The sequence below is a fragment of the Pseudomonas sp. SWRI22 genome, assembly GCF_014268395.2.
Classification (GTDB): domain Bacteria; phylum Pseudomonadota; class Gammaproteobacteria; order Pseudomonadales; family Pseudomonadaceae; genus Aquipseudomonas; species Aquipseudomonas paracarnis.
This window is the reverse complement of record NZ_JABWQK020000001.1, coordinates 115,344-576,716: the sequence shown is the minus strand read 5'-3', so window position 1 is coordinate 576,716 and position 461,373 is coordinate 115,344. Positions and strand designations below refer to the sequence as shown.

Sequence of the window (461,373 nt, the reverse complement as noted above, 5' to 3'; positions counted from 1 at the left end):
AGAGGGTCTCGCGGGCGATCCACAATTCATGCAGCCAACTGGGGGATTCGTACATGAGGCCCTTCCTTAACGACGGATAGCCAAACGCTGTTCCAGGTAACGGAGCAGCATGGCAATCAGGTAACAGGCAGCCACGTAGAGCGCGGTCGTGACCAGCCAGGTTTCAATCACCCGGTAGCTTTCGACGTTGATCTTTCGGGCGTAATAGGTCAGCTCCGGCACCGCGATCGCGGCGGCCAGGGAGGTGTCCTTGAACAGCGAGATGAAGTTGTTCGAGAGTGCCGGCAACACGTTGCGCAGCATCACCGGCACGGTGATGTAAGCGCGAATCCGCCACTCGCCCAGGCCAATGGCCAGGCCGGCTTCACGCAAACCCTTGGGAATATTCACCAGGCCTGCGCGGAACACTTCGGTGAGATAGGCACCGGCATACAACGACAGGGTGATGATGAACGAGGGAATCTTATCCAGGCGAATACCCAGGGAGGGCAAGGCGAAGTAGATCAACAGGATCAACACCAGGATCGGGGTGTTGCGCACCACCGTCACATACACCGAGGCAAGAATACGCAACGCACGGTGCCTGGAGAGCATGGCAAACGCCATCAACAGGCCGATCACGCAGCCGATGGCGATCGACAGCAACGCCAACTGCAACCCCAGGCCGAGCCCCGCCAGCAAGGTGTCGAAATCACGCCAGACGGCGGCAAAGTTCAACTGATAGTTCATGGTCAGCAGCACCTGAAGGGGGCGTGTTCAAGCACGCCCCTGTTGTTGCGGGTCACTTGAATTCCACGGGAAAACCAATCGCCGGTTCTGGCAGGTCCACGCCGAACCACTGCTTGAACGAGGCTTTGTAGGTGGGGAATTCCACACCGGTCATGGCTTCGTGCAGCGCGGTGTTGACGAAATTCAGCCAGTCCTGGTCGCCCCGCTTGACCGCACAGGCATAGGTTTGCGGGCTCCAGGCGTAGGTGGGGCTGCGGTAGCGGCCAGGGTTCTGCACCATCAGGTATTTGACCGAGGACTGGTCGGTGGCGGCGGCATCGGCGCGACCTGAGTTCACGGCCTGGTACATCAGGTCAACGCTGTCGTACTGATCGACCTTGGCCTTGGGCAGTGCCTGGTGCACCAACTCTTCGGCATACACGTTCTGCAACACAGCCACGGTGACGTCGTCGCCCGCCGCCTGCAGGTCTTCGATTTCCTTGTATTTGCTGTTATTGGGCAACAGCAGGCCGACGCCTTCCCGGTAGTACGGCAGGGTGAAGGCCACCTGCTGCGCACGGCTGGCGGTGACGGTGATGAACTGGCAGCTCATGTCGACCTTGTCGGTGAGCAGGTTGGGAATACGTGCGTCAGACGACTGCACCACAAACTCCACCTTGCTCGGGTCATTGAACAAGCCTTTGGCCACGATGCGGCCGATGTCGATATCAAACCCCTGCAATTTGCCATCCGCTCCCTGGAAGTGCCACGGCGCATTGGTACTGCCTGTGCCTACGATCAAGTGCCCACGCTTGAGCACATCATCGAGCTTGCTGTCCGCCGCCTGCACCACGCTGGCGAGGGAAGCCGATGCAGCGACGAGAAAAACACACGCTTTGAATACGGAAGGTCGGTGATGCATGACAAGCACTCCAGGGAGGGTGTATTCCGCTATACCGGAACTTGGTATGTAACAACGGAATAGACAGCAGAAAGTGTGCCATAGGTGCTCATGGAAAGACATGCGCCCCGCAAATGCCTTGTGGATCAGTCAGATAGCGGCCTGACGGGAATACGGCGCCTGCCTGTGAGTACAAACGCTTTGCTACGCAAGACCTCAAACCCTGTTACTGCGCACCAATACCGAACGCCTGGGCTAACCTCTAAGAGCGTGCTTGCTCGCCCTTACATGGAACCCTGACTGATGAAACTGCGATATATCTTGCCCGTGCTTTTGCTCGGGGTGGCTGGCAACGCCCTGGCCAGTAGCGACCGTCGTGAATGCAAGGAAGAACTGCAGAAACTCAAGGAAGCCTTCAGTACCGACTACACCGCCCAGAATCACCATGGCTATCGCCGGGCCAAGGCCTCCCGCGACAATGAGGAATACGAGAAGTGCGCGAGCCAGGCCCGCAAGGCTAGGGAGCGCATAGAGCGCGAGGCAGACCTGTGAAGGTTGACAGTAGACGGTGATAAGCCACGGGCTTAGCGTTGGCAAACACCCACGCGGCTTGAAGGGAGATCACCATGGGAATGGCCACCTGCATCATTTCCAGCGCCACAGCGTTCGAACGCGTACTGAATACACCGCGCCCGGTGTTCCTCCTGTTTGTATCAGAGCACTGCCCCGCTTGCGCGCAGGCAGGCGCCGTGTTCGAACAGCACGCCTGGCAGCATCCCTGGGTCGTGAGCCTGGTACTCGATTGCGCCCATACGCCGAGGCACCCGGACGTGTCAGGCACCCCGACGCTGCTGATCTATCGCAAGGGCGCCCTGGTGGAACAACACAAAGGTTTGGGCCCCCTTGAAGAACAAGAGCAGTACGTGAAGGACATCTTCAGCCGTTATGACCTGAGCAAGGGTGCAAGTGCACTTGCGTCACTCGACGCTCCTCCACTTCAGCCACGGTCAAACGCCAGCCTTCATGTTCCAGGCTATCGCCCACCACCGGCAGGCGGTCAAGCAGGCTCATCACCAAACCTGCCAGGGTTTGATAATCCTCGGTCGTCACCGCCTTGAAGCCCGTGCGTTGACGCACCAGGTTGAGGTTCAAGGCGCCATTGGCACGGAAGCCATCGCCTTGCTCGACAATATCGGGCCCTTCGATTTCGCTGGCATCGGGCAATTCACCGGCGATGGATTCCAGAATATCCGTCATGCTCAATACGCCCATGAAGTCGCCGAATTCGTTGATCACGAAAGCGATGTGAGTGGACTCCTGGCGCATCTGCTCCAGGGCATTGAGGATCGAAAAACTGTCCAGCAGGTTGATCGCCCGACGCGCCAGGTGTTCCAGGTTCGGCTCGTTGCCGGCCAGGTACTCCTTGAGCAACTCCTTCTTGTGCACAAAACCCAGGGGCTCATCCACCGCACCGTTACGGATCAACGGCAGACGCGAGTAAGACGAGTGCATCAGTTTCAGACGGATCGTCTCGGGGTCATCCGCCAGGTCGATGCAATCAACCTTGGCCCTTGGCGTCATCAGGGTGCGAATCGGCCGCTCGGCCAGTTGCAGCACGCCGCTGATCATCACCCGTTCGCGTCGGTCAAACAGCGGACCCTGCGCAGCATCCGGCTCGCCCAGCAGGTCAGCCACGTCTTCACCCACCTCTTCCACCGCCAGGCTGCGGCCGCCCAACAAGCGCATCACCGCATGGGCGGTACGCTCACGCACCGGCAACACGCCTTGCGCCGACTTCTTGCGACGGGCTCGGGCGATCTGGTTGAACACCTCGATCAGAATCGAGAAACCAATGGCCGCGTACAAGTAGCCCTTGGGAATATGGAAGCCCAGGCCTTCGGCGGTCAGGGCGAAACCGATCATCATCAAGAAGCCCAGGCACAGCATGATCACGGTGGGGTGCGCATTGACGAAACGGGTCAGCGGCTTGCTCGCCACGATCATCAGGCCGATGGACACGATCACGGCGATCATCATCACCGCCAGCTCGTCGACCATGCCCACGGCGGTAATCACCGCGTCGAGGGAGAACACCGCATCCAGCACCACGATCTGCGCGACGATCGGCCAGAACATGGCGTAAGCCACACTGCCCTTGTGCTGCGCCACATGGCCTTCAAGGCGCTCATGCAATTCCATGGTGGCCTTGAACAGCAGGAATATACCGCCGAACAGCATGATCAGGTCACGGCCGGAGAAGCTCTTGTCGAACACCTCGAACAGCGGCTGGGTCAGGGTCACCAACCAGGAAATACTCGCCAACAGGCCCAGGCGCATCAGCAGCGCCAGGGATAAACCGATCAAACGTGCACGGTCACGCTGCTCCGGCGGCAACTTGTCCGCCAGGATCGCGATAAACACCAGGTTGTCGATACCCAGCACCAGTTCCAGCACAATCAAGGTCGCAAGGCCGAGCCAGGCCGTAGGATCCGCTAACCATTCCATTTATAAATTCTCTGTCTTTAAAGTGTTCAGAACGCCGGGCACGGCAAAGTGCGGTCATGCGACCGGGACAAGGTTAGTTGACGGAATACGGGGTGCTTCAGCGGGAACAGCGACAGCGGTTGTCTTGGGGAAAGACGACTGGGAGGCTCCGAGAGGGTGTTCATGCAAGTCCTGAAATGACAAAAGGACTTGAATCCTACATTCGAAATACAAATTTCCCACAACGCAAAACTATTACAAAACCTGTAAACCCCATCAGAAGCACAGCAACTCTTGTGGGAGCTGGCCTGCGATGCCGGCACCTCGATGCATGATCGTTCCCACGCTCTGCGTGCATGATCGTTCCCACGCTCTGCGTGGGAATGCCGCCTTTGACGCTCCGCGTCCCACCCGCGCCAGGATGACGCGGAGCGTCACAGGATGCGTTCCCACGCTGGAGCGCGGGAACGATCTGTATCAGGTTTTACGAGTGGCATCGTCCAGCGCCAGGATGGTGTGGGCATTGGTGACGGTGGTCGCCAGCGTATTGATCACTCCCGAGCGCAACGCCCCCAAGGTTGCCGCCGCCTTGGTGTTCTCACTGGCAATCGCCACCACGTCCGGGATGCGAAACAGCTCCTGCACCGTCAACCCGATCACCCGCCCCTGGATGGCGTTGACCGCCGGCTGGCCGTGAATGTCGATAAAGTCATAACCCATCATGTCGCCCACGGTGCCAGACAACCGCGCCTGGGCGATTTCCTGGGGCGAGAACCAGCCCATGCGCACCATGTTGCTGTTCTCGCTCATGTCGCCGATGCCGATCAAGGCAATATCAGCGCGGCGTGCGCGGTCAAGGGTCGAACGCACCGTGTCGTTGTTGATCAGCACCCCGCGCAGTTCCGGGTTGGCCACCAGCGCCGGGGCGTACAGGCTTTCACTTTCGCCACCAAAGCGCAGGGCCAGGCGTCGGCAGATGTGGTCAGGGTTCATGTATTCGCCGGCCTTGAGCGAACCGCCGATGGCACACACGAAGGTGCAGTTGCGGGTCACCGGCAGAAACACGTTATCGGCCACCGCGCCGACGTTACGCCCCATGCCCACGGCAACGATCATCCCATCACTCAGGGTCTTGTTGAGGTAGTTGGCGACCAGGCTGGCGACCGCCGAGCGCTGGGTGTCGGGGTCGCTGTGGTCGACCGCGATCAAGGCGCGGTCGAGCTTGAAGCGCTCCACCAGCGCCCGCTCCAGCTCGTTGTTCATCGCCGGGTGCTGCAACACGCGCACCTCGACGATCCCTTCATCCCGAGCACGCTTGAGCAGGCGGCTGACTTTTGCCCGCGACAGGTCAAAGCGCTTGGCAATGGCCTCCTGAGTGACGTTCTCAAGGTAATAGAGCATCGCCACTTCGGTCATCTGATCGATATCACTGGCCATGCGCTGGGTACTGTCACTCATGGGGACGGGCTTCCGTTTCGGCGTCAAAGGCGCATTCTCCCGACTCTTGCCCCGCGCCGTCCACTACTGATGCCCATCGCGCTCGATCGCATTGATGCGTTCGACCTTGGCCCCGGACCGCGCCGCTTCGAACTCCGAGGCCAAAAACGCACTGACGATGCTTTTGGCCAACTCCGCACCGATGACCCGCGCACCGATGGAGAGGATTTGCGCATCGTTGCTCTTGCGCGCCCGCTCCGCCGAGTAGGTGTCATGGGCCTGGGCCGCACGGATGCCCAGCACCTTGTTGGCCGAGATGGCCATGCCTATGCCGGTGCCGCATACCAGCACGCCGAGGCGCTGTTGCCCGGCATTGATGGCGCTGGCCACGGCCAGGGCGATGTCCGGGTACAGCACCGGCGCCGTTGAATGCGTACCGAAGTCGGTCACCGGGTACCCCAACGCCTCGATATGGCGCTTCAACAACTCTTTGAGCTCAAAACCCGCTTCATCACATCCGATAGCCACCGGGAAAGGTGTGTTCATGGCGCCAAACTCCACTGATCAAATGATCACTTAGTGAAATATCTCTCACCCATTTCGCAAGCATTCACCCCTTACTGTCAAGCGAGATTTAACTGACCTGCCAGTCAAAGCCCTATACCAAGGCAATAACCGCGTCAAAGATGAGAATCACACCTTTTAAGTGAAAGAGATTGACTGATCAGAATTTCATTTGATACACATATGATCACAGCGAAACATGACTGTGCGACCTAATAAGAATTCACAGCACGAGGACACGCCGATGGCTACGCCATTACTGCTCCAGGCTGAACACGTCGCCAAGGCTTACGCCGGGGTACCAGCCCTGCGCGACGGGCGCCTTTCTCTGCGCGCCGGCAGCGTCCACGCCCTGTGCGGCGGCAACGGTGCCGGCAAGTCAACCTTCCTGAGCATCCTGATGGGCATCACCCAGCGTGACGCCGGCAGCATTCTGCTCAACGGCGCACCGGTGCAGTTCAATCGCCCGAGTGAAGCCCTGGCCGCGGGGATCGCAATGATCACCCAGGAGCTCGAACCCATCCCCTACATGACCGTCGCCGAAAACATCTGGCTGGGCCGCGAACCGCGCCGCGCCGGCTGCATCGTCGACAGCAAGGCCCTCAACCGCCGCACCCGCGAACTGCTCGAAAGCCTGGAGTTCGACGTCGACGCCACCAGCCCCATGCACCGCTTGAGCGTGGCGCAGATGCAATTGGTGGAAATCGCCAAGGCGTTCAGCCATGACTGCCAGGTGATGATCATGGACGAGCCCACCTCGGCCATCGGCGAGCGCGAGGCCGAAACCCTGTTCAAGGCGATTCGCCGCCTTACCGCGCGCGGCGCCGGCATCGTGTACGTGTCCCATCGACTGAGCGAACTGGCGCAGATCGCCGATGACTACAGCATCTTCCGTGATGGCGCCTTTGTCGAAAGCGGGCGCATGGCCGATATCGACCGCGACCACCTGGTGCGCGGCATTGTCGGCCAGGAACTGACGCGCATCGACCACAAGGTGGGCCGCGAATGCGCGGCCAGCACCTGCCTGCAAGTCGACAACCTGAGCCGCAACGGTGAGTTCCACGACATCAGCCTGCAGCTGCGCCGTGGCGAGATTCTCGGCATTTATGGGTTGATGGGCTCCGGGCGCAGTGAATTCCTCAATTGCATCTACGGCCTGACCGTGGCGGATTCCGGCAGCGTTACCTTGCAAGGCAAGCCCATGCCCATCGGGCAGCCCAAGGCGACCATCGACGCCGGCATGTCGCTGGTTACCGAAGACCGCAAGGACAGCGGCCTGGTGCTGACCGGCAGCATCCTGTCGAACATTGCACTGTCGGCCTATAAGCGCTTGTCGAGTTGGTCGCTGATCAACGCACGTAAAGAAGCGCAACTGGCCGAGGAGATGGTCAAGCGCTTGCAGATCAAGACCAGCTCCCTGGAGCTGCCGGTAGCATCAATGAGCGGCGGCAACCAGCAAAAGGTGGTGCTCGCCAAATGCCTGTCCACGGAACCGGTGTGCCTGCTCTGCGATGAACCCACCCGCGGCATCGACGAAGGCGCCAAACAGGAGATCTACCACCTGCTCGACCAGTTCGTGCGCGCCGGTGGCGCAGCCATTGTGGTGTCGTCGGAAGCACCGGAACTGCTGCACTTGAGCGACCGCATCGCCGTCTTCAAAGGCGGCCGGCTGGTCACTATCAGCACCGACACCGCCCTTTCCCAGGAAGCCTTGTTGAGTCTTGCCTCATGAATGCCAAAACCATCGTTGCTCCCGTTACTGCCGCGCCGCGCAACCGCCTGCGCCTGTCCCTCGACCGCTTCGGCCTGCCGCTGGTGTTTATCCTGCTGTGCGTGGTGATGGCGTTTTCCAGCGAATACTTCATGACCTGGCGCAACTGGATGGACATCCTGCGCCAGACCTCCATCAACGGCATTCTCGCCGTGGGCATGACCTATGTGATCCTGACCAAGGGCATCGACCTGTCGGTGGGGTCGATCCTGGCGTTCGCCGGGTTGTGCAGCGCCATGGTCGCCACCCAGGGTTATGGCCTGTTGGCGGCGGTCAGCGCGGGGATGTTTGCCGGCGCGATGCTCGGGGTGGTCAATGGTTTCATGATCGCCAACCTGTCGATCCCGCCGTTCGTGGCCACCCTCGGCATGCTCAGCATCGCCCGGGGCATGACCTTTATTCTCAACGACGGCAGCCCGATCACCGACCTGCCCGACGCCTACCTGGCCCTGGGCATCGGCAAGGTCGGCCCGGTGGGCGTGCCGATCATCATCTTCGCCGTGGTCGCGCTTATTTTCTGGATGGTGCTGCGCTACACCACCTACGGCCGTTATGTGTACGCGGTGGGCGGCAATGAAAAAAGCGCGCGCACATCGGGCATTGGCGTGCGCAAGGTGATGTTCTCGGTCTACGTGGTCTCGGGCCTGCTCGCCGGGTTGGCCGGCGTGGTGCTGTCGGCACGCACCACCTCTGCCCTGCCCCAGGCCGGGGTTTCCTACGAGCTGGACGCGATTGCCGCAGTGGTGATCGGTGGCACCAGTTTGTCCGGCGGTACCGGCAGCATTGTCGGCACCTTGTTCGGGGCACTGTTGATCGGCGTGATCAATAACGGCCTGAACCTGCTCGGCGTGTCCTCCTATTACCAGCAGGTCGCCAAGGGCCTGATCATCGTGTTTGCAGTACTGATCGACGTGTGGCGCAAGAAGAAACGCTGAAGAACGACCCATAACAATAACTGGAGTTCTACTTATGAAACTGGGTACCACCCTGGCCGCTGCGGCGGCCCTCTCCCTGCTCGCCAGCAGTATCGCCCTGGCCGCCGACGGCAAGACCTACAAGATCGGCGCAGCCGTCTATGGCCTCAAGGGTCAGTTCATGCAGAACTGGGTCCGCGAGCTCAAGGAACATCCGGCCGTCAAGGATGGCACCGTGCAGTTGACCGTGTTCGACGGCAACTACGACGCCCTGACCCAGAACAACCAGATCGAAAACATGGTGACCCAACGCTACGACGCGATTCTGTTCGTACCGATTGATACCAAGGCCGGCGTCGGTACCGTCAAGGCCGCCATGAGCAACGACGTGGTGGTCATCGCCTCCAATACGAAAGTAGCCGATGCCAGCGTGCCGTATGTGGGTAACGACGACGTGGAAGGCGGCCGCCTGCAGGCCCAGGCCATGGTCGACAAGCTCAATGGCAAAGGCAACGTGGTGATCATCCAGGGCCCGATTGGCCAGTCGGCGCAGATCGACCGGGAAAAAGGCGAGCTGGAAGTGCTGGGCAAACACCCGGACATCAAGATCATCGAAAAGAAAACCGCCAACTGGGACCGCGCCCAGGCCATGACGCTCACCGAAGACTGGCTCAACGCCCACCCCAAGGGCATCAATGGCGTGATCGCCCAGAATGACGACATGGCCCTGGGCGCCGTGCAGGCGCTGAAGTCCCATGGCCTCACCTCCAAGGATGTGCCTGTGACCTCTATCGACGGCATGCCGGATGCGATCCAGGCGGCGAAAAAGGACGAAGTCACCACCTTCCTCCAGGATGCCCAGGCCCAGTCCCAAGGCGCGCTGGACGTGGCCCTGCGCGCCCTGGCAGGCGAGGACTACAAGCCGCAATCGGTGATCTGGGAGCGCTACGCCAAGGACGTGAAATGGGCCGACGGCACAGCCAAGAACTACATCCTGCCCTGGGTGCCGGTGACCAATGCCAATGCGGATGCGCTGTACAAGCAAGTCAGCGGCGGTAAGTAGTTTGATCGTTCCCACGCTCCGCGTGGGAACGCATCCCGTGACGCTCCGCGTCACCTAACATCGGAACGCAGAGCGTTCCACGCGGCATTCCCACGCAGAGCGTGGGAACGAGGAGTCATTCATGTCTGGTTTCTGGAACCAAGCCTTCGACCTCAGCGGCCGTTGCGCGGTGATCACCGGTGGCGCCGCCGGCATCGGCCTGGCCTGCGCTACCTTGCTGGCGGAACGCGGCGCAAGGGTGGCGCTGCTGGACCGCGATCCGGCCGTGGTCGAGGTGGCCGCCAGCCTGGGTGCCGGGCACCTGGGCATTGCCGTCGACCTCGGGAAGATCGACCAGATACAACCGACCGTCGACAAGGTGTTCGCACATTTCCAGCGCCTGGATTACCTGATCAACAGCGCAGGCGTGGTGCTGCTGGACAAGGCCATCGACGTCAGCGAAAGCGCCTGGGACACCACCTTGGACATCAACCTCAAGGCCAGTTTTTTCATGGCTCAGGCCTGCGCCAGGCACATGATCGCCAAGGGCAGCGGGCGCATCGTCAACCTGGCGTCCCAGGCTGCCGTGATTGGCCTGGACCGTCACGTCGCCTACTGCGCCAGCAAAGCCGCCATCGTCGGCATGACCAAAGTATTGGCCATGGAGTGGGCGCCGCAGGTGAACGTCAATGCTATCTCCCCCACCATCGTCGAAACCGCCCTGGGTAAAAAAGCCTGGGCCGGCGAGGTGGGTGAGCGGGCCAAATTGCAGATCCCGGCAGGTCGCTTTGCCCAGCCGGAAGAAATCGCCGGGCTGGCGTTGTACCTGCTCAGTGATGCCGCGCAGATGATCACCGGTGCCAACATGGTGATCGACGGCGGCTACAGCATTCAGTAATTCATCGTTATGTCGTGAGGTTTTGTCATGTCCACCGTCACCGAACGCACACCTGAACAACTCGCCCCGAGCATCCCGAAAACCATGCAGGCTGTGGTCTGCCACGGCCCGGAAGACTACCGCCTGGAAACCGTCGACGTGCCCACCCCCGGCCCCGACGAGATCCTGACCAAAGTCGAGCTGTGCGGCATTTGCATGGGCGATATCAAGACCTATCGCGGCGCGCCGTCGTTTTGGGGCGATGCCGAGCAACCGCGCTACGTGAAGCCGCCGATGATCCCCGGGCATGAGTTCGTGTGCCGCGTGGTCGCCCTTGGCCCAGGCGCCGAGAAACGCGGCGTGGCCGTGGGCGACCGCGTGATCTCCGAGCAGATCGTGCCATGCTGGGGCTGCCGCTTCTGCAACCACGGCCAGTACTGGATGTGCCAGAAGCACGACCTGTATGGCTTCCAGAACAATGTGCAGGGCGCCATGGCGCAATACATGATCTTCACCAAGGAAGGCATCATCCACAAAGTGCCGGAATCCATCGCCCCCGATGAAGCGATCCTGATCGAACCCCTGGCCTGCTCGCTGCACGCGGCGGAACGCGCCAACGTCGACCATGACGACATCGTGGTGGTCGCCGGCGCCGGCACCCTGGGCCTGGGCATCATCGGCGCGGTGCGGTTGCGCAACCCGAAAAAGCTCATTGTGCTGGACATGAAACCCGAACGCGCCGCCCTCGCCCTGCGCCTGGGCGCCGATGAAGTGTGGAACCCGGCCGAGGTGGATGTGCTGGCGAAAATCCGTGAGATCACCGATGGCTATGGCTGCGACATTTATATCGAGGCGACCGGGCACCACAAGGCGGTAAACCAGGGCCTGGCGATGCTGCGCAAGCTGGGACGCTTTGTGGAATTCAGCGTGTTCAATGACGAGGCCACGGTGGATTGGTCGATCATCGGTGACCGCAAGGAGCTGGATATCCTCGGCTCGCACCTGGGGCCGTATATGTACCCAAGGGCCATAGACTTTATCGGCAACCGCAAGATCGATATGCGCGACGTGGTGACCCACAAGTTTGCGCTGGCGGACTTCAAGGAAGCCTTTGCAGTGATGGAACGCGGCGATAAATCGCTGAAGGTTGTGCTCGAACCCTGATCTCAGTAACAACACAAAACCCTGTGGGAGCTGGCTTGCCTGCTCCCACAATGGAAGGGTGTCGCCCCTTAGAACAAGAACACAGGAACCCGCGTTATGAATCGAGTCATCAACGATCCCGACCAAGTGGTCGAAGACATGCTGCGCGGCATCCTGGTCGCGCACCCCGAACTGCGCCAGTACGAAAGCAACCCACGGGTCATTGTCCGGGCCAGACCGTCCGCCCAGCGCCGCGTCGGCATTGTCACCGGCGGCGGCTCCGGGCATGAACCGGCGTTCCTCGGCTATGTTGGCCCGGGCCTGGTGGATGCGGTGGCCGTCGGCGAGATTTTTTCCTCGCCCACCGCCAAAAGCTTTTTCGACGCCTTCCGCGCCGCCGACCATGGCGCAGGCGTGGCCTGCCTGTATGGCAACTACGCGGGCGACAACATGAACGTGAAGCTGGCAATGAAAATGGCCGCCAGCAAAGACATGCGCATCCGCACCGTGGTCGCCAACGACGACGTGGCCTCCGCGCCCAAGGCCGATATTGCCAAGCGTCGCGGCGTGGCCGGGGAGATCTTCATGTGGAAGATCGGCGGTGCCGCCGCTGCCCAGCATTACGACCTGGACGGCGTGATTCGGGTGGCGCAGAAAACCGTCGACCACTGCCGCTCGATTGGTATCGGCCTTACGCCCTGCACGATCGCCGCGGTGGGCAAGCCGAACTTCCAGATTCCCGACGGCCAGATGGAGCTGGGTATCGGCCATCATGGCGAACCGGGCATCGAAGTCATCCCGATTGAACCGGCCGCCGCCATGGCCGAGCGCATGCTGGCGCCGATCCTCGCCGACCGCGATTTCAGCCAGGACGACAGCGTGGTGGTGCTGGTCTCAGGCCTGGGCGCCACCCCGGTGATGGAGTTGTATATTTTCTACGCCGAGGTGGAAAAACAGCTCAAGGCCAAAGGTTTGAAGATTCACCGTTGCTACGTGGGCAACTACTTCACGTCCCTGGAGATGATGGGCGTGACCTTGACCCTGCTCGGCCTCGACGCCGAGCTGAAAACCCTGATCGACCAACCCTGCCGCTCCATCGGCATGACCCAGGCGGAGTGAACCATGAGCCAGCATTTTTCCACCCATGACGGTAGCGCCATTGTCGCCGGCCTGGTCAGCGTGATCGTGGCAAACCGGGAGTACCTCAGCGAAGTCGACGGCGCTATAGGCGATGGCGACCATGGCATTAACATGGCCAAAGGCTTTGCCCATTGCGGCCGCACGATCGAAGGCCGCCAACTGACCCTGGCCGAAGCCCTGGATGAACTGACCCTGAGCCTGATGGAAGGCATCGGCGGCTCCATGGGCCCCTTGTATGGCAGCCTGTTTATCGGCATGGCCGACGAAGTGCGCGCCAGTGAAGACATCGACGTCGCCACCTTCGCCCACCTGCTGCGCGGCGGCTTGACCTCGTTGCAGGACATCACCGAAGCGGGCGTGGGCGACAAGTGCTTGATGGACACGTTGATCCCGGCGGTGGAAGCCTTTGAACGGGCGCATGCAGCGGCGCGTTCTTTCAGCGATGCACTCGACGCAATGAAAAGCGCTGCTTCTCAGGGGCGGGATTCGACCAAGGACCTGGTGGCCAAGATTGGCCGAGCGAGTCGTTTGGGTGAGCGTTCCCTCGGCGTTCTGGATGCCGGGGCCGTATCGTGCTGCCTGATCCTTACGCAGTTGGCGGACTCGATTAAACCCCGTTTGACCTGACATGATCGTTCCCACGCTCCGCGTGGGAATGCAGCCTTGGACGCTCCGCGTCCCACCTACGCCAGGGTGACGCAGAGCGTCACTGGAGGCATTCCCACGCGGAGCGTGGGACCGATCGACAAGGGACTACCTGGTTTTCAGTACTGGCTTACCAGAACCGCTGCTGGGTCAAGCGGCTCCACCAGGTCAACAGCACCCGGTCCACCGAACCGCTGGCCGCCAAGCCCACGCGCTCCTGCAGGCTCTTACGCTCGGCATAGTGCAGGTGGAACACTTCGGCGGTCTTGGCCTTGGTGGCCAGGTATTCATCGCTGGTTTGCAGCTCATCGACCAGTTGTTTGTCGAGAGCGGCAACCCCCAACCACACTTCGCCAGTGGCCACCTCGTCAATCGCCAACTGCGGGCGGTAACGCGAGACGAAGTTCTTGAACAGCTGATGGGTGATGTCCAGGTCTTCCTGGAACTTCTCCCGGCCCTTCTCGGTGTTTTCGCCGAACACTGTGAGCGTGCGCTTGTATTCACCGGCGGTCAGCACTTCAAAGTCGATGTCGTGCTTTTTAAGCAGGCGATTGACGTTGGGCAACTGCGCCACCACGCCAATGGAACCGAGGATGGCGAAGGGTGCACTGATGATCTTCTCGCCGATGCAGGCCATCATGTAGCCGCCGCTGGCCGCGACTTTGTCGATGCACACGGTCAACGGTACGCCGGCCTGGCGGATACGCGCCAGTTGCGAAGAGGCCAGGCCATAGCTGTGCACCATGCCGCCGCCGCTTTCCAGGCGCAGCACCACTTCATCCTTGGGCGTGGCCAGGCTAAGCAGTGCGGTGATTTCATGGCGCAGGCTTTCGGTGGCCGAGGCCTTGATGTCACCGTCGAAATCCAGCACGAATACCCTCGGCTTGGGCTCGGGCTTCTTCTTGTCTTTCTTCTTTTCAGCTTTGCTTTCGGACTTGCGCAGGGCCTTGAGCTGGTCCTTGTCGAGCAAGCTGGACTCCAGGCGCTCACGCAAGCCCTTGTAGAAATCATTCAGCTTGCTGACCTGCAATTGGCCGGCGGATTTACGACGACCTTTGCTGCGCAGTGCTGCAAAGCTGATCAGTACCACCAGAATAGCGACCACCAGGGTGACGGTCTTCGCCAGAAAGCTCGCGTATTCGGCCAAAAAATCCATATGTCTCCTTAAAAAATGCACTGCGCCAGGCGCGGATGGCCCCAGCATACCGACGCCACTGCGAAGGAGCCAGTGATCAAACCGCCAGCAGGCGGGCTCCAACGCGCTTTTAAAACAAGCGTATGTTTTTTCATTGACAGCTCGCAGGCATCCTCATAACCTCGCCAGACTTTCAACGTACCGGGAAAACGGACGTGGGCAGCATTTATCTGATTCGACATGGCCAGGCTTCCTTCGGTGCAGACGACTATGACGTCCTCTCGCCCATTGGCGTGGAACAAGCGCAAGTGCTCGGTCGCCACCTGGCAGACCTGGGCATTGCGTTCGACCGCTGCATCGCCGGCGACCTGCGTCGCCAGCAGCACACTGCCAGCGCCACGTTCGACCAGTACAGCGCCCTGGGCTTGCCGGTTCCGGCATTGGAAACAGACAGCGCGTTCAACGAGTTCGACGGCGAGGCAATCATTCGCGGCCTGTTACCCGACCTGCTCAGCAGTGAGCCGGATGCCGTGCACATCCTGCGCAATGGCCCGCAGAACCGCAGCGAGTTCCAACGCATTTTCGCCCTGATCATCGAACGCTGGCTGGCCGGCACCTATGATCCGCCCGGGCTGGAAAGCTGGCTGGGGTTTGTCGAGCGGGTCCAGGGTGGTTTGCAGCGGATCCTTGAAGCCGCCAACCACACCGACAAAATCGCCGTATTCACCTCCGGCGGCACCATCACCGCCCTGCTCCACCTGATTACCCGAATGCCTGCCGCTCAGGCCTTCGAAATGAACTGGCAAATTGTTAACACCTCGCTCAACCAATTGAAGTTCCGTGGTCGCGAGGTGGCACTGGCTTCCTTCAACAGTCACGCCCACTTGCAACTGTTGAAGGCGCCGCAGCTCATCACTTTCCGATGAACTGCGGCCAACCGTGACCCCAAGGTCACTGGACTCTACCCTTAAGGATCGAAACCATGACTGACGTAGCTAAAGCAGTAGAAGCAATGAAAGCCAAATTCAACCCAAGCGCTGCCGAAGGCTTGGACCTGGTGTTCGGTTTCCGTATCGACGACAGCAAGAATTTCTCGCTGGTGGTCAAGGACAAGACCTGCGAACTCAAAGAAGGCGAAAACCCTGACGCGCAGGTCACCCTGGTGATGGACAGCGAGACCCTGGAAGGCATCGTCGACGGCTCCACCGACGGCATGCAAGCGTTCATGGGCGGCAAGCTGCGCACCGAAGGCGACATGATGCTGGCGATGAAGCTGAGCGAGCTGTTCCCTTCCTGATTCACGGGTAACCCTGAATCCTGATCCCGCCTCCCCAGGCGGGATTTTTTTGCCTGCATTCTCGCGGTGAATGAAGATCCCCTGTGGGAGCTGGCTTGCCTGCGATGGCATCTACTCCATTTGCCGGACGCACCGCGGTGCCTGTATCGCAGGCAAGCCAGCTCCCACAGAAAAGCAAATCCGTAGGACTGCTCAGGTTTTTGGCTGTAGCAACAACGCCACCAACGCGCTCCACCCGGTCTGGTGTGAAGCCCCCAACCCTCGCCCTGTCTCACCATGAAAATACTCATGGAACAACACCAGGTCACGACTGGCCGGGTCTTCCTGCAACTGCGCATACCCCACCATCGACGGCCGCACACCGTTTTCATCTTTGAGAAACAGCCGCGTCAGCCGCTCGCTGAGGCTGTCAGCCACTTCCTCGAGAGACGCCAGATACCCACTGCCCGTCGGGTACTCCACGGAAAAATGCTCCGCGTAATAGCGATGAAATTCGCGCAACGATTCAATCAGCATGTAATTGACCGGCATCCACAGCGGCCCGCGCCAATTGGAGTTGCCGCCGTACAAGCGTGAGTCGGATTCACCGGGTTGGTAACTGGCGCACAAGGTGTCGCCATTCATCTTCAACGCCAGGGGCTGCTCGGCGAACGCCTTGGACAGGGCGCGCACGCCAAAGGCCGACAAGAACTCCTGGTCATCCAGCATGCGTCGCAGCAAATCCTTGGTGCGTTCACCGCGCAGCAGCGCCAGCAACAGGCGGTTGCCCTGCCCCGGTTCGGTCCAGCGCGAAACCAACCTGGCCAGGTCCGGCCGATGATGCATAAAGCCCAGCAGGCGCTCGCGCAAGCCTTCCAGGCCCTCGTGCTCGCGCTGTTCCAGCACAAGCACCGCGAACAGCGGCATTAACCCGACGATGGAGCGCAGGCGCACCGGTTCGCTCTGGCCATCAGGACGGTGCAGTACGTCGTAGAAAAACTGGTCCTGCTCATCCCACAAGCCTTCGGCGCTGTCATCGACGCGGTTGATAGCGCCGGCGATGTAGAGGAAATGCTCGAAAAACTTCACGGCAATGTCCACGTACACCACATTGCGCTTGGCCAACTCCAGGCCGATGCGCATCAGGTCCAGGGCATAGGCCGCCACCCAGGCGGTGCCGTCGGCCTGGTCCAACTGGTAACCCGGCGGCAACGTGGCCGAGCGGTCGAACAAGGCGATATTGTCCAGGCCCAGAAAACCGCCCTGGAACAGGTTGCGGCCCTCGGCGTCCTTGCGGTTGACCCACCAGGAGAAATTCAGCAGCAGTTTGTGAAAGATCCGCTCCAGGAAATCCATGTCGCCCACGCCGGTCAACGCCTTGTCCTGCTGATATACGCGCCAGCTGGCCCAGGCGTGCACGGGCGGGTTGGCGTCGTCAAAGCGCCATTCGTAGGCCGGCAATTGGCCGTTGGGGTGCATGAAGCGGTCCTTTACCAGCAGCAACAGCTGTTGCTTGGCGTAACCGGGGTCGATCAGCGCGATGGCCACCGCCTGGAAGCCTTGATCCCAGGAGGCATACCAGGGGTATTCCCAAGTGTCGGGCATGGACAAGATGTCGAAGTTGCTCAGGTGCCGCCAATGGGTATTGCGGATAAGCAGACGCTCGGGCGGTGGCGCGGGCTGGGCCGGGTCGCCGTCAAGCCACTGGTTCACGTCGAAATAGTACAGTTGCTTGGACCACAGCAGGCCGGCCAGGGCCTGGCGTTGCACATTGCGCGCATCGTCATCGGCAAGGCCCTGTTGCAAAACCGCATAGAAGTCATCGGCCTCCTGGCGGCGCTGTTCGAATAGCTTGCGCGCATTGACATCGGGCGCGTCCAAAGGCGCAAAACGCAGGTAGAGGATTTTGCTTTCCTGGCCCGCCAGTTCAAGGGTGAAATGCGCGGCCACCTTGGTGCCGGCGTCCCGGCGAACGGCCGACTCAACCCCGCCCACCACGTAATCGTTAATGCCATCCTTGAATGGCCCCCGCGCCGGTTGCCCGTCCAGTTTGGGCCGATTGGTTTGGTTTTCGCAGAACAGCCACTGCAACCCGTCCTGGCCCCAGGCACTGAGGTGGCGATCATCGAGCTCATGATGACACGCCAGAACCCGCTCGCCGTCCAAACTCAAGCTGGGCTTGGGTGCATCGAAGGTCCAGCTCCAGTCATTGCGCGCCCAGAGCTGGGGCAACACCTGCAGGCGTGTGGGTTGGTCCGAACGGTTATGCACGGTGACGCGCATGAAAATATCGTCGGGCTGATGCTTGGCGTATTCGACACTGACGTCGCAGTAGTGGTTGTCTGTAAACACACCGGTATCGAGGACTTCATACTCGGCATCCGCCAGCCCACGACGGGCGTTTTCGGCGATCAGGTCAGCGTAGGGAAAGGCCTCATGGGGATATTTGTAGAGCATGCGCATGTAGGCATGGCTCGGCACGCCATCGACGAAAAAGTACAGTTCCTTGACGTCTTCACCGTGGTTGCCTTCGGCGTTGTCGAGGCCGAACAGACGTTCCTTGAGGATTGCGTCACGCTCGTTCCACAGCGCCAGGCCCAGGCACCAGCGTTGAGCCTTGTCACTGAAACCGGCCAATCCATCCTCGCCCCATCGATAGGCGCGGCTGCGTGCATGCTCATGAGGGAAGTAGGCCCAGGCGTCACCGTCGGCGCTATAGTCTTCGCGCACCGTGCCCCATTGGCGTTCACTCAAGTACGGGCCCCAGTCGCGCCACTGCTCGGCGCCTGGCGTTGCCAGGCGCTGGCCTTCGAGGGTGTCCAGCAGGTTGGTTGCGGGTTTGGCCGTCATTGGGTCCTCCTTCACCTACACAGTGGAGCGCAGTGTAGAGCCCAATGACGCCCGCTTGCACATGAAGACTTGGACGCAGGGTCAACTCATTCATTTGCAGAATGAAGTCCAGAAGAATCTTCGTTTGCAAGGCGGCAGGCTGCTCAACAAAATCAGGCAAAGGCCACTTTCATCGCTCCAGTCATCAGGAATTTTTCTATGCACGCCACTGCACATGTCAGCCCTGACGAGATCCGCAAGGGCTTTTCCAAGGCCATGTCCGACATGTATCGAGATGAAGTTCCGTTATATGGCGCGTTGCTGGAGTTGGTGGCCGAGACCAATGCACATGTGCTCGACAGCGAACCGGGCCTGGCGCACCAGCTGCAGCGTACCGGCGAAATCCAGCGCCTGGGCATGGAACGCCACGGCGCCATCCGCCTGGGCACCGCTGCGGAACTGGCGACTATCAGCCGTTTGTTTGCGGTGATGGGCATGCAACCGGTGGGGTACTACGACCTCACCCCCGCTGGCGTACCTGTTCACTCCACCGCCTTTCGCGCCGTGCATGAACACGCGCTGCAAACCAGCCCGTTTCGCGTGTTCACTTCATTGCTGCGCCTGGAACTGATCGAAAACCCCGACCTGCGCGCCTTCGCCGAAAGCGCCCTGGCCAAGCGCTCGATCTTCACCGGCGAGGCCTTGGCATTGATCGACCAGGCAGAGACCCAAGGCGGCTTGAATGCCAGCGATGCCGAGGCCTTTATCCGCCAGGCCCTGGAGACGTTCCGCTGGCACCACACTGCCACGGTCACCGGCGCCCAATATCAGCAACTGAGCGACCAGCACCGCCTGATCGCCGACGTCGTCGCGTTCAAAGGCCCGCACATCAACCACCTGACCCCACGCACCCTGGACATCGATCAGGTGCAGGCGGCGATGCCCGGCAAAGGCATCACTCCCAAAGCCGTGATCGAAGGCCCACCTCGGCGCCAATGCCCGATCCTGCTGCGCCAGACCAGCTTCAAGGCCCTGGACGAACCCATCGCCTTCACCGATGCCCACGGCAGCCACAGCGCACGCTTCGGCGAAATCGAACAGCGCGGCGTCGCACTTACCCCTAAAGGCCGCGCCCTGTACGACCAACTGCTGAACGCCGCCCGCGACGAACTCGGCACATTCCCCAATGAAGCCAACGCCGAGCGCTATGTGCAGTTGATGGAACAGCACTTCCACGCCTTCCCCGATAACTACCCGCAGATGCGCGAGCAGGGCTTGGCGTATTTTCGCTACTTCGTCACCGATAAAGGCCTGACGGCACGCGGCCAGGCCGATCAGCCGCGCACATTGGAGGCGCTGGTCGGTGCCGGTCATGTGGTGGTGGAGCCGTTGGTGTATGAGGACTTTTTGCCGGTCAGTGCGGCGGGGATCTTCCAGTCAAACCTGGGGGATGGGGCGCAGAGTCACTACGCGGGCAACTCCAACCGAGATGCCTTCGAACAGGCGCTGGGGCGCAGGACGATTGATGAGCTGCAGTTGTATGAGCAGACGCAGCAGCGCTCTAGGGATATATGCGTTGAAACGCTGTTGAAATGACTGGATGCAAGACCGAACGCCAAGCGTCACCGCCTTAATGGTAACCACGATGCGAAGCGAGCCGCTTTTGATCTTGATCTGCTTTTGATCTTAAGCGCCCCATCAAACCACGCTGGCCGAAATTCGACAGGGATTTGGGGGGTAAACCGGCAGGGATGCCGGTTTAGCCGCCCCGCGCCATGGATGGCGCGTGGCGGCGGCCCCCCAAATCACTGGCGGATTACGGGCACACCGAGCCTAAGCGAGGTGCCGAGTGGTGGGGCAAGAGCCTTTTGCTTACTTTTGGGCTTTTCAAAAGTGAGCCGCTGTAAAAGCGGAACCCTAAGTGGCCGTTACCGCAGGAATGGATATACACCCGGTATACCTGCGTCGCCTGTCAGGCCGCCTTCGCGAGCAAGCCCGCTCCCACAGTTGGATCGCGGTGTGTCAGGTAGGTAAACGTCGGCTGGGAGGCCGCCATCGCAGGCAAGCCAGCTCCCACGGGCAGCATTTGCAGGCGACCGATTCGGCCCTGTGTTGCATGAATTCTGAGGATGCCCACCCGGCTCAAACAACGCAATCCTTGCGCCGCAACAAGCCCCAGAGCCGAGTGGACGGGGCGCATCATAAGGAGAGAAGCGGCACTTGTCCTCCAGACAATTCTGAACAAATGTGCACATTCCGTGTGTGTGGCGAGGGAGCTTGCTCCCGCTGGGGTGCGAAGCGCCCCCATTGGCGGCGGCTGCGCAGCCGAACGGGCGCAAGCTCCCTCGCCACAGGTTACGGGTTTGCTTAACCCAGCCGCTGCGCAATTTCGTCTTTGATCGACAGCCGCTTCTTCTTCAGGTTCTCCACCTCTTCATCGCTGGCACTGGCTTTTTCCGCTTTTAGCACCTTGGCGTCGGCGTCGTCGTATTGAGTGAGCAGTGAGTCCAACCGGTTGTCTTGCGCCCTGCGCTTGTGAACGTCTTCCTTGCTCAATCCCAAGTCCTGATACAGGTCGTGTTTCACTGGCATGGCGTACCTCCACAGATTGATCGATGGTCTACGCCCTTGAAGCTAGCCCATTCCAACAAGCCTTGTCATGTTTGAAGTCAACAACGACCCGTTCGTCGCGGCGCACGCGATGGGATCAAACCTTTGCCCCGCCCTGCCCTCCACTGTAGATCGCCACCCCAGGGAGAACGGTTTTATGAATCACGTTGCCACTGCTGCCGACACCCAATGCATCAATACCCTACGCACCCTGGCCATGGATGCCGTGCAGAAGGCCAATTCGGGTCACCCTGGCACGCCCATGGGCCTGGCGCCCGTGGGGTACACACTGTGGGGTCGCTTCCTGCGTTATCATCCCGAACATCCCGACTGGCCCAACCGTGACCGTTTTGTGTTGTCGGTGGGGCATGCCTCGATGTTGCTGTATTCGCTATTGCACCTGGCCGGCGTGGTAGAGATCGACGCCCACGGCAAGCGCTCCGGCCAACCGGCCGTCAGCCTCGAGGATATCAAGCAGTTCCGGCAGATGGGCTCCAAGACCCCTGGCCACCCTGAGTACCGCATGACCACAGGCGTAGAAACCACCACCGGCCCGTTGGGCCAGGGCTGCGCCAACAGCGTGGGCATGGCCATGGCCGAGCGTTGGCTGGCTCAGCGCTTCAACCGCGACGGCCAGGTGCTGTTTGACTACGACGTCTACACCCTGTGCGGTGACGGCGACATGATGGAAGGCATCAGCAGCGAAGCCGCGTCCCTGGCCGGGCACTTGAAGCTCGATAACCTGTGCTGGATCTATGACAACAACACCATCAGCATCGAGGGCCACACTGAGCTGGCGTTCAGTGAAGACGTGATCCAACGCTTCCAGGCGTATGGCTGGCACACCGTGCATGTCACCGACGCCAATGACTTGCAGGCCTTGAGCGTGGCGCTGGAAACCTTCAAGGCCAACACCAGCGCGCCCACCTTGATCGTCGTGGACAGCGTGATCGGCTACGGCTCACCGCACAAACACAATACCGCTGCTGCCCATGGCGAGCCGTTGGGGGACGATGAAATTCGCCTGACCAAGGCCGCCTATGGCTGGCCGCAGGATTCGAGCTTCCTGGTGCCGCAAGAGGCTCGCACAGTGTTGCGCGATGCCCTTTACGAACGTGCCGAGCCGTTGTACGCCGAATGGAACCAGACCCTGGCCTCCCTCGAGCCGCAACGGGCCGATGAACTGCAACGCATGCGCGCCGGGGAAATGCCCGAGCAATGGCAAGCGCACCTGCAAGACTTTGCCGCCGATGCCAACGGCGTCGCCAGCCGTGCCTCAGGCGGCGAAGTGTTGAATGCCTTCGCCCAACAGATCCCCTGGCTGCTGGGCGGCTCGGCGGATTTGTCGCCCTCGACCAAGACCAACCTCACCTTCGACGACGCCGGGCGTTTCAGCGCGGATGATTACAGCGGGCGCAACCTGCACTTCGGTATCCGCGAACACGCCATGGGCGCAATCGCCAACGGCATGGCGCTGTCCTACCTGCGCCCGTATACCTCGACCTTCCTGGTATTCAGCGATTACATGAAACCGCCGATCCGCCTGGCGGCGATCATGGAATTACCCGTGATCTTCGTGTTTACCCATGACTCCATCGGCGTCGGCGAGGATGGACCGACACATCAGCCTATCGAACACCTCACCCAACTGCGGGCCACGCCGGGGCTGTTGACCTTGCGCCCGGGCGATGCCAATGAAACGCTGGAATTGTGGAAAGTCGCCTTGGCCCAGACTCATCGGCCCAGCTGTGTCGTGCTGTCACGCCAGCCGCTGCCCACCCTGGATCGCACCCAGTACGCGGCGGCCTGCGGTGCGGCCAAAGGTGCCTACGTGCTGGCCAGCGCGCAAGAGCCTGAGGTCATCCTGATAGGAACAGGCAGCGAAGTCAGCCTGGCGGTCGCCGCCTATGAGCAGCTCAAAGGTGAAGGCATTGCCGCCAGCGTGGTATCGATGCCCAGTTGGGAGCTGTTTGAAGACCAGGATCAAGCCTACCGCGACAGTGTGCTGCCGCCCGCGGTGAAAGCTCGCGTAGTGGTGGAACAGGCCGGTCCCTTGGGCTGGGACCGCTATGTCGGGCAGACCGGCGCCAAGGTGGTGATGAACAGCTTTGGCGCCTCGGCACCGCTGGCAAAGTTGCAGGAGAAGTTCGGCTTTACCCTGGACAATGTGGTGAAGCTGGCCAAGCAACAGCGCCAGTTGGCTGAAAACTGACCCGCATAAGCGCGCGGGGCTGGTTCGCAGTCACGCCAGTAACCGCGCAAGTTCTTCACGGCAATAGTCGACAAACAATTGCACCGGCTTGGTCAGCGGTGCACGACGCAACCACACGGCCGACAGCCCGGACCCCGTGACCGTTTCAGCCAAGGGAATGCACACCACCTTCTGCCCATCATAGGTGTACTCGCTGAAGGGTTTGGTCACCAGGATCGAGAACCCGAACCCGCGCCCCACCATGCCCCGCACCATTTCGATGGAGGGCGAGCTGAATACGATATTCGGGGTCAGCCCGCGCTCTTCGAAGATGCTCACGAAGTAGGTACGGCTGGGCAACACGTCCAGCAAAATCATTGGCTCCAGCACCAGGTCGGCCAGGGACACCCTGGCCTGCTGGGCGAAGCGGTGATCGGCCGGCAGCAACGCATAGGGCTGTTGAGGCGGCATCAATGGCGTGGTCTCGATAGTGCCGCCCAGGTCGTGCTCAAACAACATCGCCACGTCGATACTGCCTGCGGTCAGCGCCTGCACCAATTCCTGCTGCTCGCCATCGCGGATGCGGATCTCCACCCCTGGCCAGCGTGCCTTGAAGCCGGCGATCAAGCGTGGCAGGTACAACGGCGCCACGGTTTCAAAGCAGCCGATGTCGATCTGCCCGGCCACCACGTCATTATCCGCCAGGGCGTTCTGCTCGAACTCATGGGCCACCCGCAACAGCTCCAACGCCTTGCGATAAAAGCGCGCGCCACTGGGCGTAAGGGAAACGCCCTGGGCGTGGTGGCGGATAAACAGCTGCACGCCAAAGCTGTCTTCCAGCTGTTTGATCGCCGTGGACACCGACGGCTGGGCGATATACAGCTTGCGCGACGCCTCGGCGACGCTGCCGCATTCGGCCGTGGTCACAAAATATCTGAGCTGGCGCAGGTTGTAGGCAGCCATCGGCACCTCCATAAACGTGGGTTTTCGCCCCAAACAGGTGCGCAGATACACCGGTTTTTCAAGCCATTGAAGCCCATGCAACATACCGGAGCATAAAACCACGTGAGATATTTTTTTTAAGGTCTATAGCAACAAACTTACTAATTTACCTGCCTGCGCCCATTACAGATGATCACTCCAACAACAAAGCGCCGCCCGTGCAGCGCATAGCGAAGTACGTCCACGTACTCACCTTGCCTTGGAGCTCGTCATGGTTACCACTGCAACATCCTCCGCCCCGCTCATCGAAAAACACACGATTGGATACGTGCCCCCGGAAGATCGCCATGGAAAGGTAAGAGACCTGTTCACCCTGTGGTTCGGCGGCAACATCGCGCCGTTGCCTATCGTCACTGGCGCACTGGGTGTGCAACTGTTCCACCTCAACCTGGTGTGGGGCATTGTCGCCATTCTTGTCGGCCATTTGGTCGGCGGTGTGTTGATGGCATTGCACTCGGCCCAGGGTCCGCAGATGGGCATCCCGCAGATGATCCAGAGCCGTGCGCAGTTCGGCTCCCTCGGCGCGTTGCTGGTGGTGGTGATTGCCGGGGTGATGTACATCGGCTTCTTCGCCTCCAACATTGTGCTGGCCGGTAAATCCCTGCACGGCGTGGTGGACGTCGTACCTGTACCAGTGGGCATCGTTATCGGCGCCATTGGTTCCGGGATCATCGGCATCATCGGCTATCGCTTCATCCACGTACTCAATCGCATCGGCACCTGGGTGCTGGGCGCCGGCATCGTGCTGGGCTTTGGCTACATCTTCACCCATGTACAGACCACGGATTTCCTCACCCGTGGCAGCTTCAATATATCCGGCTGGCTGGCCACCGTTTCCCTGGCCGCGCTGTGGCAGATCGCCTTTGCGCCCTACGTGTCGGACTATTCCCGCTACCTGCCAGCCGACGTGCCGGTAGCCGCCACCTTCTGGACCACCTACCTGGGCTCGGCGCTGGGGTCGAGCCTGGCGTTCATCTTCGGCGCCATGGCAGTGCTCGCCACGCCGGTAGGCATGGACACCATGGACGCCGTCAAACTCGCCACCGGCGCCATCGGCCCGCTGATGCTGGTGCTGTTCCTGCTCAGCGTGATCAGCCACAACGCCCTCAACCTGTACGGCGCGGTGCTGTCGATCATCACCCTGATACAGACCTTCGCCTACCGCTGGATCCCGACCGCGAAAAGCCGTGCGGTGATTTCCATCATCGTGCTGGCCGCCTGTTCGATTGCGGCGGTATTTGCCTCCCAAGACTTCATCGGCCACTTCGTCGACATGGTGCTGGTGCTGCTCGTGGTGCTGGTGCCCTGGACGGCGATCAACCTGATCGACTTCTACGCCATTCATAAAGGCCAATACGACATCGCCTCGATCTTCCGCGTGGATGGCGGCATCTACGGCAAGTACAACCCGCAAGCGCTGCTGGCCTATGCGGTGGGGATCGCGGTGCAGATTCCGTTCATGAACACGCCGCTGTACGTCGGGCCGATTTCGCAGCACATCAACGGCGCGGACTTGTCGTGGGTGGTGGGGCTGGCGGTGACCTCGCCGTTGTACTTCTGGTTGGCGAGTCGGGACAGTGCGTATAAGCGCCGGATGGACAGTGGGAAGTTGGTGGGAGGGGTGTGAATTCATGGCTAGTTGAATAATAGGCCATACCAACACCCTTAACAGATATCACAAGAGGTTCGGAACCTGCGGACCTCTTGTCTGAGCCTGAAAAGTGCCCAATAGAATTAGAATTAGTCAGTTTCGGACCATAACTTATAAAAAGATTTCCCGGCCGACACTTCTCTTGCAGCCAACTCACCTTGTCTATCGAGTTTTGCGAGGAAGGTACTTCTGGGCAATGGCGTCCCACCTAGAACTCTCATACCGTTGCCCACTTGGCAGACGTGCCGATCAAAGCCTATAAATCGATCATGTGATTCTTTTCTAAAAAAATCTTCAGTTGAAGATATCAAAGTCAGACTCTCAAGCGCCGACGCAATCTTGGCGTTACTCATTCTCAATTTTTGAAACACACTACTTACCGCACAATGAAAATCACTGTTCCGCTCCCCACCGTGCGAAATAATTTTCACATTAAATTTTTTACCTATTAGGGAAAGATATGTAAAAAAATTACTTAGCCCAGGATCAACTTTTCCAACCTGCGCCGCCCGCCATATAGAATCAAAAAAATACCTGTCAATTATAGTTATCTTTTTTGAGAACCGAGCTAACGATGCGAACCTCGTTTGCCAAACGTTATCAGCCGTATCGTTCTCCAGTATATCCGAGTGAGACAAATGAAAAGAATTTTCAATATGCCAAGACTCACTACAAACCCCAGCACCTAACATTTCAAAACCTGTTTGAGCACAAATCCTTTTACTAGTCTCATCACCTGAAAGAACATACCCGACACTTTCATCCGTGAATGCTGTCTTAAACACCGAATTCAACTCACATAACTCTTCGAAGCTTTGATATTCACTAAACCCCCACCACCCTCTATCCACCTCACCCCTTTTCCCATATAGGAAAGCATCAACCCAACGCTGCCTGAACTTTACAGGCAAGCTATCTATCAAGGATAAAAATTCTCCCCCGCCATCTTTTGGCAAAATCAAAACACCAAAATCGATCCACGACTTTGTCAAATAGTCATGAACCACACTTACAGATTCGTCATTCAGTATGGAGGAGGAAAAAAAATCTTTATCAAGAGAAAATTCAGAGATCATTTCCTTCCTCCCATTTTCTCTCTCAGTCGTTCTTCAAAGAAACCTTCTGGCCATGCATCGATAAAATCACCATCGCTGTCAAGTCTTATAGGGATAATTTCACCACCGGTCGCAGTCGGTTCAACGTAGTAAATGGCGACGGTTTCCTTGGGGATTTCACTCCTAGAAATCATCGCCTGCAACCTCAACAATAACGATTCGCTATGTGTTTCAATGATCCATTGATTATTATCACAGGTACTTACAAAGAAATTTGCTAAATGAGCCTGCAAACGTGGATGCAGGTGAATTTCAGGTTGCTCAACACATATAACACTATCATCCCTTACAAGACCTTCAACAATGATGGGAAGCATCTGCCCTATGCCAAAGCCCACATCCGACGGCCCAACAACAACGCCTGTCCTTTTATCTTGTAACTGAAGGCAAATGACGGGACCCGAGATATCATCTCCAATACCCGCAGAAGATAAAATATAGGGAACTTCAAATAGAGAAAACCAGCTATTAATATCCGCAGTAATTTCGGGGCGCTCATAGATAAAACGAGCAACATTTTCTCCTTGCTTACCTACAGACTCATTCTGATCGGTCTTCGGGGAATAAATACGACTAGGATGAACCCTCAACGGCCCTAGGTATGAAATCGAACCAAACTTATCTTTCAAGTCCCTTGCCAGCCCACCAACTGTAAAATTTAAGTATGCAAAGCCGTCTCGATCTTGAGTAGGGTTAAGCTTAGAATCCAATGTAACCATAGAAGGTGTCGAGTAGTTTAGATCACTTCTAAAGCTTATATAATCAAGAACCTTAGCAACCTCTGCCTCCTTATTGGTAAATCTAGGCCTTCCGGTTAAGTATTCACTTGCAGCCGTAAATGCCTCTCTCCCAGAAAAGGAAAACGTTTTCGCAGCCGCAATTTTCATTGACGGGGCTTTTTTCTTGAAGTCATCTAAGTTTTTTGCCGCCTTAACTCTATCTTTTTCGTTCGAATCATCCGCCTTCGCCTGAAGTACCGCCAAGTCAGATTTCATACCTTTAACAATCTGTGGCAAAATCGAATTAACACCGGTATAAAACAAAACAGCTCTATCATCAGAATTACTAACTGTGACCGACATCGAGTTTAAGTATGAAAAACCTTTATGCTCTTTCTCCCCATCGATATATTTATAAACTAATTCGTACTCTCTCCTCCTGGTAGTACCGAAAACGTCAAATTCCATCCCAGCAAAAGCTTGCTTTTTTCTAGGCAAGTAAGAAAACTTAAATGAAATAGGCCGTTCAGGATCGTGACCATGCACCATCGAAGAAAAGTCACCTAGATCAACATATTCTCCATTTGAAACTAAACCTCCTTGTACATTTGGCCGAGTTAGTGACTGCTTGAGTAACATAAGGGAATGTATTATTGAGCTTTTCCCAGAAGAATTCGGACCATAAATCAAGGTGATTGGGGCGAGTTTGATTTTTTGCCAATCTGAAAAAGCTTTAAAATTCTTAATCGATAACGTTTCTAGCATAAATCGTCCCTGACATTAAAAATGTCGATAATGGCACATCGCCTTAAGCTTTAAAAGCTAATCCGTGCTGATAAATGTCCACGTTCCGCCTTCGTCGGATGGGGAAGCTCGAAACGTTACGCCACTATTGCAGCCGCCTACAGCACACCTTATAGTTTTGCCTCGCTGGAAAAAGTCAGCGATAGGGTTTCGCAGCCCTACAACGATTAACACCGACACCGTCAGACATGTCCCAGCCGGCACCGGCTGCCGAATGTTTTATGGCGGTTGTGCGTGGGAGACCTTCAGGTCTGCCGGGTTTTGGTGTAAATCGTCCGGTCTGCGAACCCGCGCACAGCTGCCACCCAATCTGTTTCGCAGCAGAACCGGTGGTAATTCTTCTTAATTTGAGGATTTACACCATGACATTTCAACACCCGCCCCGCCGCTTCACCTCCATGTCGCAAACCGCAACCGACTATCCGGTGCTGCTGATCGACAGCGACGCGCCGCTCAGCGAGTTGCACGCCTGCGCCAGCGAACGGCTCAACGCCGCACTCGCCTACCTGCACTTGATGGCCTGCTCCAACGTATCGGACTATGCCGAGCACGATATCAACACCGTCGCCAATACCGCCCGGATCATGGTCCAGGATGTGGCGGATGTGTTTACGGTGATTGAAAAGCGCGGCCTTGATTCGCCTGCTGTGGCTTGATGTGCTGTAAGTTGTAAGAAAACCCGCCTCGGCGGGTTTTCTGGTTTTTGCGAAGCTCAACCCTACCCCAATGCCAGCCGGCTAAGCGGCATCGCCTTCTGTAAGAGCGAGCTTGTTCGCTCTTAGCCGGGCCGTAACCACGATGCAAAGCGAGCCGCTCTTGATCTTGCTCTTGATCTGCTTTTGATCTTAAGCGCCCCGTTAAACCACGCTGGCCGGAATTCGACAGGGATTTGGGGGGTAAACCGGCAGGGATGCCGGTTTAGCCGCCCCGCGCCATGGATGGCGCGTGGCGGCGCCCCCCCAAATCACTGGCGAATTACGGGCACACCGAGCCCAGGCGAGGTGCCGAGTGGTGGGGCAAGAGCGTTTTGCTTACTTTTGCGCTTTTCAAAAGTGAGCCGCCGTCAGGCGGAACCCTAGGTGGCCGTTACCGCAGGAATGGATATGTACTCGGTATAACAGCGTCGGCTACCAGGCCGCCTTCGCAGGCAAGCCAGCTCCCACATTTGGATTGCGTAGGGTCAGGTAGATAGATGTCGGCCTTCAGGCCGTCATCGCAGGCAAGCCCCACAGTTTGATTGCGTGGCACCAAAGTTGAACCTCACGCGTCCCACTTCAGGGCCGACCTCGCAGTGCCAACGGTGCAACGTTTCTCTATGATGTAGCCTTTCATTGAACATCCCTGGAACCCTCCATGCCCACTCTCACCCTGCGCAACGCCCTGCCCACCGACGCCGCACGCTGCTTTCACATTGAAACCACCGCTTACGAAGGCGACGAAGCCGCAACGCTTGAAAAGATCGCCACGCGCATCGCGCAGTATCCCGAGGGATTTCTGATACTGGAGGAAGATGGCGCAGTGGTGGGGTTCATCAACTCGGGCTGTGCCCATGAGGTGGTAATGTCGGACGAGGCTTTCAAGGAGTTGGTGGGCCATGACGCCGAGGCGCCGAATGTGGTGATCATGTCGGTGGTGGTCGACCCGGCCCATCAAGGCAAGGGCTATGCGAAAAGACTGATGACCGCGTTCGTGCAGCGCATGGGAACACTGGGCAAGCAGACGATTCATCTAATGTGCAAGCAACAGCATGTGCCGTTGTACACCCGCATGGGCTATACCTACGTGCGCCCTTCGCCGTCGGATCACGGTGGGATGGCGTGGCATGAAATGGTGATGGCGTTGAAAGCCACACCGTCGCAGTAGTGATTGTGTGTTGCAAGGCATGAAGCTGCCGAAAAGCCGTGCAGGGAACGAATGCTTTTCAACAGGTAAAAATCCTGGATTTGTCTGTGCTGTCTGACGTCAAGCCTGACGCTGCAAAGCGTTATCTCAGATTGTGCCTACAGCAACTTCTCCCGCTGTATGAGCTAACCACACAGGGGTTTCACACGCTTACATTCACGCGAAACAGGCCACATTGAGTGAAGGTTCCGGGCGCTGTAGCCTGCGAAACACCCCGCCAGGACCCTGCCCCGGCGGGGCATCTTCCTGGCTATCACAGAGGTGCAATCGTGTCTTCAATCAGTGGCTTCACCCCATCCATCCCGACCCATCAACCTGTTGACGCAAGCAAGATCGATAACGATAAACCCAGGTACAACCCCTTGGAAGAAAACAGGGTTGGCGATGATGCAGAAGTGTCCGACGGCAAGTGCGGCTGGAAGAGCGTCGGCGACGAATATCGGGCCTACGCCAATCGCAATCGGTTTGACCGCCTCTTCCTGCCTTCGGACAAAAAAGCCATCCACGACGCGCAGGTCCACCCTCTTCCCCATCGGTTTGATCACCACTTCGTGCCTTCGGACAAAAAGGTCATCAACAACGCGCAGTTCCACCCTCTTCCCCATCGGTTTGATCAGATCTTCCTGCCTTCTGACAAAAAGGTCATCGACGACGCGCAGATCCACCCTCTTCCCCGTCGGTTTGATCACCTCTGCCTGCCTTCGGACAAAAAGGTCATCGACGACGCGCAGATCCCCCCTCTTCCCCATCGGTTTGATCACGGTTACCTGCCTGCGGACCAAAAGGTCATCGACGACGCTCCGAGCGTCGCCAATCGCGCCCCCATAGATTCCTAAATCAAATCCGACGGCAAGGGCGGTTGGGTCAAGGCGTAACAGTGCGACCGACTGTTTGCTATCCAAGCCGTTGCGCCTCCCCATGGTATTGCCAAACACGCGCTTGCCATGGGTGGGTGCGAAAGCGTGGGCATCCGCCAGCGAGTCACCAACTGCCGGAAGCCCCACCACCGCCACTGGAACCACCACCACCGGACGAGCTGCTGCTAGAACTGCTGGAACTTGAACCGGAGCCACCGCCCGAGCCAGATCCAGCCCCCTCGCCAACCTTGCCAAAGATAATCAGCGCGACAAACGATGCGATAGGAAACGCCAGCAGCCAGCCGTCGCGGCCGCCATCAATCACCCATCCTGCCACCACGTACACCACTACCGCCGCCAGCAGCCGCACAATAAAACCGGCGCGGCTGGTGCGCCATGTCTCTCTCATGATCAGCGGCAGTACCAGGTACAACCCCAGCACCACCAAGACGCCCAATGGCCACAGCAGCCAATGGATGAAACTGACATCCACGTACTGGTTTGCCATAACCAACCCGAGGCTGTAAGCCAGCAGCCCGATCACACAGTAAAACAGCGTACGCACCTGCCACAGCGCGCCGAATATCGCGCCGCCTATCAACAGCGTCAGCGGCATGACAAACAGGAACATCGGCCACTCCAAACCGCCCGCCAGCAGCGTCAACAACAGCGTGGCCGCCACGGCGGCGATCAACGCCTTGCGCCAATGCAGCTTGCCGGCTGCAATCGCTACGCCGCCCAAGCCGCCCAGGATAAGCGCCGCCAACAATGCCATGAATTGGGGGTTGATCCCGGCTCCCGCCAGTTGCGGCAGGTCACCGCCGTCCACCAGCACGGTCAGGGCGTCCACCCCCTGTTGCACACCGCCGGCAAAATCGCCCTGGCGAAACGCCGGGGTGATCTGTTCTTCAATAATACGATGGGCCAGCAGGTCGGTGACGATGCCTTCCAGGCCGTAGCCCACCTCGATACGTACCTTGCGGTCGTCCTTGGCCACCACCAGCAGGATGCCGTCGTTGACGTCCTTGCGTCCCAGTTTCCAGGCACGAAACAGCTGGTTGGCGTAGCCTTCGATATCGGCGCTGCCGGTGGTTGGCACCAGCAATACCGCCACTTGCGCGCCTTTGCGTTGTTCAAGGTCAGCCAGTTGTTGCTTGAGGCGCTGGGCGGTGCCCGAGTCGAGGGTGTTTGTCAGGTCAATGACCCGCTGATCAAGAGCTACCCCAATCGGCGAGGTGTCCGCATGAGCGGTGATCAACAGGCTGGAAAATACCAGGGCCAGTAGGCTGAACACCGATTGCCGCACAAGCACGATCATGTATGGTTACCTGAAGTCTCTCCCTGAAGGCGCCGACTTTACCTTATCTGCGTGCAAACGCGTGACCCAGGGCCTGCGACTATCTAAACTGCCGATAAGCTGCATAGCAATAAGCCATCTACGGGACGCCCATGGACCTAAGTCACCGCAACAATGTACATGTGATGGGCAACGGTCCCTCGACCCTGGTGTTTTCCCACGGTTTTGGTTGCAACCAGGCCATGTGGAATGCCTTGGCACCGCATTTTGTCGAGCGCTTTCGCGTCGTGCTGTATGACCTGGTCGGCGCCGGCCTGTCGGACTTGAGTGCGTTCGACAAAGCCAAATACAGCCGCCTGGATGGCTATGCCCATGACCTGAACGAGATTATCGACGCCTACGCCCAAGGCCCGGTGATTCTGGTGGGCCACTCGGTCAGCGCGATGATCGGCACCCTCGCGGACCGTTTCATCCCGCAGCGCATTGCCGCGCACGTGATGATTGGCCCATCGCCGCGCTATATCGATACCGAGGAATATGTCGGCGGTTTCAAGCGCGACGACATCGACGACCTGCTCGACACCCTCGACAGCAACTACCTCGGCTGGTCCAGCGCCATGGCCCCGGTGATCATGGGCGCCCCGACGCAGCCGCACCTGAGCGAGGTGCTCACCGACAGCTTCTGTCGCACCGAGCCGGACATCGCCAAGCAGTTCGCCCGCGTGACCTTCCTGTCGGATAACCGCCAGGATGTGTTCGGCCTGACCACCCCGGTGCTGATCCTGCAATCGACCGACGACCTGATCGCCCCCGTGGCCGTGGGTGAATACCTGCACACCGTATTACCTAACAGCACTTATTGCCTGGTCGAGAATGTCGGCCATTGCCCGCATATGAGCGCCCCCCAGGCGTGTGCCGCGGCGATGGACCGGTTCCTGGCCCCTTGGGCGGCTGCCGATGCCCGTTGACCCGCTGTTTGACAGCGCGGCCTGTGCCCTGGCGGTGACCCAGGAAGATGGCACGATCCTGCACGTCAACCCACGCTTGTGCGATTGGCTGGGCTTCACGGCGGCCCAACTGCTGGGCCGGCGTTTCCAGGACCTGCTGGCCATGGGCGGGCGGATTTTCTACCAGACGCACCTGGCGCCAATGCTGCGCATGCACGGCAGCGTCACCGAGGTGAAGCTCGACATCCGCCATTGCAACGGGCACAAAGTCACGGTCTTGCTCAATGCCAACCAGCGCCAGCAGCCGGACGGCGTGGTGTATGACCTGGCGCTGTTCGGCACCACCGACCGTGACAAGTACGAGCGCGAACTGCTCAATGCGCGCAAGCAGGCCGAAGCCCTGCTGCAGGAAAAAACCGCCACGGAACTGGCCCTGCAACAGGCCCAGGCCGAGCTGAGCGAGGCCTATGCCATTGCCCAGCGCCGGGCGTTGTTTGCCGAACAGATGGTGGCGATTGTCAGCCACGACCTGAAAAACCCTCTGACTGCGATCCGCATGGCCGCCGACTTTCTCCAGCGCGGCGAGCGCACGGCCAAGGAGCGCCAGCTACTGGGGCACATCGGCCAGTCTTCCGAACGCGCCCATCGCATGATCGCCGACCTGCTGGACTTCACCCAGGCCCGGGTCGGCCAGGGCATTACCATCAAGCCGCAACCGCTGGACCTGCATGGCGTTATTCATCGCAGCGTCGACGAACTGCGGGTGGCCTTCCCCAAGGCCACGCTGGTGCATCACGCCGAGGGCCAGGGCGACGCCTGCCTGGACGCCGACCGTGTGCAACAGATGATCGGTAACCTGGTGGCCAACAGCGTGGCCTATGGCGACTTGCTGCAGCCGATTACCATCACCTCACGCCTGGGCGACAACACCTGCGCGGTTGCGGTGCACAACCACGGCCCGGCGATTCCGCAAACCCTGCTGGCCGGGTTGTTCGAACCCATGACCCGCGGCACCGACCAAGGCAGCGACGTGCGTAGCGTAGGCCTGGGCCTGTATATCGTGCGCGAACTGGCCAAAGTACATGGCGGCGACGTGGCGGTGAGTTCCTGTGCGAGTGCCGGCACCACGTTTACCGTGAAGTTCTAGTCCAGGTACGCGGTGCCCTGCATGATCGGCTCGACACGGCCGGTCAATATCACGCCGCCCTGCCCGTCCCATTGCACCGTGACCGCGCCACCGTCGCACTGGACTTCCACACGCTCATCGAGCAGCCCTCGCCGGATGCCGTTGACGACCGCCCCGCAACAGCATGAACCGGACCCCAGCGGCACACCGCCGCCACGCTCCCAGATACGCAGGCGGATATGGCCGCGGTCCAGCACTTGCACGAAATGCACATTGGTCCTCGCCGGAAACAGCGGGTGAACTTCCAGGGTCGAGCCTATGGCCTCAATATCGAGCGCAGTCACATCCTCTACAAAAAACGTGCAATGCGGGTTGCCCATGCTGCACGCTGCCGGCTGGCCGTCGATAGGCAACACGCAGGTGTCCATCGCCTTGGCCAAGGGTACCGACGCCCAGCCCAGCGAGGGTGCGCCCATGTCCACCGACACCCGCTGCCCATCAGCACGTGTGCATGTCAGCAAACCGCGGTCGCTAAGCAGCACAATGGCCTCGGCACCTGCCTCATGCATCAGGCGGTCGGCCACGCCACGAGTCGCGCTGCCGCAGGTTTGCAGGCGTGTTCCGTCGGGGTTCCAGAACTGAACGCGCGCGGCGGCCTGCTCACAGTCGAGCACCACCGCCAGTTGATTGAAACCGATGCCGGTGCGGCGGTTACCCAGATGGCGGGCAATCTGCGCATTAATGGGGTTATCCTCGCCACGGCGGTCGATGATAATGAAGTCGTCGCCGTGGGCGTGCATCTTCACGAACGGCAGGGTCATGGGCGCTCCTGTGGGTGAAATGAATCACGCGGTTCTAATACCACTGTTGGAGCGAGCTTGCTCGCGAAAAACTCACAGGCACCGCGTTTATTCAGGCAGTACGCGTTTTGTTGGCGTTCTTCGCGAGCAAGCTCGCTCCTACATATGGGGTTGATGGGTCATGCTTATTGTATTCAGCGGCTTGCCTGGCAGTGGCAAGACCACGATTGCCAGGGAGCTGGCGCGACAGTTGGGCGCGGTTTACCTGCGTATTGATGTGATTGAGCAGGCGCTGCGGGAGGCTGCGGTGTTGGCGGGCGATGTGGGGGCCAGTGGCTACGGTGTGGCGAATGCGCTGGCGCTGAGTAACCTGCGCCTGGGACAGCGGGTAATCGCCGATTGTGTGAACCCGGTGAAGGAAAGCCGCGATGCCTGGCAAGCGGTGGCGACAGCGGCCGGCGTGGCACTGATCAATATCGAGGTAGTGTGTACCGATCAGCAGGCGCATCGGCGCCGAGTCGAAGGGCGTGTGGGCGATATTCCGGGGCTGGTGCCACCGACCTGGGAATCGGTACAGGTGCATGAGTATGAACGCTGGGAGGTACCACCGTTCAGGCTGGATACGGCGCAGATGACGCCGGCAGAGGCTGTCGCGGCAGCCTTGCTCCATATAGGCTAAACCCCACCTGTGGCGAGGGAGCTTGCTCCCGCTGGGGCGCGAAGCGGCCCCGCTCTTTGTGGGACTGCTACGCAGTCCAGCGGGAGCAAGCTCCCTCGCCACAATCTTTAGAAGTTACCGCGCAGCGCCTCAAGCCCGCCTTCGTAAATACCGGCAAACAATTCCTCGACTTGCGCATCGGTGGTACCCGCTGCCGGCGTGAACACGCCGGACCAGGTCACTTTCGCCGAGGTGTCCGTCAACGCTTCCACCTGCAAGGTCGACAGGTAAGCACTCACCGGAAACGGCGACGCTTCAATGGTGTAGCTGTAGGTGCGCGCCACGTTGTCGAAAGTCTGCAAGCGCTCGACAATCGTGCCGCCGTCAGCGGCGGTCAGGTGACGCACACGGCCACCCTCGCTCGGCTCGCTCTTGGCAATAAAAGGCAGCCAGTCGGGCAGGCTGTTGAAGCCGCCAATCAGTTGCCAGACCTGGTCGGCCGATACCGCAATTTCAATCACAGAAGAAGCTGTTGCCACAATCAATACTCCAGTCAGGAAAAATCAGATTGCCATGCTGTCGACAACGCCACCGTCGACCCGCAGCGCGGCACCGGTCGTCGCCGAAGACAGCGGTGAAGCAATGTACGCCACCAGGTTCGCCACTTCATCCACATTGGCCGCACGCTGGATGATCGAGGTGGGCCGCGCATGGCGCACAAACACATCTGCTTCGTCTCGGGCACTGCGCCCGGATTCGGCCGTGGCGTCCTTGAGCATGTGTTCCAGGCCATCGGTAAAGGTCGGCCCCGGCAAGATAGCATTCACCGTCACCCCAGTACCCGCCAGGCGCTTGGCCAGTCCGTGGGACACCGCCAGGTTGGCGCTTTTGGTCACTCCGTAGTTGATCATGTCAGCCGGCGTCGCCACGCCAGATTCCGACGACACGAAGATCACCCGACCCCAGCCCTGCTCGACCATACCCGGCACATAATGCCGCGCCAGGCGCACGCCGGAGATCACATTGACCTCATAGAAACGCGCCCACTCACTGTCCGGCGCGTCGAAGAAATCCACCGCGTCGAAGATGCCCAGGTTGTTGACCAGAATGTCGGCGCGGGGTTCGGCGGCGAAGAGTTTCTGTGCGCCTTCAACGGTCCCGAGGTCGGCCACTAAACCACGCAGTTGAGCAGCGGGAATCGCCTGGCGAATGCTCGCCAAGGCGTCGTCCACCTTGCCTGCATCACGCCCGATCACCACCACCGTGGCGCCGGATTGCGCCAGGGCCTGGCTGATGCCCAGGCCGATACCGGCGGTGCTGCCGCTGACAATAGCCACTTTGCCGCTTACATCAATCTTCATGCTCAAGCTCCTTAACGTGAGAGAGGCAAAGGTGCACGGTCCGAGATCAAGCGGGCCTCGCGCAACGCTTGCCAGAAGGCTGCTGGAATCTGCTCAGACAACGCCGCGACGTCTTCGGCAATCCGCCCCGGACGACTGGCACCGGGAATCACCGCCGCCACCGCCGGATGCGCCAGTGAGAACTGTAGCGCAGCGGCCTTGATACTGACGCCAAACGTCTGGGCAATTGCCTTGATCTGCTCGACCTTGGCAATGATCGCCGGGCTGGCTTGCTGGTATTCAAAATGCGCACCGCCAGCGAGGATGCCGGAGCTGTACGGGCCACCGACGACGATCTCCACCTGCTGGGCGTGGGCCGCGTCCATCAGGCGCTGCAAGGCGCGGTCGTGATCCAGCAGCGTGTAGCGCCCCGCCAGCAGAAAACCGTCAGGCTGGGCTTCGGTCAGGTCCAGGGTCAATTCGCAAGGCTCGACACGATTGACGCCCAGCCCCCACGCCTTGATCACACCTTGCTCGCGCAAACGGGTGAGTACTTTGAAGGCACCAGTGCGGGCCTGGTTGAAGTATTCCAGCCATTGGTCGCCGTAGAAATCCTGGGCGATGTCGTGAACCCACACGATGTCCAGGCGGTCGGTTTGCAGGCGTGTCAGGCTGTCTTCAATGGAGCGCAGCGTGGCGTCGGCACTGTAGTCATTGAGTATTTTATTCGGGCGGCCGTGTTCGAATACGCCGCTTTTTTCCCCAAGGTCACGGGCGGTTTCTTCGACTTCATCCAGAATCACCCGGCCGACCTTGGTGCTGAGCACGTAGTCATCGCGGTGATAGTTGGACAGGGCCTGGCCCAAGCGGATTTCCGACAGGCCCGAGCCGTAGAACGGCGCGGTATCGAAGTAACGCACGCCCTGGCTCCAGGCGGCCTCGACGGTGGCCTGGGCTTCTTCTTCGGGGATAGCGCGAAACATATTGCCCAAGGGGGCGGCGCCAAAGCCCAGTACGCCGGGCAGTGTGTCTTTCAAGCTCATGGTGGTTCCTCAATCGGTGCGAGGTCGCTGTGACCGTTGAGCAGATGCTAGATTGCACTAATCAGACCGTCCAAGACATACTGCGACCAACTTGAGTCCTTGCAGGTCTTACATGATTGATCTACGCCAGTTGCGCTACTTCGAAGTGGTAGCCGAAGAAGAACACGTCGGCCGCGCCGCCGAGCGCTTGCACATTTCCCAATCGCCCCTGAGCCGGCAGATCGCCCAGCTCGAGGAACGCCTGGGCCTTACCCTGTTCGAACGCAGCCAGCAGCGTATCCGCTTGACCCGCGACGGCCAGACTTTCCTGGCCGAAACCAAGGCACTGCTGACCCACGCCAACCGCCTGGAGTCTCTGGGCAAGCGCCTGGGCCGCGGCGAAGAAGGCGGTTTGTGCATCGGTTATATCGAAAACGCCATGCACGCCGGTGTCTTGCCCAATGCCTTGCGCATACTGCGCGACGACCGGCCCGCCGTGCATATCAAGCTGTACAACCTGCCCTCCCTGGAACAACTGGAAGGTTTGCGCCAACGCAGCCTGGACATCGCCCTGGTGGGCGAACCACCTGCCGCCGACGACCCGGACCTTACCGCCTGGCAAGTCCTCGATGACCCGATGCTGCTGGCCCTGCCCGAACAGCATCCGCTGGTTCAACACCCTGAACTGTTGCCCGAACACCTGGCCGACCAACAATGGATCGGCGTGTAGCGCAAACCTGGCGCCAACCCGGCCGATGATTTCGTCGCCGCCTGTATCCGCGCCGGTTTCACCCCGCAGATCCCCATGGAGGCCAGCGAGCCCTTTACTGCATTGGGCCTGGTCGCGTCGGGGCTAGGGGTGGCGATGGTGCAAAAGGGCCTGAGCCGCAACGCTCCACCGGGCGTGGTATTGCGCGAACTGCCGTGGCTGGCCTACACCACACCGCTGTGGGCGGCCTGGCACCGCGTCAACTTGAGGCCGTTGGTGGAAACCTTTCGCGAAGTGCTGACCGAACCTGAGGCTATCTGACTGACGTCCCACAGGGTGTCTATGCCGGGTGATGATTTTGTGGGCAACGCAGAACCAGTGTGGGAGCTGGCGGTGGTTCAGCTAACAACCGCCTTCGAGCAAGCGCTAATGGCTTTTTGTAGGAGCGAGCTTGCTCGCGAAGAACTCACAGGCGCCGCGTTTATTCTGGATGCGCACGTTATCGTTGACGTTTTTCGCGAGCAAGCTCGCTCCTACAGGGGATTGGTGCCGGGCGCTGATTCCGTGGGCAATGCATGGCCAATGTGTGCGGGCTTGCCTGCGATAGCGGTGGTTCAGTTGAAGGTTCAGTGACTGACACACCGCCTTCGCGAGCAAGCCCGCTCCCACATTGGATCTCAGAGTGCTTCGCGCAACCGATACCACAACATCCCCAACGCCAGCAGCGGCGAGCGCAGCGCCTTGCCACCGGGAAAGGTCATGTGCGGCACCTGGCTGAAAATATCCAGGCCCTGGCTTGCACCCGCGTGTATCCCTTCGGCCAGCAACCGTGCGCACCAGTGCGTCACGTTCAAGCCGTGGCCGGAATAGCCTTGGGCATAGAACACGTTGGGGTACTGCTTGAGGCGCCCGACCTGGGGAAAACGGTTGGCGGTAATGCCGATCTTGCCGCCCCACTGGAATTCGATAGCCGTGTTGGCCAACTGCGGGAACACCTTGAGCATTTTCGGGCGCATGTACGCGGCGATGTCCTGGGGATCGCGCCCCGAGTAGTGGCAGGCGCCACCGAACAACAGACGCCGGTCGGCGGTCAGCCGGTAGTAATCCAGGCCGACTTTCTGGTCGCACAGCGCCAGGTTCTGTGGGATCAACTGCTGGGCCACGGGCTCAGGCAGAGGCTCGGTGGCAATGATGTAGCTGCCCGCCGGCAGTACCTTGCCGCTCAAGCGCGGCTCCAGCTCTTCAAGATGGGCATTGCATGCCAGCACCAGGTTGGCTGTGCGCACGCTTCCGCCTGTGCAGCGCACCCGCACCGTTTCGCCATGGATCAGTTCCAGCACCGGGCTGTGCTCAAAGATACGCACCCCGAGGGCCTCGGCCGCCTGCGCTTCACCCAATATCAGGTTGAGCGGGTGCAGATGCCCGGAACCCATGTCGACCAAGCCGCCGGCATACATAGCAGAACCCACCACCTGTGCCATGTCTTGTGGGCCGACCAGCCGCGTTTCATGGGCATACCCCACGGCCGCAAGGTGCGCCTGTTCGCCCTTGAACGCCGCGAACTGCGCCGGAGTATTGGCGAGTTCGCAAAAGCCCCAGCGCAGGTCACAGTCGATGCCGTGCTCGGCAATGCGCTGGCCCACCAGGGCAACCGAGTCGATACCGGCCCGCTCCATATAGCGCACGCCCTCCTCGCCCACGTATTTGGCAAACCCGGAGACATCATGGCCAATGCCACGGATCAATTGCCCACCGTTGCGCCCGCTTGCGCCCCAACCGATGCAGCGCGCTTCCAGCAGCACCACCGAGAGCCCGCGCTGGGCCAGTTCGATGGCGGTGTTGACCCCGGTAAAGCCGCCGCCGATCACACACACATCGGCGCTCAGGTCTGCCTCAAGTGTGGGCCGCTGCGCCATGGCATTCGCCGAAGCGCGGTAATAGGACGGGGCGTGTTCATTGGGCTGCATCATCGGTTGGACTTCACTTTGCTCCAGGCGCGGGTCATCACGCGCATGGTCGCCGGCGTAGGCGTGGTGGAGATATAGAGTTTGTCGAGTACGTCCTGGGGCGGGTACACCTCAGGATTGTTCACCAGCTCCGCAGGCATGAACGGCTTGGCGGCCGGGTTGGCGTTGGCATAGCCCACCGAGGTGCTGACCTTGGCAATCACCTCAGGCTCAAGCAGGTCGTTGATGAATGCATGAGCTTGTTCGGGGTTGCTCGCGTCGGCCGGAATCGCCAACAGGTCGAACCACAGGTTGGAACCTTCCTTGGGGATCGAGTACGCAATGTTCACCCCGTTCTTGGCTTCCTTGGCGCGGTTGGCGGCCTGGAACACATCGCCGGAATAACCGAAGGCCACGCAGATATTGCCGTTGGCCAGGTCCGAGATGTACTTGGAAGAGTGGAAATAGGTGATGTACGGCCGCAGCGTCAGCAGCTTGGCTTCGGCCTGCTTGTAGTCCTCGGCATTCTCGCTGCGTGGGTCCTTGCCCATGTAGTTGAGGATCGCCGGGAACAGCTCATCCGCTGAATCGAGGAAGGCCACGCCACACTCATGCAGCTTCTTGATATTTTCCGGTTCAAACAGCACCGCCCACGAATCGATGCGGTCGATACCCAGCACTTGCTTGACCTTGTCGACGTTGTAGCCAATGCCATTGGTGCCCCACAGGTATGGCACCGAGTGCGCATTACCGGGGTCGTTCTGTTCCAGTAACTTCAGCAGCTTGGGGTCCAGGTTTTTGAAGTTGGGCAACTGCGCACGGTCAAGCTTGAGGAACGCACCGGCCTTCACCTGGCGTGCCAGGAAATGGTTGGACGGCACCACCACGTCATACCCGGTGCGCCCGGCCAGCAACTTGCCCTCCAGGGTTTCGTTGGAGTCGAACACATCGTAGATCACCTTGATGCCGGTCTTGGCCTGGAAGTCCGCCAAGGTGGTCTCGCCAATGTAATCGGTCCAGTTGTAGACACTCACCGTCGGCGCCGCCTGGCCGGCACTGCTGAACGCCGCGACCAGGGCCAGTGGAAGAAGCTTGTTCACAAGACGCATATCGTCACCCCTCTTATGCTTGTTTTCAGACGCTCAACAGCAGGAACTCACGCTCCCACGAACTGATCACCCGCTTGAAATTCTCATGCTCGGCACGCTTGACCGCGACATAGCCGCGCACGAACTTCTCCCCCAGGTACTGCTTGACCGTGTCGCAATCCTCCATGCGCGCCAGCGCATCTTCGAGGGTGAACGGCAGGCGCAGGTTGCGGCGTTCATAGGCGCGGCCTTCCACCGGGGCACTGGGTTCGATGTGCTCGATCATGCCCAGGTAGCCACACAACAAGCTGGCAGCAATCGCCAGGTAAGGATTGGCATCGGCGCCCGGCAGGCGGTTTTCCACGCGCATCGCCTCCGGGCTGGAAGTGGGCACGCGCAAGCCGACGGTGCGGTTCTCTTCGCCCCATTCGACGTTGACCGGCGCCGAGGTATCGGGCAGGAAGCGGCGGAACGAGTTCACATTGGGCGCGAACATCGGCAACAGCTTGGGGATGTACTTCTGCAAGCCGCCGATGTGATGCAGGAACAACGGGCTCATGTTGCCGTCGGCATCGACGAACACCGGTTTGCCGGTGGCAATCTCCACCACGCTCTGGTGCAAATGCATGGCGCTGCCCGGTTCATCGGCCACTGGCTTGGCCATGAAGGTGGCGGCCACGTTGTGCTTGAGGGCGGCCTCGCGCAAGGTGCGCTTGAACACCGTGATCTGGTCGGCCAGGTCCAGGGCGTCGCCATGACGGAAGTTGATTTCCATCTGCGCGGGGCCGTCTTCGTGGATCAGCGTATCCAGGTCCAGGCCCTGGGCTTCGCACCAGTCATAGACATCTTCGAACAGCGGGTCGAATTCGTTGGCGGCATCGATGGAAAACGACTGGCGCCCGGTTTCGGCGCGGCCCGAGCGGCCGATGGGAGTTTTCAACGGCAGGTCCGGATCTTCGCAGCGCTGGGTCAGGTAGAACTCCATTTCCGGCGCGACAATCGGCTGCCAGCCTTGGTCGGTGTAGAGCTGCAGGACTTTCTTCAACACATTGCGCGGCGACAGCTCGATGGGGTTGCCCTGCTTGTCGAAGGTGTCGTGGATCACGATGGCGGTGGGTTCGATGGCCCACGGCACCACGTAAGTGGCGTTGGCGACCGGGCGGCAGATCATGTCGATATCGGCCGGGTCCAGCAGGTCGTAATAGATATCGTCGTCGACAAAGTCCCCGGTTACCGTTTGCAGCAACACACTTTCCGGCAGGCGCATGCCTCGCTCATGCAGGAACTTGTTGGTGGGTGCGATCTTGCCGCGTGCGATGCCAGTCAAGTCACTGATCACGCATTCGACTTCGGTAATCTTGTGTTCTTTCAGCCAGGTGGACAGCTGATCGAAGGGGGCGTTCATAAGGACCTCGTCTTGGGTGGGATGCGACGCCGGCTTGTACTCCCAGCGCATTGAGGTCTATCTTGGGCCAGCCTTGAAACGGCATCTATCCACTTTGCACGCGGCACAACGCACCAATAGAGTGCGCACGGATCACCATGACACAGGCAACCGCTTTGCGCGTACAGGCCTTCGCCACCGGCGATGTGGCCGCCCAATGCAGTGCGACACCCGGCTGGGTGCAGCAGTACCAGCAGATGTCCCCCGGGCATTTTGCCGGGCGGGTGCGCTACCTCGACCTGCACGGGGTGCAGGTGTACGAAGAGTGCATGAACACCCGGGTGGAGCAGCATTTCAACGCACCTGCCGGCGCCCTGGCGTTTTGTTTCGACGCCAGTGACAACGCGCTGTACCTGCTCAATGGCGAAAGCCGCAACACCTGGATCACCCCGGTAAACTACCGCGAAGTGGCCGTGGTGTTCGGCCCGCAGTTCGTCCAGCGCCAGGGCCTGGATATAGCCAAACTCGAAGGCTTGTTCATGGCACCGCTGACCTGTCGGCAAAATGCGCTGTTCACTCGCTGGCTGAGCGGCACCCTTACGCGCCTGTCGGCACTGACCGACCCCATCAGCCGCGATGCCCTCACCCAGCAACTGCTCGACGACTGCCTGTTTATCCTCGATAACGCCTGCGTGTGCCTGGACGGTAGTTCCTTGCAAAAGCGCAATGAAGAACGCCAATTGATGGCGCGCATCGGCGAATGGGCGGCGGATGCGCCGGATGAAACCGCCAACCTGTTGGAACTGGCGCAGATTGCGGGTGTGCCGTTGCGCCAATTGCAGCAAGGGTTCAAGACCTACACAGGGATGAGCCCGGCGCAGTGGTTAAGGTTGCGTCGGTTGAACGGGGCGCGGCGTGAGTTGCTGAGCACGACCGACACCACGGTCGCCGAGGTCGCGATGAATTGGTCGTTCTGGCATTTGGGGCGGTTTTCAAACAGCTACCGGGCGCTTTTTCAGGAGCTGCCCAGCGAAACCCTGAAACGCTCCAGCTGAAAAAACACGCTTGACCTTGTGGGAGGGACAGGCCAAACCGTCCCTCCCTTGAACCTCAATCAGGGCTGCGCGTTCAAAAAAGTGGAAATCAGTTGATTGACCTGCTCCGCCGCCTCTAGCTGCACCATATGCGCCTGCCCCGGCAATACATGCACCTGAGCCTGCAGCCCTTGGGCGTGACTTGCCGGGATGATCGCGTCGTCACTGCCCCAGATCACCAGGCTCGGCTGGCGGCCCACCTCGCTGCGAAGATCCAGCATCTGCCGCCCGCCATCGAACAGCTTGTGATCGAGCTGGCGCAACGCTTGATCCACCCCTTCCAGGCGCTTGAATTTGAGCATGTCCTCCAGCATCTGCCGCGTCACCAGCGCAGGGTTACTGAACAGTTGAGTCAATGGCGGCTTGAGCGCGTTACGGTTGTTGGCTTCGACAAAACCTCGCAGGTAATCGCCGTTGATATCGGCACCCAGACCGGCGCTGGCGATCAAGGTGATGGAGGCGATACGTGCAGGCGCCAGGCTGGCGACGGTGAGGGTCACCAGCCCACCCATGGAGTGGCCGGCCAAATGCACACGGTCGAGCGCCAGGTGGTCGAGCAATGCCAGTACGGCGCGACTGAGTTCGGCAGCGTCTCCCGTTTGCAGAGACTTGCCCGACTCCCCGTGCCCCGGCAGGTCCAGGGCAATCACCCGGCGTTCGGCGGCCAGGGCCGGTTGATTGAACAGCCAGTTGTTCAGATCGCCCCCGAAGCCGTGCACCAACACCAGCGGCGTGCCGCCCTCGCCCATGTCCAGATAACGCAGCAAGCGCCCGCCTACCTCGACTTTTTGTGCGCTGGGGCCGGCCTCTTCGGCTTCGGCGGCACTGGAGACGAACCCGGCGTTGAAGCTTTCGATCACGCTATCGATCTGAGCCTCTGTCGCCTCGCCCTCCACCACAATTCCCAGTAGAGCGCCCACCGGCAGGGTTTCATCACTGAGCGCCAGCACCCGACGCAGCACGCCGCTAAAAGGCGCCTCGACACTGCTGGAGATCTTGTCGGTCTCCACGTCCAGCACTTCCTCGCCCTTTTCCACTCGGTCGCCGGGTTGTTTGAGCCAGACATCGATGCGGCCCTCGGTCATCGACAGGCCCCATTTGGGCATGGTCAGGGTATGAATCATGCGGAAGTCCTCTTGTCGGCGATCTTCATCACGGCGGCCTCGATCTTCGCGGCGTTGGGGATGTACAGGTCTTCCAGAGCATCGGAAAACGGCACCGGGGTGTGCGGCGCGGTGACCATCTCGATGGGAGCGCGCAGGAAAGCGAACCCCCGCTGGGCCACCAGGGCACTGATGTCGGTGGCGACCGAGCAGCGTGGGTTGGATTCGTCGATCACCACCAGGCGCCCGGTTTTCTCGACGCTTTCAAGGATGCTGTCTTCATCCAGCGGGCTGGTGGTGCGCAGGTCCAGCACTTCGCAATCAATGCCTTGACGCGCCAGGTTGGCCGCAGCCTCCAGGGCGATATGCAGCATGCGGCCGTAGGTCACCAGCGTCACATCCTTGCCCTCACGCACAAAGTTGGCTTCGCCAAACGGGACCGTGTACAGCTCTTGCGGTACGTCGCCCTGCATGCCGTAGAGCATTTTGTGCTCCAGGAAAATCACCGGGTCATTGTCGCGGATTGCCTGGATCAACATGCCCTTGGCGTCGTAGGGCGTGGCCGGGCATACCACCTTGAGGCCGGGGATATGCGTCCACATGGAGGTGAGCATTTGCGAATGCTGGGCAGCCGCCCGCAAACCGGCGCCGTACATGGCACGGATCACCAGCGGTGTAGTGGTTTTGCCACCGAACATATAGCGGAACTTGGCAGCCTGGTTGAGCAACTGGTCCAGGCAGCAGCCGATGAAGTCGACGAACATCAATTCGCATACCGGGCGCATGCCACGGGTAGCGGCGCCCACCGCCATGCCCACGTAGCCGACCTCAGACAACGGTGCGTCCAGCACGCGCCCGGGAAATTGCGGGTGCAAGCCCTTGGTCACGCCGAGCACGCCGCCCCATGCGTCCTGCTCACCGGGGGAACCGGTGCCACCGGCCACATCCTGACCGATGATGAATACGCTCTGGTCACGGCCCATCTCTTGAGCCAAGGCCTCATTGATCGCCTGCTGATAGCTGATTTTACGAGCCATTAGATTCTCTCCACGTCTTGTTTTTATAGGGTTGGTATCAGCGGTAGGCCACGTAAACGTCGCTTAGCAGGTCGGTGGCCTGGGGCTTGGGATCGGTTTTGGCCAGGCGTACGGCGTCTTCGATCAACTGCGTCACTTCACCGTCGATGCGCTCGAACTGCGCTGCGTCCAGCCAGCCTTCGGCATTGCAGCGCTGACGGAACAAGGCCAGGCAATCGGCGCTTTCGCGCAGGTTTTTCACTTCGTCAGCGCCGCGATAGGTTTGCGCATCGCCCTCGAAGTGCCCGTAGAAACGGCTGAGCTTCACCTCGACCAGCGTTGGCCCGTCGCCTTGGCGCGCCCGCTCCACAGCAACGCCGAGTGCTTCATGCACCGCGAAAAAATCATTGCCGTCGACGATCACCCCCGGCATACCAAACCCGGCGGCGCGCTCGGCGATGTCTTTGCATGCCACCGACCAACCGGCGCCAGTGGCCTCGGCATAACCGTTGTTTTCGGCGACAAACAGACACGGCAGCTGCATGATCGACGCCAGGTTCATCGCTTCGAACACGGCACCTTCGTTGGAGCCACCGTCGCCAAAAAACGCCACTGCCACGCCCTGGCTCCCCTTGAGCTTGGCAGCCAGCGCCGCCCCCGCGGCCAACGGTGCGCCGGCACCGACAATGCCGTTGGCGCCGAGCATGCCTTTCTCCTGGTCGGCGATGTGCATGGAGCCGCCCTTGCCGCCACACACGCCGGTTTTCTTGCCATAGATTTCGGCCATCATGCCGAACACGTCGACGCCCTTGGCGATGCAGTGTCCGTGGCCGCGGTGGTTGGACGCGATGCAATCATCGTCATTGAGATGCGCCATGACGCCAGCGGCGCAGGCTTCCTGGCCGGCATACAGGTGAACGAAACCGGGGATCTCGCCGGTGGCGAACTCCACATGCAGGCGTTCTTCGAAATCGCGGATGGTGCGCATCACGGTGTAGGCATGCAGTAACTGATCGGTGCACAGGTGGGTGGACATCTTGTTGTTCTCCAGGTTGTCTCGACGCACAAAAGACTGGCTGCGGCCAGTGCCAAGCTGTTCAGCACAGCTTGTGCCAACCGTCGAAAAAACCTGGCAAAGCCTTGATCCAGAGCCGTGCCACACAGCGATGCCCAGGCAAGTGGTCGGCTAAATGTGAGACGCAACCACGCAGTTCGACCCTTGAGTCTCAGCGGCATGAGACGCAGCGTCTCAATGCAGGCGTTGGTCAGGGTGCCCTTGTCCGTGGGCGCACATGCGCGCTTAATGACGCGCATAACAACAAAGCTTGAGAACCGGAGGCTTTATGCTCGCCATGAACTCCAGGGAGCATGTCGACTGTGTCAGCCGCGTGGTCCGCAATGCCGAGCGCCTGCCCCAGGCGCCCGTGCCGTCGCTGATCTTCGATTCGTGGCGGCGGTCCATGGAGCAACACCGCCTGGACCCCGGCTCCCTGCAAGGTCCACGTATCCTCAGCGAACCCTTGCTCAAGGAGTGCCGCGAGCGCGCCGAGCTGTTCATGCGCATCGCCGGCGAAGAAGTCGCACAGTTGCACCATCGCGTGCGCCATGCCGACTACTGCGTGATGCTCACCGACGCCCAGGGCCAGACCATTGATCACCGTGTCGATGCGAACATTCGCACCGACTGCCGCAAGGCCGGTCTTTACCTGGGCACCTGCTGGTCGGAAGCCGAGGAAGGCACCTGCGGCGTGGCCACGGTGCTGACCAGTAAAACAGCGGTGACGGTGCACAAGCGTGATCACTTTCGCGCAGCGTTTATCGGCCTGACGTGTTCGGCTGCGCCCATCTTCGACCCGCAGGGCCACCTGTTGGGTGTGCTGGATGTCTCGGCGCTCAAGTCGCCGGATGACCGCGGCAGCCAGCACCTGATACGGCAGATGGTGGCGCAGAGCGCCCAGGCCATCGAAAACGCTTTTTTCATGCACAGCGCCCGGCAGCACTGGGTATTACAAGCCCATAGCACTCCAGGCTTTGTCGACAGCCAACCCGACCTGCTGCTGGCCTGGGACCAGGACGGACGTCTGCACGCCTTGAACAGCAAGGCGCGTCAAGCCCTGCGCTTGCGCTTTGGCCAGCTGCCTGAGCATATCGGCGAAGTGTTCGATGTGGATGCATTGCGTGCAGCCACTGATCAGTCAACCCGGCAGTTGCACTGGCTGGGCAAGCCCGACGCGGTACACGTGAGGGTCAATGCACCCCGACGCCCCTCGGTTCGGGCGCTGCCAGAGACTCAAGTCGACCCGCGGATCCAGGAGCACCTGCGCTTGGCTGCGCGGGTCAAGGACCGCAACCTGCCCGTGCTGGTGCAAGGTGAAACCGGCGTCGGCAAAGAAGTCTTCGCCCGCCAGTTGCACGAGCACAGCGCGCGCCGGCACGGGCCGTTTGTGGCGGTGAACTGCGCGGCGATTCCGGAGAGCCTGATTGAAAGCGAGCTGTTCGGCTATTCGCCCGGCGCCTTCACCGGAGCCTCCAGCAAAGGCATGAGCGGGCTGCTACTGCAAGCCGACGGCGGTACGTTGTTCCTCGACGAAATCGGCGATATGCCATTGGCGTTGCAGACACGGTTGCTGCGGGTGCTGGCCGAGGGTGAAGTCGCGCCGTTGGGCGCAGCGAAAACCCGCGTGGTGAACATTCAGGTGATCTGCGCCAGCCACCGCGATTTGGCGGCGCTGGTCAGCGCGGGCCGATTCCGTGAAGACCTGTACTTTCGCCTGGGTTGTGCGCGCTTCTGCCTGCCGCCGTTGCGCGAACGCACCGATAAGCTGGCCCTGATCAATCGGCTGTTGGAGCAAGAGGCGCGTAACAGTGGCGTGTCGTTGGGCATCGGCCAGGCCACACTGCAATTGCTACTGGGTTATGCGTGGCCGGGCAATGTGCGGCAACTGCGGCATGTGCTGGCGTACGCCTGTGCGGTGTGCGAAGGCACTACGCTGCAAGTGGTGGATTTGCCGATTGAAATCCGGGGCGAGCAGCCTCAAGGGCTGGAAGAGCAAAGCGCCAGCCCCGAGCGTCAAATGGTTCTGGATGCGTTGATTCGCCATCGCTGGAAACCCTCGCCTGCGGCACAGGCCCTGGGGATTTCAAGGGCAACCCTGTACCGACGCGTGAACCAACTGGGTATTGATATGCCCGGCAAAACCCACTGATACAAGGGATCGACTCCCACGCAGGCGAGTCGACCACGCTGTCAGCGGTAGACCAGGCCACCGTCGATCAACGGCGCCTGCCCGGTCATATAGTCTGCGTCCGGGCCTGCCAGAAATGCCACAAACCCCGCCACATCCTCCGGCGTTTGCGCACGGCCCAAGGCAATCCCATCCACGTACTGCTTGTAGGTTGCCCCCACCTGCGCCCCGGTAATCTCGGCCATGCGCTTGTCGATCTCAACCCACATATCGGTGCCCACCACACCGGGGCAATAGGCGTTTACCGTGATCCCCGCGCTCGCCAGTTCCTTGGCCGCCGCCTGGGTCAAGGCGCGCACCGCGAATTTGCTCGCCGAGTAGACCCCTAACAGCGCAAAGCCTTCATGCCCTGCGATTGAACAAGCATTGATGATTTTGCCCTTCTGCTTGAGCGCCTTGAATTTGTTGGCGGCCGCCTGGATCCCCCACAGCACGCCCTTGACGTTGATATCCAGGGTGCGCTCGACCTGCTGCGGGCTGACATCGAGCAATGAGTCGATCTGCGCCACTCCGGCGTTATTGACGATGATGTCGAATCCGCCCAGCGTCTGGTGGGCATGCTCTACCGCAGCCGTCACCTGTTCGCGTCTGGATACATCAGCGATGAACACAGAGGCTTTGCGGCCGGTGGCGACGATTTCGGCGGCCACGGCGTTGAGCTTGGCGCCGTCAATGTCCACCAACGCGACATCGGCGCCGTCCTGTGCAAGGCGCATGGCAATAGCCCGGCCTATGCCCTGCCCGGCGCCGGTGACCAGCGCGACTTTACCTGCGATACCCATGACAATCTCCTGAAACGATGAGGGGAGCCTTGTCTATCGCAAGCCGGCGCCTGGCTGTCGAGCCGCAACAGGATCGGCATCGGAGCTGAGACGGGTTGTCTCGCCGTGCGAACCTTGCGCGAAAGCTTGTAAAAGGCCGCGCTTATGCCTAGCTTAGGCGCCCCCCGCCCAGCGCTTTAAGGCCTTTACCCATGGTTTTGCGTTTTCGCCCCGTCGTCACTTCACGTTTCACCCTCGGCCTGTTGCTCAGTGGCGGCATCGGCAGCAGCCTGGCCGCCGAGATCGAGTTGCCGACGGTAAAGGTCCAGGGCCAGGATGAGTCGGGCTACCGCAGTGAAACCGCGTCGGTGGGCGGCTTTGATGAAGCGCCGCTGTTGGACACCCCCGCCTCGATCACCGTGATCAACGCCGCGCTGATCAAGGACCAGCAGGCACGCTTGCTCAGTGAAGTGCTGCGCAACGATGCCTCGGTTGGCGACAGTTACGCGCCCATCGGTTATTACGAGAATTTCGTGGTGCGTGGCTTTTCGCTGAACGCGGCCAGCAGTTACAAGATCAATGGGCGCACCATCACCGGCGAGCAGAACGTCGCGCTGGAAAACAAGCAGCAGGTGGAAGTGCTCAAGGGCCTGGCCGGTTTGCAGAGCGGTATTTCCGAGCCCAGCGGGGTGATCAATTACGTGACCAAACGCCCCCAGGATGTGCGCTCGGTGACGGTGTCCACCGATGATCGTGGCAGTGGTTACATCGCCACCGATGTCGGCGGCTGGTTTGGCAGCGAGCAGCAGTTCGGCCTGCGCGCCAACGTCGCCCATGAAGACCTCAATTCCTATGTGGAACACGCCAACGGCCAGCGCGATTTCGTGTCCCTGGCCTTTGACTGGAACATCAGCCCCGACGCCGTGCTGCAACTGGATGCCGAGTACCAGAACAAGCAACAGCGTTCGGTACCGGGGTATCAACTGCTGGGGGGCACCGAAGTGCCCCACGGTGCTTCACCGAAGAAGCTGTTGGGGCACCAGACGGGCGGCAAGCAGGTCGGGATTGATTCGCTGAACCTCAACGGCAAGTTCGAGTACCGTTTCAGCGATCAGTGGAAAGGCAGTGTCAGCGCGGCGCGTAGCAAGGTGGTGATTGACGATTACAGTTCGTTTGCGTGGGGCGGCGATACCAACGGCTTAGGCAATTACTTCACGCCGGAGGGTGACTATGACATCTACGACTATCGCAGCCCCGACGACACCCGCCGAGACGATGAAGTCCAGGCGGCAATGACCGGGCTATTCGACGACACTGCGGGGCTGAGCCATGAGCTGACCTTTGGCACCAGCGCGTTTCGCCGGGTAATCGACAAGCGCGACGCGGTCAACGCGTGGATCGGCAGTGGCAATATCTACCAGGACGCACCGAGTCTCAAGCCCGCTGCCGTGCCACTTAAAGACAGCCACCGTAACCTCGACAGCCGCCAATACGGCCTGTTCGTCACCGACCGCATCCGCTTCAACGAACAATGGCAAACCATCCTCGGCGGCCGTGAGGTGCGCCTGGACGAAAAAGCCTTTGACGGCGTCACCGGCGACGAGACACGCCACACGCAACAGTACGTATTTCTGCCCCAAGCCTCATTGATCTACAAACCGGTAGAAAACCTTTCGCTGTACACCAGCTACAGCAAAGGCCTGTCCCTAGGCGGCACCTCGCCGTGGTTCGCAAAACCTCGAAATGAAACCCTCGCCCCTACCGTCTCCCGCCAGATCGAAGCCGGGGTGAAATACGACTGGCGCCGCATCAGCTTCGCCGCCGCCGTGTTCCAGACCCGCCAGGCTTATCAGTACGCCAAACCGGAAGGTGGCGAATTTATCTATATGCAGCAGGGCCAGCAGAAGAACACCGGGCTGGAACTGTCCGCCAACGGCTGGGCCACCGACCGTCTGCAGATCGCCACCAGCGTGGCCGCGATCCGAGCGCGGGTGAGCGGCAGCGGCACGCCGGAATACGAAGGCCATCAGGCGATCAACGTGCCCAAGCTGCGCGCCAGTGTGTACGCCGACTACGCCCTGCCCTGGGTCAACGGCCTGGCGGTATTGGGCGGCGTGCAATACAGCGCCAAGAAGTCCGCCAATCGCACCGGCAACGTGGAAGTGGGCGACTACGCGGTGGTCAACGTCGGCAGCCGCTACACCACCAAGGTCGATGGCTACGAGACCGTGTTTCGCCTGAGCGTCGATAACCTGTTCGACAAGCGCTACTGGCGCGACGCGGGCGAGTATATGGGCGATGACTACCTGTTCCAGGGCGCACCGCTGACGGCGCGCCTGAGTGCTTCAGTAAATTTCTGAACCCCCGACTCTGTGGCGAGGGAGCTTGCTCCCGCTGGGGTGCGAAGCGCCCCCCAAAATCCGGCTCCAGCTTCGCTGTCGAGCGGGAGCAAGCTCCCTCGCCACAAAAAGCAGCAACTCTCCGATCGTTACTTGGGCATCTTGCGAAAGCCCACCGCCAGGCGGTTCCAGCTGTTGATGGTGGCGATGGCGACGCTCAGGTCGACTTGTTCCTGTGGGCTGAACTGCGCAGCCAGGGCGTTGAAGTCTTCGTCGGGGGCGTGGGTGTGGCTGAGCAGGGTCAGGCTTTCGGCCCAGGCCAGGGCAGCACGCTCGCGCGGCGTGAAGAACGGGGTTTCACGCCAGGCCGACACGGTGTACAGGCGCCGCTCGGTTTCGCCGCCCTTGCGTGCATCGGCGGTGTGCATGTCCAGGCAGAACGCGCAGCCGTTGATCTGCGATACGCGCAGGCGCACCAGTTCCAGCAGTGGCAGTTCGATGGAGAGTTTGCCGACTGCCGCCTCCAGGGCGAGCATGGCTTTCATGGCGTCCGGGGAGGCGGTATAGAAATCGGTACGGGTTTGCATGGTGAATCTCCAGAACGTTGGGATAGGTGCGCAGAGTAGTCAGCGCAGCGTTCTGGAGAAATAGCCAATCCGGGCGAAGAACAGGTGACCAATCTACAGGCCGCGGTTCCTAAGCCACTGGATGAAGCCCTTCTTGACCGGTACCACGGGCGCGTCTTCGGTCAGGGCCTGGGCGGCATGGCGGCGGAAATCCAGGAGCGCCTTCATGGCTTCGCCGATATCATGCCGTGCGTCCAGGCACGGCTTGAGGTATTCATTTTCAATGCGGTAGAGCGTGCAGTAGGTCTTGGCCGAAAAATCCGCCAGCGCCGCCTGGTCGGAGAGGATGCCGGACTCACCGATCACCTCACCAGGGCCCATGCGCCCAGCCTCGAACTTGTGCCCGTCCTTGATCAACAGCACCGAGACCACGCCGGACTCGATGATGAACAGGTGATCGCTGACCTCCCCCGCCGCCAGGATCATCTCACCGGCGCGGTAGGTGTGCAGGGTCATGTTCTGGCTGAAGGTGTCTTTTTCTTCCTGGCGCAAGGTCGAGAAGATCGACGAGCGCTCCAGCAAGGCGCGGGCGCCAGACACCGCAGGCGGCGTGCTGCCTTCGGTGGCGGACAACAGCCCCACGCCCGCCGCCTGCAAATGCCGGTAGGCCAGGTCGTAAAGCTGGTTGCGGGTTTCGCGCTTGAGGCCCATGGCCGGCACAAAGCCGCTGATCTCATATTCCACGCCACTGCCGGTGGACGCCTTGAACGCGACGCTGGGCGCCGGCTGGGCCAGCAACGGCCGGCAGCCCTGCATCGCACGCTCCAGCGCTTCGATCACGGTTTGCGGGCGCGCATGGGGGCTGACTTGCAGGCTGACCGCCAGGCCGAACATGTCCGCCGGACGCGAGAAGTTGATGATCTTGGCCTTGGCCGCCAGGGAGTTGGGGATCACCGCCAGGCTGCCCTGAGAGGTTTGCAGGCGCGTGGCGCGCCAGTCGATATCGGTGACACGGCCTTCGGTGCCGTCGATGGAGATCCAGTCATCGATCTGGTAAGGCTTGGTGGTATTGAGGACGATCCCGGAAAACACATCGCTCAGGGTGCTTTGCAAGGCCAGGCCGACGATGATCGCCACCGCGCCGGAGGTGGCCAATACGCCCTTGACCGGCAGGTCGAGCACATAGGCCATGGCGGCGATGATCGCGATCAGGAAAATCACCGCGCCCATCAGGTCCTGCAACAAACGCCCGGTATGGCCGACCCGCTGCATCATCACCGCGCCGAGCAATACCGTGAGGGTGCGCGCGGCGAACAACCACCAGCCGATCTGCAGCGCCGTGGCGGCCAGATGCAAGGTGGTGTCATCGGCATAGGGCGCCGCTTGCATGGGGTTCATGCCGTCGTTGAACAACACGGCACTGAACACCGCGAAAATCACCAGCCGCGCTGCGAGTTTCCAGTTGGCCAGGTTGGGGGAAATAAGGCGCCACACGGCGATGTCGATCAGGATCAACGCCACGGCGCACAGCATCGGGTGATCAGCGATAAATGAGGGCATCCAGGCGACTCCAGGGCGAATGCCGAGAAGATCGCATGAAATCAGAAACCTGGAAACAAAATGTAGGAGCGAGCTTGCTCGCGAAAAACCACAACGATAACGCGTGCTGTCTGATTGAACGCGGTATGTTGAAGTTCTTCGCGAGCAAGCTCGCTCCTACAGGGAGTTGCGGTGAACCGTCAGGCGTGCATTTGCCCGAACTGGCCCGACTGAAAGTCGGCAAATGCCTGGTGAATCTCCTGCTCGGTGTTCATCACGAACGGACCGTGCCCGACGATGGGCTCGTCGATGGGTTCGCCGCTGAGCAGCAGCACCTTGGCGTCGTCGTTGGACTCCAGGGTCAGTTGCTTACCGTCGCGCTCGAACAGGGCCAATTGCCCCTGGCGTGCGACTTCTTCGCCATTGATCAACAACGTGCCGCTGAGCACCACCAAGGCGGTGTTACGCCCGGCGTGCAGGTCCAGCGTGACCGCTTTACCGGCGTTGAGGCGCAAGTCCCATACGTCTATCGGCGTGAAGGTGCGGGCCGGGCCTTGAGTACCGGCAAATTTCCCGGCGATCAGGCGCAGGTGGCCGGCGTCGTTTGCCAATGGCAGCACAGGAATGTCGCCATCGACGATGGTCTGGTAACCGGCATCCGCCATTTTGTCCTTGGCCGGCAGGTTGACCCACAGTTGCACCATCTCCAGTGCGCCGCCACTACGGGCGAAGTCTTGGGAGTGAAACTCTTCGTGCAGGATCCCTTTGGCTGCGGTCATCCATTGCACATCGCCCGGGCCGATTTTGCCGCCGGCACCGGTAGAATCGCGGTGCTCGACTTCGCCGTCGTAGACGATGGTCACGGTTTCAAAACCGCGATGCGGGTGCTGGCCGACGCCGCGACGTTGTTCAGTCGGGGTGAATTCGGCTGGACCTGCGTGATCCAGCAACAGGAATGGGCTGATGTGCTTGCCCATGGTGTCGTAGGAAAACAGCGTGCGTACCGGAAAGCCGTCGCCGACCCAGTGGGCGCGGGGGCTGGTGTAGATACCAATCAGCTTTTTCATGGTGTACCTCCAAAGTGAGTACACCTTAAATCGCCTCACCCTTGAGCACTAGCCGGTAAAAATGGCCCTGATCGTTCTATATATAGGACAGCGTTTTAACCTGGCGCTGGCGCAGCAGTTGAAAGGCAACCAGTGCCGACAGTGCAAACCCGGCCTGGATAATGATCATCGGCGCGGCACTGCCATCGCGTAACTGGCTCAGCAGCAACCCGCTGCACGTGGCGCCGAACATCTGTGCAAATCCCATGAGCCCGGCGGCTAAACCCGCACGGTGCGCATTGGGCATCACGGCCCCGGTAACGGAACCGGGCAGCACCAGGCCGCCGCCGAGCGTGACCAGGGCGATGGGAATATCCAGCCCCACTACCGACAACCCGAACACGCCGTAAATCGCCAGGGCTGCCACCCCGCCCACCGCCACCATCGTCACACCCATCGCCACAATGCGTTGCGGCCCCAGGCGCTGAATGTTACGCCGGGTGTAGGTGGAGCCGACGATCAGCATCGACACAATCAGTCCGAAGTTGAGCCCGTACTCAAGGCTGCTGAACCCCAGCAGATTGATAAACACCGCCGATGAACCCGCGATCACCGCAAACATCGCGCCATAGGTACACGCCAGGGCCACGGCGTAAGCACGGTACTGGCGCCCCTTGAACAGATCCAGATATTGCCCGCCGAGGGTGCGCCAGTGTGCGGCCTTGGGATCGAGGTGATGGTTGCTCTCGCGAAAGAACAGCAGCGCCAGCAATAACACCAGGCTACCGATCACCAACGCCAGGGCGATGGGCGCACGCCAACCCAGCAATTTGATCAGTAAGCCCCCTGCTATCGGCGCAACGACGATGGCATACAACATGCCGATCATCGTCAGCGCCAGGGCCGGGCCTGCCTCGGCTTTCCACACATCGCGCACCACGGTGCGCGCTAGTACCAGCGCGGCGCACGCGCCCAGGCCTTGCAACACCCGGGCGGCGATAAACTGCTGGATGTCGGTGACCAGCAGCATCGCCAGCGTCGCCACTACGTAGAGCGCCAGGCCCCCGATCAAGACTGGCCGCCGGCCGATGCGATCCGACAGCGGCCCGAACAGTAGCTGCCCCAGGCCAAACGCAGCAACGAATGCCGACAGCGCCATCAGTGCCGAGCCTTGCGGCGCCTGCAGCGCGTGCTCGATGGCACCCAGGCCGGGGATGATCAGTTGCGTCGAGACTTCACCCAATGCGGTGAGGGCAACCAGCAAGAACAGCAAGCTGCGTGAGGGTGCCGGGGCGTTTGCCATGGGGAGTATCCGGGGGCTGGATTAATTTATATTTCGACCATAATATGAGCGAAAAATTATGCCCATAATTTTTTGCCCTATGGTCACCCTGGAGTTCGTCATGCCCCCTCTCCCCCTGCGCCTTCTCACGCCACTGGCTCTGCTGGTGGTCCTCAGTGGCTGTAACAGCAAGGCCGACAGCGCCGCCCAGGCGCCCACATCGCGCCCGGTGCTGGCCGCCAAAGTCGAAGCCGCCGGCACCCAGCAAAGCGCCTATACCGGCGTGGTGGCGGCACGCACTGAAAGTGACCTGGGCTTTCGGGTCAGCGGCAAGGTGATCGAGCGCAAGGTCGACCCCGGCCAGCACGTCTCCCGTGGTGACACCCTGTTGGTGCTGGACATCGGCGACTTCGAACTGGCGCTTCGCTCGGCCAAGAACCGCGTCAACGCCGCCCAGGCCCAACTGCGCCAGCGTCGTGACGATGAAAACCGTTACCAGCGCCTGGCCAGCACCGGCGCGGTGTCGCGGCAGATCTTCGACCAGTCGGCCACCAACCTGCGCGTCGCCCAGGCCGAACTGGCCGCGGCGCAATCGGATGCCAGCCAGATCGAAAACCGTCGCACTTATTCGGTACTCAAGGCCGATGGCGACGGCATCATCACCGACGTGCTGGCCGATCGCGGCCAAGTGGTGGCCGAAGGGCAAACCGTGGCGCGCCTGGCCCATGACGGCGCCCGCGAAGCCATCGTCAACCTGCCGGAGAACCGGCGTGACCTGGCTGCGCAAAAAGCCCTGGCGTTTCCCTTTGGCGCAGCGGACCAGGCCGTGACCGCCACCCTGCGCGAACTGTCCGCCAGCGCCGACCCGGTCACCCGCACCTACCGCGCACGTTACGTGCTGCAGGGTTCGGTCGAGCGCTTCGCCCTCGGCTCCACCATCACCGTGCGCCTGCAAGGCAACGGCCAGCCCCTGCAAACCCGCGTGCCGATTGGCGCCTTGCAGGATGCGGGGCAAGGCACGGGCGTCTGGCTGATTGGCGATGATCAAAAGATCAGCTTCGCCCCGGTGAAGGTCGCCAGCCTCGGCCAGGAAGACGCCTTGCTCGACAGCGGCGTAACACCCGGCCAAACCATCGTCGCCCTCGGCGCTCACCTGTTGCATAGCGGCGACACGGTGCGCTTGCTGCCCGCCCAGGCCCTGGCCCTCAACCGTAAGCAGGATCAATGAGTATGCGCGGGATCAACCTCTCCGAACTGGCCGTCAAGCACCGCGCCGTCACCTTGTTCTTGCTGATTGCGATCCTCGTTGCCGGGGTCTTCGCGTTCGGCAAGCTGGGGCGCGCAGAAGACCCTTCGTTTACCGTCAAGGTCATGACCATCACCGCCGCCTGGCCCGGCGCCACCGCCCAGGAGATGCAGGAGCAAGTAGCCGACCGCCTGGAAAAGCGCCTGCAGGAACTGGACTACTACGATCGCGTCGAGACCATCGCCCAGCCAGGCTTTGTGTCGATGCGCATGACCTTCCTGGAGTCCACGCGCCCGAGCGAGATTCAGGAGCTGTTCTACCAGACCCGCAAAAAACTCAGCGACGAAGCCACGCGCCTGCCCAAGGGCGTGATCGGGCCGTTTTTCAACGATGAATATTCCGACGTGTACTTTGCGTTGTACGCACTGGAAGCCGAACACCTGCCCCATCGCCAACAAGTGCAAATGGCCGAGGAGCTGCGCCAGGGTTTGCTCAACCTGCCAGGGGTGAAGAAGGTCAATATCCTTGGCGAGCAGGCCCAGCGCGTGTTTGTCGAGTTCTCCTATGAGCGCCTGGCGACCCTGGGCATCAGGCCCGAACAGATCTTCGCCGCCCTCGCCGCACAAAATGCCGTGGCGCCCTCAGGCTTCGTCGAAACGGCGGGCGCCCGCGCTTATATCCGCATCGACGGCGCGTTCAACAGCCTCGCGCTGATCGAAAACGTGCCCCTGCAAGTCAATGGCCGCGTATTGCGCATCGCCGATGTGGCCACCGTGAGCCGGGGTTATGAAGACCCGCCCAGTTATCGCATCCGCCATCAGGGCGACCCGGCGTTGATGCTGGGCGTGATCATGGAGAAGCACTGGAACGGCCTGGAACTGGACAAGAGCCTGCAAGCCGAAGAAGCGCGGATCCAGGCCGACCTGCCCCTGGGCGTGAATTTCGCCAAGGTCTCCGACCAGGCGAAAAACATCAGCCTGGCGGTGAATGAGTTCATGCTCAAATTCTTCGTCGCCCTGGCGGTGGTGATGCTGATCAGCCTATTGGCCCTGGGCTTTCGCGTGGGGCTGGTGGTGGCGGCGGCCGTGCCGCTTACGCTGTCGATCGTGTTCGTGATCATGCTGGTCACCGGCCGTGAATTCGACCGCGTGACCCTCGGCGCATTGATTATTTCCCTGGGCCTGTTGGTGGACGACGCGATCATTGCCATCGAGATGATGGTGGTCAAACTCGAAGAAGGCTTTGACCGCATCCACGCGGCCACCTACGCCTGGAGCTCAACAGCGGCGCCGATGCTGACCGGCACCCTGGTCACCATCATCGGTTTTCTGCCGGTTGGGTTTGCGCGTTCCGGGGCGGGTGAATACGCCGGGAATATCTTCTGGATCGTGGGTTTCGCCCTGATTTCATCCTGGCTGGTGGCCGTGGTGTTCACGCCTTACCTGGGCGTGAAGTTGTTGCCGCAGATCAAGCCAGTGCCCGGCGGGCATGATGCGATTTATGCCGGGCGCTACTACCAGAAACTGCGCAGCCTGGTGGAGGCCTGCGTGCGCGGGCGCTGGCTGGTGACCGGGCTGGTGGTGGCCGCGTTCGTGGTGTGCGGCCTGGGTATGGCGGTGGTGAAGAAACAGTTCTTCCCGGATTCCGACCGCTCAGAACTGATTCTGGAAGTGTATATGCCACCCGGCAGCGCGTTCAAAAGCACCGAAGCCGTGGCGGCGCAGTTGGAGAAGGCGCTGTTGCAAGAGCCGCAGACCAGTATGGTCGACACCTATGTGGGCGGCGGTGCACCGCGGTTCTTCCTGTCGTTGAACCCTGAAATGCCGGACCCGGCGTTCGCCAAGTTGATCGTGCAAACCCCGGACTCCCACGCCCGCGACGCGCTGAAACTGCGGATGCGTGAACGCATTGCAGCAGGCGAATTTCCGTCGGCGCGGGTACGGGTCACGCAGCTCGTCTTCGGCCCGCCGGTGCCGTTCCCGGTGGTGTTTCGCGTCTCGGGGCCCGACCTGAATGTGCTGCGCGGGCTGTCTGAAGACGTGCGTCAGGTCGTGGCCGGCAACACGCTGACCAGAGACACCTTCCTCGAATGGGGCGAGCGTGCCAGCGGTTATCGCCTGGTGCTGGACCAGGATCGCTTGCGCTTGCTGGGTTTTACCCCCGACGAGGTCAAGTCCCAACTCAACGCCCTGCTCAGCGGCAACCCGATCACCGAAGTTCGCGAAGGCAACCGCACCGTCTCAGTGGTGGCCCGCGCCCAAGGCAGCCAACGCGAAGACCTGGCCAACCTCAACAACATGACGCTGACCAACAGCGCCGGTACGTCGGTGCCGCTGGCCCAGGTCGGGCATTTTCAGGCGGTGATGGAAGAACCGATCCTCAAGCGCCGCGACCGCGCCACCACCGTGGAGGTACGCGCCGACATCATCGACGGCGTACAACCGCCCGATGTCGAAATGGCGGTGTACAAAGACCTGCAACCGCTGATCGCCAAGCTGCCCAGCGGTTACAAAATCGACATCGGCGGCCCGGTTGAGGAAAGCGCCAAGGCCAACGTGGCCCTGGCGGCGCTGTTTCCGATCATGATCCTGCTCACTCTCACGGTGATCATGTTCCAGGTGCGCTCGTTCGGCGTGATGTTCATGGTGTTCGCTACCGCGCCTTTGGGCCTGATTGGTGCAGTGCCGACCTTGCTGCTGTTCAACCAGCCGTTCGGCTTCAACGCGATCCTGGGTCTGATTGGCATCGGCGGCATTCTGATGCGCAATACGCTGATCTTCACCGACCAGATCCGCCAGAACCAGGACCACGGCATGGCGATTCGCGAGGCCATTATCGAAGCCACGGTGCGGCGCGCGCGGCCGGTGATCCTTACGGCACTGGCGGCGGCGTTGGCGTTTATTCCGTTGACGTTGTCTGTGTTCTGGTCGTCGCTGGCTTATGTGCTGATTGGCGGTGTGCTGGTGGGCACGGTGTTGACGCTGTTGTTTCTGCCGGCGCTGTGCAGCCTGGTACTGCGCGACAAAGTTGCTGAAACGTCCCACGTAACTGCCGGATAAGCTCTACTCCCCTCCGCTTTCCACCGCTGCAAAGTCCCTCGACTGATCAAACAGTGCGAGGGATTGCAGATGGTTTTTCCTGTTAGTGCCTTGGTTACCTGGCCGCCCCTCGTGGGGAGCCGCTGCGGATGACCCAAGCAGCCAAAATTACCTTTATCGAACACGAGCTGGATGGTTTCCATCAGAGCCTGGTGGAGTACCGCCAGCAGATGGGCGCCTGGTATTCGCGTGCGCTGGATACGGTCAGTCATGCAGCGGACATGCCTTCGTTGCTGGGTATGGATCGGGTGTTGCGGGTTGGGGATGCACAGCAGTCGGTCGGTCTTGGCGATGCGGACTTTTCCACCGTGGCCCGCTGTCCGGCAGGGGGTGTGCTGAAGATCCAGAGCAGGTTCGAGTCAGCGTACGACGTGGCGATCGGCAATATTCCGGTTGAAGTGATCGGGCTGGATGACGGCAGCTCCAGGGTCATCCTGCTCGACGAGCACGGCGACGGTTTCCACGAATGCGCCGCCGGCGGGCGCTATCAGGTAAGGGTTCAGAGCGGTGTTTCAGCGCAGCAAGTCGATGCCTTGTTTGCTTCCTATGCCGGGCTGACTGCGGATCTGGAGCAATGGCTGCGCGAGCAGTGGCAAGGCTTCAAGCCGCATTGGCAGCAATCCCCCGCCAGCGCAATAGGCAACGGCGTGCTCGCCGGCAGTTGGGCAGCGATCCGTGACGTGTGGGACAGCATCAAGCAGGTGCAGGCGATTCTTGAAGACCCGCTCAAGTACGTCGAGCACCTGGGTAGCGAGGCGGCGAAGTTGGCACAAATCGCCACCGATGCGCCCAAGGTCATGGAACAGGCGATGTTGCTGGCCAGTGATGAGGCGGCGCTGTACCTGTTACTGCGCACCGCCATGATCTGGCTGGAGGCGTTACCGCCTAGTGAAGTTGCGCAAGCGGCCGCCGGTTTTATGGTATCGCTGCTGATTGACCTGGTGATTGGCGTGGTGTTGACCATCGCGCTGCCGGCAGCGGGCGTAGCGTATTTGAGTATGCGCCTGGTCAAGTACGGCGCAGGGATTCTTCAGTCAGCCGTGGGTTTCGTGACCGGTGTGCTGACGATCCTCACAACGTTCATGCGGGCGGTGGACCGCTACAAAGCGGTGGCGGTTCGCGGGGTGGTGGGAGGGCTGAAGCAAGGCACGGTGCAGATGCGCTGGCGAGCGCGGCAGAACGTAGTGCTGACGCAGAAAGAGCGTGTGGATGATGTGCCGGCTGTGGCGTCGAACCCGAAGGGGGATGCGGCGGCGCCTGCGGATAAAACCGTCACCCACGGTTGTCCGGTGTCGATGGTCACCGGCGAGGAATTGCTGACCCTCACCGATGGTGCGCTGGATGGAATCTTGCCGTTTGAGTGGACGCGGCTGTACCGCACCAGTGCGGTGGAAGTCGAGTGTGGGTTGGGGTTTGGCTGGAGTCATGCGCTGGCTCATCGGCTGGTGGTGTCGGGCGATTTGGTGGTGTGGACTGACCATGAGAATCGCCGTACTCAGTTTCCCTTGCCGACCGCCGCTCGACCTGCGATCACCAATAGCCTGGCGGAAGCGGCGATCTACTTGGGTTCGGCGCCTGACGAACTGGTACTGGCCCAAGCCTCGCGTTTCTACCACTTTCGCGACGGTGTGCTGACAACCATCAGCGATGCGTATGACAACCGTCTGCGCATTTGCCGTGATCGCTCAGGACGGATTGGGCGGCTGGATAACGGTGCTGGTCGTTCCCTACTACTGCACTATGAGCTGGACCGCATCGTCGCGGTGGACTACCAGGTTCATCGCGCCAAAGGGCGTGAGCCCTACGTGTGGGAGACCGAACAGAACCTTGTTTCCTACGCCTATGACGAACACGGACGACTGGTTTGCGCGACCAATGCTGTCGGGGAAAGCGAGCGTTATCGGTACGACGATCAGCACGTCATTCTTGAACGCCAACTGGCCGGTGGCGCGAGTTTCTTTTGGGAATGGGAACACGCGGGCAAGGCGGCGCGCTGCGTGCGGCATTGGGCGAGTTTTTCGCAGATGGACACGCGCTATGCCTGGGGCGATGACGGGCGTGTCACGGTGCATAACGCCGATGGTAGCCAGGAGGTGTATGTCCATGACCAGCGGGCGCGGCTGGTGCAGAGGATTGATCCGGACGGCGCCACGCACTTTAAATCCTACGACGACCAGGGCCGGCTGACCGTCGAGCAAGACCCGATGGGCGCGGTGACGGCCTATCAGTACGACGATGCCGGACGCTTGGTCGCGCTGTTTCCGGGGGATGATGAGCCAACGTCCTACGAGCATGACAACGGTTTTGTACGAGTTGTCAGGCGTGGGGAGGCGGTCTGGAAGTATGAGCGTAATGACCAGGGCGATGTTACGCGTAGGACCGATCCCGATGGAGAGGTTACTGACTACAGCTACAACAAGCACGGGCAACTGACTGGAGTTTGGTACCCGGATCACAGTTGCCATCGACTGGTGTGGAACGAACGTGGGCAGTTGCTTGAGGAGCAATTGCCCAATGGTGGAATCAAGCGTTATCGCTATGACGATCTGGGGCGACAAGTTGCCTGTGAGGATGAGCATGGCGCACTAATCCAGTATCAGTGGGACGCCGCAGGACGCTTGCTGAAACTGACCCAGCCAGGCGGTGGTTGTAGGGAGTTCAGCTACAACCCCTACGGCAAAATCATCGCCGAACGCGACGAACTCGGCCACGTCACCCGTTATGAATACGTCGACGGCCTGCACCTGATCAGCCGCCGTCTCAACGCCGACGGCACCCAGGTCAAGTACCGCTACGACAACGCTCGGCTATTGCTCACCGAGATCGAAAACGAAGCCGGCGAAACCTACCAACTCGACTACCACCCCAACGGCCTGATCCGCCAGGAAACCGGCTTCGACGGCCAGCGCACCGCCTACGTCTACGACCTCAACGGCAACCTGCAGGAAAAAACTGAATACGGCGACGATAACAGTCAGCTAATCACCCGATACGAGCGCGACCACGCCGGTCGCCTCGTCCGAAAAACCTTGCCCGATGCCAGCGTTGTCGACTATGCCTACGACCGCCAGGGCAACCTCCTCAGCGTCGAGGACGGCCACTGGGCGTTGGCCTACGAATACGACCGCCAAAACCGCCTCACCGCCGAACACCAGGGCTGGGGCACCCTGCGCTACGGCTACGACGCCTGCGGGCAACTGAAAAACCTGTGTCTGCCGGACAACAACCGCCTCACCTTCACCCACGATAAAGGCGGCCACCTCGCTACCGTCGAACTCAACGGTGAAGTGCTCACCTCACATCTGTTCAAGAGCGGCCGCGAGCATCAGCGCCAGCAAGGCCAACTGCTCAGCCACTACCACTACGACGACCAGAATCGTCTGCACGCCCACGCCGTTACGCAGCAGCAAAACTACCTCTACCAACGCCAATACGACTACGACAAAAGCGGCAACCTCACCCGCCTGCTCGACACTCGCAAAGGCGAACACTTTTACCGCTACGACCCGCTTAATCGCCTGACCCGCGCCGACCACTCCCAGGACGTACAGGAACGCTTCGCCCACAACCCGGCCGGCAACCTGCTGATGCAAGACCGCCCCGGCCCGGACATCGTCGCGGCCAACCGCCTGATGATCCAGGGCGACCGGCACTATGACTACGACGCCTTCGGCAACCTCATCCGCGAACGACGCGGCAAAGGCCAGCAACTTGTCACTGAGTACCGCTACGACTGCCAGCATCGGTTAATCAGCATCACAAGACCGAACGGCGAAACCGCCAGCTATCGCTATGACCCGTTTGGGCGGCGCATCAGCAAGACCGTAGACGGCAAGACCACCGAGTTTTTCTGGCAAGGCGACAAGCTGATTGCCGAACATCACGCAGAGCGCCATCGCAGCTATCTCTACGAACCCGACAGCTTCCGCCCCTTGGCCCTGTTGGAAGGTTTCGGCCCAAAAGAAACCAAGCCCTACCACTACCAACTCGACCACCTCGGCACCCCGCAGGAACTGACCAGCCACGAGGGCGAAATCGTCTGGTCCGCCCACTACCGCGCCTACGGCCAGATCGCCCGGCTCGACGTAGGCAACATTGACAACCCGCTGCGCTTTCAAGGGCAGTATTTCGATGCGGAAAGCGGACTGCACTACAACCGCCATCGCTACTACAATCCGGATATTGGTCGCTATCTGACGCCGGATCCGGTGAAGTTGGCGGGTGGGATCAATGGGTACCAGTACGTGCCAAACCCTACAGGGTGGGTGGATCCATTAGGATTAAGTACCTGCCCAGGGGACCAATGCAAGCCTAACGCTCCTCCTATTCTTCCGAAGCCTAGTGTAAATGAAGGCGCGCCCGCTTTACCTCAACTGGGGCGTACTCAGCGACAGGCGAGAATAGATGAACTGGCAGAGGCAAATGCAAAACGAAAAGTGCTGGGTTGGGAGCAGGAATATGATATGCATTCGGTTGAAAAGCATAGCCCAGAGATACCAGATAACGCTTTAAGGCAACGATCTATTGATGGAACAAATCCGACCACTGGGGAGAGAGAAGCTATCAATTCCAGCTCTCAATTTAAAACCTGGGTGATGCAGCTTAACGCTATAAATAAAGCCATGGGCAGGATGCAGGGCGATTCACCACTTCCTACAGGTTTTGATAGAAGGGGTAACCCTGTGGTTATAGTCGAGCTACCCGGAGCCGGACGAGGCTACAAGCCTAACCACCGAAACTTAAACGACCCTAAGTACATTGAAAATATGGACAGAGCAGAGATCAGATTTGATAGAAACAATCCGACTCGGCCATTTACCGCATTCCCAAAGTGAGCAGACAATGCTGAAGTGCCCATTCATGAACACCCCTTACACCCCTAATATCTCTCATATATTGGGAGCCTTATCGATATACGACCTTGAGGATACAGTTGGAAAAGAACTATGGAAGTACGACCCTAACAATGAGAAAGACAGAGAAAAAATCATAATTTCTTTTGTTCTGAAGGACCTTATGTATTTGTCATACAGACATCGCTTCGTATTAATGGCTGCACTTAGAGATGTGCTAGACAAACCCGACTTCGACTTTTCGAAAGAATTTGAAAGCGATTATGATGAGTACATAACAATGGCTTGGGACGAAACAGAAATAGACGACCCCCGAGGTTTCTTTGCGGACATTTATCGACTGGCCAACGAGGTCTGGAAAGACGACCTTCAAAAAGCCAGTCTCGAAGACCCTTCCACATGGTGACTTCCGCATTGAACGCAGTACTCGATGTCGGAGGGGCTGCCCCAATGCGAGTTACTCAAGCAAACAAAACGCTCAAATCAACAAAGATCAAATGTGGGAGCTGGCTTGCCTGCGAAAGCGGTAGTGCAGTAACACATGCAGGGACTGACACACCGCCTTCGCGGGCAAGCCCGCTCCCACAGGGGATCTGCGTTTGCCGGACGGGCATTCCTCCCCCATTCAAATCTGCTTCGTTCGATCATCCAGTGTTCTGATCAGCGCTTGGAAAGCTCCATGATCATCCGACTCAACAAATAAACCCGCGGTACCACACTCTCCACCTCGGCATATTCCTCCGCCGTGTGAATATTGCCCCCCACCATCCCAAACCCATCCAGCGTCGGCGTGCCTACACCGGCGGACAAGCTGGCATCCGCCGCGCCGCCGCTGCCTTCGATGGTCAACTTGCGTCCCAGTTCGCCATAAATCCCTTGGGCTATCGCTACCAACTTATCCGACTCGGCTGTCTGCGGCATCGGTGGCAGGCCGCGCTGCAGGCTGGTGTTCACTTCGGTTTCCGGGATCAACTTGTTGGCTGAAACCCGCGCCAGGTCTTTCTCGATCCGGTCGAACTCTTCCGGCAAGGCCGCACGCACGTCGGCCTTGGCGGTGGCTTGGTCAGGGATGACGTTGGTGCGGTCACCGGACTTGAACACGGTGAAGTTGATGGTGGTTTTCTTGTCTTCATCGCCCAGCTTGCCCAGTTGCAGGATCTGGTGCGCGGCTTCCATGGCGGCGTTGCGTCCCAGTTCCGGGGCGACGCCGGCGTGGGCGGCCTTGCCTTTGACTTCGACCACCGCAGTGGCGCTGCCTTTGCGCCACACCACCAGGCCGTCGGCGGGGCGGCCGGGTTCCAGGTTCAGGGTCACGTCGTGGCCTTTGGCAGTGTTGCGGATCAGTTCGGAGGCGGCGTCGGAGCCGGTTTCTTCGCTGGCGTCGAGCAGGAAGGTGATCTGCGCGTAATCCTTGAAGCCCTGGCTTTTGAGGACCTTGAGCGCATAGATGCCCGCAACGATGCCGCCCTTGTCATCCATCACGCCGGGGCCGTAGGCGCGGCCGTCCTTGATGTGGAAGGGGCGCTCGGCAGCCGAGCCTTCCTTGAATACGGTGTCCATATGGGCCATCAGCAGGATCTTGGCCTTGCCGGTGCCTTTGAGGGTGGCGACCACATGGCTATTGTTGGCGGCTTTATCCGGCACCAATTCGATGGTGAAACCCAACTGTTTCAACTCATTCACGGCGATATCGCGCACTTGGGTCAGGCCCGGCTCGTAGCCTGAACCCGAGTCGATATTCACCAGGCGCTCCAGCAGCTTCAAGGCTTCGGCCTTGTATTGTTCGGCCTGTTGCTGGATCTGTTTATGAGGCTCGGCGCTGTAGGCCGGCAGGCTGAAAGACAAGGCCAGGGTAGCGGCCAAAAGGGTACGCGGGAACGTGAAGAGCATGGACCGATCCTTGTTTTTTGTTGGAAGGTGCCCCGCCACCCTACCCCACTAAACTGACCGCAACCAACTGCCCTGTACCGAACTGACCCGGTTGCGCCCGCTGCTCTTGGCTTCGTACAGCGCCTGGTCGGCATCGTTGAGCCAACTGATGGAGTCGGCGTGGCTAGGCTGGTACGGCGCCAGGCCGATGCTCAGGCTCACTCGCAGTGTCGGGTCCTGGGCGTAGGCCAAGGCGTTGAAGCGACCGCGCAAGGCCTCCATCACCTCGGTGGCACGGTTGAGGGGCATGTCTGGCAGGATCACGCAGAACTCATCACCGCCATAGCGCCCGGCCAGGTCGTTGGTGCGCAGGTTCTGGCGCAGCACCTTGCTCAGTTGGCGCAGGACGATATCGCCGGTCACATGGCCGTAGGTGTCGTTGATGGTCTTGAAGTGGTCGATGTCGATCAACGCGATGGCGGCACCGCCCGGGCCACGGCGGCAACGTTGAAATTCGAGGTCCAGATGGTCCTTCCAGGCGCCGTGGTTGAGCAGGCCAGAGAGGCTGTCGGTGCGGCTCAAGGCCAGCAGTTCACGTTTGTGGCGGGCCAAGGTGACGGCCTGGCGGTAGCAGATCCAGCCCAGGGCCAGGGGATACAGCATCAGGATCGGCAGGCAGGCATACAGCTGGGCCTGGGTGGTCACGGCGATAAATCCTGGTGTGAACAGCAGCAACGCGGTGCCCAGCCCCAGCGCCTGCGCCACCCAACCCGCGAACAGGAAGCGCGGCCCGCCAATGGCGACGTTATTCATGCTCATCATCGACAGGGTGGTGACGCTGGGCAGCGGGTTGAAGTGCATCGCGCCAACCCAGAACCCACCGCAAAAGGAATCGAACAGCAGGCTGCGGCGTTCGCTGCGCAAGGTATTGGCCGAGCGCAACGAACATTGAAACGCCAGGTGCGGCCACGCAAAGGCATTGATCAGCATCCAGGCCCACACCCACAGGGACGGATTCAACGGATACATGCCGAACGCCACGCATACAAAGCCGAGCGTCAGCCCCAGCACGCGAGATTTGTACAAGCGCAAAGCGAGCGGAAGTCCTTTTCCTCCGACGGCTGGCATGGTGGGGGCGATCCTGGGTGAATGCCTGGAGTCTATCAGGGCGACGTCAAATCGCCACTACCGCTTATTGGCTAATACTTCAGTGCGAAAACCCACGCGCCAGCATCAAGGCGACGCCCAGCAGCAACACCGCCGTGATTCGCTGCAACAACACCCGCCGCTTGGGGTTTTCCAGCACGTGTTTGATGCGCTGGCCGAAATAGCAATACAGGCAGCCGCTGGCAAATTGCAGCAGCAGGAAGGTCAGGCCAAGGATGGCGATGTCCGCCGCCGAACTGTGTTCACCGGCGCCGGCAAACTGCGGGAACACGGCGCTGAACATGATGATGGTCTTGGGGTTGGAAAACCCGGTCAACAGCCCTTTGCCAAACAGGCTGCGCGCCCCCTCGACCTTGTCGGCGTTGTTGATCGACACGCCGCTGCTGGTCCACTGCTTGTAGGCCAGGTAAAGAATGTAGGCCACCCCGACAAACTGGATGGTCTGGGTAATGGCGAGGTTGCCCTTGATCAATTCCGAGAAGCCGACGGCAAAGATCAGGATCGAAATCAGGTACGACACACTGGCGCCGACCTGCGCCGGGATCGAACTGCGCAGGCCGTCCTTCAAGCCCAGGCTCAACAACAGCAACGTCATGGGGCCCGGGCTGAAGGTCATGGTGGCGCAAAACAACAGAAAGTAGAGAAATGAAGACAGGGTTAACGCACTTGTCATGGCCAGCACCTTGAATAAAAAGAAACAGCAGCAACAGGGCGAACGCGGCCAGCGCTCGCCCCCGGCCGATCAGGCGACAGCGATTTCGGTGGTCAGGGAGTCGCGGTACATCACCGCCAGGTCAGCCAGGGCAGCCTTGGCGGTCTGGTTGCGGGTTTCAAACGCGACCAGCCCCTTCCAGTTGGTCTCGACAATGGCCTGCAGCACATCGGCGTAATCGCAGTTGCCGTCATGGATACCGAAGTGCTGGTCTTGCACGCCGTTGTTGTTGCTGAAGGAAATGCCCTTGATCAGGTGGTGGTATTTGCGCACCACTTCTGCCGGCAGGCCGTTCTCGATGTTGGCGTGGCCGGCATCGAGGAAGAAATACACATTGCTATGGGCTTGCAGGCGCTCGAACACAAAGGCGTATTCGGCTTCATGGGTAAAGATGTAGTGGAACGGCCGATAGTTAACGTAGTTGGACAGGTTCTCCAAATAGATATCCGTGCCCTTGGCCTCGGCATAGCGCGCCAGCTCCTGCACCGACTTGAGGTAATGCTCCAGGGCAACCTTCTTGGCCATCAGCACCATTTTCGGCTCGACGATGCAACCACCGTGAATGATCAACGGCGCGCCCAGGCGGCTGGCGATATCGATTTCTTTTTTGACGTACTCCACGGCCGCACTACGGAAGGCTTCGACATCACTGCCCAACGGCGCCTTGAAGTTGCCATGGAAAACCGGCTTGACCCCCGTGGCCGCGATTTGCGCCTGCAGGCTCTCGATACGCGCCTCGGTCCAGTCATCGACCATTTCGCCGAACAGGCTGCCGTCGATGTACCAGTGGGTGCAGTCACCTTCGATGGCGGTTTGCAGGCCCTTTTCGGCGCCCAGGTATTTCTGGTGGGCCACACCGGTGCAGAACGGGACGGTGGCGTTGATCAGTTTGCTGTTCATGGGACGATTCCTTTCGTTGATGGAGTGTCAGGCGAATTGACGTTCAGGAAGATTGATGGCCATGAAATCGGCCTTGGTCACGCCGCAATCCGGGCATGTCCAATCTTCAGGCACCTCTTCCCAAGGGGTGCCTGCGGGAATTCCGTCCTCCGGAATACCCAGTTCTTCTACGTACATAAAACCGCAGGGTGCGCACATATAAGTCTTCATGGAAATGCAAAATCCATTGCTCAGGTGTAGGAAATATCGCCATCTCCTGGCGAGATGCCGCGCAGTCTAGGGGAGTGGCATTGCGCAAGGCAGGTAAAGTGGTGCCTAATCCGGCCTAACTTCACCGGTAAAAGCACCGGCAAACACAAGGACGCGTCATGTTTGTATCCGCCATCGCTTTCGTAGAAGGCACGCCCAAGGTCCAGCAGATCGTCGAGGCGTTCAGCCAGGCCATCGAAAATGGCGAATGGGCACCGGGCAGCAAACTGCCATCCGTGCGTGAACTGACCCAGATCCTCGGCGTCAGCAAGTTCACCCTCAATGAGGCACTGGACCGCCTGCGCGGTCGCCACCTGCTCACCTCGAGCCAGGGCCGCGGCTACTTCGTGGCGATGGACAGCACCCGCCCTGCCTCGGCGACCTGGGTGGACCTATTGCCCCAAGACCTGCTCAGCGTATTGCGCCGGCCCTTGGCCACCGCCAGTGGCGAACTGCGCCCCGGTGGCGGGCACTTGCCGGAGGATTGGCTCAATGGCGAAGCGATCCGCCAAGCCATGCGCAGCGTAGTGCGTGCGCCGTCACTGCGTATCGCCGGGCTGGGCACGCCGGCGGGGCTGTTGCCGTTGCGCCAGGCGCTGCAACAGAAACTGCACGGCGAAGGCTTGTCGGTACCGGTGGAACAGATCATCACCACACCCAATACTGTGCAGGGCCTGGACATGCTCATGCGCCTGCTCGCACGCCCCGGCGACACGGTGCTGCTCGACGCGCCGTGCTACTTCAACTTCCACGCCAACCTGGCGCTGCACGGCGTCAAAGTCATCACCATTGCACGCCGCCCCGACGGCTTTGACTTCAGCGCCCTCGAACAGCTGCTGGCCGAACACCGCCCCAGCCTGTATCTGACCACCAGCGTGTTGCACAACCCCACCGGCCACTCCTTCAGCCCCAGCCAAGCGTTTCGCCTGTTGCAACTGACCCAGCAGTACCACTGCCACATCGTCGAGGACGACCTCTACGGCGACCTGCACCCCAACCCTCCCCCACGCCTGGCCGCCGTCGCCGGGCTGGACCAGGTTACCTACCTGTCGGGGTTCTCGAAAATCCTGAGCGCCAACACTCGCGTCAGCTACGTGGTGGCCGCTCCGCAACTGGCCGCCAACCTGACCAACATGAAATTGATGAGCGGCGGCGTCACCTCGGAACTGTTCGAACAGATCGTCTACCGCATGCTCAGCGAAGGCAGTTACGCCAAGCAGCGCAAACGCATGGTGCAGCGCCTGATGGAAGCCGGTGGGCGCGTCGAACAATGGCTCAAGCGCTGCGGGTGCGAACTGCCCATGGCGTATGAAGGCGGGATGTTCATCTGGGCACGCCTGCCGCCTGGCGTGGACGGCGAACTCCTGGCCCAGGAAGCCCTGAAACGCAGCATGGTACTGGCACCTGGCGCGCTCTTCGGCTACGACCCGGCCCACCGCGACTCAATGCGCTTCAATGTGGCCCACAGCGACGAACCACGGGTACAGCGGGTGTTTGAGGCGCTATTGCTGCACGGTGTTGCACAGAGCAATCCCCGCGCAAAAAAGTGATACACGTCCACGGCGCAGCGCGCCTGCTTACCTGACCGGCATCAAGGCAGGTCAGGACCTCGGTGCGTCAGGTACATAGGCGTCGCCCTGGGCAACCAGGAACTTCTTGCGATACGCCGCCGGCAGCATCCCCACCCGTTGCTGGAACAGACGCCGAAACGAGTTGCTGTCCTCATAGCCCACGGCATACGTGATGCTGGCGAGGGTCATGCGTGTTGACTCCAGCATCTGCTTGGCTCGTTCCAGGCGCAGGGTTTGCAGGTAGCCAATCGGCGTACAACCAGTGGCATCCTTGAAACGCCGCTTGAAATTACGCACGCCAAAACCAAAGCGCCGGGCCACCTCATCGATCACCATTGACTGCGCAAAGTGCTGCTCCAACCAATGCTGCACACGCAAAATCTGCGCATCACCGTGGCTTTTGGGCAGCGACCACATCGCGTAGGCCGACTGCTCGGTGCGGCCGGCATCGATCAGCAAGTACTTGCCGCAGGTATGAGCCAGCTCCGGCGAGCCGAAACGGCGGATCAGGTGCAGCATCAAGTCCATCGCCGCCGTAGCGCCCCCGCACGTGATCAGGCGATTGTCTTCGCAAAGGATCTGCCCCTCATCCAGGCTGACCTGGGCATATCGACGCCGGAAGAACCCGGCAAATGCCCAGTGAGTCGTCGCACGCAAGCCGTGCAATAAGCCGGTCTCGGCCAGCATGAAGGCCGCCGTGCACATGGAAGCCAACACGGCGCCCTGCCCATGCTGCTCACGCAACCAGGGGCCGTAGGCAGCAAACGTCGGCATAGCCTCCTTGAGGGTAAAGAGAAACCCGGGAATCAGCACCAGGTCCGTGTGCGCGATCTGCGCCAGTGAACCCTGCACCTGCAGGCGCTGCCCGCCCCATGCTGTCACCGGCTGGCCGTCTATAGACGCGAGCATCACCTCAAACGGCGGGCTTTCAGCGAACAGATTGGCCGCACTGAGCATTTCCATGGCCAGGGTGGCACTGGCAGCGGAACATTGATCCGCCAGGAGCAAGGTGACATGCATGTAAAAACTCCGGCTTGCACTTTTCGCATGTAATAAGTCATTTACGCATCTACCTTAGCCGATCCCATCCCCGTACAGTGCGGCCATTGATCAACTGCCTGGCGTTTTTATGAATCTCTGGTTTCGATTACTGCACATGCTGTTGCGCCGCCCCTGGCGCAAACCGGTTCACGGCCTGGCTACCACGGTGGTGCGCATGCGTGTCTGGCCGCTGGACCTGGACCTGAACCGGCATGTCACCAATGGCCGGTATTTCACCCTGGCCGATGTGGCTCGCATGGATTTTGTGCTGCGCACCGGCGCCTTTCGCGTGGCGCTGCGCCATAAGGCGATGCCGATAGTCGGCGATACCTGGGGCAAGTTCCGTCGGGAATTGAAGCTGTTCGAGGTATTCGAGGTGCATACCCGCATTCTCGGCTGGGACCACAAGTGGAACCTGATGGAGCACCGCTTCGTCAGCAATGGGCGGGTGGTCGGCGTGGTGGTGATGCGTGGGCTGTTTCGATCCGCCAAAGGCACACTGCCCCCGGCCGAATTCATCCGCGAGTTGGGCTTGGACGACACCTCACCGCCGATGCCGCAATGGTTGAGCGACTGGGCACGCAGTTGCGATGAGATGAGTGCGCAATTGCGCGAGGAAGAGCAGGTTTAAAAAAACCTGCTAAGCCTCGCGTTTGAGTTTCAGATGCCGCGCATACCATGGCCGCTGCGGCACACGTTTGAACAGCCCCTTGAGCAGCTCTTCATCGGCACCGAAGGTAATGCGCAGGGCCAGCTTCATGATCTCCGGGTCCATTTCCATCGAGCGCCCCTGTTGCAGCCCCGGCGTGGTGCTGCAGCCGTGGGTGTCCGGGCCCAGCCACGGGTCACCTATTTCCACCCAGCGGCCTGGCGCAAACCAGGCTACGCCGTTGACTTCCAGTCGGCTCACCTCGCCTGGGTTGAAGCGCTCGTGGGCACGAAACCAGTCTTCGATGCGGTCATCGATCCAACCGTGGAAATGCCAGAACACCGGGTTCACATGGGATGAAAACGGGTCGCCCAGAAAGTCGTTCTCCGGCGCATACCAACGTGCGGCAAAGTCTGCGGGGTCACGGGCGAAGGGGACCGGGGCGCCGTTGGACGGGTCGCGGGGCACCGAGGCCCAGCGCATATGCAGCCAATCATGCAGGCCCAGCTCCATTTCCGAGCCCAGTTGGCCCAGGGTCAACTTGGCCAGGTAGCGCGGGTCGCGGTATTGGGATTCCCACACCTGGAAGTTGCTGTGGTAGGTCTCGGCCGCCTTGATATCGCTGACCCACTGGGTGTAGTCGGCGTCATCTGGCGCTGACCAACAGGGCGGCAGTGCGAAACCGTCGTGGTTGTCGAAGTAGCGCACAAAGCCCGGGCGATCCCGCTCCAACGGCGGTTGCGGCTCGGGGAATTGCGGCCAGGAGGGCAAGTCCTGCATGGAACGTGCGGTGCCGAGCATGTGGCGGTGCATGAAGAAGAAGTCGATGCCCGAACCATTGCGGTCCTTGCGCTTGCCGCGGGCGTCGCGTTCCTGACCACGGGGCCCCGGTTGCCAGCCGATGCCGCGCAGGGCCTCGCGTTTTTCTTCGGAGAGCTTGTGCCATTGGTCGCGGGTGGCGTGCCACAGTTGGTGAAACAGGCGGTGCTCGGGAGAAATCAGCCAGGCCAGCAAGGTAGGGTTGAGGCCGATGCGCTGGCGGGCTTCGGGGAACAGTTGTTTGTGGGCGATAAAACGGTTGTCGCGTTCGGTCAGCGCCAGGGGCCGCTCAAGGTCGAGGATGTGCCCGCTGAGGGTGGCGCTGCCGGCATTGCCGAAATCGGCCCAGACTTCATCCAGGGTCATCTTGAATTCATAGGCCGGCACGCCGCCGGCTGAATCGCGGTCGATCAAGCGCCAATAGAGCACGGCGCCCTCGCCCGTCAGCACATCACCCAAGACCCGGTAGCGCGGCTCGCCTTCAGCGCGCAGCTGCTCGGCGGTGTCCAGGTAACCGCGCAGGCCACGCCCACGGGGGGCGATGTCGAGCAGCAACTCCAGGCCATGCAGCGGCAGGCCCGCAAGGCCCGCATCGCGGCCTTCCAGGCGCAGGCTCCAGACGCCCCGCAGGGTGTTCGCCAGGTGCTGGCCCTGGGTGTCAGCGAGGTCGACCGTAGCTTCGCCGGGGGTGATAGGAAACTCTTCTTCCCGCGTCAACTCGCGATGGGCATAAAAGGCCGCGGGCACGGCTGCACCGGTCAGCGCCAGGCCTGCGATGAACCCACGTCGAGAGATTGTCATTGGCTACCTTAGGAAACAGCTTGATCAGAGCTAGAACGTTTGCAACCCGATGAAATTTACCGCCCTGCCCCCGCCACCTAAATTTCCCCCGTCATCGCTCGTTCTTCCCTGATAGCAAAGGCCTCAACTGACTGAGATGGCAATGACAAAATCACGTTCGAAAAAGGCGCTGTATATTGGCCTGCCGCTGGCCCTGGCTATCGGCGCCGGGGCTGGTTTCCTGGTCTGGGATCAGTGGTTCAAGGGCAACGCCGGCTACCCGCTGGAGGTGATCAAGCAGGCCAATGAAATGCAGGACCGCCTGTTGTCGTTCGACAGCCACATCACCCTGCCCCTGGATTTCGGCACGGCGGGCAACGAGGCCGACAAGGATGGCCTTGGCCAGTTCGACCTGGCCAAGGCCACCCGCGGCCGATTGTCGGGCGCCGCGCTGACGATCTTCGGCTGGCCGGAAATCTGGAACGGCGCCAACGCCCCGCACAAGCCCACCGACGGTTTTGTCGAAGAGGCCCGGCACGAGCAGGAAGTGCGCTACAAGATCATCTCCGGCATGGTGCGTGACTTTCCCAACCAGGTGGGCATCGCCTACACACCGGACGATATGCGCCGCCTGCACGGCGAAGGCAAGTTCGCGATTTTTATCAGCATGCTCAACGCCTACCCCTTGGGCAATGACCTGAACCAGCTGGACTTGTGGGCCGCACGCGGCATGCGCATGTTCGGGTTCAGCTACATCGGCAATAACGCCTGGTCCGACTCGTCGCGCCCGCTGCCGTTCTTCAATGACTCCACCGATGCCCTCGAGGGCCTGTCGCCTATCGGCCAGCAAGCGGTGCATCGCCTCAATGACCTGGGGGTGATCATCGACGTGTCGCAGATGTCGACCAAGGCCCTGGAGCAAGTCGCGCAGTTGAGCCGCACACCGATGGTGGCGTCGCACTCGGCGCCACGGGCATCGGTGGACATCCCGCGCAACCTCAGCGACAAGGAGCTGCAACTGATCAAGAACAGCGGCGGCGTGGTGCAAGTGGTGGGTTTCCCCGCCTACCTGCGTCCCTTGAGCCAGCCGACCCAGGACAAGCTCAATACCTTGCGCGCACGCTTCGACCTGCCGCCACTGCCCAACCTGGCCATGGCCCTGATGCCCGGCGATGCAATCATTGCCGCCTGGCCCGAGCAACGCTTCGGCCAGTACGCCAGCGCGTTGTACGGCATTCTCGAGGAAGAACCCAAGGCCACCCTCAAGGACCTGGGCGACGCCATCGACTACACCGTGCGCAAGATCGGCATCGATCATGTCGGCATTGCCTCGGACTTCAACGACGGCGGCGGCCTCCAGGGCTGGGAGAACGTCGGCGAGGTGCGCAACGTCACTGCCGAACTGATCCAGCGCGGCTACTCCGAAGCCGATATCGCCAAGCTATGGGGAGGCAACTTCCTGCGGGTGTGGGACCAGGTACAAAAAGCCGCCAAGCCATTGGCCAATCGCTAACCACCACGAAGTAAGTCCATGACCGACCGCCGTACATTTCTCAAGCAGGCCGGCGTCTTTGCCGCGAGCCTGCCGCTGGGCACCGCGTTGCTGCCTCAGGCAGTAGCCGCTGTTACGAACGACCCATGGACGGGATTGAAGCAACTGTTCAACCAAGACCCCAATTACCTGCACTTTTCCAACTTTCTGGTGGCCTCGCACCCCAGGCCCGTGCGCGAGGCCATCGAACGCTACCGCCAACAGATCGACCGCAACCCTGGCCTGGCCATGGACTGGGACCTGCAGGAAACCTGGAAGCGTGAGGGCCAGGTACGCGAGTGGGCCGGCCGCTACCTGAACGCCACGCCAGCGCAGATCGCCCTCACCGGCAGCACGTCCGAAGGGCTGGCGATGATCTATGGCGGGATCAAGGTGCGCGCCGACCAGGAAATCCTGACCACGGTGCATGAGCATTACGCCACCGCGTTCAGCCTGGACTTCCGGGTACGCAAGGAGCAAACCCAGGTTCGTAAGATACGCCTGTTCAAAAACCCCAATCAGGTCTCGGCCGATGAAGTGCTGGGCAACATCCAACGCAACATTCGCCCCAACACCCGCGTGCTGGGCATGACCTGGGTGCAGTCCGGCAGCGGCGTGAAACTGCCCATCGGTGAGATTGGCAAGCTGGTGGACGAACACAACCGCAACCGCGATGAGCCGGACCGCCTGCTTTATATCGTCGATGGTGTGCATGGCTTCGGCGTGGAAGACCTCGACTTCCCCGCTATGCACTGCGACTTCTTCATCGCCGGCACTCACAAATGGATGTTCGGCCCGCGCGGCACCGGCCTGGTATGCGCCCGCGAGACCGAAAACAAATACGTCACACCGATGATTCCGACCTTCTCCGAAGACAAAAACTTCGCCACGACCATGACGCCCGGCGGCTATCACGCCTTCGAACATCGCTGGGCCGCCGACGAAGCCTTCAAGCTGCACCTGCAACTGGGCAAGGCGCCGGTGCAGGCACGCATCCATGCCCTCAACACCGAACTCAAGGACCAACTGCTGGCCCACCCGCAGATCGAACTGGTGACACCGCGCAGCCCCGACCTGTCAGCCGGATTCACTTTCTTTCGGGTCAAGGATCAGAACAGCGATGCCGTCGCGGCCTACCTGATGAAAAACCGCGTGGTGGTGGACGCGGTGGACCGTGACGTTGGCCCGGTGATTCGCACCTCGCCGGGCCTGCTTAACAACTCCGATGAGATCCAGCGCTTCATGACCCTGCTGAGCCAGCGGTTATGACCCCTTTTCCCTTTGAACGAGACGCCTCCATGATGCCATCCCGACTCAAACCGCTCACCGCATTGGCACTCACCGCCCTGTGCGGCGCCCTGCTGCCCGGCCTGGCCCAGGCCGCTGCCCCACAACCGGGCAAGGTCTTCAAAGACTGCAAGGACTGCCCGGAAATGGTGGTGCTTCCCGCCGGCACCTTCACCATGGGTACGCCGGACGACGAAGTGGGCCGCGAGCCTGACGAAGGCCCGATGCACGAGGTGACCTTCGCCAAGCCGTTCGCCATGAGCCGCTTCCATGTCACCGCCGGCGAATGGGACAGCTACGTGCGCCAGACCGGGGTCAAGATCGCCAATGGCGACGACCGCCCCGGCCGCGAATGCATCGCCAGCAAGCCGCGCTATCCCCAGGGGCCACGGCAGCCGGCGGTGTGCATGGACATGGACGACATCAAGCAGTACGTGAGCTGGCTGTCGAAGAAGACCGGGCACACGTACCAGATGGTCAGCGAAGCCCAGCGTGAATACGCCGCCCGCGCCGGCACCACCGGCCCGTTCCCCTTCCCGTTCGACGAAGGCAAGGGCTACAGCATCGCCCAGCACGCCAACACCTACGGCCCGGCGGACGGCTACAGCTATTCGTCGCCCGTGGGCAGTTACCCCCCGAATGCCTTTGGCATGTATGACATGCACGGCAATGTGTATGAGCGGGTGGCTGATTGCGAGCATCCGAACTACGTCGGCGCGCCAACTGATGGCAGCGCCTGGGTGGAGCCCAACTGCGAGGCCTACCAGATTCGCGGCAATGACTGGGGCGAGGCGCCGGTGTTTTCACGCTCGGGCAATCGCAACAACATCTACCCGCAGACGCGCGGGGACTGGATCGGCTTTCGGGTCGTGCGCGAGCTCTAATACCTTGTAGGAGCGAGGGGGACGCCTAGTTCTTGCTCGCGAAAAACTCATAAACGCCGCGTGTATTCAGGAAGCACGCGTCATCGTTGACGTTTTTCGCGAGCAAGCTCGCTCCTACAGGGTTCGCGCCCGCATGTTCAGCCTTGTCTGGCCAACAGCTCCAGGCCTTCATGCAGCGCCGGGAACAGGCTGTTGTTGAAGTTGTTCCAGCGCAACTCAAGGATGGTGTCCTCGGGCGAAATCTCGGTCTTGAGCACGTCGTGGAACACCTCTCCCGAGTCGATGCCGTTATCCACGTAGTGGAATGACGCACCGGTCCAATACAACGGCTCGCACGCCTGAGTCGCTTTGGTTGCCCAGTCGGTAATCGCCTGCCCACGTGCGCCGTACAGCGCATTCCAGGTGGCGTACGCCCCACGGCGCTCGTAAGGCGACTCGAGACGGGTGATGCCCGGATGAATGTTCATAATGCGCCGCGCAAACGTCGCACCCGGGCGCACCAGTTCGTCGAGGATCACCAGCAAACCATCCAGCACCACGATGTCAGCCTTCAACTCCACCAGGGTGTCATGCAGGCGACGCTCGAAATCCTGCTTGCCGGCGACATGTTCGGCGCTGCCTCGTGGCAGGCGACGATAGGTCGACGGCACGCTGAGCAGCAGGTCGTTGACCAACGTGCCCTGCACACGCAAGTCCGCCGGGTACAGCCACTGGCGACCCGGCTGGTAGGCGAAGCCGTAGTCCGCCACCAACTGCTGGTCCCGCGGGTTGTGCTCATCGTCGTCATACACCACGCCTACGAGGTTGTAAGCCTCGCCCAGCGACGTGTCGTTGAGCGAGCCCACCAGAAACTCCAGCACCGATTTCATATAGCGCTCGTGGTCTTTATAGGCCACCGGCTGCCCCGCCTTGTCGGCGGCGGCATTTCTCAGGGACCAGACATACACCAGGTTCTTTTTCGTCATGTGTTTCGCTCTCGCTCAAAGGGCCACGCACGGCATTGATACACGTGCGCCTACAGAACAAGAACGAACCAGGCCCCGGGCAATTTATCGCTCACTGCCACCGTCCGGCACGCCGCGCTAAATAGTCACGCCACAGCTTCGTTTGTCATGGGTAAGGGTCTGTGTGCCCAGCCCCCTCTTTTCACTTTCCGGGAAGTATTTATGACCGACCCCAAGCGCGGCGCCTTCAAAGGTTTGCTCGCATTGCTCAGGCCCTTTCGCACCATCGTGACGGTCTCCGTCGCCCTTGGCATGGCGGGCGGCCTGGCCATTACCTTGCTGTTGGCGACGATTAACAATGCCCTGCATTCGGCGGGGGGGATGACTCAGGGTGTGGTGTTGACCTTCGCCGCGTTGTGCGTGGTGGCGCTGGTCAGCTCGATCATTTCCGACATCGGCACCAACTACGTCGGGCAACGGATCATTGCCGCCCTGCGCAAGGACCTGGGTGAAAAGGTGCTGTCAGCGCCCATCGGGCAGATCGAGCAATATCGCTCTCACCGCCTGATCCCGGTGCTGACCCACGACGTGGACACCATCAGCGACTTTTCCTTTGCCTTCACGCCCCTGGCCATCGCCGCCACCGTTACCCTGGGATGCCTGGGTTACCTGGCTTACCTGTCCGTGCCGATGTTCCTGATGATGGTGGTCGCAATCATCATCGGCAGCGCCGTGCAATTCATCGCGGGCGGCAAAGGCATCCAGGGCTTCGATCTGGCCCGTAGCCACGAAGATGAATTGCAGCGTTACTACAATGCGATTGCTTCGGGAGCCAAGGAACTGCGCATGCACCGTCCGCGGCGGTTTCGCATGAACACCCACCGCATCCAGGAAACCGCAGACCGCATCAGCGATATCCAGGTGCGTTCAGTCAACATCTATATCCTGGCCAAGACCTTTGGCTCGATGCTGTTCTTCGTGGTCATCGGCCTGGCCCTGGCGATGCAGGCCTACAACCCCAACCCCGACCCCACGGTGATTACCGGCTTCGTGCTGGTACTGCTGTATATGAAAGGCCCGTTGGAGCACCTGCTGGGTTACTTGCCCGTGGTTGGCAAGGCGAAGATTGCCTTCGGGCGCATCAGCGAACTGTCGGAACGTTTTTCTTCGCCCGAGCCCCACTTGTTGATGGACGACAGTGAAGCGCCGAAGCCTGTGGTCAACAGCCTTGAACTGCGCGGCGTCAGCTACAGCCCGCCAGCGGTTGAAGGCAGCCAACCGTTCCACCTGGGGCCGATCAACCTGAGCATCAAGCAAGGCGATATCGTGTTTGTCGTGGGCGAGAATGGTAGCGGCAAGACCACCCTGATCAAGCTGCTGCTGGGCCTGTATCCACCTCAGGCGGGTGAGATCCTGCTCAACGGTACAGCGGTGACCGACCCAGAGCGCGACGATTATCGCCAGTTGTTTACCACCGTGTTTTCCGACTATTACCTGTTCGATGACCTGGTACAAGGCAGCGCCACCCAGTCCCTGGACAGCGCCACCAAATACCTTGAGCGCCTGGAAATCGCGCACAAGGTCAGCGTCAAGGACGGCGTGTTCAGCACCACTGACCTGTCCACCGGCCAACGCAAGCGCCTGGCCCTGGTCAATGCCTGGCTGGAAGAACGCCCGGTACTGGTGTTCGACGAGTGGGCCGCCGACCAGGACCCGGCCTTCCGCCGCATCTTCTACACCGAGCTGCTGCCGGACCTCAAACGCCTGGGCAAGACCATCATCGTGATCAGCCACGATGATCGTTATTTCGACATCGCCGATCATCTGGTGCGCCTGCGTGCCGGTCAGGTGGTGCATGAGATGGAGCCTGCATGAAGTACCGGAATAATTTTTTCCGGTTTTGCGAAGTAGGAACGTCTCACTAGTGGTAATGAGAACTAACCTCAATAAACACTTAGAATTGCCCACTTAAAACATAGAAGAGAAAGCATCCATGCCAGCACGACTCGGTCTCAGCCCCCTGAGCAAAGCGCTATCCATGCGCCGGGCCCTGAACATCAACCTCTTGCCCAGTGCCTTGGCGTTGGCTGTGTCGATGCCGATTGCAGGCTATGTGCAGGCCCAGGAGATCGAGTTGAATATTCCTGCGCAGTCGCTGGGGAGCGCACTGCAGGAATTTGGCCGCCAGACCAATGTGCAAGTGCTCTACAGCCCGGGCGATGTGCAGGGCAAGAACAGCCCCGCCGTCAAGGGCAAGATGCAGCCGCAGCAGGCCATAGCTGCATTGCTGGCCGGTAGCCAGACTACCTATAACCTCAACGGCAATACCTTGACCGTCACTGCTGCTGGCAGCGGTGGTGGGCTCGAGCTGAGCCCGACGCAAGTGACCGCCAACTACTTGGGCAACGTCACCGAAGGTTCTGGTTCCTACACGCCTGGCACGATTGCCACGGCTACACGTTTGACGTTGACCCCACGGCAAACTCCGCAGTCGATCACCGTGGTGACTCGCCAGCACATCGAGGATTTTGGCCTCAACAACATGGATGACGTGATGCGCCATACGCCGGGCATCACCGTTTCCGCCTACGACTCCGACCGCACCAACTACTATTCCCGTGGTTTTTCGGTCAATAGTTTCCAGTACGACGGTATTCCATCGACTGTGCGTAACGTCGGCTATTCGGCGGGCAACACCCTGAGCGACATGGCGATCTACGACCGTGTTGAAGTCCTCAAGGGCGCTACCGGCCTGCTCAACGGTGCCGGTTCCCTGGGTGCGACCATCAACTTGATCCGCAAGAAGCCAACCGCGGAATTCAAGGGCCATGTGCAATTGGGGGCGGGTTCCTGGGACAACTACCGCAGCGAAGTGGATGTCAGTGGCCCCTTGACCGACAGCGGCAATATCCGTGGCCGTGCGGTGGCTGCGTATCAGGACAAGAAGTCCTTTATGGACCACTACTCGCGCAAGACCGAAACCTACTACGGCATCACCGAGTTCGACCTGTCTCCCGATACCATGCTGACGGTGGGCTTCGATTACCAGGACAACATTCCACAGGGTTCCAGTTGGTCCGGCTCCTTCCCGCTGGTCAACTCCAATGGCAGCATCAACAAAATGCCGCGCTCCTACAACAACGGCACCACCTGGAGCTCGTGGGAGCAAAACACGCGTACCGCCTTTGCCATGCTCGAGCATGACCTGGGCGACGGCTGGGTGACCAAATTCCAGCTCGACCACAAGATCAACGGCTACCACGCCGATCTGGGTTCGATCCAATTCGTCCAGCCGGCAGCCGATGGCACCGCTGAGATCAACGGGCAGAAATACACCGGCGAGACCAAGAGCACCTCGGCCGACCTCTACGCCACCGGCCCTTTCAGCCTGTTTGGCCGCGAGCATGAACTGGTGGTGGGCGGCTCGATCGGCACCTCACGCTGGCAAGGCAAGGGGTACTGGTCGCCGGAATGGCCTGGCGGTAACAAGGTCGATTTCTATAACTGGAACGGCCATATCGCCAAGCCTATCTACGGTCCTGCCCAACAGCACATCGACGACACTATCCGTCAAACCGGGTATTACCTGACCGCGCGTTTCAACGTGATTGACGACCTGAACGTGATCCTGGGTGGGCGCGTGGCCAACTATCACGTGACTGGCAACAACCCTTCCTACAAGGAAACCGGGCGGTTCATTCCTTACGCCGGTGTGATCTACGACCTCAATGACAACTTCTCGGTATACGCCAGCTACACCGATATCTTCCAACCTCAGGAAAGCACCTATAAGGACCGTAACGAGAAGCTGCTGGAGCCAGACGAAGGGCAGAACTACGAGTTGGGCCTGAAAGGCGAGTTTTTCGATGGCCGCCTCAACACCAGCATCGCTTACTTCGAAGTGCATGAGACTAATCGCCCCATCTCGGATGACGCCTACAACAACCAGACACCTGCCCCGAACAACTGGGCGTTCAAGAGCTCCAAGGCCGTCACCAAAGGCTACGAAGCGGAAATTTCCGGTGAGTTGAGCCCAGGCTGGCAACTTCAAGGTGGCTACACCCACAAGATCGTACGAGACGAAGACGACAAGAAACTCTCCACCTTCGAACCCGAGCATCAGGTCAACCTGAACACCACCTACAAACTCAAGGGCGACCTGGACAAGTTCACCATCGGTGGCGGTGTACGCTGGCAGACCAAAGGTTGGAACGAGATCTGGAACGGGCCACTTGAGAAAAACCAGGACATCACCCAGGAGTCCTACTGGTTGGTGGATTTGATGACCCGCTACCAGGTCACCAAGAACCTGTCGGCTACCGTCAACTTCAACAACATCTTCGACAAGTCTTACTACACCAACGTGGGCTTCTATAACTCGGCCGCCTACGGTGAGCCACGTAATGTGATGGTCAGCACGCGCTGGGACTTCTGATTCCACGCGTCGATCGATCAAACGCCCGGTGAGCACCCCATGCTCACCGGGCTTTTTTTTGGGCGTGCAGAGATACTGGCGAAGAGGGATTGGAGCATAAAAAAACCCGGACACTGGATCCGGGTTTTTGTGATTGAGCGGCGGCTTACCTCAACGCCTCTACCAAACTGCTGATAAACACCGCGCTGTCGATAATGCCATCATGATCGGTCTCAATCATCACTGAGCGCTCGATGCGCCCTTGGCTGATCACCGTTGCCATTTGCTGCTCGATCAGGTCCTTGAAGCGCCCTGCCCGGCTCATGGACGCCCACCAACAAGTGACGGGCGCCTTGATCGGCTTGAAGTCAGCTTGCAGCAAACGCTCACTGAGTGCCCGGTCAACGTCCCAGGAAATCTGCGCCTCATTGCCACGCAGTAATTCATCCTTGATCACCGTGAAGGCTTCGCCCAAAGACTGTTCAGCCCAATTCACAAATTCCCGCCATTGTCCCGTTTCATCCTCGCTATCCCGTTGGCATTGCTGCCAGGCGTGTTGGATGGACTCGGCGAACTCAGGAAACATAACCCCCAGCAAAGCTGCGCGGCGCTCATTGGCTGAGATCTCGCGAGCGTTCTCGACCACCACTGCGTCCCAATAGGGTTTGACCCATTGCGGCGGCGCAGCGTCGATCCAGCCGACAAACTCCACTTCTCGGCCGGCTTGCTCCAGGCCGTAGGCGACCTCCATCGCCAGGTTGCCGCCCAATGACCAGCCACCCACGCGGAACGCGCCTTCGGGTTGGGCCACCAACAATTGCGCGGTGTAGTCTTCGACCATTACCTGCCATTGCGGCACCGTGGCGCCCTCTTCGGCCAAGGCACGACACATGACCCCGAACACCGGGCGCTGCTCGCGCAAGGCCAGGGCAATCGCGGTGTAGCAATGCACCGAGCCGAAGCTTGGGTGGAACAGGAACAACGGCGTGCCTTGCGTCTGCTGGTTGAGCTTGACGATCAACGAAGACCGGCTATTGCCCTGCAGGCATTTGACCTGTCCCGCCACAGTAGGGTTAAGCATCAGTTGGCTGACAGACAGGTTCACGCCGCTGACCTTGCGAATTCGCTCCTTGAGCATCAACACTCGCAATGAATGGCCACCGAGCTCGAAGAAGTTGTCGTTGAGCCCTACGCGCTCCACCTCCAGCACCTCGCTCCAGACCGCTGCGATTTGCTGCTCGATCTCGCTAACGGGCGCCTGGTATTGCGCGGCACCGTGAGCCTCTGGCTTGGGCAACGCCTTACGGTCCAGCTTGCCGTTCGGGCTCAACGGCATCTGCGCCAGTACCACCCACTGCGCCGGGACCATGTAGTCGGGCAACTGCTCGGCCAGGTGTGCAACCACCCCTGCCTTCCACTCTTCAAGGGGCTGTTGCAGCACCAGGTAACCCACTAGGTGGGTACCGTCCACCGCCAGCACCGCGGCTTCGCGGACATTGTCGAGCTCCAGCAGGCGCGCTTCGATTTCGCCCAACTCTATGCGCAGGCCGCGCAGTTTGACCTGGTGATCGATGCGCCCGGCATATTCAATCACGCCATCGTCGCGATAACGCGCCAGGTCACCGGTGCGATACACACGCGTGCCGCTGCCGAACGGGTCGGTCACAAACCGCTCGGCGGTAAGTGCAGCACGGCGGTGATAACCCCGCGCCAAGCCAATACCGCTCAAATACAGTTCGCCCAGCACACCCACTGGTGCAGGTTCCAGGTTGTCGTCCAGCACGTAGCAGCCCAGGTTGGCAATGGGTCGGCCAATGGGTATGGCGTCGCGACCTTCCTCGACACAGGTCCAATGGGTTACGTCGATAGCGGCTTCGGTAGGGCCGTACAGGTTGTACAAGCCGGCGTGGGGCAATTTGACGAACACCTGTTGCTGGGCATCCGCAGGCAACGCCTCCCCACTGCAAACGATGTGTTGCAGGCTCTGGCATGAAGTAACCGCCGCGTCTTGCAAGAACGCTTGCAACATGGAAGGCACGAAATGCAAGGTGGTGACCTGTTGCTCGTTGATCAGCCGTACCAGCCTGGCTGGATCACGATGATCGCCCGGTGCCGCCACTACCAGACGCGCGCCGGTCATCAGCGGCCAGAAAAACTCCCACACCGACACGTCAAAGCTGAACGGAGTTTTCTGCAACACGCTGTCGTGCGGCGTGAGCCCATATGCCTGTTGCATCCAGCACAGGCGGTTGGTCAGCGCGATATGGCGGTTGCCAGCGCCCTTGGGCTGACCGGTGGAGCCGGAGGTGTAGATCACATAGGCAAGGCTTTCGCCGTGCACCGGGATATTCGGGTTGTGGCTGCTGAAGGTTTCCAGCCAGGTATCGCCACATTCCAGCACCAGGGTTTGTACACCGGCGGGAACCGGCAGTTGCGCCAGTAGATGAGCCTGGGTCAACAGCAGTTGCACACCACTGTCCTGCAGCATGTAGGCCAGGCGATCACGAGGATACTCGGGGTCCAGCGGCACATAAGCGCCACCGGCCTTGAGCACCGCCAACAGGCCAACCACCATCTCCACCGAGCGCTCTGCCGCCAGCCCCACCAGCACATCCGGGCCAACCCCGGCCGCCATCAAGCGATGCGCCAGGCGATTGGCCCGGGCGTTCAACGCGCTGTAACTCAAGGCTTGCCCCGCGAAAATCAAGGCAGGTGCATCCGGTGTACGCAGCACCTGAGCCTCGATCAGCGTGTGGACCGCTTGATCCAGCGGGTAATCCACCGCAGTCGCATTCCAATCATGCAATACCCACTGCCGCTCGGCCTGCGCCACTGAGGGCAACGCGCCAAGGCGTTGACTGCCGTCACTGGCCAGGGCCAGCAGCAACTGCTGGAAGTGCTCGGCCAAGCGCTGGATATGCGCGCCGCTGAAAGCCTGGCGGGAGTAGTTGAACTCCAAGCCCAGTGTCTGGCCTATAGCCAACAACACGGTCAATGGATAGTGGGTCTGTTCCAGGCTGTGCACTGCGCCAAAACGCAGCCCCGACGGTGCCCCCTGCTCCAGCGCCTCAGACACCGGGTAGTTCTCGAACACCAGGATACTGTCGAACACCGCCTCTCCACCCAGCCCGGCCCAACGCTGGATCTCGAACAGCGGCGTGTGTTCATGCTCACGCAAGCCAACGTTCTGTTGCTGAAGTTGCTCCAGCCAATGGCTGACCGACATTTGCGCATCCGGCGTCGCCACCACCGGCAGCGTGTTAATGAACAAGCCGACCTGCTGTTCAATCCCACGCAGTTCCGCCGGACGCCCTGCTACCGTGGCGCCGAATGCTACGGTGGCTTGCCCGGTGTGGTGATGCAACAGCAACAACCAGGCGCCTTGCACCAGGGTATTGAGGGTCACCTTGTGACGTTGGGCGAAGGCTTTGAGGTGTTCGGTTTGCGCAGCATCCAGGCTCAAGCGATGCTCGCCATTGACCGCCTGGGCCGCATCCACCTCAGTCTCTACGGCACCGGCCAGGCGCGTGGGCGCCTGCAAGTTGACCAGTTGCGCCTGCCAGAACGCCTGGCTGACGGCTTTGTCCTGTGCCTGCAGCCAGCCGATGTAGTCGCGATACCGCCCGGTGGGCGCTGGCAGCGGCTCACCGGCATACTGTTGCAACACCTCGCCGAACAGCTGCGAACCACTCCAGCCATCCATCAAAATATGGTGATTGGTGTAGATCAGGTGGTAGCTCGTCGCCCCCGTGCGTACTAGCGTCAAGCTCAACAGCGGTGCCTGCTCCAGGACAAAACCCTGGGTGCGTGCCGACTCGGCCAGCTCATCCAGGGCCTGGTTGCAGTCCTTACGGGTCTGCCAATCCAACGCCATAAACGGCAGGCGCACCTGCTTGTAGACCACCTGCAAAGGCTGTTCAAGCTCCGCCTGCCAGACAAAACCGCTACGCAGGATCTCGTGGCGTTGCACCGCCACCTGCCAGGCCTGGTGGAAGCGCGCCACATCCAGGCCCTGCACATCAATGCGCATCTGGTTGATGTAGTCACCCGAACCTTCGCCGTACAGCGATTGGAACAGCATGCCTTGCTGCATGGGTGACAATGGGTACAGGTCTTCGACCTCAGCCACGTTCAGTGCCAAGCCATCCAACTGGTCCTGGGACAACCGCGCCAACGGGAAGTCCGACGGCGTCACGCCCTGATGCGCCGACTCACAACAATGATCAATCAGAGCCTTGAGTTCCAAGGCATAGTCGTCGGCCAAGCATTTGACGGTTGCTTCACCGAACATCGCCTGGCTGAAACTCCAGTTCAACTTCAGCTCGCCACCATAGACCTGACCGTTGATTTCCAGCCAGTTGCCCAAAGGTGCCTGCGGGCTTTGCTCGGCACCGCTGGCATCAGCGGTCGGCGTGAACAGTCCTGGCTGTTCGCCACTGTCGAAGCTGGCATCGAACTGCCCCAGATAGTTGAAGGTGATACGTGGCTGCGGCAAGGCCGCCAACGCCTGTTGCGTTGCGGCATTACCCAGGTAACGCAGGGCACCGAACCCCAGGCCCTTGTCGGGCACGGCTCGCAGCTGCTCCTTGATGCGTTTGAGGGAAGCAGCCAGGGAATCGGCCGGTACCAGTTGCACAGGGTAAAGGCTGGTGAACCAACCGACAGTGCGAGTCAGGTCGATGTCATCGAACAGATCTTCGCGGCCATGACCTTCAAGCCGGATCAACGTCGAAGCCTCGCCGCTCCAGCGCGTAATAACTCGCGCCAGGGCAGTCAACAGCAGGTCATTGATCTGGGTGCGATAGGCACTCGGCGCGTCGTGCAGCAAGCGCCGAGTATAGGTGGCATCCAGATGTGTGCTCACACTCAGGGCCAGTTGGTTGCTCAGGCTCGCCTGTGGATCGGCGCCCGGCAAACCGACCGGACTGCCCTGCAATTGCGTCTGCCACCAAGCCAGCTCGTGTTGTAACGCCGGACTGTGGGCGTAGGTCTGCAGGCGAGCAGCCCAGACGCGGGTGGCGCTGGTCTTGGCTGGCAGCGTCACAGGGGCGCCTTGGGCCAGTTGCTGATACGTACTTTGCAAGTCTTCAAGCAGGATGCGCCACGACACGCCGTCCACCACCAAGTGATGGATCACCAGCAACAAGCGCTGTGAACCGTCGGCCAACTGCGCCAACACCGCACGCAATAACGGGCCCGCGCCCAGGTCGAGGCTGCGCTGGGCCTCTTCGCCCAAGGCTTCAAGTTCTTCGACGCTGTTCAATGTGGTTTGCCATAGCACTTGTTCAGCCTGGTGCTGATCCGGACCACGGTAGGCCGCGCTCCAGCCCTGTGCGCCCTCGACAAAGGTGCTGCGCAAGGCATCGTGATGCACGATCAATGCCTGCAGTGCGGCCAACAACAGCGGTACCTGCAACGGCTGGTGCGGTTGCAGCACCGCAGATTGGTTCCAGTGATGACGCTGGGGAATCTCATCGGCAAAAAAACTGTGTTGCACTGGCAACAGCAGCAAATCGCCAGTCAGCGGCGACTGATCCATCTGCACCACACCGTCGCCTTCCCTCGCGACCGTCGCCAGGCTCTGCACGGTCTGATGCTGGAACAACTCTTTGGGCGTGAAACGCACACCGGCCTGGCGGGCGCGGCTGACCAGTTGAATCGAAATGATCGAATCGCCGCCCAGTTCGAAAAAATTATCATGCAGGCCCACCTGTGGCAGGCGTAGCACATCGGACCAGATCGCGGCGATCTTCTGCTCCAACTCGCTCTCGGGCGCCACATACACCTGCTGCATCTGGCTCACATCCGGCAGCGGCAACCCCTTGCGGTCGAGCTTGCCGTTAGGGGTCAGTGGCATACGCTCAAGGAACATCAAGTGCGTCGGCACCATGTAGTCCGGCAAGCGGGTTTTCAAGGCGCGCCGCAAGGTTTCGCGACCGTTTGATTGAGCGACAACATCACCCAGGAGCGTCGGGTCCAGTGGTACGACATAGGCCACCAGTTGTTTGCCGGTCGGCCCCTCCTGGGCCACCACCACGGTTTCACCGACACTGGCTTGCTCACGCAAGCGCGCTTCGATTTCCCCCAGTTCGATACGAAAACCGCGGATCTTCACCTGATGGTCGACACGGCCCAGGTAATCCACTACGCCATCCGGACGCCCGCGGGTCAGGTCGCCGCTGCGATACACGCGACTGCCGGGCTTGCCGAACGGGTCCGGCACGAAGCGTTCGGCGGTTAACGCCGGACGCTCCAGATAACCCCGGGCCACGCCCTCGCCGCCCAGGTACAACTCGCCGGCCACGCCGATAGGTTGCAGGTTCAGTTGCGCATCCAAGACATAACCGCTGCGGTTGCCCAGCAAGGTACCGATGGGTGCGTAGACAGCGCCGCAGGGATCACCTTTACGGGCCTTCCACAACAGCGGTGTGACCACGGTTTCCGTCGGGCCGTAGCCGTTGAACAGGTATTCAGGCTTCAGCGCGCGCCACGCCAGGTCATAGCTGGCCTGGGCCACCGCATCACCGCCAAAGCAGTACACCCGCACCGCAGGAGGGTTGCCGTCGCGCTCGGCATGTTCGGCCAACTGTTGCAGGTACACCGGTGGGAACACCGCCATGGTCACGTTATGGCGATGCATCTGCTCGTAGGTGTATTCCGGCAGCCACAGGCTGTCATCACGGATCAACACGCTGGCGCCGTTGATCAGCGGGTGCATCCAGCCTTCGTGGGAGCCGTCGAAAGCGAACGACATGAAGTGCAGCTCGCAATCGGCCGGCGAGGTTTCATAGCGCTCGCCGGTAGCGATGATATGCGCCACCAGCGGGCCGTGTGACACCGCCACGCCCTTGGGCAAACCGGTGGAGCCGGAGGTGTAGATCACGTAGGCGAGGTTGTCGCCGTCCAGCGCCACAGTCGGGGCCGTATCGCTGTAATCCGACCAGGCTTGCACCTGATCCACCGCCAAGGCGTCGAGGCCGTCCGGGATCGGCAACCGGTGTTGCACGGCCGAATGGGTCAACAGCAATTTCGAACGGCTGTCTTGCATCATGTACAGCAGGCGATCACGCGGGTATTCGATATCCAGCGGCACATACACACCGCCGGCTTTCATCACCGCCAGGAACGCCACCATGATTTCGGCACTGCGCGGCATGGCGATGGCCACCCGCACTTCCGGGCCGACGCCACGAGCGATCAGGGCATGGGCCAGGCGGTTGGCCTGGCGATCCAGTTCGCCGTAGCTCAGGGTTTGCGCGTCGAACTTCACCGCCACCGCAGTCGGGTTTGCCCGGGCGCGATCGGCAAACAGTTGATGCATCAGGCGCTCGGCCGAAAAGCCAGACTCCGTGCGGTTCCACAGTTGCAGGATCTGTTGTTGTTCGGTCGCGTCCAGCAAGCTTAACTGGCTGAGCTGCTGCCGTGGGTTGGCGACCATACCTTGCAGCAGGTTCTGCCAGTGACGCGCCATGCGTTGCACGGTGCTGGCTTCGAACAGGTCCTGGGCATAACCCAAGGTGGCCCATATACCTTCGGTGGACTCCTGAATATCCAGGTCCAGGTCGAAATGTGCGGTCTTGCTGTCCCAGTCCAGCCCTTCTACCCGCAGCCCTGGCAATTGGTGCTGAACCTGAGCCTGGCCGATGTCAGTCTGATGATTGAACATGACCTGGAACAGCGGGTTGTGGCTCAGGCTACGCTCAGGTTGCAGGGCTTCCACCAGTTGTTCGAACGGCAAATCCTGGTGGGCCTGGGCTTGCAGGGCGCGTTGCCGAACGTGCTGCAGCAACTGCTCGACACTCATCTGCCCATGCACATCCGCCTTGAGCACCTGGGTGTTGACGAAGAAACCAATCAAGCGCTCGGTCTCGCTGCGATTGCGGTTGGCAATCGGCACGCCGACACGTATTTCTTCCTGGCCGCTGTAGCGGTGCAACAAGGTCTGGAACGATGCCAGCAACAACATGAACAGGGTCACGCCCTGCTGTTGGGCCAAAGCCTTGAGCCCCTGGGTGAGTTCGGGCGCCAGCTCGAACGCCAGGCGCGCGCCGCGGTGGCTCTGCACAGCCGGGCGCTGATGATCGAACGGCAACTCCAGCACGCTCTGCTCACCGCCCAACAGTTCACGCCAGTAGGCCAGTTGACGTTGCTTCTCACCGGCGTCCATCCAGCTGCGCTGCCATACGGCGTAGTCGGCATACTGGATCGGCAGCGCCGGCAACTGCACGTCCTGGCCTTGGCTGTAACCGGCATACAACTGCACCAGTTCCTCGACCACCAACTGCATCGACCAACCATCGGAGACGATGTGATGCTGCACCAACACCAACACATGCTCGTCGGCGGCCAGGCGCAACAGCGTGACGCGCAGCAACGGGCCTTGTTGCAGGTCGAACGGCTGGGCGATCAGCGCTTGCACCCTGGCTTTGAGCTGAGCGTCATCGACATCAGCCTGGGTGATCGGCAAGGACATTGGCGGCTCAATCACTTGCACCGCGCCGTCGTGATCCTGGCGGATATGGGTGCGCAGGCTTTCATGACGCGCCAGCAAGCTATCGAAACTGCGTTGCAACGCAGCCAGGTCCAATTGCCCTTTCAGGCGCAGCGCGCTGGGAATGTGATACGCCGCGCTGTGGGGCTCCAGTTGCCAGAGAAACCATTGTCGCTCCTGGGCGTAAGACAGTGGCAACGGCTGCACACGCCCGGCTGGCAGTAGGGCCGGCGCCGTTGGCAATGGGCTCTCCTGGGTTTGCAAGGCCGCGACAAACGCCTCCAGCCGCGGGTGTTCGAACACGGCTTTGAGCGGCACTTCCAGGCTCAGGGTCTGGCGGATGCGTGACACCACCTGCATTGCCAACAGGGAATGCCCTCCCAGTTCGAAGAAGTGCTGGTTCAAGCCCACCCGTTCGGCCCCCAGAATAGCCGCCCAGATCGCCGCCACCTGTTGTTGCAACGGGGTGACCGGCGCTCGCCAATCCTGTTGTTCCACGCTGGCATCTGGCTTGGGCAGGGCCTGGCGATCCAGCTTGCCGTTGGGGTTGAGCGGCATGCGGTCGAGGAAGATCAGGTGCGCCGGCACCATGTAGTCCGGCAGATGGTCGCGCAAGGTGGCCATCAACTGTTCACCAACCTCGGCGCGCTCGGTTTCAGACAGCGTCTGCGCAGGCACCAGGTAGGCCAGCAGTTGGTTGTCGGCAGCCAGCAACAGCGCTTCACGCACGCTGTCCTGGGCCAGCAGCACGGTTTCGATTTCACCCAGTTCAATGCGGAAACCACGGACCTTGACCTGGTGATCGACCCGCCCGACATATTCCACCACACCATCGGCGCGATAACGCGCCAGGTCGCCGGTGCGGTACAGGCGCTCGCCGGATGGGCTGAACGGATCAGCGACAAAGCGCTCGGCGGTCAGGCCTGGCCGTTGCAAATACGCACGGGCCAAGCCATTGGCGCTGGCGATATAGAGTTCACCCACGGCGCCCAGCGGTAGCAGGTTCAGGTCACGGTCCAGCACATACAGGCCACGCCCTGGCAGCGCCCGGCCAATGGGGCTGGCACCGCCGGCGCCGACGGCGCTCGGGTCAGTGCAGTCCAGCACGCTGGAAACCACGGTGGCCTCGGTAGGCCCGTAGGTATTGAGCAAGCGCACATGGCCGAGCCCGGCGCGCTGCCACAACAGCGGGCCTTCCAACGGCATGGCTTCGCCACCGATATGGATCTGGCGCAAGGCACCATAGGTTCTTGGGCCTGCTGCCAGGCAATCTTGCAGGAACAGCTTCCAGTAGGCCGTGGGCAAGTCGGCCAGGGTAATGCCCTGGGCGATGATCTGCCGATACAGCTCGGCACCGTCCCATAACTGCGGGCCACGCAGTACCACGGTGGCGCCGAGGGTCAGGGCTGGATATAGCTGCTCGACGAAACCGTCGAAGTTCAAGGTGGCAAACTGCAGCACTCGGTCCTGGGCAACCAGCTGCGAGTAATCCGCCGCGATGCCAGCAAACTCACTCAGTGCAGCCTGGCTGATGGCAACCCCCTTGGGCTTGCCTGTGGAGCCGGAGGTGTAGATCACATACGCCAGGCTCTGGGGCTCGACATCAACCGGTAAATTACTGTCGGCACACAACGCCAACTGCGCCTGGACCCGGTCGATGTCCACCGCCAGCACCCGGGCCGGCAACGGCAGACGCCCATGCAGGTGGGATTGGGTTAACACCAGGCCCACATCACTGTCCTCAAGCATATGCGCCAGGCGTTCGCGGGGGTACTCAGGATCCAGCGGCACATAGGCCGCTCCTGTCTTGAGCACCGCGAGCAAGCTGACCACCATGGAAAAAGAGCGCTCCACGGCGATCCCCACCAGCCCTTGGGGGCCGACGCCCTGGGCCAGCAGGTAATGCGCCAGCCGGTTGGCCTGACGGTTCAGTTCTCCATAGCTGAGGGCCTGCTCATCCAGGGCCAGGGCCTGACGTTCCGGCTGCTGATCAGCCTGGGCTTCAAACAGCCGGTGTACAGCCTCAAAGGGGGTGACACCAGCCGGGGTGTTCCAGTCCTGGAGCATCCTGTGTTGCTCAGCGGCGCTCGCCATCGGCAGTTCGCAGAGGCGGCTGCGGGGTGCACTCACCACCGCCTGCAGCAGGTGCTGCCAATGTTGCGCCAAGCGCTCGATGGTGGCGGCATCGAACAGGTCGGTGGCGTAGGTCAGCGCGGCCCAAAGCCCGTCGGCGGATTCATGGGTGTCCAGGCTCAGGTCAAAATGGGTGGTCTGGCTGTCCCAGTCCAGTTCCACCACACGCAGGCCCGGCAACTGTTGGCCTTCGCGGCCGCCCTGGGCCTCGGTCTGGTGGTTGAACATCACCTGGAACAACGGGTTATGGCTCAAGCTGCGTTCAGGCTGCAATGCCACCACCAGTTGCTCGAACGGCAGGTCCTGATGAGCCTGGGCCTCCAGGGCGCGGCGTTTGGTTTGTTGCAGCAGCTCGGCAAAGCTCATCTGCCCGTCAAGGTCAGCCTTGAGTACCTGGGTGTTGACGAAGAAGCCGATCAGCCGCTCGGTTTCGACGCGGTTACGGTTGGCGTTCGGCACGCCAATGCGGATATCCGACTGCCCGCTGTAGCGATACAACAGGGCTTGGAACGACGCCAGCAGTAGCATGAACGCGGTCACGCCCTCTTGCTGCGCCAGGCGCTTGAGGCCCGCCACCAACGTCGGTTGCAGATGCACCTGCAGGCTTGCACCGCGATGGCTTTGCTGCGCCGGCCGCGGGCGGTCAAGCGGCAATTCCAGCACCGGTTGCTCGCCGCCCAGCAGGGCCTGCCAATACGCGAGTTGGCGCGCCTGTTCCCCGGCTTCCATCCAGCCGCGTTGCCACAGCGCGTAGTCGGCGTACTGGATCGGCAGTTCCGGGAGTTGCAGGTCATGGCCCTGGCTATGGGCGGCGTAGAGCTGTACCAGTTCCTCCACCATCACCTGCATCGACCAGCCATCGGAGACGATGTGGTGCTGCACCATCACCAGCACATGCTCATCCTCGGCCAGTTGCAACAGCGTCACACGCAACAACGGCGCCTGGTGCAAATCGAACGGCCGCGCCACCTCCTCTTCCACCCGCGCCATCAACTGCGCTTGGTCGACATGCGCCTGCTGGATCTGCACCCGCGCCTGCGGCATCACTGCCTGCCACAGACGTTCATCGTCCTCGACCAATTGCGTGCGCAAGCTTTCATGCCGGGCCAGCAGGCTGTCGAAACTGCGTTGTAACGCTGCCAGGTCCAAGTGCCCGTGCAAACGCAGGGCGCCAGGGATGTGGTAGGCGGTGCTGTCCTTGTCCAGTTGCCAGAGGAACCACTGGCGTTCCTGGGCGTAAGACAACGTCGGTGTGCCGCTGTCGTGGCGGGTGGGAGCAATCGGCAGTTGAGCGAAACTCATGCTCCGGCTTTGCAGGCGCTGGTAAAACTGCTGGCGCTGCTCCAGAGGCAAGCGAAGAAAGCGCGACACCAGGTCGATATTAGGGTTGGAAAGCATGGTTCAAATCGCCTCTAGTTCGCTCAAAAAGTCACGAAGGTCATCAAAATCTTCCACGCTGCCGGCGCGGAAAGTGGCTGCGGCCTGCACGTAGGCGCGCAGCGATTCGGTCTGGAACAGTTCCATCAACGGTACGTCCAGGCCGAGCTCGGCCTGCACCCGCGAGGTAATCTGGATAGCCAGCAAGGAGTGACCACCGACATCAAAGAAGTTGTCGTTCAGGCCCACTTGCGACAGGTGCAGGATGTCGGCCCAGATCGTGGCGATCTGCTGCTCAAGCTCGGTTTGCGGGGCCAGGTACTGCTGCTGCATCTGGCTCGCATCCGGCAGCGGCAGGCCTTTGCGGTCGAGCTTGCCGTTGGGGGTCAGCGGCATCTGCGCCAGGAATACGAAGTGGCTGGGCACCATGTAGTCCGGCAGGTCGGCTTTCAGGGCACGACGCAGGGCGTCACGGAACTCAACCTGGTCGGCCAGGCTGGCGTCGGCCGGTACCACATAGGCCACCAGTTGTTTGCCGGTCGGCCCCTCCTGGGCGACCACCACGGTTTCACCGACACTGGCTTGCTCACGCAAGCGCGCTTCGATTTCCCCCAGTTCGATACGGAAACCGCGGATCTTCACCTGATGGTCGACACGCCCCAGGTAATCCACCACGCCATCCGGACGCCCGCGGGTCAGGTCACCACTGCGATACACGCGACTGCCGGGCTTGCCGAACGGGTCCGGCACGAAACGCTCGGCAGTCAGTGCCGGGCGCTCCAGATAACCCCGGGCCACGCCCTCGCCGCCCAGGTACAACTCGCCGGCTACGCCGATGGGCTGCAGGTTCAGTTGCGCATCCAACACGTAGCCACTTCGGTTGCCCAACAAGGTGCCGATGGGCGCGTAGACAGCTCCGCAGGGGTCGCCCTTGCGTGCCTTCCACAGCAGCGGCGTGACCACGGTTTCGGTCGGGCCGTAGCCGTTGAACAGGTATTCAGGCTTCAGCGCGCGCCAGGCCAGGTCATAGCTTGCCTGGGCCACCGCATCACCGCCAAAGCAGTAGACGCGCACCGCAGGAGGGTTGCCGTCGCGCTCGGCATGTTCGGCCAACTGTTGCAGGTACACCGGTGGGAACACCGCCATGGTCACGTCGTGGCGATGCATCTGCTCGTAGGTGTATTCCGGCAGCCACAGGCTGTCATCACGGATCAACACGCTGGCGCCATTGATCAGCGGGTGCATCCAGCCTTCGTGGGAACCGTCGAAGGCGAAGGACATGAAGTGCAGTTCGCAATCGGCCGGGGAGGTTTCATAGCGCTCGCCAGTGGCGATGATATGCGCCACCAGCGGGCCGTGTGACACCGCCACGCCCTTGGGCAAACCGGTGGAGCCGGAGGTGTAGATCACGTAGGCAAGGTTGTCGCCGTCCAGCGCCACATCCGGTGCCGTATCGCTGTAACCGGCCCACTCTTCGGTGCGATCAATCGCGAGGGTATCCAGGCCCTCGGGGACTGGCAGTTGCTGCAACGCCCGGCTGTGAGTCAGCAGCAGTTGCGCACGGCTGTCTTGCATCATGTACAGCAGGCGATCACGTGGGTATTCGATATCCAGCGGTACATACACGCCACCAGCTTTCATCACCGCCAGGAACGCCACCATGATCTCGGCACTGCGCGGCATGGCGATGGCCACCCGCACTTCCGGGCCGACGCCACGGGCGATCAAGGCATGGGCCAGGCGGTTGGCCTGGCGATCCAGTTCGCCGTAAGTCAGGGTTTGCGCGTCGAATTTAACCGCCACTGCGTCCGGGGTTTGCCGGGCGCGATCGCCGACCAATTCATGCACCAGGCGCTCGGCTGAAAAACCGGTGTCGGCCTGGTTCCACAGCTCAAGAATCTGCTGTTGCTCATCCTCGCCCAGCAAGCTCAATTGGCTGATGGGTTGCTGTGGGTCGATCACCATTGCCCGCAAGAGGTTCTGCCAATGCCCGGCCATGCGCTCGATGGTCGCCACAGCGAACAGATCGGTGGCATAACTCAGAGAGGCACGCAGGGCCGTCTGGCTTTCTTCCACATCCAGCGCCAGGTCGAACTGGGCCACGCCTTCGTCCAGATCCAGGACTTCGACGTGCAGGTCGGCCAGGCGATGCAGATGGCTGTCGGCAACGCTCACACGGTGGTTGAACAACACTTGGAACAACGGGCTCAGGCTAAGGCTGCGCTCCGGTTGCAATGCCTGCACAAGCTGTTCGAACGGCAGGTCCTGGTGAGCCTGGGCCTCCAGGGAGCGCTGACGCACCTGGTGCAGCAGTTGCTCGGTGCTCATTTGCCCGTGGATATCGGCCTTGAGCACTTGGGTGTTGACGAAGAAGCCGATCAACCCCTCGGTTTCCAAGCGGTTGCGGTTGGCAATCGGCACGCCCACGCGCACATCTTCCTGGCCGCTGTAGCGATGCAGCAACGCCTGGTAAGACGCCAGCAGCAGCATCGGCAGCGTGACGCCAGCGTGCTGCGCCAGTGCGCGCAAACTGCCCAACAACTCCGGATGCAACTCGATACCCAAGCGTGCGCCGCGATGGCTTGGCTGTGCCGGGCGCGGCTGGTCGAACGGCAACTCCAGCACCGGTTGCTCGCCGCTCAACTGCTCGCGCCAGTAGGCCAGTTGACGCGCCTGCTCCCCCGCCTCCATCCAACCGCGCTGCCACACGGCATAATCGGCGTACTGGACCGGCAGCGCCGGCAATTGCACGTCCTGGCCTTGGCTGTTAGCGGCATACGCCTGCACCAACTCCTCGACCATCAACTGCATCGACCAGCCGTCAGAAACGATGTGATGCTGCACCAGCACCAGCACGTGGTCGTCCTCGGCCAGGCGCAGCAAGGTGACCCGCAGCAGCGGCCCACGCAGCAGGTCGAAAGGCTGGGCGATCACCTGCGCGACCCGCGCCTTGAGGCCGGCATAGTCGCTGTCGACCTGCTCGATATCGACCCGGCCCTGGGCGTCAATGACTTGAACCGCGCCGGTGGCGTCCTGACGGAAATACGTGCGCAGGCTTTCATGGCGAGCCAGCAAGCTATCAAAGCTCTCTTGCAGCGCGGTCAGGTCCAACGGCCCCTGCAAACGCAAGGCGCTGGGGATGTGATACGCGGCGCCGGCCGGGTCCAGTTGCCAGAGGAACCACTGGCGCTCCTGGGCATAAGACAGCGGCAGAGGCTGCGTGCGGTCGGCCTTGATCAACGCCGGCGCGGTGACGCCCTCCTCGCCCAAGGCCCGCACGAAATCACCCAGTAGCGGCTGTTCGAACAAGGCCTTGAGTGGGACTTCCAGCGCCAGGGCCTGACGCACCCGTGACACCACCCGCGTGGCCAGCAATGAATGCCCGCCCAACTCGAAGAAATGATCGTCGAGGCCCACCCGGGGCAATTCCAGTACCTCGGCCCAGATCGCCGCTACCTGCTGCTCACGCGGGGTGACGGGCGCTACATGGCCCTTGAGCGACAGGCTGGCATCCGGTTTGGGCAATGCCTTGCGGTCGAGCTTGCCGTTGGGGGTCAGCGGCAGGCTGTCGAGGAACAGCCACTGCGCGGGCACCATGTAGTCCGGCAAGCGCTCGCGCAGCGCGGTTTTATAGACCTGCGCCGCCTGCGGCGCGGCGCTGACAAGGTAAGCGATCAGCCGGTCGTTATCGGCCAGCACCACGGCTTCGCGTACGCCGTCGAACTCACGCAAGCAGGCTTCAATTTCACCCAGCTCGATACGGAAACCCCGGACCTTGACCTGATGGTCGACGCGGCCGATGTATTCCACCAAGCCGTCGGCCCGATAGCGTGCCAGGTCACCAGTACGGTACAGGCGTTCGCCCGGAACCCCAAACGGGTTGGGCACGAAGCGTTCAGCGGTCAGCGCCGGCTGCCCGTGGTAACCCCGCGCCAGGCCGACACCGCCGATCAGCAGCTCACCGGACACACCTTGGGGGCATGGCGTGAGACCGGCATTGAGGATGAACAAGCCGGTATTGGCGATGGGCCGTCCAACGAACGGCAATGCCTGATGCAAACGATGAGCCGCCGACCAGATGGTGGTTTCCGTCGGGCCATAGAGGTTCCACAGCGGGCCTTGCAGGTCGAGCATGCGCTGGGCCAAATCGACGGGCAGCGCTTCGCCACCGCACAGGCAGGCGATGCCACGCAGTGAATGAGCCCGTGGGCTGTCGAGCAACATGCGCCAGGTCGAAGGCGTGGCTTGCAGCACATTCGCCGCCTGACGCTGGGCCAGATCGAGGATCGCCTCGGGGTCGAGGGCCGTTGCCTGGGTGCTCAGCACCACGGTACCGCCGACACTCAGCGGCACATACAGCTCCAGGGCGAAGATGTCGAACGAGAAGGTGGTCAGCGACAACAGCCGCGCATCCTGGCCGATACTCAACGTGCCGGCCATGCCGCTGGTGAAGCTGCACAGCGCCTTGTGACGAACCATCACCCCTTTGGGCTTGCCAGTGGAGCCAGAGGTGTAGATCACGTAGGCCAGATGCTCCGGTGTCACGGCAACCTGGGGATTGTGCTGCGCTGTGCCGGCCTCCTCCACCATCAGCACCTGCACGCCGTGCGGCTGAGCCAGGTGCCCCAGCAGGTGCGGTTGGGTCAGCAATACCCGGGCGCGGCTGCCTTCAAGCATGTAGGCCAGGCGCTCTGCCGGGAATTGCGGGTCGAGCGGCACATAGGCGCCACCGGCCTTGAGGGTCGCGAGCAAGCCAACCACCATGTCCAGGGAACGCTCCACGTGTACTGCAACCAGCACGTCCGGGCCGACGCCCATGTCGATCAGACGATGGGCGAGCCGATTGGCGCGACGGTTGAGTTCGCCGTAGCTCAGGCGCTCATCATTGAAATGCAGCGCGATGGCGTCGGGTTGCGCCGCGGCCTGGGCCTCAAACAACTGGTGTACACAGCGTTCGCGTGGGTAGTCGGTGTCGCTGCGGTTCCAGTCGTGCACCATGTGCTGCCATTGCGACGGGCTGAGCATCGCCAGGTCGTCCAAGGCCACCGAGGCATCCTGCAGGACCGCGCGCAGCAGGTTTTGCCAATGCTCGGCCAAACGCTCCACGGTCGCCGCGTCAAACAGATCCGTGGCGTAAGTCAGCGAGGCCCAGAGACCGTCCACCGATTCCTCGGTTTCCAGGTTCAGGTCGAATTGCGTGCTGTGACCGGCCCAATCCACGGGCTGCAAATCCAGGCCGGGCAATTGCACCGGGGCTGAACGCAGGCTGTCCTGATGGTTGAACATCACCTGGAACAGCGGGTTATGGCTCAGGCTGCGCTCGGGCTGCAACACTTGCACGAGCTGCTCGAACGGCAGGTCCTGATGGGCCTGCGCCTCCAGGGCACGCTGCTTGACCTGGGCCAGCAACTGGTCGAACGGCATCTGCCCGTGCACGTCAGCTTGCAGCACCTGGGTGTTGACGAAAAAGCCCAGCAGTCGCTCGGTTTCGAAGCGATTACGGTTGGCGACCGGTACGCCGACACGCACCTGTGCCTGGCCGCTGTAGCGGTGCAGCAAGGTCTGGAACGAGGCCAGCAACAGCATGAACAGCGTCACGTCCTGACGCTGGGCCAGGGTCTTGAGTTCAGTCAGCAGCGCACGCTCCAGATGAATCTGGCGGCGCGCGCCACGATGGCTCTGCACTGCGGGGCGTGGATAGTCCAGCGGCAGGTCCAGCAACGAATGTTCGTGCCCCAGACGAGCGCACCAGTAATCGAGCTGGCGTTGTTGTTCCCCAGCCGCCATCCAGTCGCGCTGCCACTGGGCGTAGTCGGCGTACTGGATCGGCAAGGCCGGCAACCCTGCGTCGCCTTGGTACAGCGCCACCCACTCGTCGATCATCACTTGCATCGACCAGCCGTCAGAGATGATGTGGTGCTGGGTGATGACCAGCACATGGTGATCAGGCGCGACGATCAGCAACTTGACGCGCATCAGCGGGCCGTTGCGCAGGTCGAACGGGCGCTGGATCTCTTCGGTGACAGCCTGCTCGATAGCGCCGGCGTCGACCTCTTGTTGTTCAACCGGCACTGCCAGGCTTGGGTGGATGACTTGCACGGTGTGCTCGCCCGACTCCACGAAGGTGGTGCGCAGTGGTTCATGGCGCTGCACCAGGGCCTCGACGGCGCGCTCCAGCGCCGCGATGTGGAGTTCACCGCGCAGGTGCAAGGCGCTGGGCACATGATAGCCCGCGCTGGTGGGATCCAATTGCCAGAGAAACCACTGCCGCTCCTGGGCAAAGGACAACGCCAGCGGCTGCTCACGGCCAACCGCCTGCATCACGGGCGCGGTATCGGCCTGCACGCCTGCGCACGCCGCTGCGAAAGCGGCCAGCGTCGGCTGTTCGAACAGGGCCCGCAACGGCACTTCCAGCTTGAGATCGTGGCGCACCCGGGAAATCACCTGGGTGGCCAGCAAGGAATGGCCGCCGCGTTCGAAGAAGTGATCTTCCAGGCCAACCTGCTCGACCTGCAACACTGCTTGCCAGATCGCCGCCAACTGGATTTGCAATGGACTTTGCGGCGCCACGTAGGCGGCGCTGGCCTGGTTCAGGTCGGGTGTGGGCAGCGCACGGCGGTCGAGCTTGCCGTTGTGGTTCAACGGCAAGGCATCGAGGACCACCCAATGGCCCGGCACCATGTAGTCCGGCAACGTCTGGCGCAAGCGCGCCGCCAGTGCCTGGGCCTCCAGCGCTTGGCCTTCGGCGGGCACCACGTACGCCACCAACTGCACGCCGGTCGCGCTCGGCTGCGCAAGCACGGCGGCTTCTCGCACATTTGGCAAGGCTTGCAGGCTGGCTTCGATTTCGCCCATTTCGATACGCAGGCCACGAATCTTCACTTGATGGTCGATACGCCCGACGTACTCCAGCGCACCCGCCGGGTTGTACCGGGCCAGGTCGCCACTGCGATAAAGCCGCGCACCGGGCATGGCGGAAAACGGGTCCGGCAAGAAGCGCTCGGCGGTCAGCGCCGGGCGGTCGAAATAGCGTTGCGCCAAGCCAACCTCGGCACCAATGCACAGCTCGCCCACGCCATCGGTGGCCAACAGTTCGAAACCGCTGTCGAGTACATACAGGCCGCGCCCGGCAATCGCCTGCCCGATTGGCACGCCGTAGGCGTCGTTGGCATCGGCCAATTGGCACTCATGCACGCTGGAGACCACCGTGGCTTCGGTCGGCCCGTAGGTGTTGACCAGGCGCACATTGCCCAAGCCCGCGGCGTACCACGCACGCACGCCCTCCACTGACATGGCTTCACCCCCCACATGTACCTGGCGCAGCTTGCCCAGGGAGCGACGGTGCTCGGCGCACTCTTGCGCCAACAGGTACCAGTAGGCGGCGGGCAGATCGGCCAGGGTCACGCCCTGCTCGACAATCTCTTGCGCCAGTTGGCCGGCATCCCAGAGTTCGTCGCCACGCATGACCAGCGCCGCGCCCGCACACAGGGGCGGGAAGCACTGTTCGACAAAACCATCGAAACTGAAGGTCGCAAACTGCAACACGCGGTCTTCGGCGCTCAGTCGGCTGTACAGCGTGGCACTGTCACAGAACTGGCCAAGGGCGGCATGGTCGATGGCCACGCCTTTGGGCTGGCCGGTGGAGCCAGAGGTGTAGATCACATAGGCCAAGTCAGCCGCCGCCGCGTAATTAGGCGGATTGGTCGTCGGGTAGCCGGTCAGTTCGTCGCCACTGACGCTGAAATCCATGCGGGTCAGGCCGCGGGGCAAAGGCAAGTCGGCGAGCAAGCCGGTTTCGCTGAGCAGCACGTCCAGGCGGCTGTCGGCGAGCATGTAGGCCAAACGTTCCGCCGGGTATTTAGGGTCCAGCGGTACGTAGGCCGCCCCACTTTTGAGCACTGCCAGCAGACTGACGATCAACTGCGGGCCGCGCCGCGAAGCCAGGCCCACCCGTTGGCCGGGGCCGACACCCAGCGCCAACAGGCGATGGGCCAGGCGGTTGGCGCGCTGGTTCAACTGGGCGTAGCTCAAGTTGGCGTCACCGGCCTGTACAGCCAGGGCGTCTGGCGTCGCCTCGGCCTGGGCTGCGATACGCTGATGCACGCGTTCGTTGGCCTGGGGCGCTGCGGCTGAGCGGCTCAGAGCGAGCATCTGCCGTTGCGCAGGGGCGTCGAGAAGGCGCAGGTTGCCCAGCGGCATGTGAGCGTCTGCGAGCAATTGCGCCAGCAGGTGTTGCAAGTTGGCGCTCAGCTGCGCCACGTGCGCCTCGCTGAATTGGGCACGGTCATAGCTGAACTCCAGGCGCAGGCAGGCGCCCAGTTCGATGCCCACGGTCAATGGATAGTGCGTGCGCTCATGGTTGTACAGGTGACCGAAGGTCAGGCCGGCCGGTGCGCCTTGCTTGAGCGCCTCGGCGACCGGGAAGTTTTCGAACACCAGCAAGGTGTCGAACAGCGCGCCTTGCTGGCCGGCCCAGCCCTGGATGTCGTAGAGCGGCACATGTTCATGGTCGCGCAGGCTGAGGTTGAGCGCTTGCAGTTCGCTGAGCCACGTCGCGGCCGACTGGGCTGGCGAGGCTGCGCTGACGATCGGCAAGGTGTTGATGAACAGGCCCAGTTGCTGCTCGATCCCCGGCAGCGGTGCGGAACGCCCGGCTACGGTGGCACCAAAAGCAACGCAGTCCTGGCCGGTGTAACGCTGCAGCAGTAGGCTCCAGGCCCCTTGCAACAGGGTATTGAGGGTGACTTTGTGCTGGCGTGCGAACTCAGCGAGGCGGCGGGTAAAGTCGCTGTCCAGTGCCACGTGATGGTCAGCCATGCCAACCGCGTCCACCGGCTTGCGCAACGCTTGCGCCAGCAGGGTCGGCGCCGGCAATGCCGCCAGGGCGTTTTTCCAGAACGCTTCGCCCGAGGATTGTTGTTGCAGCCAGGCGAGGTAATCGCGGAACTGCCCGAGCGGCGCCGGCACTGCCTGCCCCGCATAGTGAGCGATGACTTCACCGAGCAACTGCGCGTTACTCCAGCCGTCCATGAGGATGTGGTGGCTGGTGAAGATAAAGTGCCAGGCCGCACCAGCACCGCGCACCAGCGTCAGGCGAAACAGCGGCGCGGCATTCAGGGCAAAACCGCGTTCGCGTTCGGCCTGGGCCAGGGTGTCGAAATCAGCGTCGGGGTCTTCGATCACTTGCAGTTGCAGGTCGACCTGGCGCTGGATCAGCTGATGAGCACTGTTCAGGCCCAGCCAATGGAAGCTGCTGCGCAGGATGTCGTGACGATCCAGCGCAGCCTGCCAGGCACGCCCGAAGGCGAGCAAATCAAGGCCCTCGATGTCGAGGCGTAACTGGTTGATGTAGGACTGGGCCTCAGGTTCCAACAGGGTGTGGAACAGCATGCCTTGCTGCATCGGCGACAGCGGATAAAGGTCGGCAATCGCCGGCCCGGCCACGGGCATGGCATCCAGTTGCTGCTGGGTGAGGCGTGCCAGCGGGAAATCCGACGGGCTCACCTGGCCTGCCGGCGTGGCACAACAATGCTCGATCAGCGCCCTGAGTTCGGCTGCGTACTCGTCCGCCAGACCTTGAACAGTTGCCGCCTCGAACATCTCCCGGCTGAACCCCCATTGCAATGACAGCTCGCCGCCATACACCTGACCCTCCAGCGTCAGCCAGTTGGCCAGCGGTGCCTCCGGATCCTGGGCCTGGCCACTGCCCTGACTGGCCGGCACGAACAGTGCCGACTCGTTGAACTGACGGTCGAACTGGCCCAGGTAGTTGAAGGTGATGCGCGGCGCGGTAAGGTTCGCCAGGCTTTCCTGCGCGTGTGGCGCGCCCAGGTAGCGCAGCAGGCCGTAGCCCAGGCCTTTGTCGGGCACGGCGCGCAGTTGTTCCTTGACCGCCTTGATCGCCTCGGGCAACTCGCCTTCGGCGCGCAGGCGCACCGGGTACAGGCTGGTGAACCAGCCGACGGTGCGGCTCAGGTCGATGTCGTCGAAGAGGTCTTCGCGACCATGGCCTTCCAATTGAATGAGCGCAGCAGGTTGCTCGCTCCAACGGCTGATTACCCGCGCCAGGGCGGTCAACAGCAGGTCGTTGACCTGGGTGCGATAGGCCGCTGGCGCGTCTTGCAGCAGTCGGCGGGTGTGCTCGGCGTCGAGGCGTGTTTCCAGCTTGGCACCCAGGCGGTTTTGCAGGCCGCCTTCGGGGTGATCACACGGCAGCTCGGCGTCGATGGATTGGGCTTGCCAGTACGGCAGTTGCTCCTCGACGGTCTGCGCGTGGCGGTGCAACTGTTGCGCCCAGCGCTGGTAGGCACTGGTTTTTGCCGGCAGCACCTGTTCGCGGTAGGCCTGTTGCAGGTCTTCGAGCAGGATGCGCCAGGACACACCATCCACCACCAAGTGATGGATCACCAACAGCACACGCTGGCTGCCATCGGCCATGCTCACCAACGCGGCGCGCAGCAGTGGACCTTGGGCAAGGTCAAGGCTGCGCTGGGCTTCATCACACAGCGCCGCCAGTTCAGCGTCGGTGCCGGCCTGGCATTGCCACAACAGCGGTTCGCTGACATAGGCAGCATGGCTCTGCTGCCAGCCGCCAGCCTGCTGCACAAAGCGCAGGCGCAAAGCGTCGTGATGCTGGATCAACCGCGCCAGCGCGGCCTCCAACCGTGCAGGCTCAAGCACCTCGCCGGGCACCAGCAACAAGGATTGATTCCAGTGATGCCGCGACGGGATCGCCTGGTCGAAAAAACTGCGTTGGACGGGCGTCAGCATGACCTCGCCACTGACCGGGCCCTGGTCTATCACGCTGACCTGATCGAAGCGCGCCACCAGAGCCAGGCTGCGGATGCTCTGGTACTGGAACAGGTCACGCGGGCTCAGGCGAATGCCGGCCTGACGGGCGCGGCTGACCACCTGGATGGAGATGATCGAATCGCCGCCCAGCTCGAAGAAGTTATCGTCCTGGCCGACCTGCTCAACGCCCAGCACGTCGCTCCAGATGGCAGCCAGGGCTGTTTGCAGGTCGCCTTGGGGGGCGACAAATGCCTGCTGCTGCGCCGCATCCGGCAGTGGCAACGCCTTGCGGTCGAGCTTGCCGTTGGCGGTCACCGGCAGCTGGGGCAGCGCAATGAAATGCGTCGGCACCATGTATTCCGGCAAGCTGCCGAGCAACCAGGCCTTGAGATCCGCTGGCGCCTCGCCTGCGTGCACCAGATAGGCGATCAACTGCTTGCCGCCCTGTACCAGTACCACGGCTTCGCGCACGTGTGGATGCTGCATCAGGCGTGCTTCGATTTCGCCCAGCTCGATACGCAAGCCGCGCAACTTGACCTGATGATCGAGACGGCCGAGGTATTCGATTACCCCATCGGCACGTTGGCGCACGCGGTCACCGGTGCGATACAGGCGTTCGCCTGTCACAAAGGGGCTGGGTACAAAACGTTCGGCGGTGAGCGCCGGGCGCCGATGGTAACTGCGCGCCAGGCCGACGCCGCCCAGGTAGAGTTCGCCACTGACGCCGGCCGGCACCGGGTTGAGTTGCGCGTCCAGCACGTAGGTGCCGAGATTGGCGATGGGGCGGCCGATGGGCACGCCATCGGCGCCTTCGTCAATGCAGGTCCAGTGCGTGACGTCGATGGCCGCCTCGGTCGGGCCATAGAGGTTGTACAGCGCCGCAGCGGGCAACTTGGCGAACACTTGCTGTTGCGCGTCCAGGGGCAAGGCTTCGCCGCTGCACACAATGCGCGTGAGGCTTGCGCACGCCTGTACGCCCGGTTCATGGATAAACGCCTGCAACATCGACGGCACGAAGTGCAAGGTGGTGATGGCGTGTCGGCCAATGGTGTCAATCAGGCGCGTCGGTTCACGGTGTTCGCCAGGCGCTGCGACCACCAGGCGGGCGCCGGTCATCAGCGGCCAGAAGAACTCCCACACCGACACGTCAAAGCTGAACGGGGTTTTCTGCAACACCGCGTCATTGGCGCCCAGGCCATACGCCTGTTGCATCCAGCTCAAGCGGTTGACCAAGGCGCGATGGCTATTGCCGGCGCCTTTGGGCTTGCCGGTGGAGCCCGAGGTGTAGATCACGTAGGCCAGGTTGAGGGCATGCAAGGCCACGTTCGGTGAATCGCTGCTGTAGCCGTCGAGCCATAGCGCCGGCTGGTCCAGGGCAATTACCTGGATACCGGCGACGGGCAGCGACGCCAGCAGGCTTTGCTGGCTGAGCAGCAACTGAATGCCACTGTCTTCGATCATGTAGGCCAGGCGTTCCCGGGGGTACTCAGGGTCGAGGGGCACGTAGGCGCCACCGGCCTTGAGAATCGCCAGCAGGCCAACCACCATTTCGATGGAGCGCTCGATGCAGATACCTACCAGCACGTCGGGCCCCACGCCCTGCTCGCCCAGGGCATGTGCCAACTGGTTGGCGCGCGCATCCAGCTGGGCGTAGGTCAAGGTGGTGGTAACGAACACCAGTGCCGGTGCATCGGGGCTGCGCCGCGCCTGGTCTTCGATCAGGTGATGAATCCCGCGCTCGGTCGGGTACGCCTCGGCGGTCTGGTTCCAGATGTGGACCAGCCGTTGCTGTTCAGCCGCGTCAAGCATGGGCAATTCGCCAATGCGCTGTTCGCCATCGAGCACCATGGCTTGCAACAGGCTGATCCAATGCCGGGCCATGCGCTCGATGGTGGGCGTATCGAACAAGTCATTGGCGTAGGTCAGCGCGGCATGCAGGGTGCCGGACTTTTCATAGGTGTCCAGGGTCAGGTCGAACTGGGTGGTGCGGCCTTGCCATTCCACCAGGGCCAATTCCAGCCCCGATGCGGTGCTGACCGAGGCGATGTCGGCGACTACCGGCTGATGGTTATACATCACCTGGAACAGCGGCGTGTGGCTCAGGCTGCGCTCGATTTTCAGCGCTTCCACCAGCCGTTCGAAGGGTAATTCCTGATGGGCCTGGGCGCCCAGGGCATGCTCCTTGATACCTTGCAGCAACTCGGCAACCCGCGTTTGCCCGGTCAGTTCGGTGCGCAACACTTGGGTGTTGACGAAGAAACCGATCAGCCCCTCGACTTCGGTGCGATTGCGATTGGCAATCGGCACACCGACGCGAATGTCGCCCTGGCCGGTATAGCGGTGCAACAGCACATTGAAGGCACCGAGCAGCAGCATGAACAGGGTGACGTTGTGTTTTTGCGCGCAGCTGCGCAGTTGCGCGACCAGTGCCGGCTCAATCGCGAAGTTGTGCCGTGTGCCTTGGTAGCTGGGCATGGCCGGGCGCGGGTGGTCGGTGGGCAGCTCCAGAACCGGATGTTCATCGCCCAGGCGAGCCTGCCAGTACTCCAACTGGCGGGCCTGCTCGCCCGCTTCCAGCCAGCGGCGCTGCCACAGGGCGTAGTCGCTGTACTGGATGGGCAGCGCCGGCAGTTGGGGCGCTTCGTTGCGCTCATGGGCGTCATAGCAACGGATGAATTCGTCGATCAGCACATTCATCGACCAACCGTCGGAGACGATGTGGTGCAGGGTCAGCAGCAGCACGTGTTCCTGCTCGGCAAGCTTGAGCAGTTGCACGCGCAGCAGCGGCCCGTGTTCCAGGTCGAACGGCAACAGCGATTGACGGGTGGCGGCGGCGTTGACGGCCTGCTCCCGTGCATCAAAGGCCAGGGCCGTGAAGTCCAGGTGCTCGACGGTCACCGACGGCTCCACCGCCACCTGCGCCAGCCGCTCATCGGCCTGGCGTTGGAACACCGTGCGCAAGGTTTCGTGACGCGCCACCAGGCTGGCGAACACTTGCTCCAGCGCTGGCAGGCTCAGCGCCCCCCTCAGGCGCACTGCGCCGGGCAAATTGTAGGCGCCGCTGGCCGGGTCCAACTGCCATAGAAACCACATGCGCTGCTGCGCGTAGGACAGCGCCTGGCGGTCCTCCACCTCCACCCCTGCCGGAATCGGAAACCTTGAAAAATCCACGCCTTCTTTCTGCAAGGCTTGCAGGAACAGTTGGCGCTTTTCCAGGGGCAGCCCGATAAACCGGCGAGCAAGTTTCAAGGAGTCTTCAGCATTCATTTCTTGGAATCCGGGGCAATAGGCGGGAAGCACAAAGGCACGTCGTCCCTATAAAACGAACCGGGCGGGGAAAAATTAGCGAGGGGATGGGGGGCGGTTGTCCGCGGGGAATACGGGCTGGCGGGAAGCGTCCTACGCAAAGTCAGTACGCCACCATTATGGGGAGCGATGCGTGCGCTCCAGGCTTGCCGAGGTCAGGTTATCCACGCGTCTACACGAGGGAAATCAGCGGAATGAATCGCCAACTGCACTACAAGGGCTATAACGGCTCAATTGAATACAGCGCTGACGACAATTGCCTGTTCGGCAGGCTTTTGTACATCAGCGCGCTGGTGAGTTATGAAGGCCAAACCGAACCCGCGTTGGAAGTGGCCTTTCGCGAAGCCGTGAATGACCTGCTCAAGCAAACGTGCAAAGGCCATCCTTCATCCTAATCGCCGGTAACCCAATACCGCCGAGCCCGCTACCACCGTCCCCGCCGCCAGCGCCACCCAAAAACCGCTGGTGGCGCCACAGTGGTCGATCATCCATCCCGAACTGGCGGCGCCAATGGCCACGCCGATGCTCAGGCCGGTGATCAGCCAGGTCATGCCTTCGGTAAGGCGGCTGGCCGGGACGATCTGCTCCACCATGGCCATCGACACAATCAAGGTGGGCGCAAAGAACAGCCCGGAGATAAAGATTGCAGCGGCCAAACCGGGAATATTGCTCACCAGCAGCAAGGGCAAGGTGGTCAACGCCGTGGCTACGCCGCAGTACAGGAACTGGCGTGGCAACGGTGCCTTGAGCTTGAGGGCACCGAAGGCCAACCCGGCCAGGCACGAACCAATGGCATACACCGACAGCACGATACTCGCCGCCGCCGGCTGGCCTTGATGCTGGGCGAAAGCCACGCTGACCACATCCACCACGCCGACGATCACGCCCATGGCCAGCAGCAAAATCATCAGGATCAATACCGACGGCGACGCAATCAGCCAGCGACCGTGTGCTCCCTGATGCGCGTGTACCGGTGGCTCGGTTTGCCGTTGCAGCACAAAGGTGGTGACGCCCACCGCCAGCAACAACGCCGCCACCAGGGGCCCGGCTTCTGGGAACACCGCCACGCTCAACCCCACCGAAATGGGCGGGCCGATGATGAAGCACACCTCATCAAGTACCGACTCCAGGGCAAACGCGGTTTGCAGCCTGGGCTGGCCACGGTACAACTCGGTCCAGCGCGCTCGCACCATGGCCGACATATTGGGCATGCAGCCCGCCAGCGCGGCGAACAGAAACAGCGTCCAATTCGGCGCCTGCAACCGCGTACACAGCAGCAACATCAATAGCGCCCCGCCGCCGATCAGCGCGGCAATCGGCAGCACCCTGCCCTGGCTGTAGCGGTCCACCCAACGTGACACTTGCGGCGCGCAAATCGCCGTGGCCAGGGCAAACACTGCCGCCACCGAACCGGCCAGACCATAGCCGCCATGCACCTGGGACAGCATGGTGATCAGGCCGATGCCGGTCATGGATATCGGCATGCGTGCCAGCATGCCAGCGAGCACAAAGGCCCGGGCACCAGGGACCTGGAATAATTCAGCGTAGGGGTTTGCCATCCTGCTTGACCTCTTGCTCGACGCCCTGGGCTTGCTATCTGAAACCATCAGGGCAGAATACATACGGCGCGTATGTGGCAAATCATGCTTCGCATACGCAGCGTATGTCAATCACTTAGCCAAGAGACGCCCATGAGCCGAGCCCGAGCTGAAATGATCGAAGACACCCGCGCCCGCCTGATAGCGAGCGCGCGCCGGGCCTTCGCCACCCAAGGCTATGCCAATACCTCGATGGATGACTTCACTGCCCGCGCCGGCCTGACGCGCGGTGCGCTGTATCACCACTTTGGTGACAAAAAAGGGCTGCTGGCGGCGGTGGTCGCTCAACTCGACAGCGAGATGGACGCGCGCTTGCAACGCATCTCGGAGCAGGCCGTAGAGCCTTGGAGTGGTTTTTGCGAGCGCTGCCGGGCCTATCTGCGCATGGCCCAGGACCCGGAAATCCAGCGCATTGTATTGCAGGATGCACCGGCGGTACTGGGCGACACCGGCTCCCAACAACACTGCGTGGAGTCCTTGCGTCAATTGCTGGAGGCCCTGATGCAAGCGGGCCTGATGCCTACGGCACCCAGTCACGCACTGGCGCAGTTGATCAACGGCAGCCTGGTCAATACCGCGTTGTGGATTGCCCGGGATGAACACCCGGGCACACGACTGGAGGAAGGCTTGCAAGGCCTGGAGCTGCTCCTGCAGGGGCTGAGCCTCACACCAACCGTTTGATCTGCTTATGCCGCCACACCAGGCGGTAATAGGCGATCTGCAACACCAGCATCGCCAGGTAGGTCACCGGAAATGCCATCCACACTCCTTCCAATCCGAAGTGGGCGTTGAACAGATAGGCCATTGGCAGTTCCACGCCAAGCACGCAGAAGATCGAGATCGCCACCGGCATCAGCACCACGCCGCTGGCGCGCATGATGCCGCCGATCACCGCCTGGAAGCCGAATACCAGAATGCTCCAGAGCATGATGTGCAGCAGGTGTTCGGCCCGTACCCGTGCGCTGTCGTCGGTGATGAACAGGCCCAGCAACCAGTGGGACAGCCCATAGCCGAGCACGATCAAGCCACCGGTGAGGCACAGGTTGATCACAAGCCCCGTGCGCAGGATCGGCCCGATACGCTCCAGGCGCCCGGCGCCAATCGCCTGGGCGCCGAGGATCGAGGCGGTGATGGCAATCGACAGCGCCGGGAACTGCACATAGTTGACGATCTGCGTCACCGCGCCATAGGCCGCCGTGGCCTGGGAACCGTGGCCGTTGACCAGGGCCAGGATGACCAGCTCCGACAGCGATAGCACCACCATCTGCAAGCCCGTCGGCAGGCCGATGCGCAGGACTTTGCCGAGGACGACGCGGTCCAGGCGCAAGGCGGCAAGCAGCTCGCGGTCTGGCGCCATCACGTGGTTTTTGTGGCGCAGGCGCAGGACCAGAAACAGCATCGCCAAAGCGTTACCCACCAGCCCGGCATACACCGCACTCTGGATGCCCATGGGCGGCAGGCCGATCCAGCCGCGAATCAGCGCAGGCGTCAGCAGCAAGCCCACCAGGGTTGAGACCATCAATGCCAGCAACGGCGAAATCGTGTCGCTGACCCCACGCAACAGTTGGGTATAGAGGATGAACACCAGCAGCAACGGCATGATCAACATCATCATCTGGGCGTAGCCCACGGCATCGTCGAGCACATCCACCGGCGTGCCCAACGCCTGCAATGCCGGGCGCGCGAACAGGCTGCCCAGCACAGCGGCCACCAGGCCCACCAACGCGCCCAGGGTCAGGGTGGCACCGGTAATCACCTTGACCATTCCGGTCTCCTGGGCGCCCCATGCCTGGCCGATCAATACCGAGGCGCCCGCCCCCAGGCCGATCACCAGGGCGATAAAGAAAAACACGATGGGAAACATCCCCGACACCGCGGCCAATGCCTGGGTGCCCAGCATCTGGCCAACGTAAATGCCGTTGAGGGTGCCGGAAAAGCTTTGCAGGAAATTGGACAGCACCATCGGTGCCAGGAACAACAGGTAGATTTGCCACAGCGGACGTTGCAAAGGGTTTTGCATGAAAAACGGGGCCTCGAATCACGAAAGCGTCTCAGGGTTATACCGTAACTGGATCCAATATGCTGTTGTGAAGGCCCGTGTTAACCCCCAAAGGTCTGCGACGGCCTGCGCAACGTCGGGTCAAACGGATTGAGCCGCGGCCCGATGGCCGCCGCCTCGCGCTTCAACAACTCCACCACCATCGGCAAGCGGCTCGGCCCCAGGCGGTCGCTGATGGTCGCCACGCTCAACGCCGCGACCGCATACCCGTCGCGGTTGAGGATGGGCACCGCCAGCCCTGCCATGCCTTCCAGCACACCGGTGTTGCGTGCCGCATAACCCAGCTTGCGCACGTTCTCCACTTCGGAGCGCAACAGCACTTCGTCGTACAGGTGGAAGTCCTTGAGCCGTGGCAGGTTGTAGCGGATTACCGTCTCGCGCTCTTCTTCCGGCAGAAACGCCAGGATCGCCAGGCTGCCCTGCCCCACACCCAAGGCCACGCGCCCACCGATATCGCCGGTGAAGGTACGGATCGGATACGGCCCCTCGCTGCGGTCCAGGCAAATGGCGTCGAAGCCGCTGCGCGCCAGCAAGAACAGCGAGTCCCCCAGCGAAGCGCTCAGGCGCAACAGGCTGGGGCGCACCAGGTCGCGCAGGTTGCCGGTCTTGCCCGCGTTGGCCGCCAACGCGAAAAACTCCAGGCTCAGGCGATAGCGCTTGCTGCGTGCATCCTGCTCAACCATGCCTTCGTCCATCAGGCTGCGCAGCAGACGATGGGTGGTGGGCTGGGACAAGCCCACCTGTTGGGCGAGCTGGGTGACCCGCTCGCCGCCCTCGGGTACCTGCCCAAGGGTTCGCAGCACAGCAAACAACCGGGAGACGCTGCCCGCACCAACTTCTTTGCCGCCGTCATTTCGCTCAGTGGAATCCATAACACCTAATCTCGTTAATAATTCTGATCAATGAATAAATCGCAAAATAGTAGTCCGTTGAGTGAAATTTCAGCTTCCGCCCATCCTAGTCTCCGTCCTAATCTGCGTCCACAGGGGCGAAATGAACAACAACCGGCAGCCGACTTGAGATCGAGCGCCAACGCACCGGCACCGCACTTTTCGCATCTGCCCAAAACAAGAAAGCGCGTTTAGACGCGACTGAATAAAGGTGGAACGCAAACATGGCATTTCTCCAACTCAAAGCCTTGAGCAAACGCTATGGCGCCGTCGATGCGGTGGTCGCCACTGATCTGGCGGTGGAACAAGGCGAGTTCGTTTCCCTGCTCGGCCCTTCAGGCTGTGGCAAGACCACCACCCTACAAATGATCGCCGGTTTCGTCGACGTGAGCGGCGGCCAGATCCTGCTCGACGGTCGCGACATTACCCACGCCAAGCCCGCCAGCCGTGGCCTGGGCGTGGTGTTCCAGAGCTACGCGCTGTTCCCGCATATGAGTGTGCGCGACAACGTGGCCTTCGGCCTGAAGATGCGCAAGGTGCCTGCGGCCGATATCGCCACCCGCGTCAATACCGTGCTGGAGCTGGTGCGCCTGGCCCAACATGCGCAACGCTACCCTCGTGAGCTGTCCGGCGGCCAGCGCCAGCGCGTGGCCCTGGCCCGTGCGCTAGTGATCGAACCGCCGGTGTTGTTGCTCGATGAGCCGCTATCCAACCTCGACGCCAACCTGCGCGAAGAGATGCAATTTGAAATCCGTCGTATCCAGTGCGCGGTGGGCATCACCACCCTGATGGTCACCCATGACCAGGCCGAAGCCCTGTCCATCAGCGACCGCGTGGTGGTAATGCAGGCCGGGCGTGTGACTCAGATCGATGCGCCGTACAAGCTCTATGAGCACCCGCGCACGCGGTTTATCTCAGACTTCGTCGGCAAGGCCAACCTGCTGGCTGGCGACTACGACGCGCTCGGCGCCCCCCAAGTACGCCACGACGGCAGCGCAGGCAAGCTGACCCTGAGCCTGCGCCCGGAAAAAATCCAACTGGTGGACCCTGGCACCGGGCGCGTGCAAGGCAAAGTGCTGGACCGCTACTTTTTCGGCAGCCAATGGCTGTACCGCGTCCAGACCGCCCTGGGCGAAATCACCGTGGTGCGCAGTAACGACGGCAGCGCACCTTTGGCTAGCGGCGCGGCAGTGGGCCTGCAATGGCAGGCCGATTTGCTGCGGGTACTGGCCGCCGATGAGGTGCACCCATGAGTCGCGGTTACCTGCTCTCGCTGCCAGCGCTGGTGCTGTTTGCCGGGCTGCTGATCGTGCCGCTGGGCTTGACCCTGGTGCTGTCGTTCAATGTGTTCGACTACCAAGTAGGCGTAAAGGCCGATGAGTGGACCCTGGCCCATTACTGGGCGCTGTTGAGCGACGCCTACTTCTACGAGATTTTCTGGCGCACGTTCTGGATCAGTGCCCTGGTGACGCTACTGTGCGTGGTGATCGGCGTGCCGGAGGCTTACATCCTCAGCCGCATGGGCACGCCGTGGCGCTCGATTTTCCTGATAGTGATCCTCACACCTCTGCTGATTTCAGTGGTGGTACGTGCGTTTGGCTGGAGCCTGCTGCTCGGCGCCGACGGCCTGGTCAACCAGGTGATCCAGGCCCTCGGCGGGCGCCCGATGAAGCTTCTCTATACGCCGTTCGCCGTGATCATTGCCTTGGTGCACGTGATGCTGCCGTTCATGATCATCCCGGTGTGGACCTCCCTGCAAAAGCTCGATCCGTCGGCCGAACAGGCGGCGTTGTCCCTGGGCGCCAGCCAAGTCACGGTGATGCGCAAGATCGTGCTGCCCCAAGTGATGCCCGGTGTGCTGTCCGGCACCTTGATCGTGTTCGGCCTGGCCGCCAGTTCCTTTGCGATCCCCGGCCTGCTGGGTGGGCGGCGCCTGAAGATGGTCGCCACCGTGGTGTACGACCAGTACCTCTCGGAACTCAACTGGCCCATGGGCGCGACCCTCGCGGTGGCGCTGCTGTTGGTCAATCTGCTGATCATGCTGAGCTGGAACCGCATGGTCGAAGGCCGCTACAAAAAGTCCCTGGGGGTTTAAGCACATGTCCAGAAACGGTCCTTTGGCCCTCGGCTTTCATGCGGTGGTGGTGCTGTTCATGATGGCGCCGCTGGTGGTGGTGTGCCTGGTGGCGTTCACGCCAGAGAACACTTTGAGCCTGCCCACGTCGGGCTTCTCCCTGCGCTGGTTTCGCGCAGTGTTCGAACGCGCTGACTTTATCCAGGCGTTCTACAACAGCCTGATCCTGGCCTTCACCGCCGCCACCCTGGCGACCCTGATTGCGGTGCCGGCGGCCCTGGCGATCAGTCGCTATTCGTTCCCGGGGCGCGATTTCTTCAGCGCGCTGTTCCTGTCGCCCATCATCATTCCGCACTTGGTGCTGGGGGTGGCCATGCTGCGCCTGTTTGCGCTGATGGGCGTAAACGGCAGCTTTACCTGGCTGATGCTTGCGCACGTGGTGATCATCACCCCCTACGTGTTGCGCCTGGTATTGGCGGCGGCCATCGGCATTGATCGCAGTGCCGAGCAGGCCGCCGAATCACTCGGGGCCGGGCGCTTTACGCTGTTCCGGCAGATCACCCTGCCAATGATTTTGCCTGGCGTGGCCGGTGGGTGGTTGCTGGCGTTCATCAACAGTTTCGATGAAGTGACCCTGTCGATTTTCGTCAGCTCGCCGGCCACGCAAACCTTGCCGGTGCGCATGTATGTGTACGCCACCGAGTCCATCGACCCGATGATGGCGGCCGTGTCGGCGCTGGTCATCGCACTGACGGCAGCGACCATGATTGTGCTCGACCGGGTCTACGGCCTGGACCGCGTGCTGGTGGGGAAACACTGATGGCCTTGTTCAAGCGACTGAGCGAAACCCAACGCCCTGCCCTGGCCTTCACCCTCGACGGCCAACCCGCCACGGGGTTGCTCGGCGACACCCTGCTGACCGCCATGCTGACCTGTGCCGAGCACCTGCGCGGCAGCGATTTCAGTGCCGAGCGCCGCGCCGGGTTTTGCCTGATGGGCGCGTGCCAGGATTGTTGGGTGCGGCTGGCCGACGGGCGGCGGGTGCGCGCCTGTTCGACCCTGCTTGAAGACGGCCAGGCGATCAGCCGTGACCCGGGGCGCCAGCCATGAAGCCGGTGGTGATTGTGGGTGCAGGCCCGGCGGGGATCAGCGCGGCGCGCACGTTGCTCGACCATGGCATTACACCTTGCCTGGTGGATGAGAGCCCGCGCGGTGGCGGGCAGATTTATCGGCGCCAACCTCCAGGGTTTCAACGCACTGCCAGGCAGATCTACGGGTTTGAAGCGCGCAAGGCCCAAGCCGTGCACCGCACCATGGATGAATTGGCAGCCTTGATCGACTATCGGCCCGATACCTTGGTATGGAATGCCGAGGACGGTCGCCTGGACATGCTCAATAACGGGCGCGCCGACAGCCTCGAATACGCGCAGGTGATAGTCGCCACCGGCGCCACCGACCGCATCCTGCCTGTGCCGGGCTGGACATTGCCCGGTGTCTACAGCCTGGGCGCGGCGCAAATCGCCTTGAAGTACCAAGGTTGCGCGATTGGCGAACGCGTGGTGTTTTGTGGCTCAGGGCCGTTGCTCTATTTAGTCGCTTACCAATACGCAAGGGCCGGTGCTAACGTGCTGGCGGTGCTCGACAGTGCGCCGCTGAGCGCCCAATGCCGGGCCTTGCCGGCGCTGCTCAGGCAACCGGCGACCCTGGCCAAGGGCATGTATTACCGCGCCTGGCTGACCGCCCACGGGATTGCCGTGTATCAGGGCGCAATGCTCAAGCAGATCGACGGCGACCAACGGGTACGTGGTATTCGCTGGGGCGAACAGACCCTGCCCTGCGATGCGGTGGCCTTCGCCCACGCCCTGCGCAGCGAAACGCAATTGGCCGATCTGCTCGGCTGTGAGTTTGCCTGGAACCCGCTCAATCGCGCCTGGCTGCCGCAACGTGACAGCGCCGGGCGCAGCAGTGTCGACACGGTGTACCTGGCGGGCGACGGCGCCGGGATCATGGGCGCCGATGCCGCGCAAATGGCCGGCGAATGTGCCGCGCTGGCGTTGCTGGAAGATACCGGCGTCGCGGTCGACCCGCACCGTCGGGCTACACTGGAGCGGCAGTTGGCGCGTATCCAGCGCTTTCGCCAGGGCCTGGAAACCGCGTTCCCCTTCCCTGAGCACTGGGCTGCGCAGGCGCCGGACGAACTGGTCGTGTGCCGCTGCGAAGAGGTCAGCGTCGGCGAGATGCGCGCCGTGGTAGATGAAGGCCACTGGGAAATCAACCGGGTCAAAGCCCATTGCCGCGTTGGCATGGGCCGCTGCCAGGGACGGATGTGCGGGTTGGCGGCGGCGGAAATCGTGGCAGAGCGCAGCGGCCGCGACCTCCCACAGATCGGGCGCTTGCGTGGCCAGGCACCGATCAAGCCGCTGCCGTTTGGCGTGCAGGTACAGCCATGATCGACGTCATCGTCTTGGGGGGGGGCATCGTCGGGGCTTCGGCGGCCTTGATGCTCGCGCAAAAAGGCCAGCGGGTGGCACTGGTAGAACGGGATTTTTGTGGCTCGCACTCAAGCGGCGTCAATTACGGCGGCGTGCGGCGCCAGGGGCGGCCCTTGCATCAGTTACCGCTATCCCAGCGCGCTCACCAACTGTGGGCCGACCTGCCTGGGTTGATTGGTATTGAGGGTGAATACGTGCGCTCCGGGCATTTGAAGCTGGCGCGCAGCCCCGGGGATTTTTCCGCCCTGCAAGCCTACGCCGATCAGACCCGAGGCTTTGGCCTGGGCTTGCAGCTGTTGGACCGCAGCGAGTTGCGCAAGCGTTTTCCCTGGGTGGGCGACGTGGCAGTGGGCGCCTCGTTGTGCCCGGATGATGGGCATGCCAACCCGCGACTGGTGTCCCCAGCCTTTGCCCGTGCCGCCCAACGCCACGGCGCTGCGGTGTACGAGCAAGCCGAGGTGATCCGCATCGAGCACGACAGCCGACTGTTCCAGGTGCACTGCGCCAACGGCCTGCACTTGCAAGCGCCCTGGCTGCTCAACTGCGGCGGCGCCTGGGCCGGCAAGGTCGCCGCGCAATTGGGCGAGCCGGTGCCGATTATCTCGGCGCACCCGGCAATGCTGGTCACCGAGCCACTGCCGGGAGTGATGACCGTCAGCACCGGCGTCGAGGGCGGCGGCATCTATGCTCGGCAAGTCGCCCGTGGCAATTGCATTCTCGGCGGCGGGCGCGGCTTTGCCTTGGGCCCACAGCAGGCCCGGCCGGGGCAGGCGGCGGTGCTGGAGATCCTGCGCAATGCCGGCGAACTCTACCCGTTTCTCCAGGGAGCCCAGGCCATTCGCACCTGGAGTGGCACCGAAGGTTACCTGCCTGACCACGAACCGGTGATCGGCCCCAGCAGTACCCAATCCGGCCTGCTCCACGGCTTCGGCTTTGCCGGCGCCGGGTTCCAGCTCGGCCCCGCAGTTGGTGAAGCCCTGGCAGAGATCGTCTGCGACGGCGCCAGCCGCCAACCCATCGAAGCGTTTTCCATCCGTCGTTTCCAAGCCTGAGAGGAAAAACCCATGCAATCACGTCTCGCGTTGTCCTGCTTGTCCATCGCCTTGCTCACCGGCACGGCCCATGCCGCCCCTACGCTGTACTTGGGCATGAACGGCGGCACCATGGAACGGGTGTACGCCGACAAGGTGCTGCCCGCCTTCGAAAAGGCCAATAACGTCAAGGTCGTGATCGTACCCGGCACCTCCTCGGACATCCTTGCCAAGGTCCAGGCCAACCAGGCCAACCCGCAGATGCATGTGATGTTCCTCGACGACGGCATCATGTACCGCGCCATCTCCATGGGCCTGTGCGACAAGCTCGCGCCGAGCCCGCCACTGGAACAGATCCCGGCCAAGGCCCGAATCAAGGACGAAGCCGTGGCCGTGACCCTGGGCGTCACCGGCCTTGGCTACAACGCCAAGATGTTCAAGGACAAAGGCTGGGCCGCGCCCACCTCATGGATGGACCTGGCCGACCCGCGCTTCAAGGACAAAGTGGTGTTCCAGTCCCTGGCCTCCTCCACCTTCGGCCTGCATGGCTTCTTGATGTTCAACCGCATCCAGGGTGGCGATGAAACCAATGTGGAACCGGGTTTCAAGGCCTGGCCTACGACCGTGGGCCCCAACGTGCTGGAATACATTGCCAGCTCCGCGAAGATCTCCGAGATGGTCCAAACCGACGAGGCCGCGATCTTCCCCCTGACCCCGACCCAAGTCGCCACGCAAAAGCTGCTCGGCATACCGATGGAGTACGCGCAGCCCAAAGAAGGTGCCGTGGTGCTCAACGTGGCCGAATGCGTGATCGCCCGCAATGACCAGCCGGAACTGGCGCAGAAGCTCGCAGCGTTCTTGCTGACCGCCGAGGCCCAGGCGCCGGCGTTGGAAGAAGGTGACCAGATCCCGTCGAACCCGACCACACCCACCACCGACAAAACCCGCGCGCGGGTGGAGGCCATGCAGAGTTATCTGCAAACCGCCATTTCGATTGATTGGGACCAGGTCAACCAGGCACGGCCGCAGTGGAATGCGCGGTGGAGTCGGTCGATTGAGCGTTGAGGCTCAGCCCTGCGCAATCAGGGCCAGTTCTTCGCGGGTGCGACTGACGTGTGCACCGGCCTTGAGCAATTCGTCGACAGCCCGTACACCGCCCTCCTCGCTGATGCCTCGGCACGCCGGCAAATGCAGGACCACTTGCAATCCGGCTTTGAGCAACTGCAACGCAGTGGTCTTGACGCAATAGTCCAGCGCCAGCCCGCCCACAATCACGCAGGCCACGCCGTGGGCCTTGAGGTACTCGATGACGCCGGTGGACAGTTTGTCGTGCAGGTCGTGGTAACAGGCGCCGTAGGGGTGCAGGTCGGGCTCGACCCCTTTCCAGATGAAGTAGTCGTAGTCATAGGGCGTGGGCAATTCATCGAGCAGGGTGAACCCTTCCGTACCCGGCACGCAGTGGCTGACCCAGGTCACATCGGCATGGGCCAGGCCGGTGGGTTGCAGCATCTCGCTGTGCTGCGCAACCACCCAGGGTGCGTGGGGGGTGTGGGCGTCCTTGCTGCCGATGCGGTGGCCGGCGAGACTGGCCATGTAATTGAGTTCGGCACCAATGCCGTCGCCACCGGCCACTGGCAACTCGTTGGGACACAAAGGCGTGAAGCTCTTCTGGGCGTCGACGTCAAATGAAGCGATGGCGGCTTTCGAAAGGCTCATGGTCGTTCTCGGGTGGTCTGCACGTACGACCGCCTCCGGGCGAGCGTAGAAATCTTGAAGTATGGGACAGTTTACTGCGGGGATCGATGCGTTGCTGACTTACCCTATTCTCAAGCACGCTGAAGTTCAAAGGTGGGAGCTGGCTCGCCTGCAATGACGGGAGTGAATCCACCAACGCTATCGCAGGCAAGCCAGCTCCCACAGTTGGGTCAGCGTCAACCGCTAGTTCATCCAATTGCCGCCATCGACGTTATAGGTCTGGGCCACCACATAGTCGGCGTCCGTCGACGCCAGGAAGATCGCCATGCCGGTCAGGTCTTCAGCCGTGCCCATCCGCCCAAACGGCACCTCATCCCCTACGCGTTTTTTCTTCTCGCCAGGCGACAGCCCTTCATGCCTGGCGAACAGCGCATCCACCCCATCCCAATGCTCACCGTCCACCACACCGGGGGCGATGGCATTGACATTGATGCCCTGCTTGATCAGGTTCAACCCCGCCGATTGCGTCAGGCTGATCACCGCCGCCTTGCTCGCACAATAAACCGCCACCAACGGCTCGCCTCGCCGCCCGGCCTGGCTGGCCATGTTGATAATCTTGCCGCCATGCCCTTGGCTGATCATCTGTCGGGCTGCGGCCTGCAGAGTGAACAGCGTGCCGGCGACGTTGATCGAGAACAGCCGTTCAAAGCTGTCGCGGGTGATGTCGATGATGGGGGCCAGGTCGAACAAGGCGGCGTTGTTGATCAGGATATCGAGCTTGCCGGCGTGGCTCACCACTGTGGCGATCGCTGCGTCGATGGAGGCTTGGTCGGTGACATCCATCGACACCGCGTAAGCCTGGGGCCCCAGTTCGGCGGCGGTGGCCTGGGCCTGTTGCAGGTTGATGTCGGCGATGGCCACGGTGGCGCCTTCAGCGATGTAGGCCTGGGCGAACGCACGGCCAATGCCTCGCGCCGATCCAGTGATCAGCGCGCTTTTGCCTTCGAGTCGTTTCATGGGGGGTCCTGTAAAGGTTATTGCCGGTAGCCGGTGAACACCGCCGAGAACAGCTAGCCGACCTTTGTTGTTGAGCCTCGATTACAGCAGCTTGGCCTGCCGCCTCACAAACGGCTGGCGAATGCGAGGCTGATACTTTTTTAACTTGAGGCACAGGATCAAAAAAGTATCAGCCTCAGGCGAAACCAGGGCTAGCGCAGCGATTGCCAGTGCGGGTATTTTGGGAAAATTGCACCGCCACAAGAGGCAGCACCATGCCCGTCAGCCCCGCCACCCTGTTCGAGCATCGCCCTGCCGAGCTTGAGGTGATCCTGACCGAACCGGAACATGGTTTTCGCTGGTTCGAACATGACTATCCCTATGAACTGGCACGCTGGAACCACCACCCTGAATTCGAAATCCACCTGATCCGCCAAGGCAGTGGCAAGCTGGTGGCGGGCGACTATATCGGTGCATTCAGCGCCGGGCATATCGCACTGATCGGCCCTGGCCTGCCCCACGACTGGATCGGTGACCTGGCCCCGGGCGAATACCTGCACGGGCGTGATGTGGTGCTGCAATTCGACGGCGCCGCCCTGCTCGCTCTGCGCACCACCCTGCCTGAGCTCGGTGATTTACAGTCACTGTTTGCACGGGCGCGACGGGGCATCGAATTCACCGGCGAGACCGCAACGAGCGCGGCACGGCTGATGGAGGCCATCGGCTGCGCCCATGGGCTGCAACGCCTGGCCCTGTTCCTGCAATTGCTCGACACCCTGAAGAACGCACCGCCTGCACAGGCCAATACCCTGGCCAGCCCGTGCTATGCACCGACGCTGGATGCGCGCAGCGCCGAACGTATCAACAAGGCGCTCGACTACCTGATGCGGGAACTGACCGGCGATGTACGCCTGTCGGACATCACCCGGCAACTGGACATGAGCGAACCCGGCTTTTCGCGGTTTTTCAAGCGCAACACCGGCCACGGCTTTATCGACCTGATGCGCAAGTTCCGCGTGCAGCGTGCCTGCCGCTTGCTGTTGCACAGCCAAATGTCAGTGGCGGACATCTGCTTTGAGGTGGGCTACGCCAACCTGTCGAATTTCAATCGCCACTTTCGTATCGAAATGCACCAGACGCCGAGTGAGTACCGGCGGCAGGCCGCACTTCAATTATTCACGCCGGTTACCCATCACCCGCCGCCTTACTCGCCCGCCCCTTGAGCCAGTGCCTGCTGTGCCAGACGGGCAACCTGCAACTCAATCATGGCACGCTCGCGCTCCTGGTCTTCCAGAAACCAGGCGGCAGACAACCCGGCATGAGCCACCACCCATTGCAACAAACGCGGACGTGAGAGGCCGGCCGCCAGGGCGATAACCCCAACCTGGCGGCGGAAACGCAGTGGATCGCTACTGGTCGGCAAGTCCGGATTGCAGATCAGATTAGCGTAATCGTAACCGCGCTCGCCCATCACCCGCTTTGGATCGATCGCCAGCCAGCCACGAGGGCCAAAGTCGAGGATATTGTCGTGATGGCAATCACCGTGCAGTACCACAACCTCCTGTTGCGCAGCCAGCAATGTCCGGGCCGTCGCCGCGCAGTCGCGTAAGGCACCGCCCTCCTGTTCGGCGGCGTGCCACAAGGATCTGAACCACTCATCCAGCCCAACCAACCCTTCGGGCGGCGACACACGAGGCGCATGCAGCCGGGCCAGGGTTGCGCAGGCGATATGGCTGGCTTCGTCGTCCTGACCATTGAGGGCCATGCGCATCAAGGAACCTGGGCCCGTGGCGCGTTCCATTAACACTGCAGTGTGGTCATGGGCGAACACCCGTGCCGCGCCGTCACCGGCCCACCAACTCAGCAGGCGGCCGCCGAGTTTTTCCTCAGGGGTATGAGCAATTTTCAACATCGCCGGCACGCCCTTCCAGCGGACCGGCAACAGGTGGCTGCCGGGTGTGACGATAGGCTCTCCATCGGCACTCAGCTCCCAGGCACGCAGGTAGTGTACGAACATCAGATTCCTCCACAGGGGTGACGCATCAGGATGACAGAAATCCCACTGTTTTCCTGACCAAAGCGTCGGCTAATTGCTCTTTTTTCTAGATAGTTCAAGCCATTGACCCAAGTTGGTGCAACCTGTGCAAACGTTTGCGGAACGAACTTGACCGCCAAGTTCACTCCTCCCCGTCTAATCGGGTTTAAACCGCGTAAGAATAAGGACTTTCAATGCACCCCACCTCAAAGCCTCGTGCTGGTCTTGGCGTTTCGTTGCTACTGGCTGCCGTTACGGGAGTACTCAGTGCACCCATTTTGGCGCAGGAAAAGCCCGTGGATGACTCAGCACAGGGCGAAACCCTCAGCCCTGAAGCCAACCCTCCGGCGAAAAAAGGCGTGTATCTGTCCGAGTGGTTTAACCAGGACCTCACGCTGATTGGCAGCAAAGACATCAGTTTTGGCCCCAAGCCTCAAGATGACGTCTACCTGGAATACGAGTACTTCGGGCGCAAGGGCCCCTTTGAGTTGTACGGCTATATCGATGTGCCGAAGATCCTCACCATCGGTAACAGTAATGACAAAGGTGTGTGGGACCATGGCTCGCCGGTGTTCATGGAGCATGAACCGCGGATCTCCATCGACTACCTCGCAGGACGCAGCCTGGCAATTGGCCCATTCAAGGAATGGTATGTGGCCTTTGACTGGATCTACGACCACGGCAGCCGCAAGGAAAACCGCGCCAACACCCTGTACAGCGGCCTGGGCACCGATATCGACACCCACTCGCGAGTCAACCTGTCGGCCAATTTCTACGGGCGTTACCAGTGGGAAAACTACGGCGCCAGCAATGAGTATTCCTGGGACGGCTACCGAGCGCAGATGAAGTACATCGTGCCCATTGGCAAGTTCGACAACGGCGCCTCGCTGACCTACATCGGTTTCACCAACTACGATTTCGGCTCGGACCTGCACAAGGACAACCCGGCGCGCACCGCCAACTCCCTGGTGGCCACCAACGTATTGCTGTACTCGTTTACCCACCTGCGCTTTACCCTGGTCGGCCGTTACTTTCACAACGGCGGCAACTGGGAGGATGGCAGCGAGTTGAATTTCGGCGAAGGCAACTTCCGCGCACGCTCAGACGGCTGGGGTTACTACGCTGGCGTGGGCTATCAATTCTGATCAAGGAGCTGTAGATGAACGCATTGACCCGTGTCTCGCTGGCCGTCGGCCTGGCCCTATTGCCTCACGTGGTGCTGGCGGATAACCCGCCACCGATCAAACCCAAGGTGATGCTGATCACCATGTTCGCCCCCGAGGCGCAAACCTGGATCGACCGCCTCGAGCTTAAACAAGAAGTACGCGTTCCGGGCTTGTCCGCCGAATATCCCGTGATTCGCTGCAACACCCAAGACGTGTGCCTGCTGGTGACCGGCATGGGCCAGACCAACGCTGCCGCGTCTACCCTGGCCCTGGCCTTGTCGCCCAAGTTCGACCTGCGCCAGAGTTACTTCCTGATCGCCGGAATCGCCGGTATCAGCCCCAAGCACGGCACCATCGGCACCGCCGCCTGGGCTCATTACCTGGTGGAGTTCGGCACGCAGTGGGAGCTGGATTCACGGGATGCACCCAAGGACTGGCCGACGGGCTATATCGGGATCAACACCAAGGGCCCCAACGAAAAACCACCGTTGGACTACAAGACCGAAGTGTTTGAGCTCAACCCCAAACTGCAAGCCAAGACATTTGCCTTGTCGCACAAGGTGGAGCTGACAGAAAGCACAGAGTCCGCCGCTTGGCGCAAACACTACCCCGCCGCCCCGGCCAACCAGCCGCCGCAAGTCACCCGCTGCGACACCCTGGCGGGCAACACCTGGTTTTCCGGTACCCGGTTGAGCGAACGTGCCGAAGTCTGGACCAAGTTGCTCACCGACAACAAAGGCGAATACTGCACCACCCAACAGGAAGACAACTCCACCTACGAAGCGCTGCTGCGCGCCAGCCGCGAAGGCTTGGTGGATATCCAGCGTCTGGCCGTGGTGCGCGCAGGTTCCGACTTTGACCGGCCTTACCCTGGCTACAGCGAAGTGGACAACCTGCTCAAGTATGCGGACCAGGGTGGGTTTGTACCGGCGCTGGAAAACCTGTACCGCACGGGCAACCCGTTGGTCCAAGCGATTGTGAAGAACTGGTCGGCGTGGGAAAAAGGCGTTCCCGAAACCGAATAAAGATCAACACTCTGGGAGCGGGCTTGCTGTGGCGAGCAAGCTTGCTTGCGCTGGGGTGCGTAGCGCCCCCAAAAAAGCCGGCTCCAGCTGCGCTATCGAGCGGGAGCAAGCTCCCTCGCCACAGCAAGCCCGCTCCCACATTTCTATCCATCAGGGCAGGAAGATGATTTTGTCTGGGCTGCCGTTGTTCACTTCTGCATAGCACTGAACACTCTCCACCAACGCCACTTCACGCAACCCCGTAGGCAGCGGCAACAGGCCTTCATCAAAGAAGCGCCCAAACGCCTCAAGCATCACCGCGCATTGTTCGCAGCTATAGAGCAACGAGTTGATCCCCACCACCGACCCGCCCTTACGGTACAGCGCCAGGGCCGGTAACTGCACATGGCCGTCAACCGGTGCGGCGATGATGGCGATGCGGCCGAACGGTGCCAGCCCCGCCACCGCGGCAGGCAGCCAGAAACCGGTAGTGTCAAAGATCACGTCGGCGCCGCCCTTGAACACGGCCTGCACTTGCGCGCCCAATTCCTCCGGCTTGCCCAAGGCAATCGCCTCCAGCCCTTGGGCCTGCAACATCTCGAGCTGATCGGCCTTGCGCACGGCCGCCAATACCTGCGCACCGCGTATCTTCGCCAGCGCCAACGCCGCACTGCCGACCGCGCCGTTGGCGCCGACCACCAGCAAGCGCGTGCCCTTGCCAACGCCGCTGCGCTCCAGGGCATCCCAGGCGGTGGTATAGGGCACACCGAGGCTGGCCGCCTGGGCAAGGCTCAAGTGCGTAGGTTTGTACGCCACGCCCTTGGCTGACACGCGCAGGTATTGGGCATGGGAACCGTCAGCGAAAAAACCCAGGTCACGACCGGTGCCCCAGACCTCCTGGCCGAGCAATGCCTGCGGGCCTTCCACCACCACGCCTGCGAAGTCACGCCCAGGGATGCGTGGCATCGTGGTGTAGGGGAAACGGCCAAGCACGTTTTTGACGTCGCTGGGGTTCAGGCCCGCCGCGTTGACCTTGACCAACACTTCGCCGGCAGACGGTACCGGCATGGGCACCTCCACTAGGCGCAGGTGGGCGAGGTCGCCGGTGTCGGTAAATTGCAGTGCGTTCATAGAGGGCATCCGTGGAAGGAAAAAGGGATCAGGACAACCAACCACTGACCAACTGCCGCGCCATGGGCCAGAGCTTTTCGCCGAGCAGCATGCCCATCAGGCCGACCAGTGCGATAGCGGGCGGTGCAGGCGAGCGGAAGTCCAGCGCGCCGTAGATCACGCCGACAAACAGGCCGATGGCCAAGGAAATCAAATAGCTCATGAACGCTGCGCCCGGTTGATTGATGGGCTCAGTCTAGGGCGCGTCTACCGTGGGTATCGGCCAAGTGCTTCAGGATTTCGGCCAACCCCTGTACTGCGACGGCGATACTCCCAGTTCACGTCGGAACATGTCACTGAAGCTACTGGGCGAATAGCCCAGGGTGCGCGCTATGCCGCTCACCGAATGGCCCTGGATCAACTCCGCCGCCGCCGTAGCCAACTGCACCTGACGGCGCCACTGGGCAAACCCCATGCCCAGGTGCTGCTGGAACAACCGCGCCAGGGTGCGCACGCTGGCGCCCGCGGCCTCGGCGTGCTGCTCGAACGGGATGTCCAGGGAGGGCGACGTCATGACGGCCTGGCACGCATTGATCAGCCGACGATCAGCCGCCACCGGCATGGCGATGCGAATAGGCGAGCGCCGTGCGCGTTGCAACTCCAACAGGGCCAGGCCTACGACAGCCTCGTAATAGGCCGCATCGCCGTGATCGCCCTGCTCCACCAATGTCACGATCAACTCACGCAACAAGCGGCCCACTTCTATGACCTGCACCTGGCTGTCCAGCGTCGCTGCCAACGCCGGGCGCAGGTAGATATTGCGCATCTGCAAATCGGAGACCACGCGGATCCCGTGCTCCACCCCCGGTGGCAACCACACCGCACGCTGGGGCGGCACCACCAGCGCTTCGCGGGGCGTCTCGACCCACATCACACCGCTCATCGCGTAGAGCAACTGGCCCCAATCGTGACTGTGCGGCTCTACGTACAACCCACGCGGGTAGGTACGCGCCAACGGCTGCACGGGAACGGCGTGATCACTGAGGTCGGGGGGCGCGGCCAGGGCCATTGCGGGTACACATCAATCGGGTCGGGTGACCATGGTAAAGACTGGTCGCCGGCAAACGAACTGTTTTTACTCATCCTGCAGGCACCGGGTGGCCGGGCCTGCAGGTCAATCCTGTCAACCGTGGGCTGACTTGGCGCATTCGCAACCCGTCGCCGCCGCGCAGGGTTCACCATGAGCATGGTGCTCGGCACAGCCCTGGCAGCAATAGCCCTTGCCGTCTTTCATTATTGCGTCAGCGCCCAATACACATTTGCAGTGAGGGCAAGCACAGGTTTGATCTGGCATGGTCAGACTCCTTTTTCATGGTCGTCCGGTGCGGCGAGCGCCGCACCTTAAGCAGTGACCCTGGGCAAGCAAGCATGGTTCAGCGCCGTCAGTCGGCCCGGCGGCTATTACTGCGGTACATGAACACCAACGCCAGGGCAAGCAATAGCATGGCGAGGATACGGCTGCCCGACAGCTCGATCGCCGGGTTGCCCAGCCAGCCAAAGTTGTCGATCAGCATGCCCATGCCCAGTTGCCCGACAATCACCGCCACCGTGGCGACGGCTGTGCCGACCACAGGCACCGCGCCGACCATCACCATCATGTACACCACGCCAAACAGGGCACCGGTCAATTGCCACTTTGGCACCTCCAGCAGGCTGACGGCCTGGGCCGGTTCGAAGAAAAATATCAACAGCGCCGTGGTCAGCGCGCCCACCGCGAAGGTCAACAGACTGCTGCGCAATACACCCACCGTCTGGCCCAGACGCCCATTGATAGCGGCCTGCACACTCAGCACCGCCCCCGCTGCAATCACCACCACCAACAACATAAACAGATTCATCGTCTTAACCTCGTGCAATCAGAACCAGAGCCGCCACAATCAACGCCAACGCGATCCAGCGCTCGCCATTGACCCGTTTGCGCGCCGTGCCGAACCAGCCGAAGTGGTCGATCAACACACTCTTGCCCACCTGGCCCGAGAGGATCGCGATCATGGTCATCGCGATGCCGATGTGGGGCGTGGCCAGGGTCAACACCACCACGTACATCGGCCCCAGAAACCCGCCGATCAGTTGCCAGCGCGGCAGCTGCGTGAATGCTGGACCCTTTTGCGGGCCGCTGAACAGCAGCAGTAAAAACAGAATCGCCGTGCCAACACCAAAGATGCTCAACGTCGCCCACAAATGCCCGACCTGCGCACCCAATGGCCCGAGCAACCCGGCCTCCACCGACAGGCCCATGCCCGCCAGAATTACCAACGGCAACAGCAGCAGCCGTAAAAGGTTATTGCTCGGCCTGGCCTGCGCCAGGCCTTCGGTAGAACGTGCCTGCATACATCACCCGTGTATCAAGAAGGGAAAAACATGGCGCGCATTATCCGGTGGCCGTGTTGTGCGATAAATGGGAATATGCGGACAACACCTTTGCGCAAAACGCACAGCCTGGAGAGACGATGCAGGGCTTGAATGAACTGAGTTTCAAGGCGCTACGCCTGTTTGTGGCCGTGCTGGACCAGGGCAGCTTTTCCGAAGTGGCCCGCCGCGAAAGCCTGGCGCCCTCCTCCATTTCGCGGCAGATTCAACTGATGGAACAGGCCGTCGGCCAGCAATTGCTCTACCGCCATACGCGTGCCGTCAGCCCCACCGAAGCTGGCCGCCTGCTGGGCCGTCACGCACGCTTGCTACTCGAGCAGTTGGAGACGGCTAACCAGGCCCTGCAGGAGCAAGACAGCGAACCCAGCGGTCTGGTGCGCATCAACGCGCCCATGGCGTTCGGCCAGCGTCACCTTTCACCCTGGCTGGGAGGGCTGTGCCGGCGCTACCCGAAGCTGCAACTGGATATCCAGCAGACCGACACCTTCGTCGACCCGCTGCAAGACGGCACCGACCTGCTGTTTCGTATCGGCGTGCTCAATGACTCGGGCATGCAGGCGCGCATCTTCGCGCCGCAACGCTTTCGCATCGCCGCCAGCCCCGCCTACCTGGCCCAGCATGGCACGCCGCGCCACCCCGACGAACTGGCCCACCACCACTGCCTGGCCTACAAAGGCATCACCGGTCAGCAGCGCTGGTTCTTCCGCCGCGGCCAAGGCGATTGGACCCCCTACAGCGTCAGCGGCCCCATCACTGGCAACCACGCCGACACACTCACCCACGCCGCCGAACAAGGCCTGGGCCTGGTGGTGTTTCCGTCCTGGCTGATTGGCGAAAGCCTGCGCGCCGGCACCTTGCAGGCGGTGCTGAGTGAGTATGAGGTCGCGACAACCCTGGAGCCCCAACAGATCGCCGCGTTGTGGCCGGGCAGCCGCAGGCTCTCATTGAAGGTGCGCACGGTGATCGACTATTTCGTGGAGTGTTTTGGGACGGTGCCGTATTGGGATCGGTGAGTGTGACCGCCCCCTGATGGAGCGCAAACTGTTCGAAGGCGGTGTTGAGAAAACGAGCACATGACTCAACCCTAGCTCAGAACAACCACTGCCCAATCAACCACGCATTCGCCCCACTGATCACCGCGAACAAAAACCACGCCAGCAGCCGCGTGGGTAACCGGTTGACGAATGGCCCCATCAATTGCTTGTCGCCGGTCATGCGGATCAGCGGGTACAGCGCAAAGGGCAACTGCAGGCTCAGGACCACCTGGCTGAGAATCAGCAGCTTGCCGATGGCATCATCACCCATCAGCCATACACCTAGAAACGCCGGGATCAGCGCCAGCCCACGGGTAATCAGGCGGCGCTGCCAGCAGGGTATGCGCAGGTTGAGGTAACCCTCCATGATCACTTGGCCGGCAATGGTGCCGGTAAAGGTCGAACTCTGACCCGAAGCCAGCAAGGCGATACCGAACAGAATGCTGGCGAAAGCACCGCCGACCAAGGGATCGAGCAGGTGATAGGCGTCCTGGATCTCCACCACATCGGTATGGCCGGTCTTGTAGAAGGCTGCAGCCGCCAGCACCAGGATGGCGCCGTTGACCAACAGCGCCAAGGCCAGGGAGCCGATGGTGTCGATACGCGCCAGCTTGACCGCGTCCTGTTTGCTCGCCAGGTCCTTGCCGATCAGGCGGGTCTGCACGATGGAGGTGTGCAGGTAGAGGTTATGAGGCATGACCGTCGCGCCGAGAATACCGATGGCCAAGTACAACGGCGCCGCATCGCTGATAGCCGACAGTGACGGAGTGAAGCCACTGAGCACGTCGGGCCAGTAGGGTTTGATCAGCACCAGTTCGATGAAAAAGCACACGCCGATGGTGGCGACCAGCGCCAGCATGATCGCTTCCAGGCGGCGAAAACCACGATTTTGCAGGGCCAGGATCAACAGCGTATCGAAAGCAGTGATAACAATGCCGGTGGTCAGCGACACGCCCAGCAACAGGTGAAACGCCAGGGCGCAGCCGAGCACTTCGGCAAGGTCTGTGGCGATGATGGAGATTTCCGCCAACACCCACTGGGTACGAGCAGAGCGCTGGCTGTAGCGCTCACGGCACAGTTGCGCCAGGTCCTTGCCAGTGGCGATACCCAGCCGTGAACACAGGCACTGCACCGCCATCCCCGCCAGGCTGGCCAGCAGCACCACAAACAACAGGCTGTAGCCGTAGCGTGAACCGGCTTCAATGGCCGTTGCCCAGTTGCCGGGGTCCATGTAGCCGATGGAGATCAACAGGCCGGGGCCAGCGAACATCAGCACCCGTTTAAAAAACGAGGCCTTGGGATCAACAGCGACAGAGCCGGCCACTTCCGGCGGGCAGAACGGGGCGGTAGCGATTTTCGGCAGGCTGAATTTCACGCGGTATTCCAGGCAAATACACAAGACTTGGGCAGCAGCTTATCAGTCGGACGCGACCGTGCGCATCACCGTGTCTCGCGGCAGGTCAAACGCTTCCACCACTTGCACCACCAGCTCCAGTTCCTGGTTAAGCGCCTCGCGCTCCATGCGCTGGCGAATCACGCCGATCACCAGTACCGCCAGGGTGGTGATCGAATATGCCGGGCCGGAAAACGCTCGCACCCCGCTGACCAGCAACATCGCCGCAGCCAGCGCCTGGCCCACCACCGGAATCGCCGTGGCCGCACCGCGCCGCAGGATAAACCCGGTCAGCCCGGCCAACGCCGTGCCGCTCAAGGCGGTGGTGGCCGAACGCCCCAGATCGAAACGGTTGAACAGCCCCTGCTCTTTCTGTGCAGCCGCCTTGAGCTCGGCCTCGAACGCCTGGCGATCAGCGCGACTGAGTTTGTCCTTGTACTGCTCGATCAGTGTTTCTGCGACCTGCCCTTCGATCTCTGCCAGCGCCACGTGTTCAAGTGGTTGGTCGAACTTGATGCCCAGGCGTTGCGCCACATCTTCGGCAATCTGGCGATAGCCCACGCCATGGCCACGGGCCAGGTTCATAAAGCTATCACCGCCCATGCGCTGCAATTCAATGGCCAGTTTCAACGGCTCGCGCACACTGGCATCAATCGCGGCACTGCGCTTTTGCGCCATCAGTTCGGCAAGAAACTTCAGTTCCTCCGGCCGCGCTTGCACCAATGCCGGGTACAGGTCCACGTCCGCTTCGGCAAAACGCACTTCACTGCTGCGTGAGTCCACACGGATCATGCCGCGCCGCTCCTGCAGCAAATCGGTGTACTGCACCACCGTCTTCAACTGCGGCCAATAGGCGGCATGATCGAAGCTGGCCAGGTGCACATTGGTGACCTTGGACTTGAGCGCGGGCGTTACGTCAATCGCATAGCGGCCAATGCAACGCTCGGTGTCGGGTTTCATGGCCAGCGCCCAGTCCTTGCTGGAGTGGCAGTTGATCAACCGCCCCTTGAGCGGCGCCGACACATCGTCCCAGGGGCTCGATGTACAAATCGCCCCGCCCATCAACAACAGGTTATCGAGCGGCAGTTCGCGAGCAATCTCGGGGCTGGCCAGCAAGCTCTTGACCAGGATACGCGCGCCCAGGGAGTGGCCGATCAGGTTGATACGCCGTACCGGCAGCGACTGGTCGTGCAGGTAGCCGGCCAGCTCTGGCAATAACGTCTTGGCCACTTCATCGACCCGTGCCTCGACACTTTTGTAATGGTCGAGAAAATAGGCAATGGCCTTGCCCACGCCCACCGTCGCCGCGCCCAGGCCGCCACCGCCGAGCAGCGAGGCGAGCACGTCCTTGAACGGTGCAAACAGGTTTTCCAGAAAATGCCCCGCCGGCCAGAACAACATCAGGTTGGTCGACCCTTCGATACCGGCCAGTTGCTCCTTGAAACTGCCCAGTTGCTGACGGTTGAAGAATGCCGAATAACCGTGAACATAGAGATTGAGCACATCCCCCTGGGGCTCGCCACACAAGACGAACGTGGGTTTGCGGGTGCGGTGCATTTCATCCCACTGGTGTTGCATGGGGCGGTGACTCCTGGCGGAAGGGATGGCGATAGTAACAAACAGAGCCGACAAGGAAGGTGAATCCTGACCAGCGTTCGCCACGCTCAGGACAATTGGAATAGCCTGAATCTGGCGAAGAGCCCAGCTACTTCAACAGGCAAAGTTGTCAATTTTGACCTGGCCATCCGGAAAAGTGGCGATGATTTCCAGCTCGCCCCCCATCGCACGTATGTAGTCACGCAACGTGCTGATGTACATATCAGTACGACGCTCCATCTTCGAAACCGCTGCCTGGTTGATATTCAATGCCTTTGCCAGGCTTGCCTGGCTCAGTTGCTGGGCTTTGCGCAACTCATGCAGCGGCATTTCTTTCAAGTGTTGCTGAAATATCTGCTCGGCATCGGCGTGCGCCTCAGGTGTCATGCGAGCTTTCAGTTCCGCGAATTTCTTAGCCATGGTCACGGCCCTCTTTACGCAATGAGTCTAAATGTACGTCGTACAGCTTCTCTGCCAAGGGTACGTACTCGTGGTACCAACGGTGCTGTGCGGTTTTATCGCCACCTATCAGCAACACTGCACAGCGCCGAAAATCGAAGGCATACAACACCCTGTAAGGTCGCCCTGCATGCTGTACCCGCAACTCTCGCAGGTTGCCGTGCCGAGCACCCTTGATATCGCTGCTATGGGGAAAGCGCAGCCCAGGCCCGAACAGCCCCAGCAAATCAACACTGGCAGCCACCGACGATTGCTCCTTTGCATCCAAGCCATCCCACCACTCTTCGAATTCATCCGTGTATTCAATGTCCCAGACCATGCAAATATGCCACCCAAGGAATATAAACTCAAGTGCATAACTTTAGGCCGGCGTCGGTTGGTCGCCAGCCGTGTTCCGGAAGAAATTGTATTCACATCCTTCAGGCTGCCCGGTGAGCAATAAATGCCCTGCTTTCATGAACCAACGTACTTCTTCAAAAAATCTTCCAAAAAAAACCGCCCTTTCGGGCGGTTCAAAAAACTCGGCCGTGATCAAAAACCGAGGGAGAAACTCACAGTCACTGCGTGGTCCTTGTCGTTACGCGAGAGTTGGCCCGAATAGCCCAGGCCCAGTCTGCCGTTCTGGCTGATCTGGTAATCCAGCCCCGCTTCCACCACTGCACTGTCCTTGGCAATCGGCACGCCTTGGGTGCTGAACGAGCCACCGCCATTGATAAAGCTCAGGTCGGCGTCGGGCTTGGTATCACCGAAGGCATGGCGCCAGCCGATGCTGCCCCGTGGGGTGATTTTCGAGCCGTTGCTCAGGGTGATGGCCTGGCCAATGCGCACGCCCAGGGTCGAGTAGGTGATGTCCTGGTCGGCATCGCCACGCAGGGCTGCCGAACCGCCTTTTTCCTTGATGGTGTCGCTGTCGTAGTTGACGTAGGCCAGGCCGGCGAACGGTTCCAGGGCCACGCTAGGGGTTTGGATGGTGTAGCCGACTTCACCGAACACCTGCGCACTGCGTGCCTTGTAATCGGCTTTGAGGCGTTGGCCCTCGGCACCGACGGCCACGTTGCGCTTGCTTTCGACGTCATGCCAGCTGTACGCCACGCCCATCCGTGCGGCGAAGGCTTCCTGCTGGTAGGCGGTGTAGGCCATCAGGTGGTAGCTGTCCACATCGGCGCTGGAATTGCGGCGCTTGGCGTCCAGGTCGCTGCGGGTGTAGCCGGCGGCCACGCCCACGCGCCAGGCGTCGTCCACTTGCTTGTCGGTGCCGAGCAGGAAGCCGCTGAGGTTGCGGTCCAGCTTGGCGGTGTTGCTGTCACCGCCCATATGGCCCCAGGTGCCGAGCACGCGCATCCAGCCGACCATCTCGCCGTGGCAACCGGCGCTGCTCAGGTGGTTCTCGCTAGGTGCCAGGGCATTGCGCGGGTCGTCCTCGCGGTAGCAACCGGGTTGGCGCAGACGCTCGTTGACCGCATCACGCACGTAACGCGAGTCTTCAAGCATGGCGCTGGCGGTGCTGGCGTGGATTTCGCCGGACAAGCTGTCGAAGGCCGCGCGTGCCGCTGCCACATCACCATTAAGCAGGGCGTTTTGCACCGCTGCGCCACCGACTCCGGTGCCTGTGCCCAACGCCGCCGCCACGCCGCGCTGATTACCAGTGGCCGCCACACTGGCGTAACTGACGTCGTTGCGGCTGACCGCCAGGGCCACTTGGATTGGGCTGTAGTTCAACGCGGTAGTGAGGAACGCCAGGTTCTCCAGATTGGTGGTGGCAAAGGTACCGTTGACTGCGCCCGCGGTCAGCAGGGTGTAGGTGGTGGCGCCGGCATAGGGTGCCAGGTTGACCACATTCAAGGTGCCGCCCAGGTTGGCGGTGCCGCCCACGGCCAGGGAGCCGGTGGTGGATGGGGTGATCACCAGGTTCAGCGCACCGGTACTGGCGTTGGTAAAGTTGCCGGCCACGGTCAGCTTGCCGCTGTCGGGTGTCACCGAGCCGTTGTTGACCAGCGAACCGACACTGCCGTTACCGGTCAGCCCCGCACCGTTGGCCACGGTGACTTGGCCGCCGAGCACGGCGCCTGGGTTGGCCGCGTTGCCCACTTGCAACACGCCCTCTTCCACCGCCACGGTGCCGCTGAACGGCTGGTTGCCGGTCAGCAACAGCGCGCCTGCGCCTTGCTTGATCAGCGCACCGGTGCCGCTCAAGGTGCCGCTGAATTGGCCATTGGTGCGTTGGGCAAACAACAACCGCGCGTTGTTGAGGATCCTGCCACGCAGGCTGGTGGTGGTGCCCGCCAGCGTACCGCCACTGACGGTAGTGCCGCCGGTGTAGGTATTCGCGCCAGTCAGCAGCAAGGTACCGGCATCCAGTTTGTTGATGCCGCCGGTCCCCACCAGCGGAGCATCAATCTGAGCGGTCACGCCGGAATTGACCCGCACTGGCGCCAGGCTGCCATCCGCCGCATTGGTCGGGCTCAAGCTGCCGCCTTCGCCGGCCGTCAGCACGTAGCCGGCGTCCAGCACTTGCAGGCCGGTGAAGCCTTGGTTGCCAACCACGGTCACGGTGCCGCCCTGCCCGCCAAATACCGCGAACTGGTTGGTGGACGCCTGCCCCTGGGTGCCGGTCGGGTCAGTCCAGTTGGTGCCCGGGCCCCAGGTACCACTGCCACCGGTAATGGTGCCATCGGGGTTGGTGGTGCCGCCGTTCCAGAACTGGATTTGCCCTGGCGCGGTTTGCACCACCAGGTTGAGCTGGTTGGCCAGCGCCGTTTGCAGGCTCAGGTTGCCCAGTGCCACCGGCAAGGTGCCAAAGGTGAGGCCGTTATCGGTCAAGCTGCCGCCGTAGCGGAACAGTTGGTACACGCCGACGCCGAAGCCGCCGGTATCGCTGACGTTGAGAGTGCCGTCCAGGGTCAGGTTGCCCGCCACGTTCACCGCCGTACTGGAAGCACCCGGTGCGCCGAGGGCGAAGTCCAGGGTGGTCCCCGATGACAAGGCCAGCGAACCCACCGACAGCGGCGTCGCGGCGCCGGCCTGGAGCACCGAGCCGTCTGCCATGTTCACCGCACCGCCCAGGGTGCCGCTGCCGCCGAGGGTCGCGCCGCTGGCGACTTGTACCGCGGCGCTGTTCAAGGTGCCGTTGACCAGCAGGCTGCCGGTGTTGACGTTGGTAGTACCGGTAAAGGTGTTGTTGCCAGTCAGCAGCAACGCTCCGGTGCCGGTTTTGTTCAGTACACCAGCGCCGGTAAGGTTGCCGGTGTAGGTGCCGTCAATGGCTTGCTCGAAGGTCAACGCCGCATTGTTGGCGATGGCGCCTTGCAGGCTGGTGGTGTTGCCCGTGGTGGTGCCGCCGTTGAGCGTGGTACCGCCGCTGTAGGTGTTGGCACCTGTCAGCAACAAGGCGCCGCTGCCGTTTTTCACCAGGCTGCCAGTGCCGCTGACCACGCCATTGAGGGCCAGGTCGTGGCTGCCGGCCAGGGTCAGCGGGCCACCCAGGTTGAGGGTATTGGCCAGTTGCAGGTCGGTGCTGCCATCCAGTTGCGCCGCGCCGCCGACCGTCAAGGCACCACTGCCCAGGGCAGCATTATTGCCAAGGATCAATTGACCGGCGTTCAGGCCAGTGCCGCCGCTGTAGCTGTTGACGCCATTGAGCGTCAGCGCTGCCGCACCGTTTTTCACCAGGCTGCCGCTGCCGCTGATAACCCCGTCCAGGGTCAGCGCGTTGCTGCCTGCCACCGCCAAGGCACCGTTGAGTACAGCCGCATTGGCCAGGCTGACCGCCGCGTTGCTGTCCAGGGTGGTGCCGCCGGCCGCCGTCAGAGCGCCTGTGCCGAGGGCACTGTTGTTGCCCACCACCAGGGTGCCGCCATTCAGCGCGGTACCGCCGGTATAGCCATTATTGCCGTTGAGTACCAGGGTGCCACTGTCGAGCTTGGCCAGGGTGCCAGCGCCGTTGAGGGTCACGCCCAGGGTCGCGGTGGCGTTCGGGTCGACGCGCACCGCGGTGTTGCCGGTGCCGCCATTGACCAGGTTGAGTACGCCCGCTGTGCCAGCGCCCAGGGTGTAGCCATCGGTGACGAACTGCATGCCGGTGATGTTCTGCGTGCCGTCCACCGTCACGTTGCCCGCCGCGCCTTGGAACACCGCGAAGCTGTTGACCCAGCCCTGGTTGAGGGTGCCGTCGACATTGGTCCAGTTGGTATTGCCGGCGTTCCAGGTGCCGTTGCCGCCGTCAATCGCACCGTTGCCGATCAGGCTGTTGCCATCCCAGAACTGCACGGTGGTGTTGGGTGCAGTCACCAGCAGGTTGACCTTGCTGGTGATCGCGGTCTGCACTTGCAGATCACCCGGTACCACACTGCCTGGCAGTGTGCCGAGCGCCAGGCCGTTATCGGTCAAGGCCCCGGTGTAGTTGATGAGGTTGTAGACGCCGCTGCCAAAGCCGCCGATATCGGTGACATTGAGGTTACCGTCCAGAGTCAGGTCGCCGCCGACATTCAGCAGGCCTGTGCCGCCGCCCAGCACCGGGGTGCCGAGGCCAACATCCAGGTTCGAGTTGCCACCCAGCACCAACGAGCCCACCGACAGTGTGCTGCCGGAGGCCAAGCCGATGTGCCCACCGTCGGCCACGGACACCGCGCCGGCCAATGAACCGCTGCCGGCCAGGGTTGCGCCGCTGTTCACCGCCACCGTGCCGCTGGCCAGGGAACCTGTGACATTCAAGGTACCGCCGTTGACGTTGGCCGCGCCGCTGAGGGCATTGGTGCCGCTCAGGTTGAGCACCCCGCTGCCGTTTTTATCCAGGTTGCCGGCACCGTTGAGCGCGCCGCCAAAGCTGTTATCGAGGTTGCTGCCTCCCACCGCCAGCGTAGCGCCGCCCGCCACCTGCACCGTGCCGGTGCCAGCCAGGCTGTTGAGGTTGGCATTGCCACCCAGGTTGAGGCTCGCGCCGCTGCCGACAGTGACGCCGGAGGTGGTGCCCAGCGCACCATTACCCGCCGTGGTCACGCTGCCGGCCGCCACGGTCAGTGGGCCGCTGAAGCTGTTGTTGCCGGTCAGCAGCAGGTCCGCCGCGCCATTCTTGATCAGCGCTGCATTGCCAGCGAGTACGCCGGCCAGGGTCAGGTTGTTGCTGCCAGCGACGCTGAGGTCGCCATTGAGGTTGACCGCATTGGCCAGCACCAGCGGCGTGCTATTGGCCAGGGTCGCCGCACCGCCGACGGTCAGCGCGCCCGAGCCCAGGGCCGTGGTGCTGCCGAGGGTCAGCGTACCGGCATTGAGTGCCGTGCCGCCGCTGTAGGTATTGGCGCCGTTCAGAGTCAGGTTGGCGCCACCGGCCTTGGTCAACGAACCACTGCCGTCCACCACGCCGTTGAGGCTCAGGTCGTTGCTGCCGCCGACGGTGAGCGCGGCATTCAGGCTGGTGTTATTGGCCAGGGCCAACGCCGTGTTGGTGTCCAGGGTGGTTGCCCCATTGACCGCCAAGGCACCACTGCCCAGGGCCGACGCATTGCCCAGGGTCAGGGAGCCGGCATTCAACTGCGTGCCGCCCAAGTAGGCATTGGCGCCGTTGAGCGTGAGGTCGCCCGCGCCGGTTTTGGTCAGCCCACCGGTACCGCTGACCAGGCCGTTCAGGCTCAGGTCGGCGGTGCCTAGAATGCCCAGGTTGCCGGCCAGATTGACCGTATTGGCCAGGGCGACCGCCGTGCTGCTGTCGAGGGTGGTGCCGGCGGCCGCGTTCAGGGCGCCACTGCCCAGGGCCGTGTTGGAGGCCAGGATCAGGCCGCCTGCGTTGAGTGCGGTTGGGCCGGCATAGGTGTTGTTGCCACTGAGGGTCAGGTTGGCGATGCCATTCTTGATCAGGCTGCCCGTGCCCGCCACGGTGCCGGCCAGAGTCAGGGCATTGCTGCCGCCGAGGGTCAGGCTACCGTTGACGTTGAGCGCATTGGCCAGGCTGACTGCGGTGTTGCTGTCCAGGGTGGTGCCGTTGGCGGTGGTCAAGGCGCCGCTGCCCAGGGCACTGTCATTGCCGACCACCAGCGTGCCGCCATCCAGGGCGGTGCCGCCGGTGTAGCTGTTGGCACCGTTAAGCACCAGGGTGCCGGTGTCGAGCTTGGCCAGGGTGCCGCCGCCGTTGAACGCGACGCCCAGGGTGGCAGTGACGCCGGGATCGACACGTACGGCGGTGTTGCCGCCCACGCCGTTGAACAGGGTCAAGGCGCCCGCTGCCCCGCCGGCCAGGTTGTAGCCATCGGTGACGAACTGCAAACCGGTGATGGCTTGCGCGCCGTCAACCGTGACAGTGCCCGCCGTGCCTTGGAACACGGCAAAGCTGTTCGGGGTCCAGGCTGTATTGAATGCGCCGTTGACGCCGGTCCATTGGCTGGCGCCTGCACTCCAGGTGCCGCTGCCGCCTTCGATGGTGCCATTGCCCGTGGTTTGGCTGCCGTCCCAGAACTGCACGTTGGTGCTGCCGTTGACCAGCAGGTTGACCTGGTTACCGATAGCGGTTTGCAGGTCCAGGTCGCTGGCCGGGTTGTTCACCGGCAGGCTACCCAGCAGCAGGCCGTTGTTGGTCAGGCCGCCGGTGTAGTCGATCAGGCGGTAGATACCCGCACCGAAGCCGCCGATATCCGTGACGTTGAGGGTGCCGTCCAAAGTCAGGTTGCCGTTGACCTGCACCAGCGCCGTGCCGCCCGTGGCGGGCGCGCCGAGGCCCGCATCCAGGTTGGAGTTGGCATTGAGCAGCAGCGAACCGGTGGTCAGGGTCGCGCCGGAATTGACGGCCAGATGGCCGCCGTCGGCGATGCTCACGTTGCCCAACAAAGTACCGGTACCACCGAGGGTGGCACCACTGCCCACCGCCACGTTGGCGCTGGCCAGGGAACCATTGACGAGCAAGCTGCCGGCGTTGACCTGGGCGTCCCCGGTCACCACGCTGAGGCCGCCGAGGGTCAAGGCGCCTGTGCCGTCTTTGGCCAGGTTGCCGAGGCCTGCCACGACGCCGTTGAAGGTGCTGTCCAGATTATTGTTGCCGACGCTCAAGGTGCTGCCGGCCCCTACGGTTGCAAGCCCGGTACCCGTGAGGGCGCCCAGGCTGGCGCTGCCGCCCAGGTTCAAGGAAGTACCGCTCGCCAGGTTGACCCCGGCGCCGACACCCAGTGCTCCGTTGCCCAGCGTGGTGAGGCTGCCCGATTGCACATCGAACAGGCCGTTGAAGGTGTTAGTGCCGGTCAGGCTCACATCCGCCGTGCCGGTTTTGACCAGGCTACCGCTGCCGGCCAGCACGCCGGCCAGGGTCAGGTTATTGTTGAGAGCGCCCACGGTCAGCCCAGCGTTGAGGTTGACCGCATTGGCCAATACCAGCGGCGTGCTGTTAGCCAGCGTGGCCGCACCGTTTACGTTCAAGGCGCCGGTACCCAGCGCCGCTGCCGTGCCCAGGGTCAGCGTGCCGGCGTTGAGGGTGGTGCCGCCTTGGAAGGTGTTGACGCCATTGAGGGTCAGGTTGGCCGCGCCGTCTTTGCTCAGGCCAGCCGTGCCGGTGACCAGGCCACCCAGGGTCAGGTCGTTGCTACCGGCAACGGCAAGGTTGGCGTCAAGCACGACGCCATTGCCCACACTCAGCGCTGCCGTGTTATCCAGGGTCGCCGCGCCGCCAACGGTGAGGTTGCCCAGACCAAGGGCGGTGGCGCTGCCCAAGGTCAGCGTACCGGCGTTCAGGGTGGTGCCACCCAGGTAGGCGTTGGCGCCGCTGAGGATCAGATTGGCCGCGCCCTCCTTGGTCAGGCTGCCCGCACCGTTGATTGCGCCGCCGAGCGTCAGGTCAGCGGTGCCGCCGATGCCCAGGTTGCCAGCCAGATTGATCGCGTTGGTGGTGGTAACCGCCGTGCTGGCGTCCAATGTTGTGCCGCCGGCGGCGTTCAACACGCCCGCGCCCAGCGCCGTATTGCTGGCCAGGATCAGCCCGCCTGCGTTCAAGGCCACAGGGCCCAGGAAGGTATTGGTGCCGCCGAGTGTCAGGTCTGCCGTGCCGTTCTTCACCAGACCCCCGATGCCACTGATGGCGCCATTGAGCGCCAATGCGTTGCTGCCGCCGACCGTCAGGCTGCCGCTGAGTACCGCATTATTGCCCAGGGTTACGGAGGCGTTGCTGTCCAGTGTGGTGCCCGCCGCAGCAGTCAGGGCGCCAGTACCCAGCGCGGTGTTGCTGCCGACCACCAAGGTACCGCCATTGAGCAAGGTGCCACCGGTGTAGCTGTTGGCGCCATTGAGCACCAGCGTGCCGGTATCAAGTTTGTTCAGAACGCCCGCGCCGGTGATATCGACGCCGAGGGTGGCAGTCGCCAGTGGGTCGACACGTACGGCGAAGTTGCCGCTGCCGGTGCTCAACTGCCCACCGGTGCCATTGACCAGGCTGTAGCCATCGGTGACGAATTGCAGACCGGTGATGGTTTGTACGCCATTCACGCTGACAGTCCCCGCAGCACCTTGGAACACCGCAAAGCCGCCGCCCCAGGTCTGGTTGGACAGGCCGTCGGCCGAGGTCCAGTTGGTGCCGCCCGCTGTCCAGGTGCCGTTGCCACCGTCAACAGTGCCGTTGGCGATGGTATTGCTGCCGTCCCAGAAACGAATATTCGGCGCCGCTACCACCAGGTTGACCTGGCTGCCCACTGAGGTCTGTACCAGCAGATCACCCAGGCCATAACCCAGCGGCACCGTGTTGATGTTCAATGCGCCGGTCAAGCCGCCGGTGTAGTTGATCAAGCGATACACACCAGCGCCGAAGCCACCGGCATCGCTCACATTAAGGTCGCCGGCCAGATTCACGTTGCCACCGACATTCATCAGCGAGGTCAGCGACGGTGCGCCAAGCGCCACATCCAGACTGGCCCCGGCACTCATATTCAGACCAGCGGCCGACAAGGTCGTGCCACTGCCCAGCGCCAAGTGCCCGCCGCTATTGATATTCGCCGTACCCAATATCGAGCCACTGCCGGTGAGGGTGCCGCCGCTGTTCACGTTGACCAACGCGCTGCCCAGAGAACCATCGACATCCAGGGTGCCCGCGTTGATCGCCGTGTTACCGGTGATGCCATTGATTCCGTTGAGCGTGAGCGTGCCGGTCCCCACCTTGATCAAGCTGCCCGCACCGCTCAGGTCTCCGTCAAAAGTACTGCTGGTGTTCACGCCACCCACGGTGAGTTCCAAACCGCTGCCGACTGCCACGCCACCCGCACCGCTGAGGCCGGCCAGGCTGGAATTGACGCCCAGGTTCAGTGCGGCGCCGGTGCTGACATTGACGCTAGAGGTGTTGCCCAATGCACCGGTGCTGCCGGTGGTGACGCTGCCAGAGACAATATTCAATGGCCCGGTAAACGTGTTGTTGCCGCTCAAGGTCAGGTCAGCCAAGCCATTTTTGATCAGCGCACTGGCGCCGCTGATCACACCGCTGAGGTTGAGGTCATTGCTACCCGCGAGCGTCAGGTCACCATTCAGGGCAATCCCGTTGCCCAGGGTAAGGGCAGCACTGTTATCCAGGGTTGCCGCACCGCCGACCGTCAAGGGGCCTGCGCCCAATGCGCCTGCCGTGCCCAAAGTCAACGTACCGGCGTTGAGGCTGGTGCCACCGGTGAAAGTGTTGGTGCCGTCAAGGGTCAGGTTGGCCAGGCCATCCTTGATCAGCGCACCCGCGCCGCTGACCACACCGCCCAGGGTCAGCCCATTGGTGCCACCGACGGTCAGCCCGGCGTTGAGGGCAATGCCATTGCCCAACGCCACCGCCGAGGTGCTGTCCAGGGTGGCGGCGCCGCCGACGGTCAAGTTGCCCAGGCCAAGCGCCGTGTTGCTGCCGAGGGTCAGGCTGCCTGCGTTCAGGGTGGTGCCACCCAGGAAGTTATTGTTGCCGCTGAGTGTCAGGCCGGCCGCGCCGTCTTTGGTCAGGCTGCCTGCACCGTTGACCGTGCCGCCCAGGGTCAGGTTGGCGCTGCCACCGATTCCAAGGTTACCGGCCAGGTTGATCGCGTTGGCCAGCGTGGTACTGGTGCTGGCGTCCAGAGTCGTGCCTGCGGCTGCATTCAACGTACCCGCACCCAAGGCACCGGTAGCGCCAATCACCAGCTTGCCGCTGTTGAGTGCCGTGTTGCCCAGGTAAGTGTTCGCTTGATTGAGGATCAGATCCGCCGGCCCGTTCTTGATCAACCCGCCAAGGCCCGCCACCACGCCGCCAAGGGTCAGCGCGTTGCTGCCGCCGAGGGTCAGGTTACCGCCCAGGTTGAGGTTATTGCCCAGGCTCACTGCTGCACTGGCATCCAGCGTGGTACCCGCCGAGGCGTTCAACACACTGGCGCCGAGCGCAGTATTGGAGCCAACCACCAGCGAACCGGCGTTGAGGGCCGTGGCGCCGGTGTAAGTATTGTTGCCCGTAAGCGCCAGGCTCGATACGCCCTCCTTGATCAACCCGGAACCACCGCTGACAACCCCGCCAAGGGTCAGCGGGTTCACGCCGTCTACGGTCAGATTGGCGTTCAAGGCGATTGCATTGCTGGTGGTCAAGGCTGCATTGCTCTGCAACGTACTCGCACCCGCAACGGTCAAGGCACCGGTACCTAGCGCTGCGGCATTGCCCAATGTAAGCGTGCCGGCGTTCAAGGTGGTACCACCCTGGAAGGTGTTGGCCCCGCTGAGGATCAACTCGCCGGTACCCGCTTTGCTCACCCCCGCGGCGCCCGAGATCACACCATTCAGGGTCAGCCCGGTCGAGGCGCCCTGTACCGTTAAACCACCGGTACCCAGGGTCATCAGGTTGGCCAGGGTCAGGCCGTTGCCGGTGGCCTCGATAGCACCGCCGTTAGACGTGAGCACACCGCTGCCAAATGTCGCGTTGTTATTGAATTGCGCCACACCGCCATTGAGCGTAGTGCTGCCGCTGACCAACGGCCCCTGCAACGTCCAGGTGCCACTGTTGATGGCCAGGTTGTTGAAGTTGACATAGTTGGCGCTTGAAACCGTGCCGGTGCCTGCACTGCCACCACCGACGCCCGTCGTGTTTTCAAGGATCAGCGAGTTGCTGCCGCCTGCGCCGCCGTCCACCTGGCCGGTGGGCGCAAACGTCAGGTTCACGCCGATCAGGCCGCCCAGGCTTACGCCGATACCGCCACCGTTGGTCACTTGCGAGCCCGTGACTGCCGTAAAGGTGTTGGTACTGGCGGCCCCCATCGACACGCCGCCAGAGATAGTGCCGGTGTTGCGGAACGTGTTCCCTGTAGTGGAGCTCTCGAACGCCACACGCCCGGTCAGGGTGCCATTATTCGTCATATTGACCTGCCCGCCACCCTGCACGGCCACCACCGGGGTATCGGACGTGAACAGCGACAGGCCGAGCAAGGAGGAAGAACCAATGACGCCGTTGTTGACGATCGTGGTGGTGCCACCTGCGCCGTTGGTGGCGTTCAGGGCCATGCCGTCCAGCGAGGCCAGGTTCAGCCCCAGCAATGCGCCAGTACCGCGCATGATGCCGGTGGCGCTGTTGGTGATGTTCAACACGCTGGCTGCCGTGTTGCCGATCACTACGCCACCGCTCAGCACCGAAACCAATCCAAGAAGTGCCGGGTCAATGGTGCCGGAGTTGTTCAACGTCGTGTTGTTGCCGGTCAGGGTCAGTGCTTTACCGCCCAACGTCGCATTGAGCTGCGCCCCCGCGTTGACGTTGACCGTCAGGCTGTTGACTGCACTGCTGAAGGTATTGAGAAACAGCGGCAATGTCGGCACACCCGTACAGGTCACCGTCGCTCCAGCGCTGGGACTTGCCGGGCTACAGGCGGCAAACACATCCGGGCTCGCCAGCCCCATCACCAGCCCGGCCACTCCCAGGCGGATCGCAAGAGAAAGCGCAGAAATACGAGGTAAAGCGGCAGTCGCAAGTCTTCTATCCACGTTCAACTCCTTGTGGTCCAAGCCTTTCATCCGTGACTGCGTGCACGCCTTGTTTCAACGATCCACACGCATCGAATTCGAAACACCTGACCGTGGTGACTACTGATCCAGTTTTTCGAAACGTTAGTAGACCTGCGCGAAAGCCATTGAATTAAATGGTATTAATACTTTCGTAAAACCGGCGTAAGAATGGGATGAGAGCCAACATCCATTGACTGTCGCGACAAAAATACAAGTTTCAAAATGTGAAAAAGCGCTCTAATAGCGCTCTATTTCCCCTGCTGTGGAATATTTTTGTGGCCAGAGATTGCTCCCGCTCGGGTGCGCAGCGCCCGCATTTTTTTGGGGCCGCTTCGCAGCCCAGCGGGAGCAAGCTCCCTCGCCACACTGCCCCTCCCCCGAGTTGATCTACGTAAACGATGGAGTTCGTGATGCCCCATGAAGGCAACCTGTTACAAGCAGCCGTGGTGTTCCTGTTCGCCGCCGTGCTGGCCGTGCCCCTGGCCAAGCGCCTGCAATTGGGCGCGGTGCTGGGCTATTTGTTTGCCGGTGTGATCATCGGCCCGTCGGTTCTCGGCCTGATCGGCAACCCGCAAAGCGTGGCGCAGTTCTCTGAACTGGGCGTGGTGCTGTTGCTGTTCATCATCGGCCTGGAGCTGTCGCCCAAACGCTTGTGGGTGATGCGCAAGGCGGTGTTCGGCGTCGGTCTGGCCCAGGTCCTGCTCACCGGTGTGGTGATGGGCGCGGTCGCGCTATGGCTGTTTGGCCAGTCGTGGAACAGCGCCATCGTACTGGGCCTGGGCCTGGCGCTGTCGTCTACGGCGTTTGGCCTGCAAAGCCTGGCCGAACGCAAGGAGCTCAACCAACCCCACGGGCGTCTGGCCTTTGCCATCCTGTTGTTCCAGGACATCGCCGCCATCCCGCTGATCGCCATGGTGCCGTTGCTGGCCGGCAGCGATCATCCGACCACCGAAGCCCAGGGCCTGCAACATGTGTTGCAGATCCTCGGCAGCATCGCGGTGGTGATCATCGGCGGGCGCTACCTGTTGCGCCCGGTGTTTCGCATTGTGGCCAAGACCGGCCTGCGCGAAGTGTCCACCGCCACCGCGCTGCTGGTGGTGATCGGCACCGCCTGGCTGATGGAGTTGGTGGGCGTGTCCATGGCCCTGGGGGCCTTCCTCGCCGGCCTGCTGCTGGCGGATTCGGAATACCGCCACGAACTGGAATCCCAGATCGAGCCGTTCAAGGGCCTGCTGCTGGGGCTGTTTTTCATTAGCGTGGGCATGGGCGCCAACCTCAGTTTGCTGCTCAGCACGCCGCTGGTGGTGATCGGCCTGACCCTGCTGCTGATCGGCTTGAAGCTGCCGCTGCTGTACGCCGTCGGGCGGATGGTGGGCGACCTCAATCGCGAAAGTGCCCTGCGCCTGGGCGTGGTGCTGGCGGCGGGGGGTGAGTTCGCCTTTGTGGTGTTCAAAATCGGCCGCGACCAGGGCCTGTTCGAACCGCAGCTGTACGACGTGCTGGTGCTCACCATCACCCTGTCCATGGCCGTGACTCCGCTGCTGTTGCTGGTGTGCCCGAAGCTGTTCAAACCCAAGGCCAAGCCGGTGGAAGTGCCCGAGGAATACCGCGCCATCGAAAGCGATGCGCCTCGCGTGGTCATCGCCGGCATGGGCCGGATGGGCCAGATCGTGGCGCGAATCCTGCGCGCGCAGAACATCTCGTTCATCGCCCTCGACACCTCGGTGGAAACCATCGAGCTGACCCGCAGTTTCGGCGGCATGCCGGTGTTCTACGGCGACCCCCAACGCCCGGAAATCCTCCACGCCGCCAAAGTCGATCAAGCGGAATTCTTCGTGATCGCCATGGACGACCCGGAGATCAACATCAAGACCGCCGAACTGGTGCGCAACCTCTACCCGCACATGAAGATCATCGCCCGCGCGCGTAACCGCCAGCACGTACACCGCCTGGTTGACCTGGACGCTTCACCGGTGCGCGAAACCTTCTACTCCAGCCTGGAAATGAGCCGCCGCACCCTGGTCGGCCTCGGTTTGAGCCAGGCCCAGGCCGATGCGCGCATCAACCGCTTCAAGACCCACGACCAGCAGGTACTCGCCGCTCAACACGCGGTATACGACGACGCGGCCAAGGTCATGCAAACTGCCCAGGAAGCCCGTGCGGAACTGGCGCGCTTGTTTGAAATGGACAGGCTTGACGAGGAATCCTCCGACAAGCTGTGATGGGCTGAATGAACGAAATTGCGAATTTTCTGACAGAATACGCCGCAATTTCGTTCAACCCCGGAGTGCTTCATGGCCACGTTCACCAAAACCGCAATGCTGCTCGCCCTAGCGCTTACCGCCGGCAGCGTGTTCGCTGCCACCAAGCCCGCCACACAGACAATCTCCACCTTGGGTGGCAAGTTCACCTTCAAACTGCCCAAAGCCTACAGCGCCGACACCCTGCCCTCCGGCACGGCGCAAGACGGCACCGCTGACACCCAAGGCACCCTGTACGCTAACTCAACGACGAAAAGTGTGGTGATCGTCGCCGAAACCGTGCGCAACGATGGGGCAACTATCCAGGATAACGACCCGAAGTTCCTCGACGGCGCCGTGGCTGATTTCGTCAAAGACCAGAGCGCCGCCATGCCCGACTTCAAGAAACTGGGGGAGAAGAAACTCACCTACAAGGGCCTGGGCCTGCGCCAGGTGGACAGCAGCGCTACCCAAGGCGGTGGCAAGACCTTGAACTCCACGTTCCTGGGTGGTTCGGGCAACCATTTGCTGGTGATCCAGGCGATTTCCCGGGCGGATGATGTGAAGGGGCATGCGGCGTTGGTGAAGCAGATTACGGGCGGCAAGTAGCCCCCTCTTCCAGCCAACACAAAACCCATGTGGGAGCGGGCTTGCCTACGATGGCGGTGTGTCAGTCACTGAATCTTTTACTGAGCCACCGCTATCGCAGCATAGGCATCTACATAACTCTGTAAGCTCAACGGTAACCACGATGCGAAGCGAGCCGCTCTTGATCTGCTTTTGATCTTAGGCGCCCCGTTAAACCACGCTGGCCGGAATTCGACAGGGATTTGGGGGGGTAAACCGGCAGGGATGCCGGTTTAGCCGCCCCGCGCCATGGATGGCGCGTGGCGGCGGCCCCCCAAATCACTGGCGGATTACGGGCACACCGAGCCTAGGCGAGGTGCCGAGTGGTGGGGCAAGAGCGTTTTGCTTACTTTGCCGCTTTTGCAAAGTGAGCCGCCGTAAGGGCGGAACCCTAAGTGGCCGTTACCGCAGGAATGGATATGTACACGGTCCAACTGTGTTGACTGCCAGGCCGTCTTCGCAGGCAAGCCAGCTCCCACATTGGATCGCGGGGCATCAGTTATATCTGTGTCGGCTGCCAGGCCGTCACGGGAGCAAGCTCCCTCGCCACAGATTTAGCGTCGTGCCGAAGTTGTGTAGATACCTATGGCTATCGCAGGCAAGCCAGGTCCCACATTTTTAACCGCATTTTCACTTCAGGCTTTTCTCTAGCCAGGCTTTCAAGTCCTGCACTTCCGCTTCGCTGATGGTGTGATTCATTCCCGGGTACTCATGAAACTCCGGCTTGAGCCCCAACCCCGTCAGCACCTTGTTCGCCTGCGTGGCCGAGCTAAAGGGCAGCGCCTGGTCCAAGGTGCCATGGCCGATAAAGATCGCCAGCTTGCCCATGGACGCATCCGGTTTCAGCGCAGACCTGAGCACCGGTAGCACGCTGCCACTGAGCGCAGCGATACCGCGTACCAACTCGGGTTCACGCAAGGCCACCTCGTAAGACATGATCGCGCCCTGGCTGAACCCCACCAGGAACACCCGATCACTTTGGGTGTGGTACTTGGCGGTAGCCTTGAGCACAAAGTCCTTGATCAGCCGGGCGCTGCTGAACAGTTCATCAGTCTCGCCGTTGTACTCAGGCTCATCGGTCTTGGTGAACCAACGATAACCTTGCGGCTCCACCGGCAGCGGCGCGCGCACCGACAGGTAGGTCCAGGTGGACGGCAACGCGTCCTTGATACCAAACAGATCTTCCTCGTTGCTGCCAAACCCATGCAGGAAGATCACAAGCGGCTGGTTGCGCGCATCACCCTGGGTCTGTTCCAGGTAGGACAAAGGCAAGTCGGTGTGCAAGCCGGAGTCGGCATGAGCGGCGCCGGCCACCAGGGCCAAGGCGAGGGCAAGTTGTTTGAGCATCGGGTTTACCTCAGGGTTTGCGCAACAAATAGGTGTCCATGATCCAGCCGTTTTCCAGGCGCGCCGCCTTGCGTACCCGTTCGATCTCTTCTGCCACATGCGCCACTTTACCGCTGATCAGGATCTCGTCCGGGGTGCCCAGGTAGGCGCCCCAGTAAATATCCAGGTCCTGATCCGCCACACTGCGGTAGGAATCTTCGGCGTCGAGCATGACCACCAGGGTATCGGCATCACTCGCCTGCCCCGCCGCCAACCGGCGCCCAGTGGTGATTTCGATGGACTTGCCAATACGGTTGAGCGCCACCTTGTGCTGCGCCGCCAGGGCTTGCACGCTGGTGATGCCGGGGATCACTTCAAACTCGAAGACACAGCGACCACTGGAAAGAATCGCCTGCAAGATGCGGATGGTGCTGTCGTACAGCGCCGGGTCGCCCCAGGCCAGGAACGCCCCCACCTCACCGTCAGCCATTTCTTCGTTGATCATGCGTTCGAAGGTCTGCTGCTTATCGCGGTTGAGGTCCTGCACAGCGGTGGTGTAGTCGATTTCACCGCGCACACGCTCCGGGCAGTCGGCCTCGACAAAACGGTAGCCGGGCTCGGTGATATAGGTGTCGCAGATTTCCCGGCGCAGGTCGATCAGCTTGTCCTTGCTCTGGCCCTTGTCCATCAGGAAGAACACGTCGGTACGGTTCAGCGCCTTCACGGCCTGCATCGTGATGTAGTCGGGGTTGCCGGCGCCAATGCCGATGATCAGGATGCGTTTCATGGGTTGCTCTCAGTGCGGGGCGTGGATTTTGCCATGATCAACGCATCAGGCGTGAGTTTCCAGGCGCAGGCGCCAGACCGCGTTGAAACGCAGCTCGGTGCGCGACAGCGGTTCGACATCGATCAGGTAGAACATCGATACTGGAAATTGCATGACGTACAGCATTGCAGCGCGGATGACCAAGGGATGTGTAACGGCCACCACATGGCCGGGTTGGCACTCCAGTGACCTCATCCATTCGCCCACGCGCGCGCAAATGTGGTCCACCGACTCGCCGCCATGGGGGGCGCTGGCGCTGTCGGTGAGCCAAGTCATCAATTCATCGCGATCAAGCTGGGCAGTGTCCTGCCCCTTCCAATGGCCAAAATCGCCATCGCGTAACGCGGGCTCAACCACGGCGTGGTCACCGAACAGCGTTGCCGTCTGGCGAGTCCGCGCTTCGGGCCCGCATATCAGGCGCACACTTTTGCGGAACCGATCCGTCAGTGACAGCCGCGCATTCTGCCAATCCATCAGTAACGACTCGTCATCGGGAAACCGCCCCTGCTTTTGCATGGGGGTCACGGCATGACATACGAGAGTCAATCGGGTTGCTTGCATAGGCACCTCAGTCTGCTCAGGGACGCGGCGGGGAGAAAACGGCGGCGTATTTCAACCTGTCACAACGAACAGGCAAAGGACTGTGACACATGACGGCTCCCCGCATCAGCGGCTGTAACCCTTCGTATTAAGTGGATACGGAACACCTTCGTACAGAAAAGCCACGAAAATTCGCCACAGAAGGCGCGCTTTTCATAACGATAGACGGAGACTTCCATGACGATCCCGGCAGCCACGAACCATGTTCCACCCTCATCTTCGCAACAAACGCCAACAGGCACCTTTGCGTGGCCGGTCAACCCGGATGAAAGGCTGAAGTATGACATCGCTCAGCAGCCGGAAAATCCTGGTCGATCCGAGCCCGTTTCAAGACGCGCACCAAGTTCGCCTCAATTTCTGCTCACTCAAGGACACGTCAGCACGTTGGTGGAAAAGAGTGATGCCGAGCTGGCACAGCAGCTCAGCGCGGCATTGATGGGCCAGGTCGCTGAGGAGCTCACAACCAACAGACAGTCACTCACCGCCCCGACCCTCACCCAGGTTCCGCCTTTTTCCAGCTTCGGCCAAGCGTGGGCACGTTTTAACCAGGCGCTCAGGGCAGAGCCGTTTGCAACCTTTGCCAAAGCCCATCACATCGACCTGTCCAATTTCAGCTGGAACCCTCAAGAGGGAACCATGACGTGCATGATCAATGGCTCCCCCAACAGCTTCACGGAGTTCACCCCTGGCTGGTCACAGGCATCGGCGGACGTCGCCGCAGCGGCCAGAGAGCTGGGCGCCCCGTCGACGACCTGGTTCCGCTACACCGGCGACCACACGCCTCCCAGTTACCTGGTCGGAGACTTCTACGCTATCGCTAGAACCGAGCTTACGCGCAATCCGCGGGCCGTGATCGCGGCACTCCAGCAAGCCGATACATTCCCCTCTCTGGTCATCCCCAACGGCCCCCTGCCATTGGACATCTCGCAACAGACCTTGCGTGCCAGGCAAGCACAACGCAGCGTGAAGGAGACGATCACCCAAGCCACCTTTGAACGCAGCGGCACACTTGCCGACTCCAGTCGCACACCGACGCCCGCCAAACGCGTCGAGGCGGCTGATCGGGAAGTGGCACGGGAGTGTGCCAGAATCCTCACGAGGATCGGCTATCAAAGGCGCATTGATGATCAGTCGCTAACCTTTCTCCCCCTCCTGAATGTGCCTGACGACTCTACCTACGCACACACACGCGAGGCGTTCGGCAAATGCTTCTCCAGCCCCGCTTTCCTGGCGTTTGCGAAAGAACATAATCTCGAGGTGTCATCCTTGTTTATCCACTTGCCGACAGGCCAGTTGGAAGGCTACGTACGAAACCCTGACGGCAGCCGTAAATCGATTGTTTTGCGCACGTCGACTTGCCCCCAATGGGCGGCCCTCGAACCCGACATTTCAAGCGCGGCCCGAAAATACGGGAGAAGCGGCTCGGTCTACGAGGGGCCCGTTCGTACCCAGCAAGCGCTGGATCTCTCTATGATGCTGGACTTTTACGGCGTGACTCGGGAAACCGGCTCAGAGCAGAAGTGGCTCGAACAAGTCGCAGGGCTCATCCGCGATGGCTTTCCCTCCTTGAAAAAAAACAACCCTTCTGCTGACACCTCGCGTGGGATTCGCGAACTGCAGCAGGCAACCCTACAAGCACTTGCAGGCATCACACCCCCTCCAACACCTACTGTCGTTCAAGCGCCTGCGCCGGTAACCACCGCCAAGCCGCCCGTCGCCAGCCCCGTGAGCGACATCGCCCACCGTCTGTTTAACGCAGAGCCCGGGTTGCAGTCGGTCGTATCGGGATTACTCAAGGACGCCATCGATGCGTCATTGAACCTCGATGTGGAGCAGTTGGCGTTCGCCGTTCCCGATCCGGACAATCCAGGTGAGTACATTGAAACACCGCTGATGGAAATGATCATCAGCCATGTCGCTGGAGGCGCCGCGCCGGTTTTCGACAGCGCTGGCAAATTCGTCGATACGCGCGAGGACGTGCTCGCCCGTACCGGCAAACCTGCGGGTACTGCACTTCCTATCGATAGGTCAGCGCTACAGAAGGCTATGAGCGAGTTGCCCGGCAAGCTGAACGAAACGCTTCGAGCGGCAAAGATCACGTATTGGAATAAGCCGCCGTTCAATGAGCCGACCCCTGGGCTAAGTGCCGACACAGCGCTCAGTGCCACCCCGATTTACGCGGGTAGTCGGCGGTCAATGCTCGGCCAACTGCTGCACAGCAACCTGCGCCTGGCCAGTTTAAAATCTCCAGGTCTCAATGACATACAGCGCGAAACACTGGATACGGTAGCAAGGTTTCCCCACGGGTACCTCAACCCCACAGACAACTCCAAGACAACCATTCACTTCATGGTCCGCACTGACCCGGCCAACCCAGACAGCCCGAACGTTCAAACCCCTAACCTGTTCATCGAACGCAAGGCTGGGGATCGCACCCTCGCAGTGCTGATGTGCGAACCCAGCGGAAAGGTTACCCCTTATGCTTCCCTGGATGCTGCCCAGCAGGCCTGGGAACAGCAAAACCCCGAGGCGCAACCACCGACCCGCACCGACAAGCCCAGCCTGAAAGCCTTCGACGCTGATGCGTTCTACCTGCAAGCGAACGTCATGATTAACAACGGGGACGCCAACGCCGACACTGATCCCGCGCTGATTGTGGCGCGACCATCCCAAGAGTCCGGGCTCAAGCGTCCCGAATGGTCGAAAACCGCCTCCGATGCCAATCGCTTTATTTACCATGACCTGCTTCTGGAGATGGCGGGCTTCGAGCGCCGGCACAAGGGCAAGAGCTTTGGCAGTGATATTCCGGACATTAGCACTTATATCCAGGAACAGATCAAAGCCCTCAACCCTCCACCCTTTCACTATGACATCAAGGATCTGGAAGTCATCTTTCACACTCCCTATGGCGCCCCGGCCAGCGGATTCGGATCAACCCAAACCACCACCCTGTCCTTCACCGAAACCTTTGTACGCAACCTTTCAGGATTACCAAAAGGTCGGGTGGAGGTGCGTCACAAACCGACGGGCATTCATCTAGCCAAGCTCGGAAGAGAGGGCGAACTGGGTAAGTTGATTCAGCAAATCGATGCCGGCAAGAACTACCCCGAATTAGTCAGGCGCGAGCTGCTCGACGATCCTGAAAAAAAAACCAGGCGCCAAGCGCTGTTCGCCGAGCAAGTCCCGATTGAACTGAAAATGAGGGCCCTGGAACTGACGGCCAAAGGCGAGGCTGGCTTCGATAACGCCATGGGTTTTCGTTACCTCCAGGCAATACTGGATCCGACGCCAGGGAAGAAGTTTGTCAATGGCAACGAAATCACCGTGCGCCCGTTGGCGCTGATGCGCCTGCCCGGCGCGGTGCCCGATGTGGTCGAAAACATGTTCCTGATCGAACCCAAGGACACCACAGTCGGCCCGCACATTCTTTATCGCCCGTTGAATTCCAGCGCCCCCCTGCTGCAGTTTCCTTCGCGCCAGGCGCTAATGGAGACTGTCCAAACACAGAAGGAGCTACAAAAAGACATTCTTGCCTGGCTGCCTGATGAGACAACCCGCGCCGTCTACAGGCACGATGGCTTTCGCGAACCGCATATGCCGACATATACGCCCGTGTTCACGCCTGCGCCGCCCACACTGGCGACTCACGACCTGTCGTCCGAGCTGCAAACCGGGCAACTGATGAGCTACTTATATGAAGCAAATTCAAGGGCGCTGACATCGCTGGCCAAACACCAAGCCGTATCCAACGGGGAAAGTCGCTGGGAAAGGATTAAAGAAGGGGCAGGCCTATTACTCAATACGGCATTTCTGTTCATGCCAGAGAGTGCCTTTTTAATCGGTATGCCGTTTCAGGCAGACAGCATCATAAGTGATATCAAGACGCTTGCCGGGAGCAGGGAAGGAAACAAAGAAGCAGCCGCAACAGATTTATTCATCAACATAGCGATGTTAATGCTTCACCTCGCAAGAGCACACCCCACTCAAACCTCCTCACTTACTGGAGTCGCGGCCATTCATACGGTACCGCAGGAAACACGCGTAGGTGATTTACCGGCGGCGCCTTCGCCTGAGTCAGCATTACGTGAATTGATTCGGTTGGGCGGTCCATGGAGGGGTTTCAAGGCCATCGATGGCGACATACAAACCTTCGAGGATATTTACAAAGGCGCCCCACGACTCAATATATTCGGACATGGGACTGAACCGGCCACCGGAGAGCCCGCGAAAGTCGTAGGCGCAAACGGCAAGTTCTATTCGGCGCAAGACATCGTCAATAAACTTCGTGCGGAAAAAATTGACTTCAGCAAATATAAAAACATTGTGCTTCGCGTCTGCTATTCCGGCGCAAACGGCCCGAACTCGCTGGGTGATGAAATCTCCAACCTGACCAACATACCCACCAAGTCATTCGCAGGTCCTGTGCACATGGATTATTTTTTGGGCAAAGACCCAACGGGCCTGTTCAAAACGTACTATCGGGAATTCAAAGCGAAATACCCCACGCTTTCTCCACGCGACATAAAGTTGCTCGCTGACTCGAAAGTGAAGTTGGATTTTGCCAAGAACAACCACCTTAATACGGTGGAAAAGACATCAGGAACGCTGCTGCGATTCAATATTGGCACCCAGAAAGAGCCTGAGATGGTTCAAGAACTTGTCGATTACCGGCCACATTACTCCTACCCTGCCCTGGACGCGGCCCACGTGTTGCCAGCCAATTCAGCCCGATAGCCTGTTGCGGCAGGTTTGCCAACACAACCCTGCCGTTTGATTACCAAGATGCAAACACGGCGTCAGGCCAGCGCCGTTTTCGCAGACGCCACCCTAGGCGTGGCACCGACCACGAAGTCCTCCTTGCGCAACACCACCAGCGCTACCAACGACACCACCCCGGTCGCTACATAGAAATACCACGGCGAAGTAATGTCGCCTGTCACCTTGATCAACCAGGTGGAAATCAACGGCGCACTGCCGCCAAACACCGCGACGGGCACGTTATACGCCACGGCAATCCCAGTGGAGCGAATCCGCGTCGGCAACAGCTCACTCATCAACGCATAGGTTGACGACGCGTACAGCCCGAACAGAATCGCCACCGCCATCAACGGCGCGAAGAAGGTCGCCGGGGTGGCGGTCGGGGCGGATTTGAACAGCCAGAACATCGCCAGGGTCGCCAGCGTGCCGATCACCATCAGGAACGGCTTGCGCCCGTATTTATCGGTAAAGGCCCCGCCAAACGGCATCACGAAAGCCGCCGAGAAGCTGGCGACGAACACGTAGAGCAAGGTGGTGCCGCTGTCGAACTTGAGGATCTTGGCCATGTAAGTCGAGGCGAACGTCAGCACTAGGTAAAAGATCGAGCTGTGCAAGGTGATGATAAAGAACACCAGGGCAATCGCCCGTTTCCACTGCCAGACCTCGCGCAGCGGCGCCCGCGAAGTTTGCCCGGCGCGTTGCAGGGCGAGGAACTCGGGGCTGTCTTCGAGCTTGAGGCGGATGTACATGGAAATAAAGCCCAGGGGCGCGGCGATCAGGAACGGTACGCGCCAGGCCCATTCCTGCATGACCTCGGCGCCCAGCACCCAGGTCATGCCGTTGGCCACGGCGCCACCGAGCAGCAGGCCGAGCACGGCGGTAACCATCAGCCAGCAGGTGGCAAAGCCACGGCGACCGGGGCCGGCGTATTCAGAGATGAAGCTGGTGACGGTACCGATTTCGCCGCCCGCCGAGAAGCCCTGAACGCAGCGCACCAGAATCAACAGGATCGGTGCGGCGATGCCCAGGCTGGCGTAGGTCGGCAACAGGCCCAGCATCACCGTGGAGCCGGTCATCATCACCAGCGCCATGATCAGGGTTTTGCGCCGGCCGATCTTGTCTGCCAGCGGGCCGAAGAACAGCCCACCCAAAGGGCGGATAAAAAAGCTCAGCGCAAACGCAGCAAAGCTGGCCAACAGGCTGGTGGTGGGGTCATCGGAGACGAAGAACGCCTGGCCGATATAGACCGCGAGAAAGCCATAGACGCCGTAGTCGTACCACTCGATCAAGTGGCCGGAGGTGGCGCCCAGAAACGCACGGTGGCGCTTGCGGACGGTGTCTTGTGCGGGATTGCCCATCGTGGGGACTCCTTGTCTGATTATCGATCCATGTTAAAGCGCGGCGATACTCGCGGTTTGCAGCCAATGCCGCAAGTCGGTCTTCAGAATCTTGCCGTAGCTGTTCTTCGGCAAATCGCTGCGCCACACATATTTTTTCGGCTTTTTGAACGAGGCCATGCGCGCCAGGAACCACGCCGTCAGCTCGCCTTCGTCCAGCGGCTGGCCGCTGCGGGTCACCACGAAGGCCACCACCGACTCACCCCATTGCGCGTCGGGCTCGCCCACCACGCACACTTCGAACACCTCGGGATGCTGGGCCAGCACTTCCTCGACTTCACGGGGGTACACGTTGCTGCCGCCACTGATGATCACGTCCTTGGAGCGATTCGTCAGGGTCAGGTAGCCGGCCGGGTCGAGGTAGCCGATGTCGCCGGTCAGCAGCCAACCGTCCACCAGCGTCTGGCACGTGGCCTGCGGGTTGCACCAGTAGCCCTGCATCACCGTGGCGCCACGCACCGCGATTTCACCGCGCTCGCCGGTGGGCAGTGGCTGGTGCTCGGCATCGAGAATGCGGATCTCGACACAGGCTTGCGCGTGGCCCACCGAGGCGGCCAGGGTGGCCCAGTCGGGGCGCTGGCGCTCGGCGATCAAGGCGCGGGGCAAGACGCTGATGGTCATCGGGCTCTCGCCCTGGCCGTAGATCTGCACCAGGCGCGGGCCGAAGGTGTCGACTGCTTCGCGCAGGTCGGCGAGGTACATGGGGCCGCCGCCGTAGACGATGGTCTTGATGCCGGCGCCGTGATAATCCTGGCGCCGGGCCTGTTCGACCATGCGCTTGACCATGGTCGGCGCAGCAAACAGCGACACCTGGCCCATGTGCTCGGCCAGCCCGAACAGCTCGGCGGCATCGAAGCCATGGGAGGCCGGCACCACATGGCGGGCGCCGCAGCGCACATGGATGAAGTTGTACAGGCCGGCGCCGTGGGACATGGGCGCGGCATACAGCGCCGCATCGTCGGCGCTCACTTGATCGACATCCGTGGCGTAGCACAGCGACATGGCGATCAGGTTGCCGTGCGACAGCATCACGCCCTTGGAGCGCCCGGTGGTGCCAGAGGTATAGAACAGCCAGGCGAGGTCGTGATCCTGGCGGGGCACCGGCTGTTCCAGGCTGGGCCAACCATGGCTGGGCGGCAGCGGGTGGCCGTCCAATTCCGTGCAATGCGCGGGCAAATCCCGCGATGAAAACACCTGGCCGCCGTCGGTAAAGATCAACCGCGCCTCGGCATTATCGGCAATCCACGCCGCTTCGCTGGGGTGCAGCTTGGCGTTGATCGGCACCGCCACCCCGCCCATCCACCAGATGGCGTAGAGCAGTTCCAGGTAGTCGCAGCTGTTTTTCATCAGCAGCGCCACCGCGTCTCCCGGCACCAGGCCATGCTGCTCCACCAGGTGCGCGGCGCGTTGGCGCACGTGGGCGGCGAAGGTGGCGTAGTCGGCCACTTGCACGCTGCCGTCGAACAATGCCGGGCGTTGCGGGGCCCGACGCTGGGTGTCGTGCAGCCAGTTGGCAATGTTCATGACTCAGCTCCGGCGTGCCTGCAGGACCGAGGCGTAGTTGGCCACCGCCATGCCGCCCATGTTGAACACCAGGCCGAACTCCGGGTTGGGCACCGCCAGGCCAATCGGCTCGCCGGTCAATTGCCGGAACGCCAAGGCATGCATGGACACCCCCGTGGCGCCGACGGGATGTCCCTTGGCCTTGAGCCCGCCGGAAAGGTTCACCGGCAAGCGCCCGCCGGCGCGCACCACCCCGCTGTCGAGCACGCGATGGCCTTCGCCCTTGGGCGCCAGGCCCATGGCTTCATAGATCAGCAACTCGGCAATGGTGAAGCAGTCGTGCACTTCGGCGAAACTCAGGTCAGCCAGGGTCACATTCGCCCCGCGCAGCGCTGCATGGATCGCGCGTTGCGGGCCCTCAAAGGCGAGGATGTCACGCTGGGCGATGGGCAAGGTGTCGTTGACCTGGGTCATCGCCCGGATTTGCACCTCGCGACGGAACGCCCGCGCACGTTTGGGCGAGGCGAGGATGATCGCGGCGGCGCCATCGCTGATCAGCGAGCAATCGGTCAGGCGCAGGGAGTCAGCCACGAACGGGTTGCTTTGGGACACGTTGTTGCAGTGTTCGAAATTCATCTCCCGATGCATCTGCGCCAGCGGGTTGGCCATGGCATTGGAGTGGTTTTTGGTAGCGATGGCCGCCATCGAGCCCAGCGGGCAGTGGTAACGCTCGGCGTATTGGCGGGCGGCGCGGCCGAACAACTGGGGGAAACTCAGGCCGGCTTCGGCCGGGTCGTTCTGGTAGCCGGCCCCGGCCAAGGCTTGGGTGACAGCGGCGGTGCTGGTGTGGGTCATCTTCTCGGCGCCCACCACCAGCACCAGCTCAGCATTGCCGGAGAGGATCGCATTGACCCCCGCCTGGATCGCCGCCGAGCCGGACGCACAGGCGTTTTCACAGCGGGTAGCCGGTTTGAAGCGCAGCCCGGGGTCGGCTTGCAATAGCAATGAGGCGGCAAACCCGTCGGGCACCAGCCCCGAGTTGAAATGGCCGAGGAACAACGCATCGATTTGCGACGCGTCAATCTCGGCGTCGCTCAGGGCTTCTCGGGTAACCTGGACGATCAGGTCTTCCAGCGTCGTGCCTTCCAGGCGACCAAAGCGGGAGTGACCAGCGGCAACAATGGAGACGCAATCAGCAAGCATAATCAATTTCTTCTGTTCTTGATTCGGACTTTACTTACAATGACCCACCCCTGATCGTGCGCCAATTCGTGTAACTACTTACACGGGTAAGTAGCTCCCCAGGGCATTGAACAACGAGGCAGGATGCCCCATGACCGCGCTAGCCCAGCAATTTCCCGACCTCGAACGCCTGGCGTTCAAGCTGTCCCCTGCCCCGCAGATCGTCACCAGCGACCGCGTGATACTGGACTGCAACGACGCTTTCCTGAAGCTGTTCGGCTATACGCGCGACGCACTGGTCAACCAGCTGACCCTGCTGATCTACCCGTCCCAGGCCGACTACCACGCCATCGGCAAGCGCAGCCATGATTGGCTGCTCGACAGCGACAACGGCTTTTATTCCGATGAACGCTTCATGCAGCACCACAATGGCGAAGTGTTCTGGGCCAAGTCCCACGGCTACACCCTCACCCCCAAAGACCCATTCAAGCTGATGATCTGGCACTTCGAACGCCTGGACCGCATGCACCAGGGCACCGGCGACCTCACGCCCCGGGAGCGGGAAATCGCCATGCACATCGTCAACGGGTTCAAATCCAAAGAAATTGCCCTGCGCCTGGCGATCTCCCACCGCACCGTTGAGGTGCACCGTGCGCGGTTGATGAAGAAACTGCAGGCCAAGACGGTGGTGGAGTTGGTGTCGAAGATCATTATGGTGGCCTGACCGATAACGGCTGTTTAACCGATGCCCCGCCATCCAAATGTGTGGGCAGCCCCAATGCCGAACAGTTAAGCGAACGCAATGCCCAAAGCAACGAAGATCAAATGTGGGAGCTGGCTTGCCTGCGAAAGCGGTAGTGCGATAGATGCACAACTTGCGGTTGTAACCTCCACGGTAACCACGATGCGAAGCGAGTCGCTTTTGATCTTGATCTGCTTTTGATCTTAAGCGCCCCGTTAAACCACGCTGGCCGAACGCAGGCTTGAATTCGTGGGTAACCCGGCAGGACGCCGGGTTAGCCGTCCTGGGCCAAGGATGGCCCATGACGGCGGCCCACGGATTCAAGCCGGAGTGAGGGCACACCGAGCCTAAGCGAGGTGCCGAGTGGTGGGGCAAGAGCGTTTTGCTTACTTTTGCGCTTTTCAAAAGTGAGCCGCCGTCAGGGCGGAACCCTAAGCGGCCGTTACCGCAGGAATGGATATGTACTCGAAATAACAGCGTCGCCTGTCAGGCCGCCTTCGCGAGCAAGCCCGCTCCCACAGTTGGATCGTTGGGGTGTCAGGTAGATAGGTGTCGGCTGGGAGGCCGTCATCGCAGGCAAGCCAGCTCCCACAGGTTGATCTCGGAGGTGTCAGGTAGATCGGCGTCGGCTGTCTGGGCCGCGTAGCTGAAACGTTCAACCGAGCACGTCCATACAATTCCCCACCGCCCTGCCCCCCTAACCTCACGGCTTTCGAACCCTCAGAAGCGCTGGAGAACGGGCATGGGTAACACAGCAACCAAGGTATCGCTGGCATTGACGCTGCTGGCAAGTGCGATGATGAGCAACGCGTTTGCCGCCACCCCGAACGTGGCCGTGGCGCCGCAGTACGACACCAGCCATGTGTATGTGGCACCGGCCGATGTGGACCGTTTTGCCCAGAGTTTCCTCGCCACCTTCGGCGGCAAAAGCACGCCCCAGGTCGTGGTCAACGTGCTGCCGGTGCCGAGCAGCACCACCTCGCAATTGCTCCAGACCCCGGCGGGCACCGTGTCGTTGTTCGGCTTTACCACCCCCGTGCCTCACCCGTTCGGCCAGGAACGCAACGGCTATCTGGTCAAGGACATGGACGTGGCCCTCAAGGCCGCGCGGGAAAATGGCGCCGACGTAATCGTCAGCGATTTCCCCGACCCCATCGGCCGTGATGCCGTGGTGCAATGGCCGGGCGGTGTGAACATGCAGCTCTACTGGCACACCAAGACCCCGGATTACGCCGCCTTCGACACCGTGCCGGAAAACCGTGTGTATGTGTCCAACGACAGCGCCGAGCGGTTTATCAAGGCGTTCCTGGGTTTCTCCCACGGCAAGGTAGTGAGCGACGACAAGCACGCCCCTGGGGTTGATGTCGGCCAGGCCGGCGGCCACTACCGCCGCGTCGAGATCGAATCGCCGTTCGGGCGCATGGCGGTGCTGGTCACCAACGGCCAACTGCCCTACCCGTTCGGCCACGACACCACCGGTTACCAGGTCAACGACCTCGCCGCCACCCTGGGCAAGGCCACTGGCTCTGGCGCCACAGTGCTGGTGCCGGCGTTCGACAGCAAAGATCGGCGCAGTGCGTTGGTGGAGTTCCCGGGCGGTTATGTCGCAGAAATCCACCAACTCAGCGCGGCAAAATGATTCGTCACACAGGCTGGAGCCTGGCTGTGCTGTGGCCGTTGCTTGCTGGCAGCGTGCAGGCCGACGACCAGCCGGTACGCCCGGCGATCAAGGCCAACCGCTGGCAGGAAGACTGGTCTGTGCTCAAGGACCCGGCATTGCGCACGCAACCGCTGGACAACCTCAAGTACATCCCACTGTCCGCCGCCAACCCGTTCACCTACTTGTCGTTGGGCGCCACCTTGCGTGAACGCTTCGAGATGAACGACGCCAGCGGGTTCGGCGTGCGGGATGTACCGCGTGACCGCTACCTGATCCAGCGCTTTCAGGTGCACGCCGACTTGCACCTGAACGAACACTGGCGGCTGTTCACCCAGTTGGAAGATGTGCGGGCCTATGATAAGACCACCATTGGCGGTGCCGACCAGAACCGCGTCGACCTGCGCCTGGCCTTTGCCGAATACGTGAAGACCTTCAGCGCTGGCACCTTCAAGGCACGGGCTGGCCGCCAGGATTTCGCCTTCGACTTGCAGCGTTTCATCTCGTCACGGGACGGCCCGAATGTGCGGCAGTCCTTCGATGCGTTGTGGGCGGACTGGGAAACGCCGCAATGGCGCTTTATCGGGATCGCCAGCCAACCGGTGCAGTACCAGGATGGCCGGCATTTCGACGACAAGTCCAACAGCGACGCGCGCTTCCACATGCTACGGGTCGAGCGGCTGGTGGGCGGCACCAATGAGCTGTCGGCCTATTACGGCGTGTACGAGCGCAGCGCCGCCCATTACCTGGACGCCGACGGCGAAGAGACGCGCCAGTTGCTGGACGCCCGCCTGGGTGGCGCAGCCCAGGGTTTCGACTGGGACGTCGAAGCCATGCTGCAACGCGGCTCGGTGGGCAGCAAGACGATTCGCGCCTGGGCCGGTGGCAGCCGCACCGGCTACACCTTTGACACGCTGGCCTGGAAGCCGCGTATCGGCCTGCAACTGGATATCGCTTCCGGTGACCGCCAGGCCGGTGACGGCCGGGTCGGCACCTTCAACCCGCTGTTCCCCAATGGCTATTACTTTTCCCTGGCGGGCTACACCGGCTACAGCAACCTGATCCACGTCAAGCCGTCGATCACCGTCAAGCCCCTCGCCAAGCTCAGCGTGCAAACCGCCGTCGGCCTGCTGTGGCGACAGACCACCGCAGACGCCGTCTACACCCAGCCCAACCTGGCCGTGGCTGGCACAGCGGGCCAAGGCGAGCGCTGGACCGGCGCCTACGGCCAACTGCGCACCGACTACGCCTTTACGCCCAACCTCAGCGGTGCGGTCGAGGCGGTGCACTACGCGGTCGGCCAGACCCTGCGTGATGCCGGTGGGCACGACAGCAATTACCTGGGCATGGAGCTCAAGTTCAGTTGGTGAGACAAGCACACCCATACAAGCCTGGGCTCAGGTTTACGGCAATAGTGAGGCGGTTTTTACACCGCCCTTTTTCAGCCCTGCAAGGAGTTTCAGATGAGCACATTCGTTGCCAAAGACGGTACCCAGATCTACTTCAAGGACTGGGGCAGCGGTAAGCCCGTGCTGTTCAGCCACGGCTGGCCGCTGGATGCGGACATGTGGGAATACCAGATGGAATACCTGAGCAGCCGTGGCTTTCGCACCATTGCCTTTGACCGTCGTGGTTTTGGCCGCTCGGACCAGCCATGGACCGGTAACGACTACGACACCTTCGCTGACGATATCGCCCAGTTGATCGAACACCTTGACCTGCAGGACGTGACCCTGGTGGGCTTCTCCATGGGTGGCGGTGACGTGGCGCGCTACATCGCCCGCCACGGCAGTGCCCGTGTCGCCGGCCTGGTGTTGTTGGGCGCGGTCACGCCGATCTTCGGTCAGCAAGCCGACTACCCCCAAGGCGTGCCAGGCGAGGTGTTCGATGGCATCAAGGCCGGCCTGTTGAAGGATCGTGCGCAGTTCATCAGCGACTTCAACACGCCGTTCTTCGGTCTCAATAAAGGCCAGCACGTTTCGGAGGGTGTGCTCAGCCAAACCCTGCAGATCGCCATGCTCGCGTCGCTCAAATCCACCGTGGATTGCGTCACCGCGTTCTCGCAAACCGACTTCCGCCCGGACATGGCCAAGATCGACGTACCGACCCTGGTGATCCATGGCGACGGCGACCAGATCGTGCCGTTCGAAACCACCGGCAAGGTGGCTGCTGAAATGATCAAGGGCGCACAACTGAAGGTGTACAAGGATGCGCCTCACGGGTTTGCCGTGACCCACGCTCAACAGCTCAATGAAGACCTGTTGGGATTCCTGAACCGTTGACATCTTGATGCCCCTGTAGGAGCGAGCTTGCTCGCGAAGAACGTCAACGATAACGCGTGCTTGCTGAATGAACGCGGCGCCTATGCGTTTTTCGCGAGCAAGCTCGCTCCTACAGAAGGCAGAAGGCCGGGCGAGCCCGGCCTTTTTTGTTCAGGCAAAGCGCTGGCTCAGCACCAGCCGCCCCGGCCCTGCGATCAGCACGCTGGTAAAGATGATCAACAACAGCCAGCCGAACTGCCCTTCGAACAGCGTCCACTCCGGGTGCACCACCAGCAACGCGATGACCAGCACCGCCAGGATCGGAAGGCACGCCAGGCGCACCAGCACGCCCGCGACGATCAGCAGCGGGCACAGCACCTCGGCAAAGATCGCCAGCAGCAACGTGACATGGGCGCCCAGGTGAAACGGGTCCTCGATCAGCTTCAATTGCTCGCTGTAGTGGAGCAACTTGGGCAACCCATGCACCCACAGCAGGAACAACGCCCCGCTGACCCGCAGGAACAACAAACCGATATCCTGATTTCTCGCTTCGTTCATACGCCACCTGTGTCCGTCAAAAATGAGCGGCAGCCAGTGTGTCCGAAGCCACGCCGACGCACTTGCAGGCTTGTGCTGAAAGCCTGCGTTTGCATTGCCCGAAGAACCCGGCATGATCTTGCTGAACTGCCGACCCCGCGCTACGGTCCCAACCCATACGCTCATCGCTACAGGAACTTTTCCATGACGCTTCCCCAAGAAATGACCCTGATCGAAATCACCACCCCTGGCGGGCCCGAGGTCTTGCAGCCGCGCAGCGCCGACGTGCCAGTGGCCGGGCCAGGCGAGATTCTGATTCGCGTGCACGCCGCCGGGGTCAACCGCCCAGACGCCTTGCAGCGCGCGGGTAAATACCCGATGAAGCCCGGCATGAGCCCGATTCCGGGGTTGGAAGTGGCCGGTGAAGTGGTGGCGCTGGGCACTGGCGTGAACGAATACAGCCTGGGCGACAAGGTTTGCGCCCTGACCAATGGCGGCGGCTATGCGCAGTATTGCGCGGTGCCGGCCAGCCAGGCGCTGCCGATCCCCGCAGGCATGGACTGGATTCAGGCCGCTGCCGTGCCGGAAACGTTCTTTACGGTCTGGGCCAACCTGTTCGGCCTCGGCAGTGCCCATAAAGGCCAGCGCGCCTTGATCCACGGCGGCACCAGCGGCATCGGCACCACCGCGTTGATGCTTTGCCAGGAGTTCGGCATCCAGGCATTCGCCACGGCGGGCAGCGCCGACAAATGCGCGGCGATTGCCAAGCTCGGTGCCGAGCCGATCAACTACCGCGAACAGGCATTTGCCGAGGTCATCGCCAAACAGACCGATGGCAAAGGCGTCAACGTGATCCTCGACATCATGGGCGCCTCGTACCTCAACAATAACCTCAAGGCCCTGGGCATGGACGGCCACCTGGTGATCCTCGGTTTCCTCGGTGGTGGCAAGGCCAACGACGTCGACCTGCTGACCATCCTCGGCAAACGAGCGGTGATCACCGGCTCGCTGCTGCGGGCCCGCACGCGGGAAGAAAAGGCCGAGATTGCCGAGCAACTGCGCGAACATGTGTGGCCGGTACTCAGTGCCGGGCGCTGCCTGCCGATTATCGACCAGGTCTACGCCTACACCGACGCCGCCCAGGCCCATGCGCGGATGGAAGGTGGGGACCATATCGGCAAGATTGTGTTGCGGGTGGAGTGAGGCGATTCGACTTGCCCGCGAAGGTGGTGTGTCAGTCACTGTATCTGTTACTGCACGACCGCTTTCGCAGGCAAGCCAGCTCCCACATTTGATCTTCATTACTTCGAGCATAGCGTTCGTTTAACTGACCGGCGTTAGGGCAAGCCTCCTCCCACCCTGGATAAAACACAGGCCATCATGGGCTATCACGGCTGTTGGGCATACACCGGATAATCCACATACCCCGCCTCTGTCCCGCCATACAAGCCTTCGGCCTTCAACGCATTCAACGGCCAGCCATTGAACAGCCGCTGGGGCAAGTCCGGATTGGCAATGAAGGGCCGTCCAAAGGCGATCAAGTCCGCCAACCCGGCCTCTACCAGCCGTGCGCCGCGCTCGGCGGTGTAGCGCCCGGCGTAGATGATCCTGCCGCTGAAGGTGGCGCGCACGGCCTGGCGAAATGTGTCGGGCAGGTCGGGGGCGTTGTCCCAATCGGCTTCGGCAATGGACACATAGGCGATGCCCGACGCTTCCAGCACTTTGATCGCTTCTATATAGGTAAGGTGCGGGTCTTCTTCCACCAGGCCGATGTAGACCCGGTCCTGATCGGTGCCACTGAACAGCGGCGAAAAGCGCACGCCCAGGCGTTCCGGCCCCACCACTTTGCACACCGCTTCGACAATCTCGCGCAGCAAGCGCAGGCGATTGTCCAGCGAGCCGCCGTACTCATCCTCACGGAGGTTGGAATGGGCCGAGATGAACTGGTTGACCAGGTAGCCGTTGGCCGCGTGAATTTCCACGCCGTCGAACCCGGCGTCCAGGGCATTGCGCGCAGCCTGGGCGTAGTGCCCTACCAGCTCTTCGATTTCCAGCGTGGTCAAGGCACGCGGGACGGGTGGCTGCACCAGTTCACCCCTACCCGGCCCGGTTTCAATGAAGGCTTTGACTTGCAACGCCGGCAGCGCAGACGGGCCCACCGGGGCACCACCGTCAGGTTGCAGCGCGTTATGGGACACCCGCCCCACATGCCATAACTGGGCGAAGATCACACCGCCCTCGGCATGCACCGCTGCAGTGACTTTGCGCCAACCCTCGATTTGCGCCGGTGTATGAAGGCCCGGCGTCCAGGCGTAGCCCTGGCCCCGAGGTTCGATCTGCGTACCCTCGCTGACCATGAACCCGGCACTGGCCCGCTGACGGTAATACTCGGCCATCAGGTCGGTGGCGATATTACCCGGCTGGGCGCTGCGCTGGCGGGTCAGCGGTGGCAGTACAACACGGTTGTTCAAGCGGTGATGCCCCAGCTTGATCGGGGTGTTCAAGATGCAGTCAGGCACGGCGATATTCCAAATTCAGGACGAACGAAAACCGTGGCGACTCCTTGGAGTCGCCACCGCGTAGATCGGTTGATTAATTTAAGCGCAGAGTGTCAGCAGGGCCTTGGCCACTTCGCTGGAGCTGCCTGGGTTTTGCCCAGTCACCAGCAAACCGTCGACAATGACGAAGGATTGCCAGTCGGCGCCCTTCTCATACAGGCCGCCCAATTTACGAAATTCATCTTCAATCAGGAACGGCACGACCTCGGTCAACTGCACAGCGGCCTCTTCCGAGTTGGAGAACCCGGTGACGCGGCGGCCCTTGATCAACGGCTCACCGTTAACTGCCTTGACGTGACGCAAGGCACCCGGTGCATGGCACACAAAGCCAACGGGCTTGCCGGCCCGCTCGAAAGCTTCGATCAGCGCGATGGACACCGGCGACTCCGCCAGGTCCCACAGCGGACCGTGGCCGCCTGGGTAGAACACGGTGTCGAAGTCGGCGGCATTGACCGAGTCCAGCTTCACGGTGGTCGCCAGGGCTTGCTGCGCAGCCGGGTCTTTGCCGAAGCGCTCGGTCTGCTCGGTTTGCGCATCCGGTTCATCGCTCTTGGGGTCCAACGGCGGCTGGCCGCCGGCCGGAGAAGCCAGCACCACTTCGGCGCCAGCGTCCTTGAACGCGTAATAAGGTGCGGCGAATTCTTCGAGCCAGAAGCCGGTCTTGCGCCCGGTATCGCCAAGCTGGTCGTGAGAGGTCAGTACCATTAATACTTTCATTTTCCAGTGCCTCGATCGATGTGAATAACAGGGTTTTCAGGGCTGCCCAACAACTGTTGGGTCAGCAGCAGCGCCTCGGTGAACGGCGCGGTGGTACGGGTGATCTTGCCCATGACGCTGGTTCCCAACCATAGCGCATACAAACGCCTGGCCAGGCTTTCGGGGGCCTGCTCGAACCTGAGCGAGCCGTCTTCGACGCCGCGTTGAAGGGCCACGGCAAGCAAGTCGATGGTGCGCGAAGTACCGCGTTGCAGCGCCAGCCGCATGGGTTCTGACAGATCGGAGACCTCCGCCCCAAGCTTCACGGCCAGGCATTTGCCGGCGTCGGTGCAGCCGGTGTGGTTGTCGATCCAGCCTTGCCAATAACGCATCAGCCTGGCGTGGTGGGTCAATCCCGGCTGATCGAACAGCTGCTGCATGCCCTCGACGTAGTGGTCGAAATAGGTATCGAGTAACACCACGCCAAAGGCATCTTTAGAGTTGAAGTAGTGATAAAACGAGCCCTTGGGCACTTGCGCCGCTTGAAGGATCTCGTTCAAGCCCACCGCCGAAAACCCCTTGGCCCCGACAATGGATTGCGCCCGTTCAAGAATCGCTTGCCGCGCACTGCTGCTTGCGTTGCTCATGCTTGCCCCTCTGCGATTAGACCAGTCGTCTAGTGCGTTGGGCTCATGTTAGGCAGCGCGGCATTGGCTCACAATGTCATATCCGCAAGGATTCCGGACACGCACGAAAGTCGGTTGCCGTTTGCCCGGCACACGCCGACAATCGCCTCTCCCCTGCCCCTTGGAGAGATGCAATGCACAGCGTTGCGCTGATGGTTTACCCGAATTTCCAGTCGTTGAGCCTCAGCCTGGGCTCGGTGTTCGAGTGTGCCAACCTGCTGCGCGGCGAGCCGGCCTATGAGTTTCACCTGGTGTCGGAAAGCGGCGGCGCAGTGATGACCTCCCAGGGCTTTTCGGTGAACACCAGCGCGCTGCGCCCAGAGGGCTATGACACCTTGATTGTCAGCGGCTACCTGGAGTTTCGCCTGCCGGAAGCCAACCTGCTGGAACTGGTCAAGGCCGCGTCCGCGCAGTCGCGCCGGGTGGCGTCGTTATGCATGGGTATCTTTGTGCTGGCCGAGGCTGGCCTGCTGGCTGGCAAGCGCACCACCACCCACTGGATCCACGCACCCGCGTTTCGCAAGCGTTACCCGGATATTCGCCTGGAAGAAGATAAGTTGTTCATTGTCGACGGCCAGGTGTGGACCGGTGCGGGCATGAGCGCCGGCGTCGACCTGGCGCTGGCGATGGTGGAGGACGACCTGGGCAGCGACCTGGCCCGTCGCATTGCACGCAAACTGGTGATTGCCCAGCGCCGTGGCAGCGAGCAGTCGCAACTGTCGGCCTTGTTGGAGCTGGACCCCAAGTCCGACCGCGTGCAGCTGGCCCTGGCCTATGCCCGTGAAAACCTCACCCATGATTTGTCGGTGGACGCACTGGCCGACGTTGCCCGGCTCAGCCCACGCCAGTTCAGCCGGGTGTTTCGCGAAGAAACCGGGCAGACCCCGGCCAAGGCCATTGAGGCCCTGCGGGTGGAAGCTGCGCGGGCAATGATGGAAACCAGCCGCCACCCGGTGGAAGTGGTGGCGCGCGAAACCGGGTTTGGTGATCGCGAGCGCATGCGCCAGGCGTTCCTCAGGGCCTTCGGGCAGCCGCCCCAGGCGATGCAGCAGGTGCTGTTCAACCCGGGCTAGGCCCCTGACGGCCTGACAGCCGACTCCTATCTACCTGAAGTGCCATGATCCAAATGTGGGAGCTGGCTTGCCTGCGATGGCGGCCTACCAGCCGACACTTACCTACCTGACACCCCGCGATCAAACTGTGTGCGGGCTTGCTCGCGAAGGCGGCCTGGCAGTCGACCAGAATCTTGGATCAGACCGTGTACATATCCGTTATTTGGGTAACGGCTGCTTATGGTTCCGCTTTTACAGCGGGTCACTTTTGGAAAAGAGCCCCAAAAGTAACCAAAAGGGCTCTTGCCCCACCACTCGGCACCTCGCTTAGGCTGGGTGTGCCCGAACACAGGCTTGAATCCGTGGGCCGCCGCCACGCGCCATCCATGGCGCGGGGCGGCTAACCCGGCGTCCTGCCGGGTTACCCACGAATTCAAGCCTGCGTTCGGCCAGCGTGGTTTGACGGGGCGCTTAAGATCAAGATCAAAAGCAGATCAAGAGCAAGATCACGAGCGGCTCGCTTCGCATCGTGGTTACCGCAGGATATCGATGCTCATCGAGAGAAAGCCCCAGCCCGTCAATGCAACGAAGCTCGGGTAATCAGGTAGCTCACCAACTGCGGATCATCCTCCAGTTCAATCATCTGCACCGGACGCGGCAAGTTATCCAGCACGGTGCGCCAGAACGCCTGGGACACCTCGTCCTGATCATAGAAACGCACCAACCAATTGGCCGCGCCGCTGCACAGCACCTGGCTGGCAATGGCACGGCCGATGCCTTTGCGGCGGTAGCGCTTGAGGATGAACAGGTCAGCCAGTTCCAGGGCGTCGATGCCCGGCAGTTCGCTGCTTTCGATCAACAGGAAACCGGCGATATAGCCGTCTACCAGCAACAGGTTGGCGCTCCATTGCGGGTCGCTCCAGTAGCGGGCCAGGTGTTCGTCATGGATGTAGTAACGCCCATCGGCCTCGACATCTTCCTGTTCCCAGTCCGAAGACTCATAGGCGTAGTACTGGTAAAGATTGCGGATCAGTTCAGCTTCTTCAGGGCCGGTCTGGATCAATTCGACGGTGGTTTCAGGCATGGGGCTCTCGGTGGAAAAACGCAGGGCGCCATTGTTCACAAAAGTGCTACCCACGCCAATGGCCTGGCGAATCCTTTCTATTAGCTGAACCGATTGCAAATAGCGGTTGCCCTGGCCGAAATCCTGAAACATTTAGAATAAACTTCGCCGGTTTCCCCCTATTGCTCAAGGACACGTATTTTGACCAACGTCTGTACCGCCGGCCTGGATGTGGGCTTTGCCTCCCTGGATTACCTGCAAATCTTCATCCTTGGGGTGATCCAGGGCATTACTGAATTGCTGCCGGTGTCGTCCACCGCCCATATGCGCGTTGTGCCCGCCCTGCTCGGCTGGCAAGACCCCGGCTCGGCGTTTTCCGCGGCCATGCAATTGGCGGCGCTGGCGGCGGTAGTCAGCTATTTCTGGCGCGATGTGCGTCAGGTCACCACCGGCAGCATCAGTGCGGTGCGCCGGGGCGACTACAACGACCGCTGGTTCAAGCTCGCCGTTGCGATTGTGCTGGCAACCGTACCGATTGGCATCGCCGGCCTGGCGTTGTCGTCGACCTTGAATGCGTGCAACTCACCCTTGCGCGGGCTGATGGTGATCGGCATTTCCTGCGTGGTGATGGCGGTGCTGCTGGCAGTGGCCGAACTGCGTGCCCGACATACACGCGACGTGAGCCAAATGCGCCTGCGCGATGCCTTGATTGTGGGAGTTGCGCAGATTGGCGCGTTGATACCGGGCGTATCGCGTTCGGGCTCCACGTTGACCGCGGCGCTGTTCCTGAATTTCAAACGCGAAGAAGCGGCGCGGTTTTCCTTCCTGCTGGGCCTGCCGGCCATCGCCCTGGCCGGTTTGAAAGAGCTGTGGGTATTGCTGCACGCCGACCTGCCCGCCCACGCCTGGCCCCATTTGATGTTCGGGCTGGTGGTGGCCAGCGTCTCGGCATTCTTTGCCATCTGGGGCCTGATGAAATTTCTGGAGCGTTTCTCCACCTGGCCGTTCGTGATCTACCGTGCGCTGCTGGGGGTGTTTTTGATCGTGGCCGTCAGCACCGGCCTGCTTACCTGACCCTTGTAGGAGCGAGCTTGCTCGCGAAAAACCCAAGGCCACCGCGTACATACAGAATGCCCGCGTTATCGTTGACGTTTTTCGCGAGCAAGCTCGCTCCTACAGGTTATTGGCGGTCGGCCAGCGCTTCGAGCAAGTCGGCCGAGGGCACGAAGAACAGGCCGCCGGTCACGGCCGTGCTGAAGTCGAGCAAGCGGTCGTAATTGCCGGCCGGGCGGCCGACGAACATGTTTTCCAGCATCTGTTCCAGAGGCTGAGGCGAACGTGCGTAGCCGATGAAATAAGTGCCGAATTCGCCCGCGCCTGGGCGGCCAAAGGGCATGTTGTCGCGCAGGATCTTCACTTCCTCACCGCTCTCGTCGGTGATGACGGTCAGGGCGCTGTGGGAGTTGCTCGGCTTGGCGTCTTCGTCCAGTTCGATGTCCGATAATTTGGTGCGCCCGATCACCTTCTCTTGAGCCTCCACCGTCAAGCCATTCCACGCGGTCATGTTGTGCAGGTATTTCTGCACCAGCACATAGCTGCCGCCTTCGAACTCAGGGTCTTCATCGCCCACCAGGGTAAACGCCTCGGCCTTGCGCCCCACCGGGTTCTCGGTGCCGTCGACGAAACCGATGATGCTGCGCATATCGAAGTAGCGAAAGCCCTGGACCTCATCGACCACCTTCACGCTATCACCCAGGGCCGCCATCAGCTGGGTCGCCAGCTCGAAACACAGGCCCATCTGTTCGGCACGGATGTGCAGCAGGATGTCACCGGGGGTCGACACTGCCTTGCGCCCCTCCACACCGAACTCGCGAAACGGATGCAAGGCCGCCGGGCGCGGCGCGCCGAACAGGCGGTCCCAGGCATCCGAGCCAAACCCGCAAACGCAAGTCAGGTTGCCCGAGGGCACGCGCTTGCCTACCGAGCGCACCAGGCCTGCGATGTCGGCGCACCAGGCCCGCACGTTTTCAACCGCATCGGGCGCCAGGGTGGCGACCATGAAGATCGCGCTGCTGGTGATCGGGTGGCACACCGATTGTGGTTCGAGCGGGGGACGGACGGGGCAGGTTTTCATGGGCATTCCACAGGCTGAGGGCGGTGAACCCGCGCAGATTAGCAGATCATCGATGGCAACTGGCCCACACCTGGCGAATCAGGGCTTTGAGCTTGAGCGCCTCGGCCCAGCGATCGGTGAGTTCGCGGCCCTGTGCGTCGGTAATCGCATAGGGTGGCGGGCCCAACTCGCAAGTGAAGGACAAGCTCTGCGGGGTGTCAGCGCGGCCCAGCCAGTGTTCGATCCCGTAGCGCCACCAGCCGGTAAACCGCTCGACCCACTGTTGGTGCTGGGGAAAATCCAGACCAACCTGCACCTGTTCGCTGCTAGCAATGCGGCCATGAAAGCCCCAGCTGTGACGCAGGATGGTGCGTATCTGTTCGTCGTCTTCCACACTGCCGGGCTCGGGCAACTCGCGGCCAACCACGTAGTGGGAAAGGTCTGCGAGCAGTTTCAGATCGGGCATCTGTGCCAGCAGGTCGAGGGTGAACAATAGGTCGTTGGTGAGCCGGTAACGGTGGGTTTCCAGCAGGATCGGGAAGTCCACCTGTTCGGCCAGGCGTTGCCAGCCGTCGATCAGCCTGGCCGCCTCGGCCTGGGTACGCGGGCGCACGTCGGCTTGCAAGGTGAGGTGGTGACAGCCGTGACGGCTGATCACCTCCAATGCCCTGGCTAGATCTTCCACCGATTGCGGGAACAGTTGCCCTTCAATCTGCAAGCCCCTGGCCGTGGCCGCCGCGTGCAGGCGCTGCACCGATGCAGGTGCCCAGTAATGGTCGGTGATGCCGTCATAACCGGCGGCGGCGATGCGGTCCAGTTGCGCTTCGAGGCTGCCGGGCTCGGTTTGCATGGCCCACATCGATTGGAATACTAACAACTGGCGCATGGTCAGCCTCGCAATAACAGCTTCAGGAATTCCTCGGGGTCGGCCAGGCTGGCCGGGTTGAGCGGGATGTGGGCGGTGATCAAGCGCTCGCACAGCTTGACGTCCTTGGCTGCGCGGTTACCCAAGGCCCAACCACAGGCACCCTGCAAACGGTGACGGTCGTCAAGGTAGAACAGCAGCAGGCCACCGTCTGGCAATTCCCGGCGAACCATCAGCGCCGTCATCACCCCGACGGTGTGCAAGCCCCACGCGTATTGATCGGACCAGAAACCCGGGATCGTCTCGAACGCCAGCTCCCGCCCCAGCAGGTTCAACGCCGCGAGACGGCCCTGGGCTTCGGCGTTGCGCCAGGTTTCCTGGCGCTGATAAAGGCCCGCCAGGCGAAACTCGCACACATCCCCCGCCGCGTAGATATCCGCCGCACTGGTGCGCAACTGCGCGTCGACACGAATGCCCTGCCCGACTTCCAAGCCCGCCGCCGCGCCCAACTCGATGTTAGGCTGCATGCCAATGCCGACCACCACCAGGTCGCAGGGCAGCCGTTGCCCGTCGACCAGTTGCACGGCGTCGGCGTGGATGCACTCCAGGGCGACGTTCAAACGCACATCCACACCCTGCTCACGGTGCAAGGCCAGCAACGCGTCACTGATCACCGACGGCAAAACCCGCCCTGCCAGCCGTGGCCCGGCTTCCAGTAGCGTCACCTCGCAGCCCAGGCCCCGTGCGGTCGCCGCCACCTCCAAGCCGATAAAACCACCGCCGACCACCACCAGCCTGGCGCCAGGCTTTAATTCATTGCGCAAGACCAACGCGTCGTCATGGGTGCGCAGGTAAAACAGGTTGGCCTGCTCCTGGGGTAAGCGTCGCGCCCGGCCTCCGGTGGCCAGCAGCAGGCCGGCATAGGTCAACCATTGGCCATCGGCCAATTGCAGCCGGTGGTGCTGGGGCTCCAGGCGGCTGACCGGGTTGGCGGCGATATGCTCGACCCCGAGCGCCGCCAACTGCTGGCTGTCGCACAGGCTGCATTGCGCCAGGTCGCTCGAACCTTGCAGCAAGCCCTTGGACAACGGTGGCCGTTCGTAGGGCAGATGCGCTTCATCGCCGATCAGGATCAGGCGCCCGCTGTAGCCTTCTTCACGCAGGGTCAGTGCCGCACGGCCACCGGCATGGCCGGCGCCGACGATGATCAGGGGGGCGTTCATCCTTCGGCCGTGACGGCGAGCAGCACCCGCCCCGCATCCACCCGCACGGGGTAGGTCTTGAGGTTGACGCACACCGGCGCGCCCAAGGCCTTGCCGGAGCGGTAATCAAAGCGCCCGTTGTGCTTGGGGCACTCGATCACATGGTCCATCACCAGGCCGTCGGCCAGGTGGATTTTCTCGTGGGTGCACAGGCCGGCGGTGGCGAAGAATTCGTTATCGGCTGAACGGAACACCGCGTAGGTCTGCGCGCCGTGGTCGAAGCGCAGCACGTCTTCTGCTTCTATTTCGCCCACGGCGCAGACGTCGATCCATTGATCGTTCATACATTTATCTCCAATGACTGGCTCTTACTCTGTGGCGAGCGAGCTTGCTCGCGCTGGGCTGCGAAGCGGCCCTGGATTCGTCTGTACGGTGTAGGTCTGAAGGGTTATTGGGGCTGCTGCGCAGCCCAGCGGGAGCAAGCTCCCTCGCCACGAGTGGGGCGTTGGACGAAATAGCTGGGGTCGCTGCGCTGGCGCCAAATCGTCGGAATGATTTCCTGGTAGGCCTGCCACAAGTTGGCATACGGCGGCGGGCAGTCGCTGCGGATCTCTTCGTGCAGTTGACTGAGCGCGTGGTAAGGCACCATCGGGTACATGTGATGTTCGAGGTGGTAGTTCATGTTCATGTAGATAAAGCGCAGCACGCGGTTCATGTAGATGGTGCGGCAGTTACTGCGGTGGTCGAGCACATCTTCGGCCAGGCCCACGTGTTGGCTGATTCCAAACAGGTAACCGAGCCACGCGCCATAGAGGCTGGGCAGGCCCACCAGCATCAGCGGCAACCAGCTGTGCAGGTACAGCGCGGTGCCGATGATCAGGGCGTAGAGGCCGACCCAGATACGTGCATCTCGGTACACCTTGGGCCACTCTGATTCGGGGATGAAGTCCTGCTCCTGGGCGCTCATTCGCCCGAGCGCATGGCGGGCCACGCCGCTGAAAGTCTTCCAGGCCAGAGGCAGGTTGAACAGGCTGAGGGCCATCATCCATAAGCTTGGCGGGCGCGGTTCGACGATCTCCGGGTCACGGCCGACGACGATGGTGTCGGTGTGATGACGAGCATGGCTCCAGCGCCACACGTGGGGTTCGAAGAGGCACATGAAGCTCGCCACCTGATACAGCGCATCGTTCATCCAGCGGGTCTTGAAGGCGGTGCCGTGGCCGGTTTCGTGCCAGCGCGGGTTGGAGGCCGTACCGTAGAGCACACCGTAGGCGATAAAGAATGGCACGCAGGCCCAAGTGCCCCAGAACCAGTAGCCGCCGACACCGGTGGCCAACAACGTCGAGAACCACAGGGCGGTATCGCGCAAGGCCGGGCCGTCACGGCGTTGCATCAGGGCTTTCATGCGATTGCGCGGGATGGGCGACTGGTACCAACGGGCCGAGACCAGGCCCTTGTCGGCGGCGCGGGCCGCTTCGGGGCCGGTGAGGCTGTAGTCGCGCCGAGCGCGGTGAGCGGTGTGTCCAGGCATTGTTATTGTTCTCCGCAAGCGTGGGTTTCAGGGGCTTTGCGAAACCAACGATAGAGCGCGGTTAAATCACCCTCAAGGCCTTGAATCCATTCCCTATCAAGCTATCATCCAGGCCCAGCGGGGCTTGATAGTTTTCTATCAAGACGCTCAAGGGGCCTGCCATGCACAACAACAAACGCCCAACCATCGCCACCGTTGCCGCCCATGCGGGGCTCAGCGTAGCCACCGTCGACCGCGTGCTGAACGCCCGCGCGCCGGTGAACCCCGGCACGGCCGAACAGGTGTTCCAGGCCGCTGAAGCGGTGGGCTATTTCGCCGCACGGCTGATCGGCCAGCGCATTCGCGAACGTCGGCCCACCTACCGTTTCGGCGTGCTGTTGCTGGGCACAGCCCAAGCCTTTTATGCGCAGTTGGCCCACGCCATCAGCGAGGCAGCGCAGCATCACGCCACCGCCAACCTGAGCTGCCAGTTCGACTACATCAACGACCGCACGCCCTCCGCCATCGTCGCGCAAATCGAACAACTGGCCGTGCAGTGCGACGCCCTCGCGGTAGTCAGCTTCGCCCATCCGTTGATCAACGCCTGCCTGGCGCAGATCCGCACAGCGGGCGTGCCGGTGGTTGCCCTGCTCTCGGACATCCATGAACACGCTGCCGAACCCTATGTAGGCCAGAACAACCACGTGGTCGGGCGCACCATGGGCTGGCTGCTGGCGCGCACCTGCGGCGCACGCAAAGGCAGCGTGGGCATCCTGTTGGGCGGCCATCGTTTCCTCGGCCATCAGGCACGGGTCGAAGGCTTGCACAGCTACCTGGCCGAACACGCGCCGGGGCTCAAGCCGTTGGAGCCGCTGATCAACCTGGACAACTGCGACATCACCGAAGAAGCCACGCTCGACCTGCTCAGTCGCCATACCGATTTGCGTGGGTTATGCGTGGTGGGCGGTGGTGGCGACGGTGTGATCAATGCCCTGGCGCAACTGCCCAAGCGCCCGACGCTGTGCTGCATCCTGCAAGAGTCCACGCCCTTGTCGCGTCAGGCATTGAGCAACGGCTTGATTGATGTGGTGATGGACTCGCAGCCACGGCAGACGGCCGTGGCGCTGGTGGAGTTGCTGGTGCGCTTGCAGAGTGATGAGGGGTTTGACCCATTGAGGCACCGCGTGCATATACCGCCGCAGATAGTGACCCCGGAAAACCTGTGCAACTGATCGGTTTGGCTTGAGGTTTCAGCGCTCACGGAAATCGGCGGCGCTCAAGCCAAACCGACTCATCTTGTTGTACAGACCGCCTCGCGACACATCCAGTTGCTGTGCGGCCAGACGAATGTTGCCGCGGGTGCTGGTGAGCGCGGCGACGATGGCGTGCATTTCATGGCTGCTCAAATCCTGCGCGGGCTGGGGCTGGTAGGCGCGCAACGTGGTGCGTTGCGGGGTTTCCAGCGGCAATTCAGCCGATTGAATCAGCTCGCCCATCGCCAGGTTGGTCGCCCGCTCAATGACGTTCTCCAGTTCCCGCACGTTGCCCGGCCAGCCATGGGCTGACAGCAACGCCAACGCATCCGGCGCGAAACCTTGCACCGCTTTACGTAGCGAGCGGGCACAGCGCTGCAGGAAGTGCCGCGCCAGCAATGGGATATCGTCACGGCGCATGCGCAGTGGCGGCACGCTCAGGTTCAGCACGTTGAGTCGGTAGTAAAGGTCTTCACGAAACGCACCCTCGGCCACCGCCTGGCTCAGGTTGCGATGGGTGGCGGCGATGATGCGCACGTCGACTTGCCGCGATTGCTTGGCCCCGACGCGGGTGATTTCACCCTCCTGCAAAACCCGTAGCAGACTGACCTGGGCATCGAAGGACATGTCGCCGATTTCATCCAGGAAGATGGTGCCGCCATCCGCCAGTTCGAACTTGCCTGCCGCCCCACCCCGCGCCGAGCCGGTGAACGCGCCTTCGACGTGGCCGAACAGTTCGCTCTGCACCAGGTCCCGTGGGATCGCGCCGCAGTTGACCGCCACAAACGGGCCGTTGCAACGCTCGCTGGCGTTATGAATGGCCTGGGCAAACAGTTCCTTGCCGGTGCCGCTTTCGCCGAGGATCAAGGTGGTGGACTCGCTGCGACTGGCGATACGCCCCAAGTGCAGTGCGTCTTGTATGGCCCGCGAGGTGCCCAGGATGGTCTCGAAGGTATAGCGGGCCTGGGTGCCGATAATGCGCCGGGTAATCTCGCGGATACGGCGGTTTTCGCGCACCGACACGATCACCCCACCCTGCTCCAGTGGGCATACCGAAACCAGGCAGGCGAGTTGGCTGCCGTCGTGCAAGTGGAAGGTGCAATCGCGGTCGCGCACAGGCTCACCCAGCGCGTCGCTCAGTTCACTGCGGCCCAGGCGCTGGAAAGGACTGCCGATCAACTCACGCCCTACCCCGAACAATTGCCGCGCATAACGGTTGAGCGCCTTGATGCAGCCACGCTCATCGAGCACCACCAAGCCTTCGTTGAGCACTTCGAGTACGGCCTGTTGTTCTTCCAGCAACACCTGCAGCGCCATCTGCCGCGACACCGCTTCGGCCGCCGCTTGAACGGTGCCCAGGGTATGAAAATGAAACCAGCCGGGCTCGGCGGTCAGGGTGAGCATGGCCAGGGTCTGGCCTTGGGCATCTTTGATCGGCGCGGCGGCGCAGTGCATGTGGCGCTGGCGCAGGCCGCTGGCGAAATTTTCTTCAGCCAGCACATACACCAGGCGATCTTCGGCCAGGGCCAGGCCGGTGCAGTTGGTGCCTTGCACCGATTCGAGCAAGCGACTGCCCACCGGGGTGATGTCCAGCCCGCAAAAATACAGAGTCGTGCCCTCGGCATCCGTGAGGTTGATATGCCCCCGCGGGTTGTAAGCCAGCAATCCATGCATGACCTGCGCGGCGGCGGCGATCAGGGCGCGATGGTGGGCCAGGGTCGCCGCCAGCGCATGAGGCGCAACAAAGCGGTAGTCGCTGTTACCGGGCTCGATACCCGCCTCGACACTGCGTCGCCAGGAATCCCAGATGACTTGGCGTACGCCGTCGGGACGCAAGACTTGGCCAGCCAGGCATTGGCGCCACGCCTGTTCCAAGGCGGCAATGGGCCCGTCGTTCAGCGCGGCAGGCCCCAGGTTCGTGAGGTATTCGAGGTCTTGCACACTGAACGCCTGGGTCATTGCGGTTATCCATGTTCATATTTTCGACATGCCAGTATAGACATGTCACAAACATGAACACTTTTTGTTTAATTAAAATAATAACCCCATATAAATCAGCTAGTTATAAATTGGCACAGGCCTTGCTCCTGCCCCCATGTCACCCAGGACGGTCCTGGGGGCCCACAACAACAAAAGGGGTCGCTTCATGAGTACACAGAACATCCGCCTGGGCTTGATCGGTGCCGGCCGCATGGGCAGCTTCCATGGCCTTACCGCCGCACGCCACATCCCCGGTGCCTGCCTCGCCGCCATCGCCGATCCCGTCCCAGGCCAGGCCGCTCGCCTGGCAGCAGAACTGGGGGTGGACAAGGCCTACACCGACCCGCAACAGCTGCTGGACGACCCGGACATCGACGGCGTGCTCATCGCCGCCCCTGCCCGTAGCCACGCGGAGCTGGTGATCAACGCCGCACGCGCCGGCAAGGGTATCTTCTGCGAAAAGCCCATGGCGATTACCCTGGACGAAGCCGACCGCGCCATCGCCGCCGCTGCCGATGCACGGGTGCCCTTGCAGGTCGGCTTCAATCGGCGCTTCGCCAAGAGCTTTCGCACTGCGCACCTCGACGTCGTCGCCGGACGTATTGGCACGCCGCAGCTGCTACGCTCGCTGACCCGCGACCCGGCGCTGAACAACCCGGCCAACTCACCGCAATGGGTGATCTTCCTCGAAACCCTGATCCACGACTTCGACACCTTGCGCTACCTCAACCCTGGGGCCGAAGTGGTACAGGTGCAGGTGATGGCCGACGCGCTGATTGCCCCGCAATTCAAAAGCCAAGGTTTGCTCGACACCGCCGTGGTCACCCTGCGCTTTGACAACGGCGCCATTGCCACCGCCGAAGCCAGCTTCCAGGCCGTGTATGGCTACGACGTGCGCGGCGAAGTGTTCGGCAGCAAGGGCATGCTGAGCATGGGCAGCCTCAACGACTGCGACCTGGTGCGCTACCTGGCCGAGGGCATCCAGGCAGACACCCAGCGGATGGACACCGACCTGCTGCGCGACGCCTACATTGCCGAGCTCAACCACTTTGTCGACTGCCTGCGCAGCGGCGCCAAGCCCCTGGCCAGCGGTGAAGATGCGCGTGCAGCCCTGGCAATTGCCCGTGCCTGCATTGAGTCGTACCAAACCGGCAAGGCCGTGGTCGTTCAAGGAGCCCGCTGATGATGCCGTTCAAATTGGCCGTCAGTGCCGAAATGGTGTTCCTCGACCTGCCCTTCATCGAACGGGTCAAACGTATTCATGCCTTGGGCTTCAGCGCCGAAATCTGGAGTTGGGCCGACAAGGACATCAATGCCTTGGCGGCGACGGGCGCGGACTTCACCTCAATGACCGGCTACCTCACCGGCACCCTTACCGACCCCGACGGCATCCGCCAATTGCTCGACAGCGCCCGTGAGTCCCTGGGCATTGCCGAGCGCCTCAATTGTCCCAGCCTCAATCTGCATGGCACGGGCCTGGGTGAAGGCGGCCTACCCGTGCAGCCCGTCAGCCACACCACCGGGCGCATGTGGCTGAGCGCTTGCAAGAGCCTGGAAAAAATCGCGCGCCTGGGAGAAGACGCCGGCCGCGTGTTCCTGCTGGAAAACCTCAACACCGCCGTCGATCACCCAGGTACACCGTTCGCACGTGCCGACGACACCCTGGCCCTGATCGAAGCCGTCGGCAGCCCGCATTTGAAGATGAACCTGGACCTGTACCACGCGCAGATTGGCGAAGGTAACCTGATCGAATTGATCCAGCGCGCTGGCAGCGCCATCGGCGAAATCCAGGTCGCTGATGTGCCTGGACGCAAGGAGCCCGGCACGGGCGAAATCCACTACCCGGCCATTGCCCGGGCCTTGCACGCCATGGGTTACACCGGTGTGGTCGGCCTGGAGGGCTGGGCCAGCGGCGACAGCGAGTCGGCCCTGGAGCGTTTCCGTCAGGCATTCACCCTATAACAATAAAAGGAACAGCCTCATGCACCGTTATTCATTACTAGTGGCCGCGCTGTTGTTGGTGTTCAGCCAGTGGACCTTCGCTGCCTATCGCATCGGCGTGAGCATTGCCCGGGTGGACGATAACTTCATGACCTATGTGCGCACCGGCCTGGAGGCGGCAGCGAAACACCAGGACGTGCAGATCCAATTCGAAGACGCCCAGGGCGATGTAGTGCGCCAGCTCAATCAGGTCGAAGGCTTTCTCAACCAGAAAGTCGATGCGGTGATCGTGCTGCCGGTCGACACCGCCGCCACCGCCAACATCACCCGCGCAGCCGTGGCGGCGAAGACGCCGCTGGTGTACGTCAACCGCCACCCGGATGAGCGTACGCTGCCTGAGGGCGTGGTCACCGTGGCCTCCAACGACATCGAAGCGGGGCAATTGCAGATGCGTTACCTCGCCCAAAAACTGGGTGGCAAGGGCAACGTGGCGATCGTCATGGGCGACCTTGCGCAGAACGCCACCCATGCCCGCACCGAGGGGGTCAAACAGGTGCTCAAGGACTTTCCGGGGATCAAGATCGTCGAGCAACAAAGCGCCGAATGGCAGCGCAGCAAGGGAATGGACCTGACCAGCAACTGGTTGCTGGCCGGCACCCCGTTCAATGCCATTGTCGCCAACAACGATGAAATGGCGATTGGCGCGGCCATGGCCTTGCAGCAAGCGGGCAAGGCCAAGGGCGAGATTGCGATTGTCGGCATCGACGGCTTGCCCGATGGCCTGGCAGCGATCAAGCGCGGGCTGCTGGCGGGCTCAGTGTTCCAGGACCCCAAGGCCCAGGCTGCCCAGGCCGTACAAGCGGCGGTGCGGATGATCAAGGGCGAGCAAGTTGACGCGCAGGTGTGGGTGCCTTTCGAGCTGATCACGCCTGAGCAGGTGGGGGTGTTTGAGCAGCGCTACAAATAACTCGAACAATCAGCTGGATACTATCGAAGGCAGAAGCGGCAACTGTGGCGAGGGAGCTTGCTCCCGCTGGACTGCGTAGCAGTCCCAGCCTTTTTAAACAAAGAGCGGGGCCGCTTCGCGCCCCAGCGGGAGCAAGCTCCCTCGCCACGTGGTTATCGTATCAATCCAGGTCACTTGCATCATGGCGCTCGGGCAACTGATCATCCCCCGACACCCGGTTCACCCGCCGCCCACGCTGCACCGCCGGCCGCGCATCAATCGCATCCGCCCAGCGCATCACATGCTTGTATTCATGCACCGACAAAAACTCTGCCGCACCATACAAACGGCCTTTGACCAACCCACCGTACCAAGGCCATATGGCGATATCGGCAATGGTGTATTCATCCCCGGCGATGTATTGGCTGACCGCCAGGCGCTTATCCAGCACATCCAGTTGGCGCTTGGTCTCCATGGCGAAGCGGTTGATCGGGTATTCCATCTTGCTCGGCGCATAGGCATAGAAATGCCCAAAGCCGCCCCCCAGGTAAGGCGCGCTGCCCATCTGCCAGAACAGCCACGACAGGCATTCAGCCCGTGCGGCGGGCTCCGTGGGCAGGAACGCACCGAACTTCTCGGCCAGGTACTGCAAAATCGCGCCTGATTCGAACACGCGAATAGGTGTGGCGCCGCTGTGGTCCATCAGCGCAGGAATCTTCGAGTTCGGGTTCACCGCCACAAAGCCACTGCCGAACTGGTCGCCGTCGCCGATCTTGATCAGCCAGGCGTCGTATTCGGCGCCGCTGTGCCCCAGGGCCAGCAGCTCTTCCAGCAGGATCGTGACCTTCTGCCCATTGGGCGTGGCCAGGGAGTATAACTGCAGCGGGTGCTTGCCCACCGGCAGCGGCTTTTCGTGAGTGGCGCCGGCGATGGGCCGGTTGATGCTGGCGAAGGTGCCGCCGCTTTCGGTGTCCCAGGTCCAGACTTTGGCAGGTACGTACTCGGTCATAATCAATGCTCCAGAGGCGCTTGCGATCAACTAAGCGCTCCAGACTAAACCAAAGGTCGATGATTCGTCACACCTATCAGCATGGAAGATCCGGCATGAATGATCGACTCGACGACCTCCTCGCCGACCACTTGCACGTACTGTTCTGCGGCATCAACCCTGGCAAAGGCTCGGCAGCCCTCGGCCTGCATTTTGCCAATCGCAGCAATCGTTTCTGGCGCACCGTGCACCTGGCCGGTTTCACGCCCAATGAAATTCGCCCGCAAGACGGCGCCACCTTGCTGCACTACGGTTGCGGATTGACCACTTTGGTGGCACGGCCAACGGCCAGTGCAGGCGAGTTGGCGCGGCATGAGTTCCAGGACGCGGCTGCGGCGCTCGAACATAAAGTTCACCGCCATGCCCCGCGTTTCGTCGCGTTCCTCGGCAAGCCCGGCTATAGCGCACTGACCGGCCAGCGCGAGGTCGCCTGGGGTTTGCAAGCGCAGCTACTGGGTGACGCCTCTGTATGGGTGCTGCCCAACCCCAGCGGGCGCAACCTGGCGTTCAGCCTTGAGCAACTGGTGGAGGCGTATCGGCTGCTGCACAACGCCGTTGCGCAATCCAGGCCCGCGCCCTTAATCTCGTGAGCCCAACACCCTGTAAGCAATGGAGGCTGCATGAAACTGGTCGGAATGCTGGACTCGCCCTACGTACGCCGCGTGGCTGTTTCCCTGGAGTTATACGGGGTGGACTTTGTGCATGAACCGCTGTCGGTGTTCAGCACTTACGCTGAATTTGCCCAGATCAACTCGGTAGTCAAGGCCCCTTCCCTGGTGCTGGACGATGGGACGATGCTGATGGATTCGAGCCTGATCCTCGATTACCTGGAAGCGCTGGCGCCGGCTGACAAAAAGCTGCTGCCCCAACAACCGGCGGCACGCGCCCGCGACCTGCAACTGCTTGGGCTCGCGCTGGCGGCCTGTGAAAAAAGCGTGCAGATCGTCTATGAACACAACCTGCGCCCCGCTGAAAAATTGCATGCGCCTTGGCTTGAGCGCGTTACCGGGCAATTGCTGGCGGCCTATACGTTGCTGGACAAGCAACTGGCGGGCAACGAGGCGCTGACCCAGGCCTCCCTCACCGCAGCGGTCGCCTGGTCGTTCAGCCAGTTCACCGTGGCCTCGGTGGTGAAGGCCGATGCGTTCCCCAACCTCAAGCGCCATGCCGAACGCCTGGAGCAGCACCCGGCGTTCAAGCGTTACCCCATCGAATGAACTCGCCCTAATGTGTAGGAGCGAGCTTGCTCGCGAAAAACTCATAGACGCCGCGTTTACTCAGGCTACACGCGTTATCGTTGACGTTTTTCGCGAGCAAGCTCGCTCCTACAGGGAGCCCTGTTGGTGTCGCTACACCCACCCGCCGTCGACGATAAAGTTCTGCGCCGAGCACATCGCCGAGGCATCCGAGGCCAAAAACAGCGCCATGTTGGCGATGTGTTCCGGCATCACGCTGCCGGGCAGGCACTGACTGCGGGCGATGAGCTCCTTGGCGGCGTCGTCGACCCACATGGCCAGTTGTTTTTCGGTCATCACCCAACCCGGCACCAAGGTGTTGACGCGGATATGGTTGGGCCCCAATTCACGCGCCAGGGCTCGGGTCATGCCGTGGGCGGCAGCCTTGCTGGCGGCGTATACGGGGTAGCCGGCCGAGGCCATCATCCAGCCCACCGAGCCCAGGTTGATGATCGAGCCGCTACCGGCCTCCTTCATCATGGGCACCACCGCCTTGGCGGCAAAGAAGGCGTGCTTGAGGTTGACCGCAATGAGCTGGTCGAACATGTGCGAGTCGATTTCTTCCAGGCTGTGGCGCACATCGTTCGCCGCATTGTTGACCAGTACCGTGATCGACCCCAGGGAGTGCTCGAAACGCCCGATCGCCGCACGGTAGCCGATCTCGTCGGTGATATCGCAGCACTCGAACTCGACACTGTGCCCTTTGGAGTTCAGCAGCGCCGCCAGGCGTTCACCCTGGCTCTGTGCACGGTCCACAAACGCCACCTTGGCACCCTGCGCGGCGAAGGCCCGCACCATGAACTCGCCAATCCCCGAAGCCCCGCCGGAAACCAGCACGGTTTTGTCCTTGAGGTCGGGATAAATCGCTTGCTGGGTAGTCATAACAATCAGTGCTCCGCTTAATTAGTCTTATTTTATTTTGCAAGAACGGCGTTAAAGGCTATAAATCTGCTGTCATATCGACAAAATATCTCAAATTAGTAGAACTATTCCAGCAAAACAACAAAAGGAAGTTCGACCATGAAGCACCCTCGATACCTGCTGTCCGGCCTCGCGCTGTCCATGCTGATCGCCAGCGGCGGCGCGCACGCAGCCGGCCTTAGCAGCGAACACAAACCCTTCGGTAAAACCAACGATGGCACCGCCGTCGAACAGTACGTGTTGCGCAACAGCCACGGCATGCAAGCCACGGTGATCACTTACGGCGGTGTGCTGCAGTCGCTCAAGGTGCCGGACAAACACGGCAAGCTCGACGACGTGGTGCTGGGCTTCGACGACGTGCAAGGCTATCAAGGCGGTACCGCGTTTTTCGGCGCCACCATCGGCCGCTTCGGCAATCGCCTGGCCGGCGGCGCCTTCGAACTCGACGGCAAACGCTACCAGGTGCCGCTCAACGACGGCCCCAATTCATTGCATGGCGGCGCCCAGGGCTTCGACAAGCAGGTGTGGCAAGCCAAATCGGTCAAGGACAAAGACTCGGTGGGGGTCACCCTCACCTACCTGTCCAAGGACGGGGAAATGGGCTTTCCGGGCAACTTGAAGACCGAGGTCACCTACCGCCTCAACGACAACAACGAACTGCACATCGACTACACCGCCACCACCGACAGGCCCACGGTGCTCAACCTCACCAACCACAGCTACTTCAACCTGGCCGGCGCGGGCAATGGCGACATTCTCAAGCAGGTCGCCACCTTGCACGCCAGCCACTACACACCGGTGAATGCCACCTTGATTCCCACCGGCGAACTGGCGCCGGTCAAGGGCACGCCAATGGACTTCCTGAAGCCCACACCCATCGGCCAGCACATCAAGGCAGACCATCCGCAGCTTAAATTCGCCGAGCCCAAGCAAGGTGGCTTCGACTTCAACTGGGCGCTGGATACCAAAGGGGACGTCAAGCAGTTGGCCGCCGAGGTGCATGATCCTGAATCAGGACGGCGTTTGCAGCTCTACACCACAGAGCCCGGCGTACAGTTTTATACCAGCAACTTCCTCGACGGTTCGGTGAAGGGCAAAGGCGGCAAGACCTATCAGCATTGGAGTGGGTTTACTTTGGAGACTCAGCATTTTCCGGATGCGCCTAACCAACCGAGTTTTGCCTCGACCCGCTTGAATCCTGGGCAGACTTACACCCAACACACTATTTTCAAGTTCACCGCTGATTAAATTGTGGGAGCTGGCTTGCCTGCGATAGCGGTGGCACAGGCTACACAATTATTGCCTGAACCAACGCTATCGCAGGCAAGCCAGCTCCCACATTGGTTTTTCACAGCGCCTGGGCTCAGCGTTGTTTCATGCGGTCGATGACCACGGCCAATAGCAGGATCGAACCACGGATCACATACTGGTAGAAGGTATCGATGTTCTTCAGGTTCATCGCATTCTCGATGATCGCCAGAATCAACACCCCGGCAATCACATGGCGGATCATGCCGATGCCGCCGCTCAGCGACACCCCACCCAGCACGCAGGCCGAGATCACCGTCAGCTCGAAGCCCTGGCCGATCATCGGCTGGCCGGAGGTCATGCGTGAAGCCAGGATCACTCCCGCCAGCGCGCCAATCAGGCCGTGCACGGCAAAGATCAGGATCTTGGTGCGGTCCACGTTCACGCCCGCCAGCAGCGCCGCCTCCGGGTTACCGCCGATGGCCATGGTGTTGCGCCCATAGGTGGTGTAGTTGAGCAGCCAGCCGAAGAACAGGAAGCAGACAAGGGTGATCAGGATCGGCACCGGCACACCAAACAATTGGCCGTTGCCGAACACGAAGAATTGCTCCTGGGACACGCCTACCGCCTTGCCGTCGGCAAAGATGTAAGCCAGGCCGCGCACGATTTGCATGGTCGCCAGCGTAGTGATCAAGGCGTTGACCCGCAGCTTGGCGATCACGATGCCATTGATCAACCCCACCATCAGGCCCATCAGCAGCGCTGCGCCAATGCCCAGCATCACGCTGTCGGTATCGCGCATCACAATCGCCGCAACCACGCCGGCGCAGGCGATCACCGAGCCTACCGACAAGTCGAAGTGCCCCGAGGCCAGGCAGAACAGCATGGTGCACGCGGCGATGCCCACAGTGGAAATAGCCAGGCCCAGACCGCGCATGTTCAGTGGCGAGAGGAAGTTATCGATCAGCAGCGCGCACAGTACGAAGATGCCCACCGCCGCCAAGAGCATCGCCCAGTTATCGAGCAATGCGCGCATATCGAGGGGTTTGCGTGCCGAGGGCAGCGCGTTGTTTTGGATAGTCATGGTCGTCTCTCAGTTCGCCAGGCCGCGTGGCAAGGCCAGTTGCAGCAGGTTGGATTCAGTCGCGTGCTCGCGCAGTTGTTCGCCGCGCAGGGCGCCTTCGCACAGCACCAGGATGCGGTCGGAGATGCCCATCACTTCCATCAGGTCGCTGGACACCACGATCACCGCAATGCCACTGGCCGCCAGGTTATGGATGATCTGGTAGATCTCCGACTTGGCGCCGATGTCGATACCCCGGGTGGGTTCGTCCAGCAGCAGGACCTTCATCGGCATCGACAACCAGCGGCCAAGGATGGCTTTCTGTTGGTTGCCGCCGGACAGGTACAGGATCTTCTGCGCCGCGTTCGGCGTTTTGACCCGCATCGCCTGGATCTGTCGGTCGGCGTTACCTTTCTCCCAGCCTTCGCGCAACAGCCAGCCAAAGGTGGAATGGGCGCCACGGGCGCTGATGTTGATGTTCTCAGCGACGCTGCCCAGCGGGATGATGCCCTCTTTCTTGCGATCCTCGGGACACAGCAATACCCCGGCGGCGATGGCGTCGCGGGGTGAGCGCAGTTGCAGCGCTTGCCCGCACAGTTCCAGGCTGCCGGCACTGGCGCGCTCCAACCCACTGAGCAGGCGAAACAGCTCGGTACGCCCCGCGCCCACCAGCCCGAACAGGCCCAGGATCTCGCCCTTGCGCACCTGGAAACTGATTGGTTCACGCAGGCCGGGGCCGAGCAAGCCGTCCACCTTGAGCGCCACTTCGCCCTGCTCACGCGGTCGGTAATCGTAGATATCCTGGATATCGCGACCGACCATGCAGGTCACCAGCTGATCGTGGGTCAGCGTGTTCATGTCCTCGAACGTACGCACGTAGCGACCGTCCTTGAACACCGTCACTGCGTCGCAGATACGGAACACTTCTTCCATACGGTGCGACACGTAGAGCACCACTTTGCCCTCCTCGCGCAGGCGCGTGATGATCGCCATCAAGCGCTCGATTTCCCGCGCCGAGAGGCTACTGGTCGGCTCGTCAAAGGCGATCACATGGGCGCCACGGGACAGCGCCTTGGCGATTTCCACCAATTGGCGCTGGCCCAGGGACAGGCGCCCGAGTTTCTCGTCGGGGTCGATTTCATCGGCCAGGCCCTTGAGGCAGGCCAGGGCCTGCTTGCGCAGCAGGCTCCGGTTGACCACGCCAAAGCGCGTGGGTAAATGCCCGAGGAACAGGTTCTCGGCCACGCTCATTTCCGGCACCAGGTGCAGCTCCTGGTGAATCACCGCCACACCGTTGGCGATGCTGTCGGCAGCGCACTTGAAAGCCATGGTCTGCGCGCCGATCTGCACCGTACCGCTGGACGGAATGTAGGCGCCACCGAGGATTTTCAGCAGGGTCGACTTGCCGGCGCCGTTCTCGCCCATCAGCGCGTGCACCTGCCCCGGGTGGGCGGTGAAGCAAATGCCATCCAGCGCCTTGACCCCGGGAAAGGTCTTGCCGATGCCTTCAAACCGCAGGGCCGCAGCGGTCATTTCCACAGCCCGATCTTGGTCAGTTCCGCCTGGAAGTTTTCACGGGTAATCAGCGTCACTTCGTCCATGGCCGTGTATTTCGGCGGCTCGGTGCCCTGGGTAACCCACTCGTACATCATCTCAGCGGTTTTGTAGCCTTCAATGTGCGGGCTGGGCAGCATCGAGCCGAAGAAGCCGCTGTTGGCTTTCTTCAATTCGCCGATGGCGTCGGTGCCATTGATGCCGATACCAATCACATTGGCTGCGGCGAAACCGGCACTTTCGGTGGCGCGCACGCCGCCGAGCACGGTGTTGTCGTTCATGCCGCCGATGATCAGGTTCTTCGCGCTACCCGGCAGCTTGACCAGTGCCGAGTTGGTGGCGTCCATGCTGCCTGGCACGTCGAGGGTTTTCAGCGGGGCGGTGAGGATGTGATCTTTAGGAATGCCAGCCTCTTCCAGCGACTTGATCGAGCCGTCGGTGCGCTTCTTGCCGGTGTCGAGCTCGTTGAAGGTGTTGATCACCGCGTAGGTGTCCTTCCAGTCCCAACCACGTTTTTTCGCTTCGGCGGCCATGGCGGCGCCCTGCTTCTGGCCTACCTCAAACGCGGCCATGCCCAGGTACGGCACGTCTTCCATGAAGTTGCCCTTGGCATCGACAAAGCGATCATCCACGGCCATCACTTTCAAACCGTTGACCTTGGCCTTGGCAACGATGGCCGGGCCCAGGGACACGTCCGGCGGGCAGATCACGAAACCTTTGGCGCCGTTGGCGGCCAGGCTGTCGATGGCCGAGAGGGTTTTCTCGCCGTCCGGCACCGCGATCTTGATGAGTTTGAAGCCTTTGTCCTGGGCGGCTTTTTCCGCAAACGCCCACTCCGTCTGGAACCAGGGCTCTTCGGCCTGCTTGACCAAGAAACCGATTTTCACTTCTTCAGCGGCCAGCAACAGGCCGCTCAAGCTCACGGCCGAGACCGCCACAGCGGCGCAGCACAGGGAACGCAAACCACGACGACGATTCATAGGGGTGACTCCTTGTTGTTGTTGTTTTTCAATGTTCGTTTTGTGTACGGGTACTGTTGTGGCGAGGGAGCTTGCTCCCGCTGGGGTGCGCAGCGCCCCCCAAAAAAAGCCGGCTCCAGCTGCGCTGTCGAACGGGAGCAAGCTCCCTCGCCACAACAGCGCGTTTGGTTTATCCGGCGAAGCGGTGACAGGGCTTGCCTGGCACATCGACCTCAATGGCCAATACCGCACCATCAAGGGGGTGATCCAAGGGACTCGCCGCGCTGGTGATGTACAGCGTGGTGAGCTCGGGCCCACCGAACACGCAACTGGTGGGACGGCTGACCGGTAGTTCGATGATGCGATCCACCTCACCTGAAGGCGTTAGCCGCAGCAGGCAACTGCCGTCCCAGCGCGCGTTCCAGATGTAGCCGTCGGCGTCCATGGCCGAGCCATCCGGGCCGCCGCGTGTGTGCGGCCCGAACCAGGCCTGGGCGGCGCCGAGTTGGCCGTCAGCCTGGATCGAATGCTGATAGAGCGTACCGTCCATGCTGTCGCCGAAATGCACCTGGCTGCCCGCCTCGTTCCAAAGCAAGGTGTTGGGAATGCCCAGGCCCGCCAACAACGGCGTGACCCGCGCATCGGCATCGATGCGAAACAAGCCACCGGAGCGTCGGGTAATCGGCAGGTCTTCGCCCTGCTCGCCTATGTTGTTCTGCATGGTGCCCAACCACAGCCGGCCCTGGGCATCGCAGCGTGCTTCATTGCCGCGGTTGCCCGTTTGCGGGTCGGCTACGCACAGCAGGGTCAAGGCTTCGGTGGCCAGGTCCAGGCGATACACACCGCTGCTCAAGGTCACCAGCGCATCACCGCTTTGACAGGGGATGAACGCCGAGACGTGCTCAGGCAATTGCCACACCTGCAACTGCCCCCCCATCAGACGCAGCGCCTGGCGGGCGGCGATATCCACCCAATACAGGGCCTGGGTCGGTACATCCCAGAACGGCCCTTCGCCCAACCGGGCACGGTGCGGGGTGACTGCGCTCAACGACATGAAGCCTCCTGATCAGTTACAGCGATTCGCGCGATGGCGTGCCATTTACCAGGCGCTGAATACGCAAAGGGTTGGCGTTTTTCAACGCGTCGGGCAGCAGGCTATCAGGGTAGTTCTGGAAGCACACCGGGCGCAGGAAACGGTCGATGGCCAAGGTGCCGACCGAGGTGCCACGGGCGTCGGAAGTCGCCGGATACGGCCCGCCGTGAACCATGGAATCGCACACCTCCACGCCAGTGGGGTAACCGTTGAGCAGGATGCGCCCGACTTTCTGTTCCAGCAGGGGCGTGAGTTCGGCGAACTGGTGCAGGTCGGTCGGTTCGCCGATTAGCGTGGCGGTCAATTGCCCGTGCAGCCCCTGCAGGGCGGCGCTGAGTTGGGCCTGATCGGCCACTTCTACGAACACCGTGGTGGGGCCGAAGACTTCTTCCTGGAGCACTTCATCGCCGTCAATCAACAGACGTACATCCGCCTTGAACAGTTGCGGTTGCGCCTGATTGCCCGATTGCGCGCTGCCCGCCAGATGCTGGATGCCCCGGTGAGACCGGAGTTTTTCCAGGCCCTTGCCGTAGCTGCCCAGGGTGCCGGCATTCAGCATGGTTTGCGCCGGTTGTTCACCGATCAATTGCGCGACCTGCTGAGTGAACGCGGTGAACGCAGGCGAGGCGATACCGATCACCAGGCCTGGGTTGGTGCAGAACTGGCCGCAGCCTTGTACCACCGACGCGGTCAGGTCACGGGCAATGCTTTCAGCGCGGGCTTGCAGCGCCTGGGGCAGCACGATCACGGGGTTGATGCTCGACATCTCGGCAAATACCGGGATCGGTTGCGGGCGCGCCGCGGCCATGTCGCAGAGGGCGCGGCCGCCTTTGAGCGAGCCGGTAAAGCCTACCGCCTGGATCGCCGGATGCTTGACCAGCGCCTCACCGACGCCGCCGCCAAAGATCATATTGAACACGCCAGCCGGCATCTCGGTGGCCTCGGCAGCACGAATGATCGCATCGGCCACGCGCTCGGCGGTCGCCATGTGCCCACTGTGGGCCTTGAACACCACCGGGCAGCCGGCGGCCAGCGCGGCAGCGGTGTCGCCGCCAGCCGTGGAAAATGCCAGGGGGAAGTTGCTGGCGCCGAACACCGCCACCGGGCCGAGGCCGATACGGTATTGGCGCAGGTCCGGGCGCGGCAGCGGCTGGCGCTCTGGCAGGGCCTTGTCGATACGCGCGCCGTAGAAGTCACCACGGCGCAGCACGGTGGCGAACAAGCGCATCTGGCCGCTGGTGCGCCCGCGTTCGCCTTTGATGCGTGCGGCCGGCAAGGCGGTTTCGCGGCAGACCAGTTCGACGAAGTCATCGCCCAAGGCGTCCAGCTCATCGGCCACCGCATCCAGGAACTGCGCACGCCGTGCGGCGCTCAAGGCACGATAGGCCGGGTACGCCTGGGCCGCGGCCCGGGCGGCGGCGTCCACTTCCTGGGCGGTGGCCTGGTAGAAATCCTGGGGCAAGGCTTCGCCGGTGGTAGCGTCGATGCTTTGCAGCTTGATGCTGCCATTGGCGCTGCGCTGGCCGCCGATGTAGTTGTGGCCGAGGAACGGGGTCATGTTGATCTCCTTAAAGGGGGGTGACTTGGCCGGGTTCAAATGCCGCATCGCTGCTGCCGATACCGTTGATCAACGGCGCGCCGAATTCAGCCTGGCTGATCTCGAACACATCGCCCGGCTGGGTACGTATACCGTCGGCGAATGACAAGGTGGCGGTGCCGAAGAAGTGAATGTGCACATCGCCCGGCTTGAGGAACTGGCTGTATTTGAAGTGGTGGTATTCGAGGTTTTCCAGGCTGTGGCACATATTGGCCTCGCCACTGAGGAATTCGTTCTGCCAGATGACCTCGCCGTTGCGCAGAATGCGGCTGGTGCCCGCCAGATGCTCGGGCAGTTCGCCCACGCGCAACTCCGGGCCATAGCTGCAACTGCGCAGCTTGGAATGGGCCAGGTACAGGTAGTTCTTGCGCTCCATCACATGGTCGGAGAACTCGTTGCCCACCGCAAAGCCCAGGCGATAGGGTTTACGGTCATGCCCGATCACATAGAGGCCGCCGATTTCCGGTTCTTCGCCGGCGTCTTCGGCGAACGGCGGCACCGGGAACGCCTGGCCCGGGCGCACGACGATGCTGCCATCGCCTTTGTAGAACCACTCTGGTTGCACACCGGCCTGGCCGGCGCCTGGTTTGCCGCCCTCCACGCCCCATTTGAAGATGCGCATGGTGTCGGTCATCGCGCTGTCGTCGCCGGCCTGCTGGTGCATCTTGTCGCGGGCCGAGGCACTGCCCAGGTGGGTGAGGCCAGTGCCGCTGATCAGCATATGGGCCGGGTCCGGATGGTCCAGCGGCGGCAGGATTTTGTGTTCCGCCAACAAGGCGGCGTAGTCATGGCTGCCGCCCAGGCCGAGGGCTTCTACCTGTTGCTGCAACTTGCCGCCGGCATCGATGGCGGCCAGCGCGAGTTCACGCACGCTGTGGGCGCCGCGCACTTCGCGTACCTGGTTGCCTTCTACCACGCCGACGCGGCGCTCACCGTTGCTCAACTCGAACTGAACTAAACGCATGCAGGTTCTCCTGGATTTAAGTGCGTGTGGCGCCACGGGCGCTGGCGGCGAATTGGTCGACGGGCAGCACGTGCTTGCGTTCCAACAAGCGGTAGACCACGAGGGTCAGCAGCAAGCCGAACACCATCACACCGGATAAGAAATACAAGCCTGAGGCCAGATTGCCGGTGTACTCCTTGAGCGCACCGATCACGAACGGGCCGATGTAACCGCCGAGGTTGCCCACCGAGTTGATCAAGGCAATACCGGCCGCCGCACTGGCGCCGGCAAAAAAGCGCCCCGGCAGGGTCCAGAACACGGCGGTGCAGGAAAACATGGCAAACGCCGCCAGGCACAGTGCGGCCATTTGCAGCACTGGCACCGTGAGCCAGGCACTGCAGAACAGGCCGATGGCGCCCAGTACATAGAGCACGGCGAGATGGCCGTAACGGTCGTTCAAGCGGTCGGAACTGCGCGGAATGATCAACAGGCCGATGATGCCGAAGATATAGGGCACGGCGGAGATGAAACCGGTTGTGAGGTCGCTGCCGCCAAACTGCTTGATCAGGGTCGGCAGCCACAGGCCGAGGCCGTAGATACTCAGGGTCACCGGCAGGTAGAACAGCGCCAGCAGCAACACGCGCTTGTCCTTGAGCGCATGCAAGGGGTTGCCATGGCGCGTCTGGCCGTAGGCTTGCAGGTCTTTGTGCAGCTCGCCGGTGAGCCAGGCTTTTTCTTCCTCGCTCATCCAGTTGACCTTCTGGGGGCCGTCCGGCAGGTAACGCAGCACCGGCCAGGTCAGCAGGATCGCCGGGGTGCCGATCACGATGAACAGCCACTGCCAGCCATGCAGGCCGAGAATGCCGTCCATGCCGAGCAGACCGCCGGACACTGGACCTGTGATCATCATTGCAATCGGTTGGGAGAGGATGAACAGCCCGAGGATCTTGCCGCGATGGCGCACCGGGAACCATTGGGTGATGTAGTACAGCACGCCGGGAAAGAAGCCCGCCTCCGCCGCGCCCAGCAGAAAACGCATCACATAGAAGCTGTGCGGCCCCTGCACGAAGGCCATGCCGATGGTGATGGCGCCCCAGGTGATCATGATGCGCGCAAACCAGCGCCGCGCGCCGAAGCGGTCGAGCATCAGGTTGCTGGGAATTTCAAACAGGAAATAGCCAATGAAGAACAACCCGGCACCGAGGCCATAGGCGGCGTCACCGATGCCCACGTCAGCGCCCATGTGCAGCTTGGCGAAGCCCACGGCGGAACGGTCCACGTAGGCGATCAGGTACAGCAGGATCAGGAAGGGAATCAGTTTCAGCGTGATGCGCCGAATAAGCCGCAGTTCCTGGCTCATGGGGTCGATCTCCGATTGTTGTTTTTATAGAAGCTCGGGGGACGCCTCTGACGAAATCCGTCAGGGCCATACCTCAGTTGAACTCGACTATATAGTATGACTATTTGCAAAACAACACTTCCAAAGCGGCGATTTTGCGCTTATGTTTAAGCACGCATAGAACATATAGTCATACAATAAGAGAATCGATCATGCCTGACAAAAAGCCCGGCCTACGCTCTGCCCAGTGGTTTGGTACCGCCGACAAAAACGGCTTCATGTACCGCAGTTGGATGAAGAACCAGGGCATTGCCGACCATCAGTTCCATGGCAAGCCGATCATCGGCATCTGTAACACCTGGTCGGAGCTGACCCCGTGCAACGCGCATTTCCGCCAGATCGCCGAGCACGTCAAGCGTGGCGTGATCGAGGCCGGTGGCTTTCCGGTGGAGTTCCCGGTGTTTTCCAATGGCGAATCCAACCTGCGCCCTACCGCCATGCTCACTCGCAACCTGGCGAGCATGGATGTGGAAGAAGCGATTCGCGGCAATCCGATTGATGGTGTGGTGCTGCTGACCGGCTGCGACAAGACCACCCCGGCGCTGCTGATGGGCGCGGCCAGTTGTGATGTGCCGGCCATCGTCGTCACCGGCGGACCGATGCTCAACGGCAAGCACAAGGGCCAGGACATCGGCTCGGGGACGGTGGTGTGGCAGCTCAGCGAACAGGTCAAGGCCGGCACCATCACCCTGGATGATTTCCTCGCGGCCGAGGGCGGCATGTCGCGCTCGGCGGGCACCTGCAACACCATGGGCACGGCCTCCACCATGGCCTGCATGGCCGAGGCGCTGGGCACTTCCCTGCCCCACAACGCGGCGATTCCGGCCGTGGATGCGCGCCGCTATGTACTCGCGCACATGTCGGGCATGCGCGCCGTGGAGATGGTGCGTGAGGACTTGAAGCTGTCGAAAATCCTCACCAAGGAGGCGTTTGAAAACGCTATCCGCGTGAACGCGGCCATCGGCGGCTCGACCAACGCCGTGATCCACTTGAAAGCCATCGCCGGGCGCATCGGCGTCGAACTCGACCTGGATGACTGGACCCGCATCGGCCGCGGTATGCCGACCATCGTCGACCTGCAGCCCTCCGGACGCTTTCTGATGGAAGAGTTCTACTACGCCGGCGGCCTGCCCGCGGTGCTGCGTCGCCTGGGTGAGGCCAATCTGATCCCCCACCCCAACGCCTTGACGGTCAACGGCAAGTCCCTGGGCGAGAACACCCAGGATTCGCCGATCTACGGCCAGGACGAAGTGATCCGCACCCTGGACAACCCGATCCGCGCCGACGGCGGCATCTGCGTGCTGCGTGGCAACCTCGCGCCCCTGGGCGCGGTGCTCAAGCCTTCGGCAGCGAGCCCCGAACTGATGCAGCACCGTGGCCGCGCCGTGGTGTTCGAGAACTTCGACATGTACAAGGCACGCATCAACGACCCGGAGCTGGACGTGGATGCCAACTCGATCCTGGTCATGAAGAACTGCGGCCCCAAGGGTTACCCCGGCATGGCCGAAGTCGGCAACATGGGCCTGCCCGCCAAGCTGCTGGCCCAGGGCGTGACGGACATGGTGCGCATTTCCGATGCGCGCATGAGCGGCACCGCCTACGGCACCGTGGTGTTGCACGTGGCACCGGAAGCCGCCGCCGGCGGGCCGTTGGCAACAGTGAAGGAAGGTGACTGGATCGAACTCGATTGCGCCAATGGCCGCCTGCACCTGGACATTCCAGATGCCGAGCTGGCAGCGCGCATGGCCGACCTGCCCCCCGCGCAGAACCTCATTGTCGGCGGCTATCGCCAGCTGTACATCGACCATGTGTTGCAAGCCGACCAAGGCTGTGACTTTGACTTCCTGGTGGGCTGTCGCGGGGCAGAAGTCCCACGGCATTCCCACTAATTGGGATGCTATGATGCGGCGAATCTAAGCCAGAGCCTCCCCGTCGTTATGGATCACCAGCCGCCCAAGCCGCGCAAGAGCCAGCATGCCCAGATCGTTCAGGACTTGGGCATGCACATCGTTTCCGGTCGCTTCAAGCCTGAAGAACGCTTGCCCATGGAAGCCACGCTGTGCGAGGAATACCAGGTCAGCCGCTCGGTATTGCGCGAAGCCACGCGGGTGCTCAGCGCCAAGGGCCTGGTGTACTCCAAGCCACGGGTGGGCGCGGTGGTACGGCCACGCTTGAAATGGCACCTGCTCGACCCGGACGTGCTGTCCTGGTTGATGCAGTCCACGCCCCACAGCGAGTTTTTCAACACCCTGGCCGGGGTGCGCCGCATTCTCGAACCGGAAATCGCCGCCATGGCCGCGACCACCGCCACAGACGAAGACATCGCCACCATCGAACAAGCCTACCAAGGCATGGAAACCGCCAAGACCCACGAGGACCTGTTACAGGCCGACCTGGACTTCCACCGCGCGATTGCCGACGCCACCCGCAACGACCTGCTCGCCTATATGTGCAACATGCTCTCGCTGCCGTTGCGCGAGTCGATCAACATCACCAACCGCCGTCCGGATATCCAGGGCCTGAGTCTGCCTCGGCACAAAGCGATCCTCACTGCGATCCAGAACCGCGACGCCCTGGGTGCGCGGCATGCGTCGCTGGTGCAACTGGATGACACGCGGGTGGCGCTGGATACGGTGATGAACGTGTTGACGCCGTTGTGAGCCCGCGTCATTCCTGACTGTTATTGTTGGCCCTGGGGCAGGTGTTATCGCCCTCTTTTTTCAGCGCCAGCACGGCCTGGCGCTCGGACAGCAAGTGAGTGATGGCGCCGCCGATCGCAGCGGAAATCAACGCCAAGGCTTCTTTAGGCAGATTGATCGCCGCCCAGGTCAACCCACCGATCAGCAAGATGACAAACAGGATATTGAAACGTGACACGCCGAGTTTTATCGAGCGGACGATATCGGACGTGTCCTGCATTTTCTCGAAGCGTTTAAGGTCTTCGAACTTGCGCACCGATTCCAGGGTTTCCAGGTAATGGGTTTCGGCCCGCTTCAATTTCTTGATCACATCGGCTTCGAGCATGACCTCCTCTATCTCGATCCTGACCAGGCTGATATTGGCGCCTGGACGGCCTAGAATTTCCGAACTCAGCGAACTTTCGGCCAGCTCGGCCAGCAGATAGGTATAGGAGGTTTCGCTGATCTCCTTGGCATATTTTTGCAAGGCTGACGTGTAGCACTTGGTGGCGTATCGGGTGAACAAACGCTCGGCATCGTTGGTCTTTTTGATCAGGTCTTCAGCTTTCTCGATCAGTTCCCGTTCCATTTTTAATATCCCTATTAAGCGTGGCTTCGAAAAGCAATGAGCGCCGACCGCTGCGCTGGCACGTTACGAGCAAACATCCCTCGATCGCCCGCCAGTGTCTACTGTCAAACCTGACAGGTGAAGCTGATGCAGGCCCCTGTGGCCAGGGAGCTTGCTCCCGTGACGGCCTGCCAGCCGACGCATATCCACCTAACGCGCCGCATTCCAAATGTGGGGTGTCAGGTAGAGAAGTGTCGGCTGGCAGGCCGTCTTCGCAGGCAAGCCAGCTCCCACAGTTGGATCGCGAGGGTATCAGGTAGAAATGCGTCGGCTGGCAGGCCTTCATCGCAGGCAAGCCAGCTCCCACAGTTGGAACGCGTAGCGTCAGGTAGATAGGGGCCGTTGCGGGAGCAATCTCTCTCGCCACCGGCCCTGCGTGGTACCGCAGCTGTTCATCACAGGGTGTAGGCGATGCCCACCTGCACGGTACGCGGTGCGCCGGGGTAGGCGTAGATATTGCCGAACGCGCCTTCTTCATATTCGCGGTTGAACAGGTTCTTCACATCGAGGTTCAAGCGCACACGCTCATTGACCTTGTAGTAACCGAGCAGGTCGACCACGGTATAGGCGTCCATGGAGAATGCCGTATTGGCGGTCTGGCCGGCGCGTTGGTCGACGTACTTGCCGCCGGCGCCCAGGCCCAGGCCTTTGAGCGCGCCGTCCTGGAACTCGTAGACGTTGAGCAGGCTGAAACTGTTGCGCGGGATGTTCATCAAGCGCGTGCCGGAGCGCAACGTGTTATCACGGGTAACTTCCGCATCTACGTAAGCGTAGCCGCCGATCACGCGCCATTCGGGCGTGAGGTTGCCTGCCACATTGAGGTCGAAGCCTCGACTGCGCACCTGGCCGGCCGCGACACTGAAGGTATTGTCCACGGGATCAGTGGTCAGCACGTTCTTCTTCTCGATCTGATAGATCGCCGCATCCACGCTCAACTGCCGGTCCAGCGCCTCCCACTTGATACCCATCTCGTAGGACTTGCCTTTCTCCGGCGCAAAACCACCGCCTTCGCGGCTGGCGCCAGTGTTGGGCTTGAACGAACGCGCAGCATCGGCATAGACCGCGACGGTGTCGGTGAGGTCGTAGATCACACCCACGCGTGGGGTGACGGCGTTGTCGGCGGCCTGCCAGCTTTTACCTACATAGTTCTGGTAATCATGCTCGAAACGCTCGAAGCGGGCACCGGCCAGCACTTTCAGACGTTCAGTGAGAGCAACCTGGTCCTGTACAAAAGCGGCGTAGGTCTTGAGGTTTTCTTTGTCGTGGGTCGGCGTACGGGTCAGTGCCGGACGGGGTTGACCGTACACCGGGTCAAAGATGTCAATGGGATAGGTACCCGCCGCGGCGCTGGAACGCTGGATAATCGACTTGTAGTCGTAGTCCTCGTACTCGATACCGGTGAGCAAGGTGTGATCGAAGCCGCCAGTGGAGAAGTGCCCGGTCAGGTTGAGCTGATAGTCCTTGTCGGTCCATTCCAGCTTGCGGTAGTTGAAGTTGCGTTGCAGGGTGCGGCCATCAGCGCCCAGGCTGCCCGGCCCGTTGGCTTCGATGGCATTGCCTTTCAAACTGCCGTCCAACCACTGGAAACCGCCGCCCAGGGTCCAGTTGTCGCTCAGTGCATGCTCGAAACGCAACTGCGCCATGTTGTTGTCGTTGTGCAGCTTGCCGGCGTCCTTGTCGCCCCAGAACGTATCACGCGAGGGCGTGCCACGCTGGTTGGGGAAACGCGTCAGGCCACGGTCCAGCGGGTGGTTGTTGCGCATGAAATCGCCTTCGAAGGTCACCTTGGTGTCATCGGTGGCCTGCCAGGTGATCACCGGCGTCACGCCGTAGCGTTCCGTCTCGACGTGATCGCGGAAGGTGTCGCCGCCCTCGCCCACGACGTTCAGGCGATAGGCCAGGCGGCCTTCCTCGTCCAGCGGGCCGGAGGCATCCAGGGTGCCGCGCTTCATGCCCTGGTCATTGAGCTGGCTGCCCAGGGTGACGGTGCGTTCGGCCAGCGGTTGCTTGGACACCACATTGAAGGTGCCGCCTGGGTCGCCACGGCCGTAGAGCATGGTCGCGGGGCCGCGCAGTACTTCCAGACGCTCGATGGTGTTGGCGTCCGGCATGTTCGGGTAACCGCGGTTGATCGGGAAACCGTTGCGGTAGAACTCACCGGTGGTGAAGCCGCGCACGGTAAAGGTGGTCAGGCCCTGGCCGCCAAAATTGTTGGCACGGCCGACGCCGCCGGCGTAATCGAGGGCATCCTGCAAGCGCGTTGCACCGAGGTCTTCGACCACGTCCTTGGACACTACGCTGATGGACTGCGGGGTTTCATGAATGGCGGTGTCGGTGCGCGTCGCACTGGCTGAGCGTGTGGCGTGGTAGCCCTGCACGGGGCCTTGGGCCGACTCAAGGTCCGCGGTGGCGGTGACATTGGTCGCTTGCAGCTCGATACTGGTGTTCTCGGCAGGCACCAGCTCTGCCCACGCGAAGGGGGAAAACGCCTGGAGCACACAGATGGAAATCAGGGTACGACGCATGGGTGTAGAACCTAGTGAATGAGCCAGATGGGGCGGCAAACCTGCCAAGAATTCGCCGCGCATCATATATCAAGGCATTCTCGTTTGATATCGGTTCTCATTTGTTATTTTTCACGTATCTGCTGTGTCTCCAGTGGGTAACGCAAAAACCACAGGCGAAAAAAAGCCACTCAATCGAGTGGCTCATGCAATGCGCAGGCGTACCTCAGCGATAGCGTTCCAGCCAATGCGCGTAAGGCGCCGGCAAGGTCCAGGAGGACTTGTCCACGCCCAGCTCCTTGGCAGCAAAGTAGGCCCAATGCGGGTCGGCCAGATGCGCACGCCCTACCGAAACCAGGTCCAGGTGCCCGGCCTGCAAAGCGCCTTGGGCCAGTTGCGGCGTGCCGAAGCCCCAGGCCGAGGTCACCGGAATACCGGCTTCACGGCGTACACGCTCAGCAATCGGGCCCATGAAGGCCGGGCCCCATGGGATGTTGGTGTCAGGAATGGTAAAGCCGACGCTGACGCTCAGCAGGTCCAGGCCACCGTCCTTGAAACGGCGGGCCAGTTCGATGGACTCGGTGAGGGTCTGCTCATCACGGCCGTCGTATTCGATCACACCGAACCGGGCGGTGAGCGGCAGGTTTTCCGGCCAGACTTCACGCACCGCAGCCAGGGTTTCGAGGAGGAAGCGGCTGCGGTTGTCGAAGCTGCCACCGTAGGCATCGGTACGCTGGTTGGAGTGCTCGGAGAAAAAGCTCTGGCCCAGGTAGCCGTGGGCAAAGTGCAACTCGATCCATTCAAAGCCGGCATCGCGAGCGCGGCGAGCCGCGTCGACGAAGTCCTGCTGCACGCGGGCAATGTCTTCCAGGGTCATGGCACGCGGTACGTTGGGCAAGTTGGCACCAAACGCGATGGCAGAGGGGGCGATGGTTTCCCAGCTACGCGCATCAGAGGCCGGGATGTGGTCATCACCTTCCCAGGGGCGATTGGCACTGGCTTTGCGACCGGCGTGGGCGATCTGAATGCCCGGCACCGAACCTGCGGCCTTGATGGCCTTGACCATGGGCACGAATGCCTGGGCATGGGCATCGCTCCAGATCCCGGCGCAGCCTGGGGTGATGCGCCCTTCAGGGGCGACCGCGGTGGCCTCGACCACCAGCAGGCCGGCACCACCACGGGCCATGCCGGCCAGGTGAACGTGGTGCCAGTCGTTGACCATGCCGTCTTCGGCCATGTATTGGCACATCGGTGGGATAGCAATGCGATTGCGCAAGGTCACATCTTTGAGTTTGAACGGTTCGAACAAGGCCGACATTGAGAACTCCAGGAAGGGATGAGTGATTCGATAGTTCGATGGTAATCGAACTATGGTATTGAACGCTACCCCCCTGTTATGATCCGCCCCATGCGAGCCTTCAAACACCCTACCCCGCAAGAATTGACACTTGAGCGTGTGCTGTACGCCTTGAGCGACCCCGTGCGCCTGGACATCGTGCGCTACCTGGCCAACGTGCCAGAGGCCACCTGTGGCGAACTCGACGGGGGGCGTCCCAAGTCCAGCATGTCCCATCACTTCCGGGTATTGCGCGATGCCGGCCTGGTGCACACGCGCAATGTGGGCACCACCCATATGAACTCGTTGCGCCGTGACGAGCTGGAAAGCCGCTTCCCTGGGTTGCTGGCGAGCGTGTTGTCACAGCACTAGACGCATAACCCGACGCCGGGCCTGTGGCGAGGGAGCTTGCTCCCGTGACGGCCTGCCACCCGGCGCTTGCCTACCTGACACCCCACAATCCAAATGTGGGAGCTGGCTTGCCTGCGATGGCGACCTGACAGCCGCCCCATATCTACCTGACACCCCTCAATCCAACTGTGGGAGCGGGCTTGCTCGCGAAGGCGGCCTGACAGCCGGCACAGTCATACCGAGTACATATCCATTCCTGCGGTAACAGCCACTTAGGGTTCTCTTGCCCCACCACTCGGCACCTCGCCCAGGCTCGGTGTGCCCGTAATCCGCCAGCGTGGTTTAACGGGGCGCTTAAGATCAAAAGCAGATCAAGATCAAGAGCGGCTCGCTTCGCATCGTGGTTAGCGTTGGCTGCTGCAACTTGGAAAGTTGTGCAGATACCTATGCACTAGACGCCAAGCCTCAGGACAAGACCGCCTTTAACAGCGCGCCGTCCAGGTGCACACAGTCCTTGCCATTGCGCTTGGCGCCGTACAGGTTCTTGTCCGCCATCTTGAGTACGGCCGACAACTCGTCGCCCGGCGAAAAACGCGCCATTCCCGCACTGCAGGTGTAATGGTGGGGCGCAGGCACACTGCTGCGGATCGCTTGCAACAAGTCCAGGGCATAATCACAGGCCACCTCCACATCGTCGCCCTGCAATAACACGCCGAACTCTTCCCCGCCGATCCGTCCAAAGCTGTGGCTGCCCTTGGCGTTTTTCAGGCACAGGGCCATGGCGCGCAGAATCTTGTCCCCCACGTCGTGGCCATATAGATCGTTTTTTTCTTTGAAACTGTCGATATCCAACATGATGAAGTAGCCGCCCTGCTCCCCACCGAGCAACTTCTCGAAGCTCTGCATAAAAGCGCGCCGGTTGAGAATGGAGGTCAGGTAGTCGGTCTCGGCCAAGGCGCGAAACTCGCTTTCCACCAGCAATACCGAACGTAGGTTCTTCAAGTAGGAGTAACTCAAGATAAACCCGATGGATACCGACGCGGCGCAGAACAGCAGCAAATACACCTCGGTGCCAACGTATATATCCGCCTGCATGGGCGGCCACAGGATCAGCCAGATCAATAGCGCATCGGCCAGATAATCCTGGACACTGATAAACAAGATCGCACTGCCCACCACCAGGGTCACGGCCAACGGCAGGCCATAAATACGCAACTCTTTGTTCATATGAATCAGATAAGCGAAGCCGACGGACAACAACACCATATAGGTGACCCCCAGCACTCGCCAGAGCAGAAAGTTCGTGGTGGTGGCATGTACCCGGCAAACAATCAGCAGGCCCACCGTGACGCCCAACATATAAAAATTCAACTTCAGGGCCGCAGGAATCAGGAGCATGCCGACCCAGGCAATAATCCCTACCCCTTCGGCTTGGGTCACCGCAGGTGACAACAAACTGCGCATTCTGGGCCGCAACTTCAAGTTAGCAGGCATCCTTACGCTCCCATCTCAATAGCATGCAGGCCCATCGCAAATGAAAAGGCCATGAACCGCTTTACCAGGCTGGCAAAGGGTGGCAGAACTTCCAGCCGGGTTTTGGAGTGGGCTTTGAAATAACCCTTTTCAACCCCCTCCTGCACCATACGGATAATGTGGGTCTTGGACACGGAAAGTTGCTTGGCCAAGGCTAGGTAGGAAGACGACCGGAAGGTGGCGCGGTCGTTCTCAGGGGCAAAGGCGTCGTTGTAGATCGCCAGCATCAACAGATGGCCGGCGTCGCGCTTCACCAGCCAGTAACATTCGGGCAGCAAGACATCCACCGTCAACTCGGCCGCGAGAATCATGGCAAAACCCTTGAAATAGAGCGCAAGGAACTCGCGGTCATCCAAGTCGCGCATCTGCCGGAACACTTCCCTTTCGGGATAGAGCAGCGCCAAAGACTCCGTGAGGGCGGTGAGCATCAACCGCGCTTCGCGGCAGGCTTCATCCGAAGGTGCATACACCCTGAAGCGACTGTCTTCGGGGTGCGGCGCAACCTCCATGAAACCCAAGGCCCGGAATAGCAAAAAAATCGATTCCAGGCTGTTTTTCGAACAATATTTGCGCGTTACGCACAAGGCTTTAACTTCTGCCAACAAAGGCAGCGGTGTAGAAAAGTATTGGCTCAATAATGCAAACGACACCATCAAGCGGCTGTATTTAAGGGCACTCTTGTAGAAAAACGGTCGTCTCGAATAGGGCACGAGCAGCACGTGGTAATGCGCTCTCATGCACGATTCAAAATCCTTATGACGTTCGAGCGCTTGCGCGGTATTACACATAGCCAACTTCAACGAACTGACACGCATGAAAGAGCCCTGATCATCCAACTTGATGCCACTGATCTCAGCTACGAAATCCCTGCAGCCCGGCCCCAAAACAAATCACTTCAAAAATCCTGCCATTAATGGCTTTTTGCCTCGAACGCAATGTACAGCGATTGCCGGACAAGACGTCATCAGTACCAAAGTTGTTCCACAGTCAAATGCCCTATGGCACACACTTACGCGCAACCTTTGGTTACATTCTCTCCGCCTGGCGGTTAGAGGACTAATCGATTCAGCACACTGCGAACCTTCCTTCCTCGGCGGCGTCGTAACAGGGGATTGTTGCCAACCGCCCGCCGCGAGGTTCTCGTTTGAAAGCTGCCCTACTGAAGAAATACCGCCTGATCATCAAGACCATGGGCTATGTGGGCTGGGCGTTGTTCTGGCTGTTGTTGTGGGATGTGGCGGTGACGGTGGATTTCATGCTGTTTCTCACCGCCAAGATCAATTTGCCGCTGATGCCCCTGACCTTGCTCGGCTCGGCACTGGTGGTGCTGATCAGTTTTCGCAACAGCAGCGCCTACAACCGCTGGTGGGAAGCACGCACGCTGTGGGGTGCGATGGTCAACAACTCGCGCAGTTTTGCTCGGCAAGTGTTGACCCTGCTCGATGACGCCCCTGGTGAGGTGAACCCGGTGAAGTCGACGCTGTTGCGCCGTCACGTGGCTTACGTCAATTGCCTGGCTGCGCACCTCAAGGGCCAGCCGTGCCCGGAGGAAGTGCGAGCCTTTATCCCCGCCGAAGAATTTGCGCGCAACGGCGCCACCAATAACTTCGCCAATGACATCCTCACCGGCTCGGCCTCGTTGCTGGCGCGCGAATACCAGGCCGGGCGCCTGGACAGCATCCGCCTGGCGCGGTTGGAGTCGACCCTGGTGGACCTCTCCAACGCCCAGGGCGGCATGGAGCGGATTGCCAACACGCCACTGCCCTACCCTTACGTGTACTTCCCGCGGCTATTCATTTCGTTATTCTGCCTGATCGTGCCGGTGGGCCTGGTGGAATCGCTCGGTTGGTTCACGCCGTTGGCCTCCACGGTCGTGGGCTTCATGCTGCTGGCCATCGAACGCATCGGCACCGACCTGCAAAGCCCGTTCAATTCCAGCGAACACCAGATCCAGATGGAAAGCATCTGCGAAACCATCGAGAAGAACCTGCAGTCGATGCGCCGCGATGCCCTGGTCGGTGACCCGATCGCCTGATTCCCCCTCCTCAAGTGCCAACTCCCTCGGCCGATATACCGAGGGTACGCATGGCCTCGCCTCTCACAAAAACGCCTGCGACACGCAGTAGCCATTTTTCTCCCCTTGCCAAAACTATAAATACCCGCGGGTGAAGTCATGAATATCAAGCAGAAGCTGACATGGGCGTTTGCGGCCATCGCGTGCGTGCCGGTCATCCTGGTCGCCATTATCGTGGTGCTGAACCTGCGCGAGGGTGCGCTGGCCAACTTCCTCGACAGCAGCGGCCGCGAGATCCGCCAGATCGACAATGGCATGCAGCAGTTTTTCGACGGCATCAGCCAGAATGTCGACTTCGTCGCCAAAGACCCGCGTGTGATCGCGGCCAAGAACCTAAAGAACTACGCCGGCGCCGATGCAGCGCAAATTCCGCTGACGCCGACCAACAACGAACTGCTGGCGATTTTTGATCAGTTCGCCAAAAGCCACCCCAGTACCGCCTACCTGTCCCTGGGACTGAGCGATGGCGGCTACGCCAGTTGGCCGGACGACGCCAAGCTGACGCAATACGACCCGCGCACCCGCCCCTGGTACCAGGCCGCCATTGCAGCGCCAGGCAAGACCGTGCGCACAGGCGCCTACTACTGGGCCCCGGACGATGTGGTGCTGATCGGCACCGTGCGCACCGTCGCGGATGCCACGGGTAACGTCCTTGGGGTGGTTGGCCTTGACGTGTCGCTCAAGCAACTCACCGAGCTGGTGCGCACCATCAAGCTGGGCGACAGCGGCTACCTGATGCTGGTGGAAGCCGACGGCAACGTGCTGGTGGACCCCAGCGATGCCACGCACAACTTCAAGCCCCTGGCGGGCCTGGGCGCGAACTACGCCGAACTGGCCAAGCACGGCGATGGCGTGACCGAGGTGAGCATCGATGGCGTGGCCTACATGGCTAACGTGGTCAGTTCCAAAGACTTGGGCTGGCGCTTTATCGGCCTGATCAAGCGTGACGAAGTGATGGCCGGCGCCACCCGCCTGACGTGGTTGATCGCTGCGATCGCCGCCGTACTGGCCGTGGTGTTCGCAATCGTCGGTGCCAGTTTCGCCCGTGTGATCGTGCGTCCGATTCGCGGTGTGGCCGACGGGCTGCAGGAAATCGCCGAAGGTGAAGGCGACCTCACGCGCCAGCTCAAAGTGCAAGGCAAGGACGAAACCGCCAGCCTGGCCGGCTGGTTCAACCAGTTCCTGAGCATGATCGCGCAACTGGTGCAGCGCATCGGCAACGCCTCCTCAGACCTGCAAACCGCCGCCGCCGACACCAGCGCCGTGGCCAACAATATGAACCAGGCCGCCGGCCGCCAGCGCGAAGCCGTGGAACTGGTGAGCACCGCGTTCAACGAGATGGTCGCCACCGCCAACGAAGTCGCGCGCTCATGCAGCGCCGCCGCCACGAGTGCCGATGAGGGCTATCGCGACGTGCACACCGGCCAGCAGCACATCGGCGAAGCCACCGGCAGCGTGCTCAAGCTCAGCGAAGACCTGCAAAAATCCACACAGACCATGCAGTTGCTCGAGCAAGACAGCCAGAACATCAACACCATCCTCGACACCATTCGTTCGATTGCCGAACAGACCAACCTGCTGGCGCTCAACGCCGCGATCGAAGCCGCCCGCGCTGGCGACCAGGGCCGCGGCTTTGCGGTGGTCGCCGATGAAGTGCGTGCACTGGCGCGTCGCACCGCCGACTCCACCGGCGAAATCGACAGCCTGCTGGGCAACCTCGCCCGCCGCACCCAGGAAGTCACCCAGCAGATGCAAGGCAGCTTGCTGGTGTCCAACACCAGCGTGGAGCGCATCCAGCAGGCCCGCGACAGCTTTGACAAGATCCGCGGCTCGGTGGATTCGATTCGCGACCAGAACACTCAGATCGCCACCGCCGCCGAAGAACAGCACCAGGTGGCCGAAGAGATCAACCGGCATATCGCGCAGATCCACGCAGACGCGCAGTTGGTGGAAGGCTTTGCGCATTCGGCGCAGACCGGTTCAGGGCGGCTGACTGATATTTCCGGCCAGCTCAATGGGCTGGTGGGGCGCTTCAAGTTCTGATGCCCGCCCAATAAAGGCAGCGCTGTACCGTGGCGAGGGAGCTTGCTCCCGCTGGACTGCGTAGCAGTCCCAGTCTTTTAAATTAAGAGCGGGGCCGCTTCGCGCCCCAGCGGGAGCAAGCTCCCTCGCCACAGGGTACGCGTCGCAGGGTCCATCTAGGCCGACTCAGAGGCGGCCCTGCCCATCATCGCAGTACCTGCAACAGTCTATTGCAGGACTCAAATGTACTAACCGGTTACTTATCTTGCTAAAATCGCGTCTTTGCCCTCTCTCACTCGAGTCCATTCGACATGAAACGAGCATCGCGCGCCGCTGGCGTCTCTAGATTCTTACTCCTGGGCCTGGGCGTCGTCATCGCCCTGCTCGGCCTTGCGCTTGCCGTCGGCGGCGCCAAACTGGTCAGCCTGGGAGGTTCCTGGTACTTCCTGTTGGGCGGCGTGGTCATGGCCATCTCCGGGCTGTTGATTGCCCGCTGCAAGCCTGCCGGCGCCTGGTTGTTCGCCGCGTTTCTAGTGGCTACCGCCGTGTGGGCGGTGGCCGACGTGGGCCTGGAATACTGGCCGCTGTTCTCGCGACTGTTCATGTTTGCGGTGATTGGCGTGGTGGTCGCACTGGTGTATCCGTTGCTGGCCGGCAAACCGGCGCGGGGTGCCTATGGCGTCGCCGCCGTATTGGCGCTGGGCGTGGCGGTGGCAGCGGGCAATATGTTTGTCGCGCACCCCAGCGTTGCGCCCACCGGTGCAGGCCCGGGCGTCACCCCGGTGGCTGCGGCCGATGCGCAGAAAGATTGGGCCCACTACGGTAATACCGAAGGTGGCAGCCGTTTCGCCGCGCTGGACCAGATCAACCGCGACAACATCGACAAGCTCAAGGTCGCCTGGACCTACCACACCGGCGACGTGGCCATCAGCGACGGTAACGGTGCCGAAGACCAACTGACGCCCCTGCAGATCGGCAACAAAGTGTTTATCTGCACCCCGCACAACAACCTGATCGCGCTGGATGCCGACACCGGCAAAGAACTGTGGAAAAACGAAGTCAACGCCAAATCGGCAGTGTGGCAGCGTTGCCGGGGCATGGCGTATTTCGACGCCAGCGCGCCGATTGCCCAGCCGACCCAGCCCGACAGCTCGCCGGTCCTGGCCGCCAGCGTGCCTGCCGGTGCGCAGTGCCAGCGTCGCCTGCTGACCAACACCATTGATGCACGCCTGATCGCCGTAGACGCCGACACCGGCAAGTTCTGCGAAGACTTCGGCACCCACGGTCAGGTGGACCTCAAGGCCGGCCTCGGCAATGTGCCGGACAGCTACTACCAACTGTCCTCGGCGCCGCTGATGGCCGGTACCACCGTCGTAGTCGGCGGTCGCGTGGCAGACAACGTGCAGACCGATATGCCCGGTGGCGTGATCCGTGGCTTTGACGTGATCACTGGCCAGATGCGCTGGGCCTTCGACCCAGGCAACCCTGAAGACAAGCAGGCCCCGACGGGCGACGCCACCTACGTGCGCAGCACCCCGAACAGCTGGGCGCCGATGTCTTACGACCCACTGATGAACACGGTCTTCCTGCCGATGGGCAGCTCCTCCACCGATATCTACGGCGTGGAGCGCACCCAGCTCAACCACAAATACGGCGCTTCGGTGCTGGCACTCGACGCCTCCACCGGTGCCGAGAAGTGGGTCTACCAGACGGTTCACAACGACCTCTGGGACTTCGACCTGCCGATGCAGCCAAGCCTGATCGACTTCACCCCGCCAGGCAGCGACAAGGCTGTACCGGCCGTGGTCATCGGCACCAAGGCCGGGCAGATTTACGTGCTCGACCGCGCCACCGGCAAGCCGCTGACGGACGTGCAGGAAGTGCCGGTAAAAGCCGCGAACATTGCCAACGAGCCGTATTCCCTGACCCAGCCTAAATCCGTGGGCATGCCGCAGATCGGCGCGCAAACCCTCACCGAGTCGGACATGTGGGGCGCGACGCCGTATGACCAGTTGCTGTGCCGCATCGACTTCAAGGGCATGCGCTACGACGGCCTGTACACCGCGCCGGGCACCGATAAATCCCTGAGCTTCCCGGGTTCCCTGGGCGGCATGAACTGGGGCAGCATCTCCACCGACCCGGTGCACGGTTTTATCTTCGTCAACGACATGCGCCTGGGCCTGTGGATCCAGATGGTACCGTCGCAGAACAAGGCCCAGACCTCTTCCGGTGGGGAAGCGCTGAACACCGGCATGGGCGCCGTGCCGCTCAAGGGCACGCCGTACGCGGTGAACAAAAACCGCTTCCTGTCGGTGGCCGGCATTCCGTGCCAGGCGCCGCCATTCGGCACCTTGACCGCCATCGACATGAAGACGCAAAAGGTCGCCTGGCAAGTACCGGTGGGCACCGTTGAAGACACCGGCCCCCTGGGTATCCGCATGCACCTGCCAATCAAGGTAGGCCTGCCGACCCTGGGCGGTACGCTGTCCACCCAAGGCGGCCTGATCTTTATCGCCGGCACCCAGGACTTCTACCTGCGCGCCTTCAACAGCGGCAATGGCGATGAAATCTGGAAAGCCCGCCTGCCCGTCGGCAGTCAGGGTGGGCCGATGACCTACGTGTCGCCGAAAACCGGCAAGCAATACATCGTCGTCACCGCCGGCGGCGCACGCCAGTCCACCGACCGTGGCGACTACGTGATCGCCTACGCCCTGCCGTAACCGCCCTCTGTTCGCGCGGTGCTCCGGCACCGCGCTTTGTGTTTGGAAAGATCCCCCATGACCCCTACTCCTCATACCGCCTGGCGCCTGGCGCTGGGCCTGGCCTTTGCGGCCGCCCTGCCCGTTCAAGCCGACGACACCACCCTGACCGGCGACTGGGGCGGCCTGCGCCGCGAACTCGACGCGCAAGGTGTGCGCTTTACCGGTGACTACAGCGGCGAGACCGCCTACAACGCCCACGGCGGCCAGCACCGTTCGGCGCGCTATTCGCAAAATATCAAGCTCGGCGTGCAGTTCGACCTGGGCAAGCTCTACGGTTTCAACAACGGCGACCGCATCCAGCTGACCATCAACGACCGACGCGGCAACAGCGCCTCCGAGGACTTGGTGGGCAACCGCCTGCCGATCCAGGAAAATTACGGCGGCCTCTACACGCGCCTCACCGAGCTGAGCTACGAGCGCACGCTGTTCACCCCGGCGCTGAACCTCAAGCTGGGCTATATGGCCATGGGCAATGATCTCGGCGGCCTGGACAGCGGCATCCTGTGTAACTTCATGAACGCCGGCTTCTGCGGGCATCCGCTGAACATGTCCGGCGGTAGTGGCTGGGCCAACTACCCGAATGCGCACCTCGGTGCCCGGGTGAAATACGACTTTTCGCCCAACTGGCAACTGCGCATGGCGGCGTTCAATGTCGACCCGTCCAGCAATGGCAACTCAAGCCGTGCCTGGCACCTGGGGCCCAAGCACACCACCGGCACCGTGGTGCCCATCGAGCTTATCTACAAGCATGCGGGCGCACTGCCCGGTGAATACAAGCTCGGTTATTACTACGACAGTTCCGATGTAAAACGCATTGGCAGCAACAAGGACGTCAGCGGGCGTGGCGGTCACTACCTCTTGATCGACCAGGCTGTGTGGGCCTCACAATCATCCCAAGGCCGTAGCCTGCACGCCTTCGGCCAGTACTCTGCCGCCAGCCAAGCGGCCTCGCCGTTCACCAAGTGGTATGGCGCAGGCGTGGTGCTGTACAAGCCGTTCGAGGGTCGCCCGCGCGATACCGTCGCCCTGGGCTATGGCCGCGCGGTGCCGAACCCGCGCAGCCGTGATGTACAGGAGCTGGCAGCGTTCAACACCGGCACGGCCTATCCCGACCTGGACACGGCCGAACAGCTGATCGAGCTCAGTTATGGCTACCAGGCCACGCCTTGGCTGACCTTGCGCCCGGATGTGCAATACATCATCGAGCCGGGGGCGTTTTCCGGGGAGAGCATCGACAATGCGCTGGTGCTGGGCTTGCAGGTCAAAGCGGTGTTCTAGTTTGTGCCCTGTTGATACTGACGCGGCGTACAGCCAAATTCGCGGCGAAACACCGTATGCAGGTACTGCGCAGAGGTGAAGCCGCAACGTGCGGCAATGTCGGCGATAGCAAGGCTGTGGTTTTCCAGGCCTTTGGCGGCAGCGGCGAGTTTGAAGCGCAAAATCTCATCATGCACGCTGCAGCCGCGGGCCTTGCGAAAATGCGCTTCCAGGGACGAGCGGGAAACACCGACATAAGCGGCGACCTGATCGGTCTTGATGCCCTGGCAGGCGTACTGGCGGATAAACAACAAGGCCTGCATCACGTAAGGGTTGCCCAGGGGTTGATGCAGGCTGGAGGCCTGCACGTTGATGGCGTCCGGCGGCACCAGCACCTGCGTGCCCGTGCAGGGTTTGCCGTGCAGCATCTGATGCAACAACGCCGCAGCGGTACGGCCCATGGTCTCCGTGCCCTGGATCACCGAACTGAGCGGCACCCGCGTGAGGGTACGGGTCAGCGGGTCGTTGTCGATGCCGATCAACGCCACCTCCTCCGGCACCGCAATACCCGCCGTCAGGCAGGCTTGCAGCAATTGCCGAGCACGGGCATCGGTCACCGCGATAATGCCGATAGGCTTGGGCAGGCTGTGCAGCCAGGCAATCTGCTGCTCCACCGCGCTGTCCCACAACGGCGCACTGGTGCCCAGGCCGCGATACACCTCTACCTGCAAGCCATCGCGCTGCATCAAGCGGCGAAAAGCTTTCTCACGCTCCTGGGCCCACCGATTGGCCTGGGCTTCGGGCAGGCTGAAACAGGCAAACCGCGTCAAACCCGCCTCCACCAGATGCTCGTAGGCCAGCTTCATCAGGGCATGGTTATCGGTGGCCACATAGGGAATGCCCTTGGGGTACTTGCTGACATCCTCATAGGACCCGCCCACCGCCACCACTGGAACCCGACTGCCGGCCAGCGCCTCGCCAATCAGCGGGTCATCGAAGTCAGCAATGATCCCATCGCCCTGCCAACGCTCGATACCGCGCAGGCGGCAGAGGAAGTCTTCTTCCAGGAACAGGTCCCAGGATGCGCGGGTGCTGCTCAGGTAGTTGCCAATGCCGGCGATGATGCCACGGTCGTAGATTTTGCTGCCGTTGAACAGCAAGGCAATGCGGTGAACGGGCGGTAGGGTTTTCATTGTTTTTGTCCTGGGGCCGGTCGGTGCAGATGAGTACGCAGAGGTTTGACTGATCAGGATAGCGGGCCTCGGAGGAGGCCCGCTTTGAGGTCACCTAAATCTAAGCAGCACAACCACGACACCCATCCAAATACAGGCAACTATCATCATTGCCAAATCGATAACTAAAAGTCGCTTCAGGTACGGGGGGAACTTCTCGATGTCGACTGGATCAACCTCTCCCATAATGATAGAGGCCCTTGGCCAAACCACCATTCCGGCGATTTTCGACATTTCCAAGAGAGACCAAATCAAACCGCGCCTCCCCAAACTTGTCCCCCATATGTACATATAACGACTGTTTTTTAGAGCCTCCTTCATGGCTTCCAGATGACAGTGAGTAAGGTAAAGGCTAAAAGCAAGGCCAGCAGCTGCAAGCAAAATAGGGCCTCCGGCAAAGATAATCGCAACCCAAGGTGGCCAAGTATCGATATTAGTCATGGTTGTATGGCCTCGTAGATCTTTTCACCCACGTATTCACCACCTTGACCACCGTAGGTGGTACCTGCCCATGCGCCAGCTCCTACAATAGCTGCGACACAGATAACGCAGCCTCCCATCCACCCAAACCGCCAAAGGCGGTGAACGGGCGGTAGGTTTTCATTGTTTTTGTCCTGAGGCCGGTCGGTGCAGATTTGGCCCGTGGACTAAGGACGCCTAGCTACATTCAAATCGATGTCAAATCCTGGAAGCTGTATGGGCATATCGGGCCTCAGGGAGGCCCGTTCGTTACCTAAGTTTCCAAAGAATGATTCCAACTGCCATCCAGATAAGGGCAGTGAAAGCCATCGTGATATTGATCATAAGACGACGTTTCAAGCAGGGCGGAAACTTTTCAAGATCAGCGGGGCTTACATCTCCCAAAATGATATAAGCCTTCGGCCAAACCACCATTCCAGCAATTTTCGACATTTCCAATAGGGACCAAATCAAGCCTCGTTTCCCAAGACTAGGCCCCCAAAGATAAATGTAGCGGCTATTTTTCAACGCATCCTTAATGGCATCCAAATGGCGGCGGCTCAGGTACAAGCTGTATGCAAGACTCGACGCCGCAAGCAGCATCGGACCACCTGAAATAATCCAGAAGGCCAGCCAGGACTTCCAAAACTCTTCTGCTGTCATGGCAAAGTTTGCTCGTACAAAATTTCTCCACCTATTTCTCCCCCCAAACCGCCGTAAGTTGTACCGACCCATGCGCCAGCGCCCACTATGGCTGCGACACAGATAACACCACCTACCCCCCCTGTAGCAATACCAATCCCCAGACAAATCGGACCACTGGCAGTACCCGCCGCCCACCCACCCAAACCACCAAAGAACGTGGACCCAGCGAACTTCCCCGCTTCCGTAAACTTGATCCTCCTGCAAGCCTCCCCGGACTCGCCATTACACACCTGCTCAATAGCCAGCAACGAAGACACACCGCCAAGGCCTATACCGATATAACCACCCGCCTTCATATACTTCGTAGCACGGCTGACCGCCTCCACATGCGCGGCATACCCCGGAATCTGCCCCGGCCCACCCGCCTTGTCCCAGTGATACACCAAGCTGCGGCTGGATATACCCAGGGCCGCTTTCAACTTGGGGTGATCGCCCAAGGTGGTCTGCCCGCGCAGGCGGGTGGAGTTGAGCAGATGAGCATCCAACTGGTTCATCAACCGTTGGCGATCAGCAAAGAACTGCGCTGACCTAAGATGCCCGTGCTGCCGATAGCTGTCCTGATGCAGGCGTTCCATGGCCTGGAGCGTTTCGCGCAGATTGCTCAGATGTTTTTCCATCACCACCGCACTGACGCCGAGCCAGGTTGAGGTATGGCCGATGAAACCGGCGATCTCTGCACCGTGGCGATACAGAAAGTCAGCCTCGTCCGGCGTCAGTTCATCCAGTGATGCGCTGACGTGTTGTGCAGCCTGCATCAACTGAGCTTCTTCATACGTGCAGGAGGTGTTGTTCGGATCGCTGAGCACGATCATCGAACCAGCTTTGACGTGGCCTGTGTTGGGATTCAGCGATTGAAACTTGCGCATTACAGCCGGGTCGAGCGTCGGAAAAAGTGTGGCTTCCAGCGCCTCGCGAGTCATGCTCTGGGGCACGATATGGAAGCCTGGCTCTTGGCCATTCATGCCGTTGTATGCCGTTGGAACTGTACGACCCGACGGGGCGAAACCAGACTGACGCGGCGCTACAGGGCTGCCATTGGCAGATGATGTGCTCGGTTGAGCAACTCGCTGATTAATGGGCGGCTCTGAACTTTCATTTTCATAGGTGGCGGAGTAAACCGAAGGAATAAGCCGAGCTCGACAGGGGCAGCTGCTGAAGCTGTCCAGCGTGCCGGCCACACGTTTTCCATGACTTTCGATATGAGAAATGCCGCCTACGATCTGGTAAGTCCCTTCATGTTTTCCACAAGTAACCAAGTCGCCTTCGCGAGCATGGAGAACACCATATATATTAACTCTAGGATCGCCCTCGATAATTTTTCCGCCACAGGTTGTATTATCACCCAAACCCACAAAATACCCTTCACTCATTCACGCACCCTCTTTTAAAATTTTATGTACTCAAGTGCATAGCGCTGAAAAACAACTAAGTCATACACAACGCACTTAGTAATCCCTCATAAAAAATCATCTGCCTTCTGCACGCCTTCACGAGCAATCAGCAGTACTGAACCTTGTGGCGTATTGATAATTTCGTCACCGTTGCTGAGCGTGCTTCCTACAAGCGCAATATGGCTATTAGCTTCACCCGCACACGTCACGATCTGCGCCGTCGTGCCGTCGGCGTATACAGCGCAATCCCCTTTGTGCGCAGCACGTACTTGCGAACCATCAGCCAATTTGAATGCCATTTGCGATGTGGTTTTTTTAATCACCCCACCGTTACGCGTCTGGCTGCCTTCGGCCGCCACTCGATAAATTGCAATAGCCGGATGAGCCTTGTTTTGGGCATCTCGTTCATTAATGATCTTCAGAGCTTGCTCGCTGAAACCCGACAGTTGTTGCTCGGAAAATGCAGGCATGTCCAGCTCAATTAAAAACTCAGCCGACACTTCATTGGTATATAGCAAGGTTTGTGATGCACTCATCTTTACTTTCCTTATTCTCAGCTTAGTTAGTCGCCTTCGCTTGTTCACATCAAGGCAATGGCTGACAACCCAAACTTTGAAGAGGCATAACCCCACCGTAAAGTCAGACGTTTCCCTAAATCCTGTACTCCCTGAGCCGTTCTCAGCCCTTCACTCAAAATCGCACTCCCCTTTGGTGATTTTCATAATCAGCCGCCCAGGTGCCATTGCTAGTATCCAGACACCGCCCAGAACAATAAGGAAAACCCCATGCCGTACTTCCCCGGTGTCGAGAAGGTGCGCTTCGAAGGCCCTGCCAGCACCTCTGCCCTCGCGTTTCGTCACTACGACGCCAACAAACTGATCCTCGGCAAACCCATGCGGGAGCACCTGCGCATGGCAGCCTGTTATTGGCATACCTTTGTGTGGCCGGGGGCGGATATGTTTGGGATGGGGACGTTCAAGCGCCCGTGGCAGCGCAGTGGCGATCCGATGGAGGTGGCCATCGGCAAGGCCGAGGCGGCGTTTGAGTTTTTTTCCAAGCTGGGCATCGACTACTACAGCTTTCACGACACCGATGTGGCGCCCGAAGGCAACTCGCTCAGGGAGTACCGCAACCACTTTGCGCAGATGATCGACCACCTGGAGCGCCATCAGGAACAGACCGGCATCAAGCTGCTGTGGGGCACAGCCAATTGCTTCAGCAACCCGCGTTTTGCCGCCGGGGCCGCGAGCAACCCAGACCCAGAGGTGTTCGCCTTCGCTGCCGCCCAGGTGTTCAGCGCGATGAATGCCACGCTGCGCCTCAAGGGCGCCAACTATGTGCTGTGGGGTGGCCGTGAAGGGTATGAAACCTTGCTCAACACCGACCTCAAGCGCGAGCGCGAACAGCTCGGGCGTTTTATGCGCATGGTGGTGGAGCACAAGCACAAGATCGGCTTCACGGGTGACCTGTTGATCGAGCCCAAGCCCCAGGAGCCGACCAAACACCAATACGATTACGACAGCGCCACCGTGTTCGGCTTCCTGCATGAGTACGGCCTGGAACACGAGATCAAAGTGAACATCGAGGCCAACCACGCGACGCTGGCCGGGCACAGTTTTCATCATGAGATCGCCACCGCCGTGTCGTTGGGGATCTTCGGCAGTATCGACGCCAACCGCGGCGACCCGCAGAACGGCTGGGACACCGACCAGTTCCCCAATAGCGTCGAGGAAATGACCCTGGCCACCTATGAAATTCTAAAGGCTGGCGGGTTCAAGAACGGCGGCTATAACTTCGACTCCAAGGTGCGCCGCCAGAGCCTGGACGAGGTGGACCTGTTCCACGGGCATGTCGCCGCCATGGATGTGCTGGCTCTGGCCCTGGAGCGTGCGGCGGCGATGGTGCAGGACGACCGCTTGCAGCAGTTCAAGGACCAACGCTATGCCGGCTGGCAGCAGCCATTGGGCCAGGCGGTGTTGGCCGGTGAGTTCAGCCTGGAGTCATTGGCTGAACATGCCTTTGCCAACGCGCTGAACCCGCAGGCGGTGAGTGGGCGCCAGGAGATGCTTGAAGGCGTTGTGAATCGGTTTATCTACACCTGACTGTGGCCAGAGATTGCTCCCGCTGGGGCGCGAAGCGGCCCCAAAAAATGGGAGTGCTACGCACTCCAGCGGGAGCAAGCTCACTCGCCACAAAGAGGATCTTCACCTAGTGTCTTTCCAACAACAATAAAAGGACGCACCACCATGAAGTCATTCAAACCTGCCCTGCTCGCCGCAGCCGTGGCGCTGCTCGCCCTGCCGGTGATGGCCGACCCTGCGCACCCGAAAATCGGTTTTTCCATCGACGACCTGCGCCTGGAGCGCTGGTCCCGCGACCGTGATTACTTTGTTGCCGCTGCGGAAAAGCTCGACGCCAAGGTCTTCGTGCAGTCTGCCGATGCCAACGAACAGAAGCAGATTGCCCAGATCGAAAACCTCATCTCCCGGGGCGTCGATGTGATCGTAATTGTGCCGTTCAACGCCACGGTGCTGACCAACGCGGTGGCCGAAGCCAAGAAGGCCGGGATCAAGGTGGTGTCCTATGATCGCCTGATCCTCAATGCCGACATCGACGCCTATATTTCCTTCGATAACGAAAAAGTCGGCGAGATGCAGGCCAGCGGCGTGTTGCAAGCGGCGCCCAAGGGCAATTACTTCCTGCTCGGCGGCGCGCCGACGGACAACAACGCCAAGGTGCTGCGCGAAGGTCAGATGAAGGTGCTGCAACCGGCCATCGACAAAGGCGATATCAAGATCGTCGGCCAGCAATGGGTCAAGGAATGGAACCCCACCGAGGCCTTGAGCATTGTCGAAAACGCCCTGACCCGTAACGACAACAAGATCGACGCTATTGTCGCCTCCAACGACGCCACCGCCGGCGGTGCGATCCAGGCCCTGGCCGCGCAGAAACTGGCGGGCAAGGTACCCATCTCCGGCCAGGACGCTGACCTCGCGGCGATCAAGCGCGTGATCGATGGCACCCAGACCATGACCGTGTACAAACCGCTCAAGCTGATCGCCACCGAAGCGGCCAAGCTTTCGGTGCAACTGGCACGCAGCGAACAGCCGACCTACAGCTCGCAATATGACAATGGCAGCAAGAAGGTCGACACCATCCTGCTTACGCCGACGCCGTTGACCAAAGCCAACATCGACCTGTTGGAAAAGGACGGTTTCTACACCAAAGAGCAGATCGCCGGGCAATGACCGTGGCCGCCGATTACCTGCTACAAATGAACGGCATCGTCAAAAGCTTTGGCGGTGTCAACGCTCTCAACGGCATAGACATCAAGGTCAAGCCTGGGGAATGCGTGGGCCTGTGCGGTGAAAACGGGGCGGGTAAATCCACCTTGATGAAGGTGCTGTCGGCGGTGTACCCGCACGGCACCTGGGAGGGGGAAATCCTCTGGGATGGGCAGCCGCTCAAGGCCCAGTCCATCCGCGAAACCGAAGCCGCCGGGATTGTCATCATTCACCAGGAACTGACCCTGGTGCCCGACCTGTCGGTGGCCGAGAACATTTTCATGGGCCACGAACTGACCCTGCCCGGTGGGCGCATGAACTACCCGGCGATGTTGCACCGCGCCGAGGCGTTGATGCGTGAACTCAAGGTGCCAGACATGAATGTGGCGCTGCCGGTGTCGCAGTACGGCGGCGGCTACCAGCAACTGGTGGAGATCGCCAAGGCCTTGAACAAACAGGCGCGCCTGTTGATTCTTGACGAGCCCTCCTCGGCCTTGACCCGTGGCGAAATCGAGGTGTTGCTGGACATTATCAAGGGCCTGAAGGCCAAGGGCGTGGCCTGCGTGTACATCTCCCACAAGCTTGATGAAGTGGCGGCGGTTTGCGACACCATTGCAGTGATTCGCGACGGCAAGCACATCGCAACCACCGCCATGGCAGACATGGACATCCCCCGGATCATCACGCAGATGGTCGGCCGCGAAATGAGCAACCTCTTCCCCATCGAGCACCATGAAGTGGGCGAGGTGATCTTCGAAGCGCGTAACGTCACCTGCTACGACGTCGATAACCCCAAGCGCAAGCGCGTCGACGACATCTCCTTCGTGCTCAGGCGCGGTGAAATCCTTGGCATCGCCGGCTTGGTGGGCGCCGGGCGCACGGAGTTGGTGTCGGCGCTGTTCGGCGCTTACCCCGGCCGCTACAGCGCCGAAGTATGGCTGGACGGCCAGGTGATCGATACGCGCACGCCGCTCAAGTCGATCCGCGCCGGGCTGTGCATGGTGCCCGAAGACCGAAAGCGCCAAGGCATCATTCCCGACCTGGGTGTAGGCCAGAACATTACCCTGGCGGTGCTCGACACCTACGCGCACATGACCCGCATCGACGCTGAGGCCGAACTGGGCAGCATCGACCAGCAGATCAGCCGCATGCACCTCAAGACCGCCAGCCCGTCGCTGCCGATCACCAGCCTCTCAGGCGGCAACCAGCAAAAGGCCGTGCTGGCGAAAATGCTGATGACCCAGCCCAAGGTGCTGATCCTCGACGAACCCACACGCGGGGTGGACGTGGGCGCCAAGTACGAGATCTACAAACTGATGGGTGCGCTGGCCGCCGAAGGCGTGTCGATCATCATGGTCTCCTCTGAACTGGCCGAAGTGCTCGGCGTGTCCAACCGCGTGCTGGTGATTGGCGACGGCCAGTTGCGGGGGGATTTCATCAATGAAGGGCTCACCCAGGAACAGGTGCTCGCCGCCGCGCTCAGCCATAACCCTAATGATCGGAAGACCGCGTAGATGAATCAGGTCAAACACCTTTTTACCCGCTACAAGATGCTCGCGCTGGTGATCGCCGTGGCGTTCATCTGGTTGTTTTTCAGTTGGCAGACCGAGGGCGGTTTTCTCACCCCGCGCAACCTCTCCAACCTGCTGCGGCAGATGTCGATCACCGGGATATTGGCCTGCGGCATGGTGCTGGTGATTATCAGCGGCGAGATCGACTTGTCGGTGGGCTCGTTGCTCGGACTGTTGGGCGGGCTGGCGGCGATTCTGGATGTGGTCTATCACGTGCCGCTATTGGCCAACCTGAGCCTGGTGGCGCTGTGCGGCTTGATGATCGGCCTGGCCAACGGCTACATGACCGCTTACCTGCGCATCCCCTCGTTCATCGTCGGCCTGGGCGGAATGTTGGCGTTTCGCGGGATTCTGCTGGGGATTACCGGCGGCACCACCATTGCGCCGGTGTCGCCGTCGCTGGTGTATGTGGGCCAGGGGTATTTGCCCCACAGTGTGGGCGCGGGGCTTGGCGTACTGCTGTTCGCACTGACGCTGTTCCTGACCTGGAAGCAGCGGCGCAACCGCGCACTGCATGGCTTGGCCGCGCACGCTTTGGTGCGCGACGTGTTACGTGTGGTATTGATCGGCGCGGTGCTCGCCGGGTTCGTCACCACCCTCAACAGCTACGACGGTATCCCCGTGCCGGTTCTGCTGTTGCTGGTGCTGCTCGGCGTATTCAGCTACGTCACCAGCCAGACCGTATTCGGCCGCCGCGTGTATGCGGTAGGCAGCAATATGGAAGCCACACGGCTATCCGGCATCAACGTGCAAGCGGTGAAACTGTGGATCTTCGGCATCATGGGGGTGATGTGCGCGCTGGCCGGCCTGGTCAACACCGCGCGGCTGGCAGCGGGCTCACCGTCGGCGGGCAACATGGGCGAACTCGACGCCATCGCTGCCTGTTTTATCGGCGGCACGTCGATGCGCGGCGGCTCGGGCACCGTCTATGGCGCGTTGCTTGGCGCGTTGGTGATTACAAGTTTGGACAACGGCATGTCGATGCTCGATGTGGACAGCTACTGGCAGATGATCGTCAAGGGCAGCATTTTGGTGCTGGCGGTGTGGGTGGATGTGAGCACGCGCTCGGGCAGGCGGTAACTCATCCACCAGAGCACCACCGATCACCTGTGGGAGCTGGCTTGCCTGCGATAGCGGCGGGTCAGCCACCTGATGGACCGACTGACACACCGCTATCGCAGGCAAGCCAGCTCCCACATTTGATCTTCATGGCTCCCCCCACATTGATCTCATTTTTCCCTCAGGTTATTGCGGATAAAAACTAAAAGTCCATAATGGACAAATTAGTTTATCCGGAGAACCCCATGTCCACGACGCCCCTCGTCATCGACCAGGCCCAGGCCCGTACTTTATTGGCTCAAGTCGATGTACCCGCGATCCTGCGCAAACTGTTCCGCGACCTCGCCGCCGGGCAAGCGGTGCAGCCGGCGCAACAGCTGGTGGAATTTCCCCACGGCGCCGGGGATTTCATCAACTACCTGGGCGTACTGGCCGAAGACGGGGTGTACGGGGTCAAGACCTCGCCTTATATCGTGCGTGAGCAAGGCCCCCTGGTGACGGCCTGGACCCTGTTGATGTCGATGCACAGCGGCCAGCCGTTGCTGTTGTGCGATGCCGCTGAATTGACCACCGCACGCACCGCCGCCACGACGGCGTTGGCGGTGGATGCGCTGGCGCCCGCGGCGGCGCAACGCCTGGCGATCATCGGCAGCGGCAAGGTCGCCCAGGCCCACCTGCGTTATGTGCAGAACCTGCGCGACTGGCAGCAGATCCGCCTGTACTCGCCAAGCCTGGGCAGCGCCAGCGCCGAGACGCGTGCGCAGTTGACCAGCCTGGACCCGCGCCTGAGCCTCGTCTCAAGTTGTGAGGCCGCCCTGGAAGACGCGGATGTGATCCTGCTGTGCACCTCGTCCGCCGGGCCGGTCATCGACCCCTCGCGCCTGAGCAAACCCGCGCTGATTACCTCCATCAGCACCAATGCGCCACGTGCCCATGAAGTACCGCCACATTGCCTCAACCAGATGCACGTGTTCTGCGACTACCGCCAGACCACTCCGGATTCGGCCGGTGAGATGCTGATCGCCAGCGAACAGCACGGCTGGGACAAACGCACGATTGTCGGCGACCTGCCCGAGTTGTTCAGCGACATGGCCCAACGCCCCGACTACGATCGTCACGTCTTTTTCCGCTCCATCGGCCTGGGCCTGGAAGACATCGCCCTGGCCAATGCCCTGTATCGACTGTAGGAGCGAGCTTGCTCGCGAAGACCTCACAGGCACTGCGGTCACACAGAATCGGCGCGTTATCGTTAACGCTTTTCGCGAGCACGCTCGCGCCTACAATGCTTATTTCAGGAGATCTCCATGAGCCAGGCAGACTTCATCATTATCGGCGGCGGCATTGCCGGCGCGTCCACCGGGTTCTGGTTGTCGCAGCACGGCAAGGTGTTGGTGCTTGAGCGTGAAAACCACCCGGCCTATCACTCCACCGGGCGTTCGGCAGCGCTCTACACCGCCGCGTACGGCACCCCGCAAGTACGCGCGCTGACCTTGGCCAGCCGGGCCTTCTTCGACCAGCCACCCGCAGGCTTCTGCGAACATCCCCTGCTGACGCCCCGGGGCGAAATGACCGTTGATTTCAACGGTGACCCGGCCGAACTAGACAGCCAGTACCTGAGCGCTAAGGCGACCGTAGAGCAGGTGCAGCGCCTGACGGTCGATGAAGCCTGTGCACGCTTGCCGATCCTGCGCCGTGAAAAAGTCCACGGGGCAATCTACGACCCTACCGCCTGTGACATCGACACCGACGCCCTGCATCAAGGCTACCTGCGCGGTATCCGCCGCAACCAGGGCGAAGTGCGCACCGACAGCCATGTGCTGGGCTTGAGCCGCGACGCCGACGGCCTGTGGCAGGTGCGCACCCAGGATGCAACCTTCACCGCGCCGGTCATCATCAACGCCGCCGGTGCCTGGGCCGACCATATCGGCGGGCTGGCGGGCGCAGCGTCCATCGGCTTGCAGCCCAAGCGCCGCTCGGCCTTTGTCTTTGCCGGCCCCGAGGGCATGGACAGCCACGACTGGCCGATGCTGGTAGCCCTCGACGAAGCGTTCTACATGAAACCGGATGCCGGCATGTTCCTCGGCTCACCGGCCAACGCCGACCCGGTAGAACCCCAGGATGTGCAACCCGAAGAGCTGGACATCGCCATGGGCATCTACCAGATCGAGGAAGCCACCACCCTGACCATCCGCCGCCCCACGCGCACCTGGGCAGGGTTGCGCAGTTTTGTGCAGGACGGTGATTTGCTGTCGGGTTTTGACCCGCAAGTACCGGGGCTGTTCTGGGTGGCAGCGCAAGGCGGCTATGGCATCCAGACCTCACCCGCCATGGGCCAGGCAAGCGCCGCCCTGGTGCGCGGCGAACCGCTGCCGGAGGCACTGACCCGGTTCGGCCTGGACGCTGGTATGCTCTCCCCGGTCCGCCTGGAGCCCCATTGATGAACACCGCTGAACAAGACAAGGTCATGCAGAACTTTCGCGCGATTGCCGATGCAATCGCTACGTTGTTCTTTCCCCATGCAGAAGTGGTGCTGCATGACCTGCGCACGCAAACCGTGGATTACATCGCCAATAACCTGTCCAAACGCAGCCTGGGTGACGACTCGTCCCTGGAGGACATGCTCGACGGCGACGTCAGCGAGGTGAATATCGGCCCTTACGAAAAGCTCAACTGGGACGGCCAGAAAATCCGCAGCCTGAGCACTGTGCTGCACGACCACAAAGGTCACCGGCTGGCTGTATTGTGCATCAACCTGAATATTTCAATGTTCGAAACGGCCAAGGCGGCGCTGGATTTATTCCTGTCGCCAAGCAAGCTGATCGCACAGCCGGACGCGCTGTTTCGCGATGACTGGCAGGAACGCATCAACACCTTCCTGCATGCCTGGCTGCGCGAGCGGCAGTTGAGCCTGAACCTGTTGACCCGCGACCACAAACGCGAACTGGTGCTGGCGCTGCATGCTGAGGGAGCCTTCAAGGGCAAGAGCGCCTCCAACTATGTGGCCAATGTGCTGGGCATGGGGCGGGCGACGGTCTACAAGCATTTGAAGGAATTGAAGGCCTGATCAGTTGTAGGAGCGAGCTTGCTCGCGAAGAACTTTAACGATAACGCGTGCATTCTGGGTAAACGCGGTGCCTGAGAGTTCTTCGCGAGCAAGCTCGCTCCTACAAGAGTTCGATCCGCTAGAATCAGTCGCCGTAGATATCGGCCTTGAAGTACTGCTGTGAAATCTTCTGGTATTCGCCGCTGGCGCGAATGCCGTCGATGGCCGCATTCAATTCGCTGACCAACTCGCCATTGCCCTTGCGTACTGCGATGCCGGCCCCCTCACCCACGTATTTCGGGTCTTTGAGCTCCGGGCCGACAAAGGCATAACCCTGCCCGCGCGGCATCGACAGGAAGTCGCTCAGGGGAATGGTGTCGGCAAAGATCGCATCCAGGCGCCCCGCTGCCAGGTCCATGTAGATTTCTTCGTTATTGCTGTAGCGCTTGACGTTGATGCCCTTGGGCTCGAACACCTCGGTGGCATACCGGTCGGTAGTCGTGGCGCGCTGTACACCGACGTTCTTGCCCTTGAGGCTGGCGTACTGGTCATCCACCACGGCGCCGTCCTTCATCACCAGGCGCGACGAGGTGAAGTAGTACTTGTGGGTGAAGTCCACCGACTTCTTGCGGTCTTCGTTGATGGTCATGGACGACAACGCCATGTCGATCTTCTTGACCTTGAGGGACGGAATCAGCCCGTCGAACTCCCCTTCGATCCACACGCACTTGACCTTCATTTGCGCACACAGGGCGTTGCCAATGTCGTAGTCGAACCCCACGATCTTGCCGTCACCGGTTTTGGAGGCGAACGGTGGGTAAGCGGCCTCAATGCCGATACGCAGGGTTTTCTCGGCGGCCAGCAGGTGGCTGGCGGCAAACAGGCTCAGGGCCAGGGCGGGAAGGAGATGGCGTTTCTTCATGGTGGGGTTCTCGCAAGTTGTTGTTGGTTTGGCAAGAGTGAAGAAAAACGTGCAGCGGCTATTGTGTACTTATAATTCCATACTGGACTTTTATGTGTTTGCCCGTCAACAGGCAAAAAAAATGTGGGAGGGCTTGAGCCTTCCCACATCAGATCCAGCAGCACAGCTTAAATCTTACTTGGACACCGGCATTGCAAACTCCGCCCCCTGCTCAATACTCTCCGACCAGCGCTGCATGATCGACTTCTGCTTGGTGTAAAAACGTACACCCTCGGTGCCGTAGGCATGCATGTCACCGAACAGGCTCTTCTTCCAGCCACCAAACCCGTGCCAGGCCATGGGCACCGGGATCGGCACGTTGATACCGACCATGCCCACCTCGATACGCCGCGCAAACTCACGAGCAATGTTGCCATCGCGAGTGAAGCAACTGACGCCGTTGCCAAACTCGTGGTCGTTGACCAGCTTCACCGCTTCGGCAAAGTCGTTGACGCGCACACAGGCCAACACCGGGCCGAAGATTTCTTCGCGGTAGATGCTCATGTCCTGGGTCACGTGGTCGAACAAGGTCGCGCCGAGCCAGAAGCCGTTTTCCAGGCCGGGTTCGGTGGGCACGTAGTCACGGCCATCGAGCAGCAACTGCGCGCCGGCTTGTACACCCTGCTCAATGTAGCCACTGATGCGTTCCAGCGCGGCCTGCGACACGATCGGGCCCATCTCGGCTTTGAGATCGCGGCCATCGGTGATGCGCAGCAATTTGGCGCGTTCGGTCAAGGCGGCGATGACTTTGTCACCCACGTCGCCTACCAGCACCGCCACCGAGATCGCCATGCAGCGCTCGCCGGCACTGCCGTAGGCGGCGCCCATCAGCGCGTCCACGGTGCGTTCGATATCGGCGTCGGGCATCACCACCATATGGTTTTTCGCCCCGCCCAGGCCTTGCACGCGCTTGCCGTTGCGGGCGCCGCTCTCGTAGATGTATTGGGCAATCGGCGTGGAGCCGACGAAGCTCACGGCCTTGACGTCCGGGTGTTCGATCAGCGCGTCCACCGACTCTTTATCACCCTGCACCACATTGAACACGCCTTTGGGCAGGCCGGCTTCATGCAGCAACTCGGCCATGAACAGCGACGCGCTCGGGTCAGTCGGGCTGGGCTTGAGGATAAAGGTGTTACCCGCCGCAATGGCGATGGGGTACATCCACATCGGTACCATCACCGGGAAGTTGAACGGCGTCACGCCGGCGACCACGCCCAACGGCTGGCGCATCGTCCAGTTGTCCATGCCACGGGATACCTGGTCGGAGTGTTCGCCCTTGAGCAGGTTGGGAATGCCGCAGGCAAATTCGAGAATGTCGATGCCACGGTCGACTTCGCCCTGGGCATCGGTGAACACCTTGCCGTGCTCGGCGACGATGATGCGCGCCAGGTCGTCCTTGCGTTCGCGCAGCAGATGCAGGTACTCGAACAACACGCGGGCGCGACGGATCGGCGGGGTGTCGGCCCAGCCGGCAAACGCGGCCTGGGCGGCGGCGACGGCTTCGGCCACGGTCTGGCGGCTGGCCAGGGCCACACGGGCGGTGACTTCACCGGTGGCCGGGTTGTAGACGTCCTGATAACGGTCATCGCGGCTGACGCGCTGGTCGTTGATGTAGTGCTCGATGGTTGCAGTCATGGCAGTCGATCCAGGTGGGTAGCGTTGGTCCACACGATAGGCTTTCACTTTGTTCCGAACCAGAGCAGAATCCAGAACTTATTGTCCTTATATGCGAACAATACACCCATGGAAAAGGCTGAGATCGAAGGGCTGTGGACCCACATTCACTGGCTGTCTGTGCTGGAGGAACAAGGCACCTACACCGCCGCCGCCGCGCGCCTGGGGGTGAGCAAGTCAGCGGTGAGCCAGCGCATTTCCGACTTGGAAAAGGCCACGGGCACCCGGCTGGTGACGCGCACCACCCGCAGCGTGCGGCTGACCGATGCAGGGCTGTCATTGGCCCGCGAAGTGCGCAGCGCCTACGCGCAGATCGCCCGCAGTTTTTCCTCGGTGCGCGACTCGGTCGGGGAAATACGCGGGCTGGTGCGCCTGACCGCCCCCGTGGCCTTCGCCCGGCAACAACTGGTGCCGCACCTGTCCGGCTTTTTGCAGCAGTACCCCCAGGTGCGTATTCAACTGGACGTCTCCGATGCCTTGAGCTCACTGGCCGCCGAGGGTTACGACCTGGCGGTGCGCCACGGCTTCCAGGTGCCCGAAACCCACGTGGCGTGGAAACTGTGCGACACCAACTCGGTACTGGTCGCCACCCATGATTACCTGCAACACCACGGTGAACCCCGCGAGCCGGGTGACCTGTCGGCCCACAACTGCCTGTTTTACCCACGCGGCACCGACCAGCCCGCCTGGACCTTCGAACGCGGCAGCCAGCGCCTCACCGTGCCCATCGCCGGCAGCTTCGCCACCAATAACAGCGAAGCCTTGCGCGACGCCGCACTCAACCACCTGGGCATCGCCCTGCTCCCGGACTTCAGCGCCCAGGCGGCGCTGGCCGCTGGCAAAGTGGTGCAGGTATTGAAGGACTGGACACTCAAAGGCGCGTTTGCCGATGAGATTTACCTCATTCGGCCCTACTCGCCCCATGTGCCCAAATCGGTGACCGTATTGGTAGGGTATTTGAAGGAAAAGCTGTCAGGCGGGTTTCAATTTGGTGGCTGCTGATGAAGGCTCTTGTAGGAGCGAGCTTGCTCGCGAAAAAACCGAGTACCCCGCGTTAAACCTGATAGCGCGCGTTATCGTTGGCGATCTTCGCGAGCAAGCTCGCTCCTACAGAGGACAGTGACCCAATCCTGTTGAATTCTTGCCTGATCCTCTGAACTTGAGGGCAATCGGATAGATAGCCCTTGCGCGTTGGTCTAGAGTTCGACGATGGGCGACTTCCAGTCGCACCGCTTCTATAAGAACTCAGCACCACCAACCGATGATCAGCAGGTGAGCCCGCATGGAATTACGTATCAACCAAAAGGCCTATCAGGTCGATGCCGAAGCCGACACCCCGTTATTGTGGGTGATCCGCGATAACCTGGGCATGACCGGCACCAAATACGGCTGCGGCCTGGCCCAGTGCGGCGCCTGTTCGGTGCTGGTGGACGGCAACGTGGTGCGCGCCTGCGTGACGCCCGTGGCGGGCGTGGTCGGTCGCGAGATCACCACCATCGAGGCCGTGGAGGCCGATGACGTGGGCAAGCGTGTGGTGGCGGCCTGGGTCGAACATCAAGTAGCGCAATGCGGTTACTGCCAGTCCGGGCAGGTGATGGCGGCCACCGCGCTGCTCAAACATACCCCCGCGCCGACCAAGGCGCAGATCGACGCGGCGATGGTCAACCTCTGCCGTTGCGGCACCTACAACGCGATCCATGCCGCCATGGATGCCTTGGCCGCCGGGAAGGAGACCGCCTGATGAACACCACCGAGATCATTCCCGGCGTTACCCTGGGCGAACCGATCAACCTGTCCCGTCGCCGCTTCCTGGCCAGCACCGCGGTGGGCGCGCTGGTGATCGGCTTCGGCTTGCCGCTGGGCACCTCCCGCGTGCAAGCCGCGACCGGCGCGGCCGCTGAGCGTGGAACCCAGGTACCCGCCTTCCTGGAGATTCGCCCAGACGGCAGCGTGCGCCTGCTAAGCCCCTTCATGGAAGGCGGCCAAGGTACCCACACCGCCATGGCGCAGATCGTCGGTGAAGAATTGGATGCCGACCCGGCCACGTTCATCGTCGAAGCGGCCCCGCCCGGCGAAGCCTACGTGGTGATGGAAAATGGCATGCGCATCACCGGCGGCAGCATGTCGGTGCGCATGAGCTACCCGACCATGCGGCGCCTCGGCGCCCTCGCCCGCGCGATGCTGATGCAGGCCGGCGCCGAGCAACTGCGCGTACCGCTCAGCGAGCTGACCACACAGCCCGGTCGCGTGGTGCACGCCGCTTCCGGTCGCTCCCTGGGCTACGGCGAATTGGCAGGTGCCGCCCTGGATATGCCGGTGCCCGACCCGGCCAGCATCACCCTGCGCGACCCGAGCCAGTTCCGCTGGATCGGCAAGCCGGTCAAGCGCCTGGATGCCTATGACAAATCCACCGGCAAGGCGCAGTACACCATCGACCTGAAAATCGACGGCATGCTCCATGCCGCCGTCCAGCATGCGCCACGCCTGGGCATGACCGTGGGCAGCCTGCGCAACCAGGCGCAGGTGCAAGCCATGAAAGGCGTGCATTCGGTTCACACCCTGCCCGGCGCCGTAGCTGTGGTAGCTGAACGTTGGTGGCATGCCAAGCGGGCCGTCGAAGCCATCCAGGTGGAGTGGCTTGAAGCCGCCGCCGACTCCACCGTGCGGGCCATGCCAGCGGATTTCTCCAGCGACAAGTACCGCGACTTCCTCGCCGCCCAGCAGGGCCCGGCCCGCGATGACGAAAACGAAGGCGATGTGGCCGGTGCACTGGCCAGCGCCAAGACCCGCGTCGAAGCCACCTACCACAACCAGTACCTCAACCATGCCCAGTTGGAACCGCCTTCAGCCCTGGCACGCTTTAACCCCGACGGCACACTGGAGGTGTGGCTGCCTAACCAGGCGCCGGATATGTTCCGTGCCGACATTGCCAAGCGCACCGGTCTGAGCATTGAGCAAGTCACCCTGCACTCGCCGCTGCTGGGCGGCTTTTTCGGCCGGCATTTCCTGTATGACTCGGCAAATCCTTACCCGCAAGCCATCGCGTTGGCAAAGGCGGTGGGCCGGCCGATCAAGCTGATCTGGAGCCGTGAAGAAGAATTCGTGCGCGATGTATTGCGCCCGGTCGCCGTGGTCAAGTTCCGCGCCGCGCTGGATGACAAAGGCCTGCCCGTCGCCATCGAAGCGGTCAGCGCCACCGAAGGCCCCACCGAAGCCATCGCCGGCAAACAGGGCGACGCCATCGACCCTACTGCCCTGGAAGGGTTGTCGGGCAAGAGCTACGCGATACCCAACAAACGCATCGCGCAGATTTACGTCAAAGGCCCGGCCATGCTCGGTTATTGGCGCTCGGTGGGTAACTCGCTCAATGACTTTTTCTACGAAGCCTTCCTGGACGAACTGGCCGACAAAGGCGGCCATGATCCCTATGAACTGCGCCTGCACCTGCTGCGCGACAACCCGCGCCTGACCACCCTGCTGCAAGCGGCCGCCGAGCTGTCTGGCGGTTGGAAGCGTGGGCCCTACACCGCCGAAGACGGCACCCGCCGTGCACGCGGCGTAGCCATGGCCTCGCCGTTTGGCTCCCATGCAGCGGTGGTGGCCGAGGTGTCGATCGAGAACGGCCAGGTCAAGGTTCATCACATCTGGGAAGCGATTGACCCGGGCAGCATCGTCAACCCGGCGATTGTGCAAGCGCAGGTCAACGGTGCCGTGGCCTTGGGCCTGTCGCAAACCTTGTTGGAGGAAGCGGTATACGTGGATGGCAAGCCAAGGGCGCGCAACTACGACCTTTATCCGGTGCTGCCGCCTTCGCGTATGGCGCAGGTACACGTGAAGATCGTCGAAAGCGGAGAAAAAATGGGCGGTATCGGCGAACCGCCGTTGCCGGCTGTGGCCCCGGCCGTGGCGAATGCCGTGGCGCAGCTGACCGGCCAACGCATCCGCAGTCTGCCTTTGAGCCGTTACACCTTCAGCTAACCGACAGGGAATGCCCATGAATAACCGCCGATTCGCAAGAACCGCAGGGTGGCTGGTGCTGCCCTGCGTGGTCGCCGCCGGCCTGCTGGCCTGGTACGTCACCCGCGAGCCTGCCTCGCCTTTTGAACAGCAACAGGCCACGAGTTTCGACCCCGCCTTGGTCAGTCGCGGCGAATACGTCGCGCGAGTGAGTGACTGCGTGGCCTGCCATAGCCTGGCCGGCAAGCAGCCATTCGCTGGTGGCCTGGAAATGGCCACACCGCTGGGGGCGATCCACGCCACCAACATCACCCCCGACCGCGAGCATGGTATCGGCACCTATAGCCTGGCCGACTTCGACCGCGCCGTACGCCACGGCGTAGCACCGGGTGGGCGACGACTCTACCCGGCCATGCCCTACCCGTCTTATGTGAAGCTCAGCGACGATGACATCCAGGCGCTGTACGCGTTTTTCATGAAAGGCGTGCAACCGGCCAACCAGCCTAATATCCCCAGCGACATTCCCTGGCCGCTCAACCTGCGTTGGCCCATCGCCCTGTGGAACGGTGTGTTTGCACCGACCGCGACCTATGCCGCCAAGCCCGGCCAGGACGCACTGTGGAACCGGGGCGCCTATATCGTCCAAGGCCCCGGCCACTGCGGCAGTTGCCACACGCCACGGGGGCTGGCGTTCAACGAAAAGGCCCTGGACGAATCCGGCGCGCCGTTCCTGGCCGGTGCCCTGCTCGACGGCTGGTACGCCCCCAGCCTGCGCCAGGACCACAACACCGGCCTGGGGCGCTGGAGTGAGGAACAGATCGTGCAGTTCCTCAAGACCGGTCGTAACCAGCATGCCGTGGTCTATGGCTCGATGACCGAAGCCTTCAACAACTCCACGCAGTTCATGCAGGACGATGACCTGGCCGCGATCGCTCGCTACCTCAAGTCACTGCCCGGCGACCCCCAGCGTGACGGCAGCCCCTGGCAATATCAGCCGGTAACGGCGCGCTCGGATGTCCCCGGTGCTCACACGTACGCCACCCGCTGCGCCTCCTGCCATGGGCTCGACGGCAAAGGCCAGCCCGACTGGATGCCGCCTCTGGCCGGCGCTACCTCGGCCCTGGCCAAGGAAGATGCGTCCGCGATCAACATCACGCTCAATGGCTCACAGCGCGTGATCACCGCCGGCCTGCCGGACGCCTACCGCATGCCAGCGTTCCGGGAGCAATTGTCCGACTCGGAAATCGCCGACGTGCTGAGCTACGTGCGCGGTACCTGGGGCAACCACGGCGGTGCGGTCGATGCGAAGGCCGTGGGCAAGTTGCGTGGGCATACCGACCCGGCGAGCAGTAGCCCGATCATCCTGCATATGCGCTGATCGGTCGCGATCAACTGTGGGAGCTGGCTTGCCTGCGAATGCATCGACTCGGTTTTCCTGATGAACCGAGGTGTTTACATCGCAGGCAAGCCAGCTCGCACATTTGGGCGATGAGCATTCAGGTAGATAAGCGTCGGCTACAAGGCCGCGCTATTTATTTTCGTCCGCCTTACCTTCCTGCATCTGCACCGACGACTGGGTGCCACTGTTGTTGTCTTTAGTGGCGTTGTCGGCGTTGTCAAAACAGCCGTGCAGCATGAATGCGCTGCACAGGCCCAGGCACATATAAAGCTTCTTCATGAAGGTTCACCTGCTGGCGAGTGAGTGATATCCGCGTGACGACAGCAACATTCGTCCGCCCATGATCTATCTGTCTGGTACAGAGGCGCGTGCGTTCAAAAAACAGACCCTTGGCTGACGAATGGGGGCCGCGTATCAATCAAACGGGATCACCGAGATCTTGCCGTTGCGCTCAAGAATCGCGAAGCGGATCTGCTTGAGCTCGACAAGCCCTTGGGTGGACCGGGCCGCCTCAAGAATGTCACCCTCGTCCAGCCGCGCATGCTTGAGCCGTTTATGCAGCACCTGGCCCTGCTCGACCAGCACCGTCGGCCCGCCATCGAGCACCCGCGCGAACCAGGCTGAACGCTGCTTGGCCAGCGAGAAGCCAATGTCGATGGCAATCAGGGTAGCGATGACCAGCACGGCGTTGGTCATTGAGAAATCTTCGCCCAGCAACGCCTGCTGGGTGGCTTCGCCGATGACCATCAACAAAACCAGGTCAAAGGTGGTGAGCTCGGCCAGCGTGCGCCTGCCGGCAACTTTGAACAGCACCAGCAGCACCAGGTAAATCGCCACAGCCCGCAGTACAGAGTCCATGGTTGCCCCTCGGAACAGTGAATGGGAAACGACCGATTCATACGGATTAGGTGAGCACCGTGCCGCTCAGGTTCATTCTTTCAACGTGCCCCGGCCACCATCTAAAAAGATGATAGTTTCAGCGCAACTGAATCGTTGAAATGATCGAAATTTCGACAGCAACCCAGTTGATACCGGGGCGTTGGCAGCGGGTCACAGCTCTATATCGATCACGCTGAAGAAGGAACCCCTGTCATGAACGACTCACAACGCGCCTGGGAACTGGCCATGGTGCTGATTGCCAACGGCCGGATCCCCTTCGACCCCGCCAACCCGAGCGGTTCGGTGAAAATCCTGAACAAGCATTTGCAAGCGCTGGAAGCAGCGCTGCATGAACAGGCAAGCACCGGCACGCCGCTCACAGAGATCAGCACCCGTGAGCGCCTGGGCAAGAACAACAGCCGCAGGCCCTCGTTGGTGTGTGCCGAATAGGCGTCAGACTTAGGTTCGGCTACAGCCGATCCGACTCGGCAACTGGCCCTGCCTGGCCTTCAGCGTGGTTTGCATTGCTTGCGGCAAGGTGCTCCAGAACGTCAGCCCCGAGCGCTCTTCGATGTGATCCACGGTGACCTGGTAATCGCAGAAGTCTGCGCCCTTGGGGGTTTCCTGGTTCATCACGAATGAGGCGTACAGACCCGTTTCCGGCGAACTGCCGACCACGATGATTTTCCAATAGCCACTCGGGATGGTGTGTACTTTGTTCGTACCCGGCAACGAGCCCACAAAATGCTCATACAGCGGCCCGGTGGCCACATACACCTGATCGACGCCTGGCTCCTTGCTGAGAGTGCGCTCCTGGTCTTCCAGGCGCGCCCACGGCCCCTGGTTGAGTTCGGCTTTTTGCGGCGTGATGTTCGACAGGTAGTTGAGGGTTTGCCAATCGGCCACCCCCGCCATTGACGCGAGGTTGGCCTGATGCCCACGGTCGATTTTGAGCGCGACGTTGGCGCCGTTGTAATCCACCGGGTCCAGGGTTTCCCCGGCTGGAATATCCGGATCGGTGCGCCAGTCACGGGAACGCCCGCTGGCCGCGGTGGCCTTGGTGATCTTGTAGGAAACCCAATTGGCAAACTTGGTCGAACCGTTGTTGTTCAACGTGTAGGCCTGGCGGTTCAACGTCACTGGGCTGCCGCCGGTGGGGCAACCAACCGCGCAGTTATCGAACTGCAAGGGTGGCGCAGGGAGGACGGCGGACTGGCGTGTGGGCGTGGTACAGGCGGCCATCAACGGGATCAACGAAAACGCCAGGTACTTGAGCGATGTGCTTCCTTGCATGGTGTTACTCCTTGGGATGAATCTGTTAAAAGACTGAATGGCCTCGGCCGATGCGCTTCCTGCGCAAGTCGAGATAACCATTGGAACACATAAACATTTCTAAACAACGACTGCAATCAGGCCAACAAACGTAAACCCTTCGCACCCTGTAACTGTGCTATAGCGGGCGATAGCATCGCGTCATCAATGCACAAGGGACTGTCATCAAGCACGTGGGGGCAAATGTTTAAACAGAGGATGCTCCACGACCATGGCTGAATACCTTCTGCCTCCCGCTGCTCCACACTGGCTGATCCGCCAAGCCATCCCCGACGATGTGCATGCCTTGGTCGCACTGGATGCCTACGCAACCGAGCATGCCAGCCGTCGTGTGTTTATCTATGATGCCGTGGTTCGCCAGCAATGCCTGGTAGCCGCCAACGCTAACGTGTGCGCCGGCTACCTGGTGCTCACCCACGATTTTTTCAACCATGGGTTTATAGCGCTGGTGGTGGTTTCACCGCTGTACCTACGCCAAGGCGTCGCCCTTCGTCTGCTGGCAGCGGCCGAAGCGGCCTGCAAGACGCCCAAGCTGTTCGCGTCGACCAATGCCTCCAACGGCGCGTCCCAGGCCCTGCTGACGAAAGCCGGCTTTATTCCCAGCGGGCAGATCGAGAATCTGGACGATAACGACCCTGAACGTGTGTACGTCAGGTTCATTCGCTGACGATACCTTTTGTAGGAGCGAGCTTGCTCGCGAAACACTCACAGGCGCCGCGCTTATTCAGGGAGCGCGCGTTATCGTTGAGGTTTTTCGCGAGCAAGCTCGCTCCTACAGAAAGCAGAACGCCATCTGCGCTACGCAGGAACCTTTTCTCGAATGCACAATCTGTGGTTCACCCTTTTGAACCGATCGAGACCCTGCGCATGCTTGTGAAAAAAGCCGTCCTCTGCCTGGCACTGCTAAGTGCTGGCTTCATCGCAGGCTATGCGGCCAAACCCACCCCGCAGCTGCAAGTCACCGCTGGCCAACTGATGGAGTGCGGCGAACTCATGATCCCGACGCTTGGGATGTGAGCCGCGCATACCCAGGTAAAAGCCGTTTCAGCCGCCCGAAGTCACGTCCGCAGGATGCACGTTGAACCCATTGCGCCCCGCCGCCTTCGCACCGTAAAGCGCTGCATCGGCCGCCTCGACCAAACCCAACACCGGCTCCAGCCGTGAGCCCAGGCCCGTCGCAACGCCGATACTCACACTCACGCGCCCGAAGGGGCTGCCTGGGTGTGTGATGTTCTCCTGCTGTAGGCGCGAAAGAATGCGTTGCGCGACCACCGCAGCGCCTGCACTGTCAGTCGCGGGCATGATGACCGCCATTTCTTCTCCGCCATAGCGCGCCACCAGGTCCGAGGGCCGCCGCACGCACGTTTCCAATAACGTGCTGACCGCCTGCAAGCAAGCATCTCCCGCGACGTGACCAAAGGCATCGTTGAAGCGTTTGAAGTGGTCGATGTCGATCATCAGCAATGCCAGTGACGTACCCTCGCGCTGCGCCCGGCGCGCTTCCACCGCCAGCGTTTCGTCAAAACAGCGGCGGTTGGCGAGGCCGGTCAGCGCATCCTTTTTCGCTAATAGCGCCAATTGCCGATTGGAGTCGAGCAACTGTTGCTGGGCGACACGCAACGCCTCTTCCGCCGCCGTACGCCTGCGGATATCCAGGATCAGAAACCAGCCGATCAGCCCCGTCAGCCCCAACAGCCCCGCTACCACGACCGCTGACAGTGCCGCCTCGATGCGCCACGCCGCGAGGGCTTCGTGCTTGCCCAACGCGACCGTGGTGATCAGCGGCAGGGTTTCGCTTTTGCGAAAGGCATAGAGCCGCTCTACGCCGTCCAGGCTGGAGGTATAGGCCGCAGTGCCCACAGGCTGGTCGACGAGGTACTTGGAATAAATAGGCGAGGTGGAGAAGTTGCGGCCCATGTCCTGCTCGCGGAACGGGTAACGCACCAGTAACGTGCCGTCGGCGTAGGACAGGCCGATGGCGCCCTCCTGGCCCACATCGAGTTTGCCGAATACCCGCAGAAAGTTTTCCACCCCCAGGGTCACGGCGACCACGCCAGCGAAGTTGCCGGCCGCGTCGTTGAAACGGCGGCTGATGGTCACCACCCATTCATGGTTGGCGCGGCTTTGAATCGGCGGGCCAATAAAAGGTTCAGCGCTCGGATCGTCGCGATGGTGGATGAAATAGGCCCGATCACTGCTATTGGCGCCCTCCGGAATCGCACGATTGGAAGACAGCAGCCACCGGCCCTGATGATCATAAATGGTGATGCCGCTGAGCTGCGGCATCAGCGGCTGCTGTAGGTTGATCAGCGTGCTGATTCGCTGGATTTGCACAGGGCCACTGCCTTCGGTTTCCAGGCGCTCAACCAGCCCCAGCAACAGCAACGAGCTTTGCCGCACGATGCCTTCGGTATAGGTGTTAAGGGCCTGGGTCAGGTTCAAGCCATGCACATCCACTTCCGCCAGCGCACGGTCGCGGGAAGACAGGACTTTCCAAATCGTCAGCGAAGTCAGGGAACAGCCGATCACCAACAGCAACAGCATCACAAGACGGGTATCACGCTTCACGTCAGCACCTTAAGGAAGTCCGGTTTCCGTTCCAGCCATCATTCGAACGTCGGTACTCACAGGGGCAACCGGTTCCAGAGTGCCAGCATACAAGCAGTCTGTGCGGGCTGCAGCAACAGAGTGTGCGGCTGAGCGCCGGCCAGAGTAGCCAGCGCCTTTAATGACCACTATCAAACAGGGTATTGAATGCTAAACCAATCGTTAAGGTCGCCATTAATTCAATATCAATCGACGCGACAAAACTTATACGAAGCGGCACTTCTTGAGCCTAGTTGTACAAGTTTCATCTACCACTCTACCGTTCATCGCCCTTTTTAAAAAATTTCAAAACATCTGCGCACTTGCCCCTATCAGAAAAGATGTCCGTTGCATAAACGGGCAACTAGCGAAACGACATTTCAAAACTGGGAGTATTGTTATGACGACGAGCAATAAAAACCCTGGAAACTTTGCCAATGATCGCGAAAAAGCATCACAGGCGGGAAAGAAAGGTGGACAGGCCTCTGGCGGCAACTTCGCCAACGACCGCGAGAAAGCCTCGGAAGCCGGGCGTAAAGGCGGCCAGAACAGTCATGGTGGTGGACGTAAGTCCTGACCACACGGGCAGTACCGCTGTTCCGTTCGTTAACAAAGGGCATTCATCATGCGTGCGTCCATTGATAATCAGCGCGGCGAGCCAGCTCGCAGGCCGATTGTAGAAGTGCAAACTAAAGCAAGGACTGGCCTGCGTTCTAATACGTCTGCGTGTTACGAACATCAGCAACTTGCTGAACAAGCCGAAGCCACGATAAGTGCATCTAAAACGCCACCCTTGTGTGAAAGGCACTTATAACCGTGCCGTTTGACGCACGCGACTAAGTGCACGTTTCCAGCACAATCGAAGTGAACGTTACATTACCGACATAACGACGAGGTAACTGAACATGACTACTCAAGACAAGCAAGGCCAGATGAGCGTCAGCGAAGCCGGTAAGAAAGGCGGCGAAGCCACTTCTGCGTCCCATGACAAAGAGTTCTACCAGGAGATCGGCAGCAAAGGTGGCCAAAATAGTGGCGGGAACTTCAAGAATGATCCCGAGCGCGCCGCTGAAGCCGGCAGCAAAGGCGGCCAGAACAGCGGGGGCAATTTCAAGAATGACCCCGAACGCGCCGCCGAGGCGGGCAGCAAAGGCGGCCAGAACAGTGGCGGCAATTTTGCCAATGACCGTGAAAAAGCTTCCGAAGCCGGGCGTAAAGGTGGCGAACACAGCCACGGCGGCGGACGCAAAAGCTGATGTGCTTGATGCAGGGGAGCCATGCTCCCCTGCTTTCATTGATGAGGGACACCATGCCTTTACACATTATCAACTTCACCGCACCGGTCACCGCTTCTACGTGCAGCCAACTGATTGAAAAAGCCTCGTTGGCCGTACAACAAGATGCCCAGGGCCTGGTACTGAATATCGCCACCATGGGTGGTGAATGCAGCTACGGCTTTACGATGTACAACTTTTTATTGTCCCTGCCGATTCCGGTGCATACCCATAACCTCGGCACAGTGGAATCGATGGGCAATATCATCTTCCTGGCCGGTGAGCGCAGAACCGCCTGCAAGCACAGTAAATTCCTGTTCCACCCCTTCCACTGGCATGTGCAAGGCGCGGTTGACCACTCGCGCATGTCCGAATATGCGATGAGCCTCGATTACGACTTGCAGTTGTACGCACGCATCGTAGCCGAGCGCACCGCCGATGCTGTCGAAAAACTGGAGACCGAAAAGTACCTGATCGCCGCGCCACGCATTCTCGACCCGCAACAAGCGCTGACCGCCGGCTTGATCCATGGGATCGAACTTCCCGTGGTCAAGGCGGACTTCGTGAGCAGCTTCATTCACTCCTAGCACCTTTTATTCAATAGGGGAGCCTCACAATGGACGAAGAAACGATCCGACTCACCGCGTACCGCATTTGGGAACAGCAAGGGAAGCCTGATGGTCAGGATTTCGTGCACTGGTTACAAGCCAGGGAGGAGCTGACAACCCCGCCGAATGACGGCCTGGCAGGCTCGATAGCAAGTAGCGTCACCCCGCCCAACCCGCACCGATCAAAGCGCCAGGCGACCGCCGCCGGGCAAAAAACCCGCAGCAGAAAACCCAACTGCTGAACCCACAGAGCAGAGAGTGAGGACGCGCCTGTCGATAAACCTGCCAGGGTTCTAAAACATCGACAGCCGTCCAAGCGCCATCCCCTCCCCGCCGCCTCTCGATACTGGCATTAAAACATCAACTAATCGCTCGTTTGAATTCTTCCTGTTTAGCAGTTGAAAACGCCCACTTCTTAATCGAGAGTGGCCGTTCATTCAGGGAGGAATCGATGTGACCCATCTACAAGCGAACCGAAGTTGCCTGCAATGTAAACAACCCTACGAATCGACGCTGGATGACCCCGACTTTCTAGTGTCGTCGGCCTCTGACATGCTCTGTCCAGCGTGCAAGCAACACTATGCAGCCGACCTTATGAAAGAGGCACTTCAACGCAGCGTGCAAAAGTTGTGCATGTTGCAGGAGCGACGCAAAAAACAGTAAACACGCGCCTCGCCCCTACCGCCACCCGCATGGACACCGTCCATTAAAAATACATTCATTCGGGTGGCGGCGGCACATAGGGCTTTGCAATAAACGGGATACTCCCAGACGGGCGCCATCTTACATTCTCAAGACCGTAGCGCTCGGCCAGCGGTTTACTGATGCGTTTGATCTTTTCATTACGCGACCTGGGAATAATGCCAATTCCAGCATCGCAACAGGCCCAATGCCACGCCTCTGCGTTATTCATCACCTCCGCTCTTATAATGAAAGACTTAGGCTCGTGGTGGTATTCGTACTCGATGACATATAAAGAATTTTTCATAACCTCTCCTTCTGATTTTTTGTTATTTGCTCAGAACGAAGGTTCAGAAATTTTAATCTTTTAATGACGACGATCACGCACTTTCTGTCGCACTACCGTTCGTCGGCCTCGCATTAAAAAAATAAAACGGTTCATGCTTCTTCTGTTTCTTAATACTGAGTCTGTTCACTCCAGGCTCTTGGTAAAAACTCCTGTCTTGCCCGCACTCTGTGCGGGCTTTTTTATTTTGCCGCGACGCTACACCCTGTGGCGAGGGAGCTTGCTCCCGTGACGGCCTGGCAGCCGACGCTTGTCTAACTGACGCACCGAGGTCCAAGCTTGCCTGTCGGACCAAAGTCCTCGTCGGCTGTCAGGCCGTCATCGCAGGCAAGCCAGCTCCTACATTCAAGATCGCGGAGCCACTCAATCGTCGTCGTGCACGTGAGCGTCAGCACAGGGCAGTCGGCCGGACTCACCTCCGGCAATCCGTTCCGCCTGGTCAATACCGCGTTTGAGCGCGTCATTCACCGTCCATTCGGCACCCGGCAACTGCTTGATGCGTTCAACCACACATTGTCCCGTCGCGGTATAAACACAGAGCAGCACTTCAATATCAGCATCGTCCCGCTCTCGGGCCCTGACTTCGATATGGCAGCCGTTTTCGACTTCCCGGGTGAAGCATTTTTCTTTCAGTGCTTTTGAGACCCAGGCTTTATAGGTGTTGCCACGTATAAACATAGCGCTTCTCCAAAACCGTTAGTGGGGTTGGCCATCAACTAACGACTGAAATCCCTAACCAGAATTCAGACTTTCTGCAAGGCCACCTCCATCATGCACCGATAAAAACCCTTTACCGTTTCGCCTGTTAAACCGTTCGTCAGGCGAGGAAACAAATTGTTAAACCAACCCATCGGGCTCTATTCAAAATGTTCGGGAGCGCGGCGAAATGCGCCCTGCAGAGCGGCAGAAAAAGCCAATAGAACCGGACAGTAGACGCACTTTATCTACTGACGGCAGCTTATTGCCGAATGTTTATCACCTGATGGCTCCTGGTGTTAACAAGCGCTTCGCTTAGTTAACGCGCGAGCACAGATTCGGCACAGCAAAACGCAAGTTTCCAATACAGGAGCAAGGCATGAAACGAGCGATGGGTTATTGCCTGGTCACTATCACCAGCCTCTTCTTACTCACCAGTTGCAACCTGGTGGTATTCAACCCCAAGGGGCAAGTAGCAACCGATGAGCGCGACCTGATTATTCTCGCTACGGGCCTGATGCTGCTGGTGGTCGTTCCGGTGATTGTGATGATGTTTGTCTTCGCCTACCGCTACCGCGCCACCAATAAAAAAGCGCGTTACTCCCCCCGCTGGGCCAGTTCACACAAAATCGAAGCGGTGGTATGGGGCGTTCCCCTGCTGATCATCATCGTCCTGGGGTGGGTGACCTGGGAGACCACCCACGCACTCGACCCCTATCGCCCGCTGGAATCAGACACCCCGCCGATCAATGTGCAGGTGGTCGCCACCGACTGGAAGTGGCTGTTTATCTACCCTGACCTGGGCATCGCCAGCGTCAACGAACTGGCCCTGCCGGTGCACACGCCGGTGAGTTTCACCGTCACCTCCGACGCGGCCATGACCTCGTTCTTTATTCCCGCACTCGGCGGGCAGATCTACGCCATGGCCGGCATGCAGACCAAGTTGCACCTGATCGCCAACGAAACCGGTGAGTTCAGAGGGATTGCCGCCAACTACAACGGCCCCGGTTTTTCCGACATGCATTTCACCACGCTGTCCCTGAGCACTGCCGACTTTCAAACCTGGGTGACAAAGGTCAAGGGCGCGGCCACCTCTCTGGATCACAGCACTTACGCGCAATTGGCCAAGCCGACCCTCAAGCACCCGGTGACCTATTACTCGGCGGTACAGGAGCGCTTGTTCCTGGACATCGTCGATAAATACGAAGGCATGAACAAGGCCAATAAACCCCGGCGCTCGCCATTGAGCGACGCTGCACAACGCACCGATCAACACCCAAGTCTGCTGGCTGAGGAGCGGTAACCATGTTCGGAAAACTGTCGTGGGATGCGATCCCAACCACTGAACCCATTGTGATGTACACCCTGGCCGTTGTCGGCCTGATCGGGGTGGCGCTGGTGGGCTCGATCACCTGGAAACGCAAGTGGGGTTATTTGTGGCGCGAGTGGTTCACCTCGGTGGACCACAAGAAGATCGGTTGCATGTACATCATCGTCGCCCTGGTGATGCTGCTGCGCGGGTTTTCTGATGCGATCATGATGCGCACCCAACAAGCCATGGCCGCCAGCGGCGGGCCGGGTTACCTGCCGCCGGAGCATTACGACCAGATCTTCACCGCCCACGGTGTGATCATGATCTTCTTCATGGCCATGCCCTTCGTGGTCGGCTTGATGAATATCGTGGTGCCGTTGCAGATCGGCGCTCGCGATGTGGCCTATCCGTTTCTTAACGCCCTGAGTTTCTGGCTGTTCGTGGTGGGTGCGGCGCTGGTGAATATTTCGCTGGGGGTCGGTGAGTTCGCGCGCACCGGCTGGGTCGCGTATCCGCCGTTATCCGAGCTGGGCTACAGCCCCGGCGTCGGCGTGGATTACTACATCTGGTCATTGCAGATATCCGGCATCGGCACGCTGCTCACGGGGGTGAATTTCTTCGTCACCATCCTGAAGATGCGCACCGAAGGCATGACGCTGTTCAAGATGCCGGTGTTCACCTGGAACGCGCTGTGCACCTCGGTGCTGATTCTGGCGGCATTCCCGATCCTCACCGCCACCCTGCTGATGCTGACCCTGGACCGTTATCTGGGCATGCATTTTTTCACCAACGAGGCCGGCGGCAACCCGATGATGTACGTGAACCTCATCTGGGCGTGGGGGCATCCGGAGGTGTACATCCTGATCCTGCCCGCGTTCGGGGTGTTTTCCGAGATTGCCGCCACCTTCAGCAGCAAGCGGCTGTTCGGCTACGTGTCGCTGGTATGGGCGACCATCGCGATCACCGTGTTGTCGTTCATCGTGTGGCTGCATCACTTTTTCACCATGGGCGCGGGGGGCAACGTCAACGCGTTCTTCGGCATCATGACGATGATCATCGCGGTGCCGACCGGCGTAAAAATCTTCACCTGGTTGTTCACCATGTACCGCGGCCGCGTGCGCTTCGAAACGCCCATGCTGTGGACCCTGGGCTTTATCGTGACCTTCAGCATCGGCGGCATGACCGGGGTGCTGCTGGCGGTGCCCGGGGCCGATTTCCTGCTGCACAACAGCCTGTTCCTGATCGCGCACTTTCACAACGTGATCATCGGTGGCGCGGTGTTCGGCTATATGGCCGGCCTGACGTATTGGTTCCCCAAGGCGTTCGGTTTCCGCTTGAACGACAAGCTGGGCCGCATCGCCTTCTGGTGCTGGCTGGTGGGCTTTTATTTCGCGTTCATGCCCTCCTACGTGCTGGGTTTCATGGGCATGACGCGCCGTCTCAATCATTTCGACAACCCCGAGTGGCGGCCCTGGCTGCTGCTGGAGCTGGTGGGGGTGGCAATCATCCTCTGCGGCGTGGCGGCGCAAGCCTTGCAATTGTTTGTCAGCATCCGCAACCGTCATCAATACCGCGACCGCACCGGCGATCCGTGGGACGGGCGCACCCTGGAATGGGCCACCGCGTCTCCCCCGCCGCTGTACAACTTCGCCGAGCAGCCCAAGGTCAATGACCTGGACGCGTACTGGGGCATGAAGGAGCGCGGCGTCAGCACCCTGAGCCACACCGACTATCGCAGCATCCATATGCCGCGTAATACCGCGTCGGGCTTGGTCATCAGCCTGTTTGCGCTGGTCTGCAGCTTTGCGTTGGTGTGGCACATCTGGTGGTTGGCGGCGTTCGGCCTGGTGGCCTCGGTGGTGGCGTTCGTGGTGCGCAGCTACGACGAAGACATCGATTACTTCGTGCCCGCCCAGGAAGTCGCGCGCATCGAAACGGCCCGTCTCAAAGACCTGGCGGAGGCTTGACCCATGTCCAATATCGTTATGGAAAAAGACATTGCCCATACCCACGAACAGGGGCATGAAGACGCCGGTTCCCTGAGCCTGTTCGGGTTCTGGATCTACCTGATGACCGACTGCATCCTGTTCGCGACCTTGTTCGCCGGCTACGCCGTATTGCGCGACAGCGTGGCGGGCGGGCCGTCGAGCATGGATATTTTCGAACTGCCCTATGTGCTGGCCGAAACCATGCTGCTGCTGTTGAGCAGTATCACCTACGGCTACGCCATGCTCGCCATGAACCACGGCAAGCAACGCGATGTGCTGCGCTGGCTGGGGCTCACGTTCGTGTTGGGCGCGGGCTTTATCGCCATGGAGATCAACGAATTCCACCACCTGATCGAAGAAGGCTACGGGCCGGACCGCAGCGGCTTCCTGACGGCCTTCTTCACCCTCGTGGGCACCCACGGCGCGCACGTGTTGACCGGGCTGATCTGGATGGCGGTGCTGATGGTCCAGGTCAAGCAACGCGGCCTGACCAGCACCAACGCCACCCGGCTCAGTTGCCTGAGCCTGTTCTGGCACTTTTTGGACGTGGTGTGGATCTGCGTCTTTACCGTGGTCTATCTGTTGGGGGTGGTGTGACATGTACAAGCAAAGCTCGCTTCACAGCAGTGCCGGTACCAGCCATGGCAGCAGTCGCTCCTATCTGGTCGGGTTCCTGGTGTCAGTACTGCTCACCCTGATTCCGTTCGCCCTGGTGATGTTCCCGTCACTGCCGCGCACCGTCACCGCCTGGTTGGTAGTGGCGTTGGGCGCGATACAAATCGTGGTCCACCTCAAGTTCTTCCTGCACCTGGACACGGCCGAAGAACAACGCTGGAACCTGATTGCGCTGATTTTCTCGGCGGTCATCATTCTTCTGTTGGTGGGGCTTTCGTTATGGATCATGGACAGTATTCATCACAACATGCTGGCGCACTGAAACACTGGCGGGGGCTGTTCAATACCGCTATCGAGCTAACCAAGCCGGGCATTATTATCGGTAACCTGGCGTCGGTGCTGGGCGGTTACCTGCTCGCCGCCAGCGGGCATGTGGCCTCGGTGACGCACGGGCTTGCCACACTGCTCGGCACGGCCCTGGTGATCGGTTGCGGCTGTGTCGTCAACAACTGCATTGACCGCGACATCGACCGGCGCATGGTGCGCACCTGTCATCGGCCATTGGCACTGCGCACCATCAGCGTGTCCACTGCCGCAGGCTATGGGATCGTCCTGGGCACCTGCGGTTTTGGCTTGCTGTGGGCCGGCAGCAATGCGCTGGCGTGTGGGCTGGCAATGGTCGGGCTGGTGATCTATGCGGGGGTCTACACCTACTGGCTCAAGCGACGCTCCCACTGGGCCACCTTGATCGGCAGCGTCTCCGGGGCGATGCCGCCGGTGATCGGCTATTGCGCGGTCACCGGGCGGTTTGACCTTACGGCGTTGCTGCTGATTGTGGTGTTCTGTTGTTGGCAGATGCCGCATTCACACGCCATCAACGTGATGCGCCGCGAGGATTTCCGCGCCGCAGGCCTGCCGCTGTTGAGCCTGGCCCAAGCCCATCGGCAGATCCAGGCGTACATGCTGGCCTTCCTCGCCAGCGCCCTGGTGCTAGGCGCGGTGGCGCAGATGGCGGCGTTGTATTTTGTGGTGATGCTAGGGCTGGGGAGTTATTGGCTAACCCTCGCGGCCAGCGGTACACGCCTCGCTGACCCGACCGGCTGGGCGCGCAGGATATTCGGGTTTTCGATTGTGTTGGTGCTGGCGCTTGACCTGGCGCTGGCGGTGCTGAGGTAGCTTTGTGGGCGGCGCCCTCGAGGGATGCAATGCTCAAAGCAACGAAGATCAACTGTGGGAGCGGGCTTGCCCGCGAAGACGTCGGCCCACCCAACATTGATGTTGACTGACCCGCCGCTATCGCAGGCAAGCCAGCTCCCACAGGGGATTGCGCTTAACTGACTGGCATTGGGGCAAGCCCGCTCCCACATTTGGGGCACAGTGGCCTGCTCGATCAGGCATCGAGCACTGCACGGATTTTCCGGGGAAGGTCAGCAGGCTGATACGGCTTGGGAATCAACTCGAACTCATGCACCTCTATCTCCGCGCGGCCCAACGCGTCTTTCGCATAGCCGGTGGTCAGCAAGATCCTGATGTGCGGATACGAGCGCGACACCTCCCGCGCCAACGCTGCGCCATTCATCACGCCGGGCATGATCAAGTCACTGAACACCAGGTCATACGTCGCCTGCTTGAGCATGCCCAACGCCTCGGCTGCATTGAGGGCGATGTCCGTGTGGTAACCGTAGTCAGACAGAATGACCTGCGCCAACTCGGCCACCTCGGGCCGGTCCTCCACGATCAGGATGCGTTCGTTACCTTGCGGTGAGATGGCTGTGGGGGTCTGCTCGACCCACAGCTGGCTGTCATCTGCAGGAAAGTACAAGCGAATCGTCGTACCGATGCCCGGGTCTGAATGAATCCGCGCCGTGCCGCCCGATTGCTTGACGAAGCCATACACCATCGACAACCCCAGGCCCGAGCCCTGGCCTTCTTCCTTGGTGGTGAAGAACGGCTGCATGACTTTGTCCTGAATACCTGCGTCGATGCCGTTGCCGTTATCCGAGACCGAAATACTCACGTAACAGCCCTCGGTCAACCCATCACGCTCGGCACCGACATCGCCCGTTACCTGGACGTTGCAGGTCTGGACGGTTACCGCTGGGTCCGCACGCCCGCGCAAAGCATCCTGGGCATTGGATAACAGGTGCTGCACTGCCAGCTCCGCCTGGACAGGGTCGATGCGGCAGTTCCACAGATCTTCGGCAAGTTCTACATGCAACTCGACGCCCTGCAGCGCACGTGCCATGAATTCGGGGCGGCTGAGCAAGCTGTTCAAGTTGATCACCCGACTGTCGAGCCGTTGCTTGCGCGAAAACGCCAGCAACTGCTGGGTCAGGGTCTGAGCTTTTTCCGCCGCGCCCCTGGCACGGCTGGCACTGTTGACGATGCGCTGCGGATCGCTACCGGGGCGCTTGGCGCTCTGCTGGATCAAGTCGAGATAACCCATCATCACTTGCAGCAGGTTATTGAAGTCATGGGCAATGCCACCGGTCAGTTGCCCCAGCGCTTCCAGGTCTTGTGCGCGACGCACGCGCTGTTCGGCATCGTGACGCCGGCTCACGTCCAGCTGCGATGCGAAAAAATACACCAGTTGCCCACGTTCGTTGAACAACGGCGAAATGAACAGCTCGTTCCAGAAGGTCGAGCCATCCTTGCGGTAGTTGAGCACCTCGACACAGGCCTCATGGTGCTGCTCAACCGCGCGCTGCACCTGGTGCAGCGCGTTTTTGTCGGTTTGAGGCCCCTGCAGGAACCTGCAATTACGTCCGATCACTTCGTCCAGTTCAAAGCCTGTCAGGGTCAGGAACGCCTGGTTGGCAAAGATGATCGGGTTATCAGGCCCCGCGGGGTCGGTCACGATCATTGCGCTGTGGCTGGCTTGCATGGCCGCAAAGAACAGGTCTTTGCGGCTGGCAGACAGCATTGCCAATTCCATACCGTCGACCACAGGCTTCTTCTTTGTCGCCAAGGTTCACCTCCAGATACGTGGTACGTGTTCCATGGACCGTGAAAACGCTGCGCAGTGCCATCTTGTGCCGAGCGGACGCGGCGCCCCCAAGGGCACCGCACGTGTCATTAACGCTTGGCTTGTGTGTCAGGCGCCTCAGAGCGTTGCAAAAACGCTTGCGTAAGCTCTGGCAAGTGCTCGAGCAACCACTGAGCCATGGCGACTTCCTGGGGTAGAATCTTTTCGCACGCCGCTTGTGTCTCGGCGTCGCCCGCTGCCTTCGCGGCCGCGATGAGCACCGTGTAGCTGGCCACTTCCATATTTTCAAACACGTAGCCGGCCATCGCGCCCTTGATCACCTCGTCACTCATCAGCGAGCCACCGACCGCCTGACCGAAAGCCATCAGCTTGCCGCCCACGTCTTTAAGGGTCGAGGCACTGCCTCCCAAACGCGTCAGGCATTCGTCAATCAGTTGCTGCTGCCCAAGGGTTTCCTCAATGTGCTCGTCGATTCGCGCCTTGAGTTGGGGGTAATTCTCCAGGCGCTCGGACTGTGCCTTGAGCATTTTCTCGGCCTGTTGCTCCATCGCATGGGCATCACGTAGCCAGTCGAGCAGGTTTTCCTGTGGGGTTGCCATGTCGTTGTCCTCGTCAAGAAAGTCGAAAGCACCGCACGCCCTTCAGCGTGCGGCTGTCCTCAATCAAAGGTCGGGCTTGGGCTTGAGGCCCGCCCCCAGGTCAGCGCCGGTGGTGGGGTCGCTGGTGGGGTCCGAGAGCGTGCGGATTTTCATCGCGCTCAGCACCGCTTCATCGTCGGCGTCCAACTGCACGCTGGCGGTGCCGTCACCGCCATCGACCGCCGGTTGTGGGTTTTCCACGAACTCCCAACCGTCACCCTGGTTCCAGGGCCCGCGCAGGTTCTCCGCGCCTTGGGACATGTTGAAATACACCTGGGTGAACTCCGGTTTGCCCGGCAACTTGCCCTGGGGAAAATTCGGCTGGATCGCATGCAGCGCTTTTTCGAAGGATATCTGGTGAGCGATTTCCCGCGTCATCAAAAACCCCAGCGCATCTTTTACACCCGGGTCATCGGTGACGTTCATCAACCGCTCATAGACAATTTTGGCCCGGGCTTCGGCGGCGATATTCGAGCGCATGTCTGCGGTGGGTTCACCAATAGTGTCGATGTAGGCGGCGGTCCACGGCACGCCGGCAGAGTTGGTCAAAGGCGAACCCGCCCCGTACAGCAGGCTGGTGATATGCGAGTCATTGCCGGCGCCATTGAGGGCACGATACAACTCGCCCTCCTCTTCCACGCCTTCGGCCATTCGCCCCTTGGCGCCCTTGTTGAGCATGACGATGATGGAGCCGACGATCTCCAGATGGCTGAGTTCTTCGGTGGCGATGTCCATCAGCAAATCTTTGCGCCCCGGGTCGTCTTCCGCCAAGGCTTGGGTGAAGTAACGGGACGCGGCGGCCAACTCACCTTGGGCGCCGCCAAACTGCTCGAGCAAAAGGTTGGCCAGGCCCGGATTGGGCTCGGCGACGCGGACGGTGTATTGAAGTCGCTTGTTATGTAGAAACATGAACAAATCTCCTCAGGCTTACGGAAAAAGGCGCCCTGCTGGAATGCGCGCCTACCTTGCATGGGAAGTGGCCTGCGCGTGGAAAATTTCAAAATAAACCGACGCCTCACGACCAGCGGTAATGCGCTGCAGGCCAAGCGAAACGGCACTTGTAGGGCAGTTCTCTCAATCGGCGCCGTGGTTTTCCGACTCGGGCACGGCGTCGATGCCGGGCGTACCGCTGGCGGGTTTGATGCTGGCGTCAGCGGGTGTTGCGGCGCTGTCGGGGTGGTCCCAATCGGTGGTCGCGTTGGGGTCTTCGTCGCGCCCGGCAGTGCCGATGACGCAACCGTCTTCATTGGGTGCGTCTGGATGCTCGAGCGGCCGGTACTGTGGGTTGGATGGGTTGTGTTTCATGGCTGAAAAGCTCCCGTTCACAGGTTAGGAACCTCGTTGGAACCACACCCTTTTTTGGAGTGCGACGAAAAAGACGAATGGCAGGACCGTTAACTAAACCAGCAGTTTCGATCTGATTAATATCAAAGCGCTGGCCGGCAATAAAAGTTATACGAAGCGGCGCATCAACCAAGTTTCTGTATAACTTTTTCAGCGAAATTACCGTTCGTCGCCGGTTAGAAAAATCGGTAAAACATTTTTCAAAAATCCAATATCGGAATAAGTGTCCGTTGCGAAACGGCCAACTAACGAAACGCAAACTTAGCGACTGGAGAACTATCATGACTACAGGTAATAAAAACCCGGGCAACTTTGCCAATGATCGCGAAAAAGCCTCCGAAGCCGGTAAAAAAGGCGGCCAGGCGTCGGGCGGGAACTTCGCCAACGACCGTGAAAAAGCCTCGGAAGCCGGCCGTAAAGGTGGGCAGCACAGCCATGGCGGCGGTCGGAAGTCGGGTTCTTGAGTAACGGTGGGAGGGGCAGCCTGGCTGCCCCTTCAAACCAAACGCACAGAACATAAGTGACATATTCATCACTGATAAATAATCGTAAACGTCGCCGACGCATTGGCCGGGCCTGGCGTGACTCGGTTGGCGGTTTGCAGATAACGGGCACGCAAGCGGATGTTGTAGCTGGACTCGAAGGACAGTGGGTTAATACCGCTGGCCCGATTCATCCCCAGGGGTACCGGGGTACTGTCTAGTGTCGCTACTTGGATGCCGACTCCGCTTGCGGCAGGCGAATTACCTGTGCCTGTGGGATCAATGCTCAGCACGCCCGTACTGGCATTGATCGCCGGGCGCGAGGAGTCGATGCGAAATTGCAGGGTGTTACCCGCTAGGGTTCCGCCGGAGCCAACGCCGGTGGGTGAATTACCACTTTGCGAAAGCCAGCCAGGTCCGGTGGTGGAATAGGTGCCATGGAACGCCGGGCAATCATTCAAGTTGATGGAAAAATCTGTCCACCCTGTGGCGCTGTTAAGCCCGGTGAACTTATTGGTCAAGTGCGTCCCCATCGGCACTGAAACATCCGGCGTACTGCAGGTGCGCGAGACAATCTGGATACTGCCGGAGATGCCCATCCTGAAACCCTGCATCCTGGCATCGCCGAAGTTGCCAAACAGGCTCACGACCGGCAATGAGCTGCCCGCCAATACACCTGGCGTTACTTCCCCTAGTTTGATCAGTATCAATTCGAAGTTCGAAGGTCCATCAAACGGAATCAGGCAGCGAGAGCCCGATGTGCAGGCAGTCCAGGATTTGTTGGTTTGCCTGGGCAGCACGCCGCCGAGACTATTGATAACCACCCCCAGCCCTGGAATTCGGGTTCTGTAGACCTTGTTGGCATAGGGGCCGCTGGACCAATTGGCTAAGCCAGAAGTCGCCTCGACCGTCAACTCGGTCCACTGTTGAAACGGAGCAAACCGGCAGTCCAGCTCGGGTGCCTGGCCCAAGGCCATGCTGAAGCGCTGTCGATAGACTTCGGCGCCCACCGGCACATCACGTCCGACGGTAATCGCCGAGACCTGCAATGGCATGTTGCCCACTGCGGCCTGGATACCGTTGTTATATGTACAGGTCACTGCCATGGCCGTATCGGCCATCGCCCAAAGTGCCGCCAGCGCTAGGCTGGGTTTGATCAAAGCGCCCATGTTCATAACGGTACCTTTTGCATGTTGTTGGGCGGCGTGCTGCCCGCGACCTGTTTGCCGGCGGCGCAAATAGCGTCCACCTGCTGCAATTGCTGGCCCTCGCCGGGGCCGGGAGGAATCATCAGGGCACACTGTTGATGGGTCTTGCTGCCCCAGTTGATCAACAACTGGCGGGTTTCTGGCTTGATCCGGGCATAGAGCAGACCGCCCTGCCCGACCATCCCCACCGAGGCGCCTTCGCCGTCGGTCACGCCTGCGCCAAATGGCAAGCTGCTGCCATCGTCCAGGCGCACATTGAGCAGCACCGCACGGCCCTGATTAGTGGTGTATTTAAGATGCACCACGGCGCCAGCGCGTGGGGCGACTTGTTGGCTGGTCTCGTTGAGTTCGACATCCAGCGAACTGCCAATCGGGTCGATGGCCACCTCGTTCAGCTCATAAGGCCGCAGGTACGGCACCACGGCATTGCCACGACTGTCGAGCGTCAGGCCGGGGTACCCCGAAACCTTGGCGCCCGCGGCACCCGGCGCACTGACCACCGCCATGGTTTCGCCGCGGTACGGCGTCATGGTCACGCCCTCTGCATGGGCCACCACGGTGCCGCTGGCGCCCATCGAGGCGCTGGTATAGCCATCGCCACGCCCCAGTGCCGCACTGAGCATGGCTCGCCCACCCGTGTACTGACCGTTAAGCGCGGCGCTCTTGCTGTGGTTGGCGCCGTCATGGCCGAAATTGGCGCTATAGCCATATTGACGGTCTTGGCCGGCGGTGCCGCTGATACCGGCCTGCTCACTGTAATTGCCTTGGGTATCGCGGCCCACCTGCGCGGTTATTTGCGGAGTGTTACCCGACGCGCCGAAATCCAGGGGCATGCTCATGGTCAGCAAAAAGCTGTTCTCCATGTCGCCCAGCCCCATGCGGCTGCGGTTGGCATTCACACTGAAGCTGACGCGGTTGAACTGCTTGCTGTAGCTGAACTGGTACTGCACATCACTGCCCGGCTGATTCCAGTAGTTTTGCGCGTAACCGCTGATGGAGACTTGCCCCCAAGCCCCAAGGTTCTGGTCGGCGGTCACCGAAAAACGGCTGCGCGGGCGACCGAACATGCTCGAATCCCAGCCATTTTTCTCGGCATCCAGCAGTTGGATGGCGTTGCTGAAATCCAGGTAGTCCTGAGTGGAAAACCGATAGGCTGCCAGCGAGAAGTTACTGCCGGTACTGAGCACATTCTTGCTGTACGACACCCGCATGCTCTGGCCCTTGGCAGCGCCGCCGGCCAGGTCGGTCTGGGCGTGCGTGATGTCCACGGCCATCGCACCGATGGGTGTGCCGAACGCCAGGCCGGTGAGCACCGCCGTGTAGTCATCGCTCGATTGCAGACCGGCAAAACCGGTGAAGGTATTGTTCAAGCCGTACTGCACAGTCCCTTGCAGCAGGCGCGCCTGATCGTCGACGAAGTTGTTGCGGGTTTCACCCGCAGTGAGGCTGAACCGCGAGGTGCCGGGGCGCAGCAACTGGCTGACCGAGGCGTAGGGCACGATAAAGTTCTGCTCAGTGCCGTCGGCTTCGGCCACGCTCACGCTGAGGTCGCCACCATAGCCGGTGGAGTACAGGTCATCGATCACGAACGCGCCGGGCGCCACGGTGGTTTCCAGCAAGATATTGCCGGCCTGGCGAATGGTTACCCGCGCATTGGTGCGGGCAATACCCCGGATGACCGGCGCATACCCGCGCATCGAATCGGGCAGCATGCGGTCGTCAGTGGACAGTTGCACACCGCGGTAGGACAAGGTGTCGAAGATCTCGCCGGTGGTGTTGGACTCACCCACCGTCAGTTGGCTTTTCAACGCGGTGATATCACGCTGGGCGTATGTGTCCAGAGCCTGGTACCGGCTGCCCAAACGTGACTGCCAGCTCATGGACGCGTTGTGGCGCAGGCGCCAGTCCCCCAGGTTCAGGCCCGCGTTGAGGCCCATGAACGCCGAATCGGAGTTGCCACTGCGGGTGCGGTTACGATTGGCGTTGAAGTTGTAGCTGAGCATGGCGGCCGTCACGCCACGGTCCCACAACTGCGGGCTGACGTAACCCCGCGCATTACGCTTGAGCGCCACCTGGGGAATGCTCAAGTCCAGCGCCTGGTTCTCTGGGGAGAAGTTCGCGGTAGCGCCAGGGATTACCTGCCCCACTGCCGGGCACGCCTGACTGTCGAGCATCGTGCTGGCCTCGGGCGTAAGGCTGGCCATTTGCACACCCTGGCGCTCAAGCAAGCCACGGTTCATACACACCACCGGCTTGCTGCCGTCGGCCTGGGCGTCAATGCGAATATCCTGCCGGTTGTTCAGTTGCCCGTTGAGGATGATGTCGGCTCGGTATTGGCCTGGCATCACCGGGTTGCCGGCCTGGTAGGCACTCAGGTCAAGATTGCGCGAGTCTTCGGGCAGGAAGGCGTCATTAAACTGCACTTCTTGCGCCAGTGCGCCTTGCATGCCCCACACGCCTGGAGCAATGGCCAATGCCTTGAGGATCAGGGCAGTGAGCGGATTCAAGGCGAAGCGAGGCCGCGCCCGCAGAAAAAGCCTGGAGCAAGAAAAGGTCGACATAGATGACTCGCGGGTAAAAACGTCAGGAATGGATCAGGGCTGCAGCGTGTTGTGGGTCGGGACCAACGCGCCGTAATCGTTGATGGCGCTGAATTCCACCTGGGCCTGGCTCGACGGCCTGGCCTTGAGCGTGGGCAGCGCGAACTGCCGGGTTTCTCCAGGGCCGACCATGCCGTCCTCACTGCGATAGCGTTGGTTACCCGCCACCAGGTCCAACTCGATCAGCGAGACGTGGAACGCCGACGGGTTGTACGCCTTCAGCGCCAGGCCTTGGCCATCGCGTGCCGTAACCAATTGCCACTGCACCTGCTCAACCGCCTCATTGGGATTTCCAGGCAAGCCGACCGGGCGATAGAACAGCTTGATGCGCGAACGGAAAGCCATTTGCAGCGTATTAAGGTCTGCACCCGCCTCGGGTTTGGGCGGGATTTCGAGAACGTTGAGCCAGAACACCGACTCTTTGTCCTGCGCCAAAGGCGCGCCGGTAAAGAGCACTCGCAAGCTTTGGCCCTTGGTCGGGTCAATGCGCGCCACCGGGGGCGACAATAGGAACGGCGCCTTGGAGCTGGTGGGTGTCGATTCGACGCTGCCGGTGTCGATCCATGATTGGACCAGTGCGGGCAACGTGCCGTTATTGTTCAGTTTTACGGTGATTTCTTTCTGGTCCGCCGGATAGACCAGGCGCGTACCGGTAATCACCACTGCAGCGAATGCATGGGAACACATCAGTGTGGCCAGGCCGATCAGCAGCAGTGGTTTGAATGCACGTGTGCACGACATAGAGCAATCCCTTTACCGTCTGGATGCACGCCCTTCAATACCGAGCAGGGCGTGTGTCCAAAGCCTGCGACTTACTGATAATTGATGGAGTAAGTCACGGAGCCCACAACGGTGCCCGGCGTGGTAGCCGACTGGGCGTAGTACTGAACGGCGTACGGCAGCACAGCGGTCAGGGCAGTTGGGTCAACAGTTACGCGGCTGGTGGAGGTAACCTGAGACGTGTTGCCGGCCTTGATCGCGTTGCCATTGGTGGCATCCACCAACTGCAGTTGAACCTTGGTGGCTGAACCGCTGATGTTCTTCACATTACCGCTGGCCGGATCAACACCACCGCCCGACTCAAAGAACGCCGCCGCGGTTTTGATCGCAGCAGAGCACTTGCTCAGTTCGATGTTGAAACCGGTCTGGCCAGCTACTTGCCCGGCGGAAGCCAAGGAAGCGGTGGAGATGGTTGGCAAGGTGACGGTGGTCGCGCCGGAAGCTGCTGCACCATTGACGGCCACTTGGCAGGTTTCGGCTTTCAGCTCACCGTTGAAATCAATTTTGCCGTCCGAAGCCATGGCAGCAGAAGAGACGGTGGCAGCGACCAGTACAGCGAGGGCGCGAGCTTTGTAATTCATGAGTAACTCCGAGAGCACGATAGACTTGATTAAGTTTTGAAGTTCCCTGGACGGGAAATACTTCTGCGTTGTTGCGAAGTGAAGTGTAAGCAGCGCACTTAATTTTCAAAATAGGAGTGCTCTGAAAAACAAATAACCCGGGCAAATTACCTTATAAACAGGCGATTAAAAGCAACAAACAAAGCCCCCCACCATAGTGGGCTGGCTTTAATAAGCCAACAGACAAAGCGTCTATAGGAGTGGTCCTAAAAGCGCGCCTGAACGGTATATTTAAATCCAGCTTATATAATGGGTCATCGTTATTCTGATCATCAGATGTTGATTGACCCACCGTTATCGCAGCCTAAGCATCTACACAACTTCGAGGTTAGGCTGGACCCGTGGCGGCCTGACAGCCGACGCTTATTTACCTGGCGCCCCGCGATCCAACTGTGGGAGCGGGCTTGCTCGCGAAGGCGACCTGACAGTCAACACAGTTGGATTGGGTACATATCCGTTCCTGCGGTAACGGCCACCTAGGGTTCCGCCCTGACGGCGGCTCCCTTTTGAACAGCGCAAAAGCAAGCAAAACGCTCTTGCCCCACCACTCGGCACCTCGCCCAGGCGCGGTGTGCCCGTAATCCGCCAGTGATTTGGGGGCCGCCTGAGCGGCTCGCTTCGCATCGTGGTTACCATTGAGCGCTACAGAGTTGTATAGATACCCATGGCTATCGCAGGCAAGCTCTAATGCCGTTCAGTTAAGGCATTTTGTAGGAGCGAGCTTGCTCGCGAAAAACTCACAGGCGCCGCGCTCATTCAGGAAGCACACATTATCGTTGACGTTTTTCGCGAGCAAGCTCGCTCCTACAGAGGGCGATATACGCTTAACTGAACGGCATTAAGGCAAGCCCCACCTGTGAGAACGAGCGGGTACAGCAACGAGGCTATGCTGGCGCAGGCCTTTGACCAAGCAGCACGCTGAGACGCTCGGCAATCTGCTGCGCTGGCCAGTCACGCTCATCGCGCAATAGCCGTCCCAGGCTTTCGACAGTGCCCACCAGGTCGTCCCGCTCCAGCCCCAGCGCCGCCTCGTGCAGACGCTGAACTGCCTGCAACGCTTGGCTTCGCTCGCGCAAGGCCAGTGCCTCGATCAAGTCGTTGAAGGCCGTGCGCAGGATATGCGACTCCTCCTCTGGCTCTTCCTTGGGCATTGCCGGCAGCGGACCTTGCGGCATGTCACACCAAAGCTCGATCATCTGCTGCAACTTGGCCGGTGTAACCGGCTTGACCAGCACCCCGTCGAGCCCCGCATCAAAACAACGCTCAAGGTGCTCGTTATCGCTGAAGCCCGCGACAGCTACAAGCGGACAATGGGCACGCTGCAACACCTGCTCCAACTCACGAAAGGCGCCCGCCAGCGGCTCGATTTCACTGTTTGGCAAGTCGCAATCGATCAATACCATATCGACCCGTCGCACATTGAATAGCGTCAACCCTTGGGCGCCATCAACCGCCAGCAACACCCTACAACCCAGCGCTTGCAGGTGTGCAGGCAGTGTCTGTTGGCCGGTCACAGGCGCCTGCACCACCAACACGTGTACACCGTTACCCTCCACTTGGGCCTGCGCCGCTTCAGCCTGGGGTATATCCAGGGTCTTGGCCCACTCGACAGACAGTTTGACTTCAACCTCAGTACCCACGCCTTGGGTGCTGTTGAGGGTCAGCTCACCCGACATCAGCCTCACGAGGCGACGGCAAATCACCAGGCCAAGCCCGCTACCACCGGTACGTTTGTAAGAGTGCTTGGCCCGTGCATAGGGCCGAAACAGGCTGGCCTGCGCCTGCTGTGACAAGCCAATGCCGCTGTCGATGATGCGGATCAGCACGTGCGGCACAGGAACCTCTGGCCATTCAACCACCTTGAGCTGCACCTCCACCCCGCCTACCTCAGTGAACTTGACCGCATTGGAGATCAGGTTGCGCAGCACCTGACTCAAGCGCATGCCCTCCAGCATCAAGGGGCCGCTGGGGCGTTCACCACTCAATGTCAGCAACAGGCCTTTTTCTTCGGCGCCGGCGCGATACTCCTCCACCACCTGCTGGACTAAGGCCCAGAGGTCCACAGGCTCCAGGGTCAGGGTCAGTTCCCCGGCCTCCATCCTGGAAATGTCCAGCACGTCATCCACCAGCCGCAGCAAGGTATTGGCGCCGCTGTTGGCCAATTGAGTGAAGTGGCGCTGCTGTTCGTCCAGCGGTGTGTGCTCCAACAACTCGATAGCCGCCAGCACCGCGTTCATCGGCGAACGCACTTCATGGCTGACCACCGCCAAAAACATCGCCTTTTCCCGCTCGCTCTGCACGGCCTGGCGGCGCTGACGACGGCTTTGCCAGGCGAACGCGATCAACAGCAGCACCACCGACAGCAACAGCCACAACTCACCCTGGAAATGCTCGGCGATGTCCTTGATCGTCGGAATGTCCAGGTTCATGTCATCGAACCAGGCGTCATAGATCGCTTTGCGCTCATCGTTGCTGATGGACCCCAGCACTTTTTCCAGGATCGACAACAGGATCGCGTCGCTGTCACGCAACGCCATGCTCACGCCGGTGTGCAATTGCGGCACCACCCCGGATACTTGCAACACCCCCTGATACTGCCGGGAAAGATAGGGGATCAGTAACCATTCAGAGGCGATGGCGGCATCCGCCCGACCGTCCTTGACCATCGCCATGATGTCGACAGCGTTCTGGCCGGAGATCACCGTTATGCCGGGGACTTTCTGCTGCAAAAACGCCTGATACCCCTCGCGCCCCAACATCACCAGGCGTTTGCCGGCAAGTTGTTCCAGGTCCACGAATGGCTGTTGGCCAAAGCGGCTGACGAGGATGGTGGAACTGGTGTTGTAGGGCGTCGTATAGCGCATGCCCAGGTCCTTGACCGGATCGTCGTCGCGGCGCCGGGTTGGCAAGATATCCACCTCGCCGCTGATCAGCATGTCCTTGCGGGCGCTACGATTGCCGGTGACCACCGACTGAAAATGCAGGCCCGTACGCGCCGCAATCAAACCCAGGTACTTGGCCGATAGCCCACGCAACTGGCCGTCGCTGATGTACTCGAAGGGCAGCAGGTTGTCGAACACACCGACACGCAGCACGGGGTTGGCGGCGATCCAGTCACGCTCTTGCTGGGTCAAGGTCATCGACGGCGGGTCGGCCTGCGCATCGGCCAGGCCCGCGCTTGCCAGCAGCAACCACCCCAGCAGCAGGCGCAACCGTACAACCTTCATTGTTGCGTCATCGGCGGCGGCGCGACCATGGCCAGCATGTCCAGCGGGGTCTCCTCGCTCACGGCACGCCAGTGCTGAACCAACGCCTGAAGCGTGTGCACGTAAACCGGGTTGCCCCAGCCCTCCTCTGCCCGCAACAGGTTCTCCATGTGCGCGGCCGCCTGGGCCAGGGCCGGCCATTCGATGATCAGTGCCGCGCCGTGTAACCGATGGGCAACATGGATGGCCGAAGGGCGATCACAGAGCGCCATCGCCCTGAGCAGGCTCCCCAGGTCGGCCGCCATCTCACGGTTGATAGCGGCCTGATCAAGTGTCGGGGCCATCAAGCTGGCACGCGGTGCCGCCAACGTGACGCCGCACCACTGCTCGATCACGTCACTCAACTGCCCCAGACGTATGGGCTTGCTCAACGCCCCATCCATGCCCGCCGCCAGGCAGCGTTGAAGGTGCTGCTCGCCGGTCAAGGCGGAAATGGCAATGATCGGGCAGCGCGCTCGCCCCCATTGCTGTTCGAGCGCCCGCAGTTCGCAGACCAGGCTGTAGCCGTCCTGATCCGGCAGGTCGCAGTCCATCAATACCAACGCGTAAGCGCGCTCAGCGAACCGCACGCGGGCCTGGGCCGCATCGGCGGCAATCACTGGCACACAACCAAACCCGCTGATTTGCGCCCGCAGCACTTCCTGGTTGGCCAGGGTGTCTTCCACCACCAGCAGCTGCAAACCATCGGTGACATGCAAAGGCATTGGGGCTGGGGCTCGCGTCGGTTCAGCGGCCTCAGGGGCAAGGGTTGCGGGCAAGTACAGGTTGATACACGTCCCCACTCCCGGCTCGCTGCGCAGGGTCAGCGAGCCTTGCATCAAATCGACCAATTGCCGACATATCATCAGCCCCAGGCCGCTGCCTCCCGCACGCTTGTAGGACTGACTCGCCTGGGCATAAGGCCGGAACAAAGAGGCCTGCACCGCTTCGCCCATACCGATGCCGGTGTCGCGGACTTCAACCTGCAACTGATGCTTACCGTCCAGCAAGTCTTCCAGGCGCAGGGTGATGTCAACAGCGCCGGTATCGGTGAACTTGATGGCGTTAGACAACAGGTTATGAAACACCTGCGTCAGCCGCGAACGGTCAAGCCACAACGACGGCAGGGGTGTCTGCACGCTCACATTCAGACTCAAGTGTTTTTCCCCCGCACGCAGGCGATGCAAGCCCACTACGCCATGCACCAGCGCGATGACATCCGTCGCCTCAAGTGTCAGACGTAACGCCTTGGCCCCTGAATCCGGCCGGTGCAGCACATCATCGAGCAAGCGCACCAGCATATTGGCGCCGCTGTTGGCCAAGTGCGCGAAGTGGCGCTGCTGGTCATTGAGTCGGGTGTGCCACAGCAGCTCCATGGCCGCCAGCACGGCGTTCATTGGCGAGCGTATTTCGTGACCCATCACCGCCAGGAACATGGTTTTTTCCTGCTCGTTCCGCTCGGCCTGCCGCTGCTGGCGGTAACCGCGATAGACCAGCACACACAAGCCAATCAACGCCAACATGCCCAGGATCAAAAGATGCAAGTAATGGCTGGCGATGTCCCACAGGGTCGGCGCATCTACCTCCAGGTCCCGGTACCAATGCTCGTACATCGCATTCTGTTGTGAGGGGCTGATCGAGCCTAGGGCTTTGCCAATGATCGAGGCCAGCATGGCGTTATCGGTGCGCACCGCCATGTTCACATCCAACATGCTGCTGCCCACCACGCCAGAAATTTCCAGCACGCCCTGAAACTGTCGATACAAATAGGGCATCAAGAAGGCTTCGGAGGCCACGACTGCATCGGCACCACCGTCCCGGAGGGTGTTCAGCATGGCCAAGGCCTGGGGGCTTTTGATCAGAGTGGCTCGGGGTGCCCTTTTTCTGAGCAACTGCTCGTAATACTCCACATCGGGGATCACGACCGTTTTATCTTGTAGCTGGTCAAGGTCAAAAATATCGGCGTCGTCGACACGGGTCACGATGATCGGCACGGTAGTGTCGTAGACCAGCGCGGTAAGATCCTCGATAGGCGGCTCGTCACGAAAGCGAAAGTGCGAAGACAGCAGGTCTACCTGGCCATCCAACAGCATGCGCTCACGTGCAGCCCGGGTCTTGACCGGCACATAGGTGAATTCAAGCCCCGTGGCATCGCGCACATATTGCAGGTACTGCACCGGCCGCCCTTGCAGCACGCCATTACTCATGTACTCGAAGGGGACCAGGTTTTCCATCACCCCCACTCGAAGGACCGGATGCTGCGCTATCCACAGCCGCTCCTGCTCCGTCAGCTCAACCGGCGCCGCACAGGCAAGCGCGGCATCCAGCATCAGCAACATGAATAAGAGGGCACCCGGTCGCCATCGCCTCATGGTGAGCCGATGATTTTATTGAGTTTGAACAGTTCATTGTTCGAGGTGACCCCCAATTTGCGAAACGCTGAGGTTTTCTGGGTGCTGATGGTCTTGATGCTGCGATTGAATTTTTCTGCGATTTCACTCACGGTCATGCCCGCCAGATAGCAGCGGATCACCTCCTGCTCACGGCTGGTCAGCTCGGCCTGGACCAGGGCATCCGAGGCTTCGCTGGGGTCTTTGCGCGTCTCGCTGGTGACGGTTTCCGCCAGGCGATACGTCATGTCGGTGCTCAGGTACACCGCGCCGGAGACCACCTTGCGAATGGCCTTGACCACTTGCGTCATGTCCTCGCCCTTGCCAACAAAGCCACGGGCACCGACCCGCATGGCCAGGGCCACGGTAGCCGGGTCATGATGGGCGGACAACACCAGGATCTGGCAACTGGGAAACTTGACCCGCAAGGCGCGGATCAGCGATACGCCATCCATCTCGTCGGGGCTCAGGGAGAAATCCAGCAGCAGCAGGTCAGCCGGAGCGCTGACCAGGCCGGCGAGCAAGTCGCGGCTTTTTTCATAAATGCCAACCACGTCAAAGTTGGCCTCGGCCGCCAAGGTGTTGGCGAGCCCATGCCGAACAACAGCGTGGTCGTCCAATAGAGCAATGCGTACAGGTTTCATCGTATTCGAACCCACTTGGCCCCGCTTAGGTGGCGCGGTCAAATAACAGGGACAGCTATTACGGCACTTCAAGGAGTATATGCAACAACCGCCAAAGGGCACGCCCGCCTACCGCTGTTTTTGCGCGCGTCGGCGTGGCCTGCGTTTAGCGTTAAACACTCTCGATGATGTGCTTGATCCGAAACAGCTCGTTGTTGGACATCACGCCCAACTTGCGAAAAGCCGAGGCCTTTTGCGAACTGATGGTCTTGATACTGCGGCTGAATTTTTCAGCAATTTCGGTGATGGTCATGCCCGACAGGTAACAGCGGATCACCTCTTGCTCCCGCGCAGACAAGCTGACAAAACGCATCGCGTCATCGCGTGATTGCTCCTCACCGTCATAGTTGACCGCCGTGGCTTCGGCCACCCGATAGGCCATGTCAGCACTCAGGTAGACAGCGCCCGAGGCCACCAGCCGCACTGCGCTGATCAATTGGCTCATGTCTTCACCCTTGCCGATAAACCCACGGGCACCGACGCGCAGGGCAAGAATCACCGTGGCCGCGTCATGGTGAGTGGAAAACACCAGGATTCGGCAGCCCGGGTACTTTACCCGCAGAGCACGGATCAGCAGGATGCCATCCAGCTCATGAGGGCCGAGCACAAAATCGAGCAACAACACCTCGGCCGGGTGTGTCAGCAGGCCGGCCATCAACTCACGACTGCGAGCGTAGACCCCCACCACTTCAAAATCAGGTTCCTGTACCAACCGATTGACCAAACCATGCCGCACGATTGCATGATCATCCAGCAAAGCAATTTGTAGGCGTTTCATAAATGACGGAACACTCTGTATAGCGTGCAAAAAAATGGACAACAGCGCTGCCTCACTCTGAATAAGTTAAGGTCCTCTCAGACTCATCCATTTCATCAATTACATCCGTGCAACTGAACATCACACGCCACACGCTCACTCCCTATAACTTAACGCGCACAGGCTCACCATCGCAGTTAAAAAATGCGCCAATTCTTCACAATAACAACGGTATAAAACTTAATAGATCTGCGAAAAACTTAATATAAGAAAACTCCTAAAAACCAAGAGCTGACCTACACACATCAAGTTCCAATACTTACCTGCCCGCCAAACTTTACAGCCTCAGCCGTTCTTTTCCCGCTCAATCACAAAGTTCAAGAAGGCGTCTATTTCCATCGGGCGCGCCAGCGCATAGCCCTGCCCTACCCGGCAACCCAGGCGGTGCAGCAGGGGGATCGTGGACTCGTCCTCGATCCCCTCCGCCACCAGGCTCAGGTTAAGCAGACCTGCCCAGTTCACAATGCCTGCGATCACCTTGCGTGACGAGGCGTGCTGCTCGACACCGCGCACAAACGAGCCGTCGATTTTCATTTCATCAAACGACAGGTTCGCCAACAGCTTGAAAGTGGCTGCGCCGCTGCCGAAGTCATCCAGCGAAACCTGAAAACCCTTGGCGCGAATAGTCGTCAATGACGCCGAAAGATGCAGCTCATCCGGCTCCTGCACATCTTCGGTCAGTTCGACTTTCAGCAAGCGGCTCGGCAGATCTGCCTGGCGCATGCGCAAGGCCAGGCGCTCGGCAAAATTGGGGGTGCACAGGGTCTTGGCCGACGCATTCACCGCGATAGGGATCGTAATGTTTTCGCGCTTTAACGCTAGCATCACGCGCAGAGTCCACATCTCCACCAGGCTGAACAGCAACAGGTCCAGGCCGAGACGGTTGACCAGCGGCATCAACACCGCAGGCGGAATTTCACCAAAGCGCGGGTGCTTCCAGCGCACCAACGCCTCAGCGCCGACGATGCGCCGGCTCAGCAACTCGAACTGTGGCTGAAAGACAAAGCGCAATCCCTCGCCGGTGGTCAGGGCGTTGATGACTTCATCCTCAGCCAGCGACTCAAACGTCATGGCCTGCAGCTTGGGGTCCGGTTGAGCGAGGGTCAGCAGCACCGTGCGCAAGGCATCGCCCAGCTCCAGCGGGCCACCGTCACGCAAGATCTGCACGCTGATTCCCGCCGACTGCGCCAGGCGCGAATGGGATTCCAGTGCGCTGATGGCTACGCCGCCCATGTGCTTGACCCACAACTGCTTAGCGGGCGCTTCGCACGCCGGTGTAACTGTTGCTTCGATCAAATTTTCCTGCACATTCAGGGTGGTTTCGCCGGTCCAGAAAATACTCGGAAACTGCATTAACGTACCCGCGTCATGCAGTGCTTTGAGCACACTTGGCAACATCAAGCCATCGCCACACTCGGAGCGGATTTCGCACACGATGATGTCCACGCGGTGCGCGCTTAACCACGCCTGCAGCGCCTCCAACGAGGCGACCGTGGCCAGCGGCGTGACCCCCATGCCACCCAACGCAGAGGCGAGGCGCAAGACACACGCAGGGTCGGTTGCCAACGTGATCACGCGCAGGGCGCTGAACTCGTTAGGCACGGCGGCATTTAAGATCATGACAAAGAATTTCCCGAGATTGTTTCAGCGAAAAAGCTTATCAGTGCCTAAAAAGAAGCAAATAGGAATGGGACTAAAAGCATAAAACTGAGGCGGTGGCGGGTCCCGCGAAAAGCGTGCAATAGCTCACATCAGGATTAATTGGATTCCAGCAACGGTCTGCCCGAGCGCTGTTTTATTTGCACATCCACCCGATCCATGACGCGCGCCAGAATCGATCGGTCCGGAACACCGGAGGCAATAAAGCCGCAGCGTTGCGCCGTGACTGGATTATCGGGAAACGCTTGCAGGGTCACGCCCTGATAAATCAATGAGTGTCTGACACACGCGTACTCCTCAAGCATTTGCTTAAACTGTGCGCCCGCCGCGTGCACGGTTTCTTCATTGATCACCAACAGATCAAATACATCCCTTGCGTTATCCAATAACGTAATCAACACCTTGAGGGAATCGACAGGCACAACGCGGTGGTATCCCAAATGGCCAAGGTCTTTTTCAATACTCATTCGCCGGGTGGCATCGCTATCTACCAACGCGATCCGCAAACGTGGATTGGACATAAAAGCCCTCCTGATTGACATCAAATATTGCTGCGCGAGTTCAACTGGGTCGCCAGCCAGGCCAACGCGCGCGCAGCGTTCATGGGACGAGCACAGAGATAGCCCTGGGCCTCGTTGCATCCCAGCTTCAGTAATCCCTGGCGCTGGCTTTCGTTCTCGACGCCCTCCACCACCACTCGCATGCCCAGTGCCTCGCCCAGTGCCAATGTGCTACTGACCACGGCACGGTTGCGCGCACTGCTTTGAAGATCGCGGGTAAATGCGGCGTCCAGTTTGATTTCGGTAAACGGCAACTGGCACAGGCGCTCCAGCGAGGAATAGCCGGTGCCGAAGTCATCAATCGACAGGCCGGCACCCATCATGCGCAGTCGTATCAGGGTGTCGAGCACGGCGGGAGAAACTTCCAGCAGGCCGCATTCAGTGATTTCAAACGTCAGACGACACGCAGCAATGGCGTGGGATTGGAGTGAATCGCAAAGACGCGGCAATAATGAGCCACGACCGAGCTGGTCGGACTCCAGGTTGAATGCCAGCGATAAGACCTGCTGCTCTGCCGACTGCTGCAAGAACTCAAGGCCTTGTTGCAACAGCGCGAAGAACAGTTCATCCAATGCGCCAACTTGAGCGAGCAGCGGCAAACAATCTGCCGGATACAACAGGCCGTACTGTGGATGTTGCCAACGCGCCAGCACTTCAAAACCGCGCACGTGCCCCGTGCTCAAATTGAACTTGGGCTGGAAGAACGCCTTGAACTCATGCCTTGAAAAACCCCCAGCCACGCAGGCCTTGCTCAAGAACCCAGACCGGCTGCTTCGGCGCGCCTGCTTTGTCGGCGCGCCAATCCTCTCCAAGTAGCGGCTGAGCATAGGCGCAATGGCGCTTGCTGGCACCGGGAAGTCCACATAACCCAATACACTGATGCCCAACAGGCCTGCCATGCGATCAATTGCATCGTGCAGGTCCGTGCCATGGGCGCTGAACATAATGAGCGCTTTAGCCAAGTGGCCACGGCCGAGCACTTCGATGGCCCTCAAGCCGTGTGCGCCCTCGTCCTTCAAGTTGCACAAGGCGATATCGACAGGCCCGGTACGCTCGAGCAACTCAACGGCCGCCACGACATCGGCAACGGCGGCCACCTCTTCACACCCGACCTCCCGGAACACCTGGGTGGCAACAAGCCGCTTGAACGGGTGTTCTTCGATGACCAGAACACGAATAGGTAGGAAGGACATGGCAGAGCACACATAAGTGGGGATGTGCGAATTATCGGCAGACCTTCAGCCGGCGTATTTAGGAACGCTCCTAGAAAGGGCCAGAAATATGTAAGGTAGAACATCTGCCCCAGCAGCCATTACCTTGCCAGTATTTACGCCAACTGATTCTGAGCTAGCCTTAACGCGCTGAGTCCTTTATGCGGTGAACTCATGGATACGTTAACGAAAGCCGAAATCGAAACGGCCCTGTCCGCTCGCCTTCCCAAGTGCGCGGTCAAGTGCGCACTCAACGCGGACGGCAGCCTTTCAGTCACTGTAACGGCGCACGGTATGGACCAATTCACCATCGCCAACATCAACCGCGCCCACTACCACGGTGTTTCGGGGATCAACCGGCTTGTGCGGGAAATACGTGAAGAAATGGTCATCGCCAGACAGTCTTTCTGGCTGTCATCGGTGGGGTAACAGATATGCCAGACGCTACTGACGCAACGCTGCAACCGGTCAACATTCAATACCTGCATGACACGCTGTTCGGTGTGAACACGCTCGCCAGCGAATGCATGGGGCAACTTGTGCGCACTGCGCCCGGCGTGCAGTTGCGGCTTGCACCGCCATGGCCAAAGCTATTGCCGAAGGCCCACTGGATTAGCTTTGAATGGAATGGTCAGGCCTATCGTGGCGTGGTGCAGGAGGCTGAATCCTTGACCAACGGCGACTTGCTGATGGACATCGAACCGCAGCCGTAAACGCGCACACTTGGCAGCATTAGGCGCGTTCACCGACCATCGCCCGTTGGTGAAAATGCGGCAGCCATTTCAATGCATGAAGAGACGCGGCCAACTGCACCTGCTCACGAGAACCCATAAAGCGTTCCTTGCGACTGAAAACACTCAGTGCCCCGCCGTTTCGATAGGCCCAGGCAAAACAGACAGTGCCTGGGGGAATGCCATCAATTCCATCCGGCCCCAGCAGGCCAGTGGTGGCGACCGCCACATCGGCGGGGCTGTCGCGCAGCGCGCCTTGGGCCATTTCCTGGGCGACCTCACAACTGGTGAGGTTGAACGTTTCGATGGTGTAAGGGCGTACGTTTAACAGCCGCTGTTTCGCCTCTGGCGAATACACCACGTACCCGCTTTCGATCCATGAACCGCTGCCGTCGACCTGGGAAAGCAAGGTGATGATCTTGCCTGCGGTACACGACTCCGCCGTCGTGATGACCAATTGATGGTGCTTGAGGTATTCAACGATAGAAGCAGCGACCGACATGCTGAACGCTCCTGTGCAGAGGGGTGTTGCTGATTGATTTTTGTCAAAAAAAATCGATTTGTAAAAAAGAATTTCGAAAATCTGCTGGGGTCTACAGAGGAACATCCCCCAGGAGACAGCACCATGAAGTTCGCGAAATTCTGCCAAAAACTCTCCAACCAGGCGGGCAGCTCAAAAACCTTTCTGACGGCCGTCAGCTTGATTGCTGTTTGGGCGCTCACCGGGCCTTATTTTCAATACAACGACACCTGGCAGTTAATCATCAACACCTCCACCACCATCATCACCTTCCTGATGGTGTTCCTGATCCAGAATACCCAGAACCGCGACAACGATATTCTTCATCTGAAACTGGACGAGCTGATTCGTGCCACCAAAGAAGCTCACAATGCGGCGTTGAGCCTGGATAAGCTCGGGTCGCGAGAGCTACAGAAACTGCGTGAGCAATACAGCAAGCTGGGGCAACCCAACGCGGCCGATGACATCAGGCAGGAGGCGGATTCTTCAAGCGGCCCGATCTGAGCCCCACACCGGTCAGCGTACCTTGCCCCGTCTATCAGGTTGCAAGGTACTCGGCCAATGTCGCGGCACAGGCCTGCACCGCCCCATCCACAATCAATTCATAACCATGGGTATTTTCCGTTGGAATGGCCAGGCAGCCGGCGCGGGCGCAGGTCCCGTTACTCATGACCGCACTGGCATCCGAAGCGAAATCCACCAACAGCGCATATTGGGGGCTGTAGCCGCAGCGCTCTGCGGCAGCCGCCAGGTCGTTGACCACCGCCCGGGTGTAATAGCCTTTCTGGTCCCCCGTATTGATGATCGGGTCGACGGCCAGGCGCGTGCCGTATTCCTGCATCACCGGCCCCACCTCCACCGCGATGGTGGTGTCGCCTGGTAGCGTCGACGCGGCATACATTGCCCCGGCATTGCACTCCTCTTCGAGCGTGGTGAATACCAGATAGACATCCCTGGCCAACGCCTCCCGGCGCGAAGCCAGCAGCTGGGCCGTATGCAGAACGGCAGCAATCGGGGCGCGGTCATCCAGAAAATGCGCGGCAATGGCATCGCCCACTTGGAAGGGCTCACGCCAATGACGGCTCAGCACCACACGGCTTCCGGGCCGAATGCCGTGCTCGCGTAATGCCTGGGCAGTGCATCGCGTGATCACATGAACGTCGTTCCAGTGCACATCGCCCGAGAGCACATCAGCCCCTTGTGCCGTATTACTGGTGGCGTGCATCGAGCCAAAGGACAGCACGCCAGGAAGGATGCGTGCGTCCCCCAGGATATCCACCGGGCACACGCCAAAGTTGACCGGGTTGGCCCCACCCAGCGCCGTCACCCGCAACGTGCCATCCGCCTCGACGCGTTTAACCACCATGGCGATCTCATCCATATGCGCCATGACTTTAACCGCACCGGCAGGCTCGGCATCGCTGTGCTTGCCCTTGATCAAACCCACCACATTACCCGCCGGATCGACCCAGGCCTCATCGCACAACGGCGTCAGGCTTTCCAGGCAAATGGCGCGCACCTCGTCCTCCTGACCGCCCGGCCCGCGTGCCCGGAGCAATTGGGTAAGCAGCGTCGACGCTGGATTTTCAGTCTTGTGCATGGGATGAACACCTCACTGGCAGGTAAGCAATTGCGCTGTCAGCGCCTCTATAAAAAACGACCTGATGAATGAGTGAGTGTTCAACTCAAAGCATTTTGAACGCCCCGTACGCGCGTCTTTCCAACGAGAACAGGATCAAACCTGGCTTTGATCATCGCGCATGAACACACCGGCAACAGGAGGCAGCCGACCATGACTGACAACCCCATCCATCAAGTGACCCAATCCCTGGCCGCAGCAGTGACGCTGGCCCTGCTCAGCGCCTGCGCTGGCAACAACTCACCTTCGAATGTCGAGGCACCTGGGAAGCCGACAACACCTTCGACCCGAACGCTGGAAGCCGGCGCCGCCCTGCTGCAATCACGCCCACCGATTGATGCCCTGAACGCCTACCTGGACGGTTTTCACTTCTACAACGGCCATCCCGATGTGCAAATGGAAGCCCATCACTACTGCGCAATCCTCAACGAGGAGGTCATCCAGTGTGTGATCTACGACGGCAACCGCAAGGATGCCAAGTTGATGGGCGTGGAGTACATCATCAGCGAGGCGCAGTTCAACACGTTGCCCGCGCCTGAAAAGGCGTTGTGGCATAGCCATGTGCATGAAGTGAAGTCAGGGCAACTGGTCGCGCCGGGCATTCCTGAGGCGGCGGAACATGCGCTGATGGAGAAGCTGGTGCACACCTACGGCAAGACCTGGCACACCTGGCATACCGATCTGGATAAACGCCTGCCGTTAGGCGTGCCTCAGTTGATGATGGGGTTTACCGCAGACGGCCAGGCTGACCCGCGTATGGTCGCCGAACGCGATAAACGACTGGGCATCGACAGTGCCGACAAGAAAAAGACGCGCGCCGATATCCCCGCGCCGCCCATCGCCCCTGGGGCGGACGCGTGGCGCCAGGGCACGGTTATCCAGATCGCCGACCCGACCCTGAAGGCCCATCAACATTGACACCGCCATTCAGTCATTTGGATTGAACGATCATTTGCGGGCCTTTCTCTACCCAAGACCAGTAAAAGGAGGATGTCATAATGATTGATACCGCAACCGGAATGAGGCCTGGCGAGCGATACGCCGTGGAAAACCTGGAGCGCACACCGAACTTCAGCGGGTTTTTCCTGGACGGAAAGTACTACCTGGGCCCTGAATTGATGACGGCCGTCGGATGGCTTGAAGGCCAGACTTTTATCTATGATGAGCTCGACGCCACAGGCGAACCGGTGTTTCCCGACCGCGTCGCTGGCACCGTCGAAAACCTGACCCTGATACTGACTGACGGTACCCGCCTGCAACTGCACCCGGTGCCCGTCCACGTGCCCGAGGATTCGCCTGGCGTCATGCAGGCCAAGGGGAAACTGCACGGCAAGACCGTGGTGATCACCGGCGCCTCCAGTGGCATTGGTCGCGCGGCTGCTCACGCCTTTGCCGAGCAAAGTACCCGCTTGGTATTGGCGGCCCGAGATGAAAAGGCGTTGGGAGAGGTCGTCGAGGAATGCGCTGCGCGTGGCGCCGAGGCCATCGCCGTTAAAACCGATGTAACCCAGGGCGACCAGATGCGCGCCCTTGCCGAACAGGCGGCGGCCTTCGGCAATGGCCGCATCGATATCTGGATCAACAACGCCGGAGTAGGCGCCGTCGGCAGTTTCGAGGACACGCCGCTGGAAGCCCACGAACAGGTGCTGCAAACCGACCTGCTCGGGTACCTGCGCGGCGCCCATGTGGTGTGGCCCTATTTCAAAGCCCAGCACCGCGGCATTCTGATCAACACCTTGTCGCTGGGCAGTTGGGTAGCCCAGCCCTATGCCGTCGCCTACTCGGCCAGTAAATACGGCCTGCGCGGCCTGACTGAAGCACTGCGTGGCGAGCTGACTGATTACCCCGATATTCATGTGTGCGACATCTATCCCGCCGTGATGGACACACCGGGCTTTCGCGATGGCGGCAATTTTACCGGCCACACCTTGACGCCACCGCCACCGGTCTACGACCCACATAAAGTCGCGCAAGCGATGGTGGCCTGTGCGCTGCAACCGAGGGACAGCACCACGGTAGGCAGCGCTGCCACCGTGGCCCGCGTCGCGCATTTTTTGCTGCCCGGCTTTGCCCGGTTATCCGGTTGGCTCACCCGCCTCGGCCTGGAGCGCAGCCCGCGCGCCGTGACCTCTACGGGCAACCTCTACACCCCGGCAAGCGGCGAACGTCGTGTCGAAGGCGGCTGGCGGCAAACCCGCCGTACGCCCTATGGGATGGTTGCAATAGGCGCAGCGCTGCTAGTGGGCGGCGTTGTCGTTGCGCGCAAATATTCGGCTCGTCACAAATGAAAACGGGGCAAATCCCGAATACCAGCCAGTCAAGCACAACTTCTCTGTGGGAGCGGGCTTGCTCGCGAAGGCGGTGGATCAGTCACGTCAATGTTTAATGGACGGACGTCTTCGCGAGCAAGCCCGCTCCCACATTTGATCTTCGTTGTTCCCTTTACATGAGGTAACCCAGCATGTCTTACGACTACCAAGGTATTGCCAGTGTCATCACTGCCTCGCGCCATCTTGGAACACCCTCAGATGAACGCCTTAACGAATCAAAAAACATTCAAATGACCAGTAGCGGTAAACCGACCATCGCGCGCCTGGACTTTGACACGCCAATGGATTGGCCTGGCAATCCCAACTTTATCACCGTCAATTTGCCCGACGGATCCTCCGTCAGCGGTGTCATCGCCGAACTGCAACGCCCGGCCGATGGGCCTGGATGGGTCACCTTTACGGTAGATGATTAGGCTTCATCCATGCCTTGCGCCCAGTTATCGAATTGTCGGACAACTTATTTGAATTATTTTTGACGTCAAATATCTGTAGTTCATGAGTATCAAGGAGGCCTCATGAAACACAACGACCTATTCACTATCGAGTACCAGCTGCATGGCGAGCCCAAGTCCTTCATCGTGCGCGCGCCGCGCATGGACAATGCCGAGGCTTGGCATTGGGCCAGTTGTGACGCTGGTGTGGCGGTCATCCCCAAATTTGGGCAACACACGTTCAAGCGTGTGTCCAAACCGATGGCGGAGAAATACGGCATTACCCAGGTGCGCTGGAGTGGCGCGGCACAGATTCAATGGGCGGAGGGCCTCAGAGGATGAACAGTCAGACTCTTGGTTACACAACTACAAACAGGCGGGACGACGAAGTCGCGCGAAATGCCGAGATGTTTTTCGAAGCGGATCGATTGGATGCGTTGGCGTACGAGATCATTGAGTCCTACAGCGGCGATGCGCAGACGTGGGCTCGCTTTACCGAGGCGAAGAAACGTGCGGATGCGCAGCGTACAGTGGCCTATCGAGAGTGGATGCGAATTCATCGGTCCAAGCGAAAATAACGTCAGCCAGCATGCATCGACCTGACACCCCCGCGATCCAAATGTGGGAGCTGGCTTGCCTGCGATAGCGGCCTGACAACCAATCAGGATGTCAGGCCGAGTGTATATCCCCTCGCGTTCACGCCCCTGACTCAGGGTCTGTCGAAGGCCCTCCAGGGGCGACACCGCCTTGCTCCTGTGCCTGTTGCCCGCCTGCCGGCGCCTGCGATTTATCGTTTCGCTTAGCCGCCGGCGGGCGCACCTTGCGCTCAGAAGGATTCGGTTCGTGGTGCTTCGAGGCTTCGCTCATACTGCCCTCCTCAATCACTGATCAAAGTATCGGCTTGCCACCCGTCACGCCGTAGCGTTCGCCGGAGATGTAGCTGCCTTCATCCGACGCCAGCAGCACATAGATCGGCGCCACTTCCACTGGCTGGCCTGGGCGTCCCAATGGGGTGTTGCCGCCAAAGTTTTTCACCATGTCCGGCGTCATCGTCGAGACAATCAACGGCGTCCAGATAGGCCCGGGTGCCACGCTGTTGACGCGAATCCCCCGCTCGCCGAGCATCTGCGCCAGGCCGGCGGTGAAGTTGGCAATCGCGCCCTTGGTGGCCGCATAGGGCAACAGGCTGGGGTTGGGCATATCGGAGTTGACCGAGCTGGTGTTGATGATCGAACTGCCCTCGGCCATATGAGGCAGCGCGGCCTTGCAGATGCGAAACATCGCGGTGATGTTGACGTTGAAGGTTTTCACCCAGTCCTCGTCGGGGATGTCTTCCAGCGATTGATAGGTCATCTGGAACGCTGCGTTGTTGACCAGCACATCGATGCGGCCGAACTTCTCCACGGTGTCGTTGACGATGGCCGTGCACTGCGCCGCATCGCCCAGGTCGCCGGGCAGTAACAGGCATTGACGACCCGCCGCCTCGACCCAGCGTGCGGTCTCCTTGGCGTCTTCATGTTCATCCAGATACGACACCGCCACGTCCGCGCCTTCACGTGCGAAGGCAATGGCCACGGCCCGTCCGATGCCGCTGTCGGCCCCGGTGACCAAGGCGATTTTATTGGCGAGCCGGCCCGAGCCTTGGTATGACTGCTCACCGCAATCGGGCATCGGGTCCATCTTGCGCTGCTCACCGGGTACGGGCTGTTGCTGGGCGTTGAAGGGTGGTTTTGGATAGCTGTTCATCAGAACGTCTCCTGGGTGGGTTTCTCTTTGCGAGGGTTCGCCAGGAAGCGAAGTTCAGACGGATTTTCAGAAAATCGGATAACCGTGCAACCGCGATGGCCACTCGTCAGTTTGATTAAACCTTCCGCAGGTTGCGTGCCTCAACCGGCAGTAAGTGGTCGGTCGAATGACCGGGTGGCCTAAACGCATTTTTTGTTGGCGGCAGGTTTTCAGCTATATTTCACTGTCGGTTCAGCCCTCGCCCTCGTTGCTCAAGTTCTTCCCTCTACACCCGTCTTCCTGTGCGCCGTTATCCAAGGTTGGTATTTATGAAGTCTGCCCCCCCGCGGTCCCCCAACGTTCCGCAACGCAATGATCTGACCCCCAGCAACTTGAATTTCCCGGTGGTGGGTATTGGCGCGTCGGCGGGCGGGCTGCAAGCCGTGAAAGCGTTCTTCGAGCACATGCCCAGAGACTGCGGCATGGCCTTTGTGGTGATCCTGCATCTTTCGCCCGACCATCAAAGTGTGGCGGGCAAGATCATTCAGGAAACGACCCGCATGCCGGTGTCGCAGGTCAATGACGCCACGCCCATCGAAAAGAATCACGTGTACGTCATCTCGCCAGCACAGCTCTTGAAGATGAATGATGGCTACCTCGCGGTCTCACCTTCCGTGCGCGAAGGTGGACCGCACATTGCCATCGACCTGTTTTTTCGCGACCTGGCAGACACCCATAAAGAACGCGCGTTTTGTCTGATCCTGTCTGGTACCGGCTCAGATGGCGCGGTAGGGCTGTCGCGCATCAAAGAGCAAGGCGGCATCACCCTGGTACAAGCACCGGAAGACGCCGAGTACGATGGCATGCCGCTGGCGGCCATCGAAACCCAGATGGTCGACCTGGTGCTGCCTGTGGTGGAAATGCCGCAGAAGCTGCTGGAACTGTGGCGCAATGCCCAGTCGATTGTGCTGCCCACCGCCAACGACCCTGAGATCAAGACCACCCCACCCAGTACCGAACGCGATGCCGCCGTGGCCGAGCAGCTGTTGCTGGATATTCTAATCCAGTTGCGCGCCAGTACCGGGCATGACTTCAAGCATTACAAGCGCGCCACGGTGTTACGTCGTATCGAGCGGCGCTTGCAGGTCACGGCCCAACCCGACCTCGCCACCTATTACAACTTCCTCCAGGCCAACCCGGACGAAACCAAGGCTTTGCTGGGCGACATGCTGATTGGCGTGACCAACTTCTTTCGCGACCGCGAGGCCTTCGAAGCGCTTGAGCGAGACGTAATCCCCAACCTGGTGAAGTCACTGGAAGACAGCGTGCCGCACCGTGAGGAAGTGCGTATCTGGTCGGCAGGATGCTCCACCGGCGAAGAGGCCTACAGCCTGGCGATGCTGGTGGCCGAGCAACTGGCGCTGGACGCCAGCGGTGCAAAGATGCAGGTGTTTGCCACTGATATTGATGAGCGGGCCATTACCCATGGCCGCAACGGCGTGTACCCCGAAGCGATCATCACCGACGTACCGCCTCAACGGTTGCGCCAGTACTTTGCCAAGGAGAAGAACCAGCACTACCGGGTGCGCAAGGAAATTCGCGAAAAGGTACTGTTCGCCAAGCACAGCCTGTTGGCCGACCCACCGTTTTCGCAGATCGACCTGATCGTGTGCCGCAACCTGTTGATCTACCTGGACCGCGAAGTGCAACGCGACATCCTGCAAATGTTCCACTTCGCGTTGCGCCCCGGAGGTTACCTGTTTCTCGGCTCCTCGGAGTCGGCCGACGGCTGCCTGGACCTGTTTGTACCGGTGGACAAGCGCAACCGCATTTTCAGGGTGCGTGCCGGCTCGTCCGCCGTGCGTCGCGCCCCGACCATGCCGCGAGGCGGCTACCTGCGCCCGAGCGCCACGACGCTGGCGATTGAAACCAAGGCGCCCAGCAAGGTCTCGTTCGCGGACATCCATCTGCGCGCTCTGGAAAAAGCCGCGCCGCCCAGCGTTATCGTGAATATGCAGGCCGATATCCTGCACATGAGCGAAGGCGCAGGTCGATTCCTGCGCTACGTGGCCGGCGAGGTGACGCACAACCTGCTGACGTTGGTGCATCCCGATTTACGCCTCGATATCCGCACCACCTTGTTTCAGGTCCAGCAATCGAATAGCCCGGTGTCTTCGCGCAAGATCCGCATCCAACGCGAGCAAGGCCCCTTCCTGGTGGACATCAGCGCCCGCCCCTACCGCGATGAAGCGACCGAAAACGACTACGTGCTGGTGATCTTCCAGGAAACCGCCGTCGACCCACAGCTGCCCGACATCGACACCGTCAGCCAGGCCGAAAACGCGATCATGAGCAACCTGGAGCGCGAGCTGCAACGCACCAAGTTGCACCTGCAGGACACCATCGAACAGGCGGAAGTCTCCAGCGAGGAACTCAAGGCCTCCAACGAAGAAATGCAGGCCGTCAACGAAGAACTGCGCTCGGCCACCGAGGAGTTGGAAACCAGCAAGGAAGAGTTGCAGTCGATCAACGAAGAATTGCTGACCGTCAATTTCGAGCTCAAGACCAAGGTGGAAGAGACGGACAAGGTCAACGACTACCTGACCAACCTGATCGCGTCCACCGACATCGCCACGGTCTTTGTCGACCGCAACATGCGCATCCGTTGGTTCACGCCACGGGCCACGGATATTTTCAGTATGTTGCCGGTGGACACCGGACGCTCATTGCTGGACATCACCCACCGCCTCAATTACCCGCAAATGACCGAAGACGCCGCCACCGTGTTTGAGTCCCTGAGCTTGATCGAGCGGGAAATCAGCAGCAACGACGACCGCTGGTACATTGCGCGGTTGCTGCCTTACCGCTCCAGTGAAGACCACATTGATGGCACCGTGCTGACCTTCATTGATATCACCAAGCGGCGTCAGGCCGAAGAGGAACTGCGCCTGGGCGAGGAGCGCATGCGTCTGGTTGCCGAGAGCACCCACGACTTTGCCATCATCATCCTCGATGACCACGGCGCCATCACCGACTGGAACACCGGTGCCGAACTGATCTTCGGCTACACCAAGGACGAGGTGCTGGGCGCTTACTACGACCTGATTTTCTCCCCGGAAGACCGCTCCGCTGGCGTGCCGGAGAGCGAACTGCGCACCGCCCGCGAACATGGGCGTGGCGAAGATGAACGCTGGCATGTGCGCAAGGATGGCAGCCGTTTCTATTGCAGTGGCGAGGTGACGCAGCTCAAGAGCGACAGCTTGCGCGGCTACGTCAAGATTGCCCGCGACCTTACCGGCCACAAACGCACCCAGGACGAACAGAATCAGCGCTTGAAGGAAACCCAGACCAAAAGCCATCTCAAGGATGAGTTCTTCGCGGTGATGTCCCACGAACTCAAGCATCCGTTGAACCTGATCCAGCTGAACGCCGAACTGTTGCGGCGCTTGCCAGCCACCAAGGTCGCGGGCCCGGCCATCAAGGCGGTCAATACCATCTGCGAAGCGGTGTCCAGCCAGGCGCGGATCATTGACGACCTGCTGGATGTCGCCCGGGTTCGCACGGGCAAACTGAAGCTGAAAAAGCAACCGATCGACCTGATTCGCACCCTCAAGGACATTCACAGCGTGGTCCTTGCCGACGGTCATCGTCGCCAGGTCAGCCTTCAGACACCTTCGGTGCCGGGCCCGTTGATCGTTGACGTAGACCCCACGCGCATCGAGCAAGTGATCTGGAACCTGGTCAACAACGCCCTGAAATTCACCCCCGAAGACGGCCAGGTGCAGTTGGTGGTCAGCCGCTCGGACGGGCGCGCGCAACTGGACGTCATCGACAGCGGCGCGGGCCTGGCCCAAGAAAGCCTGGAAGAAATCTTCGACCTGTTCGGGCAAGCGGAAAACCAGCACCAGACTCACCAGCGCGAAGGCCTGGGGATTGGCTTGTCGTTGGTGCGGCAGCTGGTGGAGGCCCACGGCGGTTCGGTGAGCGTGCATTCGCGAGGGTTGGGCTTCGGTTGCACCTTTTCGATCTGGTTGCCGCTGTGCGAACAGCAGGATCATCTGCTGGATAGCGGCGCTACCCAGAACGAAGATCAGCGCCTCAATGGCCTCAAGGTTTTACTGGTCGATGATTCAGCCGAAGTCCTTGAGGTGCTGAACATGCTGCTGGAAATGGAAGGCGCCCAAGTGAGCGCCTTCAGCGACCCGTTAAGCGCACTTGAAACAGCCCGGGATGCCCAGTACGACGTGATTATTTCGGACATCGGCATGCCTAAAATGAATGGCCATGAGCTGATGCAGAAGCTGCGCAAAGTAAGCCACCTTCGACAGGCTCCCGCCATCGCCTTAACGGGCTATGGCGCTGGCAATGACCAGAAAAAGGCGACTGAATCGGGCTTTAATGCGCATGTCAGCAAACCCGTGGGCCATGACTCGTTGATCTCCTTGATCGAAAAACTGTGCCGCTCACGCCGTTAGGGTTTGGGCTGACGGTCAAGGGTAGATGAACTGAGAGAAGCGCACGGACGCCCCTGTTGGTCGCGACACCTGGGTATCCACGCTGCCCACCGTGTCGCTGCGCAAGGTCAGGTACAACACGGCCTGGCCGGCGCTGTCACTCAGCATCCAGACGCTTACACCCTCCCCGGCCGCCCTGGCCTTGAGCGGCTGCGGCTGGAGCATCTCGATATTGAAACCGCGCAGCAGCTCACCGCTCAACTCGACCTCCAGGGGTTCTTGGGCCTTGCCTTGCACATGAATCACCAGCCCATCGGAGGCGCCATTGCGTAAAAAGCGTTGGTACTCCACGCGCAACTGCCCATCGGCACTGCGCACTTCGCGGGTGCTCAGCGGCCCGCTGGAAAACAGGCCCGCCAGGCTCAGCCCCATCAGCACCAGCAGCGCGTACCAACCCACCCTTTCAAAGCGCCAGACCTTGCGCTGCAAGGCCATATCTTCCGGTACCGGGTAGTTGCGGCTCTGTAAGTCGTCGGGGTCTGGGTTGTTCATAGCGCGGCCCGGACTCAGCCCTTGCTGTGCTCGGGAGAAGACGGCCCCTTGGTGACACCCCTTGGGCCGGCAATCGCCCATATCGCGGCGCCCAGGAACGGCAGTACCACGACGACAGCACTCCAGCCTGCCTTGCTGGCCGAGGCGTTATCGCTGCGCCAGATGCTGTTGATGATCCACGCGTCGAGCAGTACGAGGATCACTGCCAGGCCTATCCAGAAGTAAGTGGTTTGCATGATGCACCTCCAGGTTATGTAACTTTGGGTGCGCAGGCGCAGGCAGGGTTCATTATTTTTGGGCTTTCTGCCTGGCGCTTGGTTTGCCGCCATCATGCGGACAACTTCGCCGATTCGTTCAGGAACGAACCTCTTGAAACAAGACAAGCTGAAACGTATCAGCCTTGGCAAAAGCACGAATTATGCACCAATGCATTTTTAACCTTGACCCATAACAGCGAGTCCTCTAAATTCAAATAACTGTATATGAATACAGTATTTTGAATCCCTTCATGGACGAGGCTTACTATGAAAAGCACCCCTTCGAAATTTGGCAAAACACCCCATCAACCCAGCCTGTGGACCCGCGCCGATGCGCTCAAAGTCCATGCGGACGACCCCACCACCACCCAGCCGCTGGTCAGTGCGAACTTCCCGGTATTGAGTGACGAGGTTTTTATCTGGGACACCATGCCGCTGCGTGATATCGACGGCAACATCACCTCCGTTGACGGCTGGTCGGTGATCTTCACCCTCACTGCGGATCGCCATCCGAACGACCCGCAATACCTCGATCAGAATGGTAACTACGACGTCATCCGCGACTGGAACGATCGCCATGGCCGGGCAAAGATGTACTACTGGTTCTCCCGCACCGGCAAAGACTGGAAACTCGGCGGCCGGGTAATGGCTGAAGGGGTTTCGCCCACCGTGCGCGAATGGGCTGGCACACCGATCCTGCTGAACGAACAAGGCGAAGTGGACCTGTACTACACCGCCGTCACGCCCGGCGCGACCATCGTCAAGGTGCGTGGCCGCGTGGTGACCACCGAGCACGGCGTCAGCCTGGTGGGCTTCGAGAAGGTCAAGCCACTGTTCGAGGCGGACGGCAAGATGTACCAGACCGAAGCGCAAAACGCCTTCTGGGGCTTTCGCGATCCATGGCCATTCCGCGACCCGAAAGACGGCAAGCTGTACATGCTGTTCGAAGGCAACGTGGCCGGCGAGCGCGGTTCGCACAAGGTCGGTAAAGCCGAAATCGGCGACGTGCCACCCGGCTATGAAGACGTCGGCAACTCGCGCTTCCAGACCGCCTGCGTCGGGATCGCCGTGGCCCGCGACGAAGACGGCGACGACTGGGAAATGCTGCCACCGCTGCTGACCGCGGTCGGCGTCAACGACCAGACCGAACGCCCGCACTTCGTGTTCCAGGACGGCAAGTACTACCTGTTCACCATCAGCCACACCTTCACCTACGCCGACGGTGTAACCGGCCCAGACGGGGTGTACGGTTTCGTCGCCGATTCGCTGTTCGGCCCGTATGTGCCGTTGAACGGCTCTGGCCTGGTACTGGGCAACCCGTCCTCCCAACCGTTCCAGACCTACTCGCACTGCGTTATGCCCAACGGCCTGGTGACCTCCTTCATCGACAGCGTACCGACCGACGACACCGGCACGCAGATCCGTATCGGCGGCACCGAGGCACCGACGGTGGGTATCAAGATCAAAGGACAGCAAACGTTCGTAGTCGCGGAGTATGACTACGGCTACATCCCGCCGATGCTCGACGTTACGCTCAAGTAAACGGAGGCTGTAAGACAACGGGTTTGAATTCGATGACAAACCCGTAGTGGATAGCATCGAGATATCCCGTCTGATGCAACTCACCCCACCTCACCGGCTACAAGGATGTCGCCAGTGAGGTGGGGTGCGCGCTGTGCCCGTTGAAGGCCAGCGCCTCAAAGCCAGTCGTAGACGTCGATGCCGCTGAGAATGAGCGGGTGATTCATGAGGCTTAAGTCGATCAATTTCCAACGTTTTTGAAAGTGAATTGTTCTAAAAAGAAAACAATGAATTTAAATATATGGCCTTTTTATGAACAGTCAAAAGCTTTATCGTGTGAATCCTTCCTGCAATGCACGCACCTTTGACTAGTGAGAATCAAGACATGCCATTGATCAAAATCGACCTTATAGATGGGCGTTCTGATGACCAAGTAAAAACCTTGCTCGACGCTGCCCACTGCGCAGTCGTGGAGGCATTTCAAGTACCCGAAGGGGATCGGTATCAAATCGTCAACGAACATCGCCCAAGTAGATTGATTGTCAAAGATACAGGGCTCGGTATCGATCGAACGGACAATGTAGTGGTGATCACTGTGATCAGTCGTCCTAGGACTGAGGAATCCAAAGTCTTGTTCTATCAGTTGCTAGCGAAAGGCCTGCGGGAGAAATGTGGAATTGCCGCCTCCGAACTGGTGGTTTCAATCGTAACCAATACAGATGCGGACTGGAGCTTTGGTTATGGACGGGCACAATTTCTAACCGGGGAGCTTTGAGGCACTCAGTGGAGTCTGGCTCCGAGTTGGGCCCCAAAGGAGTATCCCACACGGCAATCCCGCGGTGCCCTTGATACCGCCTTGCGGATATTTTCTGCTATGCGCTCGCGCAGGGGCGCCTATGCTTCGCCTGGAAACCACCGTGACTCAGGATTATCGGTGCCAAATGTGACATCCACCCAAAGCGCAACGAGGCGGTTTGGAAACCGAATCAAAGGTGCAATGCGGGTGTGGACTCGCGAACGCCATGGACAGAAGGGACCCGGACACGCAGCGCAATCAGCAACGCAGCCAGCAGCATCAGCATCGCTGCCGCTATGAATACGCCCGCGCTGCCACCGAGGCTGAACACTGCTCCGCCAGCGGCGGCGCCCGTGGCGATGGCGGACTGCACAGATGCCACCACCATGCCCCCGGCGCTTTCCGCCTGATCAGGTACCGCGCTGGCGACCCAGTTCGACCACGCCACCGGCACACCGCCGAAGGCCAAGCCCCATATTGCCAGCAGTACTGCCTGCACCGGCAACGAGGGTGGCAACAGCACCAACGCCAGTGCTGCAACCCCGACCAGCGCAGGCATTAACACCAGAGTGGCCAGCGGGTGGTGCTCCAGCAGCCTGCCAGCCAACAGCGTGCCGAAGAAGTTCGCCACACCGAACCCCAGCAACATCAGCGACAGCCCTTGCGGGCCGATGCCGGTAGTGCCTTCCAGGAATGGCCGAACATAGGTGAACATCGCAAAGTGACCGCTATGCACCAGCACACAACCGAACATCCCCATGGCGATGCCCGGGCGCTGCAACACTTCGAAAACGGTGCGCAGACGTGCCGGCCGGCGCGGCGCGAGGCGCGGTAAAGTCAATGACTGAAACGCCAGGGTCACCATGCCTACCGCCGCCGCTGCAAAGAACGCGCTGCGCCAGCCGTATAGCCCGCCCAGATAACTGCCCAGCGGCACGGCAACGACCGTCCCGATGGCAATCCCGCTGAAAATGATCGACAGCGCCCGAGGCAACAAAGCACTCGGCACCAAGCGCATCGCCACCGCCGCAGCCATGCTCCAGAACCCGCCTAGGGCAATCCCCAGCAAGATGCGCATCAACAACAGCACCGCGAAGCTGGAGGAAACGGCGACCAGAAGATTGGAGGCAACCATCAGCGTTGAAAACCCCAGCAACACCCAACGTCGGTCGATACCGCGGGTCAGGCCTGGCACCAACAAACCGGCGAACAGCGCTACCACTGCTGTCACCGTTACCGCCTGGCCAGCCAGTGCTTCGGACACTCCCAGATCAGTCGCCATCAGTGTTAACAAACTGGCCGGAAGGTACTCAGCGGTCAGTAATCCGAACACCCCCATTGCCAGCGAGAAGACCGCCATCCACGCGGGGGCCGCAGGCTCTGCCTCCGAGAAGGCGCCGGGATGGCGGTTGGATACGGCACTACATATACAGTCAGTCATTGCAGGGATCTCCAGTCTTCATTTCAAGCCGCAGTCTAGGCGCCGGAAACTGGATGATCTATGATCAAAAACCTCTACTTTTTGACTAAAACACCTGAACAATGTCTGCAGAACAGTTTGCTCTTTCCTCGGATCTCATCAACGAGCTGTTGCGCGGCATGCGCCTGCGTGGCGTCGAATACCGGCGTATACAAACGAGTCCGACTTTCGGTTTGGGCTTCGCTGAAAAAACTGGGCATGCCTGGTTCCATTTCATGGCGGTCGGCAATGCGGTACTGCGAATGGCGGACGGTACCACCTACGCGCTGTCTGCCGGCAACGCCGTGTTCATCTCCCATGGCGCGGCCCATCAACTGTCTTCCCATACGGACGCACCTGTTCAGGACATCGACGGTCTAGACAGCGTCCCCCTCGGTGACACCGTGAGCGCGGTGCACACCGCAACCGATGCCAGCCCAACGCCGAGCACTATTTTGTTCAGTGGTTGCATGGAGTTTGAACTGGGCAGTATCCATGGCCTTGGCAAACTGATGCCGGGCCTGATGTTGATTGATGCCGGCGGCCAGCGCTACCCTGGACTGGTGCCTATCCTGACCACCATGGAACGCGAGGTCAGCGCCGCACGTGTGGGCTTCGCCGGTATCCTCGCGCGGTTGGCCGACGTGGTGGCCGCCATGGTCGTTCGCGGCTGGGTGGAGTGCGCTTGCGGTAATGCCTCTGGCCTGGTCGCCGCCTTGCGCGATCCACGCTTGGCCGGTGCGCTGCTAGCGCTCCATCAACAACCGGGCCGCGACTGGACCGTTGCCCAGTTGGCAGAGCAATGCAATACCTCACGCTCAGCCTTCGCGGATCGCTTCCAGGTGACGATTGGCATGACGCCGCTGCGCTATGTCACCGAACTACGAATGCGGCTTGCAAGCCAGTGGCTGACCCTGGAAAGGCTGCCGATCGAAGAGGTAGCACAGCGCTTGGGCTATACATCCCAGGCCGCTTTCAGCCGCGCATTCAAACGCATTACGGGCAAGACACCGGGGTTAAGTCGCAAGGTGAGGCAGCCCATTGTTACTTGACGCTGAGCGCACGTAGTCGACGATCTGTGCCTCTGAATCATTTAATGAAAACCGCTCGTGACTACCTGATCGAAAGCCAGCACTGGAACCTCTCAGGCTCTGCATAGGACCCGATCCGCGGTAGCGGCCCCTCATCGCGTGTTTTCACCCTCCATTGAAAGATCACTCCTACACCTTCTCCAAATACCTCCGACGGCCCCATCTGAAATACCCAACAGTCACGAAAAATGACGAGCCCTTTTCTACAATAAACGTTATGTATTCAGTTGTTCTGGGCAAGAAGCCCACGTCTCCATTCATCTCATGAAGAACTCGGATCATGCTAAATACTTCGTTTTTTCCCTCATTACGTACCGCCATCGGTACAGCCCTGCGGCCCCGACAGCTCAACCGAGAGGAAGAGCGCCTGATCCACTACTACCGTTGCTTGTCGGAGCAGGATCGTGAAGCGGTGCGCTGCCTGATGTTTGCGGTCAGGGAAACCAGCGAGGTGAACACCCTCCCCCATAAAAAGTGACACCGCCATGGGTCAGCAAACGATGACGTACCTGCGGGTTGGACATCTAGCCGGCAGCCCGTCACTAACACCCTCGCGATGGATTTTTCTACCCATAGAGCATGCCTGCTGCCCTCATAGGCAACGCCATTACGTGCGTGATTGTGACCGCGACCTCGCCGCCGAGACGTTCTACCTTGCCAGAGTACGAAGCCCCATTGCCGTGGAGGATCTGCATATCCCCATGCCCGCCTCCGTCAACCTCCAGCCCCGATTTCCCTTCGGTGGCCTGACCATCTCCCGCTGCGTGAACGCCCTGATCCGACAGGATCTGCTCGACCCGCTGCCTTATGTGCGCCAGCACATCTGCGGCGATTGGGGGGGATGTGCGCGCAGAGCATCGCCGCTACGGCGACCCACCTGATATTGCGAACCGTCACGCCGTAACCCAATCAACCACGAGACTTTGAGCCCCCGCCTGTCGAGGGCTCTCTGCCATGTGCTCGCGCAGGCCCCGCTACTCGCTTGTCGCCGGGAATTTCTCGCCATCCCCTGTTTTCAGCCACTGTGCATTAACGCTCAGCAGCCTGGCTATCTTATCGAGCTGCGAGTGTGGGATACCACGAGAAAACCAATTGGTCAGCCGCTGGGGGCTGATCTTCAGAAATAGCGCGAAATCCATTGGCGCGATCTTGCACTCCGACAGCACTACCCGCAGACGCACGCCGGAACATTCCGCGCTGGCAGCGCGAAGAGTCGTTGATCGTCGCCCCGTTTGCGTTTCTTTCCGTTGGCCGTAGACCATTCCTTGCTCCTTGTGTAGCTCCATGTGTTTTTTGCCCCTTTCACACTGCGGGTTCACTGAGTATAAACACCGCGTTCATGGGGTCCAATTCTCATGTCTCATAGCTTCTTCGGGTGAGCATTGGGGGGCGCATCACGCAGCGAGGCCTTTTCAAGCAGTTGCCAGGATAGGAAGGTTGTCGGGGTTGAGCTGATGAAGGCGAGCTGCTGCTGTCGCATGATGGGGCAAGTCCACCGCCTGGAAACCACCGTGACTCAGGATTATCGGTACCAGAAGTGACGCGTGACCAAAGGTCGATGCGCGCCGGGAAGATGAATAAACAGTAGCAGGCTTGGTGACAGGTGAACTGAGCGAATCCAGGAGCAATACGAATTTGAGTCTTACCGGATCACACTGAGCACCCACGGTTTTGCACACAAAAAAAGACGCCGAAGCGTCTATTCCGTAAATCACAGGCAAAAAAAAGCCACTCGTTAGAGTGGCTTTTTCTTTTATGCTTGGAGCGGGAAACGAGACTCGAACTCGCGACCCCGACCTTGGCAAGGTCGTGCTCTACCAACTGAGCTATTCCCGCTTGGTGATGCGCATTCTATAGAATCCTCAGCACCCGTCAACCCCTTGATTCAAAAAAGTTTTATTTCTTTTCAACGGTGGTTCGCAGATGAGGCCAGGCGGCGCGCAGGTATTGCAGCATGGACCACAGGGTCAGGCCTGCGGCGACCAGCAGCAAGGCGTAGCCGGTGAGCACCCAGAACGAGAAGTCCGACGGGTTGGCCAGCAGGATCACCAGCGCGAGCATCTGCGCGGCGGTTTTCCATTTGCCCATGTTGGAGACGGCCACGTGGGCGCGGGCGCCGATTTCGGCCATCCATTCGCGCAGGGCCGAGACGACGATCTCGCGGCCGATGATGACGGCGGCCGGCAGGGTCAGCCACAGGTTGCCGTGTTCCTGCACCAGCAGGACCAGGGCGACGGCCACCATGAGTTTGTCGGCCACGGGGTCGAGGAACGCGCCGAAGGGCGTGCTCTGTTCCAGGCGACGCGCCAGGTAGCCGTCGAGCCAGTCGGTGGCGGCTGCGAAGGCGAATACCGAACTGGAGGCGACGTAGCTCCATTCATACGGCAAATAGAACAACAATATGAAAATCGGGATAAGCAGGACGCGTAGAACGGTGATCAGATTAGGGATATTCATCGGCACAACTGGCTACGAGGTGAGAAGGCATTCTATTCGCTGTGCAGGTTTGCATAAATCAATTCAGCGAGCTTTTTACTGATACCGGGTGCTTTGGCTATCTCGTCAATGCTGGCACGGGACAGCTCCTGCAAGCCACCAAAATGTTTAAGCAAGTCGCGACGCCGCGTCGGGCCAACCCCTGCCACCCCTTCCAGGGTTGAGGTTCGCCGGGTTTTGCCACGGCGGGCGCGGTGGCCGGTAATGGCGAAACGGTGCGCTTCGTCGCGGATTTGTTGAATCAGGTGCAGTGCGGGTGAGTCGCCCTTCAACGTGAACTCATGGGCGGCATCATTCAAGTACAACGTCTCGAAACCGGCCTTGCGCGTGGTGCCCTTGGCCACACCGAGCAGGATCAGGTCCGGCACCGCCAGTTCGTTGAGCACGTCACGGGCCATGGATAACTGGCCCTTGCCGCCGTCTACCAGCAGGATATCGGGCAATTTGCCCTCCCCGTCCTTCAATTTGCTGAAACGCCGCGTGAGCGCCTGGTGCATGGCGGCGTAGTCATCGCCTGCGGTAACGCCTTCGATGTTGTAGCGCCGGTAGTCGGCCTTGATCGGCCCTTCCGGCCCGAATACCACGCAGGAGGCCACCGTGGCCTCACCGCTGGAGTGGCTGATGTCGTAGCACTCCAGGCGCTGGGGCGGCTCGTCCAGGTTGAGGACTTCGGCCAGGGCGTCGAAGCGTGCGGCAACGTGCTGTCGATTGGCCAGGCGTGCACCCAGGGCCTGTTCAGCGTTGGTGACGGCCAGTTGCTGCCAGCGAGCACGGGTGCCGCGTACGCGGTGGCTGATGTCCAGCTCGCGGCCGCGCAGCTCGTGGATGGCCTCGATCAAGGTGGGGAAGTCTACGTGCACCACGTTGACGATCAGTTCAGACGGCAGGTCGCGCTCAGGGCTGCTGACGTAGTACTGGCCAAGGAACGCGGCCATGACCTCTGCCACGTCTTCGTCGATACCGGTCTGCGGGAAGAAGTTCTTGCTGCCTAATACCCGCCCGCCTCGTACGCTGATCAGGTGCACACAGGCGCCGCCCGGGTTGACGAACGCGGCGATCACGTCGACGTCACCGGTGCCGCCTTCCATGCTTTGCTGGTCCTGGACACGGCGCAGCAGGGAGATCTGGTCGCGCAGTTCGGCAGCCTTTTCGAAATCGAGGGTGCTGGCGGCCTGCTCCATGGCCCCGGACAGCTCATCGGTGAGTGCGTTGCTGCGCCCTTCGAGGAACATCACCGAATGGCGCACATCCTCGGCGTACTCCGAAGGTTCCACCAGGCCCACGCAGGGCGCCTTGCAGCGCTTGATCTGGTATTGCAGGCACGGCCGGGTGCGGTTCTTGTAGAAGCTGTCTTCGCATTGACGCACAAAAAAGGTTTTTTGCAGCAGGCTCAGGCTTTCACGAATCGCCCCGGCGCTGGGGTAAGGCCCGAAGTACTTGCCCTTTTGCTTTTTTGCCCCGCGGTGAATGCTCAGGCGCGGAAAGTTGCCATCCGATAAAAACACGTAAGGGTAGGATTTATCATCACGCAGCAGGATGTTGTAGGGCGGCCGCCATTCCTTGATCAGCGTCTGCTCAAGCAGCAGCGCCTCGGTTTCATTGGCGGTGATGGTGGTTTCGACCTGGGCGATACGCGCCACCAAAGCGGCGGTTTTCGGCGCAAGGCCGGTCTTGCGAAAGTAGCTCGCCAGACGGTTCTTCAGGTTCTTGGCTTTGCCCACGTAAAGCAGGCGCGCCTCGCTGTCGAACATGCGGTACACGCCGGGGCGGCCACTGCAGGTGGAGAGAAAGGCACTCGGATCAAACGGTGTGGTCATGTCAGGCGCTGGCGTCCACCATGCCGTGGCGCACTGCGAGCAGGGTCAATTCAACATCACTGCTGATGGCAAGCTTCTCGAAGATACGATAACGGTAGGTATTGACGGTCTTGGGCGACAGGCACAGCTTGTCAGAGATGGTCTGCACCTTCTGGCAACCGACGATCATCAGGGCGATCTGGATTTCCCGCTCCGACAGCGCATCAAATGGCGAATCGCTGGTGGGCTGGAACGACTTGATCGCCAATTGCTGGGCAATCTGCGGGCTGATGTAACGCTGGCCGGCAAATACCAGGCGAATGGCTTGCACCATCTCGGCCAGGCCTGCGCCCTTGGTGAGGTAGCCGGCGGCACCGGCTTGCAGCAAACGGGTGGGAAACGGGTCTTCCTCGCACACCGTGACCACCACGACCTTGATGTCCGGATGGCTGCGCAATAACTTGGTCGTGGCACCAAGACCGCCAATCCCAGGCATCTTGACGTCCATCAGTACCACATCGGGCTTCAACTCCCGGGCCTTGATCAGGGATTCCTCCCCCGACTCCGCCTGGCCGACTACTTGCAGGCCGTCGATGTCAGCCAGCATTCGTGTAATGCCTGTACGAACGAGATCATGGTCATCGACTACTAGCACCCTAATCAAGCAGACACCTCGCGATATGGTCTTATAGGTTGCTGAACACCTTAGCAAAAAACCAAGGCGCAGACCTAGTTGCAAGTGTCATATATATAGAGATTAAACGTGCTGCGGCTGTTCGCCGGCTGGCGAACAGCCCTGTTTCCTGGGCTAAAGGTCAGGATTCCTGGGGGGGCGACTTGGCTTTTCCGTTCACCACGGATGAATGCTCAGCCAAGGTACTGGTCAAGCGACGGATTGCGTCCTGGTCTTCCTTGAACATCGCTCGGTAATTGCCCAGCACTTTTTCTTCGATCTTGCTCAGGTTATCCAGCTGGATCGGCGTTGGGCTGCCGGTCAACACGTACAGGATATCCACACCTTTTTCGGCGACGCGAGACAAATAGTCGGCCTTGGGTGCACGACCACCGCTTTCATATTTGCCTTGGGCGTTCGCTTCAACGCCTCCAATTTCTCCAAAAACTTTCTGCGACAGGCCAAGTCGCTCTCTTTCTTGCCTTAAGCGCGAACCGATTCCACTCATTTGGATGTATGATCCTAAATTGGCACACCCCAAGAGGTGTCACACCATCACTTCGTTAAACAAACTTGAACGGTTTTGAACTATGCCCGGAATCCGTACTGCTGCACAAGCCAAGGCCTGGCTGGAACATCAAGGAAAGTCAGTTCAAGCGTTCGCCCGGGAGCATGGCGTAGACCCGGCAACCACGTATCAAGTGCTCTCCGGACGCAAAAAGGGACGGCGTGGAGAAGCCCATAAAGTGGCGGTACTTCTGGGCATGAAAGAGGGCGTTATCGTGGATGAGCCAAGAGCTCAACCCCACGACGAACAAAGCACTAGCTGACAGCAGTATGCGCTTATTTGTAGGACGTGCATGTTTTAGTCCGATGTGAGTGCGCGACACTCACGCTCCATCCGCCAGAAGCCATCCTCTTCACCGACAATGCTCAACCCCAGGCGCTGATACAGCCTTCTTGCCGGGTTGGTCTTGAACACCGTCAAACGTAGAAAGCCCAGGCCCTCGACGCGTGCCTTGAGCGCCATTTGCTCCAGCACCCATGTGCCCGCGCCCTGCTTGCGGCAGCATTCCAGCAGGTGCAGCTCGCGGATATACAGGGCCTTGCCATCGCGGCTCAGGCTGATAAAGCCCATGACGACGTCATCGTTGCAGATCAGCCAGTTCTCGCGGCCCGCCCAGGCCACGTCGAAGCCGTCGTTGGACCACAACAAGCCGTTCTGACGGTAGTAATGGCTCATGGCCTGCTGGGTCAGGGTGCGGGCAAACGGCAGGTCCTGCTCGATGGCCCGGCGCAAATGAAACCTCATTCAGAGGGCGACCACTTGGCCGGTCCACTGCCCGCCGTCGCGACGGGCGATCACCAACGCGTCGCCGACACCGGGGGCGGCAACAAGCAAGTTGCCATCGGCGGTCCAGATCGCACTGCGGCCCGCACAAGCCCAGCCTCCGGACGGGCTACCGTGGTTAGCCATCAGTACCAACAGGCCATGCTCGGCCGCATAGCCTTCAAGCAAAGCACTGTCCGCCGCGTAGCCTCCCTCGCTGATCAGTACGCCGGCGGCATACACCGTGGCGCTCGCTGCCGCCGCTTGACGTGGATGGCTGGCCTGGGAAAAGTCCGCACACACCGCCAATGCGATACGCTCCTCGGCCAATTCCAGGGCTTCACCGCCCTGCCCCGCGGCAAATGCCAGCTCTTCGCCGGGGTGCAGATGCTGCTTGGTGTAGACGCCTACTGAACCGTCCGCCCCAAGCACCAGCGCGCCGATCAGCACACCTGTTTGTGGCGCCAGACGCACCGGCATGCCCACCACAGCCGTCAACCGCAGCTCCCGCGCCAACTCACGCAAAGGCGTCAACACGGCGTCTTGCGGGTCGATGGCCAAGTCGGCCGCCAGGAACGGCTCGTAGCCCGTCAGTGACAGTTCTGGAAACACCAGGCATTGCACGCCCTGTTCAGCCGCGGCCCGCATCAACGCCAGGTGCCGCTGGATATTGGCAGCGACATCGCCCGGGATGGAAACGGTTTGCGCCGCAGCAAGGGTCAAGGCAGTCATGGTCGCGTCCTGGCAATCACTGGTTGAGAGTTAGCAGCATATCCACACTTACCCCATAGCGGTAAGTACTACCACGCAATAGAAATTACTGATTGAATCCACCCGCACGCCTCTAGTAAGCTCCCCCCATCATTTGGAGAGCCCCATGTTGCCACTCACCCACACTCAGGTTTGCCCTGCTGCCAGCGCCTTGCGCTCGGTGTCGGCTACCCGTGTGAACGGTTCGAGCGCAATGGCCGGCTTTTATTTTGGGTATTGGTTTAGCCACTGGCGCGCCTGATACCTGAAATCGGCGCCCACTACTCAAGGGGTCGCCTACCAGAGAAATCTAAACCCCCGGTCGGCTCCCCGACCGGGGGTTTTGTTTTTTCAGCGCCTGACAATTTGTTTATCACGCTCACTTAAAGGAATCACACCATGGACTACGCCACTTATTACCGCTACGACACTTGCACTGCATGGCGATTTAGCCAGCTCCGTTCGGGACAGCCTGCCGCCTCCGACCGGTCACCCCGTGGTGGCAAGCCAACACACGTAGCCGATACGGCCAATTGTCGAACACCCCAGTAGGCCAAGCGTGCGGGAATCGCCCGCCGCTTGCCCAGGAAGCCTTGAATATGAACTCCTCCGTCGCCGCTTTGCCCGTCTCTGCCCTCAACAGCGCCAATGAAGCCCTGACCCAGCGTTTGCCCAGCGCTCTTGAACTCAAGCACCAACTCCCGCTCAGCCCGTTCCTCAACGAACAAGTCCACGCCCATCGCCAAGCCGTGCGCGCCATCCTCAATGGCGAAGACTCACGCTTGCTGGTGATTGTCGGCCCGTGCTCTATCCACGACCCGGAATCGGCCATGGAATACGCGCGCAATCTGAAGAAGCTCGCGCTTGAAGTCAGCGATCAGATGCTGCTGGTGATCCGTGCCTACGTCGAGAAACCGCGCACCACTGTGGGTTGGAAAGGCTTGGCCTACGATCCGCACTTGGACGGCAGCGATGACATGGCCGCCGGCCTGACCCTGTCCCGCGAACTGATGCGTGAAATGCTGCGCCTGGGCCTGCCGGTGGCCACCGAGTTGCTGCAACCCATGGCCGCCGGCTACTTCGATGACCTGCTCACTTGGGTCGCCATTGGCGCACGCACTACCGAGTCGCAGATTCACCGCGAAATGGCCAGCGGCCTGGGCATGCCCGTGGGCTTCAAGAACGGCACCGACGGTGGCGTCGCCATTGCCTGCGATGCGATGCGCTCAGCCTCTCACCCGCATCGTCATTTCGGCGTGGACAGCCAGGGCCACCCGGCGATCATCCAGACTCCCGGCAACCCCGACACCCACTTGGTGCTGCGCGGCGGCCACCGTGGGCCCAACTACGATGCGCAAAGCGTGGCCGACGTAAAGCATGACCTGGCCAAGTCCAAGGTGGCGGCACGGATCATGGTCGATTGCAGCCATGCCAACAGCGGCAAGAACCCGCTGCGCCAACCGGCGGTATTCAATGACGTGCTGGAGCAGCGCCTACAAGGTGATACCTCGCTGGTCGGCATGATGCTTGAGAGTCACCTGTTCGAAGGCTGCCAGCCGCTGAGCGCGTCGATGAAATACGGCGTTTCGGTGACCGATGGTTGCCTGGGTTGGGACGGGACCGAGCAGTTGTTACGCAGTGCCGCTGAGCAATTGCGGGAACACCGCAAAGCCGACTGATCGGTGAAAATCAAAATCCGGGAGGGACCTTGCTCTCGCTGGACGGGGTGCAGGCCCCGTCATTTTAGACAAAAAGCGGGTCCGCTTCGCGCCCCAGCGGGGGCAAGCTCCCTAAGGCACGCGGCTAGGCCCTGGCCACCGGCATGCGGGATAACTCCCGCAGCCACGGCAACACTCGCAGGCCGTGGAAGACCTCCGAGGGGTCGACGATGCCCATGAAATGTTCAAGATTGACGTTGTCCGGCACGCCCGGCAGGCGCACCCGTATTACCGGCGTTACACCGCAAGGCGCACCCAGATCCAGGTGATCGTAGACCAGCACATGACGCACCTGAGGCTGAGCTTCGTAAGCCTGGGCCATCAGCGCCGCATTGATAATCAGCACATCGAATGGGTCGGCAGGAATAGCGGTGAGAATCCGTAACTCCTCGAACGTTTGCACCGGCACGATCCGGTAATAGCCCAACTGGTTGAGCATTTTCTCGATGTACAGGCGTTGCAGATGCTGTTCATCGGCAATCAGGATGGTCAATGCTTTGTTCGGCATGGCAAACCCCTGGGCAGGCAGTGCTCGACAGTGAGCGTCGCCCATTTTCCAGACATATGCCGACGAAAAAATCAGGCTTATTCCCCGTTCATGTAAGAACTTTCCCAAATCCTCCGAAAGGCGATCAATCACAGTCAGGGCTGATTGCAATAAGCGCTTAAGCCATGATGCAAAACATCGATCGCCTCACCCACGCTTTCAACCGCTGGTCCCAATGCCTGACGGTCCCGCTGTTCACACGCCGCCTCCAATGCCTCACATACACTGATCAATGGGTTGGCCTTGACCATCCGCGCGCCTCCCTTGGCACGATGAGCCAGGTCGTGCAACCTGGCAAAGTCTGCCTGGCTTGCCAGCCGTGGCAGCAAGGCACGATCCGCCTCCAGGCTTTCGAGTAACGGCGCCAGCAATTCGACCAGCGCGGCATGATCATCCCCGGTCAGCGCAACCAGGGTGCTCAAGTTGAAGGCAACCAAGGGTCGCGGGCTCGTGCCAACTGAACGCGACGCCAATGCCGCCCGCAAGTCGTCAAGCCCGGTTGGCTTGAACAGGCAGCCATCCATGCCAGCCTGCCGACAGCGCTCGGCCTCCTCCGGCTGGGCGTTGGCGGTGAACCCAAGTAACAGGCAGGGCTCCAGACCCCGCTCACGCTCCTGTGCGCGAATCTCCTGGGCCAACTGATAGCCGTTCTTGAACGGCATATTGCAATCAGTAATGACGCCGTCGAACTGCCCCGTTCGCCACTGTTCAAGCCCTTGGACACCGTCTTCGGCCGTGATGATACGGTGGCCCAGAAAGCTCAACTGTCGGGCCAGCAGCAAGCGGTTGGCCGGGTAGTCGTCCACCACCAGAATGCTCAGCGCGCGCCCCTCAGGCGCCGCCTCTTGCACAGGCTCAACCGGGGCTGGCAGCGTGGCGGTCATGACCAGGGTCAACGTCACGTCCACCCGAGTGCCGTGCCCCAACACACTACTCAAGTGCAATTGGCCGCCCATCATTTCGCACAGGCTGCGGCTGATCACCAACCCCAGCCCAGACCCGCTGCGTGCCGATTGCTGGTTATTGCTGCCCTGGATGAACACACTGAACAACCGCTGCTGGTCGGTGACGCTGATTCCGATGCCGGTATCTTGCACCCATAACTGCACGGCCAAGCGATCGCCCTCGACCACCGCCTGCGCGACCAAACTGACCTGCCCATGGGGAGTGAACTTGATGGCATTGCTCAGCAGATTCGAGACCACCTGCTTGAATCGCAGCGGGTCGACCAGCACCGCCTGGTCAATCAACGGGTCCAGCTCAACCTGCAGTGCCAACCCCTTGGCTCGGGCCAGCCCCTCGAATACGCGTGCGACCGACGCCAACAACTCATGCAGATTGGCGGGCTCCAGGGTCAGTGACAAATGCCCGGACTCGATCCGCGCTATATCGAGAATATCGCCGATCAGCTCCAACATACCCCGCGAAGCCACCGAGGCCACCTCCAGAGCATCGCGGTCGACCCGTCCCTGCTCGGCATTTTTCAAGGCCAGTTCGATCATGCCGATCACGGCGTTCATCGGCGTGCGGATCTCGTGGCTCATGGTCGCCAGGAAGGTCGTCTTGGCGCGATTGGCGGCGTCGGCATCGTCCTTGGCTTCCTGTAGCTGGCCGAGCAACCGGTGCCGTTCGCTTACGTCTACCCAACCGGCAATCATGCCCACCACCTTCTCGTCGCCGTCGCGATACGGCAGCATCCACTGGTAAATGGTCAGCACATCGCCATTGGGCACCTTGAGGATTCGATCATGAATCTGCGGCTCGCCGCCGGCCATCAAGCGCAGGTAATCGTCATGAAACGACCGGGCCTGTGGCGGGTTTTCGATGTCGGTTTCCACTACGGTCCTGCCGATCACGTCTTCAAGTTTGTAGCCAAACACGTCGAGGTAGGCGTTATTGCAGGCCATCAGTCGCCCTTGGCGATCACGCACGTAAATCGGGTGCGGCGTGCCGTCGATCAATACGCTCATGAACCGCATCTGATCGCTCAGCGCTCGCTCGGCCTGCAGGCGCTTGCGAATCAGGCTGCGCAGGTAAATCGCCCAGCCCAGCGTGATGGCCAACAACAACGCCGCCAACCCAAAGCCCTGAAGAATCACATTACGATAACGCAACCAATAGCTGTCCTCGATGATGACCTCGCTACGCCACTGGCCAATCAGTTCGTCCATTTCCTGAGGGGTGATGCTCAGCAGCGCCTTGTCGAGGATCGAATACAGCTCCAACTGACTGCGATTTACCCCAAAGGTCACGCGTGCAGGCTCAATGCCAACCGTGCTGCTGACACGCAAGCGGTCGCGGTAATACCGGGTGATCAGATAACGTGCGCTGATCAACGAGTTGACCGCGCCGTCGGCGTCACCATTGGCCACCAGCGCCATGGCTTGCTGGGGGTTCTCCACGTCGACAAACATCACACCTGGAAAATTTTTCGCTATGTCCTCATGCAGGCCATTGCCGACCACCATGGCCAGGCGTTTGCCGACCATGTCCTCCAGCGTGAGCGGGCTGTGGGGACCGTTACGGGTTACCAGCACAAAGGGATTGGTCAGGTAGGGCCGGGTAAAGCGCACTTTTTCAGCACGCTCCGCGCTAGGCGTGACGACCGCCAGCATGTCCGCCGTACCCGCACTGACGATATTGATCTGGCGCGGCAATGAGCCGCCCGGGACCACATCGAACTTCAAGCCGGTACGCAAGCTGATACGCGATAGTACCTCGGCACTCAACCCTTCGAACTGGCCTTGATCACCAATAAAAGATAACGGTAGAAAGTCATTGAGTACCGCGACTCTGACCCTTGGATTCTTTTGCACCCAGCGTTGTTCGCTGGCACTCAAATGCAACCGGTCAACGCCGATTATCCCCAGGTTACCTCCGCTCCAGCGGCGCAGGATTTCCATCTGCTCGCTGGCGGGAATCGCCTCCAGCGCGGCATTGAGAATGGGCAGTAAACGTGTATTTTCGCGGGCGACGGCAAACGCAAACGGGTTGACTTCCAAGCCGGAAAAATCCGCCATACGTACATTGTTGAGGTGATTGCGATTGATCAGATAGTTGCTGCTGATAGCATCCCCCAAATAGACGTCGGCGCGACCAAACGCTACGGCACCAATGGCTTCGAAAGTCGAGGCAAACAACTCCAATTGGGCCTGGGGGTAAAACGCCCGAACGGCGTCGGGCTGCATATAGTGATACAGCATCGCTACACGCTTGCCCGCCAGGTCGTCGTTCAACACCTGGCTATCGCCGCTGCGAGTCACCAGGGTCGGTTGATCGTTGGCGTAGGAGCGAGACAAAAGCAGTTGCGGGTCGGCCGCTTCGTAGCCATTGGCGGAACCGAGAAAATCCACGCCCCCCTGCTTCAAGGCTTCGATCACTTCATCGCGGGTATCGTAACGCCGTACCTCTATGGAGATATGCAGGGCCTGACCCACCAGTGCGGCAAAATCGGCGGTGATACCTTCGAGCTCGTCGTTGTTATTGGTCAAGTCAAAAGGCGCGTAATCGGGAGCAGAAACCCCCATCAACAATGTGCGCCGCTCGCGCAGCCAGCGCCAATCAGACTCGTCCAGTGCTACTTGCGGGGTGTCAATACGTGAGTGCCCCAACAGCCGCAAAGCATGGGGCTCATCCAGGGCCACCGCGATCTGAGGTAACAGGCTCATCCAGAAGATCATGGCGAACCTTATAAACGCGGTGGTGATCATCTCAATTCAGATCAGATGGTTGCGCTGGGCAAACTTGGATAAGTGCACTACCGAAGACATGCGTAACTTCTCCTTGAGTCGAGTCTTGTAAGTGCTGATGGTCTTGTGGCTCAGCAGCATCTGTTCGGCAATTTCCTTGTTGCCCAGCCCCAGGGCCAACATTTGCAATACGGTTAACTCACGGTCCGATAAGCACTCGATCATCTGCCGTTCCGTTTCTTGCAGATCATCGCGGCGCACCGAACTGGTCGGCAAACTGGGGAAGCAGCTGTAGCCCGACATGATCGCTTTGATAGCCTTTTGCAGCTCATCCAGCTCACCGGTCTTGGCGACGAACCCCATCGCGCCGGAACGCATGCAACGGGTAGAAAAAAATACCGCCAGGTAGGAGGTCAGTACCAGAATCTTGCACGGCAAGCCCAACGCCTTGATGCGGCTGATAACCTCCAACCCGCCTAATTTAGGCATCGCCAGGTCGAGGATAATCAGCTCGGGACGTTGCTCCCTCGCCAACTGCATGGCGTCAGCGCCATCCCCCGCCTGAAAAATCTCATCAAACCCCTCCAATTGCAGGAGGTGTTTGACCGTTGCCCGGATAAACGGATGGTCATCCACAATTAATGCTTTGCTCATAAAACTTCCTTATGTGGACAAAATACCCTTACACATCACGCCGGACCTGGGTACCTGTGAGAAATGACAGTTCCGACAAGCGGCACTGCTTCCTTGAAGCGGTAACCAAGCAGTGTCTGGCCCTTTCAATTAACTCAACAGAGCGACGAACGCCGGGCCTCAACGGCGCAACAGCCGCAAGTACCCAACTTTAGCAATGCAATGATGTTTCAACCGAAGGGATAATCCGGACAACATGTAGGATTTTTCCACATGCAAGCTTAGCCAATCCTGGCCAGCCCATAAGGATCAGTCGGTGGTGCTCGGACTCCAGAAGGCCTGCACCACCAGGGTTGACGTTGAGAGGCGCGCCACCAGCGCGTCCAGTTCGTCGCCATCCACCGACGTGGCGGCCAGGATGGCCTCGATTTCCACTTCGTCACTGCCGAACGGTCGCACGTCGACGTCGCTGGCAGGGTAGTTGCAGCGTGCCAACTCGGCTTCCAGTAACACCATCACGGCCTGTTGCTGACTGCGGCGCGCAATGACATAGAGGATATTGGTGACCTCTGCCGACACCACGTCCAAGGGCTGACGATTGATGTTGTTGACGATCGGCCGCAGCAAGGTGTTGGCCGCCAGCACAAACAGCGTGCCCAGCAACGCCTCGAGGATCAGGTCGGCGCCAGCGCAGGCACCCACCGCGGCCGAAGCCCAGAGGGTGGCGGCCGTATTGAGCCCGCGCACATTGCCCTCCTCCCGCATGATCACACCCGCCCCCAGGAAGCCGATGCCCGACACCACGTAAGCGACCACGCGCACCGCGCCTTCCGCACCGCCCAGTCGGTTGGCCATGTCCACAAAGATCGCCGCGCCCACCGCCACCAGCACATTGGTACGTAAGCCGGCGGTGCGCTGGCGGTACTGGCGCTCGAACCCGATGAGGCCACCGAGAATAAACGCAGCGCTGAGGCTGACCACGGTGTCGACCAGGGAGTTGAGGTTGATGTTGTTGATTGCCTGCATAAGAAATCTCCATGAATGCAGCGGCACATTGGTAACTCGCAGGTCCCTGTAGGAGCTGGCTTGCCTGCGATAGCGGTACACCACCAATGAATCTGGCGACTGATACACCGTCATCGCGGGCAAGCCCGGCTCCCACAGGATTTGCGATGTTGCATGGAACCTGTTACTGCCAGCCAAACCTGCGAATGTAGTAGCCCTTCACTGCCTGAGTCAGCGCCATGTAAGCCAGCAAAATCACCGGCAAGAACACGAAGTACAGCGACGGCAGCGCCTGCAATTTGAAGTAGTGCGCCAAAGGCCCCATCGGCAGGAATATCCCCACGGCCATGATCACGCCGGTCATCAACATCAACGGCAGCGCTGCGCGGCTTTGCAGGAATGGGATTTTTGGCGTGCGGATCATGTGCACGATCAGGGTCTGGGTCAGCAGCCCCACCACAAACCAGCCGGATTGAAATAGCGTTTGGTGGTCTGGAGTGTTGGCATCAAACACATACCACATGAGTGCGAACGTGGTGATGTCGAAGATCGAACTGATCGGCCCGAAAAACAACATGAAGCGCCCCACTTCCCCCGGCTGCCAGCGTTGCGGCGTGGCAAGCATCTCGTCATCGACGTTGTCGAACGGAATCGCAATCTGGGAGATGTCATACAGCAGGTTTTGCACCAGCAGGTGCATCGGCAGCATCGGCAAAAACGGGATAAAGGCACTGGCCACCAACACCGAGAACACGTTGCCGAAGTTCGAACTGGCGGTCATCTTGATGTATTTGAGCATGTTGGCGAAGGTGCGCCGGCCTTCCAGCACGCCCTCCTCCAGGATCATCAGGCTCTTCTCCAGCAGGATGATGTCAGCCGCTTCCTTGGCGATGTCCACCGCACTGTCCACCGAAATCCCGATATCCGCCGTGCGCAACGCCGGAGCGTCGTTGATGCCATCGCCCATAAAGCCGACCACATGTCCGTTGGCCTTGAGCAGCCGCACGATGCGTTCCTTGTGGCTGGGCGTGAGCTTGGCAAACACATTGGTGGTTTCCACGGCCAGGGCCAGTTCGGCGTCGCTCATCGCCTCGATGTCGTTGCCCATCAGCAAGCCTTGTTGCTCCAGGCCCACTTCGCGGCAGATCTTCGCCGTGACCAGTTCGTTGTCGCCGGTCAACACCTTCACCGCCACGCCGTGGGCCTTCAGGGCCTTGAGGGCGGGCGCGGTGCTTTCCTTGGGCGGGTCGAGAAACGCCACGTAGCCGATCAGCGTCAGGTTGTTTTCATCGGCCAGGGTGTAGGTGTCACGTCCTGCCGGCATCGGCTGCGCCGCTACCGCCACCACCCGCAGCCCTTCTTCGTTAAAGGCCGCGGTCACCTGGCGAATGCGCGCCAGCAGTTCGTCGGTCAGTGCCTCATCGACGTCACCATGACGCACGCGATTGCACACCGACAAAATTTCCTCCACCGCCCCTTTGCAGATCAACAGGTGCGGTTGGTGCTCCTCGGCCACCACCACCGACATGCGGCGGCGGTTGAAATCGAATGGGATCTCGTCGACCTTGTGGAACGCGGTACCGACTTTCAGCTCACGATGGATGTCCACATGCTCGAGCACGGCCACATCCAACAGGTTTTTCAGGCCGGTCTGGTAGTAGCTGTTGAGATAGGCCATTTCCAGCACGTCGTCCGACTCCTGGCCCCACACGCCCACATGGCGCGCCAGGAAAATCTTGTCCTGGGTGAGCGTGCCGGTCTTGTCGGTGCACAGCACGTCCATGGCGCCGAAGTTCTGGATCGCGTCCAGGCGCTTGACGATGACCTTCTTGCGCGACAGAAACACCGCGCCCTTGGCCAAGGTCGAGGTGACGATCATGGGCAGCATTTCCGGGGTCAAGCCTACCGCAATCGACAGCGCGAACAGCAACGCTTCGGTCCAGTCGCCCTTGGTGAAGCCGTTGATGAACAGCACCAGCGGCGCCATCACGAACATAAAGCGAATCAGCAACCAACTGACCTTGTTGACCCCCTGCTGGAACGAGGTGGTCGCACGGTCCGTCGCCGTGACGCGTTGCGCCAAGGCACCAAAATACGTGCTGTTGCCGGTGGCGAGGATGACCGCCGTGGCGGCGCCGGACACCACGTTGGTGCCCATGAACAGAATGTTCTCCAGCTCCAGCGGGTTGTGCGTGTGGGCGTCCTGCTGGTGGGCGAACTTTTCCACCGGCATGGATTCACCGGTCATAGCCGCCTGGCTGACGAACAAGTCCTTGGCGCTGAGCACGCGGCAGTCCGCGGGGATCATGTCGCCGGCCGACAACACAATCAGATCGCCTGGCACTAGTTGTTTGATCGGCAGTTCAATGCGCTTGGCAGCATCGCGGCGCAGCACCGTCGCGGTATTGCTCACCATGGCCTTCAAGGCGTCGGCGGCCTTGTTCGACTTGGCCTCCTGCCAGAAGCGCAACAGGGTCGAGAGCACCACCATGGAGAAAATCACCGTGGCGGCCTTCATGTCTTCGGTCAGCCAAGAGATCACCGCCAACAGGGTCAGCAGCAGGTTGAACGGATTCTTGTAGCAATGCCACAGGTGCACCCACCACGGCAGCGGCTGTTCGTGCTCGACTTCGTTAAGGCCGTATTGCACGCGCAAGGCGTCGGCTTCCTGAGTGCTCAAGCCCTCGGCGTGGCTGCCCAGCACGCCCAGCAATTGCACAGTGCTGCGGTTGGCAGAGGCCACCAGTGTCTGCGCCAGGCTGGGCGGCACTTCGCGGCTGACGCTGGCATCGGTCACGGTCTCCAGCATCGCCAGGCGGCGAAAATGCCGGGCGATATGCCGGGTCCGCGGGAAATCGGCGAAGAACTCTTTGAGCAAAGTGAGGTTCATGGTGTAACTCCTGCGCGAGGAAAAACCGTCGTGCAGGTACTGCCCGTCCACACCGCGCCCGTCACACAGGCACAGCCGAACCTGGCCCGCCCGCCGTAACAGGCAGGCGCGTCCGTAGCATCCAGGCGTTACCCAGGTGCTGGTCAGCGTCGATGAGAGGGAATCAGGCAGGTGCCAGGACTGGCCACCGCCGGGATGCCGCTTCTCGCTTTATGAGGCGAGACAACGGCATCTGGAAAATGCGCGTTACCTTGCCAAGTAGAGGCCGGTTACCGAAACCGGCCGACGACTGTCACTCGAACAAGTACCCACTGAGGGTCTCCGCTATTGATGAAAACGCGCGAAGCTTACGCCCCGATGTTGGCGGAGTAAACCGTAGGAAAGTGCCAGCCTGGTGAATAAGAAGATTCTTCAGGATGGGTTCAGGAAAGAGCGTTTTGCTTACTTTTGTCTGGGCCGGCAGTACGGCTTTTCAAAAGTGAGCCGCTGTAAAAGCGGAACCCTGAGTAGCCGTTACCGCAGGAATGGATATGTACACGGTCCAACTGTGTTGACTGTCAGGCCGTCTTCGCAGGCAAGCCAGCTCCCACATTTGGATTGCGGTGCGTCAGCTCGATCAGCGTCGGCTGCCAGGCCGTCACGGGAGCAAGCTCCCACGCCACAGGTCCAGCGTCGCGCCGAAGTTGTGTAGATACCTATGCTGCGATAGCGGTGTGTCAGCTACAAATTCACTGCCTGGCACTCTGCATACGCAACGATACGGCGGCACGCCTAATCAGCGTCTACATGGGATTGATGTACATCCCTGGCTATGGCGTATCAGGTCGATCCCTTTCAACCAACGCCACGTAGTCTTCAATGCTCGCGCTGGCAACACCCTTTACCTGGATAGACACCTTATTCACCTGCCGACCCATCGTGATGCCCTCGCGGGTACGCACCTGTACATAGCCAAGTCTGGGCCAAAAACGCTCGGCCCTGGTATTGCCCACCACTACCGTCAGCCGCAGCCACTGGGCGCCCTTCGCCACCGCCCAGGCCTCAAGGTCCGCGTGCAAGCGCTGCGCCAGCCCGCTGCCGTGCCAGCGCGCATGCACCAGCAGCAACCCGATGTGCCACACCCCGGTGGCGAGCAAATCCGCGGCGATATTCACCACGGCGACCAGGTGGCCCTGCGCATCTCGGTAACCCAGCCAGTACAGGCGGCTGCAATGCCAGCCGGCGGGTAATTGGCCGCGTAATTCTTCCCGTGCTTCGGTCGGGGTAGCCGGTTCGCCATTCACCGCGATGAAGTAAGCCGGCGCCTGTTCAAAAAACTGCTGCAGCTCAGCTTCATCGCAGCCAAGCAGCTCAACCACCCGAATGCCTTCGAGGAAACTGCCAGGCAACACCTGTGGATCAACGTCCATGTTCAACCTCTTCAATCATCCCGCGTCAGCACTTCCAGCAATTCAATTTCGAAGCGCAGATTACTGTTGGGTTTGATATGCGCCCCCATCGAGCGCTCGCCATAGGCCAGGTGCGCCGGTACATACAACGAGCGTACACCGCCAACCTGCATGCCCATCAAGCCCTGGTCCCACCCCTTGATCACGCGGCCAGTGCCGATCACGCACTGGAACGGTTTGCCCCGCTCCCAGGAGGAATCGAACACCGTGCCATCTTCCAGGGTGCCGGTGTATTGGGTGGTGATCAGCGCGCCCTTGACCACGGCTTTGCCGTCGCCCAGGCGGATGTCGGTGACCTGTAGTTCGTCGTTGCTCATGGGGTTCTCATTGAAGGGGCCAAAGGCTGGGGTTTTCCCAGAATCGGAGGGGTTTGGCAAGTGCAGGGAAATGGCCAACGTGATGGTGGACCGTTCGCTGGAATGCATACAGCCGCGTCAGAATCCAATGTGGGAGCTGGCTTGCCTGCGAAGGCGGTGTGTCAGTCAATGCACCTGTGACTGCACGACCGCTTTCGCAGGCAAGCCAGCTCCCACATTGAATCTGCATGCATTCAGAGGTCGCCGTGTCGACCCTTTACAACCAATGCCAGAACCGGCTCCAGAACCCGCGCCCCAACTCATCCTTGCACCCGGCATATTGGCGCGCATACATCTGCGAACGCGCCTGTACCTTGCTCGCTACCGGCGGCAGCCAGGCTTTGCTGGCATAGGTGCGCTGGCGGTAGCCGCCCCAGCCTTCGTGGTAGTTCAGGTACTGGCCGTAGGCATCGTATTTGTAGACGCCGTTGATGGTGTAGGTCTTGTCCATGTACCAGCCGATAAAGTCGATCGCGTCGTCGAAGTCTTCGCGATCAGCGCCGCTGCGGCCGGTGGCTTTGCGGTAGTCGTTCCATACTTCATCCTTGGCCTGGGCATAGCCGGAAGCGGTGGAGACGCGGCCCCAAGGGATGATCCACAGCAGGTATTTACGCGGGGTCTTGGCGTCGTGGCGAAAGCCCGACTCCTGATACATGATGGCGAACGGCACCTGGATCGGTACGCCCCAGCGCTTTTGCGTGACCTTGGCGGCGTCGTACCAGTCGTCTTTTTCGCGGAAGATACCGCAGAGGTCGTTGGGCGTGCGTGGCGGCGAGGTGCCGCACGCCGCCAACAGGGAAGTGAGTAATAACAGTCCGACGGCTTTGCCTGCGCTCAAGGGTCACCTTTGTGGGATAAGGGTAAAATGCCAGCATTTTACCCCTTCACACAGGCGGCGTCCTTGCCGCAGACATCTTTAAGCCAAAGGCACGCGACGGGTAGTCAGCGCGATACGACCAATAAAGAAGCTCAACGCCGCACCCAACAGCAGCATGGCCAAGGTGCTCCAGGCCGCGCGGGACAGTTGCTTGGCAGCGACTTCACCGGCTTCACGGGCTTTCTGTTCAGCCTGTTTTTTCAGCTCATCGACCTTTTGCATGGCTTGCTGATAAGCCTGGGCATAGTTGTCGACGATCTGCGTGGCTTCTTCTTTGCTCTTGCCAGTGCGGGCCGCGACGATGTTGACCAGCGCCTCTTTATCCGCTGCATTCAATGCTGGCTCGCCGGACGCTTTCACACGTTCGAACCATTGCTTGAGCTCATCACCGGCCTGGGCAGGATTGGTCGCTGCATCGGTAGCCGACTGCTTGCCATCGGCAGCTGCCTGATCGGCTTTCTGCTCGACATTGGCAGGGTCCAGTTCAGCCTTGCCGCTCTGCTTTAGCAAGGTATCCAGTTGGCCTTGCAGGCTGTTCCAGTCCAGCTCGATGCCCTGCTCGTTCAACTGTTGCTTGATGCTATTGCCAATCCCTGGCGCGGCGGCAGCAATGCCACTGCCCGCAGCAGACAGACCTTTACCCACCACGTTGCCGGCCGTACCGACCACGCTGGAAGCCAGGCCCGCCAACAGCCAAGTGGTGAGCAAGGTGGTCAAGGTCCAGGTCAGCACCCCATGCAGGCCGCCACGATCCGGCGCGGTGCGGCCGGCCACGAACGCGCCCAACGCGATGGCGACCAGTGTCGATACAAACAGCCAGATACCCGCACCCGTGCCAAAACCGCTCAACGGGTTGCCCGCTTCCATCGGGTCAACGGCACTGGCGCCAATGGCGGTGCCCAACACACTCAAGACCAGGTAGGTGACCAGTGCGATTGCACTACCGGCCAGTACCGAGCTCCACGACACTCGAAACAGCGATCGATTGGTTTCATAGACAGTGGTCATACAAAGGTCCTTTTCAAATTGAGGAGCAAGGCAATGCGCCTTGATGGGTGTGAGTGTGGCGAAACGACATACGTTCAGTCCTGGCCCATATGCACCAGGTGATCTGGTGCATTCGCACTGCCCCATGGGCAATTACTCTGCACTATCCTGAAGCCAGGATGTCGTAACCCAATGTGCCTTGCCCTGCCCTAATCGGAGACGTTATGACCCAGGATGTTCTCGCCAAAGAAACCAACCGCCGCCAACTGCAGACCATCATCTCGGGACTGTCCGACGGTGTGATTCTGGCCGAGGTCGACCAGACCATTCTCTGGGCCAATGAAGCGGCGTTGACCATGCATGGGGTCAGCGAGGTCAAGGAACTGGGCGCCAATACCGAGGCGTACGCCAAACGCTTTGCCCTGCGCTATCGCAACAACCATCCCTTGCCACTGGAAAGCTACCCACTCAGCCGCGTGGCTGCCGGCGAAGAGTTCAGCGATGTGGTGGTGGAAGTCACACCCGCCGACGACGAACACCGCAGTTGGGTACATCGCCTGCGCAGCCTGGTGCTGACCGATGCCCAGGGTGAACCTGAGTTGCTGGTACTGATCCTCAGCGACGCCACCGAATGGGCCAGCGCCGAACAACGCTTTGAGAAAACCTTCAACGCCAACCCGGCGCCCGCGGTGATCTGTCGCCTCAGCGACCTGCGCTACATCAAGGTCAACCAGGGTTTTCTGGAGATGACCGGCTACAACCGCGACCAGGTCATCGGCAAATCCGTGTATGAACTGGATGTGCTGGAACAGGCCGAGCGCAAGGACCTGGCGATCCAGCGCCTGGGCGAAGGCGCGACCATCCCGCAGATGCAGGCCGAACTGAGACTGCCCGAAGGTGGCAGCAAACTGGTGATCGTCGCCGGCCAACCGCTGGACATGAACGAGGAAGACTGCATGCTGTTTTCCTTCACCGACCTGGAGCCTCGGCGCAAAGCCGAGATCGCCCTGCGCCAGAGCGAAGAACGCTTCGCCAAATCCTTCCGCCTGACGCCCGTACCGACCCTGGTATGCAGTGCCGACAACCGCCAGGTGGTAGACATCAACGAAGCCTTCATGAGCATCACCGGCTACATCAGCGAGGAATTGATCGGCAAATCCATCGAAGACATCAACTTCATCGACAGCCCCCAGGCCGGCGCGCAGTTGTTCGCCACCCTGGAAAAAGCCGGCAACCTTGAAGGCCAGGACCTCAAGGTGCGCAAGAAAGGCAACGAGGTGATCGACTGCGTGGTATCCGCCGACACCGTGATTATCCAGGACGTGCCCTGCTACCTGATGGTGCTGATGAACATCACCGAGCGCAAACGCTCGGAGCTGGAACTGGTGGCGGCCATTGAGGAAGTCATGCAGGACGCGTCTTGGTTCAGCCAGACCCTGATCGAGAAGCTGGCCAACGCCAAGAGCGTCAACAGCCCCAACCTGCCGAATGTTTCCTTCACCGACCTAACCGCTCGCGAGCGCGATGTATTGGGCCTGATCTGCGAGGGCCTGGCGGACAAAGAAATCGCCTCGCGCCTGAAACTGGCGCCCAACACCGTGCGCAACCATGTGGCCACGGTGTATTCCAAGCTGGGGGTGCACAGCCGTAGTGCAGCGATCGTCTGGGCCCGTGAACGCGGGCTGTTTGCCAGCGATTTGCGCCTGAAAAACAAACCCTGACCCTGCAAATGCACTAGTGCGACTAGTGCGAATTCGCCTTATTGAGCGGCGGTGCAAGCAATAACCTTCAAGGGATCGTATTTATGCCTAGAAGGAACCCGCATGTTTACCCTCTCTCAGCTGCGCAACTGCATCGAAGAAGGCCTGTCACCGCTGACGTGCGAATTCACCCTGTGCCGGGACGCGTCCTTGACCCTCAAGGTCTACGATGCCGAGACCGGCCGCGTCGACCTGGTGGTCACTGGCATCAGCACCAACCGCCTGCAGACCCCGCAGGAAGTAGCGAAAATGGTGGATGAATTGCGCTACGAGCTGCAAAGCAACAACGTCGGCAAGCTCACGCTGGATGATTTGCCTTTATCGCCGCTCCCATGAAATAAAACACCCCGCCGGCAACGATAAACGCCCCCAGCATGTAGAACATGTAATGGGCCGGCAGGCTGGCCAACACCAGCCCACACAGCACCGGCCCCAGCGCCGCACCGAGGTTGGACAGGTTTTGCGCCCCGTAATACATGCCCCGCAGGTGGTCCGGGGCAATTCGGTCGATAAACATGTATTCGGCCGGAAACACGATGATCTCCCCGACGGTGAACACCGCCATCGCCAGCACCCAGCCCACCACGCTGGTGGACAGCCCGAAGCCAATCAACCCCAGCATGAACATGCTCAAGCCAGCGATCAGCCACTGGCTCAGGTAACGGTGCGAGATGCGCCGGCCAATCAAGTACTGCAAGGCAATCACTAGCACGGCGTTGGTGGTCAGCACCGCGCTGATCACCGTGTAGGTGTATTCGGCGGTCGTGGTGGTCACCAGGTATTGCGACAGATAGGCCGTGAACTGGCCGAACACCACCGCGCTGAGTAAACCGCCGAGGGTGAAGCACACCAGGCGACGGTCCTGCAGCAAAACGCGGGCGACGGCAAGGAACGGCAGCGGCTTTTGCGTGGCGTCCACCGTGGCCAAGTTACGGTCACCCCAGCGCCCGTACAGCAGAAAAAACCCCAGCCCCAACAGCGCCGACAGAATAAACGGCAGGCTGATATCCAGCTTGGCCACCATCGCGCCAAAGAACGGCCCCACGGCATAGCCGATATTGGTAAGGGTGTACTTGATGGAAAACACCTCGCTGCGCGCGTCTTCGGGTAGCAGGCTGGCGAAGCCGGCTTTCACCGCAATATCGATGACGGCGTAGGCCAGGTTGATCAGGATCAGGCAGCCATAGAACGACCAGATATTTTGCGCCAGCACCGTGCCGATAAACCCCAGCACAAACATCAGGCTCAAGCCGAGCAACAGGCGATAGCTATTGATGCGGTCGACCAGGAAACCACCGTAGACACTGAGTAGCGAACCGACGATCAGCGAACTGCCGATTACCAGGCCGACCTGGGTAATGTCCAAGGCGAAATGGCTGGTGAGGTAGATCACGAGATAAGGAAAAGTGATGGCCTTGGCCAGCGTAAGCAGCAACGTGGCGCACAGCAACAGGTTCACGGTGCGGGGGTAGTTTCTGATGGTGGCAAGCATCCTGCTCTCGTTCTTCAAAGGTAACGCGACCATTGCGGTCGGTTACCTTAACGCAAGAAACATGAAACGAGCAGGTGCCCCGGCCGGATTATTTCTTGACTGGCGTAATCTCGAGGATGGTGCCGTTGGTGGTCTTGAGGAGGACGTACTTGTCGCCTACGCGCGCCCACTGGCTTTCTTCTTCGGGCTGCTTGAGGCCGCGCTTTTTCCAATCGCTGATGGCCGACTCCTTGCGCATCAGGATATCCGGAGCGCGGTCGCCTTCTTTCAAATCACGAGCGTTGATGTTTGAAGGTTGCACGGTTTCCTGAGGGGTATCGCCGGCCTGCACTACAGCGCTGACGGAGAAAAAGCTGGCAGCGACCAGCAGGCAAGCGGCTAAGGTTTTCGACTTCATGGGTGCTCCTTCAATTAATGGTGCGTACCCAGATTCCGACCGCGGCGGCGCGTAATCATTCAGCCGTATTTCCCTGCGGCCAGAGATTGCTCCCGCTGGGCTGCGCAGCGGCCCCAACCCATTCACCGCATGTTTTCAGTGGGTACGCGGTCGGGCTTTTTGGGGCCGCTTCGCGGCCCAGCGGGAGCAAGCTCCCTCGCCACAGGGGGGGTACACCGTTATAGCCAGGCAGCGTCCCAGAGCGAGTAGGCGCCAACATGCTCGACCAGTCCGGCTCGCAGTGGGTGGGCGATGATGTAGCGAGCAGCCTTGATAAGGTCTTCATCGGCCCGCACCGCACGATCATGATAGCCGTACTGCCAAAAAGCACCGTGCGTGCGACGGGCTCGGTTGATGGTCAGTGTGCTGCGCGACTTCACCCGTTTCATCACTTCAGACAGCGTCGCGCCTCGCAATTCAAATAACCAGTGAAGGTGATCCGGCATAATGACCCAAGCCAGCGAGTTGACCGGTCCAAGGTCATGGGCTCGTTTGAGCTCGGCAACCAATAGCCGCCCCAGGTAAAGATCGGCAAATACCGGACGACGCTGATAAACCACGGCAGTCACCAAATAAGCTCGATCAGGTTCCGAATAACGGCCACGTCGCAACAAATGAGAGTTGGGCTTGTGAAGCAATCCTTTGCTCCCCTGAATGGTTGAATGGTCCATTCAACCTAGCAGGCACCTGAGATGTCCCTGCCCAATACAGTTTCCCCATATTTCCCAATCCTTTGTGGCGAGGGAGCTTGCTCCCGCTGGGCTGCGCAGCAGCCCCAAAAAGCCACACCGCGCATCCACTGAACGCATGCGGTGAATGGGTTGGGGCCGCTTCGCTGCCCAGCGGGAGCAAGCTCCCTCGCCACAAGGGTTTGTGCATAGGGTTTGCGAGCGTGAAAATAATCGTGTAATTTTTCATGAAATTATTCGAATTAAATTTCATGAACCAGCAACAAGAACTCGCCACCCTCGCGACCCTGATCCATGACTTGCGCAAGCACAAGAAACTCACCCTGGCGCAATTGGCGCAAAAGATCGAGCGCTCGGTGGGCTTTCTGTCTCAAGTGGAACGTGGGTTGTCGCAACCCACCGTAGCCGACCTGACCGCCATCAGCCACGCCCTGGACGTGCCCACCACGTATTTCTACAGCCTGCCCAAACCCAAGGCGGTGGATTGGGTCACACGCCCCAACGAGCGGCGCACGGTGTATTACGCCAATGGCATCACCGACATCCTGGTGTCGCCGAGCATGAACGGTGCGTTCTCGATGCTTGACAGCCTGTTGGCCCCCGGTGCCAACAGCGGCGAACAGAGCATGAGCGACCGTGCCGAACAGGCCGGATTTGTGCTGGAGGGCGAGCTGACGCTGTGGGTTGAAGGTGAGCCCGATGCGGTCACCCTCTACGAAGGCGACAGTTTCCACCTCGCCAGTTTCGCCCACTGCCGCTACGCCAACCTGACCGACCTGCCCGCCCGCGTCTTGTGGGTTTACAACTAGGAGCTGCACCCGTGAAAAGCCATTCCTCCACGTTGCTGGCCGAAGTACGCAGCTTTCGCCAGAACCACCCCGACGTGCGCTATGTCGACCTGATCGCCCTGGACATTCCCGGGCATTTCTACGGCAAGCGCTACCCCGTGGAGATGCTTGAAAAAGTCGCCGCTGGCAGCCCGCTGAAGCTGCCGCAGAATGCGGTATTGCTGGGGGTCCAGGGGGGGTTGTTCAAGATTGGCGACTACTGCTTCAACGATGGCGACCCGGATGCCAATCGCCGATTGGTACCCGGCACGCTCAAACCGGTGAACTGGGAGTCGCAGCCATTGGGGCAAATGCTCATCACCTCGGACGGCACCGAAGCGCCCATCGAGTTCGAACCCCGCGAAGTCCTGGCCAAGGTCCTGGAACGCTTGCAGCATCAGGGCATTCATCCCGTGGTGGCGTTTGAGCTGGAGTTCTACCTGTTCGATAAACAGCTGGAAAACGGCCTGCCGCAATTCGCCCGCGACCCGCTCAGTGGGGATGCCGACGACCAGCCCAACCTGCATATCGAACGGCTGTCGCGTTTCAGCGACGTGCTCGACGACATGGCGCAAACCGCCAAGGACCAAGGCATCGACATCACGGTGATCACCGCCGAGATCGGCCCCGGCCAGTTCGAGATCAACTTCGGCCACTGCGATGACGGCCTGCGCGCCGCCGACTGGGCCGCCCTGTTCTGCCGCAGCACCCGTGGCGTTGCGCTCAAGCATGGTTACCGCGCCAGCTTCATGGCCAAACCCTATCTGCAATTTCCCGGCAGCGGCATGCACGTGCATGTCAGCCTTTACGACGCAGCGGGCAATAACTTGCTAGCGGCCCATCAGCAGCAGCCATTGCGCCACGCCGTAGCCGGTTGCCTGGAATTGCTGCCCCACTGCATGCCGATCTTCTCGCCCAACCACAACGCCTTCCGTCGCCTGGGCGGCACGGTCAACGCTGCGACACGGGCGAGCTGGGGCTTTGAAGACCGCGATGCCTGTGTGCGCATCCCCGATTCCGACCCGCGCAACCTGCGGATCGAGCACCGCCTGGCCAGCGCCGATGCCAACCCTTACCTGGTGCTGGCGGCAATCCTGGTGGGCCTGGAGCACGGGCTTGATGCCAAGCGCGAACCCATCGCGCCATTGAACGAAGACCGCAACAGCGGCACCGATTTCCCGGTGGAAATGCTCGACGCCGTGCGTGCCATGCAGCAGCAACCAATACTGCGCGACAAGCTGGGCGCGGAATTTGTCGAAGTGTATTGCGAGAACAAACGCCAGGATCACCTGGCATTTCAACAAGAGATCCATGCGCGAGAATATCGCTGGTTTCTCTGACCCCACCATGGAAATGCAGATGAGCGACCAAGCCGCCCCGGCCCTCAAGGAAATCTTCAACATCGAACGCCTGCAACACATCGCCACCGAAATGACTGTGGTGTACCCGGCGTTCGACGCCAAGGGTTTTCTCCAGCACGCTTGCGTCGGGCTGGCCGAGTTATCGGTGATGCAACGCATGGCCCGGGTCAGCGAGAGCCTGCACGCGGTGATCCCGCTGGATTATGCGCAAACCCTCAAGCTGCTTTACGCTCTGGCACCGCGCATCAACAGCGGCTTTGTCAGCCTGTTCCTGGCGCATTACGTGGCGAGTTATGGCCTGGGTGATTTCAAACGTTCAATGGCCGCGCTGAAGTTTTTCACCACCTTTGGTTCGGCCGAGTTCGCCATTCGCCACTTCTTACTGCACGACTTCGAGCGCACCTTGGCAGTGATGCAGCAATGGTCGCTGGATGGCAACGAACACGTACGCCGCCTGGCCAGTGAAGGCTCACGCCCTCGCCTGCCTTGGTCGTTTCGCCTCGCCAACGTGCAGGCCAACCCCGAGCTATGTGCGTCGATCCTGGATAACCTCAGGGCCGACAGCAGCCTCTATGTGCGCAAGTCGGTGGCCAACCACCTCAATGACATCACCAAGGACCACCCCGACTGGGTGCTCAACGTGATCGAAGGCTGGAACCTGGCCAACGCCCACACCGCCTGGATCGCTCGCCATGCGTTGCGCAGCTTGATCAAGCAAGGCGACACCCGCGCGCTGACGATCATGGGGGCCGGAGCCAAGGCTGAGGTGACGATCCGTGGACTGAGCGTCACCCCCGCCGTGATCCGATTGGGCGAGCGGATCAATCTGTCATTCCAGCTGGAATCCACCGCCAACCACGCGCAAAAACTGGTGGTGGACTACGCCATCGACTACGTAAAAAGCGCTGGCCACAGCGCATCCAAAGTGTTCAAGCTCAAGGCTTTTACCTTGGGCGCCGGCGAACGGCAGACCATCAACCGCGAGCAGCACATCCGCGAATTGACCACGCGCAAGCACTACCCCGGCACGCATCGGATACATGTTTTGATCAACGGTGAACGCCTGGCCAGTGCAGAGTTCGAACTGCTGAAACCTTGACACAAATCAAAAAAAAGGCTCTAGCACGGGCCTTTCAGCCCGATGAATTGTCGAACAATCCTGGCCTTTGCCGTTGAGATCCATTATCATCCGGCGCCTTCTCGCTACCCGCCGGGTAGCTGTTTCAATGTGTCACCCGAGGCGCCCATGTACCGTTTTTCGTTTCACCGCCCTTTGATTGCCATCAGCCTGGGGCTGGTTTCCCATTCCGTCAGCGCAGCCCTGCAACCCATAGCCGAAGCCCCGCTGGCCAGTGACACCGAGCTGCACTGCCACTTCAACCGCGACGCCAGCACCGACTGCACCACCACTTACCGCTACACGATCCTCAAGGCCAACGGCCGCGAAATGCTTTCGCGCATCGACTTCGACTACTCCGAAGCCGACACCTTTGAAGTGGTCAGCGCTCAGTCCACCCAGCCTGGCGCCAAGCCCGTCGCCCTGGCCGCCACGCAAATCGATACCCGCAGCGCACCCAACCCGGACCAAGGCTTCAGCCGCGACAAGCAAACCTCCCTGGCCTTCCCCAACCTGCGCGTGGGCACGCAGATCCGCTACACGGTACGCCAGCATTACCCGGCCAAACCGCTGATGACCCAATTCCACTATGTGCTCAAATTCGGGCCCAGCTCAGCCCGCCGCGATCGCTTCAAGGCGCGCTTTACCGCCGAACGGCCGATCCAGTGGCGAAGTGAATTGTTCGACGGTTTCAAGGTAACGCCTTCGAGCAACGGCAAGACCCTGGATGTGGTGCAAAAAGCCCCGACCTACCTCAACTACATCAATGAATCCTCCGCCGCCGCACTACTGCGCGTCCCACGCCTGGAAGTGGGCAGCGCCGTGGACCGCCAGGCGTACTTCGGTGATTTCGCCCAGCGTTACAACCAGATCCTCGGCGCCACCCTGCCGGCGCAAGCCGCCGCCGCCGTGGCCGCCGCACGCAGCCTGGCGCCAGCTGAGCAAGTCGCGGCAATGATGCAGCACATCAATGATCACTACCGCTACCTGGGTGACTGGCGCGCGACCGAGCGCGGCTATGTGCCGTTCAGCCTGGCGGAAATCGAGCAGCACGGCTACGGCGACTGCAAGGACCTGGCGACGCTGCTGACGGCCATGCTCAAGGCCAGTGGCATCAAGGCTGAGACCGCGTGGGTCAGCCGTGGTGACGTGGTCGATGCCCTGCTGATTCCTGGCACCCAGGCGCCGAACCACGCCATCGTGCGTGCCGAAGTGAATGGCCAGGTGTGGTGGCTTGACCCGACCAACCCGGTCTTCGCCCCTGGCCAGACCATGCCCGATATTCAGGACCGCTGGGTGTTGGTCAACGATGCGCAGGGCCAGGTGCGCGAAGAACACATCCCACTGGAGCGCCCCGAAGTCTCGATACGCCTGGACAAACAGGTGCAGTACGGCAAAGAGGGAGATGGCGCGGTCAAGGCGACCATTACCTTCAGCCGCCTGCCGCTGATGCAACTGAGCGTCGCAGACCGCCAGCAAGGCACCACCGCCACCGACCAGAACATCTGCGCCAACTTCGGCAACGATATCAGCGACTGCCAGATCACCCGCGAACCCACCCGCTTTGTGGTACATGACGGCTACAGCGTCACCGCCCGCATGAACGATCAGCGCGCCCTGGAAAAACTGGCCAATGACTATGTCTACACCGACCCGTCCTTGAAAGACCGCTGGGAGGGCTACATCAACTATCGCCGCCAGGGGCAACAGGCCGACCTTTACCTGGGCAATCCTGAAACCTATGACTACACCTACACCCTGGCAGGCGGGAAGATGGAAAAAGCCATCCCCGGCTGCAAGGTACGCTCGCCCTGGTACGACCTCGACCTGGACGGAAAACTGGAGGACGGCTCGCTGCGCTATCACTATCGCCTGAGCCAGAAAAAGCGCTGGCTGACCCATGCCGAAGTCACCAGCGATGCGTTCGGAAAGATGATTGAAGAGGCCCGGGCCTGTGCCGAGCAGGTGCATCAGGTAGTAAAGTTCTAGACTGTCCCTGACACACCACGATCCAAATGTGGGAGCTGGCTTGCCTGCGATGACGGCCGGTCAGCTTGCCCATCGGTGACTGGCACACCGCCATCGCAGGCAAGCCAGCTCCCACATTTTAATCCGTGTGTGTCAGCGGGATTCGCCGAGCAACAAGCCCTGCTCCCTTGCGCACAGCTCCACCACATAATCCCACAACACCCGCAACCGCACCGACTTGTGCAGCTCCCGGCGCGAACTGATCCAATAGCTGCGCTGGATACCCTCCGCCGGTAGCAACGGCACCAACTCTCCATCCCCAGCCGCCATGAAACATGGCAACACCGCAATGCCCAACCCCGAACGCGCCGCCTGGTGCTGGGCGATCACGCTGGTGCTGTGGAACACCACCCGGGGGCTACGGCAGAAGCTGTTGAGGAACTTCAATTCCTGGCTGAACAGCAGGTCATCGACATAATCGATCCAGGCATGGGCAGAGAGGTCTTCACGTTTTTCGATGGGCGGGTTACGCGCCAGGTAGGCACGGCTGGCGTACAGCGCCAGACGATAATCGGTGAGTTTGCGCGTCACCAGTTGATCGGCGCTGGGGCGTTCCAAGTGAATGCTGATCTCCGCTTCGCGATTGAGGATGCTGACGAAACGCGGCACCGCGACCAGCTCCACCTCCAAACCTGGATAGCGTTCAAACAACCCGCCCATGCGTGCGGCCAGAAACATCACGCCCAGCCCTTCGGCTACACCAAGGCGAATCTTGCCCAGGGGCGCTGCAGAGTGGGTGAGCTCGTCTTCGGCCAGCAGTGCCACGTTTTCCATAGCTTCGGCATGTTTGAGCAATGCTTCGCCGGCAGGAGTCAGTTCATAGCCCTGGGCGTGCTGTACGAACAGCGCCGTGCCGAGGCTTTTCTCGATGGCGTCGATATGCCGCGCCACAGTGGCATGCGTGGTTTTCAGGCGTTGAGCGGCGGTGAGCAGGCGGCCACTGCGCTGCAACTCGAGAAAAAACCGCAGGTCATTCCAGTCGAACATATCGCCTCCAGAGCCTGGGCCCGCCGGCGCTGTTTAAAAACGCACAGCGGGTGGGTAAAAACTAACATTTTTAAGACGAAAACTAACAACTAGGATGGGCCCAATAAGAAAAACAAGCGAGACCCCAGATGCCCAATGCAACTGCTGAATACGATTACATCGTCGTCGGCGCCGGCCCTGCCGGATGCCTGCTGGCCAATCGTCTGTCCGCCAACCCGGCTCACCGTGTCCTGCTGCTGGAAGCCGGTGGCCGCGACAACTACCCCTGGATCCATATCCCCGTCGGCTATCTGTTCTGCATCGGCAACCCACGCACCGACTGGTGCTTCAAGACCCAACCCCAAGCCGGCCTGCAGGGGCGCGCCTTGAGTTACCCACGGGGCAAAGTGCTGGGCGGCTGCTCGTCCATCAACGGCATGATCTACATGCGCGGCCAGGCCCAGGACTACGATGGCTGGGCGGCGGCGGGCAACGCGGGCTGGGCTTGGAAAGACGTACTGCCGCTGTTCAAACAGAGCGAAAACCATTTTGCCGGCAGCTCTGAATTCCACAACGAGGGCGGTGAGTGGCGCGTAGAGCAACAGCGCCTGTCGTGGCCGATCCTCGATGCGTTTCGTGAGGCGGCTGCCCAAAGCGGCATCGCCAATATCAATGACTTCAACCAGGGCGACAACGAGGGCTGCGGTTACTTCCAGGTCAACCAGAAAGCCGGTGTGCGCTGGAATGCGGCCAAGGCGTTCCTCAAGCCGATCCGCCAGCGCCCCAACCTCACCGTGCTGACTGAGGTAGAGGTTGAGCGTGTGCTACTGGAAAACGGTCGTGCCTCGCAGGTACTGGGACGCCAACACGGCCAGGCACTGAGCTGGAAGGCGCGCAAAGAGATCGTACTGTGCGCCGGCTCGGTGGGTTCGCCGGGCATTCTGCAACGCTCAGGGATCGCCCCTTCCCATGTGCTCAAGCCGCTGGGTATCAACGTGGTGCACGAGCTGCCAGGCGTTGGCGGCAACCTGCAAGATCACCTGCAACTGCGCCTGATCTACAAGCTGGAAAATGCCCGCACCCTGAACCAGATCGCCGGCACATTGTGGGGCAAGATGGGCATGGGCCTGCGCTACCTGTACGACCGCAGCGGCCCGCTGTCGATGGCGCCCAGCCAGCTTGGCGCGTTTGCCCGCTCCGGCCCGGAGCAGACCTCGGCCAACCTGCAATACCATGTGCAGCCACTGTCCCTGGAACGCTTTGGCGAACCGTTGCACGGCTTCCCGGCATTTACCGCGTCGGTCTGCGACCTGCGCCCGCAAAGTCGCGGCCGGGTGGATATCCGTTCGACCAACCCGGCGGATGCGCCGCTGATACAACCTAATTACCTCAGCCACCCCGAAGACTTGCGCGTGGCCGCCGACGCTATTCGCCTGACCCGGCGCATCGTCGCCGCTCCGGCCCTGAGCCAGTTCAAACCGGTGGAATACCTGCCCGGCGAAACCCTGCAAACTGAAGAACAACTGCACGAGGCCGCTGCACGGATCGGCACCACGATTTTCCATCCGGTGGGCACCTGCCGCATGGGCGATGACAAAGATGCCGTGGTCGACAGCCAGCTGCGCGTACACGGCATTCCCGGCCTGCGCATTGCCGATGCGTCGATCATGCCGCGCATCACCTCCGGCAATACCTGCTCACCCACGCTGATGATCGCGGAGAAGGCCGCGCAGCTGATCCTGTCACCCAACACTGCAGGAGCGAGCTTGCTCGCGAAAAACCCACCAGCCCCGCGCACCACAGGGCACCCCGCGTAACCATTAACGCTATATGAAGTTGAAAAACACCGGCGCCGAGGTCAGCGCCGACAGTGGAACAACAATAAATAATCACTGTGAGGGACACCCGATGTCAGAACATGCTCAACCCCTGGGCTCGGCGGCCAGTGCAAGTACCGCCAACGAATCAAGAAAGGTCATCTTCGCCTCCTCTTTGGGGACGGTGTTCGAGTGGTATGACTTTTTCCTCTACGGCGCCTTGGCGGCGGTAATCAGCAAACAGTTCTTTGCCGGGGTCAACGACACCACGGCGTTTATCTTTGCCTTGATGGCCTTTGCCGCAGGCTTTGTAGTGCGGCCATTCGGTGCGCTGGTGTTCGGCCGGCTGGGCGATATGATCGGGCGCAAGTACACCTTCCTCGTGACCATCATCCTGATGGGCGTGGCAACCTTCTGTGTCGGGTTGCTGCCGACCTACGCCAGCATCGGCATTGCTGCGCCGATCATCCTCATTGTGCTGCGCATGCTGCAGGGCCTGGCGCTGGGCGGTGAGTACGGTGGCGCTGCTACCTACGTGGCCGAGCATGCGCCACCGGGCAAGCGCGGCCTGCACACCAGCTGGATTCAATCCACCGCCACCCTCGGCCTGCTGCTGTCGCTGCTGGTGGTGCTGGCCTGCCGTTACTTCACCGGCGATCAGTTCGAAGTGTGGGGCTGGCGCATTCCGTTCCTGTTTTCCATCGTGCTGCTGGGCATCTCGACCTGGATCCGCATGAGCCTGCACGAGTCGCCCGCCTTCTTGAAGATGAAAGAGGAAGGCAAGGCCTGCAAGGCGCCGATTCGCGAGTCCTTCGGCAAATGGGAAAACCTCAAGGTGGTGCTGATCGCGCTGTTCAGTATCAACGGCGGGCAGGCGGTGACCTTCTACGCGGCGCAGTTTTATGTGCTGTTCTTCCTCACCCAATTCCTGCGCATGGACCCGGCCCTGGCCAATATGCTGTTGATCATCAGCGTGGTAATTGGCGCGCCGTTCTTTATCCTGTTTGGTTGGCTGTCGGACAAGGTCGGGCGCAAGCCAGTGCTGATGCTCGGCCTGCTGCTGGCGACCGCCCTGTACTTCCCGATCTTCAAGGGCCTGGCGCACTACACCAACCCGGCAATGGACCAGGCCAGCCGACAGGCGCCGATCACCGTACTGGCCGACCCGGCCACCTGCACCTTCCAGTTCGACCCGGTGGGCAAGGCCCGTTTTGACAGCCCGTGCGACAAGGTCAAGACCTTCTTGGTCAAACAGGGTCTGCCCTACAGCAGCGCCGCCGCCCCTGCGGGCAGCCCGGTGCAAGTGAGCGTGGGCGATGTGCGTATCGACGGCTTTGATGAAGCGGCCCTGCGTGGCGCCGTGGCCCTGGCCGGTTACCCGTCATCGGCGGATGTGGCCCAGGTCAACAAGCTGATGGTGGTGGTGCTGATCGTGGTGCTGATCTTCATCGCTGCTATGTGCTACGGGCCGTTGGCAGCGCTGATGGTTGAGCTGTTTCCGACGCGCATCCGCTACACCTCGATGTCCCTGCCCTACCACATCGGTAACGGCTGGTTTGGCGGGTTCCTGCCGACGGTGTCGTTTGCCTTGGTGGTGTACACCGGCGATATCTTATATGGGTTGTGGTACCCGGTGGTGGTGACGGGCGTGAGCCTGATCGTCGGGTTGTTCTGCCTCAAGGAAACCCGGCATGTGGATATCGAAAACAACTGATACCTCTGCCCTGTAGGAGCGAGCTTGCTCGCGAAGAACCTGAGAGCAACGCGGGGCACCAGGCGCCCCGTGTCATCGTTAACGACCTTCGCGAGCAAGCTCGCTCCTACAGCGGCGTATGGCACCCACACAAATTGCTGTACATCCATACAGATAATGGTTGCTCAAACCCCTTCAAATAAGCATCCTGCAAGGCATCAACCCGATCTGATGTGATGACCATGCGGCTGTACCTCTGTGAAAAACCCTCCCAGGCCAAGGATATCGCGGCCGTGCTCGGCGCCAGCCGCCGCGGCGATGGGTGCTGGCTGGGTAATGGAGTCACGGTCACCTGGTGTATCGGCCACCTGCTGGAGACCGCACCGCCCGATGCCTACGACGCCAAATACAAACGCTGGGTGCTGGCCGACCTGCCGATCGTCCCGGATAAATGGAAAATGCTGGTCAAGCCCAAGACCGCCAGCCAATACAAGGCCGTCAAGCGCTTGCTGGGGGAAGCCCAGGAACTGGTGATCGCCACCGACGCCGACCGTGAAGGCGAGATGATCGCCCGTGAACTGGTGGAACACTGCCGCTACCGCGGGCCGATCCAGCGGTTGTGGCTGTCGGCACTTGACGACGCCTCCATTCGCAAGGCCCTGGCGGCGCTCAAACCCGGTGCAGAAACCTTCAGCCTGTATCACTCGGCCCTGGGGCGCTCGCGCGCCGACTGGCTGATAGGTATGAACATGAGCCGCCTGTTTACCCTGCTGGGGCGCCAATCCGGTTACCAGGGCGTACTCCCGGTAGGCCGGGTGCAAACCCCGACCCTGCGCCTGGTGGTGGACCGTGATCGCAGCATTGCCGACTTCGTGCCGGTGGCCTACTGGGCCATTGATGTCGACCTGCGCCACGATCACATCACCTTCACCGCCCAATGGCGCGCCCCTGAGGATGCCTGTGACGACCAGGGCCGTTGCCTCAACCCGCAACTGGCGCGGGACACCGCCGACGCCATGCTCAACGCCGCCACGGCGCGGCTGGTGAAGCTGCGTACCGAGCGCATGCGCGAAGTGGCGCCCCTGCCCTTCGACCTCGGCACTTTGCAGGAGATCTGTTCGAAGAAGCTCGGCCTGGGTGCCCAGGAAACCCTGGATATCGCCCAATCCCTGTACGAAACCCACAAGGCCATCACCTACCCGCGCAGCGATTGCGGCTACCTGCCATTGAGCCAGCACAGTGAAGCGCCGAAGATCCTTGCGGCGCTGGGCCGTGCGGACACGGCGGTCAACGAGCTGATGTCGCACATCGACCCTCGGCGCCGTTCGCGGGCCTGGAACGACGCGAAAGTCAGCGCCCACCACGGCATCATCCCCACCGGAGCCGGCAAGGAGGTCAGCCAACTGACCGGCAAGCACCGTGCGGTCTATACGCTGATTCGTGCGCGCTACCTGGCGCAGTTCCTGCCCAACCATGAATACGACCGCACCCAGGCCGATTTCGACTGTGCCGGCCAGGCGTTGCGCGCGGTGGGCAAAGTCATTATTGAACCGGGCTGGAAACGCGCCTTGCCCGAAGCGCTGGCACCCGCCAAAGGTCGCGAAGCGCCTGCGCCCCAAGCTTTGCCGACGCTGGTGCAGGGCCACGACTACGCCGTGGCCAAGGTCAACCTCAAAGACCTGTGGACCCAGCCGCCCAAGCCCTTTACCGAAGGCGACCTGATCAAGGCCATGAAAAACGTCGCCAAGTTGGTGGAGGACCCGTTGCTCAAGCAAAAACTCAAGGACACCACTGGCATCGGCACCGAGGCCACCCGCGCCGGGATCATCCAGGGCTTGCTGGATCGCGGTTATCTGGTGAAAAACGGCAAGGCCCTGTCGGCAACCCCGGCCGCGTTCAGCCTGATCGACGCGGTGCCCCGCGCTATCGCCGACCCCGGCACCACCGCCATCTGGGAACAGGCACTGGACATGGTGCAAAGCGGCGAAATGAGCCTGGAGGAATTCGTCGCCAAGCAAGCGGCGTGGATGAGCAAGCAGGTGGCACGCTGTAACGGCATGCGCATGACTATTACTGGCCCCGCCAGCCCGGCTGGCCGAGGTGCGACGCCGTGGAAAAAGAAGCGCAAGGCCGCCCCACGTAAAGCTGGCACCAACCCCAAGCGCGGAAAAAAGCCGGCAAATGCGGGATAAATACCAAAAAAGACTGGCACATGACGTTTTTCGACAGGTTTAACGCCGCATTGGCCCTTGCTCCGGCGGGTTCGGTCTAGGATTCTGTAGGGGATCTGGACTACCAACAACAACACCGGAGTGGCCGCCATGAAGACCGTTGCACAACTGCTGAAAGCCAAGGACCAGAAAAACCAGGATGTCCACACGATCAAATGGGACCACACCGTATTTGAAGCGCTGGTGCGGATGTCGGAGAAAAACGTCGGTGCCTTGCCAGTGGTCAGGGATGACGTGGTGGTCGGCATCATCAGTGAACGGGATTACGCACGTAAAATCATGCTCAAGGGCCTCTCGTCAGTTACCACCAAGGTCCATGAGGTGATGAGCTCGCCGGTGATCACTGTGGATACTCACAAGAGTGTCGAGGAATGCATGAACATCATGACCGACAGTCACCTGCGCCACCTGCCGGTGGTCGAAGACGGCAAACTGCTGGGCCTGCTGTCTATCGGTGACCTGGTCAAGGAAGCAATTGCCGAACAAGCGGCCTTGATCCAGCAACTGGAACAGTACATCCGCGGCGAATAGGGGGAACCCATGCTCGACACGCTGGACCATCAGGAAGACCACCTCGATACTCTGCACCGGGCCATGTCCGGCCGGCGTTTCCTGGTGCTGACCGGCGCAGGGATAAGTACATCTTCGGGTATTCCGGATTACCGGGACGGGGAAGGTGTACGCCGGGGCAAGCCACCGATGATGTACCAGGAGTTCCTCGCCACTCCCGAGGCGCGGCGCCGCTACTGGGCGCGGGCGATGCTGGGGTGGCCACGGGTGCGCATTGCCCAGCCGAACAAGGCCCACCTGGCGCTCGCGACGCTGCAGCACCGTGGCCATATCAGTGGGCTGATCACGCAGAACGTCGACACCCTGCATGACCAGGCCGGCAGCCAGGATGTGATCGAGCTCCATGGCAGCTTGCATCGGGTGCTGTGCCTGGATTGCCAACTGCGCAGCGAGCGCGACGTGATCCAGCGGCAGATGGAGGTCGATAACCCGCACATGGCACAGGTTCATGCGGTGCAAGCGCCGGATGGCGACACCTTGCTTGATCCGGCGTTTGAACAGCGCTTCCAGATGCCCCGCTGCCCGCACTGCAATGGCGAACGGCTGAAACCGGATGTGGTGTTCTTTGGCGAAAACGTCGTGCCGGCGACGGCGCTCAAAGCAATGACGGCGGTAGAGCATGCCGAAGGGCTGTTGGTGGTGGGGTCGTCGCTGATGGCCTATTCGGCGTTTCGCCTGTGCAAGGCTATGGTTGAACAGGGTAAGCCGGTGATTGCCATCAACCTGGGCAAGACTCGGGGGGATGAGTTGTTGCAGGTGAAGATCCAGGCGTCTTGCGAGCAACTGTTACCCTTATTGACCGAGAGATTGAGATAGCGACACATCAACATGTGGGAGCTGGCTTGCCTGCGATAGCAGTGTGTCAGGCATACATGTACCCACTGACGCACCGCCATCGCAGGCAAGCCAGCTCCCACAGGGTTCGGCGTAAATCCGCCACCAAAATCCCGCGACCCACCGCACAGAAAATGACGCCCAAGTCACGTTTTCGCGTATTCCCCCGTCCCCACGGCAATTTATGTAGTGAGCAAAAATAATCACTACATAACCGTTGACGTAACCTTTTTGTCCTTGCATGATCTAGACGTCTCCCGGATCGGGAGCGTTGGTAACAAGCGTTTTGAACAGGCTCGTCTGACCGCCGAGCTGTTTTTCCGGATGTGCACTGCCCACAAGGCAGATTGATGAAGTGACCGGCCCCGGAAGGGACAGGTACAAGGCGCTCAAACGCGGCTTGTCTTCGCAATCAGAGCATTGCGTAGCAGTTCATCAGCAAGACTACATGCATCAGCTTCAAGACCCTGCCCGTATTCGGCAGCCCGTCGCTGACGCCCGGTTTTAGTGACCGGAGACAACTTACTGGTATTAACGAATCAACTGATAGATCGCCAACTGGTCAAGGGGCTTACACATGAATTTGAACAACCAACCAACTATCGATGAATTGGCTGAGATGTTCGCAGCGCAGAAAGACACACTCGACGACCATATCCTGTGGATTGGCAAATCGGGCGAAGTGCAAATTGACTGCCTGGCGCCCCATACCGAAGAAGCCGAGTTTGACCGTAACAACCGTGAGCTGGCGGCGCGCCTGAAGATGTACCGCCGTGGCCAGGGTTATGTCGGCAAGAAGGCCGCCGCTGATCGCAACTTTATCGAGCAAGTGTTCGACACACTTAACAATGCCTGGGCGTCTTTCAAAGACAGCTCGCAAGTTAAAGTGATCGACCGTTACTACTAGGTAGTACTCAATCAATGTGGGAGTTGGCTTGCCAGCTCCCACATTTGTATTTACTGATTTAAAAAGTTGGAAACCTGCCCTTCCCCGCCTCATCCCGAAAGATATCAAACAGCACCTGCGCCGCCGCCGACAGTTCATGCCCCGGCTTGGTCAGCACCCCAATCGGTCGCTCGATCACCGGGCCAGTCAAGGTAATGCAATGGGCTCCCGCCTCCTCCATCTGCCTGGCGCATAACGCTGGCACTGCACTAACCCCCAAACCGCTGGCAACCATCTTGCCCACCGTCGCCAGTTGATGGCTTTCCAAGGCAACGGGCAGTTTCATCTGCAAGGCACCGAGGTGTTCTTCCAGCATCACTCGCACAGTGGAAGGCCGCTGCAGGGTGATGAACGGCTGCTCCAACAAGGCTTTCCAGTCGATTTCAGCACGCTGTGCCAAGGGTGAATCCCCCGGGACCACGGCGACAAAGCGATCCAGGTACAACGGCGTGAACGCCAATGACGAACCATCGGACGGCTCGAACGCCACCCCCAGCTCCACCTGACGGTCGCGCACCATCTCCAGCACCTGTTCATTGATCAGGTCATGCACCGTCACGTTCACCTGAGGGTAACGGGCGCGGAATATCTTCAGGATCGGCGGCAACAGGTTCCCCGCGAACGAGGGCATGGCGGCCACCGTGACGCGGCCACGTTGCAAGGTAAAACGCTGGCGCAGTTCGTCTTCGGCGTTGTCCCAATCGGCAATCAACCGGCGGGCCAGGGGCAGCAGGGACTCGCCTTCAGGGGTCAGCGCGACGTTACGGGTATTACGGCTGAACAGGCGCCCGCCCAAGCCTTCTTCCAAGCCCTTGATGGTCAAGCTCAACGCCGATTGAGAGAGGTGCAAACGCTCGCAGGCCGCGGCAAAACTCAGGCTTTGCGCGACGGCGAGAAAGGCACGCATCTGTTTAACGGTCATGACGCAGCTCCGGACGACGATTGGACTATGCTGTTTTCTAAATCAATCAACCTTAAAAAACAACTTAACAAATCAATCCGCTGGCGCAACACTCAACTCACTGGCTAGACCACAAACAATAAAAGAGGTGCATATGGCAGGTTTCGATAAACGCGTGGCGTCCTATGAAGAAGCGCTGGCAGGCCTGGAAGACGGCATGACCGTGCTCTCCGGTGGTTTTGGCCTGTGTGGCATTCCGGAAAACCTCATTGCCGAAATCAAGCGCAAAGGCACCCGCGACCTGACGGTGGTTTCCAACAACTGCGGCGTCGATGGCTTCGGCCTGGGCGTGCTGCTGGAACAGAAGCAGATCAGCAAAGTGATCGCTTCCTACGTGGGTGAAAACGCCCTCTTCGAGAAACAACTGCTCAGCGGCGAGATTGAGGTGGTGCTTACTCCTCAAGGCACCCTGGCAGAAAAAATGCGCGCAGGCGGTGCCGGCATCCCGGCCTTCTTTACCGCCACCGGTGTCGGCACCCCCGTTGCCGAAGGCAAGGAGACCCGCGAATTCAAGGGTCGCCCGTATCTGATGGAAGAGTCCATCACCGGCGACTTTGCCATCGTCAAAGGCTGGAAAGCCGACCACTTCGGTAACGTTATCTACCGTCACACCGCCCAGAACTTCAACCCGCTGGCCGCCACCGCCGGCAAGATCACCGTGGTCGAAGTCGAGGAAATCGTTGAACCGGGCGAGCTGGACCCGGCGCAGATCCACACCCCTGGCATCTACGTCGACCGGATCATCTGCGGCACCTTCGAAAAGCGCATTGAACAGCGCACCGTCCGCAAATAATCCCCGTCTAGAACAACAAGAGGAAACAATCATGGCGCTTACCCGCGAACAAATGGCTCAACGCGTTGCCCGCGAGATGCAGGACGGTTACTACGTGAACCTCGGTATTGGCATTCCGACCCTGGTGGCCAACTACATCCCCGACGGCATGGAAGTGATGCTGCAATCGGAAAACGGCCTGCTTGGCATGGGCCCGTTCCCAACCGAAGAAACCATCGACGCCGACATGATCAACGCCGGCAAGCAGACCGTCACCGCACGCATCGGCGCCTCGATCTTCTCTTCCGCCGAGTCGTTCGCGATGATTCGCGGTGGGCATGTCGACCTCACCGTACTGGGCGCATTCGAAGTGGACGTACAGGGCAACATCGCTTCGTGGATGATCCCCGGCAAGCTGGTCAAGGGCATGGGCGGTGCCATGGACCTGGTGGCCGGCGCAGAAAACATCATTGTGATCATGACTCACGCATCCAAAGACGGTGAGTCCAAGTTGCTCAGCCAATGCAGCCTGCCGCTGACCGGTGCCAACTGCATCAAGCGTGTACTCACGGACCTGGCGTACCTGGAAATCGAAAATGGCGCTTTTGTCCTCAAGGAACGCGCACCTGGCGTCAGCGTTGAAGAGATTGTGAGCAAGACCGCCGGTAAACTGATCGTCCCGGACCACGTTCCAGAAATGCACTTCCAGTGAGGACAGATTCCATGCAAGACGTCGTGATTGTTGCTGCCACCCGCACCGCCGTGGGCAGCTTCCAAGGTTCGCTGGCGAACATTCCGGCCCCGGAACTGGGCGCCGCCGTGATCCGTCGCCTGCTGGAGCAGACCGGCCTGGACCCGGCGCAAGTGGATGAGGTGATCCTCGGCCAGGTGCTCACCGCAGGCAGCGGCCAGAACCCGGCGCGCCAGGCTTCGATCCTTGCCGGCCTGCCCCATGCCGTGCCGAGCCTGACCCTGAACAAGGTCTGCGGCTCGGGCCTCAAGGCTTTGCACCTGGGCGCCCAGGCCATTCGTTGCGGCGACGCCGAGGTGATCATTGCCGGTGGCATGGAGAACATGAGCCTGGCCCCGTACGTACTGCCTGCCGCACGCACCGGGTTGCGCATGGGCCACGCGAAGATGATCGACAGCATGATTACCGACGGCCTGTGGGATGCGTTCAACGATTACCACATGGGCATCACCGCCGAGAACCTGGTGGACAAGTACGGCATCAGCCGCGAAGCCCAGGACGCCTTTGCCGCCGCCTCCCAGCAAAAAGCTGCCGCCGCTATCGAAGCCGGACGCTTTGCCGATGAGATCACGCCAATCCTGATTCCCCAGCGCAAAGGCGACCCGGTGGCCTTCGCGGTGGACGAACAACCCCGCGCCGGCACCACCGCCGAATCCCTGGCCAAGCTCAAGCCTGCGTTCAAGAAAGACGGCAGCGTCACCGCCGGCAACGCCTCCAGCCTGAACGACGGCGCTGCGGCCGTGCTGCTGATGAGCGCCGACAAAGCCAAGGCACTCGGCCTGCCCGTACTGGCGCGTATCGCCAGCTACGCCAACGCGGGCGTCGACCCGGCCATCATGGGCATCGGCCCGGTCTCGGCCACCCGCCGCTGCCTGGACAAGGCCGGCTGGCAGTTGGCTGATCTAGACCTGATCGAAGCCAACGAAGCCTTCGCCGCGCAATCACTGGCGGTGGGCAAAGAGCTGGAGTGGGACGCGCAGAAGGTCAACGTCAACGGCGGCGCCATCGCCATCGGCCACCCGATCGGTGCTTCAGGCTGCCGCGTACTGGTGACCCTGCTGCACGAAATGATCAAGCGCGATGCCAAGAAAGGTTTGGCAACGCTGTGCATCGGTGGCGGCCAAGGTGTCGCCCTGGCGCTCGAACGCAACTGAATCGGATCGCTATTGTGGCGAGGGAGCTTGCTCCCGTTGGGCTGCGTAGCAGCCCCACGCCAATAGAGCAACATAGAAAAGGCCTGGCTCCACGAAAAGCCAGGCCTTTTCTTTTATCGATCCCCCTGAATGAACTCGATCAAAATGTGGGAGCTGGCTTGCCTGCGATAGCGGTCTATCAGTCAGACCATTGCTAACTGACACACCGCTATCGCAGGCAAGCCAGCTCCCACATTTGATCTCACTGCCTGTCAGCTTGCGGCACCGCGAACACCGCGCTCGCCCGCAGCACCACCCGCTCCTCCACCTGCAAACTCAACGTGGCGAACGCCATCTGCCGTCCGCGCTTGTGGCTTTCCAGACGCACCACCATCCACTCCCCTACCTGCACGGCGCCCAGGTAATCCACGGTCATGCTGGCGGTAATCAACGGCAACGGCGGCTCACTGGAAAACGCCATGGCGTACCCCATGCCGATATCGGCCAGCGTCGCCAGCACCCCGCCATGTACCGTACCGCGCCCATTGGCGTGACGATGATCGGCGCGCAAGCCGACTTCCAATTGCAAACCTTCGCCACGGCAATACGCCGGGCCGAGCAGTTCCAGCAACGGACTGCTGCGCGGCAACGGGACAAAGCCTTGGGGGACAGTCTGAGCGTTCATGGCGGATGCTTCCCTGGGGTGAGGCCTGAGGTGTACGCCAGCCCCGACCCGACAGCCACCACCATCAGCCGGGCAAATCCCGGGCAATGCTTTGCGTTAATGGGCCAGACCCGCTTTAATCTCGGCCAATTTCTCCTGCACATTTCAAGGAAACGCCATGCGCCACCTGGACGGCAACTCCCACCCGCTTCGCGCGCCGCTGTTGATCTTGCTCGCCGGCCTGGCCTTGGCCGGTTGTTCCCCCACGGACCACTCTCGCGCCACCGTCATCAATGGCGAACAGGGCAAGGCCGGGGCGCAACTGGCCTATGAGCATGAATTGACCCTGGCCCTGCCCGGCGCCCTGCTTGCGCCGCGTATGCAGGCCACTCGTGAGGCGTGTGAAACGGCGCGCTTTGGTGCCTGCAATATCCTTGGCATTACCGAAGACGGCCAAGGCGGCCAGATCATCCTGCGAATCGCGCCCACGGGTGTGGAGCCGATGGTCGCCCTGGCGGCCGAAGGCGGTAAGCTCGGCCAGCGCATCACCACTGCCGAAGACCTGGCCGATGCCGTGGCGGATGTGCGCCGTCGCCAGGACCGCCTGCAAGCCCAGCAGCAACGCCTCGATGAACTGGCCAAGCGCAAGAACATCACCGTCAGCGACCTGATCGTCCTGAGCAAAGAGCAAGCCGGCATTGAAAACGAGCTGCAGGAACTGGCCCAGGTTGCCGCCGGCCAGCAACGCCGCCTCGACACCAACCGCATGACCTTGAACTTCCGCTCCTCCGACGGCGCCAACCAGGTGTCAAGGTTCACCCGGATGTTCAGCAACCTGGGAGACAACCTGGTGAACGGCACCGCAGACGCCCTGGAACGTGCCAGCTATGTGCTGCCCTTCGTGATCCTGGCGTTCCCGGTGGTGTGGTTGTGGGTGGGCTTGTGGCGCCGGTTCGTCAAGCGCCGCAGTTGATCAGCGCTTCATGCAGCGCTGGTAGCGCTCATCCACACGCTTGGCAAACCAGGCCGTGGTCAGGTTGCGGGTGATCTTCGGGCTCTTGAGCACAATACCCGGCAGGATCGCCCGTGGCAGCGGCTTGCCGGCCGCCTGGTCAGCCAAGGCGAAGACGCGCTTGTACAAGGTGGTGTCCTCGAAATCCAACTGCTCACCCTGCTCCAGTTGGCTGCGGATGCTCGGGTTGCGCATATCCAACTTCGCCCCCAGTGAACGCACCGCCAGCTCGGTGGTGCCGGGCAACAATGAGCCATAGCGGATCAAATCCCCATCCAACGCCAGCTCTTTGCCTGAAACACGGCTGACAGCGGCCTGGAACGCGGCATTGCGGCTGGCGTACCAACCGGCGTTGAAATCGGCAAAGCGGTACAGCGGCTGATCGTAGCTCACCGGGTAACCGAGCAAGTGGGCGATGCCGAAGTACATGCCGCCGCGACGGGTGAACACTTCGCGGCGAATCGTGCCGTCCACCGTGTAGGGATAACCCCGCGCCTGTTTCTGCGCAAAGTCGATACTGACCTGCATGGGGCCAGCAGTGTGTACCGGGTTGAACCCGCCAAACAGTGTATTGCCCAGGGGCACCATGCTGATGAAGTCGTCAAAAATCGCGCTCAGGTCCTTTTCCGTACGGGCGGCATTCAAACGGTCGGCGTAGGTTTTGCCGGTGGGCGAGCGCAGTTGCAAGGCGCTGCGCACCACGAATGCCGGCACGTGCACCTTGCCGGCGCGGCGCAGGATTTCATCCTGGGCGATCTTGCCCATGCCCGGCACTGGCGGGTCGACCTGATAGGTGGACTCCTGCTCGGTCACCGCCAGCACCGCGCAGATGTTTTCGGTGCTGGGGTAGATTTTCTGGGTGTCGAAGGCGGTGTAGATGTCCTGGGCCCAGCCGTTGCGGTCCGCGACCTTGGCCGGCAGCAGGCGCACGATCTGCGCCTTCACCTCGGCTTCACTGCGCTCGGGCTGCTGGGGGCCACGGGAAGTGGAGCAACCGGCCAGTACCAACAACGGAATAAGGCAGAACAGCAGACGGGTTGAATACATGAGGCTTCCTTGGTTAACGACAGGCCGGGCAGTGCTGATATCGACAGGTAAGTCTAACCGGGGTTCGTCGGCATGCCGAACCCAGTGCCTGGCAGTAACTGAAACATCCCACACCACTGCCGGATAAGCTCTACTCCTCACCCCGGCAAACCTCTGCAAAGTCCCTCGCCTGATCAAACAGTGCGAGGGAATGCAGATGGTTTTTTTCGTGACGCGTGCGGCTGACGGGGCCGCCACTTGAACCCGGCCATTGGCAGGCTGGCGCTGACGCCAATGAACGTGGAAACGGTCGACGTTGAGGGCGTCTTCCGTGACTTTCGCGATTGCTTGAACACCTTTGACGAGTGGGCCAAAAGCTTTTGGAGCTTCTCCGCGCTGGACGTCGAACAGGTGTTCAAGGTCGGGGATGACGTCGCGCTGGTTGCCCCGATCAATCGCTCCCTGTTTCCCAGCAGCACCGTCGCCACCTGCCAGGCCACGGGTGCCTTGACCCTGGTGCATATGTTCCAGAGCACGAGGTTCGTACCCATCGGCAACACCCCGGTGATCGTGCAACGCGTTGATCCAAACGGCGGCCCGCTGGGTGATCCCCTCCATAAGACCATCGGCCCGAGTGGCATCCTTGAAGTCACCGAGTGTGATCGCAACCAGCAATACCGGGTGAGTTTCTACCCCAACGTTTCCCAGGATCACCTCAAAGCACTGTATGCGTCCTACCAATCAGTGATCGCAGCGTTGGAAGCCCGGCTGCGCAAAGAGTGGACCAACACCTTCCAGGACCAGTGGAAAAATTATGCAGACGCCCGCCCGCTTGAGCGGCGCCGCTTGCTGGAAGCGGCTTTTGCCAGTGGGTTAGGCAAAGCGCTTTACAGCCTGTGGGACAACATTGGCGAGCTGTCTGCGCTGCTGGCGGACCTCAAGCCCAACAGCGAAAAACTGCTGCAATACCTTTCTCAAACCGAACTCGATGAACTGCTGACACTGGGCAGTGATGCGATAGCCCAAGGCTTGTTGGTGCTCAGTGATGAGCCGCTGCTGTTTGTCTACCTGTCGGCGCTGGTCAGTTGGATGCGCATGCTCCCGCCACCGGAGATGGCGGAACTGTGGGGTGAAATCACCGGTGAGGTGCTGATCAATCTGCTGCTGATTCGCGTGTTGGGTGCGATGGGCGTGGTGGTGCGATTGGGGGCTCGTGTGCTCAGTCAGGTCAAATCCGGGCGGGCGCGGGCGTTGTTGGAATTGCTGGCCAAGCAGGTGGCGGGGCCTCGGCTGGAGCCCCATGTGGAGGCCGCAAAGCCGGTGTTGCTGAGCAGTGCGGCAACACCGGTCAAGGCGGTGCCAGCGGTGCCGTTGAAGGCAGGCGACACGCTGGTTTCGAACGCGGTGCCGATGGTGCGCGGCAAGACCCAGCGCACGACATTGGTCCGTCAGGAGCCTGTCGATGATGTGCCGGCTGTGGCGTCGAACCCGAAGGGGGATGCGGCGGCGCCTGCGGATAAAACCGTCACCCACGGTTGCCCGGTGTCGATGGTCACCGGCGAGGAATTGCTGACCCTCACCGACGGCGCGCTGGATGGGATCTTGCCGTTTGAGTGGACGCGGCTGTATCGCACCAGTGCGGTGGATGTGGATTGTGGGTTGGGGTTTGGTTGGAGTCATGGGCTGGCCCATCGGCTAGTGGTGTCGGGCGATTCGGTGGTGTGGACCGACCATGAGAACCGCTCGACCACCCTGCCCTTGCCCTCAGTTGCTCGACCGGCGATTACCAATAGCCTGGCGGAAGCAGCGATCTACTTGGGCTCGGCTCCTGATGAACTGGTGCTGGCCCAGGCGTCGCGGTTTTATCACTTTCGTAACGGTGTCTTGGTTTCCATCAGCGATGCGTATGACAACCGTCTGCGCATTTGCCGTGATCGCTCAGGACGGATTGGGCGGCTGGATAACGGTGCTGGTCGTTCCCTACTACTGCACTATGAGCTGGACCGCATCGTCGCGGTGGACTACCAGGTTCATCGCGCCAAAGGGCGTGAGCCCTACGTGTGGGAGACCGAACAGAACCTTGTTTCCTACGCCTATGACGAACACGGACGACTGGTTTGCGCGACCAATGCTGTCGGGGAAAGCGAGCGTTATCGGTACGACGATCAGCACGTCATTCTTGAACGCCAACTGGCCGGTGGCGCGAGTTTCTTTTGGGAATGGGAACACGCGGGCAAGGCGGCGCGCTGCGTGCGGCATTGGGCGAGTTTTTCGCAGATGGACACGCGCTATGCCTGGGGCGATGACGGGCGTGTCACGGTGCATAACGCCGATGGTAGCCAGGAGGTGTATGTCCATGACCAGCGGGCGCGGCTGGTGCAGAGGATTGATCCGGACGGCGCCACGCACTTTAAATCCTACGACGACCAGGGCCGGCTGACCGTCGAGCAAGACCCGATGGGCGCGGTGACGGCCTATCAGTACGACGATGCCGGACGCTTGGTCGCGCTGTTTCCGGGGGATGATGAGCCAACGTCCTACGAGCATGACAACGGTTTTGTACGAGTTGTCAGGCGTGGGGAGGCGGTCTGGAAGTATGAGCGTAATGACCAGGGCGATGTTACGCGTAGGACCGATCCCGATGGAGAGGTTACTGACTACAGCTACAACAAGCACGGGCAACTGACTGGAGTTTGGTACCCGGATCACAGTTGCCATCGACTGGTGTGGAACGAACGTGGGCAGTTGCTTGAGGAGCAATTGCCCAATGGTGGAATCAAGCGTTATCGCTATGACGATCTGGGGCGACAAGTTGCCTGTGAGGATGAGCATGGCGCACTAATCCAGTATCAGTGGGACGCCGCAGGACGCTTGCTGAAACTGACCCAGCCAGGCGGTGGTTGTAGGGAGTTCAGCTACAACCCCTACGGCAAAATCATCGCCGAACGCGACGAACTCGGCCACGTCACCCGTTATGAATACGTCGACGGCCTGCACCTGATCAGCCGCCGTCTCAACGCCGACGGCACCCAGGTCAAGTACCGCTACGACAACGCTCGGCTATTGCTCACCGAGATCGAAAACGAAGCCGGCGAAACCTACCAACTCGACTACCACCCCAACGGCCTGATCCGCCAGGAAACCGGCTTCGACGGCCAGCGCACCGCCTACGTCTACGACCTCAACGGCAACCTGCAGGAAAAAACTGAATACGGCGACGATAACAGTCAGCTAATCACCCGATACGAGCGCGACCACGCCGGTCGCCTCGTCCGAAAAACCTTGCCCGATGCCAGCGTTGTCGACTATGCCTACGACCGCCAGGGCAACCTCCTCAGCGTCGAGGACGGCCACTGGGCGTTGGCCTACGAATACGACCGCCAAAACCGCCTCACCGCCGAACACCAGGGCTGGGGCACCCTGCGCTACGGCTACGACGCCTGCGGGCAACTGAAAAACCTGTGTCTGCCGGACAACAACCGCCTCACCTTCACCCACGATAAAGGCGGCCACCTCGCTACCGTCGAACTCAACGGTGAAGTGCTCACCTCACATCTGTTCAAGAGCGGCCGCGAGCATCAGCGCCAGCAAGGCCAACTGCTCAGCCACTACCACTACGACGACCAGAATCGTCTGCACGCCCACGCCGTTACGCAGCAGCAAAACTACCTCTACCAACGCCAATACGACTACGACAAAAGCGGCAACCTCACCCGCCTGCTCGACACTCGCAAAGGCGAACACTTTTACCGCTACGACCCGCTTAATCGCCTGACCCGCGCCGACCACTCCCAGGACGTACAGGAACGCTTCGCCCACAACCCGGCCGGCAACCTGCTGATGCAAGACCGCCCCGGCCCGGACATCGTCGCGGCCAACCGCCTGATGATCCAGGGCGACCGGCACTATGACTACGACGCCTTCGGCAACCTCATCCGCGAACGACGCGGCAAAGGCCAGCAACTTGTCACTGAGTACCGCTACGACTGCCAGCATCGGTTAATCAGCATCACAAGACCGAACGGCGAAACCGCCAGCTATCGCTATGACCCGTTTGGGCGGCGCATCAGCAAGACCGTAGACGGCAAGACCACCGAGTTTTTCTGGCAAGGCGACAAGCTGATTGCCGAACATCACGCAGAGCGCCATCGCAGCTATCTCTACGAACCCGACAGCTTCCGCCCCTTGGCCCTGTTGGAAGGTTTCGGCCCAAAAGAAACCAAGCCCTACCACTACCAACTCGACCACCTCGGCACCCCGCAGGAACTGACCAGCCACGAGGGCGAAATCGTCTGGTCCGCCCACTACCGCGCCTACGGCCAGATCGCCCGGCTCGACGTAGGCAACATTGACAACCCGCTGCGCTTTCAAGGGCAGTATTTCGATGCGGAAAGCGGACTGCACTACAACCGCCATCGCTACTACAATCCGGATATTGGTCGTTACCTGACACCGGACCCGGTGAGGTTGGCGGGTGGGATCAATGGGTACCGGTATGTGCCCAATCCCACGGGGTGGGTGGATCCGCTGGGACTAAGCTGTAAAAAAACAAGCTGCCCCGAAGGGCCTTATAGCGTAATCGTTCCAGGAGGAGGTTTAGCCGCACATGAGGCGGCAGGAGGACATCTTATGGAAAAGCATGTCGGTAGAACTGATCAACAATTGCTTGACCGCTTGAGACAGGAACCACATATCCCGGCAGCCTCTACTTTTCATGATCGCGCAACAGCTGAACTCGCCATTTCAAAGGTACTGGATAACAATCAGGACAAAATCAAAGACTTCCTGGAAGGAAACAACCAGCAGATAGTCATCACTCAACCATCCCCAGAGCCAATAGGCACAAGTTTCAAAAAGAACACTACGACACCTGTACCCGGAAAAGAAATTTACTTAATCATTCGCAGAGACCAAAAAATGCATACTGGATATCGAATTCACACAGGCTTTCCAAACCCATGAATAAAGACTACCCCGAGCTGCAGCAATTTCTTGCTGGGTATTTCAATCAAGATTGGGTTGATGATCACAAAAGCGCAAACGAAGTAATTGATTTTTTTATCTCGGAATCGTCTGAAGATACGATAGCAACAGTGCTATTAGAGCTGGAAAAACTAGTATCAGCCAAAAAAACGGAGCAAGACCTTCAAGAGTTCTTACTCTCTGATATCGGCTGTTATTACTATTACCCTAATGAATGGAATGATGGGAAAACGTGGTTGAACCATGTTGCCTTAGCATTAAAGAACGCCATTAAATAATTTTCTGGCCGAGATACGGGGCCGCTATGCAGCCCCACGCGAGCAAGCTCGCCACAAGTTAGGCGATGCCCTTAAATCCCCGCCAACGCCAAATCCATCGCAAAATACGTAAATATCAAATCCGCCCCCGCCCGCTTGATCGACCCCAACGTCTCGCGCACCACTCGATCCTCATCAATCGCCCCGGCCTGTGCGCCGAACTTGATCATCGCGTACTCACCGCTCACCTGGTACGCCGCCACCGGCAGGCGCGAGGCTTCGCGGATGTCGCGGATGATGTCGAGGTAGGCACCGGCAGGCTTGACCATCAGCGCATCAGCGCCTTCCTGTTCGTCCAGCAGCGATTCGCGCACGGCTTCGCGGCGGTTCATCGGGTTCATCTGGTAGCTTTTGCGGTCGCCTTTGAGCGCGCTGCCGCCGGCTTCGCGGAAGGGGCCGTAGAGGGCCGAGGCGAATTTGGTGGAGTAGGCCATGATCGGGATGTGGGTGAAGCCGGCATCATCCAGGGCACGGCGGATGGCCTGGACCTGGCCGTCCATCGCGGCTGAAGGAGCGATCACGTCGGCGCCGGCGCGGGCGGCGGCCACGGCTTGTTTGCCGAGGTTGACCAGGGTCGCGTCGTTGTCGACATGGGCACCGTGCATCACACCGCAGTGGCCGTGGTCGGTGTATTCGCAGAAGCAGGTGTCGGACATCACGATCATTTCCGGCACGGCGTCCTTGATGATCGAGGACATGCGCGAAACCAGGCCGCGTTCTTTCCATGTGTCGCTGCCGCTGGCGTCGAGGTGGTGGGAGACGCCGAAGGTCATCACCGACTTGATGCCGGCGCGGGCGTAACGCTCGATCTCACCGGCGAGTTTTTTCTCAGGAATGCGCAACACACCCGGCATGCTGGTGATGGGCACGAAGTCGTCGATTTCTTCTTCGACAAAAATCGGCAGTACCAGGTCGTTGAGGGTGAACTCACTTTCCTGGAACAGGCCACGCAGCTCCGGGGAGCGGCGCAGGCGACGTGGGCGGGCTTGGGGGAACTGGCTGGTCATGGCAATCCTGAAAAATGGCTGAACACTTTGGGGCGAAAGCTTATGCCCCCAAGTCCTGGCAACACAAACGCCGAGGGGCCAATAGTGTATTGCCAGGCGCGTAACAATTCATTGATCTACAGCTGTAGACGCCCCTCGATACACAACGCCACCGCGCCGCCCACCCAGATTTCATCGCCCTGGCGCTCGATATAAATACGCCCTGCTCGCCCGATCGCCGTGCCTTGGCTGACCACGTAACGGTTGGGCGCCAGGCCTTCAGCGAGGAGCCATTGGGCCACGCCGGCATTCAAGCTGCCGGTGGCCGGGTCTTCGGCGGCGCCATCGCCAGCGACAAAAGCGCGCACTTCAAATTGCGCGTCCACCGCGTCACGCGTGGGGTCGCAGGGGGCAATCACCCCTACGGCCAGACCCTGGATTTGCGAATAGTCCGGTTGCAACGCAAGCACCGCCTCACGATCAGCCAACATCACCGCCAGCCAACCCGCACCATTGTCGACCCATTGGCTGCGCAAGATAGCCTCGGGCGCCAGGCCTAATGCCAGGCGCACGCGCTCCAGCAACGGCGCCTCCACCGGGCCGGCACGCAGCAATGGCGGCGCGATAAACGCCAGTTCATCGCCCTGACGGCGAATACGCACCAAGCCGATTTCGCACTCCTGGATAATCTCCTCCCCACGTGGCACGCCGCCAGCCTGCAACCAGGCGTGGCAACTGCCCAAGGTTGGATGCCCGGCGAACGGCAGCTCTTTGAGGGTGGTGAAGATTCTTACCCGATAGTCAGCACGTGGGTCGCGCGGCGTCAGTAAAAACGTGGTTTCGCTGAGGTTGGTCCAATTGGCAAAGTCCGCCATCTGCTGGTCGGTGAAGCTATCGGCCCCCAGCACCACGGCCAAGGGGTTGCCTTTGAGCGGTACGCTGCTGAATACGTCCAGTTGTTGAAAATCGAAAGTCGGCATGCATCAGCTCGGAATGTTCAGGCCACGGATCACCGCAGGACGTGCGACAAAGCCGTCCAACGCGCGCAGTACGTTAGGGAAATCGGTGATGCCTACCAGGTCACCGGACTCGTAGAACCCGATCAGGTTGCGAACCCACGGAAAGATCGCAATGTCGGCGATGCTGTACTCGTCGCCCATGATCCAGGTGCGGCCCAGCAGGCGCTTTTCCAGCACGCCCAGCAAGCGCCGCGATTCGGCGGCGTAGCGATCACGCGGGCGCTTGTCCTCATACGCCTTGCCGGCGAATTTGTTGAAGAACCCCAGTTGACCAAACATCGGGCCAATGCCGCCCATCTGGAACATCAACCATTGCAGGGTTTCATAGCGTGTGGCCGGGTCTTCGGAGAGCAACTGGCTAGTCTTTTCCGCCAGGTAAATGAGGATCGCGCCGGATTCGAACAACGCCAACGGCTGCCCGCTCGGGCCGTTGGGGTCGATGATCGCAGGGATCTTGTTGTTGGGGTTCAGGGACAGGAACTCGGGAGACAACTGGTCCTGGGTGTCGAAGCTGACCTTGTGCGCCTCATAAGGCAGGCCCAGTTCTTCGAGCATGATCGACACCTTGACGCCATTGGGCGTAGGCAACGAATACAACTGCAAGCGTTCCGGGTGCTGGGCGGGCCATTTGCTGTTGATCGGGAAAGCGGCGAGTGCGTTCATCGAGAACCCCCTGGTCGGAAAGTCCCCATGATAGTCATCTGCCTGCCATCGTGCATGGGTCATCGTTGCGCAACATTTGCCAGCTAGTATCCCGCGTGGGCGAACCAAAGCGCCCGAATGCACTCTTAAGAGCGCCCGAACAATGAATGGAGGCTGCTTGCTATATCGACAGGGAACACCGCAGGACGCTGATGCGTCACTGGGGCCGGGCTTGTCCGCCTTAACCCGACGCACGAAGACTCGAACCTATCATGAAGATCAAGCCTCTGCGCCTTGTGCCACGACTCAAACGTTATTCCTACATGGTATTGCCGCTGCTGCTGGTCAGCGCTGCCATCGTCACCGCCCTGGACGCCCGTGAAAGCCGTGCGCAACCGGTCGATGGCGTACAAACCCTGGTATTCCTGCGCCACGGCGAAAAACCGGCCGGAGGCCTGGGCCAACTCAATTGCCAGGGCCTGAACCGCGCCATGAACCTGGCGACTCTGTTGCCGGAAAAGTTCGGCAAAGCCAACTATGTGTTCGCTGCCAACCCGACGCGTAACGTCGAGGAAGGCGAACTGGATAACTCCTACAGCTACATTCGCCCACTGATCACCATCAGCCCCAGCGCGATCAAGCTCGGCCTGCCGGTGAATATCGAGTTCTCAGCGAATGACACCAGTGCCCTGGCCGAAGAACTGGTCGAGGACAAGTACCGCAACGCGACCATCTACACGGCCTGGTCCCATGGTTACTTGCCGGAACTGATCAACAAAGTCGCCAGCGAAGCCGCCGGCGAAAAACACACCATTACCGATGATTGGTCTGGAAATGACTACGACTCCCTGTACGTGCTGACATTGACCTGGCACAACGGCAAGGCTTCGCTGCTCAGCCGCAACTACAAGCAAGGGCTGAATAACGGCGGGGAAAACTGCCCGGACCCGACCCAGGTCAGCGCAGATATCTGAAGCTTGGGCCGCAGGGGCGTATGATGCCGGGCTATCGACTCACCTGCGGATCATCTCCATGTCCAACCTCGCTTCCACCCAGCCCAACCGCGGCTGGGCATTCTGGTGCAAACCTGCGCTGTTTCTCCTGGTGGCCTGCATCGGCCTCTACTATGTGAAGTGGTCGCCCTACTACCTAAAGGCGTTTGTAGCGGCCGACAACCACAGCATTGGCGCCTCGATTCTCAATGACCAGCAAAGCTCGCCTCTGGCGGCGGCGCTGGCCTATGCTCAGGTCTATTTCCTGGCCATCTGGAAAGCCGCCGTACTGGCAGTGATCCTCGGTTCATTGCTGCAGGTATTGATCCCCCGCGACTGGCTGCTGCGCCTGTTTGGCCGCGCCGGGCTGGGCTCGACCCTGCGCGGTGGGCTGTTCGCCCTGCCGGGGATGATGTGCAGTTGCTGCGCGGCCCCGGTGGCGGCGGGCATGCGCCGCCAGCAGGTGTCGGTCGGCGCGGCGCTGGCGTTCTGGATTGCCAACCCGGTATTGAACCCGGCGACATTGGTGTTCATGGGCTTTGTGCTGGGCTGGGGTTTCACCGCGCTGCGGCTGGTGGCGGGGATTGTGCTGGTGGTGGGCGTGTCCCTGGTGGCACAGCGCATTGCGCGCCCAGACCAGGTGCCGGAAGCAGCACTTGAAGCCGTTGCCGACGTCAGCACAGTGGAGTCGCAACCGTTCCTGAGCCGCTGGTTACGCACGCTGTGGCAGCTGTTCTGGAGCACTATCCCGGTGTATATCCTGGCGGTGCTGATCCTCGGCGCGGCGCGGGTGTGGCTGTTCCCTCATGTGGACGGGGCGATGGCCGACAGCCTGGTGTGGCTGGTGCCGCTGGCGATTGTGGGCACGCTGTTCGTGATTCCGACAGCGGCAGAGATTCCTATCGTACAAACCATGATGGCCCTGGGCATGGGCACCGGCCCGGCCGTGGCCTTGCTGATGACCCTGCCGAGCGTGAGCCTGCCGTCGCTGTTGATGCTGCGCAAGGATTTCGATGCGCGGGTGCTGGTGACGGTGGCCGGGTTGACCATGCTGGTGGGGGTGGTGTGTGGGTTGATTGGGGCGGTGATTCTTTAGAGTTTCAGTGGGGCTGAGGGTCTCATCGCAGGCAAGCCAGCTCCCACCTTTGTATGTATTCACACGTCAAAAGGTGGGAGCTGGCTTGCCTGCGATGGCGTCCGAAAGGTCACCCCACCCGAGCCGCCCGCTCGCGCAAATACTCCACCACCGCACCCTGCTCCCCGGCAAACTCGATACGCGCGCCCTTGCTCTCGCGCTGGAACGCATACATCGGGTCGTAATACTCACGCAGCAAGCCTTCAATCCATACCTGATGCAGCTCCACTGCGCCGCTGCGTGCCTGTTCGGCCAGGGCCTCCTGCAACACCGCCTGCAGCCGTTGGAAACGCTCACCGCCCAGGCGCTTGTGAATATTGGCCAGGCTCTGGGTCAGGCGCTCGGCAAATAATCGCTGGCCGGTTTCCCCAAACACCTCAATGAACTCGGCGCACAGGTCCACCACGTAATCCTTCAGGATGCGCTCGACACGGCCCTCGACGCTGTCTTCCAGCCACACCATAGGAAACGTCTGCATGCCCTTGTGCAATGGCAGCGGCAGCGCACAGCTGCCGATCATGCGGCTCTCGTCCTCCACCACAAACTGCTCGATACCACCTGCGCGCTTCTTCAGCAAATCCACCGCCAGGCGATTTTCGAAGTCGATATTGGAGGGTTGCGCCGTGGCGCGCTTGCCGAAACTGGAACCGCGATGGTTGGCGTGCCCTTCCAAATCCAGGGCATTGCGCAGTTGGCCGAGCACTTCGGTCTTGCCGGTGCCGGTCATGCCGCCCAGCAGTACGAAATCACACTGGGCAGTCGCCTGCTCCAGGGTTTCCAGCAGGAAGGTACGCATGGCCTTGTAGCCACCGCCGACGCGGGGGTATTCGATGCCCGCTTCGGTTTTCAGCCATTGCTGCACGATCTGCGAACGCAGGCCGCCCCGAAAGCAGTACAGGTAGCCATTGGGGTTAGCCTGGGCAAACTGCGCCCACTGTTCTATACGCTCGGCCTTGATTGCCCCCGACACCAGTTCATGCCCCAGCACGATCGCCGCTTGCTGGCCTTGCTGCTTGTAACAGGTGCCGACTCGCTGGCGCTCATCGTCGGTCATCAGCGGCAGGTTGATCACCCCGGGGAACGCGCCCTTGGTGAATTCGACCGGCGCGCGGGTATCCATCATCGGCCGGTCGTTGAGGAAAATGTCGCGGTAATCGGTGATGTCCGTCGCCATCAAATCACCTCAACCGCGTTGGTCTGTCGCTCCAGCAGTTCACCGATAGGCTCAAGGGCCAAGCCCAGCTCGGCAGCCACGGCGTGGAACTCGGCATCACCTTCCGGGGTAACGGCGATCAGCAGGCCACCGCTGGTCTGGGGGTCGCACAGCACGCGCTTGTGCAGCTCCTGCACACGCCCCAGCTTGCTGGCGTAGCTCTCGAAGTTGCGCAAGGTGCCACCCGGCACGCAGCCCTGGTCCAGGTAATACTCCACCCCCGGCAGGCGCGGAACCTTTGCATAGTCGATACGGGCCGTCACGCCACTGCCATCGGCCATTTCCATCAGGTGACCAAGCAGGCCGAAACCAGTGACATCGGTCATGGCCGTCACACCGGCCAACTTGCCGAAACGGCTGCCCGGCTTGTTGAGTGTGCACATCCAGTCACGCGCCAGGCCGATATCCGCCTCGCGCAGCTTGCCCTTCTTCTCGGCGGTGGTGAGGATGCCGATGCCCAGGGGCTTGGTCAGGTACAGGCGGCAACCGGCGGTAGCCGTGTCGTTACGCTTCATATGGCGCTTTTGCACGATGCCGGTCACGGCCAGGCCGAAGATCGGCTCCGGCGCGTCGATGGAATGCCCGCCCGCAAGCGGAATGCCAGCTGCGTCGCACACCGCCCGACCGCCGCGAATCACTTCGCGAGCAATCTCCGGCGCGAGCACATTGACCGGCCAGCCGAGAATGGCGATGGCCATCAAGGGATCGCCGCCCATGGCGTAGATATCGCTGATGGCATTGGTGGCGGCGATGCGGCCGAAGTCGAACGGGTCGTCGACAATCGGCATGAAAAAGTCCGTGGTGGACACCACGCCGCGCTCGTCGTCGATGGCGTATACCGCCGCATCGTCGCGGGAGGCATTGCCCACCCACAGGTTGGGGTCGAGGTTCTGTGCACCGCTGCCCGCAAGGATCACTTCCAGGACCTGTGGCGAAATCTTGCAACCGCAACCCGCACCGTGGCTGTACTGGGTAAGGCGAATCGGCTCGTTCATGGGGGACCTCAAGCTATCAAGTGGGCCGATTCTAGCAGACAGCAAAAGGCCGGCTGGGCTCTTGTGAGCACAGCCGGCCTGTTTGTTCAGCGGTTACTGGCGCGCAGCGAGCAAACGTGCGTGCCGGTTACGCCGGGCGATGTTCAAGCATTCGATCGCCGCCGAGAAGGCCATGGCCGCATACACGTAGCCTTTTGGTACGTGGGCGCCGAAGCCTTCGGCGATCAGCGTCATGCCGATCATGATCAAGAAGCCCAGGGCCAGCATCACCACGGTCGGGTTGTCGTTGATGAACTTGGCCAACGGCTCAGCGGCCACCAGCATCACGATCACCGAGACCACCACGGCAATGATCATGATCGGCAAGTGCTCGGTCATGCCCACGGCGGTGATGATGCTATCGATGGAGAACACCAGGTCGAGCATCAGGATCTGGCCGATGGCGGCGGCAAAACCGATGGTCACGGTGTTGCTGACAGTTGCCTTCTCTTCAGGCTCCGGGTCCATGCTGTGATGGATCTCGGTGGTCGCCTTCCACACCAGGAACAGGCCGCCGGCGATCAGGATCATGTCCTTCCACGAGAACGCCTGGCCGAAAACCTCGAACACCGGTGTCGTCAATTGCACGATGAATGCGATGGTGCTCAACAGGCCCAGGCGCAATATCAACGCCATGCTGATACCAATGCGCCGCGCCTTGGCCCGGTGCTTCTCCGGCAGTTTATTGGTGAGGATCGAGATAAAGATCAGGTTATCGATGCCCAGCACGATTTCCATGACGATCAAGGTCGCCAGTGCGACCCAGGCGGTGGGGCTGGCGGCCAGTTGTAGAAGGTAATCCATAGGTCAGTCCTGACGTGGTAGTGCTGGGGAATTAGGTTTCTTTGGTGTCGGATTCAGCAGCGTTTTCGGCGTCTTTTTCCTGCTTCTCAGGGCTGATCAAGCCCTGGGTTGCTTCACTCAATGCCTGCTCGGCGGCCTTGTGGGTGTCGTCGATGGCCTGCTTGGCCGACTCGGTGGCTTTGCCCAGCACCTGTTGCGCGCTTTTCTCGACTTGATCACAGCCGCTGACCACTACCAATGAAAGCGCAAGCAACGACGCCGCGCCCAGGGAATTGAGTTTCATGATGTATTCCTCGTTAGAACCCTTGGGTCCAAGTAGTGGCCCCTCGATAGCGAGGCATTCTATGCAGGCGAACAGTTCAGGAAAATTCGTATTTTTCTCGCGTATACTTCGATTTTTACGAAGTGTAGGCCGTGATGCTCAATTATCGACAACTGCATTACTTCTGGGTGGTGGCCAAGACCGGCAGCATCGTGCGCGCCTGTGAGCAATTGAACCTCACGCCGCAGACCATCAGCGGGCAGATCAGCCTGTTGGAGCAGACCTTCGGTATTGCCCTGTTTCAGCGGGTCGGGCGCCAGCTTGAACTGACCGAAGCCGGGCGCCAGGCGCTGCCCTACGCCGAGCAGATGTTCCAGACCGGCAATGAACTGGAGGCGATGCTGCGCGCCCAGCCTGACGAGCAGCAGATCCCGTTCCGCGTTGGGGTGGCGGATGTGGTGCCCAAATCCATCGTGTACCGGCTGATCGCGCCGACCATGGAGTTGAGCGAACCGATCCGCATCACCTGCCGTGAAGACAAACTCGAACGTTTACTGGCCGACCTGGCGATCCAGCGCCTGGACTTGGTGATTTCCGACAGCCCCATGCCCACGCACTTGGACATCAAGGGCTACAGCCAGAAACTGGGAGAATGCGGCATCAGTTTTTTCGCCACCCAGGCGTTGGCAGACCAGCATGGGGGGGATTTCCCACAGTGTTTGCAGGGCGCACCGCTGTTGATTCCGGGCGCTGAGACCGTGGTGCGCAGCCGTTTGCAGCGCTGGTTTGCCGAACAGCAGATTCAACCCCGCATCATCGGCGAGTTCGACGACAGCGCCTTGATGCAGGCCTTCGGGCAATCCGGCAGCGGGATTTTTATCGCGCCCAGCGTGATCGCCGACGAGGTGGTGCGCCAATACGGCGTGGCGCTGATTGGCCAGACCGATGCGGTGACCGAGTCGTTTTATGCGATCTCAGTGGAGCGCAAGGTCAAGCACCCCGGCATTGTGGCCATTACCGAGGGTGCCCGGCGGGAGTTGTTTACCGCTTTGCCCTGATCGCTCAGGCATTGAGCGCCGTGGGTTTGGCGGTCATCAGCCACAGTGCGAGCAGGATCGACACCAGGATAAACCCCGAAGCGGCAAACCCCAGGCTGCCCAGGCCCAGAGTGTCGATGACATGCCCGCCCACCATCGCGCCCAGGCCAATGCCGAGGTTGGCGCCGGCGATATTCAGCGACGCGGCAAACGCCGGTGCATGGGGCGCGGCCTTCATCAAGCGCACATGGCTGACCAGGAACATCGCCGCCTGGGTCACGCCCCACACCGCCATCGCCGCGGCCAGGCCGATGGTCGAGTGAATCGCCGGCACCACTGCCACCATGCCCGCGATCATGAACCCGCAGAACACCATGGACGCGATCAATGGGTGACGATCCACGGCGCGTCCGCCGAGGGAGTTGCCAATCAGCCCGACCGCGCCAAAGCCCATCAGGCACCAGCCCACCAACGTACCATCGAACCCGGCCAGGCGCTCAAGGATATCTGCCAAGTAGGTATAGGCGGTGAACATGCCACTGAACACCAGGATCGACAGCAGGATATGCCCCTGCATCACGGGGCTGCGCAGGATCCTGAATTGCGAACGCAGACTGCCCTGCTGGTGCTTGGCCGGGGTGACCGGCAGATAGAGATACAGCAGCAATGCCTTGGCCAGGGCAATCACAGCGAGCACGGCGAACGCGGTGCGCCAGCCGAACATATCGGAAATCAGCGTGCCCACCGGAATACCAAATACGGTGGCGCAAACAATGCCAAAGCCGATTTTTTCAATCGCACGCCCGGCGAACTCAGGGCCGACAATGTCTACCGCCGTTTCGCTGGCGAGGGCCCAGAATACTGGCAAGCCCAAGGCGGGAATCAAACGGGCCACGGCCATCACCCAGATATTCGGCGCCAAAGCCGCCACGGTGTTGGCCGCTGCAAACATGATCAGGATGCTGATAAACAGGCGCTTGCGCGAAAAGCGCGCGCAGTAGGCCGTGAGGAACGGGCCGAACGCGGCCACGGTGAACGCGAACAGCGTCACCAGCAGCCCCGCCTGGGACACGCTGACGTTCAGGTCCCGAGCAATCGACGGCAACAGGCCGACGATGACGAATTCTGTGGTCAGCACGGTAAAACCGGCGGCTGACAGCAGCAGGATAGGAAACAACATGAAAACTCCAGAAACGACGACATCAACGACAGCCCGAAGGGCCCGCTGACGGAGAGGAAAGATGAGAGGGGGGAATCTTAACAGAACATGTCCGGATTTGACCAAGCCCGGCTGAAACGGGTGACGGAATGCCGCAGCAAACGAGACGTGCCCTACAGCATGCTAGACTTCGCGCCTACTTCCTACAGTACTTTCTGCCTGCAATGCTGTGCCCTACTAAAAAAACTAGAGACAACTCTTTATGACTGCTGCCCCTTCCCTGCTGCAACGTTTAATGCGCGTCAGCCTGGTCTCCCAAATTGTCATCGGCCTGATTGCCGGGATCGTGCTGGCCCTGCTGTTCCCCGAGGCCGCGCGCGCCACCGGTTTTATCGGCAAGGTGTTTGTCACGGCGCTGAAGGCTGTCGCGCCAATCCTGGTGTTTGTGCTGGTCATGGCCTCGATTGCCAACCATAAGCATGGCCAGGAAACCCATATCCGCCCGATCCTGTTCCTGTATCTGCTCGGCACCTTTGCCGCCGCCGTGGTTGCGGTGGTTGCCAGCATGATGTTTCCGTCGTTCCTGGTATTGGCTACCCATGACGCCACGGTGAGCGCTCCTGGGGGCATTGGCGAAGTGTTGCAAAGCCTGCTGCTCAGTGTGGTGGATAACCCGGTCAGTGCACTGATGAACGCCAACTTCATCGGCATCCTCGCCTGGGCCATCGGCATGGGCATCGCTATTCGCCATGCCGGTGAGACCACCCGTACGGTATTGGACGACTTGTCCAACGGCGTCACCCTGATCGTACGCGTGGTGATCCGCTTCGCCCCGCTGGGTATCTTCGGTCTTGTGGCCTCCACCCTCGCCACCTCTGGTTTCGACGCCCTGCTCGGCTATGCCCACCTGCTGGTCGTGCTGATCGGCTGCATGTTGTTCGTGGCACTGGTGATCAACCCGGCCATCGTGCTCTGGAAACTGCGTCGCAACCCTTACCCGCTGGTGCTGATGTGCCTGCGCGAAAGCGGCATCACCGCGTTTTTCACCCGCAGCTCGGCGGCAAACATTCCGGTCAACCTGGCACTAAGCAAACGCCTGGGCCTGCATGAAGACACCTACTCGGTGTCGATCCCCCTCGGTGCCACCATCAACATGGCCGGCGCCGCCATCACTATCACAGTGCTGACCCTGGCCGCCGTGCACACCCTGGGCATTGCCGTGGACATGCCGACCGCCGTGCTGCTCAGCGTGGTCGCTGCGGTGTGTGCCTGCGGTGCATCGGGGGTGGCGGGTGGTTCGCTGCTGTTGATTCCCCTGGCGTGCAGCCTGTTTGGCATCCCCAGTGAAATCGCCATGCAGGTAGTGGCCGTCGGTTTCATCATCGGCGTGCTGCAGGACTCGGCGGAAACCGCACTCAACTCGTCTACCGATGTGCTGTTTACCGCGGCGGCGTGTTTGGGCAAGGAAGAACAGGCCGCTTAACACAGCCCCATAAAAAAGCCCGGTGCCGTTCGCAGAGAACGGCACCGGGCTTTTTTGTGCTTGTGCGGGTTTAGAACGCGCCCATGTAATCGCGCTTGCCCACTTCCACACCGTTATGACGCAGCAGCGCATAAGCGGTGGTGACGTGGAAGAAGAACTGCGGCAGGCCGTAGGTCAGCAGGTAGGACTGACCGCTGAAGCGCTTCTCTTTCGGGGTGCCTGGGCGCGTGACGATCTCGATGCCTTCCTTGCCGTCGATCTGCTCGGGCTTGATGGTGTCGACAAAGGCCAGGACCTTGGCGATCAACGCTTGCAGGTCGGCAAAGGTGACTTCGCTGTCTTCGTACTTCGGTACTTCGATCTCGGCCAGGCGTGCCGACACACCTTTGGCGAAGTCCACGGCGATCTGCACCTGGCGCACCAACGGGAACATGTCCGGGAACAGGCGCGCTTGCAGCAAGGCGTTGGGCTCGATGTTCTTGGCGCTGGCGTGGGCTTCAGCTTTGTTCAGCACATCGCTGAGGGCGTTGAGCATTTGCTTGAAGACCGGGATGGAAGCGGCGTACAGGGAAATAGTCATGACAGTCTCACGGTAATGGCGGGGTTGGAACCAGCCGCGATTATAGCCATGCCTGGCGCTTGTCTTTTATTTTTTCAAGCTTAGGCTAAGGGGCTTCACTGCATAGGGAAAGCGCGATGACCGCCGAGCACGACACCGACACCCCTGAGCCGCGCCTGAACAGCACGGAAATCCGCATCCTGGGCTGCCTGATCGAAAAACAGGCGACCAACCCGGAAACCTACCCCCTCACCCTCAACGCCTTGGTGCTGGCCTGCAACCAGAAGACCAGCCGCGAGCCGGTGATGAACCTCAGCCAAGGCCAGGTCGGCCAGAGCCTGCGCGCGCTCGAAGGCCAAGGCTTCACGCGCCTGGTGATGGGCAGCCGCGCCGACCGCTGGGAGCACCGTGTGGACAAGGCCCTGGAACTGGTGCCGGCCCAGGTGATCCTGACCGGGCTGCTGTTCCTGCGGGGGCCGCAGACCGTCAACGAGTTGCTCACCCGCAGCGGGCGTATGCATGACTTTGAGGATGCCGAACAGGTTGTGCATCAGCTCGAACGCCTGATTGCACGAGGGCTGGCGCTTCTGGTGCCGCGTCAGGCGGGGCAGCGGGAAGACCGGTATACCCATGCACTAGGGGACCCGGCAGATATTGAAGCGATTATGACCGCACGGGGGAATCCGGTAGAGCGTAGCGCGGGGGCTGTTTCGGTGGAGCGGATTGAAGAGCTGGAAGCGCGGATTGCCGCACTGGAAGAACGGCTGGCGCAGCTGGAACAGGCATAACGCAGATAAACATGTGGGAGCTGGCTTGCCTGCGATAGCCATTGGTATCGACACAACTTTGTAGGTTGCAGCAGCCGACGGTAACTACGATGCGAAGCGAGCCGCTCTTGATCTTGCTCTGCTTTTGATCTTAGGCGCCCCGTTAAACCACGCTGGCCGAACGCAGGCTTGAATTCGTGGGTAACCCGGCAGGACGCCGGGTTAGACGCCCCGCGCCATGGATGGCGCGTGGCGGCGGCCCACGGATTCAAGCCTGCGTTCGGGCACACCGAGCCTGAGCGAGGTGCCGAGTGGTGGGGCAAGAGCGTTTTGCTTACTTTTGCGCTTTTCAAAAGTGAGCCGCTGTCAGAGCGGAACCCTAAGTAGCCGTTACCGCAGGAATGGATATGTACTCGGTATTACGGTGTCGACTGTGAGGCCGTCTTCGCAGGCAAGCCAGCTCCCACAGTGGATTGGTGCAAGGCTTTAGCTGCGGGCGAAGGCCACCGCTGCCTCGAACTGCTCCTGAGTAGGCCGCACGCCGGTATAAAGCACAAACTGCTCCAACGCCTGGATAGCGATCACCTCCAGCCCGGTAATCACCCGCTTGCCCTGGGCACGACCACGCACGATCAACGGCGTTTCCGCCGGGATCGCCACCACATCGAAGACCGTCTCAGCCTGATCGATTGCCTCGGCCTCAAACGCCAACGCATCCGCCTCGACCCCGCCGGTCATGCCGATGGGTGTCACGTTGATCAGCATCTGTGGCCGCAGGCTGCCCAGATCCGCCTGCCACTGATACCCCAGGTTCCTGGCCAATGCCTGGCCCGCCACCTCATTACGCGCCACGATCACGCCATTGGCGTACCCTCCGTCACGCAAGGCGCTGGCGACCGCCTTGGCCATGCCGCCGCTTCCGCGCAGGGCGAAGCTGGAGTCCTTGGGCACCGCGTGTTTTTTCAGCAATTGCTCGATGGCGATGTAGTCGGTGTTGTAAGCCTTGAGGTAGCCGTTGGTGTTGACGATGGTGTTCAGGGAGTCGATGGCTTGAACCGAATCGTCGAGTTCGTCCATCAAGGCAATGGCGGCCTCCTTGAACGGCATGGACACCCCGCAACCCCGCACACCCAGGGCTCGGATACCGCCGATCGCGCCGGGCAAGTCCTGGCTGCTGAAGGCTTTATAGTAAAAATTCAGACCCAGCTGTTCATACAGGTGGTTATGAAAACGCAGGCCAAAGTTCCCAGGGCGCGCCGACAGCGACATGCACAGTTGGGTGTCCTTGTTGGGGTGCATCTGCATGGATAACTCCTTGAAGTAAGCAAATCGGTACAGACCTTACACAACCTTTACTCACTGGCCGTGCTGTTTTCTCGAAATACGTTGTCTTAAAAGTATCCCCGCGACAATCCTTGAGTCTATTGATTGCAGACCACAAGCGCAGGGGCTAATTGAGGAATGACCATCATGCGTAAACTTCCCAGGATCGCCTTGCTTATCGGCGCACTCGCGATGGCCGGCCAAGCTTCCGCCCACGGTGGTGGTTGGGGTGGCCCGGCCGTGTTCGGTGCGCTTGTCGGCGCAGCGGTAGTCGGCTCTGTGGTTGCCAGCCAGCCGCGTGAGGTGTACGTGCAACAACCGGTGTATGTGCAGCCGCAGCCGGTGTATGCCGCGCCGCCGCCGGTCTACTACGCGCCACCGCCACCAGTGTATGTGCAACAGCAGGTTTACTACCGCCCGGCGCCCGTCTATTACGGCCCACCGCGCGGTTATTATGGGCCACCTCGCGGTTATTATGGGCCACCTCGCGGCTACTACGGCCCGCCCCACGGCTACTACCGCCATGGTTGGTAAGTTTTAATCCGTTGACAGCCACAGGCCTCGCCCACACGCGGGGCCTTTTTTTGCCTGGGAAGTCCGGATTAGTCCTGCCAGTGTCGCTGTGAGAACAACGTACGAGCAGCAATCCCACATGATAAGCGTCAAATATCCTCTTGATCGATGACGGGCTGCGCTGTCATGTTTGCGTCACAAAACAGTCGCACTATCGACTCAGTCCAGCCAATAACAATTAAGGACGATTGACCATGCCCACACAAAACCCGCACCGCACCGCCGGCCTTTGCACCTCCAGCAAGGTCTACAGCGCCTTGACTGAACTCAAGCACCTTGAAGGCCATCGCAGCGCCAAGTTCCTGGCATTGCTGGCAGAAAACCTGGTGCGCAAGGGCCTGCTCAGTGAGCACGAAGTGGTGAACATGCTCGACCAGGTGGTGGATTAACGCCTGACGTTGATGTCGACTATCGAGCCAGGTGATTTTTCCCAGGCACCGGCAAACCGTAAGGTGACCTCCATAACGTTTGGAGGTACTTATGCCCACTATTCAAATCATGTCCGTCATCGGCAGCGCCGTCCCCGCCCCTCTGCGCAAACTGGGCTTGCTCGCCTGCTGGTACGTTGTGCGCGATGGCGAGCCGATCAGCGGCCCGCTCACTTCGTTATCCGATGCCGAAACACAGCGCCGAATGGCAACCGACTTCAGGCTCGAGGCCTGAAAGCTACGGCAATGGCAACTTGACCCGCGGCTTGGTTTCGACGAACAACGCCCAGCACGACATGAACAACGCTGCCACCAGCGGCCCGATCACAAAGCCGTTAAGGCCGAACACCGACAGGCCGCCCAAGGTCGAGATCAGGATCAGGTAGTCCGGCATCTTGGTGTCCTTGCCCACCAGGATCGGGCGCAGCACGTTGTCCACCAGGCCAATCACGAACACCCCGAACAGCCCCAGCACCACGCCCTGCCAGATCGAACCGCTCAACAGGAAATAAACCGCCACCGGCCCCCAGACCAGCCCGGCACCCACCGCAGGCAGTAGTGACAGGAACGCCATCAGCACGGCCCAGAGCAAGGCACTCGGGATGTCCAGGAACCAAAAGATCAAGCCTCCCAGCGCACCTTGGGTCACAGCCACCAGCACGTTGCCCTTGACCGTGGCGCGCACCACGCGGTTGAACTTGAGCTGCAGGCGACGCTTTTGCGGCTCGGCCAACGGTACTGCCGTGCGCACCTTGCGTACCAGCTCCGGGCCATCGCGCAGCAGGAAAAACAGCAGGTACAGCATGATGAAAAAGCTCACCAGGAAATCAAACGTACCCTGGCCGAAGCTGAACGCCTGGGAGGCAAAGAACTGACTGCCCTGCATCGCGCCCTTGACGACCTTTTCCCGCAGCCCTTCGAGGTTGCCCATGCCAAAACGGTCGAGCAACTGCTGGAAATACGGCGGTAAAACGTTCTTGAATTGCTCGATATAACCCGCTACGTCGAGTTTGCCGCTCTCGATGTTTTTGTAGAGCGTGGCCCCCTCTTGCACCAGCAAAGCACTGGTGATGATCACCGGCAGAATCGCGATCACCAGGCACACCATCAAGGTGGTCAGGGAGGTCAGGTTGCGGTTCCAGCTAAAACGTTGCTGCAGGCGGCGCTGCATCGGCGCAAAGATAATGCCCAGGATCACCGCCCAGAACACCGCACCGTAGAACGGCAGCAATATCCAGATAAAAGCCACGGTGACCAAGGCCAGTAGCAGCAACAGGGTTTTGAATTGCAGGTTGGTTTGATTCATGTCCGGTCCATGTCAGAAAAACAGGGCCGATGGCGGCCCTGTTGCTTAGTCCGCAGCCAAACGTGGGAGTGCCCTTGTTTATCGAACAAGCATAGATCGCGTTATTTAGACCTGGGTCAATATCCCGTTATCGCTCCAGCACTACCCTCGCGCCTTTTTGCGACCCACACCCATGCGCCCGATAACTGCCCCCGAACTGCTCGCTCCCGCCGGCACCCTGAAAAACATGCGCTACGCCTTCGCCTACGGTGCCGACGCGGTCTACGCCGGCCAGCCGCGCTACAGCCTGCGGGTGCGCAATAACGAGTTCGACCACGCCAACCTGGCCCTCGGCATCCAGGAAGCCCATGACCTGGGCAAGCGCTTCTACGTGGTAGTGAACATTGCGCCGCACAACGCCAAGCTCAAGACCTTCCTCAAGGACCTGGCGCCCGTGATCGCCATGGGCCCGGATGCGCTGATCATGTCCGATCCTGGGCTGATCATGCTGGTGCGCCAGCACTTCCCGCAGATGCCGATCCACCTGTCGGTGCAGGCCAATACGGTGAATTGGGCCAGCGTGGCGTTCTGGCAGCAACAAGGCATTTGCAGGGTGATTCTGTCGCGGGAGCTTTCTCTGGAAGAGATTGGCGAAATCCGCCAGCAGGTGCCGACGATGGAGTTGGAGGTGTTTGTACATGGCGCCTTGTGCATGGCCTATTCCGGGCGGTGTCTGCTGTCGGGCTATATGAACAAACGCGATGCCAACCAGGGCACTTGCACCAATGCCTGCCGCTGGAAATACCAGGCCACGCCGGCCGTGGAGAGTGCCACTGGCGATATCGTCCATGAATATCAACCCACATTGGGCATCGGCACACCCACCGATAAGGTGTTCCTGCTACAAGAGGCCAATCGCCCCGATGACCCCATGCCCGCTTTCGAAGACGAACACGGCACCTACATCATGAACGCCAAGGACCTGCGGGCCGTGCAGCATGTGGAGCGCCTGGCACAGATGGGCGTGCATTCGTTGAAGATCGAAGGCCGCACCAAGTCCCACTTCTACTGCGCGCGCACCACCCAGGTCTACCGCCAGGCCATCGATGACGCAGTGGCCGGCCGGGCGTTTGACCGCGGCTTGATGACCAACCTCGAGTCCCTGGCCCAGCGTGGCTACACCGAAGGTTTCCTGCGCCGCCACGTGCACGATGAATACCAGAACTACCAGAACGGCAGCTCGGTTTCCGAGCGCCAGCAGTTCGTCGGGGAGCTGACTGGCGAACGACGTGGCGCGTTGGCCGAAGTGAAGGTGAAGAATCGCTTTGTGCTGGGCGACCACCTGGAGTTGATGACGCCCGCCGGCAATTTTCATTTTGACTTGCCGAGCCTGCATAACGCCAAGGGCGAAAGCATTGAGGTGGCGCCGGGGGACGGGCATACGGTGTATGTGCCGATTCCGGCGCAGATGGACCTGCGTTTTGGCCTGCTGATGCGCGACGTTTAAACCCTGCCGTGGGTTGGATGGATCAGATCCTGAACTGGCCTACCAACTGCCCGAGGCGCTGGCCCAGGTCTGCCAGGCTGCGAGACGTCTGAGCGCCCAACTGGGTTTCGTCCGCCACGCTGTCCACCGCTACCGCAATCTGATGCACGCTGCGGTTGATCTCTTCCGCCACGGCGGTCTGCTCTTCCGCGGCGCTGGCGATCTGGGCGTTCATTGAGTTGATGGTGCCAATCAGTTGCGCCATGGTGTCCAGGGACGCGCCGGCCTGGTTGGCCTGGGCCGAGGTGCCGTCGCCGGCATCGCTGGAACGGCGCATAGCGTCCACGGCCGCCTCGGTGCCTTTTTGCAGGCGATCGATCATGCCCTGGATTTCCTGGGTGCTGGTTTGGGTGCGACTGGCCAGGGCACGCACTTCATCGGCGACTACGGCAAAGCCACGCCCAGCCTCCCCAGCCCGTGCGGCCTCGATGGCAGCGTTGAGCGCCAGCAGGTTGGTTTGCTCGGCGATGGAGCGGATCACGCCGAGCACACTGACGATTGACGACACATCCTGCTGCAGGCTGTCTAGGGACACGCCGCTGCTGCGGATGTCGTTCACCAGCGCATGGATCTGCGCGATGCTACCGTCCACCACCCGTTTGGCGGCCTGGCCTTCGGCGTCGGTCTGCTGCGCAGCGACGGCGGCGCCTTGGGCACTGCGTGCCACTTCGTGGGCGGCCGAGGACATCTGGTTGATCGCGGTGGCTACTTGGTCGGTCTCGTGGCGCTGGCGTTCCATGGCCTGTTCGGAACGCTGGGCCTGGTCGGACACCTGGCTCACCAGCCCGGTGAGTTGGGCGGTCATGTCGGTGATCTGGCGCACCAGGCCGTGGATCTTATCGACAAAGCGGTTGAATGCACCGGCCAGGTCGCCGAGTTCATCCTGGCTGGTGATGGCCAGGCGGCGGGTCAGGTCACCTTCACCCGCGGCGATGTCATCGAGGTTGGCTTTCATCAGGTGCAGCGGGCGCAAGATGGTATTGGCCAGCAGCATGCCCACGGCGGCGATCACCAGCAACACCACCACGGCCACGCCGAGGATGCTCAACAGCACGCCTTGCATGCGCTTCTCGACTTTTGCCTGCACCACCGCCACTTGGGCGTCGATGCCATCGAGGTTCACCGAGGTGCCGATCACCATGTCCCACTTGGGCAGATACTCGGTATAGCCGAGCTTGGGCACCAGCTCGGTCTGGCCGGGCTGGGTCGAGCTGTATTGCAGGTAGTGGGTGCCGTCCTTGCCGACCTTCACCAGGTCGCGGTTGACGTAGACGCCGTTGGGGTCGCGGTTGTCCTTGAAGCTTTTGCCCACGCCGTCCGGGCTGTTGCCCTTGAACAGGCGGATGGTTTCGGAGTCGTAGCCGAAGAAATAGCCGTCTTTGCCGTAGCTGGTATTGGATAACAACTTGACCACCTGCGCCCGCGCCGCGCTGTCGCCGGGGGCTGCCGCGTCGTAGAGCGGCTTGATGGTGGTCATGGCCACCTCGACATAACTTTGCAGGGTGGCCTTGGCGTCGTTGAGCAGGCGCTGACGGGTTTCATCCACCTCGTTGCGGGCCTGGCCCTGCAGAATCCACACGGTGGTCAGGCTGATGACCACGGCAAACAACAACACCGGCACGACAGCAAGGGCCAGGACTTTGGCCTTCAAACTCAGACGCATGGCTTTTCTCTCTTGTTAGTGGCGACTTGAGAGGTTAACGGCCATGTGAGCGATTACTGTAGGAGCGAGCTTGTGTGGCGAGGCAGCTTGCTGCCGCTGGGGTGCGCAGCGCCCGCACGCTTTTTTGGGGCTGCTTCGCAGCCCAGCGGGAGCAAGCTCCCTCGCCACAGAGGTTCTCGCCTGGATCAGAGCGTCATCGCGGCCAGCCAGCCGAACGCCAGCAGCGGCAGGTTGTAGTGCAGGAAGGTCGGTACCACGGTGTCCCAGATATGGTGGTGCTGGCCGTCGATGTTCAGGCCGGAGGTGGGGCCGAGGGTGGAGTCCGAGGCAGGCGAACCGGCGTCGCCCAAGGCACCGGCGGTACCAACGATGCACACGATGGCCACCGGGCTGAAGCCCAACTGCACACACAGCGGCACGAAAATCGCCGCGAGGATCGGCACCGTGGAAAACGACGAGCCGATGCCCATGGTCACCAACAACCCCACCAGCAGCATCAACAACGCGCCGACGCCCCGGCTATGGCCGATGAACGCTGCCGAGGCCTGCACCAGCGAGTTCACGTCACCGGTGGCCTTGAGCACTTCGGCAAAACCTGAGGACGCGATCATGATGAAGCCGATCATCGCCATCATTTTCATGCCTTCGGTGAATAGGTCATCGGTGTCGCGCCAGCGCACGATGCCCGACACCGAGAAGATCAGGAACCCGGCCAGGGCGCCGATGATCATCGAGTCCAGCCACAACTGGATGATGAACGCCGAGGCGATCGCCAGGCCGGCCACCAGCAGGGTCAGCGGGTTGTACTGCACCGCTACTTGCTCGACACGCTCGATTTTCTTCAGGTCGTACACACGCTTTTTGCGGTAGCTGATCAGCACCGCCACCAGCAGGCCGACCACCATGCCCAGCGCCGGCAGGCCCATGGCGTGGGTGACATTGACCCCGCTGATATCCACTCCGCTCTTGGCGACGTTAGCCAGCAGGATCTGATTGAGGAAGATATTGCCAAAGCCCACCGGCAGAAACATGTACGGGGTGATCAGGCCGAAGGTCATCACGCAGGCGATCAAGCGACGGTCCAGTTGCAGCTTGGTCAGCACATACAGCAGCGGCGGTACCAGCAGCGGAATAAACGCAATGTGGATCGGCAAGATGTTCTGCGAGGCAATCGCCACCACCCACAACAGGCCGATCAGCAGCCATTTGACGTGGTTGCCACCGCTGGCGTCCTGGCGGTCCACCAGCAGCAAGGCTTTGTCCGCCAGCGCATGGGCCAGGCCGGACTTGGCAATCGCCACGGCGAAAGCACCGAGCAATGCGTAGGACAAGGCCACGGTTGCGCCGCCGCCCAGCCCGCCGTTGAAGGCCTTGAGCGTGGCCTCGATACCCAGGCCACCGGTCAAGCCGCCCACCAGGGCGCCGACGATAATGGCGATGACCACATGCACGCGGGACAGGCTGAGTACCAGCATGGTGCCGACCGCGGCGATGACTGCGTTAATCATGGTTACCTCAAGCAGAAACAAAAAAGACAGGCATGCCCGCGCGCGGCCCATGGGAACAGCTGCCGGCGTGCAGGCTTGAAAGAGGTCTTATTAGAGGGCGCGCACTTTGCAGGAGCTGGGCTGTCATGTCAAAAACTGTGGTGAGGCAAAGCCCTCTGCACAGATAAAGAATTACCGGCACTGGCCGATACGCTGTCTCTATGTGCTTTCAGGTAAGGATGTCCCGATGTCGCTCAGGCAGCTCTCCATTCAATGGAAAATCACCCTGCTGGCGGGCCTCTGCCTGCTGGGGATCGTGACCCTGCTGGTGGGTCTGTCGCTGTATCGCATGGCGCAGAGCTCGCAGCAGGTCAAGGCGTCCAGCATGCAGATGCTCGACGAAGCTGCCCAGTCGCGCATCGAGGCCCAAGGCGAAGTGCAAGCGCTGGGCATTCGCCAGCAGTTCATGGATGCTTACCAGTACGGCCATGGCTTTTCCCGCCAGGTGTTGTTTTTGCGCGAGCAGGCCGAGAAGCGCTTTCTCGATGCCTTCGACACCCGTGAAGACCTGACGCGCCAGGTCAAGGCCGCCCTGCAGGCCAACCCCGACCTGCTCGGCCTGTCCCTGGTGTTCGAAGCCAATGCGCTGGACGGCAAGGACGAACTGTTCGCCAATCAGGCGGAACTGGGCAGCAATGACAAAGGCCGTTTCGCGCTGTACTGGTCGCAACCGACACCGGGGAAAATCACCTCGATGGCGCTGCCCGAGAGCGACATGGCCGACACCTCCATCGGCCCCAGCGGCGAAAAGGCCAACGCCTGGTTCACCTGCCCGCGCACGACTCTCAAGCCCTGCGTGATCGAGCCCTACTTCTATGTGATCGACGGCCAGAACGTGCTGATGACCAGCATCGTGTTCCCGCTGATGGTCAATGGCAAAGTCATCGCCTCGCTGTCGGTGGATATCAACCTCAACAGCCTGCAGGCGGTCAGCCAACAGGCCAGCCAGAAACTGTACGACGGCCAGACCCAGGTCAGCATCCTCAGCGCCACTGGCTTATTGGCTGGCTACAGCCCGGATGCCAGCAAACTCAGCCAACGCCTGGAGCAGGTCGACCCGGCCAGCGGCGCACAGCTGACCAGTGCCTTGGCCAGCAGTACCCAGACCCGCAGCCTGCGCACCGACCACCAACTCAAGGTACTGGCGCCTTTTGCGCCGATTCCCGGCGGTAAGGCGTGGGGCGTATTGCTGGATGTACCTGAAAAAGTCCTGGTCGCCCCCGCCGAAGCGCTGAAAAACCAGCTGGACGCCGACAACGCCAAAGGCACCCTGCTGGAACTGGGCCTGGGCCTGCTGGCCGCCGTGGTCGGCTTGATCCTGGTGTGGCTGATGGCACGCAGCGTGACCCGGCCAATCCTCGGCGTGGCGCACATGCTTGAGGATATCGCCAGCGGCGAAGGCGACCTGACCCGGCGCCTGGCCTATGCCAAACAGGACGAACTGGGCCAATTGGCCGGCTGGTTCAACCGTTTCCTCGACAAGCTGCAGCCGATCATTGCCGAGGTCAAACGCTCGGTGCAGGACGCTCGCGGCACCGCCGACCAGTCCGCCGCTATTGCCACGCAAACCAGCGCCGGCATGGAGCAGCAGTACCGTCAGGTTGATCAGGTGGCCACCGCATCCCACGAAATGAGCGCCACCGCTCAGGATGTGGCTCGCAGCGCCGCCCAGGCGGCCCAAGCCGCCCGAGATGCCGACCAGGCGACTCGCCAAGGCTTGACGGTTATCGACCGCACCACCGCCAACATTGGCGAGCTCGCCGCCGACATGAGCACCGCTATGACCCAAGTTGAAGGCTTGGCCGCCAACAGCGAACAGATCGGCTCGGTGCTTGAAGTGATTCGCGGCATCGCCGAGCAGACCAACCTGTTGGCGCTCAACGCCGCCATCGAAGCCGCTCGCGCCGGTGAAGCCGGCCGCGGTTTTGCCGTGGTCGCCGACGAAGTGCGCAACCTGGCACGGCGCACCCAGGAATCGGTGGAAGAAACCCGCCTGGTGATCGAACAATTGCAAACCGGTACCAGCGATGTGGTCGGTTCCATGGGCAACAGCTATCGCCAGGCCCAGGGCAGCGTCGAACAGGTCGGCCAGGCCGTCACCGCCTTGCGCCAGATTGGCGATGCGGTCACGGTGATCAGCGACATGAACCTGCAAATCGCCAGCGCCGCGGAAGAGCAAAGCGCCGTGGCCGAAGAGATCAACAGCAACGTGGCGACCATTCGCGATGTGACCGAATCGTTGTCGGAGCAGGCCAATGAATCGGCGCGGGTCAGCCAGGCGTTGAACAGCCTGGCGAACCAGCAGCAGGGGTTGATGGATCAGTTTCGGGTCTGAATGTAGCTAGGCTTTTCTGTGGGAGTCGGGCTTGCCCCAATGCCAGTCCGTTAAGGGCTTTTTGTAGGAGCGAGCTTGCTCGCGAAAAACTCACAGGCGCCGCGTTCATTCAGCAAGCACGCGTTATCGTTGACGTTTTTCGCGAGCAAGCTCGCTCCTACAGTAGGCGATGCAGACACCTCGGTATTTCAGGTAAACCGAGTCGATGCTATCGCAGGCAAGCCAGCTCCCACATTTTGAGCAGCGGTGTGCCAGTGTCAGCGGCGTGGCAACTGGATCAATACCTTGAGCCCACCCAGCTCACTCTCCTGCAGTTGCAACACCCCACCCCACACCTCGACAATGTCGCGCACGATCCCCAAACCCAGGCCATGGCCAACCCTTTGCTCATCCAGGCGTGCGCCACGGCTGAACACTTGGTCGCGCTGGGCCTCGGGAATGCCGGGGCCGTCGTCTTCCACCGCCAGCCGATAGCCCTGGGGCGTCTCGCTGACGCTCAGGCGTACCTCGGCGTCCGCCCATTTACAGGCGTTGTCCAACAGATTGCCCAGCAGTTCCAGCAGGTCTTCACGGTCCCAGGGCAGTTGCAGGCCCGGCGCCACCTGATAGCTGAGGTCCAGGTGTTCGCCGTGGATCATGCGCAGGGTGGCCAGTAAACCGGGCAGCTCTTGTTCACAGTCAAACAACGCACCCGGCAAGGCATCGCCCGCCAGGCGCGCACGGTTGAGTTCACGGTTGAGGCGCTGCTGCACCTGCTCCAATTGCTCGCGCAGCAACTGGCTCAGTTGCGGATGATCCTTGAGCGCGTCACTGGAGGCCGCGCTCAACAACACTGCCAGCGGGGTTTTCAGTGCATGCCCCAGGTTGCCGAGGGCGTTGCGGGAGCGCTTGAGGCTGTCTTCGGTGTGCGCCAACAGGTGGTTGATCTGCGCCACCAGGGGCTCCAGCTCAAGCGGCACTTGGGTGTCGAGTTGCGAGCGCTGGCCTTGTTGCAGTTGGGCGATCTGGTTGCGTGCGGTCTCCAGGGGGCGCAGGGCACGGCGCACGGTGACCCGTTGCAGGATCAGCACCAACAGCAGCGCCGCCAGCCCCATCACCAGGCCGACCTGGCGCATCAGGCGAAAGCTCTCGCGCACGGGCGTGTAGTCCTGGGCCACGCTGATGGAAATCGACTGGCCAAAGCGCTTGTAGTCCGAGCGCAGCACCAACAGTTGCTGGCCTTCGGGCCCCAGTTGCAGGTTGCCCTTGAGCCCCGCCACCGCGAGCCGGGGCAGTTCCTGGTCCCACAATGAACGGGAGCGCCAATGCACATCGGCAAAGTCGATACGAAAGTAATGCCCGGAAAACGGCCGCTGGTACGCCGGCGACAGGCGTTGCTCATCCAACTGCACGCCGTTGGGCCCACGCACCAGCGCCACCAGCAGATTTTCGCTGTCGTTGCGCAAGCCCGCTTCAAGGTAGCGTTGCAAACCCGCCTCGAACAACCACAGGCTGGTTTGCGCCAGCACCACGCCGACAATCACCATCACGCTGATCAACCCCAGGCTCAAGCGCCGCTGGATCGACCTCATGCCGGGGTGGCGCCGAAACGGTAGCCCTGGCCACGCCGGGTCTCGATCACGCTGCGGCCCAATTTGCGCCTTAGATGGTTGACGTGCACCTCCAGCACATTAGAGTCGCGCTCGGTCTCGCCGTCATACAAGTGTTCGGCCAGGTGGCTTTTGGACAGGATCTGTTCGGGATGCAGCATGAAATAGCGCAACAAACGAAACTCGGCAGCCGTCAGCTGGATCTCGGCGCCGTCACGTAGCACGCACTGGCGCCCTTCATCCAGATGCAGGCCGGCAGCTTGCAGGGTGGGCTGGTTCGTCTGGCCATGGGAGCGGCGCAGCAGCGACTGGATGCGCAGGTACAGCTCTTCGGGGTGAAAGGGTTTGCTCAGGTAATCATCGGCGCCGGCCTTGAGCCCTTCGATACGCTCGGCCCAGGAATCGCGGGCCGTGAGGATCAGCACTGGTATGGCCAACGAGGCGGCGCGCCATTGCGCTAGCACGTCAAGCCCAGGCAACCCTGGCAGGCCAAGGTCGAGGATGATTAGGTCATAGGGTTCGCTGCGCCCTTGATACACGGCGTCGCGGCCATCGGCCAGCCAGTCGACCGCATAGCCCTGGCGCTGCAGGCCGGCCATCAGTTCGTCGGCCAGGGGCACGTTGTCTTCCACCAGGAGCAGGCGCATCAGTCTTCCTCATCTTTGATCAGGTCGCCATTGGTGGCATCCAGCTTGATCTCGCGCACCACGCCCTCGGTGGTCACCAGTTCCACTTCATAGGCGTATTGCCCGTGTTTCTTTTCCAGTTCGGCTTCCAATAGCCGTGAGCCGGGGTATCGCGCCATGGCCTGCTGCAACAGCTGTTCCAATGGCAGGATGACGCCTTGTTGGCGCAGGGCCAGGGCTTCGTCCTGGTTGAGGTCGCGGGCCGCCAGGCTGGAACAGAACACCATGAGCACCAGCGCCACGCGACTGCCGACGCGTAAATTTACCTTCATTACGTATCCTGATGATTCTTGAGAACCTGCCCGGTGAGCGCGTTCAATTCAACGTCCCATTCAATGCCGTCTGCATCTCGTAGCTCGACTTCATAGACGTACTTGCCGTATTCCTCATCCAAATCGGTGTCCAGCAGCGTCGAACCAGGGTGAAGGGCCAGGGCCGTAGCTTCCAATTGATCGAAAGCGACAATTGTAACAGTGGCCGGCACGATCAGTGGCTTGTCGGGGTCCACGGCGGCGGCCGAGGTCGCCGTAACGAGGATGATAGCGGCGGCGCCCAGGGCAGTGAGGCGCTTCATGATAAGTCTCCGTTACATGATGTTTTCCTACGCCGGCCACGGTACGCGCTGCAACTTAACTGAAACTGAATTGCCACCATGGCAATTCCAGTCAAGCCATTTTTCCCACTGCCTGCGAGATTTCCTATACTGCCCCGCTCGCCTCAACAGAGACCGGTATGACAGCCATCCATATCAAGTTCCCGGCCTTGACACTCAAGGCCGGTAAACGCGCCATCACCCGCATTCGCGAGCAGGGCCTTGCGCCTGCCGACGTCGGTATCCTCCCCGGGGCGGCTGGCGGCCCCAAGGCCCTGGGTATCCAAGGGCTCGACCTGGCGCTGTTCGGTGATTGGTTGCCCCGTGCGCCGCGCGAGCGTGCGCTGATCGGCGCGTCCATTGGCTCCTGGCGGTTTGCCAGCGCCTGCCTGCCCGACCCGGTGCAAGGTTTGCTCGACCTGGGCCGGCTGTACAACGAGCAGCGCTTTGCCAAAGGCGTGACCATGGCCCAAGTCAGCCAGAGCTGCCAACGCATGCTCGACGACCTGCTGGCCGGGCGCGATGCGCGGGTGCTGGACAACCCCGACTATCGGCTGAACATCATGGTGGTCAAGAGCCACGGTTTGCTCGCCGATGACCACCGTGGGCGGCTGGGGCTGGGCCTGTCATCGGTGATTGCCGATAACCTGCGGGGCCGCGCACGGCTGTCGCGGCATTTCGAGCGGCTGATCATCCACGACCCGCGCCAGGCGCCACCGGTACACCCCCTGAAAGATTTCCCCTCGCGCTTTCTCAGCCTGGACGTGGGTAACCTGCGCCAGGCGTTGCTCGCGTCCGGCTCGATCCCCATGGTGATGCAAGGCGTGCGCGACCTGCCCGGAGCCGGAGCCGGCACCTACCGCGACGGCGGCCTGCTGGACTACCACCTCGACCTGCCCTACCACGGCGATGACATCGTGTTGTATCCGCATTTTACTGACCGGGTCATCCCCGGCTGGTTCGACAAGGGCCTGCCATGGCGACGCAGCAACCAGCAAGGCTTGCAGGATGTATTACTGCTGGCGCCGTCCAGGGACTACCTGGCCCGCCTGCCCCACGGCAAGCTGCCAGACCGTAGCGACTTCAAGCGCTTTATGGGCGATGATCCTGGCCGCAACAAATATTGGCAAACTGCCATGAGCGAAAGCCAACGGCTGGGCGATGAGTTTTTGGCATTGGCGGATAACGGCAAGCTCGGCGACCGTTTGCTAGCCCTTTGACCGCATGGGCGCCTGCGGCCGAGGGGCGGTATGCGCAGAGGTTGATCAAGCTGTTAAACTCGCCGCCTGCCAGACACCTGACCGAGCTGAAAACACTGTGGAAATCTTCAAGGAATTTACATTCGAATCCGCCCACCGCCTGCCCCACGTACCGGAAGGCCACAAATGCGGGCGCCTGCATGGGCATTCGTTCAAGGTGGCCATCCACCTGAGCGGCGACCTGGATCCCCATACCGGCTGGATTCGCGACTTCTCGGAGATCAAGGCGATTTTCAAGCCGCTCTATGAACGCCTCGACCACAACTACCTCAACGACATTCCCGGCCTTGAAAACCCCACCAGCGAAGTGCTGGCCAAGTGGATCTGGAATGAACTGAAACCCTTGTTGCCGGAACTCAGTGCGATCCGTATCCACGAGACCTGCACCAGTGGGTGCATTTATCGCGGCGAGTAAGTGATCGAGTGTTGAAAAGACCACCTGCGGGGAATGTCACTGTGGCGAGGGAGCTTGCTCCCGCTGGGTCGCGAAGCGGCCCCAAAAGATGGGACTGCTACGCAGCCCAACGGGAGCAAGCTCCCTCGCCACAGGTCACTGTTTGTTCGCTCTAGCTCTTAATTGGCTGGCATTGCCAACTGTAGGTGTTTTTTTCGAAGCGGCGGGCTGATCCATTAGGAAAACCCGCACAGACGCCGATCGACTGAGCCAGTTTGGCTCACCGCTGCACTGCTTTTGCGCTGATTGGGAGGAGACGGCCTTATAAAGGGCTTACTCCGTCAGCGCATACCTGCCTGCACCTGCATTGGCACGCAGGATGCACACGACCTGGGTCACCACTCAGGGAGCAGCCCCCATGACGCAACAAGACCCCGGCAACGACTACCCTCTCAGCGAAGTCCCCTTGCACGCGCGCAAGGGTCTGGCCTCTACGGCCATGGTGTTGCTGGGGTTCACCTTTTTTACCGCGACCATGTTCGCCGGCGGCAAGCTGGGGGTGGCGTTCAGCTTCATCGACATGCTCGGCGTCGTGGCCCTGGGTAACCTGTTGTTGGGTATCTACGCCGCAGGCTTGGGTTACATCGCGTTCAAGAGCGGCTTGAACTCGGTGTTGATGGGGCGTTTCTGCTTTGGCGAAGTGGGCAGCAAGCTCAGTGACTTGATCCTCGGTTTTACCCAGATCGGCTGGTATGCCTGGGGCACGGCCACGGCTGCGGTGGTATTGGGCAAGTATTTCCAATTGAGCCAGGGCAGTGTGCTGGGGCTGATGGTGGTATTTGGCTTACTGTTCTGCGCCACCGCCTACGTGGGGTATCGCGGCTTGGAAATCCTGTCCTACATCGCGGTGCCGGCCATGGGGCTCCTGTTGCTGCTGTCGATGTGGGTCGCCACTGTAAAGGTCGGCGGGCTGGAGGGGCTGCTGGCGGTGGTGCCCAGCGCTGAGCTGGACTTGTCCACCGCCATCACCCTGGTGTTCGGGACCTTTGTCAGCGGGGCAACCCAGGCCACCAACTGGACGAGGTTTTCGCGCTCGGCCAAGGTTGCGGTGCTGGCCAGCCTGATCGGCTTTTTTGTCGGCAATGGTTTGATGGTGCTGATCGGGGCCTATGGCGCCATCGTCTATCAGCAACCGGATGTGGTGGAGGTCTTGCTGCTGCAAGGTTTCGCCACAGCGGCGATGGCCATGCTGCTGCTTAATATCTGGAGCACCCAGGACAACACCATCTACAACTTCGCCGTCGCCGGCTGTAACCTGCTGCGCACCCAACGGCGCAAGAGCGTGACCCTGGCCGGCGCGGTGATCGGCACCCTGCTCGCCTTGTTCGGCATGTACGACCTGTTGGTGCCGTACCTGATCCTGCTGGGCACGGTCATCCCGCCGATAGGAGGCGTGATCATGGCGGACTTCTTCTATCGCTATCGCGGCCAATATCCGCGCTTGGCAGAGGCTCACTTACCGGCATTCAATTGGCCAGGTCTGATCGCGTATGGGGTGGGTACCGTGGTCGCGTTCAACTCGCCGTGGGTCGCGCCGTTGGTGGGAATTTTTGCCGCATCGCTGACCTATGTGCTGCTCAGCGCCATACTACGCGCCATGACCGCCTGGACATCGGTATCGTCCTGAGGATCTGGCGGCTGTCTGCCTGATTTTTTTAGCCAAGAGGAACTTGCCCATGCACATCATCAATGCCCGCCTGCGCAACCGTGAAGGCCTGCATGATCTGCACCTGGAAAATGGCCGGATCGCCAGCATCACTGCGCAAACCGGAGCGCCCACACTGATGGCCGGCGACTTGGACGCCGCCGGCAACCTGGTCATACCGCCCTTTGTCGAGCCCCACATCCACCTCGACGCCACCCTCACCGCCGGCGAGCCGCGCTGGAACATGAGCGGTACGCTGTTTGAAGGCATCGAGTGCTGGGGCGAACGCAAGGCCACCATTACTCTGGAAGACACCAAGGCCCGGGCCAAAAAAACCATTCAGGCCCTCGCCGCCCATGGCATCCAGCATGTGCGCACCCATGTCGACGTCACCGACCCGGACCTCACCGCACTCAAGGCCCTGCTGGAGGTACGTGAAGAGAGCACGCACCTGATCGACCTGCAAATCGTCGCCTTTCCCCAGGAAGGCATCGAGTCCTTCCGCAATGGTCGTGAGTTGATGGAAGAAGCCATTCGCCTGGGTGCCGATGTGATCGGTGGCATCCCCCACTTCGAATACACCCGCGACCAAGGCGTGAGTTCGGTGAAGTTCCTCATGGATCTGGCCGAGCGTACTGGCTGCCTGGTGGACGTGCACTGTGACGAAACCGACGACCCCCACTCACGCTTTCTCGAAGTCCTCGCGGAAGAAGCCCGCAGCCGCGACATGGGTGCCCGCGTGACCGCCAGCCATACCACCGCCATGGGTTCCTACGACAATGCTTACTGCGCCAAGCTGTTTCGCCTGCTAGGGCACTCTGGCATCAGCTTTGTCTCGTGCCCCACCGAAAGCATCCACCTGCAGGGCCGCTTCGACAACTTCCCGAAACGCCGTGGTGTCACCCGTGTGAACGAACTGCTTGAGGCCGGCATGAACGTGTGTTTCGGCCAGGATTCCATCGTCGATCCCTGGTACCCGCTGGGTAACGGCAACATTCTGCGAGTACTGGAGGCCGGTCTGCACATCTGCCATATGCTCGGTTACCGCAATTTGCAAAACGCCCTGGACCTGGTCACCGACAACAGTGCCAAAGCCATGGCCCTGGGCGATCGTTATGGGTTGCAAGCAGGTCGCCCGGCCAACCTGCTGATCCTGTCGGCCGACAGCGACTACGAAGTCATACGTAGCCAGGGCCTGCCGTTGTACTCGATTCGCAACGGCAAGGTGCTGATGAAACGGCAACCGACACAGGTAGAGTTTATGTAACCGCGCGGGTTAGACGACTGAGTCGATGTCCAACGTTTGCACCCGTACCTGTTCATCGTGGGAAGGCGGCGGGACGCTGGTGAATTGGGCCGGCTCACGATTCTCGCGATGGCGGAACCAACGCTTGAGGCTCGCTTGCAGATGTGCAGAAGAGGCATGGCTGCCGTAGACATCGCGGGCTTGCAGGCGACGCCAGCGCAGGCTTGCCAAGCGCTCTCGGCTGGTGTGCAAACGGTCGATCTCTGCGTTCAAGGCATCGGTAGGTTCATGGCTACGATCATTGGCAGGGCGCCGCAGAGCAAGTTCACGCCGCTTGGTCCGTAGTTGCTCGCGCATGTCTTCAAAGGCCCGGTCGAGCAGCTCGAATTCCCTCTGGGTCACCAACGAGCCCTCACTCTCCAGGGTTTGTTGCCAGCGGCGCAATGTCGCCCACGCCGCGGGGATGTAGCTGGTGGTCATGAAGTGCTGGTCGGCTTGAAACAGCTGCCTCAGCACATTATCGCGGTCGGGCATGTCGCCCTGCAGTTGCAATGCGCGGTTGCAACCCGCTTCTTGGAGGGATTCACAGCCAGGCTTCCATAACACCGAAGAATGGCTGCCATCCGGGAGCGTGATCGGCATGAAATGATATTGCTCGCCATGATGTCGATAGGGGTTACCACCCACGCGCACCAGCCCTGCGGCGAACAACAGGCCACCGGGTACGGGGTTGCTGAATAGCGTGATGGCCCCGGGAATCCAGAGCTTGGCGGTGGTATTCATCCAGGGCGCCGGGACGCTGGGGACGGGGTCGTTGTGGTTGACGATGCGGTGGTGGACCAGGGAAGAGGCACCGGCGGTAAATTCAGAGTCGGCGGCGCGGGGGGCGCCGTAGGTGTAGAGCAGGATGTTGTAATGGGCGTCTGGGGTTCGGCGCAGTCCTTCTGCCAACAGCAGTGCTATGGCGCCGCCGAGGCTGTGGCCGCACATTACGATGCGCTGGCCGGTGTGAAACTGATCAAGATATTGCAATACGAAATTACGCAGCGCCCGATAGGCCTGGTAAAAACCATCGTGGGCTTTTCCAACACCGCCTTCGAAGGCCACCTGATGGGCGTCGGCGTCACGTAATGCGTCGGCACGGCTGACCGTTCCTCGCACAGAGATCAGGATGACTTCATCGTGGTGGGTGATGAAGGCCTGGGTGTCAGTACCGAATTTTTCATCATCGAAAAAGTGCAAACGTGCGGGATGCTCCTGCTCTTCGTTTCGTTCCGGGCGATTTTGGGGATACAACACGGGATCGAACGGCAGGATTTCGAAGCGTTGGGAGTAAGGGATATCTTCGTAGATCGGGTAAAAACGGTGTGATTGCTTCGGATCAATTCGCCAGGCTTCGTGATACACCGAAAGCTGTTCAGCGAATAAATTTCCAACGCTCGGATCCAACGGAAACCGGACTTCGTCTAATGGTTTTTCGGCGGGGGCCTGTCCAAAATCGCAGTAACTCAACGCAGCAAACAATGCCAGTTGGTATAGGTTAAGGGCGCAGAAGCCGTCTTCGGTGGATAAGATGGGGCGTAAGGCCCGTAGTGGTCGCACTTCCAGAACGGTGTGCTTGTTGGGGAACAGTACGATACCCACCAATGAAGGCTGAGGCGGGCCGAAGCCCAGATCGGCCAACATTTTCAGTGCATGGCGCTTGGGACGCAAAGCTGACGAAGCAGGTCGGGGCAAATGAGCGCTATGGCGTACCAAATCGCTTACTTCAACCTGATAAAACCCATCCGCTTCTTGGTAGGCAGGCGCCCCCTCAACGCGTCTGCCGCCAGCACTACCAAAAAAAGTTCGCTCAGCGCGAATTTGAAGTTCGGTGATAGGCAGTTTGTACGTTCGGCGCGTTCTTAGCTGGTAGTACGGCTCCTCAGTCCCGCTATACAAATCATCCAACATGAGAACAACAGGGCCGCAGTAGAAATCTTGCAGCCTGGCAAAACCCTCGCCATTCAATTTACCGACGTACTGTCTCCCTGAACTGTCATGGACCGAAAATGGCAGTCCGCCATAGGCTTTTCCATTGCCTGCCATATCGACCAAACGAAAACTTACCCAGTGCCCTTTCAATGCGCAAGCAGGCATTCGTTCATTGAAAAAAGCTTGCTTCCATGCATCCAGCTTCATGAATTCGTCCTTGTTATTTGCATGTTGGATAGACGTCGCATATGCGCCCGTCCGGCATTTTTATGGGTTTAAAGTCCGTGGTGTTACCTGCGCAATATGCAAAAAGGTCTTCGAAACTCTTGCCTCTGCATCGCCGCCATCCACCCGGCACAGCTACCCATCTATCATCAAAGGCAGGTAACTCATCCTCACTGACAGATAGCACCAGCCTCAGCTTTTTCCCCGGTAATTGCGGCCGTTGCGCCACGCCCCCTACCCGCGACTCTTGCAACTTGCCCATCGAATCCAATGAATTGCAGATCAGGAGTTTTCTAATCGCATGCAAAGGCCCTACCGTCCGAAAGTGCCACTTACATTGCCCAAGGACTTCCTGCACACCCGACCCAGGCATCCCAGGCAGGTCGGCCTCCAAACGGTCTCGAATGGAAATACTCCCGAAATTCCCGCCCACATCCGTACTCCGTGTCCCCCACTTCGCATAGAAGTCAAATTCCACACTGCGCAGGACCAACGGACATCCTTCTACCGTTTCAGTCAGTGGCAACTCATAACTCACACTGCTCGCCACAGGCTTGTAGTCTGTAAAAAAGACTTTCCGCTCAGGTCTTTTGCCTCGCCGCCGAGGCAAGGTGCAAGTCTCACCCGTTGCGGGCCGGTAGTTGGCAGCCGTTTTAAGTTCAAATTGCGCTGGCAAATCCACCTCCAATGTAAAACGCTCCACCGTCCTCCCCGTACACCCCGAAAGCCACGCAGCCGCAACAACCAGCAACACCCACCCTATCCACCTATTCACCTTTCCCTACCTCCCTGCGCCACTGCTCCACCACTCGTTCAAAATGCTCCCCTGGCGCCTCGCCGGCCCTCGGCTGCCAATGGATAACACTGCTTCGGGTCGCCTCTGCCAAACGACGCACCACCAGAAATTCGAGCTTCTCCGGCTCCCGCCATTGCCAAGCGCGCGCCTGCGCCAGTACCTGGGCCAGCCAAATCCTTGGGTCTTGGAATTCGACCAATGCCGCCAGGTCTTCACTGTGTTCCGCCAACAGGTAACGCAGGATATTGGCGTTCAGGATGGCTTCGGCCTGGGGATTGGGTGTATCGAGCCAAGGCGGGAGCCGAGGCGCTGGGTAATCGCCCGGTGCAGGGTTTTCGTGATGGCACCAATGGCCTTCGTGCCAATAGCACACACTGATCAGCGGCCCGAGGTAGACCGGCCAATGCTCTTTGGCCAGATAGGCCAGGGCGCGGGCCAAGGTGCGGTTGTCGTGAATGCGGTAAAGCGCCTGCTGGCCCTCCGGCCCTGTCAGGAGCCTTTCGCGCCAATGGCGCGCCACATCCGTCAAGTCGGTAGCCGACAAGCTCGCGAGCCACCCCCAGTTTGACTCGGGGTGTTGCAACAGATCAGCCAGGGCGGGTTCATTGATCTGCTCAAGCAAGAGGATGATCGGGCCAGAACTCGCCAGCTCCGCCGCGGCGGTATCGCTATAGAGATTGCAATAGTGCGACGGGGCGCAACCTGCCAATAGAGGCTGGCGAGCCTCGTGGCCACCTTCCACTATCAGGCACAATCGGTGCCCGTTCTGCAGCTGTTGGGCCATCCAACGACGGGGCAAGCTGTCCATCAAGCCGCCCTCTGCGTGATATCGCACAGGCCTTCGCGACAGCGCTCGCACAGGGGGCAAAAGTCCGCGTCAAGTTGCCTGGCCAAGTCCATGACGACGCTTTGCACTGCCGACAACTGCGCGCCAGCGAACAAAGCCGGGCTCGCCGAACTGTTTGCGACCGACGAACCGGCCTGGGTAAGGGGCCTGCTGCTTGAGATACTGCCCGCTTGCATCACCAAGTGTTCCCCGCCAGCCATCAAGCTCAGTTGCGCACCGGCCTCAATGACCAGGCTGGCACCGGCCTTGAGGTGAACCCGCTGCCCAGCTTCGAACACCAGGCTCTGGCCAACGCGAGTCAGGCTATCGCCCTCTACCTCCAGGCGACTGTCATGACCCACCCGTTGTTCCAAGTCACGCTGGGCGTGCAGGTAGATGAGTTCTTCGCCGCGTCGATCTTCAACGTGCAGCTCGTTAGCCCCTCCGCCATCCGGTGAGCTGCGGCTACGCAGCACGCTGCGTGTCTTGTGCTGCGGCAAGGGATAGGCTGGCAGGTGTGATGCATTGGGCAGGCAACCCGTAACGAGAGGGTGGTCCGGGTCGCCCTCCAGAAAGCTCACCAGCACTTCCATGCCTACCCGTGGAATCACCATGGCACCAAACCCGTCCCCCGCCCAACCGGACGCCACGCGCAGCCAGCAACTGCTCGCCCCCTCGCGGTTGTCCACACGATCCCAATGAAAGCGCACCCTCACCCGACCATAGGCATCGCAATGCACGTCTTCGCCCGCAGGCCCGGTTACCGTCGCGGTCTGGCTGCCACTGATCGTTGGCCTGGGATGCTTGAGGGCCGGTCGATGCACTGCACGCCAGGGTGTCGCGGTGAATCGGTTGCGATAGCCCTGGAATCCACTGGCTTCAACCATCGACTCCTCCAACACCTGCGGCTGGTAACCCTCATGACGCACCGAAGTCAGCAGCCATAAATCGTTGCAGAGTGGGTCGGGGTGATCACATAGCTCAAGGAAGTGACCACTGCACAATGCCGGTTGATCGCTCTTGCCCAACACCCTGTGGCGATCACGCTGGTGACGCTCCAGGCCGCGTCGCGCCAGCTGCGCGCCGCGCGCATGCCCCTTAAAACCGGCAGGGTAGGCATAGTCTTCCAAAGTTTGCGCCTGCACGGCACCGGCCTCTTTTTGCAGGCGAAATGAAGGGTGCTCGAAGTCATAGTCACGGCGTACAGTGCGCCGGCTGCGCGTCTCCAATCGCAGGTCGAAGCGCTGTACAACACGGCTCTGGAGCACCGGATCAGGCGACGAGCAATACCGCTGCACCGGCAACCGTCGAAATACTGTCTGGTCATCACCGAACACCAGCAGATGATTGTCCACGCTGTGACGAAAGTGATAGTGGATGCCCTCCTCTTCACACAGCCGCTGGATAAAATGCAGGTCGGACTCCCTGTACTGCACGCAAAACGCGCGTGGCGGATACACCACCGGCCCGAGTTCAAAGGCATAGGCGTCAGAGAAGATGCCGTGGTGTTCGAGGACCGTCGCAATGATCTGCGGTACGCTGCGCTGCTGGAAAATCCGCTGGTCGCAACGATGGGCAAGGGATGCCAGACGTGGAGCCAGCGTGATGTGATAACGGGTGAGTCGCGCACCGGGATCGTCCCGACCGGTGGCGTAGACGTGCCCATGCAGGCCCTGCCCTGCTTCCCCGAAGTCCAGATAGGCGGGTTTATGAAGCAATGCCTCCAGGTCAAGAGAAGGATCTTCGCTGACTAACTGCACCTGTATGAAGTAAGGTTGATCGAGGGCTTCGCTGCCTTTGAACGCTACTACCTGAAGATCTGTATTTATTTCTGAAAGGATCAATTTGAAACATGACGAAAGAAACTTGTTAACCATCCTTTGTTACCCGCCATCAACTTTTCGATTGAACGACTCTCTTTCGCCAACGCCAACTGGATTGGAAAAAAAGCACCTGAACATGCTCAAGCTTAGCGATTTCAGGCGATTTTCGGCCCGCACCGAATAAAAAAGAAGTTTCGTACAACGAGGATGGAAGTGTCTTTTTACAAAATATTAATACTTTCCATAACAAACAGAAAACGCGGACTGTTGCTTGTCTATTTACAACTAAGCTTTAAGGAAACGACTGACACTAATTCAAGGCACCTGCTGTTCCGAGATCTACATAATTAGTCGCGCCCTCCCGAAAAGACTCACACTCAGCACATTTCCAGACTCGGTCTGCAATCGCACTGGCGCCGTGCCACCCGGCATCACCACCGTTACGTCGTCACCCTCAATCCAACCCGCGCGCCATGCCGCGCATGCTACTGCGCTGGCGCTGGTCCCCGAAGACGCCGTAGGCCCCTCTCCTCGCTCAAATACGCGCGCGATGACTCGATTGCCAGCGTCTCGAGCAACCCATTGCAGGTTGACCCCGCCAACACAGAGTTGCCCGCACCCTGCCGGCGGTGCAAAAGCGATGGCCTTCAACCGATTGAAAAGTGTCAACTGGTGCATCGTGTCATTAACCGGCAACGCCGACACATGCTCAACCAGCGTCACACAATGAGGGTTGCCTATCCGGACAAATTGGCTGTTTCCCCATTGCGCATTGATCGACGCCAATGCCGCCACGCGGCTGAATTCATGATGTGCCGCGACCACAGGGCTCACACCGACCGCCCCCACCGCCAAGGGGCCAAACTCGGGCCTGCCCAACGCCAGCCAGAAGCCTGGCACCTGTTCATGCTTCGCCGGCTCGACACAGGTGATCACGGGCGATACCGCATCCGGCTTGTCGTGATACACCCGCAACTCGCTACCGTGCACCATTAACCCCTGGTCGGTTAACGCCTGGGCAAAAATGGTCAGGCCATTACCACTGCGTTCGGCGAGAGAACTGTCGGTATTGATGATCAGCAGATCAAACGGTGGCCGTGCTTGAAATGGCCCGACTAACAAACCATCACAGCGATACGCCTTTGCACCGGTCGGTGGTGGTAATGCACCCCAGCCACATTCGGACGCAATGGCCGACGCGGCCCACATCTTGCGCGTGCTTGCAGCCAAGCGGGCGTTGTCGGGCACATCGATACCCAGACCGCGCAAATGGGCCGGGCTGACCACCCCATAGATATTTCCGCGTGCATCGTAGAACCGAGTCATGACCACGCCAGCCAGAGATTTTTCATCGGTTCGTCCGCTCACTTATCGACCATCGGGACAGCAGCGTATTACAGAACGGTCGATCTGTGGGAGGTGGGCGCAAAGGCAGTAAGCCACTGCAAGAACCTGGGGTTCAGCCACTCCTGCAGGGAGTACACACCTTCCGGACCACCTCCTACAGGTTCGACCATTCCTACGTGGTTACCCCACGCCAAAGCGTTCCATTTTTTGTAAAAAAAATGCTCGCAATCTGCGCTTTTAATCCTGATAACAAAAGGAACCCAGCTCGCTCGAGAGGGCCTGATGTGCAAGGATGTCGCGCCGGACATTGTTCGTTGAACGCCAAACCAAGGATTTTTCATGACTGCCATTCCCACCCCTGCCCCCGTGGTTCCCGGGCGGCTGGAGCAGATGTCGACCCGCATCGCTTTTTTTATCGCAGGTTTCGGTATCGCCGCCTGGGCACCTTTGGTGCCGTACGCAAAGGCGCGTGCAAATCTGAATGAAGGCACCCTTGGCCTGCTGTTGTTGTGCCTGGGGGTGGGGTCGATCATCGCGATGCCCGCTGCGGGCGTGCTGGCATCTCGCTTTGGCTGCCGACGCGTGCTCACCGCAGGGACGCTGATGATCTGCCTGGCCCTGCCGATGCTGGCCACTGTCAGTTCGATCCCGCTGTTGATCGCGGGGTTATTCCTGTTTGGCGCGGGCCTGGGCACCGTGGACTCCACCGTCAACCTGCAAGCGGTGATCGTTGAGCGCGCCAGTGGCAAAACCATGATGTCGGGCTTTCACGGGTTGTTCAGCCTGGGGGGCATTGTCGGCGCAGCGGGGGTTGCGGGGTTGCTGGGGCTGGGCCTGTCGCCATTGCAGGCGACCCTGGTGGTCGTCGTTATCACGGTGGCGGCGCTGTTGAAAGCCGCACCGCATTTGTTGCCTTATGGCAGCAAAAACTCGGGACCGGCATTTGCAGTGCCCCATGGCGTGGTGTTGTTTATCGGTTGCCTGTGTTTCATCGTATTCCTGGCTGAAGGTGCCGTGCTGGATTGGAGTGCTGTGTTCCTCAGCGCCGAGCGCGGCCTGGAAGAGGCTTACGCCGGCCTGGGGTACGCGGCATTTGCCTTGACCATGACTGCTGGACGCCTGACCGGCGATGCCATTGTTCGACGCCTGGGCCCCACTCGCGTAATCGTGATCGGTGGCGCGCTGGCCTGTGCCGGCTTGCTCCTCGCGACCCTATTGCCAACGTGGGAAACGGCGCTGCTCGGCTACGCGCTGGTGGGTGCAGGGTGTTCGAATATCGTACCGGTACTGTATACCGCCGTGGGTAAGCAAACGGTGATGCCAGAGCATATCGCAGTACCTGCCATCACCACATTGGGCTACGCCGGGATTCTCGCCGGCCCCGCCATGATTGGCTTTATCGCCCATGGCAGCAGCTTGAGTACTGCGTTCATCCTGATTGCGGTATTGCTGGCGGCAGTAGCCATCAGTGGAAAAATCCTCAAGGTATGAGTCCAAGCTTCAACGCGCTTTGCGAGCATCGTCCTGCTCCCGCCAACGTTCGAGGCTTTTGTTGCTGAGCCAACCGTCCTTGTGAGGCGGGCCAAACAGTCGTGTGCCATTGGCTCGCTGTAATGACGACAGCAAACCCGGACGGTCAAGAATATTCTTCGCTGTGTAGACACTGAGCTCGCTGTATTGGGACCTGGGCATGCCTGTAGACGTATCCAGCACAGGCGCGCCGTGTGGATCTACCTCATACGGGTCTTGCATAACCGACCGAAGCTTGGCTATTTCAACGTACTGATGCGTTTCAAAGAGATAGGTTCGATCCATGGTCTGGTCTCGCAGATGCGCAAACTGGCTTTGCAGCGCCTCCACCACCCGTGCATTGCTTTGGGCATGAAACGGATCCTGGCTGAAAACACTCGGAGAGCTGTTGCCCTGCAAGGTCTGGGCAGCCGCACTGAGGCTGTCACGTGTGATATCGCCATCACGGCTGAAGATAGCGTCGCTTAGCCGAGGGCGTTTGAGAATTTCTCTGACGACCTGGATCGCGTTGTCCAACACCTCGTTTTCACCCGTCGGTTGAGCAGCGATCCGCTTCAAGGACGTCCAAGTCAAGCGCCCGTCATTCAGAAACGGATGCACCGCGCCGAAGGATTTTTCCAAGGCCTTTGCCAACTGGCTATCCTTTGTAGTTGCACTTGGCAGGGAACCACTGGCCCGCTCAACAGGGGAGTTCTGCAAGTCTCGATAGCGCAGAGCGGATAAGGTCCCACGCAAGAGAAAGGGTTTGTGCGAGCCTCCAGCCGAGGGCGCGGATGGGGCTTCATACCAGGTTTCAGATTGGCAGACCGGTGGTTGAGTGGTTGATTGTGCGGCCAGCCTGTCGGGAGGAAGCGGCCGGGCGGAAGGTACTGCACCCTTAATTGTCATGGGTTTTCTCCAACTCTTTTCAGATGCATATCCGCTGGGTGGTCTGTGCCGTGATGGACAAAATCAACGAATAGACTCTCCTCAGGCAGGTACCTCATGTGTGGTTGGATGGGCTCGACAGTTCCGAGTAAAAGGCTAATACCAATGACAATATGTAAAACCGTGGTCAACCACCCTCATCCAGCTTTCGCCTACGCCACCAGCCTGCCAGGCTGTTGATCAAGCCGGTGTCTTTCAATGAATCGCCACCGGCCCCCGGCGTCTGCAACTCCGCCAGCAGGCCCCGGGAAAAATCATCCGAAACGGGCGCCTGGAATTTGCGCTCGCCGGCATAAGCCTTCATGCGCCGCGCCTCGGCCTCATATTCGGTCGACTCAAAGGGAAGACTTTGCGACGCTGCGCACTCCTCTGGCATTGCCAGACTCGCTTGCTGGGTGTTGCGCAAAAGCTCGAGAGGGCCAGGTTTGGGGGAATTAAACGAGGTTGAAGTCATATGTTTCCCTCATTCGAAAGCTGAAAAAACGGCATGCCAAATCACTACCGCAGGTACCACCTATGTGGCAACCGGGAATAATTCGTTCCTTGAAACATATAAAACTGGCGCCACCTCAAAAAGGTGGCGCCGCAAGAGTGGTCAGCGGGACAACGAGTACAGCCCTCTACGGCTGATCTTCCCATCGCCGTCTTTACTGAGGTGGTTATCCATTTTTTCGAGCACGTCACTGCGCGTGAGTATTTCCTGGGATAACTGAATCAGATGGTCCTTGGCTGCATCGCCAGTGAGCGGCTTGCGCGCCCACTCTTTCAGTTCGCTGATTTTCAGGCTTGAGCCCCCGCTCCTTTTCTTCAACTCGTCGAAATGATCAAGCAGCTCACCGGCCAGTTCCTTGTCAGTCTTGTACTTGAAGTAGTTCTCTCCTTTGATCACCATATTCAGTTTTTGCCGGTCGATAAGACCATCCAGGGCGCCGGTGGAACTGTGCCTATCCATCGCTGCCATCAGTTCCGGACGTCGTAGCAGCTCATTGGCCAGGCGGATGTTCTCGTTCATGACGGGGTTAGGCGACCACCCTCTTTTCGCCATCGCAAGAATGCTGTCAACGCTGACGTAGCCAGGCTTCTTCGGGTCTCTGAAGGCATTGAAGTTGTCGAGCAGTTGTTGGGCCAACTCTTCGCGGTTCTTCAACGCGTACTGCGGATCCGGCCTGCCGGGGGCAGGCGGATACGGTCGACCTGTGGTGGGGTCCGGTCGTGGTGGTGGATTGCTATCAATCGGATTTGGCCTGGGGGGCGTGTTGCTGCAACCTGGGTTTGGCCTTGGCGGCCGATGTTCACAACCAGGATGCGTGGGCGGCCGATGTCCGCTGAAGCAATGACCGACCCACTGCTTGAATTGGCTCAGCAAACTCTGCGCCCCCTGCGGGCTGTGGTGACGCCCATGCGCGTCAGCCGCGGTGGTCGGCGCCTGAGGACTACCAAATACCGGCCCGTCCTTGTTCTCCCTGGATTGGAAATTAACATGGGCAGCATTCTGGCCATTGAAAGAACGCGCAGCCGCAGCCTCGTTAGCGACTTTAATGTCGACCTTGGCCGGTGGAAGGTCAGACGTTGCTGAAGCAGAGACGGGTGTATCCAACATCGATACCGACATAAGTTTCTCCATGACAGTGGGCGATTTTCAGCTTGTCGCTCCAACGCAATGTCGAAGCCCACCAGCTTTCCCATGTGTGGTTTTGCGTCGGAATCAGTTCCTGATCCAGCAACAATATGTGATCAAGGTGTAGGAAACAGCTTGGACAGCGGCGATCTTCTCGCGATGAATGGGCGGTGCCCCTGGCCCGGGCCAAAAAAAAATCGCGACCTTTGAGATCGCGATTTTTCTTCATCGGCTAAAGCTCAAAACCCTACGCTTGCCTGTAGGAAGAACGTGCGAGGCTCACCCAGGTACAACCCTGCATTGTTGTCGCTAGAGCGTGTGTAATGCTGCTGGTCGAAGACATTCTTCACGCCCACGCCCAGTTTCAGGTTCGACAGTTGCGCGCCAAAGTCGTAGCCGCTGCGCAGGTTGACCGAGACATACCCGGGGATATCACCGTATTGGCCATCAGCAGAGCCTTGGGTGATATAAGTGGTGCCGGTGCCGGGCGCACGCTGGCCGGACTGGGCATAGACGTCCAGGTTGTGGGTCCAGTGGTTGACGTCGTAACGCAGGCCCAGGGTCGCCACTTGGCGGGAATACAGTGGCAGGTCACGGCCCTTGAACGGCACATCACCTTCGGAGGTGGCCTTGGTGTAGGTGAAGCCCGCGTTGGCGGTCAGGCCGTCGAGGCGCGGGTCGAGGTTGGACAGGTCGTAATGGGCGGATGCTTCGATGCCGCTGTGCTTGGTGGCGCCGAGGTTGGTCCAGCCCACGTCATTGCTGACGTATTGCAGTTCATCCGAGAAGTCGATGTAGAACAGCGTCACTTCGCCGCCCCAGACGCTGTCGTTGTAGCGCGTACCGACCTCGTAGGTCTTGGCCTTTTCGGGGTTCAGGCCGTTGGCCGTCTGGTCGCCGGTACCGCCCTGGCCGAGTTGGAAATACTGCAGGCTGCCGAAGGAGGTTTCGTAGTTGGCGAACAGTTTCCAGGCGTCAGACACGTGGTACATCACGCTCAGCGCCGGCAGCGGTTCGTTGTTGTGGACCTCGCGGCGTTTTTCCTCGGTACGCTTGCCGTTCAGGGCAACGACCGGGCGGTCATGCCATTCGGTACGGATATCTTCAAAGCGAATGCCCGGGGTGATGGTCCATTTGCCAATATCGATTTTGTTATCGATATAGAAGGCGTTGGCTTCAGTGCCCCCCGTGCGGTCCTGATACACGTGACCGTCGCTCTGCCCGCCCGGCGTCGGTACGTTGTTGACCAGGTTCAGGCTGGTGGCCTCCTCGTGCATGCCTTCTTTGAGGTAGCGATACCCCACACTGACTTCCTGGGTACTGGGCCCCAGGTCAAACACATGAGACACACGCGGCTCGATGCCGAAGGTGTAGTAGGTGCGCGGGTAGGAGCTGAGGGTCTTGAGATCGCGGTTGGCAATGTTGCTGCCACGGAAACTGTCGGAATAGTAAGTCAGCACTTCGGCCTGGGTGCGGTCGTCGATCTGGCGGATGTACTTGAACGACACGTCCTTGCGGCGCCCGCTGAAGTTGTCCCAGTCACGCACCGATTGGTACGGGTTGGCATCGAACTGCTTCTGGGTCAGGCCGCCGGGCATATCGGCGCTGGCATCGTAATAGTGGAAGTTCAGCGAGAAATCGTCTTGATCGGTCGGCGCCCAGTGGGTTTTGAAGATCACATCATCGATGTCGTTGCCGTTGTTGCTGTTGCGGTAACCGTTACCGTTGACCCCGGAGTACAGCAGCGCGGCGCCGATACCGTTGTCGGCCGTGCCACCGATAAAGGCATTCTCTACATGCTTCCAGCCACCGTGGGCAGACGTTTGCAGGGTGGTGCCGACTTCACCGGAGAAGTCTTGCGGGATCGCACGGGTCACGAAGTTGATCACGCCGCCGACGTTCTGTGGCCCATAACGCACCGAACCCGCACCGCGGACAACGTCGATACTTTCCAGGTTACCGGCAGAAATCGGCGCCATCGACAGCTGTGGCTGGCCGTAAGGAGCGAACGCAGCCGGTACGCCGTCAATCAGCACGGTGGAGCGCGGTGACAGGCGCGAGGTCAGGCCGCGTACGCCGACGTTGAGGGAAATATCACTGCCACCGGTGCCGTTGGATTCCTGCACTTGCACGCCAGGCACGCGGCGCAGGACGTCACCGATGTTCATCGCGCCCTGCTCTACCATGGCTTCGCGTCGAATGACGGTGCGTGCGCCGGGATGGTTCTGCACCACTTCGGCATCGGCGTCGGCAAGCCAGTCGCCCACCACCTTGATATCGGTGACCCCCAGTTCCAGCGGTGAGCCCGCTTCACCGGTGCCGCGGCTCACCGGACGCAAGGTCACGGAGCCGGCGTCAATCTGGTAATCCAGGCCACTGCCTTGCAGTAATTGCCGCAGGGCTTGTTCGGGCGAGAGATTGCCATCGACCGCAGGAGCTTGCTTGCCAGCAACCATATCGGGGCTGAAGAACACTTGCAGCGAGGTCTGCTGGCCCAATTGGCTCAAGGCTGCGCCGAGGGATTGCGCACGAATGTGGATCCCCTCGGCAGCCTGTGCGGTACTGATGGCAACGGCCAGGGCCAAGGGCGCCCAGCGGGAAATTTTATTGTTGTGGGGGGCAAGTTTTTTCACGTCGAACCTAGTCCTGTGATCGCAAGCATGCGCGGCCGTTAATGCAAACCAGTTGCAGTTGCAGGAGAAGACGAAGAACTCGAAAAAAACCTGAATGTCAGCGCGAAATAATTTCCTGGCTACCGTCCGGCAGAGTGCGCAAGGCGACCGGCAGGATGTGGGGCAAGGCCTTGAGCAAGGCATCGGTATCGCTGGAGTTGAAGACACTGGTCAAGCGCAGATTGCCCACCGCTGCCGTACTGACACGCAGCGGTTGCTCGCGGTAGCGCGACACTTCCCGCGCCACGTCGACCAAGGTGGCGCTGTTGAACACCAGTTTACCGTTGCGCCACGCGGTCAGTTCTTCAGGGTTCACCGCGTAGGCCGCCGCCACTTGGCCTTGGGGATCGACATGGGTGCCACGCCCGGCGGTGAGCGTGACGATGTGATCGGATGCCCGGCCCTGCACCTTGACCGTGCCGGCTTCGACCGCCACGCGGGTCTGGTCCGCCTCCCGACGTACATCAAAGCGCGTGCCGGTGACAGTCACCTGCCCTGCGCCGGCTGCGACCACAAACGGGCGCCCGGCGTCATGCTGCACGCTGAACATCGCCTCGCCCTGCTTGAGCTCTACGCCCCGACGGCCCTTTTCGTAATGAACCGCGACCACGCTGCGGCTGTTGAGGTCCATCACGGAACCGTCAGGCAAGATCACCTGACGATGCTCGCCTAACCGCGTGCTGAATTCGGCATTGTAGGGCTTTGGCTGCCCCAGACCGCGGTACGCACCCAGGCCCACTGCAATGGCGACCACACTGGCGGCCACGGCATAACGCATCAGCGCACGCCGTCCAAGGCGCTCGGTCGGCGCATCGCCCAGCGCCTGCAAGCGGGCCTTGGGCAGCAAATCCGTCGCACTCCATAGCCCTTGCAGCACATCGATTTCGTACTGATGCGCGGGCTGCGACCTGCGCCAGGCATCGAAACGTTGGCGTTCCTGGGCGCTCAATGGGCCGTCTTGCAGGCGTATAAACCACTGCGCGGCCTCATCACGGACACGGTTATCCATCGTGGAAGATCCTGTTTCAAAGCCGGTCATGGCGCGCTCGCATCCAGACGATCACGCAGATGCCGCAGGGTGCGGATCATATACTTTTCCACCATGTTTTTAGACAGCCCCAGGCGTGTGGCGATTTCCTGCTGGGTGAGCCCTTCGATCTTTTGCCAGATGAAAATCCTGCGACAGTTGAGCGGCAACTCGGCCAGCGCCCGCTCGATGGCGTCGGCCAACTGGATCGCGTGCATGTAATGCTCCGGGTCGCTACTGTGAGGCGTGCTGTGATCAGCCGCCTGCAGCGTCAACGCCTCGCGGCGGTCTTCGCGGCGGTAGGCATCCACCGCAATATTGCGCGCGGTTTGATGCAGGTAGGCGCGTGGCTGCGCCACCTCGCAGGCAGCGGACTCAAGCACCCGCACGAAGGTGTCGTGCGCCAGGTCTTCGGCTTGCTGACGGTTTCTCAGGCGGCGTGTCCAGGTGCCGATCAACTCTTCGTAGTGCTCGAAAAAGCCTGTTCTGCGGGGCGGCTGAGGAGTCATCGCGAGAGCACTGGGGAGGCGGGGCGTGAATAGTAATGCTTCCTATTAAGTGGGGCAATTGCTGCTCATCGCCGACCCACTATTTGTTTGAAATGACCTCACTCATGTATTGATGCAAATCGCGAAAGTCTTTAACGCTCCAGGCATGTGGCGCGATCTTTACGCCGTTGTCTTGCAGCGTCTTGGGGATCAGGTTGCCATTGGGGCGAAGGATGACCGAGGAGACGATAACGCCCGGATAATCATGGAGTCGTTTCTTGAAGGTGGCAGTTGTCAGGTCGGGGGTTGGCGGATTACTTTTTTTTGCCAATGGCCCCGTGCCTTTGATATCGGGCCCATGGCACACAGCACAGCGCTGCAGATACAGCGTTTTACCATTGCTGTTTTCCGCGACGCACAAGGCTGTCTGAGCCAGTGATAAAGCGGCCACTACGCCGCTGAGTAATAGTTTCATCCATCGGGTATCGGCCCACGCATGCATTCCATCGCTTCCTGTATTGCCCTTTGTTTTCAGCATCATACGATAAAGTCGCGCTTTGCCCGAGTTGGGCGTAAGCGCCAGGGGGTGAACTTCCGCTCCCAGCCGCCAGTCAGCAAGAAGGACTCTCATAAAACGGTGGGTGGGCGATGCAGATTTCCTTGCAGCAACAAGTGGCCCTGGTCACCGGGGCCAGTTCCGGCATTGGCGCGGGCGCGGCCAAAGCCCTGGCCGCGGCAGGCGCGGCGGTGGTGCTTAACTACAACTCCCAGGCGGCACCGGCTGAGGCCCTCGCCGCACAGATCAATGCCAACGGCGGCCGAGCGCTTGCGATTGGCGGCGATGTGTCCAAGGAGGCCGATGTCGAACGCCTGTTCGCGCAAACCCTCGACGCCTTCGGCCATCTGGATATTCTGGTGGCCAACTCCGGCCTGCAAAAAGACGCCAATCTGGTCGATATGAGCCTTGAGGATTGGAACACCGTGATTGGTGTCAACCTCACCGGGCAATTCCTGTGCGCGCGGGCGGCGGTGCGCATCTTCAATCGCCAGGGTATTCGCGAAGGTGTGTCACGGGCCGCCGGCAAAATCATCCATATGAGTTCGGTGCATCAAGTCATCCCCTGGGCCGGGCATGTGAATTACGCCGCGTCCAAGGGCGGCGTGGAGATGCTGATGCGCACCCTCGCCCAGGAAGTCAGCGAACAGCGCATCCGTATCAATGGCATTGCGCCTGGGGCGATTCGCACGGCGATCAACCGCGCAGCCACTGAAGGCGCTGCAGAAAAAGAGCTGCTCAAATTGATTCCTTATGGTCGTGTCGGTGACGTCGAAGACGTGGCCAATGCGGTGGTGTGGCTGGCCAGCGATGCCTCTGATTATGTGGTTGGCAGCACCTTGTTCATCGATGGCGGTATGAGCCTCTACCCGGAGTTCCGTGGCAATGGTTGATTTCAAGAACGAACCTCAAAGCGCCATCGATGCCCACGGGATCATCGGCGACATGCGCAGCGCGGCACTGGTGAACGACCGCGGCAGCATCGACTTCTTCTGCTGGCCGGAATTCGACAGCCCTTCGGTGTTTTGCGCACTGCTCGACACGCCCGAGGCCGGCACGTTCCAGCTTACCCCGGACCTGCCCAACGCCCGCCGCGAGCAGATCTACCTGCCCGACACCAATGTGCTGCAGACTCGCTGGCTGAGCGATGAAGCGGTGGTGGAGATCACCGACCTGCTGACCGTCAGCGAAAACGTCGATGAACTGCCCTTGCTGATCAGGCGGGTACGGGTGGTCAGTGGCAAGGCGACTATCCACCTGAGCTGCGCCGTGCGCCACGACTATGCCCGGGCCCCCACCGAGGCTAAGGCCGAGGCTGCCAGCGTGGTGTTCACCGCCAGCGGCCAGCCCGGCCTGCGCCTGATTGGCAGTCAGCCGCTGACCCTCCAAGGCAACACCGCCATCGCCACCTTTACCCTCGCCCAGGATGAAGGCGCCGAATTTGTCCTCGGTGGCCAGGAGGATGCGCGCGTCACCAACGACTGTACCGACCTCTACCTGGAGCGCACCTTGAAGTTCTGGCGCGGTTGGATCAGCCAGTCCAACTATCGCGGGCGCTGGCGCGAGATGGTCAACCGCTCGGCCCTGGCGCTGAAACTCCTGACCTCGCGCAAACACGGCGCCATCATCGCCGCGGCCACGTTCGGGCTGCCGGAAACGCCCGGCGGCGAACGCAACTGGGACTACCGCTATACCTGGATCCGCGATGCCTCGTTCACCGTCTATGCGTTCATGCGCCTGGGTTTCGTCGAGGAAGCCAACGCCTATATGCGCTGGCTCAGGGGCCGGGTCAGCGACTGCTGCGGCCAGCCGACCAAGATCAACATCCTGTACGGCATCGACGGTCGCCAGGAACTGCCGGAAACCACCCTCGACCACTTGAGCGGCCACGGCGGCGCCCAACCGGTGCGGGTGGGCAACGAAGCGTTCGACCAGGTCCAGCTGGATATCTACGGCGAACTGATGGACGCGGTTTATCTGGTCAACAAGTACGGCGAAGCCATCTCCCACCAAGGCTGGAAACACACGGTGGAAGTGGTCGACCAAGTGTGTGAGATCTGGAACCACAAAGACGTGGGCATCTGGGAAATGCGCGGTGAGCAGCACCATTTCCTGCACTCACGCCTGATGTGCTGGGTGGCCCTGGACCGTGCCATTCGCCTGGCCTCCAAACGTTCGCTGCCGGCCCCGTTCGCACGCTGGGACCAGACGCGCCAGGCGATCTACGCCGACATCTGGACTAACTTCTGGAACGAAGAACGCGGGCATTTTGTGCAGCATATCGGCAGCACCGCCCTCGACGGCTCGATGCTGTTGATGCCGCTGGTGCGCTTTGTCGCCGCCACGGACCCGCGCTGGCTCACGACACTGGAAGCGATCCAGAAAAGCCTGGTGCGCGACGGCATGGTCTACCGCTACCGCAATGACGATAGCCAGATCGATGGGCTGCAAGGCGTCGAAGGCGCGTTTGCCGCCTGTTCGTTCTGGTACGTCGAATGCCTGGCGCGCGCCGGGCAAGTTGAAAAGGCCCATCTGGAATTCGAACAGTTGCTGCGTTACGCCAACCCGCTGGGGTTGTACGCCGAAGAGTTCGACAGCCAGGCCCGGCACCTGGGCAACACGCCCCAGGCCTTGAGCCATTTGGCGTTGATCAGTGCGGCAACGTTTTTGGACCGCAAACTCAGCGGGGAGAAAACCGTATGGCAACCGTGACCACCCCACCCGCACTGCTGTATGTGCGCACCACCTTGCTTGATGTGGCTTACGAAACCCACGGCCCTGTCGATGGCGAACCGGTGATCCTGTTGCATGGCTTCCCCTACGACCCACGGGGGTACGACGACATCGCGCCGGTGCTGGCTGAACGTGGTTATCGGGTGTTGGTCCCGTATTTACGCGGTTATGGCCCGACGCGATTTATCAACACGCAAGTGATGCGCTCTGGCCAACAGGCAGCGCTGGCCAAGGACTTGCTCGACTTCATGGATGCATTGTCGATCCCGCAAGCCACCCTCGCCGGCTTTGACTGGGGTGGGCGCGCCGCCTGTATTGTCGCGGCGCTATGGCCGCAGCGGGTGCGCGGTCTGGTGACCGGCGATGGCTACAACATCCAGGCCATCAGCCAGTCGCTCAAGCCCAGGCCACCTGAGACAGAGCACCGGCTCTGGTATCAGTATTACTTTCACACCCAGCGCGGGGTCGACGGGTTGACGGCCAATCGGCGTGAACTCTGCCAATTGCTCTGGACGCTGTGGTCACCGTCCTGGGCCGAAGGGCCAAGCCGCTACGCCCTGACCGCGCCGTCGTTTGATAACCCGGATTTTGTCGAGGTGGTGATTCACTCCTATCGCCATCGCTTTATGTATGCGCCGGGTGATCCCGCGCTGGAATACATCGAGCAGGCGCTGGTGCCGCAACCGCCGATATCAGTACCGAGCATTTCGCTGTGCGGGGCCGACGATGGCGTGGGCCCGCCGTCGCTGGAGGATGATGACGTGGAGCACTTCAGCGGTTTTTATCGCCGCCAGGTGTTGCCCGGCGTGGGTCATAACGTTTTCCAGGAAGCGCCCCAGGTCACGCTTCAAGCTTTGCTGGAACTACTGGAGCGGTGAAAAACGCTCTCGATAAGCCTGGGGCGTCACCGACAAAGCCCTTAGAAAGCTGCGGCGCAGAGTCTCTTCACAGCCAAAACCACATTGCATGGCGATACGCTTGATGGAGGTTGTGCTATCTGCCAGTTGCCGGCGTGCGTTTTCGACGCGAATCAGTTCCACGGCCCGCGCCGGGGTTTGGCCAGTCTCGGTGCGATAGTGGCGTACAAAGCTGCGCTCGCTCATGCCAGCCTGGGCCGCCAGGGTGGCGATGCTCAGATCCAACGTCAGGTTTTCGGCGATCCAGGCATGCAGCTCGGCAAAACGGCTGTCGCTCTTTTGCAGGGATAACGTCACGCTGAATTGCGACTGACCGCCAGGGCGCTTGAGGAACACCACCAAGTGGCGCGCCACCTCCAGGGCAATCGCACGCCCCAGGTCATCCTCTACCAGGGCCAGGCACAGGTCGATCCCGGCGGTCACACCAGCAGACGTCCACACCGCACCTTGCTGGATGAAAATCGGATTGGCCTCCACCGTGAGCGCAGGGAACTTGCGCGCCAGTTCTTCACAGCGCGTCCAGTGCGTGGCCACGCGGCAACCATCGAGCAAGCCACTGGCGGCCAGCAGAAAAGCCCCGGTGCAAACCGAAGCCATGCGCCGGGTGTGCAAGGATTTATCGCGCACCCATTGCACCAGCGCCGGGTCCTCGGCAGCGCCGTACACGCCCCAGCCACCGGCGATCACCAGGGTATCGCAGGGCTGGTCAATGGCGGGCAGCGGTTCGGCCAGCAGCGCCAGGCCGGCTGACGTCATCACCGGCTCAGCCTGAGCGGCGATGACGTTGACCGCGTAGGGCAATGGCAAACCATGCTGGCGCGCCAAATCGTTAGCCGATGCGAATACCTGTAGAGGCCCGGTGACATCGAGTACCTGGGCATTCTCAAACGCGAGTACATGAATAATTTTAGGCATGATTGGCGAGATTAGTGGGCTCAATGGCGTATTCGCCAAAGCCTAGGCTTCTACAGTGAGCACGTCCATTCCTTTTCGGAGCTTGAATCATGACCTTGCAGATCGGCTTTCTGTTGTTCCCCGGCATCCAGCAACTGGACCTTACCGGCCCCTATGACGTCCTCGGTTCACTGCCAGACGTGAAGCTGCACATGGTATGGAAAGACCTCGCGCCGATCACCTCCAGCACTGGCCTGGTGTTCACGCCGACCATGACCTATGCCGACTGCCCGAACCTGGATGTGCTTTGCGTACCCGGCGGCGCCGGTGTGGGCCCATTGATGGAAGACCCGCAAACCCTGGACTTCCTCAAGGCCCAGGCCCAGACAGTGCGCTACATGACCTCGGTGTGCACCGGCTCATTGGTACTGGGCGCGGCAGGGTTGCTGCGCGGTCGCAAGGCCACCACCCATTGGGCCTACCACCACCTGCTCGCCCCGCTCGGTGCCATCCCCGTACAGGAACGTGTGGTGCGTGATGGCAACCTGTTTACCGGCGGCGGGATCACCGCGGGCATCGATTTTGCCCTGACTTTGGCCGCGGAGTTGTACAGCGAAGCGGCAGCGCAACTGGTGCAACTGCAGATCGAATACGCGCCGGCCCCACCGTTTGACTCTGGCCGCCCGGAGACGGCGCCCCGGCATGTGCTGGAGGAAGCCAACAAGCGCACGGAGGAGTCACGCAGAGTGCGCGGGGAGATTGTTGCGCGAGCGGCTGCGCGGTTGGGGTGAAGTTGGATTTCTCACGTCCGGTCGCTGAATTTGCAGCGACTGAAGGTCCGTGGGAATGAACCGGTTTCAACGCTTGAACGTGAGGTAAGTCCTAGACCGCTGTACGAAACTCCTTTTGATTCTTTCGGTGCTCAACGGCTGTCCAGTCGTAGCCAGTCTTTCGACTGACCTGGTAGTCGCGGCAAAACTGGCCAAAGGTATCTCTTTCAGTCAAATAGGTGGCCGTTACCGCAGGAATGAATATGTGCTCGGTCTGATACCCGGTGTCGGCTGGCAGGCCGCCATCGCAGGCAAGCCAGCTCCCACAGTTGGATTGCGGGGTGTCTGGTAGATGAGCATCGGCTGTCGGGCCGTTGCGGGAGCAAGCTCCCCCGCCACAAAGAAACTTGCTTGGCTTCCCGCCTGTCATTCAGGCAGGACGTGACATCACCGCCAAGCGCACGGCCAACGCCGTCAGCACCGCTGCCAAGCCCCACTTCTGCAGCCAGGCGCTTTTGGTGCGTTTGGCGAAGAAACGACTGAGCGCCCCGCCAAACACGCCCAACAGCACATGAAACACACTGGCGATCAACGTCAACACACCGCCCAGCACCATCAATTGCAAGGCGATAGGCCCCGCCTCGGGCCGCACAAACTGCGGCAGGAACACCATGAAAAACAACAACGCTTTGGGGTTGAGCAAGCTGTTGAGCATGGCCTGCAGAAACACTCGGCCCAACGCCACGCGGCCGACGTGAGCGGTGTCCAGGCCGGGGCGTTTCTGCAAGGTTTTGAAGGCCAGCCACAGCAGGTAAATCACGCCCGCATAACGGATCAGGTCGAAAGCCGGCGGCCAACTGGCAACCAACGCCGTCACCCCCATGGCGGTCAACGCTGTCAGCAACAGGTCGGCCCCGCCAATGCCCAGGGCCGAAGCAACGCCGCCGCGCCAGCCATGGGTGACGCCCTGACTGATGACAAACGCCATGTTCGGCCCCGGTGACAGCAGCAACAGCAACACAGCGCCGGAAAAAACACCGAGTGTGACAAGGCTGATCATGGTTGAACCGTCCGCTGGAAAAAAATCCAGATTAATCGGCGCTTGCAGGCCCTACAAAAAATTGTGCTGGATACATTGCTCACGCAGCGAACCCAGTGATTGCTGAATGCCACGACCAACGTCTAGAATGCGAAACATTATCAATTAAGCCTGCTGCGCCAGGATGACCATGTCGAGCGATCACCCACTGGACCCTGCTGCCATCGGCCAGCTATACCAAGCCCACCATTCATGGCTGCGAGGCTGGTTGAGCCGGCGCACGGCCTGCCATGAGCGCGCCGCTGACCTCGCGCAGGACACCTTCGTGCGCCTGCTCAACGCGCGTCAGCAACAGACTTTGCAGCAGCCGCGCGCGTATCTGAGCAGCATCGCGCGCAGCTTGATGATCGACCAATACCGGCGCCGCGAACTGGAACGCGCCTACCTGGAAAGCCTGGCGCACTTCCCGCAAGTAGAGGTGCCGAGCGAAGAAACAAAGCGGCTGATCCTCGACAGCCTGGAGCGTATTGACCGTTTGCTCGACCAGCTCAAGCCGAGGGTGCGCGAGGCGTTCCTGTTGGCCCAATTGGACGGCCTGACCTGCCCGCAGATCGCCTTGCGCCTGGGCGTGTCCAAGGCCACGGTGGAACGCGACCTGTCCAAGGCGCTGCACGCCTGTTACCGGTTGCGCTATGCCGACTCCTGACTCGCACCTGGTCGACCAGGCCATCCAATGGATGATCAAGCTGCGCTACAACACCGCCGACGACGCCAGCACCGCGGCCTTTGACCAGTGGCTGCACACCAGCGAGGCGCATCAACAGGCCTGGCAACGGGTCGCCACCCTGAATGACGATTTCAACCACTTGCCGGCGCATGTCAGTCGCCATGCACTCGACGGCGCACGCCAGCACATCAGCCGTCGTGAAAGCCTGAAACTGCTCGGGCTGTTTGCCGGCGCCGCAGGTTTAGCCTGGCTGGGCCGCGACTACACGCCCCTGCCCGCCTTGATGGCGGACTACCGCACCGCCACTGGCGAGCGGCGCTGGGTAACATTGGAGGATGGCAGCAAAGTCCAGCTCAACAGCGCCAGCGCCGTCGACATTACCTCCAGCGCCGAACAACGGCTGGTGAACCTGCGCCAGGGTGAAATATTGATCAATACCAGCGCCGACCACCGCCCGCTGTGGGTGCATACCCGCGACGGTTACCTGCGCGCCGTCGGCACGCGCTTGCTGGTGCGCGAAGAACCCCAAGGTACCCTGCTGGCCGTGCAACAGGGTGCGGTAGCGGTGTTTGCCGATCGCCATGACGGCGCCGCACGCCAGGTGATCAAGCCAGGCGAACAGGTGATGTTCAACCGTAGCGGCATTCGCCCTTCCCCCGATAACGGCCTGGACCCCTGGGCCTGGAGTGACGGCGTGATCAGCGCCCACAACATGCGCCTGGACGACTTCCTGGCCGAACTGGGCCGCTATCGCAATGGGTTGGTGCGTTGCAGCGAAGCCGTGGCAGGGTTGCGAGTTTCGGGCACTTACCAACTGGAGGACACCGACCAAGTGCTCAAGTTGGTCACTCAATCGCTGGCGATCGATGTGACCTACCGCAGCCGCTACTGGGTAACCGTCTCCGCTCGGGTGTGACCGGCCGAAAATAAATGAGGTGAATTCTCATTGCCATTCGACCTGTAAGGAAGGGCCGATCAACAGGCCGGTTTGTCCACTTCCTTCAGGAGCATCCCGCGGTCATGCAAGCGTTCCCCTCCAAACGTTCTCTTCTCAAACACGCGGTGCAGGCCGCCCTCCTTGGCGCCTGCCTGGGCGGCGGCGTCTTGCCACTCGCCGTGATGGCCGACTCCGCTAGCGCTGATACCCAGGTTCGCGCATGGGCGATCGCCCCCGGCTCCCTTACCTCGGCACTGGATCAATTTGCCCGTCAGGCCGGCATCAGCTTGTCCTACGATGCCACCAGCGTTGCCGGTAAAACCAGCACAGGCCTGAGCGGCAACTTCGATCGAGAACAGGCCTTGGGCCAGTTACTGCGCGGCCAGGGCCTGCAAGCCCAGCGCCAAGGCAAGGATATCTGGCTGCTGTTGCCACAAATGGCCGACACCGGTGCCCTGAACCTGAGCGCGACCACGGTGACCGGCCAACGCCTGGGGCCCCTGACCGAAGGCACCGGTTCGTACACTACCGGCGCGGTCACCATCGGCAAAGGCCAACACAGCCTGCGGGAAACGCCACAGTCAGTGAGTGTGATGACCCGCCAATTGATGGACGATCAGAATGTCACCACCATTGACGATGTGATGGAACGTACACCGGGGATCACCACCTACGAGTCGCCCATGGGCGGCAAGTATTTCTATTCCCGCGGATTCAAGATGCTCGGCCAATACCAGTACGACGGCGTACCGCTGGACATGGGCAAGGACTATGTGCAGGCAGACAGTTTCAGCGCCAACATGGCGATCTATGATCGCGTGGAAGTACTTAAAGGCGCAGCCGGCATGCTCAAGGGGGCCGGCACGGCCAGCGGTGCGGTGAACTTCGTGCGCAAGCGGCCACAGGCCAACCCGACCTCAAGCCTGATGCTGTCCGCCGGCACCTGGGACAACTACCGCGCCGACGTCGATACCGGTGGCCCGCTCAATGACAGCGGCACCGTGCGCGGCCGCGCGGCGTTCAGCCAACAGGATCGCGGCTCCTACATGGACATTTCCAAGCGCCAGGACCAGGCCTTCTATACCGCACTGGACGTCGACCTGAGCCCCGACACAACCCTGGGCGTGGGAGCCAGCTACGAAGACGTCGACGCCAGCCCCTGTTGGGGTGGCTTGCCGCGCTATAGCGATGGCAAGAGCGCCAGGTTAAGCCGTTCCACCTGCCTGGGCCAATCCTGGAACGACTGGCAAAGCCGACGCACGACGTTCTTCGCTGACCTCACCCATCACTTCAATGACGACTGGCAAATCAAAGTCGCCGCTGTGCACAGCCGCAACCTGCAAGACACCAAGTACGCCGCCAGCGAAGGTACCATCGCCTATGGCGCCCCAACCCCCACCGCCAACTCCTACGCAGCATTGATGGACTATGAGCACAAGGACTTCGGCCTCGACGCTTACGTAGATGGCAAGTTCCAAGCCTTTGGCCTGGAACACGAACTGATCCTTGGGGCCAACGGCAGCCGAGGCACCCAGGATGACGTATTCGCGATCCAGAACCTGCCCACGCGCCAGAGCATTTATCAGCCCGACCACCACTTCCCCGAACCGGCCAATGACACCTTCTGGCCAAACATGTACCGCGGTGGCACGGTCAAGGAAACCGCTACCCAGTATGGTACTTACGCCACCTTGCGCCTGCGCCTGGCCGAGCCCTTGATGTTCATCGTGGGTAGCCGTGTGAGCTGGTACGAAAACCGTCGGCAGTCCAACACCCTGGGTTGGGGCGAGTGGAGTGTGCAAGATGCGCGCACCAGGGAATCCGGTGAAGTCACGCCGTTTGCCGCTCTGATCTACGACCTCGACGAACACCTTTCCCTGTACGCCAGCTACGCCGATATCTTCCAGCCGCAGAGCTCTTATGCCACCGCCGACGGCGCGGCACTCAAGCCCAAGATGGGGGACAACTACGAGCTGGGTATCAAGGGCGAATGGTTCGACGGGCGTCTCAACAGTTCCGTAGCGTTGTTCCGAGCCACAGAGAAAAACGGCGCCGAGACTGACTTCCTGAGTTTCTGCCCAACTTCGTCCGATGGCTACTGCTATACCGACACTGCCAAGGTCCGCGCCCAGGGCGTCGAAGCCGAAGTCAGCGGCCAGTTGCTCGAACGTCTGCAAGTCTCGGGGGGCTACACCTACACTCAGACCAAATCGCTGAAAAACATTGATACCGCTATCGAAGGAGGCGCGTCCAACACCTATGTACCCCGCCACATGTTGCGCATGTGGGGCGATTATCAGCTGGATGGCGCGCTGTCCAAATGGAGCGTGGGTACGGGGGTCAATGCCCAGAGCGGCAACTATCGCATGCAGCAGGGCCTCAAGCTCGAACAGGCCGGCTATACGGTTTGGGATGCACGATTGGCCTACCGCGTAGATGACACTTGGACCGTCGCCCTTAACGCCAAGAACCTCTTCGACAAAAACTATTACCAAACCGTGGGCACAGCCTCATGGGGCAATTTTTATGGCGAACCGCGTAATTTCACGGTCAGTCTGAAAGGCACCTTTTAACCCGCTCAATCCTCTTGAGGGCACGCGCCTGGTGCGTTGCGCCCTCTTTTCCCACGCCTCCCCGGGACCCGTCAAAAAAGTGTTTCCTGACAAACAGGAAAATTCACACTTTTGTTCCTACACTCAAAATCACACCCCGAGACCGGGTCCTCTTGCACAAGGAATGTCAACAAAATGACACAAGAAGGAACATTTAAAGTGTCTATGATATCATCGCTGAAACAAGGTCAAATTATTGACTGAAAGAGAAAAGGAAGTCCTCCTGTAGTAGCCACTGCCCTTGCAAAATTCTTTCATTTGGAGCGATCCATCCGAAGGAAGGGATGCGTTTTACCCAGCGTAGTCCGCTGCCGTCTGGTTCAGACGACCGAATAGAACGCCTGGTGTGCAATGAGGGATGTTTGTATGCGAGAGAAGTCGTCAGTTGTCAGCTTGTTTTTGACCCGAGCAGGGTTTGTCGAGTTTTTTGTGGTTTTCGTCAAGCTGGTCCACGGTCTGACGGCCATTTTCCCACCGCTGGTCCTGGCGCTTTTCCTCGACCCGATGGACCCTGAAATGCGTTCGCACTTTCTGGGCTTGCTGCTGTTTTTTGCGGTATTGACCATCATTCTGTTCCAGGCCCTGGGCATTTATTCCGAGGAACTGTTCAGTAATCGCTTGCGCCTGCGCACCAATATCGTGGCCTGGTCCTCCGCATTCTGCATCCTGTTGTTCATGTACCAGATCCTGCAGGTATTTCCGCAATTGAACCCGCGCAACCTGGTGGTGTGGTATATCGCCAGCTTGACGATGTTCTGTGCCGAACGCCTGGTGATGCTACGCCTGTACCGCAAACTGATGCGCAAGGGCAAATACCTGCAACGCACAGTGATCCTGGGTTTTACTGACACCGCCGTGCATGTCGCCGACCACTTGCAACGCAACGGCGACATCCGCTCCGGGCTGATCGGCTTTATCGACGATCGCACCGAGCGTATTCCCAAGGAACTGAGCAGCCTGCCGCTGTTGGGCAATACCCGCGACCTGGAAAAACTGATCCGCGCCGAACAGGTCAACCAAGTGATGATCTGCCTGCCCTGGGCTGCCGAGCAACGCATTCACGGGCTGGTCAATCGCCTGCGGCAAATGTCGGTGAACGTGATGCTGGTGCCCGACATGGCTGCCCTGCGCTACGGCCATAGCCGGATCACAGACGTGGGCGGCATCCTGATGTTCAATACCTCGCAGTTGCCGCTGCGCGGTTGGTCGCCGTTTATCAAGCGTTGCGAAGACCTGCTCCTGGCGAGCATCACCCTGGTGCTGGTGTCACCGGTGATGCTGGTCACGGCCATTGCCATCAAGCTCGACTCCAAGGGCCCGGTGCTGTTTCGCCAGAACCGCTACGGCTATAACGACAACGAAATTCGCGTGTTCAAGTTCCGCTCGATGTACACCGACCAGAGCGACTTTACCGCTGAACGCCAGACCACTCGTGAAGACCCGCGCATTACCCGGGTTGGCCGCATCATCCGCAAGACCAGCATCGATGAGCTGCCGCAGTTGTTCAACGTGCTGCAGGGCAACATGTCGATGGTCGGCCCGCGCCCTCATGCCACCGCCACCAAAGCCGCCGGTATTCCGTTCGAAGTGGCTGTGAGCGAATACAGCTCGCGCCACCGGGTCAAGCCCGGCATCACCGGTTGGGCGCAGATCAACGGCTACCGGGGTGAAACCGACACCCTGTTCAAAATCCAGAAACGCGTCGAATACGACCTGGAGTACATCTCCAAATGGTCCGTCTGGTTCGATTTGTACATCGTCTTCATGACGGTCCCAGCCGTCCTTTCCACCAAGGAAGTCTATTGATGAATACACTCAACGGATTAATCCCCTGCATTATTTCCGGTGGGTCAGGCACGCGGCTGTGGCCGGTGTCCCGGCAGAACATGCCCAAGCCATTCATGCGTATGCGTGACGGCCAGAGTCTGCTGCAGAAAACCTTTCAACGTGCCGCGCGCCTGCCCGGCGTGGAAAGTGTGCTGACCGTCACTAATCGCGACTTGCTGTTTCGCACCCTGGATGACTACCGCGGAGTCAACCAGGCCAGGCTGCCTCTGGACCTGTTGCTGGAGCCGTTCGGTCGCAACACCGCAGCGGCCATTGCGGTGGCGGCACTGCACGTGCAGGAGCATTTCGGTGGCGACGCCCAGTTGTTGGTGATGCCAGCCGACCATCTGGTGCTGAATGAAACCGCGTTCGCCGACGCCGTGACCCAGGCACGCGAGTTGGCCGAAGCCGGCTACCTGGTGACCTTCGGGATTCAACCCGATCACCCGGAAACAGGCTTCGGCTATATCGAAAAAGGTGACGCCCTGAGCCTGGGTAACCGGGTCAAGCGTTTCGTCGAAAAACCCGACCTGGCCACGGCCCAAGCCTACCTCGACGGCGGCAAGCACTTGTGGAATGCCGGCATGTTCTGCTTCAAGGCCGGTACTCTGGTGGACGAGCTCGCGACCCATGCTCCCGACGTACTGGGGGCCGCTCGTGCAGCCCTCGAGCAGAGCCAGCACCTGCAAAACAGCACCTCGCGCCAGCGTGAACTGGGCAGCGAGGCCTTCGGCACCGCGCCAGACCTTTCCATCGACGTGGCGTTGATGGAGAAGTCCACGCAAGTGGCCGTGGTGCCGTGCGACATCGGCTGGAGCGACATCGGTTCCTGGGAAGCCCTGCGCCAGCTCACGCCCAGCGATGCCCAGGGCAACCAGGTCAATGGCGAAGCCATCTTGCATGACGTGCACAACTGCTATATCGACTCGCCCAAACGCGTACTCGGTGCCGTCGGCGTGCGAGACCTGATCATCGTCGATACCCCCGATGCCCTGCTGATCGCCGACGCCAACCGCAGCCAGGACGTGCGCTACATCGTCGCCGAACTCAAGCGCCAGAACCATCCGGCGTTCAGCCTGCACCGCACCGTCACACGGCCGTGGGGAACCTACACCGTGCTGGAGGAAAGCAGCCGGTTCAAGATCAAGCGCATCGTGGTCAAGCCCCAGGCATCGCTGTCGCTGCAAATGCATCACCACCGCAGCGAACACTGGGTAGTGGTCAGCGGTGCCGCGCAGATCACCAATGGCGAGCGCGAATTTTTGATCAACGCCAACGAATCGACCTACATCCCGGCTGGGCACAAGCACCGCTTGACCAACCCCGGCATCATCGACCTGGTGATGATCGAAGTGCAGAGCGGTGAATACCTGGGCGAGGACGACATCGTACGCTTCGATGACATCTATGGGCGCGCGCCCGCAGAGAAGAAATGACATGCGCACCTCGCTGATCATTCCAACCCGCAACGCGTCCAGTCATTTGACGCGACTGCTGCCCGCGCTGCAGATGCAGACCCGGCAACCGGACGAGATGCTGGTAGTCGACAGCGCGTCCAGCGATGACACCGTGGCGCGCTTTCGCGAATTTGGCGCGCGGGTCGAGGTTATCGACGCACGCGACTTCAACCACGGTGGCACACGGCGCTGGGCCAGTGAACACACGAGCGGTGACGCACTGATCGTGATGACTCAGGACGCAATCCCGGCCGACCCCGAGACCTTCGCCAACCTGCTCGAAGAATTGCAACAAGACCCACTCAACGGCGTGGCCTACGGCCGGCAATTGCCGCACCCTGGCGCTGGCGTGCTGGGAGCCCAGTCACGCCACTTCAATTACCCCGCCCAGAGCCGCACCAAGAGCCTTGCCGACGCTGCGCAGTTGGGGATTAAAACCTGCTTCAGCTCCGACTCGTTTTCAGTCTACCGGCGCAGCGCCCTGCAGGCCGTGGGTGGCTTCCCCGCCGATGTGATCGGCAGTGAGGATGCCTACGTCGCGGCGCGCATGCTGCTTGATGGCTACAAAGTGCGCTACGCCGCCACGGCGCGGGTGTACCACTCCCACGATTACCGACTCATGGATGAGTTTCACCGCTACTTCGACATTGGCGTGTTCTACGGTCGCGAACCGTGGATTCGCCAAGCCTTTGGCGATGCCGGCGGTGAAGGTAAACGCTATGTACAGGCTGAACTCGCAGCGTTGCGCGCAGCCGGTGCATTGCACCGCGTACCCGAAGTACTGGTGCGCAGCGCGTTCAAATTGCTCGGCTATCGGCTGGGCCATCTGGAACGCCGCCTACCCCTCGCCCTAAAGCGGCGCATCAGCATGTTTCCCGGTTATTGGAGGTGAGCATCATGACCTACAGGAAGTCCCCCTTGATGAAAAGAACTATGCTCGTCCTGGCCATGATGGCACTGGCCGCCTGCAATACCCCTGCACGTATCGTCCCCCCCGACGGCAAGACGGTCGAGGACGGCAAGCGCGCCCTCGACCAGCTTGCGCAGCTGCCGCCGGCGGTAGAGCGTATCCGCATCGGCGATCAGTTGCGCATTGTGCGCGATGCCGGTGAGATGCCAACGCTGTCGGCGTTCAACGTCAGCACCATCTATGAGCTGACGCTGTACACCGTGCAAACCGATGGCAAGATCAACTACCCGTTCCTGGGCCCGATCCAGGTAGCCCGTCGCACGCCAGCCGAGGTGGCGAACGAGCTGAGCAACAAGCTTGCGCCGGTGTATCGCGAGCCACGGGTGACGGTGAACATCAACCAGGCACCGGGCAACTCGATCATCGTCGGCGGTGCGGTAAACAACCCGACCACGGTGCCGATCGCCTCGGCCAACACCCTGGAACAAGCCATCGTCGGCGCCGGCGGGGTGAACCCGGCGGGCAACGCCAGCATGGTCGCACTGTTGCGCGAAGACACCCAAGGCACCTACCGCGCTTACTTCCTAGACTTCAGCCAATACCTCAAGACCGGCCCCAACGGGCGTAAACAAGTGCCGCTGCAGCGGGGAGATGTGGTGTTCGTGCCCAAATCCAACGTGGGCGAGCGCATCCAGGGCGTAGATACCTACTTGAACCAGTTGATCCCATTCACCAAGTCGATCGGGGTTGGCTACAACTACACCCGAACCAGCGGCGGCAGTAATTAAAGGAGCGACATCCCATGATCGAGATCCGTTCTTTTCGCGATCTTCTGCGCCTGTTCTTCATCTTCCGGCACGAGTTCAAGCTGGCGGCCATCGCGGCGCTGGTGATCATTCTGCTTGGGGCCTTTTTACTACCAGCCAAATACGAATCCACCGCACGCTTGCTGGTCAAGCCGGGGCGCGATTCGACGCTGCCCATTGAGATCAGCAACCGCCAGGCGCTGGTCATGCCGAGCACTCAACGCGACCCGATTGTCGATGAGGAACGCCTGCTGACCGGTCGCCCTATCGTGCGGGCGGTGGCCGAGCATTACCTGGAAGTCATCGACAAAATGCCGCCACCGGAAGGCCTCTGGAAGCGCACCAAGTACTACGTCAAAAGTGGTATCGGCGCAGTGTTCGACGGTGTGCGCGTGGTGCTGGAAACCGTGGGCATCATTGAACAGACCACACCCGTGGAGCGCCTAGCCGCCAGCCTGGAGAAAAACTTCGACGTCAGCCACGCGGCCGGTTCCACCGTCATGGACATCAGCTTCAAGTGGAGCGACCCGGAAATCGCCCAGGCGGTGGTCAAAAGCTGGGTCGAGACCTACATCAACGAACGCACCCAGGCCCTGGGACGCAAGAGCCTGTATGCCTTCTATGAAGGCCAGGTAGCCAACAGCGCTACCGAAATCAAGAGCTACAAGGAGCAGATTCTTGCCCACTTGAACCAGATCGGCGCGGCAAGCATCACCGATCGCCTGGAGGATTTGTCCGAGCGCATCAACGTGCTGCGTGGCGAAACCTTCAATACCACGCGCTTGATTGCCTCGTCCGACAGCGCCCTGGAGAGCACCCGCACTCAGCTCAAGACCCAACCCAAGGAAGTGACCACGGTACGCCAGATTGCGCTGAACCCGCAGCAGCAGGACTTGCGTCGCCTGCTCAACCAGAAGTTGCTGGAAAAGGCCGACATGATGCGCACCTACACCGACAATGCGCCGCCGGTCAAAGCCCTGGATGCGTCGATCCGCGCCATGCAGGCCCAGGTCGCGAATGAAAGCAACACCGTGCAAAGCTCGGAAAACCGTGCGCCGAACACCCTGGAGATCCACTTGCAGCGGGTGCTGCTCGATGAGTCCAGCAACAACTCGGCGCTGCGTACACAACTGGTGCAACAGCAGAAACAACTGGTGAACCTCGAGGCGCAACGCAAGGAAGCCCTGGAGATTGAACCGGAGCTGGCGCGCCTGTCCCGTGAACTGAGTGCCACCGAGCGTAATTACGCGCTGTATGTCGATAACCTGGAAAAATCGCGCATCGACCGTGAGCTGGATAACAGCCAGATCAGCAACATCGCGGTGATCGAGGAGGCCACCCTGAACCCTGGCCGAATCTTCCCTAAAACCCTGTTGATGCTGTTGTTGGCGATCCCGTTTTCCATCGTGGTCGGCTTGCTGGTGATCTACCTGTGCTACCTGCTCGACCAGCGCATCCATGACGGTGGCTTGGTGGAACGCAAGTTCGGCCTGCCGCTGTGGACCACCCTGCCAGAACTGGATACCAGTACCGCACAAGGCACCAACGCATTCAACGCGAGCATCTACCGGCTCTACGGTCTGCTGCAGTTGGACCGTATCACTGAACGCGGCCTGACACTCGGGTTGACCTCCGCGCGCCATGGTGAAGGGGTGACGTTCGTAGTGGAACAGTTGCGCCAGTTGCTTCAGGAAAACGGCATTACTGTGCGTGTCGGCGGTGCGGCCCCGGCGGCGCCGGGCGAAGTGGTACTGCTGGATGCCTCGGCGCTGCTGGACAACCGCGATGCCTTCGTCAATCTGCGTCGCGCCGACCTGATCGCCCTGGTGGTGGAGGCGCAGAAAAGCACGGTCCCGGTGGTGGAGCATGCGCTGTCGATCCTCAATACCGCATTCGGCAAAGTGGACGGCATCATCATCAACCGGCGTAAATTCGAAGTGCCGGCCAAGGTGCTGCAGACCATCGCCAAATATCGGGGGGCGTTCTGATGCGCATCGCCCTGCTCGCGCCTTTGCCGCCGGAAAAAAATGGGATCGCCGACTACGCGAACCATTTCAAGACGGCACTGGAGCAGCTGGGCGTGACGGTGGCGACACCGTTGAGCGGCGTCGAGGGCACCAGCATCGCGATCAAGCAGGCCATCGGTGCATTCGACTGGCAGAGCGTGGACCTGGTCCACGCCGAGCTGGGCGGCGGCCGGCTGGGGGAGTTCCTGGCGTTGCGCGAGTTGCGCAAGGCCTATCCCAACCTGCCGCTGACGGCCACCGTGCATGACCCCGAGCGCATGGTATGGCGGCGCGAGCAACTGCCCTTCCCGCTCAACCTGCTGGAGCGCTTGCCCAGCCCGTTGCCGCAAGCGGCGGTGGTGCTGGCAGACCCGCTGACCCTGCGTGAAGAGCGGCAGGTGGCCCGCGGCCTCACAAGACTGATCACCCTCACCCGCCTGGGCGCCGATTGCCTCAGCCAACGCATGCAATTGCCTGCGGGCAAAGTGGCGGTGATCAACCATGCCAACCTGGCGATTGCGGCGGTGGCGCTGCCGCCCCTGGATACGCTGCACCTGCTTTATTTCGGCTTTATCTACCGGGGCAAAGGCATTGAAGACCTGTTACAGGCCCTGGCCGCAGTCTTCCAGCAAGCCCCCCAATTGCGTGACCGTGTGCGCCTGACCCTGGCCGGTGGCACTGCCGCCGAAATGGCGTTTGGGGCGGGCGGCAATTACCTTGAACAATTGAACCGCCAGATAGCCGACCTTGGCCTGTCTGGCTCCATCGACTGGCGGCTGAACCTGCCGGCCAGCGAGATTGCGCAGACGATACAGGCGCACCACGTGATGGTGCTGCCGTATCGCGAATCGAAAAAACTCGGCCTGCTGGGTCGCCAGCGCGGCACCAGCGGCGCGTTGTCCTGGGCCGCCGCGTGCGGGCGCGGGGCGATTACTTCGGATGCACGGGCATTTGCCGAAGAGGTTGCCAGCGGGAACGGCGCAATCTATCCCCAAGGCGACGTCGCCGCGTTGAGCGCGCAACTACTGCGCCTGGCGCAGACCCCGACGCTGGCCAGGGAATGGGCCGAACGCGCCGCGCACATTGGCGGCCAACGCCTGTGGCCGCTGACCGCACGGCAGTTCAAGCAGCTTTTTGAGCAAGCGATTGCGGGGGCCCCTTATGGTGCGTAAACGTACGTACTTGGCCACGCTTGCACTGGTGGCGGTCATGGGCGTTACCGTCTTTATCTGGGGGCGCCCGGCCGATGCCGAGAGCCATGTGCTCAAGGGCAACAAGGTGCTGGTGTGGAAGGATTTCCTGGGAGTGAACGCGCAGTTCCTGTGGTTCAGCCCCCAGCGTTACCAGATGCAGATCGACCGTCTCAAGGACCTGGGCTTGCAGTGGGTACGCCTGGACCTGCATTGGGATCGGTTGGAGCCGGTGGCTGATCAGTACCAGGTGGCCACGCTGGACGAACTGGTGGCCAAGTTGCAGGACAACCAGCTCAAGTCGGTCTTCTACCTGGTGGGTTCGGCGCCCTTCATCACCACAGCGCCCGTGGGTGCGCCGTATCAGGACCAGTACCCGCCCAAGGACCCGAATGTGTTCGCGATCCGCATGGCGCTGTTGGCCCAACGTTATCCCAGCGTTGATGCCTGGCAGGTTTGGAATGAACCGAATCTGCTCGGCTTCTGGCGCCCCGTGGCCGACCCGGCCGGCTACGCCGCCCTGCTGAAAAGCAGCGCAGCGGCCCTGCGTGCGGTCAACCCGAATAAACCAGTGGTGGCGGCTGGCCTGGCGTTTTTCAGCGAGATGCCCAACGGCCAGACCATGCTCGACGCCTTCGATGCCCTCGGCGTGCCCAGCCTGAACACCGTGATGTCCTATCACCCTTACACCCAGTTGCCCGAAGGAAACGACCCCGCCAACCTGGACTTCGTCGCCAAGACAACTGCGCTCAACCAGAAACTGCGCAGCAATGGCGTCAAGACGCTGTGGAGCACCGAATGGGGTTGGTCAGCGTACACGGGGCCCAAGGAAGTCCAGGACATCATTACCCTGCAAGGCCAGGCCGACTATGTGCTCCGCCGCCTGGCCCTGATGAGCGCGATGGATTTCGACAAGATCTTCCTGTTCACCTTGAGCGACCTCGACCAGCGCGCCAGCGTGCGCGACCGTGCCTACGGCTTGCTCGACCTCGATGCCAAGCCAAAACCGGTCTATACCGCACTGAAGCATTTTCTCGACGTCAGCGGACCGCAATTGACGCCTGGCGACCCACCCGCCGCCGATCAATTGCCCGAGGGCCTGTTCAGCATCGGATGGACCCGCGCCGATGGTCGCAAGCTGTGGTTCTTCTGGTCGGCAAAAGGCGGTAATGCGCACCTGCCGGACCTCGCCAACGCCACCCTGTATGACCCGCTGCGCGGCACGCAAACCCCAGTGAGCGGCACCAACGGCTTGACCGTTGCGGTCAAGCCGAACCTGCAAATTCTGTTATGGGATTGAAACCCGTCATGCGCATTTTATGGATCCTGCCCTACTCACCCTGGCCCGCCACCAGCGGCGGCAAGACGCGTCAGTTCCACCTGCTGCGCAGCCTGGCGGCCCGGGGGCATCGGATCACCTTGCTCCTGCATGACAAACACCCGGTATCGCTGACCGATCGCCAGGTACTGGAAGCCTTTCTCGAGCAATTGATCATCTTGCCCCGCCGCCCACTGCGCAGCGTGAAGACCCTGGTGGCCGGACTCTTTGCACCCTACCCCTTGCTGGCCAGCGTGAATGGGCTGTCGGGGGCGTTGCAGGACCGATTCAACCAACTGCTCAATGAGCACTGGGATGTGGTGCAAATAGAACACAGCTACAGCTTCCAGCCGTATGAAGACGCCCTGGTGCGCAAGTCCCAGCCCTTCGTGCTCACCGAACACAACGTGGAATCGGCCCTGGGCGCGGCCACCTATGACCGCCTGCCGAGCTGGGCGCTGCCGTTCATTCGCTACGATCAATGGCGCTATATGCGCTGGGAACGCCGGGTAATGCGCCAGGCTACCCAGGTGGTAGCAGTAACCGACAGCGATGCACAGGTGATGCAAGGCATCGCCGGCAAACCGGTGTCGGTGGTGGTCAATGGCGTGGACTGCGACCACTTTGCCGCTGCACACCCAGATCCATCGACACGCCGTGTACTGTTTCTCGGGAACTATGAGTACGCGCCCAATGTGGACGCGATCGAGTGGGCCCTGGATGAAATCCTGCCCAAAGTCTGGGAGCACTGCCCGGATGCGCGCATGAGCGTGTGCGGTTTCGGCATGCCCGACGGCTGGCGCGAGCGCTGGCAGGACCCCCGCATTGAGTGGCAAGGCTTCGTACCGAACCTGCTGAGCCTGCAATCGAGTTGTTCAGTGTTCCTGGCACCGTTGCGCCATGGCGGCGGCTCCAAGCTCAAAGTGCTGGAAGCGCTGGCGGCCGGCCTGCCCCTGGCCAGCACCGAGCAGGGCGTGTCGGGCCTGGACCTGGTCGACGGCTTGGACTACCTCGCAGGGCAAACCGCCGCTGACCTGGCGAATGCTGTAGTACGCCTGCTGCAATTCCCCGCGGCCGCAGCGCCCATGGGCGAAGCCGGGCGCGCCTATGTGCGGCGCGCCCATGACTGGAGCGTGGCCGCCAGCCAATTGGAGCAGGTGTACGCCAGCCTGTCGCCGCTCACTCAAAAGGAGCCTGTATGCGTGTAGGCCTGGATTACCGCACTGTCGGCACCTCGCCGCAATCGGGTATCAGCCGCCAGGTGTATGCCCTGGAAAGCGCCTTGCGTGCCTTGCCGGGTATCGAATTGGAACGGTTTACCGTGGCCCCGCTGGGCGACCAGACACGCTTGCAGGCCCACTGCCCGACCTGGGGTTGCGCGAAGACGGCGATGCATCAGCCACAGAATCGCCTGCGTTTCGAAGCCGGCTTTTTACCCCGGGCCCTGCGCGAACAACAGATTGACCTGTACATCAGCACCTTCAATATGGGCTTGCCATTACCACCCAAGCCCAAGGGGCTGCGCACTGTGGTACTGCTGCACGACCTGTTCCAGATCACGTTGGACAACTACCACGCCAATCGCCTCAAGGCCCTGGTCTACAAGACCAGCGACCGGCTGTCGATTGCCTATGCGGTGCGCAGCGCCGACCGCGTGTGGACACCCTCGCAATACAGTGCCGATGAAACCGTACGCCTGTTTCCCCAGGCGGCGGGCAAGGTGCGTGTGCTGCCCAATCAGGTGGATGGGTTCAATGAGCCGGCAGCAGACCTGTCTGATCGCCACTTACCCGAAGCCTTCTGGCTACTGGTGGGTACTCGCGAGTTGCGCAAGAACGTACCCTTTCTGGTGAAGGCCTGGCAGCAGGCGCGGCAGCAATCACCCGCTGTACCGGAATTGGTGCTGGTGGGCAGCCTTGAGCATTTGCCCGAAGCACTGCGCGGGCTACCGGGAATTCGCGCACTCAGTGGTGTCACCGATGCCCAACTGCAGGCGTTGTACCGCCAGGCGTCGCGTGTGTGGCAGCCCTCCTACGCGGAAGGGTTTGGTTTACCGGTGATTGAAGCGCTGAGCGTCGGCACACCTGTGGCCGTGGCCAGCGGTACCTCGCTGGATGAAATCACCCCGCCGTCGGCGCCGCGGTTTTCCCCGACCGATGGCCCGGCGTTGGTGCAACTGATGCTGAGCCTGGGCGAGCGCAGCGACGAGTCTTCTGCAGAACAACGCAAGCAATGGGCCGAACGCTACAACCCAAACGCCTATCGTCGGCGCCTGGCCGAACTGATCGAGGAACTGAAATGAGACTCTCCCTGGCAAGCCTCGTCGCCATCCTCTTCGGCGTGCTGTTTGGTGCAGCCGCCCTGGCGCTGTCACCGGCCAAGGCCTTTCTCGCTGTGATGGGTGTTGCGGCAGCCGTGACCATCCTGCGCTTTCCCTTCTGGGGCTTATTGCTGTTTGCCCTGGTCGCGACCTTCATGCCCTACTCCACCCTCAACCTGGGCATCCGCAGCACGGTAAGCGAAGCCATCCTGGCGCTGACCTGGGGCGCCGTGCTGTGGCACAGCTTCCTGTCACGCCTGCCCGATGCACCGCGCCTGGCACGCCGGCCCACCGACCAGATGCTGCTGTGGCTGATGCTGTTCAGCGTGTTCCCGTTTATCGTTGGCCAGGTGAGCATCCACGCCGAAAGCAGCGGCGTAGCCAACTGGCTGCGCTGGTTGTTGAACCTGTCGGGGGTGTTCCTGGCCGCCAAGCTGCTGGTGGACTATAAACGCCGCGAAAGCCTGGTGATCGCCTTGCTGCTGGGCACTCTGGCGATGCTGGTGATGTCGATCGCCGTGTTCGTGCGCACGCGCTCCGGGGCAGGGATTGCGCCGATTCTCGCCCTTCTCAACTACGGCAACTTCGACATGTTGAAATTCGGCCTGGAAGCCATGTCGTCGCGCATGGGTTCACCGTGGATGCACCCGAACGCCATCGGCGGGATCATGGCGCTGTTGCTGCCCCTGGCGTTCTGTTACGGCATGACCGAACAAGGTTTCAAACGTGCGCTGGGCCTTGGCGTGGCGTGCCTGGGAGCGGCGGCGTTGCTGTTGGCCAGCAGCCGTGGCGCGATGGTCAGCCTGGCGCTGGTATTGATGTGGATGGCCACCCGCCGCGTGCCTTACACCGGACGCTTGTTGATGATCGGCGCGGCGTTGACCGTGGCCTTGGTAATGGCCTATCCACCGCTGCAGGAACGCTTGGCGACGATCTTTTCGTCGAGCAACGCCAGCACCGAAGTTCGTTTTGATGAATACCGCATGTTCCCCCAGGCCATGGTGGCGTATCCGTTCGGCATTGGCTTCAAGGTTGACCCTCCGGTACCGGGCACACACTTGCTGGGGATCTCCAACCTGTGGCTGAACTTTATCTACAAGACCGGCATCGTCGGCATGCTGCTCTTTATAGCCGTTACGGTGCGTTGGTGGCGTGAAGCCAGGCCGGAAAAAGGCCCGATCCGCCTGACCAAGGACAATGCCCTGTGGCTGGGCAGCACGGCAGGAATTCTGTCGGCGCTGGTCAGTGGGTTATTTGACCACTACTTCAGTTTTGCCGTCGTGATGGTCGCGCTGTTCTGGCTGATGGTTGGGATCAATGTGCTGGAAGCACGGCGCTTGTTCCCAGCGCGCCTGCCACAGGTCAAGACTGTGGTTTTTCGCAAGCCGCTGCTTGATGGCGCGCGCCCCTGATGCTCGGTTCTGCCGTATGGCTGACGCTGGCGACCCTGCTCGGCCTGTGCCTGGGGTTCGCACGCGAATGGTTACTGGTGGCGGCCTGGGGCGCGGGGGAGCGCAGTGATGCGTTCTTGATCGCACTGTTCTTGCCCGAGGCGCTGCGAATGTCGCTGGCCGGTGGCGTGTTGAGCGCCGCCGCGTTGCCGCTCTACTTGCAGCGCAAGGACAGCGAGCGCCTCGATTGGCTGGCCGTGTTGTTCCCGGCATTGCTGTTGGTCGCCCTGCTGGTCAGTCTGCTGCTGATGCTGTCAGCCCCCTGGCTGGTGCAAGTACTGGGCCCAGGGCTGGCGACCAGTGCCACCGCCCTGGCCGCCAGCAATTTGCAGGTCGTGGCCTGGTGCGTGCCAGGCTTGATGCTGCATGCACTGTTCAGTATTCCCTTGCAGGCCAGCGAGCGTTTTGTGCTGGCAGGGCTCGGCTCGTTGTTGTTTAACCTGCCGCCGGTGGCCTATCTCGCGTTGGCCGGCACGGCCAGTCAACCCCATAGCCTCGCCTTGGCCTGTCTCGCCGGTAGCCTGTTGATGCCTTTGGCGTTGTTGCCGTCGATTTGGCGTCAGGGCTGGCGGCCGTGGCGCATGCAGCTGGCGGTTGCCCCCCTGCGGGAGTTGGGCCAGCGTATAGGCCCGCTGTTACTGAGCAACGGCGCCAGCCAGGGCTTGGCTTTGATCGAACGCCTGGTGGCGTCGCTGCTGGGGGAAGGCGCGGTGACCTGGGTCAACCTGGCCCGCAAGCTGATGAACCTGCCACTGATTGCGCTGATGAGCCTCAACCAGGTGCTGCTGGGCATGATGAGCCGCCGTCAGGGCGATGAACGCCTGGCCCTGCTCAAGCGCGGCCTGGAAACCGCCAGTGTGCTGACGCTGCCGGCGGGCGTCGGCCTGGTGGCGGCGGCGCCCAGTCTGGTGGCGTTGCTGCTGCCCAAGCAATCGGTTGATTCGCCTCTGCCACTGCTGCTGGCATGGTTTGCCGTACCCTTGGTGTTTGGCGCATGGAACGCCCTGCTGGCGCGCTATGCGTATGCCGCGGGTGATACGCGCCAGCCGCTGCGTTGTGAATTATTGGGCAGCCTGGTCAATGTGCTGTTGCTCTGCGTACTGCCGTTTGCATTTGGCCTGGCCGGTATTCCGTTGGCGGCGTTGGCTGGGGTGATCTGCACCGCGCTGCTGCTGATGCAGCGCCAGGGGCTGCTCACGGCACTGCCTTGGGCGCGGCACTGGCTGCTCGGCACGTTGATGCTGGGGCTGGCGGCGCTGGTGTTGTTCGGGTTGCAAGACGTATGGCTGCAATTGGGGTTGAGTACCCTGGCAGGTGCTTTGGTGTTGCTGGGCATGGGGCTGTGGCTTAGGCCGTGGCGCAAGGCGTGAATGATCGTTCGGGAAGACTTAGATGAAACATCGCTGGATTCAAATGGATATCGCCAAGGGCATTGGTATCCTGATTATTGTGTATGGCCACAGTTGGTTCGTCGCCACCTCGCTGGACTTGATGTACCCGATCCTGGCGTCGTTCGTGCTGCCGTTGTTCTTTTTCCTGTCAGGGGTGTTCTTCAAGCCCGAGCAACCGTTCGTGGAGATGGCGGTGCGCAAGGCCGATGGCCTGCTCAAGCCGTTTTTTTTCACCATGCTGCTGTACGTGATCGTACGTGACGTACTGCGGGGGCAACCGCTGCTGCCGGATATAGGCGGCGTGCTGTATGCCTCGGTGGACACTATCCCATGGCAAGCGCTGTGGTTCTTGCCGCACTTCTGGGTGGCGATTCTATTCAGCTGGCTGATGCTGCGGCTGATCCAGCGCTTGAAGCTGCCCCTGGTGGTCGCCTGCATGCTGATCGGCGTGCAACTGTTGCTAGGCATCTGGACGCTGCAATGGTTCTGGCAGATACCGGTGAGCGTCGGTGACCACACCTGGACGTTGCCCGGCCTGCCCTTCAGCCTCGACGTCACGCTGATCAGCAGCACCTACTTCATCTATGGCTACTTGCTGCGCGATTGGCTGCGCCGGCATGAAGGTTCGTTGCTGACCCTGTTGATCTCGGTGGTGCTGTTCGCCGCCGTGTTCATTTACAGCCACGACACCATGGACTTGGCCCAGCGACGCTACGACCACTGGCTGTGGACCAGCCTGCTGGCAGTGATCGGCGTGTACATTTGCTGGGCGCTGGCGCGGGTGTTGATGGTGTCGGCGCTGCTCACCCGAGTGATGACCTATATCGGCCAGTCCACCCTGATTCTGTTGATCTTCCATGGCGAAATCCAGCACAAGACGTTTGACCTGATGGAGCGCCTGGGCCTGCATCCGTTCATGGCGGCATGTGTAGGTTTGGTGGTGGCACTGTTGGTGCCGTTGCTGATCGGGGAAGTGATCAAGCGGGTGGCGTTCTTGCGGTTTTTCTATTTTCCGTTTCCAGTGCGCAAAGCGCCTAAACCGTAAAAGCACTACAGGACTAATGGGGAAGCGGGCTTGCCACAACAAGCCAGCTCCCACATGGGTCATGTAGTTAATCATCAAGTTGCTGAGGCGCCGACTTGCTGACGGGTTTGCCAGGTTTGGCCCCCTTGGCCGGCGCAGCAGGTGCGGCAGGCTCAGGTTCTGCCACGGCAGCTGCTTCTTTTTCTGCCATCGGCATCTGGTCGATGGCGCTGAAGAATTCCTTCAGGTCGAGGCTGTCCGGCGGCACGGTTTTCTCGAGTTTTTTCTCGCCGTCCTTGCCGATCAGAATCACTTTGGTGCCGCTGCCGACGCCGAGCTTGAGGGCACGGATCAGTGCGTTGGTTTCAGGCGGCGTGAGCTTTTTGCTGTCTTTGGGATCCTTGGCGAACTTCTCCCCTTCGGCACCAATGCTGCCGAACTTCACGGTGTAGAACACCATGCTGCGCTCTTCGAAGGCCTGTTTGGTGGCAGCCTCTTCCAGTTGTTTCTTCAGCGTTGCCAGTGTCGGGTTTCCAGCATCAAGCTCCACGACCACCAGGGGGCGCGTCTTGCCCAATTCCTGCTTGAGCGGATTATCATCAGCGGCCAACAACGGCCCCGTAAAAGCCATCAAGGTAGCCAGGGTCAGCGACCGGATGAGCATGCGCACCTCCTTTGAATTCCATGCAGGGTTCTTGAGTTTCATGTCTGCGACAGCCAAATTCAAGGATGATTCCTACACCACTTTGAGAAGCGTAGGTCAGGAAGCCCGCTACGCAAGGGCTTGGACAGTGGCTCGGTCATTGTTTCTTCCGGTTACGAGACCTTCCACTGCGGCCAATGCCGGGCAAAAACGGGGGCCACGACAGAGTCAGCGTCTACCCGCTCCAGGCTCTGCGCAAAGCCCGGCGCCAGGTTGCCGAGCACCTCGCGCGCGTCGTCCCAACGCGACACCGCTGCCGCCATGATGCCCAGTGCATTCGGCGCGTTGCTCGGGGTAAACAGCTGGCCGGCAAACTGATCGGCAAACACGACCCAAGCCTGATGCAGGTAGCGCCGTGTGCCGCTGACCAGTTGCGCTTGTTGCGCCTCATCGGCATTGCCCAACCAGCGTTGCGGGTAGTCGATGATGCCGATCGCCGAATAGCAGTTGGCGGCGATATACAGCAAGCCGCGCAGGATCTGCGTACGATCGCCAGCCAGCAACTCGGCCTTGGGATACTCCAGGCCCAGGTGGATCAGGATCGCGGCGCTTTCGGTCAGTACCTGGCCATTTGGAGTGACCAGGGTGGGGATCTGCTTGAGTGGATTGATACGTGCAAGCGCGTCGCTACCCTCGCCGTCCTGCCAGGAACTGGCCTGCACGCGATGCCATGGCACTGCGCAGCGCTGCAGGGCGATTTCGATCATGCAGGAGCCGGATTCGTCGGTGCCATAAAGGGTGTACATGGGCGTTTCCTCCTGAGCGATGGGCAATATTGAGCCTGTGGTGATTACCTAGAATAGCCCCATCTGCCCGCCTACCAGGGTACCGAAATCGTCATTCACGAAGGGCAGGATTGCGTCGGCCACGGGCTGCAATTGGCGCGTGACGTAGTGGTCGTAGTCGATGGGCGCCTGCCGCACTTCCAGCGGTTCCGGGCCGTTGACACTGATCACGTAGCTGATCCAGCCACCGCGCTGGTACTGGCGCGGGCGGCCCTGGCGGTCGTTGTACTCGTCTGCCAGGCGCGCGGCGCGTACGTGGGGCGGGACGTTGCGTTCGTAGTCGTGCAAGGGCCGGCGCAGGCGTTTGCGGTAGATCAACAACTCATCGAATTCGCCGCTCAAGGTACGCCGCACGTAGTCGCGTATGTAGTCCTGATGGGGTTGGCGATGGAAGATGCGTTGGTAGAGTTCCTGCTGGAATTGCCGGGCCAGGGGCGACCAGTCGCTGCGCACGGTTTCCAGGCCTTTGTAGACCATGTCTTCACTGCCATCTTCGCGCACGACCAGGCCCGCATAGCGCTTTTTGCTGCCCTCCTCGGCGCCACGAATGGTCGGCATCAGGAAGCGACTGAAGTGGGTTTCGTATTGCAGTTCCAGGGCGCTTTGCAGGCCGTACTCGTTGCTCAGGTGCGCGCGCCACCAGTCGTTGACGTGCTGCACCAGCGCCAGGCCGATGCGATTGGCGTCCTGCGCAGAGTGCGCGCTGCCCAGCCAGACGAAGGTGGAGTCGGTGTCGCCGTAAATCACCTCGTACCCTTGGGCCTCAACCAGTGCGCGGGTCTGGCGCATGATCTGATGCCCACGCAGGGTAATCGAGGACGCCAGCCGGGTGTCGAAGAACCGGCAGCCGCTGGAGCCGAGCACACCGTAAAAGGCGTTCATGATGATCTTCAGTGCCTGGGACAACGGCGCATTGCGCTCGCGCTTGGCCTCTTCGCGGCCTTCGGACACCCGCGTGACGATGGACGGCAGGCAATGCCGGGTGCGGGAGAAGCGCGCTCCGCGAAAGCCTTCCACCGAATCGCTGTCGTCGGGATGCTTGAGACCTTCGATCAAGCCCACCGGGTCGATGAGGAAGCTGCGGATGATCGACGGGTAAAGGCTTTTGTAGTCCAGCACCAGCACCGATTCATAGAGGCCCGGGCGCGAGTCCATGACAAACCCGCCGGGGCTGGCTTGGGGCGGTTTGTCGCCCAGGTTCGGTGCTACAAAACCCTGGCGGTGCATCAACGGCATGTACAGGTGGGTGAAGGCGGCCACGGAGCCGCCGTTACGGTCGGCCGGCAACCCGGTGACGCTGGCACGTTCCAGCAGGAACTTGAGCAACTCGGTCTTCTCGAAAATCCGCGTGACCAGTTCGCAGTCCTTGAGGTTGTAGCGCGCGAGAGCAGGCTTGTCCTCGGCAAACATGCGGTTGATTTCGTCCATGCGCTGGTACGGCGTGGAGATGTCCTTGCCTTCGCCGAGCAGGGTTTGCGCAACGTTTTCCAGGCTGAAGGATTCAAAACTCCAAGTGGCCGAACGCAGCGCTTCGATACCGTCGATGATCAGTCTTCCTGCCGCCGCCGCAAAGTAGTGATTGCGGCTGCCGTGTTCGCGCCAGGCCATGGCCTCACCGCCACGCCCGAGCAACAGCGGCACGTTCAGGCGCTGGGCGTGTTCGTGGAGTACGCGCAGGTCGAACTGCACCACGTTCCAGCCGATGATCGCGTCGGGGTCAAAAGTGGCCAGCCATTGGTTGAGGTGTTCGATCAGTTGAGCGCGGGTGTCGCAATAGTCGAGCTTGAAATCCACGGCGTCGGTTTTGTTCGGCGGGCCGAGCATGTACACCTGGCGTTCGCCACAGCCTTCAAGAGCGATGGAGTAAAGATCGCCCTGGGCGGTGGTCTCGATGTCCAGGGACACCAGCTTCAAGGGAGGACGGTAGTCGGGGGCAGGCTTCATTTGCGCGTCGAGCAAGGTGCCGCTTGCATCAGCGGTGCCACCGAACCAGACGGGAGCGGTGATAAAACGCTCCATCATGTAGCGCTCCGGAGGGCGCACGTCACCTTCGTAGACATCGACCCCGGCAGCACGCAGGCGCTTCTCGATATCCATCAACTGGCGGTGCTGGCGCGCATAGAGGCCCAGAACCGGGCGGTGATGAAAGTCGCATAGCTGCAAGGGGCGCAACTCGAGATCGCGCTCCCCCTTGAGCAGCCAATCGAGTGGCTTGCGATGGGCCTCTGGGATGAAAACCACCGAGGTCTGCACGGGTAGGCGAATGCACCTTGGCCCTTGGTCGGTGGCTAGCCAGAAGCTGACCTCCGTACCCGCCGGGGTATCGCGCCAATGCCGGGTCAGGACAAAACCCTGCTGTAAATCCACCGTACCGCACCTCAGGAATCGCTTTCAGGGCGTGATTCTACTCGGCATCCGTGCAAACGCCACCACCGACCGCTATGTGCATGAAGGCCAGCAAATCAAGAAAAGGCATCGAGCTGAACGTGCTTTGTGAGCCCGTCAGCGGCCTGTCTGCCTAGGGGAGTGAAGACTGCCCTCCGGTGTGCGCCATCACCTTGTTGGGGGCTTGCTCAGATAATTTTCGATATTGCCCATTTGCTCATCCCAGCCACGAGAGTTCATCTTGAAGGCTTTCTGACGCCGCGCTTCGGGCACCTTGTCAAAACCGGACTCAACGACCCGCAACAGAATGCCTGGAGCGCGATCTTCAATCGTGAACTCCACCAGCGTCGGCGCCTCTTTGTCGTAGTCGACGCCCTCTTCCACTGCAAAAGGATGCCACCAGAAGGAAAACAGCGTTTGAGGCAGGATACGTTCGATCCGGGCCTTCCATACGACATGTTCATAACCTGGATAGGTAATCGGCGCTTCGATGGTTTCCCCAGCCACAAAGGTCTTACCCTTAAGCGCGATACCGAACCAGCGACCAAATTGCTCGGCCTCCGTGAGAGCCTCCCAGACCTGTTTACGTGACGCATTGAGCAGGACTTTACGTTCGATGCGATCTAATACGTGCATAAGTCACCTCCTTCATTGAACAGTAGGCGACATCAACCAATGCGCAACCTTGCGTTGTGCGCGATGATGATGACCCCCTCCTTGCCTGGCCATAGGTTATGACTGACCCACTGGATGGAAGTTGCTTGTGCAAAGGTGTGCGCTATCAAGTGGACAGCCTGGACATGCCCATCAGCCACTGCCACTGCGCAAGCTGCCGCAAGGCGCACGCGGCAGCATTTGTTGCCACGGCCGGGGTGATGCGTGAGCATTTTCGCTGGACGCAGGGTGAAGAGCTGCTGTCGTCATTTGAATCTTCACCGGGCAAATTCAGACATTTCTGCTCGCGCTGCGGCTCACATCTGATCGCTGAGCGTGGGCATCAGCCTCACGTGATCGTGCGGGTGGCGACGCTGGATGATGATCCGGGCGTCAGGCCCACCTCGCATATCTGGACGGCCCATGAAGTACCGTGGCTGGCCTATGACGGCGTAGCACGCTGGGATGAGTGGGAGGTTTGAGTCAAACCCTTGGATCGCCGGGCGCCTTGGCCGGCGCTGCATATTGCGGCTTGAGATGGCCTTCCTGGTCGAGCAGCCAGGCATCCATGATCTGTCGCACCACAGGCCCGGCTACACGGCCGCCGGCCTCACCGTTTTCGATCATGACTGAAATCACGATTTTCGGATGTTCGGCCGGCGCGAAACCGACGAACAAGGCGTTATCGCGATGCCGCTCCAACGTCTTGTTACGGTTGTAGCGCTCACCCTGCTTGATCGCCACCACCTGGGCGGTACCACTCTTGCCGGCGATGCGGTATTGCGCGCCTTGCGCTGCCGCTCGGGCGATACCGCGGGGATCGTGCATCACCAATTGCATGCCATGGTTGACCTGTTCCCAGTCACGCGGGTCCTTGAGGATCACGTTGGGCATTGGGTGCTCATCCACCGGTGGCACACCATTGATTGTCTTGGCCAGGTGCGGTCGGTTCCATACGCCTTTGTTGGCGATCAATGCAGTGGCCTGGGCCAATTGCAGAGGTGTTACTTGCATGTAGCCTTGACCAATGCCGAGGATCACGGTTTCGCCTGGGAACCACGGCTGGCGTCGGGTTGCACGCTTCCAGGCCTGGGATGGCATTAAGCCGGCAGACTCTTCGAACATATCCAGGGACACTTTCTGACCCAGGCCGAACTCGGCCAGATAGTCATGCAGGCGATCGATCCCGAGTTTATGGGCCAGATCGTAGAAGTAAGTGTCGTTGGAACGCATGATGGCCGCGTCCATGTCCACCCAGCCGTCACCACTGTGGTTCCAGTTGCGGTATTTATGGTCAAAGTCTGGCAACTGATAGTAACCCGGGTCGAACACTCGGGTTTGTGGAGTAACAACGCCACTGTCAAGACCGGCGATGGCCACTTCCGGCTTGATGGTTGAGCCCGGCGCATAAAGCCCGCGTAACACGCGGTTGAACAGCGGTCGGTCAATGGAGTCGTGTAGCGCAGCGTACTCCTTGAAGCTAATGCCTGTGACAAACAGGTTCGGATCGAAACTCGGTTTACTGACCATAGCCAGTACTTCACCGGTCTGCGGGTCCAGGGCGACCACCGAACCACGACGGTCACCCAAGGCCTCTTCGGCAGCTTCCTGTAGCTTGACGTCAAGGCTCAGGACGATGTTTTTGCCAGGGATCGGATCGGTGTGCTTGAGCACGCGCAGCACACGGCCCTGTGCGTTGGTCTCTACCTCTTCATAACCGACATGGCCATGCAGTTCAGACTCGTAAAAACGCTCGATTCCGGTTTTGCCGATAGATTGGGTACCGCGGTACTCCACCGAATCAAGGGTCTTGGATTCCTTTTCGTTAATACGACCGACGTAGCCAATGGAATGGGCGAAGTGCGCGCCCAGGGGGTAGTGGCGAACGAATTGTGGTTCCACGTCCACCCCAGGTAGACGGAACTCGTTGACGGCCAAAACGGCGATCTGCTCTTCGGTCAACTCGTAGAACAACGTGACGGGAACAAACGGGTGGCGGGCCTGCTTGAGCGCCTTATCAAACACCGCACGGTCTTCGGCTGGCAGATGCAGCAGATTGACGATTTCGTCCAGTTCACCCTTGAGGTCGGCTGTGCGCTCACGGGTGATGGTCAAGTTGTAACTCGGGCGGTTGTCGGCCAGGACTACACCATTACGGTCATAGATCAAGCCGCGAGTCGGTGCGATGGGCAGTACGTGGACCCGGTTGTTTTCCGAAATTGTTGAGTGGTAGTCGTACTGCACGACTTGCAAAAAATACATACGCCCCACCAAGGCGCACGTGATCCCAATTACCAGCAATGCGCAGGCAAACAAACGTTTGTTGACCAAACGGTTTTCTTTTTCGTGATCTTTGATAGGTATTGGTTCAGGCATTTCTACAGCATCTCGTTGGAAAAGGTCGACGCCGCATCCTGCGGATAAAGATCAATCCTTGTGAAAATGTGCTGCACCATAGCAAAAATGCAGAAACACTTTGTATCGAATTCCCTCAACGGCAGCTTATTTAATGTTGCTGAAAGCGCTGGAATTTTCGAGCGCCCAAAACAAAACCCCAACTGCTTTCGCAATTGGGGTTTCGGAATTTAATCTTGACGATGACCTACTCTCACATGGGGAAACCCCACACTACCATCGGCGATGCATCGTTTCACTGCTGAGTTCGGGATGGGATCAGGTGGTTCCAATGCTCTATGGTCGTCAAGAAATTCGGGTACTGAGTCGTGACCAAGTGGCCTCGCTTCAGCAAATTGGGTATGTGATAGATCGTGGTGTTTTGTGAGCGTCGAACTTTCGGTTCATTTTCGTCTTCACACACCGCAATCTGGCCTTTCGACTCAAATTGCTTGGGTGTTATATGGTCAAGCCTCACGGGCAATTAGTATTGGTTAGCTCAACGCCTCACAGCGCTTACACACCCAACCTATCAACGTCGTAGTCTTCGACGGCCCTTCAGGGAACTCAAGGTTCCAGTGAGATCTCATCTTGAGGCTAGTTTCCCGCTTAGATGCTTTCAGCGGTTATCTATTCCGAACATAGCTACCCGGCAATGCCACTGGCGTGACAACCGGAACACCAGAGGTTCGTCCACTCCGGTCCTCTCGTACTAGGAGCAGCCCCTCTCAAATCTCAAACGTCCACGGCAGATAGGGACCGAACTGTCTCACGACGTTCTAAACCCAGCTCGCGTACCACTTTAAATGGCGAACAGCCATACCCTTGGGACCGGCTTCAGCCCCAGGATGTGATGAGCCGACATCGAGGTGCCAAACACCGCCGTCGATATGAACTCTTGGGCGGTATCAGCCTGTTATCCCCGGAGTACCTTTTATCCGTTGAGCGATGGCCCTTCCATACAGAACCACCGGATCACTAAGACCTACTTTCGTACCTGCTCGACGTGTCTGTCTCGCAGTCAAGCGCGCTTTTGCCTTTATACTCTACGACCGATTTCCGACCGGTCTGAGCGCACCTTCGTACTCCTCCGTTACTCTTTAGGAGGAGACCGCCCCAGTCAAACTACCCACCATACACTGTCCTCGATCCGGATAACGGACCTGAGTTAGAACCTCAAAGTTGCCAGGGTGGTATTTCAAGGATGGCTCCACGCAGACTGGCGTCCACGCTTCAAAGCCTCCCACCTATCCTACACAAGCAAATTCAAAGTCCAGTGCAAAGCTATAGTAAAGGTTCACGGGGTCTTTCCGTCTAGCCGCGGATACACTGCATCTTCACAGCGATTTCAATTTCACTGAGTCTCGGGTGGAGACAGCGCCGCCATCGTTACGCCATTCGTGCAGGTCGGAACTTACCCGACAAGGAATTTCGCTACCTTAGGACCGTTATAGTTACGGCCGCCGTTTACCGGGGCTTCGATCAAGAGCTTCGCGTTAGCTAACCCCATCAATTAACCTTCCGGCACCGGGCAGGCGTCACACCCTATACGTCCACTTTCGTGTTTGCAGAGTGCTGTGTTTTTAATAAACAGTCGCAGCGGCCTGGTATCTTCGACCGGCATGAGCTTACGGAGCAAGTCCTTCACCCTCACCGGCGCACCTTCTCCCGAAGTTACGGTGCCATTTTGCCTAGTTCCTTCACCCGAGTTCTCTCAAGCGCCTTGGTATTCTCTACCCAACCACCTGTGTCGGTTTGGGGTACGGTTCCTGGTTACCTGAAGCTTAGAAGCTTTTCTTGGAAGCATGGCATCAACCACTTCGTTACCTAAAAGGTAACTCGTCATCAGCTCTCGGCCTTAGAATCCCGGATTTACCTAAGATTCCAGCCTACCACCTTAAACTTGGACAACCAACGCCAAGCTGGCCTAGCCTTCTCCGTCCCTCCATCGCAATAACCAGAAGTACAGGAATATTAACCTGTTTTCCATCGACTACGCTTTTCAGCCTCGCCTTAGGGACCGACTAACCCTGCGTCGATTAACGTTGCGCAGGAAACCTTGGTCTTTCGGCGTGGGTGTTTTTCACACCCATTATCGTTACTCATGTCAGCATTCGCACTTCTGATACCTCCAGCAAGCTTCTCAACTCACCTTCACAGGCTTACAGAACGCTCCTCTACCGCATCACTTACGTGATACCCGTAGCTTCGGTGTATGGTTTGAGCCCCGTTACATCTTCCGCGCAGGCCGACTCGACTAGTGAGCTATTACGCTTTCTTTAAAGGGTGGCTGCTTCTAAGCCAACCTCCTAGCTGTCTAAGCCTTCCCACATCGTTTCCCACTTAACCATAACTTTGGGACCTTAGCTGACGGTCTGGGTTGTTTCCCTTTTCACGACGGACGTTAGCACCCGCCGTGTGTCTCCCATGCTCGGCACTTGTAGGTATTCGGAGTTTGCATCGGTTTGGTAAGTCGGGATGACCCCCTAGCCGAAACAGTGCTCTACCCCCTACAGTGATACATGAGGCGCTACCTAAATAGCTTTCGAGGAGAACCAGCTATCTCCGAGCTTGATTAGCCTTTCACTCCGATCCACAGGTCATCCGCTAACTTTTCAACGGTAGTCGGTTCGGTCCTCCAGTTAGTGTTACCCAACCTTCAACCTGCCCATGGATAGATCGCCCGGTTTCGGGTCTATTCCCAGCGACTAGACGCCCTATTAAGACTCGCTTTCGCTACGCCTCCCCTATTCGGTTAAGCTCGCCACTGAAAATAAGTCGCTGACCCATTATACAAAAGGTACGCAGTCACCCAACAAAGTGGGCTCCCACTGCTTGTACGCATACGGTTTCAGGATCTATTTCACTCCCCTCTCCGGGGTTCTTTTCGCCTTTCCCTCACGGTACTAGTTCACTATCGGTCAGTCAGTAGTATTTAGCCTTGGAGGATGGTCCCCCCATATTCAGACAAAGTTTCTCGTGCTCCGTCCTACTCGATTTCATGACTAAGAGATTTTCGCGTACAGGGCTATCACCCACTATGGCCGCACTTTCCAGAGCGTTCCGCTAATCTCAAAGCCACTTAAGGGCTAGTCCCCGTTCGCTCGCCACTACTAAGGGAATCTCGGTTGATTTCTTTTCCTCAGGGTACTTAGATGTTTCAGTTCCCCTGGTTCGCCTCTTGCACCTATGTATTCAGTACAAGATAACCATCTTATGATGGCTGGGTTCCCCCATTCAGACATCTCCGGATCAAAGTCTGTTTGCCGACTCCCCGAAGCTTTTCGCAGGCTACCACGTCTTTCATCGCCTCTGACTGCCAAGGCATCCACCGTATGCGCTTCTTCACTTGACCATATAACCCCAAGCAATCTGGTTATACTGTGAAGACGACATTCGCCGAAAATTCGAATTTCTCAATTAAGAGAACTCACAAATTTTACCTTAGCCTGATCCGTTACCAGTGAAAGTAACGTTCAGTCTATCTTTCTATCACATACCCAAATTTTTAAAGAACGAACTAGTCAAAGACTAGAAATCAACATTCACCATCACAACGATGGAATGCTCATTTCTAAGCTTTATACAAACAGAAGCAGTAGTGGTGGAGCCAAACGGGATCGAACCGTTGACCTCCTGCGTGCAAGGCAGGCGCTCTCCCAGCTGAGCTATGGCCCCGTATTTCTACAGGCGTTTCCCACACAAAATTGGTGGGTCTGGGCAGATTCGAACTGCCGACCTCACCCTTATCAGGGGTGCGCTCTAACCAACTGAGCTACAGACCCAATTTCGGGCTGCTTCTTTCGTCTTCTTCAATGAATCAAGCAATTCGTGTGGGAACTTATGGAGCAGCTGATGTCGTCGATTAAGGAGGTGATCCAGCCGCAGGTTCCCCTACGGCTACCTTGTTACGACTTCACCCCAGTCATGAATCACACCGTGGTAACCGTCCTCCCGAAGGTTAGACTAGCTACTTCTGGTGCAACCCACTCCCATGGTGTGACGGGCGGTGTGTACAAGGCCCGGGAACGTATTCACCGCGACATTCTGATTCGCGATTACTAGCGATTCCGACTTCACGCAGTCGAGTTGCAGACTGCGATCCGGACTACGATCGGTTTTATGGGATTAGCTCCACCTCGCGGCTTGGCAACCCTCTGTACCGACCATTGTAGCACGTGTGTAGCCCAGGCCGTAAGGGCCATGATGACTTGACGTCATCCCCACCTTCCTCCGGTTTGTCACCGGCAGTCTCCTTAGAGTGCCCACCATTACGTGCTGGTAACTAAGGACAAGGGTTGCGCTCGTTACGGGACTTAACCCAACATCTCACGACACGAGCTGACGACAGCCATGCAGCACCTGTCTCAATGTTCCCGAAGGCACCAATCTATCTCTAGAAAGTTCATTGGATGTCAAGGCCTGGTAAGGTTCTTCGCGTTGCTTCGAATTAAACCACATGCTCCACCGCTTGTGCGGGCCCCCGTCAATTCATTTGAGTTTTAACCTTGCGGCCGTACTCCCCAGGCGGTCAACTTAATGCGTTAGCTGCGCCACTAAAAGCTCAAGGCTTCCAACGGCTAGTTGACATCGTTTACGGCGTGGACTACCAGGGTATCTAATCCTGTTTGCTCCCCACGCTTTCGCACCTCAGTGTCAGTATTAGTCCAGGTGGTCGCCTTCGCCACTGGTGTTCCTTCCTATATCTACGCATTTCACCGCTACACAGGAAATTCCACCACCCTCTACCATACTCTAGTCAGTCAGTTTTGAATGCAGTTCCCAGGTTGAGCCCGGGGATTTCACATCCAACTTAACAAACCACCTACGCGCGCTTTACGCCCAGTAATTCCGATTAACGCTTGCACCCTCTGTATTACCGCGGCTGCTGGCACAGAGTTAGCCGGTGCTTATTCTGTCGGTAACGTCAAAATTGCAGAGTATTAATCTACAACCCTTCCTCCCAACTTAAAGTGCTTTACAATCCGAAGACCTTCTTCACACACGCGGCATGGCTGGATCAGGCTTTCGCCCATTGTCCAATATTCCCCACTGCTGCCTCCCGTAGGAGTCTGGACCGTGTCTCAGTTCCAGTGTGACTGATCATCCTCTCAGACCAGTTACGGATCGTCGCCTTGGTGAGCCATTACCCCACCAACTAGCTAATCCGACCTAGGCTCATCTGATAGCGCAAGGCCCGAAGGTCCCCTGCTTTCTCCCGTAGGACGTATGCGGTATTAGCGTCCGTTTCCGAACGTTATCCCCCACTACCAGGCAGATTCCTAGGCATTACTCACCCGTCCGCCGCTCTCAAGAGAAGCAAGCTTCTCTCTACCGCTCGACTTGCATGTGTTAGGCCTGCCGCCAGCGTTCAATCTGAGCCATGATCAAACTCTTCAGTTCAAACATCTTTGGGTTTTTAAGAAACCCTAAACTTGGCTCAGCAATCGTTGGTTACATCTTTGATTTCTCGCGGAGTAACTTGTGATGCTGATAATCTTGTTGACTATCAGTCTGACTCCACAAGCACCCACACGAATTGCTTGATTCAGTTGTTAAAGAGCGGTTGGTTAAGATCTTTCGTCTCAACCGAGGCGCGCATTCTACAGCAGCCTCATTTGCTGTCAAGTGGTTATTTTCAGAAGTTTTCGAAGATTTCTTCAACAACTTCAACCACTTGCGCTTGCGATCTCTCGTAAGCGGGAGGCGAATTCTACAGCGTTACACGCTGCTGTCAACACCTCTTTTTCAACTCCCTTTCGGCTTCGATGAACTGAAGCAACTTGCTGTCGAAAACTGCGTAACTCGTTGTTTACCAAGGAGTTTTCCGTTTCGACTGCGCCGGAAGTGGGGCGAATTATAGGCTTCCAGAATCTGTCGTCAACACAATTATTCGGTTTTTCTATCAAATACCTCAAAAACCCGATATTCCCACTATATAGATAGCTACAAGTCAGTACTTGAGCAATATATTGCTCATTCACTGACAGGCAAGCATCATAGCGCCACGTATTTATCGATCATGACTTCGGAAGAACTACCGCAATGACCACTCCACCTCGCAGCCTGGCAACCGCATTGTTTCCGATCGGCCTGCTATTGATCGCCATGGCGTCCATCCAATCCGGCGTGTCATTGGCCAAAAGCATGTTTCCTATTGTTGGCGCACAAGGCACCACTGCTCTGCGTTTGATTTTCGCCAGTGTGATCATGCTGGTGCTATTACGCCCATGGCGCGCCACGCTGACAGCCAAGTCCTTGCGCACGGTGATCATTTACGGGATGGCGCTGGGCGGCATGAACTTCCTCTTCTATATGTCCCTTCGCACCGTACCGCTGGGGATTGCCGTAGCACTCGAATTCACAGGCCCGCTTGCCGTCGCTATCTATGCCTCGCGCCGAGCTGTCGACTTCCTGTGGATTGCCCTGGCTATCATCGGCCTGCTGCTGTTGATTCCGACGGGCGAGGCCAGTAGCGGCATCGACTGGGTCGGCGCGGCGTACGCACTGGGCGCAGGCGGATGCTGGGCCCTGTATATCTTGTTCGGCCAAAAGGCTGGGAACGACAATGGTGTTCAGACCGCCGCACTCGGCGTAATGATTGCCGCCCTGTTCGTCGCACCGATCGGCATCGTGCATGCGGGCGCCGCGCTGCTGACGCCGGCCCTGATCCCTATCGCCATTGGCGTCGCGATTCTGTCCACCGCCTTGCCCTACACCTTGGAGATGGTCGCACTGACTCGCCTCCCTGCTCGCACCTTCGGCACGCTCATGAGCATCGAACCGGCGTTCGGCGCCCTCTCCGGCCTGCTCTTTCTGCATGAGCACTTATCCCTGGCCCAATGGCTGGCCATCACCTGCATTATCCTGGCTTCCGTAGGCGCCACGTTGACGATGCGCAACGAATCCAAACCACTGGTGCCTGCCGACTGATCATCTTTAAAGCCAGCTCTGGTATTTGCCGCTCATTTAGGCCATGTTTAGTCCGTAACCGAATGTCATTCATGGAGAATTTCGACACGGACAGCATGAACGCTTCGCTCGAGAGCGAGTAAAGCGGCTCTGTTCTTTTGCAGGGCGGCTATTAAGGATGGGAATGAAACGAATTTTGATACTGTTGCTGGTTATGGGCATCGCTGGCTGTGCTGCAACCACAAAAACAGAAGTGAAACGGGGTAAAAAAGGGCTGCATATCAACTGTTCGGGCCTGTCCTCCTCCTGGGACCAGTGCTACACCAGTGCAGCCAATTCATGCGGTGCCAAGGGCTACCGGGTGATAGCCAAATCCGGCGACAACTCCGAGGAGCCTGGGGACTATCCCTTCGGCCTCAACCCTGCCGGCTATACCAGCCGCAGTATGATCGTCATCTGCAAATAGCTGCCCGAGCAGTCTTTCCTGACTGCTCATCTTAAATTCCGGCCAATTGCGGCACGAAGGCTAAACTCCTGCTCGATCATCGAGCCAATGGAGTTCCCATGCCGCACAACAAGAAAATCGTATTAGTAGTGGGTGCCGGTGACGCGACCGGCGGCGCCATAGCCAAACGCTTTGCCCGCGAAGGCTACATCGCCTGCGTCACCCGTCGCAGCGCCGACAAACTGCAGCCCCTGGTAGAAAGCATTCAATTGGCAGGCGGTGAAGCCCATGGTTTTGCCTGTGATGCCCGCAAAGAAGAAGACGTGATCGCACTGGTCGAGCAAATCGAAACCGAGCTGGGGCCTATTGAAGCGTTCGTCTTCAACATCGGCGCCAATGTGCCTTGCAGCATTCTGGAAGAAACCGCACGCAAGTACTTCAAAATCTGGGAGATGGCGTGCTTCTCCGGCTTCCTGAACGCACGGGAAGTCGCCAAGCGCATGGTCACGCGTAACCGCGGCACTATCCTGTTCACCGGCGCCACCGCCGGCTTGCGCGGAAGCGCGGGGTTTGCCGCCTTCGCTGGCGCCAAGCATGGGATACGCGCGCTGGCACAAAGCATGGCGCGGGAGTTAGGCCCGATGAACATCCATGTCGCCCATGTGGTGGTCGACGGTGCCATCGATACCGACTTCATTCGCGAGAACTTCCCGCAAAAATACGCCCTCAAGGATCAGGACGCCCTCCTCAACCCTGACCATATTGCCGACAACTACTGGTTCCTCCATCGCCAGCCACGGGACGCCTGGACGTTCGAACTGGACCTGCGCCCCTGGAACGAAACCTGGTGACTCCCTCTATAACAATAAGTAGTAAGTACAGACCATGAGTAAAACCCTGGAGTTCTTCTTTGATCTCGGCAGCCCCGCCACTTACCTGGCCTATACCCAGTTGCCGGCGCTGTGCGCCAAAACGGGCGCACAGGTGGTGTATCAACCGATGCTGTTGGGCGGTGTATTCAAGGCCACGGGCAATGCCTCGCCGATCATGGTACCCGCCAAGGGTCGCTACATGCTCGATGACCTGACGCGTTACGCCAAACGCTACAACGTGCCGCTCAGGTTCAACCCACACTTTCCCATCAATACCTTGGTGCTGATGCGCGCCGTCACCGGCATTCAAATCCACCAGCCTGAGCGCTTCCTCGACTTCATCGACTGCCTGTTCCGCGCACTGTGGGTGGAGGGCCGTCACCTGGGCGACCCAGAGGTCGTGGCCAATGTGCTCACCGAACAGGGGTTCGATCCCGAGCAGGTACTGGCCCTGTCCAATGATGCAGCCGTCAAGGACGCTCTCAAGGACAAAACCGAACAAGCCATTAAGCGCGGCGTGTTCGGCGCTCCCAGTTTCTTTGTAGGAAACCAGCTGTTCTTCGGCCAGGACCGTCTGGACTTTGTACGTGAAGCCCTCAGCTAGATGTTGACTGCAGCCGAAATGCCTTGGCCGCAACCGATCAAATCGCCGCAGTGCGCACCTGCAACCATTCAAGCGCTGCCCCCTTGAGCAGCGGGCTCAAACGCTCACGCACCTGGGCGTGATACGCGTTGAACCATTCGCGCTCATCCGCCGTCAGCAACGACGGCTCCAGGCAGCGGGTATCAATCGGGCACAGGGTCAGGGTTTCGAACTTGAGAAATTCGCCAAACTCGGTCTTGCCCGCTTCACGGTTCAACACCAGGTTCTCAATGCGCACGCCCCAACGGCCAGGGCGATAAGTACCCGGCTCAATTGAAGTGATCATCCCTGGCTGCATCGCCGTTTGTGGCGCCGCAGCAGCCTGATAAGCAATGACCTGCGGACCTTCATGCACGTTGAGGAAATAACCTACGCCATGGCCTGTGCCGTGACCGTAGTCGACGCCTTCTGCCCAGATCGGCGCACGGGCAATGGCATCCAGCAACGGTGAAAGAATGCCCTTGGGGAACTGCGCACGGGACAGAGCAATCACGCCCTTGAGCACTCGCGTGCAATCGCGTTTCTGCTCCTCACTCGGTGTACCGACAGGCACCATCCGCGTGATGTCCGTGGTTCCGCCCAGGTACTGGCCGCCGGAGTCGATCAACAGCAAGCCATCACCTTCGATCAGCGCATGCTCTTCTTCGGTGGCGTGGTAATGCGGCATCGCGCCATTGGCGTTGAAAGCGGCAATGGTGTTGAAACTCAGCGATACATAGCCGGGGCGGCGGGTACGCGCGGCGGTCAGGTGCTCGTCAATCGTCAGTTCGGTAATGCGTTCACGGCCCAGGGCGCTATCGAGCCAGGCAAAGAATTCACACAGCGCCGCCCCATCCTGCTCCATGGCTTGGCGGATATGTTCCGCGTCCGCCAGGCTCTTGCGGGATTTGGCCAGTGTGGTGGGGTTGAGGCTTTCAACCAGCTTGACGCCCGCGTCGAGGTTTTCCAGCAAGCCGGCGGTGACGCGGGCGGGGTCTACTTGCAAGCTTGCGCCCGCCGGTACCGCTCGCAGCGCTTGCGCCACCTCGCTGTAATCACGCAGGGTCACGCCATCCTGCTCAAGCACCGCCCGCAGTTGCGCATCGACCTTGCCCAACGCCACAAACAAAGTGGCCTGTTGCTGATTGATCAAGGCAAAGGACACAAACACCGGATTGAACGAAACATCAGCGCCGCGCAGGTTGAATAGCCAGGCGATGTCATCCAGCGTCGCGATGAAATGCCAATCGGCGCCCTTGTCTTTCAAACTGGCACGCAAAGCTGCCAGTTTCTCGCCACGACTGACGGTGGCTTGGGGCGGCAGGTGCTGATAAATCGGCTGGTTCGGCAACGCCGGGCGGTCTTGCCAGACTTCATCGAGCACATCGATATCGGTACGCAGACGCGCGCCACGCTCGGCTAATTTGCCACCCAGGGTACGTGCCGAGGCCACGGCCATGACCGCACCGTCCACCGCCACCACGCCACCCTCAGGGGTTTGCTCGGCCAGCCACTCCAACGGTCCAGGCTGACCCGGTTGCAGCTTCACCAACTCGATACCGCTGCCCTTGAGCTCCTTGGTCGCTTGTTCCCAATAACGGCTATCCGCCCAGATCCCGGCAAACTCCGCCGTGACGATCAGGGTGCCCACCGAACCATGAAACCCGGACAACCACTGGCGCCCTTGCCAGTAACCCGGCAAATACTCGGACAAGTGCGGGTCCGCCGACGGCACCAGCAGGGCGTGAATGCCTTCGCGGCGCATCAGTTCACGGGTATGCGCCAAGCGCTGGGGAACCGTTCCATGGGTCAAAGGCTGCGTACTCATTGTGTCTCCTGCTAACCACTAATAATTGTTATGTATTGCAAATGAAGTATCAGACAGCCCAGAACGCTGGTGCGCTGGCCTGTACCGTCTTGATCAATTGCACAGCGTCGTCGATATCCCGCTCGGTGGTGAACCGGCCCAGGCTCAAGCGAATAGTGCGACCAGCGCTGCGGGCATCATGCCCCAGGGCCACCAGGACGTGGGACGGTGCATTGCTAGCCGAATTGCACGCTGAAGTCGCCGAAAAGGCAATGCCCGCACTCAAGGCGGCCGCATTGAATTCGCCTTCGCTGAACGTCAGGCTGAGGGTGTGGGGAATACGCTGGGTTGGGCTGCCATTGAGGCGTACTCCGGGAATCGACGCCAACTGCTCCAACAAACGTTCACGCAAGGCCACGATCTGCGCCTTTTCCTCAGCAAAGTACGCCGCCGCCAGAGCGAACGCCGTGCCCATGCCCGCAATCTGATGCGTCGCCAGGGTGCCCGAACGCAAGCCACCTTCGTGGCCGCCGCCATGAATCTGCGCCAACACTTTCTGTTGCGCACGAGGCCCAACGTACAGCGCGCCAATGCCTTTTGGGCCGTAGAGCTTGTGGGCGGAAAAAGACATCAAATCCACCGACCACTGCGCCAGGTCAATGGCAACCTTGCCCGCCCCCTGTGCCGCATCCACGTGAAACAGCGCGCCCTGCTCACGCACCCGCGCGCCGATAGCCGGAATGTCGTTAAGGGTGCCCAGTTCATTATTGACCAGCATCAAAGACACCAGGAAGGTGTCCTCACGCAATGCCTCACTGACAGCCTGAACGCTGATCAAGCCATCGGCATCGGGCACCAGATAGGTCACAGCCACGCCGGCTTCCTGCAACTGCCGCGCGGTGTCGAGTGTGGCTTTGTGCTCGATCTGGCTGGTGATGATATGCCCACCCGCCAGCCCTCGCGCCTGGGCCACCCCTTTGATCGCAAGGTTGTTGGACTCGGTGGCACCGGAAGTCCAGACAATTTGCTCAGGCTGGGCGCCGACCAATTCGGCTACCTGCCGTCGCGCCTGCTCAACCGTTTGCCGGGCCGCCTGGCCGAATGCATGGGAACTGGACGCAGGGTTGCCAAAATTGGCATTGAAACCCAGGCACTCGACCATCACCTGGATAACTCGCTCATCCACTGGCGTGGTGGCGGCATAGTCGAAATACAACGGACGTTTATTCATGGCGTAAAACTCGCAGAGCGTGTTCCCGAGAGCGGCGTCCCGGGGGCATCGAACAGAACAGAGGTCGTCAGGTTTAACTGATCGAGTGCCATTGAAGAAGAACCACGTGATGTAAATGTGCGTAGGAACGCTCCTGATTTTCAGCTTAACAGGCTCAAAGGCGATTGGGTGCAAATGCAAAAAGCCGAAAAATCCGCCATACGGACTTTTCGGCTTTTAGTGCAGCGCGAGGCGACTCAAACGTTAGTAAACAACCCGCTCACCGGATCGATATTTCCGTTGTAGGGCACAACGGTTCCGGCTGCCCGGGCGATGGTGGCCCAGATTCGCTGCATATCGACCATTTTATTGCCAATGACCGGGTTGCCTTCTTGTTGACGATCACCCTGGGTCGTGATGTTGAAATAGCGTCCTGCGCCATCGCCGCTCTTCAACAACCCGCTGGCCCCGCCCATCAGTACCAGCGGCATATCCTTCGTATGCTCGGGGGCACCATCGGCCATCTCGCTGGTGAATACCACCAGCGTGTGTTCAAGCAGGCTGTCACCCGGCACGTCGGGATCGGCACGCTTCGCCAACTCGTCCATGAACAACTTGGCTCGCTGGGTATACCACTGCCGGGATCGTTTCCATACGTCCAGCCCGGCATAACGATGGGCGCAATCATGGGGGTTGGTCACATTACTGACGTCCAGGATATTGAGCGACTCCGCCGAGCGCCCGACTTGAATCGTCGCTACACGCGTGATGCCACACCCCAGCGCTGTGGCAACCACCTGATGGTGGTGATGCTGTACCTGGTTACGAAATTCCGCAGATTTGAACGGCAACGTGTCCATCTGCAAAGGCGAACATTCGCCAATGGGTGGCAGAGTTTCTTCCATGTCTTTCATGACCTGCTCAACCGAATCAAGCTGCATATCTAGCTTCTGCTTTTGCGCCCCCGCAAGCCTGCCTCGCAGCTCGTTGATATCCGCCAGCACCGGATCAAATACATGCCTGTTTCGCACCTGCTGCTCGCGCACCTCACGACTGACCGCGCCAAAGATTTTCTCGTACATCAACACCGGGTCCTGCTCAGGCCTGCGCATTGCGCCGCCATTTTCCGGCCCTTCCCAGGATACCTGCCAGGCGGTCCCGTCAATGCCTGAATGCGGTCCGGCAAAAAGACTCCGCTGGGACGGATCGGTCCCCGGCATATGGCGGCCAAGCAACACATCAATCGACGCCATCTTCTTCTCACGGTCGCGCAACGCCCACGTCCAGCCGTTATGGCCTTCATTGCCAGGGCCCAGAATCGTGCCACGCAGGTACAAGGACTGGTCTTTATAGGCCGCAAGCTCCTGGCTGACCTCGTTGAGCTGGAAGTCGGAAGTGTCCAAAGCTTCGGCAGCGGGATGCCAGAGGCCTCGACCATCACTGGAATAGGCGGTTGCAGAGTCGACTGCCAGGCCATCAGGTACCACAAAGAAAACCACTTTTAACTTGGCCTGCTGGTTTTGCCCGGCCAAGGCCATGCGCGCCAGGCCACACTGGGTGAGCGGGCCGAACACACCCACCGCAGCCAGGCCGGCCAGAAAGCGACGACGACTTTTCAAGATATCCATGATCAATCCCTCTGCGTCTTGAATTGGAACGCGTTGGAGGTACCCAGCGTGCGCAGCATCCCTGGTAATGAGCCATTGCCCTTCAGCCCGTCGACCAATGCCTTGACCGTTGCGGAAGTGGACTCGTCGGATTTGTTGCCCGAAGCGAAACGGAAATAGCTATCCGCCATGCAGAACAGAGACGCCGAGTTGTGCGCGATCAGCTTGGAAATACCGCGCACATCGTCGATAGGCACCGCGCCATCAACCCCAATGAACGGACCGGACGCTTTGATCGGCAACTGCACAGGGAACTGCGCGTAGTTGTAGGCAGGCTCTTGCTGGCGATAGCGCCCGGCAGCGTCGTAATGCTCCATCGATGCGCCGGTGTCGTTCATGTACTGATGGCACTGCCAGCAACGCCCTCCCGAAGCCTGCTCACCATTAATCAGGTCCCAGCGTTCACGGGTACTGATCGCACGCGCAGGGTAGGCCGGCTCTGTGGGCTCGGCTTCGACCGGTGCCCCAAACTCCCGGCAGAAAAGCTGCTCGCGAATGGCAATGCCGCGCTTGACCAGTGAGGTGACCTGATAGTCAGAGGTAGAGGCCTGGAAAAGCCCCAAGTGCAACAAGCCACCCCGTTTCTCATCCACGGCGACTTTGTGCAGCGTGTCACCGGTTACGCCGCCGATACCGTAGTGTTCGGCCAGAGCCTTGTTGAGGAACGTCACACCGGGGTTGAACAGCTCGTCCAACGTCCCCTTGCCGTCGAGCATCACGTGACGAGTCAACAGGGCCTGCTCCTGGGTCATCAACTGGATCATCTGCGCGCTCAGGCCGGGCTTCTCCTGCACCCCGCGCTGAGTCTTGATGTAGTAACTGATGAACCGATTGAACTGCTCAAGCCCGCGCTCACTGCGCATCATCCGGTCTATTTCTGCGCTGATTTGCTGCACTGTCTGCAACTCGTTGCGCTCTGCCTTGGCCAGCAGTTGCGCGTCCGGAGTGGTGCCTTGATAGGTGTAGGACAATGCAGTTGCGGTCTCATAAGGGGTCAGTTTGTAGACCTCGGCCTGCCGTGCGACAGCCTGGCCCAACTCCGAGCGATACAGGAAGTTGGGCGACAACAGCAGCGCAGCGATCAGCGCCCGCTCTCCGTGCTCATCCAACACCGCCTGATAACGCGACAACTCAGACGGGCTCAAAGGGCGGCGGAACACTTGATAACCCAGGGCACTGACCTCAAGGGTACCGGCAGTGGATTTGAAGCGTTTTACACGTTGAGGTGCCACCTGCTCGGCGATCGACACCGCCATGCCATACAGCTGCTTGATGTCTTCAGCCTGCAGCAGCCCTTTGCTGGCTTCACCTGGGAACTTGAAGTCTTTCTCGGATTTATCTGCCGGCAGCTTCTGGGTATTGACCTCCACGCCGAGTATGTCTTTGACACTGGCCGCGTATTCATCGCGCGTCAGCAAGCGCAACTGCCGCTTGCCGTGAGCCTCGTTCGGGCTCAGGTAGGGCGCCCACACCACCTCAAACAAATGCTTGCTGATTTCGGTCGCACAGGTGGCGTCGCAATGCCCGGCCACTGGCATGCTCTGGATTTGCCGCACCAACGCATCCTGGCCGGCAGCGCTCCACACCACCGCCATGCCCAGGTTATTGAAAAACTCCACCGCATGGCATTTGGTGCAGGATTCGGCAAGCACTGTTTCGCCCAACTTCGGTTCATGACGGTAACTGATAGGTGCCAGTTGCTCGTCCTGGCTTTCCTCGTTGATACGCAGCACTACCTGTTCCGGCTGTGGCAGTTCCTGTGGGTAAAAGGGATAGATGACCTCGTAATCCCCATAGTCCAGAAGCTCGGTGACACTTTCGCCCCAAGGCACCTGCACCACTTTGGGCTCGGTGCTCGTAGAGCCCTTGAGCTTGAGGGTGAAATGCCAAGTGGGATCCGTTACCGACGCAGGCTTGGAAGGCGCCAACACCGTGATGTTGACATCCAGCTTGATCGGCCGCTCACGGTACTGCATGTTCAACACGTGCTTGTTGTCGTCGGCAGACAAGGTAAGTGAAGTATTGCGCGTCTGTGGAATCCAGTTTTTCACATCATTGAGCCGAACCTGGTAAGTCCCGTAGGGCAAACCCTTGAGCACCAATGCGGCATAACTGTCAGCAGGGTTGAAGGATGCATGGAACTGGCGGGTATTACCGCCCGGCGCAATCAGCGTGCCACTGATCATCTCATTCTCCAGCTCAGGTGCCGGTGCGAGCGCCGGCCGCAGGGTCAACTCTGTGTTCGGCAACCCTGCTGGGTCATAACTGACGCGATAAATCACCCCGGCGACGTCATCGGAGATCAGCAGGCTGTTGTCCGGTAGCGCCAGGAAGTCAGCCGGCCGACCAATGCAGGAGTCGTCCAGGCAATACACATCGAAACGCAGGGGGTCTTGGATAAACCCATTGATCAACGGGATCTGATTGACCACTCGCGTTCCGTCCTGGATCGAGACGAGTCGCACATCCATACCCGGCCGCTCGGCCGTGCCCGCCCCATGCACGGCAACCAACATGTTCTGCGAACGTGTGCGAGCCGGGTAACCACTCCAGAACTTCAGCCCCAGAGGTGCGGTGTTGGTACCCAGCTCGAAGGCGGCAGGCACGTAGTCTTTCGGGTCGATCTGCTGCCGGGACTTATCGGAAACAATCGCTCCCTGAACCAAGGGCGGCTGGATCACCGCCGGGTTGCCAAACTCCTCATCGGTGAAACCCGGCGTGCCTTTGCCAAACAGATAGGGCACACCGAAGTGCTGGTTTGGGCCGCTGATGCGGTTGATTTCGTCGGGGTTGGGGTAGCCCTGGCGGTTGTTGTCGGTGAACCAGATTTCACCGGTCTGCGGGTTCCAGTCGAACCCCACAGAGTTGCGCACCCCTTTTGCAAGAATCTGCGCTTTACCGGTCACGGTGTCATAACGCAGTAACGTGCCGTAACGCGGGTCAGGCGGGATCATGCACAAGTTGCAAGGAATGCCGACGGCGGTGTACAGGCCAGTGTCGGCGGGGTCCAACGGGTTGAAATGCAAAGGGTGCTTCATATGCCAGAAGCGAGTGCTGGAGCCAGACGCCACGGAAGGCAGAGGAAATGGCGCATCGTCGGCGGGGAATTTGAACACCCGCTCAGGCGAAGGATCCTTGTAATGCGCATCGGCATCGCGCAAACGATAGAGGCCGCCAGTGGTCGAGTAGTACAAATCACCGTCGCGATACACCACACCGTGCGGCTCCTCCAACCCGCTGGCAATCACGTAGATGCCGGTGGGTTTGCCGGCATTGTCCAGGGGCAAGGCATAGATCATATCGGCGATTTTCCCGTCATAGACGTAGGATGGAATCGCACTGGAGCCCACATAGAGCACGTCCTTGCCCATCGCCATCTGCCGAGGCTGTATCAGCCCCTGGGCAAACAATTCAATCTTGACCCCTGGCAGGCCGCTGAGCCTGCCCACCTGCACCGGTGGCCGATACTTCAGGGTGACCGCCTGTTCCTCACCCTCCTCTCGCTGGAAGGAAACGATACGCGGTGTGTTCAAGGGCACAAACCCACCAGCGGGGTTCATCACCAGTTGGTAGTCGCAGGCCTTCAGGTTATCGAGGTGAATGGTTTCGCCGGACTTGGCACTGATCGGGATCTCCTCGGCTTTGCAGCGCAATACGCCAGTGACTACCTGATCGGCCCGCGCCACGCCCGGGGTTGGCTGGCTGATCGGCCCCCGGCCGCTTAACGTGCTGAAGTTCAGGGTCAGACGGTTACCCTGGAAGCCACCGCATTCCCCCAGATCCTTCCAGGCATCACCCCAAATCTCGACACCATGAGAGGATGGCTGCCCGGGGTTGTAATCGGACTGGTTGCACCATTGCCAACTGCCCGGCCCGTGCGGCGACTTGTCAGTGTCTTTCCAACATTCAAACTCGTGGGTTTTGTCCTGCTGGTTTTTGTTCTGCACCTGGTCGCCTTGTCCGTAGACGGTCCCAGCTTGGTAGGCAGGTGCCGTACAGGCCGCCGCCGAAACCTGCACACTCAGCAACGCGAAGAACACGCCAGGCAAACCCCAACCACAGCGCGAAACAAGCAAGCCCCACCCGATCGACATCCTCATGATCACCAGCCTCAATGGCAGGCCAGGCGTATTTCTATCGAAGAAAGACTGCGCAGTTTTACGATCCCGTCAGAAAGCACCCGGCACGGAGTCACGCGCCGCGAACGGCTGACGCAACCCGAAGTACATTCAATTTGGAATGTCTTGCAATGCTATTCCACAGCGAAACTACGACATGGCACGAAGCCAAAGAGACAGGAAAAATCAGACACTCGACTCAACCATCCGCCTGCATCATGCAGCCGTGATGCGTTGCTAAGGCTAAGTTCTAGCCGACAGATATCAGCTCGTCAAACCGGAAGACGTACCTGTCGTCACCCGGTTCTCAACTCGCACGGCCGCTGCGCTGTGCAGCGCGCTGTGCGTTCATTTCAGCCTGCTGATCAAAGCCAAAGGTTTTCTGTGGCTGGCCAGTCAGGGCAGCACGCTGCTGTTGGTATTCATCAAATGACAACCCGCGACGACTCAACGCTTCCAACGCCAACTGTTTGGTTTCTTCTGCCGTGTAAGGGCGCATCTCAGGCGATGGGTGAGACGCGCACCCGGCGAGAACAGAGATGACAGACAGTAACGAAATAGCGAGTAGACGGTTCATGGCGGCGGTCCTGCTGGGGAGGTTTCGAGTCAATGAACACAGGCTACTCCCGCCCCCCTGCCATGAAAAATCAACGCCCGTGATAGTCGCTATCAACCGTTACAGCACGTTCGATAGCGCGACTCACATATTCATTTTTGTTCTATAAGTATTTGAATACATTCATTTACGGAATAAAACCAACCCTTTATAAGTGGCGTCACGTAGCCCGACTGTTCGCCACGCAACGGTCGCCCTGGCGACAGCCCTTCAACGAGGTGCCCATGCAGTTGTTGACCCTACCGCCCTCCTCCGCACTCGCGACCTCGATCCGCGCCACCGCTCAGGTCTTTGAAGACCCTAAATCCCAGGCCTTGCTCAACCACATCCAGCAAGTAGCGCCCAGCGACGCAAGCGTGTTGATCATCGGCGAAACCGGTACCGGCAAAGAGCTGGTGGCGCGCCATATCCACAACCTCAGCGCGCGGCGCAACCGGCCGTTCGTGGCGGTGAACTGCGGGGCATTCTCCGAATCCCTGGTGGAAGCCGAGCTGTTCGGCCATGACAAAGGTGCCTTTACCGGTGCCCTGAGCGCCAAGGCCGGCTGGTTCGAAGAGGCCGACGGCGGTACCTTGTTCCTCGATGAGATCGGCGATCTGCCAATGGCGATCCAGGTCAAACTGTTGCGGGTGTTGCAGGAGCGTGAAGTCGTACGCCTGGGCTCGCGCAAAAGCATTGCGATTGATGTGCGCGTGCTCGCCGCGACCAACGTACAACTGGAAAAGGCCATCAACGCCGGGCATTTCCGCGAAGACCTCTACTACCGTCTCGGCGTGGTCGGCCTGGAACTCAGCCCACTGCGCGAGCGCCCTGGCGATATCCTGCCGCTGACCTGGCACTTTATCGAAGTCTACAGTCGGCGCCTGGGCTACGGCCCGATCACCATCAGCCGTGAGGCCGAGCACAAGCTCAAGAGCTACAGCTGGCCAGGCAACATCCGCGAATTGGAAAACGTCATCCATCACACCCTACTGATCTGTCACAAGGGCGTGATAGGGCGCGACGATTTGCGCCTGTCGAACATGCGTATCGAGCGCCAGGACGACAACCCGCACCACATTGATAACAGCGCCGAAGCCTTGCTGGCGCGGGCGTTTCAAACGCTGTTCGAGGAACATACCGGCGCCCTGCATGAAAAGGTCGAAGACGCACTCTTACGTGCGGCCTACCGCTTCAGCCATTACAACCAGGTGCATACCGCCAACCTGCTGGGCCTGAGCCGCAACGTCACGCGCTCGCGCTTGATCAAGCTCGGCGAGCTGGCGGTGAACAAACGTCGACCTGGCGAAAACGTGCAGGGCGGGCGGATGCTGCATTTATCCATTTAGGCGACAGTGCAGCGCGTTGTCATGGCTGCGCTCAAAGCTTTGCAGCACCTGGAACGAACCGAAGGTCACCACCGTTGCCTGGTGGGCGCGAATCAGCGTCCAGAAATCTTCGCCGCGCTGCTCGAAGAACTTGAACGCCGCCTCGCCATCTGCGCGCGATTGCCATTGCAAGTAATTGAGCACCCGCCGGCCGTCCTCGCTGACCTGCACGCTGGCACTCAGAAAACCATCGTGGCCCTCGGCCAGTCGTTCGCTTTGAGTGGACAAGGCCGCCACCAGGGCATCTTGCTGCTGGGGGTTGATCTGAAACTCGATCAATTGAGTGAAGCCGCGACACTTCTCCGATACCTGCATGAACACTCCCCTCTCGTTGTAGGCAGAATCTTGCGATTCGATGCCACGCAGGGTAAAACCTCTAGTTAAGTCGAGGTCAAGCACTGTTTGGGAGATGTTCATGCTCAATAAGGAACTCAGCGTCGGGCAGCTCGCTGCTCGCAGCGGCGTAGCGGTTACTGCCCTGCACTTCTACGAGGCAAAAGGGTTGATCAAGAGCAATCGCAATGCAGGTAACCAGCGGCGTTATCCACGGGATGTATTGCGGCGCGTAGTGGTGATCAAGATCGCCCAGCGCCTGGGCATTCCGCTGGCTACCATTGGCGAGGCATTGCGCACCTTGCCCGATGAGCGCGCACCCAATGTTCACGACTGGGAGCGCCTATCGGCGTTGTGGCGTGAAGATCTGGATGAGCGCATCAACAAACTGGTGCTGCTGCGCGACAAGCTCAATGGCTGCATCGGTTGCGGGTGCTTATCGATGGAGGCGTGCCCGTTGCGCAATCAGGACGATAAGCTCGCTGAGTATGGGCCGGGCGCCCAACTGCTGGAGCCCACCACACCGCCTTGATAAAAGCACCTCGTCGGTTGCCCGCAGGCCACGCATTACGTGGCCTATAGTGAAATGTTCATACCTCGACTCAGGGAGAATGTCATGAACGTTAAAGCTATTCCCGACGGTTATCACAGCCTCACACCTTATATGGGCATCGACAAAGCGGGCGAGGCCATCGAGTTCTACAAAAAAGCCTTTGGCGCCACGCAAGTCATGCGCCTGGACATGCCCGACGGCAGGGTGGGTCATTCCGAACTGCGGATTGGTGATTCGTCGCTGATGCTCGGTACGCCCTGCGATCAAATGGCCCTGCGCAATCCGGATGAGCACACCAGCATTGGTCTGCATCTGTATGTGGAAGATGTGGATGCACAATTTCAACGAGCGGTTGATGCCGGCGCCACCGTGGTGTCCGAGCCGAAGGATCAGTTTTATGGCGACCGCTCTGCGAGCGTGAAAGATCCGTTCGGTCATCTCTGGTTCCTGGCCACACACAAGGAAGACCTCACCGAGGAGCAGATACGCCAGCGCGCCATGGAGTTGTTCAAGCAAGGCTGATAGTTGCAACGCAATACACATCCCATGTGGGATTTGGCGTGCCTGCGGTGCAGACGACTCGGTGCATCCGTTGGATCGAGTCGATGTCATCGCAGGCAAGCCAGCTCCCACAGGGTTACGCCATAAACCCTGAATGCAATCCTGAAACATTTTCTTTCATATACGCCTTAGGGATTTCTCATTCTCATCCGTCTTAACTTAGATACAGCCTGTCGCGTCAGCAAAAGCTACGACTGGCCTTTTCCGGGCCTCTATCGCCCCCTCCGTTCAAGACCCTCATTCATATGTCGAAGAAGTCACGCTCCAAACTCTGGTTTCTCGTTCATAGCTGGCTGGCGTTGCCCATCTGGTTCTTTGTGCTGATCGTCTGCGTCACCGGCACCCTGGCCGTGGTGAGCCAGGAAATCGTGTGGCTGGCCAACCCGGATATCCGCGCCAGCAAGCCGTCGGATGAAGCCCAGCCGTTGAGCTTTGACCAGGTGATCGCGGCCATCAAGCGCGATGAACCCAAGGCTATCGTCCAGTCCATTATCCGCCCGGATGAGTCGCACTTCGCGCTAAGCGTCGGCCTCAGCTACCCGGATGGGCGCTCCGTGGAGGTGTATGCCAACCCCTACACCGGCGCGATCCAGGGCATCAGCCCCTCGTTCAACTTCCAGCAATTCACCCGCGCCCTGCATGGCTGGTGGCTGGTACCGTTCACCAATGGGTACAGTTGGGGCTGGTACCTGGTGTCCGCGCTGGGCTTGCCGCTGCTCGCCTCGTTGGTCACCGGCCTGGTGGTGTACAAGCGCTTCTGGAAAGGCTTCCTGCGCCCTACCCTGCGCATCCGCCATGGCGCGCGAATCTTCTGGGGCGACTTTCACCGCCTGAGCGGCATCTGGTCGATCTGGTTTATCGCGGTCATTTCAATCACTGGCACCTGGTTCCTGATCGAGGCTGTCCTGGGCGACAACCAGATATCCATTTCCAGTGAACCCATCGTGCCAGTGATCGCACGGGATAAGGTGCCGCTGTCGGCGCCGGGCGTGCCGGCACCGATGATCCCTATCGACAAGGCGATCGACATCGCCGCCGAGCGAATCCCCGGCCTGGACGCCAGCTTTGTGTTCATGCCAAGCAACGCCTACAGCCACCTGCAGATCGGCGGGCGTGGCTGGTACCCGTTGATGTTCCAGACCGCACAGCTGAACCCCTATGACGGTGAAATCGCGGTCTCCAACCTGTTGTCCGACCGTACCCCGCTGGAATTCGTCACCGAGTCGATGCGCCCACTGCACACCGGGGACTTTGGCGGTTTGTGGATCAAGCTGATCTGGGCATTCTTCGGCCTGGTGCTGAGCATGATGGTATTGAGCGGCTTGCTGATCTGGACCAAGCGCACCGCCCTGGCCACCCTCAACGCCCTCAAGCGCGAGGCCAAGACGCAACGTCAGCACGCGCCCATCCCGGCCATGCACGCCGACACCTCGGAGGCTCAGCGATGAGCAAGGTCGCAACCGTACTCCCGTCCCCGCTGCGCGCCTTTTGGCTGAAATGGCGTTTCCATATCAACATCCTGCTGTTGCTGGTGCCGCTGGGGTTCATGCCCAAATACTTTGCCGACGCCGCGTTGTTTCGCGGGGATACCGGCATCGGCGAGCGCGTGGCCGGGCAAGTGCAAGTCGGCCCCTGGAGCCTGACGCTGGCTGAGTTTCGCAACGAAGGCCCGAGCCCGAACCCGGCTGGCCCGATGAAGTTCTTCAATGCTGCCCTGTGCGATACCTGTGCCGAGCAGGTCAAGGCCACTTACCTGCGTATCGGCAAACCCCGCAGCCTGCGCGCCGCCGGAGTGATCTTCTTCGGCACGCCGTACCGTATGGGCGCCGCCCTGCCGATCCCCGAACGCACCCCGGCGGACGCCGAAATATGGGTGACCATGGAAGGGTGGGACGGCAGCATGCACCAGGGTTCCATCCCGCTGAGCCAGGCCTCGCCTGCCACCATTGCCTGGCTGAACAAGCAAGGAGTCAAACCATGACGTTCAAGCGCCTCACCCGCGCCGCGCTGTTGCTGTGCGCCGGCCTGAGCACCGCCGCCTTTGCCCACAACCCGATGTGCGAATGCAAGGAAATCCCCGGCGAGCAGATCCAGTGCAAAGGCGGGTTCTCCGACGGCAGTGGCGCCCCCGGCGTTACCCTGGATGTGATCGGCTACGACGAAACCATCCTGGTGCCGGGCAAGCTCGGCGAGGATTCGACCCTGACCTTCAAGAAGCCCGCCGCCGAGTTCTACGTGCTCTTCGATGCCGGCCCCGGCCACGTGGTGGAAATCGACCAAGCGGATATCCCGTCGCAATGAGTACCACACAGGTTGTACGCCCCGCCGGCGCGGGCCACGAAACCCTTTATGTGTTGCTGTTGTGTCTGATCATCCTCGCGGTGGCGGGCACGGTCGTGGCGCTGCATGGGGAAACCCAGGAAGTCGCGGCGGTGCCAAGCCATCAGCTGGACGCCCGCCGCGACCTGAGCGCCGCCGAGCAAGGCATCTACGCCGACCTGCGGGTGACCCTGGATGAAATCCACCTGTTGCAGCAGGAACACAGCGCCCTGCCGACGCCTGAGCAACTGGCCGAAGAAGGCTTCGCCCCCTTTGCCCAGGACGCTAGCTCAGTAAGCCGAGGCGGCCACCGCTGGCAGTTGCTGGCACCGGCTGCCTACCTGGGCTTGAGCCAGGCGCCGGCCACCAGCGGTTCGCTGCTGATGCGCGTGCAAGGCAGTGAGCCGGATATCTGGCTCAACCGCAGCGCCAACCTTGCCGCTCCATCCGACCTCACTGACCAGGCGCTGATCGCGGCCGGCTGGCAGCAGGTGGTCGCGCAATTCGATGCCGGCGTTACCCGCCAGCACCGTCACTGAACGAGAAGACCGATTGCCCATGTCTATGTCATCGCCCCTGTTGCGCCTGTTGCTGGTTGGCCTGTTCAGCCTGATGCTCGCCCCCCTTGCCAATGCCGAGGCGGCCAAGCGCCTGCGTATCGGCATTACCTTGCACCCCTATTACAGCTACGTGGCCAATATCGTGGGCGACAAGGCCGAAGTGGTGCCGCTGATTCCCGCCGGTTTCAACCCCCATGCCTACGAGCCGCGCGCCGAAGACATCAAGCGCATCGGCACCCTGGATGTGATCGTGCTCAACGGCGTCGGCCATGACGACTTCGCCGACCGTATGATCGCCACCAGCGAGCGCCCGGACATCCCGGTGATCGAAGCCAACGCCAACGTGCCGCTGCTCGCCGCTACAGGTAACGCGGCACGCGGTGCGGGCAAGGTGGTCAACCCGCACACCTTCCTGTCGATCAGCGCGTCGATTGCCCAGGTCAATAACATTGCCCGTGAGTTGGGCAAGCTCGACCCGGACAACGCCAAAACCTACACCCAGAACGCCCGCGCCTACGGCAAGCGCCTGCGCCAGATGCGCGCCGACGCCCTGGCCAAGCTGACCAGCGCGCCCAACCCCGACCTGCGCGTCGCCACCGTACACGCGGCCTACGACTACCTGTTGCGCGAGTTTGGCCTGGAGGTCACCGCCGTGGTCGAGCCGGCCCACGGTATCGAGCCAAGCCCCAGCCAGCTGAAAAAGACTATCGATGAACTGCGTGCTCTGGATGTGAAAGTGATCTTCTCGGAGATGGATTTTCCGTCCACCTACGTCGATACCATCCAGCGTGAATCCGGGGTCAAGCTGTACCCGCTGTCACATATTTCCTACGGCGAATACAGCGCCGAGAAGTACGAAGTGGAGATGACCGGCAACCTCAACACCGTAGTACGGGCGATTCAGGAGTCGGGAGCATGACCGCCGCACAGCAACTGAACCCCGTCAGCGTCGGCCCCACCCTGAACTTCGACCAGGTCTCGCTGACCCTGGGGCGCACCGTGATCCTTGATGGCGTGAGTTTCCAGGTACAACCGGGCAGCATCCATGCGCTGGTCGGCCCCAACGGCGGCGGCAAAAGCTCGCTGATCAAGACCCTGTTGGGGCAGACGCCGCACCAGGGGCGTTTGAGCCTGGAATGGCCAACCACACCCGGCACCATCGGTTACGTGCCCCAGGCGCTGGAATTTGACCGGGGCTTGCCGATGACTGTGGACGATTTCATGGCTGCCATGTGCCAGCGTCGCCCGGCGTTTCTGGGCCTGTCCAGGCATTACGCAGCAGCGATTGGCGATGCCCTTGAACGCGTCGGCATGCAAGACAAGCGCAAGCGCCGCATGGGCGCGTTGTCCGGCGGTGAGCGCCAGCGCGTACTGCTGGCCCAGGGGCTGATTCCGGCGCCGCAGTTGCTGGTGCTGGATGAACCGATGTCGGCCCTCGACGAGGCGGGTATCCAGGTGTTCGAGCGGCTATTGAACGACTGGCGCCTGGCTGGGATTACGGTGCTGTGGATCGAGCACGACCTGGAGGCCGTTGGCCGCCTGGGCGACCGCGTCACCGGTCTGAACCGCCGCGTGCTGTTCGACGCCACACCGAAAGAGGCGCTGACCCCGGACCGCCTGCTCACTTTGTTCTCCACCCACCCTCGGAGCCCGGCGCCATGAGTTATGAAGCCTTTCGCTTGATGGTCCAGGGCTGGGCCTCTTCCGGTTACCTGCCCGAAGCCCTGGCCTACGGGTTTGTGGTCAACGCCCTGCTCGCCGGCTTGTTGATCGGCCCGGTGCTGGGCGGCCTGGGCACGCTGGTGGTGGTCAAGCGCTTTGCGTTTTTCTCCGAAGCGGTCGGCCATGCCGCGCTGACCGGCGTGGCCGTGGGCATCCTGCTGGGAGAACCCTATACCGGGCCTTATGGCAGCCTGTTTGGCTACTGCCTGCTGTTCGGCATCCTGCTCAATTACCTGCGTAACCGCACCGGCCTGGCGCCCGATACCTTGATCGGCGTATTCCTGTCCGTGTCCCTGGCACTGGGGGCAAGCCTGCTGCTGATCCTGGCCGGCAAGATCAACGTGCACATTCTCGAGAACGTGCTGTTTGGCTCGGTGCTGACGGTCAACGGCAACGATCTGCTGGTACTGGCCATTGTCGGCTCGCTGGTGATGGCCCTGGCATTGCCGTTGTACAACCGCATCATGCTGGCCAGTTTCAACCCGCAATTGGCGGCAGTGCGCGGGGTGGCGGTGAAAAGCCTGGACTACCTGTTCGTGATCCTGGTGACCCTGATCACCGTTGCCGCGGTCAAGGTCATAGGCGCAATCCTGGTCGGCGCCTTGCTGGTGATTCCTGCCGCTGCGGCGCGCCTGTTGAGCCAGTCACTCAAAGGGTTTTTCTGGATCTCGGTGTTGATCGCTACCGTCAGCACCCTGTGCGGCATCCTGCTGCCGATCATCTTCGACCTGCCCATCCCATCCGGCGCCGCCATCATTCTGGTTGCCGGTATCGCCTTCGCCTTCGCCGCCATCGCCCGTGGCGTTGTGCCCAGCCTCAAAGGGAATCTTGGATAATGCGCCCTGTCTTTCGCCCACTGGCCCTGGCCATCGCTTGCTTGCTGAGTACGTCGGCGCTGGCCGTCGACGGTTTCGACGCCAAGGACTTCAAAGTCAACCAGGGCCTCGGTCACGCAGCCCTGACCAAGACCAAGCAGCCGGTCAAGGTGCTGGCCTCGCTGCCGATTACCTACGGTTTGGCCGAGGCGCTGCTCAAAGGCACCAACGTAACGCTTGAACGCGCCGCGCCGGCCAACCTGCCGGGTTCGCGGCAGGTGTCCTACTTCACCGGCCGCGGTGCTGCGGCACTGAACAAGTTGGCGCTGGACGCCGACGCGGCCATCGGCCTGCGCTCGCTGTGGGCCGATGACCCGCTGTACCCCGTGGCGCGGCGCAGCAATATCCGTATCGTCGAGGTCGATGCCGCACGCCCGGTGGACGGGGGCTTGCCGGGTATCGCAGTACAACCGGGTGTCACCGATGGCTTGAACAGCCAACCCTGGCAATCGAGCAACAATATGGGGCGCATGGCCGACGTGATGGCAGCCGACCTGAGCCGCCTGGCGCCGGCTGCCAAACCCAGGATCGACGCTAACCTGGCCGCGCTCAAACAGCGTTTACTCAAGCTCACCGCCGACAGCGAGGCGCGCTTGGCCAAGGCCGACAACCTGAGTGTGCTCAGCTTGAGCGATCACTTCGCGTACCTGGTCAGCAGCCTGAACCTGGAAGTGCTCGGCACCGATGCACGGCCCGATGCCGAGTGGACGCCCGAGGCGCTGCAAAAACTCAGCAGCACGTTGAAGGACAACGATGTGGCCGTGGTGCTGCATCACCGTCAACCCAGCGATGCAGTCAAAACCGCCATCACTGCCGGCGGCTCCAGACTGTTGGTATTGAATGTGGACGGCGCCGACCCGGTGACGGAGTTGGAAACCAATGTGGACCAAGTGATCAAGGCACTCACACCCTAGGCAAGCCACCGATCCGTCAGAGATAAACTCGGTTCATTGTGGGAGCTGGCTTGCCTGCGATGCGGACGCCTCGGTTTATCAGGCGCACCGAGTCGATACCATCGCAGGCAAGCCAGCTCCCACATGGGTTCGCGGTGCACAAGCCGCTACACCACATCCACACCCACATGAATCGCATCATGCCGCCAGAACTCCAGGTCACAGTCGATCAGGCGTTGATGCTGGTCGTAATTGACCCGGGCGATGCGCAAGCCCGGGCTGCCTACCGAGACGCGCAGCGCAGCGGCCGCTTCCACCGGCAGTGAGGTCGGCACAATCTCGAAGCGCACCCGCCCGTAGCGCAAGTCATATTTGCTGGCATACAGCTCAGTCATCGACTGATTCAAATCACACGCCAGGATTCCCGGAAAATACTGCGGGTTCAGATAGTGCTCCACATACAACACCAGGCGCCCGTCAATCCTGCGCCCCCGGCAAATCTGGATCACGCTCGACAACGCCGGCAACTGCAACCACGCGCACACCGCCGCCGACGCCGGTTGCAAGCGTGCGGAAATGACCTGCGTGGAAGCCTCACGCCCCTGGTCGCTGACCATCGCGTGAAAATGGCTGCGCTGCATCAGGTTATAGGCCAGCCGTGGCGGCGAGACGAACCAGCCCCGACGCTCTTCGCGGTAAATCTGCCCTTGGGCCTCAAGCTGTAACAAGGCTTCCCGCACGGTAATCCGAGTGGTACCAAACAACTCGCTGAGCTTGCGTTCGGCGGGCAGTTTGCTGGCAGGCGGCAACAGGCCATGGTCGATCTGCTCTTGCAGCGCCAGGCCGATGGAGGTTACCGCCTTGATTGCCTCATCACGCATCAACGTTACCTATCTGGACTAGACCAGCACCGTTCAGGTGCACAAAACGCGCTCTATCTGGGCTTCTGCTGCTGTGTACCAGCCTAGGCACTCCACATGACCGACAGATGACAAAGGCTGTCGACTGCCTCTACCACCCCCTGCAATACATCGGCCAAGTCCAGGGCCTGCGGGCACTTGGGCATGGTCTACGCTAAGTCGGAGCTGAGCGACATCAGCGCTTCAAAAACGACATCGACATGAAACTGTCATCCAGGGGGCCTAGATTGGCTCAGGTATTGCTGACCTAGACCAAACCACCGCTAACGTTCAGATAAAACGCCGCGTTGAAAACGCCCAAAGGAGCTTCGGATGAAACAGCTTTTCCTGGCATCACTGTTAGGCTCGACCATTGCCATGTGCACCGCCGCCATGGCTGCTGATACCGATCTAAAAACCTTGGAAGCCGCCGCCAAAGCGGAAGGCGCCGTCAACAGCGTCGGCATGCCCGATGACTGGGCCAACTGGAAAGGCACCTGGGAAGACCTGGCCAAGACCTACGGCCTCAAGCACATCGACACCGACATGAGCTCGGCCCAGGAAATCGCCAAGTTCAAAGCCGAAAAAGACAACGCCAGCGCCGATATCGGTGACGTGGGCGCAGCCTTCGGCCCGATCGCGGTGAAACAGGAAGTCACCCAGCCGTACAAACCGTCCACCTGGGCGCAGGTGCCGGATTGGGCAAAAGACAAGGACGGTCACTGGGCCCTGGCCTACACCGGCACCATCGCCTTTATCGTCAACAAGAAGCTGCTGCACGGCTCCGAAGTGCCCACCACCTGGGCTGACCTGCAAACCGGTAAATACAAGGTCTCGGTGGGTGACGTGAGCACCGCCGCCCAGGCTTCGAACGCAGTACTCGCCGCAGCCATCGCCAACAAAGGCGACGAGAAAAACATCGCGCCGGGCCTGCAATTTTTCACCAAGATCGCCCAGCAAGGTCGGCTCTCGCTGTCCAACCCGACCATCGCCACCATGGAAAAAGGCGAAGTCGAAGTGGGCCTCGTATGGGACTTCAACGGCCTGAGCTACAAGGCCAAGATGGCCAACCCGGATGACTACGTGGTGCTGATCCCCTCGGATGGCTCGGTGAAATCCGGCTACACCACCATCATCAACAAATACGCCAAGCACCCGAACGCCGCCAAGCTCACCCGCGAATACATCTTCAGCGATGCCGGCCAGCTCAACCTGGCACGCGGCAATGCGCGTCCGATCCGGGCTGAAACCGACTTGAAACTGCCGGCGGACGTTGCCAAAAACCTGATCCCGGGCGAGCAGTACACCAAGGCCAACCCGCAGCCGATCAAGGATGCCGATGCCTGGGAAGCGACGTCCAAGAAGCTGCCACAGATGTGGAACGAGCAAGTCATCGTAGAAATGAAGTAATCGGTCTCTCTGATCCAAAGGCGGTCAGTGTGGGAGCTGGCTTGCTGTGGCGAGGGAGCTTGCTCCCGCTCGACAGCGTAGCTGGTGCCGGCTTTTTGGGGGTGCTCCGCACCCCAGCGCAAGCAAGCTTGCTCGCCACAACAAGCCAGCTCCCACATTTGATCCCATCCCAAGTTGATACTGAGCCATACCCTTTGTTGCGGAGCCCCAGCCCCCATGAAGCACAATGTCATCCTTGTGGTGCTCGACGGCCTCAACTTCGAGGTTGCCCGGCACGCCATGGGGCACTTGCAGGCCTATGTCGGCGCAAGACGCGCAGCCCTCTACACACTGGAATGTGAACTGCCTGCCCTGTCCCGCCCGTTGTACGAGTGCATCCTCACCGGCGTGCCGCCGATCCAAAGCGGTGTCGTGCACAACAACGTCTCGCGCCTGTCCACCCAGCGCAGCATTTTCCATTACGCCACCGACGCCGGCTTGAGCACCGCGGCGGCGGCTTACCACTGGGTCAGCGAGTTGTATAACCGCACGCCCTTTCTCGCCGCCCGCGATCGTCATACCAACGACAAGGCGCTGGCGATCCAGCACGGGCATTTCTACTGGAATGACCACTACCCCGATTCCCACCTGTTCGCCGACGCCGAAAGCCTGCGGCTCAAGCACGCGCCAAACTTTTTGCTGGTGCACCCGATGAACATCGACGACGCCGGCCACAAGCATGGCCTCGACACCGCGCAATACCGCAACAGCGCACGCTCGGCTGACATTATCCTGGCCGACTACCTGCAAGGCTGGCTCGATGCCGGTTACCAGATACTGGTCACCGCCGACCATGGCATGAACAACGACCGCTCCCATAACGGCCTGTTGCGCGAAGAACGGGAAGTGCCACTGTTTGTCATCGGTGACGCCTTCAGCCTGGACACCGACGCCGTGCCTAAACAGACCGACCTGTGCGGCACCGTCTGCGAACTGCTCGGCGTGCCCCACGACAAACCTGTGTGCCGGGAGCTGCTCAAGTGAATGCACTGACCCGCGGCAAATGGCTGGCCCTGTTATGCCTGCTGCCCTTCGCACTGTTCTTTATCGTGTTCGAGATCGCGCCACTGGTGTGGGTGCTGATCAGCAGCCTGCAAACCGAAGAGGCCGGCTGGAGCCTGGAAAACTTCACCCGCATCTTCACCTCGAAGTTCTACCGGCAGGCCATCCAGTTCAGCCTGGAGATCAGTTTCTACTCCAGCATCTTCGGCATCATCATCGCCACCTTGGGCAGCTACTCACTGCGCCGAGTGGATTCGCCGCTGCGCAACTTCGTCACCGCGTTCGCCAACATGACCAGCAATTTCGCCGGCGTGCCCCTGGCCTTCGCGTTCATCATCCTGCTGGGGTTCAACGGCAGCATCACCCTCATGCTCAAGCAGGCCGGGATCATTGAGGACTTCAACCTGTACTCGAAAACCGGCTTGATCATCCTTTATACCTATTTCCAGATCCCCCTCGGCGTACTGTTGCTCTACCCGGCCTTTGACGCATTGCGCGAAGACTGGCGCGAATCTGCCGCGCTGCTCGGTGCGAATGGCTGGCAGTTCTGGCGCCATATCGGCCTGCCGGTGCTCACCCCGGCCCTGCTCGGCACCTTTGTGATCCTGCTGGCCAATGCCCTGGGCGCCTACGCCACGGTCTATGCGCTTACTACCGGCAACTTCAACGTGCTGCCAATTCGCATTGCCGGCCTGGTCTCCGGCGATGTGTCGCTGGACCCGAACATGGCCAGCGCCCTGGCCGTGGTGCTGGTGGCGCTGATGACCGTGGTCACGGTGGTGCATCAACTGCTGCTCAAGAGGAGCTACCATGTCTCGCGCTGAAGCCAGTACGGCCTCCCTCTACCATCGAGTGGTGGTGTACCTGTTGTTCCTGATCCTGGTGCTGCCTTTGGTGGGCACTTTTGTCTACTCGATTTCCAGCAGTTGGTCGGCAACCATCCTGCCCGCCGGCTTCAGCGTGAAATGGTATGTACAGCTGTGGAGCGACCCGCGCTTTCTGATGGCCTTCGGGCAATCGTTGCTGGTCTGCGTGGGCGCACTTATCCTCTCGGTGGTGTTGATCTTGCCGCTGCTGTTCGTGGTGCATTACCACTTTCCCAAGCTCGACGCGCTGATGAACATCCTGATCCTGCTGCCCTTTGCTGTGCCGCCGGTGGTGTCCTCGGTGGGTCTGCTGCAACTGTACGGTTCCGGGCCGCTGGCGATGGTGGGCACGCCGTGGATTTTGATCGGCTGCTACTTCACCGTCGCGCTGCCGTTCATGTACCGCGCGATCACCAACAACCTGCAAGCCATCAACCTGCGCGACCTGATGGACGCTTCGCAACTGCTCGGCGCCAGCACCTGGCAGGCCGCGATCCTGGTGGTGCTGCCCAACCTGCGCAAGGGCCTGATGGTGGCGCTGCTGCTGTCGTTCTCGTTCCTGTTCGGCGAGTTCGTGTTCGCCAACATCCTCGTCGGCACCCGCTACGAAACCCTGCAGGTGTACCTCAACAACATGCGCAACAGCAGTGGCCATTTCACCAGCGCCGTGGTGATCTCTTATTTCTTCTTCGTGCTGGTACTGACCTGGGCCGCCACTCTCTTGAACAAGGACAAAAGCCAATGAGCTTCGTCAGCGTCCAACACCTGCAAAAAGGCTACGCCGGCACCCCGGTGTTCAGCGATATCAATTGCGAGGTCGCCAAAGGCGAGTTCGTCACCCTGCTCGGCCCGTCCGGTTGCGGCAAATCCACTTTGCTGCGCTGCATCGCCGGGCTTACGCCGGTGGACAGTGGCCAAATCCTCCTGGATGGCCAGGACATCGTGCCCCTGAGCCCACAGAAGCGCCAGATCGGCATGGTGTTCCAGAGCTACGCGTTGTTCCCCAACATGACTGTGGAACAGAACGTTGCCTTCGGCCTGCGCATGCAAAAGGTCAACGCCGACGACAGCCACAAGCGCGTGCAAGAAGTACTGCAACTGGTGGAGCTCAAGGACCTGGCCGGCCGCTATCCGCACCAGATGTCCGGTGGTCAGTGCCAGCGCGTCGCCCTCGCCCGCTCCCTGGTGACCCGCCCGCGCCTGCTGTTGCTCGATGAACCGCTGTCGGCATTGGATGCACGGATTCGCAAGCATTTGCGCGAACAGATCCGCCAGATCCAGCGCGAACTGGGGTTGACCACGATCTTCGTGACCCATGACCAGGAAGAAGCCCTGACCATGTCCGACCGCATCTTCTTGATGAACCAGGGCAAGATCGTGCAGAGCGGCGATGCCGAAACCCTCTATACCGCGCCGGTGGATGTGTTCGCTGCTGGGTTTATCGGCAACTACAACCTGCTCGATGCCGACAAGGCCAGCCAACTGCTGCAGCGACCGATCAGCGGGCGCATCGCGATTCGCCCCGAGGCCATCGAGTTGAGCCGCAGCGGCGAGCTCGATGCGTTGGTGCGTAGCCACAGCCTGCTGGGTAACGTGATTCGCTACCGCATCGAAGCCCGTGGTGTCGAGCTGGTGGTGGACGTGCTCAATCGTTCGGCCGACGACCTGCATCCGGACGGCCAACGCCTGGCACTTTCCATCGACCCCAGCGCACTGTGTGAAGTAGCCTGACAGGCAGCGACCTATTGAGAGAGAGCATCACCGATGGCATTGGTAATTTTTGATCTGGACGACACCTTGATCCACGGCGACTGCGCCACGCTGTGGAGCGAACAGATGGGCCGCCTCGGCTGGGTAGACCCTGAGTCATTCATGCGCAGGAACAACGAGCTGATGGATGCCTACAGCCAGGGCAAGCTGTTGATGGAAGATTTCATGGATTTCAGCCTGGAGCCGATGATCGGCCGAACCCCGGAAGAAATCGAGCACCTGGTGGAGCCGTGGGTCGAGGACGTGATCGAGCCGCTGATCTACAGCGACGCCACCAAGACCATCGCCCGCCACCGCGCGAACGGTGACCGGATCCTGGTGATTTCCGCTTCGGGCACTCACCTGGTCACGCCGATTGCTGCGCGTATCGGTATCGAGGAAGTGCTGGGGATTAACCTGAGCGTCAGCCATGGGGTATACGACGGCAAGACAGAGGGTGTACTGACTTACCGTGAAGGCAAGATCACGCGGTTGCTGGAATGGCTGGAGCAGGAAGGCGAAACCCTTGAAGGTGCCTATTTCTATTCGGACTCGCGCAATGATTTACCGCTGTTGCTCAAGGTAGATCACCCGCAGGTAGTGAACCCGGACCCGGTGTTGCGCGCCCATGCCGAACAGGCCGGCTGGCCGATCCACCACTGGACCTGAATTAATAGACATCAACCTGTGGGAGCTGGCTTGCCTGCGACAGCGGTGCGCCAGATTAAGAATTCTTCACTGTTGCACCGCTATCGCAGGCAAGCCAGCTCCCACACTGACTGCATTTCAATCTAGGATTCGGGCAGGCTATTGGCAATATGGACTACACCGGACGTAGGACGAGGTTGTTCTAGCCCCCCACATCACCGTCAACGCCTTGCAATGCTTTCACAGTGCCTCCATAGTGAGTCTGGACTGAGCCCGGTGCTGTAGCGCCGGGCTTTTTGCATTATGCGACCGGACCATATGGAACCGGCTCCCTCAAAGACGGCCTAATATGCGTTATCAATTGCCCCCGCGTCGAATCAGCATGAAGCATCTGTTCCCCAGCACCGCCCTCGCTTTTTTCATTGGTCTCGGCTTCGCGTCGATGTCGACCAATACGTTCGCAGCCAATAGCTGGGACAACCTTCAGCCTGATCGCGATGAGGTGATTGCCAGCCTTAACGTCGTCGAGTTGCTCAAGCGCCATCACTACAGCAAGCCGCCGCTGGACGACGCTCGCTCGGTGATCATCTACGACAGCTACCTCAAGCTGCTGGACCCCTCGCGTAGCTACTTCCTGGCCAGCGATATCGCTGAGTTCGACAAGTGGAAGACCCAATTCGACGACTTCCTCAAGAGCGGCGACCTGCAACCCGGCTTCACCATCTACAAGCGTTACCTGGACCGCGTCAAAGCGCGTCTGGACTTCGCGTTGGGTGAGCTGAACAAGGGCGTCGACAAACTCGATTTCACCCAGAAAGAAACCCTTCTGGTAGACCGCAAGGACGCCCCTTGGCTGACCAGCACCGCAGCCCTGGACGACCTGTGGCGCAAACGCGTCAAGGACGAAGTGCTGCGCTTGAAGATCGCCGGCAAAGAACCCAAGGCCATTCAAGAACTGCTGACCAAGCGCTACAAGAACCAGCTGGCACGCCTGGACCAGACCCGTGCCGAGGATATCTTCCAGGCCTACATCAACACCTTTGCGATGTCCTACGACCCGCACACCAATTATCTGTCGCCAGATAACGCGGAAAATTTCGATATCAATATGAGTCTGTCCCTGGAAGGCATCGGTGCCGTCCTGCAAAGCGACAATGACCAGGTGAAGATCGTACGTCTGGTGCCGGCAGGCCCTGCTGACAAAACCAAGCAAGTGGCACCGGCCGACAAGATCATCGGCGTGGCCCAAGCCGACAAAGAGATGGTCGATGTGGTCGGCTGGCGCCTGGACGAAGTGGTCAAGCTGATCCGTGGGCCTAAAGGCAGCGTGGTGCGCCTGGAAGTGATTCCGCACACCAATGCACCGAACGACCAGACCAGCAAGATTGTGTCCATCACCCGTGAAGCGGTGAAGCTCGAAGACCAGGCCGTGCAGAAGAAAGTCCTCAACCTCAAGCAGGATGGCAAGGACTACAAGCTGGGCGTGATCGAAATCCCGGCCTTCTATCTGGACTTCAAGGCGTTCCGTGCCGGTGATCCGGACTACAAGTCCACCACCCGCGACGTGAAGAAAATCCTGACAGAACTGCAGAAAGAGAAAGTCGACGGCGTGGTCATCGACCTGCGCAACAACGGCGGCGGCTCCCTGCAGGAAGCCACCGAGCTGACCAGCCTGTTTATCGACAAGGGCCCGACCGTGTTGGTACGCAACGCTGACGGCCGTGTCGACGTGCTCGAAGACGAGAACCCAGGGGCCTTCTACAAAGGGCCGATGGCGCTGCTGGTCAACCGTCTCTCGGCCTCGGCCTCGGAGATTTTCGCCGGCGCCATGCAGGACTACCACCGCGCACTGATCATCGGCGGCCAGACCTTCGGCAAAGGCACCGTGCAGACCATCCAACCGCTGAACCATGGCGAGCTTAAACTGACACTGGCCAAGTTCTACCGGGTATCCGGGCAGAGCACCCAGCATCAAGGCGTACTGCCGGATATCGATTTCCCTTCGATCATCGACACCAAGGAAATCGGCGAAAGCGCCCTGCCTGAAGCCATGCCGTGGGACACCATCCGCCCTGCGATCAAGCCGGCGTCGGATCCGTTCAAGCCCTTCCTGGCTCAGTTGAAGGCTGACCATGACACCCGCTCTGCCAAGGACGCCGAGTTCGTGTTTATTCGCGACAAGCTGGCCCTGGCCAAGAAGCTGATGGAAGAGAAGACCGTCAGCCTCAACGAAGCGGATCGCCGTGCACAGCACTCCAGCATCGAGAATCAGCAACTGGTGCTGGAAAACACCCGCCGCAAGGCCAAGGGTGAAGACCCGCTCAAAGAGCTGAAGAAAGAAGATGAAGACGCGCTGCCGACCGAGGCGGATAAAACCAAGCCGGAAGACGACGCTTACTTGGCCGAGACTGGCCGGATCCTGCTGGATTACTTGAAAATCACCAAGCAGGTGGCCAAGCAGTAAATGATGGCGATTTAATGTGATCGCTCCTCGGAGTGTCATCATATAGACATCATTCTGTCGTGAAATAAAAGGACCGCAGGTTTACGCCTGCGGTCCTTTTTTTTGATCGAGACCGCCATGACCATGACCGAACAGCTGAATGCATTGGGCTCAATCCTGGCTCAAGGCAGTTTGCACAGCCTGTTCCAACCGATCATTTGCCTGTCGGAGCGGCGTATCCTCGGTTATGAAGCCCTCAGTCGTGGCCCGTCCAACAGCCCGCTGCACTCCCCCGTCGCACTGTTCTCGGTGGCCAGCCACGCAGGGCGCCTGAGCGAATTGGACATGGCGTGTCGAGAGAGTGCATGCCGGCGCTTCAGCGAGCAGAAACTGCCCGGCAAGCTGTTCCTCAATATCTCGCCCGAATCCTTGATGGAGAACGCACATCAGCCAGGGCGCACCCTGCAACTGTTACGCGACTTCGGCATTTCTCCCAGCCAGGTGGTAATCGAGCTAACCGAGCAGGCACCCACCGACGATTTCGCGCTGTTGCAAACTGCCTTGCACCACTACCGCGACATGGGTTTTGCCATCGCACTGGATGACTTGGGCGCCGGTTATTCCAGCTTGCGGTTGTGGTCCGAACTGCGCCCGGACTACGTGAAGATCGACCGGCACTTTATCGACGGCATTCACCAGGACGCCCTCAAGCGTGAGTTTGTCGGCTCGATCCTGCAGATCGCCAGGGCGTCCCGCGCCCAAGTGATTGCCGAGGGCATCGAGTTGCCGGAAGAACTGGCGGTGTTGACGGAGATGGGCGTCGACCTGGTCCAGGGCTACCTGCTCTGCCGCCCTCAGGAAAAGCCGCCGCAGGAAGCGCGCCTGATGCTGCCCAAGCCGGATAACGCCACGCTGGCCCTCAATGACGAAGGCAGTGACTTGAGCGCCCTGCTCAATGAGCAGCCCGCCGTGGATCAAGACACCGCCACCGCCCAAGTGCTGGAATCGTTCCGCCGCCAGGCCAACCTCAACTCGCTGGCGGTATTGGACGGCCGCGGTTGCCCGGTCGGCATTGTGCACCGGCACTCGTTGTCGGACGCGTTGCTCAAGCCGTTCGCGACCGATCTGTTTGCACGTAAACCCATCAGCCGCTTGATGAGCGATGACTTTTTGGCGGTGGAACTGAGCCAGTCCTTGCAGCAGGTCAGCCGCTTATTGACCAGCCGCGCACGGCAACGCATCGAAGAGGATTTCATCATCACCCTGAACGGTGATTACCTGGGGCTGGGTCGGGTCATCGACGTGCTCAAGTTGATCACGGAGCTGAAAATCCAGCAGGCCCGCTACGCCAACCCGTTGACCCTGTTGCCTGGCAATGTGCCGATCCAGCAATGCCTCACCCGGCTGCTGCAGCAACAGCGCGAGTCGGTGATCTGCTATGTGGATATCGACAGTTTCAAACCGTTCAACGACATCTACGGCTACGGGCGCGGGGATGAAGTGCTGCTGTGCCTGGCGCAGTGCCTCAACGACCGGGTAGACCCCAGCCGCGACTTTGTCGGGCACATTGGTGGGGATGATTTTTTGCTGGTGCTGGGCCCGCAGGATTGGCGCAAGCGGCTCAACCAGTTGCTGGATGACTTCCATACCCAATGCCGACGCTTCTACCGCGCTGAACATCTGGAGGCTGGGTGCTTCGTGGCCCTCAATCGCCAGGGCGTGCGCCAGGAGTTTGCGTTGCTGTCGCTGTCCATCGGTGTAGTGCACTTGTATCCACAGGCCTGCGCACAACTCGATGCCAGCCAGTTGGCAGAGCTGGCGTCACAAGCCAAGCACCATGCCAAGGATGTGGCGGGCTACAGCATCCACGTGATCGACAGCATGGACACCTGCCCCCAGGCGCTTTAGGCCTCGGCGGACTCCGGATACTCGTACTCGAACACCCGCACCACTTCGGATGCATGCCAGGACGCGGCGGCGACGCCATCGGACGGCCCGCTGAACCGCCCCAGACGCTCCACACATTCGAAAAAACCGGTGCGCGGCAGGCGGCTGGCGCCCTGGCTGATCACCAGGGAACTGCGCAGCGGCTGCTCGGCCTTGGCATCCAGTGCCGCCAGGTGCTCCAGGGCCGCCGCCAGGGTCTGCATGGCCGGCGTGGGGAATTGCAGGCGCTCAAGCAGTGCACGGTAGGTGAGCAAATGGCGCTGGCGCCGCGCCTGATCCAGTTCGTTGAGCAACCCATCCCAGTGTTGACGGCTAATACGTAGGCTCAAGACTCATCCCTCCAACCTGCTACGCCCAATTCCCAAGCCAGGCTGCGGCGAATGGCGGCATCCGGCTGGCGTTCACCACTTTCAATCAATCCAAGGTATGAGGGGCTGATCCCCACTGTGCGTGCCAGGGTCTCGATAGCCAGCCCCTTGGCTTCACGCAGGCCGCGCAGGGCTGCGAGCGGGCGCAGGTCCTGATCAATGGCGGTAGAGGCGGCAGGGGAAGAAGCGGGTGTAGGTTGCTGCTGACCGGCAGCTTTTAGCAGCGCCTGGTACTGGTCCCATGGCAACACCGCGTATTCGGGTGCGCCATCGCGTGAAATGATCTGAATATCCATGACTGCCCCGTAGGATAAAAACACTTACTAAGTAAGTTCTTTCCTTAGAAGTGTAATCCTAACAGCCACGAAGGTCGCCGGGGGATACCCGGCATCATTAGTTTTTTTGTGGGTTTTCCCGGGCCAGCAGCTCAGGCGTCGCGGGGAGGCGCTCAACCACCGCGAGTTTTTCCGGGCGTTGCGCATCGCGCCACGCACGAAAGGCGCTCAGTTCGCCGCTCAGGGTCTTCATGACCCACGCCAGCACGGCGATGTCATCGAACATGCCGAACATCGGAATAAAGTCCGGGATTGCATCAATGGGGCTGAGAAAGTACATCAGCCCCGCTACCACCGAGATCAGCGCCTTGGGGCTGATCGCTCGGTATTCGCCGCGCCAGTAAGCCAGGCACAGGGCCTGGAGCAATTTCAGATCGTCCTTTAGCTGGCCCAGCCGATTGCCCTGGCTTGAGCCTTTGGCAGCGACGGCAAACAACAGGGTGGGCAGGCGGCCACGGCCGAGCAGACGTGCGGCCATGGGCAGGAAACGGGTGAAATTGAACGGTGGTTTCATAGGGCACTCCAGTTCCAGGCGACATAAAAGGTTATCCACACAAATTGTGGATAACCTTGTGAACAGAGCCTGTTTTATCGGCTGAAAGCCACGGACTACAAGGCCTACAGTCAGATCGGGCGTTTTTTGCGCACATAAAAAAAACCCAAGAATTCATTGACTTGGCATGTATGTGCGGCTACCCGTGCTCGAGTCTTATATCAGACTGTGTCCGATTGCGGACGTTCGTTTGGATTTGCAGAGGCTTCAACGCAGGGGCTCGCTGGCGTGCGATAGCGATAGACATCTACACGACCCGGTACGACGTGGCAGCCTGCCAGCCGATGCCTATCTCCCAGACACCCCGGGCTCCAAATGTGGGAGCTGGCTTGCCTGCGATTGCCTTACGCATCAACACAACTTTACAGGCTGTAGCAGGGATGCCGGTTTAGCCGCCCCGCGCCATGGATGGCGCGTGGCGGCGCCCCCCCCCCAAAAAAATCACTGGCGGATTACGGGCACACCGAGCCTGAGCGAGGTGCCGAGTGGTGGGGCAAGAGCGTTTTGCTTACTTTGCCGCTCTTGCAAAGTGAGCCGCCGTCAGGGCGGAACCCTATGTGGCCGTTACCGCAGCAATGGATATGTACACAATCCAACTGTGTTGATTGCCAGGCCGCCTTCGCGAGCAAGCCCGCTCACAGGTTGATCGTGGTGTGTCAGTTAGTAGGTGTAGGCTGGCAGGCCGTCATCGCAGGCAAGCCAGCTCCCACATTTGGAGTGCTGAGCGTCTGGCGGTCATCACAGCGATGCGGCGACCCGACAAGCCAGCTCCCACAGAAATTTTTTGCATCCTTTGATACAACCCCGAAAACAACAACGCCCCGTCGAGACGGGGCGTTGTGTGTTCAGGCGCCGATTACTTCTTGGCGGCTGGTGCAGCAGGTGCGTCTGCTGCTTCTGCCTTGGCTGGGTCCTTGATGGCCAGCAGCTCCAGGTCGAATACCAACACGGAGTTGGCCGGGATCGCCGGGCTCGGGCTCTGGGCGCCGTAGGCCAGGTCGGACGGGATGTACAACTCGACCTTCTCGCCAACATGCATCAGTTGCAAGCCTTCGACCCAACCCGGGATCACGCCGCTGACCGGCAGGTCGATCGGGCTACCACGATCTACAG

Annotated in this window: 375 protein-coding genes, 3 tRNA genes, 3 rRNA genes and 3 pseudogenes (2 of these 384 running past the window's edge); 188 read left to right on the top strand and 196 right to left on the bottom strand. The window is 60.5% G+C overall.

All coding sequences use genetic code 11. The features are described 5' to 3' along the window. The 3 genes in view from HU730_RS02435 to HU730_RS02425 are tightly spaced (at most 52 nt apart) and all read right to left on the bottom strand, a layout consistent with a single transcriptional unit that may run on beyond the window. Nucleotides 1-55, bottom strand: the 5' portion of a protein-coding gene (locus tag HU730_RS02435) for an amino acid ABC transporter permease (protein WP_057977441.1). The gene continues 608 nt to the left of window position 1, outside the view; the window shows 55 of its 663 coding nt (coding positions 1-55); its start codon is at nt 53-55; the stop codon falls past the left edge of the window. An 11-nt stretch (nt 56-66) separates the two neighbouring features. Beyond that, nucleotides 67-729, bottom strand: a complete 663-nt coding sequence (locus HU730_RS02430) for an amino acid ABC transporter permease (RefSeq protein WP_019817612.1) — start codon at nt 727-729, stop codon at nt 67-69. A gap of 52 nt (nt 730-781) precedes the next feature. Next, nucleotides 782-1,630 (bottom strand): transporter substrate-binding domain-containing protein, encoded by an 849-nt coding sequence (locus HU730_RS02425; RefSeq protein ID WP_034125742.1) that lies wholly within the window; start codon nt 1,628-1,630, stop codon nt 782-784. Between the two features lie 282 nt (nt 1,631-1,912). On the opposite strand from HU730_RS02425, the gene HU730_RS02420 reads away from it, so the two are divergent. Beyond that, complete coding sequence (locus HU730_RS02420; RefSeq protein WP_034125743.1) at nt 1,913-2,161, top strand: hypothetical protein; 249 nt, start codon at nt 1,913-1,915, stop codon at nt 2,159-2,161. 74 nt (nt 2,162-2,235) lie between these two features. Further along, nucleotides 2,236-2,475: pseudogene (locus HU730_RS02415) on the top strand (thioredoxin family protein); the annotation flags it as partial. Between the two features lie 70 nt (nt 2,476-2,545). Here HU730_RS02415 and HU730_RS02410 read toward each other — a convergent pair. From HU730_RS02410 to rpiB, 3 genes are all read right to left on the bottom strand, one after another. Further along, nucleotides 2,546-4,114 carry a TerC family protein gene (locus HU730_RS02410; protein ID WP_186526852.1) on the bottom strand — a complete coding sequence of 523 codons (1,569 nt, stop codon included), beginning with the start codon at nt 4,112-4,114 and terminating at the stop codon, nt 2,546-2,548. 456 nt (nt 4,115-4,570) lie between these two features. Further along, a complete protein-coding gene (locus tag HU730_RS02405; RefSeq protein ID WP_034125745.1) occupies nt 4,571-5,551 on the bottom strand; it encodes a sugar-binding transcriptional regulator in 981 nt (326 codons plus the stop codon). Nucleotides 5,552-5,614: 63 nt separating this feature from the next. Further along, nucleotides 5,615-6,076 carry a ribose 5-phosphate isomerase B gene (gene rpiB, locus HU730_RS02400; protein WP_186526853.1) on the bottom strand — a complete coding sequence of 154 codons (462 nt, stop codon included), beginning with the start codon at nt 6,074-6,076 and terminating at the stop codon, nt 5,615-5,617. A 262-nt stretch (nt 6,077-6,338) separates the two neighbouring features. Here rpiB and HU730_RS02395 point away from each other — a divergent pair, with 262 nt between their 5' ends. From HU730_RS02395 to dhaL, 7 genes are all read left to right on the top strand, one after another. Further along, nucleotides 6,339-7,826, top strand: coding sequence for a sugar ABC transporter ATP-binding protein (locus HU730_RS02395; protein WP_034125747.1), 1,488 nt, complete (start codon nt 6,339-6,341; stop codon nt 7,824-7,826). After that, complete coding sequence (locus HU730_RS02390) at nt 7,823-8,800, top strand: ABC transporter permease (protein ID WP_014718193.1); 978 nt, start codon at nt 7,823-7,825, stop codon at nt 8,798-8,800. The genes HU730_RS02395 and HU730_RS02390 overlap by 4 nt, the downstream gene beginning before the upstream one ends. A gap of 34 nt (nt 8,801-8,834) precedes the next feature. Then, nucleotides 8,835-9,842, top strand: coding sequence for a substrate-binding domain-containing protein (locus tag HU730_RS02385; protein WP_186526854.1), 1,008 nt, complete (start codon nt 8,835-8,837; stop codon nt 9,840-9,842). A gap of 121 nt (nt 9,843-9,963) precedes the next feature. Further along, the gene (locus HU730_RS02380; protein WP_186526855.1) at nt 9,964-10,719 is read left to right on the top strand and encodes an SDR family oxidoreductase; all 756 of its coding nucleotides are present in this window, start codon (nt 9,964-9,966) and stop codon (nt 10,717-10,719) included. A gap of 27 nt (nt 10,720-10,746) precedes the next feature. Next, nucleotides 10,747-11,862, top strand: a complete 1,116-nt coding sequence (locus HU730_RS02375) for an erythritol/L-threitol dehydrogenase (RefSeq protein WP_019817618.1) — start codon at nt 10,747-10,749, stop codon at nt 11,860-11,862. 96 nt (nt 11,863-11,958) lie between these two features. Beyond that, on the top strand, nt 11,959-12,960 hold the full coding sequence (locus tag HU730_RS02370; RefSeq protein WP_060764681.1) for a dihydroxyacetone kinase subunit DhaK: 1,002 nt from the start codon (nt 11,959-11,961) through the stop codon (nt 12,958-12,960). 3 nt (nt 12,961-12,963) lie between these two features. Beyond that, on the top strand, nt 12,964-13,608 hold the full coding sequence (dhaL, locus tag HU730_RS02365) for a dihydroxyacetone kinase subunit DhaL (RefSeq protein ID WP_186526856.1): 645 nt from the start codon (nt 12,964-12,966) through the stop codon (nt 13,606-13,608). Between the two features lie 148 nt (nt 13,609-13,756). Here the strand turns inward: dhaL and sohB are convergent, their stop codons facing one another. After that, entirely contained in the window at nt 13,757-14,782 is a 1,026-nt protein-coding gene (gene sohB / locus HU730_RS02360) for a protease SohB (protein ID WP_014718187.1), read from the bottom strand. A 194-nt stretch (nt 14,783-14,976) separates the two neighbouring features. On the opposite strand from sohB, the gene HU730_RS02355 reads away from it, so the two are divergent. Both HU730_RS02355 and HU730_RS02350 read left to right on the top strand, forming a co-directional pair. Further along, nucleotides 14,977-15,687: a histidine phosphatase family protein gene (locus tag HU730_RS02355; protein WP_034135852.1), complete on the top strand. Its 711-nt coding sequence runs from the start codon at nt 14,977-14,979 to the stop codon at nt 15,685-15,687. Between the two features lie 56 nt (nt 15,688-15,743). Then, the gene (locus tag HU730_RS02350) at nt 15,744-16,058 is read left to right on the top strand and encodes an SCP2 sterol-binding domain-containing protein (protein WP_034125754.1); all 315 of its coding nucleotides are present in this window, start codon (nt 15,744-15,746) and stop codon (nt 16,056-16,058) included. Nucleotides 16,059-16,250: 192 nt separating this feature from the next. On the opposite strand, the gene HU730_RS02345 is transcribed toward HU730_RS02350, so the two are convergent. Beyond that, a complete protein-coding gene (locus HU730_RS02345) occupies nt 16,251-18,887 on the bottom strand; it encodes a glucosidase (protein WP_186526857.1) in 2,637 nt (878 codons plus the stop codon). 198 nt (nt 18,888-19,085) lie between these two features. On the opposite strand from HU730_RS02345, the gene HU730_RS02340 reads away from it, so the two are divergent. Continuing rightward, entirely contained in the window at nt 19,086-20,462 is a 1,377-nt protein-coding gene (locus tag HU730_RS02340; protein WP_186526858.1) for a VOC family protein, read from the top strand. Nucleotides 20,463-21,233: 771 nt separating this feature from the next. On the opposite strand, the gene HU730_RS02335 is transcribed toward HU730_RS02340, so the two are convergent. Continuing rightward, nucleotides 21,234-21,458: a DUF465 domain-containing protein gene (locus HU730_RS02335; protein ID WP_034125758.1), complete on the bottom strand. Its 225-nt coding sequence runs from the start codon at nt 21,456-21,458 to the stop codon at nt 21,234-21,236. Between the two features lie 175 nt (nt 21,459-21,633). On the opposite strand from HU730_RS02335, the gene tkt reads away from it, so the two are divergent. Beyond that, entirely contained in the window at nt 21,634-23,688 is a 2,055-nt protein-coding gene (gene tkt, locus HU730_RS02330; RefSeq protein ID WP_186526859.1) for a transketolase, read from the top strand. A gap of 30 nt (nt 23,689-23,718) precedes the next feature. Here the strand turns inward: tkt and HU730_RS02325 are convergent, their stop codons facing one another. After that, the gene (locus HU730_RS02325) at nt 23,719-24,630 is read right to left on the bottom strand and encodes a LysR family transcriptional regulator (RefSeq protein WP_034125760.1); all 912 of its coding nucleotides are present in this window, start codon (nt 24,628-24,630) and stop codon (nt 23,719-23,721) included. 250 nt (nt 24,631-24,880) lie between these two features. On the opposite strand from HU730_RS02325, the gene HU730_RS02320 reads away from it, so the two are divergent. Continuing rightward, nucleotides 24,881-26,296 carry a cytosine permease gene (locus tag HU730_RS02320; RefSeq protein ID WP_186526860.1) on the top strand — a complete coding sequence of 472 codons (1,416 nt, stop codon included), beginning with the start codon at nt 24,881-24,883 and terminating at the stop codon, nt 26,294-26,296. A 113-nt stretch (nt 26,297-26,409) separates the two neighbouring features. Here the strand turns inward: HU730_RS02320 and HU730_RS02315 are convergent, their stop codons facing one another. Next, nucleotides 26,410-27,396, bottom strand: coding sequence for a hypothetical protein (locus tag HU730_RS02315; RefSeq protein ID WP_186526861.1), 987 nt, complete (start codon nt 27,394-27,396; stop codon nt 26,410-26,412). Then, nucleotides 27,393-28,919, bottom strand: a complete 1,527-nt coding sequence (locus HU730_RS02310) for a DUF3696 domain-containing protein (protein WP_186526862.1) — start codon at nt 28,917-28,919, stop codon at nt 27,393-27,395. The genes HU730_RS02315 and HU730_RS02310 overlap by 4 nt, the downstream gene beginning before the upstream one ends. 401 nt (nt 28,920-29,320) lie before the next feature. Between HU730_RS02310 and HU730_RS02305 the strand changes: the two genes are divergently transcribed. The 3 genes from HU730_RS02305 (at nt 29,321) to HU730_RS02295 (ending at nt 31,696) form a co-directional block, all read left to right on the top strand. Continuing rightward, a complete protein-coding gene (locus tag HU730_RS02305) occupies nt 29,321-29,614 on the top strand; it encodes a fructose-bisphosphate aldolase (RefSeq protein ID WP_186526863.1) in 294 nt (97 codons plus the stop codon). A 697-nt stretch (nt 29,615-30,311) separates the two neighbouring features. Beyond that, nucleotides 30,312-30,821 carry a GNAT family N-acetyltransferase gene (locus HU730_RS02300; RefSeq protein ID WP_060765081.1) on the top strand — a complete coding sequence of 170 codons (510 nt, stop codon included), beginning with the start codon at nt 30,312-30,314 and terminating at the stop codon, nt 30,819-30,821. Nucleotides 30,822-31,129: 308 nt separating this feature from the next. Next, the gene (locus HU730_RS02295; RefSeq protein ID WP_186526864.1) at nt 31,130-31,696 is read left to right on the top strand and encodes a hypothetical protein; all 567 of its coding nucleotides are present in this window, start codon (nt 31,130-31,132) and stop codon (nt 31,694-31,696) included. A 145-nt stretch (nt 31,697-31,841) separates the two neighbouring features. On the opposite strand, the gene HU730_RS02290 is transcribed toward HU730_RS02295, so the two are convergent. Further along, nucleotides 31,842-33,035, bottom strand: a complete 1,194-nt coding sequence (locus HU730_RS02290) for a YgcG family protein (protein WP_186526865.1) — start codon at nt 33,033-33,035, stop codon at nt 31,842-31,844. A 131-nt stretch (nt 33,036-33,166) separates the two neighbouring features. Here HU730_RS02290 and HU730_RS02285 point away from each other — a divergent pair, with 131 nt between their 5' ends. Next, nucleotides 33,167-33,982: an alpha/beta hydrolase gene (locus HU730_RS02285; RefSeq protein WP_034125766.1), complete on the top strand. Its 816-nt coding sequence runs from the start codon at nt 33,167-33,169 to the stop codon at nt 33,980-33,982. After that, the gene (locus HU730_RS02280) at nt 33,972-35,108 is read left to right on the top strand and encodes a PAS domain-containing sensor histidine kinase (RefSeq protein WP_034125767.1); all 1,137 of its coding nucleotides are present in this window, start codon (nt 33,972-33,974) and stop codon (nt 35,106-35,108) included. The genes HU730_RS02285 and HU730_RS02280 overlap by 11 nt, the downstream gene beginning before the upstream one ends. Here the strand turns inward: HU730_RS02280 and dapF are convergent. Beyond that, on the bottom strand, nt 35,105-35,908 hold the full coding sequence (gene dapF, locus HU730_RS02275; protein ID WP_034125768.1) for a diaminopimelate epimerase: 804 nt from the start codon (nt 35,906-35,908) through the stop codon (nt 35,105-35,107). The two genes, HU730_RS02280 and dapF, sit on opposite strands and share 4 nt — an antisense overlap. 160 nt (nt 35,909-36,068) lie before the next feature. On the opposite strand from dapF, the gene HU730_RS02270 reads away from it, so the two are divergent. Continuing rightward, nucleotides 36,069-36,566, top strand: a complete 498-nt coding sequence (locus tag HU730_RS02270; RefSeq protein ID WP_034125769.1) for an AAA family ATPase — start codon at nt 36,069-36,071, stop codon at nt 36,564-36,566. Between the two features lie 107 nt (nt 36,567-36,673). Here HU730_RS02270 and HU730_RS02265 read toward each other — a convergent pair whose 3' ends face one another. From HU730_RS02265 to HU730_RS02255, 3 genes are read right to left on the bottom strand one after another with little or no spacing between them, the layout of a single operon-like run. Further along, a complete protein-coding gene (locus HU730_RS02265; protein ID WP_034125770.1) occupies nt 36,674-37,084 on the bottom strand; it encodes an SRPBCC family protein in 411 nt (136 codons plus the stop codon). Nucleotides 37,085-37,108: 24 nt separating this feature from the next. Next, nucleotides 37,109-37,906, bottom strand: a complete 798-nt coding sequence (locus tag HU730_RS02260) for an SDR family oxidoreductase (RefSeq protein WP_096143378.1) — start codon at nt 37,904-37,906, stop codon at nt 37,109-37,111. Nucleotides 37,907-37,917: 11 nt separating this feature from the next. Beyond that, nucleotides 37,918-38,928 carry an aldo/keto reductase gene (locus HU730_RS02255; RefSeq protein WP_034125772.1) on the bottom strand — a complete coding sequence of 337 codons (1,011 nt, stop codon included), beginning with the start codon at nt 38,926-38,928 and terminating at the stop codon, nt 37,918-37,920. Nucleotides 38,929-39,040: 112 nt separating this feature from the next. Here HU730_RS02255 and HU730_RS02250 point away from each other — a divergent pair. Continuing rightward, nucleotides 39,041-39,937: pseudogene (locus HU730_RS02250) on the top strand (LysR substrate-binding domain-containing protein). A gap of 356 nt (nt 39,938-40,293) precedes the next feature. Here the strand turns inward: HU730_RS02250 and HU730_RS02245 are convergent. The 3 genes from HU730_RS02245 to HU730_RS02235 are packed head-to-tail and all read right to left on the bottom strand — an operon-like array spanning nt 40,294 to nt 44,055. Continuing rightward, complete coding sequence (locus HU730_RS02245; protein ID WP_186526866.1) at nt 40,294-41,586, bottom strand: FAD-binding oxidoreductase; 1,293 nt, start codon at nt 41,584-41,586, stop codon at nt 40,294-40,296. Further along, nucleotides 41,583-42,671 (bottom strand): polyamine ABC transporter substrate-binding protein, encoded by a 1,089-nt coding sequence (locus tag HU730_RS02240; protein ID WP_186526867.1) that lies wholly within the window; start codon nt 42,669-42,671, stop codon nt 41,583-41,585. The genes HU730_RS02245 and HU730_RS02240 overlap by 4 nt, the downstream gene beginning before the upstream one ends. A gap of 25 nt (nt 42,672-42,696) precedes the next feature. Next, nucleotides 42,697-44,055, bottom strand: coding sequence for a glutamine synthetase family protein (locus tag HU730_RS02235; protein ID WP_014718136.1), 1,359 nt, complete (start codon nt 44,053-44,055; stop codon nt 42,697-42,699). Between the two features lie 137 nt (nt 44,056-44,192). Here HU730_RS02235 and HU730_RS02230 point away from each other — a divergent pair, with 137 nt between their 5' ends. Then, nucleotides 44,193-45,089: a helix-turn-helix domain-containing protein gene (locus HU730_RS02230; protein WP_057977162.1), complete on the top strand. Its 897-nt coding sequence runs from the start codon at nt 44,193-44,195 to the stop codon at nt 45,087-45,089. Between the two features lie 59 nt (nt 45,090-45,148). On the opposite strand, the gene HU730_RS02225 is transcribed toward HU730_RS02230, so the two are convergent. Genes HU730_RS02225 through HU730_RS02215 form a run of 3 tightly spaced genes read right to left on the bottom strand, consistent with a single transcriptional unit; the run spans nt 45,149 to nt 48,283 of the window. After that, nucleotides 45,149-46,252, bottom strand: a complete 1,104-nt coding sequence (locus tag HU730_RS02225; protein WP_186526868.1) for an acetoin dehydrogenase dihydrolipoyllysine-residue acetyltransferase subunit — start codon at nt 46,250-46,252, stop codon at nt 45,149-45,151. Further along, nucleotides 46,249-47,268: an alpha-ketoacid dehydrogenase subunit beta gene (locus HU730_RS02220; RefSeq protein ID WP_054896571.1), complete on the bottom strand. Its 1,020-nt coding sequence runs from the start codon at nt 47,266-47,268 to the stop codon at nt 46,249-46,251. The genes HU730_RS02225 and HU730_RS02220 overlap by 4 nt, the downstream gene beginning before the upstream one ends. A gap of 37 nt (nt 47,269-47,305) precedes the next feature. Further along, nucleotides 47,306-48,283, bottom strand: a complete 978-nt coding sequence (locus HU730_RS02215; protein WP_186526869.1) for a thiamine pyrophosphate-dependent dehydrogenase E1 component subunit alpha — start codon at nt 48,281-48,283, stop codon at nt 47,306-47,308. Nucleotides 48,284-48,590: 307 nt separating this feature from the next. Here HU730_RS02215 and HU730_RS02210 point away from each other — a divergent pair, with 307 nt between their 5' ends. Continuing rightward, nucleotides 48,591-50,453, top strand: a complete 1,863-nt coding sequence (locus tag HU730_RS02210) for a sigma-54-dependent Fis family transcriptional regulator (protein ID WP_186526870.1) — start codon at nt 48,591-48,593, stop codon at nt 50,451-50,453. A gap of 41 nt (nt 50,454-50,494) precedes the next feature. Here HU730_RS02210 and HU730_RS02205 read toward each other — a convergent pair whose 3' ends face one another. After that, a complete protein-coding gene (locus tag HU730_RS02205) occupies nt 50,495-51,274 on the bottom strand; it encodes an acetoin reductase (protein ID WP_072447698.1) in 780 nt (259 codons plus the stop codon). A gap of 191 nt (nt 51,275-51,465) precedes the next feature. Here HU730_RS02205 and HU730_RS02200 point away from each other — a divergent pair, with 191 nt between their 5' ends. Beyond that, on the top strand, nt 51,466-53,613 hold the full coding sequence (locus HU730_RS02200; RefSeq protein WP_186526871.1) for a TonB-dependent siderophore receptor: 2,148 nt from the start codon (nt 51,466-51,468) through the stop codon (nt 53,611-53,613). Between the two features lie 128 nt (nt 53,614-53,741). Here HU730_RS02200 and HU730_RS02195 read toward each other — a convergent pair whose 3' ends face one another. The 4 genes from HU730_RS02195 to HU730_RS02180 form a co-directional block, all read right to left on the bottom strand. Then, the gene (locus tag HU730_RS02195; RefSeq protein ID WP_034125784.1) at nt 53,742-54,179 is read right to left on the bottom strand and encodes a carboxymuconolactone decarboxylase family protein; all 438 of its coding nucleotides are present in this window, start codon (nt 54,177-54,179) and stop codon (nt 53,742-53,744) included. Nucleotides 54,180-54,272: 93 nt separating this feature from the next. After that, complete coding sequence (locus tag HU730_RS02190; protein WP_034125785.1) at nt 54,273-55,718, bottom strand: mechanosensitive ion channel family protein; 1,446 nt, start codon at nt 55,716-55,718, stop codon at nt 54,273-54,275. 179 nt (nt 55,719-55,897) lie between these two features. Beyond that, entirely contained in the window at nt 55,898-56,764 is an 867-nt protein-coding gene (locus HU730_RS02185) for a pirin family protein (protein WP_034125786.1), read from the bottom strand. 76 nt (nt 56,765-56,840) lie between these two features. Beyond that, a complete protein-coding gene (locus HU730_RS02180; protein WP_186526872.1) occupies nt 56,841-58,046 on the bottom strand; it encodes a multidrug effflux MFS transporter in 1,206 nt (401 codons plus the stop codon). A gap of 100 nt (nt 58,047-58,146) precedes the next feature. Between HU730_RS02180 and HU730_RS02175 the strand changes: the two genes are divergently transcribed. From HU730_RS02175 to HU730_RS02160, 4 genes are all read left to right on the top strand, one after another. Continuing rightward, on the top strand, nt 58,147-59,253 hold the full coding sequence (locus tag HU730_RS02175) for an efflux RND transporter periplasmic adaptor subunit (RefSeq protein ID WP_186526873.1): 1,107 nt from the start codon (nt 58,147-58,149) through the stop codon (nt 59,251-59,253). A 2-nt stretch (nt 59,254-59,255) separates the two neighbouring features. Next, on the top strand, nt 59,256-62,330 hold the full coding sequence (locus HU730_RS02170) for an efflux RND transporter permease subunit (protein ID WP_186526874.1): 3,075 nt from the start codon (nt 59,256-59,258) through the stop codon (nt 62,328-62,330). Nucleotides 62,331-62,458: 128 nt separating this feature from the next. Further along, on the top strand, nt 62,459-67,204 hold the full coding sequence (locus tag HU730_RS02165) for an RHS repeat-associated core domain-containing protein (RefSeq protein WP_217862433.1): 4,746 nt from the start codon (nt 62,459-62,461) through the stop codon (nt 67,202-67,204). Nucleotides 67,205-67,211: 7 nt separating this feature from the next. Continuing rightward, the gene (locus HU730_RS02160; RefSeq protein ID WP_054897067.1) at nt 67,212-67,628 is read left to right on the top strand and encodes a hypothetical protein; all 417 of its coding nucleotides are present in this window, start codon (nt 67,212-67,214) and stop codon (nt 67,626-67,628) included. A gap of 254 nt (nt 67,629-67,882) precedes the next feature. Here the strand turns inward: HU730_RS02160 and HU730_RS02155 are convergent, their stop codons facing one another. From HU730_RS02155 to HU730_RS02135, 5 genes are all read right to left on the bottom strand, one after another. After that, nucleotides 67,883-69,112, bottom strand: coding sequence for a M20/M25/M40 family metallo-hydrolase (locus HU730_RS02155; RefSeq protein WP_186527769.1), 1,230 nt, complete (start codon nt 69,110-69,112; stop codon nt 67,883-67,885). A gap of 48 nt (nt 69,113-69,160) precedes the next feature. Next, nucleotides 69,161-70,219 (bottom strand): diguanylate cyclase, encoded by a 1,059-nt coding sequence (locus tag HU730_RS02150; RefSeq protein ID WP_060764775.1) that lies wholly within the window; start codon nt 70,217-70,219, stop codon nt 69,161-69,163. A 79-nt stretch (nt 70,220-70,298) separates the two neighbouring features. Further along, a complete protein-coding gene (locus HU730_RS02145) occupies nt 70,299-70,931 on the bottom strand; it encodes a LysE family translocator (protein ID WP_034127731.1) in 633 nt (210 codons plus the stop codon). Between the two features lie 69 nt (nt 70,932-71,000). Continuing rightward, nucleotides 71,001-71,870 (bottom strand): sugar phosphate isomerase/epimerase family protein, encoded by an 870-nt coding sequence (locus HU730_RS02140; protein WP_034127732.1) that lies wholly within the window; start codon nt 71,868-71,870, stop codon nt 71,001-71,003. A gap of 27 nt (nt 71,871-71,897) precedes the next feature. Next, nucleotides 71,898-72,080: a rubredoxin gene (locus HU730_RS02135; RefSeq protein ID WP_014718115.1), complete on the bottom strand. Its 183-nt coding sequence runs from the start codon at nt 72,078-72,080 to the stop codon at nt 71,898-71,900. A 158-nt stretch (nt 72,081-72,238) separates the two neighbouring features. On the opposite strand from HU730_RS02135, the gene HU730_RS02130 reads away from it, so the two are divergent. After that, a complete protein-coding gene (locus HU730_RS02130; RefSeq protein WP_034127733.1) occupies nt 72,239-73,669 on the top strand; it encodes a PLP-dependent aminotransferase family protein in 1,431 nt (476 codons plus the stop codon). A gap of 51 nt (nt 73,670-73,720) precedes the next feature. Here the strand turns inward: HU730_RS02130 and HU730_RS02125 are convergent, their stop codons facing one another. Next, the gene (locus HU730_RS02125; RefSeq protein WP_096144707.1) at nt 73,721-74,710 is read right to left on the bottom strand and encodes a helix-turn-helix domain-containing protein; all 990 of its coding nucleotides are present in this window, start codon (nt 74,708-74,710) and stop codon (nt 73,721-73,723) included. A gap of 109 nt (nt 74,711-74,819) precedes the next feature. Between HU730_RS02125 and HU730_RS02120 the strand changes: the two genes are divergently transcribed. Continuing rightward, complete coding sequence (locus HU730_RS02120) at nt 74,820-75,362, top strand: thioesterase family protein (RefSeq protein ID WP_054897062.1); 543 nt, start codon at nt 74,820-74,822, stop codon at nt 75,360-75,362. Nucleotides 75,363-75,371: 9 nt separating this feature from the next. Here the strand turns inward: HU730_RS02120 and HU730_RS02115 are convergent, their stop codons facing one another. Further along, the gene (locus HU730_RS02115; RefSeq protein ID WP_054897061.1) at nt 75,372-77,000 is read right to left on the bottom strand and encodes a hypothetical protein; all 1,629 of its coding nucleotides are present in this window, start codon (nt 76,998-77,000) and stop codon (nt 75,372-75,374) included. Nucleotides 77,001-77,142: 142 nt separating this feature from the next. Here HU730_RS02115 and pvdM point away from each other — a divergent pair, with 142 nt between their 5' ends. The 3 genes from pvdM to HU730_RS02100 are packed head-to-tail and all read left to right on the top strand — an operon-like array spanning nt 77,143 to nt 80,681. Further along, on the top strand, nt 77,143-78,492 hold the full coding sequence (gene pvdM, locus HU730_RS02110) for a pyoverdine-tailoring dipeptidase-like protein PvdM (RefSeq protein WP_186527770.1): 1,350 nt from the start codon (nt 77,143-77,145) through the stop codon (nt 78,490-78,492). 18 nt (nt 78,493-78,510) lie between these two features. Next, nucleotides 78,511-79,779 carry an aminotransferase class V-fold PLP-dependent enzyme gene (locus HU730_RS02105; protein ID WP_072448869.1) on the top strand — a complete coding sequence of 423 codons (1,269 nt, stop codon included), beginning with the start codon at nt 78,511-78,513 and terminating at the stop codon, nt 79,777-79,779. 29 nt (nt 79,780-79,808) lie between these two features. Beyond that, nucleotides 79,809-80,681 carry a formylglycine-generating enzyme family protein gene (locus tag HU730_RS02100; protein ID WP_034127738.1) on the top strand — a complete coding sequence of 291 codons (873 nt, stop codon included), beginning with the start codon at nt 79,809-79,811 and terminating at the stop codon, nt 80,679-80,681. Nucleotides 80,682-80,818: 137 nt separating this feature from the next. Here HU730_RS02100 and HU730_RS02095 read toward each other — a convergent pair whose 3' ends face one another. Next, on the bottom strand, nt 80,819-81,646 hold the full coding sequence (locus HU730_RS02095; RefSeq protein ID WP_186527771.1) for a formyltransferase family protein: 828 nt from the start codon (nt 81,644-81,646) through the stop codon (nt 80,819-80,821). 201 nt (nt 81,647-81,847) lie between these two features. Here HU730_RS02095 and HU730_RS02090 point away from each other — a divergent pair, with 201 nt between their 5' ends. Together HU730_RS02090 and HU730_RS02085 are read left to right on the top strand one after the other, a co-directional pair. Then, nucleotides 81,848-83,500, top strand: a complete 1,653-nt coding sequence (locus tag HU730_RS02090) for a cyclic peptide export ABC transporter (RefSeq protein ID WP_034127740.1) — start codon at nt 81,848-81,850, stop codon at nt 83,498-83,500. A gap of 118 nt (nt 83,501-83,618) precedes the next feature. After that, complete coding sequence (locus HU730_RS02085; RefSeq protein ID WP_080757696.1) at nt 83,619-86,060, top strand: TonB-dependent siderophore receptor; 2,442 nt, start codon at nt 83,619-83,621, stop codon at nt 86,058-86,060. A gap of 145 nt (nt 86,061-86,205) precedes the next feature. On the opposite strand, the gene HU730_RS02080 is transcribed toward HU730_RS02085, so the two are convergent. After that, nucleotides 86,206-98,061: a non-ribosomal peptide synthetase gene (locus HU730_RS02080; protein WP_186527772.1), complete on the bottom strand. Its 11,856-nt coding sequence runs from the start codon at nt 98,059-98,061 to the stop codon at nt 86,206-86,208. A 3-nt stretch (nt 98,062-98,064) separates the two neighbouring features. Further along, the gene (locus HU730_RS02075) at nt 98,065-112,098 is read right to left on the bottom strand and encodes a non-ribosomal peptide synthase/polyketide synthase (protein WP_186527773.1); all 14,034 of its coding nucleotides are present in this window, start codon (nt 112,096-112,098) and stop codon (nt 98,065-98,067) included. Between the two features lie 233 nt (nt 112,099-112,331). On the opposite strand from HU730_RS02075, the pseudogene HU730_RS02070 reads away from it, so the two are divergent. Then, a pseudogene (locus tag HU730_RS02070) lies at nt 112,332-112,514 on the top strand (type II toxin-antitoxin system HicB family antitoxin); the annotation flags it as partial. A 9-nt stretch (nt 112,515-112,523) separates the two neighbouring features. Here HU730_RS02070 and HU730_RS02065 read toward each other — a convergent pair. Beyond that, nucleotides 112,524-113,696: an MFS transporter gene (locus HU730_RS02065; RefSeq protein ID WP_186527775.1), complete on the bottom strand. Its 1,173-nt coding sequence runs from the start codon at nt 113,694-113,696 to the stop codon at nt 112,524-112,526. A 132-nt stretch (nt 113,697-113,828) separates the two neighbouring features. Between HU730_RS02065 and HU730_RS02060 the strand changes: the two genes are divergently transcribed. Continuing rightward, a complete protein-coding gene (locus tag HU730_RS02060; RefSeq protein WP_054918657.1) occupies nt 113,829-114,416 on the top strand; it encodes a TetR/AcrR family transcriptional regulator in 588 nt (195 codons plus the stop codon). On the opposite strand, the gene HU730_RS02055 is transcribed toward HU730_RS02060, so the two are convergent. Together HU730_RS02055 and HU730_RS02050 are read right to left on the bottom strand one after the other, a co-directional pair. Then, nucleotides 114,400-115,755: an MATE family efflux transporter gene (locus HU730_RS02055; RefSeq protein WP_034127331.1), complete on the bottom strand. Its 1,356-nt coding sequence runs from the start codon at nt 115,753-115,755 to the stop codon at nt 114,400-114,402. The two genes, HU730_RS02060 and HU730_RS02055, sit on opposite strands and share 17 nt — an antisense overlap. An 80-nt stretch (nt 115,756-115,835) precedes the next feature. Then, nucleotides 115,836-116,666 (bottom strand): IclR family transcriptional regulator, encoded by an 831-nt coding sequence (locus HU730_RS02050; RefSeq protein ID WP_034127330.1) that lies wholly within the window; start codon nt 116,664-116,666, stop codon nt 115,836-115,838. A 242-nt stretch (nt 116,667-116,908) separates the two neighbouring features. Here HU730_RS02050 and HU730_RS02045 point away from each other — a divergent pair, with 242 nt between their 5' ends. Genes HU730_RS02045 through HU730_RS02015 form a run of 7 tightly spaced genes read left to right on the top strand, consistent with a single transcriptional unit; the run spans nt 116,909 to nt 123,346 of the window. Further along, nucleotides 116,909-117,937, top strand: a complete 1,029-nt coding sequence (locus tag HU730_RS02045) for an ABC transporter ATP-binding protein (protein ID WP_034127329.1) — start codon at nt 116,909-116,911, stop codon at nt 117,935-117,937. Beyond that, nucleotides 117,934-118,779, top strand: coding sequence for an ABC transporter permease (locus HU730_RS02040; RefSeq protein WP_034127328.1), 846 nt, complete (start codon nt 117,934-117,936; stop codon nt 118,777-118,779). The genes HU730_RS02045 and HU730_RS02040 overlap by 4 nt, the downstream gene beginning before the upstream one ends. A gap of 4 nt (nt 118,780-118,783) precedes the next feature. Further along, the gene (locus HU730_RS02035; RefSeq protein WP_034127327.1) at nt 118,784-119,578 is read left to right on the top strand and encodes an ABC transporter permease; all 795 of its coding nucleotides are present in this window, start codon (nt 118,784-118,786) and stop codon (nt 119,576-119,578) included. Next, entirely contained in the window at nt 119,578-119,868 is a 291-nt protein-coding gene (locus tag HU730_RS02030) for a (2Fe-2S)-binding protein (protein ID WP_014718832.1), read from the top strand. The genes HU730_RS02035 and HU730_RS02030 overlap by 1 nt, the downstream gene beginning before the upstream one ends. Next, on the top strand, nt 119,865-121,208 hold the full coding sequence (locus HU730_RS02025) for an FAD-dependent oxidoreductase (protein WP_034127326.1): 1,344 nt from the start codon (nt 119,865-119,867) through the stop codon (nt 121,206-121,208). Before HU730_RS02030 ends, HU730_RS02025 begins: the two co-directional genes overlap by 4 nt. Then, nucleotides 121,205-122,302 carry an FAD-dependent oxidoreductase gene (locus HU730_RS02020; RefSeq protein ID WP_186527776.1) on the top strand — a complete coding sequence of 366 codons (1,098 nt, stop codon included), beginning with the start codon at nt 121,205-121,207 and terminating at the stop codon, nt 122,300-122,302. The genes HU730_RS02025 and HU730_RS02020 overlap by 4 nt, the downstream gene beginning before the upstream one ends. A 12-nt stretch (nt 122,303-122,314) precedes the next feature. Then, nucleotides 122,315-123,346 (top strand): ABC transporter substrate-binding protein, encoded by a 1,032-nt coding sequence (locus HU730_RS02015; RefSeq protein ID WP_127881644.1) that lies wholly within the window; start codon nt 122,315-122,317, stop codon nt 123,344-123,346. 3 nt (nt 123,347-123,349) lie between these two features. Here HU730_RS02015 and HU730_RS02010 read toward each other — a convergent pair whose 3' ends face one another. After that, entirely contained in the window at nt 123,350-123,997 is a 648-nt protein-coding gene (locus HU730_RS02010) for an isochorismatase family protein (protein ID WP_186527777.1), read from the bottom strand. 222 nt (nt 123,998-124,219) lie between these two features. Then, nucleotides 124,220-124,993 carry an L-iditol 2-dehydrogenase gene (locus tag HU730_RS02005; RefSeq protein WP_186527778.1) on the bottom strand — a complete coding sequence of 258 codons (774 nt, stop codon included), beginning with the start codon at nt 124,991-124,993 and terminating at the stop codon, nt 124,220-124,222. 254 nt (nt 124,994-125,247) lie between these two features. On the opposite strand from HU730_RS02005, the gene HU730_RS02000 reads away from it, so the two are divergent. Beyond that, nucleotides 125,248-126,195, top strand: coding sequence for an AraC family transcriptional regulator (locus tag HU730_RS02000; protein WP_186527779.1), 948 nt, complete (start codon nt 125,248-125,250; stop codon nt 126,193-126,195). Here HU730_RS02000 and HU730_RS01995 read toward each other — a convergent pair. Beyond that, complete coding sequence (locus HU730_RS01995) at nt 126,177-126,989, bottom strand: aminoglycoside phosphotransferase family protein (protein ID WP_186527780.1); 813 nt, start codon at nt 126,987-126,989, stop codon at nt 126,177-126,179. The genes HU730_RS02000 and HU730_RS01995 overlap by 19 nt on opposite strands. Before the next feature lie 212 nt (nt 126,990-127,201). Here HU730_RS01995 and HU730_RS01990 point away from each other — a divergent pair, with 212 nt between their 5' ends. Together HU730_RS01990 and HU730_RS01985 are read left to right on the top strand one after the other, a co-directional pair. Then, nucleotides 127,202-128,152, top strand: a complete 951-nt coding sequence (locus HU730_RS01990; protein ID WP_032872109.1) for a nucleoside-specific channel-forming protein Tsx — start codon at nt 127,202-127,204, stop codon at nt 128,150-128,152. Between the two features lie 14 nt (nt 128,153-128,166). Beyond that, on the top strand, nt 128,167-129,198 hold the full coding sequence (locus HU730_RS01985; RefSeq protein ID WP_186527781.1) for a purine nucleoside permease: 1,032 nt from the start codon (nt 128,167-128,169) through the stop codon (nt 129,196-129,198). Nucleotides 129,199-129,348: 150 nt separating this feature from the next. Here HU730_RS01985 and HU730_RS01980 read toward each other — a convergent pair whose 3' ends face one another. From HU730_RS01980 to HU730_RS01955, 6 genes are all read right to left on the bottom strand, one after another. Further along, the gene (locus tag HU730_RS01980) at nt 129,349-130,308 is read right to left on the bottom strand and encodes a zinc-binding alcohol dehydrogenase family protein (protein WP_186527782.1); all 960 of its coding nucleotides are present in this window, start codon (nt 130,306-130,308) and stop codon (nt 129,349-129,351) included. Nucleotides 130,309-130,336: 28 nt separating this feature from the next. Next, nucleotides 130,337-130,510 (bottom strand): DUF1427 family protein, encoded by a 174-nt coding sequence (locus HU730_RS01975; protein ID WP_014718843.1) that lies wholly within the window; start codon nt 130,508-130,510, stop codon nt 130,337-130,339. A gap of 69 nt (nt 130,511-130,579) precedes the next feature. Then, nucleotides 130,580-131,356 carry a helix-turn-helix transcriptional regulator gene (locus tag HU730_RS01970; protein WP_072448636.1) on the bottom strand — a complete coding sequence of 259 codons (777 nt, stop codon included), beginning with the start codon at nt 131,354-131,356 and terminating at the stop codon, nt 130,580-130,582. 114 nt (nt 131,357-131,470) lie between these two features. Next, the gene (locus HU730_RS01965; protein ID WP_019816816.1) at nt 131,471-131,641 is read right to left on the bottom strand and encodes a putative metallothionein; all 171 of its coding nucleotides are present in this window, start codon (nt 131,639-131,641) and stop codon (nt 131,471-131,473) included. Nucleotides 131,642-131,729: 88 nt separating this feature from the next. Beyond that, nucleotides 131,730-132,185: a DMT family transporter gene (locus HU730_RS01960; RefSeq protein WP_003191976.1), complete on the bottom strand. Its 456-nt coding sequence runs from the start codon at nt 132,183-132,185 to the stop codon at nt 131,730-131,732. A gap of 4 nt (nt 132,186-132,189) precedes the next feature. After that, nucleotides 132,190-132,678: a DMT family transporter gene (locus tag HU730_RS01955; RefSeq protein WP_014718846.1), complete on the bottom strand. Its 489-nt coding sequence runs from the start codon at nt 132,676-132,678 to the stop codon at nt 132,190-132,192. A gap of 119 nt (nt 132,679-132,797) precedes the next feature. Here HU730_RS01955 and HU730_RS01950 point away from each other — a divergent pair, with 119 nt between their 5' ends. Then, nucleotides 132,798-133,730 (top strand): LysR family transcriptional regulator, encoded by a 933-nt coding sequence (locus tag HU730_RS01950; protein WP_054918678.1) that lies wholly within the window; start codon nt 132,798-132,800, stop codon nt 133,728-133,730. Between the two features lie 76 nt (nt 133,731-133,806). Here HU730_RS01950 and HU730_RS01945 read toward each other — a convergent pair whose 3' ends face one another. The 5 genes from HU730_RS01945 to HU730_RS01925 all read right to left on the bottom strand — a co-directional run bounded on the left by HU730_RS01945 (nt 133,807) and on the right by HU730_RS01925 (nt 149,118). Further along, on the bottom strand, nt 133,807-135,126 hold the full coding sequence (locus tag HU730_RS01945; RefSeq protein WP_072448638.1) for an Nramp family divalent metal transporter: 1,320 nt from the start codon (nt 135,124-135,126) through the stop codon (nt 133,807-133,809). A 42-nt stretch (nt 135,127-135,168) separates the two neighbouring features. Next, nucleotides 135,169-136,722 (bottom strand): DUF726 domain-containing protein, encoded by a 1,554-nt coding sequence (locus tag HU730_RS01940; RefSeq protein WP_054897040.1) that lies wholly within the window; start codon nt 136,720-136,722, stop codon nt 135,169-135,171. Between the two features lie 132 nt (nt 136,723-136,854). Next, nucleotides 136,855-137,160, bottom strand: coding sequence for an XRE family transcriptional regulator (locus HU730_RS01935; RefSeq protein WP_057977105.1), 306 nt, complete (start codon nt 137,158-137,160; stop codon nt 136,855-136,857). Then, nucleotides 137,153-137,518: a type II toxin-antitoxin system RelE/ParE family toxin gene (locus tag HU730_RS01930; RefSeq protein WP_034127312.1), complete on the bottom strand. Its 366-nt coding sequence runs from the start codon at nt 137,516-137,518 to the stop codon at nt 137,153-137,155. The genes HU730_RS01935 and HU730_RS01930 overlap by 8 nt, the downstream gene beginning before the upstream one ends. Nucleotides 137,519-137,730: 212 nt before the next feature. Next, complete coding sequence (locus HU730_RS01925) at nt 137,731-149,118, bottom strand: autotransporter-associated beta strand repeat-containing protein (RefSeq protein ID WP_186527783.1); 11,388 nt, start codon at nt 149,116-149,118, stop codon at nt 137,731-137,733. A 431-nt stretch (nt 149,119-149,549) separates the two neighbouring features. Between HU730_RS01925 and HU730_RS01920 the strand changes: the two genes are divergently transcribed. Both HU730_RS01920 and HU730_RS01915 read left to right on the top strand, forming a co-directional pair. Then, nucleotides 149,550-151,361 (top strand): monovalent cation:proton antiporter-2 (CPA2) family protein, encoded by a 1,812-nt coding sequence (locus tag HU730_RS01920; RefSeq protein ID WP_034127310.1) that lies wholly within the window; start codon nt 149,550-149,552, stop codon nt 151,359-151,361. 72 nt (nt 151,362-151,433) lie between these two features. Further along, entirely contained in the window at nt 151,434-151,988 is a 555-nt protein-coding gene (locus HU730_RS01915; RefSeq protein ID WP_054897036.1) for a hypothetical protein, read from the top strand. Nucleotides 151,989-152,636: 648 nt separating this feature from the next. Here HU730_RS01915 and HU730_RS01910 read toward each other — a convergent pair. The 3 genes from HU730_RS01910 to HU730_RS01900 are packed head-to-tail and all read right to left on the bottom strand — an operon-like array spanning nt 152,637 to nt 154,719. Beyond that, nucleotides 152,637-153,353: an alpha/beta fold hydrolase gene (locus HU730_RS01910; protein WP_186527266.1), complete on the bottom strand. Its 717-nt coding sequence runs from the start codon at nt 153,351-153,353 to the stop codon at nt 152,637-152,639. Between the two features lie 10 nt (nt 153,354-153,363). Further along, nucleotides 153,364-154,119, bottom strand: coding sequence for a precorrin-6A synthase (deacetylating) (gene cobF, locus HU730_RS01905; RefSeq protein ID WP_034127307.1), 756 nt, complete (start codon nt 154,117-154,119; stop codon nt 153,364-153,366). A gap of 45 nt (nt 154,120-154,164) precedes the next feature. Continuing rightward, a complete protein-coding gene (locus HU730_RS01900; protein WP_034127306.1) occupies nt 154,165-154,719 on the bottom strand; it encodes a histidine phosphatase family protein in 555 nt (184 codons plus the stop codon). Between the two features lie 216 nt (nt 154,720-154,935). On the opposite strand from HU730_RS01900, the gene HU730_RS01895 reads away from it, so the two are divergent. Continuing rightward, nucleotides 154,936-159,492, top strand: coding sequence for a DUF6543 domain-containing protein (locus tag HU730_RS01895; protein WP_186527267.1), 4,557 nt, complete (start codon nt 154,936-154,938; stop codon nt 159,490-159,492). Between the two features lie 62 nt (nt 159,493-159,554). On the opposite strand, the gene HU730_RS01890 is transcribed toward HU730_RS01895, so the two are convergent. Genes HU730_RS01890 through HU730_RS01880 form a run of 3 tightly spaced genes read right to left on the bottom strand, consistent with a single transcriptional unit; the run spans nt 159,555 to nt 163,619 of the window. Then, nucleotides 159,555-160,874, bottom strand: coding sequence for an MFS transporter (locus HU730_RS01890; protein WP_186527268.1), 1,320 nt, complete (start codon nt 160,872-160,874; stop codon nt 159,555-159,557). 33 nt (nt 160,875-160,907) lie between these two features. Next, nucleotides 160,908-162,437 carry an AMP-binding protein gene (locus HU730_RS01885; RefSeq protein WP_186527269.1) on the bottom strand — a complete coding sequence of 510 codons (1,530 nt, stop codon included), beginning with the start codon at nt 162,435-162,437 and terminating at the stop codon, nt 160,908-160,910. 3 nt (nt 162,438-162,440) lie between these two features. Beyond that, nucleotides 162,441-163,619, bottom strand: coding sequence for an acetyl-CoA acetyltransferase (locus HU730_RS01880; protein ID WP_186527270.1), 1,179 nt, complete (start codon nt 163,617-163,619; stop codon nt 162,441-162,443). A gap of 130 nt (nt 163,620-163,749) precedes the next feature. Between HU730_RS01880 and HU730_RS01875 the strand changes: the two genes are divergently transcribed. The 4 genes from HU730_RS01875 to HU730_RS01860 all read left to right on the top strand — a co-directional run bounded on the left by HU730_RS01875 (nt 163,750) and on the right by HU730_RS01860 (nt 168,279). Continuing rightward, complete coding sequence (locus HU730_RS01875; RefSeq protein ID WP_003190613.1) at nt 163,750-164,322, top strand: LuxR C-terminal-related transcriptional regulator; 573 nt, start codon at nt 163,750-163,752, stop codon at nt 164,320-164,322. A gap of 760 nt (nt 164,323-165,082) precedes the next feature. Further along, nucleotides 165,083-165,979, top strand: a complete 897-nt coding sequence (locus tag HU730_RS01870; RefSeq protein ID WP_186527271.1) for a glyoxalase — start codon at nt 165,083-165,085, stop codon at nt 165,977-165,979. Further along, a complete protein-coding gene (locus HU730_RS01865) occupies nt 165,976-167,367 on the top strand; it encodes an alginate export family protein (RefSeq protein WP_096144864.1) in 1,392 nt (463 codons plus the stop codon). The genes HU730_RS01870 and HU730_RS01865 overlap by 4 nt, the downstream gene beginning before the upstream one ends. Before the next feature lie 93 nt (nt 167,368-167,460). Continuing rightward, nucleotides 167,461-168,279: an alpha/beta hydrolase gene (locus HU730_RS01860; RefSeq protein ID WP_054898548.1), complete on the top strand. Its 819-nt coding sequence runs from the start codon at nt 167,461-167,463 to the stop codon at nt 168,277-168,279. A 150-nt stretch (nt 168,280-168,429) separates the two neighbouring features. Here HU730_RS01860 and HU730_RS01855 read toward each other — a convergent pair whose 3' ends face one another. Then, on the bottom strand, nt 168,430-168,816 hold the full coding sequence (locus tag HU730_RS01855; RefSeq protein WP_034127298.1) for a DoxX family protein: 387 nt from the start codon (nt 168,814-168,816) through the stop codon (nt 168,430-168,432). Between the two features lie 183 nt (nt 168,817-168,999). Here HU730_RS01855 and HU730_RS01850 point away from each other — a divergent pair, with 183 nt between their 5' ends. Next, nucleotides 169,000-169,998, top strand: a complete 999-nt coding sequence (locus HU730_RS01850) for an NAD(P)H-quinone oxidoreductase (protein ID WP_186527272.1) — start codon at nt 169,000-169,002, stop codon at nt 169,996-169,998. A 185-nt stretch (nt 169,999-170,183) separates the two neighbouring features. On the opposite strand, the gene HU730_RS01845 is transcribed toward HU730_RS01850, so the two are convergent. The 3 genes from HU730_RS01845 to HU730_RS01835 form a co-directional block, all read right to left on the bottom strand. Continuing rightward, the gene (locus tag HU730_RS01845; RefSeq protein WP_186527273.1) at nt 170,184-171,314 is read right to left on the bottom strand and encodes an alkene reductase; all 1,131 of its coding nucleotides are present in this window, start codon (nt 171,312-171,314) and stop codon (nt 170,184-170,186) included. Between the two features lie 78 nt (nt 171,315-171,392). Continuing rightward, nucleotides 171,393-172,070 carry a type 1 glutamine amidotransferase domain-containing protein gene (locus HU730_RS01840; RefSeq protein WP_054898551.1) on the bottom strand — a complete coding sequence of 226 codons (678 nt, stop codon included), beginning with the start codon at nt 172,068-172,070 and terminating at the stop codon, nt 171,393-171,395. Then, nucleotides 172,067-172,696, bottom strand: a complete 630-nt coding sequence (locus HU730_RS01835; protein WP_034127294.1) for a TetR/AcrR family transcriptional regulator — start codon at nt 172,694-172,696, stop codon at nt 172,067-172,069. The genes HU730_RS01840 and HU730_RS01835 overlap by 4 nt, the downstream gene beginning before the upstream one ends. Before the next feature lie 173 nt (nt 172,697-172,869). On the opposite strand from HU730_RS01835, the gene HU730_RS01830 reads away from it, so the two are divergent. Further along, the gene (locus tag HU730_RS01830) at nt 172,870-173,808 is read left to right on the top strand and encodes a GlxA family transcriptional regulator (protein WP_034127293.1); all 939 of its coding nucleotides are present in this window, start codon (nt 172,870-172,872) and stop codon (nt 173,806-173,808) included. A 556-nt stretch (nt 173,809-174,364) separates the two neighbouring features. Here HU730_RS01830 and HU730_RS01825 read toward each other — a convergent pair. Beyond that, nucleotides 174,365-175,003, bottom strand: coding sequence for a GNAT family N-acetyltransferase (locus HU730_RS01825; RefSeq protein WP_054898553.1), 639 nt, complete (start codon nt 175,001-175,003; stop codon nt 174,365-174,367). Between the two features lie 48 nt (nt 175,004-175,051). Between HU730_RS01825 and HU730_RS01820 the strand changes: the two genes are divergently transcribed. Then, complete coding sequence (locus HU730_RS01820; protein ID WP_057977087.1) at nt 175,052-175,924, top strand: undecaprenyl-diphosphate phosphatase; 873 nt, start codon at nt 175,052-175,054, stop codon at nt 175,922-175,924. Nucleotides 175,925-176,030: 106 nt separating this feature from the next. Here the strand turns inward: HU730_RS01820 and HU730_RS01815 are convergent, their stop codons facing one another. From HU730_RS01815 to HU730_RS01795, 5 genes are all read right to left on the bottom strand, one after another. Next, complete coding sequence (locus HU730_RS01815; RefSeq protein ID WP_186527274.1) at nt 176,031-176,984, bottom strand: Dyp-type peroxidase; 954 nt, start codon at nt 176,982-176,984, stop codon at nt 176,031-176,033. A 46-nt stretch (nt 176,985-177,030) separates the two neighbouring features. Continuing rightward, nucleotides 177,031-177,849 carry a sugar phosphate isomerase/epimerase gene (locus tag HU730_RS01810; RefSeq protein ID WP_060765222.1) on the bottom strand — a complete coding sequence of 273 codons (819 nt, stop codon included), beginning with the start codon at nt 177,847-177,849 and terminating at the stop codon, nt 177,031-177,033. Nucleotides 177,850-177,851: 2 nt separating this feature from the next. Next, a complete protein-coding gene (locus HU730_RS01805; protein ID WP_060765223.1) occupies nt 177,852-179,051 on the bottom strand; it encodes an FAD-dependent oxidoreductase in 1,200 nt (399 codons plus the stop codon). After that, nucleotides 179,048-179,374 carry a MocE family 2Fe-2S type ferredoxin gene (locus tag HU730_RS01800; protein ID WP_034127287.1) on the bottom strand — a complete coding sequence of 109 codons (327 nt, stop codon included), beginning with the start codon at nt 179,372-179,374 and terminating at the stop codon, nt 179,048-179,050. The genes HU730_RS01805 and HU730_RS01800 overlap by 4 nt, the downstream gene beginning before the upstream one ends. A gap of 104 nt (nt 179,375-179,478) precedes the next feature. Beyond that, nucleotides 179,479-180,561, bottom strand: coding sequence for a fatty acid desaturase family protein (locus tag HU730_RS01795; RefSeq protein WP_034127286.1), 1,083 nt, complete (start codon nt 180,559-180,561; stop codon nt 179,479-179,481). Between the two features lie 161 nt (nt 180,562-180,722). Here HU730_RS01795 and HU730_RS01790 point away from each other — a divergent pair, with 161 nt between their 5' ends. Then, the gene (locus tag HU730_RS01790) at nt 180,723-181,772 is read left to right on the top strand and encodes a LacI family DNA-binding transcriptional regulator (RefSeq protein WP_034127285.1); all 1,050 of its coding nucleotides are present in this window, start codon (nt 180,723-180,725) and stop codon (nt 181,770-181,772) included. Between the two features lie 18 nt (nt 181,773-181,790). Here the strand turns inward: HU730_RS01790 and HU730_RS01785 are convergent, their stop codons facing one another. Continuing rightward, nucleotides 181,791-183,752 (bottom strand): sigma-54-dependent Fis family transcriptional regulator, encoded by a 1,962-nt coding sequence (locus tag HU730_RS01785; RefSeq protein ID WP_034127284.1) that lies wholly within the window; start codon nt 183,750-183,752, stop codon nt 181,791-181,793. Between the two features lie 187 nt (nt 183,753-183,939). Between HU730_RS01785 and HU730_RS01780 the strand changes: the two genes are divergently transcribed. Genes HU730_RS01780 through HU730_RS01770 form a run of 3 tightly spaced genes read left to right on the top strand, consistent with a single transcriptional unit; the run spans nt 183,940 to nt 186,681 of the window. Beyond that, nucleotides 183,940-184,956, top strand: a complete 1,017-nt coding sequence (locus HU730_RS01780) for a Gfo/Idh/MocA family oxidoreductase (RefSeq protein WP_034127283.1) — start codon at nt 183,940-183,942, stop codon at nt 184,954-184,956. Continuing rightward, complete coding sequence (locus HU730_RS01775; RefSeq protein WP_034127282.1) at nt 184,956-185,735, top strand: TIM barrel protein; 780 nt, start codon at nt 184,956-184,958, stop codon at nt 185,733-185,735. The genes HU730_RS01780 and HU730_RS01775 overlap by 1 nt, the downstream gene beginning before the upstream one ends. Before the next feature lie 19 nt (nt 185,736-185,754). Continuing rightward, nucleotides 185,755-186,681, top strand: coding sequence for a sugar ABC transporter substrate-binding protein (locus HU730_RS01770; protein WP_034127281.1), 927 nt, complete (start codon nt 185,755-185,757; stop codon nt 186,679-186,681). A 160-nt stretch (nt 186,682-186,841) separates the two neighbouring features. On the opposite strand, the gene yghU is transcribed toward HU730_RS01770, so the two are convergent. Continuing rightward, on the bottom strand, nt 186,842-187,669 hold the full coding sequence (gene yghU, locus HU730_RS01765; RefSeq protein WP_034127280.1) for a glutathione-dependent disulfide-bond oxidoreductase: 828 nt from the start codon (nt 187,667-187,669) through the stop codon (nt 186,842-186,844). Nucleotides 187,670-187,764: 95 nt separating this feature from the next. Here yghU and mug point away from each other — a divergent pair, with 95 nt between their 5' ends. Beyond that, a complete protein-coding gene (mug, locus tag HU730_RS01760) occupies nt 187,765-188,298 on the top strand; it encodes a G/U mismatch-specific DNA glycosylase (protein ID WP_186527275.1) in 534 nt (177 codons plus the stop codon). 30 nt (nt 188,299-188,328) lie between these two features. Further along, nucleotides 188,329-188,925, top strand: coding sequence for a glutathione S-transferase family protein (locus tag HU730_RS01755; protein WP_186527276.1), 597 nt, complete (start codon nt 188,329-188,331; stop codon nt 188,923-188,925). 132 nt (nt 188,926-189,057) lie between these two features. On the opposite strand, the gene HU730_RS01750 is transcribed toward HU730_RS01755, so the two are convergent. Then, the gene (locus HU730_RS01750) at nt 189,058-189,825 is read right to left on the bottom strand and encodes an SDR family oxidoreductase (RefSeq protein WP_054918730.1); all 768 of its coding nucleotides are present in this window, start codon (nt 189,823-189,825) and stop codon (nt 189,058-189,060) included. A 138-nt stretch (nt 189,826-189,963) separates the two neighbouring features. On the opposite strand from HU730_RS01750, the gene HU730_RS01745 reads away from it, so the two are divergent. Beyond that, a complete protein-coding gene (locus HU730_RS01745) occupies nt 189,964-191,112 on the top strand; it encodes an aldose epimerase family protein (RefSeq protein WP_096144711.1) in 1,149 nt (382 codons plus the stop codon). Nucleotides 191,113-191,227: 115 nt separating this feature from the next. On the opposite strand, the gene araH is transcribed toward HU730_RS01745, so the two are convergent. The 7 genes from araH to HU730_RS01710 all read right to left on the bottom strand — a co-directional run bounded on the left by araH (nt 191,228) and on the right by HU730_RS01710 (nt 199,681). After that, nucleotides 191,228-192,196, bottom strand: coding sequence for an L-arabinose ABC transporter permease AraH (araH, locus tag HU730_RS01740; RefSeq protein WP_186527277.1), 969 nt, complete (start codon nt 192,194-192,196; stop codon nt 191,228-191,230). A 9-nt stretch (nt 192,197-192,205) separates the two neighbouring features. Further along, entirely contained in the window at nt 192,206-193,708 is a 1,503-nt protein-coding gene (araG, locus tag HU730_RS01735) for an L-arabinose ABC transporter ATP-binding protein AraG (RefSeq protein WP_186527278.1), read from the bottom strand. Then, nucleotides 193,705-194,709, bottom strand: coding sequence for a substrate-binding domain-containing protein (locus HU730_RS01730; protein ID WP_169922170.1), 1,005 nt, complete (start codon nt 194,707-194,709; stop codon nt 193,705-193,707). Before HU730_RS01730 ends, araG begins: the two co-directional genes overlap by 4 nt. A gap of 169 nt (nt 194,710-194,878) precedes the next feature. Next, a complete protein-coding gene (locus HU730_RS01725; protein WP_034126742.1) occupies nt 194,879-195,742 on the bottom strand; it encodes an SMP-30/gluconolactonase/LRE family protein in 864 nt (287 codons plus the stop codon). 16 nt (nt 195,743-195,758) lie between these two features. Beyond that, a complete protein-coding gene (locus HU730_RS01720; protein ID WP_096143873.1) occupies nt 195,759-197,339 on the bottom strand; it encodes an aldehyde dehydrogenase (NADP(+)) in 1,581 nt (526 codons plus the stop codon). Nucleotides 197,340-197,349: 10 nt separating this feature from the next. Then, nucleotides 197,350-198,342 (bottom strand): AraD1 family protein, encoded by a 993-nt coding sequence (gene araD1 / locus HU730_RS01715; protein ID WP_060763640.1) that lies wholly within the window; start codon nt 198,340-198,342, stop codon nt 197,350-197,352. A gap of 16 nt (nt 198,343-198,358) precedes the next feature. After that, nucleotides 198,359-199,681, bottom strand: coding sequence for an MFS transporter (locus HU730_RS01710; RefSeq protein WP_003190554.1), 1,323 nt, complete (start codon nt 199,679-199,681; stop codon nt 198,359-198,361). 191 nt (nt 199,682-199,872) lie between these two features. Here HU730_RS01710 and HU730_RS01705 point away from each other — a divergent pair, with 191 nt between their 5' ends. Further along, on the top strand, nt 199,873-201,609 hold the full coding sequence (locus HU730_RS01705; protein ID WP_019817288.1) for an IlvD/Edd family dehydratase: 1,737 nt from the start codon (nt 199,873-199,875) through the stop codon (nt 201,607-201,609). Nucleotides 201,610-201,657: 48 nt separating this feature from the next. After that, entirely contained in the window at nt 201,658-202,380 is a 723-nt protein-coding gene (locus tag HU730_RS01700) for a FadR/GntR family transcriptional regulator (RefSeq protein ID WP_034126739.1), read from the top strand. A gap of 7 nt (nt 202,381-202,387) precedes the next feature. Here the strand turns inward: HU730_RS01700 and HU730_RS01695 are convergent, their stop codons facing one another. From HU730_RS01695 to HU730_RS01685, 3 genes are all read right to left on the bottom strand, one after another. Continuing rightward, nucleotides 202,388-202,987 (bottom strand): hypothetical protein, encoded by a 600-nt coding sequence (locus HU730_RS01695; protein ID WP_034126738.1) that lies wholly within the window; start codon nt 202,985-202,987, stop codon nt 202,388-202,390. A 434-nt stretch (nt 202,988-203,421) separates the two neighbouring features. Next, a complete protein-coding gene (locus HU730_RS01690; RefSeq protein WP_186527279.1) occupies nt 203,422-205,551 on the bottom strand; it encodes a TonB-dependent siderophore receptor in 2,130 nt (709 codons plus the stop codon). Nucleotides 205,552-205,756: 205 nt separating this feature from the next. Beyond that, nucleotides 205,757-206,848: an NADH:flavin oxidoreductase/NADH oxidase gene (locus HU730_RS01685; protein WP_014718067.1), complete on the bottom strand. Its 1,092-nt coding sequence runs from the start codon at nt 206,846-206,848 to the stop codon at nt 205,757-205,759. Between the two features lie 90 nt (nt 206,849-206,938). On the opposite strand from HU730_RS01685, the gene HU730_RS01680 reads away from it, so the two are divergent. Further along, on the top strand, nt 206,939-207,238 hold the full coding sequence (locus tag HU730_RS01680; RefSeq protein ID WP_003190545.1) for a helix-turn-helix domain-containing protein: 300 nt from the start codon (nt 206,939-206,941) through the stop codon (nt 207,236-207,238). 444 nt (nt 207,239-207,682) lie between these two features. On the opposite strand, the gene HU730_RS01675 is transcribed toward HU730_RS01680, so the two are convergent. Together HU730_RS01675 and HU730_RS01670 are read right to left on the bottom strand one after the other, a co-directional pair. Beyond that, a complete protein-coding gene (locus tag HU730_RS01675; RefSeq protein WP_072448543.1) occupies nt 207,683-208,711 on the bottom strand; it encodes a GGDEF domain-containing protein in 1,029 nt (342 codons plus the stop codon). 2 nt (nt 208,712-208,713) lie between these two features. Next, on the bottom strand, nt 208,714-209,565 hold the full coding sequence (locus HU730_RS01670) for a hypothetical protein (protein ID WP_169922168.1): 852 nt from the start codon (nt 209,563-209,565) through the stop codon (nt 208,714-208,716). A 329-nt stretch (nt 209,566-209,894) separates the two neighbouring features. On the opposite strand from HU730_RS01670, the gene HU730_RS01665 reads away from it, so the two are divergent. The 4 genes from HU730_RS01665 to HU730_RS01650 all read left to right on the top strand — a co-directional run bounded on the left by HU730_RS01665 (nt 209,895) and on the right by HU730_RS01650 (nt 216,886). After that, complete coding sequence (locus tag HU730_RS01665; RefSeq protein WP_003190542.1) at nt 209,895-210,785, top strand: bestrophin family ion channel; 891 nt, start codon at nt 209,895-209,897, stop codon at nt 210,783-210,785. Nucleotides 210,786-210,923: 138 nt separating this feature from the next. Next, nucleotides 210,924-212,867: a methyl-accepting chemotaxis protein gene (locus HU730_RS01660; RefSeq protein ID WP_186527280.1), complete on the top strand. Its 1,944-nt coding sequence runs from the start codon at nt 210,924-210,926 to the stop codon at nt 212,865-212,867. A gap of 290 nt (nt 212,868-213,157) precedes the next feature. Then, a complete protein-coding gene (locus HU730_RS01655) occupies nt 213,158-215,566 on the top strand; it encodes a glucose/quinate/shikimate family membrane-bound PQQ-dependent dehydrogenase (RefSeq protein WP_186527281.1) in 2,409 nt (802 codons plus the stop codon). Nucleotides 215,567-215,623: 57 nt separating this feature from the next. After that, nucleotides 215,624-216,886, top strand: a complete 1,263-nt coding sequence (locus tag HU730_RS01650) for a carbohydrate porin (protein WP_186527282.1) — start codon at nt 215,624-215,626, stop codon at nt 216,884-216,886. Here the strand turns inward: HU730_RS01650 and HU730_RS01645 are convergent. From HU730_RS01645 to HU730_RS01625, 5 genes are all read right to left on the bottom strand, one after another. After that, nucleotides 216,883-218,058, bottom strand: coding sequence for a XylR family transcriptional regulator (locus tag HU730_RS01645; RefSeq protein ID WP_089042656.1), 1,176 nt, complete (start codon nt 218,056-218,058; stop codon nt 216,883-216,885). The two genes, HU730_RS01650 and HU730_RS01645, sit on opposite strands and share 4 nt — an antisense overlap. Nucleotides 218,059-218,148: 90 nt before the next feature. Continuing rightward, on the bottom strand, nt 218,149-218,538 hold the full coding sequence (locus HU730_RS01640) for a hypothetical protein (protein ID WP_034127135.1): 390 nt from the start codon (nt 218,536-218,538) through the stop codon (nt 218,149-218,151). Between the two features lie 288 nt (nt 218,539-218,826). Continuing rightward, nucleotides 218,827-219,219 (bottom strand): hypothetical protein, encoded by a 393-nt coding sequence (locus HU730_RS01635; protein ID WP_034127134.1) that lies wholly within the window; start codon nt 219,217-219,219, stop codon nt 218,827-218,829. Next, nucleotides 219,216-220,631: a PAAR domain-containing protein gene (locus HU730_RS01630; protein WP_096143289.1), complete on the bottom strand. Its 1,416-nt coding sequence runs from the start codon at nt 220,629-220,631 to the stop codon at nt 219,216-219,218. Before HU730_RS01630 ends, HU730_RS01635 begins: the two co-directional genes overlap by 4 nt. An 86-nt stretch (nt 220,632-220,717) precedes the next feature. Then, entirely contained in the window at nt 220,718-221,188 is a 471-nt protein-coding gene (locus HU730_RS01625) for a hypothetical protein (RefSeq protein ID WP_034127132.1), read from the bottom strand. Between the two features lie 249 nt (nt 221,189-221,437). On the opposite strand from HU730_RS01625, the gene xylA reads away from it, so the two are divergent. The 7 genes from xylA to HU730_RS01590 all read left to right on the top strand — a co-directional run bounded on the left by xylA (nt 221,438) and on the right by HU730_RS01590 (nt 229,630). Beyond that, nucleotides 221,438-222,754, top strand: a complete 1,317-nt coding sequence (gene xylA, locus HU730_RS01620; RefSeq protein ID WP_186527283.1) for a xylose isomerase — start codon at nt 221,438-221,440, stop codon at nt 222,752-222,754. A gap of 144 nt (nt 222,755-222,898) precedes the next feature. Then, the gene (gene xylF, locus HU730_RS01615; protein ID WP_034127130.1) at nt 222,899-223,900 is read left to right on the top strand and encodes a D-xylose ABC transporter substrate-binding protein; all 1,002 of its coding nucleotides are present in this window, start codon (nt 222,899-222,901) and stop codon (nt 223,898-223,900) included. Then, nucleotides 223,897-225,450, top strand: a complete 1,554-nt coding sequence (gene xylG, locus HU730_RS01610) for a D-xylose ABC transporter ATP-binding protein (RefSeq protein WP_106118376.1) — start codon at nt 223,897-223,899, stop codon at nt 225,448-225,450. The genes xylF and xylG overlap by 4 nt, the downstream gene beginning before the upstream one ends. Further along, nucleotides 225,451-226,587, top strand: a complete 1,137-nt coding sequence (locus tag HU730_RS01605) for a sugar ABC transporter permease (protein WP_106118377.1) — start codon at nt 225,451-225,453, stop codon at nt 226,585-226,587. Between the two features lie 224 nt (nt 226,588-226,811). Then, nucleotides 226,812-227,753, top strand: a complete 942-nt coding sequence (locus HU730_RS01600; RefSeq protein ID WP_186527284.1) for an ornithine cyclodeaminase family protein — start codon at nt 226,812-226,814, stop codon at nt 227,751-227,753. A gap of 117 nt (nt 227,754-227,870) precedes the next feature. Beyond that, nucleotides 227,871-229,004: an FAD-binding oxidoreductase gene (locus tag HU730_RS01595; protein ID WP_072448524.1), complete on the top strand. Its 1,134-nt coding sequence runs from the start codon at nt 227,871-227,873 to the stop codon at nt 229,002-229,004. Further along, on the top strand, nt 229,004-229,630 hold the full coding sequence (locus HU730_RS01590) for a PAS domain-containing protein (protein ID WP_057978045.1): 627 nt from the start codon (nt 229,004-229,006) through the stop codon (nt 229,628-229,630). The genes HU730_RS01595 and HU730_RS01590 overlap by 1 nt, the downstream gene beginning before the upstream one ends. A gap of 124 nt (nt 229,631-229,754) precedes the next feature. Here the strand turns inward: HU730_RS01590 and HU730_RS01585 are convergent, their stop codons facing one another. Together HU730_RS01585 and HU730_RS01580 are read right to left on the bottom strand one after the other, a co-directional pair. Next, nucleotides 229,755-230,531, bottom strand: a complete 777-nt coding sequence (locus tag HU730_RS01585; RefSeq protein WP_072448522.1) for an ABC transporter substrate-binding protein — start codon at nt 230,529-230,531, stop codon at nt 229,755-229,757. Nucleotides 230,532-230,705: 174 nt separating this feature from the next. Beyond that, nucleotides 230,706-232,205 carry a CoA-acylating methylmalonate-semialdehyde dehydrogenase gene (locus tag HU730_RS01580; RefSeq protein ID WP_186527285.1) on the bottom strand — a complete coding sequence of 500 codons (1,500 nt, stop codon included), beginning with the start codon at nt 232,203-232,205 and terminating at the stop codon, nt 230,706-230,708. 108 nt (nt 232,206-232,313) lie between these two features. Here HU730_RS01580 and HU730_RS01575 point away from each other — a divergent pair, with 108 nt between their 5' ends. From HU730_RS01575 to HU730_RS01560, 4 genes are all read left to right on the top strand, one after another. Then, nucleotides 232,314-233,246 (top strand): LysR family transcriptional regulator, encoded by a 933-nt coding sequence (locus tag HU730_RS01575; protein ID WP_186527286.1) that lies wholly within the window; start codon nt 232,314-232,316, stop codon nt 233,244-233,246. Between the two features lie 280 nt (nt 233,247-233,526). Continuing rightward, nucleotides 233,527-233,985, top strand: coding sequence for a (2Fe-2S)-binding protein (locus HU730_RS01570; RefSeq protein ID WP_014718046.1), 459 nt, complete (start codon nt 233,527-233,529; stop codon nt 233,983-233,985). Then, entirely contained in the window at nt 233,985-236,222 is a 2,238-nt protein-coding gene (locus tag HU730_RS01565; protein ID WP_054895689.1) for a molybdopterin cofactor-binding domain-containing protein, read from the top strand. Before HU730_RS01570 ends, HU730_RS01565 begins: the two co-directional genes overlap by 1 nt. A gap of 16 nt (nt 236,223-236,238) precedes the next feature. Then, complete coding sequence (locus tag HU730_RS01560) at nt 236,239-237,579, top strand: cytochrome c (protein ID WP_054895690.1); 1,341 nt, start codon at nt 236,239-236,241, stop codon at nt 237,577-237,579. Between the two features lie 150 nt (nt 237,580-237,729). Here HU730_RS01560 and HU730_RS01555 read toward each other — a convergent pair whose 3' ends face one another. After that, nucleotides 237,730-237,879, bottom strand: a complete 150-nt coding sequence (locus HU730_RS01555) for a hypothetical protein (RefSeq protein WP_164919367.1) — start codon at nt 237,877-237,879, stop codon at nt 237,730-237,732. Nucleotides 237,880-238,014: 135 nt separating this feature from the next. Continuing rightward, a complete protein-coding gene (locus tag HU730_RS01550) occupies nt 238,015-238,458 on the bottom strand; it encodes a YetF domain-containing protein (protein WP_034127111.1) in 444 nt (147 codons plus the stop codon). Nucleotides 238,459-238,692: 234 nt separating this feature from the next. Between HU730_RS01550 and HU730_RS01545 the strand changes: the two genes are divergently transcribed. Next, complete coding sequence (locus tag HU730_RS01545; RefSeq protein ID WP_034127110.1) at nt 238,693-238,929, top strand: hypothetical protein; 237 nt, start codon at nt 238,693-238,695, stop codon at nt 238,927-238,929. A 9-nt stretch (nt 238,930-238,938) separates the two neighbouring features. Here the strand turns inward: HU730_RS01545 and HU730_RS01540 are convergent, their stop codons facing one another. Beyond that, complete coding sequence (locus HU730_RS01540) at nt 238,939-239,772, bottom strand: DNA/RNA non-specific endonuclease (RefSeq protein WP_096143298.1); 834 nt, start codon at nt 239,770-239,772, stop codon at nt 238,939-238,941. 250 nt (nt 239,773-240,022) lie between these two features. Between HU730_RS01540 and HU730_RS01535 the strand changes: the two genes are divergently transcribed. Both HU730_RS01535 and HU730_RS01530 read left to right on the top strand, forming a co-directional pair. Continuing rightward, nucleotides 240,023-240,478 carry a GNAT family N-acetyltransferase gene (locus HU730_RS01535; RefSeq protein ID WP_186527287.1) on the top strand — a complete coding sequence of 152 codons (456 nt, stop codon included), beginning with the start codon at nt 240,023-240,025 and terminating at the stop codon, nt 240,476-240,478. A 23-nt stretch (nt 240,479-240,501) separates the two neighbouring features. Beyond that, nucleotides 240,502-240,828 carry a hypothetical protein gene (locus tag HU730_RS01530; protein WP_106117608.1) on the top strand — a complete coding sequence of 109 codons (327 nt, stop codon included), beginning with the start codon at nt 240,502-240,504 and terminating at the stop codon, nt 240,826-240,828. A gap of 27 nt (nt 240,829-240,855) precedes the next feature. Here HU730_RS01530 and HU730_RS01525 read toward each other — a convergent pair whose 3' ends face one another. Then, a complete protein-coding gene (locus HU730_RS01525) occupies nt 240,856-242,379 on the bottom strand; it encodes a sensor domain-containing diguanylate cyclase (RefSeq protein ID WP_054921133.1) in 1,524 nt (507 codons plus the stop codon). Between the two features lie 418 nt (nt 242,380-242,797). Between HU730_RS01525 and HU730_RS01520 the strand changes: the two genes are divergently transcribed. The 4 genes from HU730_RS01520 to HU730_RS01505 all read left to right on the top strand — a co-directional run bounded on the left by HU730_RS01520 (nt 242,798) and on the right by HU730_RS01505 (nt 244,521). After that, nucleotides 242,798-242,974, top strand: a complete 177-nt coding sequence (locus tag HU730_RS01520) for a general stress protein (protein ID WP_003190478.1) — start codon at nt 242,798-242,800, stop codon at nt 242,972-242,974. A gap of 328 nt (nt 242,975-243,302) precedes the next feature. Then, complete coding sequence (locus HU730_RS01515) at nt 243,303-243,653, top strand: general stress protein (protein WP_014718036.1); 351 nt, start codon at nt 243,303-243,305, stop codon at nt 243,651-243,653. A gap of 53 nt (nt 243,654-243,706) precedes the next feature. Then, nucleotides 243,707-244,258, top strand: a complete 552-nt coding sequence (locus HU730_RS01510; protein ID WP_014718035.1) for an ATP-dependent Clp protease proteolytic subunit — start codon at nt 243,707-243,709, stop codon at nt 244,256-244,258. 29 nt (nt 244,259-244,287) lie between these two features. Next, nucleotides 244,288-244,521 carry a DUF2934 domain-containing protein gene (locus HU730_RS01505; RefSeq protein WP_181124145.1) on the top strand — a complete coding sequence of 78 codons (234 nt, stop codon included), beginning with the start codon at nt 244,288-244,290 and terminating at the stop codon, nt 244,519-244,521. A gap of 476 nt (nt 244,522-244,997) precedes the next feature. On the opposite strand, the gene HU730_RS01500 is transcribed toward HU730_RS01505, so the two are convergent. Continuing rightward, nucleotides 244,998-245,267 carry a DUF6555 family protein gene (locus HU730_RS01500; protein WP_003190473.1) on the bottom strand — a complete coding sequence of 90 codons (270 nt, stop codon included), beginning with the start codon at nt 245,265-245,267 and terminating at the stop codon, nt 244,998-245,000. A 402-nt stretch (nt 245,268-245,669) separates the two neighbouring features. Next, the gene (locus HU730_RS01495; RefSeq protein WP_019821486.1) at nt 245,670-245,984 is read right to left on the bottom strand and encodes a hypothetical protein; all 315 of its coding nucleotides are present in this window, start codon (nt 245,982-245,984) and stop codon (nt 245,670-245,672) included. A gap of 409 nt (nt 245,985-246,393) precedes the next feature. Between HU730_RS01495 and cyoA the strand changes: the two genes are divergently transcribed. Genes cyoA through cyoE form a run of 5 tightly spaced genes read left to right on the top strand, consistent with a single transcriptional unit; the run spans nt 246,394 to nt 251,093 of the window. Then, on the top strand, nt 246,394-247,305 hold the full coding sequence (gene cyoA, locus HU730_RS01490) for a ubiquinol oxidase subunit II (RefSeq protein WP_229999504.1): 912 nt from the start codon (nt 246,394-246,396) through the stop codon (nt 247,303-247,305). A gap of 2 nt (nt 247,306-247,307) precedes the next feature. Continuing rightward, on the top strand, nt 247,308-249,281 hold the full coding sequence (gene cyoB, locus HU730_RS01485; RefSeq protein WP_089042642.1) for a cytochrome o ubiquinol oxidase subunit I: 1,974 nt from the start codon (nt 247,308-247,310) through the stop codon (nt 249,279-249,281). A 3-nt stretch (nt 249,282-249,284) separates the two neighbouring features. Then, the gene (locus HU730_RS01480) at nt 249,285-249,899 is read left to right on the top strand and encodes a cytochrome o ubiquinol oxidase subunit III (protein ID WP_034127104.1); all 615 of its coding nucleotides are present in this window, start codon (nt 249,285-249,287) and stop codon (nt 249,897-249,899) included. Nucleotide 249,900: 1 nt separating this feature from the next. Further along, the gene (cyoD, locus tag HU730_RS01475) at nt 249,901-250,239 is read left to right on the top strand and encodes a cytochrome o ubiquinol oxidase subunit IV (RefSeq protein WP_034127103.1); all 339 of its coding nucleotides are present in this window, start codon (nt 249,901-249,903) and stop codon (nt 250,237-250,239) included. Then, nucleotides 250,197-251,093, top strand: coding sequence for a heme o synthase (gene cyoE / locus HU730_RS01470; protein WP_034127102.1), 897 nt, complete (start codon nt 250,197-250,199; stop codon nt 251,091-251,093). Before cyoD ends, cyoE begins: the two co-directional genes overlap by 43 nt. Before the next feature lie 214 nt (nt 251,094-251,307). Here the strand turns inward: cyoE and HU730_RS01465 are convergent, their stop codons facing one another. From HU730_RS01465 to HU730_RS01450, 4 genes are all read right to left on the bottom strand, one after another. Beyond that, complete coding sequence (locus HU730_RS01465; RefSeq protein ID WP_186527288.1) at nt 251,308-252,885, bottom strand: histidine kinase famiy protein; 1,578 nt, start codon at nt 252,883-252,885, stop codon at nt 251,308-251,310. Between the two features lie 107 nt (nt 252,886-252,992). Further along, nucleotides 252,993-253,502 (bottom strand): DUF892 family protein, encoded by a 510-nt coding sequence (locus HU730_RS01460; RefSeq protein ID WP_019821478.1) that lies wholly within the window; start codon nt 253,500-253,502, stop codon nt 252,993-252,995. Between the two features lie 63 nt (nt 253,503-253,565). Next, nucleotides 253,566-254,450, bottom strand: coding sequence for a manganese catalase family protein (locus tag HU730_RS01455; RefSeq protein WP_014718025.1), 885 nt, complete (start codon nt 254,448-254,450; stop codon nt 253,566-253,568). 165 nt (nt 254,451-254,615) lie between these two features. Beyond that, entirely contained in the window at nt 254,616-254,846 is a 231-nt protein-coding gene (locus HU730_RS01450) for a hypothetical protein (RefSeq protein ID WP_034127100.1), read from the bottom strand. A 320-nt stretch (nt 254,847-255,166) separates the two neighbouring features. Here HU730_RS01450 and HU730_RS01445 point away from each other — a divergent pair, with 320 nt between their 5' ends. Continuing rightward, nucleotides 255,167-255,349 (top strand): general stress protein, encoded by a 183-nt coding sequence (locus tag HU730_RS01445; protein ID WP_003190457.1) that lies wholly within the window; start codon nt 255,167-255,169, stop codon nt 255,347-255,349. Nucleotides 255,350-255,417: 68 nt separating this feature from the next. On the opposite strand, the gene HU730_RS01440 is transcribed toward HU730_RS01445, so the two are convergent. The 11 genes from HU730_RS01440 to HU730_RS01390 form a co-directional block, all read right to left on the bottom strand. Continuing rightward, nucleotides 255,418-256,536, bottom strand: a complete 1,119-nt coding sequence (locus HU730_RS01440) for a fimbrial protein (RefSeq protein ID WP_229999502.1) — start codon at nt 256,534-256,536, stop codon at nt 255,418-255,420. A 2-nt stretch (nt 256,537-256,538) separates the two neighbouring features. Then, nucleotides 256,539-259,136: a fimbria/pilus outer membrane usher protein gene (locus HU730_RS01435; protein ID WP_044273270.1), complete on the bottom strand. Its 2,598-nt coding sequence runs from the start codon at nt 259,134-259,136 to the stop codon at nt 256,539-256,541. A 33-nt stretch (nt 259,137-259,169) separates the two neighbouring features. Further along, nucleotides 259,170-259,916 (bottom strand): fimbria/pilus periplasmic chaperone, encoded by a 747-nt coding sequence (locus HU730_RS01430; protein ID WP_054895706.1) that lies wholly within the window; start codon nt 259,914-259,916, stop codon nt 259,170-259,172. 71 nt (nt 259,917-259,987) lie between these two features. Next, the gene (locus HU730_RS01425) at nt 259,988-260,536 is read right to left on the bottom strand and encodes a fimbrial protein (protein ID WP_003190448.1); all 549 of its coding nucleotides are present in this window, start codon (nt 260,534-260,536) and stop codon (nt 259,988-259,990) included. A gap of 923 nt (nt 260,537-261,459) precedes the next feature. After that, a complete protein-coding gene (locus HU730_RS01420; RefSeq protein ID WP_127882092.1) occupies nt 261,460-263,802 on the bottom strand; it encodes a transporter substrate-binding domain-containing protein in 2,343 nt (780 codons plus the stop codon). After that, nucleotides 263,799-266,159, bottom strand: a complete 2,361-nt coding sequence (locus tag HU730_RS01415; protein WP_054895708.1) for an ATP-binding protein — start codon at nt 266,157-266,159, stop codon at nt 263,799-263,801. Before HU730_RS01415 ends, HU730_RS01420 begins: the two co-directional genes overlap by 4 nt. Before the next feature lie 29 nt (nt 266,160-266,188). Then, the gene (locus HU730_RS01410; RefSeq protein WP_003190442.1) at nt 266,189-266,854 is read right to left on the bottom strand and encodes a response regulator transcription factor; all 666 of its coding nucleotides are present in this window, start codon (nt 266,852-266,854) and stop codon (nt 266,189-266,191) included. A gap of 151 nt (nt 266,855-267,005) precedes the next feature. Beyond that, nucleotides 267,006-267,671 carry a response regulator transcription factor gene (locus tag HU730_RS01405; RefSeq protein ID WP_032892352.1) on the bottom strand — a complete coding sequence of 222 codons (666 nt, stop codon included), beginning with the start codon at nt 267,669-267,671 and terminating at the stop codon, nt 267,006-267,008. A gap of 324 nt (nt 267,672-267,995) precedes the next feature. Then, the gene (locus HU730_RS01400; RefSeq protein ID WP_054895709.1) at nt 267,996-269,330 is read right to left on the bottom strand and encodes an EAL domain-containing protein; all 1,335 of its coding nucleotides are present in this window, start codon (nt 269,328-269,330) and stop codon (nt 267,996-267,998) included. 137 nt (nt 269,331-269,467) lie between these two features. Then, nucleotides 269,468-269,890 carry a hypothetical protein gene (locus HU730_RS01395; RefSeq protein WP_032892354.1) on the bottom strand — a complete coding sequence of 141 codons (423 nt, stop codon included), beginning with the start codon at nt 269,888-269,890 and terminating at the stop codon, nt 269,468-269,470. A 20-nt stretch (nt 269,891-269,910) separates the two neighbouring features. Then, nucleotides 269,911-271,122 (bottom strand): EAL domain-containing response regulator, encoded by a 1,212-nt coding sequence (locus tag HU730_RS01390; protein ID WP_186527289.1) that lies wholly within the window; start codon nt 271,120-271,122, stop codon nt 269,911-269,913. A gap of 192 nt (nt 271,123-271,314) precedes the next feature. Here HU730_RS01390 and HU730_RS01385 point away from each other — a divergent pair, with 192 nt between their 5' ends. Next, the gene (locus HU730_RS01385; protein ID WP_014718023.1) at nt 271,315-271,569 is read left to right on the top strand and encodes a hypothetical protein; all 255 of its coding nucleotides are present in this window, start codon (nt 271,315-271,317) and stop codon (nt 271,567-271,569) included. 5 nt (nt 271,570-271,574) lie between these two features. Then, complete coding sequence (locus tag HU730_RS01380) at nt 271,575-271,853, top strand: hypothetical protein (protein WP_020303212.1); 279 nt, start codon at nt 271,575-271,577, stop codon at nt 271,851-271,853. A 19-nt stretch (nt 271,854-271,872) separates the two neighbouring features. On the opposite strand, the gene HU730_RS01375 is transcribed toward HU730_RS01380, so the two are convergent. Next, entirely contained in the window at nt 271,873-272,373 is a 501-nt protein-coding gene (locus HU730_RS01375; protein WP_186527307.1) for a CinA family protein, read from the bottom strand. Between the two features lie 123 nt (nt 272,374-272,496). Between HU730_RS01375 and HU730_RS01370 the strand changes: the two genes are divergently transcribed. After that, a complete protein-coding gene (locus tag HU730_RS01370) occupies nt 272,497-272,895 on the top strand; it encodes a low affinity iron permease family protein (RefSeq protein ID WP_034127097.1) in 399 nt (132 codons plus the stop codon). Nucleotides 272,896-272,929: 34 nt separating this feature from the next. Here HU730_RS01370 and HU730_RS01365 read toward each other — a convergent pair whose 3' ends face one another. Next, nucleotides 272,930-273,991 carry a M28 family peptidase gene (locus HU730_RS01365; RefSeq protein ID WP_034127096.1) on the bottom strand — a complete coding sequence of 354 codons (1,062 nt, stop codon included), beginning with the start codon at nt 273,989-273,991 and terminating at the stop codon, nt 272,930-272,932. A gap of 192 nt (nt 273,992-274,183) precedes the next feature. On the opposite strand from HU730_RS01365, the gene HU730_RS01360 reads away from it, so the two are divergent. The 5 genes from HU730_RS01360 to HU730_RS01340 all read left to right on the top strand — a co-directional run bounded on the left by HU730_RS01360 (nt 274,184) and on the right by HU730_RS01340 (nt 277,369). Beyond that, complete coding sequence (locus tag HU730_RS01360) at nt 274,184-274,948, top strand: OBAP family protein (RefSeq protein WP_060763619.1); 765 nt, start codon at nt 274,184-274,186, stop codon at nt 274,946-274,948. 80 nt (nt 274,949-275,028) lie between these two features. Further along, nucleotides 275,029-276,318: an SDR family oxidoreductase gene (locus HU730_RS01355; protein WP_186527290.1), complete on the top strand. Its 1,290-nt coding sequence runs from the start codon at nt 275,029-275,031 to the stop codon at nt 276,316-276,318. A 173-nt stretch (nt 276,319-276,491) separates the two neighbouring features. Continuing rightward, nucleotides 276,492-276,773 carry a hypothetical protein gene (locus tag HU730_RS01350; protein ID WP_020303208.1) on the top strand — a complete coding sequence of 94 codons (282 nt, stop codon included), beginning with the start codon at nt 276,492-276,494 and terminating at the stop codon, nt 276,771-276,773. A gap of 102 nt (nt 276,774-276,875) precedes the next feature. Then, a complete protein-coding gene (locus HU730_RS01345; RefSeq protein ID WP_003190423.1) occupies nt 276,876-277,133 on the top strand; it encodes a DUF6555 family protein in 258 nt (85 codons plus the stop codon). Further along, nucleotides 277,130-277,369, top strand: coding sequence for a hypothetical protein (locus tag HU730_RS01340; protein ID WP_032892362.1), 240 nt, complete (start codon nt 277,130-277,132; stop codon nt 277,367-277,369). Before HU730_RS01345 ends, HU730_RS01340 begins: the two co-directional genes overlap by 4 nt. A 310-nt stretch (nt 277,370-277,679) precedes the next feature. Here HU730_RS01340 and HU730_RS01335 read toward each other — a convergent pair whose 3' ends face one another. Then, a complete protein-coding gene (locus tag HU730_RS01335; RefSeq protein ID WP_014718015.1) occupies nt 277,680-278,537 on the bottom strand; it encodes an SDR family oxidoreductase in 858 nt (285 codons plus the stop codon). A 308-nt stretch (nt 278,538-278,845) separates the two neighbouring features. Here HU730_RS01335 and HU730_RS01330 point away from each other — a divergent pair, with 308 nt between their 5' ends. Further along, nucleotides 278,846-282,991, top strand: coding sequence for a CheR family methyltransferase (locus HU730_RS01330; RefSeq protein WP_186527291.1), 4,146 nt, complete (start codon nt 278,846-278,848; stop codon nt 282,989-282,991). Between the two features lie 15 nt (nt 282,992-283,006). Here the strand turns inward: HU730_RS01330 and HU730_RS01325 are convergent, their stop codons facing one another. Together HU730_RS01325 and HU730_RS01320 are read right to left on the bottom strand one after the other, a co-directional pair. Continuing rightward, nucleotides 283,007-283,522: a hypothetical protein gene (locus HU730_RS01325; protein ID WP_105226467.1), complete on the bottom strand. Its 516-nt coding sequence runs from the start codon at nt 283,520-283,522 to the stop codon at nt 283,007-283,009. 14 nt (nt 283,523-283,536) lie between these two features. Continuing rightward, the gene (locus HU730_RS01320; RefSeq protein WP_003190416.1) at nt 283,537-283,758 is read right to left on the bottom strand and encodes a PLD nuclease N-terminal domain-containing protein; all 222 of its coding nucleotides are present in this window, start codon (nt 283,756-283,758) and stop codon (nt 283,537-283,539) included. On the opposite strand from HU730_RS01320, the gene HU730_RS01315 reads away from it, so the two are divergent. The 3 genes from HU730_RS01315 (at nt 283,753) to HU730_RS01305 (ending at nt 286,075) form a co-directional block, all read left to right on the top strand. After that, nucleotides 283,753-283,998: a hypothetical protein gene (locus tag HU730_RS01315; protein ID WP_217862427.1), complete on the top strand. Its 246-nt coding sequence runs from the start codon at nt 283,753-283,755 to the stop codon at nt 283,996-283,998. The two genes, HU730_RS01320 and HU730_RS01315, sit on opposite strands and share 6 nt — an antisense overlap. 48 nt (nt 283,999-284,046) lie before the next feature. After that, the gene (locus tag HU730_RS01310) at nt 284,047-285,321 is read left to right on the top strand and encodes a glycoside hydrolase family 68 protein (RefSeq protein WP_034127090.1); all 1,275 of its coding nucleotides are present in this window, start codon (nt 284,047-284,049) and stop codon (nt 285,319-285,321) included. Between the two features lie 364 nt (nt 285,322-285,685). Next, a complete protein-coding gene (locus tag HU730_RS01305) occupies nt 285,686-286,075 on the top strand; it encodes a tautomerase family protein (protein ID WP_034127089.1) in 390 nt (129 codons plus the stop codon). A 211-nt stretch (nt 286,076-286,286) separates the two neighbouring features. Here the strand turns inward: HU730_RS01305 and HU730_RS01300 are convergent, their stop codons facing one another. Beyond that, entirely contained in the window at nt 286,287-287,537 is a 1,251-nt protein-coding gene (locus HU730_RS01300; protein ID WP_034127088.1) for an MFS transporter, read from the bottom strand. 101 nt (nt 287,538-287,638) lie between these two features. Between HU730_RS01300 and HU730_RS01295 the strand changes: the two genes are divergently transcribed. Together HU730_RS01295 and HU730_RS01290 are read left to right on the top strand one after the other, a co-directional pair. Beyond that, nucleotides 287,639-288,607, top strand: a complete 969-nt coding sequence (locus tag HU730_RS01295) for an AraC family transcriptional regulator (RefSeq protein ID WP_186527292.1) — start codon at nt 287,639-287,641, stop codon at nt 288,605-288,607. Nucleotides 288,608-288,926: 319 nt separating this feature from the next. Beyond that, nucleotides 288,927-289,124, top strand: a complete 198-nt coding sequence (locus tag HU730_RS01290) for a hypothetical protein (protein ID WP_034127086.1) — start codon at nt 288,927-288,929, stop codon at nt 289,122-289,124. Between the two features lie 496 nt (nt 289,125-289,620). Here HU730_RS01290 and HU730_RS01285 read toward each other — a convergent pair whose 3' ends face one another. The 6 genes from HU730_RS01285 to HU730_RS01260 form a co-directional block, all read right to left on the bottom strand. Beyond that, on the bottom strand, nt 289,621-289,908 hold the full coding sequence (locus tag HU730_RS01285) for a hypothetical protein (RefSeq protein WP_186527293.1): 288 nt from the start codon (nt 289,906-289,908) through the stop codon (nt 289,621-289,623). 498 nt (nt 289,909-290,406) lie between these two features. Next, a tRNA-Gly gene (locus HU730_RS01280) sits at nt 290,407-290,482 on the bottom strand. Between the two features lie 60 nt (nt 290,483-290,542). Next, nucleotides 290,543-291,103 carry a CDP-diacylglycerol--glycerol-3-phosphate 3-phosphatidyltransferase gene (gene pgsA / locus HU730_RS01275; RefSeq protein WP_003190391.1) on the bottom strand — a complete coding sequence of 187 codons (561 nt, stop codon included), beginning with the start codon at nt 291,101-291,103 and terminating at the stop codon, nt 290,543-290,545. 32 nt (nt 291,104-291,135) lie between these two features. Beyond that, complete coding sequence (gene uvrC / locus HU730_RS01270; RefSeq protein WP_186527294.1) at nt 291,136-292,959, bottom strand: excinuclease ABC subunit UvrC; 1,824 nt, start codon at nt 292,957-292,959, stop codon at nt 291,136-291,138. Between the two features lies 1 nt (nt 292,960). Further along, nucleotides 292,961-293,602: a UvrY/SirA/GacA family response regulator transcription factor gene (gene uvrY / locus HU730_RS01265; RefSeq protein WP_003190387.1), complete on the bottom strand. Its 642-nt coding sequence runs from the start codon at nt 293,600-293,602 to the stop codon at nt 292,961-292,963. Nucleotides 293,603-293,753: 151 nt separating this feature from the next. Beyond that, nucleotides 293,754-294,119: a helix-turn-helix transcriptional regulator gene (locus HU730_RS01260; RefSeq protein ID WP_003190384.1), complete on the bottom strand. Its 366-nt coding sequence runs from the start codon at nt 294,117-294,119 to the stop codon at nt 293,754-293,756. 82 nt (nt 294,120-294,201) lie between these two features. Here HU730_RS01260 and HU730_RS01255 point away from each other — a divergent pair, with 82 nt between their 5' ends. Continuing rightward, nucleotides 294,202-294,441, top strand: coding sequence for a DNA-binding protein (locus HU730_RS01255; protein WP_081095754.1), 240 nt, complete (start codon nt 294,202-294,204; stop codon nt 294,439-294,441). 35 nt (nt 294,442-294,476) lie between these two features. Here HU730_RS01255 and HU730_RS01250 read toward each other — a convergent pair whose 3' ends face one another. Further along, nucleotides 294,477-294,923 (bottom strand): GNAT family N-acetyltransferase, encoded by a 447-nt coding sequence (locus HU730_RS01250; protein WP_058410179.1) that lies wholly within the window; start codon nt 294,921-294,923, stop codon nt 294,477-294,479. Further along, complete coding sequence (locus HU730_RS01245) at nt 294,924-295,673, bottom strand: carbon-nitrogen hydrolase family protein (RefSeq protein ID WP_186527295.1); 750 nt, start codon at nt 295,671-295,673, stop codon at nt 294,924-294,926. A 617-nt stretch (nt 295,674-296,290) separates the two neighbouring features. Here HU730_RS01245 and HU730_RS01240 point away from each other — a divergent pair. After that, the gene (locus tag HU730_RS01240; RefSeq protein WP_096143316.1) at nt 296,291-297,370 is read left to right on the top strand and encodes a 3-deoxy-7-phosphoheptulonate synthase; all 1,080 of its coding nucleotides are present in this window, start codon (nt 296,291-296,293) and stop codon (nt 297,368-297,370) included. A gap of 124 nt (nt 297,371-297,494) precedes the next feature. Here the strand turns inward: HU730_RS01240 and HU730_RS01235 are convergent, their stop codons facing one another. The 9 genes from HU730_RS01235 to HU730_RS01195 form a co-directional block, all read right to left on the bottom strand. Then, nucleotides 297,495-297,917, bottom strand: a complete 423-nt coding sequence (locus HU730_RS01235) for a hypothetical protein (protein ID WP_057978362.1) — start codon at nt 297,915-297,917, stop codon at nt 297,495-297,497. Nucleotides 297,918-298,051: 134 nt separating this feature from the next. After that, nucleotides 298,052-301,666, bottom strand: a complete 3,615-nt coding sequence (locus HU730_RS01230; protein WP_186527296.1) for a transporter substrate-binding domain-containing protein — start codon at nt 301,664-301,666, stop codon at nt 298,052-298,054. A gap of 6 nt (nt 301,667-301,672) precedes the next feature. After that, on the bottom strand, nt 301,673-302,299 hold the full coding sequence (locus HU730_RS01225; protein WP_034127079.1) for a response regulator transcription factor: 627 nt from the start codon (nt 302,297-302,299) through the stop codon (nt 301,673-301,675). Nucleotides 302,300-302,587: 288 nt separating this feature from the next. After that, complete coding sequence (locus HU730_RS01220; protein ID WP_003190369.1) at nt 302,588-303,304, bottom strand: MgtC/SapB family protein; 717 nt, start codon at nt 303,302-303,304, stop codon at nt 302,588-302,590. 163 nt (nt 303,305-303,467) lie between these two features. Further along, a complete protein-coding gene (mgtA, locus tag HU730_RS01215; RefSeq protein ID WP_186527297.1) occupies nt 303,468-306,173 on the bottom strand; it encodes a magnesium-translocating P-type ATPase in 2,706 nt (901 codons plus the stop codon). Nucleotides 306,174-306,982: 809 nt separating this feature from the next. Further along, nucleotides 306,983-307,582: a GNAT family N-acetyltransferase gene (locus HU730_RS01210; protein WP_034127077.1), complete on the bottom strand. Its 600-nt coding sequence runs from the start codon at nt 307,580-307,582 to the stop codon at nt 306,983-306,985. A gap of 11 nt (nt 307,583-307,593) precedes the next feature. Continuing rightward, entirely contained in the window at nt 307,594-307,938 is a 345-nt protein-coding gene (locus HU730_RS01205; protein ID WP_034127076.1) for an FKBP-type peptidyl-prolyl cis-trans isomerase, read from the bottom strand. 256 nt (nt 307,939-308,194) lie between these two features. After that, nucleotides 308,195-308,815 carry a lipoprotein gene (locus HU730_RS01200; RefSeq protein WP_034127075.1) on the bottom strand — a complete coding sequence of 207 codons (621 nt, stop codon included), beginning with the start codon at nt 308,813-308,815 and terminating at the stop codon, nt 308,195-308,197. Between the two features lie 78 nt (nt 308,816-308,893). Continuing rightward, nucleotides 308,894-309,862 carry a hypothetical protein gene (locus tag HU730_RS01195; RefSeq protein WP_019821429.1) on the bottom strand — a complete coding sequence of 323 codons (969 nt, stop codon included), beginning with the start codon at nt 309,860-309,862 and terminating at the stop codon, nt 308,894-308,896. A gap of 203 nt (nt 309,863-310,065) precedes the next feature. Between HU730_RS01195 and HU730_RS01190 the strand changes: the two genes are divergently transcribed. Continuing rightward, complete coding sequence (locus tag HU730_RS01190) at nt 310,066-311,562, top strand: helix-turn-helix transcriptional regulator (RefSeq protein WP_186527298.1); 1,497 nt, start codon at nt 310,066-310,068, stop codon at nt 311,560-311,562. Nucleotides 311,563-311,664: 102 nt separating this feature from the next. Further along, nucleotides 311,665-311,937, top strand: a complete 273-nt coding sequence (locus HU730_RS01185; RefSeq protein WP_003190355.1) for a DUF1652 domain-containing protein — start codon at nt 311,665-311,667, stop codon at nt 311,935-311,937. Here the strand turns inward: HU730_RS01185 and HU730_RS01180 are convergent. From HU730_RS01180 to HU730_RS01170, 3 genes are all read right to left on the bottom strand, one after another. Beyond that, nucleotides 311,900-313,093, bottom strand: coding sequence for an MFS transporter (locus tag HU730_RS01180; RefSeq protein WP_186527299.1), 1,194 nt, complete (start codon nt 313,091-313,093; stop codon nt 311,900-311,902). The two genes, HU730_RS01185 and HU730_RS01180, sit on opposite strands and share 38 nt — an antisense overlap. A gap of 88 nt (nt 313,094-313,181) precedes the next feature. Then, the gene (locus HU730_RS01175) at nt 313,182-313,490 is read right to left on the bottom strand and encodes an RcnB family protein (RefSeq protein ID WP_034127071.1); all 309 of its coding nucleotides are present in this window, start codon (nt 313,488-313,490) and stop codon (nt 313,182-313,184) included. A 218-nt stretch (nt 313,491-313,708) separates the two neighbouring features. Continuing rightward, nucleotides 313,709-314,200: a transposase gene (locus HU730_RS01170; RefSeq protein ID WP_254914001.1), complete on the bottom strand. Its 492-nt coding sequence runs from the start codon at nt 314,198-314,200 to the stop codon at nt 313,709-313,711. 269 nt (nt 314,201-314,469) lie between these two features. Between HU730_RS01170 and HU730_RS01165 the strand changes: the two genes are divergently transcribed. The 4 genes from HU730_RS01165 to HU730_RS01150 all read left to right on the top strand — a co-directional run bounded on the left by HU730_RS01165 (nt 314,470) and on the right by HU730_RS01150 (nt 319,512). Further along, nucleotides 314,470-315,027, top strand: a complete 558-nt coding sequence (locus HU730_RS01165) for an XRE family transcriptional regulator (protein ID WP_032803410.1) — start codon at nt 314,470-314,472, stop codon at nt 315,025-315,027. Nucleotides 315,028-315,038: 11 nt separating this feature from the next. Beyond that, nucleotides 315,039-316,385, top strand: a complete 1,347-nt coding sequence (locus HU730_RS01160; RefSeq protein ID WP_186527300.1) for a glutamine synthetase family protein — start codon at nt 315,039-315,041, stop codon at nt 316,383-316,385. A gap of 19 nt (nt 316,386-316,404) precedes the next feature. Further along, a complete protein-coding gene (locus HU730_RS01155; RefSeq protein ID WP_054922047.1) occupies nt 316,405-317,505 on the top strand; it encodes a DNA alkylation repair protein in 1,101 nt (366 codons plus the stop codon). Nucleotides 317,506-317,652: 147 nt separating this feature from the next. Next, nucleotides 317,653-319,512 (top strand): DUF3857 domain-containing transglutaminase family protein, encoded by a 1,860-nt coding sequence (locus tag HU730_RS01150; RefSeq protein WP_186527301.1) that lies wholly within the window; start codon nt 317,653-317,655, stop codon nt 319,510-319,512. Between the two features lie 132 nt (nt 319,513-319,644). Here HU730_RS01150 and HU730_RS01145 read toward each other — a convergent pair whose 3' ends face one another. Continuing rightward, nucleotides 319,645-320,538: a LysR family transcriptional regulator gene (locus HU730_RS01145; RefSeq protein WP_034127066.1), complete on the bottom strand. Its 894-nt coding sequence runs from the start codon at nt 320,536-320,538 to the stop codon at nt 319,645-319,647. Nucleotides 320,539-320,666: 128 nt separating this feature from the next. Between HU730_RS01145 and HU730_RS01140 the strand changes: the two genes are divergently transcribed. From HU730_RS01140 to HU730_RS01115, 6 genes are all read left to right on the top strand, one after another. Continuing rightward, on the top strand, nt 320,667-322,334 hold the full coding sequence (locus tag HU730_RS01140; protein ID WP_186527302.1) for a GMC family oxidoreductase N-terminal domain-containing protein: 1,668 nt from the start codon (nt 320,667-320,669) through the stop codon (nt 322,332-322,334). Nucleotides 322,335-322,425: 91 nt separating this feature from the next. Next, a complete protein-coding gene (locus HU730_RS01135) occupies nt 322,426-324,048 on the top strand; it encodes an MFS transporter (protein ID WP_186527303.1) in 1,623 nt (540 codons plus the stop codon). Nucleotides 324,049-324,269: 221 nt separating this feature from the next. Further along, nucleotides 324,270-326,219 (top strand): DNA topoisomerase III, encoded by a 1,950-nt coding sequence (locus tag HU730_RS01130; RefSeq protein WP_186527304.1) that lies wholly within the window; start codon nt 324,270-324,272, stop codon nt 326,217-326,219. Nucleotides 326,220-326,348: 129 nt separating this feature from the next. Beyond that, nucleotides 326,349-326,789: a CBS domain-containing protein gene (locus tag HU730_RS01125; protein WP_034127063.1), complete on the top strand. Its 441-nt coding sequence runs from the start codon at nt 326,349-326,351 to the stop codon at nt 326,787-326,789. A 9-nt stretch (nt 326,790-326,798) separates the two neighbouring features. Next, on the top strand, nt 326,799-327,644 hold the full coding sequence (locus HU730_RS01120; protein WP_060764282.1) for an NAD-dependent protein deacetylase: 846 nt from the start codon (nt 326,799-326,801) through the stop codon (nt 327,642-327,644). A 595-nt stretch (nt 327,645-328,239) separates the two neighbouring features. After that, nucleotides 328,240-328,569 (top strand): hypothetical protein, encoded by a 330-nt coding sequence (locus tag HU730_RS01115; RefSeq protein WP_003190335.1) that lies wholly within the window; start codon nt 328,240-328,242, stop codon nt 328,567-328,569. 58 nt (nt 328,570-328,627) lie between these two features. Here the strand turns inward: HU730_RS01115 and HU730_RS01110 are convergent, their stop codons facing one another. Then, nucleotides 328,628-329,530, bottom strand: coding sequence for a LysR family transcriptional regulator (locus tag HU730_RS01110; protein WP_034127061.1), 903 nt, complete (start codon nt 329,528-329,530; stop codon nt 328,628-328,630). A gap of 133 nt (nt 329,531-329,663) precedes the next feature. Between HU730_RS01110 and HU730_RS01105 the strand changes: the two genes are divergently transcribed. From HU730_RS01105 to HU730_RS01095, 3 genes are read left to right on the top strand one after another with little or no spacing between them, the layout of a single operon-like run. Then, nucleotides 329,664-330,362: a CoA transferase subunit A gene (locus tag HU730_RS01105; protein WP_003190329.1), complete on the top strand. Its 699-nt coding sequence runs from the start codon at nt 329,664-329,666 to the stop codon at nt 330,360-330,362. Between the two features lie 31 nt (nt 330,363-330,393). Beyond that, nucleotides 330,394-331,053, top strand: coding sequence for a CoA transferase subunit B (locus HU730_RS01100; protein ID WP_005786928.1), 660 nt, complete (start codon nt 330,394-330,396; stop codon nt 331,051-331,053). A gap of 11 nt (nt 331,054-331,064) precedes the next feature. Continuing rightward, entirely contained in the window at nt 331,065-332,246 is a 1,182-nt protein-coding gene (locus tag HU730_RS01095) for an acetyl-CoA C-acetyltransferase (RefSeq protein ID WP_003190325.1), read from the top strand. Between the two features lie 241 nt (nt 332,247-332,487). On the opposite strand, the gene HU730_RS01090 is transcribed toward HU730_RS01095, so the two are convergent. After that, nucleotides 332,488-332,910 (bottom strand): PaaI family thioesterase, encoded by a 423-nt coding sequence (locus HU730_RS01090; protein ID WP_014717969.1) that lies wholly within the window; start codon nt 332,908-332,910, stop codon nt 332,488-332,490. Between the two features lie 157 nt (nt 332,911-333,067). Here HU730_RS01090 and HU730_RS01085 point away from each other — a divergent pair, with 157 nt between their 5' ends. Then, nucleotides 333,068-333,862, top strand: coding sequence for a DUF4349 domain-containing protein (locus HU730_RS01085; RefSeq protein WP_186527305.1), 795 nt, complete (start codon nt 333,068-333,070; stop codon nt 333,860-333,862). Here HU730_RS01085 and HU730_RS01080 read toward each other — a convergent pair whose 3' ends face one another. Further along, entirely contained in the window at nt 333,863-334,948 is a 1,086-nt protein-coding gene (locus HU730_RS01080) for a DUF1615 domain-containing protein (RefSeq protein WP_186527306.1), read from the bottom strand. Between the two features lie 273 nt (nt 334,949-335,221). On the opposite strand from HU730_RS01080, the gene HU730_RS01075 reads away from it, so the two are divergent. Both HU730_RS01075 and HU730_RS01070 read left to right on the top strand, forming a co-directional pair. Beyond that, nucleotides 335,222-339,889, top strand: coding sequence for an RNase A-like domain-containing protein (locus HU730_RS01075; RefSeq protein WP_217862465.1), 4,668 nt, complete (start codon nt 335,222-335,224; stop codon nt 339,887-339,889). After that, on the top strand, nt 339,886-340,188 hold the full coding sequence (locus HU730_RS01070; RefSeq protein ID WP_054922264.1) for a contact-dependent growth inhibition system immunity protein: 303 nt from the start codon (nt 339,886-339,888) through the stop codon (nt 340,186-340,188). The genes HU730_RS01075 and HU730_RS01070 overlap by 4 nt, the downstream gene beginning before the upstream one ends. A gap of 71 nt (nt 340,189-340,259) precedes the next feature. Here HU730_RS01070 and hemB read toward each other — a convergent pair whose 3' ends face one another. The 3 genes from hemB to HU730_RS01055 form a co-directional block, all read right to left on the bottom strand. Continuing rightward, on the bottom strand, nt 340,260-341,234 hold the full coding sequence (gene hemB, locus HU730_RS01065) for a porphobilinogen synthase (protein WP_016977356.1): 975 nt from the start codon (nt 341,232-341,234) through the stop codon (nt 340,260-340,262). Nucleotides 341,235-341,350: 116 nt separating this feature from the next. Next, a complete protein-coding gene (locus tag HU730_RS01060) occupies nt 341,351-342,193 on the bottom strand; it encodes a PhzF family phenazine biosynthesis protein (RefSeq protein ID WP_078468163.1) in 843 nt (280 codons plus the stop codon). Nucleotides 342,194-342,196: 3 nt separating this feature from the next. Further along, the gene (locus tag HU730_RS01055; protein ID WP_034135269.1) at nt 342,197-342,895 is read right to left on the bottom strand and encodes a glutathione S-transferase N-terminal domain-containing protein; all 699 of its coding nucleotides are present in this window, start codon (nt 342,893-342,895) and stop codon (nt 342,197-342,199) included. Nucleotides 342,896-343,146: 251 nt separating this feature from the next. Between HU730_RS01055 and HU730_RS01050 the strand changes: the two genes are divergently transcribed. Then, nucleotides 343,147-343,848 (top strand): hypothetical protein, encoded by a 702-nt coding sequence (locus HU730_RS01050; RefSeq protein ID WP_019817513.1) that lies wholly within the window; start codon nt 343,147-343,149, stop codon nt 343,846-343,848. A gap of 58 nt (nt 343,849-343,906) precedes the next feature. Continuing rightward, on the top strand, nt 343,907-344,962 hold the full coding sequence (locus HU730_RS01045; RefSeq protein ID WP_032903692.1) for a permease: 1,056 nt from the start codon (nt 343,907-343,909) through the stop codon (nt 344,960-344,962). Between the two features lie 109 nt (nt 344,963-345,071). Here the strand turns inward: HU730_RS01045 and mnmH are convergent, their stop codons facing one another. The 4 genes from mnmH to HU730_RS01025 form a co-directional block, all read right to left on the bottom strand. After that, nucleotides 345,072-346,175, bottom strand: a complete 1,104-nt coding sequence (gene mnmH / locus HU730_RS01040; protein WP_060764290.1) for a tRNA 2-selenouridine(34) synthase MnmH — start codon at nt 346,173-346,175, stop codon at nt 345,072-345,074. Continuing rightward, nucleotides 346,175-347,209, bottom strand: coding sequence for a selenide, water dikinase SelD (gene selD, locus HU730_RS01035; RefSeq protein ID WP_186527891.1), 1,035 nt, complete (start codon nt 347,207-347,209; stop codon nt 346,175-346,177). Before selD ends, mnmH begins: the two co-directional genes overlap by 1 nt. Before the next feature lie 93 nt (nt 347,210-347,302). Then, nucleotides 347,303-348,052 carry a TerC family protein gene (locus tag HU730_RS01030; RefSeq protein ID WP_014717958.1) on the bottom strand — a complete coding sequence of 250 codons (750 nt, stop codon included), beginning with the start codon at nt 348,050-348,052 and terminating at the stop codon, nt 347,303-347,305. Between the two features lie 31 nt (nt 348,053-348,083). Further along, nucleotides 348,084-348,335: a hypothetical protein gene (locus HU730_RS01025; protein WP_034125796.1), complete on the bottom strand. Its 252-nt coding sequence runs from the start codon at nt 348,333-348,335 to the stop codon at nt 348,084-348,086. A gap of 134 nt (nt 348,336-348,469) precedes the next feature. Here HU730_RS01025 and nhaR point away from each other — a divergent pair, with 134 nt between their 5' ends. After that, nucleotides 348,470-349,372, top strand: coding sequence for a transcriptional activator NhaR (gene nhaR, locus HU730_RS01020; RefSeq protein WP_034125797.1), 903 nt, complete (start codon nt 348,470-348,472; stop codon nt 349,370-349,372). A 4-nt stretch (nt 349,373-349,376) separates the two neighbouring features. Here the strand turns inward: nhaR and HU730_RS01015 are convergent, their stop codons facing one another. Beyond that, the gene (locus HU730_RS01015; protein WP_034125798.1) at nt 349,377-350,531 is read right to left on the bottom strand and encodes an MFS transporter; all 1,155 of its coding nucleotides are present in this window, start codon (nt 350,529-350,531) and stop codon (nt 349,377-349,379) included. 241 nt (nt 350,532-350,772) lie between these two features. On the opposite strand from HU730_RS01015, the gene sstT reads away from it, so the two are divergent. After that, the gene (sstT, locus tag HU730_RS01010) at nt 350,773-351,993 is read left to right on the top strand and encodes a serine/threonine transporter SstT (protein ID WP_186527890.1); all 1,221 of its coding nucleotides are present in this window, start codon (nt 350,773-350,775) and stop codon (nt 351,991-351,993) included. A gap of 70 nt (nt 351,994-352,063) precedes the next feature. Here the strand turns inward: sstT and HU730_RS01005 are convergent, their stop codons facing one another. Beyond that, on the bottom strand, nt 352,064-352,573 hold the full coding sequence (locus HU730_RS01005; RefSeq protein WP_003190292.1) for a DUF1993 domain-containing protein: 510 nt from the start codon (nt 352,571-352,573) through the stop codon (nt 352,064-352,066). Between the two features lie 116 nt (nt 352,574-352,689). Here HU730_RS01005 and HU730_RS01000 point away from each other — a divergent pair, with 116 nt between their 5' ends. After that, nucleotides 352,690-353,340 (top strand): DUF480 domain-containing protein, encoded by a 651-nt coding sequence (locus HU730_RS01000; RefSeq protein ID WP_054898808.1) that lies wholly within the window; start codon nt 352,690-352,692, stop codon nt 353,338-353,340. 465 nt (nt 353,341-353,805) lie between these two features. Here the strand turns inward: HU730_RS01000 and HU730_RS00995 are convergent, their stop codons facing one another. Then, nucleotides 353,806-354,624, bottom strand: coding sequence for a shikimate 5-dehydrogenase (locus HU730_RS00995; protein ID WP_054922283.1), 819 nt, complete (start codon nt 354,622-354,624; stop codon nt 353,806-353,808). Nucleotides 354,625-354,780: 156 nt separating this feature from the next. Between HU730_RS00995 and HU730_RS00990 the strand changes: the two genes are divergently transcribed. The 3 genes from HU730_RS00990 to HU730_RS00980 all read left to right on the top strand — a co-directional run bounded on the left by HU730_RS00990 (nt 354,781) and on the right by HU730_RS00980 (nt 355,878). Further along, nucleotides 354,781-355,176 carry a hypothetical protein gene (locus HU730_RS00990; protein ID WP_186527889.1) on the top strand — a complete coding sequence of 132 codons (396 nt, stop codon included), beginning with the start codon at nt 354,781-354,783 and terminating at the stop codon, nt 355,174-355,176. A 233-nt stretch (nt 355,177-355,409) separates the two neighbouring features. After that, nucleotides 355,410-355,604 (top strand): hypothetical protein, encoded by a 195-nt coding sequence (locus tag HU730_RS00985; protein WP_003190284.1) that lies wholly within the window; start codon nt 355,410-355,412, stop codon nt 355,602-355,604. A 91-nt stretch (nt 355,605-355,695) separates the two neighbouring features. Beyond that, a complete protein-coding gene (locus HU730_RS00980; RefSeq protein WP_034125803.1) occupies nt 355,696-355,878 on the top strand; it encodes a hypothetical protein in 183 nt (60 codons plus the stop codon). Between the two features lie 3 nt (nt 355,879-355,881). Here the strand turns inward: HU730_RS00980 and HU730_RS00975 are convergent, their stop codons facing one another. Then, nucleotides 355,882-356,949 (bottom strand): AI-2E family transporter, encoded by a 1,068-nt coding sequence (locus tag HU730_RS00975; RefSeq protein ID WP_019818663.1) that lies wholly within the window; start codon nt 356,947-356,949, stop codon nt 355,882-355,884. Nucleotides 356,950-357,121: 172 nt separating this feature from the next. Here HU730_RS00975 and yegQ point away from each other — a divergent pair, with 172 nt between their 5' ends. Continuing rightward, nucleotides 357,122-358,435 (top strand): tRNA 5-hydroxyuridine modification protein YegQ, encoded by a 1,314-nt coding sequence (yegQ, locus tag HU730_RS00970; RefSeq protein ID WP_186527888.1) that lies wholly within the window; start codon nt 357,122-357,124, stop codon nt 358,433-358,435. A 22-nt stretch (nt 358,436-358,457) separates the two neighbouring features. Here yegQ and HU730_RS00965 read toward each other — a convergent pair whose 3' ends face one another. Continuing rightward, on the bottom strand, nt 358,458-360,137 hold the full coding sequence (locus HU730_RS00965) for a methyl-accepting chemotaxis protein (RefSeq protein ID WP_054922288.1): 1,680 nt from the start codon (nt 360,135-360,137) through the stop codon (nt 358,458-358,460). A gap of 185 nt (nt 360,138-360,322) precedes the next feature. Continuing rightward, complete coding sequence (locus HU730_RS00960; RefSeq protein ID WP_161793214.1) at nt 360,323-361,642, bottom strand: Na+/H+ antiporter NhaC family protein; 1,320 nt, start codon at nt 361,640-361,642, stop codon at nt 360,323-360,325. Between the two features lie 229 nt (nt 361,643-361,871). On the opposite strand from HU730_RS00960, the gene HU730_RS00955 reads away from it, so the two are divergent. Next, a complete protein-coding gene (locus HU730_RS00955) occupies nt 361,872-364,019 on the top strand; it encodes a methyl-accepting chemotaxis protein (RefSeq protein ID WP_034125806.1) in 2,148 nt (715 codons plus the stop codon). A 257-nt stretch (nt 364,020-364,276) separates the two neighbouring features. Here HU730_RS00955 and HU730_RS00950 read toward each other — a convergent pair whose 3' ends face one another. The 4 genes from HU730_RS00950 to HU730_RS00935 are packed head-to-tail and all read right to left on the bottom strand — an operon-like array spanning nt 364,277 to nt 366,868. Beyond that, complete coding sequence (locus HU730_RS00950) at nt 364,277-365,590, bottom strand: sensor histidine kinase (protein WP_186527813.1); 1,314 nt, start codon at nt 365,588-365,590, stop codon at nt 364,277-364,279. Next, nucleotides 365,587-366,255 (bottom strand): response regulator transcription factor, encoded by a 669-nt coding sequence (locus HU730_RS00945; protein WP_096144348.1) that lies wholly within the window; start codon nt 366,253-366,255, stop codon nt 365,587-365,589. Before HU730_RS00945 ends, HU730_RS00950 begins: the two co-directional genes overlap by 4 nt. Further along, nucleotides 366,255-366,566, bottom strand: a complete 312-nt coding sequence (locus tag HU730_RS00940) for a PepSY domain-containing protein (protein ID WP_003190266.1) — start codon at nt 366,564-366,566, stop codon at nt 366,255-366,257. Before HU730_RS00940 ends, HU730_RS00945 begins: the two co-directional genes overlap by 1 nt. Next, nucleotides 366,566-366,868, bottom strand: a complete 303-nt coding sequence (locus HU730_RS00935; RefSeq protein WP_096144349.1) for a PepSY domain-containing protein — start codon at nt 366,866-366,868, stop codon at nt 366,566-366,568. The genes HU730_RS00940 and HU730_RS00935 overlap by 1 nt, the downstream gene beginning before the upstream one ends. 158 nt (nt 366,869-367,026) lie before the next feature. Between HU730_RS00935 and HU730_RS00930 the strand changes: the two genes are divergently transcribed. From HU730_RS00930 to codA, 4 genes are all read left to right on the top strand, one after another. Further along, nucleotides 367,027-368,106, top strand: a complete 1,080-nt coding sequence (locus HU730_RS00930) for a patatin-like phospholipase family protein (RefSeq protein WP_186527812.1) — start codon at nt 367,027-367,029, stop codon at nt 368,104-368,106. A gap of 97 nt (nt 368,107-368,203) precedes the next feature. Continuing rightward, nucleotides 368,204-368,560, top strand: a complete 357-nt coding sequence (queD, locus tag HU730_RS00925; RefSeq protein ID WP_003190259.1) for a 6-carboxytetrahydropterin synthase QueD — start codon at nt 368,204-368,206, stop codon at nt 368,558-368,560. A 397-nt stretch (nt 368,561-368,957) separates the two neighbouring features. Further along, complete coding sequence (gene codB, locus HU730_RS00920) at nt 368,958-370,226, top strand: cytosine permease (protein ID WP_186527811.1); 1,269 nt, start codon at nt 368,958-368,960, stop codon at nt 370,224-370,226. Nucleotides 370,227-370,275: 49 nt separating this feature from the next. Next, entirely contained in the window at nt 370,276-371,511 is a 1,236-nt protein-coding gene (gene codA / locus HU730_RS00915) for a cytosine deaminase (protein ID WP_054922302.1), read from the top strand. Between the two features lie 9 nt (nt 371,512-371,520). On the opposite strand, the gene HU730_RS00910 is transcribed toward codA, so the two are convergent. From HU730_RS00910 to HU730_RS00895, 5 genes are all read right to left on the bottom strand, one after another. Then, complete coding sequence (locus tag HU730_RS00910; RefSeq protein ID WP_186527810.1) at nt 371,521-373,671, bottom strand: lipase family protein; 2,151 nt, start codon at nt 373,669-373,671, stop codon at nt 371,521-371,523. A 13-nt stretch (nt 373,672-373,684) separates the two neighbouring features. Then, complete coding sequence (locus HU730_RS26560; RefSeq protein ID WP_346345347.1) at nt 373,685-374,443, bottom strand: hypothetical protein; 759 nt, start codon at nt 374,441-374,443, stop codon at nt 373,685-373,687. A 13-nt stretch (nt 374,444-374,456) separates the two neighbouring features. Further along, nucleotides 374,457-375,293: a DUF4123 domain-containing protein gene (locus HU730_RS00905; protein ID WP_054898234.1), complete on the bottom strand. Its 837-nt coding sequence runs from the start codon at nt 375,291-375,293 to the stop codon at nt 374,457-374,459. Next, entirely contained in the window at nt 375,293-377,188 is a 1,896-nt protein-coding gene (gene tssI, locus HU730_RS00900) for a type VI secretion system tip protein TssI/VgrG (RefSeq protein WP_186527809.1), read from the bottom strand. Before tssI ends, HU730_RS00905 begins: the two co-directional genes overlap by 1 nt. 285 nt (nt 377,189-377,473) lie before the next feature. Then, entirely contained in the window at nt 377,474-378,460 is a 987-nt protein-coding gene (locus HU730_RS00895) for a hypothetical protein (protein WP_096144356.1), read from the bottom strand. 360 nt (nt 378,461-378,820) lie between these two features. Between HU730_RS00895 and HU730_RS00890 the strand changes: the two genes are divergently transcribed. Further along, nucleotides 378,821-379,972, top strand: a complete 1,152-nt coding sequence (locus tag HU730_RS00890; protein WP_186527808.1) for an MFS transporter — start codon at nt 378,821-378,823, stop codon at nt 379,970-379,972. 9 nt (nt 379,973-379,981) lie between these two features. Here HU730_RS00890 and HU730_RS00885 read toward each other — a convergent pair whose 3' ends face one another. The 7 genes from HU730_RS00885 to HU730_RS00855 form a co-directional block, all read right to left on the bottom strand. Beyond that, the gene (locus HU730_RS00885) at nt 379,982-380,644 is read right to left on the bottom strand and encodes a type III secretion effector protein (RefSeq protein ID WP_254914000.1); all 663 of its coding nucleotides are present in this window, start codon (nt 380,642-380,644) and stop codon (nt 379,982-379,984) included. Nucleotides 380,645-381,065: 421 nt separating this feature from the next. Beyond that, nucleotides 381,066-381,242: a type III secretion effector protein gene (locus HU730_RS00880; protein WP_080757665.1), complete on the bottom strand. Its 177-nt coding sequence runs from the start codon at nt 381,240-381,242 to the stop codon at nt 381,066-381,068. 291 nt (nt 381,243-381,533) lie between these two features. Continuing rightward, nucleotides 381,534-382,550 carry a type III secretion effector protein gene (locus HU730_RS00875; protein ID WP_186527806.1) on the bottom strand — a complete coding sequence of 339 codons (1,017 nt, stop codon included), beginning with the start codon at nt 382,548-382,550 and terminating at the stop codon, nt 381,534-381,536. Between the two features lie 245 nt (nt 382,551-382,795). Beyond that, nucleotides 382,796-385,189, bottom strand: a complete 2,394-nt coding sequence (locus HU730_RS00870) for a TonB-dependent receptor (RefSeq protein WP_034125820.1) — start codon at nt 385,187-385,189, stop codon at nt 382,796-382,798. A gap of 97 nt (nt 385,190-385,286) precedes the next feature. Further along, nucleotides 385,287-386,237 (bottom strand): FecR domain-containing protein, encoded by a 951-nt coding sequence (locus HU730_RS00865; protein ID WP_186527805.1) that lies wholly within the window; start codon nt 386,235-386,237, stop codon nt 385,287-385,289. A gap of 26 nt (nt 386,238-386,263) precedes the next feature. After that, nucleotides 386,264-386,764 carry a sigma-70 family RNA polymerase sigma factor gene (locus HU730_RS00860; protein ID WP_054898227.1) on the bottom strand — a complete coding sequence of 167 codons (501 nt, stop codon included), beginning with the start codon at nt 386,762-386,764 and terminating at the stop codon, nt 386,264-386,266. A gap of 79 nt (nt 386,765-386,843) precedes the next feature. Further along, the gene (locus tag HU730_RS00855; protein ID WP_080757661.1) at nt 386,844-387,245 is read right to left on the bottom strand and encodes a cytochrome c; all 402 of its coding nucleotides are present in this window, start codon (nt 387,243-387,245) and stop codon (nt 386,844-386,846) included. 146 nt (nt 387,246-387,391) lie between these two features. Here HU730_RS00855 and HU730_RS00850 point away from each other — a divergent pair, with 146 nt between their 5' ends. From HU730_RS00850 to HU730_RS00840, 3 genes are read left to right on the top strand one after another with little or no spacing between them, the layout of a single operon-like run. After that, nucleotides 387,392-388,192, top strand: coding sequence for a glucose 1-dehydrogenase (locus HU730_RS00850; RefSeq protein WP_072448699.1), 801 nt, complete (start codon nt 387,392-387,394; stop codon nt 388,190-388,192). Further along, nucleotides 388,185-390,011: a glycoside hydrolase family 15 protein gene (locus HU730_RS00845; RefSeq protein ID WP_054898225.1), complete on the top strand. Its 1,827-nt coding sequence runs from the start codon at nt 388,185-388,187 to the stop codon at nt 390,009-390,011. Before HU730_RS00850 ends, HU730_RS00845 begins: the two co-directional genes overlap by 8 nt. Next, nucleotides 389,999-390,910, top strand: a complete 912-nt coding sequence (locus HU730_RS00840) for an alpha/beta hydrolase (RefSeq protein WP_186527804.1) — start codon at nt 389,999-390,001, stop codon at nt 390,908-390,910. Before HU730_RS00845 ends, HU730_RS00840 begins: the two co-directional genes overlap by 13 nt. Here the strand turns inward: HU730_RS00840 and HU730_RS00835 are convergent. Next, nucleotides 390,896-391,864: a GlxA family transcriptional regulator gene (locus HU730_RS00835; protein ID WP_060764301.1), complete on the bottom strand. Its 969-nt coding sequence runs from the start codon at nt 391,862-391,864 to the stop codon at nt 390,896-390,898. The two genes, HU730_RS00840 and HU730_RS00835, sit on opposite strands and share 15 nt — an antisense overlap. An 89-nt stretch (nt 391,865-391,953) precedes the next feature. On the opposite strand from HU730_RS00835, the gene HU730_RS00830 reads away from it, so the two are divergent. Further along, a complete protein-coding gene (locus tag HU730_RS00830; RefSeq protein ID WP_096144362.1) occupies nt 391,954-392,634 on the top strand; it encodes a DJ-1/PfpI family protein in 681 nt (226 codons plus the stop codon). 409 nt (nt 392,635-393,043) lie between these two features. Here the strand turns inward: HU730_RS00830 and HU730_RS00825 are convergent, their stop codons facing one another. Further along, nucleotides 393,044-393,673 carry a LysE family translocator gene (locus tag HU730_RS00825; RefSeq protein WP_186527803.1) on the bottom strand — a complete coding sequence of 210 codons (630 nt, stop codon included), beginning with the start codon at nt 393,671-393,673 and terminating at the stop codon, nt 393,044-393,046. 169 nt (nt 393,674-393,842) lie between these two features. Here HU730_RS00825 and HU730_RS00820 point away from each other — a divergent pair, with 169 nt between their 5' ends. The 15 genes from HU730_RS00820 to HU730_RS00750 all read left to right on the top strand — a co-directional run bounded on the left by HU730_RS00820 (nt 393,843) and on the right by HU730_RS00750 (nt 413,649). Continuing rightward, nucleotides 393,843-394,358: a sigma-70 family RNA polymerase sigma factor gene (locus HU730_RS00820; protein ID WP_186527802.1), complete on the top strand. Its 516-nt coding sequence runs from the start codon at nt 393,843-393,845 to the stop codon at nt 394,356-394,358. Then, on the top strand, nt 394,345-395,295 hold the full coding sequence (locus HU730_RS00815) for a FecR domain-containing protein (protein ID WP_186527801.1): 951 nt from the start codon (nt 394,345-394,347) through the stop codon (nt 395,293-395,295). Before HU730_RS00820 ends, HU730_RS00815 begins: the two co-directional genes overlap by 14 nt. 104 nt (nt 395,296-395,399) lie before the next feature. Beyond that, nucleotides 395,400-397,889 (top strand): TonB-dependent receptor, encoded by a 2,490-nt coding sequence (locus tag HU730_RS00810; RefSeq protein WP_186527800.1) that lies wholly within the window; start codon nt 395,400-395,402, stop codon nt 397,887-397,889. Nucleotides 397,890-398,294: 405 nt separating this feature from the next. Further along, nucleotides 398,295-399,734: an undecaprenyl-phosphate glucose phosphotransferase gene (locus HU730_RS00805; protein ID WP_034125832.1), complete on the top strand. Its 1,440-nt coding sequence runs from the start codon at nt 398,295-398,297 to the stop codon at nt 399,732-399,734. Next, nucleotides 399,734-401,191 (top strand): mannose-1-phosphate guanylyltransferase/mannose-6-phosphate isomerase, encoded by a 1,458-nt coding sequence (locus HU730_RS00800; RefSeq protein ID WP_034125833.1) that lies wholly within the window; start codon nt 399,734-399,736, stop codon nt 401,189-401,191. The genes HU730_RS00805 and HU730_RS00800 overlap by 1 nt, the downstream gene beginning before the upstream one ends. 1 nt (nt 401,192) lies before the next feature. After that, nucleotides 401,193-402,104, top strand: coding sequence for a glycosyltransferase (locus tag HU730_RS00795; RefSeq protein ID WP_060764306.1), 912 nt, complete (start codon nt 401,193-401,195; stop codon nt 402,102-402,104). Nucleotides 402,105-402,133: 29 nt separating this feature from the next. Further along, nucleotides 402,134-402,910 carry a polysaccharide biosynthesis/export family protein gene (locus HU730_RS00790; protein ID WP_034125835.1) on the top strand — a complete coding sequence of 259 codons (777 nt, stop codon included), beginning with the start codon at nt 402,134-402,136 and terminating at the stop codon, nt 402,908-402,910. Nucleotides 402,911-402,924: 14 nt separating this feature from the next. Then, nucleotides 402,925-404,916 (top strand): exopolysaccharide transport family protein, encoded by a 1,992-nt coding sequence (locus HU730_RS00785; RefSeq protein ID WP_034125836.1) that lies wholly within the window; start codon nt 402,925-402,927, stop codon nt 404,914-404,916. Next, complete coding sequence (locus tag HU730_RS00780; protein ID WP_034125837.1) at nt 404,916-406,106, top strand: glycosyltransferase; 1,191 nt, start codon at nt 404,916-404,918, stop codon at nt 406,104-406,106. The genes HU730_RS00785 and HU730_RS00780 overlap by 1 nt, the downstream gene beginning before the upstream one ends. Further along, nucleotides 406,096-407,424: a cellulase family glycosylhydrolase gene (locus tag HU730_RS00775; RefSeq protein WP_034125838.1), complete on the top strand. Its 1,329-nt coding sequence runs from the start codon at nt 406,096-406,098 to the stop codon at nt 407,422-407,424. Before HU730_RS00780 ends, HU730_RS00775 begins: the two co-directional genes overlap by 11 nt. Before the next feature lie 8 nt (nt 407,425-407,432). After that, on the top strand, nt 407,433-408,650 hold the full coding sequence (locus HU730_RS00770) for a glycosyltransferase family 4 protein (protein ID WP_034125839.1): 1,218 nt from the start codon (nt 407,433-407,435) through the stop codon (nt 408,648-408,650). Then, a complete protein-coding gene (locus HU730_RS00765; RefSeq protein WP_089042743.1) occupies nt 408,641-409,744 on the top strand; it encodes a glycosyltransferase family 1 protein in 1,104 nt (367 codons plus the stop codon). The genes HU730_RS00770 and HU730_RS00765 overlap by 10 nt, the downstream gene beginning before the upstream one ends. Then, on the top strand, nt 409,741-411,174 hold the full coding sequence (locus HU730_RS00760) for an O-antigen ligase family protein (RefSeq protein ID WP_054898211.1): 1,434 nt from the start codon (nt 409,741-409,743) through the stop codon (nt 411,172-411,174). Before HU730_RS00765 ends, HU730_RS00760 begins: the two co-directional genes overlap by 4 nt. Continuing rightward, entirely contained in the window at nt 411,174-412,583 is a 1,410-nt protein-coding gene (locus HU730_RS00755) for a lipid II flippase MurJ (protein ID WP_106118136.1), read from the top strand. The genes HU730_RS00760 and HU730_RS00755 overlap by 1 nt, the downstream gene beginning before the upstream one ends. Before the next feature lie 22 nt (nt 412,584-412,605). After that, nucleotides 412,606-413,649 (top strand): acyltransferase family protein, encoded by a 1,044-nt coding sequence (locus HU730_RS00750; protein ID WP_034125843.1) that lies wholly within the window; start codon nt 412,606-412,608, stop codon nt 413,647-413,649. Nucleotides 413,650-413,716: 67 nt separating this feature from the next. On the opposite strand, the gene HU730_RS00745 is transcribed toward HU730_RS00750, so the two are convergent. From HU730_RS00745 to HU730_RS00730, 4 genes are all read right to left on the bottom strand, one after another. Further along, complete coding sequence (locus HU730_RS00745) at nt 413,717-414,292, bottom strand: DUF4174 domain-containing protein (RefSeq protein ID WP_186527814.1); 576 nt, start codon at nt 414,290-414,292, stop codon at nt 413,717-413,719. Nucleotides 414,293-414,444: 152 nt separating this feature from the next. Beyond that, nucleotides 414,445-415,077, bottom strand: a complete 633-nt coding sequence (locus tag HU730_RS00740; protein ID WP_186527799.1) for a glutathione S-transferase — start codon at nt 415,075-415,077, stop codon at nt 414,445-414,447. A 48-nt stretch (nt 415,078-415,125) separates the two neighbouring features. After that, nucleotides 415,126-417,483 (bottom strand): DNA polymerase II, encoded by a 2,358-nt coding sequence (locus HU730_RS00735; RefSeq protein WP_186527798.1) that lies wholly within the window; start codon nt 417,481-417,483, stop codon nt 415,126-415,128. Between the two features lie 186 nt (nt 417,484-417,669). Continuing rightward, a complete protein-coding gene (locus HU730_RS00730) occupies nt 417,670-418,137 on the bottom strand; it encodes an SRPBCC family protein (protein WP_034125846.1) in 468 nt (155 codons plus the stop codon). 98 nt (nt 418,138-418,235) lie between these two features. Here HU730_RS00730 and HU730_RS00725 point away from each other — a divergent pair, with 98 nt between their 5' ends. Beyond that, the gene (locus HU730_RS00725) at nt 418,236-418,637 is read left to right on the top strand and encodes a GFA family protein (RefSeq protein ID WP_186527797.1); all 402 of its coding nucleotides are present in this window, start codon (nt 418,236-418,238) and stop codon (nt 418,635-418,637) included. 1 nt (nt 418,638) lies between these two features. Here the strand turns inward: HU730_RS00725 and mrdA are convergent, their stop codons facing one another. The 6 genes from mrdA to HU730_RS00695 all read right to left on the bottom strand — a co-directional run bounded on the left by mrdA (nt 418,639) and on the right by HU730_RS00695 (nt 425,952). Continuing rightward, on the bottom strand, nt 418,639-420,531 hold the full coding sequence (gene mrdA / locus HU730_RS00720) for a penicillin-binding protein 2 (protein ID WP_186527796.1): 1,893 nt from the start codon (nt 420,529-420,531) through the stop codon (nt 418,639-418,641). A gap of 213 nt (nt 420,532-420,744) precedes the next feature. Next, nucleotides 420,745-420,860 (bottom strand): 5S ribosomal RNA (gene rrf, locus HU730_RS00715). A gap of 152 nt (nt 420,861-421,012) precedes the next feature. Then, nucleotides 421,013-423,904 (bottom strand): 23S ribosomal RNA (locus tag HU730_RS00710). A gap of 247 nt (nt 423,905-424,151) precedes the next feature. Next, a tRNA-Ala gene (locus HU730_RS00705) sits at nt 424,152-424,227 on the bottom strand. 30 nt (nt 424,228-424,257) lie between these two features. Beyond that, nucleotides 424,258-424,334: transfer RNA gene (locus tag HU730_RS00700), tRNA-Ile, on the bottom strand. 81 nt (nt 424,335-424,415) lie between these two features. Beyond that, a 16S ribosomal RNA gene (locus HU730_RS00695) occupies nt 424,416-425,952 on the bottom strand. Together the 16S, 23S and 5S rRNA genes with 2 tRNA genes alongside form the textbook arrangement of a ribosomal RNA operon. Nucleotides 425,953-426,594: 642 nt before the next feature. Between HU730_RS00695 and rhtA the strand changes: the two genes are divergently transcribed. From rhtA to HU730_RS00675, 4 genes are all read left to right on the top strand, one after another. Continuing rightward, a complete protein-coding gene (gene rhtA / locus HU730_RS00690; protein ID WP_186527856.1) occupies nt 426,595-427,482 on the top strand; it encodes a threonine/homoserine exporter RhtA in 888 nt (295 codons plus the stop codon). A gap of 163 nt (nt 427,483-427,645) precedes the next feature. Next, the gene (locus HU730_RS00685; protein WP_186527855.1) at nt 427,646-427,927 is read left to right on the top strand and encodes a hypothetical protein; all 282 of its coding nucleotides are present in this window, start codon (nt 427,646-427,648) and stop codon (nt 427,925-427,927) included. A gap of 98 nt (nt 427,928-428,025) precedes the next feature. Continuing rightward, a complete protein-coding gene (locus tag HU730_RS00680) occupies nt 428,026-428,757 on the top strand; it encodes an SDR family oxidoreductase (RefSeq protein ID WP_127881423.1) in 732 nt (243 codons plus the stop codon). A 34-nt stretch (nt 428,758-428,791) separates the two neighbouring features. Further along, complete coding sequence (locus HU730_RS00675) at nt 428,792-429,382, top strand: 2-hydroxychromene-2-carboxylate isomerase (RefSeq protein ID WP_034127257.1); 591 nt, start codon at nt 428,792-428,794, stop codon at nt 429,380-429,382. Between the two features lie 37 nt (nt 429,383-429,419). Here HU730_RS00675 and HU730_RS00670 read toward each other — a convergent pair whose 3' ends face one another. The 5 genes from HU730_RS00670 to HU730_RS00650 all read right to left on the bottom strand — a co-directional run bounded on the left by HU730_RS00670 (nt 429,420) and on the right by HU730_RS00650 (nt 438,779). Next, entirely contained in the window at nt 429,420-431,228 is a 1,809-nt protein-coding gene (locus HU730_RS00670) for an aminopeptidase P family protein (protein WP_096144442.1), read from the bottom strand. A 49-nt stretch (nt 431,229-431,277) separates the two neighbouring features. Further along, the gene (locus HU730_RS00665; protein ID WP_072448078.1) at nt 431,278-432,438 is read right to left on the bottom strand and encodes an aminotransferase class V-fold PLP-dependent enzyme; all 1,161 of its coding nucleotides are present in this window, start codon (nt 432,436-432,438) and stop codon (nt 431,278-431,280) included. A 236-nt stretch (nt 432,439-432,674) separates the two neighbouring features. Next, a complete protein-coding gene (locus tag HU730_RS00660; protein WP_186527854.1) occupies nt 432,675-434,045 on the bottom strand; it encodes a DUF1552 domain-containing protein in 1,371 nt (456 codons plus the stop codon). Between the two features lie 2 nt (nt 434,046-434,047). After that, nucleotides 434,048-438,178 (bottom strand): DUF1592 domain-containing protein, encoded by a 4,131-nt coding sequence (locus tag HU730_RS00655; protein WP_230633847.1) that lies wholly within the window; start codon nt 438,176-438,178, stop codon nt 434,048-434,050. A 331-nt stretch (nt 438,179-438,509) separates the two neighbouring features. After that, nucleotides 438,510-438,779 (bottom strand): hypothetical protein, encoded by a 270-nt coding sequence (locus HU730_RS00650; RefSeq protein ID WP_034127253.1) that lies wholly within the window; start codon nt 438,777-438,779, stop codon nt 438,510-438,512. 263 nt (nt 438,780-439,042) lie between these two features. On the opposite strand from HU730_RS00650, the gene HU730_RS00645 reads away from it, so the two are divergent. Next, nucleotides 439,043-440,146 (top strand): sigma-54 dependent transcriptional regulator, encoded by a 1,104-nt coding sequence (locus HU730_RS00645; RefSeq protein WP_060764810.1) that lies wholly within the window; start codon nt 439,043-439,045, stop codon nt 440,144-440,146. On the opposite strand, the gene HU730_RS00640 is transcribed toward HU730_RS00645, so the two are convergent. Then, on the bottom strand, nt 440,135-440,500 hold the full coding sequence (locus tag HU730_RS00640; RefSeq protein WP_060764818.1) for an antibiotic biosynthesis monooxygenase: 366 nt from the start codon (nt 440,498-440,500) through the stop codon (nt 440,135-440,137). The two genes, HU730_RS00645 and HU730_RS00640, sit on opposite strands and share 12 nt — an antisense overlap. Nucleotides 440,501-440,600: 100 nt before the next feature. Between HU730_RS00640 and soxR the strand changes: the two genes are divergently transcribed. The 10 genes from soxR to HU730_RS00590 all read left to right on the top strand — a co-directional run bounded on the left by soxR (nt 440,601) and on the right by HU730_RS00590 (nt 448,022). Next, entirely contained in the window at nt 440,601-441,050 is a 450-nt protein-coding gene (gene soxR, locus HU730_RS00635) for a redox-sensitive transcriptional activator SoxR (RefSeq protein WP_034127251.1), read from the top strand. A gap of 84 nt (nt 441,051-441,134) precedes the next feature. After that, complete coding sequence (locus HU730_RS00630; protein WP_060764811.1) at nt 441,135-441,593, top strand: VOC family protein; 459 nt, start codon at nt 441,135-441,137, stop codon at nt 441,591-441,593. A 284-nt stretch (nt 441,594-441,877) separates the two neighbouring features. Beyond that, nucleotides 441,878-443,080, top strand: coding sequence for a PepSY domain-containing protein (locus HU730_RS00625; protein ID WP_089042781.1), 1,203 nt, complete (start codon nt 441,878-441,880; stop codon nt 443,078-443,080). After that, nucleotides 443,077-443,613 (top strand): thiamine pyrophosphate-binding protein, encoded by a 537-nt coding sequence (locus HU730_RS00620; RefSeq protein ID WP_186527853.1) that lies wholly within the window; start codon nt 443,077-443,079, stop codon nt 443,611-443,613. The genes HU730_RS00625 and HU730_RS00620 overlap by 4 nt, the downstream gene beginning before the upstream one ends. After that, nucleotides 443,610-443,933 carry a hypothetical protein gene (locus tag HU730_RS00615; protein ID WP_186527852.1) on the top strand — a complete coding sequence of 108 codons (324 nt, stop codon included), beginning with the start codon at nt 443,610-443,612 and terminating at the stop codon, nt 443,931-443,933. Before HU730_RS00620 ends, HU730_RS00615 begins: the two co-directional genes overlap by 4 nt. After that, complete coding sequence (locus HU730_RS00610; protein WP_014717807.1) at nt 443,930-444,490, top strand: DUF6162 family protein; 561 nt, start codon at nt 443,930-443,932, stop codon at nt 444,488-444,490. The genes HU730_RS00615 and HU730_RS00610 overlap by 4 nt, the downstream gene beginning before the upstream one ends. A gap of 19 nt (nt 444,491-444,509) precedes the next feature. Then, entirely contained in the window at nt 444,510-445,430 is a 921-nt protein-coding gene (locus HU730_RS00605) for a metal ABC transporter substrate-binding protein (RefSeq protein ID WP_054897879.1), read from the top strand. Further along, nucleotides 445,427-446,173 carry a metal ABC transporter ATP-binding protein gene (locus HU730_RS00600; RefSeq protein ID WP_186527851.1) on the top strand — a complete coding sequence of 249 codons (747 nt, stop codon included), beginning with the start codon at nt 445,427-445,429 and terminating at the stop codon, nt 446,171-446,173. The genes HU730_RS00605 and HU730_RS00600 overlap by 4 nt, the downstream gene beginning before the upstream one ends. Then, nucleotides 446,170-447,069, top strand: a complete 900-nt coding sequence (locus HU730_RS00595; protein ID WP_003190154.1) for a metal ABC transporter permease — start codon at nt 446,170-446,172, stop codon at nt 447,067-447,069. Before HU730_RS00600 ends, HU730_RS00595 begins: the two co-directional genes overlap by 4 nt. After that, a complete protein-coding gene (locus HU730_RS00590; RefSeq protein WP_186527850.1) occupies nt 447,069-448,022 on the top strand; it encodes a zinc ABC transporter substrate-binding protein in 954 nt (317 codons plus the stop codon). The genes HU730_RS00595 and HU730_RS00590 overlap by 1 nt, the downstream gene beginning before the upstream one ends. A 146-nt stretch (nt 448,023-448,168) precedes the next feature. Here the strand turns inward: HU730_RS00590 and HU730_RS00585 are convergent, their stop codons facing one another. After that, on the bottom strand, nt 448,169-448,882 hold the full coding sequence (locus HU730_RS00585) for a UTRA domain-containing protein (protein ID WP_054897875.1): 714 nt from the start codon (nt 448,880-448,882) through the stop codon (nt 448,169-448,171). Nucleotides 448,883-449,233: 351 nt separating this feature from the next. Here HU730_RS00585 and HU730_RS00580 point away from each other — a divergent pair, with 351 nt between their 5' ends. The 8 genes from HU730_RS00580 to HU730_RS00545 all read left to right on the top strand — a co-directional run bounded on the left by HU730_RS00580 (nt 449,234) and on the right by HU730_RS00545 (nt 458,965). Then, the gene (locus tag HU730_RS00580) at nt 449,234-450,310 is read left to right on the top strand and encodes an ABC transporter substrate-binding protein (protein WP_003190150.1); all 1,077 of its coding nucleotides are present in this window, start codon (nt 449,234-449,236) and stop codon (nt 450,308-450,310) included. A gap of 216 nt (nt 450,311-450,526) precedes the next feature. After that, entirely contained in the window at nt 450,527-451,333 is an 807-nt protein-coding gene (locus HU730_RS00575) for an alkaline phosphatase family protein (protein WP_106118722.1), read from the top strand. Beyond that, entirely contained in the window at nt 451,330-452,175 is an 846-nt protein-coding gene (locus HU730_RS00570) for an ABC transporter permease subunit (protein ID WP_003190145.1), read from the top strand. The genes HU730_RS00575 and HU730_RS00570 overlap by 4 nt, the downstream gene beginning before the upstream one ends. Continuing rightward, nucleotides 452,162-452,962 (top strand): ABC transporter permease, encoded by an 801-nt coding sequence (locus HU730_RS00565; RefSeq protein WP_034127243.1) that lies wholly within the window; start codon nt 452,162-452,164, stop codon nt 452,960-452,962. Before HU730_RS00570 ends, HU730_RS00565 begins: the two co-directional genes overlap by 14 nt. Beyond that, entirely contained in the window at nt 452,959-453,948 is a 990-nt protein-coding gene (locus tag HU730_RS00560) for an ABC transporter ATP-binding protein (RefSeq protein WP_034127242.1), read from the top strand. The genes HU730_RS00565 and HU730_RS00560 overlap by 4 nt, the downstream gene beginning before the upstream one ends. 33 nt (nt 453,949-453,981) lie before the next feature. After that, nucleotides 453,982-454,635 carry an HAD family hydrolase gene (locus HU730_RS00555; protein ID WP_034127241.1) on the top strand — a complete coding sequence of 218 codons (654 nt, stop codon included), beginning with the start codon at nt 453,982-453,984 and terminating at the stop codon, nt 454,633-454,635. A gap of 361 nt (nt 454,636-454,996) precedes the next feature. After that, nucleotides 454,997-457,078 carry a carboxy terminal-processing peptidase gene (locus HU730_RS00550; RefSeq protein ID WP_223816873.1) on the top strand — a complete coding sequence of 694 codons (2,082 nt, stop codon included), beginning with the start codon at nt 454,997-454,999 and terminating at the stop codon, nt 457,076-457,078. A gap of 117 nt (nt 457,079-457,195) precedes the next feature. Then, on the top strand, nt 457,196-458,965 hold the full coding sequence (locus HU730_RS00545; protein WP_054897872.1) for a bifunctional diguanylate cyclase/phosphodiesterase: 1,770 nt from the start codon (nt 457,196-457,198) through the stop codon (nt 458,963-458,965). On the opposite strand, the gene HU730_RS00540 is transcribed toward HU730_RS00545, so the two are convergent. The 4 genes from HU730_RS00540 to HU730_RS00525 form a co-directional block, all read right to left on the bottom strand. Continuing rightward, the gene (locus HU730_RS00540) at nt 458,962-459,333 is read right to left on the bottom strand and encodes a hypothetical protein (RefSeq protein WP_005786715.1); all 372 of its coding nucleotides are present in this window, start codon (nt 459,331-459,333) and stop codon (nt 458,962-458,964) included. The genes HU730_RS00545 and HU730_RS00540 overlap by 4 nt on opposite strands. Then, nucleotides 459,330-459,668: a helix-turn-helix transcriptional regulator gene (locus HU730_RS00535; protein WP_034127238.1), complete on the bottom strand. Its 339-nt coding sequence runs from the start codon at nt 459,666-459,668 to the stop codon at nt 459,330-459,332. Before HU730_RS00535 ends, HU730_RS00540 begins: the two co-directional genes overlap by 4 nt. A gap of 97 nt (nt 459,669-459,765) precedes the next feature. After that, nucleotides 459,766-460,221 (bottom strand): DUF1232 domain-containing protein, encoded by a 456-nt coding sequence (locus tag HU730_RS00530; protein WP_060764815.1) that lies wholly within the window; start codon nt 460,219-460,221, stop codon nt 459,766-459,768. An 895-nt stretch (nt 460,222-461,116) separates the two neighbouring features. After that, a protein-coding gene (locus HU730_RS00525) for an FKBP-type peptidyl-prolyl cis-trans isomerase (RefSeq protein WP_003190133.1) crosses the window boundary here: on the bottom strand, nt 461,117-461,373 show its final stretch. Its footprint extends 484 nt past the window's final position; only the last 257 of its 741 coding nucleotides appear in the window; its start codon lies beyond the right edge, outside the window — the gene reads right to left on this strand; the stop codon is at nt 461,117-461,119.

What these genes read in the sequence shown, in the direction of transcription:
- HU730_RS01565 (WP_054895689.1), top strand. Translation starts at nt 233,985, where the DNA reads ATGAACACCACCGAGATCATTCCCGGCGTTACCCTGGGCGAACCGATC.
- HU730_RS00895 (WP_096144356.1), bottom strand. Translation starts at nt 378,460, where the DNA reads ATGACTCGGTTCTACGATGCACGCGGAAATATCTATGGGGTGGTCAGC.
- HU730_RS01330 (WP_186527291.1), top strand. Translation starts at nt 278,846, where the DNA reads ATGAAGTCTGCCCCCCCGCGGTCCCCCAACGTTCCGCAACGCAATGAT.
- HU730_RS00985 (WP_003190284.1), top strand. Translation starts at nt 355,410, where the DNA reads ATGCCCACACAAAACCCGCACCGCACCGCCGGCCTTTGCACCTCCAGC.
- HU730_RS01775 (WP_034127282.1), top strand. Translation starts at nt 184,956, where the DNA reads ATGATGCCGTTCAAATTGGCCGTCAGTGCCGAAATGGTGTTCCTCGAC.
- HU730_RS01135 (WP_186527303.1), top strand. Translation starts at nt 322,426, where the DNA reads ATGTCAGAACATGCTCAACCCCTGGGCTCGGCGGCCAGTGCAAGTACC.
- HU730_RS01890 (WP_186527268.1), bottom strand. Translation starts at nt 160,874, where the DNA reads ATGGGCAATCCCGCACAAGACACCGTCCGCAAGCGCCACCGTGCGTTT.
- HU730_RS02095 (WP_186527771.1), bottom strand. Translation starts at nt 81,646, where the DNA reads ATGACGAAAAAGAACCTGGTGTATGTCTGGTCCCTGAGAAATGCCGCC.
- HU730_RS00745 (WP_186527814.1), bottom strand. Translation starts at nt 414,292, where the DNA reads ATGCTCATCCGGTCGCTGACCCTGGCTACCTTGATGGCTTTTACGGGG.
- HU730_RS02190 (WP_034125785.1), bottom strand. Translation starts at nt 55,718, where the DNA reads ATGCCCTCATTTATCGCTGATCACCCGATGCTGTGCGCCGTGGCGTTG.
- HU730_RS02230 (WP_057977162.1), top strand. Translation starts at nt 44,193, where the DNA reads ATGACACAGGCAACCGCTTTGCGCGTACAGGCCTTCGCCACCGGCGAT.
- HU730_RS01635 (WP_034127134.1), bottom strand. Translation starts at nt 219,219, where the DNA reads ATGACAGCAGAAGAGTTTTGGAAGTCCTGGCTGGCCTTCTGGATTATT.
- HU730_RS02385 (WP_186526854.1), top strand. Translation starts at nt 8,835, where the DNA reads ATGAAACTGGGTACCACCCTGGCCGCTGCGGCGGCCCTCTCCCTGCTC.
- HU730_RS01515 (WP_014718036.1), top strand. Translation starts at nt 243,303, where the DNA reads ATGACTACTCAAGACAAGCAAGGCCAGATGAGCGTCAGCGAAGCCGGT.
- HU730_RS02260 (WP_096143378.1), bottom strand. Translation starts at nt 37,906, where the DNA reads ATGAAGATTGATGTAAGCGGCAAAGTGGCTATTGTCAGCGGCAGCACC.
- HU730_RS01005 (WP_003190292.1), bottom strand. Translation starts at nt 352,573, where the DNA reads ATGACTATTTCCCTGTACGCCGCTTCCATCCCGGTCTTCAAGCAAATG.
- HU730_RS00775 (WP_034125838.1), top strand. Translation starts at nt 406,096, where the DNA reads ATGGTGCGTAAACGTACGTACTTGGCCACGCTTGCACTGGTGGCGGTC.
- HU730_RS01655 (WP_186527281.1), top strand. Translation starts at nt 213,158, where the DNA reads ATGAAACGAGCATCGCGCGCCGCTGGCGTCTCTAGATTCTTACTCCTG.
- HU730_RS01430 (WP_054895706.1), bottom strand. Translation starts at nt 259,916, where the DNA reads ATGTCGTGCACACGTGCATTCAAACCACTGCTGCTGATCGGCCTGGCC.
- HU730_RS01785 (WP_034127284.1), bottom strand. Translation starts at nt 183,752, where the DNA reads ATGACCCAGGCGTTCAGTGTGCAAGACCTCGAATACCTCACGAACCTG.
- uvrC (WP_186527294.1), bottom strand. Translation starts at nt 292,959, where the DNA reads ATGACCACACCGTTTGATCCGAGTGCCTTTCTCTCCACCTGCAGTGGC.
- HU730_RS01240 (WP_096143316.1), top strand. Translation starts at nt 296,291, where the DNA reads ATGAACTCCTCCGTCGCCGCTTTGCCCGTCTCTGCCCTCAACAGCGCC.
- HU730_RS01685 (WP_014718067.1), bottom strand. Translation starts at nt 206,848, where the DNA reads ATGTCGGCCTTGTTCGAACCGTTCAAACTCAAAGATGTGACCTTGCGC.
- HU730_RS01830 (WP_034127293.1), top strand. Translation starts at nt 172,870, where the DNA reads ATGCACAGCGTTGCGCTGATGGTTTACCCGAATTTCCAGTCGTTGAGC.
- HU730_RS02180 (WP_186526872.1), bottom strand. Translation starts at nt 58,046, where the DNA reads ATGGCAAACGCCCCGGCACCCTCACGCAGCTTGCTGTTCTTGCTGGTT.
- HU730_RS01695 (WP_034126738.1), bottom strand. Translation starts at nt 202,987, where the DNA reads ATGGAACGGGAACTGATCGAGAAAGCTGAAGACCTGATCAAAAAGACC.
- HU730_RS00840 (WP_186527804.1), top strand. Translation starts at nt 389,999, where the DNA reads ATGGCAACCGTGACCACCCCACCCGCACTGCTGTATGTGCGCACCACC.
- HU730_RS01535 (WP_186527287.1), top strand. Translation starts at nt 240,023, where the DNA reads ATGGCTGAATACCTTCTGCCTCCCGCTGCTCCACACTGGCTGATCCGC.
- selD (WP_186527891.1), bottom strand. Translation starts at nt 347,209, where the DNA reads ATGAACGAGCCGATTCGCCTTACCCAGTACAGCCACGGTGCGGGTTGC.
- HU730_RS01185 (WP_003190355.1), top strand. Translation starts at nt 311,665, where the DNA reads ATGTTTACCCTCTCTCAGCTGCGCAACTGCATCGAAGAAGGCCTGTCA.
- cyoA (WP_229999504.1), top strand. Translation starts at nt 246,394, where the DNA reads ATGGGTTATTGCCTGGTCACTATCACCAGCCTCTTCTTACTCACCAGT.
- cobF (WP_034127307.1), bottom strand. Translation starts at nt 154,119, where the DNA reads ATGAAACGCATCCTGATCATCGGCATTGGCGCCGGCAACCCCGACTAC.
- HU730_RS02085 (WP_080757696.1), top strand. Translation starts at nt 83,619, where the DNA reads ATGCCAGCACGACTCGGTCTCAGCCCCCTGAGCAAAGCGCTATCCATG.
- pvdM (WP_186527770.1), top strand. Translation starts at nt 77,143, where the DNA reads ATGACAAAATCACGTTCGAAAAAGGCGCTGTATATTGGCCTGCCGCTG.
- HU730_RS01675 (WP_072448543.1), bottom strand. Translation starts at nt 208,711, where the DNA reads ATGCCTGCTAACTTGAAGTTGCGGCCCAGAATGCGCAGTTTGTTGTCA.
- HU730_RS01805 (WP_060765223.1), bottom strand. Translation starts at nt 179,051, where the DNA reads ATGAACGCCCCCCTGATCATCGTCGGCGCCGGCCATGCCGGTGGCCGT.
- HU730_RS00665 (WP_072448078.1), bottom strand. Translation starts at nt 432,438, where the DNA reads ATGAATAAACGTCCGTTGTATTTCGACTATGCCGCCACCACGCCAGTG.
- HU730_RS00945 (WP_096144348.1), bottom strand. Translation starts at nt 366,255, where the DNA reads ATGCGCCTGCTCCTGGTGGAAGACAACGTGCCCCTGGCCGACGAACTG.
- HU730_RS01870 (WP_186527271.1), top strand. Translation starts at nt 165,083, where the DNA reads ATGGGTAACACAGCAACCAAGGTATCGCTGGCATTGACGCTGCTGGCA.
- HU730_RS01725 (WP_034126742.1), bottom strand. Translation starts at nt 195,742, where the DNA reads ATGTCGTTGAGCGCAGTCACCCCGCACCGTGCCCGGTTGGGCGAAGGG.
- HU730_RS00865 (WP_186527805.1), bottom strand. Translation starts at nt 386,237, where the DNA reads ATGGATAACCGTGTCCGTGATGAGGCCGCGCAGTGGTTTATACGCCTG.
- HU730_RS01235 (WP_057978362.1), bottom strand. Translation starts at nt 297,917, where the DNA reads ATGCCGAACAAAGCATTGACCATCCTGATTGCCGATGAACAGCATCTG.
- HU730_RS01935 (WP_057977105.1), bottom strand. Translation starts at nt 137,160, where the DNA reads ATGGCTAAGAAATTCGCGGAACTGAAAGCTCGCATGACACCTGAGGCG.
- tkt (WP_186526859.1), top strand. Translation starts at nt 21,634, where the DNA reads ATGAATCACGTTGCCACTGCTGCCGACACCCAATGCATCAATACCCTA.
- hemB (WP_016977356.1), bottom strand. Translation starts at nt 341,234, where the DNA reads ATGACCAGCCAGTTCCCCCAAGCCCGCCCACGTCGCCTGCGCCGCTCC.
- HU730_RS02225 (WP_186526868.1), bottom strand. Translation starts at nt 46,252, where the DNA reads ATGATTCATACCCTGACCATGCCCAAATGGGGCCTGTCGATGACCGAG.
- HU730_RS01580 (WP_186527285.1), bottom strand. Translation starts at nt 232,205, where the DNA reads ATGACTGCAACCATCGAGCACTACATCAACGACCAGCGCGTCAGCCGC.
- HU730_RS01920 (WP_034127310.1), top strand. Translation starts at nt 149,550, where the DNA reads ATGCCCCATGAAGGCAACCTGTTACAAGCAGCCGTGGTGTTCCTGTTC.
- HU730_RS01380 (WP_020303212.1), top strand. Translation starts at nt 271,575, where the DNA reads ATGCCAGACGCTACTGACGCAACGCTGCAACCGGTCAACATTCAATAC.
- HU730_RS01825 (WP_054898553.1), bottom strand. Translation starts at nt 175,003, where the DNA reads ATGTTTCAGGATTTCGGCCAGGGCAACCGCTATTTGCAATCGGTTCAG.
- HU730_RS01080 (WP_186527306.1), bottom strand. Translation starts at nt 334,948, where the DNA reads ATGTATTCAACCCGTCTGCTGTTCTGCCTTATTCCGTTGTTGGTACTG.
- HU730_RS01355 (WP_186527290.1), top strand. Translation starts at nt 275,029, where the DNA reads ATGATTGATACCGCAACCGGAATGAGGCCTGGCGAGCGATACGCCGTG.
- HU730_RS02175 (WP_186526873.1), top strand. Translation starts at nt 58,147, where the DNA reads ATGCCCCCTCTCCCCCTGCGCCTTCTCACGCCACTGGCTCTGCTGGTG.
- HU730_RS02020 (WP_186527776.1), top strand. Translation starts at nt 121,205, where the DNA reads ATGATCGACGTCATCGTCTTGGGGGGGGGCATCGTCGGGGCTTCGGCG.
- HU730_RS01720 (WP_096143873.1), bottom strand. Translation starts at nt 197,339, where the DNA reads ATGACCCCGTTCCTCGGCCACAACTACATCGGCGGCCAGCGCAGCGCC.
- HU730_RS00640 (WP_060764818.1), bottom strand. Translation starts at nt 440,500, where the DNA reads ATGCAGGTATCGGAGAAGTGTCGCGGCTTCACTCAATTGATCGAGTTT.
- HU730_RS02000 (WP_186527779.1), top strand. Translation starts at nt 125,248, where the DNA reads ATGCCCGTCAGCCCCGCCACCCTGTTCGAGCATCGCCCTGCCGAGCTT.
- HU730_RS00995 (WP_054922283.1), bottom strand. Translation starts at nt 354,624, where the DNA reads ATGCAGATGCACCCCAACAAGGACACCCAACTGTGCATGTCGCTGTCG.
- HU730_RS01630 (WP_096143289.1), bottom strand. Translation starts at nt 220,631, where the DNA reads ATGAGTGAAGGGTATTTTGTGGGTTTGGGTGATAATACAACCTGTGGC.
- xylF (WP_034127130.1), top strand. Translation starts at nt 222,899, where the DNA reads ATGAAGTCATTCAAACCTGCCCTGCTCGCCGCAGCCGTGGCGCTGCTC.
- HU730_RS01950 (WP_054918678.1), top strand. Translation starts at nt 132,798, where the DNA reads ATGCAGGGCTTGAATGAACTGAGTTTCAAGGCGCTACGCCTGTTTGTG.
- HU730_RS02380 (WP_186526855.1), top strand. Translation starts at nt 9,964, where the DNA reads ATGTCTGGTTTCTGGAACCAAGCCTTCGACCTCAGCGGCCGTTGCGCG.
- HU730_RS02345 (WP_186526857.1), bottom strand. Translation starts at nt 18,887, where the DNA reads ATGACGGCCAAACCCGCAACCAACCTGCTGGACACCCTCGAAGGCCAG.
- HU730_RS00780 (WP_034125837.1), top strand. Translation starts at nt 404,916, where the DNA reads ATGCGCATCGCCCTGCTCGCGCCTTTGCCGCCGGAAAAAAATGGGATC.
- HU730_RS02290 (WP_186526865.1), bottom strand. Translation starts at nt 33,035, where the DNA reads ATGATCGTGCTTGTGCGGCAATCGGTGTTCAGCCTACTGGCCCTGGTA.
- HU730_RS02420 (WP_034125743.1), top strand. Translation starts at nt 1,913, where the DNA reads ATGAAACTGCGATATATCTTGCCCGTGCTTTTGCTCGGGGTGGCTGGC.
- HU730_RS02315 (WP_186526861.1), bottom strand. Translation starts at nt 27,396, where the DNA reads ATGATCTCTGAATTTTCTCTTGATAAAGATTTTTTTTCCTCCTCCATA.
- HU730_RS00740 (WP_186527799.1), bottom strand. Translation starts at nt 415,077, where the DNA reads ATGTACACCCTTTATGGCACCGACGAATCCGGCTCCTGCATGATCGAA.
- HU730_RS01650 (WP_186527282.1), top strand. Translation starts at nt 215,624, where the DNA reads ATGACCCCTACTCCTCATACCGCCTGGCGCCTGGCGCTGGGCCTGGCC.
- HU730_RS01990 (WP_032872109.1), top strand. Translation starts at nt 127,202, where the DNA reads ATGCACCCCACCTCAAAGCCTCGTGCTGGTCTTGGCGTTTCGTTGCTA.
- HU730_RS01780 (WP_034127283.1), top strand. Translation starts at nt 183,940, where the DNA reads ATGAGTACACAGAACATCCGCCTGGGCTTGATCGGTGCCGGCCGCATG.
- HU730_RS01045 (WP_032903692.1), top strand. Translation starts at nt 343,907, where the DNA reads ATGTCCAACCTCGCTTCCACCCAGCCCAACCGCGGCTGGGCATTCTGG.
- HU730_RS01865 (WP_096144864.1), top strand. Translation starts at nt 165,976, where the DNA reads ATGATTCGTCACACAGGCTGGAGCCTGGCTGTGCTGTGGCCGTTGCTT.
- HU730_RS01070 (WP_054922264.1), top strand. Translation starts at nt 339,886, where the DNA reads ATGAATAAAGACTACCCCGAGCTGCAGCAATTTCTTGCTGGGTATTTC.
- HU730_RS02375 (WP_019817618.1), top strand. Translation starts at nt 10,747, where the DNA reads ATGTCCACCGTCACCGAACGCACACCTGAACAACTCGCCCCGAGCATC.
- HU730_RS01295 (WP_186527292.1), top strand. Translation starts at nt 287,639, where the DNA reads ATGTCTGCAGAACAGTTTGCTCTTTCCTCGGATCTCATCAACGAGCTG.
- HU730_RS01450 (WP_034127100.1), bottom strand. Translation starts at nt 254,846, where the DNA reads ATGAAACACAACCCATCCAACCCACAGTACCGGCCGCTCGAGCATCCA.
- HU730_RS01345 (WP_003190423.1), top strand. Translation starts at nt 276,876, where the DNA reads ATGAAACACAACGACCTATTCACTATCGAGTACCAGCTGCATGGCGAG.
- HU730_RS00590 (WP_186527850.1), top strand. Translation starts at nt 447,069, where the DNA reads ATGCGCCCTGTCTTTCGCCCACTGGCCCTGGCCATCGCTTGCTTGCTG.
- nhaR (WP_034125797.1), top strand. Translation starts at nt 348,470, where the DNA reads ATGCTCAATTATCGACAACTGCATTACTTCTGGGTGGTGGCCAAGACC.
- HU730_RS01730 (WP_169922170.1), bottom strand. Translation starts at nt 194,709, where the DNA reads ATGAATCGTCGTCGTGGTTTGCGTTCCCTGTGCTGCGCCGCTGTGGCG.
- HU730_RS01210 (WP_034127077.1), bottom strand. Translation starts at nt 307,582, where the DNA reads ATGGACGTTGATCCACAGGTGTTGCCTGGCAGTTTCCTCGAAGGCATT.
- HU730_RS01090 (WP_014717969.1), bottom strand. Translation starts at nt 332,910, where the DNA reads ATGAACGCTCAGACTGTCCCCCAAGGCTTTGTCCCGTTGCCGCGCAGC.
- HU730_RS00850 (WP_072448699.1), top strand. Translation starts at nt 387,392, where the DNA reads ATGCAGATTTCCTTGCAGCAACAAGTGGCCCTGGTCACCGGGGCCAGT.
- HU730_RS01460 (WP_019821478.1), bottom strand. Translation starts at nt 253,502, where the DNA reads ATGGCAACCCCACAGGAAAACCTGCTCGACTGGCTACGTGATGCCCAT.
- HU730_RS01180 (WP_186527299.1), bottom strand. Translation starts at nt 313,093, where the DNA reads ATGCTTGCCACCATCAGAAACTACCCCCGCACCGTGAACCTGTTGCTG.
- HU730_RS01940 (WP_054897040.1), bottom strand. Translation starts at nt 136,722, where the DNA reads ATGCAACACCAGTGGGATGAAATGCACCGCACCCGCAAACCCACGTTC.
- HU730_RS01510 (WP_014718035.1), top strand. Translation starts at nt 243,707, where the DNA reads ATGCCTTTACACATTATCAACTTCACCGCACCGGTCACCGCTTCTACG.
- HU730_RS02075 (WP_186527773.1), bottom strand. Translation starts at nt 112,098, where the DNA reads ATGAATGCTGAAGACTCCTTGAAACTTGCTCGCCGGTTTATCGGGCTG.
- HU730_RS02285 (WP_034125766.1), top strand. Translation starts at nt 33,167, where the DNA reads ATGGACCTAAGTCACCGCAACAATGTACATGTGATGGGCAACGGTCCC.
- HU730_RS01690 (WP_186527279.1), bottom strand. Translation starts at nt 205,551, where the DNA reads ATGCGTCGTACCCTGATTTCCATCTGTGTGCTCCAGGCGTTTTCCCCC.
- HU730_RS00820 (WP_186527802.1), top strand. Translation starts at nt 393,843, where the DNA reads ATGTCGAGCGATCACCCACTGGACCCTGCTGCCATCGGCCAGCTATAC.
- HU730_RS01930 (WP_034127312.1), bottom strand. Translation starts at nt 137,518, where the DNA reads ATGGTCTGGGACATTGAATACACGGATGAATTCGAAGAGTGGTGGGAT.
- HU730_RS00675 (WP_034127257.1), top strand. Translation starts at nt 428,792, where the DNA reads ATGAGTAAAACCCTGGAGTTCTTCTTTGATCTCGGCAGCCCCGCCACT.
- HU730_RS01555 (WP_164919367.1), bottom strand. Translation starts at nt 237,879, where the DNA reads ATGAAGAAGCTTTATATGTGCCTGGGCCTGTGCAGCGCATTCATGCTG.
- araD1 (WP_060763640.1), bottom strand. Translation starts at nt 198,342, where the DNA reads ATGCGTTTAGTTCAGTTCGAGTTGAGCAACGGTGAGCGCCGCGTCGGC.
- HU730_RS02270 (WP_034125769.1), top strand. Translation starts at nt 36,069, where the DNA reads ATGCTTATTGTATTCAGCGGCTTGCCTGGCAGTGGCAAGACCACGATT.
- mgtA (WP_186527297.1), bottom strand. Translation starts at nt 306,173, where the DNA reads ATGAACCTCACTTTGCTCAAAGAGTTCTTCGCCGATTTCCCGCGGACC.
- HU730_RS01440 (WP_229999502.1), bottom strand. Translation starts at nt 256,536, where the DNA reads ATGGGCGCTTTGATCAAACCCAGCCTAGCGCTGGCGGCACTTTGGGCG.
- HU730_RS02090 (WP_034127740.1), top strand. Translation starts at nt 81,848, where the DNA reads ATGACCGACCCCAAGCGCGGCGCCTTCAAAGGTTTGCTCGCATTGCTC.
- HU730_RS02115 (WP_054897061.1), bottom strand. Translation starts at nt 77,000, where the DNA reads ATGACAATCTCTCGACGTGGGTTCATCGCAGGCCTGGCGCTGACCGGT.
- HU730_RS01190 (WP_186527298.1), top strand. Translation starts at nt 310,066, where the DNA reads ATGACCCAGGATGTTCTCGCCAAAGAAACCAACCGCCGCCAACTGCAG.
- mrdA (WP_186527796.1), bottom strand. Translation starts at nt 420,531, where the DNA reads ATGCCTGAACCAATACCTATCAAAGATCACGAAAAAGAAAACCGTTTG.
- rhtA (WP_186527856.1), top strand. Translation starts at nt 426,595, where the DNA reads ATGACCACTCCACCTCGCAGCCTGGCAACCGCATTGTTTCCGATCGGC.
- HU730_RS01965 (WP_019816816.1), bottom strand. Translation starts at nt 131,641, where the DNA reads ATGCCAGATCAAACCTGTGCTTGCCCTCACTGCAAATGTGTATTGGGC.
- HU730_RS01710 (WP_003190554.1), bottom strand. Translation starts at nt 199,681, where the DNA reads ATGAGCCAGGAACTGCGGCTTATTCGGCGCATCACGCTGAAACTGATT.
- HU730_RS01225 (WP_034127079.1), bottom strand. Translation starts at nt 302,299, where the DNA reads ATGAGCAAAGCATTAATTGTGGATGACCATCCGTTTATCCGGGCAACG.
- HU730_RS01705 (WP_019817288.1), top strand. Translation starts at nt 199,873, where the DNA reads ATGCCTGACAAAAAGCCCGGCCTACGCTCTGCCCAGTGGTTTGGTACC.
- HU730_RS01000 (WP_054898808.1), top strand. Translation starts at nt 352,690, where the DNA reads ATGACCGCCGAGCACGACACCGACACCCCTGAGCCGCGCCTGAACAGC.
- HU730_RS01170 (WP_254914001.1), bottom strand. Translation starts at nt 314,200, where the DNA reads ATGGACCATTCAACCATTCAGGGGAGCAAAGGATTGCTTCACAAGCCC.
- HU730_RS01385 (WP_014718023.1), top strand. Translation starts at nt 271,315, where the DNA reads ATGGATACGTTAACGAAAGCCGAAATCGAAACGGCCCTGTCCGCTCGC.
- HU730_RS01590 (WP_057978045.1), top strand. Translation starts at nt 229,004, where the DNA reads ATGAACACCGCTGAACAAGACAAGGTCATGCAGAACTTTCGCGCGATT.
- HU730_RS01395 (WP_032892354.1), bottom strand. Translation starts at nt 269,890, where the DNA reads ATGTCCAATCCACGTTTGCGGATCGCGTTGGTAGATAGCGATGCCACC.
- HU730_RS02130 (WP_034127733.1), top strand. Translation starts at nt 72,239, where the DNA reads ATGTTTGTATCCGCCATCGCTTTCGTAGAAGGCACGCCCAAGGTCCAG.
- HU730_RS00580 (WP_003190150.1), top strand. Translation starts at nt 449,234, where the DNA reads ATGAAACAGCTTTTCCTGGCATCACTGTTAGGCTCGACCATTGCCATG.
- HU730_RS01745 (WP_096144711.1), top strand. Translation starts at nt 189,964, where the DNA reads ATGAAGCACCCTCGATACCTGCTGTCCGGCCTCGCGCTGTCCATGCTG.
- HU730_RS00980 (WP_034125803.1), top strand. Translation starts at nt 355,696, where the DNA reads ATGCCCACTATTCAAATCATGTCCGTCATCGGCAGCGCCGTCCCCGCC.
- HU730_RS01885 (WP_186527269.1), bottom strand. Translation starts at nt 162,437, where the DNA reads ATGAACATTGCCAACTGGCTGCACGACACCCAGCGTCGGGCCCCGCAA.
- HU730_RS01245 (WP_186527295.1), bottom strand. Translation starts at nt 295,673, where the DNA reads ATGACTGCCTTGACCCTTGCTGCGGCGCAAACCGTTTCCATCCCGGGC.
- HU730_RS02120 (WP_054897062.1), top strand. Translation starts at nt 74,820, where the DNA reads ATGAATCTCTGGTTTCGATTACTGCACATGCTGTTGCGCCGCCCCTGG.
- HU730_RS01055 (WP_034135269.1), bottom strand. Translation starts at nt 342,895, where the DNA reads ATGAACGCACTCGCCGCTTTCCCGATCAACAGCAAATGGCCCGCCCAG.
- HU730_RS00625 (WP_089042781.1), top strand. Translation starts at nt 441,878, where the DNA reads ATGTCGAAGAAGTCACGCTCCAAACTCTGGTTTCTCGTTCATAGCTGG.
- HU730_RS01790 (WP_034127285.1), top strand. Translation starts at nt 180,723, where the DNA reads ATGCACAACAACAAACGCCCAACCATCGCCACCGTTGCCGCCCATGCG.
- HU730_RS00585 (WP_054897875.1), bottom strand. Translation starts at nt 448,882, where the DNA reads ATGCGTGATGAGGCAATCAAGGCGGTAACCTCCATCGGCCTGGCGCTG.
- HU730_RS01755 (WP_186527276.1), top strand. Translation starts at nt 188,329, where the DNA reads ATGAAACTGGTCGGAATGCTGGACTCGCCCTACGTACGCCGCGTGGCT.
- rpiB (WP_186526853.1), bottom strand. Translation starts at nt 6,076, where the DNA reads ATGAACACACCTTTCCCGGTGGCTATCGGATGTGATGAAGCGGGTTTT.
- HU730_RS01855 (WP_034127298.1), bottom strand. Translation starts at nt 168,816, where the DNA reads ATGAACGAAGCGAGAAATCAGGATATCGGTTTGTTGTTCCTGCGGGTC.
- HU730_RS01285 (WP_186527293.1), bottom strand. Translation starts at nt 289,908, where the DNA reads ATGGTCTACGGCCAACGGAAAGAAACGCAAACGGGGCGACGATCAACG.
- HU730_RS01480 (WP_034127104.1), top strand. Translation starts at nt 249,285, where the DNA reads ATGTCCAATATCGTTATGGAAAAAGACATTGCCCATACCCACGAACAG.
- HU730_RS01605 (WP_106118377.1), top strand. Translation starts at nt 225,451, where the DNA reads ATGAATCAGGTCAAACACCTTTTTACCCGCTACAAGATGCTCGCGCTG.
- HU730_RS01500 (WP_003190473.1), bottom strand. Translation starts at nt 245,267, where the DNA reads ATGAAAAATTCTTTATATGTCATCGAGTACGAATACCACCACGAGCCT.
- HU730_RS02040 (WP_034127328.1), top strand. Translation starts at nt 117,934, where the DNA reads ATGAGTCGCGGTTACCTGCTCTCGCTGCCAGCGCTGGTGCTGTTTGCC.
- HU730_RS01415 (WP_054895708.1), bottom strand. Translation starts at nt 266,159, where the DNA reads ATGTTGCTGATGCTGGATGCCGCGCTTGCCTGTGCGGCGCCGGTTGAG.
- HU730_RS01370 (WP_034127097.1), top strand. Translation starts at nt 272,497, where the DNA reads ATGAAGTTCGCGAAATTCTGCCAAAAACTCTCCAACCAGGCGGGCAGC.
- HU730_RS00725 (WP_186527797.1), top strand. Translation starts at nt 418,236, where the DNA reads ATGACTGACCCACTGGATGGAAGTTGCTTGTGCAAAGGTGTGCGCTAT.
- HU730_RS00825 (WP_186527803.1), bottom strand. Translation starts at nt 393,673, where the DNA reads ATGATCAGCCTTGTCACACTCGGTGTTTTTTCCGGCGCTGTGTTGCTG.
- HU730_RS01425 (WP_003190448.1), bottom strand. Translation starts at nt 260,536, where the DNA reads ATGAATTACAAAGCTCGCGCCCTCGCTGTACTGGTCGCTGCCACCGTC.
- HU730_RS02310 (WP_186526862.1), bottom strand. Translation starts at nt 28,919, where the DNA reads ATGCTAGAAACGTTATCGATTAAGAATTTTAAAGCTTTTTCAGATTGG.
- HU730_RS01570 (WP_014718046.1), top strand. Translation starts at nt 233,527, where the DNA reads ATGGAATTACGTATCAACCAAAAGGCCTATCAGGTCGATGCCGAAGCC.
- HU730_RS01750 (WP_054918730.1), bottom strand. Translation starts at nt 189,825, where the DNA reads ATGACTACCCAGCAAGCGATTTATCCCGACCTCAAGGACAAAACCGTG.
- HU730_RS00845 (WP_054898225.1), top strand. Translation starts at nt 388,185, where the DNA reads ATGGTTGATTTCAAGAACGAACCTCAAAGCGCCATCGATGCCCACGGG.
- HU730_RS01800 (WP_034127287.1), bottom strand. Translation starts at nt 179,374, where the DNA reads ATGAACGATCAATGGATCGACGTCTGCGCCGTGGGCGAAATAGAAGCA.
- HU730_RS02240 (WP_186526867.1), bottom strand. Translation starts at nt 42,671, where the DNA reads ATGCGTCTTGTGAACAAGCTTCTTCCACTGGCCCTGGTCGCGGCGTTC.
- dapF (WP_034125768.1), bottom strand. Translation starts at nt 35,908, where the DNA reads ATGACCCTGCCGTTCGTGAAGATGCACGCCCACGGCGACGACTTCATT.
- HU730_RS00875 (WP_186527806.1), bottom strand. Translation starts at nt 382,550, where the DNA reads ATGTCGGTATCGATGTTGGATACACCCGTCTCTGCTTCAGCAACGTCT.
- HU730_RS00790 (WP_034125835.1), top strand. Translation starts at nt 402,134, where the DNA reads ATGAAAAGAACTATGCTCGTCCTGGCCATGATGGCACTGGCCGCCTGC.
- HU730_RS00630 (WP_060764811.1), top strand. Translation starts at nt 441,135, where the DNA reads ATGAACGTTAAAGCTATTCCCGACGGTTATCACAGCCTCACACCTTAT.
- HU730_RS00800 (WP_034125833.1), top strand. Translation starts at nt 399,734, where the DNA reads ATGAATACACTCAACGGATTAATCCCCTGCATTATTTCCGGTGGGTCA.
- HU730_RS01050 (WP_019817513.1), top strand. Translation starts at nt 343,147, where the DNA reads ATGAAGATCAAGCCTCTGCGCCTTGTGCCACGACTCAAACGTTATTCC.
- soxR (WP_034127251.1), top strand. Translation starts at nt 440,601, where the DNA reads ATGCTCAATAAGGAACTCAGCGTCGGGCAGCTCGCTGCTCGCAGCGGC.
- HU730_RS00810 (WP_186527800.1), top strand. Translation starts at nt 395,400, where the DNA reads ATGCAAGCGTTCCCCTCCAAACGTTCTCTTCTCAAACACGCGGTGCAG.
- HU730_RS01700 (WP_034126739.1), top strand. Translation starts at nt 201,658, where the DNA reads ATGGATCACCAGCCGCCCAAGCCGCGCAAGAGCCAGCATGCCCAGATC.
- HU730_RS00575 (WP_106118722.1), top strand. Translation starts at nt 450,527, where the DNA reads ATGAAGCACAATGTCATCCTTGTGGTGCTCGACGGCCTCAACTTCGAG.
- HU730_RS00830 (WP_096144362.1), top strand. Translation starts at nt 391,954, where the DNA reads ATGACCTTGCAGATCGGCTTTCTGTTGTTCCCCGGCATCCAGCAACTG.
- HU730_RS01420 (WP_127882092.1), bottom strand. Translation starts at nt 263,802, where the DNA reads ATGAAGGTTGTACGGTTGCGCCTGCTGCTGGGGTGGTTGCTGCTGGCA.
- HU730_RS00545 (WP_054897872.1), top strand. Translation starts at nt 457,196, where the DNA reads ATGACCATGACCGAACAGCTGAATGCATTGGGCTCAATCCTGGCTCAA.
- HU730_RS02370 (WP_060764681.1), top strand. Translation starts at nt 11,959, where the DNA reads ATGAATCGAGTCATCAACGATCCCGACCAAGTGGTCGAAGACATGCTG.
- HU730_RS01520 (WP_003190478.1), top strand. Translation starts at nt 242,798, where the DNA reads ATGACGACGAGCAATAAAAACCCTGGAAACTTTGCCAATGATCGCGAA.
- HU730_RS01410 (WP_003190442.1), bottom strand. Translation starts at nt 266,854, where the DNA reads ATGAAACCTGTACGCATTGCTCTATTGGACGACCACGCTGTTGTTCGG.
- HU730_RS01625 (WP_034127132.1), bottom strand. Translation starts at nt 221,188, where the DNA reads ATGAGTGCATCACAAACCTTGCTATATACCAATGAAGTGTCGGCTGAG.
- HU730_RS01835 (WP_034127294.1), bottom strand. Translation starts at nt 172,696, where the DNA reads ATGAGCAACGCAAGCAGCAGTGCGCGGCAAGCGATTCTTGAACGGGCG.
- HU730_RS01445 (WP_003190457.1), top strand. Translation starts at nt 255,167, where the DNA reads ATGACTACAGGTAATAAAAACCCGGGCAACTTTGCCAATGATCGCGAA.
- araH (WP_186527277.1), bottom strand. Translation starts at nt 192,196, where the DNA reads ATGACTATCCAAAACAACGCGCTGCCCTCGGCACGCAAACCCCTCGAT.
- HU730_RS02350 (WP_034125754.1), top strand. Translation starts at nt 15,744, where the DNA reads ATGACTGACGTAGCTAAAGCAGTAGAAGCAATGAAAGCCAAATTCAAC.
- HU730_RS02010 (WP_186527777.1), bottom strand. Translation starts at nt 123,997, where the DNA reads ATGAGCCTTTCGAAAGCCGCCATCGCTTCATTTGACGTCGACGCCCAG.
- HU730_RS02185 (WP_034125786.1), bottom strand. Translation starts at nt 56,764, where the DNA reads ATGAAAAAGCTGATTGGTATCTACACCAGCCCCCGCGCCCACTGGGTC.
- HU730_RS02425 (WP_034125742.1), bottom strand. Translation starts at nt 1,630, where the DNA reads ATGCATCACCGACCTTCCGTATTCAAAGCGTGTGTTTTTCTCGTCGCT.
- HU730_RS02320 (WP_186526860.1), top strand. Translation starts at nt 24,881, where the DNA reads ATGGTTACCACTGCAACATCCTCCGCCCCGCTCATCGAAAAACACACG.
- HU730_RS02135 (WP_014718115.1), bottom strand. Translation starts at nt 72,080, where the DNA reads ATGAAGACTTATATGTGCGCACCCTGCGGTTTTATGTACGTAGAAGAA.
- sstT (WP_186527890.1), top strand. Translation starts at nt 350,773, where the DNA reads ATGACTGCTGCCCCTTCCCTGCTGCAACGTTTAATGCGCGTCAGCCTG.
- HU730_RS00910 (WP_186527810.1), bottom strand. Translation starts at nt 373,671, where the DNA reads ATGAAGCTGGATGCATGGAAGCAAGCTTTTTTCAATGAACGAATGCCT.
- HU730_RS00615 (WP_186527852.1), top strand. Translation starts at nt 443,610, where the DNA reads ATGACGTTCAAGCGCCTCACCCGCGCCGCGCTGTTGCTGTGCGCCGGC.
- HU730_RS01400 (WP_054895709.1), bottom strand. Translation starts at nt 269,330, where the DNA reads ATGATCTTAAATGCCGCCGTGCCTAACGAGTTCAGCGCCCTGCGCGTG.
- HU730_RS00685 (WP_186527855.1), top strand. Translation starts at nt 427,646, where the DNA reads ATGAAACGAATTTTGATACTGTTGCTGGTTATGGGCATCGCTGGCTGT.
- HU730_RS00530 (WP_060764815.1), bottom strand. Translation starts at nt 460,221, where the DNA reads ATGAAACCACCGTTCAATTTCACCCGTTTCCTGCCCATGGCCGCACGT.
- HU730_RS00555 (WP_034127241.1), top strand. Translation starts at nt 453,982, where the DNA reads ATGGCATTGGTAATTTTTGATCTGGACGACACCTTGATCCACGGCGAC.
- HU730_RS02140 (WP_034127732.1), bottom strand. Translation starts at nt 71,870, where the DNA reads ATGAACAGCAAACTGATCAACGCCACCGTCCCGTTCTGCACCGGTGTG.
- HU730_RS01680 (WP_003190545.1), top strand. Translation starts at nt 206,939, where the DNA reads ATGCGAGCCTTCAAACACCCTACCCCGCAAGAATTGACACTTGAGCGT.
- HU730_RS01540 (WP_096143298.1), bottom strand. Translation starts at nt 239,772, where the DNA reads ATGCAAGGAAGCACATCGCTCAAGTACCTGGCGTTTTCGTTGATCCCG.
- HU730_RS00835 (WP_060764301.1), bottom strand. Translation starts at nt 391,864, where the DNA reads ATGCCTAAAATTATTCATGTACTCGCGTTTGAGAATGCCCAGGTACTC.
- codA (WP_054922302.1), top strand. Translation starts at nt 370,276, where the DNA reads ATGCACATCATCAATGCCCGCCTGCGCAACCGTGAAGGCCTGCATGAT.
- HU730_RS00560 (WP_034127242.1), top strand. Translation starts at nt 452,959, where the DNA reads ATGAGCTTCGTCAGCGTCCAACACCTGCAAAAAGGCTACGCCGGCACC.
- HU730_RS01545 (WP_034127110.1), top strand. Translation starts at nt 238,693, where the DNA reads ATGAACGACTCACAACGCGCCTGGGAACTGGCCATGGTGCTGATTGCC.
- HU730_RS01060 (WP_078468163.1), bottom strand. Translation starts at nt 342,193, where the DNA reads ATGCCGACTTTCGATTTTCAACAACTGGACGTATTCAGCAGCGTACCG.
- HU730_RS01015 (WP_034125798.1), bottom strand. Translation starts at nt 350,531, where the DNA reads ATGTTGTTTCCTATCCTGCTGCTGTCAGCCGCCGGTTTTACCGTGCTG.
- HU730_RS00795 (WP_060764306.1), top strand. Translation starts at nt 401,193, where the DNA reads ATGCGCACCTCGCTGATCATTCCAACCCGCAACGCGTCCAGTCATTTG.
- HU730_RS01230 (WP_186527296.1), bottom strand. Translation starts at nt 301,666, where the DNA reads ATGATCACCACCGCGTTTATAAGGTTCGCCATGATCTTCTGGATGAGC.
- HU730_RS01960 (WP_003191976.1), bottom strand. Translation starts at nt 132,185, where the DNA reads ATGAATCTGTTTATGTTGTTGGTGGTGGTGATTGCAGCGGGGGCGGTG.
- tssI (WP_186527809.1), bottom strand. Translation starts at nt 377,188, where the DNA reads ATGGTTAACAAGTTTCTTTCGTCATGTTTCAAATTGATCCTTTCAGAA.
- HU730_RS01970 (WP_072448636.1), bottom strand. Translation starts at nt 131,356, where the DNA reads ATGGCCCTGGCCGCGCCCCCCGACCTCAGTGATCACGCCGTTCCCGTG.
- HU730_RS01910 (WP_186527266.1), bottom strand. Translation starts at nt 153,353, where the DNA reads ATGCTCAAACAACTTGCCCTCGCCTTGGCCCTGGTGGCCGGCGCCGCT.
- HU730_RS01810 (WP_060765222.1), bottom strand. Translation starts at nt 177,849, where the DNA reads ATGCGCCAGTTGTTAGTATTCCAATCGATGTGGGCCATGCAAACCGAG.
- yegQ (WP_186527888.1), top strand. Translation starts at nt 357,122, where the DNA reads ATGCGCCCGATAACTGCCCCCGAACTGCTCGCTCCCGCCGGCACCCTG.
- HU730_RS01105 (WP_003190329.1), top strand. Translation starts at nt 329,664, where the DNA reads ATGGCAGGTTTCGATAAACGCGTGGCGTCCTATGAAGAAGCGCTGGCA.
- HU730_RS02395 (WP_034125747.1), top strand. Translation starts at nt 6,339, where the DNA reads ATGGCTACGCCATTACTGCTCCAGGCTGAACACGTCGCCAAGGCTTAC.
- HU730_RS00620 (WP_186527853.1), top strand. Translation starts at nt 443,077, where the DNA reads ATGAGCAAGGTCGCAACCGTACTCCCGTCCCCGCTGCGCGCCTTTTGG.
- HU730_RS01955 (WP_014718846.1), bottom strand. Translation starts at nt 132,678, where the DNA reads ATGCAGGCACGTTCTACCGAAGGCCTGGCGCAGGCCAGGCCGAGCAAT.
- HU730_RS01645 (WP_089042656.1), bottom strand. Translation starts at nt 218,058, where the DNA reads ATGAAAACCCTACCGCCCGTTCACCGCATTGCCTTGCTGTTCAACGGC.
- HU730_RS01435 (WP_044273270.1), bottom strand. Translation starts at nt 259,136, where the DNA reads ATGTCGACCTTTTCTTGCTCCAGGCTTTTTCTGCGGGCGCGGCCTCGC.
- HU730_RS01220 (WP_003190369.1), bottom strand. Translation starts at nt 303,304, where the DNA reads ATGCAGGCAATCAACAACATCAACCTCAACTCCCTGGTCGACACCGTG.
- HU730_RS02340 (WP_186526858.1), top strand. Translation starts at nt 19,086, where the DNA reads ATGCACGCCACTGCACATGTCAGCCCTGACGAGATCCGCAAGGGCTTT.
- HU730_RS02245 (WP_186526866.1), bottom strand. Translation starts at nt 41,586, where the DNA reads ATGATGCAGCCCAATGAACACGCCCCGTCCTATTACCGCGCTTCGGCG.
- HU730_RS02390 (WP_014718193.1), top strand. Translation starts at nt 7,823, where the DNA reads ATGAATGCCAAAACCATCGTTGCTCCCGTTACTGCCGCGCCGCGCAAC.
- mnmH (WP_060764290.1), bottom strand. Translation starts at nt 346,175, where the DNA reads ATGGCGACGGACATCACCGATTACCGCGACATTTTCCTCAACGACCGG.
- HU730_RS00760 (WP_054898211.1), top strand. Translation starts at nt 409,741, where the DNA reads ATGAGACTCTCCCTGGCAAGCCTCGTCGCCATCCTCTTCGGCGTGCTG.
- HU730_RS02170 (WP_186526874.1), top strand. Translation starts at nt 59,256, where the DNA reads ATGCGCGGGATCAACCTCTCCGAACTGGCCGTCAAGCACCGCGCCGTC.
- HU730_RS02055 (WP_034127331.1), bottom strand. Translation starts at nt 115,755, where the DNA reads ATGCAAAACCCTTTGCAACGTCCGCTGTGGCAAATCTACCTGTTGTTC.
- HU730_RS01640 (WP_034127135.1), bottom strand. Translation starts at nt 218,538, where the DNA reads ATGACTAATATCGATACTTGGCCACCTTGGGTTGCGATTATCTTTGCC.
- HU730_RS00645 (WP_060764810.1), top strand. Translation starts at nt 439,043, where the DNA reads ATGCAGTTGTTGACCCTACCGCCCTCCTCCGCACTCGCGACCTCGATC.
- HU730_RS01300 (WP_034127088.1), bottom strand. Translation starts at nt 287,537, where the DNA reads ATGACTGACTGTATATGTAGTGCCGTATCCAACCGCCATCCCGGCGCC.
- HU730_RS01195 (WP_019821429.1), bottom strand. Translation starts at nt 309,862, where the DNA reads ATGACCACTGTCTATGAAACCAATCGATCGCTGTTTCGAGTGTCGTGG.
- HU730_RS02405 (WP_034125745.1), bottom strand. Translation starts at nt 5,551, where the DNA reads ATGAGTGACAGTACCCAGCGCATGGCCAGTGATATCGATCAGATGACC.
- cyoD (WP_034127103.1), top strand. Translation starts at nt 249,901, where the DNA reads ATGTACAAGCAAAGCTCGCTTCACAGCAGTGCCGGTACCAGCCATGGC.
- HU730_RS02410 (WP_186526852.1), bottom strand. Translation starts at nt 4,114, where the DNA reads ATGGAATGGTTAGCGGATCCTACGGCCTGGCTCGGCCTTGCGACCTTG.
- HU730_RS01130 (WP_186527304.1), top strand. Translation starts at nt 324,270, where the DNA reads ATGCGGCTGTACCTCTGTGAAAAACCCTCCCAGGCCAAGGATATCGCG.
- HU730_RS02065 (WP_186527775.1), bottom strand. Translation starts at nt 113,696, where the DNA reads ATGGCAAACCCCTACGCTGAATTATTCCAGGTCCCTGGTGCCCGGGCC.
- HU730_RS01405 (WP_032892352.1), bottom strand. Translation starts at nt 267,671, where the DNA reads ATGAAACGCCTACAAATTGCTTTGCTGGATGATCATGCAATCGTGCGG.
- HU730_RS02060 (WP_054918657.1), top strand. Translation starts at nt 113,829, where the DNA reads ATGAGCCGAGCCCGAGCTGAAATGATCGAAGACACCCGCGCCCGCCTG.
- HU730_RS01025 (WP_034125796.1), bottom strand. Translation starts at nt 348,335, where the DNA reads ATGAAACTCAATTCCCTGGGCGCGGCGTCGTTGCTTGCGCTTTCATTG.
- HU730_RS01145 (WP_034127066.1), bottom strand. Translation starts at nt 320,538, where the DNA reads ATGTTCGACTGGAATGACCTGCGGTTTTTTCTCGAGTTGCAGCGCAGT.
- HU730_RS02305 (WP_186526863.1), top strand. Translation starts at nt 29,321, where the DNA reads ATGACATTTCAACACCCGCCCCGCCGCTTCACCTCCATGTCGCAAACC.
- HU730_RS00955 (WP_034125806.1), top strand. Translation starts at nt 361,872, where the DNA reads ATGTCGCTCAGGCAGCTCTCCATTCAATGGAAAATCACCCTGCTGGCG.
- HU730_RS02045 (WP_034127329.1), top strand. Translation starts at nt 116,909, where the DNA reads ATGGCATTTCTCCAACTCAAAGCCTTGAGCAAACGCTATGGCGCCGTC.
- HU730_RS01455 (WP_014718025.1), bottom strand. Translation starts at nt 254,450, where the DNA reads ATGTTTCTACATAACAAGCGACTTCAATACACCGTCCGCGTCGCCGAG.
- HU730_RS01155 (WP_054922047.1), top strand. Translation starts at nt 316,405, where the DNA reads ATGAGCGACCAAGCCGCCCCGGCCCTCAAGGAAATCTTCAACATCGAA.
- mug (WP_186527275.1), top strand. Translation starts at nt 187,765, where the DNA reads ATGAATGATCGACTCGACGACCTCCTCGCCGACCACTTGCACGTACTG.
- HU730_RS00785 (WP_034125836.1), top strand. Translation starts at nt 402,925, where the DNA reads ATGATCGAGATCCGTTCTTTTCGCGATCTTCTGCGCCTGTTCTTCATC.
- HU730_RS02155 (WP_186527769.1), bottom strand. Translation starts at nt 69,112, where the DNA reads ATGCTCTTCACGTTCCCGCGTACCCTTTTGGCCGCTACCCTGGCCTTG.
- HU730_RS00595 (WP_003190154.1), top strand. Translation starts at nt 446,170, where the DNA reads ATGAGTTATGAAGCCTTTCGCTTGATGGTCCAGGGCTGGGCCTCTTCC.
- xylA (WP_186527283.1), top strand. Translation starts at nt 221,438, where the DNA reads ATGCCGTACTTCCCCGGTGTCGAGAAGGTGCGCTTCGAAGGCCCTGCC.
- HU730_RS01840 (WP_054898551.1), bottom strand. Translation starts at nt 172,070, where the DNA reads ATGAAAGTATTAATGGTACTGACCTCTCACGACCAGCTTGGCGATACC.
- HU730_RS01175 (WP_034127071.1), bottom strand. Translation starts at nt 313,490, where the DNA reads ATGAAGTCGAAAACCTTAGCCGCTTGCCTGCTGGTCGCTGCCAGCTTT.
- HU730_RS00860 (WP_054898227.1), bottom strand. Translation starts at nt 386,764, where the DNA reads ATGACTCCTCAGCCGCCCCGCAGAACAGGCTTTTTCGAGCACTACGAA.
- HU730_RS01660 (WP_186527280.1), top strand. Translation starts at nt 210,924, where the DNA reads ATGAATATCAAGCAGAAGCTGACATGGGCGTTTGCGGCCATCGCGTGC.
- HU730_RS01815 (WP_186527274.1), bottom strand. Translation starts at nt 176,984, where the DNA reads ATGAAAACCTGCCCCGTCCGTCCCCCGCTCGAACCACAATCGGTGTGC.
- HU730_RS00680 (WP_127881423.1), top strand. Translation starts at nt 428,026, where the DNA reads ATGCCGCACAACAAGAAAATCGTATTAGTAGTGGGTGCCGGTGACGCG.
- HU730_RS01030 (WP_014717958.1), bottom strand. Translation starts at nt 348,052, where the DNA reads ATGGATTACCTTCTACAACTGGCCGCCAGCCCCACCGCCTGGGTCGCA.
- HU730_RS02160 (WP_054897067.1), top strand. Translation starts at nt 67,212, where the DNA reads ATGCTGAAGTGCCCATTCATGAACACCCCTTACACCCCTAATATCTCT.
- HU730_RS00610 (WP_014717807.1), top strand. Translation starts at nt 443,930, where the DNA reads ATGAGTACCACACAGGTTGTACGCCCCGCCGGCGCGGGCCACGAAACC.
- HU730_RS01290 (WP_034127086.1), top strand. Translation starts at nt 288,927, where the DNA reads ATGCTAAATACTTCGTTTTTTCCCTCATTACGTACCGCCATCGGTACA.
- HU730_RS01390 (WP_186527289.1), bottom strand. Translation starts at nt 271,122, where the DNA reads ATGTCCTTCCTACCTATTCGTGTTCTGGTCATCGAAGAACACCCGTTC.
- HU730_RS01585 (WP_072448522.1), bottom strand. Translation starts at nt 230,531, where the DNA reads ATGAAGAAACGCCATCTCCTTCCCGCCCTGGCCCTGAGCCTGTTTGCC.
- HU730_RS01165 (WP_032803410.1), top strand. Translation starts at nt 314,470, where the DNA reads ATGAACCAGCAACAAGAACTCGCCACCCTCGCGACCCTGATCCATGAC.
- HU730_RS00855 (WP_080757661.1), bottom strand. Translation starts at nt 387,245, where the DNA reads ATGCATGCGTGGGCCGATACCCGATGGATGAAACTATTACTCAGCGGC.
- HU730_RS01110 (WP_034127061.1), bottom strand. Translation starts at nt 329,530, where the DNA reads ATGACCGTTAAACAGATGCGTGCCTTTCTCGCCGTCGCGCAAAGCCTG.
- HU730_RS02015 (WP_127881644.1), top strand. Translation starts at nt 122,315, where the DNA reads ATGCAATCACGTCTCGCGTTGTCCTGCTTGTCCATCGCCTTGCTCACC.
- HU730_RS01305 (WP_034127089.1), top strand. Translation starts at nt 285,686, where the DNA reads ATGCCATTGATCAAAATCGACCTTATAGATGGGCGTTCTGATGACCAA.
- xylG (WP_106118376.1), top strand. Translation starts at nt 223,897, where the DNA reads ATGACCGTGGCCGCCGATTACCTGCTACAAATGAACGGCATCGTCAAA.
- HU730_RS00965 (WP_054922288.1), bottom strand. Translation starts at nt 360,137, where the DNA reads ATGCGTCTGAGTTTGAAGGCCAAAGTCCTGGCCCTTGCTGTCGTGCCG.
- HU730_RS01980 (WP_186527782.1), bottom strand. Translation starts at nt 130,308, where the DNA reads ATGAACGCACTGCAATTTACCGACACCGGCGACCTCGCCCACCTGCGC.
- HU730_RS02195 (WP_034125784.1), bottom strand. Translation starts at nt 54,179, where the DNA reads ATGCAAACCCGTACCGATTTCTATACCGCCTCCCCGGACGCCATGAAA.
- HU730_RS00660 (WP_186527854.1), bottom strand. Translation starts at nt 434,045, where the DNA reads ATGGATATCTTGAAAAGTCGTCGTCGCTTTCTGGCCGGCCTGGCTGCG.
- HU730_RS01205 (WP_034127076.1), bottom strand. Translation starts at nt 307,938, where the DNA reads ATGAGCAACGACGAACTACAGGTCACCGACATCCGCCTGGGCGACGGC.
- HU730_RS02025 (WP_034127326.1), top strand. Translation starts at nt 119,865, where the DNA reads ATGAAGCCGGTGGTGATTGTGGGTGCAGGCCCGGCGGGGATCAGCGCG.
- HU730_RS00535 (WP_034127238.1), bottom strand. Translation starts at nt 459,668, where the DNA reads ATGGATATTCAGATCATTTCACGCGATGGCGCACCCGAATACGCGGTG.
- HU730_RS01975 (WP_014718843.1), bottom strand. Translation starts at nt 130,510, where the DNA reads ATGAGCTATTTGATTTCCTTGGCCATCGGCCTGTTTGTCGGCGTGATC.
- HU730_RS01075 (WP_217862465.1), top strand. Translation starts at nt 335,222, where the DNA reads ATGAACGTGGAAACGGTCGACGTTGAGGGCGTCTTCCGTGACTTTCGC.
- HU730_RS00815 (WP_186527801.1), top strand. Translation starts at nt 394,345, where the DNA reads ATGCCGACTCCTGACTCGCACCTGGTCGACCAGGCCATCCAATGGATG.
- pgsA (WP_003190391.1), bottom strand. Translation starts at nt 291,103, where the DNA reads ATGAATATCCCTAATCTGATCACCGTTCTACGCGTCCTGCTTATCCCG.
- HU730_RS00890 (WP_186527808.1), top strand. Translation starts at nt 378,821, where the DNA reads ATGACTGCCATTCCCACCCCTGCCCCCGTGGTTCCCGGGCGGCTGGAG.
- HU730_RS01770 (WP_034127281.1), top strand. Translation starts at nt 185,755, where the DNA reads ATGCACCGTTATTCATTACTAGTGGCCGCGCTGTTGTTGGTGTTCAGC.
- HU730_RS02210 (WP_186526870.1), top strand. Translation starts at nt 48,591, where the DNA reads ATGCTCGCCATGAACTCCAGGGAGCATGTCGACTGTGTCAGCCGCGTG.
- HU730_RS01505 (WP_181124145.1), top strand. Translation starts at nt 244,288, where the DNA reads ATGGACGAAGAAACGATCCGACTCACCGCGTACCGCATTTGGGAACAG.
- HU730_RS02165 (WP_217862433.1), top strand. Translation starts at nt 62,459, where the DNA reads ATGACCCAAGCAGCCAAAATTACCTTTATCGAACACGAGCTGGATGGT.
- HU730_RS01995 (WP_186527780.1), bottom strand. Translation starts at nt 126,989, where the DNA reads ATGTTCGTACACTACCTGCGTGCCTGGGAGCTGAGTGCCGATGGAGAG.
- HU730_RS02220 (WP_054896571.1), bottom strand. Translation starts at nt 47,268, where the DNA reads ATGGCTCGTAAAATCAGCTATCAGCAGGCGATCAATGAGGCCTTGGCT.
- HU730_RS02335 (WP_034125758.1), bottom strand. Translation starts at nt 21,458, where the DNA reads ATGCCAGTGAAACACGACCTGTATCAGGACTTGGGATTGAGCAAGGAA.
- HU730_RS01125 (WP_034127063.1), top strand. Translation starts at nt 326,349, where the DNA reads ATGAAGACCGTTGCACAACTGCTGAAAGCCAAGGACCAGAAAAACCAG.
- HU730_RS00930 (WP_186527812.1), top strand. Translation starts at nt 367,027, where the DNA reads ATGACAGCCATCCATATCAAGTTCCCGGCCTTGACACTCAAGGCCGGT.
- HU730_RS01375 (WP_186527307.1), bottom strand. Translation starts at nt 272,373, where the DNA reads ATGTCGGTCGCTGCTTCTATCGTTGAATACCTCAAGCACCATCAATTG.
- HU730_RS02200 (WP_186526871.1), top strand. Translation starts at nt 51,466, where the DNA reads ATGGTTTTGCGTTTTCGCCCCGTCGTCACTTCACGTTTCACCCTCGGC.
- HU730_RS01850 (WP_186527272.1), top strand. Translation starts at nt 169,000, where the DNA reads ATGACGCTTCCCCAAGAAATGACCCTGATCGAAATCACCACCCCTGGC.
- HU730_RS01325 (WP_105226467.1), bottom strand. Translation starts at nt 283,522, where the DNA reads ATGAACAACCCAGACCCCGACGACTTACAGAGCCGCAACTACCCGGTA.
- HU730_RS01255 (WP_081095754.1), top strand. Translation starts at nt 294,202, where the DNA reads ATGCCCGGAATCCGTACTGCTGCACAAGCCAAGGCCTGGCTGGAACAT.
- HU730_RS01310 (WP_034127090.1), top strand. Translation starts at nt 284,047, where the DNA reads ATGAAAAGCACCCCTTCGAAATTTGGCAAAACACCCCATCAACCCAGC.
- HU730_RS00770 (WP_034125839.1), top strand. Translation starts at nt 407,433, where the DNA reads ATGCGCATTTTATGGATCCTGCCCTACTCACCCTGGCCCGCCACCAGC.
- HU730_RS02145 (WP_034127731.1), bottom strand. Translation starts at nt 70,931, where the DNA reads ATGACAAGTGCGTTAACCCTGTCTTCATTTCTCTACTTTCTGTTGTTT.
- HU730_RS02205 (WP_072447698.1), bottom strand. Translation starts at nt 51,274, where the DNA reads ATGGGTATCGCAGGTAAAGTCGCGCTGGTCACCGGCGCCGGGCAGGGC.
- HU730_RS02325 (WP_034125760.1), bottom strand. Translation starts at nt 24,630, where the DNA reads ATGGCTGCCTACAACCTGCGCCAGCTCAGATATTTTGTGACCACGGCC.
- dhaL (WP_186526856.1), top strand. Translation starts at nt 12,964, where the DNA reads ATGAGCCAGCATTTTTCCACCCATGACGGTAGCGCCATTGTCGCCGGC.
- HU730_RS02100 (WP_034127738.1), top strand. Translation starts at nt 79,809, where the DNA reads ATGATGCCATCCCGACTCAAACCGCTCACCGCATTGGCACTCACCGCC.
- HU730_RS01260 (WP_003190384.1), bottom strand. Translation starts at nt 294,119, where the DNA reads ATGAGTGGAATCGGTTCGCGCTTAAGGCAAGAAAGAGAGCGACTTGGC.
- HU730_RS02005 (WP_186527778.1), bottom strand. Translation starts at nt 124,993, where the DNA reads ATGAAACGACTCGAAGGCAAAAGCGCGCTGATCACTGGATCGGCGCGA.
- HU730_RS01795 (WP_034127286.1), bottom strand. Translation starts at nt 180,561, where the DNA reads ATGCCTGGACACACCGCTCACCGCGCTCGGCGCGACTACAGCCTCACC.
- HU730_RS00605 (WP_054897879.1), top strand. Translation starts at nt 444,510, where the DNA reads ATGTCTATGTCATCGCCCCTGTTGCGCCTGTTGCTGGTTGGCCTGTTC.
- sohB (WP_014718187.1), bottom strand. Translation starts at nt 14,782, where the DNA reads ATGGATTTTTTGGCCGAATACGCGAGCTTTCTGGCGAAGACCGTCACC.
- HU730_RS01495 (WP_019821486.1), bottom strand. Translation starts at nt 245,984, where the DNA reads ATGTTTATACGTGGCAACACCTATAAAGCCTGGGTCTCAAAAGCACTG.
- HU730_RS00600 (WP_186527851.1), top strand. Translation starts at nt 445,427, where the DNA reads ATGACCGCCGCACAGCAACTGAACCCCGTCAGCGTCGGCCCCACCCTG.
- HU730_RS00935 (WP_096144349.1), bottom strand. Translation starts at nt 366,868, where the DNA reads ATGAAGCGCCTCACTGCCCTGGGCGCCGCCGCTATCATCCTCGTTACG.
- HU730_RS02280 (WP_034125767.1), top strand. Translation starts at nt 33,972, where the DNA reads ATGCCCGTTGACCCGCTGTTTGACAGCGCGGCCTGTGCCCTGGCGGTG.
- HU730_RS00750 (WP_034125843.1), top strand. Translation starts at nt 412,606, where the DNA reads ATGAAACATCGCTGGATTCAAATGGATATCGCCAAGGGCATTGGTATC.
- HU730_RS01560 (WP_054895690.1), top strand. Translation starts at nt 236,239, where the DNA reads ATGAATAACCGCCGATTCGCAAGAACCGCAGGGTGGCTGGTGCTGCCC.
- HU730_RS01860 (WP_054898548.1), top strand. Translation starts at nt 167,461, where the DNA reads ATGAGCACATTCGTTGCCAAAGACGGTACCCAGATCTACTTCAAGGAC.
- HU730_RS01320 (WP_003190416.1), bottom strand. Translation starts at nt 283,758, where the DNA reads ATGCAAACCACTTACTTCTGGATAGGCCTGGCAGTGATCCTCGTACTG.
- HU730_RS00565 (WP_034127243.1), top strand. Translation starts at nt 452,162, where the DNA reads ATGTCTCGCGCTGAAGCCAGTACGGCCTCCCTCTACCATCGAGTGGTG.
- HU730_RS00550 (WP_223816873.1), top strand. Translation starts at nt 454,997, where the DNA reads ATGAAGCATCTGTTCCCCAGCACCGCCCTCGCTTTTTTCATTGGTCTC.
- HU730_RS02030 (WP_014718832.1), top strand. Translation starts at nt 119,578, where the DNA reads ATGGCCTTGTTCAAGCGACTGAGCGAAACCCAACGCCCTGCCCTGGCC.
- HU730_RS00940 (WP_003190266.1), bottom strand. Translation starts at nt 366,566, where the DNA reads ATGAAGGTAAATTTACGCGTCGGCAGTCGCGTGGCGCTGGTGCTCATG.
- yghU (WP_034127280.1), bottom strand. Translation starts at nt 187,669, where the DNA reads ATGACCGAGTACGTACCTGCCAAAGTCTGGACCTGGGACACCGAAAGC.
- HU730_RS00655 (WP_230633847.1), bottom strand. Translation starts at nt 438,178, where the DNA reads ATGTCGATCGGGTGGGGCTTGCTTGTTTCGCGCTGTGGTTGGGGTTTG.
- HU730_RS01100 (WP_005786928.1), top strand. Translation starts at nt 330,394, where the DNA reads ATGGCGCTTACCCGCGAACAAATGGCTCAACGCGTTGCCCGCGAGATG.
- araG (WP_186527278.1), bottom strand. Translation starts at nt 193,708, where the DNA reads ATGACCGCTGCGGCCCTGCGGTTTGAAGGCATCGGCAAGACCTTTCCC.
- HU730_RS01115 (WP_003190335.1), top strand. Translation starts at nt 328,240, where the DNA reads ATGAATTTGAACAACCAACCAACTATCGATGAATTGGCTGAGATGTTC.
- HU730_RS02035 (WP_034127327.1), top strand. Translation starts at nt 118,784, where the DNA reads ATGTCCAGAAACGGTCCTTTGGCCCTCGGCTTTCATGCGGTGGTGGTG.
- HU730_RS01085 (WP_186527305.1), top strand. Translation starts at nt 333,068, where the DNA reads ATGCGCCACCTGGACGGCAACTCCCACCCGCTTCGCGCGCCGCTGTTG.
- HU730_RS00905 (WP_054898234.1), bottom strand. Translation starts at nt 375,293, where the DNA reads ATGGACAGCTTGCCCCGTCGTTGGATGGCCCAACAGCTGCAGAACGGG.
- HU730_RS01575 (WP_186527286.1), top strand. Translation starts at nt 232,314, where the DNA reads ATGGAAAAGGCTGAGATCGAAGGGCTGTGGACCCACATTCACTGGCTG.
- HU730_RS02235 (WP_014718136.1), bottom strand. Translation starts at nt 44,055, where the DNA reads ATGAACGCCCCCTTCGATCAGCTGTCCACCTGGCTGAAAGAACACAAG.
- HU730_RS01670 (WP_169922168.1), bottom strand. Translation starts at nt 209,565, where the DNA reads ATGCGTGTCAGTTCGTTGAAGTTGGCTATGTGTAATACCGCGCAAGCG.
- HU730_RS02300 (WP_060765081.1), top strand. Translation starts at nt 30,312, where the DNA reads ATGCCCACTCTCACCCTGCGCAACGCCCTGCCCACCGACGCCGCACGC.
- HU730_RS01335 (WP_014718015.1), bottom strand. Translation starts at nt 278,537, where the DNA reads ATGAACAGCTATCCAAAACCACCCTTCAACGCCCAGCAACAGCCCGTA.
- HU730_RS01340 (WP_032892362.1), top strand. Translation starts at nt 277,130, where the DNA reads ATGAACAGTCAGACTCTTGGTTACACAACTACAAACAGGCGGGACGAC.
- HU730_RS01095 (WP_003190325.1), top strand. Translation starts at nt 331,065, where the DNA reads ATGCAAGACGTCGTGATTGTTGCTGCCACCCGCACCGCCGTGGGCAGC.
- HU730_RS02150 (WP_060764775.1), bottom strand. Translation starts at nt 70,219, where the DNA reads ATGCCAGCCGTCGGAGGAAAAGGACTTCCGCTCGCTTTGCGCTTGTAC.
- HU730_RS02430 (WP_019817612.1), bottom strand. Translation starts at nt 729, where the DNA reads ATGAACTATCAGTTGAACTTTGCCGCCGTCTGGCGTGATTTCGACACC.
- HU730_RS00730 (WP_034125846.1), bottom strand. Translation starts at nt 418,137, where the DNA reads ATGCACGTATTAGATCGCATCGAACGTAAAGTCCTGCTCAATGCGTCA.
- cyoE (WP_034127102.1), top strand. Translation starts at nt 250,197, where the DNA reads ATGGATCATGGACAGTATTCATCACAACATGCTGGCGCACTGAAACAC.
- HU730_RS01365 (WP_034127096.1), bottom strand. Translation starts at nt 273,991, where the DNA reads ATGCACAAGACTGAAAATCCAGCGTCGACGCTGCTTACCCAATTGCTC.
- HU730_RS02215 (WP_186526869.1), bottom strand. Translation starts at nt 48,283, where the DNA reads ATGTCCACCCACCTGTGCACCGATCAGTTACTGCATGCCTACACCGTG.
- HU730_RS00755 (WP_106118136.1), top strand. Translation starts at nt 411,174, where the DNA reads ATGCTCGGTTCTGCCGTATGGCTGACGCTGGCGACCCTGCTCGGCCTG.
- HU730_RS00650 (WP_034127253.1), bottom strand. Translation starts at nt 438,779, where the DNA reads ATGAACCGTCTACTCGCTATTTCGTTACTGTCTGTCATCTCTGTTCTC.
- HU730_RS01550 (WP_034127111.1), bottom strand. Translation starts at nt 238,458, where the DNA reads ATGGACTCTGTACTGCGGGCTGTGGCGATTTACCTGGTGCTGCTGGTG.
- HU730_RS01880 (WP_186527270.1), bottom strand. Translation starts at nt 163,619, where the DNA reads ATGCTTGCTGATTGCGTCTCCATTGTTGCCGCTGGTCACTCCCGCTTT.
- HU730_RS00880 (WP_080757665.1), bottom strand. Translation starts at nt 381,242, where the DNA reads ATGAAGGCTTATGCCGGCGAGCGCAAATTCCAGGCGCCCGTTTCGGAT.
- HU730_RS00670 (WP_096144442.1), bottom strand. Translation starts at nt 431,228, where the DNA reads ATGAGTACGCAGCCTTTGACCCATGGAACGGTTCCCCAGCGCTTGGCG.
- HU730_RS01120 (WP_060764282.1), top strand. Translation starts at nt 326,799, where the DNA reads ATGCTCGACACGCTGGACCATCAGGAAGACCACCTCGATACTCTGCAC.
- HU730_RS02050 (WP_034127330.1), bottom strand. Translation starts at nt 116,666, where the DNA reads ATGGATTCCACTGAGCGAAATGACGGCGGCAAAGAAGTTGGTGCGGGC.
- HU730_RS02125 (WP_096144707.1), bottom strand. Translation starts at nt 74,710, where the DNA reads ATGCATGTCACCTTGCTCCTGGCGGATCAATGTTCCGCTGCCAGTGCC.
- HU730_RS00765 (WP_089042743.1), top strand. Translation starts at nt 408,641, where the DNA reads ATGCGTGTAGGCCTGGATTACCGCACTGTCGGCACCTCGCCGCAATCG.
- HU730_RS00950 (WP_186527813.1), bottom strand. Translation starts at nt 365,590, where the DNA reads ATGAGGTCGATCCAGCGGCGCTTGAGCCTGGGGTTGATCAGCGTGATG.
- HU730_RS02255 (WP_034125772.1), bottom strand. Translation starts at nt 38,928, where the DNA reads ATGAGCTTGAAAGACACACTGCCCGGCGTACTGGGCTTTGGCGCCGCC.
- HU730_RS01915 (WP_054897036.1), top strand. Translation starts at nt 151,434, where the DNA reads ATGGCCACGTTCACCAAAACCGCAATGCTGCTCGCCCTAGCGCTTACC.
- HU730_RS01985 (WP_186527781.1), top strand. Translation starts at nt 128,167, where the DNA reads ATGAACGCATTGACCCGTGTCTCGCTGGCCGTCGGCCTGGCCCTATTG.
- HU730_RS01900 (WP_034127306.1), bottom strand. Translation starts at nt 154,719, where the DNA reads ATGCAAGCAACCCGATTGACTCTCGTATGTCATGCCGTGACCCCCATG.
- HU730_RS01895 (WP_186527267.1), top strand. Translation starts at nt 154,936, where the DNA reads ATGACGATCCCGGCAGCCACGAACCATGTTCCACCCTCATCTTCGCAA.
- HU730_RS01350 (WP_020303208.1), top strand. Translation starts at nt 276,492, where the DNA reads ATGTCTTACGACTACCAAGGTATTGCCAGTGTCATCACTGCCTCGCGC.
- HU730_RS01600 (WP_186527284.1), top strand. Translation starts at nt 226,812, where the DNA reads ATGTCCACGACGCCCCTCGTCATCGACCAGGCCCAGGCCCGTACTTTA.
- HU730_RS00975 (WP_019818663.1), bottom strand. Translation starts at nt 356,949, where the DNA reads ATGAATCAAACCAACCTGCAATTCAAAACCCTGTTGCTGCTACTGGCC.
- HU730_RS01140 (WP_186527302.1), top strand. Translation starts at nt 320,667, where the DNA reads ATGCCCAATGCAACTGCTGAATACGATTACATCGTCGTCGGCGCCGGC.
- HU730_RS00805 (WP_034125832.1), top strand. Translation starts at nt 398,295, where the DNA reads ATGCGAGAGAAGTCGTCAGTTGTCAGCTTGTTTTTGACCCGAGCAGGG.
- HU730_RS00990 (WP_186527889.1), top strand. Translation starts at nt 354,781, where the DNA reads ATGACCATCATGCGTAAACTTCCCAGGATCGCCTTGCTTATCGGCGCA.
- HU730_RS01250 (WP_058410179.1), bottom strand. Translation starts at nt 294,923, where the DNA reads ATGAGGTTTCATTTGCGCCGGGCCATCGAGCAGGACCTGCCGTTTGCC.
- HU730_RS02080 (WP_186527772.1), bottom strand. Translation starts at nt 98,061, where the DNA reads ATGCTTTCCAACCCTAATATCGACCTGGTGTCGCGCTTTCTTCGCTTG.
- codB (WP_186527811.1), top strand. Translation starts at nt 368,958, where the DNA reads ATGACGCAACAAGACCCCGGCAACGACTACCCTCTCAGCGAAGTCCCC.
- HU730_RS01150 (WP_186527301.1), top strand. Translation starts at nt 317,653, where the DNA reads ATGTACCGTTTTTCGTTTCACCGCCCTTTGATTGCCATCAGCCTGGGG.
- HU730_RS02105 (WP_072448869.1), top strand. Translation starts at nt 78,511, where the DNA reads ATGACCGACCGCCGTACATTTCTCAAGCAGGCCGGCGTCTTTGCCGCG.
- cyoB (WP_089042642.1), top strand. Translation starts at nt 247,308, where the DNA reads ATGTTCGGAAAACTGTCGTGGGATGCGATCCCAACCACTGAACCCATT.
- HU730_RS01360 (WP_060763619.1), top strand. Translation starts at nt 274,184, where the DNA reads ATGACTGACAACCCCATCCATCAAGTGACCCAATCCCTGGCCGCAGCA.
- HU730_RS01875 (WP_003190613.1), top strand. Translation starts at nt 163,750, where the DNA reads ATGACCGCGCTAGCCCAGCAATTTCCCGACCTCGAACGCCTGGCGTTC.
- HU730_RS01595 (WP_072448524.1), top strand. Translation starts at nt 227,871, where the DNA reads ATGAGCCAGGCAGACTTCATCATTATCGGCGGCGGCATTGCCGGCGCG.